We start from the raw sequence: 461,373 nt of genomic DNA on the forward strand, positions 1-461,373 counted from the left end.
ATTTAAAACGCTAGCATGCCTATCAATTACGTTATATTTTTTAGCAAGTATTGTAGCAGTATTTAAAAGTTCTAAAGATTTGTCACCTTTACCCGAATTAAAGTAATAGTTGGCTAAACATATTAAGGCATCTATCTCTCCATTAGTATATTGTATTTCAGCACTTATTTTATGTGCTTTTTCGCCATAAAATTTTAAACTATCTAGATTGACATAATAATATTGTTTTCCAATACTATTTAAAACATCTATATATTCTGGAGTTTTATTATTCTTAATTTTTTTAAGAACGACTTTTAAGCTGTCTAATTTTTTTTCTTGAGCAAATGTAATAGTAGTAATACTTAAAAAGAGGAGTAAAGCAATGCCTTTTTTAAGGTATGATATATAGTATAAAAAACGAACCATACTTGGTTTTAAATTATTTGTTGAATCATATAAAAATAAATGATCATTTTTCAAACTTCTAATTTCTGTTGTGAAACTGCTTATTTATGTGTTGTACAACTGAAAAAATGTTTATTTAATCGAGAATCAGTTTTTATATGAAAGAAAGACCTTTCTTTTTGTGAAGTTATAAAATTACAATTTTTTTAATTTAATGATCTTAAATATTATTTAAATGATTGTTATAGAGTTTATTTAAAAAAAATGCTAATTATTTTAAAAATAACGATTATTTTATTTTGTAGATAACAACTAAAAATCTAAATTTGCAACCGCTTACAAATGGTGGTTGTAGCTCAGCTGGTTAGAGCATCGGTTTGTGGTACCGAGGGTCGCCGGTTCGAACCCGGTCTTCCACCCAAAAGTATAAAGCCTTATATTTCTATATAAGGCTTTTTTTGTGCCTTAATTTTATATAAAAAAGGGGTAATTAGTCCTAAAACTAATTACCCCCTTTTAGCTGAAGCAGTATTTTTATTTATTGGCTTTGTCTACTAACAATCTATCTTTTCTATTAGCAACTTCCCAACCTGTATAAAATACTAATCGAGTTCTGTTTTCTAAAAGATCATAGTTGATTTTATCAGGTGTATCACCAGGAGCATGATAATCTGCATGTGTACCATTAAAATAAAAAATGATAGGAATATTATTTTTCACAAAATTATAATGGTCACTTCTGTAATAAAATCTATTAGGATCATTCTCGTCATTATAAGTATAATCTAACTCTATATTCATGTACTTTTTATTTACTTCTTCTGATACATTGTGCAAATCAGTACTCAGCTTATCTGAACCAATCAAATAAATATAATTACGGTCACCATCTCTTTTTGGGTCTATTCTGCCAATCATGTCTATATTTAAATCAGCAACTGTTTGATCAAGTGGAAATATAGGGTCAAAATCAGAATAATATTGAGAACCTAATAAACCTTTTTCTTCACCAGTTACATGTAAAAAAACAATAGATCTTTTAGGACCCTTACCTTCATCAGCAGCTTTTTTAAAGGCTTCAGCGATTTCTAATAAAGCAACAGTTCCTGAGCCGTCATCATCAGCTCCGTTATTAATTTCACCATCTTTTGTAACACCAATATGATCTAAATGAGATGAAATCACTAAATATTCCTCTGGCTTCTCAGATCCTTTTAGAATAGCAACTACATTTTCAGAGTCAACGTCTTCATCAGCACTTTTTATATTAAAATCAATGGTAGTATTAATAATTTTAGGAGTATTCTCTAATGCTATATTAGGTACAATTGTATTTGCTAAATTTCCATCAATAAAAATTGTAAAGAAGTTATCTTTTTTCTCTTCTTTAATAGCCATTCTACCACTATCATTAGCTTTCATATAGTCAAAACGACTTTTAAAACGCCCAAAATTATTTTCATCAAAATAAAGAACACCTGCAGCGCCGTTATTTTTAGCGGCTTCAAAACGTTTAGTAACAGATTCAGATCTATTACTCCAAACTGATTTTTCAGTTGACCCTGTAACGCTATAAGTGCCATCAGCATTTGTAGGTTCACCTGCTTTTACAAAAACCACTTTTCCTTTTACATCAATATTTTTATAATCAGAATATGTTTCATCATCTATACCAAAACCAGCGTATATTAATTCTGAATATGTGCCATTAGCAGCAGAAAAGGTTAAGATGTTATTTCCGTTTTCGTAAGTTTCACCATTTAATATTAAAGAACCATCAGGTAATTTGCTAACTGTTAAAGGTACTTTTTGAAAATAATCACCATTTGCTTGAGCAGGAGGAATGCCTAGTTTTTTATATTGATCAGCTAAATATTCTACAGCTTTTTTTTGCCCTGGCTTACCAGTTTCTCTACCTTCAAATTCATCAGAAGCATAAATATACAAATGCTCTTTCAATTCATTTTCAGTAATAGTTTCAGCATATGGTTTAGGATCCATTTCAGAGCCGTTTTCTGTAGATTTATCACCTACAGTTTTTTGCGATGAATTACATGCCATAGCAAGTAAAGCAGCAAATAAGGTTACTTTTTTCATTTTTAATTATGTTTTAGTCATTTCAAAAATAACGAAAACTAAATACTTTTTAAGTACGATTTTGAAAATCTAAGCTTGAATAATTTATGTTGTCAGTTTATTGCAAAAATTAATGCTCTCCATAACCAACATCATCCATTTTACCTTTAAATACACGATATTGAATAATCATATAAATAATAACTAAAACTACAGCTATTGAAAACCAATAAACGCCTACAGATAGGCCATACTCATCAGCAGCTACATTATAAATAGTTAAGCTAGGGTTGATAGAGTTTGTAGAGGGTAATACTTTTGGAAATATTGATGCCACAGTAGTTGTAAGTCCGCCAAATAAAAATAAAGTAGAGAATAAAAAACCTAAGCCATCTTTTTTAAACGATCTTACTTTAAATAAGCCAAATAAACCTGTAAAAGTGATTAAAGGAAATATCCATAACCAAGGCATTTCAATAAAGTTATGAAATGGCTTTGGCTCAATTATGTGCCATGTAAATAGCGATATAATTATTAATGCGAGTAATACAAAATTAAGGTTAAAAATAACCTTTCGTAGTTTAGTGTTTAAATTAGAATTGGTTTTGAAAATAATCCAATTAGCTCCGTGAATTGTTAGAGAAACAACTCCGATTATACCAAGTAAAACTGTAAACCAATCTAATATGCCTAAATGCTCGGCTTGTGGGCTAAAAGTAGGGTTCCATAGCGGTAAAAAGAAATAATGTGGCTCTTGAGTTGATACTCCGTCGGTAACTATACCTAGATTTACTCCACGAACAATATTACCTAATGCTACGCCAAAAAATAAGGCTAGTAGTAAGCTAGATATTCCAAAAGCTTTATCCCAAACAACCTCCCACATTTTATTGTGTATTTGACCACGAAGTTCAAGCCCAATTGCTCTAAAAATAAGCAACCATAAAATCATAATTAATGGTAAATAAAAACCACTAAAAGATGATGCATAAAGTGTAGGAAAAGCGAAGAATAAAACCCCGCCAGATGCTATTAACCAAACCTCATTAGCATCCCAAAACGGACCGATAGAATTTGTAATAGCTTTTTTATCTTTCTCTGTTTTAGCAAAAAATAAATGTATAATTCCTGCTCCAAAATCATAACCATCTAAAATAACATAAACAGCTAACATGGTCATTAAAACAATATACCAAAATAGTTCCATAATTATTCTTTTATAAGTTCAGGGCCTTTATTAATTATTTTTCCTGCTAGTAATAAAAAGAGTAGCCCGAGTAAGAGATATAAAGCAACAAAACCTAATAAAGTAAATAGGGTATTACCTGCAGATACTGTTGGCGATGCACCAGCTGTTGTTCTTAATAAGTTGTAAACAAGCCATGGTTGCCTGCCTAATTCTGCAGTATACCAACCCATAGTATTTGCAATATATGGAAACGGAAGTAAAAACACCAAAGACCATAAAATCCACTTTGTAGTGTATAGTTTTTTTCTAAATAATTGCACAACTCCAAAAAATAATACTCCAATAAAAATAGTACCTAAACCAACCATAATATGATAAGCATAGTATAAGCCAGGTATATTATGTGGATGCACACTCTCATCAAATTCATTTAAACCTTTTATTTCAGCATCCCATTTTTGATAGGTTAGAAAGCTTAAAATATTAGGAACAGCAATTTTATTGTCCAATTTTTTTTCTAAAGTATTAGGTTGCCCGATTAACACAATTTCGGCACCGCCTTCTTCCGTTTCGAAAATACCTTCCATAGCTGCAAAAGTTACAGGTTGATATTTAACCACATTTTTGGCAACTAAATCTCCCGTAGGGAAAGCAACTAAAACACTTGCTACAAAGCCAAAACCGACACCAGTTTTTACAAATATTTTACCAAATTCATTGTGTTTGTTATTTAAGATATAAAAGGCGCCAATAGCAGCAACAACAAATGATGCGGTAATTAAAGAAGCTAATTGGTTGTGTAAATATGAAGGTAATAGCCAAGGATTAGAGAATAAAGCACCAAAATTAGTGAGTACAAATTTTCCGTTCTCTAAAATTTCAAAACCTACCGGATGTTGCATCCACGAATGTGTTGCGATTATTAAATAACCACTAGCCCATGATCCCAAAAAAACAAGAAACCCAGTTACAAAATGGAGCTTATGACCTAATAGTTTTTCACCAAAAATAAAGAGTCCTAAAAAAGAAGATTCTAAAAAGAAGGAAAACATCCCTTCCATGGCCAAAGTTTGACCAATGATACCACCTGTAAGCTCTGAAAATTTCGCCCAATTGGTTCCAAACTGAAACTCCATAGGAATACCTGTAACAACACCCATTGCAAAATTTAAGGCGAATATTTTCATCCAAAATTTAGCAGCATCATTATATTTTTCAATTTTGTTATATAAAAATTTTCCTTTGAAATAAACAATCAAAAGAGATAACCCCATAGTTAATTGGGGAAATAAGTAATGAAAAGTGATCGTAAACGCGAACTGCATCCTATCGTAGAAAAGCATATCTTCCATAATTCTGGACTTTTAGTGATTTGCAAAATAGTCTTGTAAAAATACGACTCAAAGGTTTAATATTAGGTAACATTAGTTACTTAAAGTGTTAACTTTTTATTCTCAAGCATTTTTGCTTGTAGATATTAGTTAATAAGCATTTTTAATATAGAACGAGTGTTTAAAATAACAGATGATATGAGTGTAACTTTTGTTACTAAAACCTATTTTTAAAAACAGTATTTTTAAGGTTTAAATTCTTTTGCAGTTTTATGGAAAGACGAAAATTTATTGGAGGTACAGCACTAGCAACAGTGTCTAGCTTAATAGGATTGAATATAGTTTTTGGAAACAAATTACCAGGAGATTACACGATTCTGGCATTACAAGATAAAGACCCTTTTAAGTTGTTTGGTAAAAATAAACAAATGGTTGTATTAAATGATAAACCTTGGAATATAGAAGCACAAGCACATCTATTAGATGATGATGTTACTCCAAATTCAGCAATTTTTATTAGAAATAATGGTAATCTTCCTGAAAATATCGATGCTGAAAAATGGACATTAACTTTTGATGGAGAGTCAGTAAATCAAACCAAAACATATACATTAAGAGATCTTAAAACTAAATTTAAACAATACACCTATCAACTAACGCTAGAATGTGGTGGCAATGGTCGTAGTGAGTTCAATCCTCCTGCAAAAGGTAACCAATGGACTATAGGAGCTGTTTATTGTGCTAAGTGGACAGGTATAAGGCTTAAAGATGTATTGTTGGATGTTGGAATTAAAGATTCTGCAGTTTATATAGGATATCATGCTGCTGATACTCATCTAAGTGGCGATGTAGCAAAAGAACCTATTTCAAGAGGAGTTCCAATAGCAAAAGCATTACAAGAGGAAACTTTACTAGCTTTTAAAATGAATGGAGAAGAAATTCCGTTAGTACATGGGTACCCTTTGCGTTTAGTAGCTGGTGGTTATCCAGCTTCAGCTTCTGGAAAATGGTTAAACAGAATAAGCATACGAAATAAAGAGCATGATGGAGAAAAAATGACAGGGTCATCATACCGAGTACCGCGTAACCCTGTGGCACCTGGCGATAAGGTGAAAAATGAGGATATGCGCATTATAGAATCGATGCCTGTAAAATCATTAATCACCTACCCTAAATCTGGTGCGGTAATAAAATTGAATAAAAAATTAGAGATAAGAGGCCATGCTTGGGCGGGAGAGTTAAAAGTTAATAAAGTTTTATATTCAATTGATTTTGGTAGCACATGGCATGTTTGTATGTTAAAAGATGCTGTAAATAACTTCGCGTGGCAGCATTTTTCTACCTCAATAAAATTTCAAAAAGAAGGTTATTATGAAGTTTGGGCAAAAGCAATTGACGGTAATGGAGAAGGACAGCCTATGTTGGTACCAGGTTGGAATCCAAAAGGTTATTTAAATAATGCATGCCATAGAATTGCAGTAAAAGTAGAAGCATGAGTTTTGATGAAAAATTTAGACAAACTGTAAAAGAATTTCACAAGCTTTTAGTTATTCTGTTAGTGAGTTTTGTGATTATTATAGGAATATTGCTTTATAAAATTAATTATCCATCAAAAAATACGACTAAAGAAGTATCGACATCTGATTATGTAGTTGTACCTGATTCAGATGATTATAATAAAGTTGAAAATGGAATTCATCTTAGAACTGGTTTTGTAGAAGGGGAAGGTTTAATGCAAGTAGTTAATAATTGTACCAATTGTCATTCTGCTAAATTGGTAACACAAAACAGAATGTCTAAAGAAAAGTGGTTGGCAACAATTCGTTGGATGCAGGAAACACAAAATTTATGGGATTTAGGCGAATCAGAAGAGCCAATTCTTACCTATTTGTCTACCTATTATGCTCCAGATCAAAAAGGTAGAAGAGGTAATTTAAAAAATGTAGAATGGTATGTTCTTGAAAATTAAAAAAAGCTTAAAACTATTTTAAATATATATGATTGAATATTTAAACGCTTTTCTAAAAGCATTTATGGCTACTGTAAATTGGACATGGAAATCTATCCTGTTTGAGGTGCCATGGTATACTAATTATTTTTGGGGATTATTATTAATATCCCTTTTGGTTTGGGGGTTAGAAAGTTTATTTCCTTGGCGAAAGAATCAGTCTATAATTCGAAAAGATTTTTGGTTAGATGCATTTTATATGTTTTTTAATTTTTTTGTTTTTTCAATTTTAATTAGTGGTTTTTATAAAGTTTTTGAGTTATTGTTTTTAGAATTTGGGATACACTCAAAAAGTGCAGCTTTAATCGATTTTTCACCTTGGCCAATGTGGGGGCAATTATTGATTTTCTTTATTATTTCTGACTTTGTACAGTGGTTTACCCATGTTATGTTGCATAAATTCCCTTTTTTGTGGGAGTTTCATAAGGTCCACCACAGTGTAAAAGAAATGGGGTTTGCTGCGCATATGCGCTACCATTGGATGGAGAATGTGTTATACAAACCCTTAAAGACTTTAGCAGTTATGATTATAGGGGGCTTTGAGCCTAATGAAGCTTATATTGTACATTTTGTAGCAATAGCAATTGGGCATTTCAATCATTCTAATATAAAAATTACATGGGGCCCTTTTAAGTATTTATTTAATAACCCTGTAATGCACTTGTATCATCATGCTTATGAATTTCCAGAAAATACCTGTGGTGTTAATTTTGGAATTAGTTTAAGCCTATGGGATTATATTTTTAAAACAAATCATATTCCAGAAGATAGTGGAACTATTAAACTTGGGTTTGAGGGAGATACTGATTTTCCTAAAGATTTTGTACGACAGAATATTCACGGTTTTAAAAAAAAACAGAAAAGCTTATAGATTTATAATTTCTATATAGTTTCTGTTTAATTTTATTTTACCTAATTCTTCAAGTTTTTTAAGTAATCTAGAGATGACTACACGTGATGTATGTAAATCATAAGCAATTTCTTGATGTGTATTTTGAATATTCGATTCATTAGTTATTCTGATTTTTTCTTTTAAATAACCGATTAAGCGTTCATCCATGTTTTGAAAAGCTATAGAATCTACAGTGTTTAAAAGTTCAGTTAAACGTTTATGATAGCTTTCAAAAACAAAATTTCGCCAAGTTTTATACTTTGCAGTCCATTCTTCCATTTTTTCAATCGGAATCATTATTAATTTTGTTTCTGTTTCAGCTATTGCTCGTATCTCGCTTTTAGATTCAGAAAGACAACAAGTTAACGTCATTGAGCAAGTTTCTCCTTTTTCTAAATAATAAAGCAATAACTCATCCCCATCTTTATCTTCTCTCAATATTTTAATTGCGCCAGAAAGGAGTAAGGGCATACTTTTTATATAGTTCCCGATTTCTATTAGCTTAAAGCCACTAGCTACTTCTTTAATAGTACCTACAGTTACAATTTCGTCTAATAATTGTTTTTCAAATATAGAGCCGTAATTTTGTTGAAGTTCTTCTTGCATTTTTTAAGCCATGTGTCTTTTTCAAAAATAATTATAATAAATAATACTTCACATAAATTAAGGATAAATTAGGAATGATTTTTTATAGATAATGTTCCTAAAATGGTAGTTATAATGCGTATTTATTAGCGACTTAGTATATTTTGAGCTATTTTTTTGCTTAATAAATAAATACCTGTATATTTGGTAGACCAAATTGGTAAACCAATTATTGCTGTACTTATATTATAACGCTGTTATTTAGATATTTACTATTGTGTTCATTTAGTAGCTAAACAACAATATATAATATGAAAATTTAGTGATAGAAAAAATCAATAACAAATGTCGAATAGAATTATCTTTTTTTGTGTCCTTTTTTGCGTAACGATTACGATGAATGCACAAGAACACCCTAACTTAATTTTAACAGCTCAAGGTGTTAAAGATATTAGAGCACAATTAGGTAATATTCCAATATTTGATAACACATTAAAAGCTGTTAAGGAAGAGATAGATGCTGAAATTGCTTCAGGAATAGAAACGCCAATTCCAAAAGATTACTCTGGGGGTTACACGCATGTTCGTCATAAGCGTAATATGATAGTACTACAAAAAGCTGGTGTTTTATATCAGATTTTAGATGATGAGAAGTATGCGAAGTATGTGAAAGACATGTTAATGCAATATGAAGGTATGTATAAAACATTACCGTTACACCCTAAAACAAGGTCTTATGCAAGAGGTAAATTATTTTGGCAATGTTTGAACGATTCTAACTGGTTGGTTTACGTGAGTCAAGCTTACGATTGTATTTATAATTATTTATCAGAAGAAGAACGTAATAAGCTAGAAACAAACTTGTTTAAACCATTCGCAGATCATATTTCGGTAGATAGTCCACAATTTTACCAAAGAGTTCACAACCATAGTACTTGGGGAAATGCAGCTGTAGGTATGATTGGTTTAGTAATGAATGACCAGGAATTAATTGATCGTGCTTTATATGGTATTAAAGGAGTGAATTTAGATACAAATGCGAAAGATGATGATGGAGGTTTTTTAAATAAAAATGGTAAAGCAGGTTTTTTAGCGAATATAGAAGAGCCTTTTTCGCCAGATGGTTATTATAATGAAGGTCCATATTACCAACGTTATGCAATGTATCCTTTTTTAATTTTTGCAGAAGGATTGCATAATGTTAAACCAGAAATGAAAATTTTTGAATATAAAGATGGAGTACTTTTAAAATCTATTAATGCACTTTTAAATTTATCTGATGCAGATGGAGAGTTTTTTCCACTTAATGACGGTCAAAAGGGAATGTCTTATTATAATGATGCTTTAGTTACAGCGGTAGATATTTCTTATCATTTCGGAAAACAAGACCCTGGATTGTTAACTATTGCAAAAGAGCAAAATAAGGTATTGTTAGATGATTCTGGTTTAGCAGTTGCACTTGGTATAAAAAATGGAGAAGCAAAACCATTCGATAAAAAATCAATTAATTTATCAGATGGACCAGATGGAAATCAAGGTGGTGTTGGTATTTTAAGAAATGAAGATATAGAGCTTGTATTTAAATATGCAGCACAAGGCTCTAGTCATGGGCATTATGATAAGTTGTCGTATTCTTTATATGAAAAAGGAGAAGAAGTAATTCAAGATTATGGATTAGCGCGTTTTGTTAATATTGAGCAAAAAGGAGGTGGGAATTACCTAAAGGAAAATAAAACATGGGCTAAACAAACTATTGCACATAATACAGTAACGCAAAATGAAACCTCTCATTTTGGTGGTAAATATGAAATAGGTAGTCAGCATCATTCAGTGTTGCATTATTTTTCTTCAGAAAATGAAAACGTTCAAATAGCAAGTGCAAAAGAAGCTAATGCATACCCTGGCACAGAAATGTTGCGTACTATAGCTGTTATTAAAGATGAGGATTTTGAAAAACCTTATGTTTTAGATATTATGAAAGTAACTTCGAAAACTGCTAATCAATACGATTTTCCTTATTATTTTTTAGGTCAAGTTTTAAACACCAATTTTGTTTATAAAACTCCTGAAACTTTAAAAACGTTGGGTGATAAAAATGGTTACCAACATTTATTTATAGAAGGTTCTGCTAAGGCTTCAACAGATAATAGTAAATTATCTTGGTTAAATAAAGGTAAATTTTACACGTTAACAACTGTAACGAGTAATGATGATGAGTTGCTTTTTACAAGAATAGGAGCAAACGATCCAGAATTTAACTTAAGAAGAGAAGCTGCATTAATGTTAAGAAGAAAAAACACTAAAAACACGCTTTTTGTTTCTGCTATAGAAGCTCATGGGGGGTATAGTACTGTTTCAGAATCGGCAGTTAATTCAAATAGTTATATAAAGGAATTAAAAGTAATTTTGGATACTGAAGATTATACTGCAGTTCAAATAACAAATGTAGATGGTAATACTAAGCTGTTTATAACATCAAACACAAATGCTTCGAAAGAAACGGATCATAAGTTGAAAATTAATAATATTAATTACAAGTGGACTGGTGTTTATTATTTTAAATAAATTATAAATACTTAATTAAATTAAACTTTATCTTAAATTTAAGACAAAGTTAACAAAGGGTATTACAAGATAATGTCTTTTATAATGATAAATTATACTTGAAAAGTATAATTTATCATTATAATTTTAAATTTTTCTACACGATAAGTATTGAACTTGAGTTAATTGCAGAAATGTACTAAATAAAAATCCTCTTTTTATAGAATATCTCTTGTATGTATTGTATTTCCTGTAAAAGAGCAGGTAGGTTAATTGATGAATTTAGTTCAATTTACACAAACTTTCATGGAAAATTAACAATCAAATTATCGATTTGAACAAATATTGCTTCTAAAAATAAAAATTCCACATTTTAATGTACTTAAAATGTGGAATTTTCTTTTTTTTAACAAAGTAATAACATATATTTGGTTAACTAAAGTGGTGAACCAATTTGGGTAACCAGAAAAAATTCAATATTAACTAAACAAGCTCAAGAGATGGAAAGTAACCTTAAAAGAATAAAATAAAAAAGGATAGGCTGCAACCTATCCTCTTAATTTGATCACTTCTATTAAAGATTAGAAGAAATTTGAACACATTCAATGCTTTACATTAATTGTTATACAAAAATAACAAATTAGAACAACTAATTACAACAGTTGTGATCTTGTAAAGTAAAGTATAGGAGATATTTTATCCTATTGATTAAGCTAAACAGAATTAACTTAACAAAATCACAAATGAAATTTAAAACTAAACTATTATTAATAGCAATTACGTTGCTAAATATTTCGCTTTATGCGCAAGACAGCTACCAGTTGAAAGGTGTTGTATCTGATGCAAATAATGTACCTATACCTGGTGTGAATGTTGTAATAGCAACAACAACAAAAGGTACCGCTACAGATTTTGATGGTATATATGAGATTTCAGTAAATAAAGGAGATGTACTTAGCTTCTCTTATATTGGTTATACTTCTAAGCAAGTTATAATTTCTGACCAAAAAACTTTAAATATAACTTTAGCAGAAGATGCTAGCCAACTTGAAGAAGTTGTTGTTGTAGGTTATGGAACACAAAAGAAATCTACGATTACAGGTTCTATTTCTAAGGTAACCAATGAGACGTTAGATCAAATTGCTGTAGCAAGAGTTGATGATGCTCTTGTCGGTCAAGTATCTGGGGTTAATATTCAGGCTACAAATGCTGAAGCAGGTGGAGCTCCAACTATTACGATTAGAGGTATTGGATCTGTAACTGCTGATTCTGGCCCTGCGCTAGTTATTGATGGAGTAGTTGTAAGTTCAGATTTTTTAGGAAACCTTGATATGAACGATGTAGAATCTTTTGAAGTTTTAAAAGATGCTGCTTCTGCTGCTATTTATGGTAGTGAAGGTTCTAATGGAGTAATCTTGATTACTACAAAAAGTGGTAAAGCTGGAAAAACAAAATTTAGCTATCAAACATATACTGGTTTTAAAACAGCACATGGCAGTGACGATTATAGAAAAAGCGTTTCTGATTGGGCAGCAAAAGAACAAGCTGCAACAGGAGTACTTTCTAATGAAACACAATATGCACAATTGTTAGTTCAAACTACTGGTGTTGATAGAGATTGGCAAGATGTTTTCTTTGATGGAGGAAATATTACAAGTCACTCTTTATCTGCAAGAGGTGGTACTGAAGATACCAAATTTAGTACTTCCTTAAGATATCTTCATGATGAGGGTGTAGTAATTACTGATGATTATAAATTGTTTTCTGCAAACATGAAAGTAGATTCAAAAATTGGTGATAAAGTAAGATTTGGTATTAGAGCGACACCTTCTTATACAAAACAAAGAAGACTGCCTACATCAATACATAACCCTATGCGTCAATCACCTTGGTTGCCAATTTACCATACAGAAGAATCACTTCAATTTATTGATAGAGATATTTATCCAGATGTTGGTGTAGGAGATTACTTCTATGAAAACCATCTTGTAGAATTAGATTTAAATGGAGATGGTAGTACTAGTAGGCCACGTACCTCTGGTGATTCTAATGCATATGCTCAATATGTTGAAAGAGAGCATTTTGAGTTTAATACTAAATTATTTGGCTCTACTTATTTAAGTTATGAAATTGCTGATGGACTTACTGCTAAAACATCTTTAGGTGTTACTCTTGAGCAGAGAAAAAGAACACGTTACGATGGTACACTTTATCATGCGAGTGGTAATGCAAACTCTGCATATTATTTAGCTAACCGATCTAATATTAGAATTATTTCAGATAACACCTTAAATTATACGAAAACTTTTAATGATGATCATGATTTAAATTTACTAGTAGGTGCTACGATTCAGAAAAGAACATCTGAAGAAACTATTGTTGAAGGTAGTGGGTTTTCAAATGATTTACTTAAAAACTTTCAAGGTGCTACCTTTGTTGATCTTCCTCAAGAAATTAACACTGAACTTAAGAAATTAGGGTATTTCGCCAGAGTTAATTATGCGTATGCAGGTAAATATTTAGTTAATGCTTCAATCAGACGTGACGGTAGTTCTGTTTTTGGTGTAGACACGAAGTGGGGTAATTTCCCAGCTGTATCTTTAGGGTGGAATGTTGCTAAAGAAAATTTCTTATTGGAAAGTGACGCTGTTAATACTTTAAAATTCAGAGCTAGTTACGGACTTACTGGAGCAGAAAATTTTAATGTAGGTGATGCTGTTGTTAATGCATGGCCTTATTTGGCATTGTTGCAGAATTCTAATTCAATTAGTAACGGAAGTATTGAGTCTGGTGTATCTCCGCTTAATATTGCTAACACACTATTGCAATGGGAAGCTTCAAAAGAATTTACTGTTGGTTTAGATTATGGATTTTTTAATAATAAAATATCAGGATCTATTGATTACTATCAAAGAACTAGTGATCAATTGTTACTAAATAACCCTGTTTCATATGTAACAGGATTTGATAGTGGTATTGTGAACTTAGGTAAGGTACAAAACAGTGGTTTTGAACTTGAATTTAGAACTAAAAATATTTCAAATGAAAAATTTTCTTGGAATTCTACAATAATAGCTTCTACAAATAAAAATGAATTACTAAGCTTTGGTAATTCAAACAATGCTTTAATCGAAGATGATTATGATAGAGGTTCTCAGTGGATTAACAGAATTGGAGAGCCTATATCTTCTTTCTGGGGTTATGTAGTTGATGAAGAGGCTTTTGATGAAACTTCTTATAGAACAACATATGTTAATAATCCTTGGAACCGAATTAATGGTGAGTCTGAAGATATTATTGTTAAAGATTTAAATGGTGATGGTTTAATTACTGAAGAAGACAAAACAATTTTAGGAACTCCTTATCCTGATTTAGTATATAGTTTTTCTAATGAATTTGAAATTGGAAATTTTGATTTTTCTTTCATGGTTCAAGGTAGTTTAGGTGCTCAGGTAAATAATATTGGAGATCAATATTTTTACAATTGGTTTGGTAATGCAACAAGAAGTGGAGGAAAAGAACAAGCAGTTGCTGATGGTCTTGTGAGTGATGTATCTTTTTTACAAGAAAAGGTTTTAACAAGTGAGGTTATTGCAAGCGCAGATTATTTCTCATTACGTAATGTAAATCTTGGATATAACTTCCCTAAAGATGTATCAAAGCAATTAGGTTTAAGTGGTTTAAGACTTTATGCAAGTGCTCAGAATTTAGTTTATATAACTGCTGCTGATTACCATGGTTTTAATCCAGAACATATAGATGGTAGTAACCCAAGAGCTTATGGTTCTCAAAGAGCGGGTACTCCTATATATAAAACGGTAACTTTTGGTGTGAACATTGACTTTTAATATAAAAAAGAAAAAATTATGAAACATATAAAATATTTAATTTTTGCAGCAGCAGTGTCTGTTTTAGTTTCCTGTGATACTGATGAGTATTTAAATCCATTACCAGATACTGCAGTTGCAGTAGATGGGTTCTTTCAATCTGATACAGATGTATTATCAGGCCTTAATGGAATTTATGATGCAATTCAAGGAGTTAATAGCAATACGGAATCTAATATTACTGATTTCAATAGAGGTATACAGTTCGAGCACCTTTTAACGGAGCACCGTACCGATAATACTAGAAATGCAACACTTGAAGGTTCAAAAGCAGATTTTCACAGATACGTTGTTAATGCCAATAATGTAGAATCTGAAGATTATTATGCTTCTATGTATGAAGTAGTTTTTAGAGCTAATAATATATTAGACTTTATTGATCTTGCAGACGAAAGTAATCAAGCAAGATATGCTGGTGAAGCTAAATTTTTAAGAGCTTATGCTTATTTTAAATTGGTTAGAATGTTTGGTGATGTACCTTTGGTAACTTCAGTAGTTAACCCTACTGAAAATGAAGCCTTATTTACTAGAATTCCAGAAGCACAAGTGTACGCTCAAATCGTATCTGACTTACAAGAAGCAGTAAATGTTTTAGATAATTCATCTAAATCAAGAGCATCGAAAGCAGCTGCACAAGGTATTTTAGCAAAAGCTTACATGACACAGCCTACTCCTAATTATACTGCTGCACAAGGGTTATGTGAGGCTATAATTAATAGCTCACAATTTGATTTAGAAGATAATTTTAATGACGTATTTTATTCTGAATTAAATGACGAAATTATTTTTGCTATCCAATACCAAACTGGTAATAGTTCAGAAAGTCAAAGTTTTTCGGCTGAATTTACTTCTTCAACTCGAGCAGGTTCAGATGATGGTCAAAACATTGTTAATGAGAATTTAAAATTAGATTTCGTTGCCTTTGGAGGAAATAGAACAGCAACATCTATTACCAACTTGAATGGAGTACTTTTAGATGATGAAAATGAAGTAGCTAAATTCCTACCAGAAGGTTCTGATATTACAATTACACCGCCAACCTATGGTGTAAGTGCTCGTAATGCTGGAAACGATTATATTGTTTTACGTTATGCAGATGTTCTTTTAATGCATGTTGAGGCAATTATGGCAGGCGGGACAGAAACTAGTAGTACTGCAGCTTTAAATTCTTTCCAAGCAGTAAGAGATAGAGCAGGTTTAACTGATGTCGTTTCTAATATAACGAAACAAGACCTTTTAACTGAAAGAAGAGTAGAGTTAGCGTTTGAAAACCAACGTTGGTTCGATCTTCTTAGATTCGGTGTTGCAGTTGATGTACTTAGTGCTCATTCTACAGAGATGGGATATTCATTTGATCCTAGAAAATTGTTATTACCTATTCCTGCAAGAGAAATAAATATAAGCGGTGGCCTTTTAACACAAAATCCGGGATATTAATTTTAAAAAACTTTTAAACGATGAAAAATAAAAAAAATATTTTCCGTAAAACAACCTTGTTACTCTTAAGTGTAATTGCAACAGGTGCTTTTGTTAGTTGTGTTGGTTCTGATACTTTTCGTGATGAATTGCCAGATGCTGGTTCTAAAGAAGATACCATATTCCCAACAGCTAATTTTGATTATACAGCAAGTCAAGATAATTTTGCCACTTTAACTTTCTTTGATCTTTCTACCGAAGCATCTTCTTATTTATGGGATTTTGGTGGTGGAGAAAGCTCAACAGAAAAAGATCCTATTTATACTTTTCCTGGTGAGGGTACTTACCCTGTTACACTAACTTCTAGTGATGGAAATGGAGTAAGCTCAACTGTTACTATAGATGTTGAAATTGTAGATGAACTAATAGCAGCATTTCAATGTCAAGATTTTCTATGTGACCCAAGAACGCCTTGGGCTGGAGTAGATAGAGGAACTACGAGTTCTTATTCAGCAAGTTCTTCTCCAACACCTCCAGAAGATAATGGTGCAGCTAAATTAAGTAGTAGTTCAAACTTTCTTGATCAAAGTATTCGTGTGGTTTCAGGGACAACGTATGAAGTTACATTTTGGTATGTAAGTAAATCTTCAGGTACTTCTGCTGGTGCGCTTTTAATTGAAGATGCAGATACAGGTGGAGCATTACTAAGCCAATCAATTCCGTTATCTGCTAGTGCTTCTAGTTATGAAGAAATTTCATTTAGGTTTAATACAAATGATGAAACAGAGAACATAAGATTTAATATTGAATATGCAGGTACTGAGGTTAGATTTTCTAAAATTAGCATCGATAGAATATAATTATTAGATCCATTAAAATGTTAATATAGAAATGCTTAATTAATTTTATCGAAAGTATTTCTATATTAATTAATGGAGTTTTACATTCATTTTACCATGTTGATAACGTTGGTTAAGATTATTAATCATCATAAATATTATCAACATCTAGAAGTAAACAAATAAATAAACAAAAAATTATGAATTTATTAAATAAAGGAATAAGTGCTCTGCTAATAACAGGCCTTATGATGTCATGTGATGACGATGAATTTATCACAATTAATCCAGTAGAATCATCAGGTGGTTCTACTACGAGTGTCTTTTCAAGTTTCGATGTAGAGTCGAGTGGCGATGGTACTTTTGTTACTGTAAAACCATTATCGGTAGGAGTTGATTCTTATGAAATTGATTTTGGAGATGGCGGAAATATTGTTACTGCGTTACAAGGTGAATCAGCTTCTTACGATTATCCTAATATTAATGCTTCTACAGATTATACGATAACTGTAACTACAAAAGCAGATGGTCAGAGTGATATTATTAAATCAGAAGACATTACAGTTACACACACTGTGCAATCTGTAGATAATGCACCCTCTTCACCAGAAATTAAGTTATATAATTTGTTGAACATATTTACTGATGCAAGTTCTGTTGGTACAGCTGGTACTGGTGGTAAAGCAGTAGTTTTAGAATCTGGGAATAACTTAATTGAATTTTCTAGATTGCATAGTGATGCAGGAGTTTTGACATTAAGTGATGAAATTGTTGCTGCCGATGCTTTTTATAGCAGTGTTGGTTCTAATGATATACATTTTGATGTGTATTCTGAATTTGCAGAAGGTATAGATAAATTGAAAATAACTTTGGTTGATAATGCGACTTCTACAAATTATGTTATTGATGATATAGATTTAATTGATGGAGAATGGACTAGTCTTGATTTTGACTTAACTACAGATTTCTCATCACCAGTTGTTCAGTTTGAAACGATATTATTTGAATTAGGTAGTACAGGTACTGCAAATGATCATGCAACTATAACTGTAGATAATATTTATATGTCAAGAATGACTGGATCTACTATCTTAAATGGTGATTTTTCAGATGGTCAAGATTTTTGGAAATGGAGTACTTTTACAGATGGAGAAACCAATCCTTTTGGTTCTAGTTCTGATGGTTCTAATTTAAATTATGATGGAACAGATAATGGAGGTAAAACAGCAGGTGCTAAATGGTCTTCAAGTCAATCAGGAGGAGAATTTAGAAGTTCTAGTTCTAGATATGCATATCAAGAACTTAATTTAACACCTGGTGCTTCTTATATTTTAGAGTATCAATATGCTATTAATGATGGTAGTGGAAATGATCCTTTAGGAGGAAGAAAAATAGTAGGTTTAATTCTTGATGGTCAATATGATGATGGAGCGGATGCTGTAGATAATCTTTCATCTAACTTAGGATTTAATGAAGGTTTCGTAGCTGAAGGGAAATTCTCAGATACAACTAATGGTATTGGTACAATTGTTCAAATTCCATTTACAGCTAATTCTAATGGTGAAGTTGCTATAATGTTTTATGCAGTTACTCCAGCAGATGCATGGATTGATAATGTTAAAGTTATTCAATTACCATAATTACAATGAATAATATCCGAAAAGAATTCATAGTTTTTTTGACTATAATACTTATTTCTGTTAACGCTACTTCTCAAAAAAAGAAAAGTAGCGTTACAGATTCGGATTTAAAAATTGAAAAGAGAAAGAGTAAGAAAAATAAAAAAATAAAAATTTCAAAAATTGATTTAAGTCATTGGAAAGTGACTTTACCAATTGCAAATGAGAAAAGGAAACCTATAGAACTAGAATCTCCTGAAATTTTAGATTTTGCAAATAACGAAACTGTAAAACCATACTTTTATAACGATTCAACTGATGGGTCTATTGTATTTCATGCTTTCCCAAATACAACTACAACAAATACAAAATATTCAAGAACAGAGTTAAGAGAACAAATAATACCTGGTGATAATAATACTAATTGGACTTTTGAAGAAGGAGGTACAATGAAAGGTAAACTCTCAATAGAAAAAGTATCTAAAGATGCTGATGGAAAATATCATAGAATAATCATCATGCAGATTCATGGTCGTTTGTCAAATAATCAAAAAAAATTAATTGGAGCAAAAGATAATAATGCTCCTCCAATATTGAAAATTTATTGGGATAAAGGAAAAATTAGAGTTAAAACAAAAATTCTTAAAAATCGATCAGTAAATAATATTGATATTTTACGTGACGAAGCTTGGGGAGATGATAAAGGCTATAATTTTCCTACAGAAGTTGGGTTTAGGAAATTTACTCTTGAAGTGAAAGTAGAAAAAGGTAAAATGATGATTATTTTAAATAATTCAGAATATGCCGTTTATGAAGGAGTTGATATTAACAGGTGGAATATTTTTGAAAATTACTTTAAAGCAGGTAATTATTTTCAAAGTAAAGAGCAAGGTTCTTACTCAAAAGTCAAATATTACGAATTAGAAGTGTCACATTAAAGCTTAAAATGTGTAAAATTAAATCTTAAGAGAATTATTTTTAACCTTTACTGTGTTGAATTTCAGTTTTTTATAATCATATTCTTTAAGTTTGAAATAACTTTTTTTTTAATGGATATATTATTTTTTTACTCGAAATTAATTTTTATTTTTAACAAACCAATCTGGTTAACCAATTTGAATACCAATTTATAATAATATGAAGTTAGATGTTATCTCCAAAGCGGAAAATCAAGATATTCAAAAACAAATCATAAAGAATATAAAAGAGTTAATTAGCTATAAAAATCTTGAGCCAGGTGATAAACTACCATCTGAAAGAATGTTAGCTGAAAAATTTGGAGTAAGTAGAAGTAATTTAAGAGAGGCTATTCAAAAACTAGAGTTTTATGGAATATTATTTTCTAAACCACAGAGTGGAACTTTCATTGCAGATATTGGTACTGTTGCAATGGATGGTATGTTGGAAGATATTTTACGTTTAGAAGATCCCGACTTTAAATCATTAGTAGAAACAAGAATTTTATTAGAATTAAAAACGGTTAGATTAGCAGCTTTACGCAGAACAGATGAAGATTTAAAGCAATTGAAAGAAGCTTTAGATGCTTATGAAATTAAAGTAAAAAATGGAGAAGATGCTGTTGAAGAAGATTTGCTTTTTCATTTAGCGATTGCAAGAGCAAGTGGTAATAGTACAATGAATACTTTTATGTTAATCATCACGCCAGAAATCATTACTAATTTCGAAAAATACCATGTATGTGATAATAGTCAATCACTATTAGGTATTCAAGAACATATTGAAATATATAATTCAATTTTAGAGCAAAACCCAACAAAAGCAAAAGAGAGAATGAAAATACATTTTAAGACATTATATCAGTATTGTTATAATATAGATATAGTAGATGCTAAAATTGATTAATAGTATTACTTATATATAGGAGTAAATAATTTTCGAACAAATTAGAACAACAAAAGCAATAAATATTTCAAATAATTTAAAAGACTATGAAAGTAAAAGGATTAAGATGGTGGGTTGTCGCTTTAATAGCTTTAGCAACCGTCATCAATTATATAGATAGACAGTCCTTAACGGTATTGTGGCCTGAAATTGCTAAAGATTTATTTCCAGACGAATCTGATTTTGAAAGAAAACAAATATACTCTACTATATCAGTAATATTTGTATTTTCCTATGCCTTTGGGCAAGCAATTTTTGGAAAAATATTTGATTGGATTGGAACTAGATTTGGTTTTGTATTATCTATAGGTGTTTGGTCTATAGCTACAGCTTTTCATGCAGTAGCAAGTTCATTAACAAGTTTTGCAATATTTAGATCAATTTTAGGAATTGCAGAAGCGGGTAACTGGCCTGGTGCTGCAAAAGGAAATGCAGAGTGGTTTCCAACTAAAGAGCGTGCTCTGGCACAGGGGATATTTAATTCTGGAGCTGCAATAGGTGGAATTGTCGCTATTCCAATTATTGCTGCTTTAACAATACTTTTTGATTGGAAAATGATATTTGTGATCATCGGTTTAGTAGGTTTGCTATGGTTGATTCCATGGATGTATTTAGTAAAAAGTCCGCCAAAAAAACACCCTTGGATTACAGATAAAGAGCGTGAATATATTTTAACAGGACAAAGAAATCAGGATTTAGATGAAGATGGTGATCCAGATGAAGGTTACACTCCTAATACAGGAGAGTTACTTTCTAAAAAACAAAGTTGGGGTGTAATTATTGCTTCAGCAGCTATTGATCCAATATGGTGGCTATTTGTTTTTTGGATTCCAATTTACTTATCTGAAGTATACGGTATGGATGTTAAAGGTATTGGTATATATGGCTGGGTACCTTACGTTGGTGCAATGCTTGGAGCTTGGTTTGGTGGTTTATTTGCACAAAACCGTTTAAAAGCTGGTTGGTCTGTAGATAAAACACGAAAAACAGTAATTACATTAGGATGTTTAATAATGTTACCATCATTATTAGCAATGGCTAACCCAGGAGAACCAATAACAGCAGTTTTAATTATGGCCGTTATTTTATTTGGTTTTCAAACAGCAATTGGTAACGTTCAAACATTACCAAGTGATTTCTTCGGAGGAAAATCAGTAGGTACATTATCAGGTTTTGCTGGTATGGCTGCAAAATTAGCAGTAGCAGGTTTAACGTCATTAGTTCCGTGGCTTACTCAAGGAGGAAATTATACGCCAGTTTTTGTTATTGGTGCAGCTTTAGCATTATTAGCTTTAGCAAGTGTTTGGGTTTTATGTGGTAAAATTGAACCATTAAAGCCATAATTAAAAGAATAAAAATAGAATATTTTAAGTGAATTAGTTTTAAATATAAATATGAGTAAAATGAGTGAAAATAAAGGAAAAGTAGCAGTAGTAACAGGAGCAACTGGTGGTATTGGTTTTCAAGTAGCAAAAAGATTAGGTAAAGATGGATATACTGTAGTTTTAAATGGTATTGAAGACGAAGCTGGAGCAGAAAGAGTTAAGGAACTTACTGCAGAAGGAATTACTGCTGAGTATTTTGGTTTTGATGTTACAAAAGATGAAGCTGTAACTTCTAATATTACTGCAATCGGAAATAAGTATGGTAGAATCGATGTGTTGGTTAACAATGCAGGTGGTTTAGGTGGAAGATCTAGATTTGAAGAAATGACAACTGAATTTTACAGATTTGTTATGGCTTTAAACCTTGATTCTGTATTTTTTGCTTCAAGAGCAGCTATACCATTCCTTAAAAAAGGAAAAAATGCTTCAATCATCAACTATACATCAAATGCAGGATGGAATGCAGGTGGACCAGGAGCAGGTATATATGGTACTTCTAAAGCAGGAGTTCATGCTATAACTAGAGCATTAGCAAAAGATTTAGCTGAATATGGTATTAGAGTAAATGCAGTATCTCCAGGTACAATTGATACTCCATTCCACGCACAAATTAAATCTACTAAGCCAGAAGTTTTTGCTTCTTGGAAAAACAATATTTTATTAGGAAGATTAGGTCAGCCTGAAGAAGTTGCTTCTGTAGTATCTTTCTTAGCTAGTGATAATGCTTCATTTATAACTGCTGAAACTATCCAAATTGGTGGTGGTCAAGCATTAGGTATATAATATTCTATTTTCTATTAAAGTAAGAAATGGGTAAGTTTAAAGGAAAAGTAGCTGTAGTAACAGGTGGTTCAAGAGATATTGGTAAAGCAATATCTCTTAAACTTGCTAAAGAAGGAGCAAAAGTAGTTGTAAACTATAATAGTTCGGAATCTGGAGCTAATGAAACAGTAAAAGAAATAGAAGCATTCGGAGGTGAAGCTATCGCTGTTAAAGCTGATGTGTCAAATATAAATGACATTAAAAATTTAAAAGCAAAAGCTGTTGAAGCATTCGGAAATAAGGTTGATATTTTAGTAAATAATGCAGGCGGTCTTTTTGCACGTAAATCTCTTCAAGAATTAGATGAGACATTTTATGACCTAGTTATGAATGTTAATTTTAAATCTACAGTTTTTGTAATGCAAGCTTTTGAACCTTTAATGAGTAAAGGTGCATCAATCGTAAACCTATCTTCGCAAGCAGCAAGAGATGGTGGTGGTGGTGGATCTTCATTATATGGTTCTTCAAAAGGAGCAGTAACTACATTTACTAGAGCAATGGCAAAAGAACTTGGTCCTAAAGGGATTCGAGTAAATGCGATTTGTCCTGGTTTAATAGGCACTAAGTTTCATGATGATTTTACTGCAGATGAAATTCGTGTTAAAGTTGCGGCAGGCACTCCTTTAAGAAGAGAAGGTCAGGCAAATGAAATAGCAGATTTAGTAGCTTATTTAGCTTCTGATGAAGCATCTTTCATGACTGGTAATAATGTTGATATTAATGGTGGTTTAGCATTTAGCTAAATCCAAAAGTTATAAATTTTATATTTAATTAGGATGAAAAAAGTAGTAACATTCGGTGAAATCATGCTTCGTTTAGCACCACAAGGTTTTTTAAGATTTTCACAAGCTAATAATTTTGACGCTATTTACGGAGGAGGAGAATCTAACGTAGCAGTTTCTTTAGCTAATTATGGCGTTCCTGTTGATTTTGTAACACGTTTACCTAAAAATGATATTGGGGAATGTGCAATGATGGAAATGCGTAAAAGAGGTGTTGGTGTTGATAAAATAGTTTACGGTGGAGATCGTTTAGGTATCTATTTCTTAGAAACTGGAGCGGTATCTAGAGGTAGTAAAGTAGTTTATGATAGAGCACATTCTGCTATTGCAGAAATAAAATCAGGAATGATTGATTGGGATGCTGTTTTCGAAGATGTTGAATGGTTTCATTGGACAGGCATAACTCCAGCAATATCTCAAGGAGCTGCAGATGTTTGTTTAGAAGCTGTAAAAGCTGCTAGCGAAAAAGGTATTACAATATCTACAGATTTGAACTATAGAGCAAAATTGTGGAGCTATTGTGATGATGCACACAGAGAAAAAGTAATGACTGACTTGACAGCATATTGTGATGTTATTTTAGGAAATGAAGAAGATGCTGAAAAGCACTTTAACATTAAACCAGAAGGTTTAGATATTACTACTCAAGGTCATGATGTTAAAGCTGAAGCATTTTTATCAGTTTGTAAGCAAATGATGGAGAAATTTCCAAGAGCTAAAAAAGTTATTACAACTTTAAGAGGTTCTATATCTGCTTCTCATAACACATGGGCAGGTGTATTATATGATGGTAAAAAAATGTTCGAGACTCGCCAATATCAAATTACAGATATCGTAGATAGAGTTGGTGGTGGAGATTCATTTATGGGAGGTTTAATCTACGGATTATTAAAGTACCCAGAAGATGATCAAAATGCATTAGATTTTGCAGTTGCAGCATCTTGTTTAAAGCATACTATCAAAGGAGATGCTAACTTAGTTACAGTTGACGAAGTTAACAAACTTATGGGTGGTGATGCTTCTGGTAGAGTTGCTAGATAAATTTAAATTAGTTTGAGTTAATTAATTATGGTGCTTAAGTAATGATTCATTTTGTTGTTTAAGCACCTTTTTTGTACCATTAACTCAATTAAATAGGTTTTAGTAAGTGTTATTAAAGCTTTCGAAAATTTATATTATATAACTTAAAATACGTGTATTAGTGTGCAATCATTATTGTTGCATATTTTTTAAAGAATAAAACCTAAGTATTAAAATTAATGATGGCTAAAAAATCTATTTTAATTATTTGTGGCGGAGGTCCAGCTCCAGGAATAAATGCAGTAATAAGTACAGTTGCTAAAATATTTCTAAAAGATGGGTATCGAGTAATTGGGTTGCATGAAGGTTTTAAAGGTCTTTTTTCTGAAGAACCTAAAATAAAAGAATTCAATTTTGATCATGCAGATCGTATTTTTAGTAGAGGTGGCTCTACGTTAGTAATGAGTAGATTTAAACCTACTGATGAAAAATTAAACACGAAATTATTTTTAGATAATAATGTAAAATTATTGGTTAGTATAGGAGGCGATGATACTGCTTCTACAGCTAATCGAATTACAGATTATTTATTAAAAGATAATATTTCCATATCTAATATTCACGTACCTAAAACTATAGATAATGATTTGCCTTTGCCTGATAGAAATCCAACATTCGGTTTTCATTCAGCTAAAGACGAAGGTGTACGTATAGGAAATACAACATATGAAGATGCCCGTACTAGTCAAAACTGGTTTGTAATGAGTACTATGGGAAGATCTGCAGGGCATTTAGCATTTGGAATTGCAACAAGTTGTCATTTTCCAATGTTAGTTATTCCTGAAATGTTTGAAAAAACAAATATCACTTTTGATAAAGTGATACGATTGATAATTTCATCAATCATAAAAAGAAAAATAGAAAATATAAATTACGGCGTAGCTTTAATTAGCGAAGGTGTTTTTCATATTTTACCAGATTCTGAATTAGATAAATGCGATATTAATTTCACATATGACGATCATGGTCACCCTGAACTTGGTAACGTGAGTAAGTCTCATATTTTTAATATGTTACTTCAAACAAAATTGAAAGAGTTAGGTATTGATATTAAAAGTAGACCAGTTGAATTAGGATATGAATTACGTTGTTGTAGACCTATTGGCTTTGATCTTACATTATGTACCTTATTAGGTTTAGGAGTTAAAAAAATGTTTGATGAAGGTGTTACTGGCTGTATCGTAACCGCAAATTCAAAAGGAGAAATTACACCATTATTCTTATCTGATTTAAAAGGAGAAGATGGGAAAATAGCTCCAAGGCTAGTTGATGTTAATTCTGAATTTGCTCAATTATGTTTTCAAAATTTACATTACTTGCAAGAAGAGGATTATGAGAAAGCTAAAGTCTACCTTAAAAATCCTGAAGCATATGATTTTAATAAGATTCTTACAGAATAATAGTCTACTTATAATCATATTGAAAATACATTTTTAATTAATAAAATAGAATGACATGAAAACAGAACCAGTAGTTAAAAAATCAATTTTAAAAAAAATTTTAGCACTAGTTTTGGCATTCGGCCCCGGTATATTTGCAATAGGTTATACTATTGGTACAGGTAGTGTAACATCTATGATTGTAGCAGGTAGTACCTACGGTATGCAATTATTATGGGTTTTATTATTAAGTTGTGTTTTTTCAGGCTTATTAATGTATGCTTATGGTAACTTTGCTTTAGTTACTGGTGAAACTGCTTTATTTGCCTTTAAAAAGCATTTAAAATGGGGGAAATTAATAGCTATATTAATTATTATAGGCATTTCATTTGGTCAATGGAATTCACTAATGGGAATTTTGGGGATTTCATCAACTATAATATTCGAGATTTTTGTTTTATACTTTCCTAATTTAGAGGCTTATAAATATGAAACTGTATTAACCGTAGCAATTGTCGTTATTGGTATTATGTACTGTTTATTGTTAGTAGGTAAATATACTTTCTTTGAAAAAATATTAGTGATTTTTGTTACTATAATGGGGTTGTCTTTTATAATCTCTTTATTTATGGTGTACCCGTTACCAATAGAAGTAGCACAAGGATTAATACCATCAATACCTCAGGTAGAAGGAGGGAAAATGATGGTAGCAGCATTTGTTGGTACGACAATGGCATCAGCAACATTTTTATCACGCCCATTATTTGTTAAAGGAAAAGGTTGGAATATTAAAAACTTAAAACAACAAAAACAAGATGCTATTGTAGCTGCTTGTTTGGTATTTGCAATTAGCGCAGCTGTTATGGCAGTTGCTTGTGGGGCACTTTATCATGATGGTGAGCCTGTAACGCAAGTAATAGATATGGTAAATACGTTGGAACCCGTAGCAGGTAAATTTGCTTTAACACTATTTTTCTTCGGGTCATTAAGTGCTGGTTTATCATCTATTTTTCCATGTCTATTAATAGCTCCTATTTTATTAGCAGATTACCAATCGGGAGAATTAGATACAAGTTCTAAACAATTTAGAATTATTACAGCTTTTGCAAGTTTATTTGCTTTAATTGTACCCGTTTTTGGAGCTAATCCTATTGAAATGCAAATACTTTCTCAAGTGTTTAATGTGTTTGTACTGCCATTAGTTATAGTAGGGGCACTTTTTCTTATTAATAATAAAAAATTAATGAAAGAATATAAAGCAGGTCTCTTTTTAAATATTGGTTTGTTTGCCGCACTTTTCTTTTCTCTAGTTATTTCATACAATGGTGTAATTGCTATTTTTGAATACTTTTAATTAGTATGAGGAACTTTAAAATTAAAACTCATAGTTAAAATACAAGTTGCTACATTTGCATTTAATTTAAAAACTAATGAGTTTTACTCTTTTATCTTCTCCCTTACAGGGGTTTACCGATTTTCGTTTTCGTAACGCTTTTCATCACTATTTTGGAGGGGTTGATACTTTTTATGCACCATATATTCGATTAGATGGTAAATTAAAAATAAAATCATCATACCAAAGAGATTTACAATTAGAGAATAATACAACTTTAAATGTAATACCACAGGTGATGACTAATGATGCTGATGAGTTTCTGTTTGTTGTAAAATATATTCAAGAATTAGGATATAAAGAACTGAATTGGAATTTAGGTTGTCCTTATCCAATGGTTACAAAACGAGGAATGGGTTCCGGTTTGGTAAAAGAATCAGATAAAATAGACCATATTTTAGAACGTGTGCATGCTGAAACTAATGTAGTTGTTTCTATGAAAATGCGAATGGGATATGAAAATAGCTCCGAGATTTTAGATACATTTCCTGTTTTAGAAAAATATCCAATAAAAAATATAGCTATTCATGCTCGAATAGGCAAGCAGTTATATAAAGGTGGTGTAGATTTAGATGCTTTTCAACGTTGTGTAGAAAGTACTTCTCATAAGTTATATTATAACGGCGACATTACAACTGTAAACAAGTTTAAAGAAATGCAAGAACGTTTTCCTAGCATCGATCATTGGATGATTGGTCGAGGACTTATTGCTGATCCATTTTTACCCAGTATGATAAAAGAAAATACTATAGAATATCCTGAAAATAGGCTTGAAATATTTAAAGAATTTCATGATACTATTTATCAGCAATATGATGAATTTTTATCAGGGCCAACACCTATAAAAATGAAAATGCTTGGTTTTTGGGAGTTTTTCTCACAATCATTTTCAAACCCTCAAAAAACATATAAGGCTATTAAAAAAGCAGGTAACCCAAGAGCTTATCAAAGTGCGGTTAGCGAAATTTTAAAGCAAGAAAAAAGATGATGTTACAACGTTCTTTCTTTAATGGTATGATTACCTTTGTCCCTTATTTTTAGATAGTATTTTGAAAGACCTTTTACTTATAACTCCACCTTTTACACAGTTAAATACGCCGTACCCAGCTACCGCTTATTTAAAAGGGTTTCTGAATACAAAAAACATTTCGAGCTTTCAAATTGATTTGGGTATCGAGGTGATTCTAAATATTTTTTCAAAAGAAGAATTAGAAAACATTTTCAATTTTGCATTTGAAAATAATACGATTATTACAGAAAATTGCGAACGTATATATGCTCTAAAGGATTCATATTTAGAAACAATTAATGCCATTATATCTTTTCTTCAAGGAAAAAATCAAACTTTTGCTAGACAAATTTGTACCGAAGGCTTTTTACCAGAAGCATCTCGTTTTGAACAATTAGACGATTTAGATTGGGCTTTTGGAGCTATGGGTTTACAAGATAAAGCTAAGCATTTAGCTACCTTATATTTAGAAGATGTTTCAGATTTTATTGTAGAATGTGTAGATGCTAATTTTGGATTTAGTAGGTATGCAGAACGCTTAGGTAGAAGTGCTAATTCTTTTGATGAGTTATACGATTTTTTGCAAAATGATCTTACTTATATTGATGAAATAAGTATTGAAATTTTAGAGAAACATATTCAAAACGTTAAACCTAAATTAGTTTGTTTTTCTATACCTTTTCCTGGTAACTTATACAGTGCTTTTAGGTGTGCACAGTATTTAAAAGCAACGTACCCTGATTTAAAAATAGGAATGGGAGGTGGTTTTCCAAATACAGAACTACGCTCAATTACTGATACACGTGTATTTGATTTTTTTGATTACATCACGCTTGATGATGGAGAATTACCAATAGAACTTGTCGCAAATTCTATTTTAAACCCTTCAGATAATGATGAATACAAGAGGACTTTTCTATTAGAAGATACAAAAGTTGTTTATAAAAATACGACTTCAAAAGCAGATTATAAACAAAGCCAAGTAGGTACACCAGATTACTCTAATTTACTATTAGATCAATATATTTCTGTGATAGAAATTGCGAATCCTATGCATAGTTTATGGAGTGATGGCCGTTGGAATAAATTAACAATGGCTCATGGATGTTATTGGGGTAAATGTACTTTTTGTGACATTTCGTTAGATTATATTAAAGTTTACGAACCAATTGCAGCTAAACTTCTAGTAGATAGAATGGAGCAGTTGATTGAACAGACAAATGAAAATGGATTTCATTTTGTTGATGAGGCAGCCCCACCTTCATTAATGAAGGCTTTAGCTATTGAAATTATTCAAAGAAAGTTAACTGTTACATGGTGGACGAATATTCGTTTCGAGAAAAATTTCACAAATGACCTTTGTAAATTATTAAAAGCTTCAGGTTGTATTGCTGTTTCTGGTGGTTTAGAAGTAGCCTCTGACCGGTTATTAAAATTGATAGATAAAGGAGTAACTGTTGAACAAGTAGCTCAGGTAACACGTAATTTTACGGAATCAAATATAATGGTGCACTCGTATTTAATGTACGGATATCCAACGCAAACAGTACAAGAAACTGTTGATAGTTTAGAAATGGTTCGCCAGCTTTTTGAACTAGGAGTTTTACAGTCTGGTTTTTGGCATCAATTTGCATTAACAGCGCATAGTCCTGTAGGTTTAAATCCTTCTGAATACGGTATTATACCCGATTATAAGAATATTACTTTTGCGAATAACGATATTGACTTTAAAGATACTACAGGAATTGACCATAGTAAATTTAGTTTTGGGTTAAAAAAATCACTCTTTAATTATATGCATGGTATTGCGTTTGAATTGCCATTAGATGAGTGGTTTGATTTTAAAATACCTCAAACAAGTATACCTTATAATTTTATAGAGCAAAGTCTTAATTCTGATTTAGATTTTACAATAAAACCTACAGCTAAAATTGTATGGTTAGGAGGGATGCCTATTATAGAGGAATTTTCTAAATCAAAAAAAGGTAATACTTGGGAGATGCTGAAAATGACGTTTCATAATAAAAAAAGTACAGTAACAATTTCTGTAGATAAAGAGAAAGGGCATTGGTTCATCAAACAATTAGAAGTACTTATGTTACAGGACAAGAAACTAATTTCATTTAAAGAGTTAAAATCAGACTTTGAGCAACAATTTGATGATTTTGAACTTTTTTGGTTTTCAAAACCTATAAATAACTTAAAAGAAATAGGACTTTTAGCTGTTTAAGTATAAAGTTGTAAATACAAATAATACACCACAATTAATTATAGCAATGGATATTAAAAAGACTTTTAAATTTATGGTGTTAAGTACCTTGTCTTTTACGTTTATGAACTCATTCGTAAAATACTTGTCACACTTACCAGCCTATGAATTGGTATTTTTTAGATCGTTAGGCACTTTAATATTAACAATGTCATATTTAAAGTACCATAAAATATCAATGTTAGGTACTAAAAGAAAGTTATTGCTTTTGAGAAGTTTAGCAGGTGTAACATCAATGACTTTATATTTTTTATCTTTAAAATATTTAACACTTGGTACAGCAGTTTCATTACGTTATATCGCCCCGATATTTGCGGCTGTTTTTGCTGTTTTTATTTTAAAAGAAAAAGTAAAACCTATACAATGGTTGTTTTTTGCATTCGCATTTTGTGGTGTTTTAATTTTAAAAGGCTTTGATGGCGCAACTGATGGCTTTGGTTTATTCTTAGTAATTCTATCCGCTTTTTTTAGTGGTTTTGTGTATATAACACTTAATATGATTGGTAAAAGTGAACACCCTGTTGTTGTCGTTAATTTCTTCATGTTTGTAGCTACAGTTGTTGGTGGTGTCTTAAGTATTTTCACTTGGAAAAGTCCACAGGGTATAGAATGGCTTTTATTATCATGTATGGGTGTATTTGGCTATTTTGGTCAATTATATATGACTAAAGCATTTCAATCTGCTTCGACAACACAAGCAGCTCCACTTAAATATATAGAAGTATTATTTGCTGTAACCGTAGGTCTTATTTGGTTTAAAGAAGTTTATACATTGTGGAGCTTGTTAGGTATTGTAATGATTGTTTGTGGCTTAGCTTTAAACGCTTTGTACAAGGGTAAAAAGAAAGCATAATCAAATATTAATTTATTTTAGCCTTTCTAAACCATAAATCTTCTAAACTCATATTTAAAGTAAATAAATGATAGTTTTCTTTAACAAGAGTGTTATCTAAAAGTCCTTTTGAACCATAACTATATGATAAATTGATCATAGAGTTAGAGTGCATGTTAATAGGTATTCCTATACCTGTAGTAAGGTTGAAGCCATCTATTTTTTTTCTATTAACCTCTAAGTAACCATTATCGTAATTATACCCTAAACGGTATCTTATTCTATCTTTATACTTAAAACTTTTAGCATCTTTTAAAAATTCGACACCAATACCATAAATATCTTGATCTACATATTTGCCAGTGTTTTCAAACTGGTTGGTAGCCGTCCAATAGTTTTTTTTATAATCACCACTCACTGTAAATGATTTGTAAAGTTTAGCACTGAAACCAATACCAACTTCTAATGGCAATTCAAAATTATCAGCAGCATCATTTTCGGCATCTTCAACAGTTACTTGAGAACCTTCAATAGTTTTAGTTGCATAACGTGTAACACTTCCTTTTAATATAGATGGTGTGTTTATAATACTTCCGAAAGTAATATCATCATTTATATCATATTGCAATCCTAAGCCTAATCTTGCTCCTGTATAGTTTGTAGTTTCACTAAGTTCAAAATAACTACTATCTACTAAAAGCGATTCATTTTCTTCAATACTTCCAAAAAGTAAAGAACCACTTATACCTAATCTTAAATTGTCAAGTACAGAGTAGCCTATGTTTAACTTAAGATCGTTTAAAGAGCCTAAACCTGTTATTGTACTTTCAAAAGTTTGAGTACTACCTTCGATATTCGTACTTACACCCAGTAAAGAGTAACCAACATCACTATAAGGTATCATTGAAACCCCAGCACCAAGACCTTCAGCGATTCTAAAAGCAAATGCTAGATTAGAAAAGTTAACATTTGATTTTCCTTCAAAATTAGTTTTATTACTATAATTATTTATTTCGCCAGTAATACCTATATCATAAAAAAATGAATTTTGAGGTATTAATGCAAAATTTGAAGGGTTTAGGTTGTTTATTTCTGTAGCTGTTTTAATACCAATGCCAGTATACCCTAAACCATTAGATTTACCGATACTTGTTTGGTTAACAACTCCAAGACCATATAGGGAGTAGGGAGAACTTGTTAAACCTTCTGATTGTGAAAATGTATTTAAACAGAAAGTAAAAAATAATACAGATAATGTCAGAATGTTTTTATTAGTTATTTTCATCGTAAATAGCATATGTAATTTCTAATGTAGTTTTGTTATTTGTAGTTGTATTAGAACCGTTTAATATAAAACGATCAATAGTGGTCGAGTACGTACTCGGTATTAATAGTAAAGATTCGGTTGTATTTGTATCAGCAGTTAATATGCTTTCGATATAGCTAGTTAATGGTATTTCGTAATACAATTCATTAAACTCTTCACTTTCATAATTTAAAATACCGTCAACCTCTGAACCGCTATTTTGGTATAGTTGCTGAATTAAATCGTTGTTTTTATCAACAGTATAAACCGAGAAATTATCTCTTAACATTAAGTTGTCATTATAAGAACCTGTTACAGGTTTAATTTTTAAAACTGCATTCAACAATGTTCCTTTACCTTGTATATTTTGAATGGATTTTAAATATGGAAAGCTAATTTTAGTAGCAATACCAATACCACTTTGAATAAAAGTTTTATTATCACTATCAATACTATTTAAATCTATTTCAGAATTTGTGAGTGTTTGTAAATAATCAATTGGCTCTGTAGCTTTAATTTGATTGAAAAAAGGGTTAGGGGTTTCTGTAGTGTTTAAAGTAAAATCGATATAACTTTGTACAATATCATCTGCTTCAGATGTAGAGTGATAAAGTCTTAAGTAACAAGTTTCTGAAGATTTTCCGAAACCAATAACAGAACCATTATCATCTTCACCAGGTACAAAAGCAACTCCTTTATATTTATTGAGAAACTCTTCATTATTTGTAATTAATTTTTTTTGTAAATCATCAAAAAGAGTATTTCCAAAATCATCATCAATTTTTATTTCAAGAGAATCTGAAGAAAAGGGCCTTGGTATATAAGAGATAAAACCTAAGTCATTTTCATTGTAAGTTACATTGCTTGTATTGTAATAATTGTCGCCTCTACCAACATCAAAATTATCATTCAGTTGTTTAATATGTATTGTGTTTGTATTTAAGGTATCATTATAATAATAGCCATCATATTTTATGTAAAAGGCGATACTATCATATTTAGCTTCTGTATCAATGGTATATTCCGATGGCAGCAAACCCATATAGCTAGCACTTTGGGTTTTTCCGAATACGTCATCATTGTATTTACCAATCAACATTCTATCGGCAGTAGAAGTTATAATACTATCAAACTTTATGGTAGCCATTTCAATCGTCATTGTGTCAATATTTATAACTCTACTATTACTACTCGTAAATACTTCACCAGCAACAAAGTCAGAAGTATTTAAAGTATCATCACTACAAGAAATTAAGAACCCGATAATAAGGCAAATAAGGCCAATTGCTTTTTTCATTTTTAAAATTTTGAATAAAAATAGAAGAGGGGTGGGGTATAACTTTAGTTGAATAGACAAATACCAGTTATTATAAGACCAAGTCTTTATTTTTCAATACATAATCAGATATCCATTTGGTAGATTAAATCGGCTATTTTATATGTTAAAAAGCAGCTTTTATCTATTGTGTTTCCGTGTAGGTTATTCCCATCATAGTTTTGGATTAAAATAAAAAGCAACTTTAAAAACTTAGGTATGAATAAATTAAAATATCAATTTAAAATGGTTTCTATATTCAGTATGGCAATATTGGGTTTAAATAGTAGCTGTTCTGATGATGACGATGACGATGAATTAGGAAACTGGATAGATAAATCTGTATTTGATGGTAGTCCAAGAAGTGGAGTTGCTGGTTTTACCATTGGTAATATTGGTTATATGGGTGTAGGTTATGATGGAGATGATTACTTAAATTCATTTTGGGCCTATGATATGGATGGTGACTATTGGTCTCAGAAAGCAGATTTTACAGGTGTTGCTAGAAATGCAGCTGTAGGTTTTAAAATTGATAGTAAAGGATATATTGGTTCTGGTTATGATGGTTTAGATGAGTTAGGCGATTTTTATTCATATGATACGGGTTTAAATACATGGACTCAGATAGCAGATTTTCCATCAACACCAAGAAGAAGCGCAGTTGCTTTTGGTATTAATGGAGTAGGATATTTTGGTACTGGTTTTGACGGTGATAATGATCGTAAAGATTTTTGGAAATATAACCCAACAACTGATAGTTGGTCTGAACTAGTCGGTTTTGGTGGAAACAAAAGAAGAGCAGCAACAACCTTTACAATTAATGATAAAGTGTATTTAGCAACTGGTATTGCTAACGGAGCTTATTTGACAGATTTTTGGGAATTTAATGCAGATACTGAAACATGGACAGCAAAATTAGATTTAGATGAAGAAGACGATTATACAATTACAAGAAGCAATGCTCTTGGTTTTTCTTTAGATGGTTATGGTTATATTGCTTGTGGAGATAGATCAGGTACTACAGCTACAGTATGGGAATATAAACCTTCATCTGATACTTGGGATTTAAAAACGAGTTTTGAGGGAACATCAAGATTAGATGGTATTGCTTTTTCAAATGAGATTAGAGCTTTTGTAGGCTTAGGGCGTTCAGGAAGTTTATATTTAGATAATTTATCTGAGTTTTTCCCGTTTGCAGAATATGATGATGAAGATTAATTATTTGTAAATCAACTTTTTAGGTAATTAAAAAATGAAAATTGTAAAATTTGTAATAGCCTTAGCTTTATTAATTGGTTTATCTTTTATAGGTAAAACAGTAATTGAAAATGTTAAGCAAACAGAAAACCAAAGTTTATACACCGAAGTTTTTAAACAAGACAATGGTTATGGATATCAAATTTTAACCAACAATAAAATTTTGATTAAGCAGAATTTTATACCAGCAATTCAAGGTGAGCACCCTTTTAAATCAAAAGAAGAAGCAGTACTCGTAGCTGAATTGGTAAAAAAGCAATTGTTAGAAAATAAAAGCCCAATAGTTAGTACTGATGATTTATCTAATTTAAAAATTGATACTACTAAATATTAACTGAGGTTCTTAAATAATAAGTTGGTTAAAGCTTACTGAAAACGCTGTAAAACAGTCATTAACATTAGTTTAACTTCATTAACCTGAAAATTCATTTGTAATTTTCAGGTTAATGAATATTAATAATATATATTCAATTTTTTTTTAAAAGAATAATACTTACCCTATAAATTTTGAATGGAATTTAAAAGAAAATATTTAGGTCAAATTACAATCCATCTCGTTTTATGGGTTTCATTTTATGGTCTGTTATCTTATCCATTTATAGTACAACAACAAAAACTTCCACCCGATTTACCTATTAGGTTGCTGCTAGCAACAATAATATATTATCTTAATTTTTATTATTTAGTTCCGAAAATACTACTTAAAAAACGTACAATCAATTACATAGTTGTTTCTATCGCTATAATTGTTGTATTTACATTGGGAGTTGATTTGTTTGCTAAATTATTTATTGAAATAGATACTTCACCTAATTTACCAAATTGGAGATTAAGAGGAGAAAGGCATAGATTACCAAATTTTAGAATGTTTTTTATGTACATTATAATGTTTGGTATCCCTTTTATAATTAGTTCATTATTGAGGATTTATGTAGAATGGAAAAAGAATGAAGATTTACGTAAAATTGTTGAAAAAGAAAAGATAAACTCAGAACTTCAGTTTTTAAAAGCACAGTTAAATCCGCACTTTTTATTCAATTCTTTAAATGCAATTTACTCTTTGTCAGTAAAAAAATCTAATGATACTTCAGAAGCTATTATAAATTTAGCAGAGCTTATGAGGTATATGTTATATGAGGCAGATAAAGATATAGTACCACTTCATAAAGAGTTAGAGTATATTAAAAATTATGTGCAATTACAAAGACTCAGGTTGTCTGATAGTGAAAATGTTACTTTAAAAATTTCAGGAGAAGATAGAGGTAAAGGAATACCGCCTCTATTATTTATTTCATTTATAGAAAACGCATTTAAATATGGAACAGATTTTCAAGGAAAAACAAATGTCAAAATAATTTTTTCCATTTTTAAAGATTCTATCAACTTTAAGATTACCAATAAAATTGGGACTTTCAGAAAAGAATCAACAAATTTTGGAGTAGGTTTAGAAAACATTAAAAACAGACTGAAATTACTGTATCCAGATTCTCATGATCTTATTGTAGATAATAACGGAGAAACATACATTGTTAAACTTACTTTAAAACTATAAGTATGAATTGTATAATTATTGATGACGAACCTTTAGCGATTGATATACTTATTGAATATTGTAGTAAGTTAGATTTTATTGAAATAGTTGGCACTTTTACCAACCCTTTAAATGCTATTAGTATTATTAAAGAAAAAAAGGTAGACTTAATTTTTTGTGATATAGAAATGCCACAAATTAGCGGAATAGATTTTATTTCTTTATTAGATAATAAGCCTCTAGTTATTTTTACAACAGCCTACTCGCAATATGCAGTAGAAGGTTTTGAGCTAAATGCGGTAGATTATTTAGTTAAACCGATACCTCATCATCGCTTTATAAAATCTGTTTTTAGAGCAAAAGAATTATTAACAAAAACAGTTCAACCGATACCAATAGAAGGAAATGTTTTTTCATCGACAGGCGAAACATCAGAGTCTAAGAAATTTATTTTTGTAAAAGCAGAGTATGAAAGTATCAAATTAAATTTAGATGATATTGAGTACGTTCAAGGCCTTAAAGATTATTTGAAAATACATATTGTAAATACAAATAAAACGGTTTTAACACTTATGAATTTTAAAGAATTGTTAGACAAATTACCGTCCAATCAATTTTTACGAGTGCATAAATCGTTTGTTGTAAATGTCAATTTTATAAAAACTGTACAAAGGAATAGAATAATTATAAACGATATTAGAATACCAATAGGAGAGAGCCATAAGGCAGAGTTTTTCTCTATACTAGGTTTGTAAAAAGAAACCCTATAACTTTAAAAAGCTATAGGGTTTAGTATAAAAATAAGTATTGGTTGGTAATTTCAAGTACAATATACTAATTTTCGTTAGAAGGTTTACCTATTGTAGCTAAAATACCTCCATCAACATATACAATATGTCCGTTTACAAAATTACTTGCTTTAGAAGATAAAAAGATAGCAGCACCTTCTAACTCTTCAGGATCACCCCATTTTCCAGATGGTGTTCTGTTTACAATAAAATCGTTAAAAGGGTGACCATCTACACGAATAGGTGCCGTTTGCGAGGTAGCAAAATACCCAGGTCCAATACCATTAATTTGGATATTGTGTTTAGCCCATTCTGTAGCCATATTTCTAGTTAACATTTTTAATCCGCCTTTTGCGGCAGCATATGCACCAACAGTATTTCTTCCCAATTCACTCATCATAGAGCAAATGTTTATTATTTTACCTTCTTTTCTTTGTATCATGCCTTTTACGACATGTTTAGAAACGATAAATGGACTTACTAAATCAACATCAATTACTTGCTTAAAGTCAGCAACTTCCATATCTTCTAAAGGAGTACGCTTAATAATACCAGCGTTATTAATTAAAATATCAATATTCCCTACTTCAGATTGTATTTTTTGAATAGCATCTATAACCTGAGCTTCATCAGTTACATTAAATTTGTAACCATACGCGGTAATACCTTCTGCTTTATACTCTTTTATAGCAGCATCTATTTTCTCTTGAGAAGAATTACCATTTACAATAATGGTAGCTCCAGCTTTTCCTAGCCCTTTAGCCATAGACATACCCAAACCATGAGTACTACCAGTAACTAAAGCTATTTTCCCTGTTAAATCAAATAATGATATGCTCATATTACTTTAAGTCTGTTATTTTAGCAACATCCATATCACCATAATCTAAATTTTCACCTGCCATTCCCCAAATAAAAGAATAGTTTGATGTTCCTGAACCAGAGTGAATAGACCATGGTGGAGAAATTACAGCTTGGTGGTTGTGCATCCAAATATGTCTTGTTTCATCAGGTTGCCCCATAAAATGACAAACTGCTTGGTTTTCTGGTACATCTAAATAAAAGTAAACTTCCATTCTTCTATCATGAACGTGAGCAGGCATTGTATTCCAAACACTACCAGTTTTTAAAGTAGTCATTCCCATTTGTAATTGGCATGTCGTAACAATACCACCAATAATCATTTGGTTTACAGTTCTATGGTTTGCAGTTTCTAAAGAACCTAATTCAATTTTGTTAGCTTCGTCTAAACTTACTTTTTTAGTAGGGTAATTTGTATGAGCAGGAGCAGAGTTTATGTAATATTTTGCAGGTTTCGTTGCATCATCACTTTTAAAAACTACTTTTTTATCACCCATACCAATATATAAAGCATCTTTATGGCCTAAGGTATATGTAGTACCATCTACTTCAATAGTTCCGCTTTCTCCAACGTTTATAATTCCCATTTCCCTTCTAGCTAAAAAGAATTCAGCCTTTAAGGGATCAATAGTTTCTAATTCAAGAGGAGAAGTAGGTACAGCTGAACCAGCAATATATCTATCATAATGAGAATAAGTTAAAGATATTTTACCTTCTTCCATGATCTTATCAATTAAGAACTCATCTCTTAATTGTGTTGTATCATATTTTTTTACAGCTTCTGGACTAGATGCGTATCTAGATTCGTAATTTATTGACATATATGTAAATTTTAATTCGGTATAATAACAAAAATATAAAATAATCCAATCGATTGTATGTTTTTATCGTAAAATAAATTTACTTTTAAAACCACGTTATTCTATTTTCGAGAACTTTTAATAATTTTTTACATGAAAAATGTAACCATTCATGAAATTGCAAGGGCATTAAAAATTGATAGTTCTACCGTATCTAGAGCTTTAAATAATAGTGACCGAGTAAAAGAGAGTACAAAAAAACTTATTCTAAAAAAAGCAGAAGAGTTAGGTTATAGGCGTAATGTGTTGGCTTCTAACTTAAGAAAGCGTAAAGGGAATACGATTGGTGTTGTAATACCGCGTGTGTCTAGACACTTCTTTTCTTCGGCAATTGCAGGTATAGAAAAAGTTGCGCAAGAGGCTGGTTTTAATGTTATAATAAGTCAATCATTAGAGCAGTTTGATAGAGAAGAACGTATTGTCGAAAATTTAATATCGAATAGGGTAGATGGTATTTTAATATCTGTTTCTATGGAGACAAAAAAAGCGGATCATTTAGCTAATTGTATTAAAAATGGAATTCCCTTTGTGTTTTTTGACAGGCATTTAGAGGGTTTTCCTGAATCAGGAAGAGTAATTATTGACGATAATTTTGGGGGATTTACAGCTACTGAACATTTGATAAATAAAGGATGTAAGCGAATTGCTCATTTTTCAGGACCACAAGATTTACATGTATATAAAAATAGGTTAGAAGGATATAAGAAAGCCTTAGCAAAACATAATTTAGCCTATAGCTCTGATACTCCTAGTCGATTAACAGAGGCTGATGGTACACTTTTAGCAAAAAAAATACTGAAAGATTTTAAAGATATTGATGGTGCTTTTTTTGCAAATGATATTTCAGCAATTGCAGCGATGAAGTATTTAAAAAAGGCAGGTATAAGAATTCCTGAAGACATAGCGATAGTTGGTTTTAGTAACGAGCCAATGTCTGAAGTTATAGAACCATCTTTAACTACAATAGATCAATCGGGAGAGATAATAGGTAAAAAAGCTTGCGAATTATTAATCGATAATATTGCTAAAGGAAATAGAGTATTTAATAATGAAGCAGTTGTTTTTGAACCTAAACTTATAGAACGAGATTCTACCAAAAAATAATATTACACTTATATAACATTAGAAGATTTTTTTTTAATCACTATAAATTAATTATTTACATTTTTTTTTACTTATAGTTAATAAGTAAATACTGTAGTTCTTAATTTATTTTTTCAATTTTGTAATACTAACCAAATAAATTGAAAATGAAGAAACACTACTTTAAAAGAAGCTTTTTTTTAACGCTTCTAACTATGCTATTGGTAACTGGTGGTTATACACAAATACCTAGTTACTATAGCGGTACCAATGTATCTTCTAAGGGTCAAACTCTAAAAACCAATTTAGCAAATTTAATTTCTAACACACACGCTACTAATTTAAGTTATACGCCTGGTGTATGGGATGCTTTAAAGCAAACAGATTTAGATCCTACAAACTCTAATAACGTTTTTTTAATATATGGGTATAATGATACTGATTCTGATATTACAAATGATAGAACGCGTTCTAAAAATAATAATGGAGGGGGTAATGGCCAATGGAATAGAGAACATACATACCCAAAATCATTAGGAAATCCTAATTTAGGTACTTCAGGTGCTGGAGCTGATGCTCACCATTTACGTGCTTCTGATGTCCAATTTAATGGTACAAGAGGTAGCCGACCATATATTGATGATTCAGGAGTTGCAAAAGCTGTAAACAATGGTTTTTATCCTGGTGATGAATGGAAAGGAGATGTAGCACGTATGATGATGTATATGTATCTGCGTTATGGAGATCGTTGTTTACCAAATACTGTAGGTATGGGTAATTCTACTTTTAGTCTAGAGATGCGAGATATTTTTTTAGAGTGGAATGCAGAAGACCCTGTTTCTCAAGTAGAAAAGAATAGAAACGTTTTGTTAGAAGGTATACAAGGTAATAGAAATCCTTTTATAGATAACCCTGCATTTGCAACAATTATTTGGGGAGGTCCACAGGCAGAGGATAGATTTGGGAGTACACCAAATGATGATGTCGAATTGCCAACAGTGCCAACAAGTCTAACAGCAACTAATACAACTACAACTGAAACATTTTTAATGTGGGATGCTGCAACTGATAATGTAGGTGTTATTGCATATCAAATATTTAATAGAGCTACGCAAATAGCTTCTTCGGTTGATACTTCTTATACGGTTAAAGGTTTATTACCAAATACAAGTTATACATTTATTTTAAAAGCAGTAGATGGCGCAAGTAATACATCAGGTAACAGTAATGAAGTTACAATAACTACGCTAGAAGATACTACGGTAATTTCACCAATGGACGATTTTATAGTTTTTCAAGGTTATGAAGGTTCTACAGCTGATACTTGGGCATACATGCAATCGCCAGTGGCTTGTAATGATAATGGAGGAGATGTTTGGGATATTGTTTCTAGTGTAGGATCTATAAGTGCTGCAAATACCGGAACCAATTTTTTTGGAATACGAGATTTAGATGGTAATTGTGGTAGTACAGATGGGGGTACTCTTTCTTTTGAGGCTATTAATATTACTAATTATATTGATGTTACATTATCATTTGCTATCAATGTTGTTGGTTATGATGTTGCTAATGGAGATGTCATAAATTATGAAATTTTTTATGATGATGCATCACAAGGTGTAACCACAATAGCTACAGGTAGTCCATTCAACACAACAGGTTGGGAAACTATTTCTCAGGCTATACCTAACACGGTAAGTAGTGTTCGTTTACAATTAGCTGCAAAACAAAATGGTAGTAGTGATTATGCAGGTTTTGATGATGTAAAATTACAAGGAACTGCAAAAAGTACAGGTGGTAGACCTACTATTTTAATTAATGAAGTAGATGCAGACTAAGATTGTACAGATGTATTAGAATTTATTGAATTATATGATGGTGGAGCAAGTAATACTTCTTTAGATGGATTGTTTATTGTTTTTATAATGATACGAGCTATAACACAATTTATTTAAGGAAGCGTTCTACAAATGTAAATGGGTCTTTTGTAATTGGTAGTGCCGATGTTTCGAATGTAGACTTAGCTTCTTTTACAACTAAAAGATACATTAGATGCCCAATATACAGAAGCTAATTCAATTGTATTGGGTGATTATAGTGATGATGTGGATGTGACTGTTGCTGATGATGTAACATCAACAATAAGTACATTTGATGCTTTTGTACAAAATAGATCTAATTACAATATTTTAACAAGTGTATTAAGTGCTGGTGATTATCGTTCGTATGTATTACAAGAAAATATGATCGATCATATAATGGTATCTAACTAGGTCTCTCCAATTTATATAGAAGATTCTGTAAGTGTTAGTTACGAATTTTATTCTACTGATTATATCAGAACAACATCAGACCATTTTCCTGTATCTACTCGTTTTTTATTAGAAGGATTAACGATAAATGAAATTACAAGTACAAATATAACTTGTGCTATGGTTGCAGATGGCACTACTATTGTTTCTGTGGTAGGTGGTGTTTTTCATACGTATGAGTGGAGTGACGTACAAACTACTGCTACTTATCTTATTTATAACGATTACGGTAGAAAGGTATATAAATCGTATGATAAGCTACGTAAAGGAAAAAATAAATCAATTTTGCAGTATGGTATTTAAGAAGAGGGTACTATTATTTAAAAACCTATGTAAATGATGAATTAAAAAGCACGAACAGGGTTATTAAAAAATAATAAATAACTTATGAAAGTAAAGCCGTCAATTATGCAATTGGCGGCTTTTTATGTTTTTAAAGAAATTTAATTTCTAATACTGTTTAAATATTTTTCAGCATTAGTCAAATGCATTTCTTGTTTCTCTTTAGACATTTTATCAAATGTAGATAGTAACATCGAAAGACGTGGGTTTGAACTAAAAAAATCTCTTTGTTTATCCATAAAGTTCCAAAAAAGACCATCCCAAGTTTCTTGCCAATCTCCTTTTTTATAATTACTCATTTTCATTAAATAATTACTACCACTTATATAAGGCTTGGTAGCTAGTAAACCACCATCTGCAAATTGGCTCATACCATAAATATTGGGGACCATGACCCAATCATAGGCATCAATAAAAAGCTCCATAAACCATTGGTATACTTCATCAGGGTCAAATTCACATAGTAGCATAAAATTTCCTAAAACCATCAAACGTTCTATATGATGACAATAACCAGTTTTTAAAACTTTTTTTATGCAATTATCAATAGGTGGTATACCAGTTGTGCCTGTATAAAAAGAAGTTGGAATTTTATTTTTAAATTTCCAGTAATTCTCGGTACGTTGCTGTGTACCTTTTAACTCATACATGCCACGCATAAATTCACGCCAACCAATTATTTGACGGATAAAACCTTCGGTAGAATTTATTGGAATATCATTTTCATTCGCAAAGTTAAGTGCAGTATCTATTACGTATTTCGGAGTTAATAAACCAACATTTAACATAGGTGTTAGCACACTATGGTTTAGAATACTATGTTCTGCAACAATGGCATCTTCATAGGTGCCAAACTCTAAAAAACGTTGTTCTAAAAACTGTTGTAACCAAGCTTCTGCAGTTTTAAAATCTATAGGATAACAATAGTCTGTAAGCAACTCTCCATAATTCTTAAAAAAATGTTTATCTACATAAGAAAAAGCTTCTTTATAGTATTTATTTTTATCAGGATATTGAATGGATGGGGGTATTTTTTTAGCAGGATATTTTTTTCTGTTCTCAGCATCAAAACTCCATTTTTCGCCTACAGGTTTATCATTCATATCTAAAAGAATGCCTCTTTTTTTACGCTCTTGTTTATAAAATGTAGTTTGATGAAAGTTTTTTTTATCCTCTTTAAAAAAATGCTCTAAATCTTTCTTTGTATTTAAAAATAGAGGAGAAGGTAGTATGGTTTTTTTTAGTCCAATTTTTTCGGCAGTTTGTTCAATTCTTTTTTGAAGCCAATTATCAGTAACATCTATATAGTTTATCTCTTCATAGGTACTAAGCGTAGGTAATAACTTTCTTATATCAGAAGTTTTGTCAATAGCCTCAATATAAATAACAGAACAACCTTTATTCTTCAAGTAATCAGCATAGCTTTTCATAGTTGCCCGATGATATGCTATTTTATGTTTATGAAATTTAAATTGATTGAAAAAAAGAAACTCTTCAATAATATAAAAATCAGCGTCAGAATTTAAAAGAGGAGAATCTTTAAATAATTGATGCGGAAAAATAAGTACAGCCTTTTTCATTTGTTAATTTTATTACGTCTGCACTTTTCACTACAATACAAAACATCTTCCCAAACCTTTTCCCATTTTTTACGCCACGTAAAAGGTCGCTTACAGACGATACATTCTTTTTGTGGTAGATGTTGTTTTTTCATTTAAAATCAGGTACTTCATTAACTCTTGCGTACGGGTAGTCAGCTATTTTTTTTAGAGAATAATAACTGTTTAAACCAGATATACCAACACTGTCTGTGTATTCTAAATTTATATGATTTTTGTCTAACTCAGCTGCGGGTAACACTAAATGCTGAATCTCTCCAATTACAAGTATTGTTCCGTTTAACTTAATATCTATTGCTTCTTTAAAAAGCATTCCCATTTTAAAAGAACTTTCTTTTACAAAAGGAGCTTTACATTCCTCTATATATTCTTCGGTAAGTCCGCAACGCTCAAATTCAGATATATTTTCATCAAATTTTGCTGAGGTATAGTGTGCTTTTTCAACAAATTCAGGGTGAATATGGTTTATAGTGTACGATTTGTTTTCTAAAATATTGTTATATGTGTTTCTAGGTACATCACCTGTGGGTCTCAGAATAAAACCGAGTAGGGCAGGATCACTTCCTAAATGAACAACAGAACTAAATACCGCAACATTAGTTACCCCATCATTTGAAATGGTTGCGATGAGATTTGCAGGTTTAATACCTGATACTGAATTCATTATTTTAATTCGACTAATTCTGTCTAAATTTTTTAAAGCTTCTTTATTCAATTCCATCGTTGATACTGAGTTTTTTTATTTCTTTTTTACATTTTTTCCAATATGAAAAAAAAGAAGGATAATATCCTTTTACATCAAACATCCAATCTCTTTCGGTAACTGAACCTTTATAATGTTTGTTTAAAGGATGTTCTTTAAAATTGATTTTTTGTAATGAATACTCTTTTACTAAGTCATCAAATTCACCTACATAAATTTGAATATGTTCTATGTTCTTGGATAGAGATAGTAAAAAATCCATTGTTTTTGTCGAAATAGGATATTTCTCAAATATAGAAGGTTCTAAAAGTAGAATTCTATTTGCTTTTTCTTCTTTTTTCCAATTCGGGTCAAGATTGTAAAAGTTGTATATATAGGTTGTTAAAGTAGAATTTACATGAGTAATATCAGATTTTGGCAGTAATGTTTCTAATTTAAAATCAGAATTACCTTTTAATATATCTGGTATTTCAAGAGTTTCAAAATCTTCATAGGCAACATCTAAAAAAGTATTTTTTTGTTTTGTATGGCAATACCTATTTATATTTTCTTGGTTAGCATAGTATTTTTTATTGCTATTAGCACCTGCTACCCATTGCCAACTTAATGCATTACTAGCCCAATCTGCATCTATCAAATGAAAATACATCCATTTTGCTGGTTTTTTCCAATGATTATTGGCGATATTACAATTTATACTGGCTATGTACATACGCAAATGATTGTGTAAATAACCAGTATCATAAAAATTTTTAATTGCAAAATCTATGGCTTGTATTCCTGTTTTTCCTGCTATGACAGCCGTTGAAACTTCGTAGTTAGCAATTGGTTTTTGCTCAATTTTTAAGTCATTATCTATAGTATTACCTTTTGCTATCCAAACTTGTTGCCAATAGTCTCTCCAAGCTAATTCTTGAATATATTTTTCAATACTCGAAAAAGTATATCCTTTATCTAATAATGATTTATATATCTGTTTTGTAGAAATAACACCTCTAGAGATATATGGAGATAAATATGATACAGAGCCATCTATGTAATTTCTAGATCGAGCATATTTTTTGGGATTAATAGCTGCTATGCGTGATCGTATCTCAGCTAAATCTGTAGGAAAATCTATTAAATAGGAATGATCAGAAACCATATATTATCGCTTACTAATTTTGTTGCCAGATATAGCTTTTTGTCGCGAACTTTTAAATCTTGAAATATCAGGGTTACGTTTTTTGAGATGTTTTTGACTTACACCACTATTAACCCTTTTTCTCCATCGTTTAAAACTACTTTCCTTAAGGTTTGAGCGCATTAATTTAATTACCTCTTTTTCAGGTAAATCAAATTGAAAATCAATAGCTTCAAAAGGAGTGCGATCTTCCCATGCCATTTCTATAATCCTATCTAGCTCCCTTTCTGTAAATACTCTGCTATCCATAGTCTTCATATTTTTCCCAAATAAGTTCTGTATTTAAATAAAAGCTACCTAAATAATTAAAATTGCACTGTTCTGGTGCTATAAGTGATAAAAAATTGCTGTCATTTTCTTTCTGGTAAAGGTGGTATACATCACCAACTATAGGCTCAAACGAAAATTTAGCATTATAAATAGTGTTATTATAATTATATTCATCCATCATTTCATCATACGCTTGTTTTAGCTCAAGGTATTTTGCTTGTATATGATGATTTGCCTTAGAAATACTTTTATTTTTCCAAGCAACAGTATCTACAGTTTTAATAATAGGTGCTCCTACTGATGTTGCGTAAGGTTTTAATGCAGCATCGTATTTTTGGGTCGTTGGGTTAAAAACCACATTATCAGGTTTTGTTTTCATTTTTATTAGGACAAAGCTTCTATTTTTTTCATCATCTCATCGGCCTCATACATTTTATCATCACTAAGTTTTCTATTGCTTGTTGATAATTCATGAGCTTCTTTCAGTAATTTAGTATAGCTATCGTGTAATTTTTCTTTTTCTGATTTCTTCTTGAATATTCCGAACATCTTTTATTTTTTAAAATTAAATTATTACTATACAAACACAAAACTACAAAATGTTTAATGTTTTTTAGAATAAATTAAACAAAATATTGAATTATAAATTTTATAAGAAACAAAAAACCGTCAATTATACAATTGACGGTTTCCTTCGGAATGATTTAGCTCTTAAAGCTAAAAAATCAGGCCATAACATGTTAGTTTTAAATAAATTGCTAAATCATTCTTCCTTAAACAACCTTTTTAAGGTTGGTATACTCAATACTATTTTTTCTTTTTGCAGCTTTTATGTGTCTTATTTTTTTATGATGTATATATGTTACAATCAATAAAATAAGGCAAACTACAGCAGGTGCACCATTACCATCTTTAGCTAATAAATGCGCTATAATTCCGAAAATTAAATTCATAAAAAAACCAGCATAAGCCCATTCTACAAGCCATTTTCCTTTTCTTGTTATAAGTATAATCAGACCTAATGCTTGTGATAAACAAAGTGTATAAATAAGATATGTGGGATACCCTAACTTTATAAATTGGAGACTAACGGCTTCAAAATTTATAATTGAGTTTAAAATAGAGGCTGCAATTGTTACCGAAAATAGCCCTAAAGCTATTTTGTAATATAGTTTATGAATTTTCATAGGTATAATTTTTTTTGGGGTTTACACCTTCAATATACGTAAATAATTACTTACAATTAGAAAATAGAGATAAATTATAAGTATCTGTAGGTCAGCAGTTAATGTCTTTCGATAAATAAAATCAGAAAAATTACTTTTTAGCAGCTTCTTTAAACGATTTATAAATCCATTGTTTTTCTTTTAACGAGAATTGTTTTTCTTCAAACCAATCGTAAGCAGCAATTTTCTCATTTTCTATTTGTGCATTTCTTATGGCCTTTAACGATACCAAGTGCCAATGTAAGCCTCTTTTTCGAGCAACTGAATATCCTATATCTTCTGTTATGTACGATATTTTTGGTTGGTTAAATAAGCGTACACCATTTTTTAAAATGGCTAATGTTTTGGTAAGCTCTACCACTTCAGAAAAAGAATAGCGTATAAAATCGTCAAAACCATCTTGTTGAGTATTGTAAACTTTATCTCCGATTTTTAATTGCTCCATGGGTGTTTTTTGAAAAGCTGCAAAAATAATGTAACAGATTAAAAGTCGAATATGATTACCTTTTATGTTATCAACAAACTTGATTTATTGACATAATATAGAGTAGCAGGGGGTAAGTGTATCAGGTAATTTAACACTTTATTACAATTCATACTTTGTAAGGTTTTTAAATCTTATCAATTGATCAAAAAGAATTATAGCACATAACCTAATTTAACGGAAAGCCCACGGAGCAATTGGATTGGGGTCTATCCATAAACCTACTTTATTCTTTCTGGCTTCCTTTTCTAAGAGATCATAACTCATATCATCGGAGTATTTTTTATAGTGCCACGCCATTCCTAACCGCACCATTTCTTTATTTACGTTCAACCCGTCTGCATTAAAAATCACTCCAATTAACCTACCATTACGATCAAATTTTTTATCTGAATCGATTTGTACCATTTGTCCAAAGCATAAATCTGACAAGGCTATTTTAGCCTTATTTCCAAAAGGCTGCTTTCCTCTTTTCTCTGGACAATCTATATGTGCTAATCGTAATTTTATGGGCAGCTCTCCATATAATACTTCAACAGTATCACCATCTAAAATTCTTATGATTTTAGCTTCTAAATATTTGGGTTTGATGCGCTCTTTATTCTCTACCCTTTTTTCTTCAATTGAAAGAGGTGCTAAATCATTTTCTAATTGCTTAACGATATTTCTTTCACTACAGTTAGATAATTGTATTAACAAAATAATAAGAGAGAGCTTAATCATAATATATAGATTTAAAAAATTATACTTAATCTAAAATAAATTCTCTGATAATTTTATCCATATTTGAAGGTAAATCTGTTTGTTTAATTGCAAATTTTTTAACCCTCATTTCCTTAAACCACTTACTCCAATACTCATAAATAACATCTTCCTCATAAACATTTTTGGAATCCGGATTAATTCCTAGGACAAGAATTTCTAAATTTGATAGGTCTACATCTATGTTTAAAAATCCAAAATCTTTATTTTCAAAATTCTCTTTCCAAGATGAAGCGTTTAATTTATTCTTTCTAATTTCTTGAGGTATCAAATAAGAAGATCTATTGCCTTCTTTTAACCTAGAATCTTCGTGATAAATATAACCGTCAGTTAGTATAATTAATATATTTCGCTGATCTTCATTTATACAATAATCTTGAACTTTATTTTTAAAAAAACGCCAAGTATCAGAACCCACGTAACTATTATCCGCGATTGCCAACTCATAAATCTCACTAGGATATGTTGAATACGATTTTTCTATTTCGTCAATTATTTCTTTTGAAATATTATCTTTTGTAATTTTAAACTTTAGTTTTTTTGAAAGATTGTTAATATCAGAATTAGAAGGACTTGGCTCAAAATACAATTCTATTTTCTCATTTGCTTGACGCATTTTCTTAGTACTTAAATTTTCTAAAAAAACAGTAGAAATAGTTTTAATATATCCCGCATCCCTTTTGTAAAACTCCATTGCTTCATTTGGATATTTTGTAGGGCTAATTCTGTCAGATAAATCCAAAAGTATACTCACATTAAGATTATTTAAATCATTAGCAACAAGAGGTAAGTCATCTGAAACTAAATCAGTCCCTTTCTCTTTAACATCTGTTTTGCAGGCTAATCCTAGAATAAATACACAGGCAATTAAAACTATTCGTTGTATTCTATTTATATTTTTCATCGTTTTTTAATTATGTGAATACACTAGGTTTTGGAAATCATTTTCTGTCAAATTCATTTCCTTTAGGTGAAGTACTGTTGTTTGTTCACACTCTTCAAGTAATTCAGCTTTTTCCCTATGAGGTATTGCTATTTCAGAACTTATTGCTTGAAACCAGCCCTCCTTATATTGAGAGTGATAATGAAGATATTCTTTAATAGGAAAAATGAAACCCTCGATTTTTTGTTGTAGCTCTGTTATCAGCCCTTTTAAAACAGTCTTCTGATGTTCAAATTCTTCCATTTTTTTAATATGCTCTTTTTTTTGTCCTTCCAAATTGAAAATCTCTTCTTTTTTAGATTTAATAAAAGCTTTTATTTTATCTATATTTTCAAATTCCTTCATCACAAAATCAAACACTAAGCCCCAAATAATATACACTACAAAACCAGCAAAAATTATCATCCAAAATTCTGCTTCTGTTAACGCTATTCTTAAGTCATAAGGTTCAGAGGTAATTGTTTTATTAAAATCATATATTTTCTTTTCAATTTGATAAGCCAACAAACTGTCAAAAAGAAAAGTCAATAAATAGAGAGCAAAAATCTTAATAATGCTTTTGAAGCCTTTTTCTATTTGCACCATATGGATTACGTAACCTAATCCCATAAAAACAAAAGGGATCGTTATAACCAAAATCCCCTCTAACCAGCTATCATTAAAAGCATTTGTGAAGGCATCTTTATCGAAAATAGCGGCTGAAAGCATATCATTGGTGAACTCTTTAAAAAAAGAAGAATAAGATGCAGAAACATAAAAGACTAAAAGATATAAGGTAATCGGTAGCAACAAAATAAGACCAATATAAAATTGAGCTTTTGGCTTTTTATCCGCATCTATACCATATTTATTAGGGTTATTTCTAACATCTACAATATCACTTCTAAGGTTTTCAATTGATGTTTCGACATCATCCCGTTTTTTTTCATAAATACCAAAACCAGTTTCGCACTTTTTTAATTCTGTTCTTTGCTTTTCTTGTTCCTCTTTATAAGGCTGTTTTAATCGCTCTTGTTTTAACTCTTGTTTCCGGCACTGATCTTCAAAACTGCTAAATAGATTCTGCAGACAAGCTCTAAAAATAATTGGCTTACCAAGTGCTTTTACCGATGCACCATAACCACTTTGATAATAGGTAATACGTATTGCTTCCCTATCTTCTAATTTTTCACTTAATTTTTCGGCAGTATTTGCTTTTTTTAAACTAAAAAGTTGTTTTATAGAGCTCATGATTCAATACTGTTAAGTTCGTTAATTAATTCTTCTCTAGAACGTCCTTCTTGAACGAAATTCAATAAATACTCCGTTAGTTCTTCTATGTTTTCTTCAAGAAAACCAAACTTCTTGCAGTATTTTTTAAGAGCGTTTTTTTCATCTTCTGTTATAACACCATCCGCAATAATCATTTGAGAAAGATCAAATAAATACTCAATTTTAGTATCTAAATCTTCAGGTATAACAGATTGATTATTAACAGGGTTAAGCAATAACTTATCCAGTTCTTTGGAAGGGATTCCTCTGTCATCTGCGAATTGATATAACATTTGGAGCTCTAAGACATCAAAGTTATCATCAACGAACGCCATTTGATAGAGCCGCAGAAAATGACTCTTTAGCTCTGCACTAATATTAATTTTTTCCATTGGTTATTAAATTTGGTTGGATTTTAATTTGATGCTAAAGAAACTAATACAAAATTTAACATCACTGTGGTTTTCCGCAGTCTTAGTGCTTTTTTATATAAAACCCCTGATTTTAAAGGGAACTATTAGTTAAAAAAGTTTGCATTTTATCTAAAATGAAAGAGTTTGTACAGGTTTTTATAGAAGGTATGACGGGGTAATAATTTAATTTTTCAGGAAGCAATAACGGTATGCATCAAAACTTATTTCTTTCGAGCAAAAGCTGATGATGTAATGCTCATAAATTAGTAAAAAAATTAAATTATGAACGTACAAGCATATTTAGCCTTTAATGGCAATTGTCAAGAAGCCTTAAATTTTTATGGTGATATATTTAACGCAGAAATTAAAAATCGTCAAACTTACGAGGATAAGAAGATCGATGTTCCAGGAAACTATAGAGGTAAGCTACAACACGCAGAACTGAAAGGTAAAGGTGTTAATTTTATGGCTTATGATGCATCTCCGGATACGCCAATAAATAGTGGAAACCAAATACACATGAGTGTAGATCTGAGCACTGTAGATGAAGCTAGTAAGGTTTTTGAGCAACTATCTAACGGAGGAACGATACACCATGAATTTAGAGAAAGAGAATGGGGCCATTTTGGTAGATGTACTGACAGTTACGGAATTGGTTGGATGATTAATTGTGATAAATAAAATAGAAATTATGCAAATAATATATGAATACCATGATGTTGCTGGTAGTAGCAGATTGGAAGCGATAGTAAAAGAAAAGTTAGATAGTTTAAAAGAAAAATATGATATGCTTATTAGGGCAGATGTATTTTTTAAAGAAGAGAACACATCGTCTGACGAAACAGGAAAAATTTGTAACATTCGATTAAGCTTACCTGGGCCGCGAATTTTTGCAGAAGCAAGTCACGATAATTTTGAAAACTCGATAAGTGAGAGTATTAATGATTTGAATAAACAGTTAAGAAAACGAAAAGAGAAAATGCGAACATATTAATCATTCGTTATACAAAACAAAACCCCTTGAATTTATTCAAGGGGTTTTTGTGTTTTAAGTTGGAGTATCTATTTTTTTAAAAAGGATAACCTATTGCAAAATTAAACATCAAATTATCATCACCACCATCAAAAAAGGGTGTTCTAGAGCGTTCACCTTCAGGGTTGTAAGGTACTCGTATAGGCGATGCTAAATCAAGCCTAATCACAAAACTCTGTATATCTACACGTAAGCCAAAACCAACGCCTACACCTAACTCTCTAATCCAATCATTACCAAATTTACCTTGACTACGTAATCGCTCATTAAAAGCGATGCCTTCAGCTGATTCACCTTCATCTACTTCGGGGTCATATGTTAACCATACATTACCAGCATCAGCAAAAAGGGCTCCTTTTAGATATGAAAATATTGGAAAACGATATTCAAGATTAGTTTCTAAGCGCAAATTACCAGACTGGTCAAAATAAGAAGAGCTAGAATCATCATCATCACTAGATGTAAAAGTGCCTGGCCCTAATGAGCGAATTTGAAAAGCCCGAACACTGTAAGGACCACCAGAATAAAACTGTTTCACAAAAGGTAGAGTAGTAGAGTTACCATACGGAATTCCCCAACCAGCGTAAAACCTAGAAATGAATGTTTGTTCTTTTTTCCAACGCAAATAATATCTAAAATCAACATCCATTTTTGCATACTGTGCATAATCTAAACCGAAAGCTTTTTCACTACCGCCACTAAAAAGATTTAAAGCATTACCAGCAATATCTATATTTGTAGCTACAAAAATCGGGTTCGATTTATTTTCATCTACCAATTCGTTATACGAGAATTTGTAATTTAAACCAGCAATAAATTGTTGTTCGAAACTACTTTTTAAATACGGATTGTTATCTAAAATGGTATCAAACTCATCAGTAGTATTTGTTAGGTTTACATAATTAACACTAATTGGGTTTAGCTCATGGTATACATATTTATTAGCATTCCAAGTATAACCGTACGAGGTATTAAATGAGGTAAGAGTGTATAATTGACTTCTATCTAAAAAATCGGCACCTAAACTAATTTTTGTTTTAGGAACATTATACCTAAACCTACTAGGTGAAAAAGGTACTAAACGAGGTATAATTAAATCAGCTTTTAAACCACCAGCTATGCTACTTAAACCAGAGTTGTTATTGCCAGAAAGTTGCGTTTCATATGAAAAACTACCTGTAATACTCAAAGTTTCACCAGCGCCAAAAACATTTCTATTACTGTATGACACTGAAACACCTGGGCCTGCAAAACCGTTAGATTTTGTTACGCCTTGCAACTCAGCTCGAACCGACCTTTTAGTAAGTGGAGAAAGAAAAATATCCATATCTAAAGATCCTGCGCCATCAGTATCAGCTGTAGTATCTTTTTCTTTAAACTGAATATTTACATATTTATAACTACCAATAGATGATAGTCTGTTGCTAGTAAGCCTAGCAGTGCTTGCATTGTATTTTTGTCCTTTTTCGAAAAGTATATATGGTTGTAGTTGTTTTGGCTTAAAATAGTTTTCATTTTGCACAAAATTAAGACCGTTAACTTCTGTATTTTCAGTAATTGCCGTAGTGTCACCAATAGTATATTTCGGGTATACTGTTATAGAATCAATAGTGTAAGGTATAGTAGATTTAGAAGGTATGTTTTTCTTTAATCGAAGTAGAAGATCAAACTTAGAAGTGTCATACCGGTTTGTGTCTGCTTCGAAAATTAAAAAATCAGAATTGAAATTATAGTACCCTCGATCTTTTAATTGCACATCAATACGTTCTCGTTCAAATTTCATCAATTCTAAATCAAATCGATTACCTGGCTTAATTTGGGTATCTGCTAATATTTCTTGAATATCAGTATAAATTGGCAATGAGTCTTTTTGAAGTTCAAATTTTTCTAATACATAAGGGTTTGGTAGGCTTGTAATGTATTTTATATTAGCAAAATTTTGAGTACTATCTATTTTTGATACTACTTTACTATCAAAAAATCCTCTATTACCTAACCTATTTAAAATTAGTTTTTTAACGCGTTGCGGATCTACATCAGACAAATAAACAGGCTCTTCACCAATTTTTTTATTCAACCATTTATTAATAAATCCTGGTTTTTCTTTTTGAGCTTTGTAATGGTAATACAAGCCTAAACGCATTCCTAAAACTTTAGAATTCGGTTGTAGTGGTATCAATGTATTAAGTTCTTCAACTACTTTTTTTGTTATTAATGTATCACTTTCAGTTTTTAAAACTATTTCAGACCCAGAAAATAATACTTCATCTTCGGGGACAAATTTAGCTACGCTACAAGAATAGAGTCCTATTATAAAAAAAAGGATTGCGATATAGCGATTTATAGATTTATTTTTCAAATTATACTATTGAATTTATATATTTTTAAAGAAGTGTGTACTTCTTATTTATTTTCTTTTGCTGTGTTTTTTTTGTCAGTACTTGATTTTTCTTCATTTTTTATTGGATTGAATAATTCACTGAAATTATTGAATTCTCGATTGAAGATTAAAGCAACTCCCGTTAAAATTAACTGTCCGTCAATTACATTTTGGTATTCATTTTTTCGGAAACCTTTTAAACGATATCTACCATCTTCAGATAATAAATACTCTAAGCTAACATTGCCAATAATAGGTGTTTCACCTTGGTCAGTTTGCGAACTACCCTCAACATCTACAGCACTACCAGCAGAAACAATTAATCTATTGTTGAATAATTTTTTCTTAGCATTAATGTTTAGTTGCGTTCTATCTTGTGGGTTATCACCTTGATAATCAGTGTAACTATCTAAGTCAAAATCTAATTCAAAACCAGTGTTACCAAGTAATTTATCAGAAAAAGAATTTAGCTCACCAGAAAGTACTTTGTTAACATTGTCTCGAGCTAATGTTGCTGTACCACCGCCACTACCATCACTACCAGAATTAGGGAAAAAGCGATTAAGGGCTAGTAAAGAAAAAACCTGTTTGTTTAACTCAGATTCTTGGTCGTTTAATTGTTGAACTTGAGCATAAACAGCACCACTTAATGAACCTTGCGCATCTTCAGGCATGTCTAAATCAAAAGATATTTTAGGCTCTAATAATTGGCCATCTACATTTAAATAAACCAAAAATGGTAATACTTGGCGGTATTTGTTGGTTACGCTTGCATCTTCACTAGAAGTAACGCTTGCCATTAAAGGGCTTGCAGAGGTTTCTACATTATATATAGCGCTAACATCTAAGCTAGCATCTGTAGGGCTACCTTGCCAAGTTATTGTACTACCTGGTTTTATATCAAATTTACGTTTTACTAAGTTGTAAAGGCTAGTTTCATAATGACCATCTTTAAGTTCATATCTTCCTGTTAAGCTCATATTCCCGTTAGAACTCATTCCGAAATTTAAAGCAGCATCACCTGAGACACGAAGGTTGTCACCAGTTTTTTTATCAATTACAATATTGAAAACAGCATCATCAGCAATTTCTAATATAGTATTTACTTTAAACCCTTTAAATAAAGAAGAGCTCTCTTCTGCGTCATTTCGGGTAAGAATTGCATCGGGGTTTTCTTGATTTACAAATATGACAACTCCATCTCTTTCCTCAACATCTAATTGAGATTCAGGTACGATATATGTTATATCTGTAATTTTACGAATTCTAAATAAACCTTTAACAATAGGTAAGCTTAAATCACCTTTAACAGTTATATCAGTATCTATACTCGCTTTTCCATAAAACAACTCATTATCTTCTTTGGTTGAATTCATGACTTGAAAAGCATTTGATGTAAGACTAAGATTAAAAGCAGGATTGGTAATTTGTTCTGTTAAAATGTTACCAGCAACTGTAAAGCTATTATCATTAACATCATTTATTTTAAAGCTATCTAAATACAGGCCAGAGTTATCTATTTTAAGTGTTTCTTTTGATATTTTAAAGCTTGAATTTAAATCAGCAACTTCAAATTTTGTATCATTAAATGATATTTTACCGTTATATATAGGGCTGTCAGTTGTTCCATTTACTTTTATGTTGCCCGATATATTACCTTCTGAATTTATAATTGCACCTTCAGAAAAGTTTTCTAACATTTTAAGATCTAATCTATTCAAATCTAAATCTAAATTCAATTTTGCACCAGTTTCTGCTGCAGCATAATCACCTGTTAAATCCAAATCAATAGTACCATCTTTTAGGGTTAAGTTAAAGTCGTATTTAGAACGCCCTGTAGATGCAGCTTTTAGATTGAGATTGCCTAAAGGTTTCTGTAAAGCTTCTAATTTATTAATATTAAAATCGGCTATAATTCCTGTAGCTCCAAATGGGTTTTCTACAACTAAACGCCCATTAACCAATCCAGATGCTAAGGCTTCGTCTGGATTTAATAAACTTAATATGGTTTGAAGTTTAAAGTTGTTAAATTCAACTCCAAGATGCTCTTTATCAATATTTTCTATTGCATTACTTATAGTTAATTCTTGAGTGTCTTTTGAGAATTTAATATTTTTAAAATTTAAAAATTTATCGCTAATCGTTATGAGATTATCCTGTGGAATCGTCCATTGTTTTTTGTTGAAAATAAGTTCTGATGGGTTGACGTGAACCTGAATAGTATCTTTAGTAAGTGTTATTTCAGAAGCTAGATGTACCAATTTTTTATCCTCATCAAAAGAAATAAAATCTAACAATAACGCATTGTTTTTTAAATTACCTTCAAGCAATGTTTTTTTAATTAAAATAGGGTCAGCAGATAAACGAGCCAGGCTGGCTGTAAAATTTAAGTCGGTTGCATTACCATTTACAAGTACACTAAGGCTATCAACAGCGCTACCATTATACATAGCAGAAGGCATTAAAAGCTTTGCTGTTAAGTTTTTAGAAGTAGCATTAAAATTAGCTTTCATTGAAATTACATCTAAACGCTCTACACCAGTAAAAAAAACATCGGTTAAAATAGGAGAAGGGTTTAATGTGAAATCCATATCGACTATAATAGGGTCTGTAATAGTATCTAAATTTTGATCAGAGAAGTAGCCTTTAAATTGCTTTTCAATAGCAGATATTACCGTGTCTGGAGAGCCATTTGAAGTTAAAATACCATTTAAAATATCGCTATCAATAGTTACATTTGTACTTTCAGAATCAATTTTAGCATTCAAACCTAAAGTAGCCATTCTGTATTGCTCATTATTATAAACGGCAATAGTTTCTGTAATTGAAGTTTTTAATTTAAAGTTAGAAGAGTTACCACTAAAACTAGCATTTACTTTACTACCAAGCTTAATATTTTGTTGCGTAATGCCTAAAGCGAATAAATCGGCACCAATAAGGTTTAGATTTAGTTTTATATTGGATGCAATAGAATCTAAATCAAGCTGTGTATTTGCCTGTAGATTTAAATTTTCGTCTTTAAAACCTATATTTATATCACCTTTTCCATTTACAATTTCTCCATTAAGTTTTAAATTTGAAAAATCATAAGTGTTAAATCCTAGTTGAGTAAAATCGGTATCTAAAGTTGCATTTAGTGAGTTTATATTGTTTCCACCACCAGATGCATTCATTGTAAAAGAAAGATCACCTAATTGATTATTATTAAGTAGCTTACCTAGTTTAAGGCTATCTACTTTTAAATTGCCTGTAAACTTAATCTGTTTTTCATTATTAAAATTACCAGTAAGTTTAGCGGTACCCTCGGGCAGTATTACTTCTATATTACCATCAATGTTATCAACTTTACCACGTGCAGTCGCATTTATTGCAATAGATTTTGGTATAGAAATGCCTAAGTCATTTTCAGAAATAAAATTCAACACATCTTTTCGACTAGTATGGGCTTTAACAGTGTTTAAATTGAAAGAAAGTGAGTCAGGCTCTGTAATATTAAAAAGCTCTCCTTGAGCAAGAAATTGAGTATTGTCGCCCCAATTTAGCTTTGCATCTGTAATGTCTAATGCTTTTAAAGTTCCTTTTGAAATTAAATTACCAGTAAAAGGTTTTAATGCGATTTTATTTACATACTCATTATTCACTAGATCTGGTTGAAAAACATAAGCATCTTTAACATTTAAATTAATTTTCGGAAATGAAAAATTTAGTGTGGCACTTTCGGGTGTTTCAATTAATTTTTGAATAGAAGGGTATTGAAGTGATAGGTAGCCAATAATAGAGCTTCTATTTGTTTGTAAATTTAAATTAGAAATTGCAATAGCCTTGTCATTTATTTCAGCATCAAATGCTAATTTTTGTAACTCAAAACCACTTTTTTCATTAAAAGAAAACTCTTGTAATGATAGGCCTGTTTTTCCATTATCGTATTCAATTTCATTTGCTTTTAAAATTAAATTTGAGAATGTTAAAGCAGAAGAATTAAAAGTGCCAATGGTCGGTTTTTGTTCTCCAGAAATGTAGGTGATGTTGTTATTGTTAAAATCGATTTCATCTACCTTTATAAGGTAGTTAGGCCATGTAAAAGGAGTACCTGTTTCTGTTACATTTTCGTCAATTAAATCTTTTGATTTTTTATTTAAATAAATTGTAGAATTGTTTAATGATATTGTATTGATATTAAACTGATTACTAATTAAATTAGCCTTGGGTAATTTTAAATTAAAATCTCCGATATTAATATTTGAAACTATCCCATCAGGTATAGAATTGTATGTTGCAAAAACCTCTTTAATATTTAAATTATCAATAGAAATAAAAGGCAGTTTAGATTCAGTACTATCATTAGTTACAGGAAAAGCTTTGGTTTGTTTATACTTTATATTTGTATTCTGCAATGTAAGATCATCAACCTCAAAGTGCATGTTTTCTAAGTCAATCTCATCAACATCGAGTTGAAGTTTTTTCATCTGGAAACTACTTTCAATACCCAAATGTTGATCGTTATAATTGACATCAAAATTAGCAAGAGAAATAGAACCAATTGATACTGCTAAAGGCTCAGATTCTTGAGTTGTTTGAACAGTATCTTTAGAAGCAAAAGCATCTAAAAGAAAATTAAAATTGAATTTTTCAGAAGTCTCTTTTCTACTAATATTAGCCTTAAGTCCATCCCATTCTAGAGAATTTAAACTAACACCATCTCCAAAAATTAGAGGTTTAAAAGGTAAGTTAGCTTCTATTTGCTTCGCGTAGATTAAGGTATCTCCTTTAGTGTCTTCTAAATAAAGACCCTCTAGAAAAATATTACCAGAAAAAGTCAAAAACAAGCGTTCTAGACGAATTTCAGTATTCGTTTTATTAGAAACATAATTAACGGCTTTGCTAACTATAATATCTTGGCCCCATTGGCTTCTGATAAATAATATAATCCCTATAAATAAAAGTAGGATTACAGCAAAAACTTTTAAAATACGTTTTAAGATTTTTTTTGTTTTCATTTAAGGAATCAAATATCTACTATTTAAATTAAACAATTGTGCTTTACCAAATAATAGATTAACTCTAAAAAAACGTTTTTAAAGCTATCACATTTTTTAGTTTTTTTTTTATTGAATCCTTTAATTATCTGGTATCAAATTCTATAATTTAGCACAATTTTTAACTAATATTTTCTATAAAATAAGACAACTATCAATTTAATTGATACACTAATTGTAAATACTAATAGAAAAAGTTTTTAATTTGTATTTTGTTTAGCTATATTTATAAAATTACGAACAAAAATATAAATTATGGACTTAGTAGATGAAGCTCTTGAGTTTGAGAAAGCAAAAATGAGCCATATGTCAACAAGTGACAGAGTGGTAGCGTCAAGAGAAGCAAAGCGTTTGATATTAGAACTGAACGAGATTTATAAAGAATCTAAAGATAATAACGTCATGGATATCATGAAACGCTTGACGGCAAAAAAGAAGAAGATTGAAATTCGTTTAAAAGGTAGGCCAGATCCTGCAATTTAAATTTAGAAACAAAAACACCAACATTAAAAATTCACCCTATTACGTAATTCACGTAGTAGGGTTTTTTAGTTTGTTGATATGTTAAAATTGATAATTCATGTTATCAACTGATTTTGCCAATAGCCCTATTAATCTAACAAATTGATTAGAAATAAGAAACTTGAGTTTTATATCTTTATAATTCACTTTTAAAGCAATTTTTTAATATTTAAATACCAAGTTCTACGTTAAGTTTTGAACTAAATTTATTATTATTAAATTCACAAAAAATTGATAGAATGAAGAAGATTTTGTGCCTTATTGTTTTATGCTTTTGTGGTAATTTTATTTTTGGGCAGTTTACGAATCTTAAATTTGAAAATTTAAATACAGAAAATGGCTTATCTAGTAGTACCTGTCTAGAGGTTTTTCAAGATAGCCAAGGTTTTTTGTGGTTTGGTACTATAGATGGTCTTAATAAATACAATGGTTACGATTTTGAGATATTTAGACCAATTTTAAAAGATAGTACTTCAATAAGTAATAATAGAATTAATGTAATTCAAGAAGACAAAAATGGTAACCTGTGGATAGGTACAAATAATGGTTTGAATTTTTTTAATACGAATACCAAAACATTTAAACATGTAACTCTATACAACGAACCTATAAAATCATACAATCCTAAAAAAATAATAAACTCTTTATTATACGATAAAAGTGATAATAAACTATGGGTAGGTACAAGTAGTGGTTTAGTAAAATTACAATTAATAGATAATGTTAACAGTTTAAGTGATTTAAAAACAACTCATTACGTATTTAAATTTGATAGTCTAAATAGTTTAGATGGTAATAATGTAAACGCTATAATAAAAGATAAAGATGGTTTTATTTGGATAGGAACAGATGGTCAACATTTAAATAAATATAACCCGAAAGAAGATAATTTCGATAGGGTATCTATTCAGAATAAAATAGAGCGAGAATTTAATCATATTCCAAAAAGATTATTTATTGATTCTGACAATGATTTTTGGATAGGTAACGACACTTCAAATATTGTTATTTGGGATAGAGAAAATAACACATTTACTAATTTTTCTGTAACCGAAAACAGTACTCCAGTTTATTCGTTTTTTCAAGATTCATCAGGCTTAATTTGGATAGTTACTGATGGAGCGGGTATTTATATACATAATAAGGTTACGAAAATAACACAACATATAGAAAATAACACTTCAGACCCTTTTTCATTACCAGTAAATCAAATATCAGATGTTATTGAAGATGAAGATGGTGTTTTTTGGTTCGGTACTTATAATGTAGGTGTGTGTAAGTTAGATCTTAAAAAATCAAGTTTTGGCCATTATTACTATCAAAAAGGTATAGATAATGGCCTGAATGAAAAAATAATACAATCTGTACTTCAAGATTCTAAAGGTCAAATATGGATTAGCGGTTATAATGGGGGGTTAAATTTATTTGATCAGAAGAATAATACTTTTAAATCGTTTAGCTACGATCCAAATGATCCACAATCATTAAGTTCGAATAAAATATTATATACTTTTGAGGGTAGTGATGGAGATATTTGGGTATGTACTTTAGATGGTGGATTAAGTAAATTTAATACAGAAACATATAAAAGTAAGCGATTTTCACATAATGAGTTTGATGACACTACTGTTGGCCAAAATTCTATTTGGACAGGTGTAGAAGATAAAGAAGGTAGAATTTGGTTAGGGTTAAGAGATGAAGGTTTAGATTTGTTTGATTCTAAAACTGAAAAATTTCACCATTTTAAAATAGGAGGTGATAATTTAGAAGGGTTACTAAGTAATTTTGTTTTCTCGTTATTTATAGATTCTAAAGAAAGATTATTAGTAGGTACCTCATTAGGTTTAAATTATATAAATCTTAAAGCGCTTAAAAATAAAGTTCCTGAAAAACTTAATTTTATAGATGTTGAAATTGAAGGTATTTCAGGGAATAGAATAAACTATATTACTAAAGATTATTTAAATAACATTTGGCTAGGAACTGATATTGGTATTTATAAATTAGACCCAGATTTAAATTTAATAAAATCTTATTTTACACAAGATGGGTTACCAAATAACTTAGTAACTGGTATAAAGGAAGATTTATCTCATAACTTTTGGATTACAACAAGGAGTGGACTATCTTTTTTAAATTCAAAAACAGATCAATTCAAAAACTTTAACACACATGATGGTATTCAAGGCGTAGAATATCAAAGTAAATCAATTGAACGTACAAAAGATGGACGCATAATTGCAGGAGGAATTAATGGATTTAATATTTTTAATCCTAAAGATATTCCAATTACATCAGCAACAGAGCTTGTTGCGAAAATATCAGCATTAAAAGTAAATGATGAATACCTACATGTTGGTAAAAAAGTAAACAACAGTTTTACACTTAATAAACCTATATCAGAAGTTGAAAATATTGATTTAAACTACAATCAATCAAATTTATCATTCGATTTCATAGCACTTTATTATCAAAATCAAGAACAGGTCAAATATGCTTATAAAATGGTGGGCCTTAATGATCAATACATTAATGCAGGAAATAATAGAGTTGTAAATTACTCGAACTTACAGCCAGGCGATTACACTTTTAATATAAAAGCTTCCGTTGATGGTGATTGGGATACAGCAAAAGCATCATCAGTTAAAATAACAATAAAATCACCACCATGGAAAACATGGCAGGCATACTTGGCATATTTAATCGTGTTTTTAATTTTATTATGGTATTTTAAAAAATACTACACAAACAGAATTAATATAGAAAAAGAGAGAGAGTTTGATGATATGAAACTTGAATTCTTTTTTAATATTTCTCATGAGTTTAGAACACCTTTAACTTTAATCTTAAATCCATTAGATAAATTACTATCAGGTATTCATGACGGCGAAGTAGTTAAAACTTCGGCATTATCTATTCAAAGAAGCGCAAGGCGGCTATTATACTTAGTTAATCAGCTTTTAGATTATAGAAAAATGGAAGTAGGTATGGCACCTCTCGAATTACAAAAAGAAGACATCGTTAAGTTCAGTAATGATATTTTTTCTCTTTTTAAAGGTATAGCCGCAAAAAAAGGAATTGATTATATTTTCAACTCTAATTCAGAAAAATTATTTTCTTTTTTCGACTTCGATAAAATAGAAAAAATATTAACTAATTTAATTTCAAATGCAATCAAGTTTACCGAAAGTGGAGGCGAAATTAAAGTGACAATTAATAAGTTTACAGATAAAAAGAATAATTTAAAACTTATAAATAAAGATAAAAGTAAATTAGATAAATATATTGAAATATCAGTAGAAGATACTGGTATAGGCCTTGATAAAGAGCAACTTAAAAAAATATTTTCAAGATTTTATAATGTAGATCCAAATAAAACAGGAACAGGAATTGGTCTTAACTATACAAGAGGTTTGGTAGATATACATGGTGGAGAAATTTTTGTAGAAAGTCAATATAACAAAGGGAGTAAGTTTGTTGTTCGAATTCCGTTCAACAATACAGCAAAATCAAGCGAGGTTACTAATATAAAAGATGAGTTTTTAATAAACTCAATGAAATCTATAGAGTATGATATGCTTATATCAGAAGAAACTATAGAGAATACAACTAAAACAGAAGGCTTAAATAATAAAGACTTACCTAAGCTTTTAATTGTAGAAGACAATAAAGAATTAAGAGAGCATTTAAAAAACGAATTAAGCGGTTTATATCAAATTATTGAAGCTATAAATGGAGAAGAAGGCTTAGCTAAAATTTTAAAACACTATCCTGAAATTGTTGTAAGTGATGTTATGATGCCTAAAATGGATGGATTTGAATTATGTAAAAAAATAAAATCTGAGTTTGAAACTTGCCATATTCCAGTAATTTTATTAACAGCTCGCGCTTTAGAAGAAGATAGAATAGAAGGATATAAAACTGGAGCTGATGCGTATTTAGGTAAGCCATTTAATTTAAACGTATTAAAAGCTAGGATTAATAACTTATTAGAAAGTAAAAAAATAATAAGAGATAAGTTTTCAAAATTAGGAGCTGTTATTTCACCTAATGAAATAACAACCAACTCTATTGACGAAGCATTTTTAGAAAAAACGACTAAAGTTATTTTGGATAACATTAGTGATATGGACTTTAAATTAGAGAATCTATTAAAAGAAATCGGAATTGGTCGATCTCAATTTTACAGAAAAATACAATCTATAACAGGTCAAAACCCAAGTAATTTTATACGTACAATACGTTTAAAGTACGCATCAGAATTATTATTAAAAGGTGGTCACACAATAAAAGAAGTAACCTATATGTCAGGTTTTAACTCTGCAGCTTATTTTGGTAAAACCTTTAAAGAACTTTACGATATGACACCAAGTGAATATGTTGATCATAAAAAACAAGATTAATTTTATTCCTAAAAAAATCTACCTCAATACATAATAAAAGAGCACCTATTTATAAATATAAATAGGTGCTCTTTTCAATTTATAAACTTTAAGACTCTTTTCTGTGCTTTAAATCAACCCTTTTTTAACAAAAAACAGGTTTGCTTATATTAAATTTAATTAGAAAGATAAACTATTACATTGTGTCTATTATTATTCACTTATGGTAAGAAGATTAATTAGAAACTATATTGTAAAAAAACATATATTTTTTAATTACTCATAAGTTAAGTGTTGTAAACAGAGGGTTGTGGGACTTAAAAGGGTTTAAAGTTATCAATAATGATTCATAGTTTATATACTAAAGAGGTAGGTGTTTCTATAATTGTATAATAATATAGAGCATATAAAAAGTTATTTATTTTTTATAATTGAATTAAATAAAAGACCAGTATTTTATGAGAATTTTAAACCTTACCATTTTAGTTGTTTGTACAACTTTTTTACTGTCCTGTAATTCTAAAAAAGAAAAGAAGGATGGTAACGAAAAAGAAGTAACAATTACTTCAAAAACAAAAACAGACCAGATACTTGATCAAAACATTGTTAAGATCAAGCACACGTTAGAAACTTTAAAACATTCAGATAGTTTTCCGCGAAATATTGCTAAAGGTAATAAAGAATGGAAGCTAAAAGGAGTTAAAGACTGGTGTTCTGGTTTTTGGCCAGGTATACTTTGGTATGGTTATGAGTACTCAGGAGATGAGGCTTTGAAAAAAGGAGCAGAACGGTTTACAACTCCAATAAAAACTATAGCTTATACACCTGCTGAAAATCATGATATAGGTTTTATGGTTTATAACAGTTACGGCAACGGTTATAGACTTACAGGTAATGAAGAGTATAAAGAAGTTTTATTAGCAGCAGCTGATACTCTTGCTACACTTTTTAGCCCTAAGACTGGAACAATATTGTCATGGCCAGCAATGAAACATAAATTTAAGTACAATACCATTATTGATAATATGATAAACTTAGAATTATTATTCTGGGCATCAAAAAATGGAGGAAGTCAAGATTTGTATGATATAGCTATGAGCCATGCAGAAGTATCTATGAAATATTTAGTTCGTCCTGATTATTCTATTTTTCATGTAGCATGTTTTGATGAAAATACAGGTGAATTTATTGAAGGGCGTACACACCAAGGGTATGCTGATGATTCTATGTGGGCTAGAGGCCAAGGTTGGGGTATTTATGGTTTTTCAATGTCATACAGAGAAACGGGTAATGAAGAATTTTTAACGACTGCTCAAAAATTAGCAGATCATTTTCTAGAACGTTTACCAGAAGATGGTATTCCTTATTGGGATTTTGATGATCCAAAAATTCCTAACGCACCTAAAGATGCTTCTGCTGCTGCAGTTGTAGCTTGTGGTATGTTAGAATTATCTGAACAACTAAAAGATCAAACTTTAAAAGATAAATATTTAAAAGCAGCAAAAAATTTAATAGGTCATTTAGAGTCTGATACATATTTAAGTAATGATACTAATAAAGCTCTTTTATTGCACTCTACAGGTCATTTACCTAAAAAATCAGAGATTGATATTCCAATAATTTATGCTGATTATTATTTTATGGAAGCTCTATTAAGGTTAAGAAAGATAGAGAACAGAGATTTAAAGGAATAAACACCAACTGTTTTTCTTTTAAAGAAGTTTTTTCGCTAATCATCTATTTTTAAAGAGGTTATTGTCTTAAATGGGTGATAGTTTATGCTTATAGAATCATGATTTAGCTTAAAAGCCAGCGAATTTCAATAAAATTGTTAACATAATTTTAATAGTCTTAATTCATTTATCAAAAAATAGAACAACTCAACTATTTATATAACTTAAAAATTAACTAAACTATGACTAAAAATTTCTTAAAGATTATTTCATACACCAATCGAGTCTATAAGGACATGCATCATCAGAAAAAAACGAAGAGCTAGATTATTACTCATTTTTCTGAAAGTTTAATATGAAATGAAATTATAAACCAAAAAAGTATTTTATGAATCAATCACACAAAATAAAAAAGTACTCAATAAAGCCAAAGGTATTAATGGCTCTATTGTTAGGCTTGTCTTTTAGCGGCATTTATGCTGCTCCGAGCACATATAAAACAGAAAAATTACCAATAACTAAAGGGCAAACTTCAATTATTACAGGTGTTGTTACGGGTACAGATGATGGTATGCCTGTACCAGGTGTAAACGTTGTTGTAAAAGGAACAACAACAGGAACAGTAACGGATTTTGATGGTAACTATAGTATAGATGTACCTTCAGGTAATAGTGTTCTAGTTTTTTCGTCTATAGGTTATAAAGCTAAAGAAGTATCAGTAGGTAATAATTCATCTATAAATGTATCTTTAGAACCAGATGTTAGTGCACTTGAAGAAGTTATTGTTGTAGGATATGGTACAACAAAAAAGGAAACTCTTACAGGAGCTGTTGAGCAAGTAAAATCTGAAGTTTTCGAAGATCGTGCTGTTACAAATGCAGCATTAGCTCTACAAGGTCAAACACCAGGTTTGGTGGTGTCTAGAGGTTCTTCAAGACCAGGTAATGACGATATCAATTTACAAATTAGGGGTGCTACTTCAGTTAATGGAGGAAGTCCTTTAATCGTTATTGATGGAGCTCCTGCATTTGATACGAGTGAATTTTATGCAATGAATCCTGATGATATTGAATCTATTAGTGTTCTTAAAGATGGTTCTGCATCTATATATGGTTCTAGAGCTGCAAATGGTGTTATACTTGTAACAACAAAAAAAGGTAACGGAAAATTAAAAGTTGAATATAACGCAAACGTAAGGTTTAATACACTAGGTTTAAGACCACCAGTTATTAGTATGCAAGAATACGGTAACTTATGGTTAGAAGCAGTTGAGCAAGATGGTACTGGTGATTATTGGGGTTGGGCAACACAAGAAAATGTGCAAAGAATGGCCAATGGTGAAGCAGGTATATATTCTACCAATTTTTGGGGAGATATTTATTTAGCACCAGCTAATAGATATGATGAATTATATGGTTCTAATACAGGGCAACAACACAGTTTAAGTCTTTCAGGAAGTTCAGAAGTAGCTAGATACCGTTTGTCTTTTGGTTTAGCAGATAATCAAGGAGCTTTACAGACAGCGTATGATGGTCAGAAGCAATATAATATTAGATTTAATTCTGATTATGATATTACAGAAAGATTGAACATAGGAGCAGGTATAACGTTTCAAAAAGAAGATACAGCAGGTCCTTCATCACAATTGGCAACAAGTCTTGTAAGTCAAGATGCACCATTATTTCCATCAGTAAACCCATTAGGGCAGTGGTATTCTAATTTTGGCGCAGCAGGTGGCGGTACTAACTCAGTAGCGGGTACTACAGACGGAGGTAGAGATCAAACTATTGAAGATCTTACTAAAATATCTTTAACTCTTAACTACGATTTAGGTCATGGCTTTAGTGTAAATGCTAATGCAGCTTATAACCAAATATCTAGTAGACAAAATATAACAGTATTAAATGTACCAACGTACGGTTGGGATGGAGAACTTGCCCAAAGTAGTATAAACTCTAGTCCTAGAATAGATTCTAGAGCAATAACTAAATCATACCAAACTTACGGAGCATTTTTAAATTACAAGTTTAGTCAAAATGGTCATACAATTGCAGCAATGACAGGTATTACAGCTGAGAAAAATGAATTTAGTCAAGTTTTTGCTAGAAGATTAGGTCTTGAAGATTTAGGTATTTATGACCTAAACGTTGCAACAGGTACACAAACAAATAGTGGTGGTCAAACTCACGAAGGTTTGTACTCGACATTATCTAGATTAACGTATGATTATAACGAAAAATATTTACTAGAATTAGTAGGTCGTAGAGATGGATCTTCTCGATTTGCTGAAGGTTTTAAATACCGTAATTTTGGTAGTGTTTCAGCAGGTTGGAATATTCATAAAGAAAAATTCTTAGAAAATTTTGAAGACTTAACGAATTTAAAATTAAGAGCTAGTTGGGGTTCTACAGGTAACCAAGTAGGTATTGGTCTTTATGATTATGTTTCAACAATTGGTCAAGGTACTACTGTTTTTGGTGATACACCAGCAAATGCACCTACGGCAGGTGTTAGTGGGTTAACATCTACAACACGTTCTTGGGAAAGTGTAGAAATTAGAAATATAGCTCTTGAGTTTGGATTTTTCCAAAATAAACTTTCGGGTAGCGTTGATTTATTTGAAAAGAACAACTTCGGAATGTTAATTCCAATTACATACCCATCTGTTTTGGGTGGTAGTGCTCCAAAAACGAATAGCGGACATTTAGAAACAAAAGGTTGGGAAGCAATGTTAAGTTGGAAAGATAAAAAAGGAGATTTTTCTTATAACATTGGTTTAAATATGAGTGATAACACCAATGAGTTGGTTAGTATGGAAGGGCAAACATCTGTAGGTTTCGGTTTAAATCAAACTGTTGAAGGTTTTCCTATAAACTCTTATTTTGCATATGAAACTGATGGCTTATTTCAAACTCAAGCAGAAGTTGATTCATATTATGCAACTTATGGTGGTTCAGGAGAAATACCTGTTCAGGGTAGCGCTTCTGAATTACGTGTTGGTGATATTAGAAAAGTAGATTTAGATGGTAACGGATTTATTGATGATGTCGCTGAAGAAGGTGGCGATGTTAAATTTGTAGGTGACAGTCAATTACATTATGTATTTGGTATTAATTTAGGGGCAAAATATAAAGGGGTAGATTTTAGTGCTTTTTTCCAAGGAGCTTTAGAACAAACTGTTTTTAGAGATGGTTTTCAAGCATATCCTTTTGCTAGAATATGGTCTAACCAAACTAATGCTTACCAAGGTCAATCATGGACTCCTGAAAATACAGGAGCTGAATTTCCTAGACTGACTACAAATGGTGGTAGATCGGCATGGAACTGGAATTATAATGATATTATTCAACAAGACAATAAGTACATACGTTTAAAAACTGTTGTTTTAGGGTATACATTACCTAGTAGCCTTTCTGATAAATTACAAATGCAAAAAATTCGTGTATATTTTTCTGGTAATGATTTATTTGAATTTGCTTCAGTTAAAGATGGTTTTGATCCAGAATCTAGTAATGTGCCAGCGTCAATTTCGGGTACTAGTACTAATAACAGAGAGATTTACCCTTTTCAAAGAACGGTTGCTTTCGGTGTTAATTTAGTATTTTAAGGTTATGAAGAAAACAATAATTAATAATAAAAAATATAGAAAAATGAAAAAATTACTTATTTCATTTTCAGCCATACTATTTCTTTTAGTAGGCTGTGAAGATAAATTTTTAGATTTAGATGATTTAGATAGTCTAACAGAATCTGCATTTTTTGATGATCCAACTGATTTTGAAGCGGCAACAAATGCGCTATATGATGATATGCAATCTCGAGGTGAGTTTGAATACATTACCGATTTTGGAACTGATTTTAATGCTTGGACACAACTTTACGGGCAAGGCACAAATACAATAGAAAATGAAGATAGCTTCTGGAACGCAGGTTATTCTAGTTTAAGAAACATCAATATTGTATTAGAAAAAGCTGAGCAATACGAAGGTAACGCATCAGAAATTACTGAATATGTAGCTGTATCTCATTTTTTCAGAGCTTGGCAACATTTTACTTTATTACGTCGTTTTGGAGGTGTACCTATCGTAAATGAAGTTATTCAAATAGATAGTGAATCATTATACGGACCACGAAATAGCAGATATGAAGTTGTTGAAGCTGTTCTTGCAGATTTAGATGTAGCATTTGCAGGTTTACCTTCTTCTATTGAAAGTGGTGATACGGGTAAAATTAGCAAATGGGCCGCACAGGCTTTAAGAGCTCGTGTATTATTATATGAAGGTACTTGGGAAAAGTATGTAGGTAATGCTACAGATTTTCAAGGTTCTGTAGAGAATAATAAATCAGCAGCTTATATTAGCGAAGCTGTTACAGCTGCTAAATCTGTAATTGATAATGGAGGTTATGAATTGTTTAATTTTAATAATGAATTAGATAACTTAAGTTATCGTTATTTATTTGTTTTAGAAGATGGAGCATCTAACCCAGCAGGCTTAGATAAATCTTCAAACAAAGAATTTATTATTCAAAATATTTATGATTTTGATTTAAAGAGACCTGGAGATAACCTTCCACATGCAACAGGTGGGAGAAATTCACCAACTCAATCTTTCTTAGATTTATTTTTAAATTTAGATGGTTTACCAATTGATAAATCACCAATGTTTGAAGGGTATGCTAAAATGTCTACTCAATTCATAAATCGTGATTATAGAATGATTTCATATTTTGGTGATAATTTACCTGAAGATGGTTCTTTAGTTTTACCTCCTCCTGGTAGTACTAGCTTATCAAGCTTAATTAATAGAAAATTCCAAGTATATAATTACCCAGTGTATAGAGAAGCTGGCCAAGAAGGTTGGAACTATCCTCAATTAAGATTAGCTGAAGTTTATTTAACGTATGCAGAGGCATTATATGAACGCGATGGATCTATTTCTGATGCTGATTTAAACCTTTCTTTGAATAAAGTTAGAGAAAGAGCAGGTATAGCACCATTAACCAACATACTAGCTTCAACAAACAATTTAGATATGCTTGAAGAAATTAGAAGGGAAAGATCTATCGAATTGTATATGGAAAACAATCGTTATAACGATTTAAAACGTTGGGGAATTGCAGAAGAAGTATTAGGTGCGGATTTAATTGGAGCAGTAATTACAGATACGGAATATGAAAACAATACTGATTTATATAATCCTTCGTTATTTGCTTTTGGTACTACAACTTACGAATCAGGTGTTGGGCCAGTTGAGGCTACTATTATTGACCCTTCGACAGCAAGACAGTTTAGTATTAAAAATTACTTATTTCCGATACCAACAAACCAAATACAATTAAACCCTGCTTTAGTACAAAACCCAGGATGGTAAACAATTTGAGTTTTTAGTATTTTTTTATTGAGTTTTTATAGTTATAAGCAGTTGTAGTTTACTACAACTGCTTTTTTGTTTTATAAAGTTTAGCGCTTTTATAAAAGAGTATGTTGTATTGAGCTATGTAGGTTAACATTAGTATATTGAAGCTGCAAACTCAAGTATAGCCTATAAATGGACATTAATTTATATACATTGAGTAATAATTTATCATCCATTTTAGTACTAAAGTATAGTTTGCAGCATAATTGGTAAACCATAAACTTGATGTTTCAAAAAATTATAAATTTTTTATTTATCATTACTATTTTAGTATTTATTACACCTTGTAATTCACAAAATATAATTAGTGATAACTTAGGTGAAGCTCCTATTGAAGGAGGTTTTGTAATGGAAGATTATTGGGTTTGGGGAAGTACAGTTATAAAAGGTGAAGATGGTATATATCATATGTATGCTTCACGTTGGCCAAAATTTTTACCATTTCACCCTGGCTGGATGATTGCTTCTGAAATCGTACATGCTACGTCAAAGACTCCAGAAGGACCTTATCAATTTCAGGATGTCGCTTTAGGTGATCGTGGTGCTCAATATTGGGACGGAAAATCATGCCACAATCCTAAAATAGTAAAACATGAAGACACTTATATTTTATACTATATGGGCTCAACCCACCCTTTTGAAGAAGTAACAAAAGAAAATCTAGATCAATTTAATTTATCTAGCAAATGGGCTATTGCAGGCAGATGGGGGAAACGTATCGGAATTGCGACATCAAAAAATTTAAACGGACCTTGGGAACGTTTAGAAGCTCCTATTGTAGACGTTGCGCCAAATACATATTATAGCTTTTTAACTTCCAATCCATCACCTTTAATAAAAGAAGATGGCTCTGTAATATTACTTTTTAAAGGAAGAAGTTATAAGGATGACGGTATTTCGCAGAGCGATATGAGTATTGGTGTAGCTACAGCTCCAAGCTATGATGGTGAGTATACTGTAATTGGTACTGAACCTTTGTTTTCTATGGAACGTTTTGGTGAAGTTGAAGATCCGCATTTATGGAGTGATGATGATGGTTATCATATGATAGCGAAAGACCAAAGAGGTTTAATTACTGGAGAAAAAGGTGATGGATTGGTAGCACATTCTAATAATGGTATCGACTGGATAATAGATGAAAACTCAAGAGCATATACTAAAAATGTAAAATGGAACAATGGAAACACTATTAAACAAGGGCAGTTAGAACGACCTTTTGTTTTTGTAGAAAACGGAAAACCTACGCATATTTTCTTTGCTACGATGGATGGGCCTGGTGGATTTGGAAATGGTACAAAAACATGGAATATGGTAATTCCATTAAAAGAGTAATACAATCAAACTAAAAAATTTAAATTAATACGTAGAGAACGATGAATAAAAAAATATTATTATGGTCCATAACCGCAGCACTCGCAGGTTTTCTATTTGGATTTGATGTTGTAGTGATTTCAGGTGCAGATAAAAAATTACAAGCTTTATGGGGTTCATCAGAAGCTTTTCATGGAGCAATAGTTATGGGAATGGCGCTTTGGGGTACTGTTGTCGGTGCTATTTTTGGAGGTATTCCTACTAATAAATACGGACGTAAAAGTACATTAATCGTTATTGGTATTTTGTTTGCGCTTTCGGCTGTAGGTTCTGCTTTTTCTAATGACCCTTATGTATTTGCTTTTGCTCGTTTTATTGGTGGGTTAGGAGTCGGGGCATCTACAATTGCAGCACCTGCATATATTTCTGAAATTGCGCCAGCAAAAGATAGAGGGCGTTTGGTTGCCATGTATCAGTTTAATATTGTTTTCGGTATCATGATTGCTTATTTATCAAATTATTTACTAAGTGATATTGGTGAAAATGCTTGGAGATGGATGTTAGGTGTTGAGGCTATTCCTGCAATTTTATATGTATTATTTGCATTAAAATTACCTAAAAGCCCAAGGTGGTTATTATCACAATCAAGAGAGGCTGAGGCAAGAGAAGTATTACAAATAATAGATCCAACTGCAGATGTTGATGCACAAGTAAAAGAATTCAATTCACATTCAGAAAAAAGTGATAAGTCGGAAACTATATTCATTAAAAAATATAGATTTCCGCTAATGTTAGCCTTTTTAATTGCATTTTTTAATCAGTTTTCAGGGATTAATGCAGTATTATATTATGCACCACGAATTTTTGAAGAGGCCGGATTAGGAGAGAATTCAGCACTATTAAATAGTATAGGTTTAGGGGTAACCAATCTTGTTTTTACATTATTAGGGGTATTCTTAATTGATAAATTAGGAAGAAAAACTTTAATGTATATAGGTTCAGTAGCCTATATCGTATCATTGGGTCTTTTAGCTGCTGCATTTTTATTAGGGTGGACAGGTATGGCAGTACCAATTTTTTTATTCTTATTTATTGCAGCACATGCAGTAGGTCAAGGCGCGGTAATCTGGGTATTTATTTCAGAAATTTTCCCGAATCATTTACGTGCCTCGGGTCAAGCTTTTGGTAGTTCAACACATTGGGTTTTAGCTGCGGTTATTCCGTCATTGTTTCCTTTCTTGCTAAAATTAGTTGGCGGAGGTCTAGTTTTTCTAGTATTTGCTGTAATGATGGTTTTCCAATTATTATTTGTAGCCTTTATGATGCCAGAAACTAAAGGAAAAACATTAGAAGAATTAGAAGATATAATGATTAAAAAATAACAATAAATGTTATGAAAAAAATAATCTGTTTTATTAGCCTTTTTCACTTGACTTTATTCGCTTTTGCTTCAAAAGTAGATACGCTTGTAGTGTATAGCGAAGCAATGAAAAAAAACATTAAAAATGTAGTTATTACACCTGATTCTTATAAAAATAAAGGCCAAGCATATGCAGTGGTTTATCTTCTGCATGGTGCGGGAGGTGATTATAAAGATTGCCTATCTAAAATGCCAGACATTAAAAACTATGCAGATACTTATAATGTAATCGTTGTTTGCCCCGACGGCGGTAAAACAAGTTGGTACTTTGATAGTCCGGTAGATACTTCAATGCAATATGAAACATATGTTTCAAAAGAATTAATTTCTACAATCGATAACACATACAATACACTAGCAAATAAAGAAAATAGAGCAATTACAGGTTTAAGTATGGGCGGGCATGGTGCTCTATATTTATCAATTAAACATACCGATGTTTTTGGTGTTTCAGGTAGTATGAGTGGTGGTGTTGATATTAGACCATTTTCTTTACGATGGGATATTGCACAACGATTAGGTAAGTATTCAGAAAACCCTGAAAATTGGGAGCAAAATACAATTATAAACATGCTTCATTTACTTGATGGTAAAAACTTAAAATTCATTTTTGATTGTGGTGTTGATGATTTTTTCTATGATGCAAATATGAGGCTTCATGATAAATTAGTAGAGCGTAATATTCCTCATGATTATGTTGAACGACCAGGAGGTCATACCAAACCTTATTGGGCGAATTCTATCAAATATCATTTTTTATTCTTTAATGATTTTTTCAACAAAAAATAAATTCAAAACAAATAGTTATAATATTTCTTAAAAAAATCAGCTCAATTTAGTGATGAAATTGGCTTTGTAGATAACCTGTCCATGTGAATGGGCAATATTGCCATATTTAATTGTGTGTAGATATGTAGTTTTAACACAATTAAAAATTCAATTTTTTAAGAAAGGAATCTAAACATATGAAAATTTTAAAAAAGAAGATTTTTATTATCAGTACTATCTTGTTAGTATTTCTTTCAGCTTGTGATAGGGATGAAGATGCTATTCAAATAACGTCACCAAATGGTAAAAATATGTTTAAACTATTACTAGAAACAGGTATTGGTTTTTCTATGTTTTACAATGGTGAAGAGGTTTTGTTACCTTCTATTATAGAACTTGTTTCAAACGATATTAATTTTGAAGGTAAGTTTGATGTTTTAAAAGTAGAAAATACATCGATTGAAAACGAGTGGAATTCGAATTTTGGAGAATTAAGTACAATACCTGATAACTACAATCAACTTAAAGTATTCCTTAAATCAAGTGATTCTAAAATTAATATTATTTGTAGAGCTTATGATGAAGGAATTGCTTTTTCTTATGAAATCCCTGAACAACGTAATATTAAGGAAATAGGTTTAGCAGAGAATATTCATTACAACTTTAAAGAAGATTATAAAGTTTGGTCTACACCTAAGCGTGGACAAGGAGTACTTACAGCACAAGGTGAGTATAGGGAAATTCCATTATCACAATTAGAAAAAGGAGTAGAACGTCCTTTAGTTATTGAAATTAATGATAGTTTAAAAATTGCTTTAGCCGAAGCAAAGTTGGTAAATTATGCCAGATTGAGTTTTAATAAAGGGACAGCTTCTAAATACAGCATTTTATCAACCTTAGATGGTAAGATGGGAGAACAAAAACAAGATACTATTACTGGGGCTATTATTTCAAATCGTAATGAAACAGGGGATAAAGTACATAAAAAATTACCATTTCAATCTCCTTGGCGAGTGGTAATGATGGCTAAAAATGAAGGAGAGTTATTAACTAATAATTACATCATTCAAAACTTAAATGATCCTTCTAAAATAACAGATGAATCTTGGATAAAACCAGGGAAGGTGTTACGTGAAACAAAACTTACCACAAAAGGAGCTTATGCAGCTATTGATTTTGTTGCAGCACATAATATGCAATATATCATGTTCGATGCAGGCTGGTATGGTGATGAGATGAAAAACAGCTCAGATGCAACTACGGTAACCTTAGACCCTAAAAGATCAAAAGGCCCTTTAGATATGGAGGCAGTTACGGCTTATGGAAATGAAAAAGGAATAGGACTTATACTCTATATAAACCGTCGTGCTTTAGAAAAACAAATAGATGAAGTATTGCCTTTATTAAAAAAATGGGGTGTAGCTGGTATTAAGTATGGTTTTGTTAGAGTAGGAGATCAGGATGCTACAGCTTGGTTACATGATGCGGTTAAGAAAACTGCGGAATATGAAATGATAATAGATGTGCATGATGAATATAGACCTACTGGTTTTTCTAGAACCTATCCAAATTTTCTAACTCAAGAAGGGATTCGTGGTGATGAGGAAACGGTACCTAATGCCCATACTTTAATTAGCATGTTTACGCGTACACTTGCTGGTGCTTCTGATAACACAGTTTGTTATTACAGTTCTAGAGTTAATAGTATGGGGTCTCATGCATCTCAATTAGCAAAAACAGTATGTATTTTTAGTCCACTTCAATTTTTGTATTGGTATGATAAACCAGCAGCTGCACCAGAAAAAAAAGATGGTTTGTGGGGAGATACTAGACATATTGGTAACGAACCTGAATTAGAATTTTTTGATAATGTACCAACAACTTGGGATGAAACCATAGTTTTAGAAGCCAAAATTGGAGAAATTGGAGTTATAGCAAGAAGAAAAGGTTCTGATTGGTTTATTGGTGGTATTAATGGGATAAAACCTCAGAATATAAATTTGGATTTTTCTTTTTTAGAAGAAGGTCAACAATTTATAGCAAGATTTTACACCGATGATGAAACCGTAGAAACACGAACAAATGTAAAAATTGAAGATTTTGAAATAACAAATGCAACTATTAAAGAAATAGTTGTTAAAGCAAATAATGGATTTGCAATACACATAAAAACAACCAACCAATAAGCAGATTATGAAACTTTTAAAAAATTTTAAATCAGTCTTAACAGTACTAATATTATTAGTAGGATACCCAACAGAAGTGTTGAGTTTTCAAAAACAAAAAAAAGAGACCAACCTTAAATTAAAACAAATAAAAGGGTCTAAAAAACGTAATGTTATTTTCATTTTAACAGATGATCATCGTAACGATTTTATGGGCTTTACAGATAAAGTTCCATGGTTAAAAACACCTAATTTAGATAAAATGGCAAGTGAAGGTGCGCACATGAAAAATGCTTTCGTTACTACATCGTTATGTTCGCCAAGTAGAGCAAGTATTTTAACTGGGCAATATTCACATGTACATACAATTGTTGATAATGTAGCACCAAACCCAGGCGATTTAACATTCTTCCCTCAATATTTACAAAAAGCAGGGTATCAGACTTCTTTTTTTGGTAAATGGCATATGGGCGACCATAACGATAGTCCAAGACCAGGTTTTGATCATTGGGAAAGTTTTGCAGGTCAGGGAGATTATTATGCACCTAATTTAAATATTAATGGAAAAAATACCCAATACGATAAAGAAACTTATGTTACAGATTTATTAACTGACCATGCAGTAGATTGGTTAGATAAAAGAGATGAGGAAAAACCTTTTTTCATGTATTTATCACATAAAGCAGTACATGCTATGTTTTTACCAGCTAAGCGCCATGAAGGTATGTATGCAGGAAAAAAAATAATTAAACCAGACAGTTATACACAAACAATTGGTTCAGAGTATAAAAAATTAAATTGGCCAGATTGGGTAAAAAATCAAAGAGATAGTTGGCATGGTGTAGATCATATGTATCATGGTACTGCTGATGGCACTTTTGATGATTTAGTGCAAAGGTATTGTGAAACATTAATGGGTGTTGATGATAGTGTCGGTACGGTTATGGAGTGGCTTAAAGCAAACGGTTTAGATGAATCTACTTTGGTTATTTATATGGGAGATAATGGCTTTAGCTGGGGAGAACACGGACTGATTGATAAACGTCATTTTTATGAAGAATCTGTAAAAGTGCCAATGTTGGCTTATTGTCCTGAAATTTTTGAGGGTGGTAAAACTATTGAGCGTATGGTCCAAAATGTAGATATAGCGCCAACAATTTTAGAAAGTGCAGGTTTAGAAAAACCAGCATATATGCCTGGTAAATCATTTATACAATTGCTAAAAGGTGATGAAACAAAATGGCGAGATAAAATATTTTATGAATATTATTTTGAATACGATTTTCCGATGACACCAACAGTTTTTGGAGTAAGAACAGATAAATATAAGTATATAAGATATAATGGTATTTGGGATACCAATGAATTGTATGATATTGAAAACGATCCCAATGAAATTGTCAATTTAATAGATAAACCAGAACTGCAGCCATTAATTAAAGATTTTGCAAATAGTTTATATGATTGGTTAGAAGATACAAACGGAATGCAAATTCCTTTAAAACGAAACGTGTTCCATAGAATTGGAGATTTTGAGCATCCAAATCAATATTAATAATTAAAGGAAGAAAATTAAACAGGTGTAGTAAATTATAATTTAGAAGTGAGTTAGATGAAAAAGATGAAGTTAAAATTAAATTCAATTGTATTTGTAATGTTTATCGGTATGCTTACGGGTACAATAACAACGAATGCTCAAAAAAGTAAACACCCCAGAATTTATACAACAAATGAAGCTAAACCTGAATTTTTAAACAGTATTAAAAATATTGATTGGAAAAAAAGTTTAGTAGATAAGAAAATTAAAAATTTAGAAAAGTATTTAAATCATGTTGAAAATGATTCAACATGGCTTGTTTCTAGGTTGCAAATGAATTGGAAAACAAAACACCACAAAGTTTTTGTTAAAGGTGGAGATTTTGATCACTCTGAAGGTAATGCTCCTGTACCAACAGTGCGTTTCTCAGGTACAAGAGATTGGGCTTCGGAATATTCAACGCCTAATTTAGAAGATGTAGAACCGTATTTTGATGATCCTCGTGGTTACTATTTGGCACATAAGAAAACAAAAGTAAAAGAGTGGGTACACCCTTCAAAAATAGGATTTGCTATTGAAGGTATTAACCGTAAGATAATGAGCCTTGTTGAAGATGCTTCTTTTTTATATTGGGTAACTGGCGATAAAAAATATGCTGAATTTGCAAAACCAGTTTTTGAAACCTACATAGCAGGTATGTACTATAGAGATGCACCTATTGATTTAGAAAACGGAGTTCAACAACGTATATCTGGATTAGCTACATTTGAAGTTATTCATGAAAAAATATTAATTCACTTAATTACGACATACGATTTTTTGTATGATTATTTTGAAGATGAAAAAGTAAATTTAAATCAGACTGCTGCTGTATTTCAAAAATGGGGTGATCAAATTATAAATAATGGAATACCAGATAATAATTGGAACCTATTTCAGGCTAGATTTTTAACGTATGTAGCGCTGGTTTTAGATGAAAACAAAGCGTATACAAACGGAAAAGGGCGCCAGTATTTTTTAGACCGTACTTTTAATTCTTCTTCAGAAAGACAATTAGCTATTAAAGAATCTTTATTGGTTTACAATCAAGAAACAGGTATGTGGCCAGAATGTGCTTCATATTCTGTTCATGTGATTACCACTTTACTAGATATTTTCACCCTTTTAGATAATACAACAAATAAGAATGAATTATCAAACTTTCCAATTATTGAAAAAGCAGCATTAGCATCCTTTCAATATTTGTTTCCTAGCGGGTATACCATTGGTTTTGGTGATTCAAACCACAAAACACTTCCGCCTGAAAATTTCGAACTTTTAATTTCAAATTACAGTAAATATAAAAATGTTGAAAAAGAGGGTATTATTTCTGGATTGTTATCTGAAATGATTGCCAAGGGAGAATATGAACGAGAAGCAAAAGATTTACCGCAATTGTTCTTTTATGTTGATGAGTTAAAAACATCAGAAGATAACAGTAATGGACTAGAGAAATTAACATCGCCAACGTTTTATGCATCTAACGTAAGTATGTTTAATCAAAGATTGGGAAGTGGAGATGATGCGATGATGATATCTACCGTAGGTTCTTACGGAAATCATTCTCATGCTAATGGTGTTTCAATTGAATTATTTGCAAATACATATGCTTTGGGTTTAGATATGGGAAAAGGTTCTAGTTATTGGCATAGTGATCATAGAGAGTATTACTCTCGATTTCCAGCACATAATACAGTTGTTGTAGATGGTATTTCAGATTATTATGCTATGCGTGGGTACCACCCTTTTAAATTAGATAATAATTTTCCGAAAGTAAGTGAAAAACCTTCTTTTGATAAGCTAACTTTTTCTAAAGTATCCTTTTTTGAACCTGAAGCACAAGCGGACCAACAACGGTTTACAGCAATTATAAAATCGAATTCTTCAAAAGGATATTTTTTAGATGTTTTTAGATCTAAAAAGCAAATAGATGGAGAACAACGTCACGATTATTTTTATCATAATTTAGGACAATCTCTTCAAATTTTAGATAAAAAAGAAGAAGCACTTCCTTTAAAATCGACAAAAGACTTTGGAAGTATATATGGTGATATTAAGGGTTATGATTATTTAAGCAGTAAAAAGAAAGTTAAGACATCTGAAGATGTTCTTGCCCTTTTTAGGTTAAAAACGAATGATAGAGCTGATAATTTAATGAAGGTTTGGATTAAAGGAAGCGAAAATCAAAGTATTTATACGGCCTTAGCACCAAAATCAAATGCGCTAAAAAAAGATTCAGGGACAGCACCTGCTGAAGTTATTGGAGATTCAATTCAAACTCTAATTGTTAAGAGAAATGCTTCAGCATGGGAAAATCCTTTTGCAATGGTTTTTAACCCTTATTTTGAAGGAGAAGAGAATCCGATTTCTGATGTGAAATACTCAACAATTAAAGAAAATCCAAGCACACAAGTTATACGAGTAGCATTTAAAGATTATGCAACCGATACAGTTATTTTAAATACAACTGAAGAAGATGTGGTAGAAAAAGAAGGACTATATCAAAAAGGTTTACTATCAGTCGTGAGAACTGCTAAAAAAAGTAGTGATTTAGATTATTTCTTTCTTGCAGGGATGTATAAATATGAACAACATGGTTGGGAAATTGTTGCTTCTGGAACACCTGTAAATGTTTCTGTAGAGCGTAATGGAGATACTTTTGTATTAGAGTCAGATGGACCAATTTTAATAAGAGCACCTTTTTTAGATGGAAAAAAATCTGCTGAGTTACAAATTTATGAAAATGATATTTTAATTAGTTCAAGGAAAGGGCAGGTATCAAGATCTAATCCAGATCAATTAGTATTTAGATTAGAGAAGGGGTATAGTAAAGCAGTAATTGCATACTAAAAATATAAAAAATGAAAGTATTAATAAACATTCTGGCTATTTTAATTTTTTTGGTATCTTTCTTTGAAGTTTATAGTCAGAACCCGAAATCAGGTAGAGAAATATTACCAGATACTTTAGTATATAAAATAGTTGATGCTGATACGTTAAAATTGACTTTTTTTTACCCTGAGAAAGTGGAGCTAAATAAAAAAATTCCGACTATTGTTTTTTATTTCGGAGGCGGATGGAGTGGAGGTTCAACTACTCAATTTGAAGATCAAGCAAAATATTTTGCAACAAGGGGTATGGTTTCTGTATTAGTTGATTATCGCGTAAAATCAAGACATAAAGCAACTCCATTTGATGCTGTAAGGGATGCTAAATCTGCAATACGTTACTTGAGAAATAATGCTAAAAAATTACATATAGATCCAAATAAAATAGTAGCTTCAGGAGGCTCTGCAGGTGGGCATTTAGCTGCTGCGACAGCTATAATAAAAGGTTTAGAAGAGCCTAATGAAGATGTCTCAATTAACTCTAAAGCAAATGCATTAGTACTATATAATCCTGTAATTGATAATAGTAAAACGGGATATGGATATGATAAGGTAGGTGATAGGTACTTAGAAATATCACCCCTACATAATATAGAAAAAGGAGCACCTACTACCTTGTTTTTATTAGGGAGGAAAGACCCTCTAATTCCTGTGGCTACTGCTTATGTATACCAGTCTAAAATGGAAGCTGTAGGTAGTCGTTGTGATGTATTAATTTACGAAGGTCAAAAACATGGTTTTTTTAATCAATGGAAAGAAGAAGGACCTGAATATTTTGAGAAAACAACATATGATGTTGATCTATTTTTACAATCGATTGGATATTTGAAAGAAAAAATAAAATAACGAACAATAAGAATTGAAAATGAAGAAAATTTTTCTATTAATACTATTTATTTCATGTACTGTACAGGCAAATACTATAGAGTTATATGTTTCTGCAAATGGAGTAAAGAATAATAAAGGTTCTAAAAGCAAATCTTTTACTAGCATAGAAGATGCTGTTAAAAAAGCAATAGAGTTAAAAGGAAAAGATGCCAGTATAAGTATTGTTATTAATATTCTTCCTGGAGAATATCATCTTGCAAAACCCATTAAAATTCCACCTATATTAAGTGACTTACAGATAAAGGGTACTAGTACTTCTGGGGTTCATATAAAAGGTTCAATTCCTTTAAAAACAAATTGGAAAAAATATAGTGGTAGTATATATGTCACTAAAGTATCAAAAAAATTAAATTTTGATCAATTGATAGTGAATGACAAAGCACAAATTTTAGCACGTTATCCAAACTACAATGAGGATGGACATTATTGGCAAGGGTATGCAAAAGATGCTATTTCAAAAGAGCGTATTGCTACTTGGAAAAACCCTAAAGGCGCTTTTTTTCATGCGCTACATAGTGGTCGTTGGGGTGGTTTTCATTTTAGAATAATAGGAGTTGATACTGAAGGAGAAGCAATTCTTGAAGGTGGGCATCAAAATAATAGAGCCTCTAAGCCACACGAAGAATTTCGTATGGTAGAGAATGTTTTTGAAGAGTTAGATAGTGCTGGAGAATGGTTTTTAGATAAAACTACAGACAAATTATATTATTGGCCATCAGAAGGAATGGATTTAGAAACGGTTACGTTTGAAGTTTCAGTACTTAAGGATTTGATACAAGTTGTAGGTACTTTAGAAAACCCGGTTAAAAATGTGAACATAAGCAATATTACGTTTGAAAATACCCAGCGTACGTTCATGGAGGCATATGAACCTTTATTGCGTAGCGATTGGAATATATACAGAGGTAGTGCTATTTTCTTTGAAGGTACTGAGAATTGTAACGTAAACAATAGTGAGTTTACCAATTTAGGAGGCAATGTTATTATGGCGAGTAAATACAATACAGCGTTGACGATTAAAGGAAATCATATTCATGAATGCGGTGGAAGTGCTATTTCTTTTGTAGGAGATCCATCTGCAGTACGTTCTCCTTCTTTTAATTATAAAGAGTTTATTCCTTTAGCAGAAATGGATACTATTTCTGGACCTAAAAATGAACTGTACCCACGTAATTGTTTGGTAGAAGATAATTTAATACATCGTATTGGTCGTATAGAAAAGCAAACGGCCGGAGTTCAAATTTCTATGGCGATGGATATTACCGCTCGTCATAATAGTATTTATGATGTGCCACGAGCAGGCATAAATATAGGTGATGGCACTTGGGGTGGTCATATTTTAGAATTTAATGATGTGTTTAATACTGTACTAGAAACTAGTGATCATGGTTCATTTAATTCATGGGGTCGTGATCGTTTTTGGCATCCAAATCGTGCCATAATGGATAGTTTGACTACAGCAAACCCAAACATGCCTATGTGGGATGCTATAAAAACTACGATTATCAGAAATAATCGTTTTCGTTGTGATCATGGTTGGGATATTGATTTGGATGACGGTTCATCTAACTATCATATTTATAATAATTTATTATTAAATAATGGACTTAAGCTGCGCGAAGGATTCAATCGAGTCGCTGAGAATAATATTATGGTAAACAATTCCTTGCATCCGCATGTGTGGTTTGTAGAAAGTGGGGATGTTTTTAAGTACAATATTGTAGGTGAAGCTTATCAAGATATTAGACTTTTAGGATGGGGGAAAGAATTGGATTATAACTTTTTTAGAACAGAAGAGGCGATGTTAAAATCTCAGATTTATAATAGGGATAATCACAGTGCATTTGGAGATCCATTATTTAAAGACCCGGCAACTTTAGACTTTACTGTGGCAAAAAATTCACCAGCTTTAAGTATTGGTTTTAAAAATTTTCCGATGGATAAGTTTGGAGTTCAAAAACCATCACTTAAAAAGCTTTCAAAAACTCCAAGAATACCTCAATTAAAAAATATAACCGATGATAGTAATAACGGTACTTCGACTACAATATCATGGTTGCGTAATGATTTAAAGAATGTAAGCTCAGCACAAGAACAATCAGCCTATGGCTTAAACACAGTAGAAGGTGTTATTGTTTTAAAAATATGGAGTCAGAGTCCTGCAGTGCAAAATAACGGACTGAAAGCTGGAGATGTAATTTTAAAAGTATCAGGTAAAAAAATAGTAAATGTTAAAGATTTTTTCACCATTAATGCAGCAAATACAAAAGAGCAATTAAAACTTCTAATCATGCGAAATCAATCTGAACAAGAATTAATAATAAAAACTAAATAACTCAACAACACTATTAAAATTAAAGAAATGAAAATAATTAAAAGATCATTTATAGTAGGGCTAATTGCTTTACTGCATGTAAGTACAGGCTTTGCTCAAGAAAAGTCAGATGTAAAAAAACTTAATGATGACCAACGAATGGAGTGGTGGCGTGATTCTAAATTTGGTATGTTTATCCACTGGGGAGCGTATTCTATAATAGGAGGTGAACGTGATACTCAGATAGCAGGAGGTGGTGCTGAATGGGCAATGGATAAATTAGATTATACCATTGAAGATTATGAGAAATTTCCTGAAATGTTCAATCCGACAATGTTTGATGCAGATGCATGGGTAACTATGGCTAAAAATGCAGGAATGAAATACATTGTTATAACAGCTAAGCATCATGAAGGTTTTGGATTATGGGATTCTAAAGTATCAGATTATGATGTGATGGATAAAGCTCCTTTTAAAAGAGATGTGATTAAAGAATTATCAGAAGCGTGTAAAAAACAAGGTATCAAATTTTGTTTTTACTATTCTATTGTAGATTGGCATCATCCACAAGCACAAGGAAATTTATATCCTAATTATAACATTTCTCAACATGATGATCCTACGGTTGTGAATCCTAAATTTCCTAAATATTACAAAAATTACATGAAACCTCAAATAAAAGAACTATTGACAAATTACGGTGATGTTGGTGTAGTTTGGTTTGATGGAGATTGGATTTCTGATTATACTACAGAAATGGGAAAAGATCTTTATAAATATATTCGTGATATTCAACCAAATACTATTGTAAATAATAGAGTTGATAAAGGTAGAACAGGAATGGACGGAATGAATAATAATCCAGGGCAGTTTGCTGGAGATTTTGGTACTCCAGAACAAGAAATTCCAGATACAGGAATCGATTCTGATTGGGAAGCATGTATGACTATGAATGGGTCTTGGGGCTATAAACCATCTGATACTGATTGGAAAAGTAGTGAAGATTTAATTCAAAAATTAGTAGATATTGTTTCTAAAGGAGGTAACTTTTTATTAAATATCGGACCAGATGGTTTTGGTAGGTTTCCTTCAGAAAGCATCAGACGTTTAAATGCAATGGGAGAATGGACAAAAATAAATGGAGAAGCTATTTATGGCGCTTCTGCAAGTCCGTATGCAAAACCAAAATGGGGGCGTTATACCAAAAAAGATGGCGTACTTTATGCTCATGTTTTTGATTGGCCAGAAACAGGTACTTTAAAATTACATAAAGATATTAAGGTTAAAAAGGCAACAGTATTAACAGATTCTAAAACAGAATTGAAGTCATTAGCTACTTCTAGAGAGGTGTTATTAAATGTGCCAATGTTGGCTCCAGATGCTACAGTTTCTGTGATTAAAATTGAGTTAGCTAACTAATTTAACGTACGAAGTAGTTAAAAAGAAATGAGCAAACCGACAACATTTTAAATTGTCGATTTATTTAAACATATAAAAGACTAAATACATAAAAAGTATGAATGTTTCTAAGAAAATAATTAGTGTAGTCATTGTTTTCATTTTGAATATTGGTGTTGGCTTTTCTCAAGCAAGTGAGTACGAAAAACCCAAATGGGGAGGGTATACACAAGTAGAAGATGGATTTTTATTAGCACATGTTTTTAATTGGCCAGCGGACGGTAAATTGGTTATAGACAGAGCAATTAAACCAAGAGAGGCAAGGTTACTTTCTGAACCAGATAAAAAGATCAAAATAAAATTAATTGAAGGAAAATTAACGGTATTATTACCAGAAGAAGCTCCTGATACTCAGGTTTCAGTAGTTAGAATTCAATTGGTGCCTAGTGATGATTGGGCTAATTTAGGCCGATATGAAAAAGAAAATTTAGAGTTGAAAGAACCCGATAGAAAAGAGAATAGAGTCGTTTTTATGGGAAATTCTATTACTGAAAAGTGGGTGAAATTCAATCCTGATTTTTTTGATAAGAATAATTTTGTGGGCAGAGGAATTAGTGGACAGACGTCACCGCAAATGCTTTTAAGGTTCAAACAAGATGTCATTAACTTAAGCCCTAAGGCAGTAGTGATACATGCAGGAACAAATGATATAGCACAAAATAGAGGGCCTATTACCCTTGAACAAATCGCTGAGAATATCTTTTCCATGGCAGAGCTAGCTAAGGTTCACAACATAAAAGTAGTATTAGCATCGGTATTACCTGCAAGTAGCTATTCTTGGAGTCCTTCAATAGAGCCTACAGAAAAAATAATAGCACTTAATAGTTTAATTAAAGCCTATGCTAAGCAACATAAATTAGTGTATTTGGATTATTATGAACCTATGGTAAATGTAGAAAAAGGATTAAAAAAAGATTTAGGTAGAGATACAGTTCATCCTAATATTAAGGGTTACGAAATAATGGAGCCTTTGGTTAAAAAGGCTATTGAAAAAGCTTTAAAGAAATAATTTTAAATATTTAAAAATTATTTTAATTCAAGAATAAATCTAGAGTTGTAAAAGTCAAAATTTGTTGAGAGCACTTAACAGATTTTGACTTTTTTAATTTTATAGTTACCATAAAATTAAACCACCTCTTTATTTAAGGTTTAAATTTTCGCCAATTGAAATAAAGCCCTATTAATAGCTATAAACCTATATATAAGCTATAATTTATATAAAATGAATTATAGTTTATATATAAAAAATAAGAAAATAAATAACATTGTATAGAGAATCAAGTGTATGGTTTTAAATTTTAAAAAGTAATAGATTTTGCTAAACCAGAAGTAATAAATAACCAGAACCAAAAAATAAATTATGAAAATGAAATCATTTTACGCAATAGTAATTTTATTAATAAGCACCCTAACTTTTTCATTTACATACAGAAATAATGATCCTTTATCTGATAAAGGGTTTGTTGATCTTTTTAATGGAAAAAATTGGGATGGTTGGTACTTAAAGCTAAAAAATGGCGATGATGAAATGGCTAAAAAAGTATATGCTATTGATAATGGAATGGTACATGTTTTTAAAAATATGCCTGATAGTTTAGACTTAGGTACTGGTGAAAACGGAACACATGGTCTTTTTTATACCAATAAAAAATACAGTAAATATATTCTTCGTTTTGAATATAAATGGGGAAGTAAAATTACGAACAACTTTGATAGATGGCAGTATGATGCGGGTATTTACTATCACGTAACAGATGATAAAATTTGGCCTACAGGTATAGAGTACCAAATACGATACAATCACGTTTCTGATGCCAACCATACTGGAGACTTTATTACAGGCGGAACTTCACTTAACTGGTTTGCGGCAAAAGATAGTTCAACATTTTTATTACCACAAAAAGGAGGGTTAAGTACAGGGCAACGTAAAAATAAAATGTTACTAGCAAATCCAAATGTTGAGTATAATGCTTTAAATAATCAATGGAACCAATGTGAGGTAATTGTAATGGGAGATAAGTATACCATTCATAAATTAAATGGTGTTATAGTAAACATGGGTACTGATCTTTCAGTTGGCGAAGGTATTATTGGGTTTCAATCAGAAACAGCAGAAATTTATTATAAGAACATTAAAATAAAAGAATTTGATGAAATTATTCCGATGGAAAAATTTATCAAATAAGCGAAAAGTATTTTAAAAGCTTTTGAGATGCATTGAATAACCTTTAGTTGTTATTTAAATAAAGAGCACTTAATTACAACCATAATAAACCATTTGAAAATGAAAAAAATATTCTTACTTCTTTTTATCTTATTATTTTCTTTTAGTACCATTTTGGTAGCAAATGAAACTCCAAAAACGTACAAAGCAGATGTTATTATCTATGGAGGAACATCAGCAGCTATAGCATCAGCTATACAATTAAAGCGCATGGGTAAAACTGTTTTAGTGGTGTGTCCTGAAAAGCATATTGGTGGACTTTCTTCTAGCGGATTAGGATTTACAGATCTTGGAAATAAAAGGGTAATTGGAGGTATATCAAAAGAATTTTATGAAGAGGTTTATGCGCATTATCAAAATAATGAAGTATGGAACTGGCAACCTAAAAGTGAATATGGAAACATAGCTCAAGGGACTACCGCTATTGATGACGATTTAAAAACTATGTGGACGTTTGAACCTCATGTAGCTGAAAACATTTTTGAAAATTTTGTAAAAGATAATAATATCGAAATTTTACGAGATAAGTGGTTAGACCGTGAAAATGGCGTTAAAAAGGAAAAAGGTAAAATTATTTCTATAACGATGTTAGATGGTTCTACATATAAAGCTAAAATATTTATTGATGCCACGTACGAAGGAGATCTTATGGCAGCTGCAGGGGTAAAATATCATGTCGGTAGAGAAGCAAATAGTGTTTATAAGGAACAATGGAATGGCGTACAGAAAGAAGAATTTCATCACAGCCACAACTTTGGTGATCGTAAAATAAGCCCTTATGTGATACCTGGCGACCCAAAAAGTGGTGTATTGCCAAGAATCTCAACAGAAGATCCAGGAGAGCAAGGTTCTGGAGATCATAGAGTACAAGCCTACAATTACAGGTTGTGTACTACCAATGCTGAAGGTAATGTTGTTCCTTTTGAAAAGCCAGAGAATTATGACCCTGCACAGTATGAGTTATTGAGAAGAGTTTTTGAATCGGGTAGATATTCAATGTTTGGAGGAGGTAAAATACCAAATATGAAGCGAGATGTAAATAATGTAGGTCCGTTTAGTTCAGATAATATAGGAATGAACTATGAATACCCTGAAGCTTCTTACGAGAAAAGGAAAGAAATTTTAGATGAGCACATTGCATACCACAAAGGCTTACTTTATTTCTGGGGACATGATGAAAGTGTGCCAGAAAGATTTAGAACAAGTATAAAAAAATGGGGATTAGCAAAAGATGAATTTGCAGATAATGGGCATTGGCCGTATCAAATTTATGTGCGTGAAGCACGTCGTATGATTGGAGAATTTGTAATGACAGAAAATGAAATTTTAGGAAGAAATAAAGTGACGCAATCTATAGGAATGGGGTCTTACACGATGGATTCACATAATGCACAACGCTACATTACAAAAGATGGTTATGTGCAAAATGAAGGTGATTTGGGGATTGATGCCGAAGAGCCCTACCAAATTCACTTAGGAACAATACTCCCTAAAGGAGAAGAGTGTAAAAATTTACTAGTACCAGCGGCAGTTTCAAGTTCGCATATTGCTTTTGGTTCTATCAGAATGGAACCTGTTTTTATGATATTAGGGCAAAGTGCAGGTACCTTAGCAGGTTTGGCTTTGGAAGATAAAAAGAACCTTCATGATATTTCTTATGATTCATTACGTAAGACATTACAGAAAGATGGTCAAGTATTAGAATTTTCAACACATAAAGATTAAAGGTTCTTATGAGTTTAAAAATAACTACAATACTATTCTTATGGTGTGTTTTTAGTTCAACAGTTAAAAGTCAAGTTATAAATGCAGGGGTTAGTGGTAACACTAGTTCCAATCTTTTAAATAGATTAGAACACGATGTACTTGAGCAACAACCAAATGTGGTTATCATTATGGTGGGTACTAATGATATGTTGAATTCTAAAAAAATGATATCCTATTCCACCTATGAAGAGAATTTAAGTACACTGATAAAAGCGATAAAAAATAGAAGTTCAAAAGTACTTTTAGTAGCACCACCTACAGTAGATAGTACCTATCTATTTGAAAGGCACGATAGAAAATTATTTAGGGAACTACCGAATGTAAAATTAGATACGGTTCGCTCTGTGATGATTAGATTAGCGAATGAATTTAATGTTGATTTTGTAGACGTATATCAAGAATTTGTGAACCTACATTTGCCACAACATAATGAAGATTTGGTGATCCGTAATGAAAAGAATAGTGATCGAAAAGATGGTGTTCATTTAACGGCATTAGGATATAAAATGTTAACACAATCAATTTTTACAGCTTTAAAAAGCAATGATTTGCTTCAGGAAAACCAGAAGATAATTTGTTTTGGAGATTCATTAACCTTTGGAGCAGGATTAAAAATGGGAGGTGCCGTGATTGGAGAAAGTTATCCTTCAGTACTTCAAAAACTAATACTTGAACATTTCGAATTAAAAAATAGCATTAACGATGATTAAAAATACACTAGCATTACTAGTCTTTATTTCTTTCGCGAGCTGGTCTCATGCACAAATTCCACTTCCTAAAAGTCAAGAATCAGGATACCCTCGTTTATATGTTACTCAAGACGAAAAAAAGGATTTACAAAAAACCATTAAAAAAGAAACTTGGGCTAAAGAGGTGTTAACAGGAATTCATAAACGAATAGATACCCATGTAGAGCGCCATGTTGATGATCCAGAGTGGATGGTTTCTCGTTTGCAAATGTATTGGAAAACAAAAGCAACCAATGTTTACGTTAATGGGGTAGATTATTCTCATGCTGATGGTGAAGCTCCTGTGCCTACAGTACGTTTTACAGGATCTCGAAATTCGGCTACCGCTTATGGTAAGCCTGCTCTTGAAGATATTTTACCCTATATGGATGATCCTCGTGGGTTATACTTGCCAAACCGAACAAAAGAAGGAAACCCTTTTGAGTGGGCAGAACAATCTGAAACAGGTGGAATAATTATCTCAATTAATAGAGAGATAATGGGCTTAGGTAAAGAAGCAGCTTTTCTGTATTGGTTAGAGAATGATGATACATTTGCTAAGTTTTCTTTTGATTTATTTGATACCTATATGATGGGGATGTCTTACAGAAGCGAACCTATTGATATCTTAAATGGACACATTCAAACGCTAGTTGGTTTAACAAATTTTCAAGTAATACACGAAGGTACTTTGAGTGACGTAGCAGAACTGTATGATTTTTTACACCCTTATATTGAAGCAAATTACCCTGAAAAGATTAATATTTATGATACGACCATTAAAAAGTGGACAGATTTAGTAATTAAAAATGGCGTACCTCAAAACAATTGGAATCTTCATCAAGCAAATATCATTTTAAAAGCAGCGATGGTCCTGCAAGATAATAGCAATTATGAAGACAAAAAAGGTCGCGAATACTACATTAATTATATATTGAATGTTACTTCAGCAAGACAATGGTCTTTAACCAAATTTATGGACTACGGTTATGATGAAAGTAATGGTGTTTGGAATGAATGTCCTGGATACTCTATTGGGGTAACAAAAAGTCTTACCAATTTTATTAGAGATTTTGACAATACATTTGATCATAACATTCTGCCGTATACCCCTGTAATGGAAAAAGCTGTAAAAATGCTACCACAATATATATTTCCAAATGGTGAAATTGTTGCTTTTGGAGATAGTTATTATGGTCCACTAGATACAGAAGCTATGAGTGATATGATCCGCATTGCTCAAAAAAATAAGGACACGAAACTAGAGGAAGAATTTACAGGCTTGTATCGTTTGTTTAATGACGATTCAAAGAATTCAGACAAATCAAGAAAGCCAAAGGCCGAAATCGCTTCGTTTTTTGCGAGTAAACCTCTGGTGTTGAATCCAAAGTATGGTAAAGGAAGTATGGACGATTATATAACTCAAACTTTTTATGCGCCTAATGTCAGTTGGCATGTACAACGTATGGGTACAGGTAAAGATGGGATGATGGTATCGTTAAATGGATCATTAGGAAACCATATGCATGCTAATGGTATTAATATGGAATTGTATGGAAAAGGATTTGTACAAGGAGCAGATCCAGGCAAGGGTGCTAATTATCTTCAACCTATTTACTTAGAATATTACTCGCAGTTTCCTGCTCATAATACGGTAATGGTAGATGGTACCTCTTCGTATACCGAAATGTTGAGTAATCATGCCTTTGATTTAGTTGGGCAGTATCCAAAATCAGAAGAAAAAGAAGGTTTTTATAAAGCTATTACGTATTCTGATGTATTCTTTTTAGAGCCAGAAAGCCGTAGTGATCAAAGCAGATTGGTGAGTATTATCAAAACTGGAGAAAGTACAGGGTATTATGTAGATATTTTTCGTTCTAAAAAACAACGTGGTGGCGATAAGTTTCATGATTATTTCTATCATAATCTAGGACAAAGTATGCACGTGAGTGATGCCAATGGGAACCCATTGGAATTATTGCCAAGTGAAGAAATGGGTTTTGCAGGAGGTCATTTATATGCTTTTGATTATATGTGGGATAAAAAATCTATTCGCACAAATGAAGATTATCAGGCAGAATGGAAAATAGACATGCCTGAGGGTGAAGAAGATGTTTTCATGAACCTTTGGATGAAAGGTACCAAAGGGCGTGAAGTATTTACTATCAAATCTCCTCCTAATAAAGCATTTAAATACAATAAAAAAATACCGTATGATGTCGGCGAGGCACCTTATTTGACCCTTGCAGCTAGGCAACATGGCGAGGCCTGGAGCAAGCCTTTTGCATCGGTTTATGAACCGTTTACCTCTAGTGAGGGAAAAAGTGTTGCTACTATTTCAGGTTTTGATGATGAAAATGGAAGTACAGATTTTGTAGGGCTTCATATAGTGCATAAATCAGGGAGAGAAGACTTTGTTTTTTCCTCAACAGAAGATAAAATAGCAAAATATAAAGAGACCAATACAGATGCAGCTTATGCTTTAGTGGGTCAAGAAAAAAATAAGGATATCATCTTATTTTTAGGAAACGGAACAGAACTTACCGCTAAGGGTTTTAAGATGGCAACAAATAAAAAAGGGAATGTAGTTCTTGAAATTAAAGCAGGAAAATTGTTTTTAAACAATGAAGTTCCGGTAACCATAATACATGATAAAAAGGAAAAGCAATTTGCTGTTGGAGCATATCGGTCTGTGCAATTAGATTAATACTTTAAGTATTGGATTTTCAAAATGAAATGGATTAAATAAATGAAAAGGGTGTTGTATGAGAACAAATAATATAGATATGAAAAGAAAGAGTGCTATAGTTATCTGCCTGAGTTTTTTATGTTCTTTTACCTTGGTATTTAGTGCTACAATTAAAAAAGAAGCACCCTTAGATATACGAGAGTTTTTAAAACATGCAGATGGTGAAACTATTTATCCTTCAATAAAGCAGGTTGAAATGCTTAAAAAAGTGATACCAATAAAAGCATACCAACCAGCACCAGCAAGTAACGATCGAGTGTATTGGAATATAATAGCAGCAACACCTTCAGGTAAGTCATACCTGCAAAAAGCATTGGCTATGCTCGATAAAGCTCCAGAAGTACCTATTTCAGATGAGATTTATAAACGTGCTAATAAAGAAGGGAATAGAGGAATTTATAAGCCTAGATATTACCGAACAATGGAGCGTTTAGAGCATTTTATACTAGCAGAATGCTTAGAGAATAAAGGGCAGTTTGTTCCACAAATAAATACCTATTTGCAAGCTATTTTAGATATGAAATCATGGTTGCATCCAAACCATGATGATGCTAAAAATGGTGTTTTTGAAGGTAGGCGTGTGTCAATAGATTTAGGTGCACGAAAATTTGGTGGTGTATTGGCATTGGCTTCATCGCTTTTAATAGATGAACTTTCTGAGGCTATGCATGATGCTATAAAAGAACAATTACAATGGCGTATTACCGATACTTATTTACAAAGTAGTAAAGTACCTGATGAAAACAATCGTTGGCTTAATGGTACGAGTAATTGGAATTCCGTTTGCACAAGCGGATCCGTTTTGGTGACCATTACAAATTCAAATAGTTATGAAGAACGTGTGGCTGCAATAGGTTCTGCAATAAATAGCATGAAATATTATTTGAGTGGCTTTGGTGCCGATGGGTATTGCTCAGAAGGTTTAGGATATTGGGGGTACGGTTTCAACCATTATTTGTATTTGGCGCAAATGCTGTCTGATTATACCGATGGAAAAATAAATTTATTTACGTTTGATAATCCAGAGAAATTAAAAAGAGTAGGAAATTTTCCAGAACATTTTGAAATACAGCAAGGTACTTGCGCTCCTTTTTCTGATGGCGTTTCACATATAAAAAGTTCTGGAAGTAATTTTGCTGAGGTCTTGTCTTCTAAATATTATGGGGCAAAGAAGCCGTCAGGAATTAGAATGGAAGAAGCTGTAGAGCAAATTATGGCGTGGAATAATCCAATACTTTTTAGTGCAGCAGAAAGTCCTTTAGAACAAAAATCAGTTTTAAAAGGACACACGTATTTTGATGATTTTGGAATGATAATTTCACGAGGAAAACAGAAAGTTCCTTTTTCAATAGCGCTTAAAGCTGGGCATAATGCCGAAAATCATAACCATAGTGATGTTGGTACCTATAGTATCGTTCTTGGGGAAGATTTTATGACTGGTGATATTGGAGCACCTTCATATATAGCGGGGTCATTTTCACCAGACAATAAAGCTCGAAGTTCTTGGGGGCATCCTGTACCTAAAATAAATAATACGCTACAAGCGAATGGTAGGGCGTTTGAAGGAAAAATTATTGAAACGGTCTTTGAAGAAAAGCTTGATAAAGTGATAATGGATCTCAAATCAGCCTATGCTATACCACTATTAAAATCTTTAACGAGAACGATACGAAATGATAAAGAAGGAACAGGAACAATAACGATAGAGGATGATGTTGTAAGTACTGCGCCTATCGCTTTTGGAACGGCAATTATGACGTATTCACAGTATGAATTCATAGATGATCATACTGTGTTATTGACTTCTGAACATCAGAAATTAAAAGTTGAAATTAAGAGTAAGAAAGGGGTATTAAAAATAAAAGATGAGAAAGTTCCTGTTACACACTTAAGAGAAGCTGGAACAGCGTATAGAATTGGAATCGACTTTGTAAAACCAATTCAAAAAGGCAAAATTACAATTACGTACACACCTGTTTATTAAATATATATAAAATGAAAAGTCCGTTAATCAACTTTGTTATAGTTTTATTTTTTGTTTTTAGTTCGTGTATTAATTCCGATTCTAAAAATGAAATAATTTTTTATGTCTCTTTAGATGGTAACGATACACAAAGTGGGACAAGTATTGAAGAATCATTTAAATCATTAGAAAAAGCACGTAATGTTATAAGAGATCTTAAGCAAAATGGAGAAATTAATAAACCAGTTACAGTATATATAAAAGGAGGTACGTATCAGCTTTCTAAACCTTTTATTTTAAAAAATGAAGATTCTGGAACTGAAAATCACCCAATCACCTATAGTAATTATAATAATGAAAAGGCTATTATAAGTGGAGGTTTGCAAGTTACAGAATGGGAGAAAACCAAACTTAATAATTATACAGTTATGGTTTCAGATCTATCTAAAATTCAAGGATATGTACCTTTTGAGCAATTATGGATAAATAACCAACGCGTAACTCAAGCAAGAACACCAAATAGTGGATATTTAAAAGTACCTGCTTTACAAGGAGAAGATACTGTAAATGAAAGGCGAAGTAGTTCTTATGATTTTTCTTATAAAAAAACTGATGAACATTATTTTGATACTATTGATGACGGCGTAGCAGTTGTGTTTAATAAATGGCTAGAGTACCACATGCCAATTGATAAAATTGATCGTGAAAATAAAAAAATTATATCAACTAAAAAAGGAGGTAGGGCAATTGAAGCAGATGATGATTACTACTTAGAAGGAGGTAGAGCGATGCTTGATAAGCCAGGAGAATGGTATTTAGACAGACAAGATAAAAAACTTTATTATTTTCCAAAGGAAGGAGAGATTGACATTATAGCAACGATTCCCTCTTTAATAAATGTGCTTCGATTAGAAGGTAATTCTGATAATGGAAAATATGTTGAACATGTACAATTTAAAGGACTAACTTTTAGTCATACGACATGGGTATTATCTAGAGAAGCTGAAGAATCTGGTTATGGTCAAGCAGATATAAAAATGGATGGAGCGATTTTTTTAACTGGAGCTAAAAATTGTCTTTTTGAAAAATGTGAAATTACTCAAATAGGTAATTACGGACTAGAAATATCATTAGGTTGTTCAAGTAATAAAATTTTACAATGTGATATTCATGACTTAGGAGCAGGCGGTTTTTTGATTGGCCCAAAAATACGTCCGAAAGGAAAAGTAAGAGTAGAAGATATTGGAGAAAAGCTACCATTGGTATTAGAAAAACCTACAGATGCAACCCATACTAATGAGATAGCTGATTGTCGAATTTATGATGGTGGAAAATATTTTCATTGTGCTGTTGGTATTTGGATAGGGCAGAGTCCTGATAATCAAATTCACCATAATGAAATCTATAATTTTTATTACTCAGCTATTTCTTCGGGTTGGACATGGGGTTACGGTCCTGCATTAGCAACAGGTAATATTTTTGAATATAATTACATTCACCATATAGGTAAACTAAAAAATGGAGATGGTTCTGTACTTAGTGATTTAGGAGGTATTTATACTTTGGGAGACCAAACAGGGACTATTATTAGAAATAATGAATTCCATGATATTTGGGCAGGAAAGTATGGCGGATGGGCCATTTATTGTGATGAAGGGACCTCTAATATACGTATTGAAAATAACCTTGCTTATCGTTGTAGGCATGCAGCTTTTAACCAACATTACGGAAAAAATAACCTTATTAAAAATAACATTTTTGCTTTTGCAGATGCTAGTGTAGTAATGATGGCAAAATTTCAACCACATACTACTTTTATTTTAGAAAATAATATTTTATTAAGTGATGGTATTCCAATTTATGCTGGTGGTTATGAGTACAATGTAGAGCAAAAAGGCGGTTTCGTAGCAGATAATAATTTGGTCTGGTCTACTACAAATGATGTTTTGGGAGCACAAAATCGTTTTCCGAGTAGAATTTACGAACCTAATGAGCTTGTTATGAGTTGGAAAGAATGGCAATCATTAGGAAATGATCAGCATTCACTAATTGCAGATCCAGGCTTTAAAGATCCAACTAATGGTGATTTTAGCTTACCAGACGATAGTCCAGCATTAAAAATAGGATTTAAACCGTTTCCGTTAGGTCAAGCAGGCCCTCGTTAAATTTTCAAATTAACTAATTTATATAAGTACCAATATTTAAATAAAAGACACTATGATCCAAAAAACATTTCTTTATAAATTGGGAATAGTAGTATTAATCATAAGCTATTCTTGTAAAGGAGATGAGAAGAAGATTGTTACAGAAAAGAAACCTAATTTTTTGTTTGTTCTTGTTGATGATCAATCCCCTTTTGATTTAGAGGTGTATGATGGTGCTTCTATTTTAGAAACACCAGCCATAAACCAATTAGCAAATGAAGGAACTGTTTTTGACGGAGCCTATAATATGGGTTCCATGAACGGAGCAGTTTGTACTCCTTCACGGCATATGATCATGACTGGCCGCACTGTATGGCATTTACCACCAAGTGCAGAATTTCAAGATAATACAGCTCCGAACCCTTTAGATGAACAAACCATAGGCGCTATTTTTAATAGGGCTGGATATAAAACTATGAGAACCTGCAAGGTTGGTAACTCTTATCCTGGCGCTAATAAACAATTTACCGTTGTTCATGATGCAACCAAAAGAGGTGGAACAGAGGAATCTGGTAGCGCTTGGCATTCTAAACAAGTACTTGATTATTTAGCAACTAGAGAAGAAGAGAAAGAAACGAATCCCTTTTTTATTTATTTCGGTTTCTCTCACCCACATGATACTAGAAATGGCACTCCAAAACTTTTAACAAAATACGGAGCGACCAATCATAAGGATGAAACCACATTACCACCAGCAAATGTAAAGCAGCCAGAATTGCAAGAGAACTATCTTGCTAAGCATCCTTTTTTTCATGGGCATCCGGAATTGCGTGATGAAGAACGTGTAAGTGGCGTATGGAAAAATAGAGAAGAACAGACGGTTAGAAATGAGTTAGGTCGGGAGTATGCTTGTGACGAAAATATAGACAATCAATTACAAAAAGTACTTGCTAGACTTAAAAAAACGGGTGAATTGGAGAATACCTATGTGATATATACTTCTGATCATGGAATGTCTATTGGGCGCCATGGATTAATGGGAAAGCAGAACTTATATGAGCATACCTGGCGCGTACCATTTATGATTAAAGGTCCTGGGATTACAGCAAATAAAAGAGTGCAAGGAAATATTTATTTACTAGATGTATTACCTACGTTATGTGATTTGGCAGGAATAGAAATTCCAGAAACAGTAGAAGGTAAAAGCTTTGTACCTGTTCTAAAAGGAGAAAAAGAAACAGTACGTGATGTAATGTATGGCGTATATGCTGGAGGAACAAAACCAGGGATGCGAAGTGTTAAAAAAGGAGATTGGAAATTAATAAAGTATGATGTAATGGACGGTGCTGTTCGAGAAACACAGCTGTTTAATTTAAAGGCCAACCCAAATGAATACCTTCCAGAGCACCAAAAAATAGGAGCGATGGAAACGGACTTAGCAGAGAATCCTGAATACTCAGATAAATTAGCAGAGATGGAACAATTGTTATTGGAGCAAATGATTGAGAATGAAGATCCATATCGTTTATGGAATCAAACAGGAGCATTAACTGTTGTAAACGATAAATAATACTTAAAAAAAGAGACTAATGAAAGTAAAAATTTTAAAATTGAATTTGGTAATTTCTATATTCATAGTATGTTTTAGTGTTTCCGAAAATGGATATTCACAAAATGAACAACCAAATATTGTAGTTTTTTTATGTGATGATTTAGGGTATGGCGATTTATCATCTTACGGTCATCCATTTATTGAAACTCCAAATATTGATCAATTAGCATCAGAGGGCATTAAGTTAACTAATTTTTATGCTGCAGCGCCTGTGTGTTCTCCTTCACGAGTTGGGCTCTTAACAGGCAGAAGCCCAAATAGAGCAGGGATTTATGATTTTATTGTTGGAGGAAATAAAAAAAGAGATGATAATAGAGATATGGTTCACCTTCAAGCAGATGAAGAAACCATTCCAGCTCGATTGAAGTCTGTAGGTTATGCAACTTCTTTAGTGGGGAAATGGCATTGTAGTTCTCTTTTTAATTCAGAGGAACAACCAAAACCTAGTCATTTTGGTTTTGACCATTGGTTTGCAACACATAACAATGCTTCTCCTAGTCATAAAAATCCTAAAAATTTTGTTCGTAATGGAGAAAAAGTAGGAGAAATAGAAGGCTTCAGTAGCCAGATTGTAGTAGATGAAGCTTTACAATGGCTCGATAAAAAAGAAGATAAAAAACCTTTTTTCTTGCAAGTAACTTTCCATGAACCTCATGTTCCTGTAGAGTCTCCACAAGAATTAGTAAACAAATACCTTCCAGTAGCTAAGAATGAAAATGAAGCTCAGTTTTTTGCTAATGTTGAAAATGTAGATTTGGCCGTTGGCCGAATGATGACCTATTTAGAGAAAAATCATTCGGAAAATACCATTGTAATTTTTACTTCAGATAATGGTCCGGAAACACTTATGCGTTATGAGAAGGCCTATAGATCTTATGGTTCTCCAGGAGAATTGAAAGGAATGAAACTTTGGACCAACGAAGCAGGGTTTAAAGTGCCTTGTGTTATAAAATGGTTGGGCAAACCAACGTTTACAGGAACATCTGATGCAGTGATTTCAGCGCTTGATTTTATGCCTACATTCTGTGATTTGTCGGGTGCAGAACTGCCAGAAAATGCATTAGACGGGCAGTCCATGCAATCTTTTCTACAAACTGGAAATATCGAGAGAGAGAAACCATTGTTGTGGAGTTTTTACAATGCCGAGAATGATCATGTCATAGCCATGCGAGATGGAGATTGGAAAATAATGGCACAATTAAAAAATAAGGGAAACTACCTGCCTAAAATTTTTAATATCTATGATGGTAATGAAGCTTTTCTAAAAGAAAGTAAACTAACAGATTTTATCTTGTATAATTTAAAAGACGATGTTGGTGAAACTACAGATGTAGCATCAGAAAGTAGTAAGAAATATAAGGAAATGCGTAAAAAGCTAAAAAGAGAATATGAAGAATTACTAGCGGATAGCCATATTTGGATACGAAATTAAAACGAAGAAATTTTCGAAGTACCTAGAGGTGCGAAAAATAAATATACAGATGAAATTAAAAATTACCTTATTAATTTTTTTGGGAGTAGGTTTAGGAACATGTTATTCTCAAGAAAACAAGGACTTAAAGCTTTGGTATGATGCACCAGCATCAGATTGGAATGAAGCCTTGCCAATAGGTAATGGCCGTTTAGGAGCCATGGTTTTTGGTACTCCTGCACATGAAAATATTCAATTAAATGAAAATACGCTTTGGGCAGGTGGCCCACATAGAAATGATAATCCGAAGGCAAAAGAAGTACTTTCTAAAATTAGAACACTTTTGTTCAATGGTGAATATTCAGAAGCGCATAAATTAGCTAATGAAAAATTTATTTCTGAAACGTCAGCAGGAATGCCTTATGAGACTGTAGGTAATTTAAGATTAAATTTTCCAGGACATAATAATTTCACCAATTATAGCAGAGTTTTAGATCTAGAAAATGCAGTAAATACTATTACATATACCGTGGATGATGTTGAATTTAAACGGGAGGTATTTACTTCGTTTACAGATCAAGTTTTGATTATAAAACTATCGTCCAATAAAAAAGGTAAAATCAGTTTCTCAGCAACTATGGACCGCCCCGAACCTGCAAAGGTGAGTGTTTCTACTGAGAATAATAATGTTTTAGTCATGACAGGGTGGAGCAGTGATAATAAAAATAAACGCTTGCCTGCACAAAGTCCGGCGATTAAAGGTCAAGTTGAATTTGATGCTAGAGTTAAGGTTATTCCTGAAGGTGGAAAAGTGACTTCAACAAACAATCAATTGGTAGTTTCAAAAGCAAATAGCGTAACCTTATACCTTTCTATTGCTACAAATTTTGAGAACTACCAAGACCTTAGTGCTGATCCGCATAAAAAAGCAGAAGCATATATTATTGAAGCAGAAAAGAAAAAATATCAGCAGTTGGTACATGATCATACGGCTTTCTACAAAAACTATTTTAATCGGGTACGCTTAAATTTAGGAGAATCTGAAGCGGCAAAAAATACAACGGACATCAGGATTAAAAATTTTAGTACTGGTTTTGATCCTTCCTTGGCAGCGTTATATTTTCAATTTGGCAGGTATCTATTAATTTCTTCATCACAGCCAGGAGGGCAAGCCGCAAATTTACAAGGACTTTGGTGTAAAGATTTAATACCACCTTGGAAGAGTGCGTATACGGTAAATATTAACACTCAAATGAACTATTGGCCATCGGAGGTGACGAACCTTTCGGAAATGCATGATCCTCTAATTGATCTGATAAAAGATCTTTCGGTTACGGGTCAAAAAACAGCGGCCGATATGTATGGAGCAGAGGGATGGGTAGCACATCATAATACAGATATTTGGCGTATTACAGGTCCTGTAGATGGTGCTACTTGGGGCATGTGGCCAACGGGTGGCACTTGGTTAAGTCAGCATCTTTGGGAGAAATACATGTTCAATGGCGATGTAAACTATTTAAGTTCTGTGTATCCAGCGATGAAAGGCGCGGCAGAGTTTTGTTTGAGTTTTTTAATTGAAGAACCAGCAAATGGATGGTTGATTATTTCGCCAACAATTTCTCCAGAACATGGTCCCAAAGGGCGCGATAAATCAGTAAATATAGTAGCAGGTACCACCATGGATAATCAGCTGGTTTTTGATTTACTAACCAAAACTATAGCAGCTGCTAAATTATTAGATACCGATAAAGAACTCATACAAAGAATAGAACAGACACTTCCTAAATTACCCCCAATGCAGGTGGGACAATACAATCAATTACAAGAATGGATGCAGGATGTAGATGATCCGGAAGATAAACACCGTCATGTTTCTCATTTATATGGCTTATACCCATCAAATTTAATATCTCCATATAGGAATCCAGAATTGTTTGAAGCCGCAAAAAATACCTTAATTCAAAGAGGAGACCCTTCTACGGGTTGGTCTATGAATTGGAAAATAAATTTATGGGCGCGATTGTTAGATGGTAATCATGCTTACAAATTAATGGGAGATCAAATTAAATTAGTAGGCAGACCAGATTCGCCAAAAGGTGGTGGTACGTACGCGAATATGTTAGATGCACACCCGCCATTTCAAATAGATGGCAATTTTGGCTTTACTTCTGGTTTAACGGAAATGTTAGTGCAAAGTCATGATGGTGCTATTCACTTACTTGCTGCACTACCGGATGTTTGGAGTGAGGGCAAGGTCAACGGGTTAAGGGCTCGTGGTGGTTTTGAGATTATTGATTTACAGTGGAAAGACGGCGAAGTAATTAAGGCTATTATAAAATCGTCAGTTGGCGGAAACTGCCGAATTCGTTCTTATAATGAACTCAAATTTGAAGATGAGAAAGACTTAATAACTGCTCAGGAGATTAACCAAAATCCATTTTATCAAACCCCAAAAACTAAAAAAGCCTCAGTTTCTAAAACAGTAATATCAAAGAGCTTAGAACTTAAACCAACCTACGTGTATGATATTCCAACAACAGTTGGCCAAGAGATTGTATTGATTAAAAAATAACCAAACGGAACAAAACATATGTGGACAGAAAAGATAATTTCAGTAACTAAATTATATGCAGTAGGTTTCTTGTTTTTGCTATTTTCAAATAGCAATGCGCAAATAACCGTACATTCTTTAAGTGAATTAATACCCTATTTAGATGACGATAATGTACATATAAAGCTAGCACCAGGGGTGTATTCCATAACAGTAAAAGATGTTGAGAATGGACTATATCAGCAAGAAACAAAAGTAAAAAATGTTAGTAAGGTACTGTTGCTGTTTGAAGGCAATAAAAGTACGTATGATTTTACAGGAGTAACACTTAATGTTGATACTAAGGTTTTAGCAGCCTTTGGTAATGTTCAAGTTTATGAAATACAAATCTTAGGAAATAGTAATGTATTAAAAAATCTAACATTAGTAGATGAAGGTTCTGTTCATGACAGCCCAACACGAAGAGCATGTAATATTGTAATGGATGGTGCGTATAATAGAATTGAAGGATTCAATGTAACTACAAAGGGCTCCTTTCCATACGGGTATGGGGATGCGTTTGGTAAAGGTGGTACAAGTATTATTCCGCATCAAAAGCATAGTGCATGTTTAATTCGCGGGGAATCTAATCATCTTAAAAATTCTAATTTTATACATCGAAGTTACGGACATTGTATTTTTATGCAAGCCGCTAGTAATCCCTTAATTGAAGGGTGTTATGTAGAAGGCGAAATGCGTTCTACAGATGATATTTTAGCAGAAAAAGGAACGGGATCTCCAGCAGATAAGGTCGATTTTATGACGGTTTGGGGCTACAAACTTCCAGCAGGTTATATGCTTAGTACAGGAGAAGCAGGTATTCGTGCCTACAATGCAGGAGAAACAAGTATTGACGGAAAGTTTTATACCAGAGGAACCTCAAATCCTACCGTATTAAACTGTACCGTTAAATACATGCGAACAGGTGTTACAATAGCGCATGCTACAGGTAAAAAACATGTAGAAGGTTGTACCGCTATTGCTTGCGAAAATGGTTTTTCTCTGGGCTCTGGTGATGTGATTAATTGTAGAGCAGATTGTACCTATGGCCCTGTGTACACTTCTACCTATGAAACTGATGAAAATTACAATGCAGATATTACCATTATAGCATCAAGCTTACCGTATATGAACGGCTCGGGCAGTGTTGCTTATATTGGAGGTAGCGGTCATAATATTCTATTAAGAGGCTCAGACGAAGGAGCAAAATTAGGATTGAAAATTAAAGTAGGTGGTGATAAAAATAACATTCGACTATTGCATGGCAACCTACCAGATCAAAACAATTTTAAAGCTTCCAATTTTGAAATTCAAAACCTTACCCATTATCCTTTATTATTATCAGAAAAAAGCACTGAGGTTAGCGGACAATCCTTAGGTGTTGTTACAGATTTAGGGAAGAAAAACAAGGTTAATAACTAAATAAATCCAACTCAACTTAATATTGAAAAAATAAAAATATGTGTGTATCACCTATAAAAAATATAGTACTCAGTAGTATTGCTCTTCTTTGTTTGGGGAGCTTCTTCTCATGTGAATCTAATAAAGAAATACCTCAAAAACCAAACGTAATCTTACTTGTCGTAGATGATCAAGGTTATGGTGATATTGGGCGTTTAGGAAATAAAATATTAAAGACGCCAAATATTGATGCACTTTATGATGAAAGTGCACGATTTACACAATACCACGTTTCGCCTACTTGTGCGCCAACCAGAGCCGCACTAATGACAGGGCATCATTCGAATAGAGCAGGAGTTTGGCATACGGTAAACGGACGTTCTTTATTATTAGAACGCGAAACAACCATTGCTCAAGTGTTTAAAGAGAATGGCTATGCTACCGGAATTTTTGGAAAATGGCATTTGGGAGATAACTACCCTTTTCGTCCTCAAGATAAAGGGTTTGAAGAAGTATTAGTACACGGTGGGGGCGGAGTAGAACAAACTATGGATTATTGGGATAATGATTATTTTGATGATACCTATACGCACAACGGTAAATTAGAAAAATTCAAGGGTTTCTGTACCGATATATGGTTTGATAATGCCAAGAAATACATAGAAGAAAATAAGAAGAACAATAAACCTTTTTTCTGTTATTTATCTACCAATGCCGCACACACCCCCTATTTTGTAGCAAACAAATATTCAGACCCTTATAAGGATAATGAAAATGTACCTAATGCTGCATTTTATGGACTTATTGCTAATGTAGATGAAAACATAGGTAAGCTTGTAGCCTATTTAAAAGAAATTGATTTGATGGATAACACCATTTTAATATTTACGACTGATAACGGTACCTCTGCAGGTGCTAAAATTGAACAAGGAGGGGATAGATTAGATGGGTTTACCGATAAAGGATACAATGCAGGGATGCGTGGTATAAAGGCAAGTATGTATGAAGGAGGTCACCGAGTGCCACTTTTTATTCATTGGAAAGACGGAGGTATAACCACCGGTACAGATATTAATGAATTAACGGCGCATTATGATATAGCACCCACCTTAATAGATTTATGTGGTTTAAAAGTTAAAGAAGATCTGAAATTTGACGGAAAAAGTTTGAAGCCTTTAATAGCTGGAGAAAGTGAAGAATTTAAAGACCGTGTGGTGATTACCAATTCTCAACGGATTGAAGTTCCAGAACCTTGGAGAAGAACAGCTTTTATGAAAGGCGATTGGCGATTGATTAATGGAACGGAACTTTATGATTTAAGTAGAGATCCAGAACAACGCACCAATGTTGCCGATCAATTTCCTGAAAAAGTAGCCGCATTTAAAGTAGAATATGATAGTTGGTGGAACGAGATAGCTCCTAGTTATAAAGATGAACCATACATTATTGTGGGCAATCCAACAGATAACCCAACTACCTTACATGGTCATGATTGGCATACTACGGCGGTAGCCAGCCCTTGGCACCAACGCCATATTAGACAAGGGTATTTAGATAATGGCTATTGGTTGGTAAAAGTTGCTGAAAGTGGAACGTACAATTTAAAGCTACGTCGCTGGCCCGTAGAAACTAATTTACCGCTTAATGGAATTGCGCCTGTACGACCAACATTAGCAGGAACTACGGTTAGAGAAAGTGTTAAAAGTAAAGCTTTAACCATCAAAAATGCTAGAATTAAAGTTCAGGATCAAGAACAGCGTACCCTGGTAGATCCTAATGCGGAATATGTAGAATTTACGGTAGATTTAAAAGTGGGTGAGTCGCAACTTCAAACTTGGTTTACTTTAGAAAATGAAGAGGAACTAGGCGCTTATTATGTTGAAATAGAAAAAATCTAAATAAAAAACCATTTTTAATGATTAAAAAATCAACGTACTTGTTTCTTTCAACGCTATTTTTTATAAGCTCTTTTATTACTGCACAGCAATATTCATATACAAAGGTTATAGTAGAGCCTGAAGTATATTCTATTATGTCTGATAAATGGAATGATGATTTTAAGCATGTAGAATATCCTAAACAATGGTTGCATAATATAATTACGATAAAACCAGGAGAATCTATACAGAATGGCATTGATAAAATTCATGAAAGTGGTGGTGGTGTAGTGTTTTTAAAAGAAGGAACACATGTTTTAGAGCATACACTTACCCTAAAAGGGATGATAACTTTGGTAGGTGAAGGAAGAGATAAAACCATTATTCTACAAGGCCCAAATATGAATAGCACAGGTTTTAATATAGAAGATGAGCCACAAGTAACAGATTTGGTTATTAAAGATTTGACATTAAAAGGTACAAGACAAGGCAAAGCTAATGGCATACTTATAAGAGGAAAAAATGAAAGTAGACATACTCGAATAATGCTTCAAAATATAGATGTAACGGATTGGTCAGCACAAGGCGTTCACATGAAACGAACGAATAATATTATTATGGATAATTGTAATTTTCAATACAATGGTTCAGGTGGTGGTTTGTATCATAATGTATACTTCCTATATAATAAATATATTTTTCAATCTGATTGTGATATGTCTTATCCGGTTAAAGGCAAAGGAAATAAATACACCTCTTCTGAATATGTATTAGCACAAAGATGTACTATAAAAGATACCAAAACTAATGGTATTCAGGCAGATCATGAAGAAGCAGGCTATATCTTTTTTCATAAGTACCATATATCAGGCTGTGCTAGGGTTGCTTTATGGTTTCCTTGTGAAGATTACTACAATAAATTTGAATATACCGAAAGCCCCAAATATGCGCCACAGCATGTAATTTTAAACCGTTGCGAAATAGTGAATAATAGATGGGGAGCTATGTGGCGTGCTGTTAATAATTCATATATCATAAAGAGTGTTTTTGATAATAAGAATATTGATTTAGGCTTATTAAAATGTGATGTTACTTTAGAAAATAGCAGTTTTAAAAAAGGAAATGAAGTGTATACAGATGTTAAACAGTGGCCTAAAGATGTAGAAATTTTGTGGTAACGGTGAAGTGGAAAAATAGGAAGTTTAAAAAAGGAATATAAAGGGTGATACTTTTGTAATTAGGTGAAATAGTATGGTAAAAAAAATCAATATTATAATTATTTTATTATTTGTTTGTTCAATAGTTAAAGCAAACGAATATCACATTTCTAAAAAAGGAGATGATTCTAATGAAGGTAGTAAAGAGTTACCCTTTAAAACCATTTCTAAAGCAGCTAAAATAGCACAACCTGGTGATGTTATTATCGTGCATGAAGGTGTTTATAGAGAACGTATAAATCCTTTTTATGGAGGAACAAATGATAGAAATAGAATTGTTTACCAAGCAGGCGAAAATGAAAATGTTTGGATAAAAGGTTCTGAAGAAATTAATACATGGCAGAAACACAAAGGATCTGTTTGGAAAGTAGTAATCGACAATAGTTTTTTTGGAGATTTTAATCCCTATAAAGAAATTTTATATGGCGATTGGATAACTAAAACGTATGGCAGAGACCACCACTTAGGAGAGGTTTATATAAATGGTAAAGCATTATATGAAATTGATAGTTTAGCTAAAGTAAGTTTAGAAATACCTTTAGAAAGGGCAACAGATGTGGAGGGGTCTAAGTATAAATGGTACTGTGAAACAAATCAGAAAACAACAACATTGTATGCTAATTTTAAAGGTAAAAACCCGAATAAAGAAGTAGTAGAAATTAATGTAAGACCAACTGTGTTTTTTCCAAAAAAAACAGGAATTAATTATATTACTGTTCGTGGTTTTAAAATGGCGCATGCAGCAACTCAATGGGCACCGCCAACGGCAGAACAGCAAGGTTTAATTGGTCCTAATTGGAGTAAAGGGTGGATTATTGAAGATAATTTAATTACGGATTCTAAATGTTCTGGTATTGTAATAGGGAAAGAAAGAGGGTCTGGTCAAAACGCATGGCGTAGAGATAAGAAAAAACACGGTACACAACGTGAACGCGAAGTTGTTTTTAAAGCATTACAGATGGGGTGGTCGAAAGATATAGTAGGTTCTCATATCATCAGAAATAATACAATTAAAGATTGTGAACAAGGCGGAATTATTGGTCATTTGGGTTGTGTTTTTAGTGAAATAAGTAATAATCATATTTATAATATAAATGTAAAGAAACAGTTTGATGGTTGGGAAATAGGAGGAATTAAACTTCATGCCGCTATAGATGTTGTAATTAAAAATAATTTTATTCATGATAATCACAGAGGTATATGGCTCGATTGGCAAGCACAAGGCGCGCGAGTATCTGGTAATCTTTTATTTAATAATAAAGATCAAGATTTATTTGTTGAGGTAAATCATGGCCCGATGATTATCGATAATAATATTTTATTATCAGAGACAGCAATATTAAATGCATCACAAGGTACAGCGTTTGTAAATAATTTGATTGTAGGAAGCATACAAATGCGAGAAGCAAAAAATCGTTTTACACATTATCATTTTCCTCATTCAACACAAGTATTAGGTATGATGACAGTTATTTTGGGTGATGATCGTTATTACAATAATATTTTTGCAGTAAATAATGAGTCTATAGAAAAAAACCAATTTTATGGTTTAGATGCATATAACGATTTTCCTGCAGCAACATACAAATGGAAATCACCAGGAGGTCTTAATAGTTATAATAAACAAAAATTTCCTGTTTTTATAGATGCTAATCTATATTTAAATAAAGCGAATCCTTCAACAATTGAAACTAATTTTATAGAAAATAGAGTTTTAAAACCAGAGATAAGTTTATCTAAAGAAGCTGATGGTTATTATTTAAATATTAAAACAGATACAAGTTTTGATAAAATAAAGTCACAATTTATAAATACGAATTTGTTAGGTTTTTCATTTCAATCAGAAGCTCCTTTTGAAAATCCAGATGGTTCTCAGCTAACCATCAACCAAGATTATTTTGGTAATGAAAGAGAAGTAAAAAAACCTTTAGTAGGTCCGTTTCAAAGTTTAAAAATTGGAGAAAATAGAATTAAAGTTTGGAGTAATTGAGCCTTTTATTCGACTTCTAATATGACTTATTTTTAAAAATTTTAAAATTTAATGAAGACAATATAAAATTTACAAATTTTACTGCTTTAGCAGTAAATAGAGGCATTCATATACTATTAGTATTCAACTAACTTAAAAATGGTCTATCGTTTATACGATATGAACCATCATTTATAAGCATAAATAATGGTTTTTATGAACTTGCATGAGGTTTAATATTAATATATTGTGTATGTCTCATTTTTATAAATTTTCAGTACTATTATTTATTTTTTTTCTACCTCAAATCATACTTGCTGATGTAACATTGAACAGTTTGTTTTCTGATCATATGGTAATACAAAGGGACACTAAAGTACCTATTTGGGGTTGGGCAGATGCTAATGAAAAAGTTGAAGTTTCTACAAGTTGGGGCGAAAGTGAGTTTGTAATAACTGGAGCAGATGGAAAATGGCGCGTAGATATTAAAACACCTAAAGCAGGTGGTCCACATATAATTACGGTATCTGGAAAAAACACAATTGAAATAACAGATGTTTTGTCTGGTGATGTTTGGATTTGCACAGGGCAATCGAATATGGATTTTTCGATGTCTAAATTTGTACGTGATGCTAAAGATCCAAAACACCAACCTTTGGTTGAATATATCAGAAAAGAAGTTGCAACAGTTAATGACGATTGGATTAGACATATAGAAGTACCACAAGCAGCATCTTTATTTAAGAAAAAATTAAATTTTGAAGATACTTGGCGAAGTGCAAACCCTGAACAAATCGGTAAGATAACTGCAACAGGATACTTTTTTGCAAAAGAACTACGTAGCCAAGTAAAAGTACCAATAGGCTTATTAGAGTGCTCATGGGGAGGAACAAAGATTCAACCATGGCTTTCAGAAGAAACCTATATGGCCGACCCTAATATGAAAGCTTATTTTGAAGCTAGCCGAAAAGAATCGAAGGAAATCATTGAAATTATGGATTCCGAAGGTTATGTAGATACAGCTTATGAAGCAGAACTGGCTAAATGGAATACAGGTGGGAAAAAAGAAAGAAAACCAAAACCAACTATTGATCCGAGAGAAGATAGACAGTTACCTGCATCAGATTATAATGCGATGCTTTCTGCAATAATTCCTTTTGCTATAAAAGGTGGTATTTGGTACCAAGGAGAAAGTAATGCTGTTTTTATGCCAAATGAATATGAAGATTATTTAACGGCTATGATTAATAGTTGGAGAGCAGAATGGGGTCAGGGCGATTTTCCTTTTTACTGGGTACAATTAGCCGCATGTAATCGTGGTAATGATGAAGCTGATAAAGGTTGGGCAATAGTAAACGATGAATTACGTCGTACTTTAAAAGTGCCAAATACAGGTATGGCTGTTTTATATGATATTGGAGAACCTAAAGATATACACCCACATAATAAAATGGACGCAGGGAAGCGATTGGCGTTATGGGCATTAAAAAATGATTACAATATAAATGTTCCGGCAGTAAGTGGACCATTATATAAATCAATGAAAATTAAAGCTAAAAAAATTGAAATAGAATTTAGTGAGGTAGGCTCAGGGTTAATGGTTGGTCATAAAACACTTTTAGAAGATGCTATTTCGGTAAATGAACCTTTAAAATGGTTTGAAGTTAAAGGCTCAGATGGTATCTGGAAAAATGCAGAGGCTAAAATTTCATCAAAAAATACGATTACAGTTTGGAGTAAAGAGGTTTCAGAACCTGCTCAAGTTCGCTATGCATGGTCAGGTAACCCAGAGGGAGCAAATTTATATAATAAAGAAGGTTTACCGGCAGCTGTATTTTTAACGGAATAAAATTACCAAAGGAAAAAACATTTAGCATTTTGATTAAAAGAAGGTAAACTTTAATGTTATTAAATAATCCTGAGAACAAAAAGCAGATTGTAAAACTGAAAATTGGAGAACATGATTTGGTTAGAGAAGAAATTGCTTTGCAATGGAATGATAGAACTTTTAAATGATGAATTTAAAATTCACTTAAAAAAAAGGAATGAATTATAACATACGAGTGGAGTATAAAGTTCCTGATTACAAATACTAAACTAACCAACGAAAAACGATAACAAAGAGAAGATGAGAAGATTAAAACAAGTACTATTTATGTTTGTTTTGGGGTGTGTATTTACATTAAATGCACAACAAAAAATAACGGTAGATGTAAATGATAATGGAGAGCATTTTGAACATTATTGGAGTAAAATGGTGGGAGCAGGCCGAGCTAACGAAGGTTTAAGAGCTGGTTGGTTAGAACAGTTAGGGCAAGTTCAAGAAAATTGCGGATTTGAGTATGTACGTTTTCATGGTTTATTTCATGATGATATGTTTCCTGTTTTTGAAGAAAAAGGAAAAATTGTTTATAATTGGCAGTATATAGATGATTTGTTTGATAGAATGTTAGATTTAAAAGTAAAGCCATTTGTAGAGCTAGCTTTTTTTCCTAAAATTATTGCAGCTGAAAATAGTAAAACTCAATTTTGGTGGAAAGCCAACATAACACCTGACGAAGCAAAATATGATTTATGGCACGATTTAGTACAAGCTTTTACGCAACATTGTGTAGATAGATATGGAATAGAAGAAGTAAAAACATGGTATTTTGAAGTTTGGAATGAACCTAACCTGAGTAGAGGCTTTTGGAATGGCACCAAATCTCAATATTTTGAGCTATATAAACAATCGGCCTTAGCTGTGAAATCAGTAAATAATGAATTAAAAGTAGGAGGACCATCAACTAGTAATTTTGTTCCTGATACACGTTTTGAAGGTGAAACAACTAATGAAAATGTATCAGACGCTATTTTTAAAACTAAAGATATTAATGCTTTACAGTGGCATGGTGTATGGATTGAAGATTTTCTTACGTATTGTAAAAAAGAAAAACTTCCGGTAGATTTTGTGAGCACACATCCATACCCAACTGATTATGCTTTTAATCCAGAAACAGGAAAAGGAAGAGGACTTACTCGTTTTGTAGGTTCGTTAAAATTAGATTTAGAATGGTTAAATAAAACGATAGCTAAAAGTGCATACCCTGATGCTGAAATTCATTTAACAGAATGGAATACGAGTCCAAGTAGTCGTGATGAAACTCATGACCGTTTGCCTGCAGCGGCATATATTGTAAAATCTAATTTAGATTGTATTGGCTTAACAAATTCTTTAGCATTTTGGACATTTACTGATATTTTTGAAGAAAAAGGAGGTGCATCAAGTATATTTCATGGTGGTTTTGGAATGATAAATTTTCAAGGTCTTGTAAAACCATCGTATCATGCTTACAGAATGCTTCACAAACTTGGTGATCAAAAGTTATATAAAGATGATTATTTATTTGTCAGTAAAGATTCTGCAAATGGGAGCATAACCGCTTTAGCATATAATTATCCTGTAGAGTATGAAAATGCTGTACCGTCAGGTAAAAACAAACGTGAGGAAGGAACTTCTAAAAAATTAGATTTTATATTAACAGGCCTAAAAGCTAATACAAGATTTGAAATAGAAATTTTAGATAAAGATCATGGTAATATTCATAACCTTTGGGAATCAATGGGAAAACCAGAACCACCAACTCGCGAAGAAATTAAAGTTATGAAAACCTATGCAAATACGATGAAAACAGAGATTTTGATGGCAGATGAAAATGGTAAATTAGCCATAAATCATGTTATTACTCCTTGGAGTCTTGTACTAATCAAACAATTAAATTAATGCGTATTTTAAATTTCAAAAAAATCACATCTAAAATAAGTATACTTACTTTTGGCTCATTTTTAGTATTGTTATTATGTAACTGTACAGCAAATAAAAATGTAATTATAATTAATGGAGAGTCAGTAACTACCAATTTAATTTACGAAGCTAATTTTGATGGAGACTTAGCAAATTGGCAAGTAGAACAAATGCCAAAAGGGACTGTTGAAATTAATAAGAGCAAGTTAGAAATTGATGATGTCGCGGGTTGCACTGTTTGGCTTAAAGAAAAATTTGAAGGTTCTATATTAATAGAATACGATGTGTTTATAATTGAAGACGGAGGCCTAAATGATAGGGTATCGGACTTAAATTGTTTTTGGATGGCTACAGATCCAGAAAATTCAAACAACCTGTTTGAAAACTCAAAAAACCGAGGAGGTAAATTCTCAAATTACGATACTTTACAATTATATTATATGGGTGTTGGTGGTAATGATAATGGTACTACTCGCTTTAGAAAGTATGTTGGCGATGGAGAACGCCCATTACTTGATGAACATGATTTAAAGGATGCTAAATTTATGTTAGAAGCGAATAAGAAATATCATATTAAAATTATAGCACACGCAGGTATTATCCAATATTATAGAGATAATGAGTTGTTTGTAGATTTTGAAGATAAAAACCCATATACATCTGGGTATTTTGGATTTAGAACCGTGAAAAACCACATGACTGTAGATAATTTTAAAGTACACCAATTAGTTTCTGAATAAATACAAAAAGCTCATTAATGAAGTATTATAAAGTAGCATTATTATGTGTTGTTACGTTTCTGTTTACAGGAATGAAAACTGATAAAAAAGATATATACCATAAAGGTTGGATAGATTTTAATAAAAACGGAATTAAAGACGTTTTTGAAGATTCTAAAGCACCTTTAAATGCCAGAGTCGATAATTTAATCTCATTAATGAATGTAAATGAGAAAACGTGTCAGTTAGTTACATTATATGGTTTTTCGCGTGTTTTAGAAGATGAAATGCCAAACGAAAAATGGAAAAATAGAGTTTGGAAAGATGGTATTGCTAATATCGACGAACATTTAAATACAATTTGGAATCAAGAAAAAACACATACCAAATACGCTTTTCCATATAAAACACATGCCGAAGCTATTAATAAGGTTCAAAAGTGGTTTATAGAAGAAACAAGAATGGGTATTCCCGTTGATTTTACAAATGAGGGAGTACATGGTTTGTGCCATGAAAAAGCGACTCCGCTTCCTGCACCTATTGGTATCGGTAGCACATGGAATAAAGATTTAGTTTATAAGGCAGGTACTATTGTAGGTAGAGAAGCAAAAGCTTTGGGATATACTAATGTTTATGCACCTATATTAGATGTTGCTCGTGACCAACGTTGGGGTCGTGTATTAGAATGCTATGGAGAAGAACCTTTTCATATTTCTGAAATGGGTAAGCAAATGGTATTGGGTATTCAATCAGAAGGTGTAGCATCTACTTTAAAACATTTTGCGGTTTATAGTATACCTAAAGGTGCTAGAGATGGTGATGCCAGAACCGACCCGCATGTAGCTCCAAGAGAAATGTTCCAATTACACTTATATCCTTTTAAGAAAGTGATTAAAGAAGCTGCACCCATGGGAATAATGAGTAGTTATAATGATTACGATGGAGTACCAGTTACAGCTAGTCCTTATTTTTTAACAGAATTATTGCGTGAACAATATGGTTTTGATGGGTATGTAGTTTCAGATAGTGAAGCAGTGGAGTATGTATCAGAAAAGCACCATGTAGCAGAAGATTATAAAGAAGCAGTGCGTCAAGTTATTGAAGCAGGTTTAAATGTAAGAACAACGTTTAGAACACCAGAATCGTTTGTTGAACCGTTAAGAGAATTAATTGATGAAGGTAAAATTTCAATGCAAACGATCGACTCAAGAGTAGCCGATGTTTTAAGAGTCAAATTTAGATTAGGTCTTTTTGATAGTCCTTATGTAGAAAACCTAAAAGAAACAAATTCATTAGTACATACAGCTGCCGATGAAGAGTTTTCGAAGCAAATAAACAGAGAGTCTTTAGTCTTATTAAAAAACGAAAATAATTTACTGCCTTTAAATATAGATAAGATCGATAATATATTGGTAACCGGACCATTAGCTAACGAGGTGAATTTTACTTACAGTCGTTATGGGCCAGCTTTTAACCCTTCGGTCTCAGTATATGAAGGTGTTAAAAATTATGCAGGCGATAAGGCACAAGTTAATTTTGTAAAGGGTTGCGATATTATCGATCCTAATTGGCCAGAAAGTGAAATTATTCCAACACCACTATCAGCAAAAGAACAGGCAGATATTGATGAAGCTGTTGAAAAAGCAAAGCAATCAGATATTATTATAGCTGTTGTTGGTGAAGATGATGAACGTGTTGGAGAAACAAAATCAAGAACGAGTTTAGGTTTGCCTGGTCGACAGTTTGAATTGGTACAAGCACTTTATGCTACTGGTAAGCCTGTAGTTTTGGTTTTAATTAATGGTCAGCCACTAACCATTAATTGGGAGAATAAATTTTTACCAGCCATATTAGAAGCTTGGTTCCCTAGTACTGCAGCAGGTGAAGTTATTGCTGAAACATTGTTTGGTGACTATAATCCTGGAGGCAAATTATCAGTAACTTTTCCTAAATCAGTAGGTCAAATACCCTTAAATTTTCCATACAAACCAGGTTCACAGGCAGGCCAACCAGGCGCAGGACCAAATGGTTATGGTACAACTAGAGTTCTAGGGCCATTATATCCTTTTGGGTATGGATTAAGCTATACTACTTTTGAATATAGTGATTTGATAATTTCAAGAAAATCGTTAAAAGCTCAAGCTAGTATTAATGTTTCATTTAAAATAAAAAATACAGGAAAGCGCGAAGGTGATGAAGTGGTTCAAATGTATGTAAAAGATAAAGTTAGTAGTGTAACAACTTACGAGTCTATATTACGGGGTTTTGATCGTATTCACTTAAAAGCAAATGAAACAAAAACGGTTAGTTTTACTTTAGAACCTGAAGATTTAGAAATTTTAGATAAGGATATGAATTGGACTGTAGAGCCAGGCGATTTTGAGGTTTTAATAGGCGCATCATCAGAAGATATTAAGTTAAAAGAAACTTTTAAAATAGAGTCAGTTAACAATTAGTACCTTTTTTTATGAAATATAGCTAGTGGCTCATTGTTACTATTCATCTAAAAAAAATTTCAATTTGAACATATTATAATATTGTATTTATATAATTATTTATATTAGTAAAAACTACAAATTATTTTGCCAGTATTTATGGAAAAAAAACAAAACGTACTTAAAATACATAAGAAAGATAATGTTATTGTCGCTTTAACAGATTTAAAAAAAGGCGAAGAAATTACGTTTGAGAATCATGTTTATCAGCTTCAGAATAACATATCAGCGAAACATAAATTTGTTACTGAAAACCTAGCAAAAAATGATGCTGTTTATATGTATGGTGTATTGGTTGGGAAAGCAAAAAAAGCAATTATAAAGGGAGATTTAATTAGTACAACAAACCTTATACATGATACCGAAAAGTATGGTGTAAATGAGTCAAAAAGTAAGGAAATTTGGAAAGCTCCAGATGTGTCTAAATTTGCAAACAAAACATTTAATGGCTACCATAGGGCAGATGGTAAAGTAGGAACCGAAAATAATTGGTTAATTATTCCTTTAGTATTTTGCCAGAATAGAAACGTGGAGGTTTTACAACAAGCATTAGTTGAAAAATTAGGTTACGGAAAAAAGCAACATTTAGGGTTGGATGTAGATGCTTTAATTAACGATTATAAATCAGGGGTTTCAGCAGATGATATTTTAAATAAAAATATTTTAAAAGACGCTGAAGAAACCAATAAAAACTTGTTATTCCCGAATGTAGATGGTGTTAAGTTTTTAACCCACGATGGTGGTTGTGGTGGCGCAACATCTGATTCTATTACACTTTGCAACCTTTTAGCAGGGTATATAAATAATCCAAATGTAGCAGGAGCTACTGTTTTAAGTTTAGGATGCCAACATGCACAAGCAAGTATATTACAAAAAGCATTAAATCAAATGTCTTCAGAACATCAAAAACCAGTTTTTGTTTTAGAACAACAGCAAAGTGTATCTGAAAAAGAATTATTAGCAGAAGCTGTAAAGAAAACCTTTGTAGGTTTAATGGAAGCAAATAAAATAGAACGTAAACCAGCTAGCCTTTCAAAATTAATAATTGGTTTAGAATGTGGCGGATCGGATGGATTTTCGGGTATTTCTGCAAACCCGACTTTAGGGTATGTATCTGATTTAATTGTAGGCTTAGGTGGTGCAACAGTTCTATCAGAATTTCCAGAACTCAATGGCGTAGAACAAGAGCTAATAAACCGTTGTACACATACCGAAAAAGCAGAGAAGTTTTCACATATAATGTCTACTTACAACTCAAAAGCAGAAGCTTTAGGAGCCGCTTTTTCAATGAATCCTTCGCCAGGAAATATAAAAGATGGTTTAATTACAGATGCTATAAAATCAGCCGGAGCAGCTAAAAAAGGAGGAACATCACCAGTAGAAGATGTTTTAGATTATACAGAACAAGTTGTTAATTCAGGTTTAAACTTATTATGTACACCAGGTAACGACGTAGAATCTACAACAGGTTTGGCAGGTTCTGGTTGTACTATAATTCTGTTTACAACAGGTTTAGGTACACCAACAGGTAACCCAATTACGCCAGTTGTAAAAGTATCGACCAATTCGACACTTTTTAATAAAATGAATGATATTATAGATTTTAATGCAGGGTCAATAATTGAGGGTGAAAAAACGATAGAGCAATCAGGAGAAGAGCTTTTAGATTTTGTGATTGAAGTAGCAAGTGGTAAACAAACCAAAGCAAGGCAATTAAGACAAGACGATTTTATTCCTTGGAAAAGAGGAATGTCTTTATAAAAAAAATATCAATTTAAATTAAGCATAAGAAAATGACAAAATTCAGTCTAAAAAATAAAATAGCGGTTGTAACAGGTGGTGGTAGCGGTATAGGAAAATCTATATGCTTAACTTTTGCTAAGCAAGGTGCAGCAGTACATATTTTAGATTTTAACTTAGAAGCAGCACAAGAAACGGTACAAGAAATTAAAGCTTTAGGAGAGAAGGCAGTAGCTTATAAATGCGATGTTGCAAACCAAGCAAATGTAGAAGATATTGTAAAAAAAGTTGCAGAAAATGGCACTATAGATATTTTAATTAATAACGCAGGTATAGCACATGTTGGTAATATTGAGGCTGTAGAAGAGGCTGATTTAGATCGACTTTATAATGTAAACATAAAAGGAGTTTACAATTGTATTAAAGCAAGTTTACCTTTTTTAAAGAAAAGCGGAAAAGGAGTTATTTTAAATATAGCATCAATAGCGTCAACAGTAGGTATCAATGATCGTTTTGCATATTCTATGACAAAAGGTGCTGTTTTAACAATTACATATTCTATTGCAAAAGATTTTATAAAAGATGGTATTCGTTGTAATTGTATAGCTCCAGGCCGCGTACATACGCCTTTTGTAGATGGATTTATAAAGAATAATTACCCAGGTAAAGAAGACGAAATGTTCGAAAAACTTTCGAAAACACAACCAATAGGCCGTATGGGTAAACCACAAGAAATGGCTGACTTAGCACTCTTTTTATGTTCAGACGAGGCTGGTTTTATAACAGGGTCTAATTATGCTATTGATGGTGGTTTTGTAACATTAAATGGAAACTAAAAAACTATAAATTTAAATAAAATATACAGATGAAATTAATACGATTTGGCGCTGAAGGAAATGAAAAACCAGGATTACAATTAAATGACGGAACTCGAATAGATGTATCTGCATTTGGATCAGATTATACAGAGGAATTTTTTGGAAATGACGGTATTGAAAAATTAAAAAAATGGGTGATTAATCATAAAGAAAATTGTCCTAAAGTGCCAAACGATACGCGTTTAGGAGTGCCTTTAATCAGACCTTCTAAAATTGTTTGTGTAGGTTTAAACTATGCACAACATGCAGCAGAAGCGGGTATGGATATTCCAAAAGAACCGGTATTATTCTTTAAATCAACAACAGCTTTAGTTGGTCCTAATGATGATGTTATCATTCCGAAGAACAGTGAAAAAACGGACTGGGAAGTAGAATTAGCGATTGTTATTGGTAAAAAAGCATCTTATGTTGAAGAGGCTGATGCTTTTGATCATATTGCAGGTTATGTTTTGCATAACGATGTAAGTGAGCGTGCTTTTCAAATTGAAAAATCAGGGCAGTGGTGTAAAGGTAAAGGCTGTGATACTTTTGCTCCTGTAGGACCTTTTATAGCTACAACTGATGAAATTAAAGACCCTAATAATTTAAGCCTTTGGTTAAAATTAAACGGTAAAAAAATGCAAGACAGCAGCACATCTGATTTTATTTTTAATGTACAATATGTGGTAAGCCATATTAGTCAATTTATGACTTTATTACCAGGCGATATTATATCAACAGGTACCCCTTTTGGAGTAGGCTTAGGTTTAACACCACCAATGTATTTAAAAGAAGGTGATGTGATGGAATTAGGTATAGAAGGTTTAGGAACATCTAAGCAAGTTTGTAAAAATTACAAGGCTTAATATTCTAGCTATTCATTTTATAAAATTAAAAATTTAACACCTTTTTACATGGATTTGAAATTAAAAGACAAAGTTATTATAGTAACAGGCGGCTCAAAAGGTATTGGGTTAGGTATTGTAGAGTCTTTACTTAGAGAAAATGCGATACCAGTTATCGTTACCCGTAATAAAGAAAGTGTTTTAGAGGTTTTAGAAAATTTTAAAACTAAAGGTCACGATGTGTTTTATACACTTGCGGAGCTTACAGATGCTGAAAAATGTAAAAGTGCTATAGACGCTACAATTGCTAAATATGGCCGTATTGATGGTCTTGTAAATAATGCGGGTGTTAATGATGGTGTGGGTTTAGAAAGTGGCGATTATGATGGGTTTATGACGTCTATAAAAAGAAATTTAGCGCATTATTATTTAATGGCCCATTATGCCTTGCCTGAATTAAAAAAGAGTAAAGGTGCGATTGTAAATATAGGTTCTAAAACGGCTGATACGGGTCAAGGTGGTACATCTGGTTATGCTGCTTCAAATGGTGGGCGTAATGCATTAACAAGGGAGTGGGCAGTAGAACTTTTGCCATATAGTATACGTGTAAATGCTTTAATAGTTGCAGAATGTTACACGCCTTTATATGAAAAATGGATAAGCACTTTTTCTGATAAAGAAGAAAAATTAGCAAGCATAACAAAAAACATTCCTTTTGAGAATAGAATGACGACTGCTGAAGAAATTGGCGATACCGTTGCTTTTTTACTTTCGAGTGTCTCAAGTCACACCACAGGGCAATTGTTATATGTAGATGGTGGCTATACGCATTTAGACCGTTCAATAGAATAATCACCCAAAAATAGTAACAAATGAAACGCTATTGCTTGGCACTTGATCTTAAAGATGATCAAAAATTAATAGATGAGTATGTTGCTTATCATAAAAAGGTATGGCCAGATATTTTAGAAAGTATCAAAGCATCAGGTATTCATACTGCTGAAATTTATCTGGTTCAGAATCGGTTATTTATGATGCTTGAAACACAAGAAAATTTCTCTTTTGAAAAAAAAAATGAAATGGACTTAAGTAATAATACCGTTCAAGAATGGGAAAATTTAATGTGGACCTATCAACAAGCATTACCAGGTTCTAAACCAGGTGAAAAGTGGAAATTGATGGATTGCATTTTTAAATTATAATATAAAATCAGAGAAACGACTATAGCACAATGGCACATACTTTTAATACAAAATACCCATCTATAGATGATCTTAGAACAAAAGCAAAAAAACGAATGCCTCGTTTTGCTTTTGAATATTTAGATGGTGGCTGTAACGAAGATGTTAATCTACATAGAAATACATCAGAATTACGAGAGGTACAATTAAAGCCAAATTATTTACGATCGTTTAATGGATCAAGCTTAAAAACATCATTGTTTGGTGTAGAGTACGATGCACCTTTTGGTATAGCACCAGTTGGTTTACAGGGGCTTATGTGGCCAAATTCGCCTGAAATATTAGCCAAAGCAGCTTTTGAGCATAATGTGCCTTTTATACTAAGTACTGTAACAACAAGTAGTATTGAACGTGTTAGTGAGTTAACAGAAGGCAAAGCGTGGTTTCAATTGTATCATCCAGCTAAAACTGATTTACGAGATGATATTATAAAAAGAGCTGAAGCAGCACATTGCCCTGTATTAGTTATTTTATGCGATGTGCCTACTTTTGGTTTTCGTCCTAGAGATATTCGAAACGGGTTAGCAATGCCTCCAAAAATGAGCATTCAGAATATTTTACAAGTTTTAGGCAAACCAACTTGGGCATTAAATACTTTAAAATATGGGCAACCAAATTTTGAAACCTTAAAACCATATATGCCAAAAGGTTTAGATTTAAAACAACTAGGTAAATTTATGGACCAAACTTTTTCAGGTCGTTTAAATGCCGAAAGAATAAAACCGATTCGCGATATGTGGAAAGGTAAAATAGTTTTAAAAGGTGTAGCCTCTCATGAAGATGCAGAAGAAGCGATTCGTTTAGGTTTAGATGGTATTATTGTGTCGAACCATGGTGGTAGGCAGTTAGATGCAGGAGAATCTACCATTAGACCTTTAGAAACTATAGCAGAAAAATACGGTGATAAAATTACGGTAATGATGGATAGTGGTATTCGTTCGGGGCCAGATGTGGCTAGAACCTTAGCTAGTGGCGCAGACTTCACTTTTTTAGGGCGTAGTTTTATGTATGGTGTCGGAGCACTTGGTAAGCAAGGCGGAGATCATACCATATCATTACTTAAAGCAGAATTGCAACAGGTTATGGAGCAGCTTTGTTGTGAGAATACAAGTGATCTGAGTAAAAATTTAATCAAACAAAAATTCAAATAAAATGAGAAGCAGTATATTTTATGTAAGTGCTTTAATCGGTATAACTTTTTTAAGTTGTGGGGAGCAGAAAAAAGAGCATACCATTATAACGATAAAAAATAATTTAGAAATTCCGCGTGCTTTTGAAACGGTAGAGGTTTCTAAAAAAGAGATAGTATTAGGCGAAAATCAAAAATTCGAAAATATTATAGTACGCGATATGGCAACGCAAGAGCGTTTAATCACGCAATTTGTAGATGAAAATAGCGATGGTGTTGCTGATGTAGTGTTATTTCAACCAGAAGTGGAACCAATATCAGAAAAAAAGTATGAAATAGTAGTTTTAGATTCTGTTGCAGCGCAAGATGTTACAGCCTATTGTTACTCACGTTTTGTGCCAGAACGTACTGATGATTATGCTTGGGAGAATAACAAAGTAGCATTTAGAACCTATGGGCCAGTAGCACAAAAAATGGTTGAAGATTCTGTTTCTGGTGGTACATTATCATCAGGTATTGATGCTTGGTTAAAAAAAGTAGAATATCCGATAATTAATAAATGGTATGCTAAAAATGATATCAACCCTGGGGAATATCATATAGATTCAGGCGAAGGATTAGATAATTTTCATGTAGGCTCAAGTAGAGGAGTAGGTGGTGTTGCGGTTAAAAAAGACACGACATATTATATTTCTAAAAACTTTACCGAATGGGAAACCATTACTACAGGTCCTATCAGAACAAGTTTTGTTTTAAATTATGCTGATTGGGATGCTGATGGACAAAAAATTACAGAAGAGAAACATATATCGTTAGATTACGGTAATAACTTATCTAAATTTGAAATACACACGACAGGCACAACCGTATTATCAGTGGGTTTAACGCTTCATAAAAAAGAAGGTGTTGGTACTGAAAAAGTAGATCAAGGCTGGGTGTCATATTGGGAGCCGCATGAAGGTTCAGAGTTAGGGACTGGAATCGTAGCCGCAAATGGTACTATGATTGCATCAGAGAATTATGATACTAACATGACCGATAGAAGTAATTTATACGCACAGTTAAAAGTTGAAAATGGTAAAGTGGTTTATTATTCAGGTTTCGCTTGGAAAGAATCAAAGCAATACCCAACAAAAGCATCTTGGGAAGCTTATTTAGAAGAGTTCGCGCTTAAAATAAATAACCCATTAGAAGTGAGTTTAAAGTAAAAACTAAATTAAAATAGATTATTATACGCCTCGTAGCATTTTGTTACGGGGCTTTTTTACAAATTTTAGCTCTAATTACTTATATGCCCTATTGATGTAGAAAACCGTAATAGTTCTCCATTACTTTTTACGAAATTTGAATATATTAAAAGGAAAAGTTTTTATAGTAAATAAATATATCTAGAATTTTTTCAAATTAATGAAGGATTTCGGAAGCTAGCTTCTAAATAAAAGATTTGTGAAACCTTGAGGAAATACAAAACCTTCCTTAACTAATATTATACAAAATAATAAATTTTGAAGGCTTATGTGTAAACTAACAAATACTATAAAATTTTGTATTTGTATTGATGAATAAATACTGAAGAATTAAATTATTATTGAATATTACAAAGGTTTTAGATATAAACCTCGATGATTAATAATAAAAACAAACCCCAAAAACAAGAATGCTTCGGGGGGTTGTAACCTACTATAAAAAACTAAATAGTTATATATTTTTGTTATTTACTAAACTTTACTGGACACCCAATTGATTTCGTAAAATTAGGATTTGGCTTTTCTCCATTTTCTAAGGCTTGAATAGCATTTTCAACATATTTTACTTTTACATCTTTAGCATTTTTAGCGTTATCATCAATAGTACCAATATACTGCACGGTTAATTCTGCATCTAATAAAAACACATGAGGTGTTCTTAAAGCTCCATATTGTGGTACTATTTTTTGATCTGTATCAGCTAGATACACAAAAGGGAAGTCTTTTTCATTGGCTCTTTTTTGCATAGCTTCATAACTTTCTCGTTCGTTAGTAGCACTAACATTTGGGTTAATAGCTACCACAGAATATCCTTTAGGTGCATATTCTTGATGTAATGAAATTAAACGATCTTCATACATTTTAGCAAACGGACATTCGTTACAGGTAAAAACAACAATATACCCTTTTGCATCTTCAATATCAGACAATGAAAATTGAAGGCCATCAACATTTTTAAGCTCAAAATCAGTGGCTTTGTCACCAATTTTGTATCCTGTCATTTCGCTCAAACTTTCCGATTGTTCAGGGTTGTGTCCTCCACTAGGAGGGCCTTTGTGTTCACCATTAGCAGGACGACCTTTTCTGTCTTGTGCATTTACATTACTAATAGTCATAAAGCTGCATACTAAAAGTGCAGCTATTAAAAATAAGTTACTTTTTTTCATGTTATTTGTTTTTTATCGTTTTATTAATTTCATTTTCTAGGTCTTGAATATCATTAAAAGGGCGTTCATGATAGGAACGGTTTTCATTATTGAATATAATTGTAAATGGTATAGCTCCAGACCATTTAGGGTTAACTTTATCTATCCAAGAATTGGCATCTGGGTCGTCTAATAAAACAACGTTTGATGTAATTCCTTTTTTCTTTAAAAAGGGTTTTAGTTTGGTATCTACATCTTCAGGAAAATCTAAACTAACTAAAAGCACTTCAACATTCGGATTGTTTTTTTCATACTCTTGAAATACAGGTAACTCTTTAATACAAGGCGCACACCACATTGCCCAAAAGTTGACGATATAAATTTTATCAGATTTTGTGTGTAATAAAGGTTCTAAGGAACTAAAATTTAGGATTGGAATCGTCTTGTTAATTTCTGAAGTTTTCTTTTTTGGAGCAGTTTCGTTAGAATTTGATTGTGCATTAGAAAAAGAAATAAATATTAAAAAGAGAGCCAAAATACGTAATTTCATAATTGCTTTTTTGTAAAGTGTAAAGGTGCATTTATTTGCTATTTTAAAGAAAACAAATAGATGTTTGGAGACATTATCTATATAAATAAGCGTATTTTATCGACGAGATTTTTTTATTTTTTAAACTCATTATTTTTTAATGTTCTAATAATTTAAAAAGTGGCTCTAAAAAGGGTGTAAGTTGCCTCTTGCTTTTGGGGAAAACCTAAAACATAAAAAAGATGAATAAAATATTTAGAAGAAATTTATTTTTCATGTAGTTGTTGTTACCAAACTCAGATGGGTTACAGATGGCTGATAATGCCAAACATTTACTGCACTCTAAATGTGGAGTAATTTAACTTACCTTTACTTCTAATTACCGTAATTTCAACCTTACTTTTAGTAAGTTGAAGTGCTTGAACTACGAAGGATTAATCTACCAAGATCCGTTTTGCAATTATTATCTTTGATAACTTTTAAATTTCATCCATGGATATAGTCAAAAGAAACAACGTTAAAGTCCTCGGGAACGGCTCTAAGGTTATCATGTTTGCACATGGTTTTGGCTGTGATCAAAATATGTGGCATTTTATAACCCCTTCTTTTACGGACAACTATAAAATAATTCTATTTGATTATGTAGGCTCTGGACATTCAGATTTAAGTGCGTATAACATTCAAAAATATGATTCTTTATATGGTTATGCGCAGGATGTAATAGATATTTGTCATGAATTAAACCTTCATAATGTTGTGTTTGTTGGGCATTCTGTTAGTTCAATCATTGGTACATTAGCCTCTTTGCAATCTCCAGATATCTTTGAACGATTAATCTTTGTGTCACCATCGCCACGGTATATTAATGATATGAATTATAACGGTGGTTTTTCAAAAGAAGATTTAGAGGGGCTGCTAGAAGTCATGTCTAATAATTATACAGGTTGGGCTAACCTGTTGGCACCTATGGTAATGCAAAATTCAGAAAGACCTAGTTTAACCAAAGAACTTGAAAATAGTTTTTGTACTTCAGATCCATTCATTACAAGGCAGTTCGCTAAGGTTACTTTTTTCTCAGACAATCGTGAGGATTTAAAAAAAATAAAGATACCTACGTTAATTCTTCAATGTACGGATGATGCTATTGCTCCTAGCAATGTGGGTGCATATATACATCAACAAATTACAGGGAGTACATTAGTAAAAATGAATGCTAAAGGTCATTGTCCACATATGAGTCATCCGGAAGAAACAATTGCTTGCATTAAAAATTTTTTAGAACAGTAACTACTAAAAGCTTAATGTATGAGTATTAATTTGGAAAATCAAGAAGAGTTTTATCATACTTCCCCTGGATTTAATTTCACGTTATCAGAATCTGGTGATGTGCTGTTTATCAATCAAAAATTCAGAGAATGTCTAGACTATGATCTAGCGGAGCCTTTGAAAATTAACGATATACTTACCCCAGGAAGTGTCATTTTTTTTCAAGTTCATCTTCAGCCAATGTTAGATTTGCAACATAAGGCAGATGAAGTTTTCTTGTCCTTTAAAACTAAAACAGGGAATACGGTACCGGTACTTTTAAATGCTATTCGGCTATTAGAAGGAGAAACCTCTAAGATTCATTTTACAGGTATTAATATTTCCCAACGCAACAACTATGAAAAAGAAATACTTCATGCTCGAGATATTGCAGAAAAAGCACTTTTAGAAAATTCAGAGCATATTCGTTTAAAAAAAGAACTAGAGTACAGTCAGCATCTAATAGAAGAACAGCTGCAGAAAATTGCTAACTATTCAGAGCAGCATAAACAAATAGATAAAGTACTTTCTCATGACCTTCAAGAACCCATTAGAAAAATAAGTGTTTTTGCAAGCCTTATAGAAAATATAGATCCTGAAATAGACAAAAATATTTCAAAAATTCTCACATCATCAGAACGTATACGTAAACTTTTGAACCGTATGCAGCGCTTGCACGCTATTGAAAATGCAAGTTTAAACCTTAGCAATGTTAATCTAAAAGACATTATTGAAAAAGTAAAAAAGAAGCTTGAAATTAATGATAACTTACTGCAAATTAAACATATAGATTCTCTTATATTTCCTGCAGATCATAATCAATTGGTTAATTTGTTTTCAGAACTGTTAGATAACTCCTTAAAGTATAAAAGAAAAGAAACCCCTTTAGTTATAAAGGTTACTACGGATCATTTTATGCAAAATACATTTATTGAGACAGAGGATAAATTTCAATATGGAAAATATGTACGTGTTATATACTCTGATAATGGTTCTGGTTTTGAAAATACATATGCGGAAACTGTTTTTGAGTTGTTTTCAAAATTACATTTGGATAAGGGCTTAGGGTTTGGCCTTACACTTGTAAAAAGGATTATGAGCTTACACAGAGGCACAGTTACACTAAAATCTATAGAAAATGAAGGAACAACATTAACAATGCTTTTTCCTTTAGAAGCATAATAGCATAAACTTAATATTGCCCAAATTAGATATAACCATACACATTCTTCCCTATAAAATTGATTTTATAAATTAGCTCTTTTTTATTTTTTAAGTCAAATAATTACATGGATTGAAGTAAAAAATAAAAGGATTGCTAAGTATCTTTGCTTGTTGCGTTTTGTTACGCTTTTAAAAGGGTACATGACAAGATTTAGGTTGCTGTTTTTTAGTTGTTTAAGCGTAGCTTTTATAAGCGAATTCTAAAAATTTTTAGATGGTTATTGATTTTAATAAAGTGAATTTCGAGGCAAAATTATAAAAGTGTTTTTGTTTTTTTTTAGAAAAATATTCGATTTTATTTTTAGATTTGAATAGGTCATTCATGAATGAAACGTTTATAGGTACCTATGGGTTTTTGGTTCCTTTTAAAATTATTCTATTGGCCCTTTTTCCATATTGAAGAAGTGTCCTAAAGTGACTTATTTATAGAAAGCATGTTTAAATTAATGAGAACACCATACAACACATTATAAATATAATTTTTAAAATACCCTAACAGTTTTGTAGACCTTTACGTATGAATGACAAAATACACCACGAAAAAATAGCTTTCTTAGATGAAGGAGGTCAAATGGGAAAAATCATGCGTGATTATCCTTGGAGTAATACTGTTTTAGGGGCTGCTCATACCTGGCCTCAAAGTTTAAAAAGCACTTTGTCATTGCTCTTAAATTCGCAATTTCCCATGCTATTATATTGGGGACCAAACTTTTATTGTTTTTATAATGATGCCTTTAAAATTAGTTTGGGTAGTAAAGGAAAACATCCTCGAATCATGGGTATGAATGGACAGGAGGCTTGGAGTGAAATGTGGAATACTTTGGGACCTTTATTAGAAGGTGTTCTAGCTGATGGGAAGCCAACTTGGCGTGAAAATATGTTTTTACCTATCGATAGAAACGGAACATTAGAAGATGCTTATTGGACCTTTGGGTATAGTGCTATTAAAAATGAAGCTAATATAATCTCAGGAGTGCTAACCATATGTACGGAAACTACTGATAATGTTCAAGCTCTTAAGAAGTTAGAAAAAAGCGAAGATGATCTTAAATTTGCTATCGATGCTACAGATTTAGGGACATGGGATTATAATCCTCTAACCGATAAATTGAAAACTAATGAACGTATAAAGGCTTGGTTTGGCTTAGATACTAAAGAAGAAATTGAGCTTTACCAAGCTACAAATGCTACCCTAGAAGAAGACCGTCAAAGAGTTAATGATACTATTCTCGAAGTTTTTGACTTTAATTCAGGAGGTAAATATGATATAAGTTATTCTATTAGGAACAAACAAAATGGACAAGAAAGGTATGTTAGAGCGCTAGGGAGAGCATGGTTTAATGAAGACAAAGTGGCGTACCGCTTTAATGGTACTTTACAAGATATTACAGATCAACAAAAAAGGTTAGAGCAATTAAGAATTAATGAAAGTCGTTTTAGGCGTCTCGTAAAAGAAATTCCTGTAGGGATCTGTATTTTAAGTGTAGATAATTACATCATAAACGTTGTGAATGACATGGCTTTACTAATTTGGCAAAAAAGCTTAGCCGAATCCCATAACAAGCCTTTGTTTAGTGTGTTAACTGAGATTAAGGAAGGTATAATTCCGATTTTTGAAGAACTTATAGCAACAAAAAAACCTCAGTATGGTAACGAATATCCGTTTATTCTGGAGCGTAATGGCGCGAAAGAAACTGGATATTTCAATTTTATTTTTGAACCTATACTAAATAAAGGAGAAGTTACGGAAATTATGTTGGTAGCTTTTGAAGTTACCGTTGCGGTTAAGGCTAGATTTGAGTTAGAAGAATCTGAACGTCAATTTAAAAACTTTGTCATGCAATCTCCTATTCCCATGGGAATTTTAAGAGGTAAGGAAATGAATATTGAAATGGCGAATGAAAGTTTATTAAACGTCATTTGGAGAAAAAAACGACATGAAGTTGAAGGGATAAGCATGTTAGAGGTATTCCCTAACCTTATCACTTCTAAATATCCTGAAATAATTCTTGGCGTTATGAAGACGGGACTTCCGGCATCAGAAAAAGAATCTTTTGTCTTTTTTAAAGATGAGAAAGGTTCTTGGGAGTTTTATGTAGATTATGATTACATTCCTCTTAGAGATTTAGATGGTGTTGTGACCGGAATTATGTTCACCTGTACTGATGTTACGGATCGTGTAGAAGCACGTAAAAAGTCGGATCTTTTTTCTAAAAACCTGGAGAAACAAGTTATTCTAAGAACAAACCAATTGAAAAAAGCCAATGATAAACTGCAACTTACTATTCGAAGTTTAGAAAATAGAAATAAAGAATTAGAAGCTTTTGCCTACGTTTCCAGTCACGATTTACAAGAACCATTACGAAAAATCCAAATGTTTGCAGATAGGGTAGCGAGTAGGGAATTGGATAATTTATCAGATAGAGGCATACAAGATTTTAACAAGATAATTAGTTCGGCAGAGCGGATGCGGACCTTAATTGAAGATTTATTAGCCTTTTCGCGTACCTCTAATAATGAAGCTAAATTTGAAAAAGTAAATTTAAAGTTGGTATTAATGGAAGTGATTGATACTCTTTCTGATAAAATTAAAGCAACAAAAACAAGATTAGAGTATGATGCTTTAGCAACGGCTTACGTGATTCCTTTTCAAATTCGACAAATTTTTCAAAACCTATTAGAGAATGCTATGAAATTTGCCAAGGATGATACTACACCAATTATTAAAATTAAAACTTTAGTGGTTTCAGGAGAGCACCTTGAACATCTTAATCTTTTACCAGAAAGCACCTACTCTGAAATTACATTTACAGATAATGGAATAGGATTTGCTCCACAATATGGCGAACAAATTTTTGAACTTTTTCAACGCTTGCACGGAAAATTAGAATATAAAGGCACTGGTATTGGTTTGGCTATAGTAAAAAAGATTGCAGAAAATCATCATGGTGCTATAATTGCCATAGGAAAAGAGGGGGTAGGTGCCGAATTTAAGCTTTATCTACCCTTATGATTCCAAAGTAGTCGGCAATGAGGACAGCATCAAAAATGGTCGTTTCGCTATTTGAAATTTAAGTTTAAAAGGAAGATAATTGTAAATCTTTGAGTGTAATGTTTTAAGTTTCAATCTATTTAGATTATTCTAATGAGAATAGGTTTTACTTTTCAACGTCTTCCATTAGCCAAGGGTCTATCTCATCATCGTTGTTTTTATGAAGTACCACGATATCTCCGGTAGTTTCAAAAATTACAGCTTTAATTTCGGAAAGTTTAACCACATTTGCTTCTCGTAATTTTGATCGTAAGTCTCCCTCAGTAACACGTACTTTCTTAAGATTATCTTTAAGAATTGTGCTGCCTTCCATAATTAATGTAGGCTGATTGTCTATTGCTTTTCTAAAGGGTGCATACCTACGCAAATATGCAGCAGCCAATTGAAGCCCATAAACCATTATCAAACCTAGTGCGCCCTCCGTTAAGCTCACCGAATTGGTTAATACAGTTGTGGCTAACATAGAACCTACAGATACCGTCATCGCAAAATCAAAACTAGACATTTTAGAAAAACTTCTTTTTCCGAATAATCTAGTGTATACAATGATAGCCAAGTAAATACCTATAGCAGAACAAACAATGAGCAATAACGATTGCATATCAATTTTTAATAGCTTATCGAGTAAAGGTGCATTAGAAATTTTTAAAGAAGTATAATGAAGCATAGTGTGCATTTGTTATTAATAGTTAAACTTAATTTTTTCTTAAAGATTTAGCTATAAAATTATTATATACAGCTTATTCTCATTAACTGTAATTCACAAATTGAGTGTTTTATTACTATTGCAGACAATGGCTTATAATTCTTAAACACTGAACATTGCGCTAGTTCTAACTACAAGGCGATATTTTTGAAGTAACAGGGTTCATTATTTAATTGAATGGGTTCATCATTCTTTTTAATTTCAACTAAATTTATTTTTAATCTAAGGCAATGAGTTGCTTAACAAAAGCAGAATGTCTAGGGTGTTTATTATGAACAATCAAAAAGATGAAACATGAATCAAGATGTAAACAACACTTTGAATGAGATTACAGAAATCCATTTATCATTAAAAGAAGTATATCAAAAACTTTCAGAAGATAGTAGCGGAGAACAACAGCAAAATTACAACAGTAAAGAGGAACATTTTGAGTCCTTATCAAAAGAAATGATTAAACTTATTTACAATTTAGGAGGTAAATATATTGAATGTAAAAACCCTACAGAGCAGGAGTTACAAGATTTAATTGCAATGATATCAAATAAAAATGATACGATAGCTTTTGAAAAAGTAGAAGAGAAGGTTGCTGAATTTAAAAAAATAGCTAGAGAAAAATATGAGACCGTGCTTCAAGAACATGAATTCTCACAGGATGAAGAGGAGTTGCTTAAAACTCATATAAATAAATTATAAAATTTATTTACAATTACGATATGGAACTTGAGGGAGTTATAGGCACATTGGCAGGAATATGTACTACTAGTGCCGCTCTGCCTCAAATTGTAAAGGCATGGAGAACAAAACAAGTAAACGATGTTTCTCCTTATATGTTTTTTGTTCTTATCATGGGAGTTTTACTGTGGACACTTTATGGAATTTTTCTTAAAGATTTAGCTATAATAATCACTAACGGTATATCAACATGTTTAAATGGAATTATGCTGGTTCTAATTTTTAAGTATAGGAGTACATCAACTTAAAATAATGTCAGATTAAAAAAGGGTAGTTGTTTATAAACGAACTACTCTTTTTTTTTGTGTTATATGTCTATTAATTAAGGTGTTTATTTATTTTCCTGTGAATGAATTGATAACATCTTCTACAACAATTCGGCTTGTTAATTCACAAGATTGCAATCCAAAAGAATACGGTCTTAAACCTGACATGTGTGTAAATGATAAATCATATGCATTAGGGACTAATTTTCCTGCAACATCAATAAGTTGAAAATTGGCAGAAACATCAATACCTTTTAATTTTAAATACCATTTTTTTTTATTTTTAATAAGGTTAAATTGACTCTCATTTTCAATTAGATTATACATTTTTTTAATATTTTCAACCTTACTTCTGGCAGCTCTTATTTTACCAGACTGTACTAAAGATTGAAAAGGAAAATTCTTTAATGAGATTGATTTTTGGCCAGAGCATACAATAAATTTTTTATAAGCTATTTTTTCGTTTTCAACCTCAATACATGTTTCTTTTGCGTCGTCAGAGTTTAGTGTCAAAATTTTAACAGCCCCTTTTTTCAGGCTTAATTTTCCTTTTTCATGTAATGCAAGCATGATCTTAGCAGACTCTAAAGGCATAGCTGCAATAACGTTTAATAAAAAGGGCATTACTTCTTTATTAAAAATATAATGATCTTCAGCAGACAGAAGTTCGGCATGAAAATTTAAAGTGTACATTAAATCATCAATCACTTCTTTCCAATAAATTGGTTGTTCTTTAGTTATGGCTTTTTGAGCTTCTTTGAGCTCGTCCTGCATTCCTTTAAAAGGATCTGGATATTCATGTTTTTCGGTCATAACAGCCACAAAATCTAGAAATCCAAAATTATCGTTTTGTAATTGGTTTACAACATCAATCAAATCATCATTATATAAAGCTTTGCGTAAGGCAGGCTTACACACCAAATTAAAATAAGTATCTAAACCTAGAAATCCATTTTCATCTAATAAATCTTGTAATACATTTTTAGTAACGTGCCTATAAACTTCACGCATAGGCTCCTTTTGTTCGTATTGTAAATGTGGCAACCAACCATTAAAATCATGCATTACAATAGTAAAGCTTTCAGTATGTGCATCAGGAATGTATTCAATTTTACCCCCTTGTTTTTTAAAATCCCCATGCCTTCTAGATAGTGAAGAGACCACATCAAAAGCACTTAACGAAGCGCCTAAAATACCTACTGTGTAATTATCGTAAGTTCCTTTTTCAGGGAGCACTTTTGTGATTGGCCAAGGTGATGCAAAATACCCTATTTGTGTATTATCTTCATAAATCCATTCATGACCTGAAGCAATAATTACGTTATTACATGTAATACTGTCCTTATCCTTTATAACTAGCTCAAATTCCTGTATCGTTTCTGAAGCTATGATATCAATAACTTCTGCGTTGCATAATTCTACAACTTTAATATTGGCATTTTCTAAAAGGCTTTTGTAGTATTCATATTCATTTTTAAAATACTGCCCTAAGACAAGTCTAGGATAGACGATGGTTTCAGAGATTTTGTCCGTATCTATTTCTAATCCTTTTAGCGCTTCTTCAGGTTGCTCTTTCAACCAAGAGGCCAAAGACTGGCTCAAAAGAGGAATCTCTTCAGAGGAGATATTAGACATATTACACAACTCTGTATATTTCTCGGAATATGGCATACCTATGCCTGCGTGAGCTTGTTTCTCGGTGATATATATAGTAGTTATTACCGTAGAAATTAAAGATCGATTATCTGCTATATTTTTTAAAACGTAGAGCGCTGTTGGGCCACTACCTATAATCCCTATGCTTCGTTTCATAGTGTTGTTTTAAGTTGTAAGAATCGATTATAAAATTAGTTTTTGGTATATTATTATTGACTCAAATAATAAAAGGAAAAGCCATAAAACTACCTGGTATACCGGATTGTTTTAGGGCTTTATATCCTTATAATTATTTATTATAAGGTATATATTTGGCAACAATACCCAGGAATTGTCAATTTTCCGGTCCAATCTTGTCCATCTGTTTCTTCCTCAGAATGATTAATACCTTTAATTTCTAAATCAGAAAAATCAGAATCATAACCATTCCAAGAGCTATTAAAACGTAGTTTCCAATCAACATTACCTTCCAATCCTATTCCATAGTCTTGGTAATCTACAGTACTAAAATTTAAGAGTACAAGAACAGGTTCTTTATGTTCTCTATCTTTTCTAATGTACGCCAGTATTTTGGTGTCATTATTAAAATGTACTATTTGAATTTCTTGATCTCTTAGGCCTGCGGTTTTATCTTGTTTTCCTGTTCTTAAGAGAATTAAGTCTCGAACTAATTTTTGAATACCTTGATGTTTTTCAAACTTCTCCCAATCTAAACCTTCGGTATCTTGAAAATATTCATCTTCTATAAATTCTTGGCCTTGAAACAGCATGGGTATTCCTGGAGCAGTTAAAGTTAGTGCTAAACCTAGAATAGCTCGTTTTTTTGCAAAGGTGCTCTCTGCATCACCAGGCTGTATTTCTTCCGGAACTCTTGCTTTACCATTAGCCACCTCATCATGAGATTCTGTATATACAATTCTAGTAAAAACATCTGTACTGTATTTAAATTCTAAAGCATCTACAATTTTTTGCAAATCTCTAGAAGTATCATAAGGATCTTCTAGCACTTCTCTTACGGGGTGTACAAAATTCATATCCCATTGGCTACCATAGCCTAGGCCATTATGTTCAATGGCATCCGTAACTTTATTCTCTCCTTTTAAGTCTTCTGCAATGGTGAGTATGTGAGGATATTTCTCTTGTAATTCCGCGTTTATATCACGCATTAAAATGTTGCCTTCCTCAATTTCGGTATCATAACCTAGTCCGCCGCCCTCATAGCGTATATAGGAGGTAGCGTCCATTCGTAAACCATCACATTTATATTTTTCTATCCACATTAGCGCATTGTCTCGAAGGTATTGCCGTACTTCTGGTCTGCCATAATCGGGTCTAGTATCTCCCCATGGTGTAGCGCTTCTATGGTCATTATAAAAATAGATACCGCCTTTATCATTTTCTCCCCAACCGTCAAATTGCCATAAGTCTACATCGGAAGGTCCTAAATGATTATATACCACATCTATAATTACCGCAATTCCTTTCTCATGCGCAGCTTTTACCAATCTAGCAAAAGCATCAGGTCCTCCGTAATCTTGTTCTATAGCAAACGGATGAGCAGGATTGTAGCCCCATGAAATACCTCCTGCAAATTCGGCAACTGGGAGTAACTCAATACAGTTTATACCTAATTTTTGTAAATAAGGAAGTTTTTCTATCACACTATCAAAATTAGCCACTTCATTAGGATCTTTTCTATTGAATGTACCTACATGCAATTCATAAATAACTAATTCATTCCAATGGGCCATCTTAAAATTATCATCACCCCAATCAAAATTCAATGTTCTTACAATAGAGTTTCCTATGCTACTAGTAACTTCAAAAGCGTACGGATCATTACGTTCATATTCTTTACAATTAGTATGGATAATGTATTTATACTCGTCACCTTCTTTGACCGAATCAAAGGCCGCTGCCCAATACCCATTTTCTTCTAAAGCGAGCGGCATGCTAGTACGCTTCCAATCATTAAAAGAACCCATTACAAAAACTTTTTCAGCATTTGGAGCCCAGACTCTAAATGTTGTTTCACCATCTTTTAAAACAGCTCCCATTCCTTGAGATTTGTTGATGGTCATATCCATCTCTTTATATTTTATTTCAGCCATTTTTTTATTTTTAAGTACTTGTTTTCTAACTTCTAAAGTAGTCTTAGTACCTTAGTATCAGTATCTCTAATAGATTTTTTGTTAACCCTAATTGCTTTTTTTAAAGAAACCTTAATTGTATTGCGATTGTGTTAAATCTTAAATGGAATAGAGTACGGTAGCATTAAAAAGGAGTGTAATTTTCAGTCCTTAAATACAAAAGAACTAATGGGTATCAGTAAGTATACGAAAAGAGCAATTATAGGCGGGGTAATTTCTTTAGTGGCCATCATGACAGGAACTTTTTTATTAGGAGAGTTGAGTGGTTATGAAGCAAAAGTGTTAATTAAACATTCCTTATCAGGATTAAATATGCTTTGCAATACCATTGTATTAGCTTCTGCTACTATTTTGGCCCTACTGTTAACGCTCTTGAGTTTGAGTTCAGCATCGAATACAAAACTGAAAAGAGATCATTATTTGCACGTGCTACAGATTGCTAAAATAGACACTGCGGTTTTTATTATCGCTTTGATTTCGTTCTTAATCTTTAACCTTCCTATTACAGAATCTGATAATGTTCCGGACAATTGGTTTAATGCAATTTATTATGGGAGTTTGATTGTTTCTAGTATCTTAAGTTCAGCATTAATTGTTGTTGTGCTGATGCTCTATAATACCGTGGTAAATATTATAAGAATTGTAGGGCTAGGGGAGAAAGATCATCCGTTAACTATAAAAAATGATGCGACGGATAGCGAGGATGATTTATAAAAAAAAAGAGAAAATTTCAAATTTGAGTATTGAAATTTTCTCTTTTTTCTTAAGTCGTTTTTTTAAAGTAGCAATTATCCACCCACAACAATTCCACCGTTAATATGTAAAATTTGTCCTGTCATATAACTAGAATCTTCTGCAGCCAAATACACATAAGCAGGAGCAACCTCAGAAGGTTGTCCGCATCTACCTAATGGAGTGTTTTTTCCAAAATCTCCAATATCTGTCATCGTAGCAGGAATTAAAGGTGTCCAAATTGGCCCTGGAGCCACACCGTTTACAAGAATACCTTTTGGAGCAAGTTGTGCAGATAAAGATCTTGTAAAAGAGGTAATAGCTCCTTTGGTAGAAGCGTAATCAATAAGTTCATTATGTCCTTTGTAACCTGTTATAGACGTTGTGTTGATTATTCTAGCTCCTTTTCCCATATATTGATATGCTTGTTGCGTCAGATAAATCATAGATAGAATGTTGGTTCTAAAGGTTTTCTCTAAATGCTCAATAGAAATATCAGAAAATTCTTCTTCTACATATTGTGTAGCAGCATTATTAACTAAAATATCAATTTTTCCATAGGTTTTTATCACAGTCTCTATAAGATTTTGGCAGTATGTAAAATCTTTAAGGTCTCCACTAATCTTGATGCAATTTTGACCTTCTTTCTGTATTATAGCGGCTGTTTCTTCAGCATCTTTACGTTCGTTTAAGTACGCTATCGCAATATCTGCACCTTCTTTGGCATAATGTACCGCTATGGCGCGTCCTATTCCGCTATCGCCACCCGTTATTAAAGCTACTTTTCCTTTCAGTTTTCCACTTCCTTTATAAGTAGATTTTATAATTTCAGGCTTTTCGTTCATGGCTGATTCCAATCCTGGTCTTCCTATTTCTTGTGCATCCTTTTGTTTTAAATCTTTACCCATTTGTCCTAGTTTTAAGTGTTGAATTGTTATGTTGAGTCTTATCCGTATATGTCTGGATAGTTCTTACAAATAAAAACTTGTTTATAGAAAATGATTGATGCTAATGCATGAAAAGTTACCCTAATCTCATCTAGAGTAATAAATTATAGGAATAGTTTTTAATTAAATATAGGCGTGATCCGCTTATGTTTTAAGAATAAAGTGCTCTTTCTGAAAATTACATAGAAAATCTGACCAGTTCATACTTAAAATTTTCTGCATACAGTTCTTTAAATCTTGAAACCTGTTGGGTTTAATTACATAAAGATTGGCACCTTTTTCATAACAGCATTGGATGTCCAAACCACTAGAAGAGGTAGAATACATAGCCACAATAACATTTTTCAGCGTTTTATGGCTTCTAATAAGTTCTAAACATTCCGTACCATTCATGACCGGCATATTTAAATCTAAAAATATAATATCGGGGATGATGTCACTATTGGCGTCAAAGAAGCTTAGTGGTTCTCTACCATTAACAAATTCTCTTAACTCAAAATTTACGTCTAAACTTTCTAGTCCTTCTATAAAGAAAGATCTATCATCTTCATCGTCATCAACTAACCATATTATCATTTTTTTGTCTGTCATAGATGCAATGAGATTAATTTAATGTGATTGATAAAATTAAATTATTTTTCGATTGAGTACCTCAAAAAAATAAAGATTCTCGATCCTTAACTTTAATTTAATAAATAAAAATAATATTAGCACTATTGTACACATGAAAATTGATTTTATTTAGAGGGGATTATGTGGATTGTTAAGCATATTAGCAAAGATTTCATCGTATTGGGTTAATATATCCGATATAGCTATGGTAGCTTTGTAGAAACAAAAAAATAATAAATTATGTCATTGATAACAATACTATTAAATATATTTTTACCACCGTTAGCTGTTTTCTTAAAGCACGGTTTGGGAACTACTTTTCTAATAAGCGTTGTGTTAACCATCATTGGTTGGTTGCCAGGTGTTATACATGCATTTATAGTGAATAAATAAAATTTTGAGTTGTTTGGTTGATGAACGCCACTGTGTAAACAGTGGCGTTTTTTATTTTTAAGCATCATAGAATCTTTCAATTGCGTTAATCATTTTTTTTTTTAAGGTAGTTCAAATTCTCACATCTATTTAGTTTTATCTGTGGTTGAGACCACTATTTGTAACACTTAAAAAAACCTAGCACTATGAATGATAAAAATACGCCTACGGAAAAAGACAAACAATTAGAAAATTATAAGGTAGATTATACCGACAAACCTTTAACTACACGGCAAGGTTTAAAAGTTAATGATACCAATAACTCTTTAAAAGCGGGGCCTAGAGGCGCCACTTTGCTTGAAGATTTTTTGTTGAGAGAGAAAATTCACAATTTTGATCATGAACGTATTCCTGAACGTATTGTACATGCAAGAGGTAGTGCTGCCCACGGTTATTTTGAATTATATGAAAGTATTGAAGAATTTTCTAAGGCAGGTATCTTTACCGATACAAAGCGTAAAACACCTGTATTTACACGTTTTTCAACCGTAGCAGGTTCTAAAGGTTCTACGGATTTAGCACGCGATGTGAGAGGTTTTGCGGTAAAATTTTATACTGAAGAAGGGACTTGGGATTTGGTAGGGAATAACATGCCTATTTTCTTTATTCAAGACGCCATGAAGTTTCCTGATTTGATTCACTCTGTAAAACCAGAACCTAATAATGAAATACCACAAGCAGCATCTGCTCATGACACTTTTTATGATTTTGTATCCTTAACCACAGAAACCCTACACAACCATATTTGGGTGATGAGTGACCGCGGAATTCCACGTAGCTTGCGAATGATGGAGGGCTTTGGAATACATACCTTTAGGCTGATTAATAAGGAAGGAAAAGCACATTTCGTAAAATTTCATTGGAAGCCAAAATTAGGAGTTCATTCGGTTACTTGGGATGAAGCCGTAAAAATAAGTGGTGCAGATTCAGATTTTCACAGAAGAGATTTATGGGAAGCTATAGATTCTGGGCAGTTCCCAGAATGGGAACTAGGACTTCAAATAATTCCTGAAGAAGATGAGCATAAGTTCGATTTTGATTTATTAGATCCTACCAAGCTTATTCCTGAAGAAATGGTACCTGTAAAGATTATCGGGCGTATGGTCTTAAATAGAAATCCGGATAACTTTTTTGCAGAAACAGAACAGGTGGCATTTTTACCAGGGAATGTAGTTCCTGGAATAGACTTTACCAATGATCCTTTATTGCAGGGACGTCTCTTTTCTTATCGTGATACGCAACTATCGCGTTTAGGGAGTCACAATTTTCATCAATTGCCTATTAACAAATCGGTAGCACCTGTGCACAACAATCAAAGAGATGGACATATGCAAATGGAAATTCCGAAAGGAAATACCGCATATTTTCCAAATTCTTTAGGTGGCGGATGTCCCTATTTATCCTCGGTAGAAGAAGGCGGATTTGAATCCTACCAAGAACGCATAGATGCGCATAAAATACGCGCCAGAAGTGAAAGCTTCAGTGATCATTTTTCGCAACCAGCATTGTTTTACCGAAGCTTGGCTTCTTGGGAGAAAAATCATGTGATTGACGCCTATTCTTTTGAGTTAGGGAAATGTACGCATGATCATATTAAGTCACGGATGTTATGGATCATAGCTCAGATTGATGAAGCGCTAGCCAGTGAGGTGGCCGATAACCTAGGGATGAAAGTGCCAGATGATATTGAAAGGCCTATCAACCAAGCTATTGGAGCCAATGCTAATGTAGAGGATCATCAACCTAAAAAGAAAAAAATGTATTTAGAAGAATCTCCTGAATTAAGCCAGGCACAGACAAAATTTGATACGATAGCCACACGCCAAATTGCATTTTTGGTTGCTGATGGTTTTCATATGAAAGATTTTGAAGCCATGAAGAAAGCATTAGAAGCAGAGCATGCTGTCGTAAAGCTTGTTGCGCCACACGGTGGAACGGTATTGTGTGATGAAAAAATGGAGCACAAAGTAGATGCTGCGATAATGACTACGGAAAGCGTGTTGTTTGATGCCATTTATATTCCAGGCGGTAAAAAGTCTATAGACGCTCTTTTAGCCAAATCAAAATTCACCAAGTTTATCAATGAGGCTTTTAAACATTGTAAAGCTATCGCGGTGGCTCATGAAGGTGAAACGCTATTGGACGCTACTGCTGTTGTAGATTTTAAGAATGATGCCGCAGTATTTATCAATAAAGACACTAAAGATTTTATAGCAGCCATTGCAAAGCACCGTAATTGGGAGCGAATGGATGTCGCTGCAGAAATTGCAGTATAAATTATTATATAAGCCTAGAGAAATTTTTTCAAAGTCTCTAGGCTTTTTTTATGCTTAAAAATTACTTTCTTCCGCCATTTTTACCACCTCAACTGTTAAAATTAAATTAGCAAAACGACACTGTTCACCTGTTTAAATAATAAATATAATGACAGTTTTTGTATAATTAAAAAACCATTTTGCTATAGCACTTCGAGTTACATATTTTATTTAAAATTCTATCTTCAGAAAACATAAACTTCTTGCAATTTTTATCGTTAAATTTTATAATGCTTACGGAGAATGCTTTTTTCGTCACAATTACTCTCAGTAACCTCTAAATCACCATTTTCATATAACCTAGAAGAGGTATCAAAACAAGCACTTCCTTTAATATTTTTATTATATGCTTTAATTGCTTTTTTAGTGTCCTTAAAAACAAAATAGGCCATAAGGTGTTTTTGTCTATTATTTATAGCAATTACCATTCGAGAATTATCATATACATCCTTTGTAAGATAATAGGTATTATGTTTGTGATTTGTTGGAGTGGTATAATCTAATTTATAACTTTCAAATTATTCTTGTGTTAGCTTTTCGGATTGTGCTATTTCATGTATCAGAAAATCCTCATTTATAATTTTTACGCGGCAGGGTACAAATTCATTTTCATAATAATCTAATAATTTAGCTATACGTTCGTGCTCTAGTTTTAATTTTTCATGATCAAAATAATTCCTAACAATCAATTTAGTTGCATTAGAAAAATAATCTTTATGATCATTCGTGGTTAATACATTTAATTCAACAAGTTCAGTTTGAATTTTCATTTTTAAGAAATTTTTATTTGCTTCTTCTTTTTTTAACTCTTCCGAATAGTCTTCAATTTTCTGTAGAAAATTTGCAGATTTTTTTTGTAGTTCAATAATATGTTCAGCTTTTCGAATCTTATTTTCATAGTGATTTGTTGTTACGATAAAACTTATAATTAAGCCCAGTATTAAACTAATGATAACTAAATATATTGATTTGATTTTTTTCATATTGAGATATGTTTCGTGTTTATTTTGAAATTGGAGATTAAAAACCTTCTTATCAACAGAAAGTTATAATATTTGAAACTAAGTTTTCAAAAAATCATCATGTTCTACTAAAGTAAATTTAAAGAGAATCTATAATATTTATAATTATTTTGATTGTTAGCGATACTAAAAAAAAACATAAAAAGTTATAAGATAAGAAAGTTGATAAAACTAAAAGCATATGTTAATTCATATTAAGATAAAGTGGTTTCAATTTTTTAATAAATACACTAACACAACCTAACAAAGCTTTAAAATAATATACATAAATGAAAAAAATATTTTTTATAATTTTCATATGTTTTTTTTCATTGAATGGATTTTCAAACACAAGTAATAACGAAAACGGAACTAATGTATTTGAAGAATATACACTTACCATTATAACGAGTAACGGATCTGTTTTGAAGTTATTAGATAATGAAGAAACCAATCTAATATCATTTGAAGAAGGCGAAACAGTTAGACTAGTTACACGACCAGCTGTTGGATATAAGTTTTCACATTGGGAAGGAGATGTATCAGGAAATAGACTAATTGCAGATGTTGTAATGACAGGGAATAAATCAGTAATTGCTGTTTTTGAAGAATGGGTGCCCGCTACAGGAATACCTATGCCTGAATTCGGAATTTTTGAAACATACCGTATGTATGATAATGTTGCAAACCGCAACACTGAATTAATATATAGTCAAAATGCTGAAGGAGGATATTACACACATTATATTGATAATACGGCTCCTAACGCAACAGATTCTAGTAATAAATATGGTACGGAAGCTAAACCAAGAGTGTCCATGCCTAGTGCCTCAGATATACCAGAAGGCTCTGTGGTAGAATATCACGGTATTACATATACAAGAGGGCATACCGTACTTAAGTTAACGGGTACAGAACAGATGCCAATATTTATTCGAGGAGCATCTGTTGATAACCATGTAGAGATAGCATCTAGTGCTTTTTATTTGAATAGCGAGTATGTTATTATGGAGAATTTGAAATTGAGCGTAACAGTTCGTTCTTATGATGATAAAAAAGCCCACCATGTAGCTATTAGAAACTTTGAAGCAAAATCGTTATCGGCGGTTTCTTATGATGATGGTACATCTGCTGATAATGTGGTTTTTTATGGCAATTATATTAATCGAGATCAATTTGACCCAGCAGATGGAGATTTTGAAGAAGCAGATGGTATGGGCGTAAGTATTAATGGTCGTTCAGATAGTGTTTGGATTATTGATAATATTATAACTAGAGCAGGAGGTGATGCTGTAGGAAATGGACATGCTGCAAATTATACCGCAAAAAACTATTTTGTGGGAAGAAATATAATGTACACGTGTGGAGAAAATGCTGTAGATATAAAAGAGGTAGATAAAGTTATTGTTTCAGAAAATGTAATGTTTAATTATAAAGGCTGGTCATCAGGTAGTGATGGGGCAGCAGTAGTAATGCATTATGGTCCGAATGTTTCGCCTAAAAATGTATGGGTTGTAAATAATGAGATATTTGATTGTAGCTCTACAGGTATTCAAGTTGGTGGCGATCAGGTTTATGATGTGTATTTAATTGGAAATTTAATACATGATATTCATAACGAATCTAATACTGCCAAAGGGTATATCTCATGGTCAAGCCAAAAAGTATACATGATCAATAATACATTTTATAATGTAGATAATGGTATAAATTCTAGTATTAGTAATCCAAATGCAGCACTATTTGCTACTAATAATATTATTTCAAATGTAAGCGAAGGTGGGTATCACATGTCTATAGGCGGATCTACTCATATGTCTAACTCTATTTTTGAGAATAACCTTTATTACCAGCCTGATGGAGTTGCCACGTTAAATTGGGGGTCAAACTCATATACTGTACCTGAATTTATAGCAAATACAGGTAAAGGAGCAGGGAGTATTGAAGGAAACCCTTTATTTGTAAATCCAGAAGCGATTGACTTTTCACTACAATCAAATTCACCTGCTATAGATGCAGGAATAGAACATTCTACGTATCAATTATATGAAAACCTTTATGGAATGAGTATAAAAAATGATGCAAATGGAGTAGCAAAACCTAATGGTGATGCTTGGGATATTGGAGCTTATGAATTTAATTTTTTCGATGCCCCTATCGATACTAATAACCCAACAATAAATAGAGAAGAATTAAGAGATCTTATAGCTTCATCAAAAGGAAATATTGAGGCAGCAACTCTAGGTAATGCAGAGGGTGAATATACACAAGTTCTTGTAGATGATGCTAATGCAGCAGTTGCTGATGCCGAAACATCATTAGCGAATGCTACAACTCAAAATGAAATAGACCAAGCAACAATTGACCTTGCTGCGGCTATGGAATTGTTTGTGCCTAATAGTTCAAATATGGAATTATACCTCTATCCAAATCCTGTGATTGATACATTGGTACTAGAAAATATTTCAGATGTAATCTACATTTCAATATTTAATGCAACAGGAAGTTTAATTAAAACTGTTTCAAATACAAACAATACAATGAATTTAGATTTATCTAATTTAAGTACAGGTGTTTACTACCTTAATTTATATACATCAAACGAAGTAATATCGAAAACAATTCTTAAAAAATAACTTTTAATTGGATAGCATAATTAACGTTAGTTATTAAATTTATTTTGTTTAAAAATTGTAAATATAATACAGATTAAATGGTAAAAATATAAGGTGTTTACGCCTTTGATCAAACCAAATTGTTTTTGTACAATAGAAAACAAACAGTAAAATTAAACGGAAGCTTTCGAAAATCTCATTTAATAAAAATAAACTCCAAGAGGTAGATTTTACTGACTGTGACTTAAATTTATCTGTTTTTGATAATTGTGATCTTCAAAATGCAATATTTAAAAATACAAATTTGCAAAATCCAGATTTAAGAAGTTCTTACAACTTTTCAATTGATCTAGAAAATAACCAAATCAAAGGTGCTAAATTTACTTTAGAAACAATTGTAGGGCTTTTGATAAAATATAATATAGACTCTAACTTTTAAATTTTATGCTATAAATAAGAATAAAACTAATATAGCCAACAATGTACTAAAAGATAACTTTTACAAATTTTTAAACTTGTGAGTGATGAGCAGATTGATTTTAGATTGAAAAGTTAGTGCTAAACTAAAGTTCGTTAAATAGCATAAGTAAATTAACAAGCTCACTTAATTTGTAATTTAGTTTTTAATAAACTTAAAAGTAAGTTCCTTATTTTCAAGGGTATTAATTTTCATAAAATATATACCATTTGCCATAGAGGAAACATCAATAGCTGTACCAGAAGTTGTTAAAACTAATTCGCCATTTTGAGCGAAGAACTGGATGCTTAAAATAGTCTCTATTTCAATATTTTCTAAATAAACAGATGTTGCACTTGGGTTAGGATATAAAATTATATTTGCTGACTCTTCGTTGTCTTCTTCATTTGGAATTGGTTCTGGCTCGGGATCTGGAGTTGGTTCAGGGTCAGGAGTTGGATTGGGGTCTGGGTTAGGTTCAGGGTCTGGGTTAGGTTCTGGGTCTGGATTATTGCTTTCAGTTCCGTACTCAAATGCACCGATATCAAAAGAAGCGACAACATTTCTTTCAGTATTTCCACTATGTTTAACATACTGGTTAGTCACATCATGTGATGGGGTGTGAGCGGTAGGAATTATTGTTCCGTTATCTATTAAAGCAGAGTTATCTTGCAAAGTAAAATCTTGATCTTCAATAGCGTTAAATAAAGGATCAGTTCCTGTAAGATTATTTCCCTGATCATTTAATGTGCCTGATGGAGAACTACTATGTGATTTTACCCAATTTTCAACAATCCAATTATGATGTAAATTTATAGTGCCAGTATCATCTAACATTGACAATCTTGCGTCAACATTAGTAGTGTAAATAACATTATTAAAAGCTTGCATTGTCTCGTTATTAGTAGAGAGGCGAACTAAAGTAGTTTTAGAATTTCTTGTAGAAATAACAGTATTGTTATAAAAATACAAATTTCCTTTTCTGTACCTATTTGTAGAACCGCTGTCACCACCATAGTGTACAATCTGAGAATTTCCGGCGCCATCTGGTTCTATTAAAATATTACCATAAACGTATGTTTTGTTATATGAAGTATCACCATAAAGTTCAGCATAATCAGAATCTACAAGATCTAACTGTCTATTGCCACTTTCAATCCAATTATACCTTACGACTAAACCTGCTGATCTATCTTTCAAATTATTACCTAAAGCCCCATCACGTAAAGCACCAAACCGGTTATACTCGTAGGTAATTCCAAAAGCTTCTGTATATGTATTATGTTCGTATAAACTACCCGATATTCCGTTGTCGTAAATATAATTATTAGCTATAAGTATGTCTTTTGTGTCACCATTAAAAGCTCCTATAAATATTCCATTTCCACAATCATGAATGTCACAACCTCTAATAATAACATGTGCTGCCTTTTCAATATGTATAGCAGCTGCAGAACTTGTATAAGTTCCTTGATCGCCATTATGATCAGTAAAATTGTAATTAGGGTGTGCTGATCTAATCTCTAAATTTTCAATAGTAATATAACTTGGTAACCCATCAGAAGGTACACTAGAACCACCAATTTTAATTAAGCTTCTCTCTTTATTCCAATAATTTAAATAAGTAGGAGTAATTGCACCATTTCCACTTATAATAGGTTTTTGACCATTAGCGTTACTCACACCAATAACTTTAATTCTATTTTGTTCTGTTCCCTGAGCATTAATAACCCATTTTTCATAATATGGTGTGCTTTTCCAATGTATATATACGATATCACCAGCTTCAAGATTATCCCAAGGTACTTCAGAAATACTTGATAAGGGTTGGTCTGGGCCAACATTGTACTCAGTGGCTTTGGTAATTTTAATAGATAAGAATACTAATAAAATAGTTATGAAGTAGGTTTTCATAGAGTTTTGGTTGGTTGTAATTATTTCAGTGTATTCTGTATTGGTATGTATATGCTTATATAACAACCGAATTGATTAAATTATTGTACTATAAATTTATTTAGAAATTTAACTTTGATGTGTTTAGGTAATCTTTTCAAGTTTTATAAAATAAAGTCTATTAATTAAAAGAAAACTTGACTCCAAAAAAACGAATAAACACTATTATTAACTCATTTGCATTCATTTTTATTCGTTATTTTTTTCAATAAATAAATTTAGCTACTTTGGTATTTTATCGAAGCATATGAAGGTTAATAAACTATTTGTACATCCAATAAAATCAGCTAGAGGTATCTCATTACCATCTGCTGAAATCTTAATTACAGGTTTTAAATATGATCGTTGTATTGCTGTCATCAATACATCAAATAAAATAATTACAGGCCGTGAATACCCTAATTTACTTAAAATAAATTGTAGAATAGGTAAAGGAAATCTAATAATTAATAGTGATAAAGAAGATGAATTTATTTTTCCGTTACCTCATGAAAATAAGATAAGTACTATAAAATTATTTAACAAAGAAGTTGTTGGAACGTTATTTGCTGAATCGGCTAATAATTGGATTTCGACCTTTTTAAAAGATGATTTTAGGTTAGTATATATAGAAGATGATTATAATTATCTTCAAGAAAAAAACGGAGGGAGACCAGAAGAAAAAAAAGGATATGCAGATGCTACGCCAGTACACCTTATTAGCCTAACTACATTAGAATATTTGAATTCTAAATTGACCAAAAAAGTAGGTGTTCGAAATTTTAGGCCAAATATTGTTATTGATGGGGTGGAGCCATTTGAAGAAGATTCATGGTCTGTTATAGCTATAAATGGATGTTATTTTCGAGTACAAGAAACAACGACTAGATGCATATTCACGACTATAGACCCAAAAACTGCTGAAAAAGATAAAAATATACAACCTTTAAAAGAGTTAGCAGATTTACGATCAAAAATGGGATTAAAACCTACTTTCGGAATAAGTCTTGTTCCTTTAGAAGAAGGTGTTATTTCAGAAGGAAATTCAGTAACGGTAATCGAAAATAAGAAATAGTAGTTTTAAACGATTAAACGCAAATTTAAAAATGAATAAACTACCAGAACTAGCGATTGTAGGTTGTGGACCTCGTGGATTATCTGCTCTTGAATCTTTATATTCAGAAGCAGCAAATAAAAAAGTATTACCCGAGACTTTGGTTTTTGAATCTAACAAATATCCAGGAGCAGGACAAGTATATAATTTAGACCAACCAGATAGTAATTGGTTAAATGTTTCAGAAAGAGGAATAGGCATTCCGCCAAGAAATAAAATTGTATTTAAAAATTTTAGCATTCCGGAATTCCCAGATTTCCAAAATTGGTCTGGTTATTCAAATAAGGAAAACAAAGATACTTCTGTAGATAAATTTCCATTTCGTTCTAAATTGGGTGAATATTTAAACCAACGATACCATAGCATTGCTGATGTTTTGATTGAAAATAAAATTATGACTTTTATAGCAGGCGAAGTTGATTGCCTTACAATAGAAAACGACTGTATAGGCATTGATGTTGTAGGTGGTAAAAACTACCATGTAAAACAAGCTGTTCTTTGCATTGGACACCAACCAATAGCGCTTGATGAACAATTGACTACATGGAAAAATAGAGTTCTTCAGTTAGATTTTATAAATCTCTTTACACAACCTTACCCAACTAATCGAATTTTAGAATCATTTGAAGCTCAAAATGAGATTTCTATTGGTATTCGTGGTTTTGGTTTAGCAATGATTGATGTAGCTCGTGCTTTGAGTGAAGGTTTAGGAGGTAAATTTAAAATTATAAATAAAGAAACTAGAGAAATGGAATATATACCTAGCGGAAAAGAGCCTAATTCATTAGTACCCTTTTCTCTCGATGGTATGCCAATGGTTCCGAAACCAGTAAATAAAAAAATAGATACATTATATGTACCTACTGAAAATCAGTTGAATACTTATGAAACGTCTATAACCGAAAGTTTGCAGTCAAAAATTAAACCTGATTCTGTTCACTTTCTTATTGATGCTATAGCACCTATAGCGGCTCATAAGTTTATGGCACTTGGTTCAAAAGCAGTACAATCTAACTTGAAGAAAGATGAATTAATTGCAATTATAACCTCATGGTTATTAGATGATGAGTTTTCAAACCCTCTTATTATCTCAAAGCAGCAGCCTGCAAAAACGATATTAGAGCAATTTATAAAAATGGCAACAGGCAAAGGTTTGGTTAGTCTAGATTTTTGTATTGGACATGTATGGCGACACTGCCAGCCTAGTATATACCGTCTTTTATCATTTTCAGAATTATCAGACGATTTAATATCAGATATCGTGTTGCTTGATGAACGTTTAAAAAGATACACTTTTGGACCACCAGTAGAAAGCTTGCAACAGATTATTGCATTGATAAATGCAAATAAAATTGATCTTGATTTTGTAAATAACCCAGAGATTGAATTGACCGATACGGGTTGGGAGTTTACTTCAGATAATAAAACAAAAAAAGTGGTTACAATGGTCAACTCAGTTTTAGACTCACCACAGATATTAAAAGTAATGAGTCCGCTAGCAAAAGGTTTGATCAATAGCGAAGTTGTAGAACCTATTCATGATAAATTGGGAATACGAACTAAAAGGAATGCGATTGTAGAAAGCAACAAATTAGATGCAACTTTTCCATTGGCTTTAATGGGACGATTAGCCAAAGGTACGTTAATAGGTGTAGATGCTATAGCAGAATGTTTTGGTGAGCGATCTAATTTCTGGGCAGAAGGTGTTATTAAAAGAGTATAGTAATTAAAGATGTAAAAAATTCGTCACTTACTTTAAAAATAAAAAAAACTCCGGTAATTCACCGGAGTTTTTATAGTATGTGATAAAAGAAATCATAAAGATTATATTATCAATTATGTGCTATTTATTAATCAATTTAAGTCGATTGTCTGCTGTGACTATTGACTTTTTCTTTGATTTATAATATTTATAACCCATATAAGTTAGCTGTAAACCAACCAATACAATTTTCATTTTTTTACTTCGGAATAATGTTGATGCCACGCCTAACGCTGATGTCATTTTCATAAATAATAATTTTTACGCAACGTCTTCCATCGATTTTATTTGTTTTAAATCATCCATAAGCCAATCTCTCTGTTGACGAATTATAGAAGCAGCCTCCACTGGTAAATGAACATCTGCTAAAACCTCATTATACTCTTCAATAGCGGCCTTATCGCCTCTAATAGCTTCTTCTAATACAGCTTCATCATCATTACTCGAAAATGCAGTTTTTACATCCATCCAAGTTCTGTGTATAGCTCCCGTAACACTTCCTTCAATACCTTCTCTTAAATCAAGAGCTGGAGCAGCTGATTTTAAGTTAACGAGAAAATTTCTTCTTTCTAGAATTTTACTATTAAAATAACTTTGAAGTCCGACGCTTTTAGCATTTTCTGCTGCTTTTTCATATCCTTTAATCGCATCCTCATTTTTTTGGATGATCGAATTCATTTTTGATTCTATTTCTTTTATATTATCATTCATAATTTTTATTTTTTACGGTAACATTTATGCCTACCGATTGACATTTATAAAGATAAATTCAATGTTAAAACTGAAATATCTCTTTTACTTTTTTATTGACTTAAACAAAATAAACCTTTGTAAGTCAATAGATTGTGGTATTTATTTTTGAAAATTTAATAAAGCAAATAACTAAGTAAAACAAGTAATTTGCCTATTGTGTATACTATATACTTTACTGTTTTATTTACTATTGATTGTATTTTAAGATAGTTTCGTAAATAACGTTTTCGGTTCTTTTGTTAAAAGTGCGCGTACAAGTTTTTCATGTAAGTGCATTTCTTGTGAAGTTATCAGTACTCTTTCTTTTATATTGCTTGTAGTGTTATATTGTTCATTCATCATAATTATCGTTTTTAATTGATAACAAAGATCAATTTTACACTTAAAATTTATGTTATATAATTTTTCGATTTTATTGCATAATTTATGTGTCTTTATAAAACACAACCTTAAAATAGATTTTTTTTGTAATTATATTAATTCTGATTTGAGTGCATACATGTAGAAAATAGATATGTATAGTATATACCGTTAAAGTGCCTGTTTTTAAAATATGTAAACTGATAACGCTTTTAAATTATTTTAAAAATAGCATAAATACTAAGCATTATCTTTTGGTTTTACACTCGTAAAGCAGATTGTGAATTTGAACCGTAAAACGTTATTTCTGATAATCAATAGAACAAAAAGTAACAACAATAAAAATTATTTATCCTCTATAAAAAAATCACAGGTTTTAAATGAGCTAAAAAAATGGCTATATGGAACCACAGACTATTTATTTAATAAACTACTTTCGGTCATTAAATAAAGACCAAGTATTAAAATTTATAGTATGTCAATTGTAACAATCTTATTAAATATTTTTTTACCACCATTAGCCGTATTTTTGAAACATGGTTTGGGAATGACTTTTCTTATAAGCCTTATACTTACAGCCATTGGTTGGTTACCAGGGGTTATTCATGCTTTTATAGTAAATAGAGAAGGCTAATATCAATTCTTTTTCTTCAGATGTTTTACTACATCTTTAATATTAGTGACTAAGAATATAAAATTTAAAGTCTTTAAACTATAGCTGGGTAAAGTGTAATCAATTTAGATCAACCTTTTAAGATATTTTAAAAATTAACATAGCAGTATAACAATTTTAAAATTGGTTATACTTTGATAATAAATAGATGATGAACTTTTTTACTTGTTTGCTTTTAGGATTTGTTATTGCATCTTCTGGCAGTATTGTACCTAGTTTTTTAAATTTAACAGTAGTTAAGTTTAGTTTAAAGAGCGGTAGAAAATCTGCCTTCTATCTGATAGGAGGCTTTGCAACAGTACTCTTTTTTCAAGCAAATATTGGTGCGTATCTATCAAGTGTTTTGATGAAAAATTCAGAATACATCACCACAATTCAAAAAATAGGTATAGGAGTTTTAATTCTTTTATCTATTAATTTTTTTAGATTACATTTCATGTCAAAAGGGCATAAACAGAAAGAAGAAATTAATAAATCTAAAGCTTATCTACACGGTTTAGGTATGTCTTTATTAAATACGTTTGCAATTCCATTTTACTTTACATCCATTTCTTTGTTGATAGGATTAGATTATTTTGAATACTCTTTTTTAAATAGCTTATATTTTTCAATTGGTTCTACTGCGGGTTCATTTTCGCTATATGCATTGTTTGCAACAGTCGCTAGCAAAATAGAACACAGGCTTGCATTTATAGCTACTAAAATGGATTTTATTTTAGGTTGCTTAACAGGTGTAGTTGGTATTGGTAATTTTATTTATTTACTTTAATAGAGAGAAAAATAATATTTAATTTGTACCGTAAACAGCTAGAACTATGGAACGTGTAGACAGAAAAATAATACAACTATTATCAAAAGGATATAGAACTCCAGAGATCTCAAACCATTTTATAGAAAAAGGGATAACACCTAGTTCTGTATCTTCTATAGAAAAAAGAATCAAAGCAATAAAGAAAGTTTACGGAGCCAAAACCCTATTTCATTTGGCGGTGCTCCTTAATAAGAGTAAATAGGGCTTAAGTTTTAAGTAGGAATTTACTAGGCTTTTACACTCAATTTCTTTCTTATTTTATAAATTATTTCCCATACTGCGGGAAACCGCAGAACTACGTTGTGATAGTTTATGATATTTGTTATTATTTACTTGTAGGGATTTTATGCTAAATAGATATCTTTAGAGCATATTACAAGAAAACAAACTAAACCAATGAACAAATCATCACACAATAAATTAGTATCCCTTATTTGTTCTATCGCAGACGACTGTTTGCGAGATGTTTACGTACGCGGAAAATATCGTGACGTTATATTACCAATGTTTGTATTACGCAGATTAGACGCGCTTTTAGAACAAACTGTTCGTGACGCCTGCCGCTATGACTCATTTTGAAAATCAGTCGATTTTTAATGCTTGTTTATGAATAAAAAATCAACTGATTTTTAAAACGGTAAATACAAGAGTAAAATTTACTCTTGTATTTACTACAAAGGTAAATTTTCATTATATTTACCCTCGTTAATAAAACGTGAGTAAATATTACCCTTGTTAAATATGCCAAATTTCGATAGAAACATACCCTACAATAGCTTACCGCTATTGCCTCCGAAAAAAACACTAGAGACAACTACAGTTTTACGTAAAACTATTGATGCCAGTAGAGCGTTAGCACAGCTTAATGGTATGTTAACTAATTTACCGAATCCAACGTTATTTTTAGATACAATCCATCTACAAGAAGCAAAAGCAAGTTCCGAAATTGAAAACATTATTACAACGAATGATGATTTATACAAGTCTTTAGTTGCTGATAAAAAGTTTGATAACCCAGCTACAAAAGAAGTGCTAAGTTATAAAGAGGCTCTTTACAATGGGTTACATGATATAGAAAAACGCCCTTTTATAAGTACAAATTTGTGTATTGAAATTGTACAAAGCATTAAAAAAAACACCGCAGGTATTAGAACAACTCCTGGCACTGCTCTAAAAAATGCCAAGGGAGAAACTATTTACACGCCACCAACAGGAGAAACGGTTATAAGGGAGAAATTAGCCAATTTAGAAACCTTTATTAATGAAAATGATACTATAGACCCATTAATAAAAATGGCGTTAATGCATTATCAATTTGAAGCCATACACCCTTTTAGTGATGGTAATGGTAGAACAGGACGCATTTTATTATTACTCTATTTAAAATTAGAAAAACTTTTAGACACTCCAGCTATTTATTTAAGCGAGTATATTATAAAAAACAAAGCGGATTATTATAATAAACTACGTGAAGTTACCGAAAATAATGATTGGGAATCGTGGATATTGTATATGCTAGAAATGGTAGAATATACAGCTAACAAAGGTTTAAAGCGTTTAAAAGATGTCACCGAGTTAATGGAACAAATGACTGCTGAAATTAAAGAAAAATTGCCTAAAGCATATTCTAAAGAATTGGTTGAAATATTATTCAGACTACCATACACCAAACGACAATTTTTAATTGATGAAAAACTAGGAACCCCAAAAACGGTCGGGAATTATTTGATAGCATTAGAAGATGCTGGGTTTCTAATTTCTGAAAAGGTGGGTAAGGAAAAATTGTATCTCAATCATAGATTAATGGCTGTTTTAGAAGCGCTATAAACTTTACTCTGGTTTGTCGCGTATAAGTTCATTCTACCTAAATTTGCTACGTTTACATATAATTTGAGACAATATATTTACGACCACAGATAAAAAATAACATGAACCAGATTAAGACAGTTCTAAAAAAAAAGAATTATTAGTTGTTTAATAAATCTAAAAAAAATGGCAAATAGTACACATGCACATTTGAGATATAATATTCTAGACTATTGCTTCCGCAATAGATCTTATAGTTTTGAGGAATTATTAAGAACTGTAAATGAAGGAATTGAAGAATTATATCCTGGAGAAAACATTTCAGAAAGAACATTACGTGAGGACATTAAAGTTTTCAGGGATAATAAAGACGGATTTGGTGCACCACTAAAAGAAGGGATGAGAATTTATAAGTACTCAGACACTAATTTCTCTATTGCACAACGACCATTACAGAAATATGAACAATATTTAATTGAAGCCGCGCAGCAATTATTATCGCGTTTTGAAAATCATCCAAAGTATAACAAATTGGCAGAAGCCTTAATTAAGTTTCAAGATGAAGAGGAACAGGAAAATGATGCTAAAAAAATCTTATTTTATGATCATAACGAAGAATACAAAGGTATTAAACACCTTAAGCCATTATATCTTGCAATTAAGAAAAAGCAAGCTTTACAGATAGTTTATAAAGGCTTTAAAGACAAGGAATCAACAGTTTTTGAATTTCATCCACATATTTTAAAACAATATAACAGAAGGTGGTTTGTCTTTGGATATAATAAAACAGCTCCAAGGTGGCAACACAGTATTCCATTAGATGAAAGACTTATAAGCTTTGAAACGCTTGAAGATACCGATTATTTAAAATCAGATATAGACTGGGACACATTCTTCAGAACAATGGTTGGTGTAACTAGAATGAACGAAAATGTACAGAAAGTAGTTGTGCGTTTCCATAATGGGAGGGGAAATTATTTTAAAACAAAACCATTTCAACCAGATTACGAAGAGTTTTTTGAAGAAGATAAACAGGATCAGGTCTGGTTTGAGACAATAATAAATAAAGAATTAGTCCAGCAATTGTTGTCTTATGGTCAGGATATAGAGGTGCTTGAGCCAGAGCAATTAAAAAAGCAAATGAGAGAAAATTCAAAAACAATGCAACAGTTTTATAAAGATTAACTATGCGGACACTCTGCATAGTTCAGTGGTTAATTTGTACTATTGAATTTAAAGAAGCTTATGAGAGAAGATAAAATAAGAGATAAAGAAATTTTTGAGCGAATAACTAATCAAGTATGGCAATGTGCTAATATACTTCGCAATTCATTGGATGCTAGTAGTTTTCATGTTATTTTGTTTCTGCTTTCTACTTATAAAGATGAGATTTTACAACATCCTAAATATGACAACCATTTTGATTGGTACCATCAATTTTTAGACAACATTAACAAAGATTCATTCTACAGTAAAATATATCAAGAATATGTTTCAATATTACAGAAAATTAATCCACGCCAATTAGAAGAAGTATTCTATTGTATCCAGCAAATAGATGAGTTTTATTTAAAACTCAACTTTGAAGAGATTTTTGAATTTGTACTTAAAAAAACAATTGATTTTCAAGGAAAACGATCTGGTGCATCAGTTCAACCTGTAGAAATTAGTAGGTTAGTAATTGAATTAGCTAATCTAGATAATAACGCTAAAGTTTATAATCCTTTTGCTGGTTTGGCCTCTTTTGGTATTTATCTTAACGAAAATCAAGAATATTATGGTCAAGAAATAAATGCATCCACTTGGGCTATTGGTCAATTGAGGCTAAAGGCCCATAATAAACCTTTTACATATGGGTACGAACGAGATAATTCTATAGAGAAATGGAATGAATTTCAAAAGTTCGACCTTATAGTTGCTACTCCTCCATTTAAAATGCGAATACAAAGTCATTTTAGATCCTATTTAACGGGTGAAAATTATAAGGACGTTGAAAGTTTTCTAATCGATAAAGGAATTCATTCCTTAAGTAATAACGGGAAACTTATTACTGTATTTTCACTATCCTTTCTTTTTAGTGGTGGTCGTTTAGCAAAACTAAAAAGATGGTTAATAGATAATGATTTAATTGATACAATTATAACATTACCATCTGGCTTGCTTTTAAATACGAGTATTCCTGTCTGTATATTAATATTTAAAACTATTTCTTCACGACCAGGATATATTAAATTTATAGATGCTTCCAGTTTTTTTACTAAAGATGGGCTAAGAAGTAAAAAACTTGAGGATAAAGCTATCATAGATCTTGTTAATCTGGATGAGGAAAACGAATATCTAAGATATGTAACGACTGATGAAATATATAAAAATGATTTTGATCTATCAGTTGGAAGATATTTTTTAAGAAATATTCAAGGGACAAAACTTTCCGCTTTTTCTTCTATTATTAGTGGTTTAAGAGCGCCTATCAATGAACATATGAAACAAGTCCAAATTCGAAATCTAAAGGATGACGTTTTTGACAGCGTATTGACTAGTGATGAATTAGAAAACACACCTATAAAGAGAGGAACTTTTCGAATAATCAATGAATCTTGTTTGTTAATCGCAACAAGATGGAACACCTTAAAGCCTACGTTTTTTAATTATACCGGAGACCCAATAGTCATATCTCAAGCTGTAGTCGCATTAAGACTAGATGAAAGCATTGTTAATCCAACATTTCTAATAAATGAGTTTTCTTCAGATTATATACAAGAACAATTAGATAGTTATAGAGTTGGTACTGTGCAGCCAATGCTAAGAAAAAAAGATTTAGAAAATATCATATTCCAACTGCCTTCTATGCAAGAACAAAAGGCTAAAGTTAGCGGTATCATTGAGCTCTCAAAAAGATTGAGAAAAATAGAGTCAGAAAAAGAAAATATACTCAGTGGTATTCATAAAGAGGAAACTGAAAGCTCTACATCTTTAAGTCATATTTTAGGAAAACCTTTACTTAGCATAGGTTCGTCAATAGAAATAATTCAAAATGCACTGTCTAATTTAGACCCAGATTGGAAGAGTTATTTAATTAGTCAAAAAAGACAATTCACATTAGTTGATGCTTTCGATTCCATATCTAAAAATGTAAAATATATACAAGAACTTGCTGATAAAAACACGTCATTGGTAAGTGTCTCAAATTTTGAACTAAATGAACTTCATTTTCTTAAATTTTTATCAGAATTTGTAAAAGACGAGAAGAAAAGCTTAAACAATAATATTAGTCTTAAACTAGATATACATGAGGATATTAAAGAATTAATGGCTAATCAAGTTTTAATCAAAGGAAATCCTCAAAAATTAAGAATTGTATTGGTCAATCTATTGGATAATGCTAAAAATCACGCATTTACAAATAAAGAGATGTCTAATAAAATTAATATTGAGATTTTACCATTCACAAGTAATGAAGAGGAAGCTTCTTATTTTAATTATGATATTGATGGTAAAAAATCTTATGTTGAAGTTAAAGTTTCAAATACAGGAGTCTCTTTCCTTAAAGACTTTGCTTTAAAAGATTATTCTAGAAAGAATTTTGCAGCTGGTATTACACGTAATAGAGGTTTAGGAGGTTATGAAGTCAATGAAATATTAAAAGCACATAACGAAGGTAAAAATGCTTTAAACATTGTTTCTAACAAAGAAGACTCGGAATATAGTACTACAGTTTCATTTATAATACCTATACTGTAATGAGTAAGACATATAACATACTTTGGATTGACGATGAGCACAATGATGAAGCGCTTCTTCCATTTATTTTACAAGCAGAACAGCAAGATATAATATTAGAAGGGTATGGTTCATTTAAAGAAGGTTTTACTGCATTAGAGGCTAACATTAACCACTACGATGTTATTTTATTAGACGCCTTATTTTTTGAAGATGAAAATTCAGAAACTCCAAATCCTGCAGGTTTAGGCTCAGCGATTAAAAAGATAAATGAACTGATTCCTAAAAAAGCATTTCCTTATTTTGTGCTTTCTGGTCAAACCCATTTTACAGATGCAACCAATCCTATACTTGAAGCGTTTCAGCTTAGATGTTACAATAAAAAAAATGCAGATGACGTAAAAGAGCTATTAATAAACATAAAAGCAGAAGCAGACACGCAACTAGAACTTCAAATAAAACATGAAAATCAGACGTTATTCGAAATTTTAAAGCAATACCCAAATTCTACTAGAAATACATTTATTTCAATTTTTAAAGGTCTTAAAGGCTTTCATAACAATTTTGGTGATCAATCATATTTTACTGATTTAAGAATTATATTGGAAACCATGTTTAGAATGGCAAATGCTTGCGGTTTTTTACATGATAAATGTGTCCAAGTTGGAGGTAGTAATGTTAATTTAACCGAATCTTGCATGTTCCTTTCCGGTTGTGATACAAATCATTTAAAAGTAAGTTGCTCCGTAACACACTTTCCTAAGATTATTGCGAATAATGTAAAAAACATAATTCATACCACAGGTGCAGCTTCTCATACTACTACTGTAGATGTTACTCAAAACATACACATACAAGCATATCGAAATAGTATAAATACACCTTATTTATTATACTCATTAGCATTGCAATTAATGGACGTTTTGATTTGGTTCGATGGATACAGTAAAACAAACAGTAATATAGCAACAAATAAATCGTACTGGCAAGATATAGAAGTAGATCAATTCGGAAATAAATTTAAAACTGATGTCATTACAAATGTTGCTGATAATGGTTGGGGAACTGTATTAATTAATAATGGGACAAAAAGAATTGGTATTCATGGAGACCATATCACAAGGTTGAATCTTTCAGTCGGAGACTCGATAAAATTCACAATTAGTGAATCAGCACAAGCAAAAAACATAACAAAATTATAATACACATACAGACACACATAACAACACATGATCACAGGACAAATAAAACAACAAATAGACCAAATCTGGAATACCTTCTGGACTGGTGGAATATCCAACACCATCACAATCGTTGAACAGTTAACATACCTAATCTTCATAAAAGATTTAGATGAAACTGAAACTCGAAACGAACGTATGGCAAAACGTCTAAATAAAGAATTCAGTCCTATTTTCGGTCCAGAACAGCAAAACTTTAGATGGAAGAATTTAAAAGAAATGGACGTACAAGCGCGTCACAACATTTTTAATAATTCTGTGGATGGTATTTTCCCTTTCATACGCAGTTTAGGTAGTGAAAAAAGTTTGTTTTCCACTTATATGAAAGATGCGTCTTTCGGAATTAACAAAGCGGCAACACTAGATTTAGTCATTGAAAAACTAGAACGTGTAGACATGTCCAAACAAGACATAAAAGGAGATATTTACGAGTACCTTTTATCTAAACTAGAAGGTGGTGGTACATCTGGCCAGTTTAGAACACCAAGACACATTATTAAGTTAATGACAGAAATGATGCAACCTACGCTAGAAGACACCATTTGTGATCCTTCAGTAGGTACAGCAGGTTTTCTAGTAGCAGCCAAAGAATATATAGACAAGCATTATAGTGTTACAGAAATAGACAAACATAAAAGCCACATAAACAAACACATGTTTAACGGTACCGAGTTTGATGCTACAATGCTACGCATTGCCTCAATGAATCTATTTTTACACGGTGTAGAAGAACCTAATATTGTAGACGTAGATGCCGTAAGTAAAGATAATACAATAAGTGATGCTTATACATTAGTATTGGCAAACCCACCATTTAAAGGGACTATAGATAAAGAAAGTATTGCACCGGGTTTACGTAATGTAACCGATACCACAAAAACAGAATTACTCTTTTTAGCTTTAATGCTACGTCAATTGAAGAAAGGTGGTAGAGCAGCAGTAATTGTACCAGATGGGGTTCTGTTTGGAGCAGGAAAAGCATTTAAAAGCATACGTTCAGAAATTGTAAAAAACCACAAACTAGAAGCAGTTATCTCTTTACCTAGTGGTGTGTTTAAACCGTATTCTGGAGTAAGCACAGCCATTATTGTATTTACAAAAACCGATAATGGTGGTACAGACAATGTTTGGTTTTACGATATGCTAGCCGATGGTAAAAGTTTAGATGATAAACGTAATTTACTGGTAGAACCAGAAGTTTTTGAAGCCTTTTCGTTTGATGGCGTGATTACAGATGATGCAAAAGAATTGCATGAAAAATTTAACCTTCCAGATATTTTAGCGCGTTACCCAAAAAGAAATAAAGATACTAGAGCTAGAACAGAACAATCTTTTTTGGTGCCATTTAAAGAAATTAAGGAAAACGATTGGGATTTGTCTATTAACCGTTATAAGGAAATTGTGTATGAAGAAGTAGAATATGATGCGCCTAAAGTAATAATAGACAGGATAAACGAATTAGAGGACTCTAGAAAAGACTTGATGTCTAATTTAAAACAGGCATTTTAATGAAAGTAGATTTTAATCATATTCCTAAAGGTTGGAAAAAAGTAAAAATTGCTAAAAAACTATTCTTTCAAGAAGGACCAGGTGTTAGAAAATGGCAGTTTACAGATAAAGGAATTAAGCTTTTAAATGTAGGTAATATAAACAATGGTAAAGTAGATTTGTCAGCAACAGATAAGCATTTGTCTACTGAAGAAGCAACAGGTAAATATGCACACTTTTTGATTGATGAAGGCGATTTGTTAATTGCGTGTTCTGGTATTGTTGTTGATAATTTTCATAATAAAATTGCTTTTGCTAAAAAAGAGCATTTACCATTATGTTTAAATACAAGTACAATGCGTTTCAAAGCATTGAAGGATGATGTAGATTTAAACTATTTTAAATATTATTTACAAACAGTTCATTTTACGTCTCAGCTTCAAAAATTGATTACAGGTTCTGCTCAATTAAATTTTGGCCCAAGCCATATTAAAAAAATAGATTTTTTATTACCACCACTAAAAACCCAAAAACACATCGCCCAAATTCTAGACGATGCAGCAGCCTTACGTGATAAAACCAAACAACTACTCAAAGAATACGATTTGCTAGCACAAGCTATCTTTTTGGAGATGTTTGGGGATCCGGTTATAAATGAGAAAGGATGGGAAGAAAATCCGATTGGAGCTTATATAAACATTAAGCACGGCTATGCTTTCAAGAGTGAATTTTTTGTACCAAAAAGTAGTTATACTCTGCTTACTCCTGGAAATTTTAACGAAGCTGGAGGTTATAAAAGTCAAGGTCAAAAACAAAAGTATTATGATGGAGATATTCCTAATGATTATATATTAAAGAATGGAGATATACTTATAGCTATGACAGAACAAGCTACAGGATTACTAGGTAGTGTAATTTCAGTTCCAGAGGAAGGGATATTTCTTCATAATCAAAGACTTGGATTAATTGAGTATAAGAAAAATTTGAATTCTACTTTTATTTATACGGTTTTTAATCAAAAAAATATTAGAGCTAGAATACAAATGGAATCTACAGGAACAAAAGTTAAACATACGTCCCCAAAAAAATTGATGGATATTACAATTGGATTTCCACCAATCAAGCTCCAAAACCAATTCGCAGAAAAGATTACCTTAATCGACCAACAAAAAAAGTTAGCAAAACAAGAGCTCCAAGAAAGTGAAGATTTGTTCAATTGCTTATTACAAAAAGCGTTTAAAGGGGAGTTGGTATAGAAATTAAAAAACATGAATAGACACTTAAATTTTTTCCGCACTTTCAGTCAAAACCTTTCATTAGAAAACATTGAAGATAACTTAAGTAGGGCTTTTGTTATTTGTTTAAAGAATGATTCATTATTGCTCTATGAATTTTTAAGAAGTGTTTTTCATGAAAACGACCAAGAACATATTTTTCAAAATTTATATTCAGACATTACTGAAAAAGATAGTTGGGATATTGATATTCAGGTAGATACTACAAATATTCAAGGAGAGTTTTCTAAGGTTTTTGCCATCGCTATGAGTGGTTTGCCTGTAAATTTAGCTAATTTTTTTAGTCATTCCCCTAATGACAATAAGAAACATATTACAGATATTTTTATATCTATAAATGATATTGCTTTTTGTATTGAAGTAAAACGAGATAATACAGATTGTAGTTTGCAACTATATCAACAAGTAGCTGCGCTATTAGAAGAGTCAATTACTCCACAAAATACATTTCCTTTAGATTATAATTGGAAACGAGTAATGGCGCTCGTTACACGGATTAGTGGTTTTCAAAAAATGATGAATAGTACATCGATATTATTGGAAGATTTTATAACATTAGTGCAAAGTCATAATCCTAATTGGATTCCTATAGCTCCTTTAGCAAGCTTATCAAATAATATAGTATCAACGCATAAAATAGATCAACGACTTAAAGCCGCATTAAAATCAATAGATTCTGAGGAGCACCCTATCCTTGAGTATCATGATCGTATAGGTTTACAACTAAATTTTGGTTGGGCTCGTGAAATTCTGATTTATATATCAGAAAAGGAAGATGGTAGTTTAAATTTAAATTTTGGCATATGGCCAGGAAACACAAAAGGCCAAGGAACACAAGTGTTAAATTTATTAAATAAGCATAAAAACTGGAGTCTTCCACATCATTTAAACATCAACTCTAGATCATTTGATGTAGATTCTGGCTATCAATTAAAATTCTGTCACTTCAATAAATACATCTGCAGCATTAATTTAAGCCAAGAAGAAATTAAAGAAGGTAAGGAGCTAATTTCTGGAGATGTTCACTGGAATCATACGGGTAAGTATATCAGAGAAGAGTGGGGTCAATTAGCTCAATTTTTAGAAGATTATACTATAGATGGTTATGATTGGAAAGCAGCGATGAAATGGAAAGATAATTTTGAAAATACCAATCGAAATTATTTGACCATATCTGCAGGTTATTTTTTAGAAACGGTAGTTCCGTTAAGTTATTTGCAACAAATAGATACAACTATTGATAATATAGAACCCTTAGCAAATTTTATATTAGAGATAAAAGAGCAATATAAAAATCTGTTTAAATAAAGTAAATGCCAAGACTTAGTTAATTTATATGTTTTCGGCAGAGAAGAAAACGGTAAAGTTGTACCAGGGTATGTAGGTACTAAAAGAACAGTTTACAAAAGATTAAGTCAGAAGCTTTGATAAGTAAAACGCAGGTTAACTAGATTATAGCATGGTACTAAAAAGTAAATGTTGGTGCAAAAAGTAGCCTATTATGAGTAAAAGAGTAGTAACAAGAAAAAGTAATCATTTAACATTATGAATTATAAGAGTGAACCTTTTCCATCGGACATAAAAGCTATGCTTCATAATACTTACGGTATAGCATCTATTATCTTAGACAGGTTGAATGAAAGTAATTGCCCAGAATTAGGTGCTTTATATATGGAATTACATAAAACATGTGGAGCAAAGCCAGAATATTCAGTGATAAGAGATAAAAAGGTTTTCGATGATTTAGGTTATTTGCCAAACATATTATCGGGAAAATCGAGGTCATTAAATGAGTTTAAAGGCTTGTATGTTTTTGGCAGAGAAGAAAACGGTAAGGTTATACCCGTTTATGTAGGTATTAGTCGAACGGTTTATAGAAGATTAAGACAACATGGATTTGGCAAGTTACACAATCAATGTTCACTAGCATACCTTATGTCAAAACACGAAAATGATAAAATAGATAGGTCAAACATTCATAAAAATTTTAATGAAATATTAATATGTAAAAAAGAAAATGTAAAATCTTTCAAAGTTGCTTTGTATGCTATAGAAAAGGACTATGAACTTTATTTTACAGAAGTAGCGCTCGCGGGAATATTAAAAACAAAATGGAATAGTTTCCGTACACATTAGTATATTAGAAGTATGAATTCAAATTTTCAATTTCTTAAAAATCAGTTTGCCACTTTTCATGATAGAGCAGTTAAGGCAGAACAGTTGGTTATTACAGACCCACGTACATCACTAGTGTATAGTCGTATGGCGTTAGAAGAAGCTATAAATTGGATGTATACGAATGACAAAAAACTCGAGCAACAATATAACACAACCTTACATAACTTATTAGTACAGGCCCAATTTAAAGAACAATTTAATCGTAAATTATATAATGAATTATTCATCATTAAAAATGCAGGAAACTTAGCAGCACACAATAAACCAGTAAATGATATAGATTCACACAAGGCAATTGAGGCACTCTTCTATTTTGGCAAGTGGTTTATCAAATCTTATGCAAAAGAGCCAGTAAGTGACATCGGAATTTTTGACTTTGATTACATTCCTAAAGAAGGTGGCAGTACACTTTCACGTAAACAAATAAAACAACTTCAAGAGCAACTTGATGAAGAACTAGATACGTATCAAGAGCAACTAAAAACCAAAGAAGCCGAAAGACAGCAACTAGCTGATGAAAATGAGCTATTTAAAAAGCAAATAGAAGCATTACAAGTACAAATAGAAGCGAATAAAGTTGAAGCTAATGTAGAAGATGAAGTTAATCATCCATGTAACGAAGCAGAGACACGCAAATACCTTATAGATGTAGCACTTCGTGAAGCAGGTTGGGATTTAAAGGGAATAAACGATAAAGAATATAAGGTAGAGTATATGCCCAAATCTACAAATGTATCTGAGACAGGATATGTAGATTATGTGCTTTGGGATGATGACGGTTTACCACTAGCATTAGTAGAGGCAAAACGCACATTGGAAAGTGCGAGTAAAGGTGAAAATCAAGCGCAACTGTATGCTGATAGTTTAGAAAAAATGCATGGTCGTCGACCAGTAATGTATTATAGTAATGGTTACGAAATTTTCTTATGGGACGATCAGTTCCATAAACAATCACGTCGTGTTCATGGTTTTTACACAAAAGCAGAATTACAGACAGCAATGTTTCGTCGTACACACCGCATGGATATTCGTACTGCACCTATAGATACAGAGATATCAGGACGTTCGTATCAAATGCGTGCTATAAAAAGTATTTCAGAACATTTTGCAGGTAATGATAAAAGTGATGGTAAATTAATAGGAACTAATCGTGGTGCACTATTAGTATTAGCTACAGGAACAGGTAAAACAAGAACATCTATTGCATTTTCAAAATTAATGCTAGAATGTAATTGGGCAAAGCGTATTCTATTTTTAGCAGACAGAACCAGTTTAGTAGATCAGGCAAAACGAAACTTTGTAAAGCATTTACCAGAGCATACTAGTGTCAATCTGTTAGAAGAAAAAGATAATCCAGACGCGCGTTTTGCGTTTTCCACCTATCAAACTATGATGGGTTTAATAGATCGAAGTCGTGATGAAGAAGCGCGTTTTTATGGCGTTGGACATTTCGATTTAATTATAATTGATGAGGCACACCGTTCTATCTATAAAAAATACCAAGCCATATTTGAGTATTTCGATGCCTTATTCTTAGGGTTGACGGCAACACCAAAAAATAGTATAGATAAAAACACCTATCACATATTTGGTTTAGCAGATAAATCACCTACTGATGCATATACCTTTCAAGAAGCAGTAGACAATAAACATTTATCACCATATCACACTATTGAAATCCCTACTAAATTTCTTCGTGAAGGGATTAAATACGATGAGTTGTCTGATGAAGAAAAGGAAGAATTTGAAGAAGAAATATTAGATGGTGAAGAAGCAACAGGTAACGAGTGGATTTCCTCTTCAGAATTAAATTCTTGGTTATTTAATAAGCCTACTGCTATAGAAACCTTACGATATGTACTAGAACACGGTATTAAAAAACGAGGTGGTGACGAATTAGGCAAGACCATAATTTTCGCTAAAAACCAAAAGCACGCACAGTTTCTTAAAGACACCTTTATGGAGCTCGATAAAGAGCAATTTGGTAATGATTATGTAAAAGTAATAACCCATAATGAGCCTAAAGCTAAAGAGTTTATAAATCGTTTTTGTGACGAAGAAAAAGAACGTTTACCACAAATAGCTATTTCAGTAGATATGATGGACACAGGGATTGATGCACCTAGTTGTGTTAATCTAGTCTTTTATAAGCCAGTAAAATCATATTCAAAATTCTGGCAAATGATTGGACGTGGTTCACGTTTACGTCCAGATTTGTTTGGAGCAGGTCAAGACAAAACACATTTCTTGATTTTTGACTTATGTGGAAATTTTGAATTTTTTAATGAAAATCCAGAAGGTATTGAAACAAGCTCACAAAAGAGTTTGACAGAGATTTTATTTGGTTTGCGATTACGTCTTGCTGAATATTTAAAAAACAATCAGTTTATAGACGATGATTCACTACAAAGTTTTAGAACGGAGTTGTTCGATGGTTTGCATAAAGATATTGCAACACTAGATTTAGAGCGTTTTGATGTAAAAATGAAACTAGAAATTGTGCACGAATTTGGTAACGATAATCGTGAGATCTGGAACCATTTATCCAAACGTGATGTAAAGCATATAGAAGATGAATTAGCACCTTTAGTTAAACCACAAAAAGGAGATACAGACTTAGCGAGATATTATGATAAATTACTTTTCACGCTAATAACAAAAAGACTCGAAACACCAAATAGTGAAGAATATATCAATAGCTTTATGATACCTATTACAAAAGTAGTCGGGACATCAAAAAAGCTACTAAAGAAAACAACTATTCCAGCAGTAAAGTCCAAAGAAGCATTAATCAAATTACCTCTAGAAGAGGATTTTTGGAAAGTAGAAGGTATTGTGCATCTTGAAAAACTAAGAAAAGGGGTTCGTGAGTTGGTTAAATATATTGATCCAGAGGACCAACGTTATGTAACAACAGACTTTGCAGATTATATTTTGACTGATAAAATAAAAACAACGAATTTCTCAGGCACAGAAACTCCAGAATACACATCACCTTTTCAAAACAACGTGCATCGTTTAGAGCAACTTATTCGTGAGAATGAAGATCATATTACAATATCAAGAATTAGAAGAGGAGAAACTATTACAAAAGAAGAACTACAAGCATTAGAGGTTATCTTATTCGGAGGAGGTATAGATAAAGAAGCTATTGAGAAAGAATTAGGTTCACAGTTTAGTTTGGTGCAATTCATTATATCATTAATGGGTTTGAGTCCAGAGAAAGTGGATGCTGCTTTTGCAAAATTTATCAATGATTATAAGCTAAACGCAGTACAAATAGAATTTTTAGATACCATTAAAAAATTCTTAACCTCAAATGGTAAAATAGAACCAAGTAAGTTATACGATGCACCATTTAAGAATTATCATAGTATGGGTATAGATGGTGTATTTACAGAAAAACAAGCAGATATGATTTTCAAAATAGTACAAGAATTTAACCAAGCCAATTAACTTCAAACATATTACGACTTAACTATGCAGTTACTCCGCATAGTTAAGTCGTAATATTGCAGTATTAATCTTAAATACTGTTTATAAATGAAGTTAAATAATAATGAGTTAGGTCATTTTGTAGATAAAATAAAACTACAAAATGAAAACATGTCGAAATACCGTGATCAGATTAATAACCTGAAATCCAAGCTAGAAGACAAAATTAAAAATGACGAAGGTACGGGGATGAAAGTATCTAAATACTTGCTTGCCGGTTCCTGGAAAAAGCGTACAATTTTAAAAGCTACAGGCGATAATCCAATAGATATAGATTTAGTGCTTTTCGTTACAGGTGATGAGAATATCCAGAACGATCTTAAAAAAGTTCATGACTATATTGTTAGATACCTTGAAGAAATATACCCTACAAAAGATATACATAACGATGTTGATGCAGAGGGTAATACAAAAGCAATCACGATAAGGTTTAGTGGTTCTGGTTTAGAAGTAGATATTGTTCCGGTCGTACCTCTAAGTAGTCTAGAAAATTATGTTTGGCAACCACAGCGTGGAGGTGGTGGTAAATATATAACTAGTGTAGAGAATCATCTTGATTTTTCTCTAAGCCTAAGAAAAGCTAATCCAAGTTATACATCCATAGTAAGAGCTCTTAAATGGTGGAAAAATGAGAAAGAACTTTATCCCTATGAAGATGAGGGTGGTATTTCCTCTTTCGCTATTGAATTAATAGTAGGTTATTTAGATTTAACTAAAGGTATTGAGACAAATATAGAAGAAGCTATAATTAGATTTTTCCAATTCTTAAGCGAATCAACATTTCCAGACATACAATTTACGCATGCAATAAATAATATTCCTTACTACAATTCAGCTATTTATATAGCAGATGACACAAATAATGAAAACAATGCGGCTAAGAAAATAAATAATTCCAAATGGAATGAAATCAAAGAAGAAGCTGCAGAAGCATTTGACACTCTAAATCTAGCTCAAGATAGAAATAATGAGGGTGATACCATTAATGAATGGAAATCTGTTTTTGGTCCAACATTTAACATAAAATAAGATGAGTTATAACACTACAACAAGAACTAGTACATATACAGTTACTGATATTCGTAAGACATTCGAAAACTGTATAGCTGATATAAGAATGATTGCTAGAAGAACTGGCAAATGGGACATAGATTATGTTGATAGGTTAGGTAAAGACATACTAAAACTTGCAGAAAGCAAATATCTATCCTGTGTAACAATAATTTTAAAAAGGAATAATACAGGGTATCAAATTCGTGCTGCAAAATTTACAGTTAACGATAATGGTAACACTAATGAGGGTGATAGAGCTGGTAAAAATTATGATTGGCCTGCAGATGCTGACACTTACTTGACAGTTATACTAAGTTATACATCTTCTTGGCACGCATTAACGAGTGAGCAACAAAGTAAATTCACTAATGATTTTGAATTCAGATGGTCAAGTACATCGGAAGATTTATCATTCTCACATTTAAGTTCAGATAATGCTCAGTTATATGGAAGCAAAACATACGAAGTACAAAAAACAAATTTTAAATAATGGCAGAAATATTCGACAATATTATTACACTTCCTAGTGCTGAGGTACAAAAACAGACAGAAAACCTAGTAGGTTTTCAATCTAAATTTGATAGAATTTATAATAATCTAAAACTTTTACTAGATCAAGGAAGTTTATCTGATTGGAGTAAGAAATATCATAAAGTAGATTTGCCTATCATTTCTCAGTTAAAAGACAAGTATCCGTTGATAATTTTAGCAGGCGATGCAGGTACAGGAAAAACGATATCCGCAACAAGCATTGCAGATAAAATGACGAGAGAATTAGGTAAAGAAGGATACTTTTTAAAACTAAGTACTCGTGTACGTGGTGAAGGTATGCACGGTGAAATGGGTAAACTGGTAAATGATGCTTTTTCACAATTAAAAACACAAGCAGGTAAACGTCGTTTGGCTTTTTTATTAATAGATGAAGCTGATGCTATTGCTACAACAAGAGCTACAGGTCAAATGCATCAAGAAGAAAAAGCTGCAGTAAATACGCTCATTCAGAAAATTGATGAGATTAGGGAGATGGATGGAAGAGCTATAATTTTTATGTCAACAAATAGACTTCATTTTATTGATGAAGCCATATTAAGAAGAGCTGCTATAGTATTAGAGTTTAAACGTCCTACTGAGGAAGAGTATAAAGAATTATATGCTCAGAGTCTCAAAGGTCTAAATTTAACAGAAGAAGAATTAAATGAATTAGCAAAACTATCCATGAAAGATGGCGAATTAGGGTATTCGTTCTCTGATGTTAGATTAAAAGTACTTCCTGAAGCGGTAGCTATGGCTTATCCTCATAAACCTTTATCCTTCGATATTTTAAAAGAAACAATTAATAATGTTAAACCAAGCCCAGAAATAATATGATTAGAAAAATTATACAAGCATTAATTGCTATAGGATTTATAATAATTGGCTACACTAAGCTTGAAGGGTCAAATTTTCAGAAAGAAGTAATATGGTACGGTATTGTAGGTTTACTTACCTTGATTGGGCTTCTACTAGAATTTATCTATACTAATAGAAAAAGGTTATGGATGTCTATTTTTAGCAAATATTTGGCTGTACGCGGTAAAAAAATAAGATTTTCAATGTCTTATTTATATAGAATTAAAGTTGAGGATAAATATTTATTAGTTAAAAATAATAATTATGGCCATTTTCAACTTGTTGGAGGTAAGTATAAGATACTTGATGACACAAGGTCTAAGTTGAAAACAGATTTTGATGCAGTAGACGACCCTAAATTACCAAATAGCGGTGTTATGAAAGACGATTTCGCATTATTCATACCTGCTAAAAATGCAATGAAATTTTTAGACTGGTTTAATAAAGGCGTAGATAGAGAAGTTAGTCATTGGAGAGAGTTTTATGAAGAACTAATAGTGAACGATGGAGAGAGTTTTCTATCACTAGAAAATTTTCCATATGTGAATTATAATTACAGAGGAAAAGTTTTAACACCTATTAAAAGAACACCAGGATGGGACGATTGTTATGAAATTTTGCAATATGATATATTAGATTTAGTTCCAACACCAGAACAGAGACAAGAATTAAAGGTGTTATTGAAGAAAGGTGATTCAGCTAAAATAAAATGGGCAAGTTCAAATTTAATAGATTCATTAGGGTATGATTCGATTAATAAGAATAAAAAATATGACATTGGTCAGCATACGAAATGGGCATTAAATATGAATTGGACTAAATTATAATTATTAGTTGTAACCTTATCTATTTAAAATTTAAATGAACACTACAATCACATGTTTTTTCTAGAGGAAGATGTAATAATAATAATAATAAAGAGTCCATGTTTTATTGTACCAATGAACTTGGGACAGCTATTCTGGAAAGTCGTCCAGAAATCGGTTTATTAGTTTCTGTAGCTAATTTTGAGAGTTTATTAGATGTTAAGCTTTTTGAACATAAAATTAGTCCAGTTAGTTATATGTATTTTAGAGAGATTTCGATTTTAAAAGGAATGATGGAAAAGATGAATCCGGAAGACCGCGGCACATTCAATAAACTTGGCAACTTGTAGATGAATTATTTCATAAAAAATTAAAAAAAATGCTTTATTTACTAATTAAGTAATGCAGTGGTAAGATGTATTATGGAAAATTTAATTAATGATATTGGAACTGAAATAAGTCAACATGGTTTAGCATGTTCAAGTATTCTATGTAATAAAGAAAGTTTTAATACAGTTGTTAAGCTTTTTTATCTCAATTATTATAAAGTAGTTAGCATATATACTTTTAAAATTTTAGAATTAAATAGTAAGAACTTAAAAGTGAGATTACTTAGAGTAGGTGATTTTGATGGAAAGAAAACTGATCCAGCCTAAAACTTGGGTATTCTATGGAATAATTTACCATTAGATCAGCAACAAATTAACTTTTATTTATTGAAATAATACTGTTTGAACTTATCAAATTAAAACATAATTTGAATAAAGGAAATTCCTTTAAAGCTAACACATACAACACCCAATTCAACACCTTCAAAAATAAAGCCCCGTAAACATTGCTGTTTCGGGGCTTTTCTGCGGAGAATGAGGGGTTCACTTCGTGCATCCCTTGTTTTCCGCACCTGACAATAAAGCTCAAATTGCTAACGCAATTTATGGGCTTTTTTATTTTGTTTTTCAAGTTCCGGGATTCACTTCGTGCATCCCTGGGTCTCCGCACGTGACAATAAAGCTCAAATTGCTAGCGCAATTTACGGGCTTTTTTATTTTAATCTATTTACAAGAACGTAGTTCTTGACATGTCTTAAAATAAAAAAGCCCAATATCTTTCGATATTGAGCTTTGCTCTAAGCGGAGAATGAGGGATTCGAACCCCCGGAGGTGTGACCCTCAACAGTTTTCAAGACTGCCGCATTCGACCACTCTGCCAATTCTCCTGAGTGCCTCATCAGGTATTCCCTGAATGCGGCTGCAAATATAAGAACCTTTTTTGAAAAAAATCAAAGTATTCTAAATTAATTTTATACTTTTTTTAAAACTTCTTTTCTTTTTAAGGTATCTATTTACCAATCAACTTCTTAAATGAAAAATATTTAAATAGGCTACCTTTGTAAATATTAAGTTATTAAATGATATTGTACTAGAAATAGAGGTAAAATGAATGTTTAAACACTTATTTTTAGATGTTTTAAGGATGGTTTAATTTTTTATTTGAATTATGGAAGAAGGTAGTGTTAGTAAGTTACAATGGCGTTATGCAGTTAAAAAATTTGACAGTCAAAAAATACTATCTGAAGCTAAACTAAACATATTAAAAGAGGCTTTTAACCTTACAGCTACATCATATGGTTTACAACCATTAAAATTGCTAGTGATAGGGAATAAGGAATTACAAGAATCTTTAGTAAAAAGCTCTTATGGACAAAGACAAGTAGCTGATGCATCGCATTTATTAGTTATTTGTACAGAAACTGAAATTAACGAACAGTTTATTACCTCATATTTTAAACTTGTAAAAAAAATACGAAATACTGAAGATGCTATTTTAAATCCTTTTAAAGAATTTCTTATATCTGATTTTTCTGCTAAAAATAAAGAGGAGATTGAAAATTGGGCAACAAAACAAGCTTATTTAGCACTTGGTAATTTATTAACAGTTTGTGCTTTAGAAGGTATTGATTCTTGTCCTATGGAAGGCTTTATACCCAATGCTTTTGATGAAGTACTTGATTTAAAAAGTAAAAATTTAAAATCTGTTTTATTACTTCCAGTAGGGTACAGGGCAGATGATGATATTTTTGCAGGTTTTGCTAAAGTTCGTAAAAGCTTAAACAATACAATTATTGATATGTAATTTTACATAATATTGTATAAAAAAAGGTTTGCAAAATTAAATGCAAACCTTTTTTTATAAATTATCTTGTTATTTTTAATAAGATACATGGTCTATAATTTCTAAACCATAACCTACAATACCTACACGTTTAGATTGAATGGTATTTGTAAGTAAACGTATTTTAGAAATGTTCAAATCATGTAATATTTGAGCACCAACACCAAAATCTTTAGCATCCATTTCAATTTTAGGAGCTTTTGTTTCTCCTTTTGATTGTAATTCTTTTAAAATAGATAGCCTATTTAATAAATTTAAAGATTCACTTTCTTGGTTTATAAATACAAAAGCACCTTTACCTTCTTTATTTATGGCATTAAACATATCTTCTAATTTCTTGTCAGGGTTATTTGTTAAAGTGCCTAATATATCATTGTTTATTAGAGTTGAGTTGATACGGGTAAGTATTTCATCTCCTTTTTTCCAAGTACCTTTACTTAGTGCTATATGTATTTGATCGTTAGTTGTTTGCTTATATGCACGTAATCTAAAATCTCCAAAGCGAGTAGTAATTGTAAAATCTTCTTTCTTTTCAATTAAACTATCATGCTCCATTCTATAAGCTACTAAATCTTCAATAGAAACTATTTTTAGATTGTGCTTTTTAGCTACTTCCATTAATTGAGGTAGGCGAGCCATAGAACCATCTTGGTTCATAATTTCTACAATTACACCGGCAGGTTTTAAACCAGCAAGCCGGGCAAAGTCAATTGCAGCTTCAGTATGCCCTGTTCTTCTTAAAACGCCACCTTCTTTAGCAACCAACGGAAAAATATGTCCAGGGCGTGATAATTCGTGTGGTTTTGTTTCATTATCGGTTAATGCGATAACTGTTTTAGACCTGTCTCCAGCAGAAATACCAGTAGTAACTCCTTTTCCTCTTAAATCTACAGATACTGTAAAAGCAGTTTCCATATGATCAGTATTGTTTACAACCATCATAGGTAGCCCTAAATCTCTACATCTACCTTCTGTTAAGGGAGCACAAATTAATCCACGGCCTTCTGTAGCCATAAAATTAATAACTTCAGGTGTAGCTAGCTCTGCTGCTGCAAGAAAATCACCTTCGTTTTCTCTGTTCTCATCATCAACAACGATAATAACTTTACCGTTTTTTATATCATTAATAGCTTCTTCTATAGAATTTAGATGCATACTACTTTTTGTTTTTTTGTTTAAAAAAAGATGTGATTTTTTTGAAAATATTTTTAAAGAATTGAGGTATTCCTCCTAAGTCTATTAAACCTTTATCTGCCGTGGCTCTTATCGTTAAGAAAATGCCTAATGGTAGCATTACAAGAGTAGAGGTCCAACCACCTAATACAGGGCTCATACTACCTTCTTTTGCATAATTTTCAGCAAAAACGCCTATAAAATAATAGGTTAAAAATAATAAGATTGCAATAATCATAGGTAAGCCAATTCCACCTTTTCTAATAATAGCACCTAATGGAGCGCCAACGAAAAATAATATGATACAAGATAATGCTAAAGCAAACTTTTTATGAAGAGATAAAATATGCAAGTTGTATATTTTAAAACGTCTATCTATTTCATTTTTTTTGCTATCTATCGAATTTACAATATTGGTAGTATTATTATGAGCGGCATTAATAATCTGATCTTGTTGGTAAACTTTAAATAAGTTTACAATATTTAAAGTATCTATAATTTTTTTTCGGAAAGCAATAGAATCATCACTTACATTCAACATTTTAGTTTTTGCTAAACTATCTGTGCTAGATAGTTTTTGAAAAGCACCCATTCGGTTATAAATACTCTTTGAAAAAGTTTTAACAACACTAATGTTATTTATTTTAATTGAATCAGCATCTTTAATTAACCTGAGTACGTTTTTCATCTTATCAGTAGTAACGTCTCTATCTTTTTCTAAATCAACATCTAATTTAGATATATCTTGATAAATGGTGTATACTTCAAAGCTAGACTTGGCAAAGGGTTGTTTGCGATTTTCAGTACTTTTTTTCTTAATAATCTCTTCGTAATAATTACCATCACGCAAAACTAGTTGTAAAATATCAGAACCTTCGCTACTGATAAGTTCGCCACTATTTGCTTTTATAACCGTATTATTAATTTTAGTTTTTGATTTTCTATGAATAACAACATTGTCAAGAAAGCGTTCTTTTTCGCCATATTTGCGATCTACTTTCATATTCATGTCTGTACCTTCTAAATCACTAAAAGCACCTTCAACAATAGCCGTAGAGGGTTTTACTTGACTGATGTTTTTTCTAAGATTGTATATTTTTTGTTCTGCGGCAGGAATAACACTATTTGCAAAATAGAAAACAACTAAGCCTAAAATCATTACAAAAACAATTAAGCTACGCATAGCTCGTTGTAACGATATTCCTGAGGCTTTCATTGCTGCAAACTCATAGTGCTCAGCAAACGAACCAAAAGTTAGAATAGAGGCAAGTAGTACTGTTAAAGGAAGTACTTTTTCCATTAAACTAGGCATTACATAAAATAAAAATTTAGCGATAATAAAAATATCTAAACCTTTACCTGCCAAATCATCTATAAATAACCAGATCGTTTGAAATAAGAAGATGAGCATCAATATTGCAAACGAACTGAAGAAGTTATAGGAAAAACTCTTTAAAATGTACTTGTCTAGAATTTTCAATTTCTTAATTTCTTATGATGTAGTACCCGTCGTTTTTATACTTAGATTCATCAAAAGTAAATAAGGTTTTTGATAAAGGCTGATTCGTTTTAAAAGAATTAACAGTGATGGTCGATTTTGTACCATTCTTACCTGTTTCAATTAATTTATAAATATGCTTTGTTTCAATATCAATACCTAATAATATAGATCTGATTTCAGAATTAGTATCCATAGGTATTAATTTTACAAACTGAATTTTTCTGCCTTGTATATTTTGAAGAATATCCATGTTGTAAGTATGACCTGTTTTATAAAAAGTAAGCATTTTTGATGGTGTAATTGTATTTTCATCAGTAGACTTATCCTCTATAGTTACTTCTTCATTTTCAGGTACAATAGTGTATACTTTATTGCCATCAAAAAGTTGTTTAGCGCCTAAATAGTTAAAAATATATTTATCGCCCTGCATGGTAACATCTCCTCTAGTTTCTTGGTTGATGTTTGCTTCTTCATTATTTAAAGCATATTTAAAATCAACAAAAATATTATCATAAGCTTTAACTTTAGTATAAACTTCGTCTAACAAAGTTTTTGCTTTTGAAGAATTTTGTGCCATAGAAAGGGCAGAAGTTAAAAAAGCTACTAAAACAATCAATTTTCTCATTTTCATTTTATTTTTTTTCATTACTTAATAACATATCTAGGGCTACCATATCAGGTACTAAAACTTGTCTTGCTTTACTACCTTCAAAAGAACCTACAATACCAGCAGCTTCTAATTGATCAATGATACGACCTGCTCGATTATAACCTAATTTTAATTTTCTTTGAATTAAAGATGCTGATCCTTGCTGTGCAATTACAATTACTTCAGCAGCATCTCTAAACAAAACATCTCTATCTGATATATTATAATCAATACTTGTGCCACTTTCTTCACCAACATATTCTGGTAATAAATGAGCATCTGGATAAGCTCTTTGAGAACCTATAAACTCTACAATTTTTGCTACTTCAGGAGTATCTACAAAAGCACATTGTATACGAGTGACATCGTTACCTTGTGTGTACAACATGTCACCTCTACCAATTAATTGATCTGCACCTTGCGCATCTAAAATTGTTCTTGAATCTATTTTAGAGGTTACTCTAAATGCAATTCTGGCGGGGAAGTTAGCTTTTATAATACCTGTAATAACGTTTACAGACGGTCTTTGTGTAGCAATAATTAAGTGAATACCGATTGCTCTGGCTAATTGTGCTAAACGTGCGATAGGTGTTTCTACTTCTTTACCAGCCGTCATAATTAGATCGGCAAACTCATCAATAACCAAAACAATGTACGGTAAAAACATGTGGCCATCGTTAGGGTTTAATTTTCTTGCTTTAAACTTGGTATTGTATTCTTTTAAATTACGTACTAATGCTAATTTTAGCAGTTCGTAACGGTTATCCATTTCAATACAAAGTGAGTTTAATGTGTGTATTACTTTTGTATTATCTGTAATAATAGCATCTTCAGAATCTGGTAATTTTGCTAAAAAGTGACGTTCAATTTTATTGAATAATGTAAGTTCAACCTTTTTAGGGTCGATTAATACAAATTTTACTTCAGCTGGGTGTTTTTTGTATAATAAAGATGTTAAAACAGCATTTAAACCAACAGATTTACCTTGCCCTGTAGCACCTGCCATTAACAAGTGAGGCATTTTTGCTAAATCGACTACGAATGTTTCATTACTAATCGTTTTACCGAACGCAATAGGTAGTTCCATCTCTGCTTTTTGAAATTTAGCAGATGTAATTACCGAACGCATAGAAACAATCGTTGAATTTTTGTTAGGTACTTCTATACCAATAGTTCCTTTGCCAGGTATTGGTGCAATAATACGAATACCTAATGCTGCAAGTGAAAGTGCTATATCATCTTCTAAATTTTTAATTTTAGAAATACGAACACCTGCTTCTGGTACAATTTCATATAAAGTAACTGTAGGACCTATGGTTGCTTTAATTTGTGCAATTCCAATTTTATAATTTTTTAAGGTATCTACAATCTTATTTTTATTTTCTTCTAATTCTTCTTGATTTATCGTAATACCACCTGTTACACCATGTTGATCAAGCAATTCTATGGTAGGAAATTTGTAGTTACCTAATTCTAAGGTAGGGTCGAACTCTCCATAATCCTCAACAAGTTTACTTGCTAAATTATCGGTAACTTCTGTTTCTTCAACAACTTTTTCGACTTCCATAGTAAGATTATCCATTTCAATGGATTCCTCTTCTTCGGGAACACTTATTTCAAAATCATTAGATACAACCTCTGGTTTTGGCTCAGGCTTAATATCAGGAATGTCTTTTTTATGAGTGTAAGTATCTACAACAGCTTGTTTCTCTTCTTTTTTAATAAGTGCTTCAATTTCTTCCTCACTGTAAGTTTCAGAAGATTCTGTGGTATTAAATTCAGAGGTTATATCTTTTTTCTTTTTGTTGAAATATTCGCTGGCCATTTCAGGCGTTAGTTTAAATAAGCGAACAAGTATAATTACCAACCCAAATAGCAGTAATAAAAAAACACCAACTTTACCAGCAAAATCTTGTAGAAAGTCATTCATTTCGTAACCGATAACTCCACCTAATAAAGGTCTTTTTTCTGCAAAAAAGCCAAGAGTAATCGATATCCAAATAATAAAAACTAATCCCCAAATCCACTTTCTTAAAAGTCCTTGCTTTTGCTGACTTAAAAAAAGTTGTAATCCGGTAATAAAAAAAAGAAAAGTAAATATAATAGATGCTAGCCCGAAGCCTTTGTACATGAAGAAGTGGCTAACGCTCGCACCAAATTTATTTAGTAAATTTTTAGCTTGCTGGTTTCGATCTGAAAATTCAGATAATAAGCTTTGATCGTCTTGCCAAGTGAAATAGAAAGAAATAAAAGAAAAGAACAAAGCGATGCTCAGAAGCATAATTAAGCTACCGAGTATAATTTTGTTTTGTTTTGATAATTTATAAGAACGGCTCTTTTTAGGAGCTGCTGCTTTTGAGCTTTTTGCCTTTTTTGCCATTAAATCTTGTATTCTTTGGGCTAAAATACGAATTTACCGATTAAGCTTTTGGTATTGTTTTTTTTAAAAAATTTTAGGAACGTAAATAATAAGTCCTATTATTATAGATGCAATAGATACGAACATAACAGCACCAGCAGCAATATCTTTTATAAACCCGATTTTTTCATCAAATTCGGGTTGTATAAAATCAGCTATTTTTTCTGCAGCAGTATTCATACCTTCCATTCCTAAAACCAATGCTACTGCAAAGATTTGTAAAATCCATTCAGTATTGGTAATATCAAAATAAAAACCTAGAATAGTCATAACTACGGCAATAAAAACTTGTATTTTAATACTAGCTTCTGTGCGTATTAAAAGAAAGGCTCCGCGAAGTGCGAAGCCTACACTTTTTATTCTATTTACTAAAAATGATTCCTTTTTAGGCATCCATTAAAGCTTCTAAAGCTGCTTTGTAGTTTGGTTCTTCAGTAGTTTCAGCAACTTGTTCTGTATAAATTACATTTCCTTCTTCATTTAAAACAACTACAGATCTAGAGTGTAGTGGAGCTAAAGGTCCGTCAGAAAATGATAAACCATATGTTGTACCGAAATTACCATCTTTAAAATCAGAAAGCATTTCTACATTTGAAATTCCTTCAGCACCACAAAAACGTGTTTGTGCAAATGGTAAATCTTTAGAAATACATAAAACAACTGTATTATCTAATTCAGCAGCTTCTGTATTAAATTGTCTAACCGATTGTGCACATGTGCCTGTATCAACACTAGGGAAGATGTTAAGCACTACTTTTTTACCTTTGTAGCTGTCTAAACTAGCTGGTGATAAATCGTTTTTTGTAAGTGAAAAACTAGGTGCTTTTGTACCAATTTCTGGTAAAGTACCTAATGTATGTATTTGATTTCCTTTTAATGTAACTGTTGCCATGATAATTCTATTTAATTCTGCGTGAAATTAAAAAATATATATGTGATATATAAGAATTAAGGATTTAAATTTTAGGAAATAAAAAAGTCTGTTTATTTAAATAAACAGACTTTTATAATAGGATAGTATATTTTTATTTATCTATAGAGCCCATAACTCTTTGCATAAAGTTATTTATGGCTTCTTTTTTAGGGGTACCTTCTTTTATAGATTTATGAACTTCAACAGCTCCGTACATATTAGAGATTAACTCTCCAATTACATCTAGTTCTTCATCTTTTAAAGAAGAAACTTCTGTTAAAGCTTCTAATGTTTCTATAGTTTCGATTACGTAATCTTCATCGTTTTCTTCGATAAAGTTAGTAAGGTGTTTAATTACTGGTAACTTCACTGATCAATTCTTTTAAAACATCATATTTATTTGTTTGTACTTGCTTTTTTAAAGTTCCTTTAGAAAAAGCGGCAAACGTAGGTAAATTATCTACATTGGCTAATTTTCTAGACTCAGGAAACTTTTCTGCATCAGCAATTACAAAAGTGATGTTCTCATTTGTAGTTGCTTCTTTTTTAAACTTAGGCTTCATAATACGGCAGTTACCACACCATGTAGCAGAATATTGAACCACAACATTATCGTTTTGGTTAATTATATCTTGTAAGTTATCTTGATCTAATTCTAAAATCATAAGATTTATTTTTTAAGTGAATATTAAAAAGTAACCTGCTTAAAAGCAGATTACTTTTTGAGCACTTTTAAAAGTGTAATTCTTAGTTTGCGTGAGAAGCTAAGTATGCAGCAGTACCTTTAGCATTTGCTTGCATAGCATCTTTTCCTTCTTCCCAGTTTGCAGGACAAACTTCACCTTTTTCTTGTACGTGAGTATAAGCATCAACTAAACGTAAATATTCGTTTACATTTCTACCTAATGGCATATGGTTGATACCTTCATGAAATACAGTACCTTCTTCATCAATTAAGTAAGTTGCTCTGTAAGTTACATTATCACCGTCAACAGTAACAACACCAGTTTCATCATCATACTGCTCATTAGTAATATCTAAAATACCTAATGTAGATGCTAAGTTTCTGTTGCTATCTGCTAATATTGGGTATGTAACACCTTCAATACCACCATTGTCTTTTGCAGTACTTAACCAAGCAAAATGTACTTCAGCAGTATCACAAGAAGCTCCGATTACAAGAGTATTTCTTTTTTCGAATTCACCTAATGCAGCTTGAAAAGCGTGTAATTCTGTAGGGCAAACAAATGTAAAATCTTTAGGGTACCAAAATAAAACTACTTTCTTGTTGTTTTTTTGTGCTTCTTCTAAAACATTTAGTTTAAAAGTATCTCCTAAATCGTTCATAGCATTAACGCTTAAATTTGGAAATTTTTTACCTACTATAGCCATATTATAAATTTTATTATTATTATTTTGAATAGCAAAATTAACACTTAACTCGCCTAATACAATTATAATGTATTAGAAAAATTGATGGTACGATAGTGTATAGTAATGGTGTGGTATTTTTTGATCTAATGCTTAGAAGTTGTTAATTATTACCTGATTTTTTTGCAGGTATCGCAATTAAAAGCTCTTATGTAAACTAAAACAGGGGTAACTTTTTTAAAAAGTAACCCCTGTTTTAGTTATATGATTGATATTTTATGACTCTACTTTTTTGGTTGTTACTAATTGCTTAATTTTTATATTAAAAGCAGCAAATAATAAAGTCATAAAAGGACTTAACCAGTTGAATATTGCATAAACAAAATATTCACCAACACCAACTCCTAAAACACCACTATGGTATGCACCACATGTATTCCAAGGTATAAGTACCGATGTTACGGTACCAGAATCTTCAAGGGTTCTACTTAAATTTTCAGGAGCTAATCCTTTTTCTTTATATGCTTTAGCAAACATTTTACCAGGCACTACTAAAGCTAAGTATTGATCAGAAGCTGTTACGTTTAATGCTAAACAACTAGCTACAGTACTTGCAAAAAGACTAAATGTACTTTCGGCCATACTTAATAAAGCACTACTTATTCTTGATAAGGCTCCTATACCGTCCATAATTCCGCCAAAAACCATAGCACATAATATAAGCCATATCGTGCCTAACATTCCAGACATTCCTTTTGAAGAAAACAAATCATTTAAAACTTCATTTTCAGTAGCTATTGAAGTGTTTACGGTTATAGCGTTTAAAACTCCTTTATAGGCAGACTCAAAAGTTAAAGCTTTTGCTCCTGTTATATTCATTACTATTTCAGGCTGAAAAATGATAGCAAAAACACCTCCTAAAAGTGTACCTATCAGCAATGCTAAAAGAGGTGGCGTTTTTTTAAGAATCATTAAAATAACAGTTACAGGAACAAGAAATAACCAAGGCGATATATTAAATGTAGCGTCAATAGAGTCTAAAATAGATTGTGTATCTGTATTTCCTGTGGTTTCTATATTTAAACCTATTATTATAAAAACAAATAATGTAATTGTAATTGTAGGTATTGTTGTGTAAAACATATATTTAATATGGGTGAATAACTCACCTCCTGCCATTGCAGGCGCTAAGTTTGTAGTATCACTTAAAGGAGACATTTTATCACCAAAATAAGCACCCGATAATATAGCACCTGCTGTCATACCTAATGATATACCTAAGGTTTCACCTATACCTATTAAAGCAATACCAACGGTTGCTGAAGTAGTCCAAGAACTTCCGGTAGCAACAGATATGATGGAACATATAATAACGCATGCGGCCAAAAATATAGTTGGATTTAATACTTGTAAGCCATAATAAATCATAGAAGGTATTATACCACTTACTAGCCATGTGCCTGATAAAGCACCAACCATAAGTAGTATTAATAAAGCACCAGTAGTAGATTTAACATTCTCTGCAACTTCAGACATCATTTGCTCGTACGATACTTTATTAAAAAAGCCAACAATAGCTGCTACAGCAGCGCCTAATAATAAAATAAATTGATTTGAACCACTAAGAGCATCGTCACCAAAAACAAAAACATTGTAAGCCAACATGGCTACTAAAATGATTACAGGGATTAAAGCTTCCCAAATACTTAATTCTTTGTTTTCTACAATATGTTCATTCTCAGGACCTGAAGGGTTAAAGCTTTGGTTTTGCATTAAGTATCTCTTAGTTATACTGTAATAATACGATTTTGACGGTTTTCATGCAAGAAATTATATACGGTATTTCTATTGTTACTTTTTTATGATTTTAAAATTTTTAAAGATACCATGCATTCTCTCATGATAGAATAGGTTCTTTCAATATCATTATCTAAACCTATTGAAAAACGAATTAAACCTTCTGATAGTCCCATTTTTTTTTGTTCATCTACAGGTATTTCAGAAGATGTAGAAGTGCCTGGTGCACTAAAAAGTGTTTTATAAAAGCCCAAGCTTACTGCTAAATAGCCAATATTTTTAGTTTGCATTAACTCCATTAAAGCATTTGCATTTTCTAAAGTGTCAACATTTAACGTTAATAGACCTCCGTAACCGTATTCAACATTTATTTGCTTAGCCATTATTTTATTCCCAGAATGAGAGTTTAAACCTGGATATGAAACTTTTAGGCCGTCATTTTCCATTTTTTTAGCTAAAAAATGAGCATTATCACTATGTTTTTTCATTCTGATATGAAGTGTACGCATATTTTTTAAAATAGAGGAAGCTCTTAAACTATCTAATGTACTCCCTAAAAGCATTGCTGCTCCACTGTTTACATCTTTTAAGCTTGAGCAAAAATCAATGGTACCACATACAACACCGGCAACACAATCGCTAGTGCCATTTATAAATTTTGTAAGACTGTGAATTACAATATCAGCACCTAGTTTTGTGGGAGTTATTGAAAGAGGTGAAAAAGTGTTATCGACAACTAAAGGAAGATTGTATTTTTTTGCAAGTTCAGAAAGTGCTTTTATATCTGCAACTTCTAAAAGAGGATTGCTGACAGCTTCACAATAAATCATTTTTGTGTTTTTCGTAATTGCTTTTTCAACAGTTTCAATACTTGTAGTATCAACAAAAGAAGTTTTAATATTAAATTTCTTTAAAAAGTTTTTCATAAAAGCATAAGTACCACCATAAATAGTTCGGCTACTCACAATATGATCATTTGCATCACATAATTGCAAAATAACAGAAGTTATAGCTCCCATACCACTAGCATAAACATTTGCTGATTCAGTATCTTCTAACGCGGCTAATGCCTCCCCTAAATATAAATTAGAAGGTGTAGAGTGTCTACTATATAAATAACAACCTTCTGTGTTACCTTCAAAAGTATCAAACATTGTTTTTGCAGATATAAAGGTATAGGTGGAAGAATCAGAAATAGAAGGGTTGACTCCTCCAAATTCTCCAAAATATTGTAAATCCTGTAAGTTATTTGCTGCCTTGTAGTCCATATATCTAAAGTATTAAGAATTTAAAAATATAGATATCATGTTAAATTATCAATATATGTTATTTTTAATAGTTTTTAAAACTACATAAGTATATTTATTTAGTTTTAAAAACTATAATGGTTTTTAAAATTGTATTTTTAATGAAAAATAATCTTTATGAATTTTGACGAAGTTGATATTAAGTTATTGAGTTTATTACAAGAAGATTGTAAAAAGACAACTAAAGAGTATGCCAATAAATTAAATTTATCAGTTACAGCGGTTTATGAGCGAATTAAGCGTTTAGAAAAAACAGAAGTTATTGATAAATATGTTGCTTTGATTAATAAGAAACAAGCAAATAAATCATTTACTGCTTTGTGTCATGTAAAATTGGTGCAGCACACAAAAGATTATGTTTCACGTTTTGAGAAGGAAGTGGTACAATTAAAGGAAGTAGTGGAATGTTACCATATAAGTGGTGATTATGATTACATTTTGAAAATACACGTAAGTGATATGGAAGAGTATAGAGAGTTTATGGTGTCTAAATTAACGGCAATTAGCCACATTGGTAGCACACAGAGTTCTTTTGTGATTACAGAAGTTAAGCATACCACATCTATACCTATTTAATGCAAATTAATAACATAAGTTTAGAACTTATGACGAGTTTAACTCAGAAATTAGTACTAATTTTGTTAAGTTTTTAAAATTAATTCAAAATTATGAGTTTATACGATGTAGTCGTTATCGGTTCAGGACCCGGAGGATATGTAGCAGCAATTCGTTGTGCGCAGTTAGGAATGAAAACTGCAATTATAGAAAAGTACTCAACTTTAGGAGGTACTTGTTTAAATGTTGGTTGTATACCATCAAAAGCATTATTAGATTCGTCTCACCATTACGAAGATGCAGTGAAGCATTTTGAAGAGCATGGAATTGAAATTCCTGGTGAAATTAAGGTGAATTTAGAAAAAATGATTTCTCGTAAAGCAAATGTGGTTGATATGACTACAAAGGGAATCAATTTTTTAATGGATAAAAATAAGATTGATGTTTTTGAAGGTGTTGGTAGTTTTAAAGATGCTACACACATAGATATCAAAAAAAATGATGGTAAAACAGAAACTATTGAAGCTAAAAATACAATTATAGCTACAGGTTCTAAGCCGTCAACCTTACCATTTATTAAATTAGATAAAGAAAGAGTAATTACATCTACAGAGGCTTTAAAGCTAAAAGAAATACCAAAACATATGATTGTTATTGGTGGTGGTGTAATTGGTTTAGAGTTAGGTCAAGTATATAAAAGATTAGGAGCAGAAGTTACTGTCGTTGAATTTATGGATCGTATTATTCCAGGTATGGATGGTGCGCTTTCTAAAGAATTGATGAAAGTAATGAAAAAGCAAAAAATAAAATTTCAGCTTTCTCATAAAGTAAAATCTGTTGAGCGTAATGGCGATGAAGTAATTGTAAAAGCGGATAATAAAAAAGGTGAAGAAGTTACTTTTACTGGTGATTATTGTTTGGTAGCAGTTGGACGTCACGCTTATACTGATGGCTTAAATTTAGAAGCTGCAGGTGTAAAAATGGAAGAAAGAGGAAGAATAGCAGTAAATGATCATTTACAAACAAATGTTTCAAATATTTACGCTATTGGTGATGTTATTAAAGGTGCTATGTTAGCCCATAAAGCTGAAGAAGAAGGTACTTTAGTAGCTGAAATACTTGATGGTCAAAAACCACATATTGATTACAACTTGATACCTGGTGTAGTTTATACATGGCCAGAAGTTGCAGCTGTTGGTAAAACTGAAGAGCAATTGAAAGAAGCTGGTATTGAATATAAATCAGGATCTTTTCCAATGCGTGCCTTAGGTAGATCAAGAGCAAGTGGAGACACTGATGGATTTGTTAAAATATTAGCAGATAAAAATACAGATGAAGTTTTAGGTGTACATATGATTGGAGCTCGTGTTGCAGATTTAATTGCAGAAGGAGTAACAGCAATGGAATTTAGGGCTTCAGCAGAAGATATTTCTCGTATGAGTCATGCGCACCCTACATATGCAGAAGCTATAAAAGAAGCAGCATTAGCTGCAACAGCAGATAGAGCGTTACACGCATAAGGTAACTTTCTTAAATTAAAGCCTATTAAATTCATATTTAATTTAATAGGCTTTTTTTTAGATGATAATAAATAATCTCAAAATAACTAAATTTTAGTACTAAAAAAGCCATCTTTAAAAGATGGCTTTTTTTTATATTAATTTTTGTGGCTACCGTCGCAATAAGGCGGGTTGCTAGTTAGTTTGCAAGTACATAAATGTGCTGTTTTAGCTTCATCAGAAGAAAAGCGCATTGGTGGTGTTGCATTCTGTGCTTTATGTGATCCATCACAAAAAGGTTGGTTTGTACTGTGGTTACAAGTACACCAGCTATAATTTTTATCTTTCTCAAGTTCAACCGCAATTGGAGAGAATTTTTTATCACTCATATCTATAATTATATTTAAAAAGTGAAGATATGTGAAACAAAGTTATATTTTGAATGGGAAGGCTAATCCTTAACTAATCTAAATAACTTTAAGGCACTATGTTTAGCCTTAGATAGGTATTGTTTAGTTAATTTAAAAGTAAAAACTAACCAAGGCTCAGAGCCTTCTTTAAATTCTTCGATGATTGAATTAATGTTAGATTTTATAACTACTTTTTTATTTTCGTAAATTAATGCTAAAGAGGTAGATGTAATTATAAACACTATTGCGCCTGGTATCACAATTGATGGTGATAAGGTGTGATTTAAAAAATAATAAAAACCAACACCAATAAAGCTACCGTATAAAAGTATGTAATGAACTATATAGATAGACAATGTGCTTTGTCCTATTTTTAATAGAGTAGGGTTGCTGAAAAAGTTTCTAAGTAACATAAATACAGCAAAAACTAAAAAAACATCTCCTAATCTAATAAATAGGTAGTTGTTAAAAAATAAGTCAGCAAACACTTGAACATTGGTTGTTCTAGCTAAATTTAAAAATAAATCAGAAGATTTTAAAAGTAAGCCTAATCCAATAATTATTGCTGTTGTAATAGCTATAGGGTAAAGGTATTTATAGTTTTTAAATTTGTTAAAAATTATAGATAAAAAAGCTCCACAAGTGGCGTAACCAAACCAAGGAAATATAGTAAATACAGAGCCATTTGCTTTTGTAAAATAATTGGCTAATGATTCAGGTAAATATGCATGTGTTAACTGCTTATAGTTAGGTTCAAAAATAAATAACAATAATGTAATTGATATAAGTATTACAGGAAATAGCTTCTTGAAATTTGTAGTTAATACATATAAAAAAATAATACCTAGTAACGAAAATCCGATACAGTGTAATACATCTACAAAATAAAAGGAATCATAAATTTGCCCAATTAAAAGGCCCCATATATTTAATCGCAATAGATAGCCGATAAGAATAAGTTGCACCCCTCTTTTAATGCCTTTGGAAACTCTAGGGTTGTCAAAACCAGTTTTATCGCCCTTAATAAGTAAAAAAGTAAATATAAAGCCAGATACAGTAAAAAAAACAGGAGCAGTAATACCTCTAAAATATTCCCAAATAGAATAGAATAGATTAGAATGATCTCTAAAAGCAGGGTTTAATAGCCCATCTATAAAATGCCCTTGTAGCATCATCAAGATAGCCCACGCACGCATTGCGTCAATAAAGTATAATCTGTTGCTTTTGCTTATCATTTAACTTACTAAATATATTGTATATACTTGTAAAACAGTCTCTTTGGATTTTCACCATAGCAAAATTAGATAAAATTAGTTCATATACGCACTTTTTAGGGTATTTTCGTTGTAATAATAAAATTTAACAGTTATGGCAACAATATTAGCATTTGCGGGAAGTAATTCTTCAACTTCTATCAATTACAAATTAGTAAATCATACTATCGACTTAGTAAAAGAACATGATTGTAAGCTGATTAATTTGGCAAATTACCCTTTTCCAATGTATAGTCATGATGAAGAAAAAGATAAAGGTTTTATAAACTCTTTAATAGAGCTTAAAGATTATTTTATAGATGCTGATGCTATTATACTATCTGTAAACGAACATAATGGTGGACCTTCAGCTTATTTTAAAAATGTTTTAGATTGGATTTCTAGGGTTGATATAAAATTCTTAGCAGATAAGAAAATTTTCTTAATGGCTACGTCACCAGGTAAAAGAGGTGCTATAGGGGCTTTAGAAAGTATCGAAAAATTATTGCCAAGATTTGGGGGAGAAGTGGTTTCTACATTCTCATTACCTTCTTTTGATGCTAATTTTAGTGAAGCGAATGGTATTAGCGATGCAGTATTAGCCAAACAACATCAAAATGAATTAAGCGATTTTTTATCTAAATTATAATAAGCATTGCGAAAAAAAGTTTCTTTTCCTATTGAAGGAGGTGATTATAAAAAAGCACTTTTACGATGGGCTCAACAATTTTACGAAGTAGCTTGGTTAGACAGTAACGAGCATTCATCAAAATATAGCACATATGAAGCTATTTTAGCTGTAGATGCTTTAACGGCTATTAAAACAGATACTAGTAATGCATTTGATGACCTTAAGGTGTACCAGTCGGAAACTAAAGATTGGATTTTTGGATATTTAACTTACGATTTAAAAAATAATGTAGAGAGGCTTTCTTCTAAAAATTTTGATGGAATTGAGTTTCCTGATTTGTATTTTTTTCAGCCTAAAAAAATTATACGAATATTAGAAAATACCATAGAGTTTGACTATTTATTAATGGTTGATGATGAGCTAGAAAGTGATTATAAAGAGATTTTTGAATACGCATTCGATGCTCGGAAAAAAGAAGTAAAAACTAATAAAAAAAATGTAGCTATTAAAATGCGAATCTTTAAAGATGAGTATTTTAAACAGGTAACTAAAATGTTAGATTATATTCATAAAGGTGCTGTGTATGAATCTAACTTTTGTCAAGAGTTTTATATTGAAAATCAAGAAATTAAACCTTTAGAGGTGTATAATAGGTTAAACTCTATTTCAACGCCTCCTTTTGCTTCTTTTTTTAAATTAGATGATAAATATTTACTGTGTGCATCACCAGAAAGGTATATAAAAAAAGAAGGTGTTAAGGTGATTTCTCAACCTATAAAAGGCACTGCAAAAAGATCAAAAAAGCTTGAAGAAGATGAGCAATTAAAATACAATTTAGAGCACGATCAGAAAGAGCGTGCAGAGAATATTATGATTGTAGATTTAGTTAGGAATGATCTTTCTAAAAGTGCAACAAAAGGATCTGTTGAAGTAGAAGAGCTATGTAAGATATATAGTTTTGATCAAGTACATCAAATGATTTCTACAGTAGTTGCTGAAGTTAAAAAAGATAAAAATCCTGTTGATATTATTAGAGACACGTTTCCTATGGGAAGTATGACTGGAGCACCCAAAGTATCAGCAATGACCATTATTGAGGAGCTAGAGGCTTTTAAAAGAGGTTTGTACAGTGGCTCAGTTGGTTATTTTTCACCAGAAGGAGATTTTGATTTTAACGTAGTTATAAGAAGTATTTTATACAACGCCTCTAAAAAATACGTTTCATTTTCAGTAGGTAGTGCTATTACTTCAAAATCAACACCAGAATTTGAATACCAAGAGTGCTTATTGAAAGCAAAAGCAATGCGTGAAGTGCTTGAATAGTTTTTCTTTTTTAACTTATCTATTTTTGTAATTGTGTTAGAAGAATTTAAAAAACATATCGATATTAATTTCAATAATCTAAAAGAGAATCATTTTCTTTTAGCTTGTAGCGGTGGGGTAGATAGTGTTGTTTTGGTGTATTTATGTAGAGCTTTAAATTTGAATTTTTCTATAGCTCATTGTAATTTTCAATTACGCGAAAAGGAAAGCGATATTGATGAAGATTTTGTTAGAAAATTAGCTAAAAAACAAAATGTAGGAATCCATGTAACTAAATTTAAAACAGTTGATTACATGAATTTAAATAAAGTAACACTGCAAGTAGGAGCTCGTGAATTGCGATATGATTGGTTCAATAAAATCATGGCAAAATATGATATTCCAACTCTTGTAACAGCGCATCATTCTGATGATAATCTAGAGACGTTTATTATAAATCTCTCACGTGGTACAGGTGTAGAAGGGTTAACAAGTATTCCTGAAAAAACAGGTTTCATTTCAAGACCATTATTATATTTTTCTCAAGACCAAATTTTAGCTTACGCTAAAGAAAATGCTATTGAGTGGCGGGAAGATAAATCAAATCAAGAAACAAAATATCTACGAAATAAAATACGTCATAAAATTGTTCCGTTATTAAAAGAATTACATCCTACGTTTTTGAGAAATTTTTCAAATACACAGTCTTATTTAGGCGAAACAGCACAGGTTTTAGAACAGGAAATAAAAAAAGCAAAAGCATTTCATTTCATTAAAGAAGGTGCTATTACAAAAATTAATATTGAAAGCTTAAATAATTTAAACCCGAAACAAACCTATATCTACCATTTTTTTAAAGAATATGGTTTTGTTGATGTGCAAGCGGTTATCGATTTAATGGCTGCAATGACAGGGAAGGAGCTATTGTCTAGCACGCACCGTTTGTTAAAAGATAGAAATTATTTATTATTACAAGAGCTTTCTGTTGAAGGTTCTGAAGTCTATTTTATTCAAGAAGGAGAAAAAGAAATTGAAATACCAGTTCAATTAAAAATTGAATTAATATCGAATGTAGTTACAGTAGATTTAAATACAATTTATACAGATGTTTCCAGCTTAAAATTTCCTTTAATTGTAAGAAAATGGAAATTTGGCGACTATTTTCATCCATTTGGAATGAAAGGAGTTAAAAAACTAAGTAAGTTCTATAAAGACGAAAAGTATAGCAGAATAGCCAAAGAAGAACAATGGTTATTATGTTCAGAAGATAATATTGTTTGGGTTATTGGTAAACGTTTTGATAACAGATTTAGAGTAACAAACCAGACAAAAAACATATTAAAATTTACAGTAAAATAATGAATAAGGCAATCGTATTAATATTCACACTCGTATTGAGTTTTATTGGTTTTTCACAAACCGAAGAAGAGCCCGTTCTTTGGACTCAAGAGTTGCATCAAATATCAGATACTGAGTTTGATTTAATTATAAAGGCTGATATTTTAAAAGATTGGCATGTGTACTCTCAGTTTACAGCAGAAGGTGGCTCACAACCTAGTGAGTTTATTTTTGAAAAAGTTGGCGAAGAAATTGAGCTATTAGGTAAAACTAAAGAAAGCGAAACAGTAACAGAGTTTAGTGAAATTTTTGAAGTTGATGAAACATATTTTAAAAACCACTTAACTTTTACTCAAAAAATTAAAATATTAGATGCTAACGTGAACCTTGTTAAGGTTCTTTTGTATTACCAAGTATGTAAAGATGTTTGCATACCAGGTGAACAAGAGTTTATTTTTGCACTAGATGGTGGTCCTGTAAATTTAGAAGAAAAGACAATTGATGAACGTAGTGCTATTTTAAGCGAGGCACTGATACTAGATTTAAAAAACAAGGACTTGTTAACCGATGGTTTAGAAGATACTGTAGATGGAGGTTCTAGTCTTTGGATGATTTTTGGATTAGGTTTTTTAGGAGGACTTATAGCTTTGCTTACTCCTTGTGTTTTTCCAATGATACCTTTAACCGTTTCGTTTTTCACAAAACAGTCAGGTACTAAAAGTAAGGGGGTTACGAATGCTCTTCTATATGGTTTCTTTATAGTTTTAATTTACTTTTTATTGAGTTTACCATTCCATTTATTCGATTCTGTAGACTCTCAAATACTAAATACAATAGCTACTAATGTTTGGTTAAATGTTATTTTCTTTATCGTATTTGTCTTTTTTGCATTTTCATTTTTTGGCTATTATGAATTAACCTTACCTAGTTCTTGGGCTAATAAAATGGATAGCGCTTCTTCAAGTGCGGGTGGTGTAATTGGTATATTTTTTATGGCAGTAACCTTAGCTATCGTTTCATTTTCATGTACAGGTCCAATATTAGGTGGTCTTTTAGGGAGCACAGCCTTAGCAGATGGCGATGTGGCAACTAACTTATCGACAGGGATGCTTGGTTTTGGAGTGGCTTTAGCTTTACCATTTGCTCTTTTTGCATTATTCCCAGCATGGTTAAATTCTTTGCCAAAATCTGGTGGATGGATGACAACAGTTAAAGTGGTATTAGGTTTCTTAGAACTTGCGCTAGCATTAAAATTCTTATCAAATGCTGATTTAGTTGGTAATTGGGGTTTCTTAAAACGTGAGTTGTTTATTGGTGTTTGGGTGGTTTTATTCTTATTGCTGACACTATATTTAATGGGAATTATTCGTTTTCCACATGATGGCCCTAAACAAAAATTAGCTCCTGTTAGAAAAATATTAGCTTTAATAAGCGCTGGTTTTGTTATATATCTTGTTTTAGGATTAGTTAAAGTGGTTAATTTAAAATTACTTAGTGGTTTTCCACCTCCTGAGTTTTACAGTTTAGTAGAGCAAGAAAATGATTGTCCGTTAGGGGTAACTTGCTTTAAAGATTTTGAAGATGGCGTTACTTATGCTAAAGAGGTAAATAAACCTATTTTATTAGATTTTACTGGTTGGGCGTGTGTTAACTGCCGAAAAATGGAAGAGAATGTTTGGAGTGAGCCAGATATTTATCCAATATTAAAAGATGATTACATATTAATTTCTCTTTATATTGATGACAGAAAAGAACTACCAGAATTAGAACAATTCGACTTTAAATATGAAACTGGCCGTGTAAAAACAATTGAAACAGTAGGGCAGAAATGGGGAACTTTTCAGACTTTAAATTTTAATGCAGCCTCTCAGCCTTATTATGTTTTATTGTCACCAGAATTAGAAGTTTTAAATTCTTCAATACAATATACAGATGCAGAGACTTACAAAGCATGGCTACTGAAAGGCTTGAAGAATTTTAAAAAGTAAAAATATTTGGTATGGAAAATTTTATGTTGCTTAAAAATCCAAAAGTAGATACTATTTTCAATGCATACCCTGAACATATAAAACCTAAAATTGAAGCTCTTAGAAAACTTATTTTAGAAGTAGCTAACGAGCTTGAAAGTGTGCAAAAAATAGAAGAAACCTTAAAATGGGGCGAACCTAGCTATATCGCTAAAAAAGGGAGTACAATTCGTATAGATTGGAAAGAGAAAACTCCAGAGCAATACGCGATGTATTTTAAATGCACTAGTAAATTGGTAACTACTTTTAAAGAGGTTTATGGTAGTACATTTAAGTATGAAGGCAATAGAGCAATAGTTTTTAATCTGGAAGATGTTGTTCCGAATAAAGAATTAAAACGTTGTATAAAAGCTGCATTACTATATCATACCATAAAACAATTACCAACTTTAGGCATCTAATTTTTAGATTTCATTTTCAACTTCTTTTGTTCTTTATATCTTATCTTTCTTGTAAAATAATTTTGCTTTGAAAAGAATTAAAAAAATATCTCTTGTTTTATTCGTTGTTCTTGGTGTTATAGCTATTGGTATATTCATTTTTATACAAACACTAAAGCCAAAGTATGATGGTGAACTTCAATTACCTGAACTTGAAAGTGAAGTAGAAATTTATTTTGATACTTATGGAATACCTCATATTTATGGACAATCAGAAGAAGACGCTTATAGAGCTTTAGGCTATGTACATGCGCAAGATCGACTATGGCAAATGGAATTACTTCGAAGAATTGGTAGGGGCGGACTATCAGAAGTATTCGGAAAAGATTTAGTTTCTACTGATAAGTTTTTATTAAGCTTGGGTATTGATGAAGCATCGGAAGAGACAGTGAAAAACTTGGACATTAATTCAGAAACTGTAAAATTTACACAAGCTTACTTAGATGGTATCAACGCTTTTATTGAAGAAGGGCCAACACCTGTAGAATTTTATTTAACTGGTGTTGAAAAAAAACCTTTTATACTTAAAGACGTATATAATACCATTGGTTATATGGCTTTCAGCTTTGCAATGGCACATAAAACAGACCCTTTAATGTCTAATATTAAAGATAAATTGGGGTATGAATATTTACAAGATTTAGAAATTGATATAGATTTTAATTTAGAATCTATTAAAAATTTTGACACTCAAAATTCTACTGATATTAAAAACACAGTATCTGAAGTAGCATTCTCTACTTTAAAAAAATTACCTGTGCCTATGTTTGAGGGCAGTAATAGCTGGGTAATTTCTCCATCGAAAACTAAAAATGGGAAAGTGATTTTTGCCAACGATCCACATATTGGTTTTTCTCAACCCTCAATCTGGTATGAGGCACATGTGGTAACACCAACGTATGAAAAATACGGGTATTATTTAGCTGGAGTTCCTTTTCCGCTTTTAGGTCATGATAAAAATATTGCATACGGACTTACCATGTTTGAAAACGACGATATTGATTTTTATTATGAAGAATTGCATTCGTCTGACACAACAAAATATAAATACAAAGGTGAATGGAAAGATATTGAAATAGTACAAAAAACAATAAAAGTAAAAGACTCTCAGGATGTTAATTTTAGCTATAAAAAAACGATTCACGGCCCTGTAATGAATGGTATTGCTGAACAAATAACCGGAAATCGACCGATAGCGATGTCTTGGATTTACACAAAACTAGAAAACAATACCTTAAATGCGTTTAATGGTGTCATACACGCTAAAAATACAGATGATTTTAAAAAATCGTTAGCTGGTATTCATGCACCCGGGTTAAATATTATGTATGGTGATGCAAAAGGTAATGTAGCTTGGTTTGCTACGGCACAATTATATCAAATGCCTGATAGTATCAATACCAAGTTTGTGTTAAATGGGAGTTCTGGTAATGAAGAGCCGTTAAAATATTTAAATTTTTCAGAGAATCCACATGCTATTAATCCTGATTGGAATTATGTGTATTCGGCAAATAATCAATCTGATTCTATTAATGGAAAAATATACCCAGGTTATTATTTACCAGAAAATAGAGCGAAGAGAATAGTTACTTTATTAGATGCTAAAAATGATTGGGATAAAGAGGCTGTTGGTGAAATGATTAATGATGTTACATCAGAAACAAACCCTTTAATTGTAGAGAATTTAACGAATTTGATTTCTAAAGATGGATTAACTAAAAATCAAAAAAAATTGATTTCTAAATTAAAAAAATGGAATGGAGAAGCTACTATTAATAGTGTTGAATCTACTTTTTTTCATAGATGGGTGTATTTTTTCTTGAAAGAAACCTTTAATGATGAGCTAGGTGATGATTATTTTGATCAATTAATGAAAACAAGTGTTTTGAAAAGAACAATTGCGCCAATGGCAAGTAAAACATCATCTATTTGGTGGGATAACTCTACAACAGAAAGTGTAGAGACAAAATCAGATATTATTAATAGTTCCTTTAAAAAAGCCTTTGAAACGTTAGAAGCTTCTTTAGGTACAGACTACAAGCAATGGACGTGGGGTAAAGTTCATACTTTAGAACACGAACACCCTATAGGTAAAGTAGACGCTTTACGTTCTTTTTTTAATGTAGGTCCATTTCCTGTTAACGGAACCCGAGAGGTAATTAATAATATGTTATTTGATTATACCGAAGATGGTATTTATACAGTAAAAACAGGACCGTCTACACGTAGGGTAATCGATTTCTCTGATATAGAAAATAGCATTAGTATTTTGCCAACGGGGCAATCAGGTAATCCATTTAGTCCTCATTATAAAGATCAAGCCCAAATGTATATTAATGGCGAGTTTAGAAAAATGATGATGAATGAAGAAGAGATAAAAAACACAGCTAGTTCTGTTTTAAGAATAAGAAAGAAATAAGGTTACTTTTAGGAATAATTCTTAAATTAATATTTATTTTCTACATTTAGAGAAAATAGATTTGATGCTTACGAAGGTTTTTGGTAGTGCAGTATTTGGTGTAGAAGCCACCACAATTACAGTAGAGGTTAATGTGGATAAAGGAATAGGTTACCATTTAGTGGGTTTACCAGATAATGCAATTAAAGAAAGTAATTATAGAATTGCAGCTGCTTTACAGAATAACGGATATAAAATTCCAGGAAAAAAGCTGACTATAAATATGGCTCCTGCTGATTTGCGTAAAGAAGGTTCTGCTTACGATTTAACACTTGCGCTAGGAATACTTACTGCATCTGGACAAATAAAATCTGAGAATATAGAGAAGTATGTGATTATGGGAGAGCTCTCTTTAGATGGTAGCTTGCAGCCTATAAAAGGAGCTTTGCCAATTGCTATAAAAGCCAAAGAAGAAGGTTTTAAAGGTTTTATTTTGCCTAAACAAAATGCTCGTGAAGCAGCAATTGTATCTGGTTTAGAAGTATATGGTATCGAAAATATAAAAGAAATAATTGATTATTTTGATAGCAGCACTCCTTTAGAGCAAACCATAATTGATACACGTGCAGAATTTTATAAAACGTTAGATTTTCCTGAGTTTGATTTTTCAGATGTAAAAGGGCAAGAAAGCATCAAAAGATGTATGGAAATTGCAGCTGCAGGTGGTCATAATATAATTTTAATTGGCCCTCCAGGTGCAGGTAAAACTATGTTAGCAAAGCGTTTACCTTCAATTTTACCACCGATGACACTTCATGAAGCATTGGAAACTACAAAAATACATAGTGTGGTAGGTAAAATTAAAAATATGGGTTTAATGAATCAGAGGCCGTTTCGTAGCCCACATCACACAATTTCAGACGTCGCTCTCGTTGGTGGTGGTGCATACCCACAGCCAGGAGAGATATCGTTATCACATAATGGAGTTCTTTTTTTAGATGAATTACCAGAATTTAAACGCGGTGTTTTAGAGGTAATGCGCCAGCCTTTAGAAGATAGAGAAGTAACAATTTCTAGAGCTCGTTTTACAGTAACTTATCCTAGTAGTTTTATGCTAGTAGCTAGCATGAATCCGAGTCCAGGAGGTTATTTTAATGATCCAGATGCACCTGTAACTTCATCACCTGCAGAAATGCAACGATATTTAAGTAAAATATCTGGCCCGTTATTAGATCGTATAGATATACATATTGAAGTTACACCGGTACCTTTTGATAAATTATCAGAAGAGCGAAAAGGAGAAGGTAGTGTTGAAATTAGGAAACGAGTAACTGCTGCTCGTGAAATTCAAACGCTTCGATTTACTGAAATGGAAAATGTTCATTACAATGCGCAGATGAATACAAAACATATTCGCAAGTATTGTAAAATGGATGAAGCTTCAAAAGAACTTTTAAAAAATGCTATGGAGCGCTTAAATCTTTCTGCACGGGCATATGACCGTATTTTAAAAGTAGCAAGAACAATTGGTGATTTAGATGATTCAGAAAGTGTAACAGGTACTCATATTGCAGAAGCAATACAGTATCGTAGCTTAGATAGAGAAGGTTGGTTAGGGTAGAAACCTAATTATTAAAATTCTTTTTAATTCTATCTAAACTTTTTTTGTTGTCTCTGTCTTTTATAGATTCTCGTTTGTCAAACAGTTTTTTACCTTTTGCTAGTGAGATGTTGATTTTAGCAAAACCTCTATCATTTATAAATAAGTTAAGAGGTACAATAGTTAAACCTGTATTTTTTACTTCTTTCTCAAGCTTATTAAGCTCTTTACGATTTAATAATAACTTTCGAGCAGCTTTAGGAGCATGGTTATAATGTGATCCGTGAGAATATTCATCTACTTGCATGTTAATAATGAACAATTCTCCTTGTTCATTAAATTCACAAAAACTTTCAGATATAGAAGCTTTACCCAACCTAATAGATTTTATTTCGGTACCAGACAGCACTAAGCCAGCCATATAGGTATCCAATAATTCAAAATCGAATCGGGCTCTTTTATTCTTTATATTTATATTCTTTTGTATCACAGCAACAAAAATAACAACAAATGGCTGATATGCAATCTTAGATTTAATATATTAGAGTATATTTTTGTAATGCTTGAAACATGTTTACGATTAAGTAGTAAGTCAAAATAAAGAAATATGAAAAATTTAGTTCTAAGTATCTGTATGGTTTTATTTTTTTCGTGTAAAGAAAAGAAGGCTACAGAAGTCACCTTATCGGTTAATGAGATTGTAGATAAATCGATAGAAGTATCTGGCGGCGAACGATATGAAACGAGTAAAATATGTTTTAAATTTAGAGGTTTAGAATATGTTTCAGAAGAAGGTGGAAAAACTCAAAAACGTTCTTTTTTTAGCGATTCTATAAATTATATAGATATTAAAAGAGATAGTAATTTTCAACGTTTTGTTAATGATACTCCTGTAATTATTTCAGATTCTTTAGCTTCATTATACAGTAATTCAATTAATTCAGTACATTATTTTGCGCAATTACCTTATCATTTAAATGATGCAGCTGCCAAAAAAGAGTTTTTAAAAGAAGAAGTTGTCAAAAACAAGTCTTATTATTTAGTAAAAGTAACTTTTGATGAAAATGGTGGTGGTGTAGATTTTGAAGATAATTACTTGTATTGGATAAATAAAAAAACATTTAAGATTGATTATTTAGCATACGATTTTCATGTTAATGGAGGAGGAGTACGCTTTAGAAAAGCATATAACGAACGTTTTGTAAACGGTATTAGATTTGCTGATTATGAAAATTATAAACCTAAAAATGAAAGCGCTACATTAATGCAAATGTCTGATTTGTTTGAAAAGAATCAATTAGAATTGCTTTCTAAAATTGACATTAAAAATATAGAAGTAAATCAAGAAATTTAATCCATTTTTAAACGAATTGAAGTAGGCTTGTCATCTATAAATCGTACAATAAAAAGACTACTATTGTCATAATCGTCCATTTGTTCGTATTTATCTTCTCCAATCATTTTATTTACAAAATCAGGTGTAGTATTACTATGTCCGATAACCAAAACATTTTTGCCTTGGTTTAAAAATTTAAAATCTTCGTAATTGAGACTTTCTGGTTCGTAATATTTAACCATTATATCTTGATTGATAGCTGTTGGAGCGCCAGTCATCATTGTTCTTTCGTAATCAGTACAGTAAACCTCGTCTAAATCTATTTCACTAAAAACACGTTCCCATCTAATTGATCGGCCTAATCCTTCTTGATTTAATTCTGGATCAAGATTCTCAGGGTTGCTGCGGTCTTTTTCTGCATGCCTAATAAAGTAAAAAGTAGATATTTCAGGTTCTGTTTTTTCAATTTCAGTTGAAGCATCATCTTTACAACTTGTAATAGAAATTAAAATAAAAGATAATAATAGAAGTTTGATAGTTTTCATATTGGTAAAACTAAAATTTATAGGTTGTTGTAATCTTGTGTTAATATATAACTCAATAACTGTAAATATAGTATGCTTTAGTTTTATGTTTATGAAAATACGTAATCATTTAAAGATTGCAAAAGATTGTTAATTATCTTTTAATTAGCATTGTTTCCGTGATTTTTTTAACAGAAAATCATAAATTCGTAGTGATTAAATTAAACAGAAAAAATAGGTTGCAGATAGCGATAAAGGTAATTATCTTGCAGTTTGTATTTAATTTGTTAATTATATACTATCACAGTAAATTTTAAACTTGAAAACAGTAATATGAATAAAAAAATAGATCAGTTAGCAGCAGATAATATAAGAGCTTTAGCTATTTCGATGGTTGAGAAAGCAAGTTCAGGGCATCCTGGTGGACCTATGGGTGGAGCAGATTATATGCATATTTTATACTCGGAATTTTTCAATTATGATCCTTCTGATATGAGATGGCCTTACCGTGATCGTTTTTTTATGGATGCAGGGCATTTATCACCATTAATGTATTCCCAATATTACTTATTAGATAATTTTTCTAAATCTGATGTTCAAAACTTCAGACAATGGGGTTCTGTTACTCCAGGTCACCCAGAGGTGGATGTGAATAGAGGAATTGAAAATACATCTGGACCATTAGGTCAAGGTCATACAATGGGTGTAGGAGCTGCAGTTGCTGCTAAATTTTTACAAGCTCGTTTTGGCGATTGGATGAATCATAAAATTTATGGTTTTATTTCAGATGGTGGTGTTCAAGAAGAAATATCTCAAGGGTCAGGTAGATTGGCTGGACATTTAGGATTGAACAATTTTATTATGTTCTACGATTCTAACGATGTTCAATTATCTACTAAAACAGATGAAGTTACATCTGAAGATACTGCAATGAAGTATCAAGCATGGGGTTGGAAAGTAGTAACTATTGACGGTCATAACCATGAAGAGATAAGACAAGCATTAAAAGATGCAAATGCAGAAACAGAAAAACCAACATTAATTATTGGTAAAACAATAATGGGTAAAGGTTGTGTTACTGCTGATGGCACAATGTATGAAGGGTATACTGAATTACACGGTAAACCAATTGGTGATACTGGAGCTGATTTTGTAAAAACATTAATCAACTTAGGTGCTGACCCAGAAGACGAGTTTGCTATTTATGATGATGTTAAGGCATCTTATAAAGAAATAATAAAAAGAAAAATTCAAGAAGCTCAAGTTAAAAAACAAGAAATTGCTGCTTGGAGAGAAGATAATACAGCTCTTTCTGAAAAATTAGATGGTTTCTTAGCTGGTAAATTACCAGAATTAGATTTTGAGTCTATTGCTTATAAAGATGGTTTAGCGACTAGAGCTGCTTCAGCAAATGTTTTAGGTTATTTAGCAGGTAAAGTAGAAAACATGATTGTTTCTTCTGCCGATTTATCTAACAGTGATAAAACAGATGGCTTCTTAAATAAAACACATTCTCTACAAAAAGGAGATTTTACCGGTTCTTTCTTACAATCTGGTGTTGCTGAGTTAACAATGGCGGCAATGGCTAATGGTATGGCATTACACGGTGGTGTTATTCCTGTAGTAGCTACATTCTTTGTATTCTCTGATTACATGAAGCCAGCTATTCGTTTAAGTGCAATACAAGAATTGCCAGTTAAATTTGTTTGGACGCATGATGCATTTAGAGTAGGTGAGGATGGACCTACACACCAGCCAATTGAACAAGAGGCGCAAATAAGATTATTAGAGAAATTAAAAAATCATAGCGGTGATGCTAGTTTTATAGCTTTACGTCCTGCGGATTCTGCAGAAACAGTAGTAGGTTGGAAAATGTTATTGGAAAATGATAAAGTACCATCTGGTCTTATTTTATCAAGACAAGGGATAAAAGATATTCCATTAGTTGGAAAATCTAGATACAACGATGCATTAGCTTCTGAAAAAGGAGGTTACTTAGTTAAAGAAGTCGCTAATCCTGATGTTGTTTTAATAGCAAACGGATCTGAAGTTGCTACATTAATTGCTGCTGCTGCACTTTTAGAAGAAAGAAAAGGATTAAAAGTTAATATAGCTTCTATTATTTCTGAAGGGTTATTTAGAAAACAATCTAAAGAATACCAACAGAGTGTAATTGCAACTGACAAACCTGTATTTGGTTTAACAGCTGGTTTACCTGTGAATTTAGAAGGTTTAGCAGGAGCTAATGGTAAAGTATTTGGTTTAGATCATTTTGGTTACTCTGCACCAGCTACTGTTTTAGATGATAAATTCGGATTTACTGGCGAGAAAGTTTATGAGCAAGTAATTGAATTTTTAGGATAGAATCAATATTATTATAAAATAAAAAAAGTCTAACATATACATGTTAGACTTTTTTTTTATTCTGAATAAAAAATTACTTTTTTATTTCTTGATTTATAAGGTGTTCTAGATAAGTAATTGTATTTAGTAAATATTTTCGATCAGATGATATTGTAGCCATGGCTACAGCACCCATAATCATCGTATACATTTGTTTTGCAAATTGTAATGGTGATACAGGTATTTTTAATTCACCATTATTTACGCCATTTTCTAAAACTAAAGCGATTTTACCTTCTACTATTTTTGCAATTTCTTTTGAAGCAGCAGTAAGCATTTTATTATTATACTTAGCGTCAATACCAGTATTTAAAATAGGGCAACCACCCATAGGTTGGGTAAATGAATCATAATGCCTATAAAAATCTGTTAATGAAAATAGTTTATCTAAAGATGAACCTTCAATAGCAATTTTATCGTCAATTGCTGTCAATAATAAATTCGTATTATACTCAAAAGAAGCTAATGCTAGCGCTTCTTTATTTTCGAAATTACCATATAAAGCACCTTTGGTAAGCCCAGTAGCTTCAGTTAAATCGCTCATGCTGGTACCTATGTAGCCTAATTTATTAAAAATAGGGGCAACAGTCTCTACGATAAAAACTTTTGTTCTTTCTGCTTTTGTACTCATTTAATGGTATTTTATACGAATATAAAAAATTATATACTGTATGGTATAAGTAAAGTTATAAAAAAACATCCTTATTTTCACAAGGATGTTTTATTGAATTAACAATAATAGTAGTTAAGCTAATTCTGCCTGATTTCTAAAAACTAATTTATCATCAAAAGAATCGATTAATACTACACTGTCAGCCGTAATATTACCGCTCAACAGTTCTTTTGATAATGTATTGAGTACTTCCTTTTGTATTACTCTTTTTATAGGTCTAGCTCCATATTGTGGATCATATCCTTTTTCTGCTAAATACTGAATGGTTTCATTTGTTGCATCAATAGTAATATTTTGTTTGATCAACATTTTTTTAAGTTGATTTAACTGTATAGAAACTATTTTAACAATGTCTTGTTTGCTTAAAGGAGTAAACATAATTACGTCATCAATTCTATTTAAAAATTCAGGTCGAATTGTTTTTCGTAATAAACCTAATACTTCAACTCTAGCAGCTTCTGTAGCACTATAAATATCTTTATTTGCTTCAAATTTTTCTTGAATAATGTGACTACCTATATTACTTGTCATTATAATAATAGTATTCTTAAAATCTGCAATTCTACCTTTATTATCAGTTAGTCTACCTTCGTCAAGTACTTGTAAAAGAATATTAAACGTATCAGGATGCGCTTTTTCTATTTCATCTAATAATACAACAGAGTATGGTCTTCTTCGAACAGCTTCTGTTAATTGACCTCCTTCATCATAACCAACATATCCTGGAGGTGCACCAACTAATCTGCTAATAGAATGACGCTCTTGGTATTCACTCATATCTATTCTAGTCATAGCTGTTTCATCATCAAACAAATAGCTGGCAAGTGTTTTTGCAAGTTCTGTTTTTCCGACACCTGTAGTGCCTAAAAATAAAAATGATCCAATCGGTCTTTTAGCATCTTGTAATCCTGCACGACTTCTTCTAATAGCATCTGAAACTGCTTGTATAGCTTCTTCTTGGCCTACAACACGTTTATGTAAAACACTTTCTAATTGTAAAAGCTTTTCACGCTCGCTTTGTAACATTTTAACAACAGGTATACCTGTCCACTTTGCTACGACTTGCGCAATATCTTCACTAGTAACCTCTTCTTTTATCATAGAGTCACCTTCTTGCTGCTCTTCTAAAACAATTTGAAGATTCTCAAGTTTCTCTTGTGCCTCTTTAATTTTACCATAACGCAATTCAGCTACTTTACCATAATCACCATTACGTTCTGCTCTTTCTGCTTCAAGTTTGTACTCTTCAATATTCAATTTTGTTTTTTGAATATCATCAACTACCGTTTTTTCGCTATCCCATTTTGCAAATATTTCATTGCGTTCTTCTTTTATGTTAGCAAGATCAAGATTTAAGGTTTTAAGTTTTGTTTTATCATTCTCTCGTTTGATAGCTTCTATTTCAATTTCTAACTGCATGATTTTACGATCTAGAACATCTAGATTTTCAGGCTTAGAATTTATTTCCATCCTAAGTTTAGCTGCAGCTTCATCAATTAAGTCAATTGCTTTATCTGGTAAAAAACGATTTGTAATATAACGTTGCGATAATTCAACAGCTGCAATAACGGCTTCATCTTTAATACGTACTTTATGGTGTGCTTCGTATTTATCTTTAATACCTCTTAAAATAGAAATTGCACTTTCTGTATCTGGCTCATCAACTATGATTTTTTGAAACCTTCGTTCTAGAGCTTTATCTTTTTCAAAATATTTTTGATATTCGTCTAATGTCGTAGCTCCAATAGCTCTTAATTCACCTCTGGCTAATGCAGGTTTTAAAATGTTAGCAGCATCCATTGCTCCATCTCCGCCACCAGCACCAACTAAAGTATGTATCTCATCAATAAATAAAACGATGTTACCATCAGATGTTGTCACTTCTTTAATTACAGATTTTAAGCGTTCTTCAAACTCACCTTTGTATTTAGCACCGGCGATAAGTGCACCCATATCAAGAGAATATATAACCTTGTCTTTCAAGTTTTCAGGTACATCTCCTTGTACAATTCGATGAGCAAGTCCTTCTGCGATTGCTGTTTTACCAACACCTGGCTCACCAACTAACATCGGGTTATTTTTTGTTCTTCGAGATAAAATTTGAAGAACTCTACGTATCTCTTCGTCACGACCAATAACAGGATCTAACTTTCCGTTATCTGCCATTTCATTTAAGTTTTTCGCAAATTTATTTAAAGAATTATAAGTGTCCTCAGCACTTTGAGAAGTTACTTTACCACCTTTTCTTAATTCTTCAATGGCAGCTTTGAAATTCTTTTCAGATACACCTTGGTCTTTTAATATTTGAGCAATTTTACTCTTCGAATTAAAAATAGCTAACAATAAATGTTCTATCGAAACATATTCATCAGACATTTTTTTAGCAATACTAGTAGCCTCATTTAAGGTTTTAGATGTTTCTCTTGAAAACATAAGCTCTCCTCCTGAAACTTTAGGAAAATTTTCTAGCTCTTTGTCAATAATTTGGAAAAGAATAGTGGTATTAACATTTAATTTTTTAAGAATAAAAGGAGTGACATTTTCATCAACTAGTGTTATAGCTTTAAATAGGTGTTCATTTTCTATTTGCTGATGTCCAAGCTCCTGTGCGAGTTGCTGGGCTTGTTGCACAGCTTCTTGCGATTTTATAGTGAAATTATTTATGTTCATATGTGGATATTATTTTTGTTATTGTTTACTTTTGATAAGATAAAATCAATAATCTTACCAATACTACGAAAGTGACATTTTGTCTTATTGTGAGTGTTTTTAAAAGACAATACGTCAGTCTGTAAGTTTTTTGGTTAGATATCGACAGATTAAAAAAAGAAATATATTATATGGGATTATTTGATGGTCTATTTGGAAATAAAGATAAGGGTGAAAAAATTGAAAAGAAAGATCTTGCATGGATACCATTAACGTCTTTAGATCAATTAGAGGAAATAAAGGAAAAATCTGGTGCTAAAACACAAATTATTTTTAAACATTCTACAACTTGCGGAATCAGTAGAATGGTTATTAATACCCTTAAAAGTTCGTATAACCTTACAGAAGATCAAGCAGATTTGTATTATTTAGATTTATTAAGTAATAGAGAAGTTTCTAACGAAACAGGCTACAAATTTCAAGTATTACACCAATCACCACAATTATTAGTGATAAAAAATGGGGTAGCGGTAGCACATGCATCTCATGGAGAGATTAATAATATTGATTTAAGTTCTTTTATTTAAGAATGAATTTATAACATAAAAAGCCTTCAAATTATATAATTTGAAGGCTTTTTATGTTATTTATAATTAGATTTTACTTTGTTTGAAAATCACTTTTTTTTAGGTTGAAATACAGGAAGTAATTTACTTGAAACTTCTCCAAACCCAATTCTGAATCCATCTTTTTCACAATACCCAGTAATAGTTACTGTATCGTTGTCATCTATAAATTTACGAGTACTTCCGTCATTTAAATTAATCAAGTTTTTTCCTGCCCAACTTAATTCTAACATTGATCCGTAAGAGTCTGGTGTTGGTCCGGAAATAGTTCCACTACCCATCATATCACCACTAATAACATTACAACCATTTACGGTATGGTGTGCTAATTGTTGTGCCATAGTCCAATACATGTATTTAAAATTAGACTTGGTAACAGTTGTAGGTGTACTGTTTTCAGGAGTAATTGAAACTTCTAAATTAATATCATATGTTTTCTTTTCTGTCTGTTGTAAATATGGTAATGGCTCAGGGTTTTGTTCTGGACTATTTACTTTAAAAGGTTGTAAAGCATCCATAGTAACAATCCAAGGAGAAATTGATGAAGCAAAGTTTTTTGCTAAAAATGGACCTAACGGAACATATTCCCACTTTTGAATATCTCTAGCACTCCAGTCGTTAAAAAGTACCATTCCGAATATATAATCTTCTGCTTCATCTACAGGAATTGGTTCTCCTAGTAAGTTAGCATCTGTAGTTATAAAAGCCATTTCTAACTCAAAATCTACTAATTTTGAAGGTCCAAAAACTGGTTCTGTTGCTCCAGCAGGCATTGTTTGGCCCATCGGTCTGCGAACAGGTGTACCGCTTGGTACTATAGATGAGCTTCTACCGTGATAACCTACAGGTATATGAAGCCAATTAGGCAATAATGCATTATCAGGGTCTCTAAACATAGTACCCACATTTGTAGCATGTTCTTTACTAGAATAAAAATCAGTGTAATCACCAATTTGTACTGGCAATTGCATTTCTATTTCTTCCATTGTAAAAAGAACTACTTTTTTATGTTCTTCATTATCTCTTAAAGATGAGTTATCTTTTTCAAAAATATCAGAGATTCTATTACGAACTAAACGCCATGTTTTTTTTCCGTCAGATATAAAATCGTTCAAAGTATCCTGTAAAAAAATATCATCTGTTAAAGGAATATCTTTAAAATATCCAAGTTGGTGTAATGCACCTAAATCAATAGCATGATCTCCAATTCTTGTTCCAATAGTAATAACATCATCTCTCGTTAAAAAAACTCCAAAAGGAATATTTTGAATTGGAAAATCAGAATTTGAAGATACTTCAATCCAAGACTTTCTATTTGGGTTATTTGTTTTTAATGGCATATTCGAAATTGTTAATTGATGTTTAATAAGTTCTTTAATCAAATATATTATTTTCTTCTAATTTACGGTTGTCAATTTGTATTTTTACAGTTCATTTAACAGTTTATTTTATTATGCAACGCGACAATCAAATTTTTGAATTAATTGCTGAAGAAAAACAGCGTCAACTTAACGGAATAGAACTTATTGCTTCTGAAAACTTTGTAAGTGAACAGGTAATGGAAGCAGCAGGATCTGTATTAACCAATAAATACGCAGAGGGCTACCCAGGAAAACGTTATTATGGTGGTTGTGAAGTTGTAGATGAAGTAGAACAAATAGCAATCGACAGAGCTAAAGAATTGTTTGGTGCTGAATACGCTAACGTACAGCCTCACTCAGGTTCGCAAGCAAATGCATCTGTTTACCATGCTTGTTTAAAAGTTGGTGATACAATTTTAGGTTTCGATTTATCTCACGGTGGGCATTTAACTCATGGCTCTCCTGTAAATTTTTCTGGTAGATTATACAATCCAGTATTTTACGGAGTAGAAAAAGAAACTGGAATGTTGAATTATGATAAAATTCAAGAAATTGCAGAAAAAGAAAAACCAAAGATGATTGTTGCTGGTGCTTCTGCATATTCTAGAGATATCGATTTTAAAAGATTTAGAGCAATTGCTGATAGTGTGGGTGCTTTATTATTGGCTGATATTTCTCATCCTTCTGGTTTAATTGCTAAAGGAATTTTAAATGATCCAATTCCTCACTGTCATATAGTAACAACGACAACACATAAAACTTTAAGAGGACCAAGAGGTGGTTTAATATTGATGGGTAAAGATTTTGAAAACCCATTCGGAATTAAATTAAAAGATGGTAGCCTACGTAAAATGTCTGCTCTATTAAATTTAGCTGTTTTTCCTGGAAACCAAGGTGGACCTTTAGAGCACATTATTGCTGCTAAAGCTATTGCTTTTGGTGAAGCATTAACAGATGAATATTTAACGTATATTTTACAAGTTAAAAAGAATGCTGATGCAATGGCAAAAGCTTTTGTGAAAAAAGGATATGAAATAATTTCTGGTGGTACTGATAACCATATGATGTTAATTGATCTTCGTAATAAAAACATTACAGGTAAAGATGCAGAGAATACTTTGGTGAAAGCTGATATTACTGCAAATAAAAACATGGTTCCTTTTGATGATAAATCTCCTTTTGTTACATCGGGTGTGCGTTTTGGTACTGCTGCAATAACAACAAGAGGTTTAAAAGAAGCTGAAATGGAAACTATAGTTGAATTAGTTGATGAAGCACTTGTTAATTGGGAAAATGATGATGTTTTAGAAGCTGTAAAAGTAAAAGTAAATGCATTAATGAGTGGTAGAGAATTGTTCTACGCTTGCTAAGCTAAAGCTTTATATATAAAAAAGCCTCTGAATATTTTTCAGAGGCTTTTTCTTTACTATTATTTTGAACTAGAATTAAATATTTTTAGCTAACCAATTTCCAACTTCACTTGTTTTATATGAAGTTCCTCCATCAGCTAAATCTTCAGTAACATAACCTTCAGCTAAAGATTTGTTTACAACTACTCTGATCGCCTCAGCTTCATCAGTTAAACCAAAATCTTCAAACATCATTGCTGCAGATAATACAGTTGCCAATGGGTTTGCAATATCTTTACCAGCTGCTTGTGGATAAGAACCATGAATTGGTTCGTATAATCTAGTTTTTTCACCAACAGATGCCGAAGGCATTAAACCCATTGAACCAGAAATTACAGAAGCTTCGTCAGTTAATATATCACCAAATAAATTTTCAGTAATAATTACATCGTATGAGCTTGGCCATTGTACTAAACGCATTGCAACAGCATCAACAAACTCATAAGTAACCTCTACATCTGGATAATCTTTTTCCATAGCTTGTACTGTTTCTCTCCATAACCTAGAAGATTCAAGTACATTAGCTTTATCAACACAACATAATCTCTTAGAGCGAGTTAAAGCAAATTCAAAACCTTTTTTAGCTAAACGTTGTATTTCAGCTCTTGTATACGTCATCGTATCAAAAGCAGTATTTCCATTGTCTTTTCTTCCTCTTTCACCAAAATAAACACCACCTGTAAGTTCTCTTAAAATGATTAAGTCAGTACCTTCAATACGCTCTCTTTTTAATGGAGATTTATCAATTAATGAAGGAAAAGTAAAAGTAGGTCTCACGTTAGCAAATAACCCTAATTTTTGACGCATTTTTAATAAACCTTGCTCAGGTCTTACTTTTGCAGAAGGATCATTATCAAAACGAGGATGACCAATAGCTCCAAAAAGAACAGCATCAGCAGCTTCGCAAATTGCATGCGTACTATCTGGGTAAGGTTCTCCACAATCATCAATTGCAGCAGCACCTGTTAAAGCTGGAGTCCAGCTTAAATCATGACCGAATTTTTTTGCTATCGCATCAGATACTTTTACTGCTTGGTCTATAACTTCAGGACCAATTCCATCTCCTGCTAAAAGGGCAATATTTAATTTCATCTTTATTTGCTTTTCGTTCCGCTTTTAAGAGCTTCACTTTATTATTAATTATATGTTTTGTCTTTTTCTAAAACAATAGATTAAATGATGTTTAACATTTTTTCAGTTGCTTTTATTGCAGAAACAGTCTGATCAGAGTCTAACCCACGAGTTATAATCTCTTTCCCGTTTTGCTCCCAAGTAATTACAGTTTCACACAAAGCATCAGAGCTACTACCAGGTGGTATACGAACTGCATAATCAATCAATTTTGGTAGATTGATTTTCATCGATTTATAGATGACTTTAAGTGCATTCATAAAAGCATCAAATTGGCCATCACCTTGGGCGTGTTCTTCGTAAAACTCACCTTCAATTTCAATAGCAACTGCAGCAGCTGGTTGTAAGCCATTTGCGTGAGATAGTAAAAACGATTTTATGATTACTTTGTTTTGGTAGCCTTCGCTATCTAAAACATCAGAAATAATAAATGGTAAATCTTCTTTTGTTACGCGTTCTTTTTTATCACCTAATTCAATAATACGTTGCGTAACCTTCTTTAGCTCATCATTATTTAATGTAAGTCCTAACTCTTGTAAATTCTTCTGGATATTCGCTTTTCCTGATGTTTTACCTAAAGCATATTGGCGTTTACGACCAAACCTTTCTGGTAATAAGTCATTAAAGTATAAGTTATTTTTATTATCTCCATCTGCATGTATTCCTGCAGTTTGTGTAAATACATTTGCGCCAACAATGGGTTTGTTTGCTGGTATTCCGAAACCAGTAAATGCAGAAACTAGCTTACTAACTTTATATAAAGATGATTCTTTTACACTAGTCTCTATTTCAGGAAGAAAATCATTAATTACGGCAACTACACTAGCTAATGGAGCATTACCAGCTCGTTCACCCATTCCGTTAACTGTTAAATGTAAACCATGGCAACCAGCTTTTAAAGCCTCCATTACATTGGCAACACTCAAATCATAATCGTTATGACCATGAAAATCGAAATGTAGTTGTGGATATTTTTTAACAATCGCATCAATAAAATCAAACGTTTCATAATGTGTTAACACACCTAATGTATCAGGTAATAAGATACGTTTTATAGGTTGTGTTGCTAAAAAGTCTAAAAACTGAAATACATACTCTTGCGAATTGCGCATTCCATTACTCCAATCTTCTAAATAAACATTGGTTTCAATACCTTTTTCTTGTGCTGATGAGATAACAGCAGCTATTTCAGAAAAATGTTCTTGAGGTGTTTTTTTTAGTTGATGTTTCAAATGATTTAAAGAGCCTTTCGTTAAAAGGTTTTGAACCTTTGCACCAGCATCAATCATCCAATCTAGAGATATGCCCTTATCTACAAAAGAAAGTACTTCAACTTTATCTATAAAGCCTTTTTCATTTGCCCATTCTGTAATTTGTTTTACAGCTAAAAATTCACCGTCAGAAACACGAGCAGACGCAACTTCAATGCGATCTACTTTTAACTCTTCTAACAATAACTTGGCAAGGGTAAGCTTTTCCGAAACTGAAAACGACACTCCTGATGTTTGTTCACCATCACGGAGTGTTGTATCCATTATTTCAATTTTTCTTTTTTTCATTCTCTAGTACCTCAAATGGGTATCAATTATATTTCTTTAGGAAATAAAAGTTCTATAAAGGAGTGTTTTTAGCAAACTCAACAATATTATCTTTTACATTAACTAAGTAATCAATGTCATCAAAACCGTTAAGCATGTTATCTTTTTTATATCCATTGATATCAAAAGATTCTTTTTCGCCAGTAGCTTTTAGCGTAACTGTTTGATCTGCTAAGTTTACTTCAATTTCTGTTTTTGGATCTTTTTCTATTTCAACAAAAATTTTGTTAGAAAAATCGGCACTTACTTGAACAGGTAAAACACCAATATTTAAACAATTTCCTTTAAAAATATCTGCAAAAAAGCTAGATATTACACAACGGAAACCATAATCATAAACTGCCCAAGCAGCATGTTCTCTAGAAGATCCTGATCCGAAATTACGACCACCAACTAAAATTTTTCCGGAATAAGTATCGTCATTTAAAATAAAATCAGATTTAGGAGAGTTGTCATTATTGTATCGCCAGTCTCTAAAAAGGTTATCTCCAAAGCCTTCACGTGTAGTAGCTTTTAAGAAACGAGCTGGTATTATTTGATCTGTATCCACGTTTTCGATAGCAAGTGGTACAGCTGTACTTGTTAATATTTCAAATTTATCGTAAGCCATTTTAAGGTGTTCTTTAAAGATTAAACTAATTCTTTCATCAATTCTCTTGGATCTGTAACTTTGCCTGTTACTGCAGCAGCTGCAGCAACTAGAGGAGAAGCTAATAGTGTTCTTGATCCTGGTCCTTGACGACCTTCAAAGTTTCTGTTTGAAGTACTTACTGCTAATTTTCCTGCAGGTACTTTATCATCGTTCATTGCTAAACAAGCAGAACAACCTGGCTCTCTAAGTTCAAAACCAGATTCATGTATGATATCTAAAATACCTTCTTCTTTAATAGCAGCTTCTACTTGGTGAGAACCTGGTACTAACCATGCTGTAACATTAGGTGCTTTTTTTCTTCCTTTAATAATAGAAGCAAAGGCTCTAAAATCTTCAATACGACCATTAGTACAACTACCAATAAAAACAAAATCAATTGGTTTCCCAATCATGTTGTCGCCTTCATTGAATGACATATAACCTAATGACTTTTTAAATGTGCTAACACCACCTTCTACTTGCTCAGCATTAGGTATAGTTTTAGAAATGCCCATTCCCATTCCTGGGTTGGTACCATAAGTAATCATTGGCTCAATATCAGCAGCATCAAAATAAATTTCTTTATCAAATTCTGCATCTGGATCAGTATGTAATGTTTCCCAATATGCCATTGCTTTATCCCAAGCAGCACCTGTTGGTGTAAACTCACGGCCTTTTACATATTCAAAAGTTTTTTCATCAGGAGCAATCATACCACCACGAGCACCCATTTCAATACTTAGGTTACAAACAGTCATACGACCTTCCATAGTCATGTTTTCAAAAACATCACCAGCATATTCAACAAAATATCCAGTAGCCCCAGAAGTTGTTAATCTAGAAATTATATAAAGAGCAACATCTTTTGGAGTAACACCAAAATTTAAATCACCACTAACATTAATTCTCATTTTTTTAGGCTTAGGCTGCATAATACATTGCGTAGCCAATACCATTTCTACTTCAGAAGTTCCGATACCAAAAGCAATAGCTCCGAATGCACCGTGGGTAGATGTATGTGAATCACCACAAACAATAGTTGCTCCAGGTTGCGTAATTCCATATTCAGGACCTACAACGTGAACAATACCATTTTTTTGGTGGCCTAGACCCCAGTGACTAACACCATGCTCTTTTGCATTTTCTTCTAAAGCCTTTAATTGGTTAGCAGAAAGTGGATCTTGAACTGGTAAGTGTTGGTTAATAGTTGGAGTGTTATGATCTGCAGTTGCAAATGTACGTTCTGGATAAAGTACTTTTATACCTCTATTTTTAAGACCTAAAAAAGCAACAGGGCTAGTAACCTCGTGCACTAAATGGCGGTCTATAAATAATACATCTGGTCCGTCCTCTACATGTTTAACAACATGCGAATCCCATACTTTGTCGAATAATGTCTTTTTCATTTTTCTTCTGATAAAACTTTAATATTTTACTCTCTATACGAGCAATTACAAATCTAATAAATGTATATAAACTATAAGGGGTAACTTGTGTTTAGAATTACGATGTTCAACACTAAATTGTGATATATTTTAACAAACGATTTATTGTGTAACAAGCTGATTATCTTGATTTTAATTTATGTCATTTTCATATGACATTATAAGACATTTTTGATGCCTATAAAGCTATTTAATTAAACATATTTTAGAATTTATTCTACTTAATGTTTAATGAATGAAATAACTAGGTATTTTTTTAAAAATCTAAAAAAAATATTTGTAAAGTTTAAAATTAAAACTTTAATATTTAAGACTAAACCTGGTATATGAAGGTATTTAAAAAGTCAAGATTCTAACTAATATATTTCCAAATATTTTTATGCTTTATGAGCTGTGCATAAGTGTAATTAATAGGCGCATTTTCATCTTTTTTTAAAGTCGGGTCATCTTTTAGTAATTGTAAAGCATAATATCGTGCTGTTTTTAATATATCGTTATCCTTTACAATATCAGCTATTTTTAAATTTAGCATACCACTTTGTTGCGTTCCCATTAAATCTCCCGGGCCACGAAGCTTTAAATCTACTTCAGCTATTTCAAAACCATCATTGGTTCTGACCATAGTTTCTAATCTTGTTTTAGCTTCTGTAGATAGTTTATGACTTGTCATTAAGATACAGAAACTCTGATCGGCTCCTCGCCCTACACGGCCGCGTAATTGGTGTAATTGAGAAAGTCCGAATCGTTCAGCACTTTCTATAATCATCACAGATGCGTTAGGTACGTTTACTCCAACTTCAATTACAGTTGTAGCAACCATAATTTGTGTTTCACCTTTTACAAAACGTTGCATTTCAAACTCTTTATCATCAGGTTTCATTTGCCCGTGAACAATTGATATTTGATATTCTGGCTGCTGAAAGTCTCTTGCGATACTCTCATAACCATCCATTAAATCTTTATAGTCTAATACTTCTGATTCTTGTATTAGAGGGTAAACAACATAAATTTGTCGTCCTTTTGCTATTTCATCTCTAATAAATTGAAATACTTTTAAACGGTTAGAATCGTATCTGTGGACTGTTTTTATGGGTTTTCTGCCTGGTGGTAACTCATCTATTATCGAGATATCTAAATCGCCATACAAACTCATTGCCAATGTTCTAGGAATTGGAGTGGCAGTCATTACTAAAACGTGTGGTGGTATAGTATTTTTATGCCATAATTTAGAACGTTGTGCTACTCCAAATCTATGTTGTTCATCTACAATAGCTATACCTAAATTTTTATAAATCACCTTATCTTCAAGCAGTGCATGCGTACCAATTAAAATATCAAGTTCTCCACTTTCTAATTGTTCATGTATAATTTTTCGGGCAGATTTTTTTACAGAACCTGTTAATATGGCAATATTAATATCCATTTTATCTAACAATTCTTGAATGCCAACAAAATGTTGATTCGCTAATATTTCAGTAGGGGCCATTAAGCAAGCTTGAAAACCATTATCAATAGCTAAAAGCATTGTCATTAAAGCTACAATGGTTTTACCAGAACCAACATCACCTTGTAAAAGCCTATTCATCTGAGCATTGCTGCCTAAATCAAACCTAATTTCTTTTAAAACTCTTTTTTGAGCGTTGGTAAGTTCAAAAGGGAGGTGGTTTGTATAAAACTCGTTAAATAGTATGCCCACTTTATCAAAAGAAAAACCTTTTATGCGCTGCTTGTGCAGCATATTTTTGGCAATTAATTGAAGTTGAATATAAAAAAGTTCTTCAAATTTTAATCTAAATTGAGATTTAGCAAGAAGCTCTTGGTTTTTAGGGAAGTGAATATTAAACATCGCTTCACTTTTAGAAAGTAAACTCAGTTCTTCAATAATTTTAGGAGATAAGGCTTCAGTAAACTTCCCTTTTATATCAACAAATAATTGCTGTATTAACTTATTTATTACTCGGTTACTAATACCTTTATTTGTAAGTTTTTCTGTCGACGGATAAACAGGTTGCATACCTACTTTTAAACCTTGTTGATGCTCTGCAAGCAACTCCATTTCAGGGTGAGGCATAGAAAAATTACCATTGTAGTAATTTGTCTTTCCGAAAACTACATATGGTGTATTAATTTTTAAATTTTCACGAATCCATTTTTGACCTCTAAACCAAACCAGTTCCATTTGGCCTGTTTCATCTTTAAAAGTTGCTACTAAACGTTTTCCATTTTTCTGTTCAACTGTTTTTAAATGAATTAACCGACCAATAACTTGAACATCAGAAGAATTACGTTGTAGTTGATTTATTTTATAATATTGAGTTTTATCAATATATCTATTTGGAAAAAGATTTATAAGATCTTGATAGGTATGAATGCCCAACTCCGACTGCAAAGAATTAGCCCTATTTGGGCCAACACCTTTTAAATATGCTATGGGAGTTTGTAAATAATTTGCATTCATTCGACTAAAATAGTAGTTACTTACAAAGGAACAAAAATCAAATTGCTTATTTTGGTATTGATTTTGAGATTTACAAAAATATGCGCATAATTATTATAACTTTTATATTCCTTTTACATTTTAATTCTTTTAGTCAAGTACAAGAAAAAATTGATTTTAAAAAAGCAGATATCTCTATTCATATAGCTACAAAGGAAAAAGAAGTTAAGGGAAAAGTTGTTTATGAATTTGATGTTTTACAAGAAGTAGACACTATTTTTTTAGATGCTAAAAAGATGAATTTTACTTCTGTTACGCTGAATAATAAAAAAGTTAAATTTAATATTGAAGATGATTTTATAATCATTCATAAAAAATTTAAAAAATCAGTAAAAAATAAATTGTCAGTAAATTACAGTGTTAAACCGAAACAAACAGTTTATTTTATTGATGTAAATAATAATTCTACGATTGATCAAATATGGACACAAGGCCAAGGAAAATATACTAGCTATTGGTTACCTAGTTTTGATGATATGAATGAAAAAGTAGAGTTTGACCTGAGCATCACTTTCGATAAGGAGTATGCTGTAGTAGCTAATGGAAAATTAAAACAGAAGAAAGAGTTAAACGAAAAAATTACTTGGTTTTTTGATATGGAAAAACCTATGAGTAGCTATTTATTAGCTTTTGCAATCGGAAAATATACCAGCAAACAAATAACAAGTTTAAGCGGAGTACCAATTGATCTTTATTATTACCCAAATGATAGCTCTAAAGTGGAGCCTACGTATCGATATTCAAAACAGATATTTGATTTTTTAGAAAATGAAATAGGAGTAGCATATCCTTGGCAAAATTACAAGCAAATACCCGTGAAAGATTTTTTATATGCAGGTATGGAAAATACAAGTGCTACTATATTTTCAGATGCGTACTTTATTGATTCGACAGCTTTTATTGATAAAAATTATGTTAATGTAAATGCGCATGAGCTGGCACACCAATGGTTTGGAAATTTAGTTACAGAAGTTGATGGAAATAGCCACTGGTTACATGAAGGTTTTGCGACATATTATGCTTTATTAGCAGAGAAAGAGATTTTTGGAGATGAGTATTTTTATTGGAAATTATTTGATTCAGCAGAAAGTTTAATAAAAGCGTTTCAGAATAACAATGGAGAAGCTTTAAGAGATGATAAAGCTAGTAGCCTTACGTTTTATGAGAAAGGAGCTTGGGCTCTTGTGATGCTTAAAAATGAAATAGGAGAGGAAGCTTTTAATACGGGAATCAAAACTTATTTGGATAAATATAAATACAAGAATGTTACCATCCGTAATTTTTTAGATGTAATGGAAGTGGCAAGTGGTAAGTCATTAAAAGATTTTGAAGCGGAATGGATTACAGGAACAAAATTCCCTATAAAAGTTGTTGCAGAATACCTTATTAATAAATCGGAAAGTTTAGCTACGGGCTTCGAACTTAAAAATGAGTTAAGAAAATTGGATGATGTAGCTGTAAAAAAACAAATAATTACTTCTACGTTTAAAACGTCAAAATCTATTTATCTAAAAAAGAATATTATTTTAAACACTCCTAAAGAATTATTATCTGACGAGATATTAAAGAGTGTATTTGCTTCAAACGATGTATTAGTAAGGCAAGCTATTGCTATTGCAGTAGATGAAATTCCTGAAAATTTTCAAACGGACTTTAAATCATTGCTCAATGACGAAAGCTATATTACAGTTGAGAACGCTTTGTATAAATTATGGGCAGCTAATCCGGAACAGCGAAAAACATATTTAAATACTACAAAAGATGTTATAGGCTTACCTAATAAAAACATACGTTTACTTTGGTTAGCATTGGCTTTAATTACTGAAGATTATAATAGTTTAAAAACTAAAGAATATTTTGATGAATTAGAAAGTTATACTGACCCTAAATATAATACAGAAATTAGACAAGCTGCTTTTCAATATTTACAGCAAACTTTTGGATTAACAGATACTAGCCTTATAAACCTTGCAAATGCAACGGAACACCATAGCTGGCAGTTTAAAAAATTTGCTAGAAATTTAGTTAAAGAATTATTGAAAGATGAAGATTATAAAAATAGATTTTCTGCATTAGCTGAACAGTTAAATAAGGAAGAAATGGAGTATATTAAGAGTCAATTGTAATATTATGAGAGCATTAGTGATTTCTGGTGGAGGTAGTAAAGGAGCTTTTGCAGGCGGTGTTGCTCAATTTTTGATGGAGAATGAGCATTTAAAGTACGATTTGTTTATTGGTACATCTACAGGGAGTCTTTTAATATCACACCTAGCTCTTCAGAAAATTGAAAAGATAAAGGAAATTTATACTTCGGTAAACCAAAATAATATTTTCAGTAATTGTCCTTTTGTTTCTCATAAAAAACATGGTGTAGAAACAATTGGAATACATCATTTTAATGTTTTAAAAAATTTTTATAAAGGAAGCAAAACGTTTGGTGAAAGCCATAATCTTTTAAAATTAATTAAAAAATCTGTTACAATTGATGAATTTAATGAATTGAAAAACGGTCCTAAAGATATTGTGGTAACCGTTTCTAATCTTTCCTTAAATCAAGTAGAGTATAAATCTATAAATGATTTTACGTATGATGAGTTTTGTGAGTGGATATGGATCTCGTGTAATTATACACCTTTTATGAGTCTTGCAAAAAAAGATGGTTGTGAATATGCTGATGGTGGTTTAGGTAGTATGGTGCCTATTGAAGAGGCTATTAAAAGAGGTGCTACTACTATAGATGCTATTATTTTACAAACTGAAATTACTCATATTAATAGAATGCCTTCTAAAAATGTATTCTCTTTATTAACGAATATGTTTGCTTTTATGCTAGATCGTATTGAGCACCAAAACATACGAATAGGTAAGTTTGTGGCAAACCATAATAAAGCAATTATCAATTTTTACTACACACCCACAGTTTTAACCACTAATTCGCTTATTTTTGACAAAGAAAAGATGAAAATCTGGTGGCAAAGTGGTTTTAACTATGCTAAGTTTAAAAGTACTGAGAGTAACCAGATAGAAGTTAAATAACCAAATAAACTGATTTTAAAATTGAAAGCATTAGTAATAAGTGGCGGAGGCAGTAAAGGAGCATTTGCTGGTGGAGTAGCTCAATATTTAATGGAAATTGAAAAAAAGGAATATGATCTTTTTTTAGGAACTTCTACTGGAAGCCTTCTTATTCCTCAGTTGTCATTAAATAATGTTGGTAAACTGTATGATATTTATACCAATGTAAATCAACTTTCTATTTTTAGTTTAAATCCTTTTGTTGTTAGAAAAAAAGAAGGTAGGGAATATGTTACTATCAATTTCTTAACTACTTTTTTACAGTTTCTGAAAAGAAAACGAACATTTGGAGAAAGTGGTGCTTTACGAAAAACTATTCGTAAAAATTTTTCAAAAGAAGAGTTTGAACTTATAAAAAACTCCAATAAATCTGTTATTGTAACGGTTTCTAATTTATCAAAAAACAGAGTAGAATATAAGGCTCTTGATGAGTTTAATTACGATGAGTTTTGTGATTGGATCTGGATTTCTTGTAACTATATTCCGTTTATGTCTTTAGTTAAAAAAGACGGTTACGAATATGGCGATGGTGGATTAGGTTGTGTTGTACCTATTAGAGAGGCAATTCGTCGTGGTGCAACAGAAATTGATGCTATTATTTTAGAATCTGAAAATTTAAATCAAAATAAAGTATTGGGTAAAAACCCTTTTTCTTTAATGCTTAGTATTTATGGTTTTGTTTTAGATCAAATAGAATATCACGATGTATCTGAAGGGGTATTAGCCGCTAAGCATAATAATGTAAAGCTCAATTTATACTATACACCAACAAGACTAACAGAAAACTCTCTAGTTTTTAATAAAAAACTAATGCATGAGTGGTGGTTACAAGGTTTTAGTTACGCTGAAGAAAAGTTTAATAAATCAGAATAAAATTACCAAAGAGAACTAATTTCTTTCTTAACAAAAGCTAAAGCTGTTGATGAAGGTGAAGCTTTATCCATAGTATCATTCAAAATATCTTCTCTTAATTTATCAGACGATTCAGAATCACTTAAAGCAGCTTTTCTTATAGATTGTATTGTTGCACTTTTTGCAGCCTTTATAATGTTCCAACAATCATCAGTAATATAAACTTGTTGTGATAAGTTATGCTCAAACTCAGTTTCAATACTTCGTATTAAAAGCGCTTCATAATCATTTTTATGTTGTGATACGGGAGCAACTCGTACTACCAAACTAGGTATAGAAATACGTTCTAAAAAGAGTGCCATTCTTTCATATGCTTGTAAACGCACAGGTAAAGTATGTTTTTGAGTATCTTTTTGTAATAGATATCTTCTACGACCTTCTTCATTATTCGTATGCAATCTAAAAAAGTAGAAAGCTACAACTCCAGTAACAACTGAAGGTAATAAAAAGGCGAAAGCTTGTAGAATTTGATCTCCATTCATTTTAATCTAGGTTTATTTGGTTACTAAATTTAAAAACGATGTATTTTTTAAAATAGTATTCAACTAAAAATTATCTAGCTAAAAGTTTTGGAGAAACTTTGTAAGTAGCAGTATAAATAAGTCCTTTTTCACGATTCTTGTATGTAAGAAAAGCTTTTTTATACCATTTTGGATCTGTAGCTTTTTTATGAAATCTAGTATGATCCATACTAAAATTAGAAACACCATCTACAATGGTATCCATAGTATAAATAGTCAATCCGAAATATTCTGCTTTCTCTAAAACTTTTTCAAAATCTTCTTCAGAGAAATAATGAAGTTGATTTTCTTCAAAATTTTCATTTAAATTTTTGAAATCTAAAAATACATTTTTCTCTAAAAATTCTTGCTGAGTCATAATTGTGAATCGTGTTTCAATATTTCGTGCGAAAGTAATCACAATTTTTGATTATAAATCATTCTTCAGTTTTATAATGTCAGTAATGTGTGTATAAATTACTAAAGGTACTATTGTTGCTGGTAAAAGAATATATGGAAAATATGTTATTGCTCTATTAGGTTGCTCAAAACCAAACTGTTGAAATGGAAGTTCTGATGATAATATTCCGTTAATAAGAATAAACAAGACCAAACATAAACCTATTACATTCCAAATGAGTAGCGCTTTCTTACTTATTATTCTTTTTATAAACAGAAACGCAACTATAGGTGCTGTTAACCCGGCTAAAATATCAAAATTTCTATCTTCAAAAGTCATTAACTCTGGTACCATCTTATGTATAAATAAGAATAGAAGAACGATTTCAACCGGTATTCTAATTGTATGTAAAAATGTGCTTATGGCTATATTTCTATTATCAAGCATCCACTGCTTACGTTTTGATGTAGCTCCATAAACTATGGTTATTAAAGAGGGAAGTAGTATTAAAGTGAATCTTGAGGGAAAAGCTAATGTATTTTTATAAAAGTCATTGTAAGCTAGTATACAATGAATGCCTGACCAAATTAGAATCAATAAGGTTACTAATTTTGGTTTGTTATTTGAAAAATAGAATATAACTATAGTACCTAAAAACGTCAATATAAAAAGAATATCTATCCATATCGGTAAGTCTTCAATCATGATTTACAGGTCGATTATTCTTCAGATATATTATTTTTTATGTTTTTTGATTCAATCAAATTTTTAAGATTATCTAAAGCTTTTTTAATTTCTTCTGAGTTACTTTTATCAGACATTAATTCAATTTTTTTACTCATATTACTATAATTAGCATCAGGGTATAAATTAACTAATTGAGTAAAATAGGTTCCAATTCCTTTTGCTATCATTGTTATACCTTCATCGCTATAAGATTTTTCTTCATTAATTTTATCTAAATAGTTATTGAAGTTTTCAATTAATGTTTGAACATTTGAATTGATCCTATTTAATGTCGATAAAGAATTAGGGTCATCTACCAATTCAATTAATTCATCATTACCTAACTTAAAATATCTTAACTGTAATCCTAAACCAAACTCATAAACCGCTATATTTTCTTTATCATAAATATAATTGTCCTTAAGATCCATTCCTTGATAGATATTGATCATATCTTTCCATTGAGAAAAAAATGCTTCAGCTTCTTGGTTTCTATGTTTTAGACCTAATTCATTATCATCAAGTACAACCTTATAATTTTCATGATCTACTAGTTTTTTTACAATAATATTAGTTTCTGGGTCATCAAAAGAAGGAAGCTTTTCATCATCTTCATATCCATAATTTAATTCTAAACTAGCAGATTTATAATCGTTTATATTCCAAAATCGTTTCTCTGTAGGAAATGAATGTTTTTCTTCTTTACAACTCAATATTAGTAGGGTAAAAATAAAAAGTAATATTACGTTTGGTTTATTCATTTTAGTTTGATTCTTGGTTCTTTGTATTTAGATAGTAAATTTAATAAACTATCGACAGTTTTCTCATATTTCTTTTGTTCACCGAAAACATAACTATGAAAAGTATCATAATCATACTGCTTTTGAAATTTTCTTTCTAGCTTTTTATTTTTAATTATTGTAGCTCTAACTTCTGTATCAGTAGGATTTTTTAATTTTGAAATAGCTTTTTTTATTTTTCGTGCATATAATTCTGTAATCTTAAAATGATATAATTCATGAGTTAATAGTTCTTTACTATTTGAATGAGAATTGTATACGAATGATCTAGATGGATGAAAAAGAGAGGTAACCATAACTCCATCATTATCTATTTTGCTTTCTAGAGTAACATATACATATGCAAAACGATTATTGCCGTAAAGAGTTTTTTTAAAAAACTCTAAGCCGCGAAAATTCTTAAAGGTTATTTCTTCAACTTTATCGTAGGTTATTGGTTTTTCGTAGTCTAAAAAATTTACATTAATTAATATTACAAACGCTATAACGAAAGGTGTTAAAACTAATAAACTATATTTTAAAAACTTTTTCAATTTTTTTAAAGGCACTTTATTTCCTCTTTTATTTTCTTTAACCACAATTACTAATTGATAAAATATGGGTGAGAAATAAAAAACTAAAAAAAGAATGATGATTAAAATATCAGACATCTAAAAATGTTAATAGTTAGTTAATTTAGCGAAAACATAATATTTATCAAATTAACTCTTTTTTAAAAATAAAAAAGCTACTCTATTTGAGTAGCTTTTTCTATATTATAAAATATTTTGGAAAGCAAATCTATATATAATGTATAATAAACTCTTATTTATTAGCAGCTTTTATTTGTTCTCGTAAACCAAAGTAAAAAGTATCAAATTCAGGAGATACTTTGATATTTAAACCTTCAGAAAAACCTCCATCTTTAGCTGATGCAGAAATTCTGGTTGCAGCAACAGAAAAGTTTTTTTGTAACATATTAGCAATACTAGATGCTTGTATTAATGCCATATCAAACTCACCAGTATTCGTAACTGCTTCAACAGTAATATTTGTATTTGAATGCAAGTTTAAAACAGTAGCTATTTTACCTAAATAAGCTTCAGCAGTAGCGTCCTTAGTAGTTAATCCAGTTCTGATGGCTTCATTTAAAGAAACGATTACAGCACCGCTAGCTACATTTATAGAGCTATTTTCGCCTAATGATTTTTTAAAATCTGTTAGTACCAATAACGCAATAGAATCGTGAGTACTAAAAGCATCAGTAATTTGCTTTAATTGAGCTTCTTTAGATTGAAGAGAAGCTAAAGTTTTACCAATATTTTCAGATTTTTCAATCGATGCTTTTGTGAAACTATTGATGTTTTGCATTAACGATTTATTTGTTTCTAATAACTCATCAGCTTGTGCTTTATAAGATTCCGACTCTGTTTTACTAACAATCTCTTTTTTCCTAGAAATAGCTAATTCACTTTCTGTTTCAGAAATTTGTGTTTTTAAATTGTCTATTTCTAATATTAAATCACTTTTTTTCTGTGCTTGCATTGTTACTATGCTCAACATGAAAACTACTAAAAGGGTGAAATTTTTAATCATTATTTTAATAAATTATAATTTGATACTTATTTATTGGTAATTACCGATTTTCCTCCTAAAAAAATACAATCGTATAATTCTTGCATACCGTTAAAAGGAACGGGTGTTTTTTGATATTTATAAGCTGAACGTAAATCTCTATTCATATCAGTGTCATCTACATTTACTTGTATATCTTCCATATGAAATTGACAAGGATGTTCATAACCAGCTGCATGTGTAATTTCTAAAAATTCTTTTCTAAATGATTTAAAGTATTGCGCTAAACGATCTGATTTTAATGGAACATCAATTCCATTTTGCAACCATTTATTTTGAGTAGCAATACCAGTAGGGCAGCGGTTGGTGTGGCAAACTTGTGCTTGAATACAACCAATACTCATCATAGCTTCACGAGCTACATTTATACAATCAACACCCATAGCAAATGCCATAGCTGCTTTTGCTGGAAAACCTAATTTACCACTTCCAATAAATACAATACGATCTGTAAGTTCTCTATTTAAAAATACTTTATATAAACTAGAAAACCCGTAGACCCATGGTAAAGAAACATGATCTGCAAAACTTGGCGGAGCAGCACCGGTACCACCTTCACCACCATCTACAGTTATAAAATCAGGGCCTTTACCTGTTTTTAACATTAAATCTGCTAGTTGTTCCCATTGGTCAATTTTACCAATAGCACCTTTAATACCAACTGGTAGTCCTGTTTCTTCTGCTATTTTTTCAATTAGTTGAAGCAATTCAGGAATTGTTTTAAAAGCTTTATGAGTAGCTGGAGAAAGTACATCCTTTCCAACTTCTACGCCTCTAATTTCAGCTAGTTCAGGTGTGATTTTTGCACCTGGTAAAACACCACCTTTCCCTGGTTTTGCCCCTTGTGAAAGTTTAATTTCAATAGCTTTAATACATGGGTTGTTTTCTACTAATGCTTTAAGTTTTTCGATAGATAAGCTTCCTTCATCAGAACGAACACCAAAGTAGCCAGTTCCAAAATGAAATACTACATCGCCACCTTGTTTATGATAAGGAGACAAACCACCTTCACCTGTATTATGGTAAGCATCAGATTTAGCAACACCTTTATTTAAAGATTCTACTGCTGCAGCCGATAATGAGCCAAAACTCATCGCAGAAACATTTATTACAGACTTTGGTCGGTATAATTTTCTACGCTTATTATAAGCACCCATAACTTTAGCACAAGGCACAAAACTAGTATCTATTTGATTTGGATGTTCCGCAGGCACTTCATACGCCATCATTTGGTTTTTTACAAAAATATGATGATGTGCATAAATATCTCTGTCAGTACCAAATCCTTCGTAATTATTTTCTTTCTTTGCAGAAGCATAAATCCAACCTCTTTCTATTCTATTAAAAGGAAGTTCCTCTCTATTATTTGCTACAAAATATTGACGCATTTCAGGCCCTATACTTTCTAGCCAATACCTAAAATGACCTACAATAGGGAAGTTGTGTGAAATAGTATGTGAGCGTTGAAAAAATATATCTCTAATGGCAACTATTACTATTATAATTAGAAGCCAAACCCACCATGAAATACTAGTTATAAAATCTATCATTTACTTTTAAATTTTGTTCAAATGTATTATTTATTTAAATAATCTAAACTCATTTCAGTAAGTGTTTTTACACCTAAAAGTAAACCACTTTCATCTATCTTAAAATCAGGAGTATGATGCGGAAATGATGTTTCGTTGCCAGGTGTCATTCCTCCTAAAAAGAAATAAAAACCAGGAATTTTTTCTTGAAAATAAGAAAAATCTTCACCACCTGTCGTTGCTTTTGTAATTTTTACATTTTCAGATCCCGCAACACGTTGCATTGTTGGTAACATTTGATTTACTAAATCAGTGTCATTATTAGTTATAGCGGTAAAACTTTCTACTGAAAATGTAGCTTCACCCCCATAGGCTTTAGCTATGGTTTCTGTAATTTCTTTCATTCTGCGTAAAATAAGCTCACGCATTTCAGGGTTTAATGTTCGAATTGTTCCTATAAGTTCAGCACTTTCAGGAATTATATTAAAACGAACACCGCTTGTAATTTTTCCAACCGTAATTACTGCTGCTTCTTCTGTTAAATTAGATTCTCTACTAATTATAGTCTGTAAACCATCAATAATTTTAGCACTTATTAAAATAGGGTCAACGCCTGACCATGGTTGTGAGCCATGTGTTTGTTTACCTTTTACGTTTATTACAAAGCGTTCTACAGCAGCCATTATACCACCTGTTTTATAACGAATAACGCCTACAGGTGTTGCTGAATTTATATGAAGCCCAAAAATAGCATCTACCTTAGGGTTTTCTAAAACATTTTCTTTAATCATTAATTTAGCACCACCTTCTTCACCTGGAGGTGGGCCTTCTTCTGCTGGCTGAAAAATAAATTTAATAGTACCCTTTATTTGATCTTTATTTTTAGATAAAATTTCAGCAACACCCATTAAAATAGCAGTGTGTGTATCATGTCCGCAAGCATGCATAACACCAGTTTCTACACCTAAAAAATCTGCTTTTACATTCGACTTAAATAATAAATCATTTCTTTCTGTTACAGGTAACGCATCAATATCGGCACGTAGTGCGATAACCTTCCCAGGTTTGTTTCCTTTTAAAATACCAACAACACCCGTTTTAGCAACACCTGTTTCAACTTTTATTCCTAAGGATTTTAAGTGTTTTGCAATTTTTTCAGCAGTTTTAAATTCTCTATTCGATAATTCTGGATTTTGGTGAAAATCTCTTCTCCATTCAATTACTTTGCTTTCTATCGATTCAAAATCTTTTTCTGGAATAGAATTTTGTGCAAATGCACAAAACCCGAAAAGTAGAAACCCTTTGAGTATTATTTTTTTCATATGCTAAAATTTAATTAGTCTGTAATCTTCGTTTTGTAATTGAACAAGAGCCGTCATTGCAGAAAGTGAAAGTTGCACCCCATTAATCATTTCTGTTTTTTTAATTTTTCGATGACTAGCTGTTTGGCCACATAAAATTATTTGTACATCAGCATCGATTAATGCATTTATCAATTCTAAATTTGGATTTTTAATGCCATATCTTTCTTTATAAGCAGCATCTGTGAGTATATCTTTAGCTGCAGCGCCATGAATAACTAAAGCTACGTGTAATTGCTTTTTAGACATGCCGGATTGTGCATGCATATTTAAAAAACGAGCACCTGTTTCTATCGAAGCATTACTTTTATTATTTTCTTTAGGACTATAGCCTACATCAAAAACAGCTTTAAAATCGGCAGAAACATCATAATTAAAATCTTGGTCAGCTAATTCAAAAACTTTTCCAAAACCATTAATGATTGGATCTTTAGTTATTTCTTTTTTACAACTAAATTGTATAATAAAAATAGATAAAATTAGAAGGTATTGTATTAATTTCATTAAAGTCTGACTAAGTATTTTGATAATATGGTGTGAATTTTCATCATTCCATTCAAATATATTCAAATTCATTTGAATGGGTAATTATTGTTCATAATTATTAAACGCATCATTTTAGTATGCAATCAATTATAGTTAAATTCACACCTCCATTAAAAAACAAAGTAAAAGCACTTGGAAAACTACATAAATCAGTTGAATGAAGCTCAGCGAGCACCTGTATTACATAAAGATGGACCTTTAATTGTAATTGCAGGAGCCGGTTCTGGGAAAACAAGGGTATTAACGTACCGTATTGCGTATTTGATGAACCAAGGTGTTGATTCGTTCAATATTTTGGCTCTTACATTTACCAATAAGGCAGCACGTGAAATGAAAGAGCGTATTTCAAGTATTGTTGGTAGTACAGAAGCAAAAAATTTGATGATGGGAACATTCCATTCTGTTTTTGCTAGATTGTTGCGATATGATGGAGATAAATTAGGCTTTCCTAGTAATTTCACAATTTATGATACGCAAGATTCCCAACGTTTGATAGCTTCAATTATCAAAGAAATGGGACTTGATAAAGATATTTATAAATATAAACAGGTACAAAATAGAATATCATCTTTCAAAAATAGTTTAATAACAGTTCGTGCTTATTATAATGACAATGATTTGCAAGAAGCCGATGCTATGGCAAAAAAACCCCGAATAGGGGAAATTTATGAAAAATATGTAGATCGCTGCTTTAAAGCAGGAGCTATGGATTTTGATGATTTATTGTTACGGACAAATGAACTTTTAAATCGTTTTCCTGAAGTATTAGCAAAATACCAAGATCGTTTTAGATACGTTTTAGTTGATGAGTACCAAGATACAAACCACTCTCAATACTTAATAATTAAGGCATTATCAGATAAGTTTCAAAATATTTGTGTAGTTGGTGATGATGCGCAAAGTATTTATTCTTTCCGTGGAGCAAATATTAGTAATATTTTAAATTTTCAGAAAGATTACGATAATGTTATAATGTATCGTTTAGAGCAAAATTACAGATCTACTCGTAATATTGTTAACGCAGCAAACTCTATCATAGCTAATAATACAAATCAATTAGAAAAAGTAGTTTGGACCGATAATGATGATGGTCCGGCAATAAAAATACACCGTAGTACTACCGATGCAGAAGAAGGCAGGTTTGTCGCAGGTTCAATTTTTGAGAATAGAATGCAGCATCAAATGTCTAACGGTAGCTTTGCTGTTTTATACCGAACAAATTCACAGTCAAGAGCAATTGAAGATGCCTTGAGAAAACGAGATATTCCTTATAGAATTTATGGTGGTTTATCTTTTTACCAACGTAAAGAGATAAAAGATGTTTTGGCATATTTACGTTTGGTAATCAACCCAAAAGATGAAGAAGCTTTAAAACGTGTAATTAATTTTCCTGCACGTGGAATAGGGCAAAGTACACTTGATAAATTGAGTGTAGCGGCGAACCATTATGGTCGTTCTATTTTTGAAGTTATTGAAAATTTAGATCGTATTAATCTAAAAATTAATAACGGAACTAAAAATAAACTGGCGGATTTTACAAACATGATCAAAAGTTTTCAGATCATGAATGAAACTACTGATGCTTTTGCTTTGTCAGAACATGTAGCGAAAAAAACAGGACTTCTTTTAGAATTTAAAAAAGACGGTACACCTGAAGGAATTGCAAAAATGGATAATATCGAAGAATTATTAAACGGTATTAAAGATTTTGTTGAAGGACAAAAAGAAATTGAAGATGCAACCGGTAACATAAGTGAGTTTTTAGAAGATGTAGCCCTTGCTACAGATTTAGATAATGATACTGGTGATGATGATCGTGTAGCTTTAATGACAATACACTTAGCAAAGGGATTAGAGTTTCCGCATGTGTATATAGTTGGAATGGAAGAAGATTTATTCCCTTCTGGTATGAGTATGAGTACACGGAGTGAGTTAGAGGAAGAACGTCGTTTGTTTTATGTAGCATTAACAAGGGCTGAAAAACAAGCCTATTTAACGTACACACAAAACAGATACCGTTGGGGTAAATTGGTAGATGCAGAGCCTAGTCGTTTTATAGAAGAAATTGATGAGAAATTTGTAGAGAATTTAACTCCTATTGATAGAGCTGGTTATAGGTATAAACCTTTAGTTGATGCTGATATTTTTGGAGATGTAGATAAGAGTAAGTTACGACAAGTAAAACCTAAAAGTGGTGTGCCACCAACAGTAACTACGCCAAATGAAAATCAATTACGCAAACTACGTAAGTTAAAACCAGAATTAGCTCAACCTATAGGTAACACTAATACTATAGATCCAGCCTTGGCAGAAGGAAGTATGATAAACCATACTCGATTTGGTAGGGGTAGAGTAGTTAAATTAGAAGGCGTTGGTAATGATAGAAAAGCAGAAATTCAGTTTGATACTGCTGGCGTTAAAAAGTTGCTTCTCCGTTTTGCAAAACTAGAAGTAATAGGGTAATTTTTTTATTTAGAAATAGTATTCGAAGTATTTTTAAGTTAAATTAAGGCAAAGAGTGCGTTTTTAAAACAGTAAATTTATTTAATAAGAATATTTTTTTATTAATTAATACAATCATGTTATGTCAGAATTTATAAAAATATATCCAGAGAATCCGAACCCTAAAGAAATAAAACGAGTTGTTGATGTTCTTCGTAAAGGTGGTCTAATAATTTACCCTACCGACACTGTTTATGGTTTAGGTTGCGATATAACAAATACAAAGGCATTAGAAAAAATTGCAAGAATTAAAGGTGTTAAATTAGAAAAGGCAAACTGGTCATTTATATGTGCTGATTTAAGTAACTTATCAGATTACGTTCGCCAGATAGATTCTCCCACTTTTAAAATTCTAAAAAGAGCCTTGCCAGGCCCCTATACTTTCATACTACCAGGTAATAATAATTTACCTAAAATATTTAAAAAGAAAAAAACTGTTGGTATAAGAGTGCCTGACAATTCTATAGCAAAAGCTTTAGTTGAGGCATTAGGAAACCCAATTGTATCTACATCAATTAGAGATGAAGATGAATTGTTAGAATACACTACAGACCCTGAATTAATTTATGAAAAGTGGCAAAATTTAGTAGATATTGTTATTGATGGTGGTTACGGAGATAATGTTGCATCAACTGTTATAGATTTATCTGAAGCAGAACCAGAAATTATAAGAGAAGGTAAAGGAAGTTTAGATATTTTTTAATTCATCTATTTTTTTTAAGCACAAAAAAAGGCGACCAATTGGTCGCCTTTTATATTTTTAATCAATTATGATTAATTGATTTTAGGATCTTTCATTCCGTCTTCAATCATTTCATAGAATTGATCTATTTTAGGAAGAACAACTATACGAGTTCTTCTGTTTTTAGCTTTATCTGTAGCAGATACAGGTACATAAGAAGATCTTGCAGCAGCAGTCATACGCTTAGGATCTACATTGTAATCGTTCTGTAAAATTCTAACAATAGCAGTTGCTCGTTTAGCACTTAAATCCCAGTTGTCTAATAAAACACCTTTTCTATAAGGTACTGAATCAGTGTGACCTTCAACCATAAATTCGAAATCTGGTTTGTTATTTACAACTTTAGCAACTTTACCCAAAATTTCATTAGCTCTACCAGTTACGTTATAACTACCGCTGCTAAATAATAATTTATCAGATATAGAAACAAAAACAACACCTTTTTCTACACTAATTTCAATATCTTCATCATCCAAGTTTCCAAGAACACCTTTTAAACTTTGTACTAAAGAAAGGTTTACAGAATCTCTACGAGTAATAGCGTCGTTTAATTTTCTAATAGTTAAATCTTTCTCTTGTAAACTTTCTAAAGATTTCTCTAAATTTTGAGCTCCCTTAGACGAAAGAGTGGTAAGGTTACCCATATTATTAATTAATTCTTGATTATTGCTTTTCAAGAATGCATTTTGATCTTCTAATGTTTTTAAACGAGAAGAAGCAGATGCCTTTTCTTCTAAACATGTATTAAGCTTAACTGATGCAGAATTTAATAAATCTTGAGTTTCTTTATTCTTCGCCTCCAGCTCTGCATATTTCTTTTGTGACACACAAGAGGATAAAAGTAATGTAACCCCTAAACAGCCTAAAATGATTTTCTTCATAATTTTTAAAACTAAAATTAATTTGTTAATTCAAAGTAAAATTATACAAAAACCAATAAGTTAACAGTACTTATTAGTTAATCTTTTACTAAAATGTTAAATTTTCTAATATGATATACGAAATGTGACCATACGATGGACTTCGCTGCATAGTAATTTGGCATGTATTTAGCTTTTTCACGCTTTTTAAAAATCTTATTGAAATTTTTATAAAAGCTCAAATGTGCTTTTAAAATTGCCAGACAATGGTTTAATTTACCTTGAAAAATAAATCTAATCCCTGCAACACCATCTAATAATAATCTAATAAAAATTATTGGGAAAGCTTTTTTACGAGGTAAATTTTTTGCGATAGAATATAAAGAGTTTCTGAAATTTAAATATGTTTTTTTAGGATTCATGTTGCTAAGCGTAGAGCCACCCAAATGATAAATTTTAGAACTACCTACATACATAACTTTATGTCCATGATTTTTGGCTCTCCAACACAAATCTACCTCTTCTTGGTGGGCAAAGTAATCTTCATCAAAACCTTTTAGTTCGTTGAATACCGTTTTTTTGATAAACATACAAGCACCTGTTGCCCAAAAAATTTCTTTTACATCGTTATATTGACCTTTATCTTTTTCTAAAGCTTGAAATATTCTTCCGCGACAAAAAGGATAGCCTAATTGATCAATAAAACCACCAGCAGCACCAGCATACTCAAAATAGTCTTTTTGTTTGTAATCTAAAATTTTAGGCTGAACTATAGCTACTTCATAATCTTTTTTAAAAATATTTCTAATAGGTGTTAACCAGTTTTCAGTTACCTCTACATCTGAATTAAGTAGACAGTAAATATCAGCATCAATATGTACTAAAGCGTCGTTATATCCTTTTGCAAAACCACCATTAGTGGTGTTTTGTACTATCTGAATAGAAGGGTAGTTGTTTTTTATGAAGGAAATTGAATTATCTGTAGATGCATTATCTGCAACATATATTTCAGCTCCTTTAGAATGTGCTTGAACAGAGGGTAAAAATTGTTCTAATAATTTCTCTCCATTCCAATTAAGTATAACTACTGCAATTTTTAACATGTAATCAAAGCCAAATACATATTGGCAAACTTTTTCATTTATAGTATCTATTAGATATTAATAGATAAAATGTGTTCATCATTTTTTGAAGTTCACAAATTAACGGCTAAAATCAGGAATATTCTCTAAAAAAGAATATTTTTCTTCTTCAAAGTCCATTTTACAATATATATGAGTCATTCCATTTGTAACCATTAAAAATTCGGATTGTAATTGCATATTATATTTTGCAATTTGATCAAATGTTATTTGCGTTATAGGTATTTCAGGAGCTTTACACTCAACTAATAAAAAAATATCACCATTAGGTTTAAAGATGACGATATCATATCTTTTTTTTAAAGAGTTGATAGTCAATTGCTTTTCAACGTTAATAAGACTTAGAGGGTATTTTTTATCGTTAATTAAATAATGAACAACATGTTGGCGTACCCATTCTTCAGGTTGTAATACCACAAATTTTTTGCGTACTACATCAAAAATATAGATTTTATTTTCGTTATTTTTGAAACGAAAGTCATAAGTAGGTAAATTTAGCACTTGCATGACACAAATTTGATGATTTTTTCTGAATGGATGAAGTAAAAAAGATTGTAAACGATATAAAAGCAGGAGCTATTAAACCTATTTATTTTTTGACGGGTGAAGAGGCTTATTATATTGATAAGCTTGCTGAATACATTGAAAAAACTATTCTTTCAGAAGAAGAACGAGGCTTTAACCAAATGGTTTTATATGGTAAAGATGTTACAGTAGATGATATTATAAGTAATGCTAAGCGTTATCCTATGATGGCCGAACATCAAGTTATTATTGTTAAAGAAGCACAACACCTTTCAAGAACTATAGAGAATTTGGCAGCTTATGCTGAAAATCCTCAATTATCTACGGTTTTAGTAATTTGTTATAAATATGCCAAGCTAGATAAACGTAAAAAAATATATAAGGCTATAAAAAAAACAGGAGTACTGTTTGAAAGTAAAAAATTATATGAGAATCAGGTATCAGATTGGATTCGTAAAGTTTTAGCAGGTAGCGGTTATACAATTACACCTAAAGCAGCTATATTATTGGTGGAATTTTTAGGAACTGATTTAAGTAAAATAAATAACGAGTTAGAAAAACTTAAAATAGTTATTCCTAAAACTCAAGAAATTACACCTGAAGCCATAGAAATAAATATAGGTATAAGTAAAGATTATAATAATTTTGAGCTAAAAAAGGCTTTAGGGGAACGTAATGTGTTAAAAGCAACTAGAATTCTAAATTATTTTGCACAAAACCCAAAAGACAATCCTTTTGTGTTGACAATTACTTTATTGAATTCATTTTTCACTCAATTACTACAGTATCATGGTTTAAGCGATCATAGCTCTAAAAGTGTAGCGAGTGCTTTAGGTATTAACCCTTATTTTGTAAAAGAGTTTCAGGTAGCAGCTAAAAATTATCCCATGAAAAAGGTTAGTGGAATAATTGCACACTTGAGAGATTTAGATGTAAAAGGAAAAGGAGTAGGAGCTAACTTATCACAAGAAGATCTTTTAAAAGACCTTCTTGTAAAAATCATATAATTTATTATTTACGATCAATGCTATATGTACTAGGACCTACTAAAATAATAACAACAAAAACAAGTAAATAAAGTATAGCCATTTCTTTTTTTGCAAACGAATCTGCTCCGTGGGTTATAAATGCAGCTACAGCCATTGTAATTGCAGCTGGTATTGCAGCCCATCTTGTTTTAAAGCCAAATATGATTAAAATTGGGCATAAAAATTCGCCTATAACAGCTAAAAATAGAGAAGGAGCAGCACCTATACCAAAAGGATCAGCAAATTCTAAATTTCCACTTATTAAATTTTGAAATTTAGGTAAACCGTGAGTTAACATCATCGCAGATACTACAACACGCAATAATAGTAGGCCTATATCATTAAATAGTTTCTTTTGCATAATATTTTGGGGTAATTTTCATTAAAAATAACAATTATTTTGCATTGAAGTAAATTAACTGTAAAATTTTTGAATAACTCATAAAATAGGTCTTGTAAATCAGATTAATACGTATTATTTTAATGTAAGCTAGGGTAGTTGTTAGGGTCAGCTTCTCTAATAATACTATAAATTTTTTCAAAAATATCTTCTGCATTAGGTTTTGAAAAATAATCACCATCTGATGAATATGCTGGCCTGTGATTTTTAGCAGTTAAGGTCTGTGGAGGACTATCTAAATACTGATAAGCACCTTGAGCTTCTATAATTTCTTGTACCAAATATGAAGAACAACCACCAGGTACATCTTCATCAATCACTAAAAGTCTGTTTGTTTTTTTAATACTTTCAACCACATCATGATTTAAATCAAAAGGAAGTAAACTTTGAGCATCAATTACTTCAACATCAATGCCAACTTCTCTCAATTCTTTAGCTACTTGTAAAACTATTCTTAATGTTGAACCGTATGATAGTACTGTAATATCAGTACCTGTTTTTACAGTTTCTACAACTCCAATAGGAGTGCAAATTTCACCTAAGTTATTTGGTAATTTTTCTTTTAATCTATAACCGTTCAAACTTTCTACTACTACTGCAGGTTCATCACTTTTCATTAATGTATTGTAGAAACCGGCAGCTTTAACCATGTTTCTAGGAACTAGAATATGCATTCCTTTTAAGAAATTGATCATTCCGCCCATTTGTGAACCTGAATGCCATATACCTTCTAATCTATGACCTCTAGTTCTTATGATAAGTGGTGCTTTTTGTTTACCGACAGTTCTATATAAAAGTGTTGCTAAATCATCACTTAAGGTTTGTAAACCGTATAATATATAATCTAAATATTGGATTTCTGCTATTGGTCTAAGCCCTCTTAAAGCCATTCCAATACCTTGTCCAACAATTGTAGCTTCACGAATACCTGTATCAGCGACTCTAAGCTCTCCGTATTTTTCTTGTAAACCTTCTAAGCCTTGGTTAACATCACCAATAGCTCCTGTATCTTCTCCAAAGATTAATGCTTCAGGATGATTTTTAAGTAATTTATCAAAGTTTTCTTTTAGAATAACTCGACCATCAACTTGTCTAATTTCCTCATCATAAGTTGGTTCAACACTTTTAATATTGGTAGCTTTATTAGGTAGTTCACTATATAGGTGTGAACTATATTTATGTTGTGTATTTTTATAAAATACAGCAATCCAATCTATTAGTTCTTTCCTAGCTTCAGTTTGTTCACCAATTAAATAACGTAATGTTTTTCTCGCTTTAGATAGAATGTCTTTTTTTATAGGCTCATCTATGGCAATTAAATCGTTTTTAATACGAGTAATAAATACTTTATTAGGACTGCCTAAAGAAACTTTTTCTAAAATAGAAATTAATTCTTTTTTCGCAATTTTATGCGGATCTAAAAGCTCATTCCAGGCTTCTTTTTTAGCCGTACGAACTTTTTTACGGATTTCTTTTTCTAAATCTTTTAATTCATCATCAGTAGATACTCCTATTTCTAGTATCCATTCTCTAAAACGCTTATTACAGTCGTTATCTTTTTCCCATTGTAAACGTTCTTCATTTTTATAACGCTCATGAGAGCCTGAAGTTGAATGACCTTGTGGTTGTGTTAATTCGTTTACATGTATTAAAACAGGTACATGCTCTTCTCTAGCGATATCGGCTGCATTCTCATACGTATGTATAAGTGCCGTATAATCCCACCCGTTTACACGTAATATTTCAAAACCTTTTTCGTTTTCTGTTCTTTGAAATCCTTTTAAAATTTCAGAGATATTTTCTTTTGTAGTTTGATGTTTTGCATGAACAGATATACCGTATTCATCATCCCAAACACTAATAACCATAGGTACTTGTAAAACACCAGCAGCATTTATAGTTTCAAAAAAGTGACCTTCACTAGTACTAGCATTACCTATTGTACCCCAAGCAACTTCATTTCCGTTATTTGAAAATTTGGTAGCATCAATTCCTTTAACATTTCTGTAAATTTTTGATGCTTGAGCTAAACCTAAAAGTCTAGGCATTTGGCCAGCAGTAGGGGAGATGTCTGCACTACTATTTTTTTGAGCAGTTAAATCTTTCCAAGAACCATCTTCATTTAAACTATGAGTAACAAAATGGCCTCCCATTTGTCTACCAGCACTCATTGGTTCTTTTTCTATATCTGTTGTGGCGTATAAACCATGAAAAAATTGTTTAGGAGTAAGCTTGCCTATGGCCATCATAAAAGTTTGGTCACGATAATAACCACTTCTAAAATCTCCATTTTTAAATGAGCGAGCCATAGCTAATTGTGGTAACTCTTTACCGTCTCCGAAAATACCAAACTTAGCTTTCCCAGTCAGTACTTCACGACGCCCCAATAAACTACATTCTCTACTTATAACTGCGATTTCGTAATCGTTAAGAATTTGCGTCTTAAAATCATCAAAAGAAATATCGTTATTTGCTTGCAGATCTACTTTCATAAGTATAGTTATATATTTTGCAAAAATACCAAAATAGAATGAATTTTACAATTTGTATATTACTATAAATATTAATGATAATTTAAGTTTTAGTAAATTTTGAGGTTTTCAATTATTATATTTTCAGTTAATTAATATAAAATTGAGAATTCAATAAGCTTTTAGAACCATTTTCTAGTAAATAGTCGGGTAAGTGTTTTAGGACTTAAAGTTACAATAAATCGTATTTTTTGTCCATAATCAGGCTGAGAAACTTCCCAACCATTATTAGAGTATAAAGGAAAGTACAGTTCAAAATAATCAGGGACTAGGTTAAGTCGAACCCCTGAGTCATAAACAAAACGTGCATTTTCTCTTTTATTTTTTATAAAACCAACATCGCCATATAATTCTATAGATCGCCATACGCTAACACTTGCGTTTGTTGTTACTATAAAATCGTTAGCAAAAGGATTTTGTAATTTAGACTTAAAACCACCTTCTGCGACTACTAATTGTTGACTATAAATACCTGACGATTCAGACCTACCTAAATAATTATAATCAAATAAATAATCTGTAGGTCTGTCTAAAGCAAAACTATAAAAGTTAGTGTCAGTTGTATTATTTTTTATGAATTTACCCGCGTAAAAACGAGTATTTAACTGCATGTTATTTTCAAATAATTTTCTGTATTCTAAATTTACGATTACTTTACTGAAATTATGAGCTATTTGTAAATCTGAAGACCACGATAAATAATTGATAACACCGTTATTATTCATTCCGTATCTTAAATTTAAAATACTATAATCGGGCGTTGTTTCTAAGTCTTCAATTTCTTCTCCAACAGATCTAAAAATGTTTACATATCTTAAATTTAAATAACTTCTTTTATTTGATCTAAAATCATCAGGACGCCAACCAAGACTGATTGAAGGTGTAAATGATGTATAACGAGAATCAGTTTGAAAGTGAAATGACGAATAACCAAATGAATAACTAGAAATATAAAAACCTGTTTTATTATGGTATTTTCTATAGTTAATATTTGCTGAGCCTACTAATGCTTTTTCTTTCATAGCGTAAGCAGGAGCTATGTCAAACAAAAAAGGTTTATCTAAAAATGTTTTATTGTAAATACGTAAAGCAGGGGTTATACCATCGTATATGTTAAAACGTAAGGTAGGTACATAAAATATTTGATTGTAAAAAGGGTCTTCTGTATCTCTAAAGAACTGAAATTTTAATTTTTTGTTACTAGCAAGAAAACCTTTTAATGATTTCCAATTATCACGTTCATTAAATTCAGGTATTTTATGATCGTAATTTAAAACGAGTTTATCTTCTCCACTTTTCGGAATTGTAAATGTTTTTGTAGAATCTATACCCGTAAACCAATATCTAGAAACAATTGAATCCTTTTTTAAACCAAACATGGAAATAGGTACATTAGTTCCACTCTTATTTTTTAGTGTAACTAAAAGAGAATCGTTAACATTTGTGACTTTTTTTATTTTAAAATCAATACGTTCATTAGTGGTAACGTATTCATCTAAAAACCAAGAAATATCTTTATCGACATTGTCTTTCAATATTTCTTCAAAATCGTTTGATGATACAGATCGCAACCTATAATTCGTATAAAAATCTTTAATACTTTTATCTACATTTTCTTTGCCAACATAATTTGCTAAAAAAGATAGCCCAGCACCAGCCTTATATCTATTACCTATTTTTTGATTGAATTTCAGAAGAGAATCATTAGATGTTGTTAATGGTTGATCTAGATTTTTTCTTGCTCCGTACATATAGAGTAGTGGGTACTGCTCAGTAAACTTAATCTTAGCCAGGTTAAAATTCTTAAAGCCCCAAATATTAGATAATTTGCCTAATAATTTTTGATCAGGATAATATTCTTCTACATAAGAAATCATCATATAATTAACTAATGCATCCATTACCCATTTTTCTTTTCGGGTATCTAAAAAAATAGTTTCATTAAAAAAGTGATTTAATGCAGTTTTTAAAAATTTTAGTTCAAATTGAAATTGATTTTCATAAGGTCGAACAAAAGAGGGGAGTTGGTTGACACCGTAAAGCGGATCTTTATTATAGTCTAAATTACTTACTAAAAAATTACTATGAGGGTAGGCTCCTAAATGGTTTGAAATATAGTTAGCTACTTTATCTATTGCTATAGCTCTAGATATTTCATCAAATTTATTGACATTTATATCTGTAGTTATAGCAATGTCATGCGATATATGTTTGGTATAATTTTGTTCTGATGTAATGATTAAGTCGCAACTTTTTCTATAATCACCTCTCAAATTTACTTGTGTTGAATTTTGGAATTTTGTTTCTTCCTCTATTTCAAAGTTTGATGCTACAAATAAATTTTCAGGATAATCAAAAATAATATCAGTATTGGTTATGCCTGTATATAGATCTTCTAAATTTTTATTTGAATATAAATGCCAATCACCATCATAGACAGCAGGTGTTAAATACCAATCTTTTAAATAGTATTCATTTTTATTGCTGTAGCCAAACAGCGTAAATTTATTGGGTGGTAATTTAACCTCGTAAGTTAAATATAGGCTGGCATACTCATTCGGAGCTAGTTTTTTGTTTAATTTAAAAGTAAGTATATCATAATCAACATCTCTACCCCAGCGTAAACCAGTGTAGTTGTCATCAACAGCACTTAAAATTTTAGTATACCCTCTATCGCTATCTTTTGCAAGATGCATACTTCTTTTAAAATCTTCTTCAAATCTTTTTGCTAGTTGAGTTTTTTTATTACTGTAAGCATTAGCCCAGTCATTAAAATGTAATACCTCTAATGTATCATTAGAGGTATTATGAAATTTAAATTCTTGAACAATAGATATCGTCTTACTTTTACCGTTTAAAGATGCGGTAATTTTATTAAAATGCTGCGAACGCATTTGGCAGCTAAAAAAGAATAGCGTAGCACAAATAAGAGTCCTTAATAAGAAATACAATTTCTTTTTAAACATATAAAATTAAAAGTTAGGACTATGCGTATGACCTTTATAAAAGTTATCTATTATTTCAACAACCTCTTCTTTAGTGTCAGCCATTTTAATTAAATCTAAATCTTTCGGGCTAATATTACCTTCTTTTAACATGGTATCTTTAACCCAGTCCATTAAGCCTTCCCAAAATTCAGTACCTACCAAAATTATAGGAAATTTTTCAATTTTATTTGTTTGTATTAAAGTCATTGCTTCAAAAAGTTCATCTAATGTTCCGAACCCACCAGGCATAACAACAAACCCTTGGCTATATTTTACAAACATTACTTTTCTAACAAAAAAGTAATCAAAATCTAAACTCTTATCACTATCAATATAAGGATTGTCATGTTGTTCAAAAGGTAAATCTATATTTAAACCTACTGATGTACCACCTGCTATATGAGCTCCTTTATTACCAGCTTCCATTATACCTGGTCCACCACCAGTAATAACACCATAACCAGCTTCTGCGATACTTTTTGCAATTTCTATAGCTAATTGATAATATTTAGCATCAGACTTGGTTCTTGCAGATCCAAAAATAGATACACACGGACCAATAAGGCTCATTTTTTCAAATCCATTTACAAATTCTCCCATTATTTTAAATAATGCCCAAGAGTCATTTGTTTTTATTTCATTCCAGCCTTTATGATGTTGTTCTTTTCTCATTCTTTATTTTAAAATTTTATAATCCAGAAGTCAATATAACTTTTTTATTTGTTTTCTACTTATTACAAACTTAATTCTTTTCTTAAGAATTTAGCAGTGTAACTATTTTCATCTTTACAAACCTCTTCAGGGGTGCCTTTTGCGACTAATTTTCCGCCACCTTTCCCACCTTCATATCCAATATCTATCAAATAGTCTGCCATTTTAATAACATCCATATTATGCTCGATTACTAAAATGGTATTTCCTTTATCGACTAACTTATCTAAAACTTCCATTAAAACTCTTATATCTTCAAAATGAAGACCTGTTGTTGGTTCGTCTAATATATAAAAAGTATTCCCCGTATCTCTTTTTGAAAGCTCAGTTGCTAATTTTATACGTTGTGCTTCACCACCTGATAAGGTTGTTGATTGCTGGCCTAATGATATATAACCTAAACCAACATCTTGTATTGTTTTTACCTTTTTGTAAATTTTAGGTATCAATTCAAAGAAATCTACAGCTTCATTAATCGTCATTTCTAAAACATCAGCAATAGATTTACCTTTATATCTAATCTCTAATGTTTCTCTATTAAAACGTTTCCCATTACAGGTTTCACATTCTACATAAACATCTGGTAAAAAGTTCATTTCTATAACTCTCAATCCTCCACCTTGGCAAGTTTCACAACGCCCACCTTTCACATTAAAACTAAATCGACCAGCTTTGTAGCCTCTTATAGCTGCTTCAGGTGTTTTTGTAAATAAAGCTCTGATTTCTCCAAATACACCTGTATATGTAGCAGGATTTGATCTTGGTGTTCTACCAATAGGGGATTGATTAATGTCAATTACCTTATCAATATGCTCTAAGCCCGTTATTTTTTTATAAGGCATTGGTTTTTTAACACCATTAAAATAATGAGCATTCATAATTGGGTAAAGAGTTTCGTTTATCAAGGTAGATTTTCCACTACCAGAAACACCTGTAACACCAATCATTTTACCTAAAGGTAATTTTACAGTAACGTTTTTTAAATTATTACCTGTACAACCCGAAAGAACAATTTCTTTCCCGTTACCTTTTCTTCTTTCTTTAGGTTCAGCAATTTGCTTTTTACCTGTAATATAATCAGCCGTTAATGTATTGAAGTTCTTTAAATCTTCAGGTTTCCCTTCTGAAATTATTTCGCCACCATATTTACCAGCCTTAGGGCCTATATCAATAACATGATCGGCTCTTTCAATCATATCTTTATCATGTTCTACAACAATAACGGAGTTTCCTATGTCACGTAACGATTCTAATGATTTTATCAATCGCTCATTATCTCTTTGATGTAGACCTATACTAGGCTCGTCTAAAATATATAAAACACCTACTAATTGTGAACCAATTTGTGTAGCTAGCCGTATGCGCTGCGCTTCACCACCAGATAAGGTTTTGGAACTTCTATTTAAAGACAAGTAATCTAAACCAACATCTAATAAAAATTGAACTCTAGTACTTATTTCTTTTATAATTTCTTCTGCAATTTTTAATTGATTTCCTTCTATTTTTTTAGGAAGATTTTTAAAGAAAAGCGCTAATTCAGAAATATCTAAATTTGCTAAATCTGCTATGTTTTTCTCATCAACTTTAAAGTTTAATGACTCTTTACGTAAACGAGAACCAGAACACGTAGGACAACTAATCTTATCCATATATTCTTTTGCCCAACGTTTTATAGACGTTGATTCAGCAGCATCAAACTGGCTTTTAATGAAGTTAGAAATACCTTCATAATCTATTTTATACGTACGTTTAACACCTAATGTTTTAGAATCTAAATCAAAACTTTCGTTTGCACCATTTAACAAAACATGAATAGCTTCATCAGATATCTTTTCAATTGGGTCGTTTATTGTAAAGTTATAGCGCTGACCAATAGTTTCTATCTGCTTAAATGCCCAAGAGTTCTTATAATCTCCAAGAGGAGCAATACCACCTGTTTTAATGGTCAACTTTTTATTTGGGAATATTTTATTTTCGTTTACCTCGTATACATGTCCTAAACCGCTACAATGTGGGCACATACCTTTAGGTGAGTTAAAAGAGAATGTATTAGGTTCAGGATTAGGATAAGAAATGCCCGTCGTTGGACACATTAAATCACGACTAAAATAACGAGCGATTTTTTCACCTTCTTCTAATACCATTAGTACATTTTCACCACTATACATGGCCGTATTTATGGTTTCAGCTAAACGCTTATCAAAATCTTCAGTATCAATAACTTTTAATCGATCAATAACTATTTCAATATCATGAACCTTATAACGGTCCACTTTCATGCCTTTAACAATATCTTTTACTTCTCCATCAACTCTAACTTTTACAAAACCTTGTTTAGCAATTTGCTCAAACAATTCTCTATAATGACCTTTTCGGGATTTAATTACAGGAGCCAGAATATTAATTTTTTTCTGATCGTAATCCGTTTTAATTAAAGCTCGTATTTGTTCATCATTATAACTGACCATTTTTTCGCCTGTATTATAACTATATGCATCTCCTGCACGAGCAAATAATAGACGTAAAAAATCATAAATTTCAGTTATAGTACCTACTGTAGATCTTGGTGATTTAGATGTGGTTTTTTGTTCTATAGCAATAACGGGAGATAAGCCATCGATTTTATCTACATCAGGACGTTCTAACCCACCTAAAAATTGACGTGCATAGGCTGAGAAAGTTTCTATATATCTTCTTTGGCCTTCTGCATAAATAGTGTCAAAAGCTAAGGAGGATTTTCCACTACCAGAAAGACCGGTAATAACTACCAGTTTTTCTCGGGGGATTGTTATATCTATATTTTTAAGGTTATGGGCTCTAGCACCTTTAACCTCAATGTTTTCTTCGTAATTTATCATTTTCTTTTTCTGCAATTACAAAAATACAATTTTGACAGCGAATTTTGTAGTTGAGTATATTTAGTTTTTTGTGTTTTAAAATGCTTAACATAAATTAGCATTTCAATTATTTAATTTATCTGAAATATGCAATTATTAGGAATTGGATCTAGAATAAAAAATACAGAGAATGGTATTGGTGTTGTTACCAATGTAACTTCAAAATATTATTGGGTTACTTTTATTGAAAGTGGATTAGAAACTATTGATATAAACTCTGATTTTGAAATTATTGAAGCTATTGATGGAGAAGTTGATACTATAAGTTTTTCTGAGGTAGAGCAATCATTAATTTCAATTTTAAGAAAATGGAGCGATACTAGTTCAATTACACCTATAGCTGATAAATGGAAGGAAGGCAAATTAATTTTACAACCTGGAGATATTAAATTGAGTGATAAAATTATCCCTATTGATACCTTCTTTCATAAAATAGTTATGGTTCGTGATCGTGTGCGAGTTATGGAACAAAAAATTAATTCAAGTAAAAACTTAGGTGATCAAGAAAAAATAGATTTACAACAATACCTTACTCGTATTTATGGTAGTTTAACCACTTTTAATGTGTTATTTAAAAACCAGAGTGATAATTTCATAGGAGGTAAATCTAAATAACTAAATTGCTTTTTTTTCACTTAAATATTTCCAATAGCGCTTTGGTACATGTCGTGTATGCAACTTCATATTTATACGAGATTTAATATTTGTACTCTTAAAATAGTCATTCCAAAGGGTTTGATAATCGTATTCTGAAGTTGTAAAAGCATTGCTTTTGTGAATATTGTTGGTATGTGGGTTCTCTAAATTTAATGAAACAACTTCAACACTTTGTAAGTTGTAATAAATGCCATACTTGCGTTTTACATCATAAATTAACCATTGTTGATCAGCATATCTATTTTTAAAATGCTTAGAAATTAAAGGTAATATATCAAAATCAGGTTCAATATTTGAAAAATATATTTCATCTTTAGTTAACTGAAAACGTACAAAAGCTTCCATTCTATGTTTTTCTCTACCAACAGATTTTGCTAATTGACTAATACGCAAAACAATATCATCTGAATAATTTAGATGTATAATTTCATTTTTTGAAAACAATTTTTGAATGTATCGGTAGAGAAGTAATTCAATACCTTTTGTTTCACTTAAAAAAGCAAAATATATCTTTTTAATTGATGAATTACTTTTATTCTGAATGCCATTCCATACTCTTTTTGCTTTATCTAATTGAGTATAAATTGATTCGATGTCAGAAAACAAACCCCCTTGAGAATTTACTTCATTTTGAATATCTGCAATTTCCATTTTTTGTTCAAAGACCTCAAAAACAGCCGTTAAAAACCCATTAAAACTACCGTCATAAATTAAAATTTTAGCCTCTTTCATGTTTATATTTATTAATTAAATAAACTTAATTGCGCACTATAACTTGATCTGAATTTCCCTTGTGAATTTTGGAGTATTAATCCTTTTATTTGTTCTGCTTGTAAATCCTTTTGCGAATATTCATTAGAGTCACATATTAAAAAATATTTAGCACGATTAAGAGCTACTCCTATTTTTTTTAAATGATCCCAATTTAGTCTTCGATACTTTCTAGCATTTATAATTTTATGAACCGAATACATTCCTAAACCAGGTATTCTTGCTAACATTTTTGAATCTGCCGTATTAACATCAATGGGAAAACTATTTAAGTTTCGCAATGCCCAACCCAATTTCGGATCTACATCGATATCTAAATTCGGATGCTCATCATTTAATATTTCTTTGACATTGAAACCATAAAATCGCAACAACCAATCTGTTTGATATAACCTGTTTTCTCGTAACATTGGTACTTGAGATCCAATAGCAGGTAATCTTTTATCATCGGCAACAGGCACATAACCAGAATAATAAACCCTTTTCATATTATAATTTTTATAATAATGAGTCGCAGAATACATAATGTCTTTATCAGTTTCTCCCGTAGCACCAATAATCATTTGTGTACTTTGACCAGCAGGAGCATAAATAGGAGTGCTTTTAATAATTTTCTTTTCTGATTTGTATTGAATAATTTCATTTTTCACCTTCAACATAGGTTTTATAAAATCTTCATGTTTTTTATCGGGTGCTAAAAGTTTTAAACCAGATATGGTAGGTATTTCAATATTTACAGACAAACGATCTGCATATAGCCCAGCTTCACGCATTAGTTCATCGCTTGCACCAGGTATGGATTTTAAATGAATATAGCCATTAAAATTTTCTTCTAAACGAAGTTTCTTAGCGACCGAAACTAAACGCTCCATGGTATAATCTGCATTTTTAAATATTCCAGAACTCAAGAAAAGACCTTCGATATAGTTTCTGCGATAAAAGTTGATTGTCAAATCAACTACCTCTTGAATTTTAAATGCTGCACGTTTAATATCATTACTTTTTCTAGTAACACAATATGCACAGTCAAAAATGCAATGATTTGTCAATAGGATTTTTAATAATGATATACAACGACCATCTTCTGAATAACTATGACAAATACCCATACCAGTACTATCGCCAAGCCCATTATTCTTATTTTTACGATTGCTACCACTACTAGAGCAGGAAACATCGTATTTAGCAGCGTCTGCTAAAATATTTAATTTTTCTCTTATTCTATCAAAAGACATTGATTGTGTAATTTATCCAAAATTATGGAAATATTCCTAATATTGGAAATATTCCAATAAATATTTTGGATTATATCCAAAAAGTGTATATTTGATAATAATTAAAATCTATTATTGATTTTATTGAGGACACACTACCATGGAGAACGAACTTACCCTAAAACGATTTATTGAAATACGAAGAGAGTTAGGTTTTACACAGGCTGAATTTGCTGCACTTTTAGGGGTTTCTACAACTACAGCAGACATTGAGAGAGGAAGAACTAAATTATCAGGTAAAATTGTTGTTGAATTGTTTAAGCAATTTAAAATAAACCCTTTATGGTTGTTTGGTGATAGTGATAATAAATATTTAGAATCTTCAAATACAAGTGTGATACCAAAAGTAGTGACTGTAGATTCTGCCGATAGAGATAATATGGTTTTAGTAAATGCGAAAGCTGCTGCGGGTTACCCTCAAAATATTGCAGATACTAGCTGGTACCAACAATTACCTGCTTTTGATTTACCGATACCTGAATTTAGAAATGCTACCTACAGAGGTTTTCAAGTAGAAGGAGATAGTATGTTGCCTAATTTAAAGCAAGGGGAGTGGGTACTCGCAAAAGCTATTGAGCATATAGATGATGTGAATCCTAATAAAATTTATGTAGTTGTTCTACAAGATGCTGTATTGGTTAAAAAAGTAATTAAAAAACCAAATTCGAATAATGTAACTCTTGTTTCTTTAAATGAAACATACCCTCCATACGAGATAAAGCCTTTTCAAATTCAAGAAATATGGCAGGTAAATAGTAAAATTACTTTTGGAATAGATGCAACAACTGAAACTGGTCTTTTAAGACAACTTCAAGAATCTATGGAAGAACTTAAAAGCCAACTTAAAAAACCAAATTAAGTTTATTTATAAATACACTTATAAGATGTGTCTTTGGTAACTTTTACATCAAAAGAAGTATTTGCTTCTACTTTAAATGTTTCGAAAACTTCATATGTTTTCCAAATAGTTTCTCTTTTCTGTTTTACTTTCATTTCTCCTGAGACTACAGTCATATATTCAACTGAAGTAGTGTTAAATGTGTATGCTCCAGGAGCCATAACTCCTACCGTTGCAGTACCTTCTTCATTCTCAAAGGCTATAGAAACAACTTTATTATCAAAATAGGTATTTGTTTTAAACATATCTAACTTTTTTGTGTTTACAAGGTAAATTTAATTCCTATTTCTTAAATAAACTTAGTGTTAACAAACCAATAAAATATTGTTTTATTTTTCTTTAGCCTTTTTTATAATCTCTTTTAAACGTTGCTTTCTCATTTCTTTTTCGTCCCTAAGCTTATTGATTTTTCTACCCATTAACTTTGTATGCTTAGCCTTATTTTTAGTGTTTTTTTCTTTTCCTTTTTTACTCATTTTTTAATTATAAGCTTTAATATCTCCCATATCTAACGTTACAGGACCAATAACATGTTTAGATGGTAGAAAAATACCATTATCCATAACTTTCCATTCATCCCAAGAAGCTTCAATACCTCCAATAGGTATTATATCTACCCACATTTGATAACTGATAGGGAAACCATTGGGCTGTATTTTCCATAAGTATGAATCTCCAGGTGTTGTTCCTCCAGAACCATATGTAACTAATAAACCTTCTGAGCCATCTTTTAACTTAACAATTTTACGAGTTGTTCCGTTATCTAAAACTTTGAAAGGAGCTAAAAGCCAAAATGAATCATTATTAAAATAATTCCAAGCAGTGACAAATGCTTCTCTTGACTCTTTAGCTGTAATTTTAGTATTTTCTTTAGAGACAATACTTAAATAGATATCATTTAAATTAAGATCTACTGTATAATCATCCCATTTTACAATTACAATATCTGTTTTCTTATCCCATTTATAAGAATGAGAACCATTAGCAAAAGACCATTCTAAAAATCTAGTTGTAGTATATGCTTCATAGTTAATTGCAGTCAACATTTTTTTAGCTAAAACATCAGCTTGTTTAGTATTATTTCCTTTAGGTAAAGGCTTGTTAAATACAAAATAACAAATCAATGCTATGATTAATAATAAGCTTATAATTACACTTATAATTTTAAATATTTTTTTAAAAAAATTCTTCATATTCTTTATTAATATCCTACAGCTGTATCATCTCCTCTTTTATCAGCACCAGCTTCTAATTTTCCATTAGGTAAAACCTGAATAGCATCAACTTTTCCTATAATCGGGTTATTTTCTTCATTAATAATATAACCTTTATTTTTTAGTTCATTTTTTAGTTCATTCGAAAAACCATTTGGCTCAAAAACAACTACATCAGGTAACCATTGGTGGTGGAATCTTGGAGCATTTACAGCTTCTTGCATGCTCATATCAAATTCGTATGTGTTTAATATTGTTTGTGCTACAGCAGTAATAATGGTAGACCCACCTGGTGTACCAACAACCATCCATAATTTCCCGTTTTTTTCTACAATTGTAGGCGTCATGCTACTTAGCATTCTTTTTTCTGGTTGAATATTGTTTGCTTCGGCACCTATAAGTCCAAACATATTCGGGACACCTGCTTTTGAGCTAAAGTCATCCATTTCATTATTTAAAAAGAAACCTAACTCATCACAATATACTTTTGAACCAAAGTTACCATTTAATGTTGTTGTTACTGAAACTGCATTTCCTTCTGAATCAACAATAGAGTAGTGGGTAGTTTCCATGCTTTCTACAATTTCTACATTGCCATGTGATACATTTTCAGATTTTGTTGCTTTATCAAATGAAAAATCAGCCATACGTTCTTTCATATAGCTATCTTTTAATAAATTATTTAACGGAATTTCAACAAAATCAGGATCTCCTAAATAATAGTTTCTATCTGCATAGGCACGCCGAGAAGCTTCAGTAAATAATTGAATAGTTTTTTCAGAATTATGACCAAAAGCAGCAATATCATAAGGTTCTATCATTTTAAAAATCTGATTCATAGTTACACCTCCACTACTTGGAGGACTCATCGAAATTATTTTTAAGCTTTTATAATCAAAAACCACAGGTTTACGCCACTTTACTTCATAACTAGCTAAATCATCTTCAGTAACAAACCCACCATTTTTTTGAATAAAATTTGCTAATTTTTTAGCAATCTCACCTTTGTAAAATCCATCTTTTCCTTTTTCAACAATTGTACGAAGAGTTTTTGCTAGATTAGGGTACTTTATTAAATCACCTTCTTTATAGATTGTCGCAAATTTTGTACTATCGCTATTAACATCAATAAAAACTTCTCTATAATTATCAAGCATTTCTGCTTGTTTACCAGTAACAAGTACTCCGTTTTCAGCCAATGCAATTACAGGCTCAAAAATAGTTGACAAAGGTAGCTTTCCAAATTTTTTATGAACTTCTAATATTCCAGCAACAGAACCAGGTACACCTGTAGCTGTTACACCCAATGTGCTCATATTTGGAATTACATTACCCAGAGAGTCTAAATACATATCGCGATGTGCTGATTTAGGTGCTTTTTCTCTAAAATCTAATGAACCAACAGTTCCATTTGAGCCTCTGTAAACCATAAAACCACCACCACCAATATTACCTGCTCTAGGGTAAGCTACTGCTAATGCTAATTGTGTACCAACCATAGCATCAAAAGCATTACCGCCTTTTTTCATAATCTCAGATCCTATTTCTGATGCTTCTTCTCTAGCGGAAACAACCATAGCTTTATCTGTGACTAAGCCTGTAGTAATAGGTTTAGTTACTTCTACTTTGCAGCTAACAAAGCATAGGAGCATTAATACTATATAAATTATGTTTTTCATACCTATAATTATATTAAATTTTAAAGTGTTATAAATTTTTGTTTAGAATATACAGTTAGCTCTTTGAAAAAGGAAGTAAACTCTTTCTCAAACTCAAGATAATGCTCTTCTAAATCTAAAATAGCAAAATTCATTTTAGATTTATTTTTTGTTCTTCTATTAACACCATCCAATACCTTACTAATTCCTTCAAGTTTAGAATAGTTAAATATCCAATTATCAGCAATCATATAAGGCATCATATGTTTTGTATTATCAGGCAAAATTTTATAATTATCTTCTAAAAGATCATAAAATTTATCTACAAAAATAGCTAAAGGAACATCAGAATACATACTCCAATTTTTAGCTAAAAAATGATCATAAAAAATATCTACTATAACACCACTATAGTGTCCGTAGTTTTCATGTAATTTTTTAGTGCTTTTTCTTACGGTAGGGTGTGCATCAGTAAATGTATCTATAAAACGATGTAGCTTAATACCTTTTTGAATACGCTCTGGTAGATGTTTGTATTTATTTCCACGAATACTATCTGCAATAAAATTACCAATTGTAATTTCATCGTCATTAAAAGATAAATAAATATGAGCTAAAAAATTCATAAATAATTTTAAAAGTATTAACCTCGAATTTACAAATAAGGATAATAGCATTTGATATGATACGTTTATATTTGCAAAAAACTTTATAACATATTTATGACATTAATTAAATCAATATCAGGAATAAGAGGTACCATTGGAGGTAAACCAGGAGATAATTTAACGCCAATTGATGCTGTTAAATTTGCAGCAGCTTATGGTATTTGGTTAAAAGAATATTCTAAAAAAGATAAATTAAAAGTTGTAATAGGTAGAGATGCTCGTTTATCTGGTGAAATGATCCAGAATATAGTAGTATCTACATTAGTAGGTTTAGGTATTGATGTTATTGATTTAGATTTATCTACAACACCTACTGTAGAAATAGCTGTTCCTTTAGAAGAAGCAGATGGTGGTATTATACTTACTGCAAGCCATAATCCAAAACAATGGAATGCTTTAAAATTATTAAATGAAAGAGGTGAATTTTTAGATGCAGCTCAAGGTGCTATTATTCTTGAAATTGCCGAAAAAGAAGATTTCAATTTTTCAGAAGTTGATGATTTAGGAGAAATTACTAAAAATGATTCATATATAGATATTCATATTGATGAAGTTTTAAATCTTCCTCTTATTGATGCAGATGTAATAAAAGCAGCTAAATTTAAAGTTGTTGTAGATGGTGTAAACTCTACAGGTGGTATTGCGATACCAAAACTTTTAAAAGAATTAGGTGTTGAAGTTGTTGAGTTATATTGTGACCCTACAGGTCATTTTCCGCATAATCCAGAACCTTTAAAAGAACATTTAGGAGATATTTGTGCTTTAGTTTTAGAAGAAAAAGCAGATTTTGGTTTGGTAGTAGACCCCGATGTTGATCGTTTAGCTTTTATTAGTAATGACGGAGAAATGTTTGGTGAAGAGTATACTTTAGTTGCTTGTGCAGATTATGTATTAGGTAAAACAAAAGGGAATACAGTATCTAACTTATCATCTTCAAGAGCGTTAAGAGATATTACCGAAAAACATGGTGGAACTTACGAAGCCGCAGCTGTTGGTGAAGTTAATGTTGTTACCAAAATGAAAGCAAACAATGCAATTATTGGAGGCGAAGGTAATGGTGGTATAATTTACCCAGAAAGCCATTATGGTAGAGACTCTTTAGTAGGTACCGCATTATTTTTAATGCTAATGGCTGAAAAAGGGGGTACGGTTGCAGAATTAAGAGCAAGTTACCCTTCTTATTTTATGAGTAAGAAAAAAATACAATTAACTCCAGGTTTAGATGTAGATGGTATTTTAGTAGCTATGGCAGATAAATATAAAGGTGAAGAAATTTCGACTATAGATGGTGTGAAAATTGATTTTGCAGAAAACTGGGTACATCTACGTAAATCGAATACAGAACCTATAATCAGAATTTATACAGAAGCTAAATCTCAAAATGAAGCAGATACATTAGCTAATAGAATAATTGAAGAAATAAAAGCAGTAGCTGGTTTATAAACCAAACTGATAATCATAAAAAGCGGAACGATTTTAAAATCGTTCCGCTTTTTTATTTTAATGTAAATGTGCTAAACCTCTATGTTTCCATCTACGGTGTGTCCATAAATAATGCTCAGGTTTTTCGTTTATTTGTTGTTCTGTTAATCTTAAAAATTGATCTGTAATTTCATTTTTATCAGTGCTTTTTCCGGCGGTAGTTATTGGTATAAATTCAGCCTTATAATATCCTCTTTTTACTTTTGATACCTTTAAAAAAACAACTGCTAAGTCCATTTTACGAGCCATTAATTCTGCACCAGTAAATACAGGCACTTTAATGCCCATAAACTCTGTCCAATATGGAGCTCTGTGTTTTTGAGGAGATTGATCGCTAACCATTCCATAAGTACTATGCACATTATTCTGTACATTTCTAAAAACTGTTTTAACAGTTTCTTCTTGTGTTATTAATGTTGTATTCCAACGGGCACGAACTTTTTTTATCCAACGATCAAAATATGTATTTGCTATTTTTTGATACACAGCATATCCTTTAGAATCTACATAATTGTTAATACTAACATTCCATTCCCAATTAGCATAATGAGAACAAACAATCAAAACACTTTTAGTTTTTTCAATTTCTTTTAAAACTTCAATATTTTCAACTGTATACCTTTTTTTTACATCATCTTTAGATAGGTTCATGGTTTTTATCATTTCCATAAACATATCACACATATGACCATAAAAAGCACGTTGAATTTTCAATAAATCTTGTTCACTTTTTTTAGGAAAAACTAGTTTCAAATTATTATAAACTACTTTTTTTCGATAGCCTACAATAGTATAAACAAGAAAAAATACAAAATCAGATAAAGCGTAAAATAAGGTATATGGGAGTATGGATATGAACCAAAGAATAGGGTAAACTAAAATAAAAACTAGTAACTGCATGTAATATTATATTAGTACAAATATAACTATATTTGAAACCAAACCGAATAGCTTAGTTTATGTTAAATATGCACCCTGTAACCATTGCAATTATTGTTATCAATGTTTTAGTTTCTTTAAAAGGTTTCAAGGACACTATTTTTTTTAATAGGTATAAGTTTCAAATAGGATCGGTATTAAATGGACAGAAAGATAGAATAGTAACTTCTGGTTTTTTACATGTTGATATTTCTCATTTATTCTTTAATATGTTTACACTGTATTTTTTTGCAGATGTTGTAATTGCATGGTTAGGGCCTATTCAATTTATTATCATATACATTATCAGTTTAATAGCTGGTAGTTTATTATCTATGTTTTTTCATAAAGAAGAACCTTATTATAGTGCAGTAGGAGCAAGTGGAGCAGTAACAGGCATTTTATACGCTGCAATACTCTTACAGCCTAATATGAAATTAGCACTACTATTTATACCTATACCATTACCTGCATATGTTTTTGGAATAGGTTATTTGTTATATTCTATTTATGGAATGAAAAGTAGATTAGGTAATATTGGCCATACAGCGCATTTTGGAGGTGCAATAGGAGGCTATGTTACAACTTTAATTTTTATACCAAGTTTATTGGTTACAGATCCTTTAATGGTGGGATTGCTTGCTATACCAATAATAATACTGTTCATTCTTCAAAAAGTAGGAAAAATACGATAAAAAACACACTTAAAACGTACTTTAACCTACTTTAAGGTTGTTTTATCGAAAAAAATGACTATCGATTATAAGATTTAGCTTATTTTGCCGTTAATAATAAGAGAGCCCCAAATCTCTTTAAAACCTACTTATAATGAAAAGAATTCCCCTAATGCTAGTCTTAGGACTAGTCTTTGTATCATCATGTTCTGATGAAACTACAGTTTTTGAAAAATCAGATGATAATTTATTTCTAGAAAATAACCAAAACCTTCTCATTGAAAGTGTAAATTTTGAAAATGCTGGTGTTTTAGATATTAATTTAGAAAGTCAACTTTTAGGAAAAACATCAAAAGCAGGAGGAGAACTAGCTGGTGATTATCCACTTTCTTTAGTCGCACAAATTACACCTCCTTCATTTCAAGGCGGCGAAAATTTAACAGCATCGCATGTATTTTTAGACAATAATATAGCATACGTTTCATACAATACTGTCGAAGATGGATTTGCTGGTGGAGTTGATGCAATCGATATTTCAGATCCTCATAATCCATATATATTATCAAGACTTTATTATTCTAATGCAGATATTAATGCAGTTGGTTATAAAGATGGTTACATATATGCTGTTGGTGGTGTAGATTCTGAACAATCAGTAACAGCAACTTCAAATTCTTTCTTAGCTAAAATTTCAGCTCCGAGTGGACGTATTGATGTTAGTGCAGGTATTGTTTACGGATTTCAAGAAGGTTATGTTGGTACTGATATAGCTGTAAATGATAATATATATGTTACTAGTGGTAAAGATGGTACATTATCTGTTTATGATGCAAACACAGTTGAAAATATTAAAGAAATGCCTTTTTCAGATTTACGTTCTGTAGCTATTGACAACAATAGAATAGGTGTTTTAGATGCTAGTGCTGGTGTAAGTGTTTTTGATGAAAATTTTGTTTTATTAAAAGAAATTTCAATTACTTCAGATTTTGGAGAAGTTTCTAAAAGAACAATAGATTTTTCTGGCGACAGAGTTATTGTAGCAGAAGGCTCTAAAGGAGCAGGTGTGTATAGCACAACAACTGGCGCGTTATTGGAATATATTCCAATCATGATTAATCCAGAAGGTTCTGATAGTCAAGATAATGTTACTAATGCTATTGCCGTTAATGAAGAAGTTATTTTAATGGCTAATGGTGGTGCAGGTTTATCTTTATCTAAAGAGGAAGGAGATTCATCAAGCCCTGTTGGAGTTTTAGATTTAGATGGCTCTATAAATTACGTTATTTCAAATGGTGATTATATTTTTGCAGCATCAGGTACTGCTGGTTTACAAATTATAAAAATGAATAAGCCTTCAGAATCTTTAGAAAACAGATGCTCTGAATTGACAAATTATAACGGTAGTAGTAACCTTAATGTAAATTCAGGAGAAGTAATCGAATATAAAGGTTCTAAAAGATTAAGCAGTATTAATGTTGGTGGTCAATTACTGCTTTGTGGTTCATGGTCTGTTCAAGAAAATACAACTATAAATGAAGATGGTTTATTTGAACTTAATGGTTATATTATTGTTGGTAGAAATAGTAAAAGAAGAGATGTAATTATTAATTCAAACGCAAAGTTAAGAGTTGAAGGTAGACTAATAATTTACGGAGACTTAATTTTAAATGATGGTGCTTCATTAGAATTTATAGGTTCAGATTCTGATGTATATGTTAGAGGTTCTGTTATAAAATCAGAATCAGCAACTATAACAGGTGAGTATAGAGATTTAAACAATAAGTTTTAATACATTTAAACAATAAAAAAGCCCTATTTGATTTCAAATAGGGCTTTTTTATTGTTTAAAATTCAGATTAAATTTTGCCAATCAATTCAGCAATTTTGTTCTCTAAATCTTTACCTCTTAAATCTTTAGCTACAATAACACCATTTTCATCTAAAATAAAAGTAGCAGGTATAGCTCTAACATTGTATAATTTAGCAATTTCATCAAAGTATTTAACATTACTAACATGATTCCACTCTAATCCGTCAGCAGCAATAGCATCTTTCCATTCATCTGCAGATCTGTCTAAAGAAACACCTATAATACTTAAACCATTGTCTCTGTATTTATCATAAATACGAACTAAATTAGGGTTTTCAGCTCTACAAGGCTTACACCAACCAGCCCAAAAATCTAAAATAGTAACTTTTCCTAATACATCATTTAATGCTAATTTTTCTCCTGTAGGTGTTGGAGCAGAAAAATCTGGTGCTTTTTCACCAATTGCAGTTCTTTTTGTTTTCTCTAATTGCTTTAAAATTTTAATACCAACGCTTGTTGTTTTAATTTTAGGATCTAAAGACTCAAGCATTTCTCTAACTTCCGATTCTGGATAAGATTTACTTGCTAAAACTTTATCTAACAACATTACAGATATTAATGCAGTTGGATTTTCTTTTATGTATTTAATTTCATAATTTTTAGCTTCTTCTTGCATTTCCATATTTTCAGCCTGTAGAGCTTCTTGTGTAGCAGTATCTCCATTAGCTCTTGCTTTTTCAAAATCAGCACGCATAGACATTACTCTTTTTGAAAAATCTCTACTATTTTTTAAATAGTTATAGAACATTTCATTCTGCTCTGTACCTTCAATTTTAGCAAAAGCAATACTATCTTTTTGAAAAGAAATATCAATAGTACCATTTTCAATGACTACAGGAATGTTTCCGTTTACTTTATCAATGAAAATATACTGCAAATCTAAAGAATCTGCTTTTCCTATAAATTTGAATTTACCATTTTCAATTGTTGTAGTATCAACATCAATTGGCTGATTCATTTTATTAATTCTTTTCAAGAAAACTTTCGTTCCGTTTTCTATCTCACCATCTATACTTGCTTCAATAGAAAATCCTTCAGGGTTACTATTACATGATATTAATAAAGCTAAAGCAAAGAATCCGAATATGATTTTTTTCATGTTTCTATTTAATTAATTTTCGTAAATGTACTTATATCTTTTAGGATATAAAAAAACCGATTGATATATCAATTTTATCTTATTAATTTTAAAACTGATATCTAACTCCTAAACCGATGTCAAAATCAAAACTATCAGTAAATTCACTATATCCTAATAAACCAATTTCAGGTCTAAAATCTAAAGATAAAACTAAGGGGAAATCAAAATTGTATTCAATACCTATATTTCCTGCTACAAAAACGAACAAACCACCATCAACCTCTTCAAATACAGTTGGGTTGTTATTACTTGGCCTTGGTTCAAAATCAACATTACCTAAACCACCACCAACTCCGTAGTACCAATTAAAATCACCATCTAAAGGTAATACCCATTGGTAAATACCTGTAAGTTTGAAAGAATCGTAAGCTCTACTATCTCTCCAACCTAAATTAGCTTCTATTCTATTATTACTAGAAATAGATTTTTGATATGATATTTCAGCACCTAATCCATCGCTATCACCAAGTCTTAAACCTATTGTGTGGTCAGATATATCTTGAGCACTCATCATCATTGGTAAACTGAACAAAGTAAAAAGAATAATTTTTAACAATTTCATTTGTTTTTATTTTAAAATTTGAGTCAAAAATAGAATTTTGATACTGTTCTGTAGTTAATAAAAACTTAATTTAGCAATCAAAATTTTTACAGCTTGAAAACTACATTATTAGAAAATCTAGAAAGTAAATTAGAAGGTGAATTAAAAATAGATAAATTATCGAAAGCATTGTACTCTACCGATGCTTCTGTTTATCGAAAAACACCTTTAGCAGTTGCTTTTCCTAAAAGCGTAAGTGATATAAAAAATCTTATTTTATTTGCGAAAGATAATAATGTAGGTTTAATTCCGAGAACAGCAGGTACGTCTTTAGCAGGGCAATGTGTAGGTGATGGTATTGTTGTTGATGTTTCTAAAAATTTCACAAAAATACTTTCATTAGATGAAGATAAAATGCAAGTCACTGTACAACCAGGAGTTGTGCGTGATGAGTTAAACAATTATTTAGCTCCGTTTGGATTGTTTTTCGGACCAAATACATCTACAGCTAATAGATGTATGATTGGTGGTATGGTAGGTAATAATTCATCAGGTACAACATCTATTCAATATGGAGTTACTAGAGAATTTACAACAAGTTTAAAAACAATATTAGCCAATGGTGAAGAAGCTGAATTTAAAGCTTTGACTTCAGATGAGTTCATAGCCAAAACAAAACTAGATTCTTTCGAAGGCTCCATCTATAAAAATTTATATAATGAGCTTTCTGTAAAAGAAACTCAAGATGAAATTATTAATGAATTTCCTAAACCTCAAATTCATAGAAGAAATACAGGTTATGCAATTGATGAATTGCTAAAGAGTTCAATTTTTGGAGGACAAAAACCTTTAATTAATGTTTGCGAATTATTAAGTGGTAGTGAAGGCACTTTAGCTTTCACAACTGAGATTACTTTACAATTATCTCCTGTACCTCCAACGCTATCAGCTATGGTGGTAACACATTACAATAGTCTCGAAGACTGTTTAACAGATGTGGCTCCAACTATGAAACACAATTTGCACACGTGCGAAATGATGGACAAGGTAATTTTAGATTGTACTAAAAATAACCGAGAGCAACTTAAAAATAGGTTTTTTGTACAGGGAGATCCTGCTGCACTTTTATTGTTAGAAGTAAAATCAGAAACAGAAGAAGATTTAAAAGCACAAATTGAATCTTTATTAACAACAATAAAAGATTCTGGTTTAAGCTATTCTAATGCAATTTTAAATGCAGAAGAAGGTAAAATGGCAAGTGAATTGCGTAAAGCTGGTTTAGGTTTATTAGGTAATATTGTTGGAGATAAAAAAGCTGTTGCCTGTATAGAAGATACAGCTGTAGCCGTAGAAGATTTAAAAGATTTTATAGGAGAGTTTACCGAAATAATGACCAAATACAAGCAGAATGCAGTTTATTATGCACATGCTGGAGCAGGGGAGTTACACTTAAGGCCAATTTTAAATCTTAAAAAATCAGAAGATGTTAGTCTTTTTAGAGCTATAACTACTGATGTAGCTTTCTTAACAAAAAAATACAAAGGGTCGTTTAGTGGCGAACATGGCGATGGAATAGTTAGAGCAGAATTTATCCCTATTATGATAGGGAATAAAAATTTCGAACTTTTAAAAAGAGTAAAAACATATTTCGATCCTAAAAGCATATTTAATCCAGGTAAAATTGTTGATGCATACCCAATGGATGAATCGTTGCGTTATGAAATTGACAGAAAAGAACCTGAAATTAAAACATTATTAGATTTTTCTGATAGTGAAGGTATTTTAAAAGCTGCTGAAAAATGTAATGGTAGTGGTGATTGTAGAAAAAGCCATACAGCAGCAGGAGGGATGTGCCCTAGTTTTCATGCCACAAAAAACGAAAAGGATACTACAAGAGGTAGAGCAAATGCTTTAAGAGAATTTTTAACGACTTCAGACGCACCTAACAAGTTCGATCAAAAAGAGTTAAAAGAAGTTTTTGATTTATGTTTAAGTTGTAAAGCTTGTGCTAGTGAGTGCCCAAGTAATGTAGATATTGCAACTTTAAAAACAGAGTTTTTATACCAATATCAAGAAGCAAATGGGTATCCTTTACGAGGAAAGTTATTTGCATATAATACAAAATTAAATAAATTAGGGAGTAAGGTTGCGGGCTTAACAAACGCTGTTTACGACTCTAGTTTTTTAGGTGGTTTGTTAAAAAAAGCCTCAGGCGTTGCTAAAGAAAGAAGCTTACCTAAGGTCTATAATTTTAATTTCAATAAACACCTTCAACTATTTAAAAATCAAAACATAAGTAAAAATAAAAATATAGTTCTTTATATAGATGAATTTACGAATTACTTAGATATAGAATTAGGAAAAGACGCTATTGAAGTGCTTACTAAATTAGGGTATTCTGTTGAGTTATTTTATGCAGAAAGCGGAAGAACATATTTGTCTAAAGGTTTTTTAAAAGAAGCTAAAAAGTTAGCTTTAGAGAATATACCAAAACTTCAGGCATTTGCAGAAAAAGGTCTACCTGTTGTTGGTTTAGAACCTTCTGCGATATTAACTTTTAGAGATGAGTACAAGCGTTTTTCAACTGATAAGAAATCAGCTGAGTTAATAGCTGGTAATGTTTTCTTGATTGAAGAGTTTTTAGCTTCTGAAGCTCAAAAAGGTGAATTAACCTCTAATTTATTTACTGAAGAAACTAAAAAGGTTAAAATACATGGACACTGCCATCAAAAAGCACTTTCTAATCAAAAAGTAACTTTCGATATTTTAAATTTACCTAAAAATTACGAAGTATCTATAATTACTTCAGGTTGTTGTGGTATGGCTGGTTCATTTGGTTACGAAAAAGAACATTATGAGATAAGTATGCAAGTAGGAGAATTAAAGCTTTTTCCAAGTGTTAGAAAAGCTTCTGCTGAAACTATTATATCTGCAAACGGAACAAGTTGTCGTCATCAAATATATGATGGAACAAAAAGAGAAGCGAAGCACCCTATAACAATTTTAAAAGAAGCTTTAATCAGTTGAAGGTGATGACCCTTTTTCTTTTTTAGAAGTGATAGATGCTATTAATTCGTGAATATCTAAGTCTTTTATGTCTTCATCTGCATAAAAGGGTGAAAGCTTATCGTTTGAATAGTTATAAATTTTCCACCTTTTAAAAGAGTATTCTAAAGCAGTTAAATTTTCTACCCAATCACCAGAGTTTAGGTAAGTGCATTGTCCTAATTTGTTTTCAAATACTTCCTTTTTTGGTTGGTGTATGTGTCCACAAATAACATAATTATATCCATTTTCTATTGCTAGTTCTGCTGCTGTTTTTTCAAAGTCATTAATATATTTAACAGCTCCTTTTACACTGTTTTTTATTCTTTTAGACAGTGAAAATTTTTCCTTCCCCATTTTAATTAAAAACCAATTGATAATTCTGTTAATTATAATTAGAAGATCATAGCCATAACCGCCTAATTTTGCTAACCATTTGGCATTTTGTATAGAGGCATCAAAAACATCGCCATGAAAAAACCAACATTTTTTTCCATGTAAATCAAGTACAAGTTTGTCAACAATACTAACATAACCTATTGATGTACCGCTGAACTTTCGTAGCATTTCATCATGATTTCCCGTTATATAAATCACTTCAGTACCGTTAGAAGCCATACCTATAATTTTTTTTAAAACCTTTAGGTGTGAAGGTGGAAAGTAGCGTTTACTAAATTGCCAGATATCAATAATATCTCCGTTTAAAATAAGTTTTTTAGGTTGTATGCTATTTAGGTAAGAAATAAGTTCATCGGCATGACAACCATAAGTTCCCAAATGTACATCTGAAATAACGGCTACATCTATTTTTCTTTTTTTCAAAATCTATCTGTTTTCACAAATATATACTTGAAGGTATAAAGTAATTATCATTTAAAAATCAACAATTTATCAGCTAATTGTTAAGTTTTTATTATGTGTTTTATTACAAAGTAAATTCTGCATTAAGAGGCTTCTAAGTTTTGCATTGTATCATTTTAGAATTACCTTTGAAAGGTTAAATTTTATTAGAAATGGCAGGAAATACTATCGGAAATTTGTTTAAAATATCCACTTTTGGAGAATCACATGGTGTAGCAATTGGTGGAGTTATAGATGGTTGCCCTGCAGGTATAACAATAGATTTTGATGCTATTCAAAAAGAATTAGACCGTCGTAAGCCTGGTCAATCAGCAATTGTAACACAAAGAAAAGAACCAGATACGGTAGAGTTTTATTCAGGTATTTTTGAAGGAAAAACTACAGGTACGCCAATTGGCTTTGCTATACATAATACAAATCAAAAATCTCACGATTATTCTCACATAAAAGATTCATACAGACCTTCGCATGCAGATTATGTGTATGATCAAAAATATGGTTTTAGAGATTATCGAGGTGGTGGTCGTAGTTCTGCTCGTGAAACAGCTAGTAGAGTAGTTGCAGGTGCAATTGCTAAACAATTTTTAAGCACTATAAAAATAAATGCATTTGTTTCTCAAGTTGGCTCTTTAAAGCTAGATAAAGAATATTCAGAATTAGATTTTTCACTAATAGAGAGTAACCCTGTTCGTTGTCCTGATCAAGCTACTGCTGCTAAAATGGAAGAGTATATTAAAAAAATAAAAAAAGAAGGTGATACCATAGGTGGTGTAATTACTTGTGTTATACAAAATGTACCTGTTGGTTTAGGAGAACCTGTTTTTGATAAATTGCATGCAGAGCTAGGTAAAGCTATGTTATCAATAAATGCAGTTAAAGGGTTTGAATATGGTAGTGGCTTTGACGGTGTTGCGATGAAAGGTAGTGATCATAACGATCAATATAATTCTGATGGCACAACAAAAACAAACAGAAGTGGAGGTATCCAAGGTGGTATTTCTAATGGTATGGATATCTATTTTAATGTCGCTTTTAAACCCGTTGCTACTGTAATACAACCATATGAAACTATTGATAAAGAAGGGAATATGGTAAAAACACAAGGTAAAGGACGTCATGACCCTTGTGTAGTGCCTAGAGCAGTACCTATTGTGGAGGCAATGGCTGCTATAGTGTTGGCAGACTATTCTTTATTAAACAGAACCATAAAATTATAGTTAGGGATTTGGTAGATTAAGGTTCAAAACTGTATCTTTCTGTCCTAAACTAATTATTTTATGAAGAAATTGGAATTGCATTGGCAAATTTTAATAGGCATGTTAGCCGGAGTATTATTTGCATTTATAATGGTTCAATTTAATTGGGGTGCAAAATTTGTTTCAGATTGGATAAAACCTTTCGGGAATATATTTATTAACTCTCTTAAACTTATTGCAGTTCCTTTAATACTTGCTTCACTAATAAAAGGAGTCTCAGATTTAAAAGATATCTCTAAGCTTTCTCAAATGGGAGGTAGGACTATAGTAATATATATATTTACTACTATAGTAGCAGTTTCTATAGGTTTAGCAGTAGTAAACGTTATACAACCAGGAAAATCTATATCAGAAGAAACAAGAACCCAATTAGTTGAAAACTATAAAGGTGATGCTGATTCTAGAATTGCACAAGCACACAAGCAAGAAGAATCTGGACCATTACAGGCGCTTGAAGATATTGTACCTAGTAATATTTTTAAAGCGGCAAGTGACAATGGTAACATGCTACAAGTAATATTCTTTGCTATTTTCTTCGGTATTGGATTGATTCTTATCCCTGAAGAACATTCAACACCAGTAAAAAAATTCTTTGACGGTTTTAACGAAGTAATTCTAAAACTGATTGATTTAATTATGCTAGCTGCTCCGTTTGGAGTATTTGCTTTATTAGCAGCACTAGTGGTTGAATCCCCTAGTTTAGATCTTTTTAAAGCATTAGCTTGGTATGCATTGTGTGTTATTGTCGGTCTATTTTTAATGATATGTGTATATGTTGGTTTGGTATGGTTATTCACTAAAAAATCACCTTCCTTTTTCTTAAAAGCAATGTCACCTGCACAACTTTTAGCATTCTCTACAAGCTCTAGCGCTGCTACATTACCGGTTACAATGGAACGTGTAGAAGAGCATTTAGGAGTAGATGAAGAGGTTACCAGCTTTGTACTACCTATTGGAGCTACTATTAATATGGATGGCACAAGTTTATACCAAGCTGTAGCTGCTATTTTTATAGCACAAGCATTCGGAATGGATTTAGATTTGTGGGCTCAATTAGGAATTATTGTTACCGCTACACTAGCTTCTATTGGTAGTGCCGCTGTTCCAGGAGCAGGTATGGTAATGCTTGTTATTGTTCTTTCTCAGGCAGGAATACCAGAAGCTGGTCTTGCTTTGATTTTTGCAGTAGATAGACCATTAGATATGTGTAGAACTGTTGTAAATGTTACGGGTGATGCTGCTGTATCTATGATTGTTGCTAAATCTGTAGATAAATTACATGAACCTAAAGAGAAAAAATGGGACGATAACTATAAAGCCTAAAAACAATCATTTAAATATAAAAAAAAGAGTCCTATTTTGGACTCTTTTTTTATGCTTATTCATGAAATTTATCTGGTATAAGTTATACACTCTATAGACATATAAGCATCTTAAAGTAAAATAGCATCATTTGATTTACAACAAATTAACTAATACTACTTAAAAATTTACTTTAGCTGATGAAACGGTGAAGATTCCAAAATCATCAATGAGCATGGTTTCTTTATAGATTCCGTTATACGCCATCAATCTATCTAATTCTTTTTGAGATCTTCTTCTCATCACCCAATTTTTCTTTTGATGACTATTTAAAACATAAGCAATCATTTTCAATTGTGGATGCCAAGGCTGACCCGTATAGACCACATTAGCATTCTTTTCTGCTACAGACTGTATTCCTGCAAGCGCTTTACTCGCCATTTCATTATCACCAAAGAGTTCTAATATCCCGGACACAATAATAATAGTTGGCTCAAAATTAATTTTCGTATAGGTTTCCGGGTCAAAACAATCAAAATCTGTAAATCGTACGTTCTTATAACCTTTACTGTCAATAACTTTCTGTCCTATTTCAATATTCTCTTTTACAAATTCATTGATTACAATTTCTGCCTCGGGGTATTTATCCTTAATGTCAAAAAGGTAATTTCCGGTACCACCAGCAATGTCCAAGATTTTAATCGTACGGCCTTCTTTTATTAAGTTTTCTATATTCTTTTCTAAAAGTTGTAATAGGTGTTGCTTTCGTATTCTAATTCCTCGCCAACCTATTGCTTCAAGGTAATTTTTATCCATTATAGTTCCAAAACCTAATTTGCCTTTAGGTTTATTATGGTAGACATAATCTAAAGATGCTCCAGAGTCAAAACCATGTTCTAGGCCAATAGCCATTCCATTACTAATTTTTCCTATTTTACTTAAAGACCATTTTTGAAACTTGAAATTTAAGTTATTACCTTCTTTATTTTGTAGACTCTTATGTTCTACTATTGAAAATTGGTCTGGCTCAAGGCTAAGCTTTTTCTGGGGCTGATTAAAACTCTGTACTGCAAAAGCTTTTATCTTATCATAGACAAGTTCTTTATTCGTTTCAAACAAAATGCCATGAAAAAAGTCTGGCAATACTTCAAGTTGCTTTAAATTTGTGTCTAACTTATTGAAAAATATTTTTTGATCTTTATTAAATACCACCTTGTCTTTCTCTGCAGACAAAATAAGTGTTGGTGTATCTATAGCCTCTGCATCTTCTACCAAGCGTTTACCTGCATCTGCTAAGTCTATTAATAAATTTGCATCAATAGACCGTGTAATTAGAGAATCTGTATCATAGGCTTTCTGCTGTGCTACATCGTGCGTTAGCATGGTAGATTTTACATAACTTTTAATAATCAAACCCTTCTTTAGCTTAGTACCCAAAGTAATCATCTCATTCGCTAAAGGTACAATTAGGTTTATTTTAAAAGCCGGAGCAAGCAATGCCATACCTGCAATATTCGGCGCATAATCATGAACCCATGCAGAAGCAACTACACCACCAATACTATTAGCTATTACAAAAATATCAGTACTAGGTATGGTGTATGCTGATTTTAAATAGTGCGCAAAAACATCTAAATCTCTCACATAATCCATAAAAACAGAAGATGTTTCCGTCTTCGTATGGCCATGACCACGAAGATCAAAAGCAAAAATATTATACTCTGAAAATTGAGAAGAGGTGGCAATATCATTTAAACGCTCAGAATGTTCATGTCCACGGTGAATGATGATAACACTCTTTTGAGATGGCTTGAAATTCCATTTGCGATAAAAAATTTCGCTTCCATCAAAACTATTAAAATGTCCATTGCTCATATATTGATTGTCTTTAAAAAATCCTGTACATAGCTATGTATTACAGCATTTTTATGGGTGGTTTTTATTTTTAGTACTGCTTCGTCTAAAGGTAAAGATAGAATATTTTTCACAACAAGAATTCCTATAAATGTACTTCTACTAACCCCAATAGTACAATGAATTAGTATTTTTCCACCTTTAGGTAATTCTTTGTAATGTGTTGTTATTTCTAAGACGATTCTTTTAATTTCGATAATATCGAAAGCTCCGATATCCAATAAGGGAACAGCATTGTATAGACAATTTTGTTTTATTGCTTTATTTTCTTCCAATTCTGCCGAAAAATCATACACTAATGTGTTTTGATTGCCATTAAAATTTTGAAATTCTGAATAATCAAGCCTCGACGAAACATACAGCTTTGGAATAAGTTCTATAGGCTTTTTATTTTTCCTTAAAAATTTCCAAAACAACCAGTACAGCCCGATGTATGGGAAATACACTATTTTTTTATACCACGGAATAGTACCCTGGTTATTTTTTAAAAAGTATATGCTATTTTTTTGGTAATGATACCCCACTAAAAATAGAACCAATGTGGGCCATAATAAAATGAGTCCGCTCGCATGATAAAATTCAAAGACCACCAGACTTAACAGAATCACCAGCCAGCTTCCTAAAAAATAATAGTTGGCAAGGTGAAAGCTTCGCAGCTTAAAATTATTATCCTGTGCTGGAAAAACGATAAAGCTCAATTGCCCTAAAATAGCCCCAGTAACGACATCTAGCAAATGATGTTGATAGGTGGTGAGTGTGGAAAGGCCCAATAACATGAGCCATACTGCTGCCACATATCGCCACGCATTTTTCAAATTTCTAAAGACAGACCAAAATATAAAAGCAAAAGCAATATGTAATGATGGAGCTTCATTGAAAGGAGAATCTACTTTTTCAATAAATTGAAAGAAAAAATTGAATAAAATAGTACTCGTTTCTGGTTTTATGAATGAAAATTTTAAAGGGAATAATAGAAAGAAAAGTCCGCCAACAACACTCACAAATAATACCCGTTTTGTCAAAGTCTGTAGTTCTTGCCTTGTTTTACAAAGAAAAAAGACAATAACAAAAAATATTCCGCTGGTCATATAAGGAATTACTGTCCAAGCAATAAAGGGGGTATACTTCTCAAAACTAAAAATAAATGAAGGCACATAATCTAACGTAGACGCATACCAAGCATTCACATTATAAAACAGACTAAATACAGTAGCACAGAGCGCCGCTAGCTTTATTCTTATCCCTATTGCTATTCTTGTTTCATCCATTTGGCTTTTTTATACATAATAAGATTAAGGATAGGAGGAGGGAGTAGCGATAAGAATGTCATCATCCATTTCATTTTTAAAGGAAAAATAACTAGCTTTTTTTTAGCATCAATAGCTTCGATAATTTTTTTTGTGGCCACATCAAGCGGCACTAAAAAAGGTTTTTTACTTAAGTCGTTGTTGTTTAATGCTCTTAATTTTAAAGTATCAATATACCCCGGAGCAATAGTAGTTATTGAAATGCCGAAAGGTTTTAAGGCTCTATGATAAGCATCTGAAATTTGGAGTATTGCACGTTTAGTTTTCGTATAAAGACTAGAGTTTTTATAATCTAAAATACCTGATACAGATGAAATTACCACAATATGACCAATTTTTTGATTTAGCATAGCTGTTCTTGCTACTTCGAAGCAATTAGTAGCTCCTAAAATATTGGTTTTAAGCATTTGTGCAGCTTCTTCATAAGAAATATTTCCTGCAACATCTTCTGCGTAGCTACCTGTGCAATTTATGAAGAGATCCAGATTTTCTTGTTTATTTAAAAAGCTTTGTACGGCCAACGTAAGTGAAGAAATCTCACAAACATCTGCCTGATACGCAAGTATATTAGAAGGCTTATTCTCTGAAATTTTATCTAAATCTCTACCACAAACCCCAACATGAAAGCCCTTAGCGCAATAATGTAGTGCTAATGAATATCCAATTCCAGAAGTTCCGCCAGCAATAAAAATATTCATATGTAAAAGGCTATTTTCATGAGTGTATAAATGTAAGTTTTTCAAAGCAATTAATAGAATTACTTTTCTATTTGCATGCTCTTCATGGTTTGCTGATATCCGTACTCCCATTGTTTATCCATATCATCTTTAAAGTCTTGGTAAGATTTAGGGTATTCAAAGCAAATCTCAACGTTTTTCCAGTCTATACTTTTCTTGATGTAATGCCCTTCTAAATCTTTCTTGATATGAACGGTATCAATCTGAAAATTAGCGCCCTGATTTTCAATTTCTTGTAAACGTTGGTTGCCACTATACCCTAAAACTGCACGTACTAAGGCTTCTTCAACCGGACTATAAGACTGTTTTTTTTCTATAGTTACCGTATTGGCTAAATGTTTAGCCAATTCAATAGGAATTAAATCAATAGCGCCTCCTGCAAAGTAGGTGTCTTCTAAGTATACAGGAGCCACATAATACATATCAGAAACAGAAATCCGTGCACTAACTAACATGGAGAGATTTGTTTTAATTTCTACTGATCCTGATACGGCACTGTTTTTATAATTTTCGGAAGTAATGGTAATTGCGCTTAGGTCTATTTTACTAGCCGTTTCTTCATCTGTAAATATCACTTTTTGATACAATTTTTTACCGTCTCTTTTTTGCCCTATAAGCTTAGGATCAAAAAGTATTTGAGAACCTATAAAGAGTGTAGGTACTTTTGAAGAAAACTTCGTTGCTGTTAATGCCGGAAAATCTTCTGAAAAATCCTGAGATACGTCTGCAAGATATTTATGGAATACATCTTCCATAAAAGGGGCGTTCTTTTTAGATAACATTTTTTGGAGTGAAAGAAATCCTATCCTCGATAACTTCTTCTCTTTTGTTAAACGTTCTTTTGTTGCAAATTGATAATACTCTTCTGATTTTAAATATGCTTTGCGTGATATCGTATCTGGAAAAGTATTAATTACTGTTGCAGCAAAAGCACCTCCACATGTTGCAATAAGAACATCTGGTTTCATTTGTAACTCTTCTAATGCCGCATACATTCCAAGGTAAATCATTAACCGTGTACCTCCGCCAGAAAGAATAAAAGCGTTATTAAATTTACGTTGCATAGCTTAGCTTTTTATTAATAACGGTAGTACCCAAAAGAAAATGGGCGCATTAAAAATAAGACTATCCATTCTATCCATAAGTCCGCCATGCCCAGGCAGTAACGCCCCAGTGTCTTTCATATTTGTTTTTCGCTTTAGTAGAGACATAAAAACATCTCCAAAAAAACCTGAAACTCCCAAAATTATACCTAAAATTACATGAATTAGAATCGTAGAAGTCAAAAGAAAATACCCTAAAATAGTACTAAGTACTGTGGTGAGAAACACACCTCCTATAACACCTTCCCAAGTCTTATTAGGACTAATTTTAGGCATTACTTTATGATTTCCAAAAAGCTTACCCATAAAATATTGAAAGACATCATTTAATTCTGTAAGAACCACTAAATAAATAAGGGCTTTTATACCAAAAGCACTCTCTCTTAAATATAATAAATGCGGAAAAATCAGAAGGCTTAAGCTTAGCCCTATTACAATGCCAACACCTTGCTTTACGGTAACTTTTAGCATCAGAAAATAGATGAGAAATGTAATTAAGAAAGCAACAGCATACAGAAAATAATGTTCAAAATATAAAAAATAAAGCAATGAAAATTGTACAATCCCTAAGCTTAAAGCGGTAATGAGAAGGTTTCTTTTAACTTGAAACATCCTTAAGAATTCATATAAAACTTGGCACCCTATCCAAGAGATAAAAAGTTTCATTGTTATAGAACTAGATATAGATATGGCAAATACTAAAATAATATAGCTCCATGTCTTTACCCGTAGCGGAACATCAGAAAATTTATTTTCAGAATTGTTTACTTCAAGCTCCATGTAATGCTTTCTTTAGACGTGTAAAAGTACTGAGTACGAGCAATAAAATAATTATTCCAAAAATGTACCTAGAATAACTCGTAAGGTTTACACTAAAAAATAGGAGTAGACCATAAATACTTAAAAGTAAAGCACGATCACTTTTACCCATAGGACCATCATTTTTACGTTCTTTTCCTACTACTTTTCCTAATACTCCTGCAAATTCATTGATGATACTTAATGATATAAACCCAATGATGATATATGAGCTCTCTGGTTGAAACTTAATCAAGGGAAAGAAAATAATAACGTCAGATACTAAATCTCCCATTTCATTTAGAACTTCACCTAATGCACTGGTTTGATTAAATTTTCTAGCCATCATGCCATCTAGGGCATTTAACGCCATTCGTAACAATAGTCCAATAGGTAAACTTAAGAAGAACCAGTGTATCCTATCTGCGTTCCAGAATAACAATCCAATAATAAAAGATACTAAAATAGAAGCTACCGTAATTTGATTTGCAGTTACATTACATTTATGTAAAAAAATTAAAACAGGATTTAAAATTTGTTGAAATTTGGGTTTTAATTTATAAATGGAAATCATGTAAGCTGCTTTTTTTCTACATTATATTTCAAATCTAAGCCTTTTTATTAGAAATTACTCTATATCATTACAACACTAAAAATACCACAAACGAGTTCTTTAAGATGTATCATTTCTGTAATGAAACATTAATTTTTTAATTTATAGCTACTCAACGAAAAATTAAAAGACACGAAAATGACTCAAATAGATTGATTACCTTGCGGCGTTTTAATACTCATAAATAATGAATGCAAAGGACTTAGTAGACTTACAGAGAACAAATGAATCTTTGTTTGATATAGACTCTAATTTAGATAGACTCGTAAAAAAAATTGAGCTTCTTAGCTATTTAAACCCTTCAAATACAGAAAAAGAAAAGCAACGTTTCTTTTCATCGAAATATACTATAAATCCGGAATTAAAATACCCGAAAATTAAATTTCATCCGTATAAATTACATAGGATGTTTTTTTCACAACGTTTAGAGCGTATTACAGATCAGAAAGTACAAAAACTGTATCAAGATATTATCTATTATTACTCAAATATGGTTCAATGTATACAAACTATAGGAGAACCTAAAAAGTTCCATTACAACTCTTTACGTGTGTATGGAACGCCTACTGAAAAGGATGTGCAGAATGCTAAATTCATTTTACATCATTTTGATGAAGATGAGAGTGTTGATATGGAAAAAATATACACACCGAATGATGCTAAAGACTATTTTGAAGAGTTTTCGAAACAATATAATTTTCCGTTAAATATTAAGTTTTCGACAGCTATAGCGGCTGATGCTATGGTAAGTAATAGTACACAGACTTTATTGATAAAAAAGAATACTAAATTCAGCAAAAACCAACTAATTACTTTAGCCAACCACGAAATTGGTGTGCATTTAGTAACTACATATAATGGTTTAGAACAACCATTAAAGATTTTTTCAAATGGTTTCCCTCGAAATGTAGAAACACAAGAAGGCCTTGCTGTATTTAGTGAATACATGAGTGGAGCTTTAACTTTAAAAAGACTCAAAACTCTGGCATATAGAGTTTTAGCATCAGACAGCTTAATTAAAGGTTATACCTTTTCTGATACTTTTGATATGATACACGGACAGTATAAATTAAATAGAGATGATGCTTTTGGTATTACTCTTAGAGTACACAGAGGAGGCGGATTTACTAAAGATAGGTTGTATTTAAGTGGATTAAAAAAAATATACAAACGCCACCAAAGAGGAGAAAGTTTAGATAATTTATTAACTGGTAAAGTTACTATGGATTATGAAGCTGATATTGTTAATCTTCAAAACTTAGGTTTAGCAAATCCTATAACTCATAATAACATAGCTTATTTAGAAAATAAAAACGAGAATAAAACATTAGATTTTATACTTAATCATATGAAATAATTTAAAAGCTCAGTACTATATATACGTTGCTGAGCTTTTTTATTGATTTTTTATATTTATAAGGTAATATGCCTTTCTTTGGGGTATTTAACCTGAAAAGAGAAAGATTCTTTAGCTTCTTCTTTTGATTTAAGTTTCATTTTCCAAGTTAGTAGACCTTTTTTTTCATCGTAAATAGCATTATTTGTAATAATATCTTCTACTTTAATTTCTTTATTCTGAGAAATAGGTATTCTATCCATTATCATTACATCAATAGCATTTGATTTATTATTTTTAATTTCTAAATTATAAGTTCTATTTAAAATACGGTTATTACCTGTAAAAGATTTGCTTTTAAAGTTTCTGTCTTGTTTTCTCGTAATTGTAATGGCGTCATCAACACCTAATGAAACAGTCATTTCTTTGTTTATAGTATAAGGATCAATTGTAGTTTTCCCTGCAAAACTGCCATTAAAGTAAACATTAGCTTCTCCTGGCAACAAATTTAATTTCTCCCAATCCTTGAATCTAGCCGTAAGAAAAACATTTTCATTAATTACTGGAGCAGCAAAAAACTCATAACTAGCATCAAGCTTAAATGTATTAATTTCTATGGATGAAAGATCTCCATCACTAGTAATAGAACAGGTTTTTTTTATACTAAACTTAGTACTGGTAACATCTTCTTGGCTTGTGCTTTTTTTCGTCGAAATTAATACAATGCCATTTGTTGCTCGACTCCCATAAATTTCTATACTAACCTCATTATTTAAAATTTCTATATCCTGAATCTCACTTACATCTAAATCACCTTCTTCAAATCCTTCCACAGGAACGCCATCAATAATATATAAAGGTTGAGAAGCCTTGGTAACATTTGATACCCCTCTAATCTGAATACCTGAAACTTTACCGGACAATGCACGTGTAATATTCGATTTTTCTCGACTCCCATAACCTACAATTATAACCTCTTCTAAAGCTTCTAAATTTTCTTCAAGGTTTAAATTAATTCTAGAGGAGTAAATTGGTGTTTCATTAGTATTAAATCCTAAATGTGAAAAAACAAGTTCTTGCCCTGCTTGTGTATCTAAAGTATAAAAACCATCAAAATCTGTTTGGGTACCAATATTAGTTCCTTTTATAACAACATTACAGCCAGGTAATGGAGTACCAGACTCATCAGTAACAATACCTGATACTTTCTTAACTGTAGGGTTGTGCGTATATTTTTGCTTTTTTACCTGAGATAGGTATGACTTTCTGTGTCCAAAATTTAAATAATCTGTATTAACAGTAGGTTTTATTGTTAAAATATTCGGATTACCTGAAGATAGGGTTAATGCTACATCATTCCAATTCTCACCAGTTTTTTGATATACATGTGCTTTATAAATAAACTGTAATGGATCGTTTAATTTATTCGATTTGATATCGTAATTAGGTATCCAACCAGCATCTTGAACATTATATTTAATTTCTAATGTTAAATTTGAAATTATTGGAGTATCAAATTTTATACTGATTTCTCCTTTTGGTTTTATGGGTACTGAATTTTTTTCAGCTAATTGATTTCTGTAATCTTTAATAGAAATACTTAACTCATTGATTTTTGAATTTATGGAGAATATTTCATTTCTAATAGCTGTAATACGTTCTCTATAGTAGGTGCTAATCGTTTTTAGTTTTTCTAGGTCTAAATTTTGATTTGTTGCACTAACTGTTCGGTTTTTTATAATTACAACTTCCTCTTCATCTAGGCCAGCTATCTTATTTTTAAGCATAGATATTTTCAATTCTAATGTTTTGATTTTAGTACTGATTTCATCAACTTCTATATTAATAATTGGTTTATCCAAATAGTTAATATCGTAACTAATAGAAAGTATAGAAGCAGCCTGTAAACCAGAAATTTGAATACTACTTTCATCTATTTTAGAAGATAAGCCTGTGAAAACAAGTTCAGATGTGCCATTTTCAATAGTAAATATAGCTTGTCGAGTAATTTCAGCACTGTTTTGATAAACAGTAACGGCTTTAATTTTTGAAGGAATTTTTTCGGATCCGAAAATTAAAAATGGTAAAAACAGAGTTATAAAAAGTACTTTTTTCATTTTTAGTTGGTTTTAAATTCAACATAAACTTAAGTTTAGTCTTAAACTTTAAAAACCAACATTTAGTAAAGTAGGTATTTGAGAAAGGGAAGTATACTTTTGAAATAGTTTAGTACATTTTCAATCTAAAAATTTTGATTTTAGTTCTGGTGTAGGAATCATACAAGATTCTTTTTTACCATACCATTTATACCTATTTCTAGCAATAAAATCATAAATCGTATTTCTGAACCCTTCAGGTACCCATTCAAATATCACTAATAGAGACCAAATACCGCCAAAGGTCTTTCCTATTTTTAAGGCTGCAGTAGATTTTATATAATAAGCTATGCCTGGTTCTATTAAAATAATAGAATCAACTTCAGTTGTACTTATATTACGTTCTGTAGCTAATCTTTTTCCAATATCACTCTGTAAAGCAGCAAAACGATACATATCAATTTTATCATGCTTAATTATGAATTGAATTGATGAATTGCAAAGATTACAAACACCATCAAAAAGAATTATTTTATGTGATTTATTATTTTTCATTTAATATTTTTTACGAATTTTTTAATCTTTTTTTCGTAAAAAAAAGCAAGAGTAAGATATGGTAAAAACAAGTACACTTTACTTACTTTATCAATTTAAATTATTTCTTTTTCTTTACAGCCTCCACTAATTCTAGCTGATTTATACTAACATTAGTAGTGAAAATCCCGTAATTAACTACAGCTTTATTTTTTTCTAGTTTATCGATACTACCAACAGCTTTACCATCTAACATACGAACACGATCACCAATTTTAAATACCGGTCTAGGTTTATTTTTTTCAACTATAGCTTTAGTTTTCTTTTCTACCTTTTTCTCTTCTCGGATTACTTCTACTTTTTGAATAACCTCTTTTTCAACAGCTATTTTCTTTGCTTTTTCAATTTTAACTTGCTGTGTACTTTTCTTTTTTCGTTTACTATTTTCCGTTTCTACAATTCGTAATAGTTCAGAAACTAAAGGGCGTTTCTTTTTATCTTGAAAATACTTAAGAGCAGCATCATTAACCTTATTACCTAAATAAATCATGCGTTGGCTAGAATCATACAACTCTTGGTAATTTTCTAATTTAGATTTTACTTTTGTGTTTAGCTCTTCAAACTTGCTAGCTTCACTTCTAGCTTTAGATTCTTCTTCTTTTAACTTATTACCTGTTTTAGCCATTGAGCTGCGCTCTTTTTGCAGTTTAGCGATAGTTGCATCAAAACGAACCTTACCATGCTCAATTTTCTTTTTAGCTCTATTAATTAAGCTATAGGGTATTCCGTTTTTTTGTGCCACCTCAAATGTAAACGAACTACCTGCTTGGCCTAAAACTAATTGATATGTAGGCTCTAAAGTTTTAGAGTCGAAAAGCATGTTTGCATTAGTTGCATGTGGTAATTCGTTAGCTAGTAATTTTAAGTTAGAGTAGTGGGTCGTAATTACTCCATAAGAACCACGCTCGTAAAAAACTTCTAAAAATATTTCAGCCAAAGCACCACCAAGTTCGGGATCACTACCAGTACCAAATTCATCAATTAAAAACATCGTATTTTCATCACATTTGCGTAAAAAATAGTTCATATTTTTTAATCGATAACTGTATGTACTTAAGTGATTTTCAATAGATTGATTGTCTCCAATATCTGTCAATATTCTATCAAATAAACATATTTTACTACGTTCATGAACAGGTATTAAAAGTCCACTCTGCACCATTACCTGTAAAATACCTAAGGTTTTAAGTGTAATACTTTTTCCACCTGCATTAGGCCCAGAAATAACAATAATTCTATTTTCTGAATGTAAAGAAATGGTTTGCGGATGCGTTTTTTCGTTTTTTCTTTTATTTGTTAAGTAAAGTAATGGGTGGTAAGCATCTCTTAGATACATCTCTTTTTCATCACTAACTTCTGGTAATACAGCATCCATCTCTAAAGCATATTTTGCTTTGGCCGACGTAATATCTATATGAGATAAAAAATCTTGATAACAAGCTAATTCGGGTATAAAAGGGGTAATGTGAGCCGTAAGTTCACGAAGTATTCTTTGGATTTCTTCACGTTCATCAAATTCTAAATTATTTAATTGACGACTGAATTGTAATGAAGCCTCTGGTTCTATATAAACAATACTACCAGTTTTAGACGTTCCCATTACAGAACCTTTTACCTTTTTTCGGTACATAGCTTTTACAGCAAGTACTCGTCTATTATCTACAACAGACTCTCTTATTTCATCTAAAAACTCTGAAGCGTTGTAGGTTGTAAGTGCCCTTGTGAAGCTTTGGTTTATTTTACCTTTTAAACCACTAATTTCATAACGAATAAGTCTTAAATTATCAGATGCGTTATCTTTTATTTCACCAAAACGATCTATTACAGTATCAATTTTAGCAGGTATTTCTAGATTTAATTCTACTTCTTCTGAAGCATTAAAAAGTAACGGATAATACTCTTTAAATTTCTTTAAAAACTTTTTTAAAGTATTTACGGTACTACAAATATTACCTATTCTTCTAAAACCACTAATTTCAATAGTGGCATTTTCTATTTTTAATAATTTTAATTCATTATTTATTGCATCAAAACCATGATTAGGAATTCTATTATCGTTTGAAAATGAAGAAACATATTCTGATGTTTGCCCTAAATGAATAAGAATTGCCTCTCTGGTACCCAGAGGTTTAACCTTCAAAGCGTTTTCTTTTCCTAATTCTGTAATGCAACGAGCTGCAATTTGATCTAAAACAGTGAAAAATTCTAAATCTTGAAGTGTCTTTTTATTAATCTTATTCATTTCGATTCAAAGATACATTGAAATAAATATTCATCAAAAGATTTAATAAACAACCCCATTAACTAATCTATTTACACCGGTTACAATAAGAGTTACTGTTTTTTCGTTATTTATTAGTTATTATCTACTCATTAAAATAATTAAACCAACCTTCTATACTATACCATGAAAAATCAAATAAAAATTCTTATTTACGTAAGCTCTGTCATTTTTTTATCAGCATGTAGCTCTACAAATAAAATGACAATGGGAGTTACCACGCCTGCTAAGGTTTTTCTTTCGTCTGATGTGAAGAATATTGGAATTATAAATAGAAGTATTCCCTCTAAAGAAAACCAAGAACTCGATAAAATTGATCAAATACTTTCTGCTGAAGGTCGAAATTTAGATGAAAAAGGAGCAGAGGCAGCAATATCATCATTGTCTTCTGAATTAAGTATGATTAAAAATTTTGATGATATTAAAATTCTTGAAAATATAGAAGGTGTAAAAAGTGGATTAGCAGTATTACCAGCAACCTTATCTTGGGAGATGATAGATCAATTATGTAAAGAAAACAATGTAGATGTGATTTTATCATTAGCATTTTACGATACAGATACAAAAACAGCTTATAAAGTTACAACTATGCCTCTAGAAAATAATTTAGGAGTAAAAGTAGATGTACCTGCTCAAGAAGTTACATTAAACACTCTTGTAACTTGTGGATGGCGTTTATATGACCCACAATCGAAGCTAGTTATTGATGATTATCAGTACAATAAAAAAATGGTGTTTACAGGTAAAGGAATTAATCCTTTAAAAGCTATAGAGGCAGTAAAACGCAGAAATGAAACTATTCAAGAATATAGTCGAAATGTTGGTATTGCTTATGCTAATAGGTATATACCTAATAAAGTAAGAATATCGAGAGATTATTATATTACAGGAACTGATAATTTCAAAATCGCACAACGACGTGCTTTAACTGGCGATTGGATTGGTGCTGCTGACCTTTGGAAGCAAGAATTAAATAGTACTGATTTAAAAATTTTAGGTCGTGCGAATTATAATATGGCCATTAGTAGTGAAATAAATGGAGATTTAGATCAAGCAATTAAATACGCATCAAGTGCATATACAGATTATGAAAATAAGCTAGCTTTAGATTATGTAAACATACTTAAACATAGAAAAATGCAAAGTCAAATTTTAGAAGAGCAGCTTTCTAATTAATTTTTAAAGGATGTTAATGTTTTATCTATTTTTGATTATATCAAACTAATAATTAAGTATGAAATTAGATATACATGATAGCTGGGCAACTCATTTAAATGAAGAGTTTAAAAAACCATATTTCATTAATTTGATGAATTTTGTAGATAATGAGTATAGAGAGCATACTTGTTACCCCGAAAAAGATGCTATTTTTTCAGCATTCAATCACAGTACTTTTGATGGCACTAAAATAGTAATAATAGGTCAAGACCCATACCATGGTATCAACCAAGCTAACGGGTTATGCTTTTCAGTAAAAGATGGTATAACTCACCCTCCTTCATTAAAAAACATATTTAAAGAACTAGAATCTGATATTCAAATGGCTTACCCTAATAGTGGTAATTTAGAATCTTGGGCTAAACAAGGCATTTTGTTATTAAATGCAACATTAACTGTACGCTCAAGTGAAGCAGGGAGCCACCAAAAACAAGGTTGGGAAATTTTCACAGATGCTGTAATCAAATTAATTTCTTCAAAAAAAGAAAATGTAATTTTTTTACTATGGGGAGGATTCGCAAAGAAAAAAATAAAAATTATTGATCAAAAAAAGCATCATATTTTAGAATCTGGTCACCCATCTCCTTTGAGTGCAAATAGGGGGTTTTGGTTCGGAAATGCACATTTTAGTACTACAAACGAGATTTTGAAAAAACTAAAAGAACCAACTGTTGTTTGGGATTTATAGAAATTACTATTTAAAGCTTTATTTTTTAAAGAAATATCTTGTTAATAATATTTTGAACTAGTGTTTATATTACTTATTTTCGCCACCTAAATTAACCCATTAACAATAAGATTTTACCTTGATAGATTTTTACCCCAAATCAAGTATTCTATTGGATAGTATTGCCTTATTTAATTAAGACCATTTAGATGGAAGTAAAATCAATTTTATTAGTAGATGATGATGAATCTACTAACTTTATAAATAGCGTTTTTATAAAGAAGTTAGACATCGATGTTGATGTTTATATAACTTTAGATGGAGCCGAAGCCCTCGAATTAATTGATACTTCGAAAGATGAAGAGGATTTTTTCCCTTGTTTAATTATTTTAGATATCAATATGCCTGGTATGAATGGTTGGGCATTTTTAGATAATTATAAAAACTTACCAGCTTCTATAAAAGATAATTGTGTTGTTGTAATGACGACAGTTAGTGAAGATGAAAAAGATTTAATTAGAGCTAACAACAACAATGATGTTAAAGAATATTTTCAAAAGCCAATGTCTGATGAAAAATTCAGTACGTTAATTTACAAATATTTTATGTAAAAAAAATCCTATTAATATAGGATTTTTTTATAATTTATTTTCTCAGAAATTAAGTTAAGTTTCAACAATGAATTTTGAACATTTTCTAATGTTTTATTTTCCATTTTTGATTGGCTCCATTTTGTAATAGATAGCCATTCTTTAATATCTTCTAATTTTTGATTATATGAATTAGATAATGTTTTATCAATACTAGGAATCGTCTTAAACTCTTCTGTATACATATTTATCACCTCTAAAATATGTTTTAAAGCACTCCTATTTTCCGCTATAAAGCTATCAGTAGCAGCTACTACAAAACATGGCCATGGAGTAGGGCAATCTTCAATTCTTCTAAAGGTTCCATTGTCTACTAAAGGTTTTGTAGTAAACCTTTCCCACATAAAAAAGTCTGCAGTATTATTAGTTAAAGCAGTTACAGCTCCCTCTAAATTATTTATAACTTCAAAGTTTAGCTTTTCTGTATTCCAATTTTCCTTTTCAGCCATAACGTATGCCATTAGATGGCTACCGCTTCCAAACCTACTAATAGCAGCCTTAGTATTTTCTAATTCTGATATTTTTTTGTAAGTACTATCAGCCGCAACGTGTATACCCCATAATAAAGGAGATGATATATATTCCTGAACTATTTTTGTAGGATTACCTTCTGTTATGCTTTTTACAATACCTTCTGTTAAAATAATAGCTAGGTCTGTTTCATTATCGGCTAGCATTTGACACATTTTGCCTGTGCCTTCAGGTATATCTGTCCATTCAAGTTCAATACCTCGTTCTTTAAAAGCATTTTCATCAATAGCTAAATGCCAAGGCATATTAAAATGCTCTGGAACACCAATTATTTTAACTTTTTTCATTATTCAGTAAGCTTTTTAAGAGTGTATTGTATTAGTGTTTCAATAGATTTTGTTGGTGTTGCAGAAAATTCACCAGTGCTACGGTTTGCAACAATACAATTAAGAGAAACAGCTCTATGACCTAATAGTTTAGACAAACCATATATACCAGAAGTTTCCATTTCTAAATTGGTAATATTTAAACCATTATACTCAAAAGAAGCTAATTTTGAGTTAAGGTTCTCATCTTCTGTTTTTAATCTTAATTTTCTTCCTTGTGGGCCATAAAAACCAACATTAGTTGCTGTAAAACCTTTCACTAAAAGCTCGGAGTCAATAATTGAAGCTAAATCTGCATCAAAATTTACTACATAAGGGGTCGATTTATGTTTAGACCATTGTGTATGTGCTATAAACCTGTCTTGTATCTTATCGTCTAAAATAGATTCAGCATCATAAAAACGTAGTAAACTATCAAAACCAATTGCATATTCACTTAAAAGAAAAGAATCGATCGGAATATGTGGTTGTATAGCTCCTGATGTACCTATTCTAATGATATCTAGTTGCGTGTGTTTTTCTTTTACTTCTCGTTTATCAAAATCAATATTAACTAAGGCATCTAGCTCATTTAAGACAATATCAATATTATCAGTACCAATACCTGTAGATACTACAGATATTCGTTTGCCATTTAAAACACCAGTATGTGTAATAAATTCTCTTTTACCTTTTTTTAATTCGATGCTATCAAAGTGTTTAGATACTTCTGAAACACGATCAGGGTCACCCACGGTTATAACTGTGTTGGCGATATCTTCGGGTAATAAATTAAGGTGATAAATGCTTTTATCAGCATTAAGGATAAGCTCTGAGGATTCTAGCTTCATGCTATAATTTTAAAATTTTGTTTGTATCTGAGTTGAAAAGGAAATTATACTTTAAAGCTCCACCTAAGTAAACATCATTTTGTTGAATACAGGAGTAGTAGCTTGTGTCTCCTTTTAATATAAGTTTCCCTTTTTGAGATAATCTCACAGGATTAAAAGATGTAAATAATGGTTTTAAGCGTACTAAAGCTCTCTGAAATTGACTGTCGCTAAAACCTAATATACCTTGATTTTTAAGTAATACTTGTAAGAACTCTGTTTTTGATTGTGGCTTTTTATCAATAGCTTGTTTCAAAATATTTGTTTCCATTTCATTTAATCCATTTTTAATAGATGGGAATCTATGTAGATGCGATTGAATGCTTTTTTCTAAATATTTAAATTGATAATTTTTAAAATCAGTTAAATTTTCTAATCGAATAGGGTTGTCACTACAATAAAGTTGCCATACATAATCAGCATATTCAATATCATCTTGTGTTAAAATAACCTTATTCTCAAATTTACTACGTAATTGCTCGTCTGTTAATTCATTTAGGCCAAAAAGCGTATCACTACTGTCTTCCTTACCACTACAAACTAATGATATTTCAGCATATTTACGATGTGTTTTTAACCAACTTATAACAGCTAGCAAATTAACCTGACAAAATAAATCGTACTCAAACCATAAAACAATTTGATCTTCTTTTTTATGATTACATAAAGAGCGGTATTCTTTAAGTGTCTTATTTATAAAAGTAGATTTACTTACTTTATAATTCTTATTTAGAAATTCAAAACGAGTTTTCCAAAAAGATTCACTTCCTACATTGTTTTCTGTTTTACCTTCACAAAGCATTTCACGCCAAGTTATGATATCTCCAGAAAGTTTTAAACTTTTTAATTTTTTTGTAAAATTATCGCCGTTTGTAATATGAAGTAGGGAGCCCATTTTTGGAGATTTAAAAAGTTAACAATTAATAAATGTAACATTAATTGGCAAAGAATAAAAGATAATTAACAGAATTAACCACCAACTCTTTTCACTTTAAAACCCTTTTCTGTAAGCATTTGCATTATTTTATCTCTATAATCACCTTGTATAATTATAGAATCATCTTTAAATGACCCACCAACACTCAATTTTGTCTTAATTTCTTTAGCTAATTTTTTAAAATCTTCATTAGCTCCAGTATAACCTTCTAAAATTGTTGTTGGTTTACCTTTTCTTTTCTCGTACTTACAAAGTATAGGATCGTCTTGCATCCATATTTTATTTTCAGAAGAAACATCTTTTTTTATTTCTTCTTCTTTGTGTTCTGGGAAAAGATTTTTAAGTTGATCTTTTAAATCCATTAGTTTATTTTAAATATTTTTTAATCAAAAAAGCGTCTGTGATAATTTATTTGTCCTAAATGATATGCTAGATGTGATGCAATATGAATTAAAAAATAAGTATTCGATTTTTTTTCATTATTAAAAAGTCGGATTGTACAATCCTTCTCCAAATCAGACGCTTCTATATTATTTAGCGTATCTTCTATAACAATTATTACATCATCAATCTGCTTTAACATGGCAGCACGATCAACGTTTTTTAATGTAAATTCGGCATCTCTATTTCTTATATATCCTGTATTACCATAACCAACACCTATGAAAGTGTTTAAGTTGCCAACTAAATGTAAACACAGGTTGCCAGTACTATTTGTAATGTTGTTATCAACCTTCCACATAGTGCTTTCATCTGTATAACTCAAAATTTCCTCTTTAAGTTTTAATAAATCTCTCTTGAAAAGAAATTTTAATGAGTCTAACATTGTTGCTTATTTTTTTATTAATCCTAATTCAATCAAACGCTCATGTAAAAATTCTCCTGCTGTAATATCTTCATATAACTTAGGGTTATCTTCAGTAACACAATTATCTAAACAATTTAGCGACATTTCGCTTATAGGATGCATAAAAAATGGAACAGAATATCTAGATGTTCCCCAAAGTTCTTTTGGTGGGTTTACAACTTGATGTATTGTAGATTTTAACTTGTTATTTGTTAATCTAGAAAGCATATCACCAACATTAATCATTAACTGATCTGGTCTAGCAATAGCATCTACCCATTCATCTTTATGGTTTTTTACCTGTAATCCTTTTCCATGAGCACCCATCAACAATGTAATCAAGTTAATATCACCATGTGCAGCAGCTCTAACTGCATTTTTAGGTTCTGATTGTATCGGTGGATAATGTATAGGTCTTAAAATAGAGTTTCCATTTTTGATATAATCATCAAAATATGTTTCTTCTAAATTTAAATGTATGGCTAAAGCTCTTAAAACATATTTAGCTGTTTTTTCAAGCATTTTATACGTTTCTTCACCTACAGTATTGAAATCTGTAAGCTCTTTAACAGTAACATTATCAGGGTATACTTCATTTAAATTAGTACCATCTTCAACATACTGTCCAAAATGCCAAAACTCTTTTAAATCACCTTCTTTTTTACCTTTTGCATGTTCTTTTCCGAAAGATGTATATCCTCGTTGACCACCAATACCGGGTATTTCGTATGAATCTTTTACTTCTTGCGGAAGTTTGAAAAAGTTTTTAATTTCGCCATATAGGTTTTCTACCAGATTTTCTGATAAAAAATGACCACTAAGCGCTACAAAGCCAATTTCTTCAAAAGCACTTCCTATTTCTTTTATGAATTTTTCTTTTCTATTAGCATCACCAGACACAAAGTCCTGTAAATCTACGCTTGGAATACCACTCATCTTAAATATAATTTATATTCAAATTTAATAAAATTATAGAGTAAACCTCTATTTTGTTAATATTAGATTTATTTCTGCTCTTTTTGTTACATTTATACCAGTCTAATTATCTAACACTTATAGTTTAATTGCTATGCAGTATACAACCTTCTCTGTTTCTGATTATAAAAAAATAGAACTTTATAAAAAGCTTATAAAACCACGTATGATTGAAGAGAAAATGTTGATTCTCTTACGTCAAGGTAAAATATCAAAATGGTTTAGTGGTATAGGTCAAGAAGCTATCTCTGTGGGTGTTACCATGGCTATGCATGCAACAGAATATATATTACCGATGCATAGAAATTTGGGTGTTTTTACATCTAGAGAAATTCCTTTACATAGGTTATTTGCACAATGGCAAGGTAAATCAAGTGGGTTTACAAAAGGTAGAGATCGTAGTTTTCATTTCGGAACTCAAGAGTATAAAATTATAGGAATGATTTCTCATCTAGGGCCACAATTAGGCGTTGCTGATGGTATTGCCCTTGCTGATAAACTAAAGGGAGTTAAACATGTTACGGCAGTTTTTACTGGAGAAGGAGCAACCAGTGAAGGTGATTTTCATGAAGCATTAAATGTAGCTTCGGTATGGAATTTACCTGTTTTATTTTGCGTTGAAAATAATGGTTACGGCTTATCAACACCAACTAAAGAACAATTTAACTGTGAGCATATTGCCGATAAGGGTATTGGGTATGGTATGGAATCGCATATTATTGATGGTAATAATATTTTAGAAGTTTATACAAAAGTAAATTCTCTTTGTTGTGATTTAAGAGAGAATCCTCGACCTATTTTATTGGAATTTAAAACCTTTAGAATGCGTGGCCATGAAGAGGCTAGTGGCACTAAATATGTGCCTAAAGAGTTGTTAGATGAATGGGAAGTTAAAGACCCAATTTCTAATTACGAAAAGTTTTTGCTTGAAGAAGGTTTATTAACTAATGCGAGCATTCAAGAAATTAAAGAAACAATACAAGTAGAGATTGATGAAAATTTACAATTAGCTTTTAATGAAGATGCTATTACGTCAACAATAGAAGAGGAATATAATGATGTTTATAAGAAATTTGAATATGAAAGCCATAATCCTGGCGTTCAGAAAGAGAATATAAGGTTAATTGACGCAGTTTCTCAAAGTTTAAAACAATCGATGCAAAAGCATGATAACCTTGTTATAATGGGGCAAGATATTGCTGATTATGGCGGTGTTTTTAAAATTACAGAAGGGTTTACTGATCTTTTTGGTAAAGAAAGAGTTCGTAATACACCTATTTGTGAATCTGCTATAGTTTCTGCAGGTATGGGACTGTCTATAAACGGAATGAAAGCTGTTGTTGAAATGCAATTTGCCGATTTTGTAAGTAGTGGTTTTAATCCTATTGTTAATTATTTAGCTAAATCTCATTACAGATGGGGAGAAAAAGCAGATGTAGTAGTGCGCATGCCATGCGGAGCAGGTGTTGGTGCAGGTCCGTTTCACTCACAAACAAACGAAGCTTGGTTTACTAAAACTCCCGGTTTAAAAGTCGTATATCCTGCTTTTCCGTATGATGCTAAAGGTCTTTTAGCAACTGCTATTAATGATTCGAATCCTGTTTTATTTTTTGAACACAAGGCTTTGTACCGTAGTTTATATCAAGATGTACCTACAGATTATTATACACTTCCCTTTGGAGAGGCCGCTATTTTAGAAACAGGTAATGATGTTACTATCGTTACCTATGGCGCAGGTGTACATTGGGCCTTAGAAGCTTTAGATGTTAATAAAGATATCAGTGCCGATTTAATAGATTTAAGAACTTTACAACCTTTAGATACAACTTCAATTTTTTCATCGGTTAAAAAAACAGGCCGATTATTAATTTTACAAGAAGACAGTTTGTTTGGCAGTATGGCAAGTGATATTTCAGCCTTGGTAATGGAAAATTGCTTCGAATACTTAGATGCACCTGTTAAAAGAGTTGGGAGTTTAGATACACCAATCCCATTTTCTAAAAACCTTGAAAACAACTATTTACCAAAAGAGAGGTTTAAAATAGCCTTGCTCGAATTACTGGCATACTAGTTTTAGCGATACTAATTAATTGTTTTGAAGCAAGTAAGCTTATCTATAATAAGCAACTTGCACTTGTTTAACAGCAAATTAACTATGTAAATATAATTTGCCTTACGTTTTCAACGTATATATAAACTATAAACAAATAATTATTATGAGAAAAATTATGGTATTGAGCCTAGTATTCACAATGCTTTTAGCATCGTGCTCGGCTACAAAAGCAGTACGTGAAAAGAGAGATGTAATTAATGGTACATGGACTTTAAATGATGTTAATTATACAGACCAAGACGGAACTTTCAAATCTATATTATTTAACGATGCACAAGATATCTGTTTCGAAGGCAGTACTTGGTTTTTTAGAGATAATAATAGTACTGGATCTTATACAATAGCTCCTTCTAGTTTATGTAGTGATGGCGATCGTTTTATAAGGTGGTCAGTTATTGAAAGTGAAATGGGTTTAAACCAACTTCAGTTTAAAATGATTGATGAAAAGAAAAACGATGTTTCTGGTGGATTAGGATACCGTTTAGATATCGAAAATTTAACGGAAACTACAATGACGCTTAAGTCTAGAGTTACGGCAAACGGATCTCCTGTTTCTGTTGTTTACAAATTCTCAAAACAACAATAAAAAATAATTTTAAAAGAAAAAATATGAAAAATATAGCAATAAAAGTATCATCAATTGTAATGGTATTAGCACTTACAGTGAGCTGTAGTGCCGTTAAAAATGCAAATAATAAACAAAAAGGTGCTGTAATTGGTGCAGGTAGTGGTGCCGCCATTGGTGGCATTATTGGTAACAATGTAGGTAAAGGAAACAATACTGCTTTAGGGGCTATTTTAGGTGCCGTAGTTGGTGGTGCTGCAGGTGGTTATATTGGTAACCGAATGGATAAGCAAGCGGAACGTATTGAAGAAGAAATACCTGGTGCCGAAGTAACAAGAGTTGGTGAAGGCATCAACGTTGTTTTTAATGAAGATGCAGGTGTTTATTTTGATACAAATAAATCAGTAGTTAAAGGTACATCAGCAACTACATTAGATAAATTAACTGGTATTTTAAATGAATACCCTGATACAAATATTTTAATAGAAGGTCATACCGATAGTGCTGGTGCAGATGAATATAACATGACGTTATCAAAACAAAGAGCTCAATCTGTATCTCAATATCTTTCAGATAATGGTATCATGCCTTATCGTTTAACAACTAAATGGTATGGAGAAGCACAGCCTAAGGCCGATAATACTACAAATGAAGGTAAAGCCAAAAACCGTAGAGTAGAAGTGGTAATTGTTGCTAATGATCAATTAAAAGAGGAAGCAAAGACTAAAACCGAATAATTACATAAAACAATATAAATTTTAGAAATCCTGATGATAATTCATCAGGATTTCTTGTTTAAATAAGTATCTTCACTAGTGTGAAAATATATGATACAATTATTATCGGTGGTGGTTTGGCTGGACTTACAGCTGCAATTCATTTGGCGAAAAATAACCATCGTGTACTTATTTTTGAAAAGCAAAAGTACCCTCACCATAAGGTGTGTGGAGAATATGTTTCTAATGAAATTATTCCTTATTTAATAAATCTAGGTGTTTTTTTACCTGATGCTATAAATATAAATACGTTGCAATTTTCAACAGTACAAGGAAGAACTGTTACTACAAAACTACCTTTAGGAGGTGTAGGTATTAGCAGATATGCATTAGATTTTTTATTATATAATAGAGCTCAAGAACTAAAGGTTTCCTTTGTTTTCGAAGGGGTTAACTCAGTTTATTTTAGTGAGGATATTTTTCATATTAAGACAGAATCTGGTTTGAAATTTATTTCAAAAACAACTATTGGCGCCTTTGGAAAACGCTCCAATATGGATAAGCACTTACAACGAAATTTTATGAAAAAAAAATCTTCATGGTTGGGTGTAAAAGCACATTTTGAATTACCAGATTTTCCAAAACACCTTGTTGCATTACATAATTTTAAAGGTGGTTATGGTGGGTTATCAACGACGGAAACAGGAGCTATTAATTTTTGCTATTTAGTTAATTATAAGAGATTTAAAAAGTTAAAAGACATTAATGACTTTAATTTAAAAATAGTTTCTGAAAATCCTTTTTTAGGTTCTTTCCTAAAAGATGCAAAACCTATTTTTGATCAACCGTTAAGTATTGCACAAATATCATTTGAGAAAAAAGAAACTGTAGAAAATCATATGTTAATGTGTGGTGATTCTGCCGGACTTATTCATCCACTATGTGGTAATGGAATGGCTATGGCAATACATAGCGCAAAAATTGCAAGTGAATTATTAGTGCTTTATTTAAACTCATCAGAACCCAATCGAAAACTATTAGAAGTAACCTATAAAAAACGATGGAATAAGGCTTTCAAATATCGCCTTTGGATTGGAAGAAAATTACAATGGCTTTTGCTCAATGATAATTTATCAAACATTGCAATGAAAATTGTGGCAAAATCGCCAAAACTTTTACGATTACTCATTAAACAAACCCATGGAAAACCTATAACATGTTAATTAATTTGTCAAAAAGAAGCAACCAGCCTGAGTTGATGGACAGTTTTGATGAGCCCATAGCTTCTTTAGAACTCGTTTTTAAAGATATTAATAGTGTCAATAGCCTATTAGGGGGCAATAACATTACAATAAATGCTATTCAACAATTGATAAATAGTAATAGAAAAAATCATTATACGATTGTTGACATGGGGTGCGGTGATGGGAACATGCTTAGAGAAGTGGCTTTATACTTCAGGAACCACAATATAGAGATTTCATTTATTGGCATCGATTTAAATAAAACAGCCCTTGAAATTGCCCGTAAAAACTCTAAAGAATTTCCTGAAATCAGATTTCTTTATCAGGACATTTTAACAATTCAAGAAACTGATTTAAAATGTGATATTTTAATAAATACCCTAACAATGCACCACTTTACAGATGATCAAGTGCTAATTTTCTTAAAGAAGTTTACAAAACTTGCCCAAATAGGAGTCGTGATTAATGATTTACAAAGAAGTAGTTGGGCATACTATCTTTTTCACCTCTTTAGTGCTATTTTTATAAAAACAAGAATTGCTAAAATTGATGGGTTGATATCAATACGGAGAGCTTTTATCAAAAAGGAGCTGAATTTATATGCAAAAAACCTGCCCAATGTTTCTCATGATATTCAATGGAAATGGGCATTTCGGTATTTGTGGGTCATGAAACCTATAAAGTAAATCTACCAAAAGAATAGCAGGCATAATTTAAGTTAGAAAAAGAAATACATGAATAATGTTAAAATAATATCGGTTGCAAAGCAACTTCCTGAATATAGCAGAACTACTGCTGATATTTTACCTTTAGTCGAAATATGGCTTGCAGGCCAAGAAGAACGCTTTCAACGTAAGGTGGTGAAAATTTTTGAAGGAGCTGCTGTTGATAAACGCTACAGTATTATGGCGCCCGAAGAGGTTTTTGTAACCACTTCTTTTCAAGATAAAAATAAAATCTATGTTCGGGAAGTCAAAAAACTAGGAAAGCAAGTATTACAAAAAGCATTGAAAAAATGCAACTGGGAACCAGATTCTCTAGATTATATTATCACTGTAAGTTGCACCGGAATTATGATCCCCTCTTTAGATGCGTATTTGATTAATGATTTAAATTTGAGACAAGATATTGTACGTCTTCCTGTTACCGAAATGGGTTGTGCAGCGGGTGTATCAGGACTTATTTATGCCGCCAACTTTTTAAAAGCTAATCCAAACAAAAGAGCCGCCATTATAGCAGTAGAAAGTCCCACAGCCACTTTTCAATTAGAAGACTATTCCATGGCAAACATGGTGAGTGCTGCCATTTTTGGTGATGGTGCCGCTTGTGTTTTGCTATCCTCGGAAGAAAATGTCGCAGGGCCTAAAATCATTGGAGATGAAATGTATCATTTTAAAGATGCCACCCATATGATGGGGTTCGATTTGACGAATAATGGATTACAAATGATATTAGACCCTGCTGTGCCAGGTACTATTGCTGCACATTTCCCAGATATTGTTCATCCCTTTTTAAAAAAGAATGGAAGTTCTATTGAAAAAGTAAATCATTTAATTTTTCATCCTGGTGGACGCAAAATAGTACAAACTGTAGAAGAACTTTTTGGTGCCTTAGGGAAAAATATTGATGATACAAGAGAAGTGCTTCGCCTTTATGGAAATATGAGTAGTGCTACTGTTTTATATGTATTAGAGCGTTTTTTAGAAAAAGATATCCCTAAAGGAGAACAAGGACTGGTATTGAGTTTTGGTCCAGGATTCTCTGCACAACGGGTTTTATTAGAATGGTAATATGACTGAAATTTCAAAAAATAAATGGGCTGTTATCCTTGGCGGAAGTAGTGGACTAGGTCTGGCGACTGCCAAAAAACTAGCACAACATAATATTAATCTAATTATCGTTCATCGCAGTAGGCGGAGTGACTTAACACATATTACATCCGACTTTGAAGCTATAAGACAATGTGGAATTCTACTTAAGAATTATAATGTAGATGGCACCAGCCACGAGAAAAGAACAGAAGTGATTGAAGATATCAAAACTTGGATAGGCACTAACACTATTACTATCTTAGTACACAGTATTGCTAAAGGCAACCTTAAGCCTATGCATTCTGAAATTGAAAAAGAATTAGAACATCAAGATTTCACTATTACTCTTGATGCCATGGCGATTAGTTTATATGACTGGACCAAAGATTTAGTAAAAAATAAATTATTCGCTACAGATACTCGGATAATTTCTTTTACTAGTGAAGGCAACACTAAAGCCATACCCAATTATGCCGCTGTTTCTGTTGCCAAAGTAGCTCTAGAAGCCATTACGCGTAATATAGCCCTAGAATTTGCTCCTGTTGGAATTAAAGCAAATTGCATACAGGCAGGAATTGTAGATACAGCATCACTTAAGATGATCCCTGGATATGAACGCATAAAAGAAAGTGCTCTGCATCGGAATCCAAATAAAAAATTAACCACCCCAGAAGACGTTGCAAATGTAGTTTATCTATTAACTATGGAGGAAGCAAAATGGATTACAGGAACAGTGATTAAAGTAGATGGGGGAGAAAGTTTGCAATAATTATGGAATACCAAACTATTATAGCGCAATTGCCTTATACGCATCCGTTTTTATTTGTTGACGGCTTAACAGCTGTTGATTTGAATGGTGTCTCTGGATTTTATACCTTTAAAAAAGAAGCTGATTTTTATAAAGGTCATTTTAAAGATAACCCAATAACTCCAGGCGTTCTTTTAACAGAATGTTGTGCTCAAATAGGACTAGTATGCCTAGGTATTCATATAGTTACTTCAAGTAATACTTTAAATAATGAAGCGCTGCAAATTGCATTAACGAGTTCAGAAATGGAATACTATTTACCCGTGTATCCTAATGAAAAAGTATGTGTCACTTCTGAAAAAATATATTTTCGATTTCATAAATTGAAATGCAAAGTAAAAATGCATAATACTGCTGGAAAACTAATCTGTAAAGGAACTATTGCAGGAATGCTTAAAAATAAAAAGGAATGAATAATCGCGTGGTCATTACAGGTTTAGGAGTTTGCGCTCCGAATGGCGTTACTATTTCTGAGTTTACCCATTCTTTAAAAAATGGAATCAGTGGTATCCGTTTCCAACAAGAATTGGATGATTTAGCATTCGGTTGTCAAATTGCAGGCAAGCCACAGATAACAGACGCACACAAACAGGAGTATTTTACACCATTACAATTGCGTGCTTTAAATTCTACGGGGATTATTTATGGAGTGATTGCTGGTGTAGATGCTTGGAAAGATGCGAAATTGCCTATTGAAAATAATGCTTCCCCGGATTGGGATAACGGAATTATTTTTGGCACAGGAATACTAGGCGTAGACCAGTTTAGAGAATCTATTCATTTAATTGATGCCAAAAACACCCGCCGATTAGGCAGTACCTCTGTAATGCAAACTATGGCTAGTGGCATCAGCGCTTATTTAGGAGGTATCATAGGCTGTGGGAATCAAGTTACAACCAATTCCTCTGCATGTACTACGGGTACCGAAGGTATTTTAATGGCGTATGAACGCATTAAATTAGGTAAAGCAAAGATCATACTTACAGGTAGTTGTAGTGATAGTGGCCCTTACGTTTGGGGCGGATTTGATGCCATGCGTATTTTACCGAGAACCTATAATAATAATCCTATTAAAGCCAGTAGACCTATGAGTGCTTCCGCAGCTGGTTTCGTTGCGGGTAGTGGAGCGGGAGCATTGGTGTTAGAATCCTTAGACAGCGCACTAAAACGAGGTGTTCCTATTTATGCTGAAATTCTTGGTGGTGCAATAAATAGTGGCGGACAAAGAGGTGAAGGAACAATGACGGCACCCAATAGTGAAGCGGTACAACGTTGTATTTCTGAAGCAGTAGAAGATGCCTGTATTACCCCTAAGGATATTGATGTTATAAACGGGCATTTGACTGCAACATCTAAAGATGCGCTAGAAATAGAGAATTGGAGTAAAGCTTTAGGGCGTAAAAAAAGTGATTTTCCATATATCAATTCTTTCAAAAGTATTTTTGGTCACTGCTTAGCCGCTGCTGGGAGTATTGAAGCCGTTGCGAGTATATTACAGTTTAAAGAAGGTCTTGTGTTTGGAAATATCAATTGTGAAGATCTACATCCTGAAATCAAAAGTCTAATAGCTCCCGAAAAAATTCCACAACAAACCATTACGCATTCCCCAGAAATAATAGCAAAAGCGAGTTTTGGCTTTGGAGATGTAAATGCATGTGCTATTTTTAAAAGATTTATCAATTAAACCTATCACTATTTTAAATATATATTATGGAAACTGAAGAACGCTACCAAAAATTAAAAGAAATTATAAAAATTTATCTTCCAGAAGATGTCGCTATTTCGGAGCTTACTAATGAAAGTCATTTTATAAATGAGTTAAATATTAATTCTGCCAACCTCGTAGATATTGTGCTCGATGTTGAAGATGCTTTTGATATTACGCTAGAAAATGAAGACATGGATCAGATGCTCACTGTTAACAACGCTTTACAGATTATTCAGAATAAATTAGATGCAAAATAGATTACTCAGTTTCTTCTTTCTCTTTAATTAATAAAGATGCTATAACTCCGCCAGATAAGGCTACAGCTATAACTGTTAAAGATACCCATTCAGCTATTTCTAAATAATGAGAAAATAGCATTTTTAAACCTACAAAAGCGAGTATAATTACCAAACTATAGTTTATAAAACGAAACTTTTCTAGCATTCTTGATATTAAAAAATACATAGACCGTAGTCCTAGAATTGCTAAAATGTTAGAGCTAAAAACAATAAAAGGATCTGCTGTGATTGCCAATATTGCAGGGATGCTGTCTAACGCAAATAAAACATCGGTTAACTCTATAACAATAAGTGCTACAAAAAGGGGAGTGGCTGCTTTTATTCCTTTTTTCTTGATAAAAAAATCATGTCCACTAATTTCAGTAGTTATCGGGTATACTTTTTTAATTTGTCTAAATACGAATGAATTTTTAGGATCAAAATTATCATCATCACCTTTTAGCATTTTAAAGGCTGTAAACAACAAAAAGACACCGAAAATATAAATCACCCATTCAAAACGAGTTATTAATGAAACACCAAACAATATCATTAAAGCTCTAAAAACTATGGCTCCTAAAATTCCCCAAAACAATACCCTATGCTGGTATATTGCAGGTATTTTAAAAGAAGTAAATATTACAGCAATTACGAATACATTATCAATACTAAGCGAAAGTTCGATCAAATAGCCTGTAATATATTTTATAACTGCTTTATCAGGTGTTAAACCAGTAGGGTTAGCGATAAGGTTTGCCGAAAACAACCAATATATAACACCACTAAAGCATAATGCAACGGTAACCCAAACAGCTGTCCAGATACCAGCTTCTTTAGTTTTTATAATATGATCTTCTTTATTAAAAACACCAAGATCTAGTGCTAAGAAAATAAAAATTAATACAAGAAAACAAGCCCAAATTATCATAGCAAAAATTTTATTAAGTAAAGGTACTATTAGTTATAATATTTTTTTAATTATGACTTAAAAAAAGTTGTTTATTAGTATATAAAAACAAAAGACAGACAATTTGTTCTACTGAAATTATATAGATAAAAGCATTAAAAAAGTCGGTGTAAAACACATTTAACTTCTAATTATGACTAGAAATAAAAATTCAACTTATATTTATCATGAACACTATATGAATGAAAAATGAAAGTAACTACGATTTGGGCATTTGCCCTATTGCTGGTTTGCTGTACGATTAACTTAAATGCTCAAAATAGCACTAAAAATACAGCGTCAAAAAACCAAATTTTAGAAGAGGAAGATGAAGGGCCTTTAATGTATAAATTTGAGCCTAGTTATACTACTTCTGAAGAGAAAAGAAAAGTAGAATTGAAAGAAAATAGAGCACTGATTGATTCTCTAGATATTTCTGATAGGAAACGTAAAAAATTATTAAAAAGAATGTTTTCAAAAGATTTTTCAAAATACCTATCTGAAATAGTAACCGTTAAAAATGAATTTGAAGATTCTGAAGAGTAGATTTATTTAAAAGGGGAATATAATCATCTTCAAAATAGAATTTTCTGTATTAAAAAACCCAAACACTAACATGTTTGGGTTTTTTTTATATAAAAAGGTTAAGCTTATTTAATTCTGCTTAGTTTATCTTTTCTTTTTCTTAATTGACGTTCTAGTTCATCTATTGACTTTACAATGGCAGCCTCGAAATTACCAAAGCTAGATTCTGCAAAAAGCTGCGGTCCAGGTATGCTTAACCTGATATTACATATCAAGCCTGTATCTGGTGTAGATGTATTTTCTGTTTTGAAAAAAACATCAGCACGTATAATATTATCATATTTATCAAAAAGCTTTGTTAGTTTTTTACCTGCGAAAACTTCTAAACGTTCACTAGCTTTTACATCGTGATACTCAAAATTTATATTCATATATATTAAATTTTAGTTATAAAAATTATACTTCTTTTTTTAATCAATTCTAGATTGAACTTAAATATAACACTTTTTTCTATTAAAGTAAACGTTAAAAATAGATTAACAGTATATTAATATAATTTAAATTGAGGTATTTTTCTTACATTTGATTAAAGCAAATATAAAGAGATATGGAAAATGTAAAAAGTAACTCAAAAGCAAGCTTTACAACAGATTTCGGAAGAAATTATATTTTAAAACTTGAACGCCATTCAAAAGATTTAGCGCAACTAGACTCTAAATTAAATAGTTATATGTGCGAACCTAAAACGTACGAATTATTTGAGCGTAAAAACTCTTTGAAAAAGAGAATGGAAAGACTTAAGAAATCCAATCAAGACCTTATTCTTAGTTTAAAAGAAAAAAAAGGAATGGTAAGTGCTCAAATTGAACAAATTAAAAATCATTATTCTGATTTTATGAACTTACAATCAGAGTTGAAGGACTACTACACTGTATCAACTAGTCATTAAATAATAATGGTATAAATTTTGTGCATATTTTAGTACACAAAATTTATATTGCTATGAAAATCTTCGCTTTATTTTTATGTTTTTTAACAATTTCTTGTACTAGCTCTAAAAAAGCATATACACCTACTGCTAAAACTAAAGCACTAGATGCTTTAGTTTCTGATCGACATTTTATAGTCAAAATTACTTCAGCTGCTCCACAAGTAACCAGTAGTATGCTTAGTATTGCAAATAGTGGCTTATTAGGCCCTGGTAATACTATAAGTTCAATAAGCCTAACAGGTAATGGTAATCATATTACAATTAAAGGAGATTCAATTGTGATGGATTTGCCTTATTACGGAGAACGCCAAATGGGGGGTGGTTATACTTCAGAAAGTGGTATTAAATTTAATGGTATTCCTGAAGAACTTTCATTTTCAAAAAACAAACAGAACCAAAGGCATACTATAAATTTTAAGGTTAGGGGAGAGGGAACTGAATATTTTACAGTAAATACTCAACTTTTTCCTAGTTATAAAACGACCATTACAGTAACTAGCAGTCAAAGAAATTCAATAGGGTATTCTGGGCAAGTTTCTGAAATTTTAAAATAAAAAAAAGCCTCGAATAACAATTCGAGGCTTTTTAAATTATAATTAAATTTTATTATTTTACGTTACTACCAATATTACCTTGAGCAATTATAGTTTCTAACTCTGTAGCACTTTGGTGAATATTAATATATCCATTAAAATCAATTAATTCATCAAAAGAAATAGCAGAACCATTATCTAAATGAGAAACTATAGAAATACTTTCTTCACAATCACAATCAATTGGTACTAAAGTAATAGCAACTGGTCCTGTTGTTGCAATATCATTATATTGAATGTATGCAGGGTGTACATCATCACTTGAATTAGAAATACTTAATAATATAGTTGTTGTATCATCATCATTTCTAGTAAAAGTAGCTGTACCAGAAATACCAGAATCTGATTTAGATGCTAGTTGAAAAAACACAGAGTTGATTTCTGATTTATCAGAACTTTCATCTTTAGAACAACTAACAAAAGTTAAAGCAAGCACAAATAATAATAGAGATATTTTTTTCATTTCTTTTCAAGTTAAGGTTAATCTTATGCCAAATGTATATAAAGAGTTTTAATAAATGTAGCAACAAATACATGAATTTTTAGTTGATAAAGAAAATAACGAGGACTGGTTTATTTTCATCGTTAAAACACATATTTGATACTATAGATTCCTTTCATATTTCTTAAATTTATTAAAAATAAAGTCCGATTTTTGCAAACTGATTAATTTTGAAAACGAAAATATGACAGAAAGAGATACTTTTTTTATGAAAAGAGCCATTGCATTGGCTGCAGAAGGTATGAATGCTAACGCTGGTGGACCATTTGGTGCCGTTGTTGTAAAAGACGATGAAATTATTGCTGAAGGGTATAACAGAGTAACATCTACAAACGACCCAACTGCACATGCCGAAGTAGTCGCTATTCGTGAGGCTTGTAAAAAACTAAACAATTTTGAACTTACCGATTGTACTATTTATACATCATGTGAGCCTTGCCCTATGTGTTTAGGTGCTATTTATTGGACTAGACCTAAAATGGTTTATTTTGGTTGTAATAGAGAAGATGCTGCTGCTATTAATTTTGATGATCAATTTATTTATGATGAAATAGATAAAGATATTGATGGTCGCCAAATTAAATTTGTACAATTGGCTCGTAAAGATGCTTTAGAAGTTTTTAATGCTTGGGATTCTAAACAAGATAAAACTAAATATTAAAACTTTTAAATTTAAGTTCGTTACTCAAACAATCATTAATGTAATACCTATATGACTGAATTTTTTCAAGAACATTTGAAAGCTATTTATTACATTATTGCTGTACTTATTTGTGTTACTGTTTTACAGGTTATAACTCAATTAGCACACAAATGGTTGGTAAAAAGAGAACAATTAAAACACCCTGATAAAGAACCTAACACCTTACATTTATTACGTAGGATTTTAAAAATATTATGGTATATACTTGGACTTAGTGCTATTAGTGTTGTTTTTATTGAAGAACAATATCGCGATCGTGCTAAGTCTGATTTTTGGTTAATTTTTTATTTAGGTATAGTTATCACCTTTACGGTTATAGGTGTTGCTGTAGTTCAGAATTTATTTTCTAAAGCCATTATTAAAAAGGTAGAAGAACGAGAAGACCCTACTAGTTATAAGTTTTTAAGAAATTTAGCTGTTTTCGGAGTCTATTTTGTGGGTTTAGTACTTGGTATATATGCATTTCCTCAACTTAGGGGTATTGCCCAAACAGCAGTTGGTGGTGCTGGTGTACTTGCTGTAGTTGTTGGTTTAGCCTCACAAGAAGCTTTTGCAAATCTTGTAGGTGGTGTTTTTATAATCACCTTTAAACCCTTTAAAATTAACGATATTATAAAAGTATCAGATGTAATGGTTGGTACCGTTACCGATATAACTTTACGCCATACAATTATTAGAAATTACGAGAATAAAATGATTGTAATTCCGAATGCTATTATAAATAAAGAAAAGCTAATTAATTATGATTTAGGCGATCGTAGATGTTGCCAATGGATTGAGATTGGTATTTCATACGATAGTGATATTGATATAGCGAAAGATATCATGAAAAAAGAGTGTACTGCGCACCCTAATTTAATTGATAACAGAACTTCATTAGAAATTAAAAATGGAGATCCGAAGGTATTAGTTCGGGTTACTGCATTGAACGAATCAGAAGTTACATTACGTGCCTGGGCATGGTCGTGGGATTATTCATCTGGGTTTGTTATGAAATGTGATTTACTAGAAAGTATAAAAAAACGTTTTGATGCAGAAGGTATTGAAATTCCTTTTCCACACCGTACAATGGTTTTTAAAGAAAAGCAATTGAAAGAATTAAAAGAACAGCTAAGTTAAAAAAATACATAACTTCTTTATCCTTTAAAGTCGAAATTCAGCGGCTGTTATCTTCCTATTTTAAATAGGTGAGGGGCTTATATATCATACCCTTAACCGATGCTAAAATTCTCTGTATTACTGTGATACTCTAATTTTTATTTCTACATAAACAACTGTTTATCAATACTTTATGTTTAAATATTGATTTGAAAGAAACCTCCTACATATATGTTCATTTACATCATTTGCTACAATAAAAAACGTAATCTTGTGTTTACCTAGGTATTATCAACCCCACTTTAATACCTAAAAAGTAATATGAAAAAGTTTTTGCTTAAAATTACATGTATTGGTTTGCTATGTATTACTGCAACTAGTTGTAGTAATAATGACGATTTAAATGATTTAATAGTTGATGATTCTCCTGATTCTGGAATAGAAAGTGGTGATTATGTTTCCGCTATAGGCGTACCTAATGCATGGATTTCTCCAGATATTGCTAGTCCTGAAAGGCCAAGTACTTGGGATACAGAACAAATTGGATATTATTTTGTAGAATATGCTGTAGGTTCTGATTCGGATAATATGTACGGAACGCCAAGTGCTCCTCGAAAAACAATACCAAGTCCTGTTCCTGCAGGGTCTTATGTGGTTGTCGCAGGCGATTACCATTATGTACAAAATGATATTAGATTAAGAGGTGAAGGAACTGCTGATGCATGGGTAGCTGGAGAAAGCGGACCTGTATGGGTGGTAAGTGATACCGAAAATAGAGCAGAAATTACTGGTAAAAAATTACTAGTTTCTGGTAGTTATGTATACATCGATAATTTTTATTTTCATTCTAGTGGTAGCATTCAAATAGGATCTTATTCACCTGGTTATCAGGTAGATCATATTATGATTAGAAATAGTGAAATGAAAGGTGAAGTTGATGTTGCTGGAGGTGTTTTAATAAGTACAGTCGGTTTAGAAGATGAACCTGCAAAAGATATTATAATTTATAATAACAAAGCACATAGAATAGGACCTCTTGATTCTGATGTAGATATTGATGCACGTGGGTGTTCTATACAAGGGTATACGAGTAATATGTGGGTAGTAAATAATGAGTTTAGTAACTCATCTGCCGGACTTCAGGTAGAAGCTGGTTCAATACAACGCCAAGCAACGACACACCATATTTATATTGCAAAAAATCATATTTTTGACATTGCTCAAGCTGGTATTGGTATAAAATATGCTCTAGATATTATCATAAGTGAAAATGTAATACATGATATTATTGATACACCATGGTCTCCGTCAAAGGGAATTGGTTTTCAATATGCACCAGATCGTGTTTGGATTCTTTTTAATGAAATTTCAAAAGTGAACACAGGTATCCGTGGTGGTAGTGATAATGGTGGTGCAGGTACTGTAGGCGAAAGTGTTTTTATTATTGGTAATTTAATAAAAGATGTTACTATAAATGGTACTGCATATAACGGTGCTACTAGTGGTATAGGAATAGAAATTAATAACGGTGCTACACCAAGGTATATTATTAATAATACGATTGTTGATAGTGATATTGGCGTTGCAAACGGGTATTATAACTCTACTATGTTTATTGAAAATAACATAATTTCTAACACGCGTGATTTTGATATTATGCTTGAAGATAGTTACCTAACAGGTTCAAGATCTACACTAAAAAATAATCATTTTGATGCAGAAGCTAAAATTACCTGGAGTAATGGCATTACACATGATTTAGCAAGCTTTCAAGCAGCTTTTAATAAAGGTGAAGGTTGTATTAGTGCAGCTCCATTATTTGTTGATGCAAGTTCAGATGATTTTTCTTTACAAGCAACTAGTAGTGCTATAGATACAGCATTACAGCCAAGTGATTTAACTTTTGATGTCTATGCTCATTTTCAATCTTTATACGGTGAAGATATAAGAGTTGATATCAACCAAGTTGCTAGACCAAGTACTGGTTTGTGGGATATGGGTGCGTATACAAACTAAACAATTAAGTTTATAAGCTGCTACAGATTGCTGTTTAAAAATTTTACTCACGTACGTAAAGACATTCGTTTTTTGTACGTGAGTTTTTTTTATTCTTCAATTAATGGAACAACAGACTTATGTAAACAAAAATGGCGAACTGTTTCTAATATTCGCATATTTGAATTAATTACGTTTGCTCACATATATATAAAATTTAATACGATTACGATTAGTATCGTTTGAGGTAAGGTTCTTCCATAGCTACTTATATTTTTGCTTTGTCGCAGAGAATAATTCTTTAAGAATTCAAAAACATCATATTTAAATATATGGTGAATGTTGGATTAGCGATTAAAACCAAAAATTTAAAACATGATTTTAATAAAAAAAGCACTAATATTAAGTTTAGCAGTAGGTTTCATATCTCTTACAGGTTGTAAGGATAAAGAAAAGGTGGAAGCTGAAAAGATGGAAATGGAAGAAAAAGCAGCTACTTCAAAAGCAGATGCAGAAGAAAAAGAGGCAAAAATGAAAGAAGAAGCTCGTAAAAAAGATATGCGAGCAACTAGTATAGCCGCAATTGCTGGTGAAAATCCAGAATTGAGTACTTTAGTTAGTGCCTTAAAAGCAGCAGGTCTGGTAGATATGATGTCATCTGAAGGAAGTTATACCGTATTTGCACCAACAAATAACGCATTCGAAAAATTACCAAGTAAAATGTCAATAGGAGAATTAGCTAAAGACGAGAACAAAGAGCTTTTGTCTGATATTCTTAAATATCATGTAGTTGCTGGTAAAATTAGTTCTGACAAATTAGTAAAGGCTATTGAAGGTGCAGGAGGAAAATATACTTTTAAAACTGTAAATAGTAAAGAATTAACAGCAAGCCTTAAAGGTGATCAACTAATTATTAAGGATGAAAAAAATAATAAGATTCAAGTACTTAAAGGAAATGTAAAAGCTTCAAATGGAATTGTACATATCGTTAGTGATGTGATGATACCGAAATCATAAGAAGACGTAATATAAAACATACTAAAAGTTTGATAGCGAAAGTTATCAAACTTTTTTGTTTCAATAAAGTTTAGAATAGAAGCAGCCTTCTTTTATATTCTATTTTACATAATATAAATTATAGTACAAAGTAGTTAGTTGTGTAAAACGGCGCATGGTTGCATTTGATATAATATCAGATATGACGCCTTTAGGTTCATATAGGTAGATATTATGTCAAAGCTGTTTTACTGGAATGTTTATTGAAATTCGTAAGCTATAATTAGCCGTTATGTAAAATTGCCGCACAGCCAATCGCTCGATTGCTTTTTTAAAATAAACGCTAAATGGCGTTTATTTTAAAACACAATTTGCCAACGCTTGGCCAGCGCCAAAAAAAGCAAAACTTTTAGGTTTTTTTGAAATGTGCGATTTATAAGAAACTATACATCAATAAATTTTTCACAACATTCTCGTCAGCGTGCCGCAACAGCTAAAATTTGCAGCCGCATCAACTCGCAGCTCTTTTAATTGATTCGTAATCAATCAAAAAATCTCGTGAGTAAAATTCTTAGCCCTTGCTAACCTCTCGTCTTGTTTGTTTTAGCCAAAATTTTCTTATTTGTTTACAATTTTTATATTAATATTACGTTTCAATCTAAACCATTCAATTAGTACTATGAAATACAATAATCTAGCAATTCTACTTGTGCTTATCTTTTTCGGTTGTTCTAAAGACGAAAAATCACCAGAAGTAATCAAATCTAATGCTAAAGAAATAATAAGTTTTGTTATTGAAGGTATAGAAACACAAATTGAAGGAAATACCATTAAAATATATACCCCTCCTACTTTAAGTAATTATAATTTTCAACCTAGCATTACAATATCAGAAAAGGCAGTAATCTCTCCAACTAATTCAGTATTTAACTTTGAAAATGAAATAGTATTTAAAATTACGGCAGAAAATGGCATCGTAAATTCTTATAGCACACAATTGATTAAAATAGAAGGATTACAAGAAGTTATTTTGAGCTTCAAATCTGATGACGATATTCTCTATAACGGTGTTGATAGGATCTTTGGTGTAATTGATGAGATAAATAAAAAAATAAAAATAGATTATTCGGGTGAAATAGTAAAATATTGGGCAAGCCGTCCTTCTCATCATCATCCTTATTTAGAAATTAAAACCTTAGGTGATGTGGAAACTTCACCTTCATCTAATGATTATATAGATTTAAGTGATAAAAATCAGAAACTAGAGATTCCAAGTTTTAATTCTACGTATGAATTATCAATTCAAAATACAGATAATTTATTCTTTAATATTAATTTACCCTTAATAGCCTTAGGTCATTCTACAAACTCTTCTACTAGCTATGCTCATCAAGTATATCCAGAATTTACAGAGGGACTAAGTGATAATGATATTTTGTTTTTTACACTAAAAAATCAAGATTTATCCAACCTTACACCTACGTTTTTAGAATATAGTGATTATGCTACAATTACTCCCGATGAAACTATGCCGCAAGATTTCACAAAAGATGTAACCTATATGATTACTTCCGAAACGGGTGTTTCCAATACTCAAAAAGTTAGGGTTGTTGAAAAGAGTATTTTGTTTGATAGGACAAGATATCCTTCTTCTATTCCTTCATCTTCGGGTAGAGTTGGTACATGGTACAAAGCTACAAGTAAGGTGACAGAGGTTATTCTTGTTAAAGTCGATAATGGTGAAACGTTAAATTGTGAAATTACTGATAATCATATAAATGCTGATGGCGACTTTTATCTTACTTTTGATGTAGAGGAAATGCCTTTGACAGAAACACAATGCTTTATTAGATGTACCTTAGAGGAAGGCATTACTGTTGATACAGATACTGAAGTAACCTTAATGCCAAGTTGAAATGTAATCCATAAATAGGCTAGACCGTATAACGTGCAATAACGCTTAATATATGTAATTATTAAGAAAATCAGTACAACTAATTGTAATCAATCCATTCCCACACATTACACGCCCCTCCTAACGTCGGTACGTATAATAAGTGTTCCATTACCTTTTCAGAAGAACTATTTAGAAGAAAATTTAAAGGAAGTGCAGCACCAAATACTTTGCTTTACCAAAGCAAAGTTACATAACGCGGAACATTATAGTACAAAACTATCACATTGTAACTTATAGGGTAAATCTCGTTTGTTAGCTATAATTAGCCGTTATGTAAAATAGCCGCTACCGAGCGCTCGATTGTTTTATAAAATCAAATTGCTCTGGCAATTTATTTTACACACAATTATTATTTAGAGTAAAAAAAAAATTAAGTCAGACTAAATAATTAAATAGGTTTTTTTCATTTTTTCATAAAAATCTTGATTGACATAGTATTCATTTACCACATATAAAAAATACATTGTTGTTTTCTATAAGAGTAACCAACTTTTAACTTTTTTTCAGCCTTCCTGAGTAGTTTGTATTTATCGAGTATTTCGTCATCATCTTCTATGCAATTACTTTCTTTTAACGCTAAAGAATTAAAATAAGCTGCATCCCAATCAAGTCCATTTTTTGCATGCTTTCTTGCAAAACATATACTATTAGAATTACTGTCAAAAAACATTCTTTGTTCAACAACTTCAATTACCTTTTCTAAACTTATAGATGATGATCCTTTTTCATCTTTTTTATACTCCGCATTAAGGTGAATTGTTTCTTCCGTAGTTAACGTTTTTATTTTTAGTGTATCATCTATGATAAAATAATCTTCTGAAGTCCAAAGGTTTGCAAGTCCTTGTTTATATAAATGATTAATTAATATAAGTTTGTCTGCCTCATAGTAATAATCAATTCTTCCTGATAATACTTGAGAACACTCATAATGTTTTGTAATATAATGTATTAAGGTATCTTTCTTTTTTATTCTTTCTTGTAAAACGTCATATTCATTATTAGCAGCATCAAACGTTTGCTGACTGTAACCGTAGGTTACAACACTTAAAAAAAGCATAATAAAATATGCTGGCTTTGTGCTATAATTTTTTGATAACGTAAAAAAAATTTTAATATCGGATTGTAAATAACCCTGTACTTTTACCATAATATAATTAGAAAGAATGTTTGAGCGATTTAATAAAAAACCATAATTAAAAGGCTTTTTAATATATTTTATTAACCTTTCGAAGGTACAAAATTTTAACAAGTAACTATTTACAGAATTTCGTAACCTAGTTTTTTCTATCTTTTTAATTGTATATAATCGTACGTTCAATTAGAAATTACTAGAAACTACTCATTATTTTAAATCGTTAGTTAGAATAAACTAAAAAAGTTGATAAAACCGGAGTTCCATCAACTTTTTAGTTCTGTTAGATTTTTAGTAAAACTATGCCTCTCCTCTAGCAGGATAATCTGCCTTTAAGATATAGTCGATACCTCCTAAAACATCGTTAAAACTAGGTCTTCCAAATGGCATAGATTGTATAGATTCCCAATAAACTGTTTGTTCTGGAGTTAACAAAAACAATCCAGGTTCTGTAAAATGTTTAGGCTCGTCCTTAATACCTTCAGAAATGAATAAACCCCATTCTCTGGCTTTTTCTATAGGTAAACCATAACCCAACGGAATATCTGAAATGTCCCATTCGTCATACGTGGCTTTGGCAACTTCGGCTGTGTCTGTACTAATGGCTATTACAGAAACGCCACGCTGTATAAACTTATCTAATTTTTTCTGTAGCTCTTCTAACTGCGATTTACATACAGGGCAATGTTTACCCCTGTAAAACAAGATCATGGTAAAATTTTCAGGTGATTGATCATTCAATTCCCACGTGGTATCATTCACTAATTTAATTGCTAACTCGGGTGCTTTTTGTCTCGGTTTTATCATTTTTCTATTATTAAATTTTATTTGAACATAATTTAGCTGTAAAAATGAATTATGGTTAACACATATGTTTAAATTATTGCTTCAAACCACTAAAACTTTAGTATTCATTGGCTACCAGTTAATAATTATTGACAATTGACTGTTTTATTCTATAATTTTTATATCAATAGATGTTCTACTCTGCCAACCGGTTTGATCTGTTACCGAGTATGCACAATGATAATCACCTGTATCTATATCGTTCGGTATCGTTACCGAAACATTAAATTCATAATTGGTTAACCCTTCATCTATTGTAAAGTTTTCTATAAAAATTAAGGGATTTACGGTTTGTTGTAGTGCTCCTAAATCGCAATCGGCTACTTGATCATCATGCGTATGATGATCAAAGTTATGATGTATATCGATACTGTATGCAGCTAGTTCATCATTATCGGTGACCATAGCTCTAAAATTATAAGTTTCTCCTCTTGTCAGTATTGCACAACCTTGTGGAAAACCTCCAGTATAATTAATACTAATGGTGGGTTTTTCTTCATCAATACCATCATTGTCGCTGGTAGAGCATGCCGTTATTAAAAGCAAAAAAGATAATAAATAGAAAAATTTTAATGTAGACTTCATTTTATACGTTTTAGAACCGCATAGCATACTCAAATACTATGCGGTTATATATTTTTAGTTATGCTGTAACATCTATATGAGTTTCATATTCTTTGGTATTACCATCTTCATCTTCAACAGTAAAAACCATATGATATTCTCCGGCAGGTGCAGTAGCAGGTACATCAATATGTTTATGGAATTCAACTTCAGTTTCTTCATGATAACCTTCTAAATATTCTGCTTCAAAATCCCACGCTACTTCTCCTTCTGCTAGTGTAATTTCATGAGCGTGAATATCAACAGTGATACTATGTATTCCGTTAATTGCACTTACCAAAAATTCTGCATGAAAATCTTCACCTCTAAGCACTGTACTGTCAATAGAAAAATCACTAAGTGTAATAGCGTCTATTATTTGGATATATCCCTCTACCTCTGTGCTATTCCCTAACTCATCGGTTACCAATAATTCTACATGGTATTCTCCTGAAGGAATATCTGTAGGCACATCTATATGCTCATGAAATGTTGGGTTAATGACCAAGTAGTTCGCATTTGTAAATACTTGTACAAACTCCCATTCTACTTCATCATCAGCAAGGGTTAAATCGTGCGCATGAATAGAAAGGGTTATGCTACTAACGGTTGCTTGTGCAGTAATTTCTGCTTCTATATGAATATCTGATCCTTTGTGAGCCGTTTGTTCTGTTGAATGAGAGCTGCCCTCTCCATACTCAAAATTGCTAATAATTGGAGCACCTAAGTTTAAGTTGTCATCATCATCATCACTACTACAGGATTGTAAGAATAATCCAATTGAAGCGATAATCGCTAAAAATTTAAAATTTGGTTTCAAAATAGTTGTTTTCATGGTACTTAATTTTAATGATTACTTATTGTGATTACTGTTATTGATTATTAAAAAGGAATAGTCAGCGATAATGAGATGTTTCTACCTGCCTCAGGCACATCTATTAATCTGTAAAAACTGGTATGATTAAAATATTTGGTATCGAATACATTGTTTAGTTTTACGCGCATTTCTACAGGCAATCCATTATTAAACACATCTAATTCTGCTAAAAATGACATATTTAGCAGCTGGTATCCTTCTGTTTTTTCCTCTGGTGGTACAATTTCGTCTTGAGCTGCAGTCATTCTAAAATCTGCTATTAATTGAGGGTTCTTAAAAAATAATAGCTTGTTGACATGATATCTTGCCGATAATAAGCCTGATAATGGTGGGGAAAAAGGTAGCGTAAATCCTTCTTTAGCACCACTTTGTTGTCTAGAATACACGTATTCTACTGAGGCATCTAATTGCAAGTTTTTAGAAATTGTGGTATTTGCATTGAACTCCCCTCCTATTCTAAAAACCTTTGCTTGTGTATACTCGTAAATTTGTATAGTTTCAAAATAACTTGACGTAGGATTCAGATAAATATAATTTTGAAAAACATTGACAAAAGGACTAACACCAAAACTGAAAAATTCAGCAGTATGATCGATGGCAACATCTAATTGATATGATATTTCTGGATCTAAATCTAGATTTCCTTTCTCATACCGGTACATATGATAGTTTACACCGTCAGATGCAAGTTCATTAGCTAAGGGCATTCTAAAACTTCTACCGATATTGATTTTATAACTAGTTTTATTTTGAATATAGCTGAGCCCAACAGAAGCGCTAAGATTACCAAAATCTAAAGTTTCATTTTTAGACCGTTGTAGAAATAAGTACGAGATAGAACCATCTTCGTTATTTACGGTCGATGGATACCAATCATTATAAGCCTTAGTATCTACCAAACCAAAATCATAACGTAAACCAGCCAAAATATGTAGATTGGTATTGAGTTCAAATTGATCGTAAGCAAAAATACCAGCCGTAAACCGATCGTATTCAGGAATTAAAAATCCCCATCCGCCAATATTATTATTTTGATATTCCATGTTCAACCCTAAAACCATATCATGTTGATCATTGGGTTTAAATGCATCTCTGAAGTTTAAGGAATAGGTGTTTTTAATAAACAGTCGCTCTTTAGTATTTGGTGGTTGTGGCATATACCCATGAGGAATAGGTTCTGAATGTTCTTCTCGATTATTACTCTGATAACCTAAATCAAATAATAATTTGTGGTCGCCTGCATTTATAGCCGTGTTATTAGTTATTTTAAAGTGATTTACTTTATGAAATGGAAGGTCTATATCTCTACTGGAACTATCATAATCTATACTAGAAGATCTTACTTCTAACCCATGAGCATTAGCAAAAAATCCGTTTTTAGCATTCACATTACTGAATACTGTTTCAGATGTTATACCCTCAGAAACAAAACCGATGCTTACACTTGCATCTGCTTCGTTACCTGCGGTATTCCTTAAATTATTTTCATGTAATTCAAAAATGTAGTTTTCATAATTGATTTGATCTGTTGGTACTTTATAGTCTCCATAATCTCTGTACGTAAGTCTGGTTCGATAAAACCACTTATCTTTTCTAGAACTTAAACCCGCAGAAATGCCCAATAAATCATTATTACTTTCACCAAGAATATTCACTTCACCATCAAAAGAATTCGGAGATGGTATTTTATTAGCTTGTATATCAACAACTCCGGCAATGGCATCAGATCCGTACAATAAAGAAGCGGGGCCTTTAATAATTTGTATGTTTTCAATACCGTGTTGGTCTATTTCTAATCCATGGTCATTTCCCCATTGTTGTGCTTCATGTTTTATACCGTTTTGTACAACAGCTACACGATTAAAACCTAAACCTCTAATTACAGGTTTAGATTGCCCAGAACCAATTGTAATAGTGCTTACCCCAGGTATTTTACTTAAAGTTTGCATTAAACTATTCTCTCTATTATTATTCAGAAATTCTTTAGTAACCGTTTGAGAAACTATAGGAACTTCCATAGCTTTTCTTTTTTTAGTTTTTCCACTAACTTTTACTTCGTCGAGAACAGTAGTAGACTCCGTTAAGAATATTTTGAGTTCATCCATATTTGGACCCACATCAATACTAATTGTTTCAGATTCGCAACCAATATGAGATATAGTAAATACGTACTTGCCTTTGACCACATTATTTATGGTAAAAGCACCAGTTGATGTTGACACTGAAAAAAGTTTTTCTCCGACGATAGTTGCACCCTTAGCAGGTTCTAAGGTGTTCGCATGTATTATAAACCCTTTTATTTGATAAGAATTTTGCGCAAGCGCGGTTGAGCACAGACTAAAAAATAGTCCTATACTCAATATTTTATAAAGCATATTTTTATACTATAAGATTTAAATTGGAGTCCTTTAAAATGAACCAAGACAAAGCCTATACATTTAACCGTTTGAAGAATATGGTGTATCACGAATTCCAAAAACAGTTTTAGGGTAAAAAGGGCTCAAGGAGAATTCAAGGTGCAAAAGAAAAAATGTATAGAAAACTTATAGCAAAAAAGGCGGTGGTCTAGAAAAAAGTTCACTTACAATTATAGTATTAAGAACAATAGAACTGTAGTTTCTCTTTATTTCTATGGGAATAAAAAACATATTGTTTTCGACATGAAAATCAACTGTGGCTGTAAAAATAATTGGCGTTAAATTATGTGCAATCGCATGGTCACAAATAGCACAAGTGTCATGTGTCATATCTTCGTTTGTATGCGAAAATGCATGAAGCCCTGTCATTTTCATAAATAGAAATAGAACAAGCAGAAAATAGGTAATATTATGTTTTATACGACTAGGCTTCATTAAAAATTGAAACGTTATGATGCGATTGATCTGTTTTTTGATACAAAATTATTTTGCAAATATATTACCTTTTTTACACTAACGCAACTAAGTAGCGTTAGTTATTTTGACAATCTTTTTTTGAAAAATAATAGCTTCATTTTAATAACAAGCCAGAACAATCGGTAATAATATAATTAAAATGTTCCACTTCATCTTTGTTCAATTTTAATATACCAGTGATACTTACCACTTGATCTGTTTTAAACTTGGGTGGTGTAACGAATTGAAGTTCTATAGCCGTTTCTGGGCCTCCTTGACCACAAAAAAAACAAGAAGACATAGGACCTTTTGATAAAATTAACAATTTTCCATTAGGGTCTATATTTAGAAAATACCCTGTCACAGTAATTTGTTTTCCTTCCAAATCTTTTACGGATCCAGAAAATTCAGGATACAAGAAATATTCATCATACGCAGGGAAAAATTTATCTGTGTATGTTACCTTAGCTAAATCTGCCCAAGAAGTTTCTCGTTGACTATACCCTAGAGCGTATGTAAACAGTATAAATGTGAATAAAATTTTATTTTTCATTACTTAAAATTGTTGCTATATCCATCTTTAAAATTGGATATATAGCCAATAAAACGGATACTGTAGTTAGTATAATAATAGAACCTCCAGTTTGTAAAAGATCTTGATAGGGCAAATCTTGGAGCATGTATAGTTTATCATCTGCATTCATAATTTTGAAGATGTATTTAAAACCAATTTTTAAGAACAAAAAACCTAAAATAAAGGCAGTAAAAGCGATCGCAAACCCTTCGCACGCTACTATTTTAATCAATTGAAAATTACGTGCACCATAAGTTCGTAAAAGTGCCAAATCAAAAGCACGTTCCTTAACCATTTTATAAAGACTTGTGAAAATCATAATTCCAGAAATTATAAGTATTATATAAGCAACTGCTGTGATTGTCTTAAAGCCAACACCGGTATAAGCATAAAGGCGATCTAACTCATATTTTGGCAATGCAGCCTGCAAACCTGCTTGTTTATTAATTTTTCTGGGTAGGGTAACCAATCCTCTTGGGTTTCTAAAAGTGATGAGTAAAGAGGTTATTTCTTTATCATCCTTATGTTCTTGATGGATATGCTCATCATGGTGTTCTTCCGCTACTTCATGATGTTCTTTTTCATGATCATGAACATCCCAAACACTTTGCAAGTGGGTTATAATCAAACGATCTATGACTTTTTGTGTGGGCTTTAAAATACCTACTACCGTTAATTTATCAGAGTGTACTTCAACAGTAGCATCTACTAAACCATGAGTGCTCAAAATAGTATCTCCAATATTAAGTTTAAGGTGTTGTGCTACACTGTTTCCCAAAACCACATCCATAGATTTTTTAACACCACTACCTTGTTCCAATTCAGCATTGTAAAGGGATCCAAAATCTGCCGTTGTTCCCACTATTCTATATCCTTTATAGTTATCGCCATACGAGATTGGTACCGCCGATTTTATCATTGGATTTTTGCCGATCTTCAGTGCTTCTTGGTAAGATATATTCCCCGTAGGATTATCTAGATGCAACACTGAAGCCAATACAAGTTGTAAAGGACTTCCTTTAGCACCCACGACCATATCAATACCTCCCAAATTACGTTCTATTTGGTATTCGAATGATTTTTTCAGTTGCTGAATTCCTAAAAGTAGAGTAATACTCAGCACTAAAACAAAAACGCTCAAAAAAGTATAAAGCGGCTTAGATTTTATGTTTTGCAGGCTAATTTTCCAAATATTCATAGCGTGATGAAGTTTTGAAAAAACGGTTTAATTCTATAATCGTGCGTAATTACGATTAAGTTTGCCTTAGTCTTTTTGGCTTGCGCTATCAGTAATTCTATTACAATCTTACAGTTTTCATCATCTAAATTAGATGTTGGTTCATCTGCCAAAATTAAACTTGGTTCGTGTATAATGGCAGATGCAATACCTAAACGCTGCAATTGCCCTTCACTGAGCTGGTGCGCTTTATGATGTTTAATTTCATGTAAGTCTAATTGTTTTAGTAAAGCATCAATAGCAGAAAATTCTATTTTGCTTTTACTAAAATAAAGACGCGCTTGTAAATTTTCTTGAACACTTAATGAGGTTATAGCGTGATTCTTTTGAAATACTAAGCCTATTTTTTCTCCTCTAAATTCATCTAACTGACGATTACTTAATTTATTAATGGCAATAGCATCAATACTAATGGTTCCTAAAGTCGGTTTTAATAACCCTGCTATTAGATGCAACAAGGTAGTTTTTCCAATACCAGATTTTCCTAAAATGAGTAGATTTTCATTCTTGTTTAAAGTGATATCAGGAAAGCTAAAAGTAATATCCTTTTTTTTATATTGAAAAGTAAGATGATCTGTTTGTATCATTTTGAATTCTATAAAAAACCTTCTTAAAAATTTTATATAGCTATTGGCCATACATCTTGCTGAGGAAATTGTTGATTTTTCCAAAGGTTTATTTCATGAGCTGTAAGTAAACAACCCTCTAACTCCCTTAGCATCTCATCTTTGTTTATATGCTGCCCTATAAAAACCAATTCTACTTTTCGGTCTCCAAACACAGGATCCCAATTTTCTTCAATTTCATCCTTATGATCTAGAAAGGAGGCGTAAGCTAAACGTTCTCCAAAAGTCATAGAAGCCCACCAAACACCTGCATTATCTGCTTTACATGAACCACCTGCAGAGCTCCACAATAAAGCATGATTAGTTCTTGAAGCTAACCAAAACAAACCTTTACTTCTAATAATATTTTGAGGAAAATTTTGGTTCAGATATGTTAAAAAGCGCTCTGGATGAAATGGCTTTTTACTTCTAAAAACAAAAGAACTTATTCCGTATTCTTCTGTTTCAGGTACATGATCATTTTCTAATTCTCTTAACCATCCAGCAGACGCTTCTGCTTTTTCATAGTCAAACAAACCTGTATTCAGTACATTTTCTAAAGCAACCTTAGATTCATTGGCAGTAAGTATGCGCGCTTCTGGATTTAATTTATGTAGAATAGCATGTAATTCATCAATCTGTTCTGGACGTACCAAATCAATTTTATTGATAATAATAACGTTAGCAAATTCAATTTGATCGGTCAATAAATTAACAATAGTCCTATCGTCACCTTCAATAGAGGTAAGCGCTCGTGTGGTTAAATAATCTGAACTTGAAAAGTCTTTTAAAAAGTTAAATGCATCTACTACGGTAACCATAGTATCTATAAAACTAAACCGACTTAAATCTATTTTACCATCTTCACTTTCAAATGTAAAAGTCTGTGCTACGGGAATAGGCTCACTGATTCCTGTACTCTCAATAAGTAGATAATCAAATCTGTTTTCGGCTGCCAACTTTTCAACTTCTACCATAAGATCTTCACGTAAAGTGCAACAAATACAGCCGTTAGACATTTCTACTAATTTCTCCTCCGTTCTAGAGAGCGTGTTTTCATTTGCAATGAACTGAGCATCAATATTAACCTCACTCATATCATTAACAATCACGGCTACTTTTAATCCTTTTTTGTTATGGAGCACATGGTTCAACAAGGTAGTTTTACCAGCACCTAGAAAACCACTTAATACAGTTACAGGTAATTTTTTCATGTGATTTATTGTTTTGTATACTTACTACTTCTGCTATTATTTTTTATGGGGTATTTTTATCGATAACTTGATTTTTTGAAAGAATGGATGTAATAATTTTTTGTAATAGATACGTCTCACTTCCTGGGCCAATTGTCAACAATTTAGAGCCTGTTATAGGTACACCATTAAAAGGCCTTATATGCACTTTGCCATCTGGAGTGCGCTCAAAATAAGTATAATGTGCATCGCCACTAATTATCGTACAACCCTTAACTCTCAGTAAACTTTTAGGAAGTGCCGCACAAATACCATCAATAGCTTTGGAATGGGGCAAATTTGGCAAATCTACAGCGCATGAAGCCCAGTGTGCTTTTTGATGGTCTAACTTTTGAGCAGAATTTAGAGAAGGCCCTAATTCAGGTAACAATAAAACATCTAACTGCTGCATGGGGATTACTTTCGCCGTTGGATTCCATATTTTCAATTGCTGTATAACTTCTGCTTTTCGATTCTCTGATACCTGTTCAAGATGTGATAAAACCAATAGAGAAGAAATTTGAATTTGGTTTGCTTCCAGTTCGTTATGTGCTCCCCTTTTTTGCCAGTTTTTAACATCTACCACAGAAATTTGAATGGGTGGTAAAAACCGATCATGAAGCCCTACCCCCAAAAACTCCATTAAGGAACAAGCATCTGATGTTCCGTTGGCTTCGATAAGTGTAATCCCGTTTTTTCTATCAGGAATTCTGTTTACCATATTTCTAAGTTCCATAATCCCACTACAACAGATACAGCTACCACTTAAAGGCTTAATAGCATTTGATGCCATCTGCTTGCTTAATTGTTGTGCATCTAAATTGGCATTTTCATAATCGTTTAGAATCACATAGGGGTTAAACCCTTGTTCAATAAAACTGTTAATTAAGAACCTTAGTAAGGTAGTTTTTCCTGCTCCTAAAAAACCTACCACCGTAATTATAGCCTCCATAATGCAATAGGTTTTATTCGTTATTATATTTTAATTTGATTTAACTTGTTCATTTTTTCGATTAAATCTCCTGTAATGGCAACCACAGCTGGTTTTGGGATACCATCTTCATCAAAAGGCCATGTACTGGTAGGGTTTTTTAAATCTGTAGTTTGTTCCCCTGGGTGTTGCACACTTAAGAATAAAGTTTTTCCGTCTGGTGAAAACCAAGGTCCCGTTAACTCCGCATCTTTTGGTGCTGAAGCGACACGAATTACCTTGCCTGCATCTTCACCAAGTCTAGGAATTACGAATAGACTATTATTTTTAAAAGCCATATAAGGCTTATCTTTTTTATTCATAGAATTACCCGACATATCTGAAGTCAACCAAAGGTTTCCTGATAAATCAAACGCTAAATTATCTGGACAAGAAAAACCTTTTTCTTCTCCGCCAGCCAAATAGGTAGAAGCTTTAAAATGTAAAGCATCAAAGGCACCATTATTTTCTTCTATTTTTAAAATAGAACCGTGAACATCTCCTTTCGGCTTATTATTTGTCAACGAAATAAAAATGTTTCCCGTAATTGGGTCTATTTCGATATCCTCTGGTCTATTTAACGCAGTAGCACCAAGAAGTTTGGCTGCTTCTCGTGCCCGGATCAATACCTCGGTCTGATCTTTGAAATTACTTTTTAAAACGGCTTGAGTTTCCCAATCTAATGCCAACCAAATACCATTGATAGTATCTGCTACAAATAAAGTTCCCTCCTTTAAAGAACCCGGCTCAGATGAAATAAATTTGTATAAATGTTCATCATTTTTATCATCTGCCGTATAGGCTACTACCCTTTTATCTTCTAATTCATATAAGGTGCAACATTCGTGCGCAAATCGTCCTAAAGCAATATGTTTTTGAGCTGTGCCATCTTTTGGGTTTACTTCTACCACCCAGCCATAATGCTCTGGTGGATAGTCGTAAAAATTTTCCCAACCGTAAGAACTAGGTCTATGTGTAGCTACATTATTTGTGTCGTATTCGGTTTCTCCAAAGAAACCATCATAGTTTTCCTCACAGGTAAGAAAGGTTTTCCATGGTGTAATACCGCCAGAACAGTTGCTATTTGTGCCAATAATAGTTGATTTGCCTTTTATGGGGCTGTCCCAATTAACGCTTATTGGTGTTTTACCATTAACTCGGCGATTATGAGGGTCGTTTTCAACCACTTTCCATACGTCATTCTCTTCTTTGATCCTTACGATGGTACCACCCACATCATACATCTCTTTATCAACCTGCTCTTTAGTTCTATGTTCAGAAGGATTTTCATATTTTCTAGCATCAAAATCTGAAACAAAAAGTGGATTCACATATTCATGATTAACCCATAGTAAACCGTCTTTCGGGTTGTTTTCATCAAAAGGTATAAAACATGTGAAATCATTATTAAACCCAAATGTATCTGTATCGCTTATTTTATCTCCCCACTTTATAATGGTATGATAATTTAATCCCTTGGCTAATAACAAGTCGTCCGTATCAGAAGCAACTAACCCTTCCAAAGCAAAAGCTTTTAAAGTGTTTAGCCTTTCTTTTGAAATGTTTCTGAATCCGTTAGTAGGTGTTGCCGTGCTACCACAACTAATTAAAAACTGTGGCATAACTACAGTTCCTAGTCCTGCTTTACCCATAAAGGAAATAAATTTTCTACGGTTGTATTCCATACTTTTTGTGCCTAAAAATTTTATAAATAGATTTAATGTAACCGCTCTTGTCCTATAATTTTTAAAAACTCATTCCGGGTATCTGAATCAGAAAAACAGCCTCCATATTCCAAAGTCGTAGTAAAACTGCTTTGGTCTTTTATTCCTCTGGAAGACACGCATAAATGTTTTGCGGTTACCGAAACAATTACATCTTTAGTATCCAAGACATTTTGCAAATCATTTAAAATTTGAAGTACTAAGCGTTCTTGCACCTGAGGACGGCGCGCATAATAATCTACCAAACGGTTAATTTTAGATAACCCAATGACCTTATCTTTGGGCACGTAGGCCACATGGGCATGTCCTACAATTGGTAAAAAGTGATGTTCACATGCTGAGTCAATATTAATATTTTGTTCCACAAGCATTTTTTGATACCCGTATTTATTTTCAAAAGTTGAAAGTTTTGGTTTGTTCACTGGGTTTAAACCATAGAACAGCTCTTTTACATACATTTTAGCAACACGGTATGGAGTTCCTGATAGGCTATCATCTGTTAAATCTAGTCCCATTTCTTCCATGATCATTTTAAAATGATGTTGAATGTTAATGATCTTTTCCTCATCTGATTTCTCAAATGCATCTGTACGCAACGGCGTTCTAATACTTGTAGAAAAATGGTTATCTCCAGTAACTTCTATTTGATTTTTATTCTTCATTTACACAACATTTATCAACATTACATTTACAGTGTTTTCTATTATATAAATGCAGTATTATTAAGGCAATAGCAGGTATATATAGTATAGCTTCTGGTAAGTGAAATAGTTCTAATTTTTCATTCAAGATAACTGCAGCCAATACAGCCCAACTTGACCAAAACATAGGCGTTATCCACTTAATAGAAGTTGTTTTTGTAGACCAGTAAATAGCAAAAAAAGAAATTGCTAAGAAAAAGTAATCCATAAATTTCCACCAATAAGGTGGTGCATCACAACAGATGACAGAACTAGCTTGAGCTATAAAAATAAAAGGGGTTACTACACAATGTAAAAGACATAACGTACTTGCTATGGCTCCTATATTATCTGTTTTTTGTTTTACTAATATCATACCTTATTGCAACTAAGTTGCAAATATAATAATGTTATTTGTTTTTACAACTTAGTTGCATTATATTTGTTTTATGGGCATTTTGAGAAGAACAAAATCGGTTGAAATACTACTTAATGAATTTGAAAAGATATCATCAGCTATTTCAGTGGTTACATTAATAGAACGTCTTGGTTTAAAGATGAATAAAACGACCATATATCGTGTTTTAGATAAGCTAGAAGATGATGGTGTTCTGCATTCGTTTTTAGGTAAAAACGGACATAAATGGTATGCAAAATGTAGTGGTTGCTCCAGTTCTGAACATCATGATGCTCATCCACACTTTCAATGTTCAGATTGTGGAAAAGTAGATTGTTTATCAGCAGATGTTCTTATCCCTAATATTCCTAATCGTAAAGTTGATGTGTCTCAAATTTTACTTCAAGGAACGTGTGAAAATTGTTTTATTTAAAGAATTTATTATTAGTACGTATAAAACTATTCCATACACATTCCCATTTCACTCCTATCGTCGCTTCGGACAAAGCGAATTTGTTTTGGTAGTTTAACCAATGGCTGTAGCGCTTGTATTATATCTGATATGTTGATCAAAAAGTGCCTTATTAAATTTGGATACTGTGTATAATTAGTTAATAATACAATCTAAAATCAAGTTGTTTACAACTTTTATAATGTCTTTGATGTAACTCTTCTACAACATCTAATATATTTTCATCTTCTTTAAATAAATTAAAGAATGCAATATCAAGATTTGAACTTGTTAATTCATTAAAATCATTACCGTATCCAGAAACACTTTTTGCACCAGTAACATCTAAGAAATATTGTGCTTCTTCTTCATCTAAATCAAGAACTTTAGCATTTGAAAAATGTAAAATCTTACCTTTTAATTTTCCTTCAAAAAGCTCCGCTATTTCTTGTAAACTATAGTAGTAATCATTCAAACAAATACTATTTGCTTCGCCTGTTATAACTAAGTATATTATTTCATAGTTTTTAAAATTATGATCATCTAAAACTAACGTATTTAAGCTAGCTTCTAAACCTTCAATAGTGTCGCATGTTTTATAAATACTGCCAACCCCAAATTGCATGGTCAATTGATCTAATTTTTTTTGGGTTTCGGTAACCTGATCTATTTCTACATCTTCAACAGCTTCTAAACAATAAATGAAATAATCTGTATTTATAAATTCTTCTTGAGGTAATTGTTGTCTTTTTTCTAACAAATTTCAGGATTTATGTAAAGTGTTTAAAAGCAAAAATAATATAACTCTTTTATTTTTTTCGCCGATTTAATATAAAATAGATAAAAACCATCTCATAATGTTTTATTAAATTCTAATATGTAATATGCGCAATACAACTACTTTATTTATAGTACTTTATTTTTTTTGAAAGTAATTTTAACATAGTTCGACCAACTAAAAACTAAACCGAACAAAAATAATGAAACCAACTAAAATTTCGGATAATCTAGATCTTATCGTCACTATTTTATTAATATTAAGCAAATACGGTCTACCCTATTCCACTTCAATTTTAGAGTATTTTAAAGAATATAAATTTTTCAAATTTGTATCTTTAGATAACGTCATGGCTAGTTCTGTTCTCTCTAATCATTTAAAATAGAGACATGGAAAACTGGTATTTGCCCGTTACAATTGTGCCTAGTTTGGCCTTACTTATTCTTTCAACTTCAAATTTAATGGTGACATTAAATAATGAAATAAGTGAAATGATTGAAGGTTCTAAATATAAATCTATAATTATTAAGAAATTAATGCAATTAAAGTTGCTTAATATGGCCATGGTATTTTTCTATGTTGCTGTAGCACTTTTATTAGTTTCTGCGGTGTTTAACGGTCTATACAACATCAAAAAAATATCATTATATATAAGTGTTTTAGCAATTGTTTCAGCACTCATTGGGCTTTTACCTTTGATTATCTATTCATTTAGAGCTGTTACCATTCGTCAAAATCAATTTAAAAACCAACTAGATTAAACATAAACTATTATGAAGAAAACAACAAAATGGTACAGTGTATTAAAAGATAAAAAAACCTTACCTGAAGGTCGTGTACAAACGGTAACTGCAGGACATCAAGGGGTGTGTTTAACACATTATGATGGGAAGTTTTCTGCATTAGATAATAAATGTCCACATCAAGGAGGACCATTAGGAGAAGGTTCTATTGAAAACGGAATGTTGCGTTGCCCTTGGCATGGTTGGGATTTTGATCCTTGTTCAGGTATGCCACCTGGCGGTTTTGATGATGGCGTTACAACCTTTGAAGTAAAAGAAGAAGGTGGTGAAATTTTTGTAGGTATCCCTGAAGAAGAAAAACACCAAGATACTATTTCAGATGTGATGATGCAGACTATGGTAAATTGGGGTGTAGATACTGGTTTTGGTATGGTTGGTCATTCTAACCTTGCAGTTGCCGATGCTATGATGCGATTAGAACAACAAGATGCGTTTCAGTTTTTTGGTATCCGACATGAAGGAGCAGCAGCATTTGCTGCTTCTGCTTATGGTAAATTAATGGGAAAACCGGCCGTTTGTTTTGGTATTGCAGGTCCTGGCTCTACCAATATGTTTACAGGTATGTGGGATGCAAAAGTAGATCGCTCTCCAATGTTAGTATTATCGGGTCAGGTGAATACACAAGTTATGGGTACCGGAGCTTTTCAAGAAGTAGACTTAGTGGGTGCGTTCCAAACCGTAGCGAACTTTAACCATAGCGTACAAGAAAATTCAAAACATAGCGAGTTAATGAGTTTAGCTATAAAAAGTGCTTTATTAAATAGAGATGTATCTCATATTACCTTTCCTGATGAAGTTGCTTTTATGCAAAAACCAAAAGGTGAAGAAGCGCAAACACCAGAAGGAAGAATTACACCTATGAATATTTCGCCACCAAGACAAATGGTTGCGAAAGCTGTAGGCATGTTAGAAAAATCTAAAATGCCTGCTATTATTGTAGGTCATGGGGCACGCTTTCATATGAAAGCCATTATTGCATTTGCTGAAAAATTAAACTGCCCAGTAATAACTACGTTTAAAGCAAAAGGACAAATTTCTGACCATCATGATTTAGGTTGTGGGGTTTTAGGAAGAAGCGGAACGCCAATCGCTTCATGGTTTATGAATGAAAGTGATTTACTACTGGTTTTTGGTGCTTCGTTTTCTAATCACACTGGTATTACACCAAAAAAACCAATCATTCAAGTAGATTATGATCCAGCAGCTTTAAGTAAGTTTCATAAAGTTGATGCTGCCCTTTGGGGAGAAATCTCTGAAACTTTATCTTTAATTGAAGAGCAAACGGAAGGCAAGTTAAACACGGTGGATATGCGTCCACAAATTGCAAAACGTTGGGCTATATGGAAAGAAGAGAAAGCGAGCAGGTTAAAAGATGAAAGTGATGTTGGGTTAAGTTCTATAGCTGTTTTTGAAGCGATGAATAAAATAGTTCCTGACAATGCTGTAATTGCTGTAGATGTAGGAAACAACACATATTCTTTTGGGCGTTATTTTGAACCAAAAAATCAATCTATTTTAATGTCTGGTTACTTAGGGTCTATAGGTTTTGCATTACCTGCAGCAATGGGAGCTTGGGCAGCACAAGGAAAAAATAGACCTATTTGGTCGGTTTCTGGTGATGGTGGTTTTGGTCAGTATTTAGGAGAAATGATGACTTTGGTAAAATATAATATGAACATCAAACACGTATTGCTAAACAATTCTGAAATTGGTAAAATTTCTAAAGAACAAAAAGCAGCAGAATTAGATGTTTGGAAAACATCTTTGCATAATGCAAATTTTGCTAAATATGCCACAAATTGTGGCGCATTAGGAATAAGAGTTACAAAAATTGAAGAACTACTACCCGCTTTAGAACAATTAAAAGCGCACAATGGCCCTGCTCTATTAGAAATAATTACAGATGCAACTTTAATATAAATTTTCTTAAAAACACAACAAAAGTGTTGTTATTATAACACCCTTAAAAGTTACTAAAGCGATAAAATACGTATGTTAAAACTTATGATAAATCAAATTGAAAATATAATGTATACATTAGTATTGCTTGTTACAACGAGCTTAAATGCACAAGACTTGTCTACATTATTTGATGAACTAGACCCTTCAGTTGTTACAATAGAGGTTGTTGAGTATAAAGTAAAAGATCAGAAGATAAACGCTTCTGGTGGTTTAGGATCAGGAGTTATTATTAATAAAGAAGGTTTTATTATCACAGCAGCTCATGTGGTAGAATCAGCAAATGAAGTTTCTGTTAAACTCAAAAACGGTGTTTCATTTGAGGCAGACGTAATATCAAGTTCAACGGCGGCTGATTTGGCACTTCTTAAATTAAGAGTGGTACCCTCAAATTTAAAACCAGCAAAAATAGGAAATTCTAGTAGTTCAAAAATCGGAGAACAGATTCTTGTTATTGGCGCTCCATTAGGTCTAGAACACTCTTTATCTGTTGGGCATTTAAGTCGTAAGATGAAGAAAAACATCATTTCTAATGGAGAAATGGCTGGTTTTTTGCAAACAGATGCTTCTATAAACCAAGGGAACTCTGGTGGGCCAATGTTTAATATGAATGGAGAACTTATTGGTATCGTAAGTTTTATTCTATCGAATAGTGGTGGATTTGAAGGTTTAGGCTTTGCTGTGGAAATTGATACAGCAAAAAAAGTTTTGTTTGATGTAAATAGTTTTTGGACTGGATTTGATGGTCTCTTTTTAAATGAAGGATTAGCAGGTATTTTTAATACACCACAAACATCAGGAGTTTTAGTGCAACGGGTGACTCCAAAATCTTTTGCCCATAAAATTGGTTTAAAACCTGGTATCATTCAAGCAGAAATATTAGGTCAAAAATTATGGTTAGGAGGCGATATTATTTTAAGTATTCAAGGATTAAGCTGCAACGCACCCCATGATTTAGGTAACATTAAAAAACAGATTGAAAATCTAAAAATTGGAAATAAAGTTTTAATTGAAGTTTTAAGAAAAGGAAAAGTAGTAATGCTTGAATCTAATTTAGAATGAAGCTAAAAACAATAATTAATTGGAATAAGGTCATGCAATATAAGTACTTAATAGCACTTATAGGAGCCTTCAATTTTTTATTGACTCCCGTACATACAGTACTTAGCAATCTTAGTCCAAGTTATATGGTTGTCACAAATTATACTTTGGTTATTTTAAGTAGCTCACTACTCGCGTCTAAAAAAACAGAAAAATTAACGACTTATATTATTGGACTTTTAACATTAATGGTTATTTGGTTAGAATTCACGGATACTAATTCTAAGCCTATTTTAATTTTAAGGTTAGTGTTTTCTTTTGTTTTATTTGCTTGTTTTAGTGTTATACTTATTAAACAGTTAGTAAAAATAAAAAAAGTAAACTTACAGTTCATCTTAGGACCATTATTAGGGTTTCTTTATTTAGGAATCATTGGTGGAATTCTTTTTGAGGCTATTAACTTTTTAGATTCAAATTCATTTCACCTAATTAAAGGGTTTTCAGGCTTTAGTTTTTATTATTTCAGTTTTATAAGTATTACAACTGTTGGTTATGGAGATATTACCCCGCTTACAGCACCAGCACAATCTCTTACGCTTGTTATGAATATCATAGGGCAATTCTACTTAGCCACTGTTATAGGTGTTTTTGTGGGAAAATATATTAATACAAAATCAAATTAAAATGTTCGAATCTTTCAGTATTGTATTTACAATTGCAGCACTTTTTAATTACGTCAATTATAAATGGTTAAAATTACCCACAACTATTGGTTTAATGATTTTAAGTTTAATTCTAATTATTCCCATTACTTTAAGTGAAACTGTTTTTCCAGAATTTTATAGATTTTTTTGTGACATTATTGTAAATGCAGATTTTAAAACATTATTATTTGATGGCATTTTAAGTTTTTTACTGTTTGCAGGTGCATTGCACGTTAATCTGGGAGCACTTACAAAAGAAAAAAAATCAATTTTTTTATTTGCAACCTTAGGGGTGCTCATTTCTACTTTTTTAGTTGGTGGCTTAGTCTTTTTGGGAGCACAATTATTTGCTTTAAATCTACCTTTTTTACATGCATTATTATTTGGTGCTTTAATATCTCCTACAGACCCTATTGCTGTTATGGCTATTTTAAAAGAAGCCAATATCTCTAAAAGTCTAGGTATAAAAATAGAAGGAGAATCCTTATTTAATGATGGCATTGGTGTTGTTGTTTTTTCTGGAATATTATTAATTGCTTCAGCTACAGGAGAACATAATAACAGCGAAATTGGAGCAGAAATTGGAGTACTATTTTTAGAAGAAGCAGTTGGAGGATTGCTTTATGGATTAGTTATTGGTTTTTTAGGATTAAAATGTATTCAATCACTTAAAGAAAATCCTCAATTAGCAGTAATGATGACTCTTGCAGTAGTTTTAGGAGGTACAGCAGGTGCGTTTATGTTGCATACATCTGCACCATTAGCTATGGTTGTAGCAGGGCTATTTATAGGAAACAAAATACACCTTAATGAAGACAAAAACCCTGTGCAAAAAGCGATTAGTTCTTTTTGGGAAATTTTAGATGATGTATTTAATGGAATTCTATTTGTACTAATAGGACTTGCCATACATTTATTAAATTTCAATACAGTTTATATTTTATTAGGGATACTTTCTATTTTAATTGTACTCTTAGCTCGATTTATTTCAGTGTTTTTACCGTATTCATTATTAAAACATGAAGAAGAAAAACCAATTAAAACAGTTGTTGTTTTAACCTGGGGAGGATTACGTGGAGGTATTTCGATTGCTTTAGCTTTAAGCTTAAGTAAAGAACTATCTGGAGATTTAATACTTCATATTACCTATATTATTGTATTGTTTTCAATAATTGTTCAAGGTTTGAGTATCGGTAACGTCGTTAAGAGGTTATTCAAGTAAATTCAGAAAGGTAAAATAAATAAGAATTCGCTTTAAAATCCAAAAATATGTTAAACACGAAGGAGTATTACAATAGAGATTTATCATGGTTACGGTTTAATCATCGTGTACTTCAAGAGGCTGCAGATAAAAAAAATCCGTTGTATGAGCGGATTAAGTTTTTAGCTATTTTTTCTTCTAATTTAGATGAATTTTTTAAAGTTAGAGTTTCAGACATTAGAAAAATAAAGCAGTTAGATAAACCACTTAGAAAACGTTTAATTACAAAGCCTAATAAATTATTAAGAGAAATTAAGAAACAAGTTCTGATAGAACAAAAAGAGTTTGGACGCATATTTTTTACCGAAATTATTCCGGCATTACAAAGTGAAGGTATTCATCTATTATCTTATAAAGAATTTAACCAAGAGCAACAGGCGTTCAGTCAAAAATTTTATAAAGAAGAAATTCTACCTTCACAATCTTTAAGTGTTAGTAAAAACAAACCTTTTCTTGAAAATGAAGAATTGTATTTGGTTTCGCAAATGGAAGATGATTCTCTTATTTGGGTAAAAATCAATGAAGATACGCCTCGCTTTATTGAGCTTCCTGCAAAAGGTGATAAACATTGTATATCATTTGTTGATGATATTTTAAAACACAATTTGAAAACGGTTTATAACTTAGATTTTTATAGTATAAAAATATCAAGAGATGCAGAGTTATATATTGACAATGAATATTCTGGTAATTTATTAGATAAAATTAAAAATGCTTTACCAAACAGAAGCAGTGGCCAAGTTACAAGAGCTTTATTTGATGAATTAACACCAAAAAAATTACAATTAAAATTAAATAAAACTTTAGATATTAATGATACCGATATTATAAAAGGCGGTACATATCATAATTTTAAAGACTTATTTAGCTTTCCAAACCCAACTACTAAAAATTTATCTTTTATAAATTTACCTCCGCTATCACAAAAAGAGTTTGGTGAGTATTCAAATATGTTTGAGGCTATCAAAACCAAAGATAGATTGTTGTGTTTTCCATACCAATCATACGAACCTGTTATACAATTACTAGAAGAGGCTTCTAATGATATTCATGTACTAAAAATTAAAATTACATTATATCGAATTTCAAAAAACTCTCTTGTTGCAAAAGCACTTTTAAATGCAGCTAAAAAAGGAAAGCAAGTATTTGTATTTATAGAAACAAAAGCACGTTTTGATGAAGAAAATAACATAAAATGGGGAAATATTTTAGAAGAAAATGGTGCTAATGTCGTGTACAGCTATCCAGGAATAAAAGTACATTCTAAAATTTTATATATAGAACGTATCGAAGAAAAAGCATCGCATATTTATGGTTATATAAGTACAGGTAATTTTAATGAAAAAACGTCAGAAATTTATACAGATTTCGGATTAATGACGGTAAATCAAAAAATTACAGGAGAACTTTGCCAAGTATTTCAAGTATTAGAAGGGCAAATTATTATTCCAAAATCAAAACAGCTTTTAGTATCTCCATTTACAAGCCGAAGTAAGTTTACTGAATTAATAGATGTAGAAATTGAAAATGCTTTAGCAGGTAAACAAGCATATATAACTTTAAAATTAAATAGCCTTCAAGATGCTAAAATGATTACGTTATTATATAAGGCAAGTAATGCAGGGGTAAAAATAAGGTTGCTTATACGTGGTATTTGTTGTTTAATTCCTGGAATTAAAGGTCAGAGTGAAAATATATTTGTAACTAGTATTGTAGATCGGTTTTTAGAACACGGAAGAATCTACATTTTTGGAAATAATGGAAAAGAAAAAATGTTTCTTGGTTCTGCAGATTGGATGACGCGTAATTTAGATCATAGAATAGAAGTTATAACGCCTATTTTAGATCGTGACATTCATTTAAAATTAAAAGAATTATTAGACCTACAACTAAAAGATACTATAAAATCAAGGATTATAGATGAAAATCAAAAGAATAACTATGTAGAAAAAGGTTTGTTAAAAAAATCTTCTCAACATATAATCTATAAAACATTTACATAAGTAATACAAAAATATAGAAAATAGAGTATTTGTTATTTTATGAATAAGGGTGATGAATTTTTTATAAACACATCATAAAAACACATAGCACTACTCTACTATCAATCATTTAATAATAATTAACAACCAATCGTTCGGTAACTTATTGTTTTGTTTTACATTTGCAGTATGAGACCACAAAAAGTACAAGATATAGAGATTATGACAAGCCTAGTAGAGGCTTTTCGTTCCAAAGGATATGAAGGTACCAGTCTTGCTGAATTAGCGAAAAGTACAGGTTTAAAGAAGGCTAGCCTTTATCATAGATTCCCAAATGGAAAACAAGAAATGGCAAATGCTGTGCTTGATCATATTGAGAAATGGGTAGATGATCATATTTTCGCTTCCCTATTAGATGAGAGCAAATCTCCTAAAGTAAGGCTACTTAATGCATTAAACGAGGTTCGTAATTCGTATGACGGTGGTAAGGAAGCTTGCATATTTAGGGCTTTATCCATAGGGCAAAGTGTAGAGTTATTTGACCTTCAGATTAAAAATGGAATGAATAAATGGGTAAATGCTTTTGATAAAATAGGCCTTGCATTGGGGTTATCAAAAAAAGAAGCCAATCAAAGTGCTGTAAACACATTAATAAAAATTCAAGGAAGTCTTATAGTAACCAAAGGTCTTAATGATTTAAGCATTTTTGAAACTACACTAAAAGAAATTGAAGACTCCTATTTAAAACGATAAAAAATATCATCCTAATGTACCGAATGTTAGGTAATTAACTTGTACCAATGGAAAAAAAATATCCTCTACCTCCTTTCAATAAAGAAACGGCAAAACAGAAAATTCAACTAGCAGAAGATGCTTGGAATAGTAAAGATCCTGTGAAAATTTCTAAAGCGTATACTATTGATTCTGAATGGCGTAATCGAAACCAATTTATTAATGGAAGAGAGAATATACAAGATTTTTTAACTCATAAATGGGAAAACGAATTGGATTATATACTAAAAAAAGAGCTTTGGGCATATCAAGATAACCGTATTGCTGTTCGGTTTGAATATGAATATAGAAATGAAAGAGGACAATGGTTTAGAGCTTACGGTAATGAGAATTGGGAATTTGATGAAAATGGATTGATGAAAAAAAGGTATGCTAGTATCAACGACCTAAAAATAAAAGAAACAGAAAGAAAACTATAGCCGTATTGAAGCGACTAGAAATTGATAATCGTATGAGTAATATTTTTCATAAAGGACAATTAGCAGTACAAAAAATAGCAGGCGAAGAAGAAATTGCTAAAAAAAGGATTCCCATGGTTCTAAATTCTCTTCATACTAGATCTATACCCTTTATAGAACACCAAATTTTGGCTTTCCCAGGTAGTGAAGATACTGATGGAAATATATGGTTATCAGTATTAATCGGTGAAAGAGGTTTTATTACGATTCCGTCTGTACAGGAGATTAAATTTGATATATCAAAAATCACGAGCAGTCGAGAAGATATTTTCTTTACAAACATTAAAACTAACCCTACTGTAGGTTTGTTGTTTCATGAAGCAGCACGAAGAGCACGTTATAGAGCTTGGGGAACTGCTCGTCAAGAAGAAAATCAACTTTGTTTTGATATTAAATTAGGGTATCCTAGTTGCCCAAAACACATACAACGAGAAGTTATCGAAACTCCTGAAAAAGTAGAGGCTATATCTTCTAATTATCAAAATGGAACTATTTTAGGAGAATTAGAGAACGAATGGATTAGCAATGCGCATACGTTTTTTATAGCCACACAGACAAAAAAAGGAGCTATTGAATCATCACATAGAGGTGGTAATCCTGGTTTTATTGAAATTCAAGAAAATGGACGTATGCGTGTACCTGATTATTTAGGCAATAGCATGTTTAGTACATTAGGTAACATTTACGAAAACCCTAAAGCTGCATTGCTTTTTGTAGATTATAAAAAAGGAGAAACATTACAACTTTCTGGTACTGCTGAGTTACAGTTTGATCAAAATTCAGAAGCTGATTTTTATAAATCTGGAGAAACCGGTCGGTTTTGGACCTTTGAAACTAAACAATGGATACGAACAATAAACCATCATAAAGTAGATACCGAGTTTATAGATTTTTCACCATTTAATATACTCACCAAAAAATAAAACCCATTGTTAGTATTGCACCAACAATGAGTTTGGTTTCTTATTGCAAAAAAATTATATGAAGTTCTCTAAAATAGAACTTCATCTGCCGATGCAACATAACTTGCAGGTACCTTAATATTGTTCAGGCGTAAATAAACTCCTAATTGAGCTCTGTGATGTACTGTATGGCTAAGTACATACCTACGAATAGCTGTTTCTTTTGTGCCAGAAAACATAACCGTATCAGCATTTCTCATTGTCCACGATTCCATTAACTGATCGTTATTGGTGGCTTCTAAAGCTTTTTCTCCTACAATTATATTTTCTTCAAACTGTTTAAGAATAGCTTCTTTAGAGTTTAATACCGCTGGTGATGGTGCTGTACTCCAATCTAATTCTGAATTTTGAGTAATTGCAGGTATCCAACTAGAAATAGGTAATATATGGTTTGCTAGTTCACCCATTTTTTTTGATTTTTCATGCGGTGTAAATTCAAATACATCTTCAGAAATAGAATTCAAAAATTTTCTGGTGGTATTCATTTCATCTTTAAACTCATTTAAAAGTATCTCGTTCAGCTTCATAATTCTACTATATTTAAATTAATTGTTTTTTTAAATTCTAATGCTATTTTCTTTATTATGCTACTCTCCTATTGTTATTAATAGTAGTGATAATTCAGTAAATTCCTTTAGGTATTTATTAGTCGTAAAATAATGGTAAACCTTAACTGAAAATACATTGTTTAGAGCAAAGTATTTTCGGTTACATTTCACAGAAAATATCGATGATAAAAAATAAAAAAATAAGCTAAACCATTTGATTTTTAAAGCTATTATTATATCTATATGAAGCAATAAATCCCCTTAACATTAACCAACTCCCAACCAAAAAAAAGTATATTTGTTGAGGATTAAAACTATTTATTATGAAACATATATGTATCGCATTTACTGCGTTTATAATGACTGCTACAGCATACAGTCAATTTCAGATTTCAGCAAGTTCTGGCTATGCTTTTGGTAGTGCAGGAATGAAATTGGGAGAAACAATTAACGTATCAGAAACTGAGAACTATTATGGTAGTTATGGCGAAGGTACAAATGTACAATTGAGAGGTACTTATTTTTTTAATGAGTCTTTTGGTGTCGATTTAAGCTTGGGTTATTTACGAGGTACAGATCAAACAGTATCTAATATTAATGTTCCGAGTACTACTGTAGATGCTGTTGCTAGAGCTCGTGCTTTTGGAGCATCAACATCTGTAGTGTATAAATTTACCAATAATATTTATGGCCGTTTTGGTGCCTTATTAAAAATTGGTGGTAAAACTGAAGCTGTAGTTTACAGTAAATCTGTTTTTTCAGAAGCCGAAGCTGAAGCTTTTGGAGTGCCAAATGGTTCTTACTCTGAGACTAATTACACAGAAGACTTTCACGGTCATTTTCCTATAGGTTTTGTTGGTGCTTTAGGGTATAATTTTGAATTAGATTCTAATTTTAGCCTTTTTGTAGAAGCTGAATATTACGGTATTAGTTTAAAACGTAAAGACTCTGAGCTTGCCGATTTTAATACGAATATTGTTTTACCTGATGGTACAGTTGCTGTAAGTGGTTTTTTCACTTTAGATAATTTACCAGAAGGTACCGTTAATAAAACAACCTATGTAGATAATTTATCGAACACGAATACAGATGCTTCTAAAAAATTATCGCAAAAAGTACCTTATTCTTCTTTCGGAATTAATTTTGGTATCACCTACAAATTTAAATCTTCAGTTGATAAAGAATAAGTAATTTATTTAAACAAAATATCTTTCAAAAAACCTGCCTTTTATAAAAGGCAGGTTTTTTTATGCCTTATACCTAAATCAGCTATTGGATTACACTAACTTCATTAACATCTCTTTAATTAATAGGCATCCTGTTATCTATAAGATCACCTCTTAAAAGGGCTTAATTAAACGATGTATCCTTATAGCTGTAATTGTATTGACTTTAAAGTAGATAAGAAATTTAATTATTAGTATGTAATCATTTATATAATAGAAAAATATTGTCTTAAAAATACCATCCTCTGTACGATGTATTGATCTTTCAATAACTACCTCTCTAAATTTCTACGGCAATAATCAAACGGTACGAGCTAATAATTAGGGTATTCTTCTAATACCTTGCGTTTCAATATATAATCTTTTAATCAATAATACTTTAAAAAAAGAACATTAAAGAAATAAACTCAATTAATAAAACCAGATATAGTATGAAAAATGAATTTGCAAAATATGCAATAGCAGGAATTTTAGGAACCGTAGTAATGACAATAATAATGATTGTTGGACCAAATATGGGAATGCCAGAAATGGCACCTTGGAAGTTACTATCTGGTGCTATAGGTGTGTCAATTACTGTAGGATGGGTGTTACACTTTATGATGGGAATCATATTTGCCTTAACATATGGATATGCTTTTGCTCCCAATGTCAGTATTAAAAACATATGGCTAAAAGGTATCGCATTTGGTATTGTAGCGCTTGTTTTAGCACAAATAGGAATGAAAGTTATGGGAGTAATTTTTGAAATGCCACCGATGGATGGTTCTATGCCAATGCGATTAGTAGCTATGCTTATCGGCCATATTGCTTTTGGTCTAACAACGGCTAAAATAATCAACAAATAAAACATAACAACCTTAATTTAAACATATTAAGGTTGTTTATATTAACTTTAGTTTAATAAACTGTTAGTGTAAATAATTTGCATTCACTATATAATAAGATCATGAAAAAAATAGATTTCAGTAGTTTAAAAGCGGTATTTGTGAACTGTACCCTTAAAAAATCTCCTTCAAAAAGTCACACACAAAATTTAATGGATGTTTCGATTGGAATTATGAAATCGGAAGGTGTAAGTGTTGAAACAATTCGCCTTGCAGATTATGACGTTCCCGTAGGTGTACAACCTGATATGACAAAAGAAGGTTTTGAAAAAGATGAGTGGCCAATAATTTATGAAAAAGTAATAGCTGCCGATATACTTGTAATTGGTACTCCTATTTGGCTAGGAGAACGATCATCAATAGCTTCAAAATTAATCGAACGTTTGTATGCCATGAGTGGTTATCAAAATGATAAAGGACAATATGTATATTATGGAAAAGCTGGTGGCTGTATTATTACTGGTAATGAAGATGGTGTAAAACATTGTGCCATGGGCATGTTATATGCATTACAACATTTAGGATACAGTGTTCCGCCACAAGCTGATGCGGGTTGGATTGGTACTGTTGGCCCTGGACCTAGTTATGGTGATACTGAGTGGCAAGGGGAAACCAAAAACCCACCGGTGGGTTACGATTCTGAATTTACAAACAGAAACACAACATTCATGAGTTACAACTTAATGCATTTGGCTAAAATGTTAAAAGATAATGAAGGATACCCAGCCTACGGAAATTCTAGAAAAGAATGGGACGATGGTACCCGATGGAATTTTGAAAATCCTGAATATAGGTAGAAATAACATTGATAATAGATTGATTTTAAGAATTTTAAACACAATATTATGAGCAAAAATGTATCAGAACAATTACTAGATATACTAGTAAATGTTGGTGTAGAAAATATATATGGAGTTACAGGTGATGCCCTTAACTTTTTTGTTAAAGCGATTGAAGAACGTGACGATGTAGATTGGATAGGTATGAAACATGAAGGTAATGCCTCTTTCGCTGCCTTTGGACATAGCCAAACCAAAAATGGTTTAGGTGTATGTGCAGGTACAGTAGGTCCTGGAGCTTTGCATTTAATCAATGGTTTATATAATGCTAAAAAAGAACGTACTCCGCTAATCGCAATTACAGGTCAAATAGATCAAAAACAACAAGGAACTAACTTTTTTCAAGAAGTAGATCTAAAAAAAGTATTTGATGATGTTTGTGATTATCAAGCGATCATTAAAACGCCTGAACAGGCACCTATGGTCATACAGAAAGCTATAAAAATAGCCATGGCTAATAATGCTGTTTGTAGAATAGAATTACCTGCAAACATAGCAGAAATGAAAGCTGAAAACCAACAATTTGTACATGCTATAAAAAAATATGTTTCTCGCTTAGTACCTGATAAAGAAACAGTGTTAGAAGCGGCTTCGTTATTAAATAAGGCAAAAACAGTTGGTATTTTGGCAGGTGATGGTTGTCGTGAAAGTCGTGATGCTGTACTTACCTTATCAAAAAAACTAAATGCACCAATAGTACATAGTTTACGTGCTAGTGATGTATTTGATCATGATACAGAAAATGTTGTCGGGTTGACAGGGTTGATAGGAAATCCATCTGGCTATAATGCAGTAATGAAATGCGATTTGCTATTGATGCTAGGTACTGATTTTCCATACATTGATTTTCTACCACACGACACAAAAACCATTCAGGTCGATATAAGACAAGAGAATATAGGTAATAGAACTTCAGTTTCTTTAGGAGTTTGGAGTGACATTTATTCTTTTTTAGATTTGCTTAATCCTAAAATAGAACAGAAAAACGACACTAGATTCATTGATAAATTGAAAGAAAGTTTTGATGGTTGGAGAAAGAATATGAAAGAGCAGGCTTCTCCGACACGAGAAAATGAGCCTTTACACCCACAAATATTTGCAGGTTTTATAGATGAATATGCTGCTGACGATGCCATTTTTACGGTAGAAACAGGGACTTCGGCAATATGGGCTGCCCATCATATTTCGTTCAATAAACAAAGACGCCTTATAGGTTCATTTAATCATGGCTCTATGGCAGTTGGTTTGCCATCTGCAATAGGTGCTCAGATGGCCAACCCAAATAAAGAAATTTGGTGTTTAAGTGGTGATGGTGCATTTAATATGGCTATGCAAGATTTTATAACTGCAGTGAAATATGAACTGCCTATAAAAGTGCTTATTTTCAATAATTCTGAACTTAGTTTTGTAAAATTAGAAATGGAGCAAGTTGGGTTAGCAGCAAGCTTAGATGCCCTACATGAAACGAATGTAAATTTTGCTGAATATGCCAAATTATGTGGCGGTGATGGTGTACGAGTAGAGCACGCGAAAGATATTGGTGCAGCCATACAACAGGCGAAAAATAGTACAAAACCTTTTATTATAGATGCTGTTGTTAGTAGCGGTGCATTATCACTACCACCGCATATAGGTATAAAAGAAGCTATAGGTTTCGGTACCTCTAAAATAAAAGAAGTAGGTCAAGTAATTACCGGCGACAAATCGCAATGGGAAAATATTAAAAAGGAGCTACAATCTTATTTTGATTAATAAAAATAAGAATAAAGTTGAGCTAAAGAGCTGTCGAGAGTTCCTTTACCCAAAATTCAAGTGAGCCTAATTAGGTTCACTTGAATTTTGTTGTTTAGTACGCTTATTAATAATTTTATATAATCACCACTACTCTATTTTGTCTTAAACGCTAAAATGTCTGTAAGACATTTATAGATTGTAATATAAAATCAAAAGTTTAATTAGTAAGAAAATGCACGCAAAATGTGTTTTTTGTAACATAAGTGATATTATAAAAAAATCTGTTCGTAATTTTTCAAAAATTATAACTTAATGGCAAGATTTATTTTCTCGAAAAAATATTTTTATTTCGTTTTTTTATTGGTTTTTATTTGTTGTCCTAAACTTCAAGGACAAGTAGGAAAAAGTACGCTTACTAAAATATCAGAGTTAAAATCTCATTCAGATTTTAACCCTCAGAATAGTAATTATATTGATTTACTTTTGGATTTAGCAGAAACTAATATGCGTGCCAACCCAGACAGCACAGCTATATTATTAAAAGAAAGTTATGATTTAAGTGTTGCATCTGAATACAAAAAAGGAGAAAGTATAGCACTATCAACTTATGGGTATTTTTATGCTGAAAGAGGAGATACAAACAAAGCTGATGAATATAATAAGAAAGCTTTAGATATCGCGAATGCTTATAACCTAGATAATGCAAAAATTACAGCGTTAAATAATATGGGTATTGATTTTCATTTTCAAGGAGATCATGCAAATGCGCTTACAAAATATTTAGAGGCATTAACAGTTGCTGAGAAAGTTAATGACACTCGCATGATGTCTGTGCTTAGTACTAATATCGCTTTTTTATATAGTTATAATGATGATTTTGAAACTGCTTTAATTTTTCATAAAAAATCAAGACAAATTAATATTGATGCTAAAAACGAAGATTTATTAATTGTCTCTACGCTTAGCATTGCACACATATACAGGCAAATAGGAGATTTAGAAGAATCAGAGCGTTTGTTTAATGATGGTATTCCCATTATTAAAAAACAAAACAGAAAAGATTGGTTATCAAGTGCGTATATGGGAAAAGGTAAAATTGGCCTTGAAAGAAAAAACTATCAAGAATCATTAATGTGGTTTATTGAGTCAGAAAAACTATGTGATGAAATTGATTATAGTAATGGGTACACAGGAACATATCAAGGCTTAGCAGAATCTTATTTAGGACTTGAAAATTTAGAATTAGCTGAAACATATGCCTTAAAAGCATTGCAAATTTCTAAACAAATAAGTCTTTCTAAGGCTATAAAAGAATCGAATTTAATTTTATCTAATATATACCACAAAAAAGGTGAAGATAAAAAGGCTTTTTCTTACATGAATGAGTATAGACTACTTTATGAGAAAGAAGCTGACGAAAAATTTAAAAAAGGACTTGGAGTTGCTCTTAGTAAAATGAAATTTGAAAATCAAAAAAAACAACTTATAGATGATCAAAGTAAAGTTATTGCGAAGCAAAAGAGTTATGTATATTTAGCCATAGCTGCTCTTTTGATAGTTTCTTTATTTCTAATTCAAATTTACAGAACAAATAAACTTCAGCTAAAACATACAGAAGAGTTAGAGGAAAAACAAAACATATTATTGCAACATGAGGCAGAACTCAGTGAAGCGAACGAAACTAAAGACAAATTATTTTCAATTATAGCACATGACCTCAAAGGGCCTATCAATTCTTTTTATGCACTTTTAGAACTTTCCTTGACAGGATCAATGACCAAGGAAGATTATAACATTTTACTGCCTAAAGCTTTAAAAAACATACAAGGTATTTCAGTAATGCTGAACAATCTTTTAGAATGGGCTAAAACACAAATGAATGGTATTGTTGTAGAACAGCGACAATTAGAAATAAATAGTGTTTTAGAAAACACAATCAAGGTTTTATCTCCATTAGCAGAAAAAAAGCTGATTAGTATTAATAATCTAGTACCTAATACTAATTGTTTTAGTGATAAAAATCACTTGACAATAATTCTTAGAAACCTTATAAGTAATGCTATTAAATTTACAAATACAAACGGTATTATAACTATTAATGCTTCAATTAAAAATAATTTTCTTGAAATTGCTATTGCCGATAATGGAATTGGTATGTCTCCTGAAAAACTACAAATGCTTTTTAAAAGTGCTCATATGAAATCTTCTTTTGGGACTGATAATGAAAAAGGGACAGGTCTTGGTCTTTTTTTATGTAAAGAAATGGCAGAAGGAAATGGTGGTGAATTATGGGTAACTAGTGAGGAAAATGTTGGTACAACCATATATTTTACGGTACCTATGTCTAACAAAGTATGACACATTTGCATAAAAATTTCTGCACTCATACAGATGTATTTTAGAAAACTTATAGCTTAAGGTAATTCATATTTTAAATCAAAGTACATACTCTACACAACAATAACAGTATAAATAGGCACCATATTTACATCATTAGAAAAATTTGTTACTATGATATTATCTGAAGGAAAATAAACCAAGTCCATAATTATCTATGAATTGAAAAGATTGGTTTAGCGAATAATTATAATTTTAAGAATTAACTTATTTTAAGAATAATTAATCTTTTTATATCTTAATTTTACCGCCTTAAAATTAGTATCAAGAATCTCAAAAAAAAGAGATAGCAACCTGCAATAACGAGCAAGGTGCTAAATAGATAAGCCAATTAATTGGAACAAATGTTAATTCATACTTCTATTTGTTTGCAGCTATTTCTTTTTTAAAGTATAAAGTAGTATGTCAAATAAAAAAGAACGTATTCCTAAATTTTCAGCACTAATCCCCCTATTTGTATTTGTTTTTACGTTTTTAGGCGTTGGTATTTACCAAAATGATTTTTATGCCTTACCTGCTCCTATTGCTGTTATTGTCGGTATTATAGTTGCTTTTATAATGTTCAAGCAAACTATAAAATCAAAAATTAACACATTGCTAAAAGGTTGTGGTGATGATAAAATATTAACCATGTGCCTTATCTACTTATTAGCAGGTGCATTTGCTGCAATTACTAATGAAACAGGTAGTGTAGATGCCATTGTAAATCTTGGTTTAGATTATATTGCGATTCAATATATTTATGTAGGCATTTTTATTATAGCAGGTTTCTTATCCGTTTCTACTGGAACATCTGTAGGTGCAATAGTTGCATTGGCGCCAATAGTGGTTGGTTTTGCTGATAAAAGTAGTGCTGATTTAGCTATTTTATGTGGCGCATTATTAGGTGGTAGTATGTTTGGAGATAACTTATCAGTTATTTCAGACACAACTATAGCCGCAACTCAATCTTTAGGTTGTAAGATGAGTGATAAGTTCAAACAAAATATTAAAATCGCTATACCAGCAGCCTTATTTACGATTGCTATTTTAATTTTTCAAGGTCTAGGCCTTAAATCTTCTGAAACAGAAGTTGTTATATATACATATTCTGTAATTAAAATTATACCTTATTTATTGGTTATCATTCTTTCTATAGTTGGTGTGAATGTATTTGCAACCTTGCTTTTAGGGACTATTTTTGCAGGTTTATTAGGAATTATATATGGTGATTTTACATTGATAGAAGCTACTAAAATATCTTATTTAGGCTTTACAAATATGACTGAAATATTCCTACTATCCTTACTTACAGGAGGTTTAGCTGCATTAGTTGAAAAAAATGGAGGAATTGATTTTATACTGGTTAAAATTAAAAAGTTAATCAAAAACCAAAAAACAGCACAATTAGGTATCGCAAGCTTAGTTGGTACTATTAATATGGCTATTGCAAACAATACTGTATCTATTATAATTGCTGGCCCTATTGCAAAAACTATAAATGATGAATACGAACTAGATAATAAAAAAACAGCTTCTATTTTAGATATTTTTGCCTGTATTATTCAAGGTTTATTACCATATGGTGCGCAAGTATTAATGATTTTAAGTTTCTCTAAAGGTAAAATTGATTATTTCGACTTGGTATCTAATACCTGGTATTTATTATTACTGTTCATTTACACCATCGTATTTATAAGTCTTAAACCTTTAAAAACACGATAAAAAGGTTTGTTTTAGATAAAATTACACACTCAAGTACTACAATTATAGCTAGTTATATTCTAGTAGTTAAGATTAGATAAAATCTATTATCTTCATAGCATATATGAAAACCAGATTTTTAACTAGACTATAAAATGAGTAAAAAACCAACTATTTATTCAAGAAGAAAATTCACCAAACTTTCGGCTGCAGGCTTAGCAAGTATACCATTATTATCTTTTAATAATGCTGCTCAACCAACTGTATCAACATCTCCAATTGACCTAGAGGTGCATCTGTTTTCAAAGCATTTACAGTTTTTAAATTATGAAGATATGTCAGCAGCGGCAGCTGAAATGGGGTTTGATGGTTTAGATTTAACCGTGCGTAAAAAAGGTCATGTACTACCTGAAAATGTGGCAAGTGATTTGCCTAAGGCTGTAAAAGCTATGAAAAAGCATGGTCTTAGTTCAAATATGATGTCTACTAATGTTTGGGATATAAGTAGTGAAGAACATAAAACAGTATTAAAAACAGCAAGTAAATTAGGCTTTACACGTTACCGTACTGATTGGTTAGAGTACCCTGAAGATAGATCTATTGAAGAAAGTCAGAATTTATATGGTGAAGAAGCTAAAAAATTAGCTCTATTTAATGAAGAACTGGGGATTATTGGTGCGTACCAAAACCATGCAGGTATGCATGTGGGTGCTGCTGTTTGGGATATTCCTCCTATTTTAGACGCTGCAAAAAGTCAATTTATAGGGTGCCAATATGATATAAGACATGCTATAGTTGAAGGTGGCAAAAGTTGGGAACTTGGTTTAAGACGTATACATACTCATATAAATTCATTAGTTATAAAAGATTTTAAATGGGGAGTAATTGATGGTAAATGGCAGCCTATTAATGTACCTTTAGGTGAAGGTATGGTCGATTTTAATCACTACTTTTCTTTAATTAAAAAGTATAAAATTAATGTGCCTGTTTCACTTCATGTCGAATATGACTTAGGTGGTGCTGAAAAAGGAAATACAAAAATAACTATAGATAAAGATGAAGTTTTAAGTCGTATAAAGAAAGATTTAGTGTATTTAAAAAACGCTTGGAACAGAGCGTTGTAAAACTTCAGATAAAAACACTTAAGGTGTATTAAATCAGAAAATTGCAAAACTAAATGTTCTTTATAAATGAATAAAAAATAATTTATTAGTTATATTATATTTAGTAAGTGTTACTGCTTTTTCAAATACATTTATACGTTTAAATTCTGTTGAATTAGCTAAAGTAAAAGCAAAAATAATAAATGGTACAGCTTCAAAAGAAACGCGGATTGCCTACTCTAAACTGATACAAGAAGTTAACAAATTACTCATAACTAAAAATCCATCTGTAACAGATAAAACTATATTGCCAACTTCTGGAAATGTGCATGATTATTTAAGCATAAGTAGATATTGGTGGCCAGATTCTAAAAAAAGGATGGATTACCTTGGATACGAAAAGATGGAAAAACAAATCCTGATACGCAAACAGATTCTGTCGATAGAAAAAGGTTAGGTTTTATGGGTCGTGGTGTTTGTAATCTTAATCTTGCATATTATTTTACGAATGATGAAAAATATGCAGAGAGAGCATTGAAACTTGGTTTTTAAATTCGGATACACAAATGAATCCACATTTAGAATATGCACAAAGCGTGCCAGCTAATCCTGACAAAAGACGTTTAAGTATTTTAGATGGTCGATCAATAGTTCGTTATCTGCCAGATGCCGTAGCTTTAATTTCAAACTCTATACATTAGGATTCCAATCACCAAATAAAAACGGATGAATGGTTTTCCATCTATTTAAAATGGCTAACTAAAAGTGATTTAGGAATTCAAGGAAGTTTAAAAGATAATAACCACGGCTCATGGTATAAATTTCAAGTCGCTTCTTTAGCTTTTTATATAGGTGGCATCTTATTGGTGAAAGATATGGTCATATCTGCTCAAAAAAGTTTAGATGATATGCTAGATAGTGAAGGGGGACAAACTCATGAATTAGCTAGATCAAGATCGTTTTTTTATAGTTGTTTTAATTTACAAACATTAGTAAATATTGCTGTTTTAGGAAATAAAGTTGGTGAAAACATGTGGCATTACACATCTGAAAATAATAAGAGTTTAGCCCTTGCTATTGATTATTTAACACCTGTTGTTAATGGCAAAAAATGGAATCATAAAACTTTAAAAAGTATTGATATATCGGAATTAATACCGATAATTTAAAAAGCTCTTAAGAGTGGAGAACATGAAGAATATAAAAATATAATTCAAAAAATTTTAGAAAATAATAATGAGGGAAAAGAAAGTAATAAAATATCAGAGTTTTGGTTGTTAAATATTGGAAATTAACCTTTTAGGGCTATTAATACGTTGTAATACTATTAAAATTAACAAAAAATTGCTACTTAATATTTTTTAAATAAATAACTTCGCGCTTACTTATGAAACAAAATTTCCATAAAATAATGTCGCTTGTAATGGCTCTTGTAGTGGTTTTCTCTACAATGTCATTCACATTAAATTCGCATTACTGCGGAGATACTTTAGTAGAAACTGCATTATTTCATAAAGCAGAAGGTTGTGGTATGGAAATGCAAAAACCTACCATTGAAGATTGCTCTGTTACTGTTATCAAAAAAAACTGTTGTAATGATGAACAACTAGTTATTGATGGTCAAGATAAATTACAACTACAAATAGATCAAATATCATTTCAGCAACAGCTATTTATAGTTTCATTTGTATATACATTTAATACTATTTTTGAAGGTTTAAGTACTACTAGAACATCTTACAAGGCTTACGAGCCACCACTCGTCACAACGCAAATCTTTAAGTTAGACGAGACTTATTTAATCTGATTTTAAAACAATAGACTGTATTATCCAGTGATTTCTATCATTAGGATAATGTACTGTATTCGGTGTTTTCCTATTTGGGATGTCACCTCTTTCTAATTGTTTTAAACATCAAACCTTATGCTAAATAGAAGCATTAAATTTCTAATAGAAAATAAACTTGTAGCCGTATTATTACTTGCCCTTTTTATTGGTTGGGGAACTGTAAATGCACCATTTAATTGGGATACTGGCTTTTTACTAAGCGATCCTGTTGCTGTAGATGCCATTCCTGATATTGGCGAAAACCAACAAATTGTATTCACAAAATGGGATGGTCGATCGCCTCAAGATATTGAGGATCAAATTACCTACCCATTAACCTCTTCCCTATTGGGAATTCCTGGAGTAAAAACCATTCGAAGTTCGTCTATGTTTGGATTCTCTAGTATCTACGTCATTTTTGAAGAAGATGTTGAGTTTTACTGGAGCCGTAGCCGTATTTTAGAAAAGCTAAATTCTTTACCAAGTAACTTATTACCAGAAGGTATAAATCCTGCTTTAGGACCAGACGCTACAGGTTTAGGGCAAATATTTTGGTATACTTTAGAAGGTCGTGACGCAGACGGAAACGTGACTGGCGGTTGGGATTTACAAGAACTAAGAAGTATTCAAGATTACTATGTAAAATACGGCTTATCTTCTGCTAGTGGTGTTGCTGAAGTCGCTTCTATTGGTGGTTATGTTCAAGAATATCAAGTCGATGTTAATCCCGAATTAATGCGCCAATACAATATTGGTTTAAACCAAGTTGTAAAAGCGGTTAAAAATAGTAATCAAGACATTGGCGCCCAAACGTTAGAGATTAATCAAGCGGAATATTTAGTACGTGGTTTAGGCTATGTAAAATCTGTTGAAGATATTGAAAACGCTGTAGTGACTTCTGCCGACTTTACCGCTATTAAAATTAAAGATATTGGTAAGGTTACCTTAGGTCCTGCTGCACGAAGAGGGATTTTAGACAAAGAAGGTGCTGAAGTTGTTGGTGGTGTTGTAGTGGCAAGATATGGCGCCAATCCTATGGAAGTCATTACCAATGTAAAAGCAAAAATTAACGAGCTTAAAGGCGGTTTACCCTCTAAAGTATTAGCAGATGGACGCACCTCTCAATTAACGGTGGTTCCTTTTTACGATCGTACAGAACTGATTGTAGAAACCTTAGACACCCTCAACGAAGCATTGACATTAGAGATATTAATTACCATTTTGGTGATTATAATAATGGTTTTTAATTTAAGAGCTTCTATTCTAATTTCAGGATTATTACCAGTTGCTGTTTTAATGGTTTTTGTTGCCATGAAACTGTTTAACATAGATGCTAATATTGTGGCGCTTTCGGGTATTGCTATTGCTATTGGAACTATGGTTGATGTGGGCGTCATACTCGCCGAAAACATGATTCGACATCTGGACGATGATGCTTTAAGACTTCGTGAAGATGGAACAGAATACACTATTAACGAGGTTATTTACTACGCTACTGCGGAAGTATCTGGTGCTATTTTAACTGCCGTTTTAACTACTATTATCAGTTTTGTACCCGTATTTACTATGATTGGTGCAGAAGGGAAATTGTTTAGACCTTTAGCCTTTACAAAAACGATGGCATTGTCAGCCTCTTTGGTGATCGCCTTGTTTTTAATTCCACCTTTTGCAGCGTATTTATTCAGAAAAACAACATTAAAAAACTCCTTTAGATATTTTTTAAATGGCGTTTTAATACTTGCGGGAATTGCAATTATTATTTACGGCTTTTGGTTAGGATTACTTTTAGTTGCTTTTGGTATCACTGGTTTACTAGGTGTTTTAGAGAGATTAGATAAGAAGAAAATAAATCTAATAAATATTATTATTTCCTCGATTGCAATTGTATTTCTACTTGCCGACTATTGGAGACCATTAGGATTTAACCGCAGTATCATTGTCAATCTTATTTTTGTCGCTATTATTTGCTTCGGAATTTTAGGTGTGTTTTCTGTTTTTAGAAGGTATTATAGTCAGATTCTAAACTGGGCTCTAGCCAATAAAATATTGTTTTTAATAATTCCTGCGACTGTTCTTGTATCTGGATTTTGGATTATGAAAAATACAGGAAAAGAGTTTATGCCTGCCTTAAATGAAGGGTCGTTTTTATTAATGCCAACCTCATTACCTCATGCTGGTGTTGAAGAAAACAAACGTGTACTTCAGCAATTAGACATGGCGGTTGCGACTATTCCAGAAATTGAAACTGTAGTCGGAAAAGCTGGTAGAACAGAGTCGCCTTTAGATCCTGCGCCTTTATCTATGTATGAAAACATGATTCAATATAAATCGGAATACATGCGCAATTCCGAAGGAAAAAGACAGCGTTATAAAGTGAATGCTGATGGGTTGTTTAAGTTGAAAGATGGACGTTTTATTGCAAATCCAAATAGCACCAAAAATGTCACCTTGAGCGCAGTCGAAAGGTCTCAACTTATCGAAGATAATAACGGTGAATATTACAGAAACTGGCGACCAGAAATTAAAAGTCCTGATGATATTTGGAACGAAATAGTACGTGTCACCAAATTACCAGGCGTGACGTCTGCACCAAAATTACAACCTATAGAAACCCGGTTAGTCATGCTACAAACCGGTATGCGTGCGCCCATGGGAATAAAAGTAAAAGGTCAAGATTTAAAACAAATTGAAGACTTTGGCTTAGAATTGGAACGACTACTAAAACAAGCGGAAGGCGTTAAAATAGAAGCCGTTTTTGCAGATAGAATTGTTGGTAAGCCTTACTTGTTAATTGATATAGACAGAGAAAAAATAGCACGCTATGGTATTTCAATAGCAGATGTACAAAGTGTTTTAAAAGTTGCTATTGGTGGTATGGCATTAACACAAACCGTTGAAGGACGAGAACGTTATGCTGTAAGAGTGCGTTACCCAAGAGAGTTACGTGGTAATCCGGAAGATATAAAAGACATTTATATTCCTGTAGAAACGGGTAGTCCTGTTCCTTTAAGTGAATTGGCAACCATTAAATACGAGCAAGGTCCACAAGTCATAAAAAGTGAAGACACCTTTTTAGTAGGCTATGTCTTGTTTGATAAATTGGATGGTTTTGCAGAGGTTGATGTTGTCGAAAATGCACAAGCCTTGTTTCAACAAAAAATAGAATCTGGAGATCTAATTGTTCCAAAAGGTATCAGTTATAAATTTACAGGTACTTATGAAAATCAATTGCGTGCAGAAAAAACATTGTCTGTGGTTGTTCCGTTAGCATTGGCTATCATCTTTTTAATACTTTATTTTCAGTTTAAATCTGTTAGCACATCATTAATGGTGTTTACCGGAATTACGGTTGCGTTTGCTGGTGGTTTTATTATGATTTGGTTATATGGTCAAGATTGGTTTTTCAACTTTAGCTTGTTTGGCGAGAATATGCGAGACCTCTTTAACATGAAAACTATTAATTTAAGTGTCGCCGTTTGGGTTGGTTTTATTGCGCTATTTGGTATTGCTACCGATGATGGTGTCGTTATGGCCACCTACCTAACACAAATTTTTGATCGTGAAAAACCGTCTGACAAAAAAAGTATTAGAGCTGCTGCTTTACATGCTGCCGAAAAACGAATTCGTCCGTGTTTAATGACTACAGTAACCACCATTTTAGCCTTGTTACCCGTTTTAACATCCACAGGTAAAGGAAGTGATATTATGATTCCGATGGCAATTCCAATATTTGGAGGAATGGTTATTGACATTACCTCCTACTTTATTGTTCCGGTTTTATATAGCTGGAGAGAAGAGGTTAAAGTGAAAAGACTTCAGAAAAAAGAAAATATAGCTTAGACTAAAAAACATAAAATGAAATACAATAAAAATCATATCAAACATAAAGTAGTCTTGCTTCTTTGTTCTTTATTCTTTGTTATACAAGGTAATTCTCAAGAACTAGAAACCTACATTACTACTGCTTTGGAAAATAATCCTGAGATTCAGAAATTTGAATTACAGTACGCTATTGCTACAGAAAAAGTGAATGAAGTTAATACGCTTCCAAACACCGATTTTAGTGCTAGTTATTTTGTTATTGAACCTGAAACACGAACCGGAACACAACGTTTTAAAGTGTCGGCTAAACAAATGTTTCCTTGGTTTGGTACTATTACGTCTCGTGAAAATTATGCTAGCGCTTTAGCTGAAATCGATTATGAAGCGATTGTAATTGCCAAACGAAAGTTAATCGTCTCTGTATCGGAATCTTACTATAAATTGTACGTTAATAAAGCGAAACAAGCTGTTTTAACAGAAAATATTGAATTGTTGGATACGTACGAAGCCTTAGCTTTAACGTCTGTTGAAATTGGAAAAGCATCTGCAGTAGATGTTTTTAGATTACAAATTCGACAGAATGAATTAGAGCAATTACAACAGGTTTTAGAATACGAGTTTTTAGCAGAGCAAACGGCTTTTAACAATCTTCTGAATAGAGATAGCGCTATTGAAGTGCCTATTGTGGAGTCGTTACTAATGCCTTCCGAAGCACTTGAAATTACTACCGAAAATTTAGCGTTACATCCTGAATTATTAAAATATGATAGACTGTTTAATTCAGTAACGCAATCGGAATTACTAAACCAAAAAGAAAGCTATCTGTCGTTTGGATTCGGAATTGATTATATTAATATTCAGCCAGATTCCGATATTACGTTTAGCAAAAACGGACAAGATATTTTAATGCCTACAGTATCGCTTTCAATTCCTGTTTTTAATACGAAATACAAATCGAAAACCAAGCAAAACAAATTACAACAACAGGAAATAGAATTTCAAAAACAAGACCGTTTAAATACATTAGAAACACTATTAGACAAAGCAATAAACGATAGAAAATCAGCTAGAATAAGTTACAATACACAAGTAAAAAACTTAAACCAAGCTAAGGATGCCGAATCGATTTTAGTACGAAGTTACGAAACCGGCACTATTGATTTTAATGATGTATTAGACATTCAGGAACTACAATTAAAGTTTCAAATTAATCAAATAGAATCTATTAAAAGCTACTATTTACAAACTACAATTATTAATTATTTAATTCAATAATGATGAAAAAATATATAATTTATATCTCCATATTAATATTAGGTCTACTATTAGGAAGTTTCTTTTTTGGAAGAAAAACTACTAGGCATGAAACAGAACATATTCACGATGCAGCAGCAGAAACTAACCAAATGTGGACCTGCTCTATGCATCCACAAATAATGCAACCCGAATCTGGTCCATGCCCTATTTGCGGTATGGATTTAATTCCTGCAGAAAATAGCGTTAAAGGTTTATTAGCCGATCAGTTTAAATTGACTGAAAATGCTATGGCATTGGCTAATATTCAAACGTCAATAGTTGGTAATGGTAATACGGAAGATAATGCTATAACATTATCAGGTAAAATTGTAGAAAACGAAGATAATACAGCCATACAACCTGCACATTTTGACGGAAGAATAGAAAAATTATATGTCAAGTCTTTAGGCGAAAAGGTTAATAAAGGACAAGCTATTGCTAAAATTTATTCGGCAGCTTTAATAGCAGCACAGCAAGAATTGATAACGACGTATAGTATTAGAGAATCCCAGCCACAGTTATACAAAGCTGTGCAAAACAAGTTTAAAAACTGGAAAATTCATGGTTCTCAATTAGACAACGTTTTAAAAACGGGACAAGTAAAAACAAGTTTTACAATCTATTCTCATGTGTCTGGTGTTGTTACAGAAATTGCGGTGAGTGATGGCGCGCATATTATGGATGGTAAGCCCATTTTTAAAGTTTCTAATTTAGCAACAGTTTGGGCAAACTTTGATGTGTATGAAAACCAAATTAGTCAATTCAAAAAAGGACAAAATATTGACGTTGTGACTAATGCTTACGCTGATAAAGTATTTAAAGGCACTGTAGATTTTATAGATCCTATTTTAGATACCAGAACTAGAACTGTAAAATTACGAGTAGTACTTAATAACAAAGACCAAATATTAAAACCTGGTCTATTTGTCGAAGGGAAAATAAAAGGAATCACCGCGAGTAAATTCGATGTTTTATCTATACCAACAACAGCCGTTTTATGGACAGGAAAACGCTCTGTAGTCTATATTAAATCGAAGCTTAATGAACCTGTTTTTGAAATGCGTGAAATTACTTTAGGCAATCAAATTGGTGATAAGTATCAAGTTTTAGAAGGTTTAAACACTGGCGATGAAGTGGTAACCAACGGAACTTTTACAGTAGATGCTGCTGCACAATTACAAGGCAAAAAATCTATGATGAATAAAACCAATGAAAAGATTATGACTGGCCATGAAGGGCATCATATGCATAAATAAATTAAAGGTTAAAGTATTGGGGTTTGCTATTCTGTTTTTAAAAGGGTAAAGAAAAATGTAGTACCTACCCCCTCTTTACTTTCTAGCCATATCTTACCTTTATAAAAATTGACTATTTTTTTTACGATAGAAAGACCAATTCCGGAAGAAGAACCTGTGCTTTGCAATTTTGTAAACACTTTAAAGATTCTTTCAAAATAATCTGTTTTTATACCAACTCCATTATCTTTTACAAAAAATTCATAATAGTCATCTTTATCAATGAAACCTACTTCAATAATGCCAGATTCTTTATCATTATAAGTAACTGCATTTTGAATTAAATTTTGAAAAATTTGTTTATACCTCCATGCATTACCAAATAAGGTCGGCAAGTTTTCTTGAATTGTAATTTTTATAGTTTCTGGCACTAAAATAGTTTCTAAAACCTCATTTACTGTTACGTTAAAGTCAATTTGTGCATCTTGAGTTTCTAGTCTATCAATGGTCGAATAATCTAAAATTCCTTTAATAAGAAAATCCATTTTTTCTACATTAAATAAAACTAAACTTAAAGGGTGCATATCATCTTTACCTAAAACATCTTTATGATCATCAATAAACCACCCAATTAATGTGTGAATGTTTATTAAAGGAGCTTTCAAATCATGAGATACTACATGAGCATATTCATTTAAAACTTCATTTTGAATTGATAAATCTTTTAACAACTCTTCCTTTTTCTTCTCTTGTGCCTTTATCTGCTCTTCATTCTCTTTTCTTAGAATTACATTCACAAGCATATTTGCAAAAACAAAAAGAATATCTTTTTCGTTCTCTGTATATTTATTAATCTTTTTTACAGAATCAAATCCAACAAAACCAATTAATTCATTGTTTTTAATTTTAGGTATTGTTATTAAACTTTTAATGCCTTGGGGTTCTAAAATAGCTCGTAAACCATGCTCTCCATCTTCGGGGAGTAAACTCACATCTTCAATATAAAAAGCTTCTCCTTTTTTATGAGCATCTAACCATTGGGTTACAAAGCTTAATGGTAAGTTTTGTAAATTATCTATTTCAGGTTCTACACCTTCAGCACACCACTCATAAGTATTTGAAGTTGTGTTATTTACAAAATTATAAGAAAAAATATAGCTCCGATCAGATTCTACAAACTCTCCAATTTGCTTTAATGATGTATTAACTAATTTATTTACATCAGATAAATCTGAATTTATATATTTCGTAGAAATACTAATTAATAGATCTTGAAAACGTAATTGTCGTTCAATCGTATTATCTTTTTCCAACTTGTTATTTGTTGTATGTAGGTGTTTATTTTTCATTCAGGTTTAAAAAAATTTGATAATAGATTCAAGATCTTATTCTAAGGTACTACTTACAAACTTATTACAAAAATTAAGGTTGTACAAAGGTTTTATTTAGATGTAAAAAACCTTATTAATCTAAAACTTGATGAGTAATTCAGTTTTTATTACCAAAAAATTAAATTATTTTATTTTTGAATTTAGAAATATCTTAAAACAAATACCTAAGAAAACACATCTAATCAAATAGGTTTCACAACAAAAAAAAAGTAATTTCAATTATAAAATGTAACTTTCATAAAATCTCATTATTTGATTATGCGTCTCCTCCTATCTTGTTGCTTTGCTTTTTTAAGTTATTTTAACCTTATAGCACAATCAGAAAAAAGTACGCTTGACAAAATTGAAAAGTTAAAATTGACTTCCGATTTTAAATCTGAAAACCCTGTTTATATAGATTTAATTCTTGAATTAGCTAAGTTAAAAATTCGTACAAACCCAGATAGTACAGAAATTTTATTAAAAGAAGGGTATCAATTAAGTCTTGATACTAAATATAGAGCAGGAGAAAGCAGAGCTTTGTCCACTTATGGTTATCTATATTTTGAAAAAGGAGATACTGAAAAAGCTTATGAGTATAATATGAATGCTCTAAAAATTGCCAATACTTATAATTTAAGTAAAGAAAAATTAAAGGCAATTAATAATATGGGACTTGACTATTGGTTACAAGGAGATTCGTCAAGCGCACTAACTAAATTTTTAGAAGGTTTAGCCATTGCTACAGAAGTTGAGAATGTAGATATGATGGTGAGTATTAATATCAATATTGCTAATTTATATAGTGATAATGGGGATTATGAAACATCGTTAAGCTTTCTTGAAAATGCAAAAAAACTTAATCTAGAACATGGTAATAGTGAAATTTTAGCCTATATGAAAATAAATATGGCTTCTGAATATTCTGAAATTGGAAATTATATTGAGGCCGAAAAAATGGTCAATGAAAGTATTACATATTTTGAGAAAGACAATGTTATTGATTGGTTATCTCATGGCTATGAACTAAAAGGATCTATTTTATTAAAACAAAAAGAATATTATGAAGCATTAATTTGGTATTTAAAATCAGAAAAGTTAAGCGATGAAATAGATTTTAAATTTGGTTATACACTTTTGTATAGTAATATGGCAGAGTGTTATTTAGGTCTTGAAAAAATTGATAAAGCAGAGAAATATGCTTTAAAAGGTTTGGAAATTTCTAAAGAATTAAATATAGCAGGAGGTGTAAAGGATGCGAATTTAGTTTTATCTAAAATTTATTACAAAAAAGGTCAAAATAAACTAGCCTATGAATATCAATCTACATATATAGAATTGCATGAAAAAAGCTCTTCTGAAAAATTTAAAAAAGGATTAGGTATTTTACGTAGTAAAATGGAGTTTGAAAATCAGAAAAAGCAATTAATTGCAGATCAAGAAAAAGCAATAGCGAAACAAAAAAACTATGTTTATATTGCTATAGCTGCGCTTTTAGTGGTTTTATTGTTTTTGATTTTAATATTTAGAACAAATAAATTACAAAAAGTATACACTGAAAATCTTCAAGAAAAACAAGACGCCTTAATAATTCATGAAGCTGAATTAAATGAGTCTAACAATACTAAAGATAAATTATTCTCTATTATAGCACATGACTTAAAAGGGCCTATAAGTTCATTTCATTCACTTATGAAATTATATTTGAATGATTCTATCAGTAAAGAAGATTCAGATTTTTTATTTCCAAAAGCATTACGAGAAATTCAAGGCATTTCAGATATGCTGAATAATCTTTTAGTTTGGGCAAAAACCCAAATGGATGGAATTGTATTAAATAAAGATAACATTGATATTAATACTATTGCAAAAGACACTATACTCCTTCTCAACCCATTAGCTCAAAAAAAAGAAATAAAAATTATAAATAATATACCTGAAAATACAATTAGTTATAGCGATAGAGATCATCTTGATATAATTATAAGAAATTTAATAAGTAACTCAATAAAGTTCACCAACCTTAAAGGAGAAATTAGCATAAATGCTATAAAGAAGGATGATGAATATCAGATAGAAGTTACCGATAACGGTGTTGGAATGGATATAGAAACACAAGCTAAACTTTTTGATAGAAAGAAAGCAAAGTCTACTTATGGGACCAATAATGAAAAAGGAACAGGATTAGGACTGTCTATTTGTAAAGATATGGTAGAAAGCAATGGAGGCAAACTATGGGTATCAAGTGTTCCTAATCAAGGTACTACAATCTATTTTACTGTTTCTGCTCAATTAGAAAATCAAGCAAAAAGTTGATGTTTTAGAAGTTTAAAATTGATTTTATTAAGTCATTATTTAAAATATCATCAACTATTTTAGACGCCTGTATAGGTGTCTGCGCGGGTTGACTTTGAAATACTTTTTTATTCAATTCATCAACCGTATTCGTAAATGTAACCGCTTTCTTTTTTGATAAAGCACTAATTTTTGATGTATACCTCGTATTAAATTGTAATTTACTAGGGTCTACCTTACCATCTTCAATATAACCTCTTGTTTTTTTAGAACACCTGCAAGGATTATTCCTGTTTACCAAACCACATTTTTTGTTCATCCAATTGTACAACTCTTTACGTGTACGCATTAATTTGATTCTAAAATTACCTGGAGTAATTCCTAAAATTTCAGCACCTAGGTTATGGTCAATTTCAAACATTTCTCCTAAAATATAAATCATTCGTTGCTCTTTAGATAAGCAAAGTAACATACCTGTAGTGCAATTAATTCTAATTTCTTCAATAGTATCTTTTAGCTCTTTTTCTTCTTGATCATTTAATTCGTAATTAGGCACAGCATCAATAGTATTAAAATACGTATCAAAACTCACTTGTTTTAATTTTCCACTTTGCTTTTTACTATTGATAAAATGGTTTACCGTAATACGGTATAACCAAGTAGTAAATTTACTTTCTCCTTTAAATTTAGATAAGGCTGTAATCACCTTAATAAAAACTTCTTGAGTAACATCTTCTGCATCAGCAACATTACCCACCATTTTAAGTGCTAGGTTGTATACAAAAAGTTGATGCCTAACAATTAAAACTTGTAGTGCTTTTTTATCGCCATCAATAGCTAAGTTTACTAATTCAGTATCGGTATAATCTGGATAATTGTCTAAAAATAAAGCTTTCATAAATTTTATTAATTTTTTAAAAACCTCATTTCCTATAAAGAAATGAGGTTTTTAAATTCTATTATATTGCATTAATTCCACCGTGTACAGGTAGCTCTTCCCCTACAATATAAGAAGAATCATCAGAAGCTAAAAACAATACTGCTTTTGCAACTTCTTCTGGATTTCCAAAACGTTTTAAAGCTGTTTGGGCTGTAATAGCTTCTGCTGCTCCAGAAAGTACATCTTCAGGTAATCCGATTTTTCCCCAAAAAGGAGTTCCAATAGGTCCAGGGCTTACAGCATTAACACGAATACCTTGCTCCGCAAGCTCTGCAGATGCTACACGTACTAAAGATCTTAAAGCCGCTTTACTAGCACTTAACAAGCTACTACCACCAAAACCAATTTCATTTAACCAAGATGTAGTGATGATAACTGATGCTTTAGGGTTTAAATTTTTAATAGCTTTTTGTAACGTAAAATAAGATCCTTTAAAATTTACATTCATCATGTCATCAAAAAATGCTTCGTCTGTATCTGCTACGGGTGCTAATTTTCCTTTACCTACATTGATAAATAAAACATCAATACCTCCAAATTTAGCAACGGTCTCAGAATATAAACGATCTAAATCAGACTGATTAGTAACATCTCCTTGTACTCCATAGCTATGTGCTCCTAATTGTGTTACAGCTTCATCTAATGCTTCTTGTCCTCTACCAAAAATAACCACATTAGCTCCTTCAGTTATAAATTCTTGTGCTGTTGCTAAACCAATACCACTAGTTCCTCCTGTAATTACAGCTGTTTTTCCTTCTAATTTTCCCATTATATATTTTTTATTAATTAAACATGGCAATACTGCATCATGCTTAGTTTGGACAATAAAATATTAATGGTGTTACAAAACTATTTTTAAATTTTATTCTATTTAAATTTTTTTAGCTTCTTTATAGGATGAATAGACATCTATTTGATTAAAATATAAAAACGTAAATTAATATTTTACCAATCGTTCGGTAATTAAACTATTTTATTATCTTTGCTTTTATTATCTAAAAGATACATTAGATATTAATAATTAGAGAAATGTTTAAAACTGGAATCATATTTAAGTACTACAAGCCTTTAGTGTGTTGTTGTAGAAAGCTTTGAATGGTTTTATATATTAAATTGATTACCAAAAAAATTGAAAAGAGTTATGAAAAATTTAGCAGCAACAGTATTATTAACCGTTACGTTATTTTCTTGTGGTACTAAAAATGAAGTCCCATCTTCTAAAACAAGTGCAATTACCAATGAAGTGATTGTTTCAGATAAGTTCAATACCCAATATAAATCTATAGAAATTGATGGTATACATATAGCATATAGAGAAGCTGGTAATCCAGAAAAGGAAACTATTGTTTTACTTCATGGTTTCCCAGCCTCATCACACCAATATAGAAAAGTATTAGCTCAACTATCTGGCGAATATCATTTAATAGCACCCGATTATCCAGGATTTGGAAATAGTGATTTTCCTGATGCGAAAGATTATACCTATACGTTTGATACTATCGCATCAACTATCGATACTTTTCTAGAAAAAAAAGGTGTAAATTCTTATGCATTGATGATTCAAGATTATGGAGCACCTATTGGTTTTAGAATTGCAACTGCACACCCAGAAAGAGTTACTGCAATTATAAACCAAAATGGTAATGCTTATGAAGAAGGATTAGGAGAAGCTTGGGCAGGAATTAAAACCCTTTGGGAAAATAGGACTAAAGAAACTGAAGATGCTTTATTATCTGCCTTTTCTTTAGAAGGCTTAAAATGGCAATACACACATGGTGTTCGAAATATAGAAACTGTAAATCCTGATAGTTGGAATTTAGATTATTTACGTTTGTCTAGACCTAATGCGCACGCTGTAAATATTGATTTATTTTATGATTACCAAAACAACATAAAACTGTACCCTAAATGGCAACAATACTTAAGAGAAAATCAACCTCCATTATTGATTGTTTGGGGTAAAAACGATGCTTTTTTTCCTGAAAGTGGTGCTGAAGCTTTTAAAAAAGATGTAAAAAATATAGATTACAACATATTCGATACTGGTCATTTTGCACTAGAAGAAGATGGTGATGCTATTATTGAGAAAATAAGAGTCTTTATGAAAACAATAAACAAATCAATCTAATGAAAAATATTATTTACTTATTTTGTTCGGTATTTTTACTTATTATAAGTTGTAATAATCAATCTACAGAAAAAACAAAAAACATTTCTGACGAGGCATCCTTTTTTCTTCCTCCACCCACAACGTATAATACTATAAAAATAAACGACGTTAACTTATTTTATAGAGAAGCTGGTGACCCTAAAAAACCTACGATTGTACTATTACATGGTTATCCGTCTTCCTCACATAGTTACAGAAATTTGATTCCTATGTTAGCAAGTCACTATCATATCATTGCTCCAGATAATCTTGGTTCAGGGTATAGTGACCATCCAAATCCGGAGACAACAACTTACACTTTTGATTTACTTGCTGATTACACCAATCAATTATTAAAAGCGCTTAAAATAGATAATTACATTATGTACATGCAAGATTTTGGTGCTCCTGTTGGCTACCGAATGATGCTGAAAGACCCTAAAAGAATAGATGCTTTAATTGTACAAAATGCTAATGCGTATTTAGACGGATTAACACCAGCAAGACAAGCATTTTTTAAGAAAGCACAAGAGGATACATCTCAAGAAGAGCTTGATTTTTTATATAATATTACAGCTGAAGATGTAATTATTAATAAACAGTATTTATTTGATCTTGACACTACCAATTACAAAATACAAAGTCCCGATGCTTGGACTCATGATTTATCTTTTTTACAATCAAAAAATGATAGGTTAATACAAGTACAGTTGTTTCAAGATTATTACACCAACTTACTTGCCTACCCTACTTGGCAAAAAATGTTAAAGGAAACGCAACCTAAGACATTAATTACATGGGGTGCTAAAGATGAAAAATTTAATGCTAATGGTGCCAAAGCATACCTTAGGGATTTACCGAATGCAGAATTACATTTATTAGATGCTGGCCATTTTGCTGTTGAAGAAAAAACACGTGATATAGCTGAACTTATTCTTAAATTTCTAAATTAAATAATAACAATAAAATTGTAAGATTGAATAGTATTAGATCTTATATAAATTAACAGGGCAAAATAAAGTAATTGCCTGTTGAGATACTTATTTTTACAGTTATTTTAATAGTTCTTTTTTAGAAGTATTGATTTTTATTAGAAAACTGTAAATTATGAAAATCGAACACATGCTATATGATTATATATTAAAGTTTGGGTTGTCCGTAACTTCTGCTAAATATATAAATCTTGCAATTTTATTAGTCATTTTATTAATAGTAACTTTTTTAGTTGATTTTATTATCAGAAGAATTTTACTAAAACTCTTTACTCAGTTTACAGTAAAATCTAAAACTAATTTTGACAATTTACTTGTAAAAAATAAAGCTCCACAAAGTATAGCTCATATTATACCATTAATAGTGGCACTAGAGCTTACTCCTTTTGTTTTCTTTGACTTTCCTTATTTCGAAAATATTGTTGAAAAAGGGTTACAAGTTTTTGCTATAATATTAACCCTATGGATTGCTCGCAGTCTTTTAAACACACTTAAAGATTATTTTAAAACCTTACCAAGGCTAAAAGATAAGCCCATAGATAGCTACATTCAAGTATTTATGATTTTTGCTTGGGTAATAGGTATCCTCTCTGCTTTTGCTATTATTACAGGAATAGAATTTATTAAATTTATTACTACAATCGGAGCGGCTTCTGCTGTTATCATTATTATTTTTAAAGATACTATTCTAGGCTTTGTTGCCAGCATTCAAGTTTCTATAAATGATATGGTACGCATTGGTGATTGGGTCACTTTTGAAAAATACGGAGCAGATGGAACTGTTATCGAGATAAACTTATCTACCGTAAAAATTCAAAATTTTGATAAAACTATTACAACAATACCTACCTATGCTTTAATTTCAGATTCTTTTAAAAACTGGAGAGGTATGGAAAACTCAGAAGGAAGACGAATTAAAAGAGCCATACATATTAAATTAGATAGTATTCATTATCTATCTAAAAACGAAGTTACTGAGTTAAAAAAAATAGAAATTATAGCCTCTTATTTAGAAATGCGTCAAACAGATATTGATGCATATAATACAGAACATAACATCAATAAAGAAATACTATTAAATGGTCGAAATTTGACAAATATTGGTGTTTTTAGAAAATATATAGAAACTCATATTGAAAACCATTCTGGTATTAATAATGATATGATGATTATGGTTCGTCAACTAGCTCCTGGAACTCAAGGAATTCCTTTAGAAATTTATGCTTTTAGTAGCGACAAGCGCTGGCAAAATTACGAATATATTATGGCTGAAATTTTCGATCACATAATTGCTGCTGTTCCATATTTTAATTTAGAACTTTTTGAGTTGCCCAGTAATTCGAGTTTTTTGAGTTCAAAAAAAGCTATTTAAATAACACTATTTTTAATAATAGGTAATTAAATAATAGAAGAGTTAAGCTTCATTAAAATTTTTAATAAAAAAAAGTCCATCATAAAATGATGGACTTTTAAGTAATTGAATGTTTTATATATTAGTTCAATAAAAAAGATTCTTTTTTGAATCCGTTATTGAATTTTACATCACTAAAAGTAAAAACTCCCATAGCAGAGCCATCTGGTCCGTATCCTTTTCGTACTGTAGATACTAATATACCATCAATAGTTTCATATTCTAAAGTCATTTTTAAAACTGGCTTATTAACTCCCCATGCTGGTAATGAAAAGTAAAACTGATCAACTAAATGTGTTTCAGGGTTAAAGTATAATATGTACTCATCATTCTGCTCTTTTTTTGTAACATCAGAGGTATATGTTAAACTTACTTTATCGTATGTTGTTTCACCTACTTTTTCAGTTCCTAAAAATTTATAGTTTGTTCCTTCATTTTTTAATTTATACATCATTGCAAACCAATAAAAATTTACTTCACGTAAAAATTTAGTACCTCCAACAGCTTTCGGGTCCGTTATTGTTTTACCATCTAATGTTAAAGTAGGTATGCCAGCTACTAAAGATTGTACAGCTACACCTTCTTTACCTGGTAAAACATTAAGGTCGTGTTGAGAATAAGATGCCCAAGAATGTTCACCATTAAAAATATGACGCTCTAAAGAAACATCTTTTCCTTTTTCAAAATTGTCATAAACATATTTAAATTCAACATCTTTTTTAGATGATAATTTTTTATATCCTCCGTTTACAGATTCTAATGCATCTAATAACTCAGCAGATTTATCATCAGTTTTTTGAGCATTAATTGAAAATGTAACAGCGAATGTTAATAAAACACTTGCAAAAGTATTTTTAAGTTGTGACTTCATATTTTAGATATTTTTCTATTAATTAGGCGATTTAGTCGACACTTAAGTAAAAACTTACATTTATATAAAATTATATTAATTTATATTTTGAACCTTATACTTTTTAGTCGAGTTCTTCATTTAACTTCGTAATTAATATTTTTGTTTTACCTCTTAGACTTTTTGCGTTATCTAACTGTTTTTGAGTATGCAATAAACGATCAATAATACTATTCTGGTATTCCTTACTAGCAAGTAATGCTGTATAATCAGACTTAGCTCCAAATTCTTTAATATGATCATATTTTGAATCTTCGTTAGAAAGCATATCAACTAACGATACATATTCTTCTAAAACTGGTTTTAATCGGTTAGTAACTATCGCTTTAATTTGATCATCTTGCTTTTTAAAACTTTCTATAAGATTAGGGTATATGATAATTAAGTCTTTCAAACTTGTGTTTTCAATAAACTCAAACTTAGTCGTATTTATAATCGAATTTATAGAGGCATTTAATAATTTCACCTCTTTATCAGAGATATTAATGATAGTATCCTTTGCACCTTCTGTTAAATTTAATTGGTCTACAGAAACATAATTTAAAGTGTTTTCTAAATAAATTATCGTTTCAGGATATTCGACGACTAAACCATTTAATATACCTAAATTGGTATTTAACTCTTCTTTTAAATTAAAATAAATTTTTTGCTCTAACAAATTATTTTTTCGAATATCATTCAGATCATTTATTTTCCAAGCTATAGATATACCTATTACAATAAGTATAATTTCACCAAATGCATATATCAAATATGATTTAAACTGTCCTAATGCGATTAGTTTTTTTCTTAATTTACGAAACAATCTCATAGATGAAAATTTTAGAAAAAAGTATTAAACTTTTAATTTTTAAGATAATTGAATTACGTACACTTAAAAAATATAAGTACCTACAAATAAACTATGTAGCTCAATAAAGTATATAACCTACTGAAAGTTATGAATTTAAAGAATTAGAGTTTATATATGCCGTAAAAGCAGGCTTATATTGTTCTGAAACTGTAATACGTTGATTATTGATAATGATTTGACTACGTTCTATTTCTTCAATGTTTTTTAATGAAACAATAAAAGAACGATGAACTCGTAAAAATTCACTTTCAGGTAATTCTTCTTGTAATGATTTTAGACTCATTAAAGTTAAAATAGGCTTTGAATTATCTTTTAACCAAATTTTGATATAATCCTTTAAACCTTCAAAATAAAGAACATCTGCTAATTTTATACGCAATTGTTTATATTCTGATTTTACAAAAATAAATTCCTTTTTTTCTGACACAATACTCTGTTGCTTACCTTTCACTAAAGAAAACCAAGCATTTGCTTTATTTGCCGCACCTAAAAACTCAGCATAATCAAATGGTTTTAACAAATAATCTAAAGCTTCAACTTTAAAACCTTCTAAAGCGTATTGATCGAAAGCTGTGGTAAAAACAACACGTGTTTCTTTTGGTAGCATTTTAGAAAACTCAATACCTGTTAAATCTGGCATTTGTATATCTAAAAACAATAAATCAACAGATTGCTCTTTTATAAACTCCATAGCTTCAATAGCACTACTACATTTTTGTTTTAGTTCTAAAAAAGGTGTTTTTTCAACATAACTTTCCACTAAATTAAGCGCCATTGGCTCATCGTCTACAATAACACAGGTGATTTTTATATTGCTCATAATTTAAGTGGATTTAATTTTAATTAATAAAATTTAATTAACAGTGAATCTAACAATAACTTCATTATCTAAAATAACATTTGTTGACCATATAAATTGGGCGTCTACCTCATTATCATCAAAAATGTTGATAAAATTGGTGTATGATGGTTTATTATCAACCCCTATGATGTCATTTGTATATTCAGACGCATTTGGCCATTCGTTATCATCAAAACTTGGTAATTGCCAATCTGAAGGTGTTTTCCAATGTAGAGCATAATATGATGTTCCGTCACTAGAATCTTCAGTACTGCAAGTATCACTTAACCTTAAAGAACCTTCTTCAGAAGCACATGATAAATCTCTTAAAGGCGCTGTATAAAATGTTTGGGCTTTCCAATTAGCATCTGTTTTTGCAATTATATCATTTTTAGCATCTTTAAAAACAGCCACCATTCCGCCATCTCCTGGATGAAAAGCTTGTCCTCTATTAGCCTCAGATCCTAAACCACTATTTTCTTCCCAGTCTACTAATTTCATGGCTATTGTAAAAGGCCTATTTACCTTAAAACGAACGATATTAGAATTAAACTGTGTAAAAGGCACATTGTCTTTACCTACAGGTATGCCATTAATGTACATTTCAAAATAATTATCGGCAAATACGTAGGCTGTAACTATCTCGCCATCGGCATCAACCTCAATAATATCTGTTCCATCTAAAGCCGCCAATGCTTCATCTGCAGATGCGTATTCTACTTTTGTACACGGATTAAACAAATCTGATGCAAAAGGAAAATTATTATCAGTGAAATTTACTTCTGCAGGAACAGTCCATTTACTGCCATCTGTTGCAGTAGAAGTGCCAATTGGAGCTTCTCTACCTCTATCACATTCAAATATATTTTGAGTAAGAACGGTTGCCGATCCTTGAGATACAGATGCTGTTCCGGTATAAGCTTCTGAATTTTCGACAGCCGTTTTTTTACTGTTTTGACCATTTTTACAAGCTGTCATCGTTAAAGAAGCGAAAACAAAGAGTAGTAAAGTGTTCTTTAAGTATATCATTTTATTATTATTTTTAATTTGAGTCTATAAATGTTAAAGTTGTTCTGTCTATAATGCTTACGGTTGCCAATGCATTCATAAAGACATTATAATCTACATTTAGGCTGTTCTTTTTAGGTAAAGAAGCGGGTGTTTCTGATAAAGCATATAGTGCTATGGTGTATTCATGTTCACCTTTACCGCGAGAACAAGGCGATGTGTATGATATCGCTGTTCCATCTTTATTGGCACCCATAAACCAATTGCCTTTAGATGCCATTTTATATGGTATCTCTGTTGTTTCAGGATTTATATCCCATAATAAAAGGTATGAATTGATTTCAGTCTTGTCATCTTTCTTAGGATAATGATACATAACAACTGCTAGCGACTTAGTGCCTTCTGGCACGTTTTCCCAAGAAAGTGGAATAGAGTTTTCAACATCATTAATCTTCTCTTCGCACTTGTAAGCATCCAATAAAACACCATTCTCTATAGCAATACTCGTTAGCTTAAAATTGGAATAGATGGTTTTAAAATCATCATGGTTTACTTCTGTAGTTGCTTTTTTATTGTTTTTACAAGACATCAACCCAATAAAAAGTATGGGAACTATAAATTTTGAATATTTCATTTTTCTCTTGGTTTATAAGTTTCAACTGTTGATGTACCATCAGGATTTATAAATTGATAGTTATAATTATCTTTGCTATCCCAATTATAATTTATAATATATTCTTTGGAATCTAAACTGTAGGTTAAGGAATATGTGTTCTCTCCTAAGGATTTAAAATCAATAATCTCCGCACCTCGTAACGGTCTTAATGCAGGTCTTAATTCTTGTGTTCTAGGTTGCGGATACACTTGGTTTTCAGGTGCTTTTGTTTTTGGGTCTAATTGTACTTCACCCCGCATACCTGCAATAAAATAGGGATATTCTTTAATGGTGTGATATTGATACGAACCATCTGGGTTTGTTTTCCCTAAATATTCATCTAATGTATCTGTGGTTTCTCCATAAACCGGAAAACCATCAACAGCATAAGCTACCGGATTGCCAGCACCTACTTGATCTTGCAAATGTACTGGTGGTAAATGATAATGATAATCATCTGCACGACCACAATGCCCACCCCAATGGTCTAATTCTCCAATAGCATTAGCATCTTCTCCTCTATTATTTAAAGGATTAAAAATAGGTATTCCATTTACCGCAACAGCAATGGCTCCTTTAAGTAAATTGGTTTTTGTAGATAATGGGTTCTCTGCCATTTTTGGATTTGTGGGTATAGCCCAACTATTATCACCCGTGTAATTTTGATTAATAGGCACTTGTTGTTGCCAATTTGTAATACCAACCATCATGTCATGATCTGGTAACCCATTGGATGAAATATACAGATAGTTGTCGTCTGTATGCGTTGTAATACCGTCAAATTTTGCGAAAAATGATTGCATGATAGAAACATCATTTTGGGGAGTATTTACAGTACTTATTTTTTCAGTTTTGGAGTTTTTACATGATACTATTAAAATTACACTTAAACCAAGTACTCCGTGAGTTAAGTACACTACTTTTTTTTGTTTTATTAGTTTAAAAACAGAAAAGAATAAAAGTAAAATTCCTAAACTAATAAGTGCCCAATTAAAATTTGATAATGATTGAGAATTAGTTTTAATAACATTGCTATTATTTAAAGAATGAATCAATTCACTTTTAGCTTTTATATACTTTTGATCAGCTTCTGCAAAGTTTGAAATTTGATAATTTTTAATAGTATGGTTGCCATCTATAAGCCAAACCTCACCATTTTCATATGAAATAAAATCAGCATTGATAGTTTCATTTGTGGTCGTTAACTCCCATTGTTTGGATGGTATTCCGTGTCCACCTTCATGAGCGGAAACAGAACCAAAAGATAAGACGACAAGGGTAATTAAAATTAAATAGTTCATAGTCTTTCGCTATATTATTTATAGTTGTTATTTTGAAAATAAAATCAGAAACTTATTCTTTTAAAGTGTTTTTAATTTTATCAATATTTAAGCTATTTGCCATGGCATTAAAAATTTTATAATAAGCACTCTCATTATTATACAAAACCTCATGAGTACCTTGTTCAATAACTTTTCCTTTTTCTAAAACAATGACATTTTCGGCGTCTATTATTTGAGAAATACTATGAGAAATAACGATTACTGTTCGCCCTTTTTTAATGGCGTCTAAACTTTTCTTGATTTTTTCTGTTGCAATTGCATCCAAACTTGCAGTAGGCTCATCTAAGAAAATAATAGGAGGGTTTTTTAAGAACAATCGTGCTATAGAAACACGTTGTTGTTGACCTCCAGAAAGTAAAGTTGCTTTCGAACTATAACCACCTGGTAATTGAATAATTTGCTCATGAATATAGGCTTGTTTTGCAGCAGCTATAACCTCGGCATCTGTAGCATCTTCTTTACCATAAAGGATGTTTTCTTTGATACTACCATTAAATATGTGGTTTTTTTGCAGTACCAATCCAATATTATCCCGTAACCATTGCGTATCATACTCTTGCAAATCAACTTCATCTAAAAGTATTTTACCTGAAGTTGGTGCATAGAATTTATCTAACAAATTAATCACCGTGCTTTTTCCTGCACCACTTAACCCAACTAGAGCATTTATCGTATTGGGTTTAATAACCATAGAAACATCATAAAGGGCTTTTGTTCCGTTAGGGTAAGCAAAATCGACATTTTTAATATCAAAAGTACCGGTGAATTTTTCAGGAATATAATTGCCACTCAATTCTGTTTCTTCATCGGCGTCCATAATATCAAAAAATGCATCCGAATATATTATGGCATCTTGTACTTCATCATAAATGCGATGTAGCTGTTGTATAGGTGCCGATACATTGTTAAATAGTAAAATATGAAACATTATGGCGCCGATAGTCATGCTGCCATTTAAAACAAAATAAGCGGTTAATATGATAATAATTACGACTCCAAATTGTTCTGTGAATTTTTTTAACCCGTCAAATAAGAAACTTAATTTTCTTGTTTGTAATTGATTTTCAGTCATATCTAATTGAATAGCTTCATGCTTTTTACTTTCAAAATCTTCTCTTGTAAAAGATTTTATAACAGTAATAGAGTTTATTAAACTAATGATGCCATTATTTTTTGTCTCTCTATATTTTCTCATTGTTCGTCTAAAACCTTTCAATTTTTTAGCTTGTAGACTACTTATGTAAAAAAAAAGAGGAATAATTGCGAGACTCACAAGGCCAATATATACATTGGCGTTAAACATGATAATTAAAGCTACAAACGCATTAAAAAATAAAGGTAATATATCAATAAAGAAGTTTTTAACTAACTGTGTAAGACTTGAAACCCCTAAATCTATTCTTGTTTGTAATTTACCACTTTCATTAGTTGGCGAGCTATAAAAAGCCATTTTATACGTCAATATTTTTTCTACAATATTTTGTGCAAAATCTTTTGAAATATAAATTTTCATTTTTTCTCCATAGAACTTTTGACCAAATTGTACTAATGCATAAATACCTTCCTTTAATAAAAGAATAATACTAATTGTAGTTAATAATGAAAAACCTTCTTTTACGGTTTTATTGGCATCACTTAAGGTCGTTAATTCATCAACAGTGTAGCGCAATACCAAGGCATTAACTTGTGCCAAAAATGAACCAATTATAGTTAAAACTAGGGATGCAATTACCAAATTTTTATATGGTTTTACATAGTTCCAAAGTTTTTTGAAAAGCTCTAAAAAAGTTTGTTTAGAAGCGTCTTTCATACATTAAAATTTTGTGTATTTGATCTGTTGTTTTTGAAAACCTCTCAAAAAAATAGAAGTCTTATACTTAGTTCGTTTCAATTTTTAAATTTGCTACAAATCGATTTTCTTTAACAAATGTTTTAAAATCATTTTTATTTGGATAAAGTAATTCTATTCGTTTTTCAATATTTTGAATTCCTATTCCAGAACCACTTTTATCGTCTGTTTTTTTTGGAAAATTATCGTTTTCTATGGTAAACAAAATAGTGGTTTCATTAATAATCATGTGTATATCGATAGTACTTAGTTTACTTGCCGATACACCATGTTTAAAAGCATTTTCTATTAATGAGATAAATAATAAAGGGGCAATCTTTATTCCTGTTTCACCTGAAGGAAAAATATAATTAACAACTGTTTTATCAGATATACGCAGTTTCATTAGATCGATATACTTTTTCATAAAATCGATTTCTTTGGATAACGAAACAGACTCTACATTAGTTTCATACAGCATATAACGCATCAATTTACTTAAACTATGTATTGATATTTTAGCCTGATCCGGCGAAATATCAACCATTGCATAAATATTATTTAATGAATTAAAAAAGAAATGCGGTTGTAGTTGATAATGTAAATGTTGTAACTCAGACTTTAGTTTAAAATTAATTGCTTCTTTACGTTCTGCTTCTGTTTTTATCCAACGTTTTGTGCTTTTTATGGCTATTGAAAATAGTAATGGTGCCATGTAAGATAACATTTGTATATAAACAAACATTTTAAACGGAGGAGCATTAACTTTATCGTTAGAAGATGGTTTCTTTATCAAATTTTGAAAAAAATTATTTTCTATTTGTTCTTTTAATGTAACAAATAAGATAATAATCGCTAAATTGATAAATACAAAAAGTAGCATTTTTTTAGCAAATAAAAACTGATCAATAAGCAAAAAATAATTTATATAAAAAATGATAGCATAAAACGCTAAAGGGATCCAAAAATGTGCTATAATCCTTTCAATCTCTTGCGATTGCCCATATGATAGCACATAAGGCATGCTAAATAGCATAAACCAAATTAAAAGGTGAGAAAGGGCTGTTATTTTTTTGTTTTTATGCATTAAATCCTATTTTTAAATCAGATATAGTATATTCTAGTTATTTACATTATTTTCAGATTTCATAAAAAACAGCATTAAAAGCTATACTCTTCTGACTTTGTTGAAAATAATACTTCAAAGATAAAACTAAGCACTTTTTTATAGAATCTAAATAGATAGTTTGCTGTATTAACTATACGAATGCTATGATTTTATCGATTATATTTTTTTATAATCCAAAATAAAAATTAAATGCCTTATTTAAATATTAAAGCATGTAATTTTTATACCTGCTACCTGTTTATTCATCTACATTCATAGTTCCAGCTACTCCATGTAGACATTTAATGATTTGATTTTCTCCTGGTTCTCCAACGTGATAATGATATCCTCTTTTATCATCAGAATGTCCACCGCATTCGTCCAAATTTGTTGGCTTATTTTCGTTTTTATCCAATAAAGCAAAAATTGCAAATCCGTCAATTGCATAGCCAATAATTGGCGAGTGAATATCAGTTTGCGGTATTTCTTTTGTTGAGCCAGTAACTGCGTGATAATGATAACCTCCGTGCGGATTTACGTGCCCTCCGTGGTCATCTAAAGGGGCTATTGTATGTGCTGCTAATATTGCGTGTGTTGGTGCAGGTGGGTCATACTTCACGCCGTTGAAAGCAACTCCTATTCCGCCTCTTCCAAAACTTTGAGCAGTTTTTATATATTTTGGTGTAACTGGAATTACAAAAGTGGTTACTTGGTTTTTGAAATATTCGGGCAAGCATTCTACACAATAGTTATGATATTTTTCCTCTACATTTGGTTTTGCTGCCGCCAAACATCCCTCTTCTGTATCGGTTACTTTAATCGTTCCATCTTCTCTATATAATTTCCATTTGTCATCGCTGTAGAACTCATCTAAATTAGCAATAAAGTGTCCTGAAACATCATACACTTTATCATCTTTAAACCAAATTCCAGCTTTCTCCATTCCATCCTCGATATGTCTTGGACACCAAGGGCCCATTTCATGTTCGGTTGCTTGGGAATTTGTTTTAATGACATAACAAAGTGTCTCAATTCCGTTTAATTCAACTATTTGCTTTTGTATTCCGTTAATTATGTTTTCTGAAATAAAATAATCTGTATTTACTGGAATTGTCTTAACCGAAGCATCAATCTCTTTTGACAAATTTGTATTTGTTTGTTGTGGGGGTCTATTCTCTTGATTTTTTTCTGCTTTATTAAGTTCTTCTAAAGTTAAAAAGCCATCATTATTGCTATCTATATTTATAAAATCGTTAGCGATTGGTCCTTTTACTTCTCTTTTCGATAATTTTCCGTCTTCATTACTATCCAATTTTGAAATTATCTGTATCGAAGAAGGTCTTTGTCCATTTGGTTCTTGCTGTTCCTTTTTTTCTTGATTTGATTTGCAAGAAATCAAGATTGTAAAAATTAATAATAACAATGAAAGGTTTTTCATTTTATAATTTATTTAGATTCTTTTTAAATAATCGTATAATATAATCGTCAATATTTATTGAATTATATAAGGCTGCATTCAACATTATACTCAATGGGTTAGTATAAAAGCAGTAGTGGAATAAAAACAACTACTTTTCAACAAGTAATCTGCTTAATTATTTACAAAAGAGATTCAAGTTCTCACCTGAACAGTTTTTGTTTTAGATATTGTTACATGCCGTTTTTTGTTCTATAAAACTTCAATATTTATTTAATATTACGCACTAATCTTACATAGTTATATATGCGTATTGTATTTCTTTGTAGTCCATTACCTTCGGTAAAATCATCAGGATTTGCAGTTTTAGGATCGCTACGTTGTGAGCCAGCTCCATAAATATCTATCCAACCATTTCCATTCATATTTCTTAAGCTGCGACCAAAAGCCACATAGGCAGCATTTCCTATACTTTATTGGCTTATATGTGTTATGTGTTACTCCAGTACCATGGGAAATTCATAATATCATATGCAAAAGCAAAAGTTTTATTTTCAATAAAAAGAGTAAGATTATCTTGCGAAGTACTTCGTGGATCAATTACTTTTAATTTTTTCATTATTTATAGTTTTAAATTACTCGTAACGCAAAGCAGTTATAGGATCTAATGCAGAAGCCTTTCTTGCAGGGTACCATCCAAAAAAGATACCAGTTACAGCACAAACTACAAATGAAATTACAATTGAGTACATGGCGACACTTGTAGGCCAATTTAAGAATTTTTCTATAAATACTGTGGCTCCAAGACCTAATAATACTCCTAAAACACCTCCTGTAATACTTATTAAAACAGCTTCAATTAAAAACTGCATTAATATATCGGATCCCTTTCCTCCTACAGCCATACGCAAACCAATTTCTTTTGTACGTTCTTTAACAGAAACATACATGATATTCATAATTCCAATTCCACCAATTAAAAGAGAAATACTTGCTACTGCTACTAACAAAATGGTTAACATTTCGCTGGTAGAACTAAATGTTGAAATTAATTCTTCCATAGAACGTACACTAAAATCATCTTCTTCAGTATCTAATAATTTATGCTGTGTTCTTAAAATTTGTGTGACTTGTGTTACTGCTTCTGGTGCATCATCCTCACTTATGGCAGAAGCTATTATTTGATTTAAATAATCGATAGCTAGAATACGTTTTTGTACTGTTGTGTAAGGTGCTATCACCACATCATCTTGATCTTGACCAAAGGTGTTTTCACCTTTTTCTTCTAAAACTCCAATAACTTTAAACGGAATATTATTAAAACGAATCATTTGTCCTACAGGTTCTTGTCCATCAGGAAATACATTATCGACAACTGTCTGTCCAATAACTGCAACTTTAGAAGCTGATTTTACTTCTAAATCTGTAAACATACTACCGTTCTGTAAATCAACGACTTTAATACTTAAATACTCTGGATTAACACCATAAATGGTGCTTGGCCAGTTATTAGAACCATTAATAACTTGTCCACCTCCATTTACGACTGGTGTGATATAGCTTAGTAAATTTGCTTCCTCTTTAATGGTTTCATAGTTTTTTAGCGTTAAAGTTTGTACATCTCCTCCACTACCTCTTGCTGGACCTCTATCATCGGCTCCTGGTCTTATAGTTATCATATTAGAACCCATTGCAGAAATAGTAGTACGAATACTTTCTTTAGAGCCTTCACCAATGGCTAACATAGCAATTACTGAAGCTACACCAATGATAATGCCTAACATGGTAAGCAATGTTCTTGTTTTATTAAGAATAATGGCTTTTGTTGCGATTTTAAATAAATTTAATAGTCTCATAATTAATCGTCTTGTTTAGGTAAATTGGCTAATTCGTTTGCAGCAGACTGTATATTATGATTTTGATAATCTTGCATAATTTCTCCATCTTTTAAGACAACGGTTCTATTGCTAAACGTTGCTATATCTGGTTCATGTGTTACAAATGTGATGGTAATCCCTTGTTTGTTTAACTCTTGAAATAACGCCATAATCTCATACGACGTTCTTGTATCTAGGTTTCCTGTGGCTTCATCAGCCAATATCATTACAGGATTATTAACCAACGACCTGGCAATAGCTACACGTTGTTGTTGCCCTCCCGAAAGTTGCGATGGTGTATGATGTAAACGGTCTCCTAACCCTACTTTTTCTAGAGCTTCAATAGCACGTTTTCTGCGCTCTTCTGTAGATACTTTGCTGTTATATAATAAGGGCAACTCTACGTTTTCAATAGCCGATGTTCTTGCCAATAAATTATAAGATTGAAAAATGAATCCTATTTTTTCGTTTCTAATTGTGGCTAATTCGTTTCTACTTAAATCTTTTACACTAACACCATCAATTGCATACACTCCAGATGTAGGTTGATCTAAACAGCCTAAGATATTAAGCATGGTACTTTTACCAGATCCACTAGATCCCATAATGGTAACAAACTCGCCTTCTTTTATGGTGAATGAAATACCTCTTAATGCATGAACCGTTTCGGTTCCCATGGTAAACTCACGTTTTAAATCTTCTATTTTAATGATTTCTTTACTCATGGCTTTTTATTTTTTTTTACCTCCTGGACGTTGTGGCATAAATGGACTTTCGTTAGACCCTACTCCTGATGGTGGACCTCCTGCTTCTGCCTTAGAAATACCTTTTAAACTATATACCAGTTTATCACCCTGACTAATACCGCTTAAAATTTGAACATTTACACCATCGCTTGCTCCTAATGTTACTGTTTTAGGTGTAATACTTCTATCTTTACCCAATACCCAAAGTGTGGTTTCTTTATCTGATGGTGAACTTGTATTAGTTATTAAATTATGATGTGCATTGTATGTTGCCAAAATTTCAGCGTTTGGTTTAAAATTTATTGCTTTAGCTTCTGCAGTTAACACATTGTCTAACTCTAAAGTATAAATTGAAATGGTAGCTGTTAAGCCTGGTTTCAATTTTAAATCTTCATTTTCTGCTTTAACAACAACTATATATGTTACCACATTAGATGTTATTGTAGGATCTAAACGCACTTGTGTAATAACACCGTTAAAAGTTTCACCTATATAAGCATCAACAGTAAACTCTACTCGTTGTCCTTCTTTTACCTGTCCTATATCAGCTTCATCCACATCTGCTTCAACTTGCATTTCTTTTAAATCTTGTGCAATCGTAAATAATGTTGGTGTACTTAAACTTGCTGCTACTGTTTGTCCTTCATCAATTGCTCTTGATAAAATAACACCATCTATAGGCGAATAGATATTGGCATACCCTAAATTAGTTATGGCTTGTTGTAAGTCTGAATAACGCTGTGTTACTGTACCTTTTGCTGTTTGGTAGTTAAATGCAGCATCATCAAAATCAGATTTACTAATCACTTGATTATCAAATAATGTTTTTTGTCTATCATAAATTGTTTGTGTATAGTTTTTTTGACTAAGCGCATTATCATAAGCAGCCTGTGCTTGTGTTTTTGCAGCATTCAAATTAGTTTTATCTAATTCTGCAATTAATTGACCTTCTTTAACCACACTATTATAATCTACATATATTTTTTCTACTACTCCAGATACTTGGGTACCAACTTCAACCTGTGTAATTGGCTCCATAGTACCTGTTGCTGTAACCATTGTAGTTACGTCTGTTTTTTTTGCAACTATTGTTTTTGCTTCAATAACAATCGCATCATCGTTATCTAAAAAAAAGTAAGCTGCAACCGTAAGTATTATTACAATAACAATGCTTAGAATGATATTTTTTCTATTTTTTTTCATGATTATATTAATTAAAGTTTGATATCGTTTCCTTGATAAAATTGTAGTAATTGATGGTATAAAATATTTAAGTATTTAGATTGTAAATAATTCTGTTGAGCATTAGTATAAATGTTTTGACTAATCACTAAATCAGTTGTACTTAAACCACCTAACTCATACTTTTTTTGTGCTAATTTGTATGATTGTTCTGCAGCAACTTTTGATGCTTCTGATGCTATAACTTGCTCTTGAGCAGATACCGCATTTTGATATGCAGTTTCTACTTTTTTATAGATATCTTTTTCTGTATTTTGTTTTTGTATCTCTGCTTTTTCAATATTTATCGTAGCTGTTTTTACAGCTGCTTTTGTTTGATTTCTATTAAAAATTGGGATATTTAAAGACACCCCTATTTTTTGATTGAAATTGACATCAAATTGATCAGAAAAGGTATTATCATTAATACTGGTATACCCTGTACCTAAGCTACCTATTAATGATAAAGTTGGTAAATACCCTCCTTTAGCAATATCTAACTCCTTTTCGTTTGCTGCTATATTTAATTTATTGGCTTGTATTTCTGGTAAAAAACCTAAAGCATTCGTATACACTTCAATTTTATTGAGCTCTAAGTTTATCAAATCCATATTTTCATCAATGGTTTCTATTTCTAAATCATCCATTGGTGTTAATTCCAATAATTGTTTAAGCGCTATTATATATTGTTGATACTCATTTTTAGCGGCAATTGTATTGTATTTATTTGTTGCGGCTTGACTTTGTGCATCTGTATAATCACTCAAAGCAATAGTACCAGCATCTAAACGTGCTTTAGATCTTAAAACTTCTTTTTCTGAAGCTTCTAAATTATTTTCTGCTATAGAAATGTTTTCTTTACTGTAAAGTGTCTGTAAGTAGGTTTCTAAAATATTTAAAGCAATATTGTTTTTTTCTATTTCTTCTTGAAAAATGCTTTGTTCTAACAATAATTTATTTTGCTTAACCTGATTGTTAAGCTGGTTACCTTGAAATAGCGTTAATGAACTATTAAGTCCAACATTAGTACTACTCACTTGGTCAGTAACATAATCACTAGTAATAGGGTCAATTGTATTTCCGCTAGAAAAATTTTGTGAAGCACTACCAAATAAATTAGGTAATCGAGAAGATTTTGCTTTACTATAATCTACTTCAGCAATGCTTTTATTAAGAGCAGCATCTTTTACCGTAATATTATTTTCTAAAGCGTAGTTTATACAATCTTTTAAAGACCATATTTTTGGGGTCGTATTAATTGCAGCATCTTGTGCAAATGAAAATTGCAAAAAGAATATACTTGTTATAATTAAGAATAATTTCATTTTTGAATGTTTTAAATTAACACTTCAAAGGTGAAATTATATACTATCTTAATAAAAAGTAATAGACGTTTGAGAGTATTGAGTATACAGAAACCTATATTTTATCGATGAGAATTTCTCTGCCTAACCGATATTTCTTTTATCTATTTATGTAAAAAAAAGTATACTATTTATATATAATTGATGGGAAAAGTAGACGTTTAGACACCTGATAAGTTAGCTAATAAGGCAAGATTTAACGTGCTTATATTTTCTGCTTGAGTACTAACTCCAGAAACATTAGAGAGTACAATTACAGCTCTTTTATTGTTTTTATCTAATGATAACATAGATGTGTAACCACCTGTACTACCATCGTGTAACAATATCGTAAATGTATCATCTTTTATAATTTGCCAACCTAAACCTATTCCGTAATCATTTGTAACTTCATAAGTGGGCTGTTGTGGTAAATTATAAACAGTTGTGTCTTCAAAATTTTTACGCACAAATTTCTCTAAGTCTACTACAGATGATTTTATACCTCCTGCTCCTACTGTTGCATTTGTAAAGTTCCAGTTGGGAATTTCGGCACCATTAGCATTTAGACCCTTTACTAGCGATGTTGTATTTACATTAGATAATAAAGTGGTACTTGCATTCATATTTAAAGGTTTGAAAATGGTTTCTTGTATAAAGTCTTCATAAGTTTTTCCTGTTTTTTTAGATAAAATATGACCTAATAAACCAATTCCTAAATTAGAATATTCAAACTCAGAACCTGTAACATTATTTAAAACCGCATAATTTTCTAAATAACTGTTTAGTAAATCAGAAGTATAATTAGCAAAAGGATCTTGCTCATCATAATCTACACTTTCGTAATTTGTAGGTAGCCTTGGTAAACCAGACGTATGATTTGCTAGTTGTTCTAATTTAATATTTCCGCCTTCTTTTATCGTAAAATCAAACTGACTTTGAAGCGTTTCATTTAAAGTTGCTTCATTTTTCTCTATCAAATCTGATAATAATATACTAGTAAATACTTTAGTTATAGAACCAATTTCGAAAATGCTATTTTCATTTTCTATAATTTCAAATGTATCACCATTCCTAACAACTCCGATGTATTCAGTTTCGGCATTATCAATAAGTGCAATTGATACTTGAGTATTGTCAGGGAAATTTGAAATGTTTTCTTTTATAATAGCAGCAATTTCTGAATTGCCTATTTGATTAGAAAATTCATCTGTAGTTATTTTTGTTTCGTCTTCACTAGTACAACTAATGCATAGCAACATAAAAAAAATAAATGTTGAATAAATATATTTAAACATGATGGTTGTTTTACTTTCAGGTAATAAACTTCTACTTGGAGAAAGTAAAACTAGCCTATAATAAAACAGCGATAGTTAAAGGATTTATAATTAACACTTAACAAATTCATAAAATTAAATTTTAAGGATCTAAACTTTATTTTCTAATGCTTTTTTTATTAACTCACTATCCCAATGCGTATCAAAATCAACAATACCTCTTTTAAAATCATCATTTAAAAACTTCTCCTGTTGCTCTAACTCTTTTCTTGCTTTAAAAATATAATCATCTTCTCTCTTTGGTTCTGAAGCCAAACGCCTTAAACTATTTTCATCATACTTAATAAAATTCTGCACCTGCCTATTCAATGTATATTTTCTGAAGCCCATTTTACTTAATACATCTTTAGCTAGAGTTAATGAAGTTTCTAATGATTCGCGATATATATTTTCATGGCCTAGGTTAAGTAAATCATAGGCATCATATCTATTTTTAGTACGAATCATCATTTCTACATGAGGATATTTTTCTTTAACTATCTTACTGATAGCCTTTGAGACTGACAGCTTATTGGTTGCACAAATAATTATTTTAGCTTGAGCGATACCAGCAGATTCTAATAAATCTATACGTGTAGCATCGCCATAATATACCTCGAAGCCCATTTTACGAAGAAAATCGACACGGTTAGAATCTTGATCTAAAATAGTTGCTTCTACACCATGTGATCTTAAAAAACGCCCTATAGTACTACCAAAATGACCAAACCCTACTAAAATAATTTTTTGAGATTTTGCTATATGATCCGTAGGTCGTTTTACATATTCTTTTGTACCTATTCTAGGAAGTATCAATCGCTCATTTACCATACTTATAATTGGAGTAAGTGACATTGAAAGCGCTGTTACTACCAATAACATATCCATTTCCTTTTGCTCTAAAAGGTTTAAATCAAAAGCAAATGAGAGTAGTACAAAAGCAAATTCACCAATTTGTGCTAAACTAAATGTAAGCAATAATTTTTGATCTAATTTTAAACTAAACACCTGTGCCGTTATAAATAAAACAACAGCTTTTAAAGCTATTACAGCAAATAGAATTCCGCCAATAGTTAATGGGTTTTCTGCAATTACTATAAAATTAATAGAAGCTCCAACAGCCATGAAAAACAAGCCTAAAAGTAGATTTTTAAAAGGTTCTAGAGTGCTTTCTAATTCATGTTTATATTCACTATTTGATAATACTACGCCACCTAAAAATGCCCCTAAAGCAGGACTTAAACCTACATATTCCATTAAAAATGAAATGGCAAAAACAATTAAAAAAGCAGATGCTATTAATAACTCTCTAACTCCTGTTTTAGCCACCTTACGTAGCATGGGTACAATTAAATATTTACCCGCTACAATTATAAACACAACAGATAAAATAATAGCTAAAGTTTGTAAACCTATTGGCAACCCATCTAATAAATTACCACTATCTGCACTATCAGATGTTTCATTAGAATTAGATAGTAGTGGTAATGCACCTAACATAAATATAACAATGATATCTTGAAATAATAAAATTGAAAATGATGATGTACCAAAAGTTGTATCCATCAAGCCTTTTTCTTTTATAGTTTGTAGTGCAATTGCTGTAGATGATAAAGCTACTGCCATTGAAATAACTAATGAAACTTTCCAGTCAAAACCCAATACGGTAAAAAGCAAATACGATAATAACATTGTACCTGCTACTTGTAAACCCCCCATACCAACTATGGTTTTTCGCATATTCCAAAAATTCTTGGGCTCAATTTCTAGTCCTATTAAAAATAGCATCACTACAACACCAAACTCTGCAAAATGAAGAATATCATCACCTTCAGACCCTATAAATCCTAAAACATAAGGCCCTATTAAAACACCAGCGAACAAATAACCAATTACCGAGCTTAATCCTAAACGCTTTGCTAGCGATACACAAATAATGGCTCCTAACAAAAAAACAATTGCTTGAAAAAGTATACTACCTGTCATAATTTATGGTGTTTGTAATTGAGGGATATCATTTAAAAAAAAGCAACCACTAAAATCGTCAATTGCCAAATTTTGCTGAAGTAATTTTATAAGTTCACCATATTGATTAACGTAAGTCTCTAATTGATTATCTGGTAGTTGATGTGTTCCCATAACAGCAAATGGTGGTAAATACTGCATACCACATAAATTTGCGGTCTGTTCAAAAGGACGTAAAAATTGACTAACCGTAAAACTATTGGTGCCAGATGAACAATATAAATCTCTAGAACCGCCAGTTGTAATTACATTTAAACATGTTTTATTATGTAATGCATCACCATTAGGGCCATATGCCCACCCAAATTCTAAAACCAGATCTAACCATTGTTTCATAAGTGGCGGACAGCTATACCAGTAAAATGGATGATGCCAAATGATAATGTCATGCTCCTCTAAAAGTTTTTTTTCGGCATCTACATCAATATGAAAATCAGGATAAATCTCGTACAAATCACAAAATGTGACCCCTTCTATATTTTTAATCTGATTTACTAGGGCAGCATTTACTCTAGATTTTTCAAATTTAGGATGTGAAAATAAAACTAGTATTTTTTTCATAATAGCAATTTAGCAGAAAATTGTTAACCTTAAAGAATATTTTATGTATTTGAATTTATAGAAGCTATTGTATATAGCAAATTTTTACTTTATATGGGTTTTAAGAACAACTCACTCATATTTAAAATTATATTTTTATGTATTAAGTCGATTTACAAATTTAAGGCTAAATGGGTTTGCCTTCAAGAATCCTTATCTTTACAAATTGAAATACATAGGATTAAAAAATTTGAAACAAATAAAAACATACTTAGATCAAATAGCGACCATATCTAATTTAGATTGGGAATTTTTCACATCAAAATTACAGCGTCGTGTTATCTCTAAAAAAAGCATATTTTTAAAAATTAACGAAATTGAAAATCATATTTCTTTTATAGAATCTGGTGTAGTACGTTTATTTATTCCTAAAGAAAATCCTGAAAAAGAAATTACTTTTGGTTTCAGTTTTAAAAATCAGTTTATAAGTGCGTATGATTCTTTTCTAACACAAAAGCCATCAGCATATCAAGTACAAGCACTTACTGACACTTGTTTGCTAAGCATAACTTATAGCGACTTACAAGATGTTTATGAAAATACACAAATAGGTAATTTAATTGGTCGGTTAACTGCTGAGCGCTTGTTTTTAATAAAGTCGAGACGAGAGCAAGATTTATTAAACCTTACCGCAGAAGATCGTTATATGAAGCTTTTTAAAGAGCGGCCAGAGCTTTTAAAAGAGGTTCCATTAAAGTACATCAGTTCTTATATTGGGGTAACAGCTCAAGCTTTAAGTCGAATTAGAAAGCGTTTGTAAGTAGGTTTTTATTGATTTAGGTTCATTGTTTAGCGTTCAAAGTCAAATTACCTTTGCTAAAAAAAGTTATGGCTATAGTCATTTTTGTTTTAGTGCTTTGGTATGGAGGGTTATTTTTTCAATCTTTCTTTTTACACCGTTACGCAGCACACCAAGTGTTTACCATGTCTAAAACTATGGAGCGTATTACATTTGTTTTAACTTGGATTTTTCAAGGTTCTAGCTATTTAAGTGCTTATGGATATGGTGTTATGCACCGCATGCATCATGCATATACAGATACAGAAAACGACCCACACTCTCCATCACACGATCCTAATTTATTTGCAATGATGTGGAGAACAAAAAACATCTATCAAGATATCAATAAAGAACGTATTGCTATAGATCAACGTTTTACCAAAAATGTACCACAATGGAAATCGTTTGATACTTTTGCTAGTTCTCGTTTTTCTAGATTATTGTGGATTACGCTTTATATTCTATTTTTTGCATTTTTTGTGACTGCTGCTTGGCAATGGTTATTATTACCTATTACTTTTTTAATGGCACCTATACATGGTGTTATTATCAACTGGTTTGGTCATATTTACGGTTATGTAAATTTTCAGATGAAAAATACTAGTAAAAATCTATTCCGTTTTGATTTTTTAATGATGGGCGAAGGATACCATAACAACCACCACAAACATGCTAGCAGAGCTAATTTTGGTGTAAAGTGGTATGAAGTTGATGTAACTTATGTAATTATTAAAATACTAAATGCTTTTGGTATTATTCATTTAAAGCCTATTACAATTCAAGATAAATAGTTATTCAAGGTTATAACTTAGTGGTATAAAAACAAAAAAGGCTTCTAATTATTTAGAAGCCTTTTTTGTTACATTGTATGTATGTAGTGATTTTATGTTGAAAGATTATTCAATACCATCTAATCGGTACTGAGTAACAAAATTATCCTCAATATTTTTATAGCTGTTAGTGCAATACACATGATCTATAGTTTCTTTTAATTCATCAAAACCGTAATTAAATTGTGCATGTGTTACATATAAAAAAACTTTTGATGCTCCTTGTTGTTTTAATGCCTCAGCTAAAAACTTAAATGTTCTACCACCATCTGCTAAATCATCTACAATCAAGCACTCTTTACCCTTAACATCACCTTGAATGCTTATTTCAGGTGCACCATCTACTCTTACTTTATTTGACGGCACTAAATCTGCATTAAGCTTTTCAGCAATTTCATGTGTTGTTTTATATGCTCCGGCATCAGGACTAACCAAAACAGGGCTACCTAATGATTTGAAGGTTTTTTCAACAAATTTAAAATGTGATAATTTTTCGGCGTTATTAATTAAAGCTAATGAAATTGGACTATGAGGGTGCAGTATCGTTATTTTATCAAAATTCATCGCATTTATAAAATTTGCAATAACTTTTAAATCAAAAGACTCACCTTCATTAAAACGCCTATCTGAGCGTTGCCCAATTAAGCAAAAAATAGTGAGTTTTGCGATAGCCGTTTTGTTTAAAATATTTTTAGCATCCCAGGCTTCTTTTATAGCCGCAGCTCTAAATAAATCCTCATAACTGTTCCCTCTAATTGAAATATCTATATCGCCACTTTCTATAATTTGAGCAGCTACTTGGCCATCTTTAAATTTTTTTATGTTGTATTTCATATGCTAATTTTTACTCGATAATCGATATTAATAATTATAAAGCTTACCTCGAAATTTAAATCTTTTTTTTTAATAATGCCTCTAGAACTTCTCTTGAGGTTGTTTTCTATTAAACTTCTCTATTTCTTGTTTTAGTAAATCGTTTGAGCGACCGTAACTTACAATTTTAACATCCAAAAGTATATCCTTAAATTTATCTAATGCTTTAAACAGAGAATCTAGTATCCAATCTAAATCATTACCAAATGCCCCACCACCTACTAAGGTCAAAAAAACACTATTTGATTTATTTTTTTTTAAGTTAATCATTGCGGAGTACAAAGTAGCCTCATAAGTAGCTTCTAAAATTATTCTCGCAAAATTCTCCCAATAAAATGATTCAATATTAGAATATGCAACTGGTAATGCCGAACAATATATTTGTGATACAATTTGTTTTTTATCGTTAAGTGTTACTTCTGTATTCCATTGTATTCCTACTTTTAATTTATCTTTTAAAAACTCCCTTTGGTAATTTGTATAACCTCCAATTTGTTTATTAATAGCAAGAATACCTTCTTGATTCACTAATGCATAACCGTTAACCATCTTCCATAATTGAAGCTCTTGGTTATTCAATTCCTCTCCAATACTATTTAAACAATCAATTTGATGTGTATCTGTTTGTCCGATTTGATTATTAACTAGAGCAAAATAATTTCTGTAAATGGTACCAGCACCACAGGCTATTGCACACGCCGGACCTTGTGTAAAGTCGTTTTCGTAAATATCAATTCCCTCTTTTGGAGAAATTTTTGGACTAACCATTTCCAATAAATTAAACTGAGATGCTGCTTGAAATAGTGCATTTTCGTTTTTTGGGTCACAATGTAAATCTTGAATATTAGCTATAACCTCTGATACCTTTATGTTACCAGAATTGTTATTCTTTAACTGCTGTTTTCTTAAATGTTCTAAGGAAACAACCTCTAATGTTCCGAATTGATAGGATTTATTATTGACTTTAGAAATCATTTTCTGTCCATCAATTTTAATATTATCATGTACATTTTTAGATGATATTTCTTTAAACCCAGTCAATTCTTCGAACCACATAGCTATTTTTTAAAGATTTTTATTAATACGGTCTCTTATCTCTTGTAAATTCACTTGATTTACAAATTCTCCATTTTCATAAATCACTTGTAAAGCACCTTCATTTTCTTGTTCAGGAGTCACTTGGTCAACCAAAACATACTCACCATCAACAGTATCTACTTTTATCAATCCTTTAGCAGATTTTTTAATGCCATCATCAGTAATAGGATCTTTAAAAATTTCTCTTCGTTCACCATTTACCACTACAGAAGTAGCTTTCATAGCAAATCCAAAAGTATCTCTAGTATTAAATTGATAGGTAAAAGAACCAATTCCTAAGACAACATTAGTAGTAGCAAAACCTTTATCACTCAAACGTTGACATATACTTTCTGCTCTTTCTGTTGTAATACTATCACCATAAATTGCACCAATATGACCATCTAAAACTTTGAACCCTTGTGCATTTATAGAACCTCCAAAAATATCCCAAAGTAACTCGACTACACCTTTATCTTGTGCTGTTTTTGCACCTAAGTCTCTTGCTTCTCCACAAATAATATCAACAGGATCTCCACTATCGGGTCTAATAACCAATTTTCCATCTCTTGCTAATACTTCATCTTTTAGCTGTGGTAAATACTCTGTTAGTACTTTCCATAAATCCCAAGTATCACTTACTACAGATAATATACCACTAGGATAGGTGTTAATTAAAGATCTAAATGTACCTATTTCATCGTCTTTTGTACCTGCACACATTACAGAGTGTTCTGTAGCATTTACAGATCCAACAACAAAACCCTTAGCTTTATAATATTTACGTAAACTGCTAATTACAGGTAATGTATCTGATCCTAAAAAAACTGAAGCATGGCCCATACCTGATGATATTGCACTCTGCAAACCACCCATTCCTCGCATCGAAAAATCGTGACCTTGAAAATCAATAAAAGCTAGATTGTCTTTATCTGTTAGTAAGGTCCAATTTTTAAAAATTCTCTTATATCTTAAAGCAATTGAAGCCGAAGTCATTGGTTGCCATAACATAGTAGATAAAATAGTTTCTAAAAAGTTAGTAATCCAATAGAATTTTTTATCAGTATTCACTACAGTTACCATAGGTATTCTAATTGGTACCTCTACCCCTTCAGGTAATGACTTTACTTTAATTGGTAAATATTGTAAATCATGTAAATCTTCATAATGTGTTACATCATAGTCGGTACCTAAATACATAGATAACTCTTCTTTTACCTCATTACAAACTTCTGCTTTTGGCTTTGAGAAAAAATTATCATTAAAAAAATCATGCAACCATTCAAATACATATTGTTGACCAAATGAAACAACCTTATCACAGCCTTTAGGTGCATACTTATTACTTCTTGGTGTCCAATTAGAATAAACTTCTTCTGTCCCTTTAGGGTATTGTTGGTGATGTCCAGTTTTGTAACCGTCAGTTAATAATAATCCATTCATAATTATATTATTTGATGTTTAAATTTTAAAACCTTATTCAGGTCTGATTTATAATTACCTCTATTTTATATTAGAAAATTATAACGTTCATTACTTTTTTTTATTGGTAAATAATTTATCTAAGTAAAAACGCTATTATTTGCGTAATTACTACGCAAATATAAAACAACATTTTAAATCACCAAGAATAATTTGTGTTTATTTTACACAAATTAGAATTTCAAATAATTAAATATCGAATATTATACCTTCTTTTTTTAATATAAAATAACGTTTATTATTGAATTTAAAAAGGTTAGCTGGTCGTCCTGACCCTTTGGAGTATTTTTCATCTAACTCATCTAAAACATTAAGATTTAATATTTTTTTTCTAAAATTACGCCTATCAATAGGCCTTCCTAATAAAGTAGTATATAGTTTTTCTAAATCTGAAAAAGGAAACTTAACATCTAAAAGTTCAAAACCTATAGGTTCATATGTGATTTTTGCTTGTAAACGAGCGATAGCCATTTTTAAAATTTCAGCGTGATCAAAAGAAAGTTCTGGTAATGTTTCTATATTAAACCATTGTACTTCTTCAGCATCAGTAGATGCAAAAATTTTAAAAGCGCTTGGTTTTATTAATCCAAAATAGGCAACTGACACTACCCTACTCCTAGGGTCTCTTTTGGGTTCACCAAAAGTGTAAAGTTGTTCTAAATAATTAATTTTAATTCCTGTTTCTTCACTAAGTTCTCTTGCTACAGCTTGTTCTAGTGATTCATTATCTAAAACAAATCCACCAGGAATTGCCCATTGCCCTTTAAATGGCTCGTATTTTCTTTTTATAAGTACAACCGAAATAGTACCTTCTTCATATCCGAAAACGACAGCATCTACTGAAAGTTTAATTGCTTGTTGCATACTATGCGTATTTTTAACGCTAAAGTAAAAAATATAACTTACAACAGAACCTATTTCCAAAGCTATCCACTTTTAATTCTATTAACCCCTAAAATCATCAAAAAAGTATGTTTTTAACCTAAATATCATCATTTTTAGTCCAAAATGAATAAAAAATTCAATATAATTAGGAATTATGGATAAAAAAATGTATAATAAGGAAGAGAAATATTAACTAAAACATATACATGAGGCAACTAAAGATCACGAAGCAAATTACAAACAGAGATACTAAATCATTAGAAAAGTATTTTCAAGAAATATCAAAAATAGATATGATTACCATTGATGAGGAAGTTGAAATGGCAAGAAAAATTCGCGAAGGAGATCAAGTTGCACTTAATACATTAGTAAACGCTAATCTACGTTTTGTAGTTTCTGTAGCAAAACAATACCAAGGAAGTGGTTTAAGGCTTTCTGACTTAATTAATGAAGGTAATGTTGGCTTGGTTAAAGCCGCAAAACGTTTTGATGAAACAAGAGGTTTTAAATTTATATCGTATGCTGTTTGGTGGATAAGACAAGCAATTTTACAAGCAATATCAGAACAATCACGTATGGTTCGTTTGCCTTTAAATAAAATTGGTGAGATTAGTAAAATAAATAAAGTTTTTTCTTACTTAGAACAAAGTCTTCAGCGCCCACCTAGTGCTATTGAAATAGCTAGAGAGTTAGACATGAGCACGTCGCAAGTTAAGACTGCTATGAAAAACACAAGTAAGCATTTATCAATGGATGCCCCATTTGCTGAAGGAGAATCTTCAAATTTATACAATGTTGTTCAATCAAAAGAAGCGATGAGCCCCGATTCTAAAATGATGGAAGAATCACTTAGTTCTGATATAGGGCAACTACTAAAAACATTACCTAGTAGAGAGAGTGATATTATACGTTTATATTACGGCATTGGAGAAAAAGCGCCAATGAGTTTAACTGAAATTGGTGAGATTTTTGAAATTAGCAGAGAGCGAGTTAGACAAATTAGAGAAAAAGCGATTAGAATTTTACGTAAAAAATCGCAAAACGAAGTTTTAAAAGCATATTTATAATAGACCAACATAATCATATATATAAAAACCGACCCTTCAAGGTCGGTTTTTTTTTATACTGTGTATTCAATTAATCAATCCAAATAGTTTTTGTGTTTACAAACTCTCTAATACCATAACCAGAAAGCTCCCTACCATATCCACTATTTTTTACTCCTCCGAAAGGTAATCGAGGATCAGACGCTACAAGCTTATTTACATAACTACTACCCGCTTCTAATTGCAATGCAATTTTTTCTCCTCTTTCTTTATTTTCAGTTATAACTCCAGATCCTAATCCAAATTGTGAGTTGTTTGCTAACTCAATAGCTTCTTGATCGTCCTTGGCTCTTATTACAGATGCTACAGGACCAAATAATTCATTATCAAAACCTTCCATACCTGGTTTTAAATCGGCTAAAATTGTTGCTGGATAAAATGCTCCTTCTCTATCTGGAATTTCACCTCCTAAAACTAATCGTCCGCCTTGAGATATTGTTTTCTTTACTTGTTCATGCAATTCATCTCTAAGATCTTTTCTAGACATTGGACCATAATAGGTATCATCATCTGTAGGTAATCCCATTTTAGCTTCTTTCATTTTTTTTGTAAATAGCTTTAAAAACTCATCATAAACAGCATCTAAAACCACAAATCTTTTTGCGGCAATACATGTTTGACCGTTATTTTGTAAACGACCGAAAGTTGCTAAATCAGTAGCCTTTTCCATATCAGCATCATCTAAAATCAAATATGCATCACTACCACCGAGTTCCATTACCGTTTTCTTTAAATTTTGACCTGCAATTGAGGCTACGGAACGACCAGCAGGGTCACTACCCGTTAAAGTAACTGCAACTATATGTTTGTCTTCTATAATATCTTTTACGTGCTTAGAGCTGATATTTAAGTTAAAAAAGGTTCCATCAGGAAAACCTGCTTTTTTAAATGCATCTTCTATTGCAAACGCACAACCTTGTACGTTTGAGGCATGTTTTAAAACGCCTATATTACCGGCCATTAATGCTGGCACAGCAAAACGTATTACTTGATAAAATGGAAAGTTCCATGGCATAACTGCTAATATTACACCAATAGGTTGAAATGTTACATAGCTTTTTTCTGCCTCAGTTTTTACAGTTTGGTTCGCTAATAAATCTTTAGTATTATCAGCATAATAACGACATATTGAAGCACATTTTTCAATCTCTTTTCGAGACTGGCCAATGACCTTACCCATTTCTCTGGTTGCTAATTGTGCATATTCTTCTTTATTTTCCTCTAATACATCTGCTAGTTTGTACATTAATTTAGCACGCTCATCAAATGATGTATTCTTCCAAGTATTAAAAACTTGGTGAGAGGTTTTTATTTTATTTTTTACTTCATTAACAGAAATACGGTCGTATTCTGCTATTTTTTTACCTGTTGCAGGGTTTATAATTTTCGTAATCTCCATAGTTCCTCTTTTTTAGTAATTAAATTACCTACCGCAATGACCGAAATTAAAATAATTTAAGTTAAACGAAATACTTTATTTTTTAGCTGATACGCTATTAAGTCTGTTACCGTAATATAATCCTCAATGTTTGATTAAATTATATCAAAACAGAATTGCCTTAAGTATGTAAAAAAGTATCTTCGCGCCCATGTGGATGTATTTAGGGCTTTTGGCCGCACTTTTTTTAGGATTACATAATTTATGCAAAAAACATGCAGTAAAAGATAATGAAGTATTCCCCGTGCTTTTAGGGACTATTGTTGCTGGTTTTTTACTGTTGTTACCTTTTTATATTGGTTCTATTTTTTATCCAGAACAGACTATTAAATTAGGATTTTACATTACTGAGATACCCTGGAAAACTCATGGCTTTATTTTTATAAAATCTATGATAATGGCAAGTTCTTGGATTTTAGCATACCAAGCATTAAAACACTTACCAATTACAATTGTTACACCTATACGATCTGCTGGACCCTTTTTTACATTTATAGGCGCAATTGTGCTTTATAATGAACAACCTACTGGTTGGCAATGGATTGGTTTTTTTCTAATTATATTTTCTGTGCTTTTATATTCTAAAATAGGAAAAAGAGAAGGTATTAATTTTAAAAATAATAAATGGATTTTTGCTATTATAGGCGCTACTTTTTTAGGAGCTTCTAGTGGTTTGTATGATAAGTTTTTAATACAAGGTTTAAAACTAAACCCACAGACTTTACAATTTTGGTTCTGTTGGTATACCATTCTTATTTTACTCGTTATTTTATCTATAACATTTTTTCCAAAAGAAGAAAAAAGAAAAGCTTTTATATGGCGTTGGTCTATACCTGCTGTTGGAATTCTATTGCAAACAGCAGATTATTTTTACTTTAAAGCATTACAAGACGAAGATGCTCTAATCATGTTGTTATCAGCTATTAAGAGAAGCCAAATATTAATAGCGGTTGTACTTGGCGGCATTCTTTTTAAAGAAAAAAATAAACGTAAAAAAATAATTCCTTTACTAGGTATAATGCTTGGCGTAGGCTTAATTTTATATTCTGCTAAATAATTAAAACTTAAGGTCAAAGGCTTCAAAAAAATGACTCATAGTCCAAGCCGGACCAATCATTAAAAATTGTAAATCTTTTAAAAATGATGGTTTTTTTCCTTCATGATTGTGCCCTATAAATTGCCCTATCCATGCAACAACAAAAATTCCCAACATAATAGACCAAAGTGGTATAGAAATGCTTAGACTGATTAATTGTATCACAAGAAGAACAGTTACTGAAAATATAATCATTCCAAAAAATAATGGCTTAGATAAGCGGAAGTAATAAAACAAACCAAGAATAATTACTAGAGTTCCTAAATGTGTGTATGGAACTAACACTTCAGGAATACTTTTTAAAACAACTTCCGGAACAGGGATACTAGCTAATAAACCTATTAAGCTAAAAAATATTACTGGCACACAAACATAATGTATTGCTATATTTAGCTTTGTTTGATGGCTTTCTGCATATTCATTCAATAGTAAGTCAATTTTTCTCATTAGTATTGCTATGTTTAATGTTTAAAATTTTGGTTAGGTGTTTTTTATCTGTTCGTATTCTTCAATTCCTTTACGAGTTAAATAAGGCATAATAATACTCCACAACATATCCATTACTGAGCATTTATTTATTTGATAATCATTTGTTTTAATAACTTGCCGTTGTGATTGCCAAAAAGTACTAGACATCCAAATAACATGTACCATTTTATCGTAATTTATTAAACCAGTTTCAGGCACCATTCTATCTGTTTGCACATAATAATCTACCAATTTTCGAGCATCTTTAAAACGGACTAAATTAATAGCTTCTTGCCGTTTACCAACATCAGGGTATTTTTTAATAATATGAACAAGATCATTAAAGAAAAAAGAATAACGGGATTGTAAAGCATCAAAACTCAACATCATTTCTTGATAATGATATAACGTAATATTAGTACTTTTAGGTAAAATATAATGCAAGGTCTCCGAAATCATAGTATCATAAATAATAGTCAAAAGAGCTTCTTTGTTCCTATAATGATACTGTAAATTACCTGCACTAATGTTCAATGAATCAGCTATTTGCTTCATTGATACATTAGAAACTCCAAAAGAGTTAAACATTTCTATTCCCTTAAATCTTATTTTATCTTTCAAAAAACAGTTAACTAATTATATCTTACTAATATATAAAATAATTAGTAAGCGCTTACTAATTGTTAATAAATAAAAAGGAACCCACTAGAGGTTCCTTTTTATTACTAAAAATCTTATCTATTTTATTTTTAAAGTATATAACTCTCAAAAATTTCTTCTAAAACCTCTTCTGGGTTATGGCATAACCCAGAATGTGTTATTGAACTTTGAATTATTGTACTCCGTGATGCTGTTAACCATCTAAACCTATCTGGTAAATCCAATTTACCAATTGCTCCACCTTCTGCTGCGCCTTCACAAACAAGCGTCCAGGCTTTTAAATAATCATTGACTGTTTTTAAACAAACAACATCTGTAAAGCATTTAAATTTATTTTCGTCTACACAGTATTTAACACCTAAATATTTCTTTGTTCTTGAAAAAACAATAACACCTACATTAAAAAACTCTTCACGTTCTACTTTCGGAACTAACCTGATGATGGCATACTCGAATTTGACTCTATCTTGCATCTTCAGCTTCTTTTACTAGTGAATCTATCATTGAAAGTTTAGCAATCAAAAAACGGTTATATGCCGCTCTCATTTCATCTGGTAATAAATCATCTGATTCACTCAACAACCAATCTTCAGGAATTAAATTAATTATCTCAGTAATTAATTTAATTGATAAAGACTCTTTAATAATTTTTGCAGCCTCTTGTAATTCTGTAGCTTGTTTTAAAAGCACATGGTCTTTTATTAACGGAAACGTTCGTGTTAGATGGTTTTCCCAAATAGCCCAATTATGATGAAAATAAAAACTAGCTCCATTATCAATAACCCATAATTCTTTATTCCACTTCAATAAATTAGTGTTTTTAGCTGTTCTATCTATGTTACTAATAACACTATCTAAAAGCACTATTTTTGAGGCAGTTAGCGTATCTACTTCTGATGCTAATGGATCATATGTTATTGCACTTGATAAAAAGTGTAATCCTAAATTTAAACCTACACTAAATTTTAATAAATCTTGAATTTCTTCATCAGGTTCTGTCTTACTAAACGAATCATCTAAATTCATAAAAACCAATTCCGGAACTTTTAATCCAATGGCACGAGCAAGCTCCCCTCCTATTAATTCTGCTATCAAAGCTTTTTTACCTTGTCCTGCTCCTCTAAATTTTAATACGTACAAAAAACCATCATCTGCTTTTACTATAGCAGGTAAAGAACCTCCTTCGCGAAGTGGTTTTATATATTGTACAACATCAACTGTTCTAATATCAATCGTATTCATACCAACGAAGATAAAAAACAGTATTATACAATGAGTTTCTACAGCGTAATTTAATTCACGTTAAATTCTATAGCGTAAACTATTCAGTAAGATTACTTCGTATATTTATAATAAGCTTTAAAATCTGAAATCATGTGTACTAAACACCAATGCCATATCGTTCCGCAACATATATTAGAAGCATTATCTAAACGTGGTAACAACAATTGTAAAAGAACTTTAAATGATACTCGTAGAATTTTAGAAAAAAGAAATATTGTATTAAATAGCTTATTACAACAAACTTCTATTTCAGGAAAAGGGGATCGCCTAATTTACGATAGTGAAAGTAGTTTTCAACAACGTGTTACGTTAGCACGTAGTGAAGGTGACGAAAATTCGACTGATGATATTGTAAACAATGCTTTCGAAACATCAGGCTTTGTGCGAGACTATTTTAAAAACACATTCAATCTAGATTCTATTAACGGAGAAGGAATGGATATTATTTCTAATGTGCATTACGGTACGCAGTATAATAATGCGTATTGGGATGGTGATGAGATGACTTATGGTGATGGTGATGGCGTTGATTTTAAAGATTTTGCCAGTGCTATCGATGTTGTTGCTCATGAGCTTACACATGGTATTACTCAATTTTATGCCAATTTAGAATACCAAGGTCAATCAGGTGCATTAAATGAACATTTTTCAGATGTTTTTGCAACAATAATTAAACAAAAGTACTTAAATCAGACTTTAGAAGAAGCTGATTGGTTAATTGGAGATCAAATTGTTACAGAAAGTTTCCCTGGTGTAGCATTAAGATCTATGGTAGCACCTGGTACCGCTAATGATTTTGACTCACAACCAGATCATATGACAAACTATTATGCTGGTTTAGATGATAACCAGGGAGTACATATTAACTCAGGCATACCTAATAAAGCATTTTACTTATGCTGCCAAACTATAGGTATTGATGCTGGTGCGCTTATATGGTTTGAAACTTTAAAGCTCCTTTGGCGTACAGCAAATTTTGATGATATGTTAGATGTTATATTAACGACTACACAAACCTTAATTGACTCTGAAAAAGTACCTAATAGCTCTTTAATTGCAATTATAGAAAGTTTTGCTTCGGTTGGTATCACTCAAAAAGAAAGTGTATGAAATGTGTTGTAACTATTTCAGGTGGTTTTACGGGTATCACAAAAACCTATGAAGGAGAAGTTGATTTACCTGAACAAAAAGAAAAAGAGATTTTTAATCTTTTATCAGATGCTCAAATTACAAAAAACGAAAACTTTAGGGATGGTTTAAAATACCATGTACAATTTAAAGATACTTTTAAACAACATGAAGCTTATTTTTCAGACCCTAATATGCCTGATGCAATTAGAGCTTTAATCACTGATGTTAAAAACAACAACAAATAATATTCAATTAAATTTTTATTACTTTATTAATTTTGAACCTAACTACCTCGTAATAAAAGGACTACATTAATAAAATAGAATTTGTGAATATCTATTCTTGTTTTTGTAAAATGAACCCTTTATTAAAAACTATATTTGGCACCCCTAAAACAAATTATTATGAGTGCAACTTGGTATGAGTGCAAGGTAAAATATAGAAAGTTAGATGAAACTACAGGTATTCAAAAAGCAACTACTGAACCATATTTGGTAGATGCAATTTCATACACTGAAGCAGAAAGTAGGATTACGGAAGAAATGTCCGCCTATTTAAGTGATAGTGATGAAATAAAAATAACGAATATAAAAGTAGCTAACTACGCAGAAATTCACCCATTTGAAAATTCAGACCGTTGGTTTAAATCTAGAGTTTCTTTAATTGCTTTTGATGAAGAAAGTGGTAAAGAGCGTAAAACAAATATGTATTTATTAATACAAGCCAACGATGTTAAAGAAGCATACGATAATACTGTTGGTGTTATGAAAGGTACTATGGGAGAATATACAATTCCTGCTATAGCAGAATCTCCTATTATGGATGTTTTTCCTTATTTTTCAGGTGAAGAAGATGAATTAGAGCGATTAGAGAAATTTAATGCAGTAAAAGCTTCTGTACCTCAAGTAGCTGAATTTAATGAAGGATTAGAGCTTGCTGATGTATTAGAAACTACTGAAGAAGAATAATCTTTATGAAGTATATAAAATTAAAAAGAGGACTTTTCAGTCCTCTTTTTTTTTTATGCTTTCTTTTTTAAAATAGATTAACTAATCTGTTAACTTAAAGTTTTATTATTTTCTTTTTAGGTTATCTACAACAGTTGTTTCATCATCTATATATGATATAATAAGTGTATCTTCATTTAATTTTATGATTTGAGCAGATTGCCCATTTAAAACAAGTGTTTGTTCTTCTATATCCCAAGTACCTGTAGTAGACTCTACTTGCTCACAACCAGCCCCTGTTAAATCTTCAAATTCAGTTTGCATATAGCTTTTATCTTCACCAAAGCTCAACACTTCAAATTCTTGATGGCAAGGGTCTGAATATACTTCATTTTCACCATCAACTGACTGGCCTACAAAATTCCATTCTCCAACTATTAAATTTTCATAATTTTCAGAAGATAAAGTATCATCATTATCTTCACATGAAAATAATAACCCAATAGTTAATGATGCGATAGCTAGCTTAATTTTAATCATTTTAGTCGTTTTTTTATTAGTATACATTTATAACGAACTAGCTTTTACGCTATTGCTTTCAAAAAAGATAAGAGAAATAAAATTTCATAAAATACAAATTAAAATGTTGTTTATCAGATGTTTGAAAATATTATAAAATGTACATATTGTATTAAGATTTAAAACTAATTATGTAGTTACTCTATTTTTCTTCCTTCAAGTGTATTACCTGCTATCTTTTCAATTTTATAACTCATAGATTCAGGAACAGTAATTTTTAATTTATCAATCAGATATGAATGATGCATAAAAACCCATTCTCTGCTAATTATTTTTAAAGTATCTCCATTTTTTTCTGGTATAAATGATAAAGTTTTTACTTCAATATTATCTGGTTTATTTTGTTCACCATGGTACCCTTCGCTTTTTAATATACCAGAAACTTCTATTGTTACATCTGTATTTTTAGTCTTTTCTATTACAACTTCATTCTCACAATAACATTCAATTATTAAATGTTTAGCACCTTTAATTGGTACTGCTTGTATTAGCGAATCTTTTAACGAAAAATCTTGTCCATTACAAGATGTAATTAAACAAACAAGTAATATCATTAAAGTTTTCCTCATTTTTATATTTGTTTTTAAATCAATGGTTTTTTTATTACTAATCATACTTATTTCATTTTTTAGATGAAATATTAGCTGGCTTGCCAACTTGTGAATACTATATTTTTTTTACATTTTACGATTTCGAGTAGCGGTTTGGAGCTAATATATTATTTGGGTCTAACTTACTTTTTATTTTAAATGCAATAGTATCTTCCCAGTTCAATTTATTGAGGTATTCTTTCTGAAAAATAGTTGGTAATCGATATGGGTATGCTCCTATTTCTAAAGAAAAATCTAACAAACATTTGTATAAATCATGGGCATTATCAACATCTTTTTTTTCTGTTTTTTCAAACAATATAGGTATTGTCGATGCTATTATATTTTCATTTTGAATGGTTAAAGTTATCATAGGTTCTAAATTAAACCTTTTAAATATCTTATAAATACCCGTAATATACTTATTTAAAATATCCACTTTAAAAGGTATTACTGGAGCAAACCATATAATACCAATATTGTCTTTTAAAGGATTATAATTTTTATGCTCATCAGCAATATCAGATAATGAATAAATTAAATTTAGTGGATACCTAGACGGTTTACCTTTTAAAATAGAAAAACCTTCATTTATTTTTTTCAAATCTTCAGAATCTATAAACAATTTACCTAACCAACTTTTGTTTACAATTATATTGTTTGAGGATATAAAGCGCTTTTTTGAACCAATACCTTTTAATGCTTTTTTTATATCTTGTTTAACAGCAAATCTAATAGATTTAGGCCCATAAATAGCGCCCATTACTGTCCAATCTTCTAAACGGTGTTTCTCCTTTAATTTTATAATTTTATCTTCTGAGCAATATCCTTGTTCTTCTACAAGGTAATTGCTTTTCATAGCCAACATTCTTCGCGTATTCATAAGATTTATACCAGAAAGAAATTCTTTATACGTTTCTTTTATGGTCTTTAACCTTAATAAGCATTCGTCGATATCTTTATTAGAAACCGATAATGTAAACATAACAATAGTATCAGGCGTACGCTCTAATTTTATAGTCATTTCATAAACCACACCAAAATTAGATTGAAAAAATATAAAATCAAAATTAGCTCCAACACCCCATTTGTGATGTTTATCTAGATGAGATAAACCCAATTGAGCAAATGGAGATTCATAAGTACTACCATTAGGTAAAATTGCTTTCAAACAGCGAACTGATGCTACATGATCATGAATTGGTGTTATTCCAAATCCTCTTTCTAAAGCATTACCCATAATATTTCCTTCTGGTCCTGCTCCTGTTACGGGAACCATAAACTTGAAATTGTTAGCTTTTAAAAAATCATATAATTTCCCTTGTGTTAAACCTGGTCCAAAAGTCAATAAACCTTCTTCCTCATCAAATTTAATTACAGCAGGCATTTTTGATAGGTTCATTACAATCTGAGTTTCATCATCAGAAGGAAAACTACTTCCATAACCCCAATTATTACCTGATGAAACTGGGTAAAAACTACATTTATTTACATTGCAGTAATTTATAACCTCTTTTATTTCATCCGTATTTTGGGGATAAACAATATTTTTATTTTCAGATAAATTATCTAAGCATCTTGTTATTTTTAGTTTATGCATTGTAATACTTATAAATCGTTTGTCTGAATAAATTTGGAAAGTTTTCTGAATTTATTAAATCTAAGTTGCAATACATTAATTGAGCAGGAGCTTCTGAGAGTTTTTCGTAATCTTTTTCAACACCCAGTTTTGTACAATTAAAGAAATTCTCGTAAAAGTTGCAGGATTTTGGATTTACAGAGAGAATTACGTTTGTGACTCCTCTTTTTAAACTTTCTGAACTAAGAAGTGAAAGTAAATTGAGTAAATCATCATATCTTGGTATTTTTCTGCAATCGGCTAAAAGACAAACTTCAGCAACGTATTTTTTTGCTTTAAGTAATTCTGATATTTCCTCTTCATATATATCTGAGCTAGGTAATTCTTCTTTTTTTGAACTAATAATTGCTGAACATGTTATAATTGGATCTACCCCGTTTTTACCATAAGCTCTAATAAAACTATATTTTTTTACTCGATTTATATGAGTAAAATCACCTTTATCTATTAATTTTTTAGAATGATATGCATTTTGAATGAGAGTATCGGTTGATTTATACTCCTCATCTGTTAAAACTATTTTGAACTCCATTTAATACCGGTTTATTAGGTTGATTATAACTTAGGTTTCAATTAACAGTTCATTTTTAATCTATCGTAAATTAATTATTATGTTTTTATTTATTGAATAAAGTAGGTTGATGCTTTATCTTAAAATAGAAACATATAGATTTTTTTTAACAAAAAGCTGATAAATACATCTTATAAAAAAGGTATAGCATACAGATATCAAGGGCTTCCGTCTAGAACGTCACCATTATATAAGTAGGATTTTAATTATAATATGTAAGGGAATACTGCTAATTTATAATAAAAATATTGCTTACAGTAATCTCTACAAGTAAAATTTTAAATCTTTTTTTTAATACAAAAAGCCACTCTTTATAAAGAGTGGCTTTAGTTATAAATTTTAATAGTTTTAATGTTTAAAAACAGACCTTTATTAAGTTAAATAACTAACGAATTAAAATAGTTTTTCACAGTTTTAATATGCTTTTTCTTTTCATCATCAGATAACCAACTAGCCTCAAATGCATTGATTGCCAATTGCATAATTTGTTCAGTACTCAAATTTAATGCTTTAGCAGTTTCATAATAATTTTCACTCATATAACCACCAAAATAAGCAGGGTCATCGGAATGTATAGTAGCTAATATTCCTTTTTCTAACATTTTTAAAACAGGGTGATCTTCCATTTTTTGTATCACCTTTAGTTCTACATTACTTAGTGGGCATAAGGTTAAAGGAATTTTTTCATCTAATAACCTTTGCACTAAAGCTTCATCATCTAAACAACGATTACCATGATCTATACGCACAACTTTCAATAAATCAAGAGCCTCCCAAATATAACTCGATGGTCCTTCTTCACCAGCATGAGCTACTAACTTATAGCCCTGCTCTGACGATGCTTTAAAAACTTTTTCAAACTTACTCGGTGGGTTTCCTACTTCAGAAGAGTCTAACCCGACTCCATCAATCCAATTTTTAAAAGGCAATGAAGCTTCTAAGGTTTTAAATGCTGAATCTTCACTTAAATGACGTAAATACGACATGATTAATTTATATGAAATACCTAACTCCTGCTTCCCTTTTTCAAGTGCTTTATAAATACCATTAATAACCACATCAAAACCAACACCTCTATCTGTGTGAGTTTGTGGATCAAAGAAAATTTCAACATGTACAACATTCTCACTATGTACTTTTGTTAAATAAGCCCATGTTAAATCAAAAAAATCTTGCTCATTAATTAATACTTGAGCACCTATATAATAAATGTCTAAAAACTCTTGAAGGTTATTAAATTTATATGCTTTTTTCAGCGATTCAATAGAGTCGTAAGCTAAAGGTATATTATTTCTATTAGCTATTTCAAACATAAGTTCGGGTTCAAAACTACCCTCAATATGCAAGTGAAGCTCTGCTTTAGGTATGCCTTGAATTATTTCTTTTAAGTTTGATGACTTCATAAAGTTGATTTTTAAATTTTCGTGATGAATATTCTAAATAATTTTTAAACGTGTAATTTCAAAAATAGATGAATAGTTTTAATTATTGTAATTCAGTTTTAACAATATCTCGAATTTTAACAGCTTTTTCAAAATGATCAAATTTATGTGTCTGTATCCACCATTTAGCAACTTCCATTAATACTTTAGGATTGTCATTTTTATTTGCAAAAAAAGCATAAAAAGATAGTCCTACATTAATTCCTTTTGTTTCAATCTTTTCATTACAAATTTTGATGATTTTTTGACTGATAGCTTCATTCATATTAAATACTTAAAATAATTCGTTACTACACCCCTACTATGGTTTCTTAAAAATTTATTTGCTGCCTAATTTTGTTTCTGGTAATAGCTAAGCATAAATTTTCCGAACATAAAATATAAAACAAGTACAGTAATACCGCCTATTAAAAATCCATTATGCAATACCTCTTTATAATCGTATTTTATGTACAATAATACAAGAGAAAGAATAAACTGGAGAATAGCGTACGCTATATTTCCTTTTGGGCTATAACCAAATAAACCAAGAAAATGAGTTTTAGTTAGTCCGAAAATAAGGTGAGGCATTGCATTTACTATCAATGCACCAATTATGAAATCTATACTATTCATAAATTAAAACTCTTTTAAAAGTTAATAATTAATTTTACATTAAAACTACCTATTTCAGATTCATTAATCCTTTATTTAATTAAAGGATTATATTTTGAAGACACCTCTTTCAAATATATAAATTTTAAGTCCTACATTGATAATGGCAATTCAAACACTTAAATTTGAATAAATTGATTTAGTTTTGAGTTAAAACTAACATCTAATTACATATTAAAACCTATAACTTTTAATCTTATAACATGAAAAAAAATCTTTGTTTACGTATTTCAGCATCATTTATGCTTGCTTTCTTACTTTTTTCCTCTTGTAAAGAGGCTCCAAAACAAGTACTTGATCAATCAGAAGAAATAAACCAATGGTTTGACGTTAAATATGAAGAGTTGTTACAAATGAGCCCTATACACCTTAGTGCTCTAGGTAGAAAAGATCAGAACGATAAAATTGATGATATGAGTAAAGGTGCTGATGATAAAAAATTATCATGGTATACCGAAAGTGTAAATCAATTAAAAGAAAAGTTCAATTATGAAAATCTAAATGAGTCTGATAAAGCTTCTTATGATTTATGGGTATATCAATATGAAATACTAAAAGAAGGCATGACGTATAGAGATTTAGGTTATGTATTTGATCAAATGCGAGGTTTACATTCTGGTTTACCAAGTAGTATCATCAACTATCATAAAGTAGATAGTATTGCTGATGTAAATGCATATATATCTAGAATACAAGAAATGGGTCGCGCTATAAATCAATTGACTGACAATGCTAAAGAACAAGCTGCTTTAGGAATTTTACCTCCTAAATTTGCTTTTGAAACCGTTATTAAGCAAACAAAAGGCTTGGTAAATGGCACACCTGTATTAAATGATATGACGGGTAAAATTGATGCTCTTTTAGCTACTGAAGTTATAACTACAGAAGAAGCTGCCTCTCTTAAAGAAGAATCAGAGAAGGCTATTGCTACTCATTTTAAGCCTGCTTATGAAAACTTGTTAACTTGGTTAGAAACTGAAATAAATAATGCAGAAGCTGCACCTACAGGTGTTAGCAGACACCCTAATGGTGATAATTTTTATAATTATCAATTAAAAGTTTTTACAACCTCTAACTTGAAGGCCGATGAAATTCATGAAATTGGTTTAAAAGAAGTAGCTAGAATTAAACAAGAGATGTTGGCTATTAAAGAAAAAGTTGGTTTTGATGGAGACTTAGATGCTTTTTTTGAATTTGTAAATACTGATAAAGAATTTTATTTTCCGAATACAGACGAAGGCAGACAGGCATACTTAGATGAGTCTACAAAGTATTTAGATGATTTAACAAAAAAACTACCAGATTATTTTGGTATACTACCTAAAGCAGAATTAGTAGTAAAACGTGTAGAAGCTTTTAGAGAGCAAGATGGTGCTCCACAACATTATATGAGAGGTACACCAGATGGCTCAAGACCTGGTGCTTATTACGTGCATTTATCAGATATGAATGCAATGCCAAAATCGACTATGGAAGGCGTTGCTTACCATGAAGGAAACCCTGGACATCACATGCAAATTTCAATTGCTCAAGAATTAGCCTCTGTACCTAAGTTTAGAACGCAAGCAGGTTTTAGTGTATATAGCGAAGGTTGGGCATTATATTCTGAAATTTTAGCGAAAGAAATGGGCGGATACCAAAACCCTTATTATGATTTTGGTCGCTTGGTAAATGAAATCTGGAGAGCTATTAGATTAGTGGTTGATACAGGTTTACATGCTAAAGGTTGGACAGAAGCTGATGCTATAAAGTATTTTTCAGAAAACTCTTCTATATCAGAAGGAGCTATTAAGGCTGAAGTACAACGTTATATGGTAATGCCTGGCCAAGCAACATCTTACAAAACAGGAATGCTTAAAATTCAAGAATTACGTAAAAAAGCAGAAACAGAATTGGGAGATGCTTTTGATATTAAAGGTTTTCATGATACCGTACTTGGTGGTGGTGCTTTACCATTAGAGTTGCTAGAACGTAGAGTTATAAATTGGATTAACACTCAAAAATAGAGTAGTTTAAAATAAAAAGTTTTTATTAATAAACCGATTTTGATTAGGTATTCCCCTAAACTAAATCGGTTTATTGTTTTTATTTATAAAGGGCTGTAAAGGCACTAGTACTATAGCTACATCACTTTTGTTGCTAAATACTTCTGAACTTCATAAACATCAATACTTTTATTAAATTTTTTACTTACAGAAGGTAGGTTTTCACTTGAAATCCAAATTTTAAGCTCCGCATCTAAATCAAACGTACCAGATGTTTCTAAAGAAAACCTTGATATGCTTTTATAAGGCATAGATTTGTATTCGATTTTACTACCTGTTATGCCTTGAATATCAATTAAAATTAAACGCTTATTCGTAAACACAAAAGTATCTCGTAATAATTTAAAACCTAATTCTATTTCTTCACTTTCAATTAATAATCTCCCGTATTTTTCATTAAGCTTTTCTAACGAAACTTCACTTGCATTCCCTAATAATTTATTTAGTAACCCCATAGCTTTTTTTAAAATTAATGTATAAAAATAAACATTTTTATCATTCAAGTTTTTTTAAAATACAACTCTTAAATACTTATTTAAATAAGGGGATTTTAAAAATTATTTAATAAGTTTAAAACCTTTAATAGCCAATATTATTCCTAATATTAAACTAGAAATACCCATTAAATAATATCCTAAAAACACAATCGAAATACCGATTATAAAGGTAATTGTTCCTAAAGCAGCAAACATTTTTACATTATCTAATTCTTTTTCATTCATTTTACTATATTTTTAAATAACTGAACCTTAACCATATAAGGTTTCAATAATTACAATTCAAAATCTTATTTTAGTTTATCGGTTCTCTATACAATTGTTTTCCTAAAGCTTGAATATGTCTATCAGATAGCTGCAAATGATTCATTTGACATATTTCTTCTCTTATTTTTTTAATAGCTTTTTCATCTTCAGTCCTTACTCTAGTTTCATAATTATGGTTTGTATTAACAGAGCTGTTATTTAATGAACTTAAATAAGCAATTTGATCATCAATTAAATAAATTTTGTCATGCATAAAAGTGTTACTTTTTTCATTTTTATTTGACGACATATAAACTTTAAAAGGAAATAGTTGTGAATACCAATAAGAATAAACCTTCGTAAACCTTATCTTGTTTTTGTACTGTTTTACTAATGAGAATACTAATAAAATTGGTGTTAATCCAAAAGCTACTTTTATATCTTGTAAGTAGTAAGCAAAACCAATTAAAATGGCTATTAAACCGAACCCTACATATGACAAAAATTTAGAAATTTCGATCCATTTTTTTCGTTTTTCAACAGCTTCATCATCTATCTTTCTATTTTGTAGAATTAACTTATGAATATTTTGATTTGAACTATGGTGAAAATTTTTAATATTATCAGTAGTGATCAATTCAACTTCAATATTTCTTTTTCGAAATTTTAATAATTCAGTAATTAATAAAGGAGATAAATAAGGTGATATGATTCTTATTGTTTTTTTTGCATTACGTATATCATTCAAAAGTTTTTCTCCTGCATCACTCTCCAAATAAATATCACAATTTGAAACACTGTATAACATACTTATAAATTTTGTTTATAACTTGTCCTTTTCATGAGCTTATTTAAACTTATAAACCCTCATTTTCAGACTTTTAAAAAATAATTATACCTCTATAAATTTTAATTTTTATAGGTTCAGATAATTCTATTTAAAATGCTTTTAAAATTAAAAAGATGTAAGATAAGTATTACATTTGTAATATGTATAATTATGGAGATAATAATCGAAATTATTAAGCAATTGTAAACAAACTATAAATAATATTTTACAGTTGATATTAATTATTTTCAATAATAAAAGTATAGGGTTCAAAAAAACTGCCATCTGTTTTTAAAAAATCGCCTTGTAATACTTCTTTTTTTATTGTTAAACTTACAATACCACTAATAGCTTCTGTTAGGCAAGTACCCTCTGCTACGTAATGTTTTACTTCTCCGTCAGCGTTAGCATTACAAGCATCAGGATATTTTTGTAAGCTTAATGCCGATGTTTTACCCGCCACACCAACATGCGCTTGAATTAAACCATCAGATTTTTTATACATTTTATTATCAGTATTACCAACACAAGCAGGGTTAGCACCTTCTGCTGTAGTTGTTAAACTGATAGATGTACAACTGGAGCCATTTATTTTAAGTGGCTTAGTACGCCAAATATTATGTGAACTTGCTGTCAATAAAACATTTACATTGTATTTAGATGCCAAATCAATCATACCTTGACTATCTACAAACGATTGATTTTTACCCATATCAATCCAAGGAAGATGGTTGATATGTATTATCCAATATCCTTTTTTATTTGCATCGGCATAAACAGCCTCTACCCATTTATAATTTTCACTACCAACAGCATATTGCGATTTTAAATACTTTTGCATAGCCAAAGGCTCCATATCGCTTTCTTGAAATGCAACTGACGTGCCTACTACACGGACTTTTATATCTCTTTTTATAATATCATTAAACCATAAGTATGGATATTTACCTTCATAAGCGTAGCCTGAAAGTCTTCCTGTTGGCGGCATAACAATACCACCTTTAGGGTAATTTAATGTATTAGCATAGGTCATTACATCACCATCTTGCTTTTTACTATCATGATCACCAGCTACAAAAAGTATCGGCGTATTATCTACTATTTTATTTGCTTTAGCTGACCATTTTTTTGCATTCTGAATATTATAATCAAAATTATCCTCAATACCATCATATGATAAATCCCCCAACATCAGAATCAAATCATGAGAAGCTCCATTTTTGAGGCTCAACTCTGTAGCACCTACTGCACCCCATTTATCATCCCAATCCCCTCCTACTGCTATTTTTATAGCATCAGCGTTTTTAATAACACTCGGAGTGGTAGTCAGATTTTTTGTACTTGTACAAGCACTAAGCGAACAAAAAATTATTAAATATTTGAGCATACTATATATTTTGTGTTTATAATTAAGTTTGCTGGTATAGTTCAATTTTAATTCGACTTAAAAACAAACGAGAAACAGGCTATAATCATCATTACCATACCCTCCATTATTAATGATAATAAAGTTTTTATATTGGTTTTTATAAATTGATAATTTAGATCTAGGCACCTTATCTCCCGCATAAAGTTGTGCATATTGTTCTTTAAAAGAGAATGTTTTATCAGCATTTTTATAATCAAAATAACTAATACCACGCCAATGATCAGGAGTTACTCCGTTTATGTTATAACTAAAATTAGGAAAACTGCGTCCTCTCCATTTTTCTTTTTGATAATATGATACGGGTTGTGTTTCGGTGATATCTACAAAAGATAGAGGTTCTTCATCTTCATAATACATATTTCCACTTAAATAAGCATCATTATGTGTATAAAACTGACTCCATTTATCGTTTTTCAAGAAAAAAACTTTTTTATACCTCTGTTTAGTTTCCTGATCCGTTTCATAGTCATAGGTTAAATAGTCTGCATCTTTTAAATTTGCTTTCGTTTCTGCTTCTGTTAATGGTTGTTTGTTATTTAAAATATTGAATGGTTTTTTAATTGTATCACCATCTTTTAACCATGTCGAAAAATAGTCGTTTTCAATACTTATAATATATGTACCAACATCCGTTACGGATTCATCAATAAAAAATAAAGAATCAATAAAAATACCTTTGTAGTTAATTTTATAATATGTTAAAGTATCAGATTCAGTAATCTCTTTTTTTTCAAAACTCTTAGCTAACCAAATGAGACTATCACCATTAATTTTACCGTGAGAAACATACGAGGTTTCAATGTGTTTTACATTATTATTTTTATCTAAAGATAACGTGAACAAATTTTCATAAGCTTTATATTCTAAAGGCGTTTCCTCAAAACAAAGAGCTATACTATTAATTATATTAGCTCTATTCTGAACAATATAAATTAAAAAAATAACTACTATTACTCCCACAAGTACACCTCTTTTTTTTTTCATTTATTTGTGTTTAAAATAAGTACCGATTATTTCTAATCATTGATAATTTTAATATTTTGTTTTTACTTGTTTTCAATTTTTATCATACCGTGATTGAATTCCACCTATTAATACGCTATACCCTCTAAACCTAAAAGAATACTATAAAAAGTATCTGTAAGAGTTATTTCGATAATGTCTTTCTTTATTTTAGTTTGCTCTTTATTGAAATTTAGAGTTTGTATTAATTGACCAACTGCAGTTTCCGGTTTTTTTTAACAAATAACTCTTTAACTCGCATTCTTTTTCTGTCTAAAAAGCTTTTACAAATTCTTCTGTATTCATATATTTTGTTTTTAGCTAGCTCATATGCTGAATGTAAAGTTTATTCAATTAGTCCTGTTTCTGTTCTTTCAATTTTCCCAGTTTTATCAATTTTAATTAGCATAGGCACTCGCCCAATCATTTCAGCATATTCTTTAGATTCATTATTAAGAACATAAATATATTTGAAATACCAAGATTCAGATTTATTCAACCTAATATCACCTTCATTCTCTTCAAATAAAATAATAGATAACTTAGATATTTCTTTATTTTCAATTTTCCTTTTTAAACTCCCTATTGTTCTTGCGCAATACGCATCCCAAGTCACCAAAAAAACGATTGTCTCTTCAATAAGTTCATTTAATTGATTTGATTTTCCCGATTCAACATGTTTTAAGTAAATTGAATTGTTTTCAATAAATTCGATTGCTTTAGAGTTATCTTTTAAATTGGATAATTGGCAATAATTCAAGTCTGGATTAGATGAAAAAGCTCTAAAGTGTTCATCAGTATTGAGGTGCTTTTCTTGTTTTTTAAATATTCGATCAAATATTCCCATCTAATTGTTTTTAACGGTTAGTGTATGAAAGATAAGCATTATGAAATTAAGTAAATGATCTCTATTTCAAATTTTTCTACAAATTTTAAACGGAGTATTTCCTACACAGAATAACATGAAATAGTTTTTCAAGAAAGGTATGTAGTTATTTTTCTTAATTTATATGTTATATCGTTTTAACATTCTCTAATTTTACCACTTAAAATATATATTTTTTCATGGTACAGTACAACCCCAAAGATTGGATAACATTTATTTTTAGATTTCACAAATCAGATACCTTTAGAAAACTCATTCCTATGATGATTTTTATTGGCGTTTACACCTATGGAGTAGGATACTTGGAATTAGAATACTGGCAATTGTCTGATAAAAACCATTTGTCTAATATAACGGTAATGCACAGTATGTTGGGGTTCGTTATATCTCTATTATTAGTTTTCAGAACCAATACAGCCTATGACCGTTGGTGGGAAGGTCGAAAATTATGGGGAGCCTTAGTTAATAATAGCAGAAATTTGGCGCTTAAATTAAGTGTTATTTTAAAGAGTGAACAAGACCGATTTTATTTTAAGCGTACTATACCTAGCTATGCCGCCATCTTAGTAAAACATTTAACCAATAAAGAAACGGGCTTACAGCTTTATGATGATTTAGACCTAGAAATAGATCACCACAAGCACAGGCCTAACCAAGTGGCAAAAATGATATATCAGCGCGTGTATGATTTGTATGAGCAAAAAGTAATTACGGGAGACCAACTTATTGTATTAAATAGCGAAGTACAATCGTTTACAGATATTTGTGGCGCATGTGAGCGTATTAAAAACACCCCTATCCCGTATTCGTACAGTGCATTTATTAAAAAGTTTATCTTTTTCTATGTGATGACCTTACCTTTTGGTTATGTATTTAGTTTAGGATATTACGCCATTCCGGTGGTTATTTTTGTATTTTATGTATTAGCAAGTTTAGAATTAATTGCCGAAGAAATTGAAGATCCATTTGGATTTGACCCCAATGATTTACCGATTAAAAAAATAGCGGAGAATATAGAGAAACACGTCGGTGAGGTGCTTTAAAGAGCTTATGCCTCATTTAGCATTTTTATAAACTTGTTTTTAATGATGCCGTCATATTTCTCCATATAGTTTAGTCTGGATAACTAATACTAAAGAGTATGGAAATCGTATGTTGACTAAAAAAGATATAATGAAAACGTATACAATCACAGATCAAAAGAAAATTAAGGAATTAGCTAAAAAAAAGAAAAAAGTCACGATTATTTCTACAGGAATTATACTGACTTTGATTATAGGTTTTACCGTTTTTTTATTTTCAGAAGATGGAGCGAAAATCCCTGTGATTCCCTTAATTTTAGTAGTCTTATTATTTGCGGTGCTATTTTCTTTATTGTGAAACAAATAAATGATATGTTGTTTAAATTAAGCAAACATAGATTTGTTACCATCGCCGATGACGCAATTACAATAGGAACAAGTGCAAGGTTTATGGAGGAGCTTAATTTTGTGCAAAAGTATTTTTATAATCGGGTAAACCGTTTTGGTACGCATGATGATAAAACCTTTTATGCGCAAAAAATTAATTCAATCAACCAAACAAGAAAAGGACTTCAGTTTAAAGTTTCGGGATTAGTAGGCGACGTTGTAACCATACCCAATGAAATGGATAAGCTTTATGAAATTAAACAAGAAATTAATAAAATTATGTATACTTCAAATATTGAATTGAAAGTAAAATAGGTTTGCTTTTTATAGCAAAATTCCAAAAATTTTACAGCCTCATAAATATACATATATGACCTTGGTGTAAAACTCCAAACCTACATTAGTTTTAGTCATTGTTATAGTGTCGTTTTTATTTTACATCCCAATTTTTTATTTCAGTTTGATATTTTTCTCTATCGGTCGAGTGAATTCCAAAAATTGAAATTCCGCTGTCAAATATTTTAACTTCAAAGTCACGTTTTGTTGAATATCGGTCATCGAAGTCATTTGAAAAATAGATAAATACTGCAAATAAAACTGCATAACCAATCCAAAATATTTTCGAAATACGTTTCGGAATATTGATTTTCCAAAACCGGTTTAGAATTAATGTTATAATTAGCCAAAACGTAAAATAAGTCAACAAATTAACTATCATTTCAGTCAGAAAATATTGTGTAGATAAAGAAGTATGAAACCCGTCACATTTATAAATCAGAGGAAATCCATATAAAAACTCATCTGTTCCGTCAATTACAATTCCATACGACCATTTTGTTATAATTCCGAATGAAATTAAAGTTAAAGGTAAGGTCAATCTAAATATTATTTTTTTCATTTATTCAATTCAGAAGTTTGAGTAGTAAATGCAACACAACATTCGGCTATTTTTAGTTCGGGACTTAAAAGTACTAAGCTTTCAATTAATTACTTAGCTAAAACTTTTTATTTTGTTTTATCTTTTCATTTTTAAACCAAATAAAAAGATTTGATGGACTTTGTTAAAAAGCACAGAACTTTCGGTTTAGCACAAATAACCTATTTTCTTATACCTTGTTAGCAAATGTTTTTATCAAATTGAAAACTTATCTTTTATTTTACTTATTTCGTTTTCAACCATGTCACCCTGAATAATTATTGAAGTTTCATTTCTATGGTATGGACTGCTCGAGTCTCTTGTGGCAGAGAGCCAATTAAATGAACCTTCAATTAAAACTTTATTGTCAATACAAATAGTCTTGTTATGAATACCATTAACAATTACCAATTCAGCTTTAGTTTCAGAAATAGCTTCTCTACCTAGTTTACTATGTCTTTTTAATTGACCGTCTTTTTTATCAAGGTTGTTATCTGTTACAATTGTTATTTTTATGTTTTTAGTTGTACATTCTTTAATTAAAGATATAATGTTGTCTTCTTTAATTGCGTTTATAGAAAGGAAAGGAGAAAAGATAATTAATTCCTTTTCTACGGAGTCAAAACACCTTTTTAATAGTTTCCGATGCATATCTAAATCATCGATACGAGTAACTTTATTTTGAGGAGTATTCTGGTAGACCAGCTCTGATTTAAAAATAAAGCGTTCGTCTAGCGCATATGACTCGCTAGAAAGTAATTTTTCTGCTAGTCTTCCTGATGGTGTTTTATCTTTTGGGTTAAACACTCCCATATTACCTATAACGATAAAAGAGTGTTTTGCTCGAGTAAGAGCCACATTAAGCATGTTAAATTTACCCTCAAAATCAAAAAACAAAGAAGTATCTTCTATACCGTGTACACTAGAGAATAAGATAATAGCTCTCTCTGTTCCTTGAAGAGCGTGAACTGTTCCTACAATTATTTTTTCTGATATTTCTTCCCCTAGTTGATTTTTTAAAATCCCTTTAATAATTGTTTTTTGTGCCGAAAAAGGTGTTACAACAGCTAAGACTTCATCAATTGGCTTGCCGTATGCTGTTTCTATTTCCTCTCTTTTACTAATAATCCATTGAACAATGGCATTGGCCTCCTTTACATTCTTCTTACTACTACCGTTATGCTTTTCGGAGCTTCCATTTACATGTATATAACCCAGAGGAGGTATTTCGTACGTATCATTACTTTTACCTCCCATTAATTTTAATGAACCACTATAAATATTGTCTTTTGAATATTCTGCAATAGGGTCTAAGCATCTTCTGTGTTCTAATAAATAAGCTCCTTTTTCCAATTTATTATTTTGATGTTTATAGATGAATGGAGTTGCATTTCTAATTATCCTCATTAGGTTTCCATTCGATGCATTGAAGCCGAGAGATGCATTTCTTTCAAACTCATCTTCAGACTTGATCACATCATATTTCTTAGCATTAAAAAAGTCTATGTTTTCCGTGACATTCCATACCGGTTCTATCTGATGCACATCACCAACAGCTAGTATCTTTTTTGTTAAGGATAATGACGGTATTGCCACTTCAGGAGATACTTGACCAGATTCGTCCACAATCATTAAATCAAATAATTCTTTGTAATATTTCTGTCCCTCTTTATGATTATAATACGTTAAAAATTTAGGTAAAGAATGAAAGGTAGCGATGTACAAAGGTGAGATTTTAGCAATTCGTCTAAGCTTTTTAGCATAACTTTTTTCTCCTAACTCCTTGTTTTCCTTTTTATACTTTTCTTCGTTTTCTTTTTTGTTTTCTAATTCTTCTATGTATTCCCATTCTCTATAGTGAGTAGAGAGCCAAAAAAGTTCATATCTATAAGAAATGTCTAGTTTTACAGCTGTATCTCTCAGTGTATCAAGGTTATTATACTCATCATTGGTTTTCTTAATTAACTTAACCCATTTCTTTGAATACGTGTCACTCCATTTTGATTTGAAGTTTTCATAAAGACTGTTTCTTGTCTTTATTTCTTTAACTAAAAGGAGGAGTTCATCTAGATTATACTGTAAGTTTTCTTGTTGTTTAATGGTGTTCAGTAAAACCTCTTCTAACCGACTATAAACTTTAAGGTAAATACTCCAGTCATTAAAATCTATGAACTCATTAATAAATGGGTGGGCAATTAACTTAAAAGAGTTGGTTTTTATTTCTTGAAATTTCCTCAAAGGCAAAAGCCTTATGAGCATAGGGAAATTAGCGTTTTTTTCTTCTAACTGATTTAATATACTTTTTAACTGTTCCTCTTTATTAGAATTTTTAATTAATTTATCCTTAAGTTGAGCTGTCTTTGAAATTAACTCTTCTGTACTTTTATAGTATTTGTCTATTAATAATTCAGGTATCTTATGCTTCTTGATCGCTATACTAATTGTCTCATGAATAGTAGTTTTAAGTGCTTTTATTCTTTTTAGTAAAAAAGCTTTAACATCAGTATCCTTATCTATGGTCTCCGTCCTGAACTGGGTTCTTAATTGTTTTAAAAAGAATTTTTTATATTCATCTATCTTTGAGTAATCTTCTAATTTCTCTAAAAAGAAATCATTTAAATACTTTGAGGTAGCAGATTGATATTTCCCTGTTTCAGCTTTGGCTTTTGAACAGAGGTAAAGGCCAAAAGAGTTTACATCTGGAATCCATCTACTATTTAAAGTATCCCCACCATCTAAGGTCATACTGTCAAGAATGTTTGTAATTGCTTGGTTGTTTGTAGAACTACCCATTATAAGAGGAGCTTCTGCAGAGTTAAGTACAGATTTACTTACAATATTAGCTATAAAACTTTGTAAGATAAATGTCTTACCTGTACCAGGAGGGCCATTAACAGCAAATGCTTTTTTATTGTATTTGGAGCTAAATTGAGCAAAAGCTACACGTTGTGATTCGGAGAGAGGATACTCACCACTCATTTGTCCACAATGATAAGGGTTAAGAAAGATTTCTTCTTCTGTTAATTCATGGTTCTTAACTTCTGGTTCTACTTCTAAAACATTATTTAATAGAGGGTATTCTGATTTGTTTTTTTTATCTGTTAAAGCATTATATAGTTGTAATATATTTTGTATTACAGAATCGTCGCTATTCTCAGCAATGGCAAATTGATAAATATCTTCTTCGTGATATTCTTTAAATTTTCTATTTGTCACTTTATAAAAAAATCTCTCACAGTCTTCCCAATATTGCTCCCAGTTTTCAATACTTATTTCAGTTTTCGCTATTGAACGATCTAGCTTTTCTATACTGGTTATGGTAGGGTAGTTACCCGGATTAGGGCTTAAAAAAACTCTAAGGAATTCAGGTGGTTTCGATTCTTTTGGCGGACTCAGTATACCTTCTTTGTTCACTCGAGCTTTTATCCAAAAAGGAAAGTGTTTTTTTGAGTCTCTTTTATTAGACCCATGTTTAACTTCTGATGCAATATAAAAAGGTGCTATTTCTATATCATTAAATAACGTTTTTTCATCTTTCTTAAAATCTTTCCAAAAGCTTTTAATTTCTGCTTCATTAAAATTAGAAATCATACTTGTATTTCGCTCAATAAAATTACGCGTAAGGGGTTTTTTATCACCTCTATTACCATCAATTAACGATGCTCTGTAATAGTTTAACCATTTACTTGTTTCCTTCATTTATTAAGTTTTTAAGATGAAATTTCTTCTAAATCTATGGTTTTAATTATAACTATAAATATTACATTTCAACTTAAAAACTAGTTAAGAAATCGTTTGGTTATATTTGTTAGTTTTTTCTTCCGCTTGCAGCTAACGTTTAGTATAAGAAACGTAGGGCAATAAATAAGCACTATCGTTTCAGTTTATTACTTAGCTAAATATAAAAATTTTGCTTTTATTTTTTTTCTATAAACGCCAAATTTTATATTTAGCGGACTTTGTAAATATGCACAGAACTTTGAATTTAGCACAAACGCCCTATGTTTTTTATACCGTGTTAGCAGCTTTTTTCTTTAATATTCCTTGCTCTTTATTTGAAATTTAAAGTTCACATCTTCCGCAGTAAGTTTTATTTCTTTGTCCTTCTTCTTCAGAATAAATTCTAATGTAGGCTCCCAACCACTTTCTTGATTAGTTTCTCCACCCAAAATCTCAACACTATAAAATCCGTTTTTCAAGATTAATTTTCGGGCGAATTCCATTTGATTTTAAAGAGTTTATTCCGTTTTCTTCAGTCCAATTTTTAAGATAAGGAATAGTCATTAAATATATTTCTTGATTAACTATTTCGAGAAAATAACCAACTCTTTTGAATTGTAAATCATTCTCATTGTTATCAAATATGGAATCCTCAGAATTAATTTGAAAAAAAATATGATATGGATAATTAGCAATTCCTGATAATGGAATTAAAGCGCCCTTTTCTACAACTAAATCTCCGCTATTATTTTCTGTAAATTCAGAAATTAGATTATTAGAAAGATTATTATCCGATTTGAATAATGAAAGTTTAGAAGGGTCTCCTAAAAAAAAGTAGTCCCAAGTGTCATTTAAACATTCGGTAAATTTTATCATTAGTAATTCTGTTTTTAATTGCTGCTAACGGCTTGGTATAATAAAAGTAAGGAGTTTAAAAGCACTTACTTTCAGTTAGTCGTTTAGCCAAATTCACAAATTTTCGTTTTAATCTGTATTTAATAAAACGTCAAATTTTTAATTTGGCGGGTTTCATTGAGAAGTACACTTTTCAATTTATTTCAAATGTCCTTATTTTTTTTATACCTTGTTGCCTGCATTGTTTTGTGTCTCTTCCAACGCCTATAACTCCATTCGCGTTAGCATCTATTTTATTTTCACAATTATTGGACTCAGGGATTTCAAATTTCTTATGTTTTCAAGTTTCTTCGAAAGGAAGTAGATAGTCTAAACTATATTTAAGGTGTTGATATATGCGTTTTTAAGTTTTTATTATATTCAAGTATTGGATTAATGTTAAATACTTTAAATAATTCTTCTCTTGTTTTTTTATTTTTCGGATTTCTAAGATCCCAACGAGTCATAAAAAAACATGTACTTTCCCAAAATGGTTTATTGCTATTATCTTGAATTGAATCCTCTATGATTGACTTTAATATTTTTAGACTCCAACCAATGCCTTCATTTCTAAATGGTGTTTCAATTGTTTTTCTAGGGTCTGAATCTTTTATTAATAAATTGTCATCATATTCTAAAATATTTTTTTCTTTATAAATCAAGCCCCATTGAATATAAACAATGTTTTTAGAATTATAATCTATTCCCTTAGAATACGAAATAGGATAATCGATATCTTCATTTTCGATAGGTAAATTTCCCACGATTTCATATTCTCCATTTCGAAAATTGGTGTCGAAGATATATTGAGAAGGAAAACTTTTGTTGCTTTTTATATCAGTTATATTTAACTCTTTTAATTTACTTATTTTATGATAAACTTTAACAATTAATGCTTTTCCAAACAAATTTTTTAAACCATAATTGTTATCATTATCAAGCGCTCCATCTTTACTTAATTTTGATATATCAGCTATAATTCTACCAAAACCATAATTTCTTCTATCAACTTTGAAGCAAAAAAAATCTCCTACTTTTATTTTTTTTTTTGTGTTTGTTTCTTTACTAAAGTCTTTGAGAGCAAGTAGGTCTTTATCATTGCTATCATTTATGTATTGCTTTATCCATTTCCTTAAACTAATATAATCTGGTATTTTAAGGTTTTCAAAAGTAGATGAATAAAAATCTCTATTAGAAATGTTATTGGTAATTGAAACTGATGAATAATTTGAAGAATAATAAAAACACATAGTTCCTTCTTTAGAGATCATAGAAGAAAAATTTATTTTTTTAGGTTTTCCTTTCTTTGTCTTTGGAATTAAAAATTTTCTATCCTCTGTTTTTTCATCTAAATCATTTTCCTGATATGTATTATGCTCATTTTGCATAAACCTTATTCGCTTTTTGATTATATTTCCATCAAAATAAAGATACATTAGATCCGATATTTTAATCTTATCCCAATTATCTTCTACTTGTCTTAAACCTAAATATTTCCTTTCTTCGTTTTGTAATTCAAAAATCATAATATTCTTTTATTAATAACTATTTTAAGCCATAATTTTAAAAACCACATGTCACGTCCTAAAATACGGCTACAGATTAATATTAGTTTTAAGCGGCATATTGATGCACGTAATTAGGTGTTTTATAATCTAAAGATAAATGCAATCTTTTAGAGTTGTATAATTTGATTGCATTTTTGGCTGCTTTTTTCGCATGTATCACGCTGGTAAAGGTTTGGTCAAGATAGAATTCATCTTTTAGAATACCGTTTACCCTTTCTGCTAGGGCATTTTCATAGCAATGGTTTTCTTCAGTCATACTGATTTTAATTTTCTTTCTTTTCAATATTTGAGTATAGACATTACTGCAATATTGAATACCTCTGTCCGAGTGATGAATAAGTTGGTCAATATTCTTGGCATTGTAAATAGCCTTATTTAAAGCTCTGACACACCCTTTTAGTTCTAGGCTATCACTTAGGTCATATCCAACGATTTTACGTGAGTACATATCTGTAATCAATGCTAGGTAACAGAATCCTTTAATGGTTCTGATGTAGGTTATATCGGAAGCCCAGACTTGATTAGGTCTATTGATTTTCAAGTCTTTTATAATATTACCATACTTATAAAACCTATGATATGAATTTGTGGTTCTAGAAGAATATTTTTTTCTTCTAACGAGTAATCGATTTTCTCTTAGGATACGGAACAGCTGGTCTCTACCGACTTTAAGGTCGTACTTTTGAAACTCATTTTTTAATGATCTCATGAGTTTTCTGGTACCTTCTCGAGGTAGTGTTCTTCTACTTTCCCGAACAAGTTGGATTACATCTTGTTCTATCTGTTTTTTGATAACAAAACGTTTTTGGAATTTGTAATAGGCATCTCTTTTCAGATCAAAGGCATTACAGATAGTACAAATTGAATAGAGCCTTTCATTACGGTTTATCGGTGCTACTTTCATTAGGGCTTTATGTTTAAGTTTTTTTTTAATTCTTCAACATCTCTATAGCCTAGGTTCTCGGCCGCTACCTCGAGATAGCTATCGGTCACCAGTTTGTCCAGGTCCTTTTTAATGAGAAGGTCCTTAAGTTGATTGAGCTCTTTTTGAAGGGCTTTGATACGGGAAAGTTCATCGTCTGTTTGCACGGTTACACGGGTATTCATTAAATCTTTACGATCATACTTTTTGATCCATACGTTTATAGTACTGGATTGAATACCGTAAGTTAATGCAATTTGTCTTTTGGAATGGTTTCCTTTGGTAAGTTCTGCCAAGACTTTGAGCTTAAAGCTCTCACTATAGCGTTTTACATATCCATCATTTTTATACATATACTTGAAGTGTTTTGTATACATATTTCAGGACGGGTCAACATTGCTGGCAACGTTTGAGCTAAGCGTAGTGCGGTAGTAAGGAAACTTTTCGTTTCCGTCTTAGCACGAAGCTAAAGCTTATTGTTTTGCTTTTTCTTTTCTTGTCCAAAGCTAAATCCATAAGATTTTGCGACTTCATAAATATACACAGACCTTTCAATTTTGCCTTAAAGTCCGTATTACGTTTAGGTTTTGTTGGTAAATCGTTTTTTACCTTTTATTTCTAGTCTTCTTATCAGGAAATCCATCTGGAGGCTCAATATTTGTTACTAGATTTACTTCAGGAAAATACTTTTTCATCAAATGTCTTAAAGGAACTTTAGTCTCTTTATTTTCCTTGAACATTAATTGTAATTTATCGCCATCCATTGTCATTCCTTCTGGCATTGCCGCCATTGTTTGGGTATTAAAAGTTGCAGAATCCATATTTTCGGCAGCAACCATTAATTCATCCATTTTATTTAGCAATTCCTCATCTTCAATAACTGACATACCAGGTGCTTGACTATGTCCAAATTTAATCAAGTCACTTGCCTCATCCATTAATTTTATGTCGATTAAGTCATATTTAGAAAATGGAATATGAAAATCATTAAACCTTATAAATGGATTATTGTCAATTAGCATTTGCATATGAAAATGGGGGAAGTCGGCATTTTTTGAAGGTGAATGTCCAGCTAAATCAGTTTTTCCAAAGTGTAGAGACCATTCTATGTTTTTATACTTTATAGTTACTTCTCTTATTTTACTTTTAGAAGTTTCACTTTCCAAGTCATTTATGTTCTTTATAAAATTTTCAGTTGTTGCAACCCACCTTAGATAACTTTCAAGTCGGAAAAATCCAATAGGTTCGGATAAATAACTTTTAAAATGCTTTTTACGGATTCCATTTGGTCTTAAAAACCAATGAAAGCAAGGTTCATCTTCATAGAATGTATCAAGCTTATTACCGCATAGAAAACAACAAGATTTTGAAAAAGCATCTTTAAATTCCGAGAACATTTCTTTATTTTCCTCAACTTGCTCTTGGTTTCTTTTCTCCACATATTCAGGTGAAAGACTTGCTAGATACTCTTTTAATTCTTTTGTATTATTTGGGTCAATCTTGCTCAAATATTCTCTTATTAAATGTTTGCCAACGTACGGCTAACCGTACAAGTACTGTTATTTTCTATTATTTCTATAAACCGTATAAATTCTTTAGTATTTTAAGGCATTACATTTGTAAATTTTTTATTTGTAAACACTACACACTAATTATAATAATACTTATACATGTTATTCGCATAAGACCCTATATTAATTATAGCTTCAATCACCAATTTTCATTTAAAATGAGTATCGCTTAAATTTTTGATCAAACATATTCTCTAAAAAGTCATTTTGAAGATAAGTATCCGTTAACTCCCATATCAAATCCATCATATCATCATCTTCCTTGATAATACCATTACCCTCGTCTTCTGCGACTTCTCCTTGCGAATAGATATACTTTCTATCAAGATTTCCTCTACTAAATTTTTCAAAGTAATATGTATCTGATACGTCTGAAATCATAAATTGTATAATCTCACCGTCAAAGTTTGAAATATCGTACACTTGTCCTAATTCAGTAATAACAAGACTTCCTGTCTCTGTTTTTAGAATATCGATAGTATTTTCTTCTCGATAACTACTCGTAGCTTTTTCCATATCTACCTCAGTAGAAAAAGTAATTTTGCTGCCGATAAACTTTTCAATTTCTGTTTCGTCTGCTTCTCCTTTAATAAGTAATCCTGCGATATTAAAACCCATTTTTTATAATTTATTTTTTAATGAGTATATGATACTCTCTATAATATTTTAAAAGCATTAAAATTTATCATATGCTCTTTTAAAGTAATTGAGATTGTAATTTCTCTTCTAATTTTTTAAACCAAAATTTATCCTCTTCAGGTTTAAATGAAAATTTAATTAGTATCCCTGTAACCAACATCAACCAAGAAATTGTATTTATTGGTTTTATGTTTTTATAACTTAAAGAGAATTTCTGTATTTCTGTAATAATTGTCCCTTTTTGGTTTTTTTCTAAATTTAATATTGTTGTGTTTTTAATGCCTGTTTGATGCCTGACAGTACTAAAACTAGTATATTCATTAACATCTGTAATTTTACAAACTACTATATCTCCCTTACAATCTTCACCTGTATGAATTTCTTTCCATTGATATCCTTTTTCTAATTTAAATGATGTATCAATCTCATTATGATAGCAAGGATCTTTTGCAAATTCAACGGCAAACTCAGGATGAATTAAAAAATTCCAAATTTGTTGTGGTTGAAATTCGCTCTGAAACTGGAAAATAGTTTTTGTGTATCTTTTTTCACTTTTCATAAAACGTAAATCTATATGTATAAACACTATTATTATTCATATAACGCTCCCTAGTATTTTAAAAACACTAAAAAACTTTGTGAGATTTTCTTTCTTTATTAAAAGATAAATATCTCTCTACTAATATATATAATATTTATAGATAATATTCGCTATAACGTCGTTTTTAGTATAAAAACAAAAAGTCCACTTATAAACTTTACTAAATGATTACATACAACTAATTAATTTTCAATATCAAACTTCTACTAAGTAAAAAATTTGCTTATTCTGTTTTCTATTAATTGAAGGTGGTGTTAACCTTAGTGTTTGATTGGGCAACCCTATTAATAATGGGTTTTTGAGATGTGCTATTTTTCTAACCTGCCAACTTGCTTTTACTACTTTGTGCGTTTTAGGTAATCTTAATTTTTGGTACTTTTTAAATGCTATAATAATTTCATATTTACTAATACATTCTGAAAGCACATAAGCATCTTCAATAGCCTGGCAAGCACCTTGCCCCATATTTGGGGTTGTTATATGAGCCGAATCTCCTATTAAACATATCTTTTCTTTATACCAGATGTTTTTTGGTTTTAAATCTGAAATTTCAGCAGTATTTATGTGTTTTTTTTGTGTAGCTTTTATAATGTTTTTAATTACTAAAATAATGCTCTAATTTATTGATTGAAAATTCATTCTTATTTTTTTCAAACGCTTTTAAAGCATACCAATACACTTTATGTTCTTCAATTTAGACAAAACCAAAACGTTTTGATTTTCCCCAAGCTTCATTTAATTCATTTTTAAATTTGTTCGGTAAATCATATTTTGTAATTCTTCGCCAACATATTTGATTTGCTTTTCTGACACTATTATTTGGCAATATATTTTTTCGAACAATAAAATTTAGTCCATCAGCGCCCAAAATGATTGAAGATTTAATTTGGTTTTCATTTTTAAATTTTAGAGAATAATTATTTTCTTTTTTGACTATTGAAATAAGTTTATGTTTTAATTCAATTTTAGCATACTTTAAACTGTCAATTAATATTTGCTGCAATTTTCCTCTATGAATCGCAATATTTTTTATATCATAAAATAAGACAAGTCAATTTTAGAAAGTGGCTTTAAATTAGGTTTGGTAATTTTCAATATAGAAATTGGATTTCCATTTTCTTCAATTACTTTTCTTAAACCTAGCCTTTCATACACTTGCATTGCATTATTGGCTAGAATAATTCCTGCTCCAACTGGTTTTAATTGTTCAGCTTGTTCAAAAATTCTTATTTTAAAACCTTTTTGTTCCAGTGCAATTGCAGTAGTTAACCCTCCTATTCCAGCTCCAATAATATCAAAATTTCATAATTATTTTATTTAAGATAATAGCTTAGCTATAAGCAAAACTTGTTAGACTTACTAACTGGTTATCTTTTACCAAAAAGATTACTTAACATTTTTATTTAGAGTAAATTCAGTTTGTAGTAATTGTCCTGATTTTTTTAAATCATATTTTAATGTAGTAGAAATAATAGATGGTATTTCAATTGTTTCTTTCATTTTAATTTTATGTATTGATTTTAGACTTGGTAACTATCATTCTATTTTCCAAATAGTTTTTTCCAGAATCCCTTTTTTTCTTCTTCTTTTTTTGGCTCTATATTGACCACTTTATATTCAATTTTTGAAGAAATCTTTCCTTCTTCTAAGTTTTCATTTTTTTCAATTTCAGCAATTTGTCCCATAGCGGCTTGCTGATAAAGTAACGGACCGTCTATATCACAATTAAATAAATTTGAATATGAAGAAGAGTTATTTAAATCAAATGGAAAAGGCTCAACTACTTCCGTCGCCTCTAATACTCCTAAATCATTGTTTTTTGCGAAATTTAAAGCTTTTAAAAAAACATCAATCCTACTATAAGAAAACAAACTATCTAACTCTTCTTTCAAATCAGAATCTGTTTCATAATCTTTTAATAACTCAACTACTTTATCTTTTGGAATATAAACACCGGATGAATAGTTTTCTGAAATTCTATTATAAAATTCACTTTTTAGTTGTTGTTTATCTAATAAAATATCATTCCACTTTTTAAAATATTTTTCGAGCAAACCACTTTCTGAGAAAGAAAGAGCCGAACCTCTAGTATAAAAGTACTGTTGAAAAAAACCTTGGACTACAGCTATAAAAAAACCATGATTTTTTTCGAATACAGCAGTATCGCCTTCTTCTAAACTTTTCTTAATTTCTAATCCGTAGTTTATTGCATTTGAGTATTTTTCTTTATAAAAATCTTCAATTTTATACTCTTTTGATAACTTATCAATTAAATTTTGATCTTCTAATACATTAAAATACCACTCTTGTATTTGACTCTCTGATATCGGATGATAACTTATATCCCAACCCATATTTTATATTTTAATTGCTACTTACTTTTTTATTTCTAAAACATATCATTTAAAAAATCAACTTCATTTCTAGTTAAAATAAAGTCTAGTTGTTATCCTCTGTTTCAACGAGTCAGGTTTTAAGCTATTTTATGCTACCTAAATTGCTTTGGTAGCAATTTTTTACTTGCATTTTCTACAATTTCTAAAATTCTCTTTTGTCTTGTTTCTTTTCTTTTAGCAGAAATAACCCAATACAACAAAATCTTTTTAACTGACTTACTTAAACTATCAAAGTATTCCTTTGCTCCGTTTTGAGTTTTAAACTCTTTTTTTAAATCTTCAGGAATTAGAAGTGCTTCTACTCCATCTAAAATAGTCCAATAACCATTTTCTTTTGCTACTTCAATGCTTTTATAACCTTCTTTTTTCATAAGTCCCTGGTCAATTAAGGTTTTTACTTTATCCTTATTTATTTTAGACCAATTACTTTTTGCTTTTCTTTTGCTAAAATATTGTTTGTATTTCTCGTCGTCTATTGTTCTTTTAGTACTGTCAATCCAACCAAAACAAAGTGCTTCATCTACAGATTCACTCCAACTCAAATTATAATTTGGAGATTTTTTCTTATAAAAAATGAGCCAAAGTGCCTCTTTTTTATTGTGATTCAATTCAAGCCATTTTCTCCAATCTTTTTTATCAAAAGGACAATAGTCTTCTATATCTTTCATACACTCATTAATAGCTTAACATAGTTTTATATGCTAAAAATAGTATTTTATTTAAGTAGCCAATTTTCCATAGCATAAGAAATAACTTTTGGTTCTTAAGGTAAATTTTTAATAAGCGATTCGCAATAATTCTTATTTACAACTTTGTCTCGCATTTTAGTTTTATCATTAAAATTGACTTTTTTGTGATTTCAAATAAATTAATTCTCCTTCTTTATTGATAAAACCTTCATTTTTTATACCACTATCGTCAATAAATTTTACAAATGCTAAACCTGAATTAAATTTATTAAGACTTAAAAAACCTTTGCCAATCAGTTTTTGATTATCTAAATTCAATAAATATTTTTTTGATTTAGAATTATTAACTCTAATTATACTATTTTCTTCAATACCTGTAATATTAAAATAACGATATGCAGTGGCTTCAATTGGTTTTAAATCTTCGAAATCATATACAATTTCTCCGTTTTTATTTATAATTCTATATCCATTATTTAGTTTTCCGGCAATTTTTTTATACTTGTGAACCCTAACTATTGCTCGATTATTTACAAAACCATAAGCTTCAACAAATTTTGTATCTATGATAAGCTCATTTTTAAGATTTATATAACCAAATTTTCCTGCTATATTTTTAACAACTGCTAAGTTGTCTTCAAAATCACCTAATGGATGTGTATATAAAAAGTCGATTACAGTGTTTCCCTCTTCATCTAAATATCCCCATTTAAAGCTTCCTGTTTCTTCATTATACTTAGAAGCTTTTATTAAACCATTTTTTGCTCTACCAAAATCATTAAAATTATATTCGGTCTCTTTATTCTCATAAATAAACTTCAATTTATATCGGTATGGATAACTATTTTTATTTGTAATTGCTATAATATTATCCGTTAAGGGTATTATAGGTATATTGTTACTTCCTAAACTACCCGAAATTTTAAATATAGATTTGCAGTTTTTATCCAGCACTTCATATTTTATATTTAAAATTTCTGATCTATCAATTAAAATATAATAACCATTACTATTTGTTATTGAGAAATTTGGTTGAACAATATAATCACCATTTGTATTTCTAATTCCCTCATTACCAATTAAACTATAACCAACTTTTTGATTAATAAATAAACCATTTTCTAACATTCCAATATTAGAACCCGTAGTAGATAATTTTAACCTTACACTATCTAACTCTAATTCAACACCTAAACTATCTATAAAGCTAGTTATGTTACCTCTTGAAACTATTGAGTACCCATTTTGAAAATCAGTTAGCTTATCTACATAAAGTTTTTTTTGACCAAAAGTCAAAAACGAAACTAAATAAAAGCTGAATAGTAAATTATTTTTAATTTTCATATTTTGAAACTTATATAAACACCTAATGTGAACACTAGTATTTTATGATACTAAAAACTACGTAGGATTTTCGTTATGTTTTGTGAGTAAAATAGTTAACTACTAATATATATAATATTTAAATACAGATAATAATCGAAATATGATTATTTGTAAACATTCTATAAAAACAAAAAGCCACTTTTTTTCAAAAGTGGCTTTTTTATAAACTTGTATATTTTGTTATTCTATAATGGCAACAACCTCATAGGCTCTAGTACCATCGTACTGTATTTTCTCATACAATACATCATTATATTCGTAAAGGGTTTCGTTATCATAAACCACTTTTTCAGCTTCGTCTGGTAATTCGTAAACTATAGTACCAATTTCTGGTTGTATTACTTCATACTCATTGTTAACATTAGAATAATACACACCATCATACGTATAATATTTTCTATTGTTTACATTTATCATTCTATACCCTACTGGTAAAGTGGTTATTCTTAAACCAACAACTGGTGCTACTGAAATATAGCGTCCATTATATTGACGGTAAAATTTATTATTACTATACTTATAGGTGTTATTGTTATGTTTAACGGTAACAGCTTTAGATGGTACAGTACGGTAGGTTACTACCTTTTTTTTAGGAGTTTTATATACAACTTTAGTTCTAGGTACAGATCTACTAACTGTACTAGAAGTTCTTGTTGTTTTTACTGTTGTAGTCGTTGTATTTTTTCTATTACGTGTTTGCGCATTAGCATCTATTGAAAAAGTTAATAGTAATATTGCTGCTATACCTAAGGTTTGTATTCTTGTTTTCATAATCGTACTATTTAATGGGTTTATATATTAGTAAGACTATGAAATTGAAATAGCGTTTAATCCATTCTCCGTTTTTAACAAAAAACTAACACAACTCAAGCCATTAACATTAAATAATACTGATACGTACCTTTTTCTTTTTTAAACGGCTATTATTCAACTTATCAACCAAAGTATGTGCTATCGTAAGCGGTACAGCTACAAAGGCACAATCTTGTTTTAACTCAATAGCACCCAATTGATCTTTATTAATACCACCTTGCTTAAAAAATAATCCAGCAATATCACCTTTCGATATTTTATCTTTTCGTCCTCCCGAAATAAATAAAGTTTCCCAATATTGCGGTTTACGTTGTGGTTTTTCGGAGATATTAGCTCTGTTTGGATTTTTAATAAACTCCGGGAAATCTTCTTTTTCCCAACGCATAACATACGCTGTACCTTTAGTATTTACACGAGCTGTTCTACCATTACGGTGTGTAAACTCTTCTACCGCACTTGGTAGTTCAAAATGTATAATTACTTTTAATTCAGGTATATCAATACCTCTAGCTGCCAGATCAGTAGCAATAAGTAACTGACTTGTTCCGTTTCTGAATTTTATCAAAGCACGGTCTCTATCATTCTGTTCCATTCCACCAGAAAAACAAGCATGGCTAATTTTATTTGTGGTTAAGAATTTGCTTAAAAATGTAATTGTTTCTTTTACATTACAAAAAATAATACCTTGCTCATTTCCTAAATGATTGATTAAATCTAATAAGGTTTGTGCTTTATTTCTTGTAGGAGAAATTACGGTCTTAATTTCTAACTTTAAGGCTTTCTTTTCTTTTAAGTAATTAATAGTTACAGGCTTATCTAAACGAACAAAACCAGGAATTTCAACACCAGATGTTGCGGAAGTTAATACTCGTTTATTAATATGTGGTAATTCTTCTAAAATACCTCTCATTTCAAACTCAAATCCACTTTCTAATGATTTATCAAACTCATCTAAAATTAAACTTTTAATGTTTGTTTTAGAAAAACGCTCGTTTGCAAAATGATCTAAAATACGACCTGGTGTACCTATTAAAATAGCTGGTGTATGCTTCAATTCAATTTTATCTTTTGCCATTGTACGGCCTCCATAAACTGCATTTACTTTAAAACCAGTACCCATATTACGCACCACTTGCTCTATTTGTATTGCCAACTCACGCGATGGTACTACAATTAAAGCTTGTACATCATCTATTTCAGGGTCTAAACGAGAAATTATTGGTAATAAAAAAGCTAAAGTTTTACCTGTACCTGTAGGTGATAAAAGAATGGTATTGGTGTTGTTTTCTATAACCGAAATAGCCTCTTCTTGCATCGGGTGCAGCTGATGGATATTCAGTTTTGATAAAATATCTTGCTGATCTTTAATACTATTTGCCATTGCTGCTCTTTAGTTTTTTATTTTTTTTGGATTTTCTTCTTTTGGTAAAATACTAGACGTTTGATCTAAGTAATTTGCCAATACTTTTTCAATCAACTCTTCTTTAGTAAGGTGATGAAAAACTGTTTTTATTTTATTTTTAAAATCGTCAGAAACTATTCTACTTGGTTTTGTTTTAAATATTTTTTTAGCCCAAAGCAATGCATTTGTTTCTTCTATACTAGCTGCATCTGCCTTTTTAGTTTTATGAAATGTAATGCCTAATTCTTTTTCAAAAACAGGAATATCTTCTAATTCTTCTTTTTGTAAAATCGTTAATGATAAACCGTTGGCTCCTGCTCTAGCCGTTCTACCACTTCTATGCACATACAAATCAAAAGTTTCTGGTAAATGGTAATTTACCACGTATGATATGTTTTTTACATCAATACCACGTGAAGCTAAATCGGTTGCTATTAAAATAGATACTCCGCCTTCTCTGAACTGCCCCATTACACGGTCTCTAATAGCCTGTGTAAGGCTACCATGTAACGCTCCTGAAGAAAATTTATTAATGGCTAAATTTTTAGCTAATTTATTTACGGCTGCTTTCGTTCTACAGAAAATGATACCTTGTTCACCTTCTCTTGAGTGTAAAAAATGTAATAAAACATCTAATTTTTCAATAGGTTCTACCACAACATATTGATGATCGATACCTTGATGACCAATAGTTTCCATATCAGCCTCTAAATGCATTACATTTTTATTCAAATAGTTCTGCACCATTTGCTTAATAGCACCTGGCATTGTTGCTGTAAATAATAATGTTCTGCGAGTTTCTGGTAATTCTTTTACAATTGGGTCTAAATCTTCTTTTAAAGCCGTAACCATTTCATCTGCCTCATCCAGTACTAAATAATCGGCATTTTTGATATTGATGGCTTGCTTCTGTATTAAATCAACCAAGCGCCCAGGTGTAGCAACTACAACATGGGTTGTGGTTTTTAATTTTTCAATTTGTGGCTTTATAGGTGTACCTCCACAAATAGAAGCTATACTTATTGCTGGGCTATGTTTTGCAAACGATACTAAGTTAGCATAAATCTGTTGCCCTAACTCGCGCGTAGGTGCCAGTATTACTGCTTGTATTGTTTTTGTATCTACATCAATTAATTGTAACAATGGAATACCAAAAGCAGCAGTTTTCCCTGTTCCTGTTTTTGCTAATGCTACAATATCTTTTTTTGCTGTTAGTATTAATGGTATTGTTTTTACTTGAATATCTGTAGGTACAGAAATTTCTAAGTCAGCTAGACTTTCTTGAAAAACAGCGTTAACTCCTAACTTGGAAAACTTTTTTGACATAAAATAATTTTCCGCAAAGATAGTTACAGTTTACGTGTTAATGGTCATAATACCATCAAAAGCTAGTTTCTACTTTTTAATTTGATAAAAAGGTGAAATTATATATATCTCAACGTTTATTTATTTTAAAAATTGATCATATAAATTTGCTAGTGATGCATCTTATTTTATATGTTCTACAACATTTTTTAAATTAATTTTCAGCATAAAAAAAGGAGCCTAATTAGGCTCCTTTTAAATATAATATAACTTGTATTTATTACAAACCACGTGCTTTTAACATTGGTTCAATTTTCGGGTCGCTACCTCTCCACTCTTTATACATATCTTTAGGTTCTAATGTATTACCTCTTGATAGTACCATATCACGAAAACGTTGTCCATTTTCACGTGTTAATCCTCCGTTATTCTCAAACCAATTGTATGCATCATGATGTAACATTTCTGTCCATAAATAAGAGTAATAACCTGCAGCGTAACCACTACCAAAAACATGTGCAAAATAAGTAGAACGGTAACGAGGTGGTACTGCACTAACAACATCTAATTTTGTAGTATGCAAAGCTTCTTTTTCGAATGCAGTTGCATCTTTTATAGTATCATCAGCCGAAATAATATGCCATTGCATATCTAAATTAGAAGCTGCTAAGTTTTCAGTTAAACTATACCCTTGGTTAAACGTGCCTGATTTTTTAATTTTGTCAATAAGCTCTTGAGGTATTTGTTTTCCTGTTTGGTAATGTAATGCGTAATTTTTTAAAATTTCAGGGTATAAAGCCCAGTTTTCATTAAACTGAGAAGGGAATTCTACAAAATCTCTTGCTACAGATGTACCTGATAAACTTGGGTATTTTTGATCTGCAAAAAAGCCGTGTAAGGCATGACCAAATTCATGAAACATTGTTTCTACTTCATCATACGTTAGTAGAGCTGGATCGCCTTCTGCTGGTTTTGGATAGTTGCATACATTATAAATAACTGGCTTTTGGTTATATAATTTAGACTGTGTTACAAAATTACTCATCCATGCGCCACCTCTTTTACTTGGTCTTGCAAAATAATCAGCATAAAACAAACCTAACTGATCTCCATTTTCTTCAAAAAGTTCATATACTAGCACATCTTCATGATAAACAGGTATATCAGTACGTTCTTTAAACGTAATTCCATATAACTTTTCAGCAGCATAAAAAACACCCTTTTCCAATACTGTTTTAGTTTCAAAATATGGTTTGATTTCGTTTTCATCTAAATCATACTTTTCTTTACGTACCATTTCAGCATAACGGTTCCAATCGCAAGCTTCTAATGTAAAGTTTTCGCCTTGTTTAGTTATCATTTCTTGAATAACAGCTGCTTCATTTTTAGCCTTTGCCGTTGCTGCAGGAATTAAACCATTAAACAAATTGAATACATTTTCTGGTTTTTGTGCCATTGTACCTTGTAAACTCCACTCGGCATAATTAGCAAAACCTAATAAACTTCCTTTTTTAGCTCTAAGTTCTGCGATTTCAGAAATTATTTTTTTAGTGTCATTATCAGAACCATCTGCCCTATACCAAGCAGCATTGAATATCTTTTCTCTAGTTTCTTTTTTCTCTAAACTTTGCAATAAAGGTTGCTGTGTTGTATTTAATAATGGAATTTTCCACCCTTCAGCATCTTTATTTTCTAAAGATTTTAATTGCGCTTCAGACAAACCTGCAAGATCTGCTTTATCGGTAAACAATACCGCGCCAGCGTTATTTGCTTCTAATAAGGTTTTATTAAATGTATTGATTAAGGTGGCTAATCGTGAATTGTATGTTTTTAATGTTTCTTTATCTTCTGCTGATAAATTAGCACCAGCTTTTTCAAAACTCTCAAAATAGTTTTCTACTAATTTTAAAGATTCTGAATCTAAATCTAAAGTATTTTTTGCTGTGTATAATGCCTTTACACGCTTAAATAACTCATCGTTTAAATAAATAGCATCATTAAGTTCCGCAAATTTCGGAGCCATTTCTTCTTGTACTGCTTGCAAGGTATCGTTTGTATGAGCCCCTGTTAAGCTAGAAAACACATTACCAACTCTGTCTAAAAGTGCATTACCTTTTTCTAAAACTAATATAGTATTGTCAAAAGTAGCTGGTTCAGTTGAACTAGTAATTTTTTCTATTGCTGCTTTCTGCTCCTCAATTCCTTTTTCTAATGCAGGTTTAAAGTGTTCATTTGTGATGTTATCAAAATCTGGAGCCAAATAAGGTAACTTACTTATGGTAAGTAATGGATTTTCTGTTGTGTTCATAGATTTTTCTGAAGTAGATTTATCCTTGCTTACATCGTCTTTACAGGCCGTAACCAACATTGTAACCAAAAATATTTTGTAAATATTTTTCATTTATTTTTAAATTAAATTAGTCTGTATAAAGGTACTGATTTACTAAATATTGAAGCACAAAATTTAAAATTCTAATCTCTTTTTAAAATATAATCTGAAAAATAGTTCTGAGAATCTGTCAGCTTTTCTTGTATGCTCAAATCAGTGTTTTCTAAAATAGAATTTATAATATTATCATTATATTTTCGTGAAATTTCAGTGTGGATTTTTTCGTCCTTTTCAAAAGTAATTTTTTTATCTAATGCTTTTATATCTACAATTTGATTTTTGGTACTAACCAAGTAACTTTTTGCAATACCCTCTACCTCTGTATATTCTGGTTGATGTTCAAAATAATTTAAATCAAAATCTGCATCAAATTCTTTATTAATTCTGTGTAGTAAATTCAAATTAAATTGAGCTGTAATACCTTGCTTATCATTATAAGCTGGTAATACAATATCTTTTGATTTTACAAGGTCTAAACCTAAAAATATTTTATCGTTTGTTTTTAAACTAGATCCTAGTTTATATAAAAAATCATATGCTTGCTTATCTTCTAAATTCCCTAAGTTAGATCCTAAAAATAAAACTATTTTAGGATGTTTAGAATCTTTAATACTATCTAAAACACCAAAATAATCGCCTTGCTTTGTGGTAACCGATAAATTAGGAATCTCTTCTTTTAATGAATTTTTTAAATTTTTTAAAGCGTGTCCTGAAATATCAATAGGCAGGTATGAAAATTTATACCCCTGTTCTACTAAAGGTTTTAAAAGCTCTTTTGTTTTAGTTCCATCACCAGCACCAAGTTCAATAAGCTCAAAATATGTATCCTTATTAATTTGTAATGCTTTTATAATTTCAGAAGTCTGATTTTTTAAAATTTCATGCTCTGCACGAGTCAAATAATACTCTGGCAAATTCATTATTTTTACAAAAAGTTGATCTCCGATCTCATCATAAAAATATCGAGATGATAAAAATTTAGGAATACAATTAAGTCCCTTATCTACATGTTCTAAAAACTCTCTATTAATTCCTATTTCGCTAGTCTGATTCCTGTGTACTGCCATCTATATTTTGGATGAAAAAAGTTTCTATATGTGTTTCTTTCGTGACCTTCACTAGTTGCAACAGAGCTGCCACGAAGCACCATTGTATTTATCATGAATTTACCGTTATATTCACCAACAGCTCCTGAAGCTATTTTAAAATTTGGATAAGGTAAATAAGCAGAATATGTCCATTCCCAACGTTTACCCCAATTAAATTTGGTAGAAGCGGCTTCCCATTCAAACTCTGTTGGTAACCTTAACCCTTTAAATGTTGCAAAGGCTTGTGCTTCATAAAATGAAACGTGACTCAGAATTGCATTCTCATCTATAGGTTGTAAACCTGATAAAGTATAATAAAACCATTTACCATCAATTTTTTTCCAATATAAAGGTGAGTTTATCTTGTTATCAGTAACCCAAGACCAACCTTCATCTAACCAAAAATTAAAATTATCATATCCACCTGCATCAATAAATTCAATATACTCAGCATTAGTTACTAAGCTTTTTGAAATTTGATAGTCATGTAAATACACTTTGTGTTGCCCGAGTTCATTATCAAAACTAAAACCATCTCCTTTATAACCAATTTCATAAACACCCTCATCCATAACAACCCAACCTTCTTCTTCATTTTTATCTTTTACAAGATTAAATTCAGGATCGTAAATAGGGTGTAATGGGTTAAATGAAAGTGTATGTTTTAAATCGGTTATTAAAAGCTCTTGATGTTGTTGTTCATGGTTAATACCTAAAACAATAAGCGTTTCAATTTCTTTAGATATAGTATTCTCTAAAAGTTTTATAATATGATTGTCTACATAAGTTCTGTACTCATATACTTGTGCTACCAAAGGTCTAGACATTGTACCACGTAACGATCGTTCTGCCCGCTCACCTACTGTTTGGTAGTAACTATTGAAGAGATATGAAAAATCTTCATCGAAAACTTTATAATTTTCAACATATTTTTTTAAAATCATTTCTTCAAAAAACCACGTAATATGCGATAAATGCCATTTTGGTGGACTCGCGAAAGCTACAGGTTGCGGCCCATAATCTTCCGTAGTCAGTGGATGACATAAGTCAACAGAATATGCTCTTGTTTTTTTAAATTGGTGAACTAGTTGATTTAAAGCCATCTATAAATATACTTATACAAAGTCGTAAAAATAAGTGCCCTTTAAAATAAAGGTTTGCTTATATGCTATAATTTTTAGTCGTAAAAAATCTAAAAAATAGCACAGACATTTAAAAAAAACAACATTTAAGTGATATTTTTAAATATAACTTAGGTAAGTGATAAAAAAATTAAGGTCAAAAAGTTTGTAAAAAGACTTATATAAAAAGCAAAATTACTGTAAGTATAATACCTCCTAAAGTAAAATAAAGTCCTTTTTTAAAAATTGGTGTTTTGGGCATGAACATCCAAAATGATGAAATAACAAAAAATAATAAAGACAACCCGAAGAAAATATTTAGAAAAAATAATGGCTGTCCTGATTTTGCTTTATGAAAATTATTCAACTTACCTAAAATAAAAGGATAATCTGTTTTTGTAACTTTTGAAGCTCCTGTAACTTTATTGTAGGTACCTTCTTTAAAATAATAAATTCCATCAAACTCTTTATCTATATGTAATTTTTTTAAACCAATTTCTTTACCTAAATTTTCTTTTGATAAATTTTTAGAGATAATTTTTTCTGTAACTGTTTCTGTTTTTAATATTTCAGAATCTCTGAATATTAAAGCAATACCACTTAAAGCATATACAGCCATTATTCCTGCCAAGAAAAAACCTAAGTATCTGTGTATTACACGAACCTTCATTGATAATTCTCTGCTATTTGCCATTGTATATGTATTTAATAAATTAAAAATGCGAATATAAATATACCCGATTAATAATCTTTGCATTTGTCACCTACAAATAATAAAATATTGTTAAAAACTTAAAAAAGAATGAACATTCATTTTTAAATTATAACTTTGCATAGAATTAAAATAAATTATGGTTAAGCTTCAAAAAAGTATTGATAAAAGAGACGCGTTGGTGAAAGCGACTATAAGCCTTGTTAATAACAATGGTTTTCATGCTACACCAATGTCTAAAATTGCTAAAATGGCAAACGTTTCTCCTGCTACGATATATTTATATTTCGAGAATAAACAAGATCTTGTAAACAAAACCTATGTAGAAGTAAAAGCAGCCTTTACAGCATATGCCTTTGCTACCTACAAAGATGATATGTCGGTAATTGAAGGTTTTGAATTGATTTGGAAACGTATAGCAGACTTTAAACTAAAAGAATGCGAGAATGCAATGTTTTTAGCACAGTGTGATAATACTCCGATGATTGATGAACCTAGCAGGCAAGAAGGTATTAAACATTTACAGCCCCTACTCGATTTATGGGAAAAAGGTAAAAAAGAAGGTATAATAAAGCCTCTTTCCGATTATATCCTTTATGCATATGCAATAAACCCTTTATCATTTTTAATGATTACACAAAAAAGAGGTGTTTTTCAATTAGATGAAGAACATATTGAAGAGGCATACCAATCTGCTTGGAATAGTATTAAAATATAAGTATAAAAATAAATTAAAATTAAGATATGGAATTATTAGAAAAATTAAAGTGGAGATACGCAGCAAAAGCAATGAACGGCGAAAAAGTTGCTGAGGATAAAGTAGAACGTATTTTAGAAGCTGCGCGTTTAGCTCCAACTTCTAGTGGTTTACAACCTTTTGAGATTTTTGTAGTGAAAAATCAAGAAATTAAAGAACAAATTAAACCAGTAGCTTGGAACCAATCTGTAATTACAGACTGTTCTCACCTACTTGTGTTTGCTGCTTGGGACACTTACACACCAGAGCGTATTAACCATATGTTCGATTTAACAAATGAAATTCGTGGATTTGAAAACGAAGGATGGGAAAATTACCGCCAAATGTTATTAGGTATGTACCCTCAAAAAGATCCAGAAGAAAACTTTAACCACGCTGCAAAACAAGCATATATTGCTTTTACTGAAGCTTTAACTGCTGCTGCTTTTGAAGGTGTTGATGCAACTCCTTTAGAAGGTTTTGAACCAGATGCTGTAGATAAAATATTAGGATTACGTGAAAAAGGATTACGTAGTGCTGTAATGCTACCAATTGGTTATAGAAAAGATGATGCAGATTGGTTAGTGAATCTTGTAAAGGTTAGAAAACCTATGGAAGAATTAGTAACTGTAATAGACTAAAAACAATTAAGATGAAGACAATTTTATTAAATAATAGACCCGAAGGAAAACCTACTGTTTCAAATTTTGAATTTGTTACTGAAGAAAAGGAACTTTCAATTTCTGAAGGAGAAATTCTTTTAGAAGCTGCTTATGTATCTGTAGATCCTTATTTAAGAGGAAGAATGAGCGATGCAAAATCTTACGTCCCTTCTTTTCAATTAAATGAGCCAGTACAATCTGGAGTTGTTGCAAAAGTTATTGCTTCAAAAAATGAAAAATTTGCTGAAGGTGACTTTGTCTCTGGCATGTTAAATTGGGCTACTCAACAAGTATCAAACGGTGAAGGCTTAAATAAAGTAGATGGTTCTAAAGCACCTTTAAGTACTTATTTAGGTGTTTTAGGGATGACAGGATTAACAGCATATTTAGGTTTAACGCAAATTGGAAAACCTAAAGCAGGAGAAACTATTGTTGTTTCTGGTGCTGCTGGAGCTGTTGGTAGTGTTGTTGGTCAAATAGCAAAAATCTTAGGACTTCATGTTATAGGAATTGCTGGAACCGATGAGAAGATTGATATGCTTAAAGATAAGTTTGGTTTCGATGCTGGTATTAATTACAATACAAGTAAAGATATAAATGCCGACATAAAAAGACTAGCTCCAAACGGTGTAGATGTTTATTTTGATAATGTTGGCGGATCAATATCTGATGCTGTTTTATTCAACATAAACCATTTTGCTAGAATAATTATTTGTGGAGCAATTTCGGTTTATAATGATACTGAAATACCAACAGGTGTAAGTGTACAGCCTTTCTTGGTTAAAAACAGTGCTTTAATGCAAGGATTTATTGTGTCTAATTATGCAGATAAATTCCCAGAAGCTATGCAACAATTATCAGGTTGGTTAGCCGACGGTAAATTAAAATATACTGAAACTATAGTTGAAGGTTTTGATAATATTCCAACTGCTTTTATCGATTTATTTGAAGGTAAAAACAAAGGAAAAATGATAGTGAAAGCTTAATTATTAAGCAATACATCATTTAACAAAAAAAAGAAAAAGAAATGAACAATTTTGAATTTAAAAATCCCACTAAAATTATTTTTGGTAAGGACTCTATAGATAAAATAAAAAATGAAATTCCTGAAGACGCTAAAGTATTATTACTTTACGGAGGAGGAAGCATCAAGAAAAACGGAATTTATGATCAAGTAAAAACTGCTTTATCAAAAGTTAATATCGTTGAGTTTGGTGGTATTCCTGCAAATCCAGAGTATTCTGTACTTATGGATGCTTTAAAGGTTATTAAAGATGAAAAAATTACATATTTATTGGCCGTAGGTGGTGGTTCTGTAATTGACGGAACTAAATTTTTATCTGCTGCTGCTTTATACGATGGTGATACACCTTGGAATATTTTAAAAAATAATATTGCAACAAAGGAAGGAATGCCTTTTGGGACTGTTCTAACGTTACCAGCAACAGGTTCTGAAATGAATTCTGGGGCAGTAATCACAAGAAAAGAAACACAAGAAAAACTTGCCATGGGTGGCCCTGGTTTATTTCCTGTATTCTCAATTCTAGATCCTCAAGTAATTGCTTCTATACCTGAACGTCAATTAGCAAACGGTATTACTGATGCTTTTACTCACGTATTAGAACAGTATATGACCTACCCTATTGGCGCTTCATTACAAGACAGATTCGCAGAAAGTATTTTACAAACATTAATTGAAGTTGCGCCTAAGGTTATAAAAGACCCTACAGATTACAAAGCAACTGCTGATTTTATGTGGAGCTGTACAATGGCTCTTAATGGTTTAATCCAAAAAGGAGTACCTGGTGATTGGGCTGTACATGCTATTGGACATGAATTAACTGCTTTATTCGGTATCGATCATGCTCGAACTTTGGCTGTTATAGCTCCAAGCCATTACAAGTATAATTTTGAAGCTAAAAAAGAAAAATTAGCACAATACGGAGAACGTGTTTGGAATATTACAGAAGGTAGTACAGATGATAAAGCGTATACTGCCATCGAAAAAACAGTTGATTTTTTCCATGGATTAGGAATTGATACTAAATTATCAGATTACACTAAAGACTATAAAGGTACTGCCGAAAAAATCTCAAAACGTTTTACTGAAAGAGGTTGGTTAGGCTTAGGAGAGCATCAATCATTATCACCAGATAAGGTTGAAGAAATTGTTAAAATGGCTTATTAAACCATACTATTAATTTTAAGTATTTATTACTTAAAACCTATCAATAATCTATACTTAAAATAAAAATGTAGCTTCTGAAATTTTTTAGAAGCTGTTAAATGTAAAAAATAAATAAAATGAAAATATTATTTGTATTAACATCTCACGATAAATTAGGAGATACAGGAAAAAAAACAGGATTTTGGGTTGAAGAATTTGCAAACCCATACTATACTTTATTAGATAAAGGAGCTGAAATTACAATTGCTACTCCAAATGGAGGTGCTGCTCCAATCGATCCTAGTAGTGATAGCCCAGATGCAGCTACAGCAGATACTGATCGTTTTAATGAAGATGCTGAGGCTAAAGAAAGAATAGCAAACACTAAAAAATTATCGGATATGAATCCAGATGATTTTGATGCTGTTTTCTATCCTGGTGGTCACGGTCCGTTATGGGATTTAGCAAATGACGAAACTTCTATTACTCTTATTGAAACATTCAATAAACAAAAGAAACCTATCGCGTTTGTATGCCACGCACCAGCTGCGCTTAAAAGTGTTAAAGATGTAGATGGTAAAACACCATTAGTAAAAGGTAAAAAAGTAACCGGGTTTACCAATAGCGAAGAAGCTGCTGTAGGTTTAACAGATGTTGTACCTTTCTTAGTTGAAGATATGTTGATTGAAAATGGAGGAATTTATTCTAAAATAGAAGATTGGGGAGCATACGCTATTCAAGATGGCAATCTTATTACAGGTCAAAACCCTGCTTCTTCCGAAAAAGTTGCTGAAAAATTATTAGAAATTTTGAAATAAGAATTTCTTAAATTTTATAAAAAAAACCTGCAAACTTTAAGTTTGCAGGTTTTTTTTGTTTTAAACTATTTAATTACACTTTAACTTGTGTAGTTTTTACTGGATAATCTAAATAACCTTCTTTACCTGGCGTGTAGAATGTATCACTATCCCATTCTGTTAAAGCCTCACTATAAATAAAGCGATCAACTAAATCTGGGTTAGAAATAAACGGTTTACCATAAGCTACCAAATCAGCACTACCCGATTCAAGAACTGCATTACCCGTTTCATACGTAAACCCTGTATTAATCATCAATGTACCATCATATAGCGGCCTAAAGTGTCTTGCAATTTCTTTAATCGCAAATGGTATTTCTGAAACATCTGTAAAAGGTTCTGATAGGTGAATATATGCTAAATCATATTCATCATTCAATTTCTTTATAATATACTCAAAAGTAGGTATGGTTTCTTCATCCATTGTAATACCAAACATGCCATCTAGCGAAGGGTTAAACCTTGCGCCAACCTTTTCTTGAGGAATTACTGATTTTATAGCCTCTAATACTTCAAAGAAAAATCGAGCTCTATTCTCGATAGATCCTCCATACTCATCAGTTCTTGTATTAGATGTTGCATTAAAAAACTGGTGAAATAAGTATCCGTTTGAAGAGTGTATTTCTACACCATCAAAACCAGCATTAATCGCATTTTTTGCTGCATTTTTAAAATCTGAAATTGTGGTTTTTATATCTTCTTTAGTCATTGCCTTTGGCGTAACAGTATCTTTAAACCCAGTTGGTGTATATGCTTGAGCATTTGGGTTGATGGCAGAAGGCGCTAAAGGAAGTTCACCATCATGAAAATCAGGATGAGAAATTCTACCTACATGCCATAGTTGAATAAAAATCTTACCATCTTTATCGTGTACTTTTTTAACTACCTTTTTCCAACCTTCGACCTGCTCTTCAGTAAAAATACCTGGAGTATTTACATAGCCAACTGCATCTTGTGAAACTTGAGAACCTTCTGTAATTATTAATCCGGCTGATGCTCGTTGTGCGTAGTACTCTCCTTGCAGGTCTTCTGTAGCAACATTGCCTTTATTTGCTGCTCTTGAACGTGTCATAGGAGCCATTACAATTTTGTTTTTTAGTATAATATCTTTTAATTGATATGCTTCAAATATCTTATCCTTCATAGTCGTATATTTTTGATATAAAGTTACGGATAAGCTTAATTTTTATTAACGCATTTAGCATATTCTTATGACTGTAATGCTCTTTGGTTGTATCTTTCCATCTTCAAATGAAAAAACACCTTCACTATAAAATTTACAAGCCTTTTGGCATGTTAAGTCAGTTTATCTCAAATGATAAAAAAGAAGCGCGTAAAAAGCTTTTTCTAGGAGAATTATATAATTTTCCTGAAGGAATTATGCCTGTAGGGCGCTTAGATGAAAAATCTGAAGGATTGTTATTATTAACGACTGATGGAAAATTAAGTGACACTATAAATCAATCTGGAATTGAAAAAGAATATTATGCACAATTAGATGGCGAAATATCTCATGAAGATATACAGCAGTTAGAACGAGGAGTTATTATTGGATTTTCTGGTAAAAAATACATTACAAAACCTTGTACAGTAAAAGCTCTTATTGATGCTCCGCTCTTAGCCGAACCAAATAAAAAATTGCGTATTGGAACGCATCGCCCCAATTCATGGATTAGCATTACTATTACCGAAGGTAAATTTAGGCAAATTCGTAAAATGACTGCTTCCGTTGGGTATCCAACCTTACGATTAATTCGAGTTAGAATAGGTACGGAAATTTTAGAAAACCTAAAACCTGGTGTTGTTGAGCAAATAGATTCCCTTTTATGAATACTACTCAGTAAATTCAGATATTAGAATTAGATCTAGTGTCTTAAATTCTACTTCATTACCTTCTTTCTAAGGAATATCAACATGTCTACCATTTAAGTTCTCACTCTTAAAGAATGTAGTTTTTGATTTTCCACAACTAAATAAAAAAATATAAGTAGTAATAATAAGATGTTTTAAATTTTTGATAGAATTCAAACTTAGAATTTCAGATTTAAATGACAATCTATAGTTATTATTCTATAGGTTTACCTTTAAGCTTACCTCTAAAACGTGAAAACATTACCAACTTTTTTTTAGTGTTGATAAAGTAAACACCTGTTAACAAAATTGCTGCTGCGACAATTGATTGTTTTGTTATATTTTCATCTAAAACATACCAACCTAACAGCAATGCAATAACTGGATTTACGTAACTAGATGTCGCGACTTTATCAGGAGAAACTGTTTTTAATAAATAATTAAATGCAGTAAAGGCTACTATACTACCTAATATAATAAGCATACTCATAGATAGTTGTACCCTTGGTGACCAATCTGTTGGCCATGACCAGTGTTCGCCTAAAAGTAAACTAGTTATAAAAAGTGTAATACCTGCTGTAACCATTTGATACGCTGTATTAACCAAATAACTTTGTGGTAAATTGGCTTTTGAAACAAACAGACTACCAAATGACCAACCTAAAACACAGAAAAAAATAATAACCATACCTAATAATGATTCTTCTTGTTGTGTAATTTGTTTTTGACTTACCAATAAATAAATACCTATTACTCCTAAAACTACCCCAACAACTGACATGGCTTGTATTTTTTTACCATCTATTACGCGCATTAATATGAGTACAATAAGTGGCATTGCTGCAACCTCTAAAGCTGCAAAACTGCTATCGACATATTTGAGGCCCCAAACAAAAACACCATTACCGAAAGTTAAAAACAAAAACCCTGCAATAAATGAATTTCTAAACTGCCTTTTAGTAACCCTTATAGGTATTTTCATCAATTTACAAATACCAAAAATTAAAAGTCCGGCAGTTACGAAACGTATTGATGCCAACATGTAAGCAGGTAGTTCTGTTACCGCTATTTTATTCATAAGGTATGTAGATCCCCAGATGATATAAATAGCAATAAATGCAAATACAATCAGTAGAGTTTGTGATGATTTAGCCATAATTATTCGACTAGTTTTAGTTCTTTACAAGAATAAGAATAACTTTTATAAAATAGGGCAATCTTATTCGTTTAGTTATTATTAATTTCTGAGTTTTTAAAAAACTTTTTTAATGACGAAAAATGTTTAAACAATTTGGAAGGTAAAATTTCTGAGAAAGAAAAAGAAGCGTTTTTCAAAAATCGAAAATTGGATATATTGTTTGAATTACATAATACACCTAAACAAGAGTTATGGTAGAAAAATTTATAACAAAATTATTTTTTAAAAAGTAAACCTATTATACAAACAAACCCTATAAGAATGAACTTATAGGGTTTGTTATATTTATATATTGAAACCTTTATTAAGCCTCTTGTAATGTCTTTTTAGACTTACGGTATATGTAGCTATTAAAAATACTACGCTTAGCAAAACGATATTGTTTTGGCGAGTTTATTAACTTTACATAAATAGTTTTTGGAACACCAAAGTACTCGTAAGTTGTACCATCTAAAAAAGTAATTTCTAACAATAAACCTTTATGTTGAAAATCTAAAATTCCAGACTCCGTAGTTAATGCTTTATACTCTTCTAAAGTAGCAATTTTTGTTTCCGGAGCGATACTTACTAAAAAGTGATACCCATCAATGATTTTTCTACTCATTAATTCAGCTTCTTCTTTTTTAGCATCATCAGCCTGAAATTTATCAGGGTGCCATTGTTTTACTAATCCTCTATATGTAGATTTTAATTCTTTTAAATCTAGCTCCTTCTCTACAGAAAACAACTTTTTATACTCGTTAATACGTTTCATTTTGCTAACTTTTTCTAAATCAGCCGCGAAACTACGTTTTTTTATTGGTTTGAATTACTTTTTAGAGTAGTTTTTAATAACTGATTTACAAACTTAAATAAATAAGATTCGCAATAAAACATATACTTTTCATCGGTTATTCTTGTTTTCTGCCAAATAAACTTCATTATTAGCATATAATAACGCAATTTGTTGATTATTAACCAATTCCAAGCCAAGATGAGAAAATCTATACTCTTATTTATTTTACTAGTAATTACTTTAACAATTGCATCTACTTCAACTCTTTAAAGTATTTTTGTTTTTTATAACCGAGAATTATATACACATTTTGAAAAAGATTTTTACGATTACTTTACTAGCTATTTTGGCTTCGTGCTCTACTTCTACCGAAGATATTGAAAAAGAAATAATAATAGAAATACCCGAAGAATCAGAAGAAAATGAAGTTTGGGAAATAGTTTCTATTCCTGCTAGCTCTCAACGAAATGGAGATATTGAAACTGGAAGAGAGTATCTTTTTTCTGGAGACTACATGAGTTCAGGCATACCGTATAATGTTTATTTAGCTATTTATGGACAGAATACTGAAAACTTACTAAACAGAACAGGAGACAACGCTATAATAGCTTACGATTATACTGTATTAACCTCAAACAATGCAAAAGTTGTTGCTCCTAATTGTTTAAATTGCCATTCTGCTAAAATTAATAATGAATATGTTGTTGGCCTAGGTAACCATAGTGGTAATTTTACAGTAAACAGGGCTTTATTAGAACCCTTATTAACTAGTGGTGTTAATCAAGCATATGGATCAGATAGCCCCGAAGCTAAAGCATACGAGCAGTTCAGAAAAAGTATAATTGCTATTGGCCCTAAAACCCAAACAGAAACTATAGGTGTTAATTCTGCTAATAAAATTGCGGAAGTATTAATCTCTCACAGAGATAAAAATTCATTAGAGTGGAATGATACTCCATATGTAAACGTTGATTCTGAAGTTATACCTTCAGATGTGCCTGCATGGTGGTTGTTAAAAAAGAAAAACGCGATGTTTTATACTGCTTTAGGTAGACAAGATTTTTGCAAATCATTTATAGGTGCTGCTTTACTTACGTTAGATAATGTTGATAAAGCAATTGAAGTTGATGAAAAAATGCCAGATGTTCTTGCTTATTTAAATAGTATTGAGCCTCCTAAATATCCTTTTAACATTGATAATACATTAGCAAATACTGGAGAACCTATATTTAATAATAAATGTTCTAGTTGCCATGGTACTTATGATGATAACCCGACTTATCCAAACTCATTAGTTGCGTTAAATACAATTCAAACAGATCCTGAATTATCGAACCACTATACTCAAAATTCAGAACTTAATACTTATTTTTTCGATTGGTTCAATACAGGGTATATGGGTACAGATGATAATAATATTAAATTAGAAGCTGAAGGTGGCTATATAGCTCCTCCATTAGATGGCGTTTGGGCTACCGCTCCATATTTTCATAACGGATCAGTACCCACTATTGATGATGTTTTAAACAGCTCGAATAGACCTGAACTTTGGAGTCGTACTTTTATTGATACAGATTACGACCAAATAAAATTAGGGTGGAATTATACAACCGAAAATACTAAGCAAAATATTAAAACATACGACACTACTTTAAAAGGTTATGGCAATGGCGGGCACACTTTTGGAGATGAACTAACAGAAACTGAACGATTAGCTGTTTTAGAATATCTTAAAACTTTATAGACCCTATAATATTTTTACTTCTTAAAAAGCTTTCAAAACAAAAAAACCAACACATAAAGTGTTGGTTTTTTTTTAATATTTTAGACTAATTCCGCAAGCATTCTATATAATATACGTTTCACTTTTAATCCTAGATCTCGAAATCTTAAAAAAATATATTATTTTAAAACTTTAGCTGTTTTCTTTTTCTAAAGCTTTGATATCTATAGTCAATTGTGACATTGAAGCTCTATTTAATCCGTTATAAATACCTCTAATATGTTTGTTTTTATCTATTAATAAAAAGTTTTCTGAATGTAAAAAGTCATTTATATCTTTTGGGACCCCTAAATCATTTTCTACAAAGTATTGATTTCTCCCCAAGTCATAAATCTCAGTTTTATCGCCTGTAACTAGGTGCCATTTATTATCTATTACCCCAAACCTTGTCGCGTATTTTTTTAGTTCTTCAACAGTATCAAGTGTTGGTGTTACGGAATGTGACAAAAATAAAATACCTGAATCATTTTTAAACTCTTCTTGTAGCTTAAACATGCTATCTGTCATCTGCGGACAAATACCTGGACAACTTGTAAAAAAGAAATCTGTAATGTAAATTTTATTTTCAAAAGTGTTTTGAGTAATTGTATCCCCTAATTGATTAATAAGTTCGAAATCTTTTACTGTATGAAAACTTTTTTCTTCTGAACTATTAGGTGTTATCCAATGTGGTGTAAAAGATTCATCATTATAATAAGGTAGATAATCGACCCTACTCACCTCTTCTACTTTTATATTTTCTTTTTTGACAGCCTCTTTACAACCAACATTTATTATAAAAAAACAAAGCAAAGTATAACGTACAATTTTATTCTGTAATAACTTTTTCATCTTCTAATTGATAACATAAATTAGCTCTTAATAATCCGAATATTCTACCATTCTTGGCTTCATAGTTTACATACAATGTTCCATTTTTAAGCCATGCTTTCTGCATTCCGCTTTCATTGCCTTTTACAAGGTTACGAAATTTAGATAGTTGACCATCTGGATACCATTGCTTTTCTTCACCATCTTTAAATCCTTTTATATAAAAAGATTCTTCTGCTAAAGCTCCGTTTTCCCACCAGCTTCTATACAAACCAACTAGCTTATTTTCATGATAGTTTGATTCTACTCTAAGCACTCCTTTGTCTGACCATCTTTTTGCAACGCCTTCTCGCTTACCTTTATAGAAACCTAATTTTTCTTCTACAATACCATTGTTGTATATTTTTGTGGCAAAACCATTGAAAGGTACATTTTTATAATACCATTTTCCTTCTACTGGATTTAGTTTTAAGTCTTTTTTATCAACTGTAATATCTTCAATAGAAATTAATTCTTTTTCCTCTACAGTTACATTACTATTTTTAGTAGTATTAATAAAAAAGTCTTTATTACCTATTACTAAAATCATCAAAAAGAAAAATGATACAATACCTTTCAACATAATTTTATTTTTAATATCCTTGGTAAGGACCTGCAAATGCAATATATGATCCTGTTGTAGAATAAATTTCGTTTATAATATGGTAATGATATTCTTCTTCACCATTTGTATATTGTGTTGTTGTTGTATGACCACCTGAAGCATCTAAATCTGTTGGGTATGTTTCAGTTGAATCACATTTTCTTCCATAAAGAAAAACACCATCTAATAAAATTCCTACTAAATTAGCATCATCATTTGTAAATGCCTTTGGCTCTAAATGATAGTGATAAACTCCAGGGCCAATATGAGCTCCTGTCCAATCTAAACTACCTGCTGCCTCATTTAATGCCCCATTACCTTCTTGATCATTAAATATAGATGCACCACTAACTGCAATACCTATAGTATTAACTTGTGTCGATACTGTACTACCTGTTAAGTTTGGTGTTGCATCTACCGTAATAGTTGTTGCATTATTGTTACTTGACATGATGCTTGGCGTTAAATCAACATCTGGCTCATCTCTATAAAGTTCATTGCCTTCTCCCCAATAAACAGATTCATGATTTGGCAAGCCTGTTGTTTCTATAACAATATCTGAACCATCAATATATATAGTTGTAGCATCTGTATTAAAAGCAGCAAAAGCTGCATGCAATTCTGTAACGACTTCTTCATCATCTACAATAACATCATCATCGTCGGTTATAGAATCACTACTACAGGCTATAAATGCCAATATAATAGTTGCTGATATTGCTAATACAGGAACTATTTTAAAAAATAAATTATTCTTTTTCATAGGTGTTATTTTAATTAGTTTGTTGTAGTATTTTAAATTGATACAATGTAAAGTTGAGAAAAAGAACAATATATAAAAGATGAAATCTGTGAACAGCGTTATTTAATCAGTGAATGACTAAATTGAATCGGTGAACAGTTCTTGTCAATCAAATAAGAGAGTATAATTTCAATAAACATTAATTATATTTTACTTTAATTTGTCTTGCCTAAGAAAGCTATAGTTTAACTTAAACCTGATTATTAAATACAATTACACATGAAAACATCAAGTAGATTTTGGTTTCAGAGTTTATTTTGGCTTACACTTTGGCTTATATTCTGGTTTTTTGAAGATGGTAACTTAGAGTTTATTAAAAAAAATTTACTGATTTTCATTTCTCAAATTGTATTACTTGCTGCCCTTATTTATTACGCTGCACCTAAACTTTTACTACAAAAAAAATACGGCAAATTTTTATTTTTTTCTGCAATTACAATCTTATTTCTTTGCTTTCTATCATCTGGAATTGAGACTAAACCTATAGGGCCTCCAAGACCTTTTTTTGGAAATTTACCTAAAAACATATCTAATGATTTACATCCAGAAAGACCTATTTCTCGCTTCTTTATCAATTTGCTTATTTTAAGTATATCTACCGTAACTGCTACCTTTTTAGAGACACTATCTTTTGCACAAAAAAAAGAAGAAGAAAATATTAAAAGTAAAAATGAAAAGTTACAGACAGAATTAAAGCTTTTAAAATCTCAAATAAACCCACATTTTTTATTTAATACTCTAAATAATATTTATGCCTTATCTGCTATTAATACTCAAAAAACGCAAGACAGTATAAGTTATTTATCAAACATGTTACGTTATGTGTTGTATGAGTGTGATCAGCCTCTTGTTCCTATATATAAAGAGGTTGAGTATATTGAAAATTATATAAAACTATTTACAACTAAAAGCAGTAAAAAATATCCTATTACTACACGTTTTAATATTAGTAATAAAGCTACACCTATTGCTCCTATGCTTTTAATTCCTTTTTTAGAAAATGCAATTAAACATAGTAATATTGAAAAAATAACTGGTACTTTTATTAATATACTTATAACAAGCGATGATAACCAAATATATTTTGAAATAGAAAATAGTATATCAGACTTGCCTGTTATTAAAGATGAAGTCGGAGGTATTGGATTAGAAAACGTAAATAAGAGATTAACCATTCTTTACCCTAACAAACATGAGTTATCTATAAATAATGGTGATGCTAGTTTTAAAGCGAGCCTTAAGCTATTTTTAAAATGAAAAAAATTAATTGTCTTGTAATTGATGATGAAGAATTAGCTAGATCGTTATTAAAAACATATATTAATAAAGTTGATGATTTAGAATTTATTGCTGAATTTGAAAACCCGCTTGAAGCGCTGCCTAAAATAAAAGAAGGAACGATAAACCTTATTTTTTTAGATATTCAAATGCCTGAAATTAAAGGAACTGATTTTGCGAAAATAATTGGTTCTGAAACTAAAATCATATTTACAACTGCATATAGCGAGTACGCATTAGAAGGTTTTAACTTAAATGCTTTAGATTATTTATTAAAACCAATCACATTCCCTCGATTTTTAGAAGCTGTTCAAAAGTTTAAAAAAACAATAACCAACACTAATTCTGAAACTGAGCAAACTATTACTATAAAGTCTGGTTACGACTTATATAAAGTAAATTATGCTGATATACTTTATATAAAAAGTGATAGTGAATATGTTACATTTTATACTTCTGATAAAAAAATAATGAGTTTACAATCATTAAAAAAATTAGAGAGTGTTATTCCTAGTTCTATGTTTTTACGTGTACACCGTTCATATATTATAAATAAAACAAAAGTAACGGCTTTAAAAGGTCGAGATTTGATGTTATCAGATATAGAAATACCTATCAGTGATTCTTATTATGAAAAAGTAAAATCAGAATTATTTTAAATAAACATACTAGTTACAATAAAAAAAGACCAGCAATATGCTGGTCTTTTTAATAATCTATATAACAAATATTACTTATTTACATCAGTAATAAATAATTTTCTGTACTTACGAAATTGCAACAAGTTCTAAGTCAAAAGTCAATTCTTGTCCTGCTAAAGGATGGTTAGCATCAATAATGATACTTTCTTCCTTAACATCTGCAATTCTTAATTGACGCTCAGTTCCATCAGCATTTTGAGCCATTAAGCCCATACCAACTTCTGGCTTAATTTCTTGAGGAAGATCTGCTTTAGGTACTTCTTGAAACAATTCTTTGTTAATGTCTCCATAAGCTTCTTCCATAGGAATAACGATTGTTTTTTTCTCGTTAACTGCCATATCTAATAACCCTTTTTCGAAACCAGGAATTAAACTTTTTTGACCCAAAGTAACTTTTATAGGCTCTCTTTCTAAAGAACTATCAAAAACTTCTCCGTTTTGTAATTTTCCAGTATAATGAACTTCAACAGTGTCATTCTCTTTTACTTTACTCATAATCTCTATATTTTCTATTTATCAATCTATAGTTTTGCAAACTTAAAAGATGTATAATGGTTCAAAGAATATATTTGAATTAATTGCCGTTTTTTTTAAAAACCTTAACAATTTTATATAAAAAATGATTCTATTTAATTGAATATTAGTTTTTTGACATAAAAAAAGCGATACTCAAAGTATCGCTTTTTAATTTATTTATTTTATTCCTCAGGCGGATATCCGTGTATTTCCTCGAATACTTCATCAAAATTCTGACGTAAATAACTACTAAGTTTTGCTTTATAATCGTCTTTCAACCATTTTAAGAAGTTAAAAGTACTTCTACTTATACATTTTGCATAACTGGCAATTCTATTATCTATATCTGAATCTAAAATTTTTGATAATGCCAATGCATCATAAACATCTTCACTATTTTCAATACAAATTCTACCATGTTGCTCTATAGATCTTTCTAAAACAACTTTTGAAGATTCACCTTTAAAGGTAGCATCGGTATAAACCTGTTTAATATCAAAATATACTTCTTCTGATTTAGCAAATTGAACTCTGATTTCTTCTGGCATTTCGTGTCTGAAATTGCTTTCGATATCATCATCGTTCTGTAAACGCTCCATATAAAAATTAGGAGACTTAAAGATCATTTGCCAATCTAAATCTGCACCCCAAGGGCCAAATCGATGGTAGTTATTACCTAAATCTATTACTTTAAAAGAAGATTTGTTGTTTAAAATACGAGAACCCCTACCAATCATTTGATAGTATAGTGTTAACGATTTTGTAGCTCTGTTTAAAATAATTGTGTCTATCGTAGGTTCATCAAAACCTGTGGTAAGTATACTAACTGAAGATAAAATAGCATCAGGTGTTTCTTTAAACCAAGTTAAAATTTGCTTACGCTGCTTTTTAGTAGCTGTATTATCTAAATGCATTACAGGTAAACCTGCTGCTTTAAATGTGTAATATATTTGTATTGAAGTATTAATACCGTTATTAAATATTAATGCTTTTTTACCTTTTGAATGTTTCAAATACGCCTGTAATGTTTTATCTAACATTGCAGTACTTGTATATAAATCTTCAGAAGATTTAACCGTATAATCACCGTTAGAACCTACTTCTAAAGACGTTAACCCCATGTCATACTGAAAAACTTCAGCACGTGCTAAAAATTCATTTTCAATAAGAGATTCTATAGATTCACCTGAAATAAGTTCATCATAATTATCTTTCATCGGAAGTTCTTTACTAGAACTCAACGGTGTTGCGGTAACTCCTAAGATAAAAGAGTTTTCAAAAAATTTAAATAATTTTGTAAAAGAATTGTAATGCGCTTCATCAATAATAACAAGGCCAATATCTGAAATATCTAATTTATCATCATTTAAACGATTGTTAAGAGTTTCTACCATGGCAACAAAACAACTATAACGATCTTGATCATCTAGGTTTGCTTTACTGTTAACCACTTTATTAGGCACACCAAAACTTGTAAGCATTGTAGATGTTTGGTTACAAAGCTCTACACGGTGTGTCATTACCAACACCTTTTTATTATGATTTTTCAGGTACTGACGCACCATTTCAGAGAAAATAACTGTCTTTCCCCCTCCTGTTGGTAATTGATAAAGTAAATGGTAGTTATCTGGTTCTGTATCGAATTTTTCGAAAATCTTGTTTATAGCACCTTGCTGATAACTATATAATTCTTTATCCGTCTTTCTATCTTGCAATCCAATTGCTGTCTCCGTCATAATATCCTTTTCTAAGGGGCTACAAAATTAACCCCTTTATAGGGGATAACAAATAATTATTCAAAAACTATATGTTTTTTTGATTAAAAGCTTGTTTTTAATGTTGAATGTTTTATAAATTCAACTACCTAACTAACCTTCTTAAAACTACCCATTGCTTTAACATGTCTCTAGAGTTGCAAGCAGGATAACCTAATACTGTTTTACCTGCAGCAACATCATTCATAACACCTGACCCTGCACCTACAATAACACCTGAATGTAATGTGGTATGATCTTTAATAGATGCACTACCACCAATAATGACACCATCACCTAGTGTTACAGATCCAGCCAAACCGCTATGGCCTGCCATAATACAAGACCTACCCATAATAGAGTTATGGCCTATTTGTACTAGGTTGTCTATTTTAGAGCCATCTCCGATGATTGTAGAGCTGAATTTACCACGATCTACACAAGAATTTGCTCCTATCTCAACGCCATTGCCAATAATTACATTTCCTATTTGTGGAATTTTCACTAAGCCCCTACCATCAGTACTTGGTCTAAAACCAAAACCATCAGCACCAATACTCACATTTATATGAAAAATACACTGATGTCCAATTTCTGAACGTTCACGAATAACAGTTCCTGACCAAATAATACAACCGTTTCCTATTTTGGTATCATCCATTATAGTAACATTAGGGTATAAAATAGTTTGATCACCTAAAACTACATTTTTACCAACATAACAATTGGCACCTACTCGAACATCTTTACCTAAAAATGCAGTAGAATGAATAACTGCTGTAGGGTGAATTTCATTTTCTAAAACAGGAAGACCTGGATCAAAAAGCTCTAATATTTGAGCCATTGCTAAATCAGCATTTTTTACTTTAATTAAAACACGATTTTCACCTGGTTCTAATTCTATTTTTTCGTCAATTACTGCCGCACTTGCTTTTGAGGTTGCCCAAAGCTTTCCATATTTTCTGTTACCGATAAAGGTTATGTGATTAATTTCTGCTTTTTCTAATTGTTCTGGAGCATTTATTTTTTGATTTGTAATACCTATAAGTTCTCCTTTTAAAACAGCATTAATTTCTGATACAGTAAATGACTTCATATAGTTTTAGTGGTTGTGTTTTGTATAAATATAAGAAATCTACTTATTTTTTATTATTACGCTTATTGTAATTTTTATCACCTTTAGTTTTAGGTTTCTTATATTTTTTTGCAATTATTCTTTGATAAGAACCTCCTTGATTTACTTTCTTATTTTTTTCCTTTTTTTCATGAAAGCTACCTTGTGAAGCTAATGTAGTTTGATCTGGGTTATCAGCTTCTAATATTCTTGGTCGCTCTTCAGGTCTTAATTCTTCTGATATTTCTACATTACTTGGTATAGTTAATGCAGGAATTTCATAATTCATTAAATCTTCAATAGCTTCTTTAAAAGGTTCTTCTTTTTCTGTGTAAAACAAAATAGAATTTCCCTTATGTTCTGCCCTACCCGTTCTACCAATACGGTGCATATAGTTTTCTGGGTAATTTGGCGTATCAAAATTAATTACATGGGTGATTTTATCTAAATCTAAACCACGAGCCATTACATCTGTTGTAACTAGAATTCTATTCTTTCCTTCATCAAACTGGCGAATAGAACGCATTCTGTAGTTCTGTGTTTTGTTAGAGTGAATCACACAAGATTCTCCTCCAAAAAACTCTTCAACTGCTTCAAAAACAACATCTGCGCTTCTTTTATTCGAAACAAAAACTAATGCTTTCTTATAAGTATCCTTATCTTTTAAAAGACGGGTTAATAAATTAACCTTTGTATAAAAATTAGGTACAGCATAACATTCTTGAGAAATATTTTCTAATGGAGTACCACTTACTGCTATTGAGACCTTTTCTGGTGCTATAAAAAAGTCATCAATTAATGCCTCTACATCTGAAGTCATTGTAGCAGAGAACATAATATTTTGCCTTTTATTAGGTAGCAATTCAAAAATATTAATCAACTGAAATCGAAAGCCTAAATCAAGCATTACATCGACTTCATCGATTACTAACTTTTTTATTTCTTTAAGTTTTACAGCTTTAGAAAGCGCTAAATCATATAAACGACCAGGTGTCGCTACTAAAATATCTGTTCCTTGAGCACAAAGCTGTTTTTGTGTATTTATGTTTGTTCCACCATAAACACCTAAAACACGAACATTTATATACTTAGCAAAACTTTCAATATTTTCAACAACCTGTAATACAAGTTCACGTGTCGGAACCATTACTAAAATACGAGGGTGTATTTGTTTTGAAAAAGTTAATTCTTGTAATAATGGCAACATATATGCCATAGTTTTACCTGTACCTGTTTGTGCAATACCTACGATATCTTTACCAGACATTACTACTGAAAAAGCCTGCTCTTGTATAGGAGTAGGTTTTTCAAAACGTAAATCTTCAATAGCGTAATTTAGCTGTTTTTTTAAATTGAAATCTTCAAAAGAACTCATTCTTAATCTCGTTTATTTTTGCAAAGGTATGGTATTCTACGTTGTCATGGTAAAGCCATATAACATACCTATCTTTACAAATTAAAAATAGCCTTTGCATCCAAATAATATTCATAACGCGCCTTACAATTTTCAAAAATTAATTTCTAACCACCAACAATTACTTGATTTTGTAATTAATAATAAGTTTGGTATAGAAACGATTGAGTTTTCTAACTCTGAAGCTGTATTACATTTAAATAAAGCTTTACTAAAAACTTATTACTCAGTTAATGAGTGGAATATCCCTGAAGGATATCTTTGCCCTCCTATTCCTGGCAGGTTAGATTATTTGCTTTATATAAAAGATTTAATAGTTGATAAAAAAACTAATATAAAAGGTCTTGATATCGGTGTTGGTGCTAATTGTATTTACCCTATTTTAGCTAGCCAATTATTAAACTGGGATATGGTTGGTGCTGATATTGATGTTACAGCAGTAGCATCTGCAAATGAAAACTCATCTGAATTTAAAGAAAAAATAGAAATTCGACATCAAGAAAATAATTCTGATATTTTTAAAGGCATTATTAATGAAGATGAATATTTCGATTTCACTATTTGCAATCCTCCTTTTCATGCCTCTGAAAAAGAAGCCACTAAAGGTACTTTACGAAAGCTTAAAAATTTAAAAAATGATACTGCGTTTAAATTGAATTTTGGTGGGCAAGCAAATGAATTATGGTGTAACGGTGGTGAAGCTCTTTTTATAAAAAGAATGATTCGTGAAAGTGTGGCTTTTAAAACACAAGTAGGTTGGTTTACAACACTTGTATCAAAAAATGATAATTTAAAGGCAATTTACAAGCAATTATCAAAATTGAATGCCGAATATACAACTGTTGACATGGAACAAGGAAATAAAAAAAGTAGGTTTGTTGCCTGGAAATTTCCTTCATAATTCTTTAAATTTCTATTTATTAAGTTTCATTTCCTGTAATTTTACATTCTAGATTTTAGTACATGCCAGTTAAAGATTATAAAGAGCAATTAATACCCACATTAAAGAAGTATTTTGGTTATGATAGTTTCAGACCACAGCAAGAAGAAATTATAACTTCTCTATTAGAAAAAAAAGATGGACTTGTAATTATGCCAACTGGTGGTGGTAAATCTATGTGTTTTCAATTACCATCTTTACTGTTTTCTAAAGCAACACTTGTTGTTTCTCCTTTAATTGCACTAATGAAAGACCAAGTAGATGGTTGTAATGCAAACGGTATACCTGCTGCTTATTTTAATAGTAGCCAGTCATCAGAAGAACAACAAGAAATTATATTAAAAATTACTAAGGCTGAGCTAAAACTTATTTATGTAGCTCCAGAAAGTATGCCTTCGTTAAATAATATTATCAACGAAAATTACATAAGTTGTATTGCTATTGATGAAGCTCATTGTATATCATCATGGGGACACGATTTTAGACCATCATATCAGCAACTAAGTTTTCTTAAAAAATCACTACCAAACACACCTATAATAGCTTTAACAGCGACTGCAGATAAAGCTACTCGACAAGATATTGCTGAGCAATTAGGCATTGCAAATGCAAAACAATTTATCACCTCTTTTGATCGTAAAAATATAAGTTTAACTGTTAGGCCTGCTGATGGTAGAGTTGAACAAATTTTAAACTTTATAGGAAAAAGACCCAATACTTCAGGAATTATATATTGTTTGAGTAGAAAAACTACGGAGCAATTAGTTGCTAAACTAAAAGCAAAAAAACTAAAAGCAGATGCTTACCATGCTGGATTAAATTTTGATGAACGAAGTAAAGTGCAAGAAGATTTTATTTTTGATAAAACTAAGATTGTTTGTGCCACTGTTGCCTTTGGTATGGGTATAGATAAATCGAATGTACGTTGGGTTATACATTATAACATGCCTAAAAACATAGAAGGGTATTATCAAGAAATTGGTCGTGGAGGAAGAGATGGTTTGGCTGCGAGTGCCCTACTCTTTCATAGTTATGCTGATGTAATACAGTTGCGTCGTTTTACAGAAGGTTCCAAAAACCAAGATGTGCAAATAGCAAAGCTTGAACGCATGAAACAATTTGCTGAAGCTACTACCTGCCGAAGAAAAATATTATTGAGTTATTTTGGTGAGTTGTTAGCTGAAAATTGTGGTAATTGTGATGTTTGTAAAAGTCCGCCAACTGTTTTTGATGGTACTATTATCGCTCAAAAAATACTATCAACCATTGCCCGTGTTAAAGAAAACGAAGCAACTGGTGCTATTATAGATGTATTGCGAGGTGCTAAAAATGCTACTGTTTTAGATAAGGGCTTAGAAAAAATAAAAACATATGGTATAGGGCAAGATACTTCTTGGAAAGATTGGCAACATTATATTATTCAATTAATAAACCAAGGGTATGCCGAAATTGCTTTTCAAAATCACAATGCGTTACAGCTTACTGAGTTCTCTAAAAATGTACTATTTAATGGCGCTAAAGTTTCATTAACAAAACCGATTGATGCTCTTGAAAAAATTGGCAATCCTAAAGAGAAAACTACCAAAAAGAAAAAAAGTTCAGAACTTTATGAGCGTTTGCGTTCGCTACGTCATAAAATAGCTTTAGATGAAGATATACCTGCTTATTTGGTTTTTAGTGATGCTACATTATTAGAAATTGAAAGAGCTAGACCATTAACTGACGATGATTTCTTAGAAATTAGTGGTGTAGGGCAACGTAAATTAGAAGTATATGGCGATTTATTTATTGCAGAAGTAATCGCTTTTAATAAAGAAAAGTCTATAAAAAAATCGGACACTCATAAAGTCACATACCAACTTTATAAAGAAGGTTTGTCTATTGATGAAATTGCTATAAAACGTAATTTAAAATCTCCAACCATATATTCTCATATTGCTAAATTATATAGCGAAGGGAAACCCATAAATATTTTTGACTTTGTATCAAAAAGTGAAGTTGCATCTATAAAAAAAGCAAAAACAGAACTTGAGAGTCCACCTGCGTTAAAGCCTTATTTCGATCATTTTGAAGAACAAATTGATTATTTCAAAATTCGCTTAGCACTGGCTGTTATTGACAAAGAAGCATAAAAAAAGGGTCATTCGATTGAATTGACCCTTTTATATTTTATATGTTTAGATTTAAACCTTTTTAACACGAACGGCATTCATACCTTTCATCCCTTTTTCAAGTTCAAACTGCACCATATTGTTTTCTTTGATTTCTTCTAAGCAACCGTTAATATGTACAAAGAATTTTTCTTGTGTATCTGTATCCTTAATAAATCCATAACCTTTAGAATCGTTGAAAAACTCAACTCTACCTTTACGTACTGGATCTATTTCTTCGTCACTTTCTTCCTTTTTAGGTATTCCAAGAACAATGCTTTCAGCATCTACTTTTACTTTTTTAGTAGGGTCTGGAGGAGTATCTACTAAATGCCCATTCTCATCAACATAAACAAACATGTTATCTGGTTCCCCATTTGCTTTACGTTGTTCTTTTTTCTTCGCCTTTTCTTCACGCTTTTTTAAACGCTTTTTTTCTCGTTCTTTTTTCCCAAAGGTTTCTTGTGCTCTCGCCATTAAAATAATAAGTTAAAATTAATAATTGACTTGCTTGTGATAAGCCGTCGTGAAGTCATTGAATTTCAAAATGAACGATTGGAAAATAAAACTTAATTTGCCTAATAATCTATAAAGAAGTTGCAATAACGCGCACCATAAATGGTTATTATACCCTACTTGTGCTGATACAAAGATAAGTAGCTTTTTTTGATATAAAAAATAGTTTCTATATACCTACTAAAAAAAGAGTTATATGGAATACTTAAAGGCTTAATTAATGTGCTTTTTTAAAAGATTTAAAAAAATGACAATAAAATCTTCTAGATGTTTTCAAATTATATTTAATTAAGAAAATAATAGTAAATCTTCTGTAACTATAGTAAAACCTAATACTTATGAATAAATAACACTTTGTTATATATTTCCTAAATGTGAATTAAATATTAAAAAAACAACATGTTGGCGAGTAAAAGTTAAATAATAACTAATTTTACCCCAGTAAATACAACAATTGATTTAGGTTTACGTTTTATAATAGAGTATAATTAAATTTTACGTTATGACTTTTTTATCACCAGAAATTCAAGCTTTAGCTAAAGCAAACGAAACGAAGAGTTTATTTAAAAGAGAAATATCATGTGGTATTTTTCAAGATTGTGGTAATGACGATTACAGCAATCAAGATATGCAAAGTACTACTGTATAATCTATTTATTTAAATAGATTATTACTTTAGATTACTATTGCCTTTATATCTTTTATCTATTAGTCTAGATGAAGTTATAAAATTCTACATGTAGTTGTTTTAAATAAAAAAATAACCCAAAATACACTTCTACCCTATAATTTTAGATTTCTAAATAAATCATTATATACTTCTATAGTATCTACATCTGTAGTGTTACCCTTTATTACTGAAGCATTAACTGTGGCAAGAATATGTTTTGCACCAAAATCTTCTTCAAGGTTCGTTAATTTATCAAAATATTTTTTTCCAAAAATAGCAGGCACACCTTTTTTAGTTCCATACTCAGTTGCAGCTAACTTTTCAGAACTTTTTTTATAAGCTTCAATTAAACTATTATAATGCTCCATACCTAAAAAAGGTTGATCAGCTAAAACTATAAGCACAACTTCACATTTTTCTATCGTTTTATTAATATGATTAACAGCAAAAGCTATAGAGCTCCCTAAACCTATGCTCCAGTTTCTATTATTAATAATTGAATAATTTTCCTCATTTAGTTTAGAGTTTATCTTTTCATAATTTGCTCCTAAAACAACAAAAACTGCATCTGCCTCAGAACTAAGTGCCTCTTTTATCGTATGCTCTAATAAAGTTGTTTTATTCCATGGAAGAAGTTGTTTAATATCATTCTCCATTCTAGATGAATTTCCTGCTGCTAAAATTACTAGTGCAACTTTTTTCATGATTTAGAAATGCTATTGATTTTATTTCTTAATGAAATTGGGGTTTCTTTACGTATCACCGTTAATATTTCTGCTATAATTGATATAGCAATTTCTTGTGGTGTAATCGAGCCTATATTTAAACCTGAAGGCCCATATATAGCTTCGATAAATTGATCTTCAATATCTAAATTATTTTCAATCAGCTCATTTAAAATCTTTTCTCTTCGTGCAGCTGGACCTAAAATACCGATATAAGCTACTTCGCAATTTTTTAAAGCTTTTAAAAAGCTTAAATCTTTAGAGTAACTATGATTCATTAAAACGATTGCCGTTTGAGCATCGATATTTTTAGAAATAAAAGTATCAGGAGTAAACAATTGAAAATCAAAAATACCAGGAAAATATTCTGCTTTTTTTTCATCTGCAGGGTTTGCAAACACAATAACTTCCCACCCCATATTTGCTGCCAATGTACTCAATATAACAGCATCATGTTCTGTTCCAAAAATTAGAAGTCTAAAACATGGCTTCATATTCTGCTCTAATACATTAATTTCATTATTTATAGAATGAGTTAAACATATAGGTATTGTTTTACTTTGAAATTGCACTTTTGTACCAAAGCTAGAATCTATAGCTTCTTCTTTTTTATAATAGGAGGAAATTTTAAATAGTTCTCTATTTTGTATCGCTTTAGAAAAAGTTTCTAAAAATAGAGTACTCAAGTTTATGGGTTCTATCAAAATATACAAAACACCTTCACACCCCAGTCTATACCGGCCATCATACGTCATAATTTTCGGTATAGAAGTTTCGAATACGCTTTTAGATTGCCTTATGATTTCTTTTTCTACACAACCACCACTAACTGCACCAACCATTTGTTCGTTCTCTAAAAGTAACATTCGAACTCCAGGTTTTCTATATGAAGAGCCTTCTAGTGCTACAACTGTTACTAGTACTGATTTTATACCATTCTTATTTGCTGATAAAAAAGCACTAATAATTTTTTTAAATTCATGTGTCATAATTTATCCCACAATTACTTTTTGAGGAATTTTCAATAATTCTGGATATTTAGAAAAGGGTTGTTTTAATAATCTGTTACCCGTTGCTGCTTTTATTGCATTTGCTAAAGCTGCACCTGCAGGTGGCAATGTAGGTTCTCCTAAACCTGTAGGTGCCAAATCACTCTCTATAAAATAAGCATCAATTTTTGGTATTTCATTCATTCGAATTAAACGATATTGATCAAAATTTTGAGCACTAGGTTTACCTTCTGAAAAACTAAAATCACCATACATAGCATGCCCAATCCCATCAATAACACCACCTTCAACTTGGTTCATTGCTCCTAATGGGTTTACTACAATACCACAGTCTATAACACAAGTAACTTTTTTAACAACAGGCATTCCTTTTTCAATAACAACATCTGCAACTTCAGCTACATGGGTGTTATGACAATAATAAGCTGCAAAACCTTGGTAAGTTCCTTCTTTTTCTTTTCCCCAACCTGATTTATCAACTGCTTTTTTAATTACAGCTTGCATACGTTCAGGTGAGTATTGTATGCGACTATCTGTAGTTCCCTTTACTTTATCAAGTAAATCTAACCGCATTTGTATTTTATCAACATTCATTACTTCTGCTAGTTCATCAAAAAAACTTTGTTCTGCAAAAGCTAAAAAATTAGTATATGGTGCCCTCCATGCTCCGGTAGTAATATTACTTTCATATTTAGCAACATCAACTTGATAATTTTCTATCGCCCCTGCAGGGAAAAAGTTAGGTATCAATCCGTACATATTAGAGTCTATTGCAGCTTCTTTTAATTGATACCCTGTAATTTCACCTCCTTTAATAGATGCTTTTATACGATATTTAGTTGCTGGTCTATAAATTCCATCTGTCATGTCATCTTCTCTTGAAAAAATAACTTTTATTGGCTTTCTTGAAATATTAGATATTTCAGCAGCTTCTATTGCAAAATCGCCATATAAACGACGACCAAAACCACCACCCATTCTTGTCATTTCTAAATGTACATCTTCAAAAGGGCGTTCTAATTTAGCTGCGATGCCCTTAGCTGTACCTTCTGGAGTTTGTATAGGCCCGACAAGGTGAATTTTTTTATCTGTTACATTTGCATAGAAATTCATTGGTTCCATACAATTATGCGGCAAAAATGGAGCTTCATAAGTTCGTTCTAAAACAGTATCAGCTTCAGCAAATGCTTTCTCTACATCTCCATCTTTACGCAGTGTTTCAAAATTACTTCCATCTAAAAGATCTATTAATATTTGATCATGATCTGCTGAACTTTCCAGTTTAGTGTCCGTTACCCATTCTGCCCTCAATGCTTTTTTTCCTTTCATTGCCGACCAAGTATTACTTGCTAAAACCGCTACTTTATCTCCAAATTGATGTACAGCAATAACTCCTTCAATAGTTTTTGTTTCTGAATCATTAAAAGATTGTAGTTTTTGCCCGAATGCTGGTGCGCGTAAAACAGAAGCATAAACCATACCCTCAGCCTTATAATCTAAACCAAATAAAGGTTTACCGGTTATTATTTTATCTATGTCAACGTTCTGAGCATCTGTACCTATAATTTTAAAATCTTTTGGTTTTTTTAAAATAAATTCTTCTGGTACTTCAAGCTGTGCTGCTTCTTTTACTACATCACCATAGCCTAATGTTTCTCCTTTTGCATTTGTAATAACCCCTTCACTTGTTGTACATTCTTTTGCATCTACACCCCATCGTGCAGCTGCAGCATTAATTAACATTTGACGCGTTGTTGCACCTGTTTGCCTTAAAGGTTCCCATGCTAAACGTATAGAATTACTACCACCTGCATATTGGTTTTTATAGTTATCAGTATCTAAAAGCCCTTGTTGCACATAAACATTTTCCCAAGCAACGTCTAATTCTTCTGCAATTAGCATAGGCATAGATGTTTTGACACCTTGACCTATTTCTGGATTTGGAGAAAATATAGTAACCATACCATTATCTGCTATCTTTATAAAAGCATTAAAATCGTTAAAATTTAGTTTTGAAATATCAATAGGTGGTTTTACAGAATCTTTACAAGCCGTAAAAAAATTAAAACCTACTAATAAACCTCCACTAGCTAGAGATGATGTTCTTATAAAGGCTCTTCTGTTGAATGATATAGATGACATGTTTTTTTATTTAATAAGATTTAAAAATGGTTGCTATGAATTAAATCATATTTTCAGACGCTTTTTTTACTGCTTTTTCAATTCTAGTGTAAGATGCACACCTGCAAATATTACCATGCATTGCATTTTTAATTTGCTTTTCTGAAGGAGTAGTGTTTTTAGCTAAAAAAGCTGATGCAGTCATCATTTGCCCTGCTTGACAATACCCACATTGGGGCACATCTATTTCTTTCCACGCTACTTGAACAGGGTGAGAACCATCTTCTGATAAACCTTCTATTGTTGTTATTGATTTTCCTTCAACTTGAGAAATAGTTAGCATACAACTACGTACTGCTGTACCATCTAAATGAACCGTACAAGCCCCACATTGTGCTATACCACACCCAAACTTTGTACCTACTAAATTTAATTGATCTCGAAGTATCCATAATATTGGAGAATCTTCACTAGCAGCAACAGTTTTTGCTTCTCCATTAACTTTTAATGTATACGATGGCATAAATAAAATTTTTAGTTTAATATGTAACTCTTACAAGATATCAAAAATAATAGCAAGTTTATACTTCTAAGTAATGATAAAAATAAATTAACATAATAAAGGTTTTTAGCTTATGGGGTTTGATTTTGAAGCTCTTATTTAAATTAACATTCTTTAACATTTTATTTCTTTATTCACACATAATTTTGGCGTGATTAATGCGTTTAAACGCTTGAACATTTAATATTATGAAAATGAAATTTATTTTAAAACCAATAGTATATCTTTTTGTGCTTGCACTAGCTCTTTCCTGTGGTAATGCTGAAAATGATATTTTTTCAAATACGGGTTCTACTACTGGTAGTGACCTTGGCGAAGGTAAAGTTGTTGATGACTGTTTAGATTTAGGAGAAAACCAATTAACACTTTCTATTCAAGATCAATTCACCACATTGCCTGGTAAAGTTTCTGTTTTTTTTAAAGTATCTGATACAGATGGTAATCCTGTTTCTGGTTTAACGGCTAATGAATTTACAATTTATGAGCAAGGTAGAAATGATGATTGTTTTAATAGAATATCGACTTCTGAATCGCAAGCCCGAATTTCTCCAAACTCACAAATTTTCAATAACAATACTCTTTTGGTATTAGATTTAAGTAATAGTGTATTAAGTAGTAGCCTTGAAGAATTAAAAACCGGTTCTATCAGTTTTATTAATAATGTAATGCCTTCTCCTGAAAGTCAAGCTGTAAAAATGGCTATATACTGGTTTGATGGTGAAAATGAGTTACATTTATTAAATGACTTAACATCTTCTAAAGATGATTTAATATCTGCTATTGATAGTATTGACGAAAATATTAGTAATGACCCTTCTACTGATTTATATGGTGCCGTAATTAAGTCTACAGATATTGCGGAAAAATTACTTAATGACACTAAAGACAATGAAATTATAGGTGCCGCTTCTATTGTAATATTTACAGATGGTACTGATCAGGCTTCTAGATTTACAGAAAAAGCCGCTACTGATAAAGTGAAAAATGCAAATTTAAACATCTCATTTTTTACAATTGGTTTAGGTAGTGAAATTGACACAGAAGTTTTAGCTACTATTGGTAAAACATCAAGTGTGTTTGCTGGTAATAAGGCTGAGTTAGAAAAAACTTTTAATGATATTTCTTTATTAGTATCACAAAGAGCTAATAGCTTCTACTTATTCGAGTACTGTAGTCCAAAACGTGATGGTAGCGGAGAGAACAATTTAGCTATCCAAGTAACTTCTGGATCAAAACAAGGTGCTGTTCAGACAAAATTTTCTGCTAATGGTTTTACTGGCGGATGTAACTAATTGTTAGATATTTAACCTCTTTTCACAAAGGCTATTCAATTGAATAGCCTTTCTTTTTTTATGCATTTAACATCTATTTCATCCATTTGACCGTAGATAGTTATGTAGAATACCAAAAATTATATTGAGTAACTAAAATTTTAAAAATGAAAAAAATAACATTAATTGCAGTTGTAACAATAGCTACTTTAAGCTCATGTGTATCTAAGAAAAAATATGTGGCTTTAGAGTCTGATTTAAATGACACTAAAAGTAGATTAACTAAAACTCAAGTTGAGAAAGAAGACTTAGAGTCTAAAATGACAAAAATTGAAGCTAGAGTTGCTGAATACAATGAAAAATTAAATTCTTTAAAAGAAATTAATGATTCTCAGCTTACTTCTATCAATGATGTTGCTGTTATGAGTAATAATACAAAAGAGAAAATGAGAAAAACTTTAACTAAAGTTGATCCTGCTCTTTTAGCTGATGCTAAAACATTAGAAGATTCAATTAATGTTGCTATCTCATACAATTTAAAAAAGTCTATTACTGATGAAGATGATGATATCAACATCAATATTGACAAAACAGTTGTAATGATCAATATTTCTGATAAATTATTATTTAACAGTGGTAGTTATAAAGTTAGTTCTAAGGCAAATAATATTTTAAGTAAAATTGCTGAGGTTATCAATTCTGAGCCAAGTATGGAAGTAATGGTTGAAGGTCATACAGATTCTAAAACTATTCAAACTCCAATGTTTTCTGACAACTGGGATTTAAGTGTAAAAAGAGCAACTTCAGTAGTTCGTATTTTACAAACTAAATATAATGTAGCACCAGAAAAAATGATTGCTTCTGGTAGAAGCAGCTATATGCCTTTAGTAGAAAACGATTCTAAAGAAAATAGATCTAAAAACAGAAGAACTAAGATTATCATTATTCCTAATCTTAATAAATTCTTTGCTCTTTTAGATTCTGACAATCTTTAATTGACAAATAACATATGAATAAAAAAGGATGCTTATTAGCATCCTTTTTTTATTTGTACAAGTCAACAAAATCAGTTAAGAAATCTTTCTTTTGCAAAGAATTATAAATGATATACAATGTGTAATACAGCACTAATTACAGGAGCTAGTAGTGGAATTGGTAAAGAGTTCGCTCGCATACATGCCAAAAATGGAGGTGATTTAGTAATAGTTGCCAGAAATGAGAATAAGCTAAATGAACTTAAAGTTGAATTAGAACAAAAATATAAAGTAACCGTTTTGGTTATTAAAAAAGATTTGACAGAAAAAAATGCATGTAACGAAGTGTATAATAAAGTTATCAGTTCTGGTATTCGTGTAAACATTTTAATAAATAATGCAGGTTTTGGAGGACTTGGAAAGTTCAACGAAAGAAGGTTAGAAGACGATATGTCGATGATAGACTTAAATATTTCTGCATTAACGAAAATGACTCATCTTTTTTTAAATGATTTTATAAAATACAATGAAGGTAGAATACTAAATGTATCTTCTACGGCCAGCTTAATGCCTGGACCGCTACAAGCTGTCTATTTTGCAACAAAAGCTTATGTAAGGTCTTTTACCAATGCTATTGCTGAAGAACTGCATGATACAAATATTACTGTAACAAACTTAATGCCTGGAGCGACAGAATCAGATTTTGGAAAAACCTCTGGTATGGATAAAACTTCTGCATTCGAAAGCCCCGCAGATGCTAAAAGTGTTGCATTAGATGGTTATAATGCTATGATGAATGGAGATTTAGATGTAATTACAGGCTTACCTTTCGCTATGAAAGTAATAACTAAACTTTTACCATTTATACCTAAAAAAGTACTTTTAAAACAAGTACGAAAAATGCAAGATGTAAGTTAAAATCAAATATATTAAAACATAAAAAAAGCTAGAACAAATATGTTCTAGCTTTTTTTTATGTTACTATTACAGAATAGCCTATCTAAAAATCATAGCATTTTTAAATGCTCCTTTCTTAGTTTTTAAATTAATTAAAAAACCATTAATTACAGCATAGTCTATGCTTCCATTTTTTTGTAATAAAAAGGTAGGGTTTATACCAACATTTAATCTTAAATCGCTAGATACTTTATAAGCTCCTGTAACAATGTGCAATGGTAATGGAGACTCTAATTGCCCTGTTGGGATAGTTTCTACTGCTACATAAGCATATCCTTTACTTAATAACTCAAAAGGATCTAATTTTAAAAACTCAGCCATGTTTTTAACCTTAGTTGGGTATTTTTTACCACTAATCATAGTATAACCTGTAGCATCAAGTGTATCGTACCCGTAATAAGTAGATAAATCTCCTTGATCCATAATTCTACTGCTATACCAAAAATCTTTATTACCCTCCTTGCCTACTTCTAACCTTTGTACTCCTATATCTAATTTATAAGTTTTACCTAAAAGCTTATAATTTGCATTTTCTATCTTTAAATCAAAAAGTTTTCTATCGTTCTGGGGTATTTTTTCATATTCTGAAATCGCAATATTTTTATAACTACCTTTTGAAATGGTATAAATTGCAGAAAGAATAGAAACGTAATTCAGTTTACGAATTTCTTGTTTTTCAACATCATTCTTAAAGCCACCTGATTCTATTAAAATAGCACTAGTACCCCACTTTTGAATATTATCGCCAAAAGCTCTTGGTTCAAAGTCATCATTATACCTACCTACTTGCCCTGGCGCATATTTTTGAATAATACTATTCATAAAAACAATAATTTTCATAGCATTGCCACGCACATCATTAATGTCTTTTTCATAGTTATAAGCAGGTGCTAAGTATGATATCGTTGCTGGCTTCGCTGTTCGTTCTGCATTATAATAAGTACTCTGATCGTGTAAATTAAAACCAAAATCAGCATTCAAACTATCACGTACTCTTTTTAAAATTCTACCTTCAGGAGATTGTAATTGTAGAGCATCTCTATTAATATCAATACCTAATGTATTTCTACGTTGGTAAACCTCTGCCCCATCAGGATTTAACATCGGCATAAAATGAAGTGTAAGATTATTTAAAATATTATCCTTTTCTACTTTAAAATCATTACTTGATAAAAAGTTTAAAATATCAAATATAGCTTGCGTAGCCGTTGGTTCATCGCCATGCATTTGTGACCATAAAAAAACATTTGTAGTACCTGTACCTACACTTATTAAAGATATTGAACGCCCTTCTATAGATTTTCCAACAGTTTGTACTTTATACCCTTGCCTGTCTTTAAATTTGCTAATTAAAGGTTGAATTTCAGTATGTTTGATTCTTCTTTTTGAA

General features: G+C 31.2%; 400 protein-coding genes, 2 tRNA genes, 2 pseudogenes and 1 riboswitch (2 of these 405 cut by a window edge). Of the genes and pseudogenes, 202 read left to right on the forward strand and 202 right to left on the reverse strand.

The window, feature by feature from the left end:
• Window positions 1-462: the beginning of a tetratricopeptide repeat-containing sensor histidine kinase gene (locus H0I23_RS04565; protein ID WP_216785280.1), read on the reverse strand. The gene continues 1,635 nt to the left of window position 1, outside the view; 462 of the gene's 2,097 nt are visible here — the first part of the coding sequence; its start codon is at window positions 460-462; its stop codon lies beyond the left edge, outside the window.
• 269 nt (window positions 463-731) lie between these two features.
• Between H0I23_RS04565 and H0I23_RS04570 the strand changes: the two genes are divergently transcribed.
• Window positions 732-807: transfer RNA gene (locus tag H0I23_RS04570), tRNA-His, on the forward strand.
• Between the two features lie 114 nt (window positions 808-921).
• Here the strand turns inward: H0I23_RS04570 and H0I23_RS04575 are convergent.
• The 3 genes from H0I23_RS04575 to H0I23_RS04585 form a co-directional block, all read right to left on the reverse strand.
• Window positions 922-2,484: a M28 family peptidase gene (locus tag H0I23_RS04575; protein WP_216785281.1), complete on the reverse strand. Its 1,563-nt coding sequence runs from the start codon at window positions 2,482-2,484 to the stop codon at window positions 922-924.
• 109 nt (window positions 2,485-2,593) lie between these two features.
• A complete protein-coding gene (gene cydB, locus H0I23_RS04580; protein ID WP_216785282.1) occupies window positions 2,594-3,670 on the reverse strand; it encodes a cytochrome d ubiquinol oxidase subunit II in 1,077 nt (358 codons plus the stop codon).
• Window positions 3,671-3,672: 2 nt separating this feature from the next.
• The gene (locus H0I23_RS04585) at window positions 3,673-5,004 is read right to left on the reverse strand and encodes a cytochrome ubiquinol oxidase subunit I (protein ID WP_216785283.1); all 1,332 of its coding nucleotides are present in this window, start codon (window positions 5,002-5,004) and stop codon (window positions 3,673-3,675) included.
• Window positions 5,005-5,255: 251 nt separating this feature from the next.
• On the opposite strand from H0I23_RS04585, the gene H0I23_RS04590 reads away from it, so the two are divergent.
• From H0I23_RS04590 to H0I23_RS04600, 3 genes are read left to right on the forward strand one after another with little or no spacing between them, the layout of a single operon-like run.
• On the forward strand, window positions 5,256-6,479 hold the full coding sequence (locus H0I23_RS04590; protein ID WP_216785284.1) for a sulfite oxidase: 1,224 nt from the start codon (window positions 5,256-5,258) through the stop codon (window positions 6,477-6,479).
• Window positions 6,476-6,952 carry a monoheme cytochrome C gene (locus H0I23_RS04595; protein WP_216785285.1) on the forward strand — a complete coding sequence of 159 codons (477 nt, stop codon included), beginning with the start codon at window positions 6,476-6,478 and terminating at the stop codon, window positions 6,950-6,952. The genes H0I23_RS04590 and H0I23_RS04595 overlap by 4 nt, the downstream gene beginning before the upstream one ends.
• 28 nt (window positions 6,953-6,980) lie before the next feature.
• Window positions 6,981-7,862, forward strand: a complete 882-nt coding sequence (locus tag H0I23_RS04600) for a sterol desaturase family protein (RefSeq protein WP_216785286.1) — start codon at window positions 6,981-6,983, stop codon at window positions 7,860-7,862.
• On the opposite strand, the gene H0I23_RS04605 is transcribed toward H0I23_RS04600, so the two are convergent.
• A complete protein-coding gene (locus H0I23_RS04605) occupies window positions 7,857-8,489 on the reverse strand; it encodes a Crp/Fnr family transcriptional regulator (RefSeq protein ID WP_216785287.1) in 633 nt (210 codons plus the stop codon). The two genes, H0I23_RS04600 and H0I23_RS04605, sit on opposite strands and share 6 nt — an antisense overlap.
• 375 nt (window positions 8,490-8,864) lie before the next feature.
• On the opposite strand from H0I23_RS04605, the gene H0I23_RS04610 reads away from it, so the two are divergent.
• From H0I23_RS04610 to H0I23_RS04685, 16 genes are all read left to right on the forward strand, one after another.
• Window positions 8,865-11,033, forward strand: coding sequence for an alginate lyase family protein (locus H0I23_RS04610; RefSeq protein ID WP_216785288.1), 2,169 nt, complete (start codon window positions 8,865-8,867; stop codon window positions 11,031-11,033).
• Window positions 11,034-11,755: 722 nt separating this feature from the next.
• Entirely contained in the window at window positions 11,756-14,860 is a 3,105-nt protein-coding gene (locus H0I23_RS04615) for a TonB-dependent receptor (protein WP_216785289.1), read from the forward strand.
• A gap of 18 nt (window positions 14,861-14,878) precedes the next feature.
• Complete coding sequence (locus tag H0I23_RS04620) at window positions 14,879-16,336, forward strand: RagB/SusD family nutrient uptake outer membrane protein (RefSeq protein ID WP_216785290.1); 1,458 nt, start codon at window positions 14,879-14,881, stop codon at window positions 16,334-16,336.
• Between the two features lie 20 nt (window positions 16,337-16,356).
• Entirely contained in the window at window positions 16,357-17,175 is an 819-nt protein-coding gene (locus tag H0I23_RS04625) for a PKD domain-containing protein (protein ID WP_216785291.1), read from the forward strand.
• A 179-nt stretch (window positions 17,176-17,354) separates the two neighbouring features.
• A complete protein-coding gene (locus H0I23_RS04630; protein WP_216785292.1) occupies window positions 17,355-18,794 on the forward strand; it encodes a hypothetical protein in 1,440 nt (479 codons plus the stop codon).
• A gap of 5 nt (window positions 18,795-18,799) precedes the next feature.
• Entirely contained in the window at window positions 18,800-19,711 is a 912-nt protein-coding gene (locus H0I23_RS04635; RefSeq protein WP_216785293.1) for a polysaccharide lyase family 7 protein, read from the forward strand.
• A 199-nt stretch (window positions 19,712-19,910) separates the two neighbouring features.
• The gene (locus H0I23_RS04640; RefSeq protein ID WP_216785294.1) at window positions 19,911-20,636 is read left to right on the forward strand and encodes a FadR/GntR family transcriptional regulator; all 726 of its coding nucleotides are present in this window, start codon (window positions 19,911-19,913) and stop codon (window positions 20,634-20,636) included.
• Window positions 20,637-20,722: 86 nt separating this feature from the next.
• Window positions 20,723-22,018 carry an MFS transporter gene (locus tag H0I23_RS04645; protein WP_216785295.1) on the forward strand — a complete coding sequence of 432 codons (1,296 nt, stop codon included), beginning with the start codon at window positions 20,723-20,725 and terminating at the stop codon, window positions 22,016-22,018.
• Between the two features lie 60 nt (window positions 22,019-22,078).
• Complete coding sequence (locus H0I23_RS04650) at window positions 22,079-22,843, forward strand: SDR family NAD(P)-dependent oxidoreductase (RefSeq protein WP_216785296.1); 765 nt, start codon at window positions 22,079-22,081, stop codon at window positions 22,841-22,843.
• A gap of 26 nt (window positions 22,844-22,869) precedes the next feature.
• Window positions 22,870-23,625, forward strand: a complete 756-nt coding sequence (locus H0I23_RS04655) for an SDR family NAD(P)-dependent oxidoreductase (protein WP_216785297.1) — start codon at window positions 22,870-22,872, stop codon at window positions 23,623-23,625.
• A 33-nt stretch (window positions 23,626-23,658) separates the two neighbouring features.
• Window positions 23,659-24,705, forward strand: a complete 1,047-nt coding sequence (locus H0I23_RS04660; RefSeq protein ID WP_216785298.1) for a sugar kinase — start codon at window positions 23,659-23,661, stop codon at window positions 24,703-24,705.
• 218 nt (window positions 24,706-24,923) lie between these two features.
• Window positions 24,924-26,144, forward strand: coding sequence for a 6-phosphofructokinase (locus tag H0I23_RS04665; RefSeq protein ID WP_254073652.1), 1,221 nt, complete (start codon window positions 24,924-24,926; stop codon window positions 26,142-26,144).
• Between the two features lie 55 nt (window positions 26,145-26,199).
• Window positions 26,200-27,477, forward strand: a complete 1,278-nt coding sequence (locus H0I23_RS04670) for an Nramp family divalent metal transporter (RefSeq protein ID WP_216785299.1) — start codon at window positions 26,200-26,202, stop codon at window positions 27,475-27,477.
• Window positions 27,478-27,553: 76 nt separating this feature from the next.
• Complete coding sequence (locus H0I23_RS04675) at window positions 27,554-28,504, forward strand: tRNA-dihydrouridine synthase (protein ID WP_216785300.1); 951 nt, start codon at window positions 27,554-27,556, stop codon at window positions 28,502-28,504.
• A 61-nt stretch (window positions 28,505-28,565) separates the two neighbouring features.
• Window positions 28,566-30,755: a radical SAM protein gene (locus tag H0I23_RS04680; RefSeq protein WP_216785301.1), complete on the forward strand. Its 2,190-nt coding sequence runs from the start codon at window positions 28,566-28,568 to the stop codon at window positions 30,753-30,755.
• A gap of 103 nt (window positions 30,756-30,858) precedes the next feature.
• Entirely contained in the window at window positions 30,859-31,647 is a 789-nt protein-coding gene (locus tag H0I23_RS04685) for a DMT family transporter (RefSeq protein ID WP_371736667.1), read from the forward strand.
• A gap of 7 nt (window positions 31,648-31,654) precedes the next feature.
• Here the strand turns inward: H0I23_RS04685 and H0I23_RS04690 are convergent, their stop codons facing one another.
• Together H0I23_RS04690 and H0I23_RS04695 are read right to left on the reverse strand one after the other, a co-directional pair.
• Entirely contained in the window at window positions 31,655-32,911 is a 1,257-nt protein-coding gene (locus H0I23_RS04690; RefSeq protein ID WP_254073653.1) for a hypothetical protein, read from the reverse strand.
• Window positions 32,898-34,229 carry a DUF4270 family protein gene (locus H0I23_RS04695; RefSeq protein WP_216785303.1) on the reverse strand — a complete coding sequence of 444 codons (1,332 nt, stop codon included), beginning with the start codon at window positions 34,227-34,229 and terminating at the stop codon, window positions 32,898-32,900. Before H0I23_RS04695 ends, H0I23_RS04690 begins: the two co-directional genes overlap by 14 nt.
• A gap of 237 nt (window positions 34,230-34,466) precedes the next feature.
• Here H0I23_RS04695 and H0I23_RS04700 point away from each other — a divergent pair, with 237 nt between their 5' ends.
• From H0I23_RS04700 to H0I23_RS04715, 4 genes are all read left to right on the forward strand, one after another.
• Window positions 34,467-35,465, forward strand: a complete 999-nt coding sequence (locus tag H0I23_RS04700; protein ID WP_216785304.1) for a kelch repeat-containing protein — start codon at window positions 34,467-34,469, stop codon at window positions 35,463-35,465.
• A gap of 34 nt (window positions 35,466-35,499) precedes the next feature.
• Window positions 35,500-35,838 (forward strand): DUF4907 domain-containing protein, encoded by a 339-nt coding sequence (locus H0I23_RS04705; RefSeq protein WP_216785305.1) that lies wholly within the window; start codon window positions 35,500-35,502, stop codon window positions 35,836-35,838.
• A gap of 177 nt (window positions 35,839-36,015) precedes the next feature.
• Window positions 36,016-37,056, forward strand: a complete 1,041-nt coding sequence (locus H0I23_RS04710; RefSeq protein WP_216785306.1) for a sensor histidine kinase — start codon at window positions 36,016-36,018, stop codon at window positions 37,054-37,056.
• A 2-nt stretch (window positions 37,057-37,058) separates the two neighbouring features.
• A complete protein-coding gene (locus H0I23_RS04715; protein ID WP_216785307.1) occupies window positions 37,059-37,790 on the forward strand; it encodes a LytTR family DNA-binding domain-containing protein in 732 nt (243 codons plus the stop codon).
• 79 nt (window positions 37,791-37,869) lie between these two features.
• Here the strand turns inward: H0I23_RS04715 and H0I23_RS04720 are convergent, their stop codons facing one another.
• The gene (locus H0I23_RS04720) at window positions 37,870-38,664 is read right to left on the reverse strand and encodes a gluconate 5-dehydrogenase (RefSeq protein ID WP_216785308.1); all 795 of its coding nucleotides are present in this window, start codon (window positions 38,662-38,664) and stop codon (window positions 37,870-37,872) included.
• 1 nt (window position 38,665) lies between these two features.
• Complete coding sequence (gene kduI / locus H0I23_RS04725) at window positions 38,666-39,505, reverse strand: 5-dehydro-4-deoxy-D-glucuronate isomerase (protein WP_216785309.1); 840 nt, start codon at window positions 39,503-39,505, stop codon at window positions 38,666-38,668.
• A gap of 132 nt (window positions 39,506-39,637) precedes the next feature.
• Between kduI and H0I23_RS04730 the strand changes: the two genes are divergently transcribed.
• From H0I23_RS04730 to H0I23_RS04745, 4 genes are all read left to right on the forward strand, one after another.
• Window positions 39,638-40,648, forward strand: a complete 1,011-nt coding sequence (locus tag H0I23_RS04730) for a LacI family DNA-binding transcriptional regulator (protein WP_216785310.1) — start codon at window positions 39,638-39,640, stop codon at window positions 40,646-40,648.
• A gap of 146 nt (window positions 40,649-40,794) precedes the next feature.
• Complete coding sequence (locus H0I23_RS04735; RefSeq protein WP_216785311.1) at window positions 40,795-42,465, forward strand: endonuclease; 1,671 nt, start codon at window positions 40,795-40,797, stop codon at window positions 42,463-42,465.
• A 246-nt stretch (window positions 42,466-42,711) separates the two neighbouring features.
• A complete protein-coding gene (locus tag H0I23_RS04740) occupies window positions 42,712-42,900 on the forward strand; it encodes a hypothetical protein (protein ID WP_216785312.1) in 189 nt (62 codons plus the stop codon).
• 159 nt (window positions 42,901-43,059) lie between these two features.
• Window positions 43,060-43,242 (forward strand): hypothetical protein, encoded by a 183-nt coding sequence (locus tag H0I23_RS04745; protein WP_216785313.1) that lies wholly within the window; start codon window positions 43,060-43,062, stop codon window positions 43,240-43,242.
• A gap of 140 nt (window positions 43,243-43,382) precedes the next feature.
• Here the strand turns inward: H0I23_RS04745 and H0I23_RS04750 are convergent, their stop codons facing one another.
• The 13 genes from H0I23_RS04750 to H0I23_RS04810 form a co-directional block, all read right to left on the reverse strand.
• Window positions 43,383-44,861, reverse strand: coding sequence for a cryptochrome/photolyase family protein (locus H0I23_RS04750; protein WP_216785314.1), 1,479 nt, complete (start codon window positions 44,859-44,861; stop codon window positions 43,383-43,385).
• Complete coding sequence (locus tag H0I23_RS04755) at window positions 44,858-44,995, reverse strand: DUF2256 domain-containing protein (protein ID WP_216785315.1); 138 nt, start codon at window positions 44,993-44,995, stop codon at window positions 44,858-44,860. Before H0I23_RS04755 ends, H0I23_RS04750 begins: the two co-directional genes overlap by 4 nt.
• Window positions 44,992-45,621 carry a flavin reductase family protein gene (locus H0I23_RS04760; protein WP_216785316.1) on the reverse strand — a complete coding sequence of 210 codons (630 nt, stop codon included), beginning with the start codon at window positions 45,619-45,621 and terminating at the stop codon, window positions 44,992-44,994. Before H0I23_RS04760 ends, H0I23_RS04755 begins: the two co-directional genes overlap by 4 nt.
• The gene (locus H0I23_RS04765) at window positions 45,608-46,747 is read right to left on the reverse strand and encodes an FAD-binding domain-containing protein (RefSeq protein WP_216785317.1); all 1,140 of its coding nucleotides are present in this window, start codon (window positions 46,745-46,747) and stop codon (window positions 45,608-45,610) included. The genes H0I23_RS04760 and H0I23_RS04765 overlap by 14 nt, the downstream gene beginning before the upstream one ends.
• A gap of 3 nt (window positions 46,748-46,750) precedes the next feature.
• The gene (locus H0I23_RS04770; protein ID WP_371736660.1) at window positions 46,751-47,044 is read right to left on the reverse strand and encodes a TIGR03643 family protein; all 294 of its coding nucleotides are present in this window, start codon (window positions 47,042-47,044) and stop codon (window positions 46,751-46,753) included.
• Window positions 47,028-47,435 carry a DUF2452 domain-containing protein gene (locus tag H0I23_RS04775; protein WP_371736661.1) on the reverse strand — a complete coding sequence of 136 codons (408 nt, stop codon included), beginning with the start codon at window positions 47,433-47,435 and terminating at the stop codon, window positions 47,028-47,030. Before H0I23_RS04775 ends, H0I23_RS04770 begins: the two co-directional genes overlap by 17 nt.
• A 5-nt stretch (window positions 47,436-47,440) precedes the next feature.
• The gene (locus H0I23_RS04780) at window positions 47,441-47,605 is read right to left on the reverse strand and encodes a Lacal_2735 family protein (protein WP_216785319.1); all 165 of its coding nucleotides are present in this window, start codon (window positions 47,603-47,605) and stop codon (window positions 47,441-47,443) included.
• A gap of 224 nt (window positions 47,606-47,829) precedes the next feature.
• The gene (locus H0I23_RS04785) at window positions 47,830-48,243 is read right to left on the reverse strand and encodes a DoxX family protein (protein ID WP_216785320.1); all 414 of its coding nucleotides are present in this window, start codon (window positions 48,241-48,243) and stop codon (window positions 47,830-47,832) included.
• 130 nt (window positions 48,244-48,373) lie between these two features.
• The gene (locus H0I23_RS04790) at window positions 48,374-48,727 is read right to left on the reverse strand and encodes a pyruvate kinase (RefSeq protein WP_216785321.1); all 354 of its coding nucleotides are present in this window, start codon (window positions 48,725-48,727) and stop codon (window positions 48,374-48,376) included.
• A gap of 213 nt (window positions 48,728-48,940) precedes the next feature.
• Window positions 48,941-49,489, reverse strand: a complete 549-nt coding sequence (locus H0I23_RS04795; protein WP_216785322.1) for a thermonuclease family protein — start codon at window positions 49,487-49,489, stop codon at window positions 48,941-48,943.
• Between the two features lie 25 nt (window positions 49,490-49,514).
• The gene (locus tag H0I23_RS04800; protein ID WP_216785323.1) at window positions 49,515-50,432 is read right to left on the reverse strand and encodes a hypothetical protein; all 918 of its coding nucleotides are present in this window, start codon (window positions 50,430-50,432) and stop codon (window positions 49,515-49,517) included.
• Window positions 50,433-50,438: 6 nt separating this feature from the next.
• On the reverse strand, window positions 50,439-51,701 hold the full coding sequence (locus H0I23_RS04805; protein ID WP_216785324.1) for an ABC transporter permease: 1,263 nt from the start codon (window positions 51,699-51,701) through the stop codon (window positions 50,439-50,441).
• Window positions 51,698-52,057, reverse strand: a complete 360-nt coding sequence (locus H0I23_RS04810; protein ID WP_254073654.1) for a hypothetical protein — start codon at window positions 52,055-52,057, stop codon at window positions 51,698-51,700. The genes H0I23_RS04805 and H0I23_RS04810 overlap by 4 nt, the downstream gene beginning before the upstream one ends.
• 360 nt (window positions 52,058-52,417) lie before the next feature.
• Here H0I23_RS04810 and H0I23_RS04815 point away from each other — a divergent pair, with 360 nt between their 5' ends.
• Together H0I23_RS04815 and hpf (H0I23_RS04820) are read left to right on the forward strand one after the other, a co-directional pair.
• Window positions 52,418-52,816, forward strand: a complete 399-nt coding sequence (locus tag H0I23_RS04815; RefSeq protein ID WP_216785325.1) for a VOC family protein — start codon at window positions 52,418-52,420, stop codon at window positions 52,814-52,816.
• A gap of 10 nt (window positions 52,817-52,826) precedes the next feature.
• Window positions 52,827-53,129 (forward strand): ribosome hibernation-promoting factor, HPF/YfiA family, encoded by a 303-nt coding sequence (hpf, locus tag H0I23_RS04820; RefSeq protein WP_216785326.1) that lies wholly within the window; start codon window positions 52,827-52,829, stop codon window positions 53,127-53,129.
• A 76-nt stretch (window positions 53,130-53,205) separates the two neighbouring features.
• On the opposite strand, the gene H0I23_RS04825 is transcribed toward hpf (H0I23_RS04820), so the two are convergent.
• Both H0I23_RS04825 and H0I23_RS04830 read right to left on the reverse strand, forming a co-directional pair.
• Window positions 53,206-55,527 carry a BamA/TamA family outer membrane protein gene (locus H0I23_RS04825; protein WP_254073655.1) on the reverse strand — a complete coding sequence of 774 codons (2,322 nt, stop codon included), beginning with the start codon at window positions 55,525-55,527 and terminating at the stop codon, window positions 53,206-53,208.
• Window positions 55,528-55,571: 44 nt separating this feature from the next.
• A complete protein-coding gene (locus H0I23_RS04830) occupies window positions 55,572-60,545 on the reverse strand; it encodes a translocation/assembly module TamB (protein WP_216785327.1) in 4,974 nt (1,657 codons plus the stop codon).
• 294 nt (window positions 60,546-60,839) lie between these two features.
• Here H0I23_RS04830 and H0I23_RS04835 point away from each other — a divergent pair, with 294 nt between their 5' ends.
• The 39 genes from H0I23_RS04835 (at window position 60,840) to H0I23_RS05025 (ending at window position 125,036) form a co-directional block, all read left to right on the forward strand.
• Window positions 60,840-61,067 (forward strand): hypothetical protein, encoded by a 228-nt coding sequence (locus tag H0I23_RS04835; protein WP_216785328.1) that lies wholly within the window; start codon window positions 60,840-60,842, stop codon window positions 61,065-61,067.
• A gap of 278 nt (window positions 61,068-61,345) precedes the next feature.
• The gene (locus tag H0I23_RS04840; RefSeq protein WP_216785329.1) at window positions 61,346-65,509 is read left to right on the forward strand and encodes a two-component regulator propeller domain-containing protein; all 4,164 of its coding nucleotides are present in this window, start codon (window positions 61,346-61,348) and stop codon (window positions 65,507-65,509) included.
• Window positions 65,510-65,946: 437 nt separating this feature from the next.
• On the forward strand, window positions 65,947-67,182 hold the full coding sequence (locus H0I23_RS04845; RefSeq protein WP_216785330.1) for a glycoside hydrolase family 88 protein: 1,236 nt from the start codon (window positions 65,947-65,949) through the stop codon (window positions 67,180-67,182).
• Between the two features lie 367 nt (window positions 67,183-67,549).
• Window positions 67,550-70,768, forward strand: coding sequence for a TonB-dependent receptor (locus H0I23_RS04850; protein ID WP_216785331.1), 3,219 nt, complete (start codon window positions 67,550-67,552; stop codon window positions 70,766-70,768).
• 43 nt (window positions 70,769-70,811) lie between these two features.
• Window positions 70,812-72,533, forward strand: a complete 1,722-nt coding sequence (locus tag H0I23_RS04855; protein ID WP_216785332.1) for a RagB/SusD family nutrient uptake outer membrane protein — start codon at window positions 70,812-70,814, stop codon at window positions 72,531-72,533.
• 270 nt (window positions 72,534-72,803) lie between these two features.
• A complete protein-coding gene (locus H0I23_RS04860) occupies window positions 72,804-73,910 on the forward strand; it encodes a glycoside hydrolase family protein (protein WP_216785333.1) in 1,107 nt (368 codons plus the stop codon).
• 41 nt (window positions 73,911-73,951) lie between these two features.
• Complete coding sequence (locus tag H0I23_RS04865; protein ID WP_216785334.1) at window positions 73,952-75,271, forward strand: sugar porter family MFS transporter; 1,320 nt, start codon at window positions 73,952-73,954, stop codon at window positions 75,269-75,271.
• 11 nt (window positions 75,272-75,282) lie between these two features.
• Entirely contained in the window at window positions 75,283-76,098 is an 816-nt protein-coding gene (locus tag H0I23_RS04870; protein WP_216785335.1) for an alpha/beta hydrolase family protein, read from the forward strand.
• Window positions 76,099-76,274: 176 nt separating this feature from the next.
• Window positions 76,275-78,263, forward strand: coding sequence for a glycoside hydrolase family 97 protein (locus tag H0I23_RS04875; RefSeq protein ID WP_216785336.1), 1,989 nt, complete (start codon window positions 76,275-76,277; stop codon window positions 78,261-78,263).
• Window positions 78,264-78,270: 7 nt separating this feature from the next.
• Window positions 78,271-79,797, forward strand: a complete 1,527-nt coding sequence (locus tag H0I23_RS04880; RefSeq protein ID WP_216785337.1) for a sulfatase — start codon at window positions 78,271-78,273, stop codon at window positions 79,795-79,797.
• Window positions 79,798-79,863: 66 nt separating this feature from the next.
• On the forward strand, window positions 79,864-82,668 hold the full coding sequence (locus H0I23_RS04885; protein ID WP_216785338.1) for a heparinase II/III family protein: 2,805 nt from the start codon (window positions 79,864-79,866) through the stop codon (window positions 82,666-82,668).
• 11 nt (window positions 82,669-82,679) lie between these two features.
• A complete protein-coding gene (locus H0I23_RS04890; RefSeq protein ID WP_216785339.1) occupies window positions 82,680-83,552 on the forward strand; it encodes an alpha/beta hydrolase in 873 nt (290 codons plus the stop codon).
• A 19-nt stretch (window positions 83,553-83,571) separates the two neighbouring features.
• On the forward strand, window positions 83,572-85,929 hold the full coding sequence (locus H0I23_RS04895) for a PDZ domain-containing protein (RefSeq protein ID WP_216785340.1): 2,358 nt from the start codon (window positions 83,572-83,574) through the stop codon (window positions 85,927-85,929).
• A gap of 27 nt (window positions 85,930-85,956) precedes the next feature.
• The gene (locus H0I23_RS04900; protein ID WP_216785341.1) at window positions 85,957-87,327 is read left to right on the forward strand and encodes an alpha-L-fucosidase; all 1,371 of its coding nucleotides are present in this window, start codon (window positions 85,957-85,959) and stop codon (window positions 87,325-87,327) included.
• Between the two features lie 97 nt (window positions 87,328-87,424).
• Complete coding sequence (locus H0I23_RS16750; RefSeq protein WP_254073656.1) at window positions 87,425-88,375, forward strand: SGNH/GDSL hydrolase family protein; 951 nt, start codon at window positions 87,425-87,427, stop codon at window positions 88,373-88,375.
• Window positions 88,376-88,726: 351 nt separating this feature from the next.
• Window positions 88,727-89,551: a DUF1080 domain-containing protein gene (locus H0I23_RS04910; RefSeq protein WP_216785342.1), complete on the forward strand. Its 825-nt coding sequence runs from the start codon at window positions 88,727-88,729 to the stop codon at window positions 89,549-89,551.
• Between the two features lie 99 nt (window positions 89,552-89,650).
• Complete coding sequence (locus H0I23_RS04915; RefSeq protein ID WP_216785343.1) at window positions 89,651-91,315, forward strand: FAD-dependent oxidoreductase; 1,665 nt, start codon at window positions 89,651-89,653, stop codon at window positions 91,313-91,315.
• Between the two features lie 8 nt (window positions 91,316-91,323).
• Window positions 91,324-92,067, forward strand: a complete 744-nt coding sequence (locus tag H0I23_RS04920) for a GDSL-type esterase/lipase family protein (RefSeq protein WP_216785344.1) — start codon at window positions 91,324-91,326, stop codon at window positions 92,065-92,067.
• Window positions 92,060-94,792, forward strand: a complete 2,733-nt coding sequence (locus tag H0I23_RS04925) for a heparinase II/III family protein (protein WP_216785345.1) — start codon at window positions 92,060-92,062, stop codon at window positions 94,790-94,792. Before H0I23_RS04920 ends, H0I23_RS04925 begins: the two co-directional genes overlap by 8 nt.
• 58 nt (window positions 94,793-94,850) lie before the next feature.
• Window positions 94,851-96,818: a hypothetical protein gene (locus tag H0I23_RS04930; protein WP_216785346.1), complete on the forward strand. Its 1,968-nt coding sequence runs from the start codon at window positions 94,851-94,853 to the stop codon at window positions 96,816-96,818.
• Window positions 96,819-96,829: 11 nt separating this feature from the next.
• Window positions 96,830-98,962 (forward strand): right-handed parallel beta-helix repeat-containing protein, encoded by a 2,133-nt coding sequence (locus tag H0I23_RS04935; RefSeq protein ID WP_216785347.1) that lies wholly within the window; start codon window positions 96,830-96,832, stop codon window positions 98,960-98,962.
• A gap of 52 nt (window positions 98,963-99,014) precedes the next feature.
• The gene (locus tag H0I23_RS04940; RefSeq protein ID WP_216785348.1) at window positions 99,015-100,511 is read left to right on the forward strand and encodes a sulfatase-like hydrolase/transferase; all 1,497 of its coding nucleotides are present in this window, start codon (window positions 99,015-99,017) and stop codon (window positions 100,509-100,511) included.
• Window positions 100,512-100,530: 19 nt separating this feature from the next.
• Complete coding sequence (locus tag H0I23_RS04945; RefSeq protein ID WP_216785349.1) at window positions 100,531-101,985, forward strand: sulfatase-like hydrolase/transferase; 1,455 nt, start codon at window positions 100,531-100,533, stop codon at window positions 101,983-101,985.
• Window positions 101,986-102,034: 49 nt separating this feature from the next.
• On the forward strand, window positions 102,035-104,536 hold the full coding sequence (locus tag H0I23_RS04950; RefSeq protein ID WP_216785350.1) for a glycoside hydrolase N-terminal domain-containing protein: 2,502 nt from the start codon (window positions 102,035-102,037) through the stop codon (window positions 104,534-104,536).
• An 18-nt stretch (window positions 104,537-104,554) separates the two neighbouring features.
• The gene (locus H0I23_RS04955; RefSeq protein WP_216785351.1) at window positions 104,555-105,976 is read left to right on the forward strand and encodes a hypothetical protein; all 1,422 of its coding nucleotides are present in this window, start codon (window positions 104,555-104,557) and stop codon (window positions 105,974-105,976) included.
• 38 nt (window positions 105,977-106,014) lie between these two features.
• Complete coding sequence (locus H0I23_RS04960; RefSeq protein ID WP_216785352.1) at window positions 106,015-107,853, forward strand: arylsulfatase; 1,839 nt, start codon at window positions 106,015-106,017, stop codon at window positions 107,851-107,853.
• 17 nt (window positions 107,854-107,870) lie between these two features.
• Window positions 107,871-109,010 (forward strand): right-handed parallel beta-helix repeat-containing protein, encoded by a 1,140-nt coding sequence (locus tag H0I23_RS04965; RefSeq protein WP_216785353.1) that lies wholly within the window; start codon window positions 107,871-107,873, stop codon window positions 109,008-109,010.
• A 73-nt stretch (window positions 109,011-109,083) separates the two neighbouring features.
• Window positions 109,084-111,039, forward strand: a complete 1,956-nt coding sequence (locus H0I23_RS04970; protein WP_216785354.1) for a right-handed parallel beta-helix repeat-containing protein — start codon at window positions 109,084-109,086, stop codon at window positions 111,037-111,039.
• A 232-nt stretch (window positions 111,040-111,271) separates the two neighbouring features.
• Window positions 111,272-112,867, forward strand: a complete 1,596-nt coding sequence (locus tag H0I23_RS04975; RefSeq protein ID WP_216785355.1) for a sialate O-acetylesterase — start codon at window positions 111,272-111,274, stop codon at window positions 112,865-112,867.
• Window positions 112,868-113,146: 279 nt separating this feature from the next.
• Window positions 113,147-114,781, forward strand: a complete 1,635-nt coding sequence (locus H0I23_RS04980; RefSeq protein ID WP_216785356.1) for a hypothetical protein — start codon at window positions 113,147-113,149, stop codon at window positions 114,779-114,781.
• Window positions 114,781-115,542 carry a DUF6250 domain-containing protein gene (locus H0I23_RS04985; RefSeq protein ID WP_216785357.1) on the forward strand — a complete coding sequence of 254 codons (762 nt, stop codon included), beginning with the start codon at window positions 114,781-114,783 and terminating at the stop codon, window positions 115,540-115,542. Before H0I23_RS04980 ends, H0I23_RS04985 begins: the two co-directional genes overlap by 1 nt.
• Before the next feature lie 17 nt (window positions 115,543-115,559).
• A complete protein-coding gene (locus H0I23_RS04990) occupies window positions 115,560-117,977 on the forward strand; it encodes a glycoside hydrolase family 3 N-terminal domain-containing protein (protein ID WP_216785358.1) in 2,418 nt (805 codons plus the stop codon).
• Between the two features lie 138 nt (window positions 117,978-118,115).
• Window positions 118,116-119,777, forward strand: a complete 1,662-nt coding sequence (locus tag H0I23_RS04995) for a UxaA family hydrolase (protein ID WP_216785359.1) — start codon at window positions 118,116-118,118, stop codon at window positions 119,775-119,777.
• Between the two features lie 32 nt (window positions 119,778-119,809).
• A complete protein-coding gene (locus tag H0I23_RS05000) occupies window positions 119,810-120,592 on the forward strand; it encodes an SDR family NAD(P)-dependent oxidoreductase (protein WP_216785360.1) in 783 nt (260 codons plus the stop codon).
• Window positions 120,593-120,621: 29 nt separating this feature from the next.
• Window positions 120,622-121,479 (forward strand): fumarylacetoacetate hydrolase family protein, encoded by an 858-nt coding sequence (locus tag H0I23_RS05005; protein WP_216785361.1) that lies wholly within the window; start codon window positions 120,622-120,624, stop codon window positions 121,477-121,479.
• A 48-nt stretch (window positions 121,480-121,527) separates the two neighbouring features.
• Window positions 121,528-122,310, forward strand: coding sequence for an SDR family oxidoreductase (locus tag H0I23_RS05010; RefSeq protein WP_216785362.1), 783 nt, complete (start codon window positions 121,528-121,530; stop codon window positions 122,308-122,310).
• Between the two features lie 20 nt (window positions 122,311-122,330).
• Window positions 122,331-122,660 carry an L-rhamnose mutarotase gene (locus H0I23_RS05015; RefSeq protein WP_216785363.1) on the forward strand — a complete coding sequence of 110 codons (330 nt, stop codon included), beginning with the start codon at window positions 122,331-122,333 and terminating at the stop codon, window positions 122,658-122,660.
• Window positions 122,661-122,689: 29 nt separating this feature from the next.
• The gene (locus H0I23_RS05020; protein WP_216785364.1) at window positions 122,690-123,850 is read left to right on the forward strand and encodes an alpha-hydroxy acid oxidase; all 1,161 of its coding nucleotides are present in this window, start codon (window positions 122,690-122,692) and stop codon (window positions 123,848-123,850) included.
• Window position 123,851: 1 nt separating this feature from the next.
• Window positions 123,852-125,036 carry a DUF4861 family protein gene (locus H0I23_RS05025; RefSeq protein ID WP_216785365.1) on the forward strand — a complete coding sequence of 395 codons (1,185 nt, stop codon included), beginning with the start codon at window positions 123,852-123,854 and terminating at the stop codon, window positions 125,034-125,036.
• A 503-nt stretch (window positions 125,037-125,539) separates the two neighbouring features.
• Here H0I23_RS05025 and H0I23_RS05030 read toward each other — a convergent pair.
• Both H0I23_RS05030 and H0I23_RS05035 read right to left on the reverse strand, forming a co-directional pair.
• On the reverse strand, window positions 125,540-126,241 hold the full coding sequence (locus H0I23_RS05030) for a thioredoxin family protein (RefSeq protein WP_216785366.1): 702 nt from the start codon (window positions 126,239-126,241) through the stop codon (window positions 125,540-125,542).
• A 1-nt stretch (window position 126,242) separates the two neighbouring features.
• Window positions 126,243-126,770: a TlpA disulfide reductase family protein gene (locus H0I23_RS05035; RefSeq protein ID WP_216785367.1), complete on the reverse strand. Its 528-nt coding sequence runs from the start codon at window positions 126,768-126,770 to the stop codon at window positions 126,243-126,245.
• Between the two features lie 561 nt (window positions 126,771-127,331).
• Between H0I23_RS05035 and H0I23_RS05040 the strand changes: the two genes are divergently transcribed.
• From H0I23_RS05040 to H0I23_RS05050, 3 genes are all read left to right on the forward strand, one after another.
• A complete protein-coding gene (locus H0I23_RS05040; protein ID WP_305853958.1) occupies window positions 127,332-128,036 on the forward strand; it encodes an alpha/beta fold hydrolase in 705 nt (234 codons plus the stop codon).
• An 18-nt stretch (window positions 128,037-128,054) separates the two neighbouring features.
• Window positions 128,055-129,236, forward strand: a complete 1,182-nt coding sequence (locus H0I23_RS05045) for an ATP-binding protein (protein ID WP_216785369.1) — start codon at window positions 128,055-128,057, stop codon at window positions 129,234-129,236.
• Between the two features lie 559 nt (window positions 129,237-129,795).
• Window positions 129,796-132,291 (forward strand): ATP-binding protein, encoded by a 2,496-nt coding sequence (locus H0I23_RS05050; protein ID WP_216785370.1) that lies wholly within the window; start codon window positions 129,796-129,798, stop codon window positions 132,289-132,291.
• Between the two features lie 145 nt (window positions 132,292-132,436).
• Here the strand turns inward: H0I23_RS05050 and H0I23_RS05055 are convergent, their stop codons facing one another.
• Entirely contained in the window at window positions 132,437-132,997 is a 561-nt protein-coding gene (locus H0I23_RS05055; RefSeq protein WP_216785371.1) for a DUF421 domain-containing protein, read from the reverse strand.
• Window positions 132,998-133,330: 333 nt separating this feature from the next.
• Between H0I23_RS05055 and H0I23_RS05060 the strand changes: the two genes are divergently transcribed.
• Together H0I23_RS05060 and H0I23_RS05065 are read left to right on the forward strand one after the other, a co-directional pair.
• A complete protein-coding gene (locus tag H0I23_RS05060) occupies window positions 133,331-133,729 on the forward strand; it encodes a hypothetical protein (RefSeq protein ID WP_216785372.1) in 399 nt (132 codons plus the stop codon).
• A 20-nt stretch (window positions 133,730-133,749) separates the two neighbouring features.
• Window positions 133,750-134,016, forward strand: a complete 267-nt coding sequence (locus H0I23_RS05065; RefSeq protein ID WP_216785373.1) for a SemiSWEET family sugar transporter — start codon at window positions 133,750-133,752, stop codon at window positions 134,014-134,016.
• A gap of 87 nt (window positions 134,017-134,103) precedes the next feature.
• On the opposite strand, the gene H0I23_RS05070 is transcribed toward H0I23_RS05065, so the two are convergent.
• Together H0I23_RS05070 and H0I23_RS05075 are read right to left on the reverse strand one after the other, a co-directional pair.
• The gene (locus H0I23_RS05070) at window positions 134,104-135,846 is read right to left on the reverse strand and encodes an FAD/NAD(P)-binding protein (RefSeq protein WP_216785374.1); all 1,743 of its coding nucleotides are present in this window, start codon (window positions 135,844-135,846) and stop codon (window positions 134,104-134,106) included.
• Window positions 135,847-135,986: 140 nt separating this feature from the next.
• Window positions 135,987-137,801, reverse strand: a complete 1,815-nt coding sequence (locus H0I23_RS05075; RefSeq protein ID WP_216785375.1) for an alpha-amylase family glycosyl hydrolase — start codon at window positions 137,799-137,801, stop codon at window positions 135,987-135,989.
• 207 nt (window positions 137,802-138,008) lie between these two features.
• Between H0I23_RS05075 and H0I23_RS05080 the strand changes: the two genes are divergently transcribed.
• Complete coding sequence (locus H0I23_RS05080) at window positions 138,009-138,554, forward strand: hypothetical protein (protein WP_216785376.1); 546 nt, start codon at window positions 138,009-138,011, stop codon at window positions 138,552-138,554.
• Between the two features lie 74 nt (window positions 138,555-138,628).
• Here H0I23_RS05080 and H0I23_RS05085 read toward each other — a convergent pair whose 3' ends face one another.
• Both H0I23_RS05085 and H0I23_RS05090 read right to left on the reverse strand, forming a co-directional pair.
• On the reverse strand, window positions 138,629-139,480 hold the full coding sequence (locus tag H0I23_RS05085; RefSeq protein WP_216785377.1) for an SDR family oxidoreductase: 852 nt from the start codon (window positions 139,478-139,480) through the stop codon (window positions 138,629-138,631).
• Between the two features lie 183 nt (window positions 139,481-139,663).
• On the reverse strand, window positions 139,664-140,110 hold the full coding sequence (locus H0I23_RS05090) for a response regulator (protein WP_216785378.1): 447 nt from the start codon (window positions 140,108-140,110) through the stop codon (window positions 139,664-139,666).
• A 261-nt stretch (window positions 140,111-140,371) separates the two neighbouring features.
• Here H0I23_RS05090 and H0I23_RS05095 point away from each other — a divergent pair, with 261 nt between their 5' ends.
• Window positions 140,372-140,524 carry a YqaE/Pmp3 family membrane protein gene (locus tag H0I23_RS05095; RefSeq protein WP_029446430.1) on the forward strand — a complete coding sequence of 51 codons (153 nt, stop codon included), beginning with the start codon at window positions 140,372-140,374 and terminating at the stop codon, window positions 140,522-140,524.
• Between the two features lie 185 nt (window positions 140,525-140,709).
• On the forward strand, window positions 140,710-142,839 hold the full coding sequence (locus tag H0I23_RS05100; protein WP_216785379.1) for a catalase: 2,130 nt from the start codon (window positions 140,710-140,712) through the stop codon (window positions 142,837-142,839).
• Window positions 142,840-143,096: 257 nt separating this feature from the next.
• Here H0I23_RS05100 and H0I23_RS05105 read toward each other — a convergent pair whose 3' ends face one another.
• Entirely contained in the window at window positions 143,097-143,270 is a 174-nt protein-coding gene (locus tag H0I23_RS05105; protein WP_216785380.1) for a hypothetical protein, read from the reverse strand.
• A 126-nt stretch (window positions 143,271-143,396) separates the two neighbouring features.
• Window positions 143,397-143,861: a hypothetical protein gene (locus H0I23_RS05110; protein ID WP_216785381.1), complete on the reverse strand. Its 465-nt coding sequence runs from the start codon at window positions 143,859-143,861 to the stop codon at window positions 143,397-143,399.
• A gap of 308 nt (window positions 143,862-144,169) precedes the next feature.
• Here H0I23_RS05110 and H0I23_RS05115 point away from each other — a divergent pair, with 308 nt between their 5' ends.
• Window positions 144,170-146,515, forward strand: coding sequence for a T9SS type A sorting domain-containing protein (locus tag H0I23_RS05115; protein ID WP_216785382.1), 2,346 nt, complete (start codon window positions 144,170-144,172; stop codon window positions 146,513-146,515).
• 172 nt (window positions 146,516-146,687) lie between these two features.
• Window positions 146,688-146,933 carry a pentapeptide repeat-containing protein gene (locus tag H0I23_RS16850; protein WP_371736668.1) on the forward strand — a complete coding sequence of 82 codons (246 nt, stop codon included), beginning with the start codon at window positions 146,688-146,690 and terminating at the stop codon, window positions 146,931-146,933.
• 177 nt (window positions 146,934-147,110) lie between these two features.
• Here H0I23_RS16850 and H0I23_RS05125 read toward each other — a convergent pair whose 3' ends face one another.
• Window positions 147,111-148,865, reverse strand: coding sequence for a T9SS type A sorting domain-containing protein (locus H0I23_RS05125; RefSeq protein ID WP_216785383.1), 1,755 nt, complete (start codon window positions 148,863-148,865; stop codon window positions 147,111-147,113).
• Between the two features lie 286 nt (window positions 148,866-149,151).
• Here H0I23_RS05125 and H0I23_RS05130 point away from each other — a divergent pair, with 286 nt between their 5' ends.
• Together H0I23_RS05130 and H0I23_RS05135 are read left to right on the forward strand one after the other, a co-directional pair.
• Window positions 149,152-149,958 carry an MOSC domain-containing protein gene (locus H0I23_RS05130; protein WP_216785384.1) on the forward strand — a complete coding sequence of 269 codons (807 nt, stop codon included), beginning with the start codon at window positions 149,152-149,154 and terminating at the stop codon, window positions 149,956-149,958.
• A 31-nt stretch (window positions 149,959-149,989) separates the two neighbouring features.
• Window positions 149,990-151,720 carry an FAD/NAD(P)-binding protein gene (locus H0I23_RS05135; RefSeq protein ID WP_216785385.1) on the forward strand — a complete coding sequence of 577 codons (1,731 nt, stop codon included), beginning with the start codon at window positions 149,990-149,992 and terminating at the stop codon, window positions 151,718-151,720.
• Window positions 151,721-152,020: 300 nt separating this feature from the next.
• On the opposite strand, the gene H0I23_RS05140 is transcribed toward H0I23_RS05135, so the two are convergent.
• Window positions 152,021-152,470, reverse strand: coding sequence for a PA2169 family four-helix-bundle protein (locus tag H0I23_RS05140; protein ID WP_216785386.1), 450 nt, complete (start codon window positions 152,468-152,470; stop codon window positions 152,021-152,023).
• Window positions 152,471-153,347: 877 nt separating this feature from the next.
• Here H0I23_RS05140 and H0I23_RS05145 point away from each other — a divergent pair.
• From H0I23_RS05145 to H0I23_RS05230, 19 genes and pseudogenes are all read left to right on the forward strand, one after another.
• On the forward strand, window positions 153,348-153,506 hold the full coding sequence (locus tag H0I23_RS05145; RefSeq protein ID WP_216785387.1) for a YqaE/Pmp3 family membrane protein: 159 nt from the start codon (window positions 153,348-153,350) through the stop codon (window positions 153,504-153,506).
• A 187-nt stretch (window positions 153,507-153,693) separates the two neighbouring features.
• The gene (locus tag H0I23_RS05150; protein WP_254073657.1) at window positions 153,694-154,314 is read left to right on the forward strand and encodes a LysE family translocator; all 621 of its coding nucleotides are present in this window, start codon (window positions 153,694-153,696) and stop codon (window positions 154,312-154,314) included.
• Window positions 154,315-154,360: 46 nt separating this feature from the next.
• Window positions 154,361-154,558, forward strand: a complete 198-nt coding sequence (locus tag H0I23_RS05155; protein ID WP_216785388.1) for a hypothetical protein — start codon at window positions 154,361-154,363, stop codon at window positions 154,556-154,558.
• 194 nt (window positions 154,559-154,752) lie between these two features.
• A pseudogene (locus H0I23_RS16755) lies at window positions 154,753-154,902 on the forward strand (type I restriction-modification system subunit M N-terminal domain-containing protein); the annotation flags it as partial.
• Between the two features lie 195 nt (window positions 154,903-155,097).
• Window positions 155,098-156,183: a Fic family protein gene (locus tag H0I23_RS05160; protein ID WP_216785389.1), complete on the forward strand. Its 1,086-nt coding sequence runs from the start codon at window positions 155,098-155,100 to the stop codon at window positions 156,181-156,183.
• Between the two features lie 165 nt (window positions 156,184-156,348).
• On the forward strand, window positions 156,349-157,347 hold the full coding sequence (locus H0I23_RS05165) for a YafY family protein (protein ID WP_216785390.1): 999 nt from the start codon (window positions 156,349-156,351) through the stop codon (window positions 157,345-157,347).
• 60 nt (window positions 157,348-157,407) lie between these two features.
• Entirely contained in the window at window positions 157,408-159,903 is a 2,496-nt protein-coding gene (locus tag H0I23_RS05170; RefSeq protein ID WP_216785391.1) for an N-6 DNA methylase, read from the forward strand.
• Window positions 159,903-161,084: a hypothetical protein gene (locus H0I23_RS05175; protein ID WP_216785392.1), complete on the forward strand. Its 1,182-nt coding sequence runs from the start codon at window positions 159,903-159,905 to the stop codon at window positions 161,082-161,084. The genes H0I23_RS05170 and H0I23_RS05175 overlap by 1 nt, the downstream gene beginning before the upstream one ends.
• Window positions 161,085-161,111: 27 nt before the next feature.
• The gene (locus H0I23_RS05180; RefSeq protein WP_216785393.1) at window positions 161,112-162,632 is read left to right on the forward strand and encodes a class I SAM-dependent DNA methyltransferase; all 1,521 of its coding nucleotides are present in this window, start codon (window positions 161,112-161,114) and stop codon (window positions 162,630-162,632) included.
• Window positions 162,632-163,867 (forward strand): restriction endonuclease subunit S, encoded by a 1,236-nt coding sequence (locus H0I23_RS05185; RefSeq protein WP_216785394.1) that lies wholly within the window; start codon window positions 162,632-162,634, stop codon window positions 163,865-163,867. Before H0I23_RS05180 ends, H0I23_RS05185 begins: the two co-directional genes overlap by 1 nt.
• Before the next feature lie 12 nt (window positions 163,868-163,879).
• Complete coding sequence (locus H0I23_RS05190) at window positions 163,880-165,214, forward strand: hypothetical protein (RefSeq protein WP_216785395.1); 1,335 nt, start codon at window positions 163,880-163,882, stop codon at window positions 165,212-165,214.
• Window positions 165,215-165,451: 237 nt separating this feature from the next.
• Complete coding sequence (locus H0I23_RS05195) at window positions 165,452-166,042, forward strand: hypothetical protein (protein ID WP_216785396.1); 591 nt, start codon at window positions 165,452-165,454, stop codon at window positions 166,040-166,042.
• A 12-nt stretch (window positions 166,043-166,054) separates the two neighbouring features.
• On the forward strand, window positions 166,055-169,540 hold the full coding sequence (locus H0I23_RS05200) for a DEAD/DEAH box helicase family protein (protein ID WP_216785397.1): 3,486 nt from the start codon (window positions 166,055-166,057) through the stop codon (window positions 169,538-169,540).
• An 87-nt stretch (window positions 169,541-169,627) separates the two neighbouring features.
• The gene (locus H0I23_RS05205; protein ID WP_216785398.1) at window positions 169,628-170,608 is read left to right on the forward strand and encodes a CBASS oligonucleotide cyclase; all 981 of its coding nucleotides are present in this window, start codon (window positions 169,628-169,630) and stop codon (window positions 170,606-170,608) included.
• 1 nt (window position 170,609) lies between these two features.
• Window positions 170,610-171,122 carry a hypothetical protein gene (locus H0I23_RS05210; protein WP_216785399.1) on the forward strand — a complete coding sequence of 171 codons (513 nt, stop codon included), beginning with the start codon at window positions 170,610-170,612 and terminating at the stop codon, window positions 171,120-171,122.
• A complete protein-coding gene (locus H0I23_RS05215) occupies window positions 171,122-172,000 on the forward strand; it encodes an ATP-binding protein (RefSeq protein ID WP_216785400.1) in 879 nt (292 codons plus the stop codon). The genes H0I23_RS05210 and H0I23_RS05215 overlap by 1 nt, the downstream gene beginning before the upstream one ends.
• Window positions 171,997-172,848 (forward strand): hypothetical protein, encoded by an 852-nt coding sequence (locus H0I23_RS05220; RefSeq protein WP_216785401.1) that lies wholly within the window; start codon window positions 171,997-171,999, stop codon window positions 172,846-172,848. Before H0I23_RS05215 ends, H0I23_RS05220 begins: the two co-directional genes overlap by 4 nt.
• Before the next feature lie 98 nt (window positions 172,849-172,946).
• Window positions 172,947-173,177, forward strand: coding sequence for a hypothetical protein (locus H0I23_RS05225; protein WP_216785402.1), 231 nt, complete (start codon window positions 172,947-172,949; stop codon window positions 173,175-173,177).
• A gap of 72 nt (window positions 173,178-173,249) precedes the next feature.
• Complete coding sequence (locus H0I23_RS05230; protein ID WP_216785403.1) at window positions 173,250-173,483, forward strand: hypothetical protein; 234 nt, start codon at window positions 173,250-173,252, stop codon at window positions 173,481-173,483.
• A 475-nt stretch (window positions 173,484-173,958) separates the two neighbouring features.
• Here H0I23_RS05230 and H0I23_RS05235 read toward each other — a convergent pair.
• Window positions 173,959-174,043, reverse strand: a tRNA-Ser gene (locus H0I23_RS05235).
• Between the two features lie 281 nt (window positions 174,044-174,324).
• Here H0I23_RS05235 and H0I23_RS05240 point away from each other — a divergent pair.
• A complete protein-coding gene (locus H0I23_RS05240) occupies window positions 174,325-174,960 on the forward strand; it encodes an NAD(P)H-dependent oxidoreductase (RefSeq protein WP_216785404.1) in 636 nt (211 codons plus the stop codon).
• A 75-nt stretch (window positions 174,961-175,035) separates the two neighbouring features.
• Here the strand turns inward: H0I23_RS05240 and ribB are convergent, their stop codons facing one another.
• The 11 genes from ribB to H0I23_RS05295 all read right to left on the reverse strand — a co-directional run bounded on the left by ribB (window position 175,036) and on the right by H0I23_RS05295 (window position 186,090).
• The gene (ribB, locus tag H0I23_RS05245) at window positions 175,036-176,154 is read right to left on the reverse strand and encodes a 3,4-dihydroxy-2-butanone-4-phosphate synthase (RefSeq protein ID WP_216785405.1); all 1,119 of its coding nucleotides are present in this window, start codon (window positions 176,152-176,154) and stop codon (window positions 175,036-175,038) included.
• A 1-nt stretch (window position 176,155) separates the two neighbouring features.
• A complete protein-coding gene (locus H0I23_RS05250) occupies window positions 176,156-177,583 on the reverse strand; it encodes an LptF/LptG family permease (RefSeq protein ID WP_254073658.1) in 1,428 nt (475 codons plus the stop codon).
• 73 nt (window positions 177,584-177,656) lie between these two features.
• Window positions 177,657-178,298 carry an outer membrane lipoprotein carrier protein LolA gene (locus H0I23_RS05255; protein WP_216785407.1) on the reverse strand — a complete coding sequence of 214 codons (642 nt, stop codon included), beginning with the start codon at window positions 178,296-178,298 and terminating at the stop codon, window positions 177,657-177,659.
• A 7-nt stretch (window positions 178,299-178,305) separates the two neighbouring features.
• Window positions 178,306-180,702, reverse strand: coding sequence for a DNA translocase FtsK (locus H0I23_RS05260; protein WP_216785408.1), 2,397 nt, complete (start codon window positions 180,700-180,702; stop codon window positions 178,306-178,308).
• Between the two features lie 63 nt (window positions 180,703-180,765).
• Window positions 180,766-181,134 carry a diacylglycerol kinase gene (locus H0I23_RS05265; protein WP_216785409.1) on the reverse strand — a complete coding sequence of 123 codons (369 nt, stop codon included), beginning with the start codon at window positions 181,132-181,134 and terminating at the stop codon, window positions 180,766-180,768.
• A complete protein-coding gene (gene tpx / locus H0I23_RS05270; protein ID WP_216785410.1) occupies window positions 181,127-181,633 on the reverse strand; it encodes a thiol peroxidase in 507 nt (168 codons plus the stop codon). Before tpx ends, H0I23_RS05265 begins: the two co-directional genes overlap by 8 nt.
• A 133-nt stretch (window positions 181,634-181,766) precedes the next feature.
• Window positions 181,767-182,024 (reverse strand): hypothetical protein, encoded by a 258-nt coding sequence (locus H0I23_RS05275; RefSeq protein WP_216785411.1) that lies wholly within the window; start codon window positions 182,022-182,024, stop codon window positions 181,767-181,769.
• Window positions 182,005-182,319, reverse strand: a complete 315-nt coding sequence (locus H0I23_RS05280) for a co-chaperone YbbN (protein WP_216785412.1) — start codon at window positions 182,317-182,319, stop codon at window positions 182,005-182,007. The genes H0I23_RS05275 and H0I23_RS05280 overlap by 20 nt, the downstream gene beginning before the upstream one ends.
• An 82-nt stretch (window positions 182,320-182,401) precedes the next feature.
• Entirely contained in the window at window positions 182,402-183,046 is a 645-nt protein-coding gene (locus H0I23_RS05285; protein WP_216785413.1) for a peroxiredoxin, read from the reverse strand.
• Window positions 183,047-183,301: 255 nt separating this feature from the next.
• A complete protein-coding gene (nhaC, locus tag H0I23_RS05290; RefSeq protein WP_216785414.1) occupies window positions 183,302-184,798 on the reverse strand; it encodes a Na+/H+ antiporter NhaC in 1,497 nt (498 codons plus the stop codon).
• Window positions 184,799-184,884: 86 nt separating this feature from the next.
• A complete protein-coding gene (locus H0I23_RS05295) occupies window positions 184,885-186,090 on the reverse strand; it encodes an aminotransferase class I/II-fold pyridoxal phosphate-dependent enzyme (protein ID WP_216785415.1) in 1,206 nt (401 codons plus the stop codon).
• Between the two features lie 156 nt (window positions 186,091-186,246).
• Between H0I23_RS05295 and H0I23_RS05300 the strand changes: the two genes are divergently transcribed.
• Together H0I23_RS05300 and lpdA are read left to right on the forward strand one after the other, a co-directional pair.
• Window positions 186,247-186,705 carry an Lrp/AsnC family transcriptional regulator gene (locus tag H0I23_RS05300; RefSeq protein ID WP_216785416.1) on the forward strand — a complete coding sequence of 153 codons (459 nt, stop codon included), beginning with the start codon at window positions 186,247-186,249 and terminating at the stop codon, window positions 186,703-186,705.
• Between the two features lie 92 nt (window positions 186,706-186,797).
• Window positions 186,798-188,204 carry a dihydrolipoyl dehydrogenase gene (gene lpdA, locus H0I23_RS05305; RefSeq protein ID WP_216785417.1) on the forward strand — a complete coding sequence of 469 codons (1,407 nt, stop codon included), beginning with the start codon at window positions 186,798-186,800 and terminating at the stop codon, window positions 188,202-188,204.
• Between the two features lie 137 nt (window positions 188,205-188,341).
• Here lpdA and H0I23_RS05310 read toward each other — a convergent pair whose 3' ends face one another.
• Together H0I23_RS05310 and H0I23_RS05315 are read right to left on the reverse strand one after the other, a co-directional pair.
• The gene (locus H0I23_RS05310) at window positions 188,342-188,572 is read right to left on the reverse strand and encodes a CDGSH iron-sulfur domain-containing protein (RefSeq protein ID WP_216785418.1); all 231 of its coding nucleotides are present in this window, start codon (window positions 188,570-188,572) and stop codon (window positions 188,342-188,344) included.
• A 62-nt stretch (window positions 188,573-188,634) separates the two neighbouring features.
• Window positions 188,635-189,828, reverse strand: a complete 1,194-nt coding sequence (locus tag H0I23_RS05315) for a heparan-alpha-glucosaminide N-acetyltransferase domain-containing protein (protein WP_216785419.1) — start codon at window positions 189,826-189,828, stop codon at window positions 188,635-188,637.
• A 133-nt stretch (window positions 189,829-189,961) separates the two neighbouring features.
• On the opposite strand from H0I23_RS05315, the gene H0I23_RS05320 reads away from it, so the two are divergent.
• The 7 genes from H0I23_RS05320 to H0I23_RS05350 all read left to right on the forward strand — a co-directional run bounded on the left by H0I23_RS05320 (window position 189,962) and on the right by H0I23_RS05350 (window position 199,603).
• Window positions 189,962-190,495 (forward strand): NADPH-dependent FMN reductase, encoded by a 534-nt coding sequence (locus tag H0I23_RS05320; RefSeq protein WP_216785420.1) that lies wholly within the window; start codon window positions 189,962-189,964, stop codon window positions 190,493-190,495.
• A gap of 6 nt (window positions 190,496-190,501) precedes the next feature.
• Window positions 190,502-191,800 carry an anthranilate synthase component I family protein gene (locus H0I23_RS05325; RefSeq protein ID WP_216785421.1) on the forward strand — a complete coding sequence of 433 codons (1,299 nt, stop codon included), beginning with the start codon at window positions 190,502-190,504 and terminating at the stop codon, window positions 191,798-191,800.
• A gap of 33 nt (window positions 191,801-191,833) precedes the next feature.
• Complete coding sequence (gene tilS, locus H0I23_RS05330) at window positions 191,834-193,138, forward strand: tRNA lysidine(34) synthetase TilS (RefSeq protein WP_216785422.1); 1,305 nt, start codon at window positions 191,834-191,836, stop codon at window positions 193,136-193,138.
• Entirely contained in the window at window positions 193,138-195,105 is a 1,968-nt protein-coding gene (locus tag H0I23_RS05335; RefSeq protein ID WP_216785423.1) for a thioredoxin family protein, read from the forward strand. Before tilS ends, H0I23_RS05335 begins: the two co-directional genes overlap by 1 nt.
• A gap of 11 nt (window positions 195,106-195,116) precedes the next feature.
• Window positions 195,117-195,545, forward strand: a complete 429-nt coding sequence (locus tag H0I23_RS05340) for a DUF1801 domain-containing protein (protein ID WP_216785424.1) — start codon at window positions 195,117-195,119, stop codon at window positions 195,543-195,545.
• Window positions 195,546-195,612: 67 nt separating this feature from the next.
• Window positions 195,613-198,003: a penicillin acylase family protein gene (locus H0I23_RS05345; protein WP_216785425.1), complete on the forward strand. Its 2,391-nt coding sequence runs from the start codon at window positions 195,613-195,615 to the stop codon at window positions 198,001-198,003.
• A 64-nt stretch (window positions 198,004-198,067) separates the two neighbouring features.
• Window positions 198,068-199,603, forward strand: a complete 1,536-nt coding sequence (locus H0I23_RS05350) for a YifB family Mg chelatase-like AAA ATPase (RefSeq protein ID WP_216785426.1) — start codon at window positions 198,068-198,070, stop codon at window positions 199,601-199,603.
• 4 nt (window positions 199,604-199,607) lie between these two features.
• Here H0I23_RS05350 and smpB read toward each other — a convergent pair whose 3' ends face one another.
• On the reverse strand, window positions 199,608-200,069 hold the full coding sequence (smpB, locus tag H0I23_RS05355) for an SsrA-binding protein SmpB (protein ID WP_216786034.1): 462 nt from the start codon (window positions 200,067-200,069) through the stop codon (window positions 199,608-199,610).
• Window positions 200,070-200,189: 120 nt separating this feature from the next.
• On the opposite strand from smpB, the gene H0I23_RS05360 reads away from it, so the two are divergent.
• On the forward strand, window positions 200,190-200,936 hold the full coding sequence (locus H0I23_RS05360) for a DUF6503 family protein (RefSeq protein WP_216785427.1): 747 nt from the start codon (window positions 200,190-200,192) through the stop codon (window positions 200,934-200,936).
• On the opposite strand, the gene H0I23_RS05365 is transcribed toward H0I23_RS05360, so the two are convergent.
• Window positions 200,933-201,463, reverse strand: coding sequence for a histidine phosphatase family protein (locus H0I23_RS05365; protein ID WP_216785428.1), 531 nt, complete (start codon window positions 201,461-201,463; stop codon window positions 200,933-200,935). The two genes, H0I23_RS05360 and H0I23_RS05365, sit on opposite strands and share 4 nt — an antisense overlap.
• Window positions 201,464-201,775: 312 nt before the next feature.
• Here H0I23_RS05365 and H0I23_RS05370 point away from each other — a divergent pair, with 312 nt between their 5' ends.
• Entirely contained in the window at window positions 201,776-203,806 is a 2,031-nt protein-coding gene (locus tag H0I23_RS05370) for a transketolase (RefSeq protein WP_216785429.1), read from the forward strand.
• 73 nt (window positions 203,807-203,879) lie between these two features.
• Here the strand turns inward: H0I23_RS05370 and H0I23_RS05375 are convergent, their stop codons facing one another.
• Window positions 203,880-204,476 carry a TetR/AcrR family transcriptional regulator gene (locus H0I23_RS05375; protein ID WP_216785430.1) on the reverse strand — a complete coding sequence of 199 codons (597 nt, stop codon included), beginning with the start codon at window positions 204,474-204,476 and terminating at the stop codon, window positions 203,880-203,882.
• A gap of 114 nt (window positions 204,477-204,590) precedes the next feature.
• Entirely contained in the window at window positions 204,591-207,188 is a 2,598-nt protein-coding gene (gene clpB / locus H0I23_RS05380; protein ID WP_216785431.1) for an ATP-dependent chaperone ClpB, read from the reverse strand.
• Between the two features lie 170 nt (window positions 207,189-207,358).
• Here clpB and ytxJ point away from each other — a divergent pair, with 170 nt between their 5' ends.
• Window positions 207,359-207,754, forward strand: coding sequence for a bacillithiol system redox-active protein YtxJ (ytxJ, locus tag H0I23_RS05385; protein WP_216785432.1), 396 nt, complete (start codon window positions 207,359-207,361; stop codon window positions 207,752-207,754).
• Between the two features lie 89 nt (window positions 207,755-207,843).
• Here ytxJ and fahA read toward each other — a convergent pair whose 3' ends face one another.
• Window positions 207,844-209,133 carry a fumarylacetoacetase gene (gene fahA / locus H0I23_RS05390; protein WP_216785433.1) on the reverse strand — a complete coding sequence of 430 codons (1,290 nt, stop codon included), beginning with the start codon at window positions 209,131-209,133 and terminating at the stop codon, window positions 207,844-207,846.
• A gap of 113 nt (window positions 209,134-209,246) precedes the next feature.
• Between fahA and glyA the strand changes: the two genes are divergently transcribed.
• Window positions 209,247-210,524, forward strand: coding sequence for a serine hydroxymethyltransferase (gene glyA, locus H0I23_RS05395; protein WP_216785434.1), 1,278 nt, complete (start codon window positions 209,247-209,249; stop codon window positions 210,522-210,524).
• A gap of 75 nt (window positions 210,525-210,599) precedes the next feature.
• On the opposite strand, the gene leuB is transcribed toward glyA, so the two are convergent.
• From leuB to recG, 5 genes are all read right to left on the reverse strand, one after another.
• Entirely contained in the window at window positions 210,600-211,655 is a 1,056-nt protein-coding gene (leuB, locus tag H0I23_RS05400) for a 3-isopropylmalate dehydrogenase (RefSeq protein WP_216785435.1), read from the reverse strand.
• An 80-nt stretch (window positions 211,656-211,735) separates the two neighbouring features.
• Window positions 211,736-213,253: an alpha-isopropylmalate synthase regulatory domain-containing protein gene (locus H0I23_RS05405; RefSeq protein WP_216785436.1), complete on the reverse strand. Its 1,518-nt coding sequence runs from the start codon at window positions 213,251-213,253 to the stop codon at window positions 211,736-211,738.
• A gap of 52 nt (window positions 213,254-213,305) precedes the next feature.
• The gene (gene leuD / locus H0I23_RS05410) at window positions 213,306-213,902 is read right to left on the reverse strand and encodes a 3-isopropylmalate dehydratase small subunit (protein WP_216785437.1); all 597 of its coding nucleotides are present in this window, start codon (window positions 213,900-213,902) and stop codon (window positions 213,306-213,308) included.
• Window positions 213,903-213,922: 20 nt separating this feature from the next.
• On the reverse strand, window positions 213,923-215,329 hold the full coding sequence (leuC, locus tag H0I23_RS05415) for a 3-isopropylmalate dehydratase large subunit (RefSeq protein WP_216785438.1): 1,407 nt from the start codon (window positions 215,327-215,329) through the stop codon (window positions 213,923-213,925).
• A 391-nt stretch (window positions 215,330-215,720) separates the two neighbouring features.
• On the reverse strand, window positions 215,721-217,826 hold the full coding sequence (recG, locus tag H0I23_RS05420) for an ATP-dependent DNA helicase RecG (RefSeq protein WP_216785439.1): 2,106 nt from the start codon (window positions 217,824-217,826) through the stop codon (window positions 215,721-215,723).
• Window positions 217,827-217,906: 80 nt separating this feature from the next.
• Here recG and H0I23_RS05425 point away from each other — a divergent pair, with 80 nt between their 5' ends.
• The 3 genes from H0I23_RS05425 to H0I23_RS05435 are packed head-to-tail and all read left to right on the forward strand — an operon-like array spanning window position 217,907 to window position 221,813.
• Window positions 217,907-219,991 (forward strand): M1 family metallopeptidase, encoded by a 2,085-nt coding sequence (locus tag H0I23_RS05425; RefSeq protein ID WP_216785440.1) that lies wholly within the window; start codon window positions 217,907-217,909, stop codon window positions 219,989-219,991.
• A 4-nt stretch (window positions 219,992-219,995) separates the two neighbouring features.
• On the forward strand, window positions 219,996-220,901 hold the full coding sequence (locus H0I23_RS05430) for a patatin family protein (protein WP_216785441.1): 906 nt from the start codon (window positions 219,996-219,998) through the stop codon (window positions 220,899-220,901).
• Window positions 220,902-220,922: 21 nt separating this feature from the next.
• Window positions 220,923-221,813, forward strand: coding sequence for a patatin family protein (locus tag H0I23_RS05435; RefSeq protein ID WP_216785442.1), 891 nt, complete (start codon window positions 220,923-220,925; stop codon window positions 221,811-221,813).
• Between the two features lie 2 nt (window positions 221,814-221,815).
• Here H0I23_RS05435 and H0I23_RS05440 read toward each other — a convergent pair whose 3' ends face one another.
• The 9 genes from H0I23_RS05440 to H0I23_RS05480 form a co-directional block, all read right to left on the reverse strand.
• Window positions 221,816-222,334, reverse strand: a complete 519-nt coding sequence (locus tag H0I23_RS05440; RefSeq protein WP_216785443.1) for a hypothetical protein — start codon at window positions 222,332-222,334, stop codon at window positions 221,816-221,818.
• A gap of 70 nt (window positions 222,335-222,404) precedes the next feature.
• Window positions 222,405-222,731 (reverse strand): hypothetical protein, encoded by a 327-nt coding sequence (locus tag H0I23_RS05445; protein WP_216785444.1) that lies wholly within the window; start codon window positions 222,729-222,731, stop codon window positions 222,405-222,407.
• Window positions 222,732-222,782: 51 nt separating this feature from the next.
• The gene (locus H0I23_RS05450; RefSeq protein ID WP_216785445.1) at window positions 222,783-223,457 is read right to left on the reverse strand and encodes a hypothetical protein; all 675 of its coding nucleotides are present in this window, start codon (window positions 223,455-223,457) and stop codon (window positions 222,783-222,785) included.
• A gap of 14 nt (window positions 223,458-223,471) precedes the next feature.
• On the reverse strand, window positions 223,472-224,239 hold the full coding sequence (locus H0I23_RS05455) for a hypothetical protein (protein WP_216785446.1): 768 nt from the start codon (window positions 224,237-224,239) through the stop codon (window positions 223,472-223,474).
• Entirely contained in the window at window positions 224,236-224,928 is a 693-nt protein-coding gene (locus H0I23_RS05460; protein WP_216785447.1) for a hypothetical protein, read from the reverse strand. The genes H0I23_RS05455 and H0I23_RS05460 overlap by 4 nt, the downstream gene beginning before the upstream one ends.
• A 154-nt stretch (window positions 224,929-225,082) precedes the next feature.
• Window positions 225,083-225,853, reverse strand: a complete 771-nt coding sequence (locus H0I23_RS05465) for a hypothetical protein (RefSeq protein ID WP_216785448.1) — start codon at window positions 225,851-225,853, stop codon at window positions 225,083-225,085.
• 26 nt (window positions 225,854-225,879) lie between these two features.
• Window positions 225,880-227,442 carry an FMN-binding glutamate synthase family protein gene (locus H0I23_RS05470; protein WP_216785449.1) on the reverse strand — a complete coding sequence of 521 codons (1,563 nt, stop codon included), beginning with the start codon at window positions 227,440-227,442 and terminating at the stop codon, window positions 225,880-225,882.
• Window positions 227,443-227,468: 26 nt separating this feature from the next.
• On the reverse strand, window positions 227,469-228,743 hold the full coding sequence (locus H0I23_RS05475) for an amidohydrolase (RefSeq protein ID WP_216785450.1): 1,275 nt from the start codon (window positions 228,741-228,743) through the stop codon (window positions 227,469-227,471).
• 3 nt (window positions 228,744-228,746) lie between these two features.
• Window positions 228,747-229,358, reverse strand: a complete 612-nt coding sequence (locus tag H0I23_RS05480; RefSeq protein ID WP_254073659.1) for a DsrE family protein — start codon at window positions 229,356-229,358, stop codon at window positions 228,747-228,749.
• 102 nt (window positions 229,359-229,460) lie between these two features.
• Between H0I23_RS05480 and H0I23_RS05485 the strand changes: the two genes are divergently transcribed.
• Window positions 229,461-231,791, forward strand: coding sequence for an ATP-dependent helicase (locus H0I23_RS05485; RefSeq protein WP_216785451.1), 2,331 nt, complete (start codon window positions 229,461-229,463; stop codon window positions 231,789-231,791).
• 121 nt (window positions 231,792-231,912) lie between these two features.
• Complete coding sequence (locus H0I23_RS05490) at window positions 231,913-232,533, forward strand: L-threonylcarbamoyladenylate synthase (protein ID WP_216785452.1); 621 nt, start codon at window positions 231,913-231,915, stop codon at window positions 232,531-232,533.
• A gap of 71 nt (window positions 232,534-232,604) precedes the next feature.
• Here the strand turns inward: H0I23_RS05490 and H0I23_RS05495 are convergent, their stop codons facing one another.
• From H0I23_RS05495 to H0I23_RS05505, 3 genes are all read right to left on the reverse strand, one after another.
• Entirely contained in the window at window positions 232,605-233,453 is an 849-nt protein-coding gene (locus H0I23_RS05495; RefSeq protein WP_216785453.1) for an OmpA family protein, read from the reverse strand.
• A 77-nt stretch (window positions 233,454-233,530) separates the two neighbouring features.
• The gene (locus H0I23_RS05500) at window positions 233,531-234,535 is read right to left on the reverse strand and encodes a glycosyltransferase family 2 protein (RefSeq protein ID WP_216785454.1); all 1,005 of its coding nucleotides are present in this window, start codon (window positions 234,533-234,535) and stop codon (window positions 233,531-233,533) included.
• Window positions 234,536-234,634: 99 nt separating this feature from the next.
• Complete coding sequence (locus H0I23_RS05505; RefSeq protein WP_216785455.1) at window positions 234,635-235,081, reverse strand: type I restriction enzyme HsdR N-terminal domain-containing protein; 447 nt, start codon at window positions 235,079-235,081, stop codon at window positions 234,635-234,637.
• Window positions 235,082-235,107: 26 nt separating this feature from the next.
• Between H0I23_RS05505 and holA the strand changes: the two genes are divergently transcribed.
• The gene (gene holA / locus H0I23_RS05510) at window positions 235,108-236,106 is read left to right on the forward strand and encodes a DNA polymerase III subunit delta (RefSeq protein ID WP_216785456.1); all 999 of its coding nucleotides are present in this window, start codon (window positions 235,108-235,110) and stop codon (window positions 236,104-236,106) included.
• A 4-nt stretch (window positions 236,107-236,110) separates the two neighbouring features.
• On the opposite strand, the gene H0I23_RS05515 is transcribed toward holA, so the two are convergent.
• The 5 genes from H0I23_RS05515 to uvrA form a co-directional block, all read right to left on the reverse strand.
• Window positions 236,111-236,488 carry a DoxX family protein gene (locus H0I23_RS05515; RefSeq protein ID WP_216785457.1) on the reverse strand — a complete coding sequence of 126 codons (378 nt, stop codon included), beginning with the start codon at window positions 236,486-236,488 and terminating at the stop codon, window positions 236,111-236,113.
• A gap of 119 nt (window positions 236,489-236,607) precedes the next feature.
• Window positions 236,608-239,019 (reverse strand): thiamine pyrophosphate-dependent enzyme, encoded by a 2,412-nt coding sequence (locus H0I23_RS05520; RefSeq protein ID WP_216785458.1) that lies wholly within the window; start codon window positions 239,017-239,019, stop codon window positions 236,608-236,610.
• 161 nt (window positions 239,020-239,180) lie between these two features.
• Window positions 239,181-241,952, reverse strand: coding sequence for a metalloprotease (locus H0I23_RS05525; protein WP_216785459.1), 2,772 nt, complete (start codon window positions 241,950-241,952; stop codon window positions 239,181-239,183).
• Between the two features lie 78 nt (window positions 241,953-242,030).
• On the reverse strand, window positions 242,031-242,717 hold the full coding sequence (locus H0I23_RS05530) for a TIGR00730 family Rossman fold protein (protein WP_216785460.1): 687 nt from the start codon (window positions 242,715-242,717) through the stop codon (window positions 242,031-242,033).
• Between the two features lie 62 nt (window positions 242,718-242,779).
• Window positions 242,780-245,614 (reverse strand): excinuclease ABC subunit UvrA, encoded by a 2,835-nt coding sequence (uvrA, locus tag H0I23_RS05535; protein WP_216785461.1) that lies wholly within the window; start codon window positions 245,612-245,614, stop codon window positions 242,780-242,782.
• Between the two features lie 126 nt (window positions 245,615-245,740).
• Between uvrA and H0I23_RS05540 the strand changes: the two genes are divergently transcribed.
• Window positions 245,741-246,268 (forward strand): hypothetical protein, encoded by a 528-nt coding sequence (locus H0I23_RS05540; protein ID WP_216785462.1) that lies wholly within the window; start codon window positions 245,741-245,743, stop codon window positions 246,266-246,268.
• Here H0I23_RS05540 and H0I23_RS05545 read toward each other — a convergent pair whose 3' ends face one another.
• Both H0I23_RS05545 and H0I23_RS05550 read right to left on the reverse strand, forming a co-directional pair.
• On the reverse strand, window positions 246,269-247,042 hold the full coding sequence (locus H0I23_RS05545) for a TIGR03915 family putative DNA repair protein (RefSeq protein ID WP_216785463.1): 774 nt from the start codon (window positions 247,040-247,042) through the stop codon (window positions 246,269-246,271).
• An 11-nt stretch (window positions 247,043-247,053) separates the two neighbouring features.
• Window positions 247,054-248,316 (reverse strand): putative DNA modification/repair radical SAM protein, encoded by a 1,263-nt coding sequence (locus tag H0I23_RS05550; RefSeq protein ID WP_216785464.1) that lies wholly within the window; start codon window positions 248,314-248,316, stop codon window positions 247,054-247,056.
• A 139-nt stretch (window positions 248,317-248,455) separates the two neighbouring features.
• Here H0I23_RS05550 and H0I23_RS05555 point away from each other — a divergent pair, with 139 nt between their 5' ends.
• The gene (locus tag H0I23_RS05555) at window positions 248,456-249,214 is read left to right on the forward strand and encodes a LexA family transcriptional regulator (protein WP_216785465.1); all 759 of its coding nucleotides are present in this window, start codon (window positions 248,456-248,458) and stop codon (window positions 249,212-249,214) included.
• A gap of 2 nt (window positions 249,215-249,216) precedes the next feature.
• On the opposite strand, the gene H0I23_RS05560 is transcribed toward H0I23_RS05555, so the two are convergent.
• From H0I23_RS05560 to H0I23_RS05580, 5 genes are all read right to left on the reverse strand, one after another.
• On the reverse strand, window positions 249,217-249,498 hold the full coding sequence (locus H0I23_RS05560) for a pyrimidine/purine nucleoside phosphorylase (protein WP_216785466.1): 282 nt from the start codon (window positions 249,496-249,498) through the stop codon (window positions 249,217-249,219).
• A gap of 84 nt (window positions 249,499-249,582) precedes the next feature.
• Entirely contained in the window at window positions 249,583-249,729 is a 147-nt protein-coding gene (locus H0I23_RS05565) for a hypothetical protein (RefSeq protein ID WP_216785467.1), read from the reverse strand.
• A 3-nt stretch (window positions 249,730-249,732) separates the two neighbouring features.
• Window positions 249,733-250,446 carry a hypothetical protein gene (locus H0I23_RS05570; protein ID WP_216785468.1) on the reverse strand — a complete coding sequence of 238 codons (714 nt, stop codon included), beginning with the start codon at window positions 250,444-250,446 and terminating at the stop codon, window positions 249,733-249,735.
• An 8-nt stretch (window positions 250,447-250,454) separates the two neighbouring features.
• Window positions 250,455-252,146: a gamma-glutamyltransferase gene (gene ggt, locus H0I23_RS05575; RefSeq protein ID WP_216785469.1), complete on the reverse strand. Its 1,692-nt coding sequence runs from the start codon at window positions 252,144-252,146 to the stop codon at window positions 250,455-250,457.
• A 20-nt stretch (window positions 252,147-252,166) separates the two neighbouring features.
• On the reverse strand, window positions 252,167-252,751 hold the full coding sequence (locus H0I23_RS05580) for an ACP phosphodiesterase (protein ID WP_216785470.1): 585 nt from the start codon (window positions 252,749-252,751) through the stop codon (window positions 252,167-252,169).
• A gap of 96 nt (window positions 252,752-252,847) precedes the next feature.
• Here H0I23_RS05580 and glmM point away from each other — a divergent pair, with 96 nt between their 5' ends.
• Window positions 252,848-254,236: a phosphoglucosamine mutase gene (gene glmM, locus H0I23_RS05585; RefSeq protein WP_216785471.1), complete on the forward strand. Its 1,389-nt coding sequence runs from the start codon at window positions 252,848-252,850 to the stop codon at window positions 254,234-254,236.
• Between the two features lie 57 nt (window positions 254,237-254,293).
• On the opposite strand, the gene H0I23_RS05590 is transcribed toward glmM, so the two are convergent.
• Entirely contained in the window at window positions 254,294-255,175 is an 882-nt protein-coding gene (locus tag H0I23_RS05590; protein ID WP_216785472.1) for a lysophospholipid acyltransferase family protein, read from the reverse strand.
• A gap of 59 nt (window positions 255,176-255,234) precedes the next feature.
• On the opposite strand from H0I23_RS05590, the gene H0I23_RS05595 reads away from it, so the two are divergent.
• Together H0I23_RS05595 and H0I23_RS05600 are read left to right on the forward strand one after the other, a co-directional pair.
• Window positions 255,235-255,888 (forward strand): rhomboid family intramembrane serine protease, encoded by a 654-nt coding sequence (locus H0I23_RS05595; protein ID WP_216785473.1) that lies wholly within the window; start codon window positions 255,235-255,237, stop codon window positions 255,886-255,888.
• A gap of 133 nt (window positions 255,889-256,021) precedes the next feature.
• On the forward strand, window positions 256,022-257,656 hold the full coding sequence (locus tag H0I23_RS05600; RefSeq protein WP_216785474.1) for a hypothetical protein: 1,635 nt from the start codon (window positions 256,022-256,024) through the stop codon (window positions 257,654-257,656).
• A 67-nt stretch (window positions 257,657-257,723) separates the two neighbouring features.
• Here the strand turns inward: H0I23_RS05600 and H0I23_RS05605 are convergent, their stop codons facing one another.
• Both H0I23_RS05605 and H0I23_RS05610 read right to left on the reverse strand, forming a co-directional pair.
• Window positions 257,724-258,836 (reverse strand): TlpA disulfide reductase family protein, encoded by a 1,113-nt coding sequence (locus H0I23_RS05605; RefSeq protein ID WP_216785475.1) that lies wholly within the window; start codon window positions 258,834-258,836, stop codon window positions 257,724-257,726.
• Between the two features lie 88 nt (window positions 258,837-258,924).
• Window positions 258,925-259,440 carry a hypothetical protein gene (locus H0I23_RS05610; protein ID WP_216785476.1) on the reverse strand — a complete coding sequence of 172 codons (516 nt, stop codon included), beginning with the start codon at window positions 259,438-259,440 and terminating at the stop codon, window positions 258,925-258,927.
• A gap of 93 nt (window positions 259,441-259,533) precedes the next feature.
• On the opposite strand from H0I23_RS05610, the gene H0I23_RS05615 reads away from it, so the two are divergent.
• The gene (locus tag H0I23_RS05615) at window positions 259,534-262,446 is read left to right on the forward strand and encodes an FAD-binding and (Fe-S)-binding domain-containing protein (RefSeq protein WP_216785477.1); all 2,913 of its coding nucleotides are present in this window, start codon (window positions 259,534-259,536) and stop codon (window positions 262,444-262,446) included.
• Here H0I23_RS05615 and H0I23_RS05620 read toward each other — a convergent pair.
• Entirely contained in the window at window positions 262,435-263,286 is an 852-nt protein-coding gene (locus H0I23_RS05620; RefSeq protein WP_216785478.1) for a UDP-2,3-diacylglucosamine diphosphatase, read from the reverse strand. The genes H0I23_RS05615 and H0I23_RS05620 overlap by 12 nt on opposite strands.
• A gap of 191 nt (window positions 263,287-263,477) precedes the next feature.
• On the opposite strand from H0I23_RS05620, the gene aroC reads away from it, so the two are divergent.
• Window positions 263,478-264,542: a chorismate synthase gene (gene aroC, locus H0I23_RS05625; protein WP_216785479.1), complete on the forward strand. Its 1,065-nt coding sequence runs from the start codon at window positions 263,478-263,480 to the stop codon at window positions 264,540-264,542.
• Window positions 264,543-264,602: 60 nt separating this feature from the next.
• The gene (locus tag H0I23_RS05630) at window positions 264,603-265,904 is read left to right on the forward strand and encodes a dicarboxylate/amino acid:cation symporter (RefSeq protein WP_216785480.1); all 1,302 of its coding nucleotides are present in this window, start codon (window positions 264,603-264,605) and stop codon (window positions 265,902-265,904) included.
• 159 nt (window positions 265,905-266,063) lie between these two features.
• Here the strand turns inward: H0I23_RS05630 and H0I23_RS05635 are convergent, their stop codons facing one another.
• Genes H0I23_RS05635 through H0I23_RS05660 form a run of 6 tightly spaced genes read right to left on the reverse strand, consistent with a single transcriptional unit; the run spans window position 266,064 to window position 272,316 of the window.
• Entirely contained in the window at window positions 266,064-267,758 is a 1,695-nt protein-coding gene (locus H0I23_RS05635; RefSeq protein ID WP_216785481.1) for a bifunctional alpha/beta hydrolase/class I SAM-dependent methyltransferase, read from the reverse strand.
• Window positions 267,755-269,065 carry a phosphatase PAP2 family protein gene (locus tag H0I23_RS05640; protein WP_216785482.1) on the reverse strand — a complete coding sequence of 437 codons (1,311 nt, stop codon included), beginning with the start codon at window positions 269,063-269,065 and terminating at the stop codon, window positions 267,755-267,757. Before H0I23_RS05640 ends, H0I23_RS05635 begins: the two co-directional genes overlap by 4 nt.
• Window positions 269,047-269,802, reverse strand: coding sequence for an SDR family oxidoreductase (locus tag H0I23_RS05645; protein WP_216786036.1), 756 nt, complete (start codon window positions 269,800-269,802; stop codon window positions 269,047-269,049). Before H0I23_RS05645 ends, H0I23_RS05640 begins: the two co-directional genes overlap by 19 nt.
• Before the next feature lie 59 nt (window positions 269,803-269,861).
• Window positions 269,862-270,905 (reverse strand): patatin-like phospholipase family protein, encoded by a 1,044-nt coding sequence (locus H0I23_RS05650; protein WP_216785483.1) that lies wholly within the window; start codon window positions 270,903-270,905, stop codon window positions 269,862-269,864.
• Window positions 270,906-270,908: 3 nt separating this feature from the next.
• Window positions 270,909-271,724 (reverse strand): phosphatidate cytidylyltransferase, encoded by an 816-nt coding sequence (locus H0I23_RS05655; protein ID WP_216785484.1) that lies wholly within the window; start codon window positions 271,722-271,724, stop codon window positions 270,909-270,911.
• On the reverse strand, window positions 271,714-272,316 hold the full coding sequence (locus H0I23_RS05660; RefSeq protein ID WP_216785485.1) for a CDP-alcohol phosphatidyltransferase family protein: 603 nt from the start codon (window positions 272,314-272,316) through the stop codon (window positions 271,714-271,716). Before H0I23_RS05660 ends, H0I23_RS05655 begins: the two co-directional genes overlap by 11 nt.
• A gap of 226 nt (window positions 272,317-272,542) precedes the next feature.
• Between H0I23_RS05660 and H0I23_RS05665 the strand changes: the two genes are divergently transcribed.
• Window positions 272,543-273,712, forward strand: a complete 1,170-nt coding sequence (locus H0I23_RS05665; protein ID WP_216785486.1) for a flavohemoglobin expression-modulating QEGLA motif protein — start codon at window positions 272,543-272,545, stop codon at window positions 273,710-273,712.
• 56 nt (window positions 273,713-273,768) lie between these two features.
• Here H0I23_RS05665 and H0I23_RS05670 read toward each other — a convergent pair whose 3' ends face one another.
• The 3 genes from H0I23_RS05670 to H0I23_RS05680 form a co-directional block, all read right to left on the reverse strand.
• Complete coding sequence (locus H0I23_RS05670) at window positions 273,769-275,808, reverse strand: mucoidy inhibitor MuiA family protein (RefSeq protein ID WP_216785487.1); 2,040 nt, start codon at window positions 275,806-275,808, stop codon at window positions 273,769-273,771.
• Between the two features lie 120 nt (window positions 275,809-275,928).
• Window positions 275,929-276,342 (reverse strand): thiol-disulfide oxidoreductase DCC family protein, encoded by a 414-nt coding sequence (locus tag H0I23_RS05675; protein ID WP_216785488.1) that lies wholly within the window; start codon window positions 276,340-276,342, stop codon window positions 275,929-275,931.
• Between the two features lie 100 nt (window positions 276,343-276,442).
• On the reverse strand, window positions 276,443-278,623 hold the full coding sequence (locus tag H0I23_RS05680) for a DNA mismatch repair protein MutS (RefSeq protein ID WP_216785489.1): 2,181 nt from the start codon (window positions 278,621-278,623) through the stop codon (window positions 276,443-276,445).
• A 165-nt stretch (window positions 278,624-278,788) separates the two neighbouring features.
• Between H0I23_RS05680 and H0I23_RS05685 the strand changes: the two genes are divergently transcribed.
• From H0I23_RS05685 to H0I23_RS05695, 3 genes are all read left to right on the forward strand, one after another.
• Window positions 278,789-279,838: a DUF6340 family protein gene (locus H0I23_RS05685; RefSeq protein WP_216785490.1), complete on the forward strand. Its 1,050-nt coding sequence runs from the start codon at window positions 278,789-278,791 to the stop codon at window positions 279,836-279,838.
• Window positions 279,839-279,896: 58 nt separating this feature from the next.
• Window positions 279,897-280,568 (forward strand): uracil-DNA glycosylase, encoded by a 672-nt coding sequence (locus H0I23_RS05690; protein ID WP_216785491.1) that lies wholly within the window; start codon window positions 279,897-279,899, stop codon window positions 280,566-280,568.
• Between the two features lie 188 nt (window positions 280,569-280,756).
• Window positions 280,757-281,158 (forward strand): response regulator, encoded by a 402-nt coding sequence (locus H0I23_RS05695; RefSeq protein ID WP_216785492.1) that lies wholly within the window; start codon window positions 280,757-280,759, stop codon window positions 281,156-281,158.
• Between the two features lie 11 nt (window positions 281,159-281,169).
• Here the strand turns inward: H0I23_RS05695 and H0I23_RS05700 are convergent, their stop codons facing one another.
• The 6 genes from H0I23_RS05700 to H0I23_RS05725 form a co-directional block, all read right to left on the reverse strand.
• Window positions 281,170-282,015, reverse strand: coding sequence for a substrate-binding domain-containing protein (locus tag H0I23_RS05700; RefSeq protein WP_216785493.1), 846 nt, complete (start codon window positions 282,013-282,015; stop codon window positions 281,170-281,172).
• On the reverse strand, window positions 282,015-282,884 hold the full coding sequence (locus H0I23_RS05705) for a nucleoside phosphorylase (RefSeq protein ID WP_216785494.1): 870 nt from the start codon (window positions 282,882-282,884) through the stop codon (window positions 282,015-282,017). The genes H0I23_RS05700 and H0I23_RS05705 overlap by 1 nt, the downstream gene beginning before the upstream one ends.
• Before the next feature lies 1 nt (window position 282,885).
• Entirely contained in the window at window positions 282,886-283,818 is a 933-nt protein-coding gene (locus tag H0I23_RS05710; protein WP_216785495.1) for a DUF1835 domain-containing protein, read from the reverse strand.
• Window positions 283,819-283,892: 74 nt separating this feature from the next.
• A complete protein-coding gene (locus H0I23_RS05715; protein ID WP_216785496.1) occupies window positions 283,893-284,222 on the reverse strand; it encodes a translation initiation factor in 330 nt (109 codons plus the stop codon).
• A 20-nt stretch (window positions 284,223-284,242) separates the two neighbouring features.
• Window positions 284,243-284,686: a DUF1572 family protein gene (locus tag H0I23_RS05720; protein WP_216785497.1), complete on the reverse strand. Its 444-nt coding sequence runs from the start codon at window positions 284,684-284,686 to the stop codon at window positions 284,243-284,245.
• Window positions 284,687-284,692: 6 nt separating this feature from the next.
• Window positions 284,693-285,643, reverse strand: coding sequence for an isopenicillin N synthase family oxygenase (locus H0I23_RS05725; protein WP_216785498.1), 951 nt, complete (start codon window positions 285,641-285,643; stop codon window positions 284,693-284,695).
• Between the two features lie 133 nt (window positions 285,644-285,776).
• Between H0I23_RS05725 and H0I23_RS05730 the strand changes: the two genes are divergently transcribed.
• From H0I23_RS05730 to H0I23_RS05775, 10 genes are all read left to right on the forward strand, one after another.
• On the forward strand, window positions 285,777-287,753 hold the full coding sequence (locus H0I23_RS05730; RefSeq protein ID WP_216785499.1) for a thiamine pyrophosphate-dependent enzyme: 1,977 nt from the start codon (window positions 285,777-285,779) through the stop codon (window positions 287,751-287,753).
• A 145-nt stretch (window positions 287,754-287,898) separates the two neighbouring features.
• Window positions 287,899-288,381, forward strand: coding sequence for a lipocalin family protein (locus H0I23_RS05735; protein WP_216785500.1), 483 nt, complete (start codon window positions 287,899-287,901; stop codon window positions 288,379-288,381).
• A gap of 23 nt (window positions 288,382-288,404) precedes the next feature.
• The gene (locus tag H0I23_RS05740) at window positions 288,405-289,097 is read left to right on the forward strand and encodes an OmpA family protein (RefSeq protein WP_216785501.1); all 693 of its coding nucleotides are present in this window, start codon (window positions 288,405-288,407) and stop codon (window positions 289,095-289,097) included.
• A gap of 80 nt (window positions 289,098-289,177) precedes the next feature.
• Complete coding sequence (locus tag H0I23_RS05745) at window positions 289,178-290,299, forward strand: NAD(P)/FAD-dependent oxidoreductase (RefSeq protein WP_216785502.1); 1,122 nt, start codon at window positions 289,178-289,180, stop codon at window positions 290,297-290,299.
• Window positions 290,293-291,006: a methyltransferase domain-containing protein gene (locus H0I23_RS05750; protein WP_216785503.1), complete on the forward strand. Its 714-nt coding sequence runs from the start codon at window positions 290,293-290,295 to the stop codon at window positions 291,004-291,006. Before H0I23_RS05745 ends, H0I23_RS05750 begins: the two co-directional genes overlap by 7 nt.
• Before the next feature lie 48 nt (window positions 291,007-291,054).
• Entirely contained in the window at window positions 291,055-292,110 is a 1,056-nt protein-coding gene (locus H0I23_RS05755; protein WP_216785504.1) for a type III polyketide synthase, read from the forward strand.
• Window position 292,111: 1 nt separating this feature from the next.
• Window positions 292,112-292,900, forward strand: coding sequence for an SDR family oxidoreductase (locus tag H0I23_RS05760; RefSeq protein WP_216785505.1), 789 nt, complete (start codon window positions 292,112-292,114; stop codon window positions 292,898-292,900).
• 2 nt (window positions 292,901-292,902) lie between these two features.
• Entirely contained in the window at window positions 292,903-293,352 is a 450-nt protein-coding gene (locus H0I23_RS05765) for a 3-hydroxyacyl-ACP dehydratase FabZ family protein (RefSeq protein ID WP_216785506.1), read from the forward strand.
• Window positions 293,349-294,623 carry a beta-ketoacyl synthase gene (locus H0I23_RS05770; RefSeq protein ID WP_216785507.1) on the forward strand — a complete coding sequence of 425 codons (1,275 nt, stop codon included), beginning with the start codon at window positions 293,349-293,351 and terminating at the stop codon, window positions 294,621-294,623. Before H0I23_RS05765 ends, H0I23_RS05770 begins: the two co-directional genes overlap by 4 nt.
• A gap of 26 nt (window positions 294,624-294,649) precedes the next feature.
• The gene (locus H0I23_RS05775) at window positions 294,650-294,904 is read left to right on the forward strand and encodes an acyl carrier protein (RefSeq protein WP_158978474.1); all 255 of its coding nucleotides are present in this window, start codon (window positions 294,650-294,652) and stop codon (window positions 294,902-294,904) included.
• A gap of 1 nt (window position 294,905) precedes the next feature.
• Here H0I23_RS05775 and H0I23_RS05780 read toward each other — a convergent pair whose 3' ends face one another.
• Window positions 294,906-295,853 carry a TerC family protein gene (locus H0I23_RS05780; protein WP_216785508.1) on the reverse strand — a complete coding sequence of 316 codons (948 nt, stop codon included), beginning with the start codon at window positions 295,851-295,853 and terminating at the stop codon, window positions 294,906-294,908.
• Window positions 295,854-296,081: 228 nt separating this feature from the next.
• On the opposite strand from H0I23_RS05780, the gene H0I23_RS05785 reads away from it, so the two are divergent.
• Complete coding sequence (locus H0I23_RS05785) at window positions 296,082-296,417, forward strand: hypothetical protein (protein ID WP_216785509.1); 336 nt, start codon at window positions 296,082-296,084, stop codon at window positions 296,415-296,417.
• A 104-nt stretch (window positions 296,418-296,521) separates the two neighbouring features.
• On the opposite strand, the gene hpf (H0I23_RS05790) is transcribed toward H0I23_RS05785, so the two are convergent.
• On the reverse strand, window positions 296,522-296,827 hold the full coding sequence (gene hpf, locus H0I23_RS05790; RefSeq protein ID WP_216785510.1) for a ribosome hibernation-promoting factor, HPF/YfiA family: 306 nt from the start codon (window positions 296,825-296,827) through the stop codon (window positions 296,522-296,524).
• A gap of 176 nt (window positions 296,828-297,003) precedes the next feature.
• On the opposite strand from hpf (H0I23_RS05790), the gene H0I23_RS05795 reads away from it, so the two are divergent.
• Both H0I23_RS05795 and H0I23_RS05800 read left to right on the forward strand, forming a co-directional pair.
• Window positions 297,004-297,345 (forward strand): hypothetical protein, encoded by a 342-nt coding sequence (locus tag H0I23_RS05795; RefSeq protein ID WP_216785511.1) that lies wholly within the window; start codon window positions 297,004-297,006, stop codon window positions 297,343-297,345.
• A gap of 53 nt (window positions 297,346-297,398) precedes the next feature.
• Entirely contained in the window at window positions 297,399-297,941 is a 543-nt protein-coding gene (locus H0I23_RS05800) for a DUF4251 domain-containing protein (RefSeq protein WP_216785512.1), read from the forward strand.
• A 52-nt stretch (window positions 297,942-297,993) separates the two neighbouring features.
• Here the strand turns inward: H0I23_RS05800 and H0I23_RS05805 are convergent, their stop codons facing one another.
• Window positions 297,994-298,443, reverse strand: a complete 450-nt coding sequence (locus tag H0I23_RS05805) for a CHRD domain-containing protein (protein ID WP_216785513.1) — start codon at window positions 298,441-298,443, stop codon at window positions 297,994-297,996.
• 223 nt (window positions 298,444-298,666) lie between these two features.
• Here H0I23_RS05805 and H0I23_RS05810 point away from each other — a divergent pair, with 223 nt between their 5' ends.
• From H0I23_RS05810 to H0I23_RS05830, 5 genes are all read left to right on the forward strand, one after another.
• Entirely contained in the window at window positions 298,667-299,143 is a 477-nt protein-coding gene (locus H0I23_RS05810) for a nucleoside deaminase (protein ID WP_216785514.1), read from the forward strand.
• A gap of 51 nt (window positions 299,144-299,194) precedes the next feature.
• A complete protein-coding gene (locus tag H0I23_RS05815) occupies window positions 299,195-300,304 on the forward strand; it encodes a mechanosensitive ion channel family protein (RefSeq protein ID WP_216785515.1) in 1,110 nt (369 codons plus the stop codon).
• 300 nt (window positions 300,305-300,604) lie between these two features.
• Window positions 300,605-302,299, forward strand: a complete 1,695-nt coding sequence (locus H0I23_RS05820) for a right-handed parallel beta-helix repeat-containing protein (protein WP_216785516.1) — start codon at window positions 300,605-300,607, stop codon at window positions 302,297-302,299.
• 354 nt (window positions 302,300-302,653) lie between these two features.
• Complete coding sequence (locus tag H0I23_RS05825) at window positions 302,654-303,295, forward strand: fasciclin domain-containing protein (protein WP_216785517.1); 642 nt, start codon at window positions 302,654-302,656, stop codon at window positions 303,293-303,295.
• A gap of 658 nt (window positions 303,296-303,953) precedes the next feature.
• On the forward strand, window positions 303,954-305,189 hold the full coding sequence (locus H0I23_RS05830; RefSeq protein ID WP_216785518.1) for a DUF5018 domain-containing protein: 1,236 nt from the start codon (window positions 303,954-303,956) through the stop codon (window positions 305,187-305,189).
• Between the two features lie 484 nt (window positions 305,190-305,673).
• Here the strand turns inward: H0I23_RS05830 and H0I23_RS05835 are convergent, their stop codons facing one another.
• The 14 genes from H0I23_RS05835 to H0I23_RS05900 all read right to left on the reverse strand — a co-directional run bounded on the left by H0I23_RS05835 (window position 305,674) and on the right by H0I23_RS05900 (window position 318,960).
• Complete coding sequence (locus H0I23_RS05835) at window positions 305,674-306,288, reverse strand: hypothetical protein (RefSeq protein WP_216785519.1); 615 nt, start codon at window positions 306,286-306,288, stop codon at window positions 305,674-305,676.
• Window positions 306,289-306,663: 375 nt separating this feature from the next.
• On the reverse strand, window positions 306,664-307,170 hold the full coding sequence (locus tag H0I23_RS05840) for a peroxiredoxin-like family protein (RefSeq protein ID WP_216785520.1): 507 nt from the start codon (window positions 307,168-307,170) through the stop codon (window positions 306,664-306,666).
• 144 nt (window positions 307,171-307,314) lie between these two features.
• A complete protein-coding gene (locus H0I23_RS05845; protein ID WP_216785521.1) occupies window positions 307,315-307,794 on the reverse strand; it encodes a DUF4625 domain-containing protein in 480 nt (159 codons plus the stop codon).
• A gap of 58 nt (window positions 307,795-307,852) precedes the next feature.
• Window positions 307,853-308,647, reverse strand: coding sequence for a DUF4625 domain-containing protein (locus tag H0I23_RS05850; RefSeq protein ID WP_216785522.1), 795 nt, complete (start codon window positions 308,645-308,647; stop codon window positions 307,853-307,855).
• A 47-nt stretch (window positions 308,648-308,694) separates the two neighbouring features.
• On the reverse strand, window positions 308,695-311,064 hold the full coding sequence (locus H0I23_RS05855) for a TonB-dependent receptor domain-containing protein (RefSeq protein WP_216785523.1): 2,370 nt from the start codon (window positions 311,062-311,064) through the stop codon (window positions 308,695-308,697).
• A 168-nt stretch (window positions 311,065-311,232) separates the two neighbouring features.
• Window positions 311,233-311,481, reverse strand: coding sequence for a hypothetical protein (locus H0I23_RS05860; protein WP_216785524.1), 249 nt, complete (start codon window positions 311,479-311,481; stop codon window positions 311,233-311,235).
• A 196-nt stretch (window positions 311,482-311,677) separates the two neighbouring features.
• Window positions 311,678-312,115, reverse strand: coding sequence for a hypothetical protein (locus H0I23_RS05865; protein WP_216785525.1), 438 nt, complete (start codon window positions 312,113-312,115; stop codon window positions 311,678-311,680).
• Window positions 312,105-313,334: an FtsX-like permease family protein gene (locus H0I23_RS05870; RefSeq protein WP_216785526.1), complete on the reverse strand. Its 1,230-nt coding sequence runs from the start codon at window positions 313,332-313,334 to the stop codon at window positions 312,105-312,107. The genes H0I23_RS05865 and H0I23_RS05870 overlap by 11 nt, the downstream gene beginning before the upstream one ends.
• Window positions 313,331-313,960 (reverse strand): ABC transporter ATP-binding protein, encoded by a 630-nt coding sequence (locus H0I23_RS05875; RefSeq protein WP_216785527.1) that lies wholly within the window; start codon window positions 313,958-313,960, stop codon window positions 313,331-313,333. The genes H0I23_RS05870 and H0I23_RS05875 overlap by 4 nt, the downstream gene beginning before the upstream one ends.
• Before the next feature lie 32 nt (window positions 313,961-313,992).
• A complete protein-coding gene (locus H0I23_RS05880) occupies window positions 313,993-315,192 on the reverse strand; it encodes a GTP-binding protein (RefSeq protein WP_216785528.1) in 1,200 nt (399 codons plus the stop codon).
• A 43-nt stretch (window positions 315,193-315,235) separates the two neighbouring features.
• The gene (locus H0I23_RS05885) at window positions 315,236-316,162 is read right to left on the reverse strand and encodes a GTP-binding protein (protein ID WP_216785529.1); all 927 of its coding nucleotides are present in this window, start codon (window positions 316,160-316,162) and stop codon (window positions 315,236-315,238) included.
• Between the two features lie 23 nt (window positions 316,163-316,185).
• Complete coding sequence (locus H0I23_RS05890; protein WP_216785530.1) at window positions 316,186-317,865, reverse strand: PhoX family phosphatase; 1,680 nt, start codon at window positions 317,863-317,865, stop codon at window positions 316,186-316,188.
• Between the two features lie 32 nt (window positions 317,866-317,897).
• Window positions 317,898-318,566, reverse strand: coding sequence for a GTP cyclohydrolase I FolE (gene folE / locus H0I23_RS05895; RefSeq protein ID WP_216785531.1), 669 nt, complete (start codon window positions 318,564-318,566; stop codon window positions 317,898-317,900).
• Window positions 318,556-318,960, reverse strand: coding sequence for a MerC domain-containing protein (locus H0I23_RS05900; protein ID WP_216785532.1), 405 nt, complete (start codon window positions 318,958-318,960; stop codon window positions 318,556-318,558). The genes folE and H0I23_RS05900 overlap by 11 nt, the downstream gene beginning before the upstream one ends.
• Window positions 318,961-319,033: 73 nt before the next feature.
• Between H0I23_RS05900 and H0I23_RS05905 the strand changes: the two genes are divergently transcribed.
• Window positions 319,034-319,414: a Fur family transcriptional regulator gene (locus H0I23_RS05905; protein ID WP_216785533.1), complete on the forward strand. Its 381-nt coding sequence runs from the start codon at window positions 319,034-319,036 to the stop codon at window positions 319,412-319,414.
• Between the two features lie 178 nt (window positions 319,415-319,592).
• On the opposite strand, the gene H0I23_RS05910 is transcribed toward H0I23_RS05905, so the two are convergent.
• Complete coding sequence (locus H0I23_RS05910; protein ID WP_216785534.1) at window positions 319,593-320,192, reverse strand: DUF6642 family protein; 600 nt, start codon at window positions 320,190-320,192, stop codon at window positions 319,593-319,595.
• A gap of 407 nt (window positions 320,193-320,599) precedes the next feature.
• Here H0I23_RS05910 and H0I23_RS05915 point away from each other — a divergent pair, with 407 nt between their 5' ends.
• The 9 genes from H0I23_RS05915 to H0I23_RS05955 all read left to right on the forward strand — a co-directional run bounded on the left by H0I23_RS05915 (window position 320,600) and on the right by H0I23_RS05955 (window position 330,133).
• Window positions 320,600-320,971 carry a hypothetical protein gene (locus H0I23_RS05915; RefSeq protein ID WP_216785535.1) on the forward strand — a complete coding sequence of 124 codons (372 nt, stop codon included), beginning with the start codon at window positions 320,600-320,602 and terminating at the stop codon, window positions 320,969-320,971.
• A gap of 12 nt (window positions 320,972-320,983) precedes the next feature.
• Window positions 320,984-322,933, forward strand: coding sequence for a thiamine pyrophosphate-dependent enzyme (locus H0I23_RS05920; protein ID WP_216785536.1), 1,950 nt, complete (start codon window positions 320,984-320,986; stop codon window positions 322,931-322,933).
• An 84-nt stretch (window positions 322,934-323,017) separates the two neighbouring features.
• Window positions 323,018-324,034, forward strand: coding sequence for a S1C family serine protease (locus H0I23_RS05925; RefSeq protein WP_216785537.1), 1,017 nt, complete (start codon window positions 323,018-323,020; stop codon window positions 324,032-324,034).
• The gene (locus tag H0I23_RS05930; RefSeq protein WP_216785538.1) at window positions 324,031-324,696 is read left to right on the forward strand and encodes an ion channel; all 666 of its coding nucleotides are present in this window, start codon (window positions 324,031-324,033) and stop codon (window positions 324,694-324,696) included. Before H0I23_RS05925 ends, H0I23_RS05930 begins: the two co-directional genes overlap by 4 nt.
• Before the next feature lies 1 nt (window position 324,697).
• Entirely contained in the window at window positions 324,698-325,939 is a 1,242-nt protein-coding gene (locus tag H0I23_RS05935; RefSeq protein ID WP_216785539.1) for a sodium:proton antiporter, read from the forward strand.
• A 47-nt stretch (window positions 325,940-325,986) separates the two neighbouring features.
• Window positions 325,987-327,981 carry a polyphosphate kinase 1 gene (gene ppk1 / locus H0I23_RS05940; RefSeq protein WP_216785540.1) on the forward strand — a complete coding sequence of 665 codons (1,995 nt, stop codon included), beginning with the start codon at window positions 325,987-325,989 and terminating at the stop codon, window positions 327,979-327,981.
• Between the two features lie 168 nt (window positions 327,982-328,149).
• Window positions 328,150-328,713 carry a TetR/AcrR family transcriptional regulator gene (locus H0I23_RS05945; protein ID WP_216785541.1) on the forward strand — a complete coding sequence of 188 codons (564 nt, stop codon included), beginning with the start codon at window positions 328,150-328,152 and terminating at the stop codon, window positions 328,711-328,713.
• Between the two features lie 47 nt (window positions 328,714-328,760).
• A complete protein-coding gene (locus tag H0I23_RS05950; RefSeq protein ID WP_216785542.1) occupies window positions 328,761-329,171 on the forward strand; it encodes a nuclear transport factor 2 family protein in 411 nt (136 codons plus the stop codon).
• A 32-nt stretch (window positions 329,172-329,203) separates the two neighbouring features.
• Entirely contained in the window at window positions 329,204-330,133 is a 930-nt protein-coding gene (locus H0I23_RS05955; protein ID WP_216785543.1) for a pyridoxamine 5'-phosphate oxidase family protein, read from the forward strand.
• Between the two features lie 68 nt (window positions 330,134-330,201).
• Here the strand turns inward: H0I23_RS05955 and H0I23_RS05960 are convergent, their stop codons facing one another.
• Complete coding sequence (locus H0I23_RS05960) at window positions 330,202-330,699, reverse strand: DinB family protein (RefSeq protein WP_216785544.1); 498 nt, start codon at window positions 330,697-330,699, stop codon at window positions 330,202-330,204.
• A 344-nt stretch (window positions 330,700-331,043) separates the two neighbouring features.
• Between H0I23_RS05960 and H0I23_RS05965 the strand changes: the two genes are divergently transcribed.
• The 12 genes and pseudogenes from H0I23_RS05965 (at window position 331,044) to H0I23_RS06030 (ending at window position 348,791) form a co-directional block, all read left to right on the forward strand.
• Entirely contained in the window at window positions 331,044-331,907 is an 864-nt protein-coding gene (locus H0I23_RS05965; protein WP_216785545.1) for an outer membrane beta-barrel protein, read from the forward strand.
• Between the two features lie 470 nt (window positions 331,908-332,377).
• Window positions 332,378-332,794 (forward strand): DUF6789 family protein, encoded by a 417-nt coding sequence (locus H0I23_RS05970; protein ID WP_216785546.1) that lies wholly within the window; start codon window positions 332,378-332,380, stop codon window positions 332,792-332,794.
• A 101-nt stretch (window positions 332,795-332,895) separates the two neighbouring features.
• Window positions 332,896-333,630 (forward strand): flavodoxin family protein, encoded by a 735-nt coding sequence (locus tag H0I23_RS05975; protein WP_216785547.1) that lies wholly within the window; start codon window positions 332,896-332,898, stop codon window positions 333,628-333,630.
• Between the two features lie 48 nt (window positions 333,631-333,678).
• On the forward strand, window positions 333,679-335,424 hold the full coding sequence (locus tag H0I23_RS05980; RefSeq protein ID WP_216785548.1) for a thiamine pyrophosphate-dependent enzyme: 1,746 nt from the start codon (window positions 333,679-333,681) through the stop codon (window positions 335,422-335,424).
• 294 nt (window positions 335,425-335,718) lie between these two features.
• On the forward strand, window positions 335,719-337,764 hold the full coding sequence (locus tag H0I23_RS05985) for a tetratricopeptide repeat protein (RefSeq protein WP_216785549.1): 2,046 nt from the start codon (window positions 335,719-335,721) through the stop codon (window positions 337,762-337,764).
• 295 nt (window positions 337,765-338,059) lie between these two features.
• Window positions 338,060-338,158, forward strand: a riboswitch (SAM-I-IV-variant riboswitch).
• A 47-nt stretch (window positions 338,159-338,205) separates the two neighbouring features.
• A complete protein-coding gene (locus H0I23_RS05990; RefSeq protein WP_216785550.1) occupies window positions 338,206-339,507 on the forward strand; it encodes a Na+/H+ antiporter NhaC family protein in 1,302 nt (433 codons plus the stop codon).
• Between the two features lie 134 nt (window positions 339,508-339,641).
• Entirely contained in the window at window positions 339,642-340,610 is a 969-nt protein-coding gene (locus H0I23_RS05995) for a sugar phosphate isomerase/epimerase (RefSeq protein WP_216785551.1), read from the forward strand.
• 372 nt (window positions 340,611-340,982) lie between these two features.
• A pseudogene (locus H0I23_RS16760) lies at window positions 340,983-341,758 on the forward strand (alginate lyase family protein).
• 218 nt (window positions 341,759-341,976) lie between these two features.
• Window positions 341,977-342,396, forward strand: a complete 420-nt coding sequence (locus H0I23_RS06015; RefSeq protein ID WP_254073660.1) for a hypothetical protein — start codon at window positions 341,977-341,979, stop codon at window positions 342,394-342,396.
• A 117-nt stretch (window positions 342,397-342,513) separates the two neighbouring features.
• The gene (locus H0I23_RS06020) at window positions 342,514-346,257 is read left to right on the forward strand and encodes an efflux RND transporter permease subunit (RefSeq protein WP_216785553.1); all 3,744 of its coding nucleotides are present in this window, start codon (window positions 342,514-342,516) and stop codon (window positions 346,255-346,257) included.
• Window positions 346,258-346,272: 15 nt separating this feature from the next.
• A complete protein-coding gene (locus tag H0I23_RS06025; protein WP_216785554.1) occupies window positions 346,273-347,514 on the forward strand; it encodes a TolC family protein in 1,242 nt (413 codons plus the stop codon).
• Window positions 347,515-347,516: 2 nt separating this feature from the next.
• Window positions 347,517-348,791 carry an efflux RND transporter periplasmic adaptor subunit gene (locus tag H0I23_RS06030; RefSeq protein ID WP_216785555.1) on the forward strand — a complete coding sequence of 425 codons (1,275 nt, stop codon included), beginning with the start codon at window positions 347,517-347,519 and terminating at the stop codon, window positions 348,789-348,791.
• A 26-nt stretch (window positions 348,792-348,817) separates the two neighbouring features.
• On the opposite strand, the gene H0I23_RS06035 is transcribed toward H0I23_RS06030, so the two are convergent.
• Window positions 348,818-350,119 (reverse strand): ATP-binding protein, encoded by a 1,302-nt coding sequence (locus H0I23_RS06035; RefSeq protein WP_216785556.1) that lies wholly within the window; start codon window positions 350,117-350,119, stop codon window positions 348,818-348,820.
• Between the two features lie 300 nt (window positions 350,120-350,419).
• Between H0I23_RS06035 and H0I23_RS06040 the strand changes: the two genes are divergently transcribed.
• Complete coding sequence (locus H0I23_RS06040) at window positions 350,420-352,456, forward strand: tetratricopeptide repeat-containing sensor histidine kinase (RefSeq protein WP_216785557.1); 2,037 nt, start codon at window positions 350,420-350,422, stop codon at window positions 352,454-352,456.
• Window positions 352,457-352,460: 4 nt separating this feature from the next.
• On the opposite strand, the gene H0I23_RS06045 is transcribed toward H0I23_RS06040, so the two are convergent.
• Window positions 352,461-353,333 (reverse strand): RNA polymerase sigma factor, encoded by an 873-nt coding sequence (locus H0I23_RS06045; protein WP_216785558.1) that lies wholly within the window; start codon window positions 353,331-353,333, stop codon window positions 352,461-352,463.
• Window positions 353,334-353,394: 61 nt separating this feature from the next.
• The gene (locus H0I23_RS06050) at window positions 353,395-354,144 is read right to left on the reverse strand and encodes an SDR family oxidoreductase (RefSeq protein ID WP_216785559.1); all 750 of its coding nucleotides are present in this window, start codon (window positions 354,142-354,144) and stop codon (window positions 353,395-353,397) included.
• Between the two features lie 372 nt (window positions 354,145-354,516).
• Between H0I23_RS06050 and H0I23_RS06055 the strand changes: the two genes are divergently transcribed.
• From H0I23_RS06055 to H0I23_RS06065, 3 genes are all read left to right on the forward strand, one after another.
• A complete protein-coding gene (locus tag H0I23_RS06055) occupies window positions 354,517-355,503 on the forward strand; it encodes an alpha/beta fold hydrolase (protein WP_216785560.1) in 987 nt (328 codons plus the stop codon).
• Window positions 355,503-356,477, forward strand: a complete 975-nt coding sequence (locus tag H0I23_RS06060) for an alpha/beta fold hydrolase (protein WP_216785561.1) — start codon at window positions 355,503-355,505, stop codon at window positions 356,475-356,477. The genes H0I23_RS06055 and H0I23_RS06060 overlap by 1 nt, the downstream gene beginning before the upstream one ends.
• Before the next feature lie 154 nt (window positions 356,478-356,631).
• Window positions 356,632-357,888, forward strand: coding sequence for a mechanosensitive ion channel family protein (locus H0I23_RS06065; protein WP_216785562.1), 1,257 nt, complete (start codon window positions 356,632-356,634; stop codon window positions 357,886-357,888).
• A gap of 121 nt (window positions 357,889-358,009) precedes the next feature.
• Here the strand turns inward: H0I23_RS06065 and H0I23_RS06070 are convergent, their stop codons facing one another.
• From H0I23_RS06070 to H0I23_RS06150, 17 genes are all read right to left on the reverse strand, one after another.
• Complete coding sequence (locus H0I23_RS06070; RefSeq protein ID WP_216785563.1) at window positions 358,010-358,798, reverse strand: hypothetical protein; 789 nt, start codon at window positions 358,796-358,798, stop codon at window positions 358,010-358,012.
• Between the two features lie 103 nt (window positions 358,799-358,901).
• Entirely contained in the window at window positions 358,902-359,648 is a 747-nt protein-coding gene (locus tag H0I23_RS06075) for a hypothetical protein (protein WP_216785564.1), read from the reverse strand.
• A gap of 127 nt (window positions 359,649-359,775) precedes the next feature.
• On the reverse strand, window positions 359,776-360,510 hold the full coding sequence (locus H0I23_RS06080) for a LytTR family DNA-binding domain-containing protein (protein WP_216785565.1): 735 nt from the start codon (window positions 360,508-360,510) through the stop codon (window positions 359,776-359,778).
• 33 nt (window positions 360,511-360,543) lie between these two features.
• A complete protein-coding gene (locus H0I23_RS06085; protein ID WP_216785566.1) occupies window positions 360,544-361,560 on the reverse strand; it encodes a hypothetical protein in 1,017 nt (338 codons plus the stop codon).
• Window positions 361,561-361,573: 13 nt separating this feature from the next.
• The gene (locus tag H0I23_RS06090; protein WP_216785567.1) at window positions 361,574-362,173 is read right to left on the reverse strand and encodes a YbhB/YbcL family Raf kinase inhibitor-like protein; all 600 of its coding nucleotides are present in this window, start codon (window positions 362,171-362,173) and stop codon (window positions 361,574-361,576) included.
• On the reverse strand, window positions 362,170-363,495 hold the full coding sequence (locus tag H0I23_RS06095; RefSeq protein ID WP_216785568.1) for a YHYH protein: 1,326 nt from the start codon (window positions 363,493-363,495) through the stop codon (window positions 362,170-362,172). Before H0I23_RS06095 ends, H0I23_RS06090 begins: the two co-directional genes overlap by 4 nt.
• Before the next feature lie 52 nt (window positions 363,496-363,547).
• Entirely contained in the window at window positions 363,548-365,347 is a 1,800-nt protein-coding gene (locus H0I23_RS06100; RefSeq protein WP_216785569.1) for an ABC transporter ATP-binding protein, read from the reverse strand.
• A gap of 67 nt (window positions 365,348-365,414) precedes the next feature.
• Window positions 365,415-366,452: a sensor histidine kinase gene (locus tag H0I23_RS06105; protein WP_216785570.1), complete on the reverse strand. Its 1,038-nt coding sequence runs from the start codon at window positions 366,450-366,452 to the stop codon at window positions 365,415-365,417.
• Window positions 366,453-366,732: 280 nt separating this feature from the next.
• Window positions 366,733-367,911, reverse strand: coding sequence for a YHYH protein (locus H0I23_RS06110; protein ID WP_216785571.1), 1,179 nt, complete (start codon window positions 367,909-367,911; stop codon window positions 366,733-366,735).
• 248 nt (window positions 367,912-368,159) lie between these two features.
• Complete coding sequence (locus H0I23_RS06115; RefSeq protein WP_216785572.1) at window positions 368,160-368,315, reverse strand: hypothetical protein; 156 nt, start codon at window positions 368,313-368,315, stop codon at window positions 368,160-368,162.
• 210 nt (window positions 368,316-368,525) lie between these two features.
• Window positions 368,526-369,746 (reverse strand): ABC transporter permease, encoded by a 1,221-nt coding sequence (locus H0I23_RS06120; RefSeq protein ID WP_216785573.1) that lies wholly within the window; start codon window positions 369,744-369,746, stop codon window positions 368,526-368,528.
• A gap of 2 nt (window positions 369,747-369,748) precedes the next feature.
• Window positions 369,749-370,492 carry an ABC transporter ATP-binding protein gene (locus tag H0I23_RS06125; protein WP_216785574.1) on the reverse strand — a complete coding sequence of 248 codons (744 nt, stop codon included), beginning with the start codon at window positions 370,490-370,492 and terminating at the stop codon, window positions 369,749-369,751.
• 6 nt (window positions 370,493-370,498) lie between these two features.
• Window positions 370,499-371,716, reverse strand: a complete 1,218-nt coding sequence (locus H0I23_RS06130; RefSeq protein WP_216785575.1) for an efflux RND transporter periplasmic adaptor subunit — start codon at window positions 371,714-371,716, stop codon at window positions 370,499-370,501.
• Between the two features lie 11 nt (window positions 371,717-371,727).
• Window positions 371,728-373,059 (reverse strand): TolC family protein, encoded by a 1,332-nt coding sequence (locus H0I23_RS06135; RefSeq protein WP_216785576.1) that lies wholly within the window; start codon window positions 373,057-373,059, stop codon window positions 371,728-371,730.
• Window positions 373,060-373,259: 200 nt separating this feature from the next.
• Window positions 373,260-374,339, reverse strand: a complete 1,080-nt coding sequence (locus tag H0I23_RS06140) for a serine hydrolase (protein ID WP_216785577.1) — start codon at window positions 374,337-374,339, stop codon at window positions 373,260-373,262.
• Between the two features lie 165 nt (window positions 374,340-374,504).
• Window positions 374,505-376,379, reverse strand: a complete 1,875-nt coding sequence (locus H0I23_RS06145) for a monovalent cation:proton antiporter-2 (CPA2) family protein (RefSeq protein ID WP_216785578.1) — start codon at window positions 376,377-376,379, stop codon at window positions 374,505-374,507.
• 3 nt (window positions 376,380-376,382) lie between these two features.
• The gene (locus H0I23_RS06150) at window positions 376,383-376,979 is read right to left on the reverse strand and encodes an NAD(P)H-dependent oxidoreductase (protein WP_216785579.1); all 597 of its coding nucleotides are present in this window, start codon (window positions 376,977-376,979) and stop codon (window positions 376,383-376,385) included.
• A gap of 229 nt (window positions 376,980-377,208) precedes the next feature.
• On the opposite strand from H0I23_RS06150, the gene H0I23_RS06155 reads away from it, so the two are divergent.
• Both H0I23_RS06155 and H0I23_RS06160 read left to right on the forward strand, forming a co-directional pair.
• Window positions 377,209-377,778 (forward strand): Crp/Fnr family transcriptional regulator, encoded by a 570-nt coding sequence (locus tag H0I23_RS06155; RefSeq protein ID WP_216785580.1) that lies wholly within the window; start codon window positions 377,209-377,211, stop codon window positions 377,776-377,778.
• 68 nt (window positions 377,779-377,846) lie between these two features.
• Window positions 377,847-378,590 carry an acyl-CoA desaturase gene (locus tag H0I23_RS06160; RefSeq protein WP_216785581.1) on the forward strand — a complete coding sequence of 248 codons (744 nt, stop codon included), beginning with the start codon at window positions 377,847-377,849 and terminating at the stop codon, window positions 378,588-378,590.
• A 105-nt stretch (window positions 378,591-378,695) separates the two neighbouring features.
• Here H0I23_RS06160 and H0I23_RS06165 read toward each other — a convergent pair whose 3' ends face one another.
• The 4 genes from H0I23_RS06165 to H0I23_RS06180 form a co-directional block, all read right to left on the reverse strand.
• Window positions 378,696-379,463: a phosphoribosyltransferase family protein gene (locus tag H0I23_RS06165; RefSeq protein ID WP_216785582.1), complete on the reverse strand. Its 768-nt coding sequence runs from the start codon at window positions 379,461-379,463 to the stop codon at window positions 378,696-378,698.
• Between the two features lie 81 nt (window positions 379,464-379,544).
• Entirely contained in the window at window positions 379,545-380,558 is a 1,014-nt protein-coding gene (locus H0I23_RS06170; RefSeq protein WP_216785583.1) for a hypothetical protein, read from the reverse strand.
• Window positions 380,559-380,567: 9 nt separating this feature from the next.
• The gene (locus tag H0I23_RS06175; RefSeq protein WP_216785584.1) at window positions 380,568-382,022 is read right to left on the reverse strand and encodes a nicotinate phosphoribosyltransferase; all 1,455 of its coding nucleotides are present in this window, start codon (window positions 382,020-382,022) and stop codon (window positions 380,568-380,570) included.
• Between the two features lie 228 nt (window positions 382,023-382,250).
• A complete protein-coding gene (locus tag H0I23_RS06180; RefSeq protein ID WP_216785585.1) occupies window positions 382,251-382,925 on the reverse strand; it encodes an NUDIX domain-containing protein in 675 nt (224 codons plus the stop codon).
• A 227-nt stretch (window positions 382,926-383,152) separates the two neighbouring features.
• Between H0I23_RS06180 and H0I23_RS06185 the strand changes: the two genes are divergently transcribed.
• Entirely contained in the window at window positions 383,153-384,013 is an 861-nt protein-coding gene (locus tag H0I23_RS06185) for an RNA polymerase sigma factor RpoD/SigA (RefSeq protein WP_216785586.1), read from the forward strand.
• A 70-nt stretch (window positions 384,014-384,083) separates the two neighbouring features.
• Here H0I23_RS06185 and H0I23_RS06190 read toward each other — a convergent pair whose 3' ends face one another.
• Window positions 384,084-385,451 carry an NAD-dependent succinate-semialdehyde dehydrogenase gene (locus H0I23_RS06190; protein ID WP_216785587.1) on the reverse strand — a complete coding sequence of 456 codons (1,368 nt, stop codon included), beginning with the start codon at window positions 385,449-385,451 and terminating at the stop codon, window positions 384,084-384,086.
• A gap of 190 nt (window positions 385,452-385,641) precedes the next feature.
• Here H0I23_RS06190 and H0I23_RS06195 point away from each other — a divergent pair, with 190 nt between their 5' ends.
• Window positions 385,642-386,547: a DMT family transporter gene (locus H0I23_RS06195; protein WP_216785588.1), complete on the forward strand. Its 906-nt coding sequence runs from the start codon at window positions 385,642-385,644 to the stop codon at window positions 386,545-386,547.
• Here the strand turns inward: H0I23_RS06195 and H0I23_RS06200 are convergent, their stop codons facing one another.
• The 4 genes from H0I23_RS06200 to H0I23_RS06215 form a co-directional block, all read right to left on the reverse strand.
• Complete coding sequence (locus H0I23_RS06200; RefSeq protein ID WP_216785589.1) at window positions 386,548-387,033, reverse strand: DUF962 domain-containing protein; 486 nt, start codon at window positions 387,031-387,033, stop codon at window positions 386,548-386,550.
• A 33-nt stretch (window positions 387,034-387,066) separates the two neighbouring features.
• Entirely contained in the window at window positions 387,067-387,675 is a 609-nt protein-coding gene (locus H0I23_RS06205) for a TetR/AcrR family transcriptional regulator (protein ID WP_216785590.1), read from the reverse strand.
• 128 nt (window positions 387,676-387,803) lie between these two features.
• Complete coding sequence (locus H0I23_RS06210; protein WP_216785591.1) at window positions 387,804-388,187, reverse strand: DUF3037 domain-containing protein; 384 nt, start codon at window positions 388,185-388,187, stop codon at window positions 387,804-387,806.
• Window positions 388,177-388,956 carry a HipA family kinase gene (locus H0I23_RS06215; RefSeq protein WP_216785592.1) on the reverse strand — a complete coding sequence of 260 codons (780 nt, stop codon included), beginning with the start codon at window positions 388,954-388,956 and terminating at the stop codon, window positions 388,177-388,179. The genes H0I23_RS06210 and H0I23_RS06215 overlap by 11 nt, the downstream gene beginning before the upstream one ends.
• A 132-nt stretch (window positions 388,957-389,088) precedes the next feature.
• Here H0I23_RS06215 and H0I23_RS06220 point away from each other — a divergent pair, with 132 nt between their 5' ends.
• The 3 genes from H0I23_RS06220 (at window position 389,089) to H0I23_RS06230 (ending at window position 391,097) form a co-directional block, all read left to right on the forward strand.
• Complete coding sequence (locus H0I23_RS06220; RefSeq protein ID WP_216785593.1) at window positions 389,089-390,108, forward strand: M4 family metallopeptidase; 1,020 nt, start codon at window positions 389,089-389,091, stop codon at window positions 390,106-390,108.
• On the forward strand, window positions 390,105-390,374 hold the full coding sequence (locus tag H0I23_RS06225; RefSeq protein ID WP_216785594.1) for a protealysin inhibitor emfourin: 270 nt from the start codon (window positions 390,105-390,107) through the stop codon (window positions 390,372-390,374). The genes H0I23_RS06220 and H0I23_RS06225 overlap by 4 nt, the downstream gene beginning before the upstream one ends.
• Before the next feature lie 159 nt (window positions 390,375-390,533).
• Window positions 390,534-391,097, forward strand: coding sequence for a DUF4494 domain-containing protein (locus H0I23_RS06230; RefSeq protein WP_216785595.1), 564 nt, complete (start codon window positions 390,534-390,536; stop codon window positions 391,095-391,097).
• A 105-nt stretch (window positions 391,098-391,202) separates the two neighbouring features.
• On the opposite strand, the gene H0I23_RS06235 is transcribed toward H0I23_RS06230, so the two are convergent.
• From H0I23_RS06235 to H0I23_RS06265, 7 genes are all read right to left on the reverse strand, one after another.
• Entirely contained in the window at window positions 391,203-391,616 is a 414-nt protein-coding gene (locus tag H0I23_RS06235; RefSeq protein ID WP_216785596.1) for a lipocalin family protein, read from the reverse strand.
• 176 nt (window positions 391,617-391,792) lie between these two features.
• Entirely contained in the window at window positions 391,793-392,269 is a 477-nt protein-coding gene (locus H0I23_RS06240; protein WP_216785597.1) for a hypothetical protein, read from the reverse strand.
• Window positions 392,270-392,339: 70 nt separating this feature from the next.
• Window positions 392,340-393,845 (reverse strand): FAD-dependent oxidoreductase, encoded by a 1,506-nt coding sequence (locus tag H0I23_RS06245; RefSeq protein ID WP_216785598.1) that lies wholly within the window; start codon window positions 393,843-393,845, stop codon window positions 392,340-392,342.
• A complete protein-coding gene (locus H0I23_RS06250) occupies window positions 393,838-394,416 on the reverse strand; it encodes a hypothetical protein (protein ID WP_216785599.1) in 579 nt (192 codons plus the stop codon). The genes H0I23_RS06245 and H0I23_RS06250 overlap by 8 nt, the downstream gene beginning before the upstream one ends.
• A gap of 416 nt (window positions 394,417-394,832) precedes the next feature.
• Window positions 394,833-395,858 carry an adenosine deaminase gene (locus tag H0I23_RS06255; RefSeq protein WP_216785600.1) on the reverse strand — a complete coding sequence of 342 codons (1,026 nt, stop codon included), beginning with the start codon at window positions 395,856-395,858 and terminating at the stop codon, window positions 394,833-394,835.
• An 82-nt stretch (window positions 395,859-395,940) separates the two neighbouring features.
• Entirely contained in the window at window positions 395,941-396,162 is a 222-nt protein-coding gene (locus tag H0I23_RS06260) for a DUF6500 family protein (protein WP_216785601.1), read from the reverse strand.
• Between the two features lie 65 nt (window positions 396,163-396,227).
• Window positions 396,228-396,512, reverse strand: coding sequence for a hypothetical protein (locus tag H0I23_RS06265; RefSeq protein WP_216785602.1), 285 nt, complete (start codon window positions 396,510-396,512; stop codon window positions 396,228-396,230).
• Window positions 396,513-396,754: 242 nt separating this feature from the next.
• On the opposite strand from H0I23_RS06265, the gene H0I23_RS06270 reads away from it, so the two are divergent.
• Window positions 396,755-398,557: a DUF885 family protein gene (locus tag H0I23_RS06270; RefSeq protein ID WP_216785603.1), complete on the forward strand. Its 1,803-nt coding sequence runs from the start codon at window positions 396,755-396,757 to the stop codon at window positions 398,555-398,557.
• 116 nt (window positions 398,558-398,673) lie between these two features.
• Here the strand turns inward: H0I23_RS06270 and H0I23_RS06275 are convergent, their stop codons facing one another.
• The 6 genes from H0I23_RS06275 to H0I23_RS06300 all read right to left on the reverse strand — a co-directional run bounded on the left by H0I23_RS06275 (window position 398,674) and on the right by H0I23_RS06300 (window position 403,446).
• Entirely contained in the window at window positions 398,674-399,051 is a 378-nt protein-coding gene (locus tag H0I23_RS06275; protein WP_216785604.1) for a PH domain-containing protein, read from the reverse strand.
• Between the two features lie 102 nt (window positions 399,052-399,153).
• Window positions 399,154-399,318, reverse strand: a complete 165-nt coding sequence (locus tag H0I23_RS06280; protein WP_216785605.1) for a hypothetical protein — start codon at window positions 399,316-399,318, stop codon at window positions 399,154-399,156.
• Between the two features lie 70 nt (window positions 399,319-399,388).
• The gene (locus tag H0I23_RS06285) at window positions 399,389-400,147 is read right to left on the reverse strand and encodes a phospholipase D-like domain-containing protein (protein ID WP_216785606.1); all 759 of its coding nucleotides are present in this window, start codon (window positions 400,145-400,147) and stop codon (window positions 399,389-399,391) included.
• A 259-nt stretch (window positions 400,148-400,406) separates the two neighbouring features.
• Window positions 400,407-401,555 carry a metallophosphoesterase gene (locus H0I23_RS06290; protein ID WP_216785607.1) on the reverse strand — a complete coding sequence of 383 codons (1,149 nt, stop codon included), beginning with the start codon at window positions 401,553-401,555 and terminating at the stop codon, window positions 400,407-400,409.
• Window positions 401,556-401,612: 57 nt separating this feature from the next.
• A complete protein-coding gene (locus H0I23_RS06295) occupies window positions 401,613-402,581 on the reverse strand; it encodes a hypothetical protein (protein WP_216785608.1) in 969 nt (322 codons plus the stop codon).
• 364 nt (window positions 402,582-402,945) lie between these two features.
• Window positions 402,946-403,446 carry a hypothetical protein gene (locus H0I23_RS06300; protein ID WP_216785609.1) on the reverse strand — a complete coding sequence of 167 codons (501 nt, stop codon included), beginning with the start codon at window positions 403,444-403,446 and terminating at the stop codon, window positions 402,946-402,948.
• 218 nt (window positions 403,447-403,664) lie between these two features.
• Between H0I23_RS06300 and H0I23_RS06305 the strand changes: the two genes are divergently transcribed.
• The 3 genes from H0I23_RS06305 (at window position 403,665) to H0I23_RS06315 (ending at window position 405,209) form a co-directional block, all read left to right on the forward strand.
• Window positions 403,665-404,528 (forward strand): bestrophin family protein, encoded by an 864-nt coding sequence (locus tag H0I23_RS06305; RefSeq protein WP_216785610.1) that lies wholly within the window; start codon window positions 403,665-403,667, stop codon window positions 404,526-404,528.
• 130 nt (window positions 404,529-404,658) lie between these two features.
• A complete protein-coding gene (locus H0I23_RS06310) occupies window positions 404,659-404,865 on the forward strand; it encodes a hypothetical protein (RefSeq protein WP_216785611.1) in 207 nt (68 codons plus the stop codon).
• A gap of 14 nt (window positions 404,866-404,879) precedes the next feature.
• A complete protein-coding gene (locus H0I23_RS06315; RefSeq protein ID WP_216785612.1) occupies window positions 404,880-405,209 on the forward strand; it encodes a hypothetical protein in 330 nt (109 codons plus the stop codon).
• Between the two features lie 115 nt (window positions 405,210-405,324).
• On the opposite strand, the gene H0I23_RS06320 is transcribed toward H0I23_RS06315, so the two are convergent.
• From H0I23_RS06320 to H0I23_RS06420, 23 genes are all read right to left on the reverse strand, one after another.
• Window positions 405,325-405,792: a hypothetical protein gene (locus tag H0I23_RS06320; protein WP_216785613.1), complete on the reverse strand. Its 468-nt coding sequence runs from the start codon at window positions 405,790-405,792 to the stop codon at window positions 405,325-405,327.
• A 234-nt stretch (window positions 405,793-406,026) separates the two neighbouring features.
• Window positions 406,027-409,509, reverse strand: coding sequence for an AAA domain-containing protein (locus H0I23_RS06325; RefSeq protein WP_216785614.1), 3,483 nt, complete (start codon window positions 409,507-409,509; stop codon window positions 406,027-406,029).
• Window positions 409,510-409,844: 335 nt separating this feature from the next.
• Window positions 409,845-410,009 carry a hypothetical protein gene (locus H0I23_RS06330; RefSeq protein ID WP_216785615.1) on the reverse strand — a complete coding sequence of 55 codons (165 nt, stop codon included), beginning with the start codon at window positions 410,007-410,009 and terminating at the stop codon, window positions 409,845-409,847.
• On the reverse strand, window positions 409,990-410,406 hold the full coding sequence (locus tag H0I23_RS06335; protein WP_216785616.1) for a hypothetical protein: 417 nt from the start codon (window positions 410,404-410,406) through the stop codon (window positions 409,990-409,992). Before H0I23_RS06335 ends, H0I23_RS06330 begins: the two co-directional genes overlap by 20 nt.
• Window positions 410,407-410,765: 359 nt before the next feature.
• On the reverse strand, window positions 410,766-411,950 hold the full coding sequence (locus H0I23_RS06340) for an immunity 26/phosphotriesterase HocA family protein (RefSeq protein WP_216785617.1): 1,185 nt from the start codon (window positions 411,948-411,950) through the stop codon (window positions 410,766-410,768).
• A gap of 88 nt (window positions 411,951-412,038) precedes the next feature.
• A complete protein-coding gene (locus H0I23_RS06345; RefSeq protein WP_216783348.1) occupies window positions 412,039-412,896 on the reverse strand; it encodes an IS3 family transposase in 858 nt (285 codons plus the stop codon).
• Window positions 412,896-413,291, reverse strand: a complete 396-nt coding sequence (locus H0I23_RS06350; RefSeq protein ID WP_254073593.1) for a transposase — start codon at window positions 413,289-413,291, stop codon at window positions 412,896-412,898. The genes H0I23_RS06345 and H0I23_RS06350 overlap by 1 nt, the downstream gene beginning before the upstream one ends.
• Before the next feature lie 228 nt (window positions 413,292-413,519).
• The gene (locus H0I23_RS06355; protein WP_216785618.1) at window positions 413,520-414,422 is read right to left on the reverse strand and encodes a hypothetical protein; all 903 of its coding nucleotides are present in this window, start codon (window positions 414,420-414,422) and stop codon (window positions 413,520-413,522) included.
• A 216-nt stretch (window positions 414,423-414,638) separates the two neighbouring features.
• Window positions 414,639-415,103: a hypothetical protein gene (locus tag H0I23_RS06360; RefSeq protein ID WP_216785619.1), complete on the reverse strand. Its 465-nt coding sequence runs from the start codon at window positions 415,101-415,103 to the stop codon at window positions 414,639-414,641.
• A 79-nt stretch (window positions 415,104-415,182) separates the two neighbouring features.
• Window positions 415,183-415,683: a hypothetical protein gene (locus H0I23_RS06365; protein WP_216785620.1), complete on the reverse strand. Its 501-nt coding sequence runs from the start codon at window positions 415,681-415,683 to the stop codon at window positions 415,183-415,185.
• 237 nt (window positions 415,684-415,920) lie between these two features.
• The gene (locus H0I23_RS16855; protein WP_371736669.1) at window positions 415,921-416,337 is read right to left on the reverse strand and encodes an FAD-dependent monooxygenase; all 417 of its coding nucleotides are present in this window, start codon (window positions 416,335-416,337) and stop codon (window positions 415,921-415,923) included.
• A gap of 82 nt (window positions 416,338-416,419) precedes the next feature.
• On the reverse strand, window positions 416,420-416,728 hold the full coding sequence (locus H0I23_RS16770; RefSeq protein WP_254073662.1) for a hypothetical protein: 309 nt from the start codon (window positions 416,726-416,728) through the stop codon (window positions 416,420-416,422).
• Window positions 416,729-416,754: 26 nt separating this feature from the next.
• Complete coding sequence (locus H0I23_RS16775; RefSeq protein ID WP_371736670.1) at window positions 416,755-417,018, reverse strand: NAD(P)-binding protein; 264 nt, start codon at window positions 417,016-417,018, stop codon at window positions 416,755-416,757.
• 248 nt (window positions 417,019-417,266) lie between these two features.
• A complete protein-coding gene (locus tag H0I23_RS06375; protein WP_216785621.1) occupies window positions 417,267-418,079 on the reverse strand; it encodes a hypothetical protein in 813 nt (270 codons plus the stop codon).
• Window positions 418,080-418,213: 134 nt separating this feature from the next.
• Window positions 418,214-418,789 carry a YdeI family protein gene (locus tag H0I23_RS06380; protein WP_216785622.1) on the reverse strand — a complete coding sequence of 192 codons (576 nt, stop codon included), beginning with the start codon at window positions 418,787-418,789 and terminating at the stop codon, window positions 418,214-418,216.
• Between the two features lie 168 nt (window positions 418,790-418,957).
• The gene (locus H0I23_RS06385; RefSeq protein WP_216785623.1) at window positions 418,958-420,154 is read right to left on the reverse strand and encodes a WG repeat-containing protein; all 1,197 of its coding nucleotides are present in this window, start codon (window positions 420,152-420,154) and stop codon (window positions 418,958-418,960) included.
• A 222-nt stretch (window positions 420,155-420,376) separates the two neighbouring features.
• The gene (locus tag H0I23_RS06390) at window positions 420,377-420,967 is read right to left on the reverse strand and encodes a DUF6515 family protein (RefSeq protein WP_216785624.1); all 591 of its coding nucleotides are present in this window, start codon (window positions 420,965-420,967) and stop codon (window positions 420,377-420,379) included.
• A 109-nt stretch (window positions 420,968-421,076) separates the two neighbouring features.
• Window positions 421,077-422,390, reverse strand: a complete 1,314-nt coding sequence (locus H0I23_RS06395) for a DEAD/DEAH box helicase (protein ID WP_216785625.1) — start codon at window positions 422,388-422,390, stop codon at window positions 421,077-421,079.
• A 9-nt stretch (window positions 422,391-422,399) separates the two neighbouring features.
• Complete coding sequence (locus H0I23_RS06400; protein ID WP_216785626.1) at window positions 422,400-423,737, reverse strand: DEAD/DEAH box helicase; 1,338 nt, start codon at window positions 423,735-423,737, stop codon at window positions 422,400-422,402.
• A 259-nt stretch (window positions 423,738-423,996) separates the two neighbouring features.
• Window positions 423,997-426,117 (reverse strand): M3 family metallopeptidase, encoded by a 2,121-nt coding sequence (locus tag H0I23_RS06405; protein WP_216785627.1) that lies wholly within the window; start codon window positions 426,115-426,117, stop codon window positions 423,997-423,999.
• 71 nt (window positions 426,118-426,188) lie between these two features.
• A complete protein-coding gene (locus H0I23_RS06410) occupies window positions 426,189-427,172 on the reverse strand; it encodes an L-histidine N(alpha)-methyltransferase (RefSeq protein ID WP_216785628.1) in 984 nt (327 codons plus the stop codon).
• Window positions 427,139-428,296, reverse strand: coding sequence for an ergothioneine biosynthesis protein EgtB (egtB, locus tag H0I23_RS06415; protein WP_216785629.1), 1,158 nt, complete (start codon window positions 428,294-428,296; stop codon window positions 427,139-427,141). The genes H0I23_RS06410 and egtB overlap by 34 nt, the downstream gene beginning before the upstream one ends.
• 196 nt (window positions 428,297-428,492) lie before the next feature.
• Window positions 428,493-429,008 carry a hypothetical protein gene (locus tag H0I23_RS06420; RefSeq protein WP_216785630.1) on the reverse strand — a complete coding sequence of 172 codons (516 nt, stop codon included), beginning with the start codon at window positions 429,006-429,008 and terminating at the stop codon, window positions 428,493-428,495.
• A 157-nt stretch (window positions 429,009-429,165) separates the two neighbouring features.
• On the opposite strand from H0I23_RS06420, the gene H0I23_RS06425 reads away from it, so the two are divergent.
• The 5 genes from H0I23_RS06425 (at window position 429,166) to H0I23_RS06445 (ending at window position 433,409) form a co-directional block, all read left to right on the forward strand.
• On the forward strand, window positions 429,166-429,744 hold the full coding sequence (locus H0I23_RS06425) for a TetR/AcrR family transcriptional regulator (protein ID WP_216785631.1): 579 nt from the start codon (window positions 429,166-429,168) through the stop codon (window positions 429,742-429,744).
• 26 nt (window positions 429,745-429,770) lie between these two features.
• Window positions 429,771-430,403 (forward strand): NAD(P)H-dependent oxidoreductase, encoded by a 633-nt coding sequence (locus tag H0I23_RS06430; RefSeq protein WP_216785632.1) that lies wholly within the window; start codon window positions 429,771-429,773, stop codon window positions 430,401-430,403.
• 11 nt (window positions 430,404-430,414) lie between these two features.
• The gene (locus H0I23_RS06435; RefSeq protein ID WP_216785633.1) at window positions 430,415-431,410 is read left to right on the forward strand and encodes an NADP-dependent oxidoreductase; all 996 of its coding nucleotides are present in this window, start codon (window positions 430,415-430,417) and stop codon (window positions 431,408-431,410) included.
• A gap of 41 nt (window positions 431,411-431,451) precedes the next feature.
• Entirely contained in the window at window positions 431,452-432,612 is a 1,161-nt protein-coding gene (locus H0I23_RS06440; RefSeq protein WP_216785634.1) for an iron-containing alcohol dehydrogenase, read from the forward strand.
• Window positions 432,613-432,728: 116 nt separating this feature from the next.
• The gene (locus tag H0I23_RS06445; RefSeq protein WP_216785635.1) at window positions 432,729-433,409 is read left to right on the forward strand and encodes a type 1 glutamine amidotransferase domain-containing protein; all 681 of its coding nucleotides are present in this window, start codon (window positions 432,729-432,731) and stop codon (window positions 433,407-433,409) included.
• Window positions 433,410-433,482: 73 nt separating this feature from the next.
• On the opposite strand, the gene H0I23_RS06450 is transcribed toward H0I23_RS06445, so the two are convergent.
• The gene (locus H0I23_RS06450; protein WP_216785636.1) at window positions 433,483-434,592 is read right to left on the reverse strand and encodes an alkene reductase; all 1,110 of its coding nucleotides are present in this window, start codon (window positions 434,590-434,592) and stop codon (window positions 433,483-433,485) included.
• Window positions 434,593-434,699: 107 nt separating this feature from the next.
• On the opposite strand from H0I23_RS06450, the gene H0I23_RS06455 reads away from it, so the two are divergent.
• The gene (locus H0I23_RS06455; RefSeq protein ID WP_216785637.1) at window positions 434,700-435,278 is read left to right on the forward strand and encodes a pseudouridine synthase; all 579 of its coding nucleotides are present in this window, start codon (window positions 434,700-434,702) and stop codon (window positions 435,276-435,278) included.
• Window positions 435,279-435,513: 235 nt separating this feature from the next.
• Here the strand turns inward: H0I23_RS06455 and H0I23_RS06460 are convergent, their stop codons facing one another.
• Window positions 435,514-436,455 carry an EamA family transporter gene (locus H0I23_RS06460; RefSeq protein WP_216785638.1) on the reverse strand — a complete coding sequence of 314 codons (942 nt, stop codon included), beginning with the start codon at window positions 436,453-436,455 and terminating at the stop codon, window positions 435,514-435,516.
• 346 nt (window positions 436,456-436,801) lie between these two features.
• Window positions 436,802-437,251: a KTSC domain-containing protein gene (locus H0I23_RS06465; protein ID WP_216785639.1), complete on the reverse strand. Its 450-nt coding sequence runs from the start codon at window positions 437,249-437,251 to the stop codon at window positions 436,802-436,804.
• Between the two features lie 331 nt (window positions 437,252-437,582).
• On the opposite strand from H0I23_RS06465, the gene H0I23_RS06470 reads away from it, so the two are divergent.
• The gene (locus tag H0I23_RS06470) at window positions 437,583-439,016 is read left to right on the forward strand and encodes a hypothetical protein (RefSeq protein ID WP_216785640.1); all 1,434 of its coding nucleotides are present in this window, start codon (window positions 437,583-437,585) and stop codon (window positions 439,014-439,016) included.
• 171 nt (window positions 439,017-439,187) lie between these two features.
• Here the strand turns inward: H0I23_RS06470 and H0I23_RS06475 are convergent, their stop codons facing one another.
• Genes H0I23_RS06475 through H0I23_RS06485 form a run of 3 tightly spaced genes read right to left on the reverse strand, consistent with a single transcriptional unit; the run spans window position 439,188 to window position 441,271 of the window.
• Complete coding sequence (locus H0I23_RS06475) at window positions 439,188-439,886, reverse strand: SCO family protein (protein ID WP_216785641.1); 699 nt, start codon at window positions 439,884-439,886, stop codon at window positions 439,188-439,190.
• The gene (locus H0I23_RS06480) at window positions 439,864-440,487 is read right to left on the reverse strand and encodes a toxin-antitoxin system YwqK family antitoxin (protein WP_254073663.1); all 624 of its coding nucleotides are present in this window, start codon (window positions 440,485-440,487) and stop codon (window positions 439,864-439,866) included. Before H0I23_RS06480 ends, H0I23_RS06475 begins: the two co-directional genes overlap by 23 nt.
• 10 nt (window positions 440,488-440,497) lie before the next feature.
• Window positions 440,498-441,271: a YHYH protein gene (locus H0I23_RS06485; protein ID WP_216785642.1), complete on the reverse strand. Its 774-nt coding sequence runs from the start codon at window positions 441,269-441,271 to the stop codon at window positions 440,498-440,500.
• 258 nt (window positions 441,272-441,529) lie between these two features.
• Between H0I23_RS06485 and H0I23_RS06490 the strand changes: the two genes are divergently transcribed.
• Window positions 441,530-442,567, forward strand: a complete 1,038-nt coding sequence (locus tag H0I23_RS06490; protein ID WP_216785643.1) for a sensor histidine kinase — start codon at window positions 441,530-441,532, stop codon at window positions 442,565-442,567.
• The gene (locus H0I23_RS06495) at window positions 442,564-443,247 is read left to right on the forward strand and encodes a LytTR family DNA-binding domain-containing protein (protein ID WP_216785644.1); all 684 of its coding nucleotides are present in this window, start codon (window positions 442,564-442,566) and stop codon (window positions 443,245-443,247) included. The genes H0I23_RS06490 and H0I23_RS06495 overlap by 4 nt, the downstream gene beginning before the upstream one ends.
• A gap of 108 nt (window positions 443,248-443,355) precedes the next feature.
• Here H0I23_RS06495 and H0I23_RS06500 read toward each other — a convergent pair whose 3' ends face one another.
• The 4 genes from H0I23_RS06500 to H0I23_RS06515 all read right to left on the reverse strand — a co-directional run bounded on the left by H0I23_RS06500 (window position 443,356) and on the right by H0I23_RS06515 (window position 448,048).
• On the reverse strand, window positions 443,356-443,784 hold the full coding sequence (locus H0I23_RS06500) for a peptidylprolyl isomerase (protein ID WP_216785645.1): 429 nt from the start codon (window positions 443,782-443,784) through the stop codon (window positions 443,356-443,358).
• A 203-nt stretch (window positions 443,785-443,987) separates the two neighbouring features.
• Window positions 443,988-445,541, reverse strand: a complete 1,554-nt coding sequence (locus tag H0I23_RS06505; protein ID WP_216785646.1) for a DEAD/DEAH box helicase — start codon at window positions 445,539-445,541, stop codon at window positions 443,988-443,990.
• A gap of 124 nt (window positions 445,542-445,665) precedes the next feature.
• Window positions 445,666-446,655, reverse strand: coding sequence for a UDP-3-O-(3-hydroxymyristoyl)glucosamine N-acyltransferase (lpxD, locus tag H0I23_RS06510; RefSeq protein WP_216785647.1), 990 nt, complete (start codon window positions 446,653-446,655; stop codon window positions 445,666-445,668).
• A gap of 43 nt (window positions 446,656-446,698) precedes the next feature.
• Window positions 446,699-448,048 (reverse strand): DEAD/DEAH box helicase, encoded by a 1,350-nt coding sequence (locus H0I23_RS06515; protein ID WP_216785648.1) that lies wholly within the window; start codon window positions 448,046-448,048, stop codon window positions 446,699-446,701.
• A gap of 94 nt (window positions 448,049-448,142) precedes the next feature.
• Here H0I23_RS06515 and rlmF point away from each other — a divergent pair, with 94 nt between their 5' ends.
• Window positions 448,143-448,988: a 23S rRNA (adenine(1618)-N(6))-methyltransferase RlmF gene (rlmF, locus tag H0I23_RS06520; protein ID WP_216785649.1), complete on the forward strand. Its 846-nt coding sequence runs from the start codon at window positions 448,143-448,145 to the stop codon at window positions 448,986-448,988.
• A 62-nt stretch (window positions 448,989-449,050) separates the two neighbouring features.
• Window positions 449,051-451,159 (forward strand): DNA helicase RecQ, encoded by a 2,109-nt coding sequence (gene recQ, locus H0I23_RS06525; RefSeq protein ID WP_216785650.1) that lies wholly within the window; start codon window positions 449,051-449,053, stop codon window positions 451,157-451,159.
• Between the two features lie 51 nt (window positions 451,160-451,210).
• On the opposite strand, the gene H0I23_RS06530 is transcribed toward recQ, so the two are convergent.
• Window positions 451,211-451,654: a cold-shock protein gene (locus H0I23_RS06530; protein WP_216785651.1), complete on the reverse strand. Its 444-nt coding sequence runs from the start codon at window positions 451,652-451,654 to the stop codon at window positions 451,211-451,213.
• Between the two features lie 541 nt (window positions 451,655-452,195).
• Between H0I23_RS06530 and H0I23_RS06535 the strand changes: the two genes are divergently transcribed.
• Window positions 452,196-452,342, forward strand: coding sequence for a hypothetical protein (locus H0I23_RS06535; protein ID WP_216785652.1), 147 nt, complete (start codon window positions 452,196-452,198; stop codon window positions 452,340-452,342).
• A gap of 134 nt (window positions 452,343-452,476) precedes the next feature.
• Here the strand turns inward: H0I23_RS06535 and H0I23_RS06540 are convergent, their stop codons facing one another.
• From H0I23_RS06540 to H0I23_RS06555, 4 genes are read right to left on the reverse strand one after another with little or no spacing between them, the layout of a single operon-like run.
• Window positions 452,477-453,067 carry an NTP transferase domain-containing protein gene (locus H0I23_RS06540; RefSeq protein ID WP_216785653.1) on the reverse strand — a complete coding sequence of 197 codons (591 nt, stop codon included), beginning with the start codon at window positions 453,065-453,067 and terminating at the stop codon, window positions 452,477-452,479.
• Window positions 453,064-454,077, reverse strand: a complete 1,014-nt coding sequence (locus H0I23_RS06545; protein WP_216785654.1) for an XdhC family protein — start codon at window positions 454,075-454,077, stop codon at window positions 453,064-453,066. Before H0I23_RS06545 ends, H0I23_RS06540 begins: the two co-directional genes overlap by 4 nt.
• A 3-nt stretch (window positions 454,078-454,080) precedes the next feature.
• The gene (locus H0I23_RS06550) at window positions 454,081-456,240 is read right to left on the reverse strand and encodes a xanthine dehydrogenase family protein molybdopterin-binding subunit (protein ID WP_216785655.1); all 2,160 of its coding nucleotides are present in this window, start codon (window positions 456,238-456,240) and stop codon (window positions 454,081-454,083) included.
• A gap of 40 nt (window positions 456,241-456,280) precedes the next feature.
• Window positions 456,281-456,742 (reverse strand): (2Fe-2S)-binding protein, encoded by a 462-nt coding sequence (locus H0I23_RS06555; protein WP_216785656.1) that lies wholly within the window; start codon window positions 456,740-456,742, stop codon window positions 456,281-456,283.
• A gap of 233 nt (window positions 456,743-456,975) precedes the next feature.
• Here H0I23_RS06555 and H0I23_RS06560 point away from each other — a divergent pair, with 233 nt between their 5' ends.
• The 3 genes from H0I23_RS06560 (at window position 456,976) to H0I23_RS06570 (ending at window position 459,944) form a co-directional block, all read left to right on the forward strand.
• Window positions 456,976-458,073: a VWA domain-containing protein gene (locus H0I23_RS06560; protein WP_216786041.1), complete on the forward strand. Its 1,098-nt coding sequence runs from the start codon at window positions 456,976-456,978 to the stop codon at window positions 458,071-458,073.
• Between the two features lie 146 nt (window positions 458,074-458,219).
• Window positions 458,220-459,047 (forward strand): OmpA family protein, encoded by an 828-nt coding sequence (locus H0I23_RS06565; RefSeq protein WP_216785657.1) that lies wholly within the window; start codon window positions 458,220-458,222, stop codon window positions 459,045-459,047.
• Window positions 459,048-459,164: 117 nt separating this feature from the next.
• Window positions 459,165-459,944 carry an SDR family oxidoreductase gene (locus tag H0I23_RS06570; protein ID WP_216785658.1) on the forward strand — a complete coding sequence of 260 codons (780 nt, stop codon included), beginning with the start codon at window positions 459,165-459,167 and terminating at the stop codon, window positions 459,942-459,944.
• 78 nt (window positions 459,945-460,022) lie between these two features.
• Here the strand turns inward: H0I23_RS06570 and H0I23_RS06575 are convergent, their stop codons facing one another.
• Window positions 460,023-461,373, reverse strand: partial view of a M14 family zinc carboxypeptidase gene (locus H0I23_RS06575; RefSeq protein WP_216785659.1) — the 3' portion only. Its footprint extends 116 nt past the window's final position; 1,351 of the gene's 1,467 nt are visible here — the last part of the coding sequence; the start codon falls outside the window, past its right edge — the gene reads right to left on this strand; it ends in the stop codon at window positions 460,023-460,025.

It is taken from the genome of Cellulophaga sp. HaHaR_3_176 (genome assembly GCF_019021925.1).
In the GTDB taxonomy this organism is placed as follows: Bacteria; Bacteroidota; Bacteroidia; order Flavobacteriales; family Flavobacteriaceae; genus Cellulophaga.

Bases quoted from the DNA above. Each gene is read 5' to 3' on its own strand.
- H0I23_RS04575 (WP_216785281.1), bottom strand. From the start codon at position 2,484: ATGAAAAAAGTAACCTTATTTGCTGCTTTACTTGCTATGGCATGTAAT.
- cydB (WP_216785282.1), bottom strand. From the start codon at position 3,670: ATGGAACTATTTTGGTATATTGTTTTAATGACCATGTTAGCTGTTTAT.
- H0I23_RS04585 (WP_216785283.1), bottom strand. From the start codon at position 5,004: ATGGAAGATATGCTTTTCTACGATAGGATGCAGTTCGCGTTTACGATC.
- H0I23_RS04590 (WP_216785284.1), top strand. From the start codon at position 5,256: ATGGAAAGACGAAAATTTATTGGAGGTACAGCACTAGCAACAGTGTCT.
- H0I23_RS04595 (WP_216785285.1), top strand. From the start codon at position 6,476: ATGAGTTTTGATGAAAAATTTAGACAAACTGTAAAAGAATTTCACAAG.
- H0I23_RS04600 (WP_216785286.1), top strand. From the start codon at position 6,981: ATGATTGAATATTTAAACGCTTTTCTAAAAGCATTTATGGCTACTGTA.
- H0I23_RS04605 (WP_216785287.1), bottom strand. From the start codon at position 8,489: ATGCAAGAAGAACTTCAACAAAATTACGGCTCTATATTTGAAAAACAA.
- H0I23_RS04610 (WP_216785288.1), top strand. From the start codon at position 8,865: ATGAATGCACAAGAACACCCTAACTTAATTTTAACAGCTCAAGGTGTT.
- H0I23_RS04615 (WP_216785289.1), top strand. From the start codon at position 11,756: ATGAAATTTAAAACTAAACTATTATTAATAGCAATTACGTTGCTAAAT.
- H0I23_RS04620 (WP_216785290.1), top strand. From the start codon at position 14,879: ATGAAACATATAAAATATTTAATTTTTGCAGCAGCAGTGTCTGTTTTA.
- H0I23_RS04625 (WP_216785291.1), top strand. From the start codon at position 16,357: ATGAAAAATAAAAAAAATATTTTCCGTAAAACAACCTTGTTACTCTTA.
- H0I23_RS04630 (WP_216785292.1), top strand. From the start codon at position 17,355: ATGAATTTATTAAATAAAGGAATAAGTGCTCTGCTAATAACAGGCCTT.
- H0I23_RS04635 (WP_216785293.1), top strand. From the start codon at position 18,800: ATGAATAATATCCGAAAAGAATTCATAGTTTTTTTGACTATAATACTT.
- H0I23_RS04640 (WP_216785294.1), top strand. From the start codon at position 19,911: ATGAAGTTAGATGTTATCTCCAAAGCGGAAAATCAAGATATTCAAAAA.
- H0I23_RS04645 (WP_216785295.1), top strand. From the start codon at position 20,723: ATGAAAGTAAAAGGATTAAGATGGTGGGTTGTCGCTTTAATAGCTTTA.
- H0I23_RS04650 (WP_216785296.1), top strand. From the start codon at position 22,079: ATGAGTGAAAATAAAGGAAAAGTAGCAGTAGTAACAGGAGCAACTGGT.
- H0I23_RS04655 (WP_216785297.1), top strand. From the start codon at position 22,870: ATGGGTAAGTTTAAAGGAAAAGTAGCTGTAGTAACAGGTGGTTCAAGA.
- H0I23_RS04660 (WP_216785298.1), top strand. From the start codon at position 23,659: ATGAAAAAAGTAGTAACATTCGGTGAAATCATGCTTCGTTTAGCACCA.
- H0I23_RS04665 (WP_254073652.1), top strand. From the start codon at position 24,924: ATGATGGCTAAAAAATCTATTTTAATTATTTGTGGCGGAGGTCCAGCT.
- H0I23_RS04670 (WP_216785299.1), top strand. From the start codon at position 26,200: ATGAAAACAGAACCAGTAGTTAAAAAATCAATTTTAAAAAAAATTTTA.
- H0I23_RS04675 (WP_216785300.1), top strand. From the start codon at position 27,554: ATGAGTTTTACTCTTTTATCTTCTCCCTTACAGGGGTTTACCGATTTT.
- H0I23_RS04685 (WP_371736667.1), top strand. From the start codon at position 30,859: ATGAACTCATTCGTAAAATACTTGTCACACTTACCAGCCTATGAATTG.
- H0I23_RS04690 (WP_254073653.1), bottom strand. From the start codon at position 32,911: ATGAAAATAACTAATAAAAACATTCTGACATTATCTGTATTATTTTTT.
- H0I23_RS04695 (WP_216785303.1), bottom strand. From the start codon at position 34,229: ATGAAAAAAGCAATTGGCCTTATTTGCCTTATTATCGGGTTCTTAATT.
- H0I23_RS04700 (WP_216785304.1), top strand. From the start codon at position 34,467: ATGAATAAATTAAAATATCAATTTAAAATGGTTTCTATATTCAGTATG.
- H0I23_RS04705 (WP_216785305.1), top strand. From the start codon at position 35,500: ATGAAAATTGTAAAATTTGTAATAGCCTTAGCTTTATTAATTGGTTTA.
- H0I23_RS04710 (WP_216785306.1), top strand. From the start codon at position 36,016: ATGGAATTTAAAAGAAAATATTTAGGTCAAATTACAATCCATCTCGTT.
- H0I23_RS04715 (WP_216785307.1), top strand. From the start codon at position 37,059: ATGAATTGTATAATTATTGATGACGAACCTTTAGCGATTGATATACTT.
- H0I23_RS04720 (WP_216785308.1), bottom strand. From the start codon at position 38,664: ATGAGCATATCATTATTTGATTTAACAGGGAAAATAGCTTTAGTTACT.
- kduI (WP_216785309.1), bottom strand. From the start codon at position 39,505: ATGTCAATAAATTACGAATCTAGATACGCATCTAGTCCAGAAGCTGTA.
- H0I23_RS04730 (WP_216785310.1), top strand. From the start codon at position 39,638: ATGAAAAATGTAACCATTCATGAAATTGCAAGGGCATTAAAAATTGAT.
- H0I23_RS04735 (WP_216785311.1), top strand. From the start codon at position 40,795: ATGAAGAAACACTACTTTAAAAGAAGCTTTTTTTTAACGCTTCTAACT.
- H0I23_RS04745 (WP_216785313.1), top strand. From the start codon at position 43,060: ATGGTTGCAGATGGCACTACTATTGTTTCTGTGGTAGGTGGTGTTTTT.
- H0I23_RS04750 (WP_216785314.1), bottom strand. From the start codon at position 44,861: ATGAAAAAGGCTGTACTTATTTTTCCGCATCAATTATTTAAAGATTCT.
- H0I23_RS04755 (WP_216785315.1), bottom strand. From the start codon at position 44,995: ATGAAAAAACAACATCTACCACAAAAAGAATGTATCGTCTGTAAGCGA.
- H0I23_RS04760 (WP_216785316.1), bottom strand. From the start codon at position 45,621: ATGGAATTGAATAAAGAAGCTTTAAAAAATTTAGACAGAATTAGTCGA.
- H0I23_RS04765 (WP_216785317.1), bottom strand. From the start codon at position 46,747: ATGGTTTCTGATCATTCCTATTTAATAGATTTTCCTACAGATTTAGCT.
- H0I23_RS04770 (WP_371736660.1), bottom strand. From the start codon at position 47,044: ATGAAGACTATGGATAGCAGAGTATTTACAGAAAGGGAGCTAGATAGG.
- H0I23_RS04775 (WP_371736661.1), bottom strand. From the start codon at position 47,435: ATGAAAACAAAACCTGATAATGTGGTTTTTAACCCAACGACCCAAAAA.
- H0I23_RS04780 (WP_216785319.1), bottom strand. From the start codon at position 47,605: ATGTTCGGAATATTCAAGAAGAAATCAGAAAAAGAAAAATTACACGAT.
- H0I23_RS04785 (WP_216785320.1), bottom strand. From the start codon at position 48,243: ATGAAAATTCATAAACTATATTACAAAATAGCTTTAGGGCTATTTTCG.
- H0I23_RS04790 (WP_216785321.1), bottom strand. From the start codon at position 48,727: ATGGAGCAATTAAAAATCGGAGATAAAGTTTACAATACTCAACAAGAT.
- H0I23_RS04795 (WP_216785322.1), bottom strand. From the start codon at position 49,489: ATGATTAAGCTCTCTCTTATTATTTTGTTAATACAATTATCTAACTGT.
- H0I23_RS04800 (WP_216785323.1), bottom strand. From the start codon at position 50,432: ATGAAAAATATAAATAGAATACAACGAATAGTTTTAATTGCCTGTGTA.
- H0I23_RS04805 (WP_216785324.1), bottom strand. From the start codon at position 51,701: ATGAGCTCTATAAAACAACTTTTTAGTTTAAAAAAAGCAAATACTGCC.
- H0I23_RS04810 (WP_254073654.1), bottom strand. From the start codon at position 52,057: ATGGCGTTCGTTGATGATAACTTTGATGTCTTAGAGCTCCAAATGTTA.
- H0I23_RS04815 (WP_216785325.1), top strand. From the start codon at position 52,418: ATGAACGTACAAGCATATTTAGCCTTTAATGGCAATTGTCAAGAAGCC.
- hpf (WP_216785326.1), top strand. From the start codon at position 52,827: ATGCAAATAATATATGAATACCATGATGTTGCTGGTAGTAGCAGATTG.
- H0I23_RS04830 (WP_216785327.1), bottom strand. From the start codon at position 60,545: ATGAAAACAAAAAAAATCTTAAAACGTATTTTAAAAGTTTTTGCTGTA.
- H0I23_RS04835 (WP_216785328.1), top strand. From the start codon at position 60,840: ATGGACTTAGTAGATGAAGCTCTTGAGTTTGAGAAAGCAAAAATGAGC.
- H0I23_RS04840 (WP_216785329.1), top strand. From the start codon at position 61,346: ATGAAGAAGATTTTGTGCCTTATTGTTTTATGCTTTTGTGGTAATTTT.
- H0I23_RS04845 (WP_216785330.1), top strand. From the start codon at position 65,947: ATGAGAATTTTAAACCTTACCATTTTAGTTGTTTGTACAACTTTTTTA.
- H0I23_RS04850 (WP_216785331.1), top strand. From the start codon at position 67,550: ATGAATCAATCACACAAAATAAAAAAGTACTCAATAAAGCCAAAGGTA.
- H0I23_RS04855 (WP_216785332.1), top strand. From the start codon at position 70,812: ATGAAAAAATTACTTATTTCATTTTCAGCCATACTATTTCTTTTAGTA.
- H0I23_RS04860 (WP_216785333.1), top strand. From the start codon at position 72,804: ATGTTTCAAAAAATTATAAATTTTTTATTTATCATTACTATTTTAGTA.
- H0I23_RS04865 (WP_216785334.1), top strand. From the start codon at position 73,952: ATGAATAAAAAAATATTATTATGGTCCATAACCGCAGCACTCGCAGGT.
- H0I23_RS04870 (WP_216785335.1), top strand. From the start codon at position 75,283: ATGAAAAAAATAATCTGTTTTATTAGCCTTTTTCACTTGACTTTATTC.
- H0I23_RS04875 (WP_216785336.1), top strand. From the start codon at position 76,275: ATGAAAATTTTAAAAAAGAAGATTTTTATTATCAGTACTATCTTGTTA.
- H0I23_RS04880 (WP_216785337.1), top strand. From the start codon at position 78,271: ATGAAACTTTTAAAAAATTTTAAATCAGTCTTAACAGTACTAATATTA.
- H0I23_RS04885 (WP_216785338.1), top strand. From the start codon at position 79,864: ATGAAGTTAAAATTAAATTCAATTGTATTTGTAATGTTTATCGGTATG.
- H0I23_RS04890 (WP_216785339.1), top strand. From the start codon at position 82,680: ATGAAAGTATTAATAAACATTCTGGCTATTTTAATTTTTTTGGTATCT.
- H0I23_RS04895 (WP_216785340.1), top strand. From the start codon at position 83,572: ATGAAGAAAATTTTTCTATTAATACTATTTATTTCATGTACTGTACAG.
- H0I23_RS04900 (WP_216785341.1), top strand. From the start codon at position 85,957: ATGAAAATAATTAAAAGATCATTTATAGTAGGGCTAATTGCTTTACTG.
- H0I23_RS16750 (WP_254073656.1), top strand. From the start codon at position 87,425: ATGAATGTTTCTAAGAAAATAATTAGTGTAGTCATTGTTTTCATTTTG.
- H0I23_RS04910 (WP_216785342.1), top strand. From the start codon at position 88,727: ATGAAAATGAAATCATTTTACGCAATAGTAATTTTATTAATAAGCACC.
- H0I23_RS04915 (WP_216785343.1), top strand. From the start codon at position 89,651: ATGAAAAAAATATTCTTACTTCTTTTTATCTTATTATTTTCTTTTAGT.
- H0I23_RS04920 (WP_216785344.1), top strand. From the start codon at position 91,324: ATGAGTTTAAAAATAACTACAATACTATTCTTATGGTGTGTTTTTAGT.
- H0I23_RS04925 (WP_216785345.1), top strand. From the start codon at position 92,060: ATGATTAAAAATACACTAGCATTACTAGTCTTTATTTCTTTCGCGAGC.
- H0I23_RS04930 (WP_216785346.1), top strand. From the start codon at position 94,851: ATGAGAACAAATAATATAGATATGAAAAGAAAGAGTGCTATAGTTATC.
- H0I23_RS04935 (WP_216785347.1), top strand. From the start codon at position 96,830: ATGAAAAGTCCGTTAATCAACTTTGTTATAGTTTTATTTTTTGTTTTT.
- H0I23_RS04940 (WP_216785348.1), top strand. From the start codon at position 99,015: ATGATCCAAAAAACATTTCTTTATAAATTGGGAATAGTAGTATTAATC.
- H0I23_RS04945 (WP_216785349.1), top strand. From the start codon at position 100,531: ATGAAAGTAAAAATTTTAAAATTGAATTTGGTAATTTCTATATTCATA.
- H0I23_RS04950 (WP_216785350.1), top strand. From the start codon at position 102,035: ATGAAATTAAAAATTACCTTATTAATTTTTTTGGGAGTAGGTTTAGGA.
- H0I23_RS04955 (WP_216785351.1), top strand. From the start codon at position 104,555: ATGTGGACAGAAAAGATAATTTCAGTAACTAAATTATATGCAGTAGGT.
- H0I23_RS04960 (WP_216785352.1), top strand. From the start codon at position 106,015: ATGTGTGTATCACCTATAAAAAATATAGTACTCAGTAGTATTGCTCTT.
- H0I23_RS04965 (WP_216785353.1), top strand. From the start codon at position 107,871: ATGATTAAAAAATCAACGTACTTGTTTCTTTCAACGCTATTTTTTATA.
- H0I23_RS04970 (WP_216785354.1), top strand. From the start codon at position 109,084: ATGGTAAAAAAAATCAATATTATAATTATTTTATTATTTGTTTGTTCA.
- H0I23_RS04975 (WP_216785355.1), top strand. From the start codon at position 111,272: ATGTCTCATTTTTATAAATTTTCAGTACTATTATTTATTTTTTTTCTA.
- H0I23_RS04980 (WP_216785356.1), top strand. From the start codon at position 113,147: ATGAGAAGATTAAAACAAGTACTATTTATGTTTGTTTTGGGGTGTGTA.
- H0I23_RS04985 (WP_216785357.1), top strand. From the start codon at position 114,781: ATGCGTATTTTAAATTTCAAAAAAATCACATCTAAAATAAGTATACTT.
- H0I23_RS04990 (WP_216785358.1), top strand. From the start codon at position 115,560: ATGAAGTATTATAAAGTAGCATTATTATGTGTTGTTACGTTTCTGTTT.
- H0I23_RS04995 (WP_216785359.1), top strand. From the start codon at position 118,116: ATGGAAAAAAAACAAAACGTACTTAAAATACATAAGAAAGATAATGTT.
- H0I23_RS05000 (WP_216785360.1), top strand. From the start codon at position 119,810: ATGACAAAATTCAGTCTAAAAAATAAAATAGCGGTTGTAACAGGTGGT.
- H0I23_RS05005 (WP_216785361.1), top strand. From the start codon at position 120,622: ATGAAATTAATACGATTTGGCGCTGAAGGAAATGAAAAACCAGGATTA.
- H0I23_RS05010 (WP_216785362.1), top strand. From the start codon at position 121,528: ATGGATTTGAAATTAAAAGACAAAGTTATTATAGTAACAGGCGGCTCA.
- H0I23_RS05015 (WP_216785363.1), top strand. From the start codon at position 122,331: ATGAAACGCTATTGCTTGGCACTTGATCTTAAAGATGATCAAAAATTA.
- H0I23_RS05020 (WP_216785364.1), top strand. From the start codon at position 122,690: ATGGCACATACTTTTAATACAAAATACCCATCTATAGATGATCTTAGA.
- H0I23_RS05025 (WP_216785365.1), top strand. From the start codon at position 123,852: ATGAGAAGCAGTATATTTTATGTAAGTGCTTTAATCGGTATAACTTTT.
- H0I23_RS05030 (WP_216785366.1), bottom strand. From the start codon at position 126,241: ATGAAAAAAAGTAACTTATTTTTAATAGCTGCACTTTTAGTATGCAGC.
- H0I23_RS05035 (WP_216785367.1), bottom strand. From the start codon at position 126,770: ATGAAATTACGTATTTTGGCTCTCTTTTTAATATTTATTTCTTTTTCT.
- H0I23_RS05040 (WP_305853958.1), top strand. From the start codon at position 127,332: ATGTGGCATTTTATAACCCCTTCTTTTACGGACAACTATAAAATAATT.
- H0I23_RS05045 (WP_216785369.1), top strand. From the start codon at position 128,055: ATGAGTATTAATTTGGAAAATCAAGAAGAGTTTTATCATACTTCCCCT.
- H0I23_RS05050 (WP_216785370.1), top strand. From the start codon at position 129,796: ATGAATGACAAAATACACCACGAAAAAATAGCTTTCTTAGATGAAGGA.
- H0I23_RS05055 (WP_216785371.1), bottom strand. From the start codon at position 132,997: ATGCTTCATTATACTTCTTTAAAAATTTCTAATGCACCTTTACTCGAT.
- H0I23_RS05060 (WP_216785372.1), top strand. From the start codon at position 133,331: ATGAATCAAGATGTAAACAACACTTTGAATGAGATTACAGAAATCCAT.
- H0I23_RS05065 (WP_216785373.1), top strand. From the start codon at position 133,750: ATGGAACTTGAGGGAGTTATAGGCACATTGGCAGGAATATGTACTACT.
- H0I23_RS05070 (WP_216785374.1), bottom strand. From the start codon at position 135,846: ATGAAACGAAGCATAGGGATTATAGGTAGTGGCCCAACAGCGCTCTAC.
- H0I23_RS05075 (WP_216785375.1), bottom strand. From the start codon at position 137,801: ATGGCTGAAATAAAATATAAAGAGATGGATATGACCATCAACAAATCT.
- H0I23_RS05080 (WP_216785376.1), top strand. From the start codon at position 138,009: ATGGGTATCAGTAAGTATACGAAAAGAGCAATTATAGGCGGGGTAATT.
- H0I23_RS05085 (WP_216785377.1), bottom strand. From the start codon at position 139,480: ATGGGTAAAGATTTAAAACAAAAGGATGCACAAGAAATAGGAAGACCA.
- H0I23_RS05090 (WP_216785378.1), bottom strand. From the start codon at position 140,110: ATGACAGACAAAAAAATGATAATATGGTTAGTTGATGACGATGAAGAT.
- H0I23_RS05095 (WP_029446430.1), top strand. From the start codon at position 140,372: ATGTCATTGATAACAATACTATTAAATATATTTTTACCACCGTTAGCT.
- H0I23_RS05100 (WP_216785379.1), top strand. From the start codon at position 140,710: ATGAATGATAAAAATACGCCTACGGAAAAAGACAAACAATTAGAAAAT.
- H0I23_RS05105 (WP_216785380.1), bottom strand. From the start codon at position 143,270: ATGGCCTATTTTGTTTTTAAGGACACTAAAAAAGCAATTAAAGCATAT.
- H0I23_RS05110 (WP_216785381.1), bottom strand. From the start codon at position 143,861: ATGAAAAAAATCAAATCAATATATTTAGTTATCATTAGTTTAATACTG.
- H0I23_RS05115 (WP_216785382.1), top strand. From the start codon at position 144,170: ATGAAAAAAATATTTTTTATAATTTTCATATGTTTTTTTTCATTGAAT.
- H0I23_RS05125 (WP_216785383.1), bottom strand. From the start codon at position 148,865: ATGAAAACCTACTTCATAACTATTTTATTAGTATTCTTATCTATTAAA.
- H0I23_RS05130 (WP_216785384.1), top strand. From the start codon at position 149,152: ATGAAGGTTAATAAACTATTTGTACATCCAATAAAATCAGCTAGAGGT.
- H0I23_RS05135 (WP_216785385.1), top strand. From the start codon at position 149,990: ATGAATAAACTACCAGAACTAGCGATTGTAGGTTGTGGACCTCGTGGA.
- H0I23_RS05140 (WP_216785386.1), bottom strand. From the start codon at position 152,470: ATGAATGATAATATAAAAGAAATAGAATCAAAAATGAATTCGATCATC.
- H0I23_RS05145 (WP_216785387.1), top strand. From the start codon at position 153,348: ATGTCAATTGTAACAATCTTATTAAATATTTTTTTACCACCATTAGCC.
- H0I23_RS05150 (WP_254073657.1), top strand. From the start codon at position 153,694: ATGATGAACTTTTTTACTTGTTTGCTTTTAGGATTTGTTATTGCATCT.
- H0I23_RS05155 (WP_216785388.1), top strand. From the start codon at position 154,361: ATGGAACGTGTAGACAGAAAAATAATACAACTATTATCAAAAGGATAT.
- H0I23_RS05160 (WP_216785389.1), top strand. From the start codon at position 155,098: ATGCCAAATTTCGATAGAAACATACCCTACAATAGCTTACCGCTATTG.
- H0I23_RS05165 (WP_216785390.1), top strand. From the start codon at position 156,349: ATGGCAAATAGTACACATGCACATTTGAGATATAATATTCTAGACTAT.
- H0I23_RS05170 (WP_216785391.1), top strand. From the start codon at position 157,408: ATGAGAGAAGATAAAATAAGAGATAAAGAAATTTTTGAGCGAATAACT.
- H0I23_RS05175 (WP_216785392.1), top strand. From the start codon at position 159,903: ATGAGTAAGACATATAACATACTTTGGATTGACGATGAGCACAATGAT.
- H0I23_RS05180 (WP_216785393.1), top strand. From the start codon at position 161,112: ATGATCACAGGACAAATAAAACAACAAATAGACCAAATCTGGAATACC.
- H0I23_RS05185 (WP_216785394.1), top strand. From the start codon at position 162,632: ATGAAAGTAGATTTTAATCATATTCCTAAAGGTTGGAAAAAAGTAAAA.
- H0I23_RS05190 (WP_216785395.1), top strand. From the start codon at position 163,880: ATGAATAGACACTTAAATTTTTTCCGCACTTTCAGTCAAAACCTTTCA.
- H0I23_RS05195 (WP_216785396.1), top strand. From the start codon at position 165,452: ATGAATTATAAGAGTGAACCTTTTCCATCGGACATAAAAGCTATGCTT.
- H0I23_RS05200 (WP_216785397.1), top strand. From the start codon at position 166,055: ATGAATTCAAATTTTCAATTTCTTAAAAATCAGTTTGCCACTTTTCAT.
- H0I23_RS05205 (WP_216785398.1), top strand. From the start codon at position 169,628: ATGAAGTTAAATAATAATGAGTTAGGTCATTTTGTAGATAAAATAAAA.
- H0I23_RS05210 (WP_216785399.1), top strand. From the start codon at position 170,610: ATGAGTTATAACACTACAACAAGAACTAGTACATATACAGTTACTGAT.
- H0I23_RS05215 (WP_216785400.1), top strand. From the start codon at position 171,122: ATGGCAGAAATATTCGACAATATTATTACACTTCCTAGTGCTGAGGTA.
- H0I23_RS05220 (WP_216785401.1), top strand. From the start codon at position 171,997: ATGATTAGAAAAATTATACAAGCATTAATTGCTATAGGATTTATAATA.
- H0I23_RS05225 (WP_216785402.1), top strand. From the start codon at position 172,947: ATGTTTTATTGTACCAATGAACTTGGGACAGCTATTCTGGAAAGTCGT.
- H0I23_RS05230 (WP_216785403.1), top strand. From the start codon at position 173,250: ATGGAAAATTTAATTAATGATATTGGAACTGAAATAAGTCAACATGGT.
- H0I23_RS05240 (WP_216785404.1), top strand. From the start codon at position 174,325: ATGGAAGAAGGTAGTGTTAGTAAGTTACAATGGCGTTATGCAGTTAAA.
- ribB (WP_216785405.1), bottom strand. From the start codon at position 176,154: ATGCATCTAAATTCTATAGAAGAAGCTATTAATGATATAAAAAACGGT.
- H0I23_RS05250 (WP_254073658.1), bottom strand. From the start codon at position 177,583: ATGCTCATCTTCTTATTTCAAACGATCTGGTTATTTATAGATGATTTG.
- H0I23_RS05255 (WP_216785407.1), bottom strand. From the start codon at position 178,298: ATGAGAAAATTGATTGTTTTAGTAGCTTTTTTAACTTCTGCCCTTTCT.
- H0I23_RS05260 (WP_216785408.1), bottom strand. From the start codon at position 180,702: ATGGCAAAAAAGGCAAAAAGCTCAAAAGCAGCAGCTCCTAAAAAGAGC.
- H0I23_RS05265 (WP_216785409.1), bottom strand. From the start codon at position 181,134: ATGCCTAAAAAGGAATCATTTTTAGTAAATAGAATAAAAAGTGTAGGC.
- tpx (WP_216785410.1), bottom strand. From the start codon at position 181,633: ATGGCAACAGTTACATTAAAAGGAAATCAAATACATACATTAGGTACT.
- H0I23_RS05280 (WP_216785412.1), bottom strand. From the start codon at position 182,319: ATGATTTTAGAATTAGATCAAGATAACTTACAAGATATAATTAACCAA.
- H0I23_RS05285 (WP_216785413.1), bottom strand. From the start codon at position 183,046: ATGGCTATAGTAGGTAAAAAATTTCCAAATTTAAGCGTTAATGCTATG.
- nhaC (WP_216785414.1), bottom strand. From the start codon at position 184,798: ATGCAAAACCAAAGCTTTAACCCTTCAGGTCCTGAGAATGAACATATT.
- H0I23_RS05295 (WP_216785415.1), bottom strand. From the start codon at position 186,090: ATGGACTACAAGGCAGCAAATAACTTACAGGATTTACAATATTTTGGA.
- H0I23_RS05300 (WP_216785416.1), top strand. From the start codon at position 186,247: ATGAATTTTGACGAAGTTGATATTAAGTTATTGAGTTTATTACAAGAA.
- lpdA (WP_216785417.1), top strand. From the start codon at position 186,798: ATGAGTTTATACGATGTAGTCGTTATCGGTTCAGGACCCGGAGGATAT.
- H0I23_RS05310 (WP_216785418.1), bottom strand. From the start codon at position 188,572: ATGAGTGATAAAAAATTCTCTCCAATTGCGGTTGAACTTGAGAAAGAT.
- H0I23_RS05315 (WP_216785419.1), bottom strand. From the start codon at position 189,828: ATGATAAGCAAAAGCAACAGATTATACTTTATTGACGCAATGCGTGCG.
- H0I23_RS05320 (WP_216785420.1), top strand. From the start codon at position 189,962: ATGGCAACAATATTAGCATTTGCGGGAAGTAATTCTTCAACTTCTATC.
- H0I23_RS05335 (WP_216785423.1), top strand. From the start codon at position 193,138: ATGAATAAGGCAATCGTATTAATATTCACACTCGTATTGAGTTTTATT.
- H0I23_RS05340 (WP_216785424.1), top strand. From the start codon at position 195,117: ATGGAAAATTTTATGTTGCTTAAAAATCCAAAAGTAGATACTATTTTC.
- H0I23_RS05350 (WP_216785426.1), top strand. From the start codon at position 198,068: ATGCTTACGAAGGTTTTTGGTAGTGCAGTATTTGGTGTAGAAGCCACC.
- H0I23_RS05360 (WP_216785427.1), top strand. From the start codon at position 200,190: ATGAAAAATTTAGTTCTAAGTATCTGTATGGTTTTATTTTTTTCGTGT.
- H0I23_RS05365 (WP_216785428.1), bottom strand. From the start codon at position 201,463: ATGAAAACTATCAAACTTCTATTATTATCTTTTATTTTAATTTCTATT.
- H0I23_RS05370 (WP_216785429.1), top strand. From the start codon at position 201,776: ATGAATAAAAAAATAGATCAGTTAGCAGCAGATAATATAAGAGCTTTA.
- H0I23_RS05375 (WP_216785430.1), bottom strand. From the start codon at position 204,476: ATGAGTACAAAAGCAGAAAGAACAAAAGTTTTTATCGTAGAGACTGTT.
- clpB (WP_216785431.1), bottom strand. From the start codon at position 207,188: ATGAACATAAATAATTTCACTATAAAATCGCAAGAAGCTGTGCAACAA.
- ytxJ (WP_216785432.1), top strand. From the start codon at position 207,359: ATGGGATTATTTGATGGTCTATTTGGAAATAAAGATAAGGGTGAAAAA.
- fahA (WP_216785433.1), bottom strand. From the start codon at position 209,133: ATGCCATTAAAAACAAATAACCCAAATAGAAAGTCTTGGATTGAAGTA.
- glyA (WP_216785434.1), top strand. From the start codon at position 209,247: ATGCAACGCGACAATCAAATTTTTGAATTAATTGCTGAAGAAAAACAG.
- leuB (WP_216785435.1), bottom strand. From the start codon at position 211,655: ATGAAATTAAATATTGCCCTTTTAGCAGGAGATGGAATTGGTCCTGAA.
- H0I23_RS05405 (WP_216785436.1), bottom strand. From the start codon at position 213,253: ATGAAAAAAAGAAAAATTGAAATAATGGATACAACACTCCGTGATGGT.
- leuD (WP_216785437.1), bottom strand. From the start codon at position 213,902: ATGGCTTACGATAAATTTGAAATATTAACAAGTACAGCTGTACCACTT.
- leuC (WP_216785438.1), bottom strand. From the start codon at position 215,329: ATGAAAAAGACATTATTCGACAAAGTATGGGATTCGCATGTTGTTAAA.
- recG (WP_216785439.1), bottom strand. From the start codon at position 217,826: ATGAATGCAAATTATTTACAAACTCCCATAGCATATTTAAAAGGTGTT.
- H0I23_RS05425 (WP_216785440.1), top strand. From the start codon at position 217,907: ATGCGCATAATTATTATAACTTTTATATTCCTTTTACATTTTAATTCT.
- H0I23_RS05430 (WP_216785441.1), top strand. From the start codon at position 219,996: ATGAGAGCATTAGTGATTTCTGGTGGAGGTAGTAAAGGAGCTTTTGCA.
- H0I23_RS05440 (WP_216785443.1), bottom strand. From the start codon at position 222,334: ATGAATGGAGATCAAATTCTACAAGCTTTCGCCTTTTTATTACCTTCA.
- H0I23_RS05445 (WP_216785444.1), bottom strand. From the start codon at position 222,731: ATGACTCAGCAAGAATTTTTAGAGAAAAATGTATTTTTAGATTTCAAA.
- H0I23_RS05450 (WP_216785445.1), bottom strand. From the start codon at position 223,457: ATGATTGAAGACTTACCGATATGGATAGATATTCTTTTTATATTGACG.
- H0I23_RS05455 (WP_216785446.1), bottom strand. From the start codon at position 224,239: ATGAATAAACCAAACGTAATATTACTTTTTATTTTTACCCTACTAATA.
- H0I23_RS05460 (WP_216785447.1), bottom strand. From the start codon at position 224,928: ATGTCTGATATTTTAATCATCATTCTTTTTTTAGTTTTTTATTTCTCA.
- H0I23_RS05465 (WP_216785448.1), bottom strand. From the start codon at position 225,853: ATGATTAAAAATTTCACCCTTTTAGTAGTTTTCATGTTGAGCATAGTA.
- H0I23_RS05470 (WP_216785449.1), bottom strand. From the start codon at position 227,442: ATGATAGATTTTATAACTAGTATTTCATGGTGGGTTTGGCTTCTAATT.
- H0I23_RS05475 (WP_216785450.1), bottom strand. From the start codon at position 228,743: ATGAAAAAAATAATACTCAAAGGGTTTCTACTTTTCGGGTTTTGTGCA.
- H0I23_RS05480 (WP_254073659.1), bottom strand. From the start codon at position 229,358: ATGAATTTGAATATATTTGAATGGAATGATGAAAATTCACACCATATT.
- H0I23_RS05490 (WP_216785452.1), top strand. From the start codon at position 231,913: ATGTCAGAATTTATAAAAATATATCCAGAGAATCCGAACCCTAAAGAA.
- H0I23_RS05495 (WP_216785453.1), bottom strand. From the start codon at position 233,453: ATGAAGAAAATCATTTTAGGCTGTTTAGGGGTTACATTACTTTTATCC.
- H0I23_RS05500 (WP_216785454.1), bottom strand. From the start codon at position 234,535: ATGTTAAAAATTGCAGTAGTTATACTTAATTGGAATGGAGAGAAATTA.
- H0I23_RS05505 (WP_216785455.1), bottom strand. From the start codon at position 235,081: ATGCAAGTGCTAAATTTACCTACTTATGACTTTCGTTTCAAAAATAAC.
- holA (WP_216785456.1), top strand. From the start codon at position 235,108: ATGGATGAAGTAAAAAAGATTGTAAACGATATAAAAGCAGGAGCTATT.
- H0I23_RS05515 (WP_216785457.1), bottom strand. From the start codon at position 236,488: ATGCAAAAGAAACTATTTAATGATATAGGCCTACTATTATTGCGTGTT.
- H0I23_RS05520 (WP_216785458.1), bottom strand. From the start codon at position 239,019: ATGAAAGTAGATCTGCAAGCAAATAACGATATTTCTTTTGATGATTTT.
- H0I23_RS05525 (WP_216785459.1), bottom strand. From the start codon at position 241,952: ATGCGTTCGCAGCATTTTAATAAAATTACCGCATCTTTAAACGGTAAA.
- H0I23_RS05530 (WP_216785460.1), bottom strand. From the start codon at position 242,717: ATGAGAAAAGAACAACATCATAAAGGCTGGAATGAAATAAAAACAAAT.
- uvrA (WP_216785461.1), bottom strand. From the start codon at position 245,614: ATGATAAATTACGAAGAAAACATTGAGGTTAAAGGTGCTAGAGCCCAT.
- H0I23_RS05540 (WP_216785462.1), top strand. From the start codon at position 245,741: ATGCAATTATTAGGAATTGGATCTAGAATAAAAAATACAGAGAATGGT.
- H0I23_RS05545 (WP_216785463.1), bottom strand. From the start codon at position 247,042: ATGAAAGAGGCTAAAATTTTAATTTATGACGGTAGTTTTAATGGGTTT.
- H0I23_RS05550 (WP_216785464.1), bottom strand. From the start codon at position 248,316: ATGTCTTTTGATAGAATAAGAGAAAAATTAAATATTTTAGCAGACGCT.
- H0I23_RS05555 (WP_216785465.1), top strand. From the start codon at position 248,456: ATGGAGAACGAACTTACCCTAAAACGATTTATTGAAATACGAAGAGAG.
- H0I23_RS05560 (WP_216785466.1), bottom strand. From the start codon at position 249,498: ATGTTTAAAACAAATACCTATTTTGATAATAAAGTTGTTTCTATAGCC.
- H0I23_RS05565 (WP_216785467.1), bottom strand. From the start codon at position 249,729: ATGAGTAAAAAAGGAAAAGAAAAAAACACTAAAAATAAGGCTAAGCAT.
- H0I23_RS05570 (WP_216785468.1), bottom strand. From the start codon at position 250,446: ATGAAGAATTTTTTTAAAAAAATATTTAAAATTATAAGTGTAATTATA.
- ggt (WP_216785469.1), bottom strand. From the start codon at position 252,146: ATGAAAAACATAATTTATATAGTATTAATGCTCCTATGCTTTGTTAGC.
- H0I23_RS05580 (WP_216785470.1), bottom strand. From the start codon at position 252,751: ATGAATTTTTTAGCTCATATTTATTTATCTTTTAATGACGATGAAATT.
- glmM (WP_216785471.1), top strand. From the start codon at position 252,848: ATGACATTAATTAAATCAATATCAGGAATAAGAGGTACCATTGGAGGT.
- H0I23_RS05590 (WP_216785472.1), bottom strand. From the start codon at position 255,175: ATGCAGTTACTAGTTTTTATTTTAGTTTACCCTATTCTTTGGTTCATA.
- H0I23_RS05595 (WP_216785473.1), top strand. From the start codon at position 255,235: ATGTTAAATATGCACCCTGTAACCATTGCAATTATTGTTATCAATGTT.
- H0I23_RS05600 (WP_216785474.1), top strand. From the start codon at position 256,022: ATGAAAAGAATTCCCCTAATGCTAGTCTTAGGACTAGTCTTTGTATCA.
- H0I23_RS05605 (WP_216785475.1), bottom strand. From the start codon at position 258,836: ATGAAAAAAATCATATTCGGATTCTTTGCTTTAGCTTTATTAATATCA.
- H0I23_RS05610 (WP_216785476.1), bottom strand. From the start codon at position 259,440: ATGAAATTGTTAAAAATTATTCTTTTTACTTTGTTCAGTTTACCAATG.
- aroC (WP_216785479.1), top strand. From the start codon at position 263,478: ATGGCAGGAAATACTATCGGAAATTTGTTTAAAATATCCACTTTTGGA.
- H0I23_RS05630 (WP_216785480.1), top strand. From the start codon at position 264,603: ATGAAGAAATTGGAATTGCATTGGCAAATTTTAATAGGCATGTTAGCC.
- H0I23_RS05635 (WP_216785481.1), bottom strand. From the start codon at position 267,758: ATGAGCAATGGACATTTTAATAGTTTTGATGGAAGCGAAATTTTTTAT.
- H0I23_RS05640 (WP_216785482.1), bottom strand. From the start codon at position 269,065: ATGGATGAAACAAGAATAGCAATAGGGATAAGAATAAAGCTAGCGGCG.
- H0I23_RS05645 (WP_216786036.1), bottom strand. From the start codon at position 269,802: ATGAATATTTTTATTGCTGGCGGAACTTCTGGAATTGGATATTCATTA.
- H0I23_RS05650 (WP_216785483.1), bottom strand. From the start codon at position 270,905: ATGCAACGTAAATTTAATAACGCTTTTATTCTTTCTGGCGGAGGTACA.
- H0I23_RS05655 (WP_216785484.1), bottom strand. From the start codon at position 271,724: ATGGAGCTTGAAGTAAACAATTCTGAAAATAAATTTTCTGATGTTCCG.
- H0I23_RS05660 (WP_216785485.1), bottom strand. From the start codon at position 272,316: ATGATTTCCATTTATAAATTAAAACCCAAATTTCAACAAATTTTAAAT.
- H0I23_RS05665 (WP_216785486.1), top strand. From the start codon at position 272,543: ATGAATGCAAAGGACTTAGTAGACTTACAGAGAACAAATGAATCTTTG.
- H0I23_RS05670 (WP_216785487.1), bottom strand. From the start codon at position 275,808: ATGAAAAAAGTACTTTTTATAACTCTGTTTTTACCATTTTTAATTTTC.
- H0I23_RS05675 (WP_216785488.1), bottom strand. From the start codon at position 276,342: ATGAAAAATAATAAATCACATAAAATAATTCTTTTTGATGGTGTTTGT.
- H0I23_RS05680 (WP_216785489.1), bottom strand. From the start codon at position 278,623: ATGAATAAGATTAATAAAAAGACACTTCAAGATTTAGAATTTTTCACT.
- H0I23_RS05685 (WP_216785490.1), top strand. From the start codon at position 278,789: ATGAAAAATCAAATAAAAATTCTTATTTACGTAAGCTCTGTCATTTTT.
- H0I23_RS05690 (WP_216785491.1), top strand. From the start codon at position 279,897: ATGAAATTAGATATACATGATAGCTGGGCAACTCATTTAAATGAAGAG.
- H0I23_RS05695 (WP_216785492.1), top strand. From the start codon at position 280,757: ATGGAAGTAAAATCAATTTTATTAGTAGATGATGATGAATCTACTAAC.
- H0I23_RS05700 (WP_216785493.1), bottom strand. From the start codon at position 282,015: ATGAAAAAAGTTAAAATAATTGGTGTTCCAGAGCATTTTAATATGCCT.
- H0I23_RS05705 (WP_216785494.1), bottom strand. From the start codon at position 282,884: ATGAAGCTAGAATCCTCAGAGCTTATCCTTAATGCTGATAAAAGCATT.
- H0I23_RS05710 (WP_216785495.1), bottom strand. From the start codon at position 283,818: ATGGGCTCCCTACTTCATATTACAAACGGCGATAATTTTACAAAAAAA.
- H0I23_RS05715 (WP_216785496.1), bottom strand. From the start codon at position 284,222: ATGGATTTAAAAGATCAACTTAAAAATCTTTTCCCAGAACACAAAGAA.
- H0I23_RS05720 (WP_216785497.1), bottom strand. From the start codon at position 284,686: ATGTTAGACTCATTAAAATTTCTTTTCAAGAGAGATTTATTAAAACTT.
- H0I23_RS05725 (WP_216785498.1), bottom strand. From the start codon at position 285,643: ATGAGTGGTATTCCAAGCGTAGATTTACAGGACTTTGTGTCTGGTGAT.
- H0I23_RS05730 (WP_216785499.1), top strand. From the start codon at position 285,777: ATGCAGTATACAACCTTCTCTGTTTCTGATTATAAAAAAATAGAACTT.
- H0I23_RS05735 (WP_216785500.1), top strand. From the start codon at position 287,899: ATGAGAAAAATTATGGTATTGAGCCTAGTATTCACAATGCTTTTAGCA.
- H0I23_RS05740 (WP_216785501.1), top strand. From the start codon at position 288,405: ATGAAAAATATAGCAATAAAAGTATCATCAATTGTAATGGTATTAGCA.
- H0I23_RS05750 (WP_216785503.1), top strand. From the start codon at position 290,293: ATGTTAATTAATTTGTCAAAAAGAAGCAACCAGCCTGAGTTGATGGAC.
- H0I23_RS05755 (WP_216785504.1), top strand. From the start codon at position 291,055: ATGAATAATGTTAAAATAATATCGGTTGCAAAGCAACTTCCTGAATAT.
- H0I23_RS05760 (WP_216785505.1), top strand. From the start codon at position 292,112: ATGACTGAAATTTCAAAAAATAAATGGGCTGTTATCCTTGGCGGAAGT.
- H0I23_RS05765 (WP_216785506.1), top strand. From the start codon at position 292,903: ATGGAATACCAAACTATTATAGCGCAATTGCCTTATACGCATCCGTTT.
- H0I23_RS05770 (WP_216785507.1), top strand. From the start codon at position 293,349: ATGAATAATCGCGTGGTCATTACAGGTTTAGGAGTTTGCGCTCCGAAT.
- H0I23_RS05775 (WP_158978474.1), top strand. From the start codon at position 294,650: ATGGAAACTGAAGAACGCTACCAAAAATTAAAAGAAATTATAAAAATT.
- H0I23_RS05780 (WP_216785508.1), bottom strand. From the start codon at position 295,853: ATGATAATTTGGGCTTGTTTTCTTGTATTAATTTTTATTTTCTTAGCA.
- H0I23_RS05785 (WP_216785509.1), top strand. From the start codon at position 296,082: ATGAAAGTAACTACGATTTGGGCATTTGCCCTATTGCTGGTTTGCTGT.
- hpf (WP_216785510.1), bottom strand. From the start codon at position 296,827: ATGAATATAAATTTTGAGTATCACGATGTAAAAGCTAGTGAACGTTTA.
- H0I23_RS05795 (WP_216785511.1), top strand. From the start codon at position 297,004: ATGGAAAATGTAAAAAGTAACTCAAAAGCAAGCTTTACAACAGATTTC.
- H0I23_RS05800 (WP_216785512.1), top strand. From the start codon at position 297,399: ATGAAAATCTTCGCTTTATTTTTATGTTTTTTAACAATTTCTTGTACT.
- H0I23_RS05805 (WP_216785513.1), bottom strand. From the start codon at position 298,443: ATGAAAAAAATATCTCTATTATTATTTGTGCTTGCTTTAACTTTTGTT.
- H0I23_RS05810 (WP_216785514.1), top strand. From the start codon at position 298,667: ATGACAGAAAGAGATACTTTTTTTATGAAAAGAGCCATTGCATTGGCT.
- H0I23_RS05815 (WP_216785515.1), top strand. From the start codon at position 299,195: ATGACTGAATTTTTTCAAGAACATTTGAAAGCTATTTATTACATTATT.
- H0I23_RS05820 (WP_216785516.1), top strand. From the start codon at position 300,605: ATGAAAAAGTTTTTGCTTAAAATTACATGTATTGGTTTGCTATGTATT.
- H0I23_RS05825 (WP_216785517.1), top strand. From the start codon at position 302,654: ATGATTTTAATAAAAAAAGCACTAATATTAAGTTTAGCAGTAGGTTTC.
- H0I23_RS05830 (WP_216785518.1), top strand. From the start codon at position 303,954: ATGAAATACAATAATCTAGCAATTCTACTTGTGCTTATCTTTTTCGGT.
- H0I23_RS05835 (WP_216785519.1), bottom strand. From the start codon at position 306,288: ATGCTTTTTTTAAGTGTTGTAACCTACGGTTACAGTCAGCAAACGTTT.
- H0I23_RS05840 (WP_216785520.1), bottom strand. From the start codon at position 307,170: ATGATAAAACCGAGACAAAAAGCACCCGAGTTAGCAATTAAATTAGTG.
- H0I23_RS05845 (WP_216785521.1), bottom strand. From the start codon at position 307,794: ATGAAGTCTACATTAAAATTTTTCTATTTATTATCTTTTTTGCTTTTA.
- H0I23_RS05850 (WP_216785522.1), bottom strand. From the start codon at position 308,647: ATGAAAACAACTATTTTGAAACCAAATTTTAAATTTTTAGCGATTATC.
- H0I23_RS05855 (WP_216785523.1), bottom strand. From the start codon at position 311,064: ATGCTTTATAAAATATTGAGTATAGGACTATTTTTTAGTCTGTGCTCA.
- H0I23_RS05860 (WP_216785524.1), bottom strand. From the start codon at position 311,481: ATGAAAATGACAGGGCTTCATGCATTTTCGCATACAAACGAAGATATG.
- H0I23_RS05865 (WP_216785525.1), bottom strand. From the start codon at position 312,115: ATGAAAAATAAAATTTTATTCACATTTATACTGTTTACATACGCTCTA.
- H0I23_RS05870 (WP_216785526.1), bottom strand. From the start codon at position 313,334: ATGAATATTTGGAAAATTAGCCTGCAAAACATAAAATCTAAGCCGCTT.
- H0I23_RS05875 (WP_216785527.1), bottom strand. From the start codon at position 313,960: ATGATACAAACAGATCATCTTACTTTTCAATATAAAAAAAAGGATATT.
- H0I23_RS05880 (WP_216785528.1), bottom strand. From the start codon at position 315,192: ATGAAAAAATTACCTGTAACTGTATTAAGTGGTTTTCTAGGTGCTGGT.
- H0I23_RS05885 (WP_216785529.1), bottom strand. From the start codon at position 316,162: ATGGAGGCTATAATTACGGTGGTAGGTTTTTTAGGAGCAGGAAAAACT.
- H0I23_RS05890 (WP_216785530.1), bottom strand. From the start codon at position 317,865: ATGGAATACAACCGTAGAAAATTTATTTCCTTTATGGGTAAAGCAGGA.
- folE (WP_216785531.1), bottom strand. From the start codon at position 318,566: ATGAAGAATAAAAATCAAATAGAAGTTACTGGAGATAACCATTTTTCT.
- H0I23_RS05900 (WP_216785532.1), bottom strand. From the start codon at position 318,960: ATGATATTAGTAAAACAAAAAACAGATAATATAGGAGCCATAGCAAGT.
- H0I23_RS05905 (WP_216785533.1), top strand. From the start codon at position 319,034: ATGGGCATTTTGAGAAGAACAAAATCGGTTGAAATACTACTTAATGAA.
- H0I23_RS05915 (WP_216785535.1), top strand. From the start codon at position 320,600: ATGGAAAACTGGTATTTGCCCGTTACAATTGTGCCTAGTTTGGCCTTA.
- H0I23_RS05920 (WP_216785536.1), top strand. From the start codon at position 320,984: ATGAAGAAAACAACAAAATGGTACAGTGTATTAAAAGATAAAAAAACC.
- H0I23_RS05925 (WP_216785537.1), top strand. From the start codon at position 323,018: ATGATAAATCAAATTGAAAATATAATGTATACATTAGTATTGCTTGTT.
- H0I23_RS05930 (WP_216785538.1), top strand. From the start codon at position 324,031: ATGAAGCTAAAAACAATAATTAATTGGAATAAGGTCATGCAATATAAG.
- H0I23_RS05935 (WP_216785539.1), top strand. From the start codon at position 324,698: ATGTTCGAATCTTTCAGTATTGTATTTACAATTGCAGCACTTTTTAAT.
- ppk1 (WP_216785540.1), top strand. From the start codon at position 325,987: ATGTTAAACACGAAGGAGTATTACAATAGAGATTTATCATGGTTACGG.
- H0I23_RS05945 (WP_216785541.1), top strand. From the start codon at position 328,150: ATGAGACCACAAAAAGTACAAGATATAGAGATTATGACAAGCCTAGTA.
- H0I23_RS05950 (WP_216785542.1), top strand. From the start codon at position 328,761: ATGGAAAAAAAATATCCTCTACCTCCTTTCAATAAAGAAACGGCAAAA.
- H0I23_RS05955 (WP_216785543.1), top strand. From the start codon at position 329,204: ATGAGTAATATTTTTCATAAAGGACAATTAGCAGTACAAAAAATAGCA.
- H0I23_RS05960 (WP_216785544.1), bottom strand. From the start codon at position 330,699: ATGAAGCTGAACGAGATACTTTTAAATGAGTTTAAAGATGAAATGAAT.
- H0I23_RS05965 (WP_216785545.1), top strand. From the start codon at position 331,044: ATGAAACATATATGTATCGCATTTACTGCGTTTATAATGACTGCTACA.
- H0I23_RS05970 (WP_216785546.1), top strand. From the start codon at position 332,378: ATGAAAAATGAATTTGCAAAATATGCAATAGCAGGAATTTTAGGAACC.
- H0I23_RS05975 (WP_216785547.1), top strand. From the start codon at position 332,896: ATGAAAAAAATAGATTTCAGTAGTTTAAAAGCGGTATTTGTGAACTGT.
- H0I23_RS05980 (WP_216785548.1), top strand. From the start codon at position 333,679: ATGAGCAAAAATGTATCAGAACAATTACTAGATATACTAGTAAATGTT.
- H0I23_RS05985 (WP_216785549.1), top strand. From the start codon at position 335,719: ATGGCAAGATTTATTTTCTCGAAAAAATATTTTTATTTCGTTTTTTTA.
- H0I23_RS05990 (WP_216785550.1), top strand. From the start codon at position 338,206: ATGTCAAATAAAAAAGAACGTATTCCTAAATTTTCAGCACTAATCCCC.
- H0I23_RS05995 (WP_216785551.1), top strand. From the start codon at position 339,642: ATGAGTAAAAAACCAACTATTTATTCAAGAAGAAAATTCACCAAACTT.
- H0I23_RS06015 (WP_254073660.1), top strand. From the start codon at position 341,977: ATGAAACAAAATTTCCATAAAATAATGTCGCTTGTAATGGCTCTTGTA.
- H0I23_RS06020 (WP_216785553.1), top strand. From the start codon at position 342,514: ATGCTAAATAGAAGCATTAAATTTCTAATAGAAAATAAACTTGTAGCC.
- H0I23_RS06025 (WP_216785554.1), top strand. From the start codon at position 346,273: ATGAAATACAATAAAAATCATATCAAACATAAAGTAGTCTTGCTTCTT.
- H0I23_RS06030 (WP_216785555.1), top strand. From the start codon at position 347,517: ATGAAAAAATATATAATTTATATCTCCATATTAATATTAGGTCTACTA.
- H0I23_RS06035 (WP_216785556.1), bottom strand. From the start codon at position 350,119: ATGAAAAATAAACACCTACATACAACAAATAACAAGTTGGAAAAAGAT.
- H0I23_RS06040 (WP_216785557.1), top strand. From the start codon at position 350,420: ATGCGTCTCCTCCTATCTTGTTGCTTTGCTTTTTTAAGTTATTTTAAC.
- H0I23_RS06045 (WP_216785558.1), bottom strand. From the start codon at position 353,333: ATGAAAGCTTTATTTTTAGACAATTATCCAGATTATACCGATACTGAA.
- H0I23_RS06050 (WP_216785559.1), bottom strand. From the start codon at position 354,144: ATGGGAAAATTAGAAGGAAAAACAGCTGTAATTACAGGAGGAACTAGT.
- H0I23_RS06055 (WP_216785560.1), top strand. From the start codon at position 354,517: ATGAAAAATTTAGCAGCAACAGTATTATTAACCGTTACGTTATTTTCT.
- H0I23_RS06060 (WP_216785561.1), top strand. From the start codon at position 355,503: ATGAAAAATATTATTTACTTATTTTGTTCGGTATTTTTACTTATTATA.
- H0I23_RS06065 (WP_216785562.1), top strand. From the start codon at position 356,632: ATGAAAATCGAACACATGCTATATGATTATATATTAAAGTTTGGGTTG.
- H0I23_RS06070 (WP_216785563.1), bottom strand. From the start codon at position 358,798: ATGAAGTCACAACTTAAAAATACTTTTGCAAGTGTTTTATTAACATTC.
- H0I23_RS06075 (WP_216785564.1), bottom strand. From the start codon at position 359,648: ATGAGATTGTTTCGTAAATTAAGAAAAAAACTAATCGCATTAGGACAG.
- H0I23_RS06080 (WP_216785565.1), bottom strand. From the start codon at position 360,510: ATGAGCAATATAAAAATCACCTGTGTTATTGTAGACGATGAGCCAATG.
- H0I23_RS06085 (WP_216785566.1), bottom strand. From the start codon at position 361,560: ATGATATACTTAAAGAACACTTTACTACTCTTTGTTTTCGCTTCTTTA.
- H0I23_RS06090 (WP_216785567.1), bottom strand. From the start codon at position 362,173: ATGAAATATTCAAAATTTATAGTTCCCATACTTTTTATTGGGTTGATG.
- H0I23_RS06095 (WP_216785568.1), bottom strand. From the start codon at position 363,495: ATGAACTATTTAATTTTAATTACCCTTGTCGTCTTATCTTTTGGTTCT.
- H0I23_RS06100 (WP_216785569.1), bottom strand. From the start codon at position 365,347: ATGAAAGACGCTTCTAAACAAACTTTTTTAGAGCTTTTCAAAAAACTT.
- H0I23_RS06105 (WP_216785570.1), bottom strand. From the start codon at position 366,452: ATGCATAAAAACAAAAAAATAACAGCCCTTTCTCACCTTTTAATTTGG.
- H0I23_RS06110 (WP_216785571.1), bottom strand. From the start codon at position 367,911: ATGAAAAACCTTTCATTGTTATTATTAATTTTTACAATCTTGATTTCT.
- H0I23_RS06115 (WP_216785572.1), bottom strand. From the start codon at position 368,315: ATGAATGGAAATGGTTGGATAGATATTTATGGAGCTGGCTCACAACGT.
- H0I23_RS06120 (WP_216785573.1), bottom strand. From the start codon at position 369,746: ATGAGACTATTAAATTTATTTAAAATCGCAACAAAAGCCATTATTCTT.
- H0I23_RS06125 (WP_216785574.1), bottom strand. From the start codon at position 370,492: ATGAGTAAAGAAATCATTAAAATAGAAGATTTAAAACGTGAGTTTACC.
- H0I23_RS06130 (WP_216785575.1), bottom strand. From the start codon at position 371,716: ATGAAAAAAAATAGAAAAAATATCATTCTAAGCATTGTTATTGTAATA.
- H0I23_RS06135 (WP_216785576.1), bottom strand. From the start codon at position 373,059: ATGAAATTATTCTTAATTATAACAAGTATATTCTTTTTGCAATTTTCA.
- H0I23_RS06140 (WP_216785577.1), bottom strand. From the start codon at position 374,339: ATGTTGCTATGCATTAGTTGTACTAGTGAAGACGAAACAAAAATAACT.
- H0I23_RS06145 (WP_216785578.1), bottom strand. From the start codon at position 376,379: ATGACAGGTAGTATACTTTTTCAAGCAATTGTTTTTTTGTTAGGAGCC.
- H0I23_RS06150 (WP_216785579.1), bottom strand. From the start codon at position 376,979: ATGAAAAAAATACTAGTTTTATTTTCACATCCTAAATTTGAAAAATCT.
- H0I23_RS06160 (WP_216785581.1), top strand. From the start codon at position 377,847: ATGGCTATAGTCATTTTTGTTTTAGTGCTTTGGTATGGAGGGTTATTT.
- H0I23_RS06165 (WP_216785582.1), bottom strand. From the start codon at position 379,463: ATGAAATACAACATAAAAAAATTTAAAGATGGCCAAGTAGCTGCTCAA.
- H0I23_RS06170 (WP_216785583.1), bottom strand. From the start codon at position 380,558: ATGTGGTTCGAAGAATTGACTGGGTTTAAAGAAATATCATCTAAAAAT.
- H0I23_RS06175 (WP_216785584.1), bottom strand. From the start codon at position 382,022: ATGAATGGATTATTATTAACTGACGGTTACAAAACTGGACATCACCAA.
- H0I23_RS06180 (WP_216785585.1), bottom strand. From the start codon at position 382,925: ATGCAACAAGCAATTAAACTTTCAGTAGATGCTGTCGTTTTCGGATAT.
- H0I23_RS06185 (WP_216785586.1), top strand. From the start codon at position 383,153: ATGAGGCAACTAAAGATCACGAAGCAAATTACAAACAGAGATACTAAA.
- H0I23_RS06190 (WP_216785587.1), bottom strand. From the start codon at position 385,451: ATGGAGATTACGAAAATTATAAACCCTGCAACAGGTAAAAAAATAGCA.
- H0I23_RS06195 (WP_216785588.1), top strand. From the start codon at position 385,642: ATGTGGATGTATTTAGGGCTTTTGGCCGCACTTTTTTTAGGATTACAT.
- H0I23_RS06200 (WP_216785589.1), bottom strand. From the start codon at position 387,033: ATGAGAAAAATTGACTTACTATTGAATGAATATGCAGAAAGCCATCAA.
- H0I23_RS06210 (WP_216785591.1), bottom strand. From the start codon at position 388,187: ATGCAAGATAGAGTCAAATTCGAGTATGCCATCATCAGGTTAGTTCCG.
- H0I23_RS06215 (WP_216785592.1), bottom strand. From the start codon at position 388,956: ATGAATACGATTGATATTAGAACAGTTGATGTTGTACAATATATAAAA.
- H0I23_RS06220 (WP_216785593.1), top strand. From the start codon at position 389,089: ATGTGTACTAAACACCAATGCCATATCGTTCCGCAACATATATTAGAA.
- H0I23_RS06225 (WP_216785594.1), top strand. From the start codon at position 390,105: ATGAAATGTGTTGTAACTATTTCAGGTGGTTTTACGGGTATCACAAAA.
- H0I23_RS06230 (WP_216785595.1), top strand. From the start codon at position 390,534: ATGAGTGCAACTTGGTATGAGTGCAAGGTAAAATATAGAAAGTTAGAT.
- H0I23_RS06235 (WP_216785596.1), bottom strand. From the start codon at position 391,616: ATGATTAAAATTAAGCTAGCTATCGCATCATTAACTATTGGGTTATTA.
- H0I23_RS06240 (WP_216785597.1), bottom strand. From the start codon at position 392,269: ATGATTAGTAATAAAAAAACCATTGATTTAAAAACAAATATAAAAATG.
- H0I23_RS06245 (WP_216785598.1), bottom strand. From the start codon at position 393,845: ATGCATAAACTAAAAATAACAAGATGCTTAGATAATTTATCTGAAAAT.
- H0I23_RS06250 (WP_216785599.1), bottom strand. From the start codon at position 394,416: ATGGAGTTCAAAATAGTTTTAACAGATGAGGAGTATAAATCAACCGAT.
- H0I23_RS06255 (WP_216785600.1), bottom strand. From the start codon at position 395,858: ATGAAGTCATCAAACTTAAAAGAAATAATTCAAGGCATACCTAAAGCA.
- H0I23_RS06260 (WP_216785601.1), bottom strand. From the start codon at position 396,162: ATGAATGAAGCTATCAGTCAAAAAATCATCAAAATTTGTAATGAAAAG.
- H0I23_RS06265 (WP_216785602.1), bottom strand. From the start codon at position 396,512: ATGAATAGTATAGATTTCATAATTGGTGCATTGATAGTAAATGCAATG.
- H0I23_RS06270 (WP_216785603.1), top strand. From the start codon at position 396,755: ATGAAAAAAAATCTTTGTTTACGTATTTCAGCATCATTTATGCTTGCT.
- H0I23_RS06275 (WP_216785604.1), bottom strand. From the start codon at position 399,051: ATGGGGTTACTAAATAAATTATTAGGGAATGCAAGTGAAGTTTCGTTA.
- H0I23_RS06280 (WP_216785605.1), bottom strand. From the start codon at position 399,318: ATGAATGAAAAAGAATTAGATAATGTAAAAATGTTTGCTGCTTTAGGA.
- H0I23_RS06285 (WP_216785606.1), bottom strand. From the start codon at position 400,147: ATGTTATACAGTGTTTCAAATTGTGATATTTATTTGGAGAGTGATGCA.
- H0I23_RS06290 (WP_216785607.1), bottom strand. From the start codon at position 401,555: ATGCTCAAATATTTAATAATTTTTTGTTCGCTTAGTGCTTGTACAAGT.
- H0I23_RS06295 (WP_216785608.1), bottom strand. From the start codon at position 402,581: ATGAAAAAAAAAAGAGGTGTACTTGTGGGAGTAATAGTAGTTATTTTT.
- H0I23_RS06300 (WP_216785609.1), bottom strand. From the start codon at position 403,446: ATGGGAATATTTGATCGAATATTTAAAAAACAAGAAAAGCACCTCAAT.
- H0I23_RS06305 (WP_216785610.1), top strand. From the start codon at position 403,665: ATGGTACAGTACAACCCCAAAGATTGGATAACATTTATTTTTAGATTT.
- H0I23_RS06310 (WP_216785611.1), top strand. From the start codon at position 404,659: ATGAAAACGTATACAATCACAGATCAAAAGAAAATTAAGGAATTAGCT.
- H0I23_RS06315 (WP_216785612.1), top strand. From the start codon at position 404,880: ATGTTGTTTAAATTAAGCAAACATAGATTTGTTACCATCGCCGATGAC.
- H0I23_RS06320 (WP_216785613.1), bottom strand. From the start codon at position 405,792: ATGAAAAAAATAATATTTAGATTGACCTTACCTTTAACTTTAATTTCA.
- H0I23_RS06325 (WP_216785614.1), bottom strand. From the start codon at position 409,509: ATGAAGGAAACAAGTAAATGGTTAAACTATTACAGAGCATCGTTAATT.
- H0I23_RS06335 (WP_216785616.1), bottom strand. From the start codon at position 410,406: ATGATAAAATTTACCGAATGTTTAAATGACACTTGGGACTACTTTTTT.
- H0I23_RS06340 (WP_216785617.1), bottom strand. From the start codon at position 411,950: ATGATTTTTGAATTACAAAACGAAGAAAGGAAATATTTAGGTTTAAGA.
- H0I23_RS06345 (WP_216783348.1), bottom strand. From the start codon at position 412,896: ATGAAAGTAGCACCGATAAACCGTAATGAAAGGCTCTATTCAATTTGT.
- H0I23_RS06350 (WP_254073593.1), bottom strand. From the start codon at position 413,291: ATGTATACAAAACACTTCAAGTATATGTATAAAAATGATGGATATGTA.
- H0I23_RS06360 (WP_216785619.1), bottom strand. From the start codon at position 415,103: ATGGGTTTTAATATCGCAGGATTACTTATTAAAGGAGAAGCAGACGAA.
- H0I23_RS06365 (WP_216785620.1), bottom strand. From the start codon at position 415,683: ATGAAAAGTGAAAAAAGATACACAAAAACTATTTTCCAGTTTCAGAGC.
- H0I23_RS06375 (WP_216785621.1), bottom strand. From the start codon at position 418,079: ATGGGTTGGGATATAAGTTATCATCCGATATCAGAGAGTCAAATACAA.
- H0I23_RS06380 (WP_216785622.1), bottom strand. From the start codon at position 418,789: ATGAAAGATATAGAAGACTATTGTCCTTTTGATAAAAAAGATTGGAGA.
- H0I23_RS06385 (WP_216785623.1), bottom strand. From the start codon at position 420,154: ATGAAAATTAAAAATAATTTACTATTCAGCTTTTATTTAGTTTCGTTT.
- H0I23_RS06390 (WP_216785624.1), bottom strand. From the start codon at position 420,967: ATGAAAACAAGAATACAAACCTTAGGTATAGCAGCAATATTACTATTA.
- H0I23_RS06395 (WP_216785625.1), bottom strand. From the start codon at position 422,390: ATGGCAAATAGTATTAAAGATCAGCAAGATATTTTATCAAAACTGAAT.
- H0I23_RS06400 (WP_216785626.1), bottom strand. From the start codon at position 423,737: ATGTCAAAAAAGTTTTCCAAGTTAGGAGTTAACGCTGTTTTTCAAGAA.
- H0I23_RS06405 (WP_216785627.1), bottom strand. From the start codon at position 426,117: ATGAAAAATATTTACAAAATATTTTTGGTTACAATGTTGGTTACGGCC.
- H0I23_RS06410 (WP_216785628.1), bottom strand. From the start codon at position 427,172: ATGGCAGTACACAGGAATCAGACTAGCGAAATAGGAATTAATAGAGAG.
- egtB (WP_216785629.1), bottom strand. From the start codon at position 428,296: ATGGCTTTAAATCAACTAGTTCACCAATTTAAAAAAACAAGAGCATAT.
- H0I23_RS06420 (WP_216785630.1), bottom strand. From the start codon at position 429,008: ATGGCAAATAGCAGAGAATTATCAATGAAGGTTCGTGTAATACACAGA.
- H0I23_RS06425 (WP_216785631.1), top strand. From the start codon at position 429,166: ATGGTTAAGCTTCAAAAAAGTATTGATAAAAGAGACGCGTTGGTGAAA.
- H0I23_RS06430 (WP_216785632.1), top strand. From the start codon at position 429,771: ATGGAATTATTAGAAAAATTAAAGTGGAGATACGCAGCAAAAGCAATG.
- H0I23_RS06435 (WP_216785633.1), top strand. From the start codon at position 430,415: ATGAAGACAATTTTATTAAATAATAGACCCGAAGGAAAACCTACTGTT.
- H0I23_RS06440 (WP_216785634.1), top strand. From the start codon at position 431,452: ATGAACAATTTTGAATTTAAAAATCCCACTAAAATTATTTTTGGTAAG.
- H0I23_RS06445 (WP_216785635.1), top strand. From the start codon at position 432,729: ATGAAAATATTATTTGTATTAACATCTCACGATAAATTAGGAGATACA.
- H0I23_RS06450 (WP_216785636.1), bottom strand. From the start codon at position 434,592: ATGAAGGATAAGATATTTGAAGCATATCAATTAAAAGATATTATACTA.
- H0I23_RS06455 (WP_216785637.1), top strand. From the start codon at position 434,700: ATGAAAAAACACCTTCACTATAAAATTTACAAGCCTTTTGGCATGTTA.
- H0I23_RS06460 (WP_216785638.1), bottom strand. From the start codon at position 436,455: ATGGCTAAATCATCACAAACTCTACTGATTGTATTTGCATTTATTGCT.
- H0I23_RS06465 (WP_216785639.1), bottom strand. From the start codon at position 437,251: ATGAAACGTATTAACGAGTATAAAAAGTTGTTTTCTGTAGAGAAGGAG.
- H0I23_RS06475 (WP_216785641.1), bottom strand. From the start codon at position 439,886: ATGAAAAAGTTATTACAGAATAAAATTGTACGTTATACTTTGCTTTGT.
- H0I23_RS06480 (WP_254073663.1), bottom strand. From the start codon at position 440,487: ATGTTGAAAGGTATTGTATCATTTTTCTTTTTGATGATTTTAGTAATA.
- H0I23_RS06485 (WP_216785642.1), bottom strand. From the start codon at position 441,271: ATGAAAAAGAATAATTTATTTTTTAAAATAGTTCCTGTATTAGCAATA.
- H0I23_RS06490 (WP_216785643.1), top strand. From the start codon at position 441,530: ATGAAAACATCAAGTAGATTTTGGTTTCAGAGTTTATTTTGGCTTACA.
- H0I23_RS06495 (WP_216785644.1), top strand. From the start codon at position 442,564: ATGAAAAAAATTAATTGTCTTGTAATTGATGATGAAGAATTAGCTAGA.
- H0I23_RS06500 (WP_216785645.1), bottom strand. From the start codon at position 443,784: ATGAGTAAAGTAAAAGAGAATGACACTGTTGAAGTTCATTATACTGGA.
- H0I23_RS06505 (WP_216785646.1), bottom strand. From the start codon at position 445,541: ATGACGGAGACAGCAATTGGATTGCAAGATAGAAAGACGGATAAAGAA.
- lpxD (WP_216785647.1), bottom strand. From the start codon at position 446,655: ATGAAGTCATTTACTGTATCAGAAATTAATGCTGTTTTAAAAGGAGAA.
- H0I23_RS06515 (WP_216785648.1), bottom strand. From the start codon at position 448,048: ATGAGTTCTTTTGAAGATTTCAATTTAAAAAAACAGCTAAATTACGCT.
- recQ (WP_216785650.1), top strand. From the start codon at position 449,051: ATGCCAGTTAAAGATTATAAAGAGCAATTAATACCCACATTAAAGAAG.
- H0I23_RS06530 (WP_216785651.1), bottom strand. From the start codon at position 451,654: ATGGCGAGAGCACAAGAAACCTTTGGGAAAAAAGAACGAGAAAAAAAG.
- H0I23_RS06535 (WP_216785652.1), top strand. From the start codon at position 452,196: ATGACTTTTTTATCACCAGAAATTCAAGCTTTAGCTAAAGCAAACGAA.
- H0I23_RS06540 (WP_216785653.1), bottom strand. From the start codon at position 453,067: ATGAAAAAAGTTGCACTAGTAATTTTAGCAGCAGGAAATTCATCTAGA.
- H0I23_RS06545 (WP_216785654.1), bottom strand. From the start codon at position 454,077: ATGACACATGAATTTAAAAAAATTATTAGTGCTTTTTTATCAGCAAAT.
- H0I23_RS06550 (WP_216785655.1), bottom strand. From the start codon at position 456,240: ATGTCATCTATATCATTCAACAGAAGAGCCTTTATAAGAACATCATCT.
- H0I23_RS06555 (WP_216785656.1), bottom strand. From the start codon at position 456,742: ATGCCATCGTATACATTAAAAGTTAATGGAGAAGCAAAAACTGTTGCT.
- H0I23_RS06560 (WP_216786041.1), top strand. From the start codon at position 456,976: ATGAAATTTATTTTAAAACCAATAGTATATCTTTTTGTGCTTGCACTA.
- H0I23_RS06565 (WP_216785657.1), top strand. From the start codon at position 458,220: ATGAAAAAAATAACATTAATTGCAGTTGTAACAATAGCTACTTTAAGC.
- H0I23_RS06570 (WP_216785658.1), top strand. From the start codon at position 459,165: ATGTGTAATACAGCACTAATTACAGGAGCTAGTAGTGGAATTGGTAAA.